Here is a 453,309-nt window from a genome sequence, read left to right as displayed (position 1 = left end):
GTGCGATCCGGGCCGCGTCCAGTGCCGCGTCGAAGCAGTCGGCCGGGGTACGCGGCGCCACGACCGGCACCGGGGCCTCGCCGTTGCGCCCGTACATGGCCTGCAGCAGATCCGCCTGCTCGGTCTTGGTCGGCAGGCCGGTCGACGGGCCGCCGCGCTGGATGTCCACGACCAGCAGCGGAAGCTCCAGGGACACCGCGAGGCCGATCGTCTCGGACTTGAGCGCCACACCGGGGCCGGAGGTGGTGGTGACGGCGAGCGAGCCGCCGAAGGCCGCGCCCAGCGCCGCGCCGATACCGGCGATCTCGTCCTCGGCCTGGAAGGTCCGCACACCGAAGTTCTTGTGCTTGGACAGCTCGTGCAGGATGTCGGAGGCGGGGGTGATGGGGTACGAGCCCAGGTAGAGCGGCAGGTCGGCCTGCTTGCTCGCGGCGATCAGGCCGTACGACAGCGCCAGATTCCCGGAGATGTTGCGGTACGTGCCCGCGGGGAAGGCCTGACTGGCCGGGGCGACCTCGTACGAGACCGCGAAGTCCTCGGTCGTCTCGCCGAAGTTCCACCCCGCGCGGAACGCCGCGATGTTCGCCTCGGCGATGCTCGGCTTCTTCGCGAACTTGGTACGCAGGAACTTCTCGGTGCCCTCGGTGGGGCGGTGGTACATCCAGCTCAGCAGTCCGAGCGCGAACATGTTCTTCGAACGCTCGGCCTCCTTGCGGGAGAGCCCGAAGTCCTTGAGCGCCTCGACCGTCAGTGTCGTCAGCGGCACCGGGTGGATGTGGTACCCGTCCAGCGAGCCGTCCTCCAGGGGCGAGGTCTCGTAGCCCACCTTCGCCATCGCCCGCTTGGCGAATTCGTCGGTGTTGACGATGATCTCGCCGCCGCGCGGCACATCGGCGATGTTCGCCTTCAGCGCAGCCGGGTTCATCGCCACCAGCACGTTCGGTGCGTCACCCGGAGTGAGGATGTCGTGGTCGGCGAAGTGCAGCTGGAAGCTGGACACCCCCGGCAGCGTTCCGGCGGGGGCCCGGATCTCGGCCGGGAAGTTCGGCAGCGTCGACAGGTCGTTTCCGAACGCCGCCGTCTCGGAGGTGAACCTGTCACCTGTGAGCTGCATACCGTCACCGGAGTCACCCGCGAAGCGGATGATCACCCGGTCGAGTCGGCGGACTTCCTTCTCGCCCGCGGGCTTGCGCTGCCCGCCGACGAGTGCCTCATTGGCCTCATCGGCCTGCTCGGCAGAGGTGCTGACCTGGCTCGTCACTGAACTTGACCTCCCTTGAGGCGGCTGCTCGGGCCCGGCCGGCCCACCGGCCGTCCCCAGTGCCACCCTACGTCCGCGAGTGTCGCTGTAAGGGTGGCCTTGCTCGGACCGCTCATATGCCGGACATCCTTCCGAGAAGTTCCGGCGCCCTGGTTTGCCATGTCGTGCTCGCCCCCCGGGGTTCCCTTGATGAAGACGCTCTCCACTCATTCTTCGGTTCTGACGCTGCCGCTTCGCTCGACAGCTGACACATTGTCAGTCGATTACGAGTTCAGGTAGGTCAGGACCGCCAGTACACGCCGATGATCCCCCTCACTCGGGGACAATCCCAGCTTCAGGAAGATGTTGCTGACATGCTTCTCGACGGCGCCGTCGCTGACCACGAGCTGCTTGGCGACGGCCGAGTTCGTCCGGCCTTCCGCCATCAGGCCGAGCACCTCGCGCTCCCGCGGTGTGAGACCCGCCAGCACGTCCTGCTTACGGCTGCGGCCCAGCAGCTGGGCGACGACCTCGGGGTCCAGCGCGGTACCGCCGCGGGCCACCCGCACCACAGCGTCCACGAATTCGCGGACCTCGGCCACCCGGTCCTTGAGCAGATAGCCCACGCCGCGGCTGCTGTCGGCGAGCAGTTCGGTGGCGTACCGCTCCTCGACGTACTGGGACAGGACCAGCACGCCGATCCCGGGGTGCTCGCGGCGCAGCTGTACGGCGGCCCGCACACCTTCGTCCGTATGGGTGGGCGGCATGCGGACGTCGGCGACGACGACGTCCGGCAGTGCGTCCTGTGCGGCCAGCTCGCCGATCGTCCTGATCAGCGCCTCCGCGTCCCCCACGCCGGCCACGACGTCGTGGCCGCGGTCGGTCAGCAGCCGGGTCAGTCCCTCCCGAAGCAGTACCGAGTCCTCGGCGATGACCACCCGCACCCTGTCCTCCACTGCGCTCGCGCCCCCTGTCGATATGTGTCCCCCGCGTGCCCGGTGGGCCCGTGCGCCCAGCATTCCAGCTCGGGCCGGCGCCCGGGCCGAGGTCCGGGCCATGCGCGGGGCGGACGGTGTCTTTACGGGGGACGCGGGATCAGGGCCGGAGGTTGATCCGCGGTGTCCGGGGGCCGGGGCGGCTGTGCCCGGGGGCGCGGGGGATCAGCCGCGCCAGGGGAGCTCGGCGGTCACCGTTGTCGGGCCGCCGGCCGGGGAGTCCACGGCCAGGACGCCGTCCACCGCGTCCAGGCGTCCGGTGAGCCCGGCCAGGCCGCTGCCCGCCGTGACGTCCGCGCCGCCGCGTCCGTCGTCCACGACCTGGAGCATCAGCCGGTTGTCGGAGCGCCATACGTCCACGGAGGCCCTGGTCGCCCGGGCGTGCTTGCTGACGTTCTGCAGCAGCTCGGACACGGTGAAGTACGCGATGCCCTCGATCGCCGCCGCCGGACGCGTCCGAAGATCGACGGTCACCGTCACCGGCGCCGTACAGCGGGAGGCGACGGCGGAGAGTGCGGCGTCGAGGCCCCGGTCGGTGAGGACGGCGGGGTGGATGCCGCGGGCGAGGTCGCGCAGCTCCTGGAGCGCCACCTTCACCTCGCCGTGCGCCTCGTCCACCATCCGGGCAGCCGCCTGCGGATCCTGTGTCATTTTGTCCTTGGCCAGACCCAGATCCATGGCGAGGGCGACCAGGCGGGCCTGGGCCCCGTCGTGCAGATCGCGTTCGATACGGCGCAGGTCCGCGGCGGCCGTGTCGACGACCACGCCCCGGTCCGACTCCAGCTCCACGACGCGGGTGGCGAGCCGTGACGGCCCCAGCAGGCCGGCCACCAGCAGACGGTCCACGCTCGTCATCCCGCGCATGATCCACGGCGTGATCAGGGTGAATATCAGCCCGATGACGCTGGTCGCGGCGATCTCGAAGGGGGAGTCGAGGTAGAAGGCGTGGGTGCGGTCGCCGTACAGCTGGATGCCGTCCTGGCCGGCGTACACCGGGAGGACCCACTGCCACAGCGGGTAGAGCAGACATCCCCAGGCCGATACCCACAGCGTCAAGGACACGCAGAAGGCGAACACGGCCCAGGGGAAGTGGACGACGGAGTAGACCAGATGCCGCCAGGACACCCCGCTCCTCAGAACGCCGCCGATCCAGCCCATCATGCTCGGCCTGCCGCCCCGGCCACGGGCACTCACCGGCGCCGGGTCGGCCACCTCCAGGCCGAGCAGGGCGCGGGCGCGGGCACGCTCCAGGGCGCCGTAGCCGCGCAGGGCGGCCAGGCCGGCGGCGAGGACCGGGATGCCGAGGAAGGTGATGAGCAGTCCGGCGCCGAGTGAGGTCACGGTGACGGCGAAACTGAAGGCGGCGACGCTGATGGGGAGGCTGAGCATCAGATAGCCGAACTCGCGCCAGGTGCGGCCCTCGACGGGTGCGCGCAGGAGGGGCGGGAGGCGGCGGGTCCGGGGCTCCGGTGCGTATCCGCTTCCGTGTCCGTACCCGTGGTTCATGGCCATTGACGTCGTCCGTTCCGGTGTATGCGGGCTGTCATGTCCCAAGACTCCCGTGGCCGGCCCGCCGCGCACCATGAGGTCGGTATCCGTCTTGGGCGGGGGTTTTCCCTACCCGGCGGGGGGTGGTGCTCGCCCTGCCCAGCGGGTTGTCTCCCCGCGAAGGGGGGCGCCGGGGCACGGGAAGCGTGCGGGTCCGGCTCCCGGAGACGCGCGGCGCGGGACGGCGGGCGCGCGCGCAACCGAACGGCGTGTCGCGTGCCGGTGCGGTCGGCGGGCGGCGCGTGGCGCCGGACTGCGGGCGGGGACTGCAGGCGGGCGGCGGTGAGCGGGCGGCGGTGGGCGGCGGGCAAGGCCGGCGACCGACCGCCGAGCCGGTCAGCCGGTGGCGCGCTCCCGCCACGGCAGCTCCGCCGTGACCGTCGTCGGGCCGCCCACCGGTGAGTGCAGCGCGAAGAGTCCGTCCACCGCGTCCAGCCGGTCCGCGAGCCCGGACATGCCGGTGCCGCCGTCCAACCCGGCGCCGCCGCGGCCGTCGTCCACGACCTGGAGCATCAGCCGGTTGTCGGAGCGCCATACGTCCACGGAGGCCCTGGTCGCCCGGGCGTGCTTGCTGACGTTCTGCAGCAGCTCGGACACGGTGAAGTACGCGATGCCCTCGATCGCCGCCGCCGGACGCGTCCGAAGATCGACGGTCACCGTCACCGGCGCCGTACAGCGGGAGGCGACGGCGGAGAGTGCGGCGTCGAGGCCCCGGTCGGTGAGGACGGCGGGGTGGATGCCGCGGGCGAGGTCACGCAGCTCCTGGAGCGCGAGCTTCACTTCGCCGTGCGCCTCGTCGACCATCGCCGCCGCGGCGTCCGGGTCCTCGAGCAGCTTCTCCTTGGCCAGGCCCAGACCCATCGCGAGGGCGACCAGGCGGGCCTGGGCCCCGTCGTGCAGATCGCGTTCGATACGGCGCAGGTCCGCGGCGGCCGTGTCGACGACCACGCCCCGGTCCGACTCCAGTTCGGCGATCCGCCGCTCCAGGTCGTCGGACGGGCACAGCAGGCCGCGCACCATGGCCCGGTCGGCGTTGGCCAGGCCGCGCGCGATGAAGGGGAGCACCGGCCACAGGACGAACAGGCCCACGAATGTGACGGTGAAGGTGAGAACGCCCCACGGCAGGCGGATGAACGAGTACAGCACCGTGCGCCAGGCCACCGGGTCCTTGAGCTGCGACCACAGCCGGTGGAGCAGGCCGTCGGCGCCGCCGCGGCCGTGCAGCGGGCTGGGCTCGTCCACCCGTACCCCCAGCAGGGCACGGGCCCGCGCCCGCTCCGCCCGGCCGATCGCCCGGGCACCGACCAGTCCGCCGGCGAGCACGGGCAGACCGACCACGGTGACCGACAGCCCGGCGCCCGCGAAGATCACGACGGTCACGTAGACGAAGCCGACCAGCGACGCCGGCAGGTTGGCCAGCAGATGCGCGATCTCTTTCCAGGTCGACCGGTCGAAGGCGAGGCGCGCGGGCGGCGGCCGGTCGGGTACGTCGTGGCTGTCGGGGGCGGTGTCGCTCGCGGTCATGGGGTCAGCCTGCCGGGCCGGACGTCCGCACGCCATGGGGTCCATTGGTGGTAAGTGGTAGGGATAACCCCACCCGTTGCGCGGTCGGCGACCGGTCGAGGAGGGGTCGGCGCCCGCTCGATGGCCGTCCGATGTGTGACACGGCTCTTACACCCTCTTTAGCAGGGCCTAGACTCCCGTGCGTACAGATCGTCGAACAGACGACAGGGCGAACGAGGTCAGGGAGCGAGGGGCGGACGTGCCGGAAACGACCGTGGTCGTGCTCGCGGCGGACTACTTCCAGAGTTACTCGGTCGTCGGACTGCTCGCGGTCATCGGCGTGCTCTTCGTCGCCGTGGCCTTCGGAGCCGGCCGGCTGCTGCGCCCCGTGGTGCCGACGCCGGAGAAGCTCCTGACATACGAGTGCGGAGTGGACCCCGTGGGCGAGGGCTGGGCGCACACCCAGGTCCGCTACTACATCTACTCCTTCCTCTACGTGATCTTCGCGGTCGACTCGATCTTCCTCTTCCCGTGGGCGACGATCTTTGCCGCGCCCGGGTACGGGGCGACGACGCTCGTGGAGATGTTCCTCTTCCTCGGCTTCCTGGCCGTGGGCCTGCTCTACGCATGGAAGAAGGGCGTCCTGACATGGACGTGACCCCCGAGCCCCAGCTGCTGCCCGAGCCGAAGAGGCTCGGCGCGCTGGCCAGGCTCGCACCTGAGCCCATGAAGGTGGTCCTCAACTGGGGCCGCCGCTACAGCCTGTGGGTCTTCAACTTCGGACTCGCCTGCTGCGCCATCGAGTTCATCGCGGCGTCGATGGCCCGCCACGACTTCATCCGGCTCGGTGTGATCCCCTTCGCGCCCGGCCCGCGTCAGGCGGACCTGATGATCGTCTCGGGCACCGTGACGGACAAGATGGCGCCGGCGGTGAAGCGCCTGTACGAACAGATGCCCGAGCCGAAGTACGTGATCTCCTTCGGCGCCTGTTCCAACTGCGGCGGCCCGTACTGGGACTCGTACTCCGTGACCAAGGGCGTCGACCAGATCATCCCGGTCGATGTCTACGTCCCCGGTTGCCCACCCCGGCCCGAGGCGCTGCTCCAGGGCATTCTCAAGCTGCAGGAGAAGATCGCGCGCGAGTCGCTGGGTGAGCGTTACGGACATGGCGGCGCCCGTCCGTCCGCGGCCGCGCTCCAGAGCGGCCTGGTCACCCCGCCGCCCGCGCCCGGCGCAGGGGAGGGCGGACAGTGACCGCTCAGCATGAGCCCTCTCGGCACGAGACCTCTCAGTACGACCGGCTTCCGGACGCCGTCACCGAGATCTTCGGCGAGGAGGCCACGGCCGAGCACGCCTACGACCTCCTCACGGTCGACGTCCCCTCCGGCAGCTGGATCGCGGCCCTGGAGATCGCCCGCGACAAGCTGGGCTGCACCTATTTCGACTGGCTCAGCGCGGTCGACGAGCCGGGCACCGGGTTCCGGATCTGCGCCCATGTCGTCGCCCTGGAGGGCCGTACGGTCCGCCGGCTGCTGCTGCGCACCACGGTTGCGCACGAAGCCGCCTCGCTGCCGTCGGCTGTCGCTGTCTACGCGGGCGCGAGCTGGCACGAGCGCGAGACCTACGAGATGTTCGGCGTCACCTTCACCGACCACCCGCATCTGGTGCCCCTTCTGCTGCCCGAGGGCTTCGAGGGACATCCGCTGCGCAAGGACTTCGTGCTCGCCGCACGGGTCGCGAAGGCCTGGCCGGGCGCGAAGGAGCCGGGGGAGTCCGAGCACGGTGGGCCCAAGCGCCGCCAGATGCTGCCTCCCGGCGTGCCGGATCCGAACGAATGGGGACCGCTCAAGGGCCAGCTCCCGCCGGCTCCCGCCCGCCCCGCCCGCACCCCGCGGGCAGCCGCTGCCGGTGCCGGTGCCGGTGCCGGTGCCGGTGCAGCCGGGGAGCGCCCACCGCGCCGCGCCCGGAGCGTCTCGGAAGGCTCGGCCTCCCAGGCCGCTGCCCAGACGGCCGCTACGGCGGAACCCCGCCCGCGTCGCGCCCGGAGCGTGAGCGAGGGCTCGGCGTCCCAGACGACCCCGGAAGCCCCGTCGGCACCCGAAGCCCCGTCATCGCCGGAACCGTCGGCATCCGCCGGCCCGCGCCGTACCCGCAGCGCCGGCGAGGGCTCGGCGAGCGTGCGCCGGACGGATGAGCCACAGCCGGTCGCTGACCAGGAAGCCGCACCGCCCTCGCCGTCGCGCCCGCGCAGCTCCGACGCCCCCTGGCACCACGCCCGCCCGGCATTCGACGACGGGCAGACCGCGCCGGAGCCGGCTGAGCCGCAGGCAGCGCCCGGTCCGGAGCGGGAGCCCGCCCCCGAGGGCGGCGCGCCGGAAGCCGTACCTGCGCCGGCACCCGAGCCGGGCCCGGCCCCCGAGCCCGCCCCTGCACGGGAGACCGCGCCCGAGCCGGACGCAGCCTCCGAGCCGGATGCCGCGTCCGCGCCGGAGCCCGGAGCCCCCCGGCCGCCACAGGCCGGGTCCACGGACGGATCCGGCGACCCGGGATCCGACACCGACGAGCCGAACCGACCCGATGGAGGCGACCCCGCGTGAACGACGCTCTCGACGTCGCCTTCCGGCTTCTCGTCGTCTTTGCCGTGTTCATGGTCTTCCCCCTGGTCATCGGGCAGACCGAGCACAAGGTGATGGCCCATATGCAGGGCCGCCTCGGCCCCATGTACGCGGGCGGCTTCCACGGCTGGGCCCAGCTCGTCGCCGACGGCGTGAAGTTCGCGCAGAAGGAGGACGTGGTTCCGGCCGCCGCCGACCGCCGCATCTTCCAACTCGCGCCTGCCGTCGCCCTTCTTCCGTACCTCCTCGTACTGGTCGCGATCCCGATCGGCCCGAGCGAGGGCGCGGTCGGTCAGGTGGTCGACGCCGGCATCTTCTTCGTGCTCGCGGTCATGGGCGTCGGGGTGCTCGGCTCGCTGATGGCGGGCTGGGCCTCGGCCAACAAGTTCTCCCTTCTCGGCGGGCTGCGCACCGCCGCCCAGCTGCTGGCGTACGAGCTGCCCATGCTGCTCACCGCCGCCTCGGTCGCGATGGCGGCCGGCACGGTCTCGCTCCCCGGCATCCTCAACGCCTTCGAGTGGTGGTGGCTGCCCTGGCAGATCGTGGGCGCCATCGTCTTCTTCGTGGCCGGCCTCGCCGAACTGCAGCGCCCGCCCTTCGACATGCCGGTCGCCGACTCCGAGATCATCTTCGGCGCGTACACCGAGTACACCGGCCTGCGCTTCGCGCTGTTCCTGCTCGCCGAGTACGCGGGCATCGTCGTCCTGTGCGGTCTGACCACCGTGCTCTTCCTGGGCGGCTGGCACGGCCCGTTCGGGGCCGAGGGCCTCGGCTGGGTGTGGACCCTGCTCAAGTCGGCCGTACTCGCCTTCATCGTCATCTGGCTGCGCGTCACCTATCCCCGGATGCGCGAGGACCAGCTGCAGAAGCTGGCCTGGACGACGCTCGTCCCGCTCGCCCTCGCCCAGATCGCCCTCACCGGCGTCGTCAAGGTGGTGATATAGACATGGCTCCGATCCCCGGATCCGGCCTGGCCAAGGGCCTGGCCGTCACCCTGCGGACGATGACGAAGAAGACCGTCACCCAGCAGTACCCGGACGTCCTGCCCGAACTTCCGCCCCGCACCCGCGGCGTGATCGGCCTGTTCGAGGAGAACTGCACGGTCTGCATGCTCTGCGCCCGTGAGTGCCCGGACTGGTGCATCTACATCGACTCCCACAAGGAGACGATGCCCGCTGCCGCCCCCGGTGGCCGGGAGCGCAGCCGCAACGTCCTCGACCGCTTCGCCATCGACTTCTCGCTGTGCATGTACTGCGGTATCTGTATCGAGGTCTGTCCTTTCGACGCGCTGTTCTGGTCCCCGGAGTTCGAGTACGCGGAGACGGACATCCACGAACTCACCCACGAGCGCGACAAGCTCCGTGAGTGGATGTGGACGGTCCCGGCCCCGCCCGCGCTCGACCCCGGCGCCGAGGAGCCGAAGGAGATCGCCGCGGCCCGCAAGGCGGCCGAGAAGCTCGCCGCCGAGCAACTCGCCGCCGAGGAGCCGGCTGGTGAAGCGACCCCGCCCGCCCCTGGAGCCACGCCGCCTGCAGGCGGCAGCGGCCCCGCGTCGGGCGAGGGGGGCTCGGCATGACGCTCGCCGCAGCCGTGTCGCACGGCTTCCTCTCCCCGACCGGCGTCGAGATCGCCTTCCTGCTCGTCGGCATCGCCACCCTCGGCGCGGCGGTCATCACCGTCACGACCAAACAGCTGGTGCATGCCGCCCTCTGGCTGGTCGTGGCGCTCGGCGGGATCGCCGTCGAGTACCTCCTGCTCACGGCGGAGTTCATCGCCTGGGTGCAGGTCCTGATCTACGTCGGCTCCGTGGTCGTCCTCCTTCTCTTCGGGCTGATGCTCACCAAGGCCCCCATCGGCCGCTCCCCGGACGCCGATTCCGGCAACCGCTGGGTCGCCCTGGGGGTGGCCCTCACGGCCGCGGCCGCACTGGTCTGGGTCGTCGTCGACGCGTTCCGTACGACCTGGATCGACCTGGACGGAGCACCCCTGGGCTCCACCAAGGTGTCCGGCGAGATCCTGTTCCGGCACTGGGTCCTGCCGTTCGAGGCGCTCTCCGTCCTGCTGCTCGCCGCGCTCGTCGGCGCGATCGTCCTGTCCCGCAAGGACCCTGAGGGGTCCGGTACGGGACGAGAGGGGGAGAGCTGATGCACCTCGCCTATCCCGCTGTGCTCGCCGTCCTGCTGTTCAGCGTCGGGCTGTACGGGGTGCTCGCCCGGCGCAACGCGATCCTCGTCCTGATGTCCGTCGAGCTGATGCTCAACGCCGTCAACCTCAACCTGGTCGCCTTCGACGTCTGGCTGCGCGACACCGTGCACGCCGGCCAGGCGCTCACCCTTTTCACCATCGCCATCGCCGCCGCGGAGATCGGCATCGGTCTGGCGATCGTCCTGATGGTCTACCGCAACCGCGGCACCTCGGACGTCGACCGGCTCCGTGACACCGCGGAGACGGCGGACGGCGACACACCCGCAGACCGCGAGGAGAAGGCCGAGGCCACCGCGTGACCACCACGACCCTCGCCGTCCTCGTTCCCCTCCTTCCGTTTCTCGGCGCTGTCGACGGACTGCTGCTCGGCCGCACCGCCCCCGGGTTCGTACGCCCCCTCGCAGTGCTGCCCGCGCTGACCGCGGCCGCGCTCGCGATCGTCGTCGCGGTACGCCAGGGGGGCGGCCGCGCCATCGACGCCTCGACCGAACTCACCCCCACCGGCTCGGTCCCGATCGACCTGGCCCTGTACATCGACGGCTTCGCCGCCCTCACCGCAGTCCTCGTCGGCATCGTCGCGTCCTGCGTGCAGATCTACTCGACGGCCTACCTGCGCGACGACCCGCGCTACCCCTCCTACGCGGCACTGGTCTCCCTGTTCACCTCCGCGATGCTGCTCGTCGTCTACTCCGGCGACCTGATGGTGCTGCTGGTCGGCTGGGAGATCATGGGCATCTGCTCGTACTTCCTTGTCGGCCACTACTGGGAGACGCCCGAGGCGCGCGCCGCCTCCCTCAAGGCGTTCCTGGTCACCAAGCTCGGTGATGTCCCCTTCCTGATCGGCCTGTTCGCGCTCGCGGCCGACGCCGGCACGTTCAACATCCGCGGGATCCTCGGCGCGGTCGCGGCCGACAGCATCGAGCACCCCACCCTGATCGCGCTCCTGCTCCTCGCAGGTGTGGCGGGCAAGTCGGCGCAGTTCCCGCTGCACACCTGGCTGCCCGACGCGATGGCGGGTCCCACCCCCGTCTCCGCGCTGATCCACGCCGCGACGATGGTCGCGGCCGGTATCTACTTCGTGGCCCGGCTCCTTCCCGTCTTCGCCGCCTCCGCGGCGGCCCTGATCGTCCTCGCGGTGATGGCCGCGATCACGATGGTCGGCTCGGCGCTCGCCGCCCTCGCCCAGGACGACATCAAGCGCGTCCTCGCCTACTCGACCATCGGCCAGCTCGGCTACATGTCCGGTGCTCTCGCCGTCGGCGACCGCGGCGCGGCCCTCTTCCACCTCCTGTCCCACGGCGCCTTCAAGGCATTGCTCTTCCTCGCCGCGGGCGTGATCATCCACGCCGCCGGCACCAACTCGCTCGCCGCCATGTCCCGCATGAGCGGCCTCGCCCGGCGCATCCCCGACGCGTACTGGACGATGACGATCGCCCTGCTCGCGCTCGCTGCCATCCCTCCCTTCGCCGGCTTCTTCTCCAAGGAAGCAGTTCTGGTGGCCGCCGAACACACCGCTCTCGGCGACTCCGACATCGCACCCGCGGCAGCCGGCTGGGCGGTGCTCGTCTCCGGCCTGCTCACGGCGCTGCTCACGGCCGCTTATGCGATGCGGCTGTGGCTGCTCACCTTCCGGGGCCGTGGCGCCGAGGCCCCCGACCACGGTCGCCAGCCCCTTGCCATGACCACCGTGCTCTGGGTGCTCGCCGTACCGTCGCTCGCCTTCGGCCTGACCATCGGCCGCCTGCCCCGCTGGTTCGACGGCAACGACCTCGCCCCCACACTCACCACCGCCGTGCTCGGCACCGGCGTCGCCCTCGTCGGCGGGCTGATCACCTACGCCACCTGGCAGCACATGACAGCCCTCGCCGCACGCGCTCGGACCGGTCCGGCCGTCGCCCCCGTCGTCGTGGCCCACCCCGACGCCGAGCCGGCGCTGGTCGAGGCGGAGGCGCTCCACCTGCCGCACCCTGCGGCGGCCCCGTACGACCCCGCCCGGCTGCTGCTCGGCCCGCTCCACCGCCACGCCGCCGCCGGGTTCCATGTGGACGCCCTCTACTCCGCCCTGTTCGTGCGCCCCGTGCGCGCGGCCGCCGAGCTCGTCCGCTTCCTCGACCGCGAGGTCGTCGACACGTATGTACGCGGCTCGGGCACCGGGGCCCGCTGGCTGGGTGCCGCCGTGCGCCGCGCCCAGACCGGCAATGTGCAGACCTACCTGAGCGTGCTGCTCGCGGGCACGGTCGTGCTGGCCATCGCCGCCGTCGTCCTGTCCAACGTCAACGCGGGGTCGTGAGCCGTGATCGATATCAGCGAGTCCGTGATGCAGTTCCTTCTCGCGTTCATCGTCGTCGGCCCGCTCATCGGCGCCGCCGCCGCACTGCTGCCCGCCCCGCCCGGGCTGCGCGGCAGCAGCCCCGAGCAGGCCGTGCTGCGCCACGGCGTGACGGTCACCGGCGCGATTCTGGTCGCCGCGGTCGTGCTGGCCCTCGGCTTCGACCATGACAGCCCGTCGAAGATGCAGGCCACGACCGACATCAGCTGGATCCCCGCACTCGATGTGCGCATCCACTTCGGTGTCGACGGCATTTCGCTCCCTCTTGTGGTCCTGACGGCGTTGCTGACCTTCCTCTGCGCGCTCTACAGCTACTTCAAGATGCCCTCCGGCCCGTCCCCGAAGGCATTCGTCGCTCTGCTGCTCGTCCTGGAGTCCGGCACCCTCGCGACCTTCGCCGTCCTCGATCTGCTGCTGTTCTTCCTGGCCTTCGAGGTGGTGCTCATCCCGATGTACTTCCTCATCGCCCGCTGGGGCGGCGAGGAGAGGCAGCCCGCCGCCTGGAAGTTCATCCTCTACACACTGCTCGGCTCGGTCGTCATGCTGCTCGGCCTGCTGCTGATCGGGCTGAAGACCGGCACCTTCGACATGGTGGCACTCGCCACTGACAACGGCCGCGATCTGACCACATCCGTGCAGGTCATCGCCGTTCTGGCGATCGGGATCGGCCTCGCGGTCAAGACCCCGATGTGGCCGCTGCACACGTGGCTGCCCGACGCCCACACCGCCGCACCGACGGTCGGCTCGGTGCTCCTCGCCGGCGTTCTGCTGAAGATGGGTACGTACGGTTTCGTCCGTATCGTCATTCCGATCGCACCCGACGGCATGCAGATCTTCGCCCCGTATCTCGCCGCGTTCGCCGTCGTCGGCATCATCTACGGATCTCTGGCCTGCCTCGCTCTCGCCAAGCAGGGCGCCGGCGGCGACCTCAAGCGTCTGATCGCGTACTCCTCGGTCGGCCACATGGGCTTCGTCCTGCTCGGCATCGCGACGATGACCCCGACCGGCGTCAACGGCGCGCTGTTCGCCAACATCGCCCACGGCCTGATCACCGGCCTGCTTTTCTTCCTGGTCGGAGCGGTCAAGGACCGTTACGGCAGCTCCGATCTGGACACCCTCGCCGGGGCCACCGGAGCCGCCCTGTACGGCCGCGCCCCGCGCCTGGGCGCCCTGCTCGCATTCGCCGCCGTCGCCTCGCTCGGACTGCCCGGTCTCGCCGGCTTCTGGGGTGAGATGCTCGCGCTGTTCGGCGCGTTCGACCCTGCCGAGGGTCTGAGCCGCCCGGCGTTCCTCACCTTCATGACGATCGGCGCCTTCGGCACCCTGCTCACCGCCGCGTATCTGCTCGTCGTCGTGCGCCGCGTCTGCATGGGCGCACTGCCCGCGGCCCGGGCGGCGCACGCAATCGAAGCGGCGGACGAGAAGGGGACGGCCGCCGCCCCGAAGGTCGCCGATGTCCAGGCCTACGAATTCGCCGCCTGGAGCCCGCTGGTGGCACTCACCGTTCTCGCCGGACTGTGGCCCGCGGTTCTCCTCGGCCTCACGAACCCGGCCGTGCAGAAGCTCCTCGCAGGAGGCAAGTCGTGACCGTGGCAGCCGACAGCGTCGCCAGCCTCGTCCAGTCCGTCGACTGGCTCGCCATCGCGCCGCCCACCATCACCGCGGTGGTCGCGCTCGTGATCCTGGTCGCCGACCTCTTCGTCGCCGAGGAGCGCAAACCGCTGCTGGGCGCCGTCGCGCTCGCCGGTCTCGCCGCCGCACTCGTCTCCCTCGTACCCCTGCGCAAGGGCGACCGGGAGACGTTCTGTCTGACGACCGCCCCCGATGCCTGCAGCTACACCGCCGACCACTTCACGCTGGTCATCCAGTTCCTGGTGCTCGGCGGAGCGCTGCTGACCGCCCTGCTCTCCCTCACCGACACCCGCAGGAAGCTTCCGGCAGGAGAGTTCTGGTTCCTGCTGTTGTCGTCCGCCGCCGGGGCGGCCCTGCTGCCCGCCTCCCGCGACCTCGCCACCCTCGTCGTCGCGCTCGAAGTCGCCTCCCTGCCCGCCTTCGCGCTGGTGGGCCTGCGGCGCGGCGACCGGCTCTCCAGCGAAGCCGCCCTGAAGTTCTTCCTCTCCTCCGTCACCGCGACCGCCGTGACGCTGCTCGGCGTCAGCTTCGTGTACGCCGCGACGGGCACGTTGCACCTCACACAGATCGCCGCGGAGCTGCAGGACGTACCCGGTCAGCTCGACACGCTCGTCAAGGCGGGCGTGGTGCTCACCCTCGTAGGCTTCGCGTTCAAGACGGCAGCAGTCCCCTTCCACTTCTGGGTGCCGGACACCTATGTGGGCGCGCCGCTGCCGATCGCCGGCTATCTCTCCGTCGTCGGGAAAGCGGTCGGCTTCACCGGCCTCATCCTGGTGACTGTCGTCGCGTTCCCCGCCTACGCCGACATCTGGGGCCCGGCGATGGCCGTGCTTGCCGCCGCCACCATGACGGCCGGCAATGTCGCGGCGCTGCGCCAGTCGGCCACCCGGGAGTGGAGCGCGGTCCGGCTGCTGGCCTGGTCCTCCGTGGGGCAGGCCGGATACCTCCTGGTGCCGATCGCTGCCGCCGCGTACACCAGCGACGACCAGATCGGCGCGACGGTCGCGTACGCCCTCATGTACGGCGTCGTGAACCTGGGCGCCTTCGCGGTGGCGGCGCTCGTCGCCCGTACACACCCGCTGAACCGGATCGCCGACTACCGCGGCCTGTACGCCACCCGCCCGCTGACCGCCCTGGCCATGGGCTTCTTCCTGCTCAGCCTGGCGGGTCTGCCGCCAGGCATCATCGGTCTGTTCGCGAAGGTCACCGTCTTCTCGTCGGCGGTGGAAGCGGGACTCGGCTGGCTCGCCGTGATCATGGGCGTCAATGTCGTGATCGCTCTGTACTACTACCTGAAGTGGACGGCGATCCTCTTCCGCGCCCCGCAGCCCGCCGGGGCGGAACAGGACGCGGAACCGCAGCCGCCCGCCCGACGGCGTGCGCCCGCCCCGGTCACCGTCGCCATCGCCCTGACGGCCGCGGCCGGTGTCGTCCTGTCCGGCTATCCCCAGCTGGTACTGCGTTTCGCGGCGAACAGCCTGTTCTGAGTCCTCGCGGCCCGCTCACCCGAACGGCCCAGTCCAGGGTCGGGCGGGCAAGGGAACCAGCGTCCTTCGCCTGGCGTTGACCAGTACAGAAGGGTCCACTGGAAAGTGGAGCACCACGCAAAGGGTTCCCCTGCCGCACCATTTGGAGGGCGTACCGTGCACCGCCGGCACAACGGGCTGAGGACCGCCGTACTCCTCGGCGGACTGTCCGCACTCATCCTCCTCATCGGCAGCTTCTTCGGCCGTACGGGGCTGATCGTCGCGCTTGTCGTGGCACTCGGTACGAACGCGTACGCCTACTGGAACAGCGACAAGCTGGCCCTGCGGGCCATGCGCGCACGTCCCGTCAGCGAGTTCGAGGCGCCGGCGCTCTACCGCATCGTCCGCGAGCTCTCCACCGACGCCCGCCAGCCCATGCCCCGGCTGTACATCTCGCCGACCCAGGCGCCCAACGCCTTCGCCACCGGCCGCAATCCGCGCAACGCGGCGGTGTGCTGCACCGAGGGCATCATGCGGATCCTGGACGAGCGCGAGCTGCGCGGAGTCATCGGTCACGAGCTCAGCCATGTCTACAACCGCGACATCCTCATCTCCTCGGTCGCAGGAGCCCTCGCCTCGGTGATCATGTTCCTGGTGAACTTCGCCTGGCTGATTCCCATCGGCCGTTCGGACGACGACGACGGACCGGGCCTGCTCGGCATGTTGCTGATCATGATTCTGGGCCCGCTGGCGGCGTCCCTGATCCAGCTCGCCGTCAGCCGCTCGCGGGAGTACGAGGCCGATGCTTCGGGCGCCCAGCTCACCGGCGACCCGCTCGCACTCGCGAGCGCGCTGCGCAAGTTGGACGCGGGCACCAAGCAGTTGCCGCTGCCTCCCGAGCCGCGCCTGGAGACGGCAAGCCATATGATGATCGCCAACCCGTTCGGACCGGGTCGTGGTCTCTCCAAGATGTTCTCCACCCACCCGCCCATGGCGGAACGTATCGCCCGCCTTGAACAGATGGCAGGTCATCGCCCGTGAAGACAATTCTGAACGTCATCTGGCTCATCCTGAGCGGCTTCTGGCTCTTCCTCGGCTACATGCTGGCCGGCCTGATCCTGTGCATCACGATCATCGGCATCCCGTTCGGCCTGGCCGCGTTCCGGATCGGTGTCTATGCCCTGTGGCCCTTCGGCTACACCACTGTGGAGCGCCGCGACGCGGGGGCACCCTCGTGCGTGGGCAACGTGCTGTGGCTGGTCCTCGCCGGCTGGTGGCTCGCGCTGGGCCACATCGTCACGGGGATCGCGCTGTGCATCACGATCATCGGTATCCCGTTCGGCGTCGCCAACTTCAAGATGATTCCGATCTCGTTGATGCCCCTGGGCCGGGAAATCGTCCCGACGGACCGCCCGTTCGCCTGACGCCGGACCATGGAGGGCGCCGCCGCCCGACGTGCTGTGACCCTGTTGAATCCGTGCACGGTACGGCGTCAGCCGACAGCAGCTCTTCTCCGTCGCAGGGCGTACAGTGCGGCGCCCCCCGCGATCACCCCCGCTCCCGCCACCACCGAGGACGGCGGCAGCGCGAAGGCCAGCACCAGGCAGCCCACCAGCCCGCAGCCGGCAACCACTCGCACGCGGCGGGAACTCAGCGTCCAGGCCGAGACGTTGGCAATGGCGTAGTACAACAGCACTCCGAACGACGAGAAGCCGATCGCCCCGCGTACGTCCGCCGTCGCCGCCACCACCGCGACGACGGCTCCCACAGCCAGTTCGGCGCGGTGCGGCACCTGGAACCGCGGATGCACGGCGGCCAGTGCACCCGGCAGATGGCCGTCCCGGGCCATCGCCAGCGTCGTGCGGGAGACGCCGAGAATCAGCGCGAGCAAAGAACCGAGCGCCGCGACCGCGGCGCCGGCCCGCACCACCGGCACCAGCCAGGACGCGCCCGCAGCCCGGGCGGCATCGGCGAGCGGTGCCGTCGCGCGGCCCAACTCGACAGGGCCCAGCACGGAAAGGACAGCGACAGCCACACACGCATAGACCAGCAGCGCGAGACCGAGCGCCACGGGCACAGCCCGCGGGATCGTACGGGCCGGGTCCCGTACCTCCTCGCCCAGCGTGGCGATCCGCGCGTACCCGGCAAAGGCGAAGAACAACAGCCCCGACGCCTGGAGCACCCCACCCACCGAGACGTCTCCGCCCGGCGCGAGCCGTCCCGCGTCGGCGGCATCCGACCCGAGTGAGACCACCACGACCGCCGCCAGAACCGCCAGTACCACCGCCACGATCGCCCGCGTCAGCCACGCCGACTTCTGGACTCCTCCGTAGTTCACGGCAGTCAGCGCGACCACCGCTGCGACCGCGACCACGTGTGCCTGTTCCGGCCATGCGTACGCCCCGACCGTCAGGGCCATCGCGGCGCACGACGCGGTCTTGCCGACGATGAACGCCCAGCCGGCCAAGTAGCCCCAGAACGGGCCCAGTCGCTCTCGGCCGTACACATACGTGCCCCCGGACGCCGGGTAGAGAGCGGCGAGCCGGGCCGACGACATGGCGTTGCAGTACGCGACGGCCGCGGCCGTCGCCAGGCCGAGGAGCAGCCCGGACCCGGCCGACCGGGCCGCCGGGCCCAGCGCCACGAAGATTCCCGCCCCGACCATCGAACCCAGACCGATCACGACCGCGTCGAAGACTCCGAGTGATCGCCGCAGCTCCCGCGTCATGGGATGCACCCTACTGATCTCCGCAACCGCGTCCGGCCCGCCCGTCGTCCTGAAGGACAACACTGTTCGAAAGGCAGGTTCACGGCATGACCTTCATCGGTTGGATCGTTCTCGGGCTGGTGGCCGGAGCCATAGCCAAGATCCTGCTGCCCGGACGCGACCCGGGCGGGCTCATCGGAACCACGGTCATTGGCGTGATCGGCGCGTCCGTCGGCGGCTGGATATCAGCGCGCTGGCTGGACCGGCCGATCACCAACGACTTCTACGACGGGGCCACGTGGGCCGCGGCCATCGGTGGCTCACTCGTGCTGCTGATCGCGTACCGGCTTCTGTTCGGACACTCGCGCTCGCGCTGAGCCAGGCACGGTGCCGGGACCTACAGTCCGGTCTCCCGCAGGGTGATGTTCAGCCGCCCGCTGCTCATCCCCGCATCGGGATCGGCCGTCCCCGGCACCACCTTGGGCACGCCGTGAAAGGCGAAACGGGCGGGCCCGCCGAAGACGAACAGGTCCCCGGACGCCAGCTCCACCTCCGTGTACGGCCGTCCCCGCGTCTCGGTGTTCCCGAACCGGAAGACGCAGCTGTCGCCGATGCTCAGCGACACCACGGGCGCAGCAGACCGCTCCTCCTTGTCCTGATGCATCCCCATCCGCGCCGCGCCGTCGTAGAAGTTGATCAGCGCGGTGTCGGGGGTGTACTCCTGACGGCCCTGCTCCTCCCCGTATGCCGCGACCAGCGCTTCCCGCCCCAACTCCACCAGCCAGTCCGGGAATGCGGCCACCCGCGCGCCGTTCACATCGTCCGCCGTGCGGGAGTACCGGTACGGCCGCCAGTGCCAGCCGACGCACACCGTCTGCACGGACATCACGCCGCCGCCCGGCAGCACCGTGCGGCGGATCGGTACGGGCCCCCGCGCCCAGGCCCGGCATGCCTTGACGAGCTCCCGCCGGCGCTCGACCGGCAGCCAGCCGGGCACATGCACGGCGCCCGGTACGACGACCACGCGCTCCCTGGGAAACAGAGCCCCGCTCATGACCGGGTCACGAGGCCTGCGTGCCCTCGAGCTCCAGGAGCCGTTCCTTGCGCTCCAGCCCTCCCGCGTATCCGCGCAGCGCACCGTCCGCACCGATCACGCGATGGCACGGCCGGACGACCAGGAGCGGATTGCGGCCGATCGCGGTCCCCACGGCCCGGACGCCGGCCCCCGGCGTGCCGACGCGTTCGGCGATCTTCCCGTAGGTCGTCGTCTGCCCGTACGGAATCTCTTCCAGTGCCTGCCACACTCGCCGCTGGAACGGGGTTCCGCCGTCGACGTACTCGATGTCGAACAGGGTCAGCCGCCCTTCGAAGTACGCCGTCAGCTGCCTGCCGATCTCCGTGAAGGCCGCCGGATCGTCGCGCCAGCCGCCTTGGACGGCGACCCCGCCCTTCTGCCCGGGCACGGAGAGCGAGGCGAGCGCGGTACCGCCGTTCGCGGTGGCGGAATTCTCGCCCACCAGCAGCAGTGCGCCCAGCGGGCTGTCGACGACCGCGTACACAGTGGTCATGGCTCCGTTCCCCTCCTTGGGGTGCTCCGTGTGTCCTGACGTCCTGTACGTCTTCTCCGTCTTCCTACGTGTCCGAGTCTGCGGCGACCGGCCGACGTAAGCTGGCGGATTTCCGACATGACGTCCAACAGGGCGGGGGCGGAGCGATCGATCCGCTCCGCCCCCGGCCGCCCCGGCGCGCCCGCCGAGATCAGCGGTAGTTCACGAACTGCAGGGCGAAGTCGAAGTCCTGCCCCTTCAGCAGCGCCTGCACGGCCTGCAGGTCGTCCCGGCTCTTCGAGCTGACCCGCAGCTCGTCGCCCTGGACCTGCGCCTTGACGCCCTTGGGGCCCTCGTCGCGGATGATCTTCGCCACCTTCTTGGCGTTCTCCTGCGAGATGCCCTCCTCGATCGAGGCGAAGATCTTGTACTCCTTGCCTGAGAGCTGCGGCTCTCCCGCGTCCAGAGACTTCAGCGAGATCCCGCGCTTGACCAGCTTCGTCTGGAAGACGTCCAGGATCGCGTTGACGCGGTCCTCGGAGTTCGCCTGCATCAGGATCTTCTCGCCGGACCAGGCGATCGACGCCCCGACGTTCTTGAAGTCGTAGCGCTGCGAGATCTCCTTCGCGGCCTGGTTGAGGGCGTTGTCGACCTCCTGCCGCTCGACCTTCGAGACGATGTCGAAACTGGAGTCGGCCATGTCCTGTGGCTCCTTGTATCGGGTGCGTGAAGGCGCGGCCGGTCTGACCGGACCGCTCGGCCAAGCCTAGCCATCCCCGCCCGCCCAAAGTGCTGATCAATCCGGTGGCGGAGCACCCCCGGGCATCAGGTATCGTTTACGTCGTTGCCACGGAGCACCGCCCACAGCGGATCCGCTTCCGGCAACATCCCATGGCGGTGTGCCCGAGTGGCCAATGGGAGCGGACTGTAAATCCGTCGGCTTAGCCTACCCAGGTTCGAATCCTGGCGCCGCCACGCTTGAGGAACCCCCCTCTGAACTGCGGAAACGCAGCTTCGAGGGGGGTTCTGCGTTGGCTGGCACGCTCAGGAGGCCGATGGGAGGAAAGTGGCGGTTTGTCTCACCTCGATCCGGCTATGTACCGCCTCTGATCAGCCCGTGTCCCCCAGGTGTCCCCCGGGGGAGGGCTCGGGTGTGTGCCACTCCCTGAGTGCTTCGTCGATCCTGCGGTTCGCGCGCTCCTGGGTATGTGCGAGGACCTTCGCATAGACGCGGAAGAGAACAGCGATCGTGTGGCCGGCACGCCGAGCGCACTCCATGGGGTCCACGCCCGAGCTGAGCCAGAACGACACCCCCGCATGACGGAGGTCATACGGCCTTCGAGCGAGGAGCGAGGCGCTTTCCACCTCCGTGAGAACCGCTGCCCGCGCCTTCGCCCAGACATCGCCGTACCCGGACTCCTGGAGGAGCCCTCCACGAGCCGTGCGGAACAGGAGACCGTCCGGAGCCGTGCCGTGCAGCTCGAGGTGCTGCCGCAGCACAGCCACGAAGTGCGGCGGGATCGGGACGGGCCGCGAATCCTTCGGCGCCCGAGCCTTCAGGTGCCGGGATTGGTGCGCGAGGCTCCGGTTGGAGCGGGTGACTTTGCAAGTCGCCCAGCCCCACCGGAGCCTTGATGTGCCGTCAGTCTGCCACCGTCTGTCTGGTCAAGTCGCCCACTCGCCGTGACCGCGCCATCGCTGGCCTGCCGGAACGGCCGGCGACCTTGGCGGATCCCCGGGACCGGCGCGGGAGACGTCACTCGTTCGCGAGCGTGCTGCTGGTCGCCTGCTCGGCAGTGCTGGCCGGGGCCCGGTCGCCGGCGGCGATCGGCCAGTGGGCGAGGGCCACTCCACAGGATGCCCTGGCCCGGCTCGGCGCCCGCACCGCGACGGTGTTCAGGGTGCGCGTTGCGCCGAGCACCTCGACCATCCGTCGCGTGCTGAAAGACACGTGCCCGGGCGGGCTGGCCGACCTGCTGGGATGTGACTTGGCCGGTACGGACACCCTGGCCGTGGACGGCAAGACCGCCCGCGGCTCCCGATCCGGCGACACCCCGGCCGCGCACCTGCTCGCCGCGATGACTGGCACTGGCCAGACCGTGACCCAGTTACGGGTGCAGGACAAGACCAACGAAATCACCTGCTTCGCCGCCCTGTTGGAGACCTACGACCTGACCGGCATCGTCGTCACCGCGGACGCGCTGCACACCCAGCGTGAACACGCCCGGTTCCTCGTCGAGAAGAAGGAGGCGCACTACGCCTTCACCGTCAAGAAGAACCAGCCCGGCCTGTACGAGCAGCTCAGGACCTTGCCCTGGGACCGGTCACGGGCGAAGTTCTACGACCGAAACCAAGGCCACGGCCGTGTAGAGACCCGGGTCGTGAAGGCCCTGACCATCACCGATCTCGGTGTCGATTTTCCGCACGCCGCGCACGCCGCGCACGCCGCGCAGGTCGCGCAGATCACCCGGCACCGCACCAACACCAGAACCGGCAAACGCACCCGTGAGACGGTCTACGTCATCACGGACCTGACCAGCCGACAAGCCTCCCCGCAACGGCTCGCGCGCATCGTCCGCTCGCAGTGGACCATCGAGAACCGGCTCCACTTCGTCCGCGACACCACGTTCGCCGAGGACGCCTCCCCGGTCCGCACCGGACACGGCCCGGCGAACATGGCCACCCTCCGCAGCCTGGCGATCAACCGGCTCCGCGCGGCTGGCCACGCCAACATCGCTGCAGCCCTCCGCGAGATCTCCTACCAGCCCTTCACCCGCCCCCCTGGACCTCCTCGACATTCCCACCCTGACCGGCACAGTTACATGATCACCAGGACTTTGAATCAGCCCTGCCACCCGCACCGAGGCTCGGCTGAAGATCGCCACGTGGATCGCGGACTTCCAACACGCGCCGCAGACACAGCGCCGCCGGCGGACTGGCTCCGGTGGAATTCGAACGAACCGTCACCGACGCCAGGACACGAGCGCATCAGGAGGAGCGAGCAGCATAAGGAAGTCCTTCACGCTTTCTGGGGATTGACAGCAGAGCTGTCTACAGCTGCCGTGATTGGTCTGAATGGGTGGGGGTGTGTCGTGGTGGTGTCCTTCGTGTGGTGGTATCGGGAATGTCCGAGGCTGGTGGGGTGCGCGTGCTTTCTAGCGTCTGAGGTGGCGGCCATCGGTGCCGCGGCGGTCTGAAGAGGTATCAGAGGGCTTCGGACGCTGCCTTTCTCCGGATTCGAGCACACCCTGGTGTGCGTGCAGGAGGTTTCATGTCGGGTATCGCGGTGTTGCGGCTGCCGCAGCGGGCAACCGGGGCGGAAGAGGGCGACGGCCGGCGTCCGTTGTGGTTGTGGCTGCGGGCGTGGGTGGCTGGTCTGGCGGTGGTGGCTGGTTTGGCGGCCCCTCTTGCGCTGGCCACCCCGGCGGCAGCGGTGACCGGGACCTTCGCCTACGTCGCCAACCGAAACTCGGGCAATGTGTCGGTGATCGACACTGCCTCCAACACGGTCGCCGCGACCGTCCCCGTCGGGGCCGCCCCCGCCGGTGTGGCGGTCACCCCGGACGGCGCCTTCGTCTACGTCACCAACGCAGGCTCGGACGATGTGTCGGTGATCGACACTGCCTCCAACACGGTCGCCGCGACCGTCCCCGTCGGGGACACCCCCGACGGTGTGGCGGTCACCCCGGACGGCGCCTTCGTCTACGTCACCAACTCAGGCTCGGACGATGTGTCGGTGATCGACACTGCCTCCAACACGGTCGCCGCGACCGTCCCCGTCGGGGACGCCCCCATCGGTGTGGCGGTCACCCCGGACGGCGCCTTCGTCTACGTCGCCAACCGAAACTCGGGCAATGTGTCGGTGATCGACACTGCCTCCAACACGGTCGCCGCCACCGTCCCCGTCGGCAGCCTCCCCGTCGGTGTGGCGGTCACCCCGGACGGCGCCTTCGTCTACGTCACCAACCGAAACTCGGGCAATGTGTCGGTGATCGACACTGCCTCCAACACGGTCACCGTCACCGTCCCCGTCGGGAACGGCCCCAACGGTGTGGCGGTCACCCCGGACGGCGCCTTCGTCTACGTCGCCAACACAGGCTCGGGCGATGTGTCGGTGATCGACACCGCCTCCAACACGGTCACCGTCACCGTCCCCGTCGGGGCCGCCCCCTTCGGTGTGGCGGTCACCCCGGACGGCGCCTTCGTCTACGTCGCCAACGCAGGCTCGGGCGATGTGTCGGTGATCGACACCGCCTCCAACACGGTCGCCGCCACCGTCCCCGTCGGCAGCTTCCCCGTCGGTGTGGCGATCGGCATTGTGCGGGCGACGGCGACGGCCGAGTGCCCTGCGGGCAGTGTCATCGCCGGCGGCGGTTTCGAACTTACCGGTCCCCCCGCGAGCGACCTCGTCAGCAAGCCGGTCGACGACACCTGGGAGGTCGGCCTCGTCAACGACACCGATGAGACGATCACCGCCACCCCCTACGCCGTGTGCGCCGACAACACACCATGAAACAAGGGCCGCAACCAGCGACGCCCGCGCTCGCGCCGTGAACGCCCTCAACAATCAGGAGAAAAGCATGCCCTTGGACCGCACCCCGCCCCCGCGGTCACCGCTGGGACCACTGCCCCGACGGGTCAACTGGCACGCCGGCGGCGCCCTCGCCTCCCTCGCCCTCGTCCTTGCAGGCATCACCGCCCCACAAGTCGCTGTCGCCGCACAACGAGCGGACACCTCCACCCTCCTCAGCACCACAACACACGCAGGCAGCAAAGACAAGTGCCGCCAGCCCTGGACAACCGACCTCACCAGGACTGAGGCCAGGGCGATTGCAAAGTCCCAGTGACCTTGTGAGTGTGCAGGTCACGGCAGTGTGACGATGCTGGATGGGCACGCGACCAGACGCAACGAAGCTCCGTTGCGGAGGCGACCTTGACAAGTCCCTTTCGTGCAACGGAGCTTCGATGTGCCGCCAGTCTGCCACCGTCTGCCTGGTCAAGTCGCCCACCCGTCAGCACTGCGCGACGGGTCCGCTGGCCGAGCGGCTGGCCACGCTGGCCGATCCGCGGTGCCGACGAGGGAAGCGTCACCCCTTCGTGGCCGTACTGCTGATCGCCTGCTCCGCCGTGGTGAGCGGGGCGAGGAGTTTCGCGGCGATCGACGAGTGGGCCGCCGACGCGCCGCAGCACGTCCTGGCCCGGCTCGGTGCCCGCACCGCAACCGCCCTGGCCGTACGCGTCCCGCCCAGCGGCGCGACGATCCGCCGGGTCATCAAGGACACCTGCCCCGGCGGTCTGGCCGACCTCCTGGGCCACGACCCGGCCGGCACCGACACCCTCGCCGTGGACGGCAAGAGCGCCCGCGGCTCGCGCCACGGCGCCACCCCGGCCGCGCACCTGCTGGCCGCGATGACCGGCACCGGGATGACCGTCACCCAACTGAGGGTCCCTGAGAAGACGAACGAAATCACGTGCTTCGCCAACACGGCGTTCTCGGCCTCGTCGACGGCGTGAGGTATCTTCGGCCGGCACTCGTCCCCCATGTGTCCCCCGCGCGGGACCTTTCAGTGGAAATTGCCAGGTCAGGGCAGGTGAAGGCGGCCCGCTGTAAATCCGTCGGCTTAGCCTACCCAGGTTCGAATCCTGGCGCCGCCACGCTTGGAGGACCCCCTTGGACCTGCGGAAACGTAGCTCCGAGGGGGTTCTGCGTTGTACACCGCACGGTCCCCGCTCAGGGCCCCGGGGACGGTTCCGGCGTGTGTCACTCCCTCAGCGATGCATCGATCCGTGAGATGACGCTGGGTTCGAGCCGTTGTCCTGCCTGACAGCGTTGCCGGGATCCGCAACCCATGGGATGCCTGGCACGGAGTGGGTTGCCGGCAGGTGGGGCAGGTGCCGTCCGGTCCTACTGAGCCTTGCGGGCCTTGCGTCGCAGCCGGGTGAAGCGGACGGCGGAGACGAACGCGTGGGTGAGGAACGTCGTCGGGCCGGCATCGGGCGAGGGCATCGCGCCGAGCTGGACCAGCACCTCGATGTTGTCGGCCTCCTGGTGCAGGGAGACCAGCCGGCTGTGGCCGTCCCACCGCAGCAGGGTCATCTCCTCCCGGTCCACCTTGAGGCCGGTGGGCGGGACGTCGTGCAGGTCACCGGTCTGGGTGCCGAGGAGCCGTGCCCGGCAGGCGACCTCGTTCCCGTCGGTGATCACGTCAAGGAGCTCGACCCGCAGGTCCGGCATCGCCTGCCAGAGGTGCCGGAGGTGCTCCAGGAACTCCCGGTTCCCCATCACCGGGAAGTCCGGCACGTGGTACGCACAGTGCGGGACGGCCATATCGACGAGGACGTCGGCGTCCTTGAGCTGCCAGGCGCGCTCGAAGAACTCGTACGTGGCGCTGCGCGCGTCGCGGTGCGTTGCCTGTGTGGTCATGCGGTGGTCCTCTCCTTGCTGCGGGCCGCCTTGATCTGGAGTACCGCGAAACGGCCCATCAGCTTGAAGGTGTGCGCGATCCGGCCGAGTTGACTCGCCCCCTGCGGCGGGACGACCCCGAGCTGTCGCATGACGCCGAGATAGTCGATCTGCTGCCACAGCTCGACGACCTTGCCCCGCTCGAACCGGTAGATGAAGGTCTGGTTCATCCGGATCGGCGTCCCGGTCGGCGGCAGGTCCATCATCTCGCCGAGATGGGTGCCGGTGAGGATGGATCGGATGAAGACCCGGTCGCCCTCGCCCAGAACGCTCTGCACCTGCTCGCGGAGGTCGGGCAGCCCCGCCCGCAAATCACGGGAGAGCTGCTTGAACTCCTCGGGCCCGTGCACATCCGGGATCACCGGCATGTGGCCGTGGAAGTCCGGCGCGAAGAACTCGTCCACCACGTCGAGCCGGGCGTGGTTCCACACCTCGTCCGACAGGTCCGCCGCGAGTGCCTTGAGGTCGCGGCCGTCGGGGACTTGGGTGCCGTAGGGGCCGTGGTTCACGTCCCTTGTGCCGTCCGCGGGGCTCCTGTGGTTTCCGTGGTTCGCGTGGAGACTTTGCTCCGCCATCGGGGACTCCTTCCTGCGGCTGCGCGTTCGGGGATGGACGGCCCGGGTTGCCGGAGGTCCTGTACGGAGCCGCCGGGGGACAGGGACGGGGTGAACTCCCGCTCGTGCACGGTCGGTTCGGACGCAGCTGGTGCCGTACGTCGCACCAAGGACATGGGACGGGCGGACTGGCGACGGGAGTCAGCCCTCCCCCTAGATCCGTCCGCCCCGCCCCCGGATACACCTGAGACACGGCGAGCTCGACGGTGCCGGCCCGGGGCGGTAGCCGTTGCGTCGGTTCAGGCGCTCCGAACTTATGTGCCGGTATTCGGCGTTGCCGGCCATAGGTGCGGTGGAGGGCCTGTGCGGTGGCCAGTCCGAGGCGGCGGGAGCGGGAGGCGGCTTCGTAGGGGGCCGAAGGCCATCAGCTCCCGGGCGCGGGCGATCCGCTCCCCGGAATCCTGGTGACTGGATCGACCTCAAGCTCGTTCCCGGGGCTCCGGAGTGCACGGAGGGCCTCGCCGTCTCCGTTACCGAGGATCACCCTGCTGGCCGGCGATGGGGTGATCCACCGGGCCCGGTGCGCGGTCTCGTCCGGAACGCCCGCGACCTCGGCGAACATCGCGACGGCGTGTGCGCCGGGTTCACGCCCATTCCGGGCACGCCCGTCGGACAGCTCGCTGAGGTTCGGCTCCGGCAGATGCGGACGGCCGAAGGGGACAGAGATGCAGTAGGGGCCGGTCGCCCGCAGGCGACCGGCCCCGTCGCATGTCTCGCCCCGGTGATGGCGAGCGGGCTCAGCGAGCCGCTGCCCGCGCCTCGACCGTGGACGCACACCGGCACTCACCAGCGCCCCCCACGAGAGCGGGACACTCCAAAGCACTCCCGAGCAGGTCGGACAGCACACGGACCGGTCACCGGTCGTCCGGCCACTCACCCGGACATGAGGATGTCCGATCCGGCGTATGGCATCAGAATTGGCGCTGTCTACTGTTTCTGTCAGATCGGAGACAGCCCATGAGGGACCTCAAGTTTGAGCAGAAGCGTTCGCTGTCACGCCTTGAGGCGGCGGATCAGCTGACGGCGCTCGCGGCCGCGCTGAGGCAAGGTGGGGATGCCGAACTGGACCTCGGCCCCGCGAGGCTGAGCCTTCGGATTCCCGATGACCTCCGCAGTGAGGTGGAGATCGAGGTCGGTGACGGGGAGATCGAGCTGGAGATCGAGTTCAAGTGGCCGACCGCACCCACACGGACAGCGCCGTCGCAAGCGGTGGCAGGCACAGAAAAAGCCCCGAGGAGGCGGAAGAGTGTGCCCGCCAAGCCCGGGCGGAGCAGCACCGGCACCGCCAGGAGCAAAACCGCGAAGCGGGCCGCCACAAAAACGCCCTGAGCCGCGCCAAGGCCCTTGGGCCCAGCCGCCACGGCCCAGCGCCAGGCCCGCGCTCAGGGCGATGAGCTCGGCGGCCGAGGCGGACCGCATCGCCCGGCGTCCTCAGGTCACGGCCGCAGTCGACCACCTTGCCGGCGAGCCCGCGAGCCCGCGAGTGGCTCGAGCGCAGAGCGCCTGCGCCGTGCCGGACCTCGTGACACGGATCGGCGGCCGCACCATGCGCGCTGACCTGGCCCAGCGCCGCAGGCTTTCCCATGCCTTCTACGGGCGGCTTGCCTCACCTGCCGACGCCTGTGCAGGGGCCCATGGCGTTCGAGTGCGAGTGGGCCCCGAACTGGCGCGGTTGCCCCGCCGCCTGCTCGGACGCGGGCTGCCGCTCACCCGGCTCTCACTGACGGCCGGACACCGAGCTCGGGCTGCTGTGACCGGCGATCTGACGGAGGCTGGTGTCATGGCTGGATTGCCCGTGATCATTTACCCGCCATCGCCGATGGGCGGCCGCCAGGTGCGCGTGAACGGCGAGATCCTCGGCCTGGCGCACAACCTCGCGGACGTGGCGGAGTTTCTGCGCCGAGCGGGGATGGTGGGACTCGACGCCGATGATGTGGCCCGGTCCGATCTGATCGATTGGCAGGGTGGCGGCCCGCTGGTGTGGGCCGAGTCGCCGCCGTGACGCGACACCACCGTGAGGCGACGCCGTAGCACTCCGAGAGGCCGTACGGGAGGCACCGTCGCCGGGCGGCGGGTGTGGAGAAAGGCCACTGCCGGGGCCATGGGACGGCCGGGCCGGCGGACGTCCACATGGTCGCCCTGAGCCCAGGCCTGCATGATGCCCGAACGCGAGCTTTCAGGCTTGCCAGGCGCCGGCCGGCGGTGCCGCGCCCTGTGGAATGGGCGAGCGACAATGTCGCCGCGCGCACCCCCGTTCCGATGCGGTCCGGCGACAGACCGTAGGCTCTGCCGCATGGTGGGTACACAGCCGCGCGGGGCGGAGCGGGGGCCGGGGCGGCCGCGGGAGGAGCGGGTCACCGGGGCGGTGCTGAACGCTGTCGTCGACATGGTCACCGAACAGGGGATCGGGGCCGTCACGATGGATGCCGTCGCCGCACGGGCCGGGGTGAGCAAGCCCGCCATCTACCGGCGATGGCCCACCAAGCAGGATCTGATCATCGCTGCTGCCGAGACCCGGATCGGTCCCCTGTCGGTGCCGGATCTGGGCGACTTCCGTGCGGAGATCCGTTTCGTGCTCGCCTCTCGTATGGAGGCGTATCGGCTGCCGGGATCGGACCGGCTGATCGCCGGTCTGATCGGCGCGGCGGCCGAGACGGGCGCGAAGCGGGGCCAGTACGCGGAGTACACCGAGCGGATCACGAGCGAGACCAGGCGCATCCTCGAGCGCGCCATCGCCCGTGGTGAGGTGCGGCCCGACACCGATGTCCGGGCCGCGGCGACCCTGGTGGCCGCGCCGCTGCTCTTCCGGCTGATCGTCGAGCAGGAGCTGCCCGACGCCGCGCTGGTGGACACGCTGGTGGACCTCGTCGCCCGCTCTGTCGGCTCGGCTTCCTGACGGCTCCGGCCGCGGATTCCGGCTCCAAATTTTCATGCTGCCAGGCTCTTGCCCTGCCACACCTCAATAACGATACTTCCGGTAACGATTTTCCGGCCCCCGTTATGGGAGGACTCATGGACGGCGTCGCCACCACCCCCGCCCCCACGCTCGACAAGCCCCTGATGCACTACGGGAAGCGCACGCTCGAGCGCATCGCGCCGGGCATGACCCAGCCCGACTACCGGGTCCTGGACATCTGCCCGCTCACCCCGCACATCGGCGCCGAGGTCGAAGGCGTCGACCTCTCGCTCCCGATCGGCGAGGACCTCGCGGACGAGATCAGGCAGGCCCTGCTGGAGTGGAAGGTGCTCTTCTTCCGCGACCAGCACGCCTTCGACGCGCAGTCCCAATTGGCGTTCGCCGGCCTGTGGGGCGCCCCGGAGCCCAACCCGTTCTTCCCCAAGGGCGACACCGTCGGCGTTTCCCGTCTGGCCAAGGACGCCATGGCCATCGGCAACGAGAACATCTGGCACAGCGACCACTCGTTCATGGCCGCGCCGGCACTCGGCTCCGTACTGCGCGCCGTCGAGGTCCCGTCCGCGGGCGGCGACACCATGTGGGCGGACATGTCGGCCGCGTACGACAACCTCTCCGAGTCCATGAAGACCCGCATCGAGAACCTCACCGCAGTGCACGACTGGGTGCCGAGCTGGGGCTGTCTGATGACCGAGAGCCAGGTCGCCGCGCACCGTGAGAACCTGCCGGCCGTCGAGCATCCCGTGGTCGTCCGCCACCCGCGCACCGGCCGCAAGCTGCTCTACGTCAACGAGCCCTTCACCACCCGGATCGTCGGCCTGTCGGACCCCGAAAGCCGTGAACTGCTCGACGAGCTCGTCCTCCAGGCCCGCGTCCCCGAGTACCAGGTGCGCTTCCGCTGGCAGCCGGGTTCCGTCGCGATCTGGGACAACATCGCCACCCAGCACTACGCGATCAGCGACTACTTCCCGCAGCGCCGTGTCATGGAGCGCATCGCGATCGCCGGCGTCCCGCTCTCCTGAACCGGCACCGGCCCTTCCTCTCCCCATCCAGTCTCCGCGGAGTCCCTGTGACCGACACCGATGTCGCACCTGCTGTGCCCGCCGGCCTCCCGAAGGCGACGAGCGGATCGAGGCGCCGCGCGTGGATCGTCACCGCGCTGCTCGTCGTCTTCATGATGATCAATTTCGCCGACAAGTCCGTGCTCGGCCTCGCGGCCGAGCAGATCCGTGAGGACCTCGGCCTGTCCGCGTCCGCCTTCGGACTCGCCAGCAGCGCGTTCTTCCTGCTGTTCTCGATCTGCGGTGCCACGGTGGGGCTGCTCGCCGACCGCATACGGCCCAAGTGGCTGCTGCTGGCCATGGCCCTTCTGTGGTCCGTCGCCCAGGCCCCGCTGGCCGTGGGCGGAGGGCTCGCGGTGCTCATCGCCTCACGTGTCCTCCTCGGCGCCGCCGAGGGGCCCGCCTTCCCCGTCGCCCAGCAGGCCACCCTGTCCTGGTTCCCCAACCACCGACGCAACCTGCCCGGGGCGCTGATCGTGCTGGGGATCACCCTGGGAGTCCTGGTCGCCGCCCCCGTACTGACCTGGGTGATCCACCACAGCGGCTGGCGCTCGGCCGTCGCCGTGGTGGCCCTTGCCGGTGTGGTGTGGGCACTGCTGTGGATCCCGCTCGGCGGCGAGGGACCGTACGCGGACACGTCGGACACCGGCTCCGCCGACGGTACGGGCAAGGAGACGGTGGCCGGTACCGGGACGGACCCGGCCCAGCGCAAGACGCCCTACCGCCGGGTCCTCGCGACCCGCACCTGGATCGGTGCCACGGCCGCCTACTTCGGCACCTACTGGGTCATCGCCTTCGCCCTGGTCTGGCTCCCCTCCTACCTCCAGGACGGGCTGGGCTACTCCTCGGCCGCGTCCACCCGGCTGCTGATGCTGTTCTGGGGTCTGAGCGGTGTCGTGGTGCTCGGGCAGGCGGGCCTGACCGGACTGCTGCTGCGCCGCGGGATCGCGAGCCGGTGGGCCCGCGGCGGGGTCGGCGGCATCTGTCTGCTCATCGGCGCCGCGGCGTGCCTGGCCCTGCAGTCGGCACCGGCCGGTGCCGCGACCGCAGTGCTCCTGGTCGCCGGATTCGGGCTCGCCGGAGTGATGGGCAGCATCGCTGTCACCACCGTCATGGAACTGGTCCCGGCCGATCGCCGCGGCGGCGCCCTGGGCATCATGAACGCCGTGGTGACCACCGCCGGTCTGATCGCCCCGACGTTGATCGGGCGTCTCGTGGACACCCATGGAAACGGGGGCTACCAACACGCGATCCTGATCACCGGTGGCCTGCTCCTGCTGGGCGGGATCGCCGCCGTCACCCTGATCGACCCGGCCCGCGACGCGCGCCTGCTGTCCGCGTGACGATGCGCCCTCCTCCGGTCCTTTTTGGCCCCGGGGCGTGCTCCCCGCGCAGCGCGGAGCACGCCCCCGCCCGCCCGACACCCGACCTTCCGCAAGGGATGACGTGAACACCAGCGCCCTCGACACCTCCTTCCTCGACCGGACCGTGAACGAAGTTCGCCGCAAGGCCGAGTCCTGGTCCGCCACCCCGCCCACCGAGCGCATCGCCCTCCTGGAGCGGCTGCTGCCCCGCGTGGTCTCCAGCGCTCCCGAGCTGGCCGCAGCCGGCGCCCGCGCGAAGGGCTACGCGCCCGAGTCCCCGTGGGCCGCCGAGGACTGGATCGGCGGTCCGTGGGCCCTGGCGCAGAACGCCGCAGCGTATCTGCACGTCCTGCGGCGGATCGCCGCGGGCAAGGATCCTGTCGACGCCAAGGCCGTCCACGAGGAGAGAGGCCGCACCTGGGTCGACGTCTTCCCCGCCACCGGCTGGGACAGACTCCTTCTCAACGGCTTCACGGCGCAGGTGTGGATGCGCCCCGGCACCTCCGCGGAGCAGGCACGCAGCCGTGCCGCGGGCGAATACCGGGGCCGGCCGGGGCGTCCGGCCGTTGCGCTGGTGCTCGGCGCCGGCAACGTCGCCGCCATCACCGCGCTGGACATCCTGCACAAGCTCTTCGCCGAGGGCCAGGTCGTCATCGCCAAGATGAACCCGGTCAACGCCTATCTGCGCCCCCACTTCGAGTACATCTTCGCCGAGTTCGTCGAACGCGGCTGGGTGCGCTTCGTCGACGGCGGTGCGGCCGAGGGCGGTCATCTCGCCGCCCACGAAGACGTGGACGCCATCCATGTCACCGGCAGCGACCGCACCCACGACGCCATCGTCTGGGGCACCGACGAGGACGCCGAGCAGCGCCGCCGCGACGACCGGCCGCTACTGGACAAGCCCTTCAGCAGCGAGCTGGGCGGCGTCAGCCCGTGCATCGTGGCGCCGGGGCCGTGGAGCGACGCCGACTTCCGCTTCCAGGCCGAACACATCGTCACCAGCAAGATGAACAACTCCGGCCACAACTGCATCGCCAGCCAGATCCTGGTGCTGCCCCGCGACTGGGACGGCACCGAGCGGCTGCTGGACGAGATCCGGCGGGTGCTGCGCGAACTGCCTCCGCGTACCGACTACTACCCGGGCGCCGCCGGGCGCCTCGCCTCCGTCCTCGCGGCCCACCCGGAGGCGGAGGCCCACGGAGACGGCTGCCGGCTGCTCGTCCCCGACATCACCGACCACGACGACGTTCTCGTCACCGACGAGGTCTTCGGCAGTGTGCTGGGCGTCGTACGCCTGCCCGGACAGGCTCCGGCCGAATTCCTGCGCCACGCCGTCGACTTCGCGAACAACACCCTCCCCGGCACCCTGGGCGCCACTCTGGTCGTCCACCCCAGGACCGAGAAGGCCCACCGGGACGCGGTGCGGACCGCCATCGCCGATCTGCGCTACGGAACCCTGGGCGTCAACTGCTGGTCGGGAGTCGGCTTCCTGCTCGGCTTCACGCCCTGGGGCGCCTACCCGGGGCACACCCGCCAGGACATCGGCAGCGGCATCGGCTTCGTGCACAACGCCTTCATGCTCAAGGACATCGAGAAGACCGTGCTGCGCGCGCCGTTCACGCCCGCACCGCGCGGCCTGGTCACCGGCGACCCGTCACTGTCCCCCCGCCCGCCGTACTTCGTCACCAATCGCACCGCACTGACCACGGTGGAACGCGTCACCCGTTTCACCGCCGCACCGAGTCCGACGAAACTGCCGGCCCTCTTCGCCTCCGCGCTGCGAGGCTGAACCCCGTCCGCGCGAGGCGCACGCGCGGACGCACCACCGCGCAGCGAAACTCCCAGGCCCGCCCCACCGCACAGTCGTGATGCTGCCGTTCCACGGCTGCGCGCTCCGGCGGCCACGCCCTGCGATCCGTTGCTCCCACCGACACACCTACGGAGATCCCATGCTCAACCTCGCCGTCATGCTGGAGACCGGTGCCCGTGCCGTGCCCGACCGCGTCGCGGTCGTCCTGGGCGACCAGGAGCTGACCTACGCGGAGCTGGACGCCGCCGCGTGCCGCGTGGCCGGCCTGCTCCGCTCACGCGGTATCGAGCCCGGCGACAAGGTCGCGGTGTCCTGCCCGAACCTCCCCTGGTTCCCGATCGTCTACTACGGCATCCTCAAGGCCGGCGCGGTGGTCGTCCCGCTCAACGTTCTGCTCAAGGGCCGGGAGATCGCCTACCACCTGGCCGACTCGGAGGCCAAGGCCTACTTCTGCTTCGAGGGCAGCGCCGAGCTCCCGCTCGGGCAGGAGGGCTGGTCCGGCTTCGGCGAGACGCCCGGCTGCGAGAACTTCTTCCTGATGACCGCCGCTCCCACCGAGGACTCCCCGATCACGGGTGCCGAGACCCTGACGGCGGCACTGGCCGGTCGGAGCGCCGACTTCGAGACGGTCACCACCGAGGCCGACGACACCGCTGTCATCCTCTACACCTCTGGGACCACGGGCCGGCCCAAGGGCGCCGAGCTGACCCACTCCAACGTGACGCTCAACGTGCTGACCTGCCACAAGCTGTTCGGCGAGATCGAGCACGACGTGCATCTGATCACCCTGCCGCTGTTCCACTCCTTCGGCCAGATCGTCCAGATGAACGCCGGCCTCGCCTCACGGGCGACGCTGGTGCTGCTGCCGCGCTTCGACGCCCGTTCGGCCCTGGCCCTGATGCAACGCCGTGCCGTGACCTTCTTCGCGGGCGTCCCCACGATGTACTGGGCGCTGCTCGAAGCGGATGCGCCCGATGTGGACCTGCCGCAGATCGCCAAGAATCTGCGGATGGCGGGCTCGGGGGGCTCGGCACTCCCGGTCGAGATCCACCGCCGGTTCGCCGAGCGGTTCGGCGTCACGATTCTCGAGGGGTACGGCCTCTCGGAGACCAGCCCGGTGGCCACCTTCTCGCCGCGTGGCGAGGAGGTGCGGCCGGGCTCCATCGGACGTCCGGTCTGGGGCGTGGAGGTGGACCTGGTCGCCAAGGACTGGACACCGGTCCAGGGTGCCGACGCGATCGGCGAGATCGTCATCCGCGGGCACAACGTGATGAAGGGCTACTACCGGCGGCCCGAGGCGACGGCCGAGGTGGTGCGCAACGGCTGGTTCCGCACCGGCGACCTGGCCCGCAGGGACGCCGACGGCTGGTTCTACATCGTCGACCGGGCCAAGGACATGATCATCCGCGGTGGTTTCAACGTGTACCCGCGGGAGATCGAGGAGGTGCTTCTCACCCATCCTGCCGTGAGCATGGCGGCCGTCATCGGCGTGCCGCACGAGCGCCACGGCGAGGAGATCAAGGCCTGCGTGGTCCTCGCCCCGGGAGCAGCTCTCGCCGAGGACGAGCTGGTCGCCTGGTGCAAGGACGAGATGGCGGGCTACAAGTACCCCCGTCTGGTCGAGTTCCTCAAGACCCTGCCCACCAACGCCACCGGGAAGATCCTCAAGCGCGAGCTGCGGGACGCTGGTACCGCGGACGCCGGCGCGATCGAGGGGGCCCGATGAGCACCTCGCCCGACAGCGTCGACTACGTCGTTGTCGGAGCCGGCTCGGCCGGCGCCGCGCTCGCCGGCCGGCTGACCGAGAAGGGCACGGCCTCGGTCGCCCTCCTGGAGGCCGGCGGCCCGGACAAGAAGGCGGCCGTCCACATCCCCGCCGCCTTCTCCCAGCTCTTCAAGACCGAGCTCGACTGGGACTACACGACGGTCCCGCAGACCGGACTTTCCGGGCGCCCCGTCTACTGGCCCAGGGGCCGCATGCTCGGCGGCTCCTCCTCGATCAACGCCATGATGTGGGTGCGCGGGTTCGCCGCCGACTACGACGAGTGGGGCGACCTCTGCGGCTCCGACTGGTCATGGAAGGGACTTCTTCCCTACTTCCGCCGCACGGAAAGAATCACGGGGGCCACCGACGCGGACCACGGACGCGCCGGCACGATGACTATCGAGCCGCAGCGCGACCCGAACCCGCACACGGCCGCCTTCCTCGACGCCGTCAGGGAGCTCGGTCACGTCGTCGAGCCTGCCAACACCGCGACGCCCACGGGGTTTTCGCAGACCATGGTCAGCCAGCGGCGCGGCGCGCGGTTCAGCACCGCGGACGGTTACCTCAAGCCCGCCCGCAGCCGCTCGAACCTGCACGTCATCACGGACGCGCAGGCCACCCGCGTGCTTTTCGAGGGACGCCGGGCAGTGGGCGTCGAGTACCGCACCGGGGGCGTCACTCGCAGGGTGCTGGCGCGCCGCGAGGTCGTCCTCAGCGGTGGCGCGGTCAACACCCCCCAACTGCTCATGCTCTCCGGCATCGGAGACGCCGCCCACCTGCGTGACAGGGGAATCGACGTCCTCGTGGACGCCCCAGAGGTCGGCGCCAACCTCACCGACCACCTCATCAGCGGCCTCACCGTCGACGCCCCGGACCGGACCCTGTTCGCCGCCGAGCGTCCCCTCGAGCTTCTGAAGTACCTCGCCCGCCGCCGAGGGATGCTGACGTCGAACGTCGGCGAGGCGTACGGATTCGTCCGCAGCCGGCCGGAGCTCGAACTCCCCGACATAGAAATCATCTTCGCCCCCGTGCCCTTCATCGGGGAGGGTCTCGTCAAGCCGTCCGGACACGGTGTGACGGTGGGTGCGATCCTGCTCCGGCCGCAGAGCACCGGATCGATCACCCTCGCCTCACCGGACCCCCTCGACAAGCCGGTCATCGACCCCCGCTACCTCACGGACCCGGACGGGACCGACCGTGCGGCCCTGCTGGCAGGGCTCGACGTCTGCGAGCAGATCATCGGCCGGCTCACGGCCCGCGGACTGTCCTCGGGCCGCTTCCTCATGCCCTCCGGGGCCGAGCTCCTGTCCCGGGACCGGCGTGTCGCGCGCGCACTGGCCGATCATTCCCACACCCTCTACCACCCCGTCGGAACGGCACGGATGGGCCGCGACGACGCCTCCGTCGTGGACCCGCAGCTCCGGGTACGGGGAGTGGAAGGCCTGCGGGTCGCGGACGCGTCGGTCATGCCGACGATCATCCGCGGCCACACCAACGCCCCCGCCATCGTCATCGGAGAGAGGGCGGCAGATCTGCTCGGAACGAGCTGAGGCCGCCGGACGCGTCGGGGTGCCGGCACTCCACCCGGCACCCCGGCAGGCGGACATCGTTCCGGCGAAGGGCGGGGCGACGTGCCGACGTCCGAGCACACGACGACGTGCGGCGGCCGGCGGAGAGGGCTCGGCCGCCCGGGGAAGGCTTCGGCACGGTGATCCGTGGACCTGCGTGACGACCGAACGCCCCGTACCGAAGTCGCCGGGAACGTTGCACCGGGCGACCATGGAGGGGCAAAGCGCGGCACGCGAGGAAATCCTGCTGGAGATGCCAGTGGTGCACACCGATGTACTGATCGTGGGCGCCGGCCCGGTCGGGCTGACCGCGGCCGCGGAACTCAGGCGACGCGGCGTCGACTGCCGCATCATCGACAGGCTCCCCGCCCGGATGCCGTACGCGAAGGCCGTGGGAATCCAGCCCAGGACCCTGGAGATCTGGGACCGGATGGGCATGGTGCGCACCGCCCTCGAGGCCGCCGTGCCGATGCGCGGGCAGCTGCTGTACGTCAACGGCGCCCAACAGGCGCGTATCGACCTCAAGCTTCCGCCCGACGTCCCCTACGGCTTCGCCGCCCTGCCCCAGTACGAGACCGAGCGCATCGCCGAGGAGCACCTCGCCGTCTTCGGCACCCGGATCGAACGCGGCACCGAACTGGTGTCGTTCGCCCAGGACGGCGACGGGGTCACAAGCCGGCTCACCACGGCTGCCGGCGGTGAGCAGGAGCTCCGGTCCCGCTTCCTCATCGGCGCTGACGGAGCGCACAGCATCGTCCGCAAGACGCTAGGGCTCACCTTCGAAGGCGGCGCCTTCCCCGACGAGTACATGCTCGCGGACGTGGAGGTGGACTGGGACCTGCCGCAGGGCTACGGCGTACGCGCCATGCACCGGAGCGACGGAACCGTCGACGACCTGCTCGTGTGCATTCCGCTGCCCGGCCGCTCCCGCTACCGCATGTCCATGCTCGTCCCGCCCGAGCTCTCCGCCGGGCGAGGGCAGGGCGAGCGGGACGATGTCGCCCATGGACTGGAAGGCAGCCGCAAACCCGGAATCGAACACATCCAGGCGGTTCTCGACCGGCTCTCCCCGCAGTCGACCACCGCTTCGGCCATGCGCTGGTCCTCCGTCTTCCGCATCAGCCACCGACTCGTGGACCGCTACGCCGACGGGCGGGTCTTCGTCGCCGGAGACGCCGCGCACATCCACCCGCCGACCGGTGCGCAGGGCATGAACACCGGTATCCAGGACGCCTACAACCTGGCCTGGAAGCTCGCTCTCGCCCTGGCGGGCACCGCGCACCCCCGACTGCTCGGCAGCTACGACGCCGAACGGCGGCCCGTCGGCGAGGAAGTCGTCGGCCGCACCGTCCGGCACGCGACCGAGGGCGTCCAGGCCGACCCGGACGACCCCGAGACGATCATGATGCGTGAGGCCCAACTCCTCGTCGCCTACCGCGACAGCCCCATTGTGGGACCGGGCACCCCGGGGCAGGGCGGCCCCGACGCCGGCGACCGGGCGCCCGACTGCGGTGGCCTCACCGGCACCATCGCCACCTTCCCCATGCGCCTGTACGACGTGCTCCGCGACCGCGGCCATCTGCTGCTGCTCTACGCGGACACGGACGGGCCGGTGGCTGAGTTCGACGAACTTGCCGCGACGGCCCGGAACATGGGCCATGGCCAGGTGGACGTGTGTGCCGTACTCGCGGCCGATGTGGATGCCGGCCGTGTGCAACTGCCGGTCCTGCGTGACAGCCGGGGAGAGTTCCGGCGCGGTTACCGTGCCGAGGGTCCGACGGCGTATCTGATCCGCCCCGACGGCTACCTGGGTGCCCGCATCACCCCTGCGGCCGGTCCCGGACTGTCCACCCATCTCGCGCGGGTCTTCCGCACCTGAGCGGCTCGGGTGCCGGTCAGACCGGGCGATCTTCGAGGATCAGCCTGCGGCGTCGGATGCATGGGGCCTCCCCAGGCCCACCAGGGCCGAGGCATGGGGTTTCCCCAGGCCCGCCAGGGCCGAGGCATGGGGTTTCCCCAGGCCCGCCAGGGCCGAGGCATGGGGCCTCCCCAGGCCCACCAGGGCCGAGGCATGGGGCCTCCCCAGGCCCGCCAGGGCCGAGGCATGGGGCCTCCCCAGGCCCGCCAGGGCCGAGGCATGGGGTCTCCCCAGGCCCGCCAGGGCCGAGGCATGGGGTCTCCCCAGGCCCGCCAGGGCCGAGGCATGGGGTCTCCCCAGGCCCGCCAGGGCCGAGGGGACGTATCGCAAGGCGGTGGGGGTACCGCCCGGCCGGAGGCCGGAGGAGATCGCCCTCGTACCGGACGCACTTGGGCGACTCCGACAACACAGCGAGGTGCCGTAGCCGGGGGTACCTCCTGGGGGTCCCCCGGACGGAGTCCTGGGGGAGAAGCTCTGGGGGAGCGTCGCAGGCCCGACAAGATCGCCCGGACAGGGCCTAGTCCGCCAGCCGGAACGCCAGCTCCATCTCCCACTTCGACATGTCCGGCTCCTCCCGCGGGTCGGTCAGATACGACTCGATCCGTCCGGCCCAGTGCTCGACACCGTCGACGACGGTCATGTCCCATTCCAGGCCCTTGCGTTCCACCCAGGCGTGCATCGCGGTGATCACGTCGAACAGCTGGTCCGGGTGGCCGACGTGCAGGACCGTCACATAGCGCCCGGCGGGCAGCACCGCGATACCGATGTCTCCCTCGGGTTCCGGCGCCGAGACGACGGGTACGCCCGCCTCGATCACCGACTCCCCTTCCATGTCGATGGTGTTGTAGCGGAAGAACGGGGGTCCTGCGAACTCCGCCCCGCGCGTGGTGAGCCAGCCGACCAGCTCGGGGAGCCGGTCGGCGATCGTGGCGAAGGAATCCATCCGCACGGAGCCGCGGACGTAGGCGTACAGCTGCTCCCCGCGTTCGACGATCGCGGGCTGGATCTCCTGCATGGCATCCCTCATGACATCAAGGACCGTACGGCCGCCGGGAATTCATCGGTCACAACGGTGGAGGAACCGGGACGGTGGAAGAACTGCGGGTGCATGGGCGCCGGCACGGCAACTGGCCGGAGTAGGAGGCCGGTTCAGTTGCCGGCGACGTCCTTCACGGCGACCACGACCGGGACCGAGCCGCTGATCAGTTCCAGTGTCAGCCCCACGGCGCCCGGCGACTCCACCATCTCAGCCAGGACGGCAGCGACATCGTCACGCGGCACGGTTCCGGGACCCGTGGACGCCGCCAGCCGTACGAGTCCGGTGCCCGCGTCGTCGATGAGCCTGCCCGGGCGCAGGATCGTCCAGTCGAGGTTCGTGCGGGAGCGCACGTAGTCGTCCGCGGCGCCTTTGGCGCGCAGATAGGCGTCGAACACCTCGTCGCCCTCGTGACCGGCGTCGGCACCCATCGACGACACCACGATGTGGCGCCGTACGCCCGCCCGTTCCGCCGCGTCGGCGAAGAGCACCGCGGCGCCCCGGTCCACCGTGTCCTTGCGTTCCGCACCGCTGCCCGGGCCCGCGCCCGCCGCGAAGACGGCCGCGCCCGCGCCCTGCAGTACCGCGGCGACCTGCTCCACCGATGCCGACTCCATGTCCATGTAGACGGGTTCGGCGCCCGCCTCCCGCAGATCGTCGCCCTGGTCCGGGCTTCGGATGATGCCCACGGCCTCGTGTCCGCCCGCCGAGAGCAGCCGCTCGAGACGGCGCGCGATCTGTCCGTGTCCTCCAGCGATGACAATGCGCATGCATACGACGGTACGTCCGAACCGCATGCCGCGCTCAGGGGCCGCGCCGTGCTCGGACACCGTGCTCCGGCACCACTCCCGCCACTGCCGGGCACCCCTGTCGGACACGGCGCCGCGACACCTTGCCGCTGGACCGCGTCCGGGGACGTTGCTCAGGGCCCGAAGTCCGGCCGTCCCTGCCGCGGCAGTTCGAGCGCGACGGCCGCCGCCGAGTCGCAGTACTCGCGCACCGCGCTGGTACGCGCCACCACCCGCCCCCGGTGGATGACGATCCGGCTGTACGCGAGCGAGAGCACGCTCCCGATCCGCTCCCCGCGCACCGCGAGCAGCTCCGCGGGGAATCCCGCCTCGACCCGCACCTCCGGCAGCCCCATCACCTCCCGGGCTCCGCCGGCCACCACCCCGTACGCGTCGGGCGGCCGCATCCCGCTCTGTGAGGAGAGCAGGTACGCGGCCTCCAGCGGGTCTCCGCGGCCCACCGGGTTGGTGATGTCCCGCAGGGCACCGCTGCCCGCCGCGACCCGTACGCCCGCGGCACGCAGCAGCCTGACCGGCGCGTTGCCGCGCTGTTCCACACCCGCGCAGCCGCCCTGAGGCAGCGAGACGACCGTGACCCCTGCCGCGGCGAGCTGGTCGGCGGCCCGGGAGGCCACCTCGCGCGGCAGCCGGGCGAGGCCCGCGCACGGGCCGATCGTCACCCCTGGCCGCAGCCCGCCGGCCATCGCGGCCAGCCGTGCGACACGGGCGGGATCGTCGCCGTGCGTGTGCAGGTCGACGGGGCAGCCGTGCTCCGCCGCGACCTCCAGGACGGCTTCGACGTAACCGGTCGGATCCGGGTCGGCGTCCGGGCAGCCGCCGACCACGCCGGCACCCATCTTCACCGCGTCCCTCAGCATCGCCAGCGCGTCGGCCCCGGCGATGCCGGTCAGCAGCCGGGGCACGGCGACAGCGGTCAGATCGGCGAGCCCGCGCAGCGAACGCCGTGCCTGGAGCACCGCCTCCAGGGAGTCGAGGCCCTGCACGTCCCCGATGCGCACGTGCGAGCGCAGGGCGGTCGCGCCGTGTCCGAGCTGCAGCAGCGCGGCCTCGGTGGCGCGGCGCTGGACGTCCTCGACGGCGTACGAGACGGGGCCCGCGGTGTCCGCGGTGAGTGCCGTGTCGCTGTGGGCATGCGGTTCGGCGGGGGCGGGGAGCAGCAGGAATCCCGTGAGGTCCAGGCGGGAGGAGTGCGGGGGGAGGCTGCCTGCCGTACCGACCGCCTCGATGCGCCCGCTGCCGAGCCGTACGTCGACGGTGCGGCCGTCTGCCAGCCGGGCGCCGCAGAGCAGCAGCGCTGTGGTGTCCGCGGTCGCGCCGTCGGGGGGCTGCGGCTGGCTGTCGGGCATCGCGCTCCTGAGTGGGGCGGGGGCTCGTGTGCCGCTCGCGCGGCGCTCGGACGGCGTGAGGGCCGGAAAGGATCACGCAGCGTGAGTCGAGCCTAGGGGCGCGCGGAGTGCGCTTCGCGGAGGAGCGCAATAGTCGTACCGGTGTGGTCACGTGGGCGTACGGGGCGGACGGGGCGTTGCCGGAGATACGGGGTCAACGCGCCTGTGACGGCGTGGTGACGGCGGAGTGACGGGGGCGGTGAGTGCCCCGGACAGGGCGGCGGACGGGGGCCGGAAAACGGATTTGGGCGATCGGCGGCCGACCGTGTAATGTCTTCATCGCTCGCCCCAATAGCTCAGTCGGCAGAGCGTCTCCATGGTAAGGAGAAGGTCTACGGTTCGATTCCGTATTGGGGCTCTGATGTTGGTGATCCTCGCCTTCGGGCGAGGGGATCCGGCATCGCAGCGGTGTAGCTCAGTCGGTAGAGCAAGCGGCTCATAATCGCTGTGTCACCGGTTCAAGTCCGGTCACCGCTACACACAGTAGCCGATTGTGGGGTCGGTCCTCCGGTCGGCTACTCTTTATGCGTTCATCCGTCCATCCGTCCGTCCAAGGAGCACTCACGTGGCTGCCACAGACGTCCGCCCGAAGATCACGCTGGCCTGCGTGGAGTGCAAGGAGCGGAACTACATCACCAAGAAGAACCGGCGTAACAACCCGGACCGTCTTGAGATGAAGAAGCACTGCCCGCGCTGCAACTCGCACACGGCGCACCGCGAAACGCGCTGATTTCAGGCTCGTATACGAGGCCGTCCCCACTGGGGGCGGCCTCGTGTCGTTTGGTTTGTGGTCAAGTCATCAGGAGGGAGCCAGTCCATGGCGCTCGACCAGTCGTTCGTGGGGCGGACCTATCCGCCCACCGCGCCCTATGAGGTGGGCCGGGAAAAGATCCGTGAGTTCGCCGAGGCCGTGGGCGACACAAATCCCGCGTACAGCGATCCCGATGCTGCCAAGGAGCTCGGCCACTGTGATGTGATCGCTCCGCCCACCTTCGCCTTCGCGATCACTTTCAAGGCCGCCGAGCAGGTTGTCCAGGATCCGCAGTTGGGGCTGGACTACAGCCGGGTGGTGCACGGCGACCAGAAGTTCGCTTACGCGCGTCCGGTACGGGCGGGGGACCGGCTGTCGGTCACCTCGACCATCGAGTCCATCAAGTCCCTTGCGGGCAACGACATCCTCGACATCCGCGGCGAGGTGCACGACGAGTCCGGCGAACTCGTGGTGACGGCCTGGACGAAGCTGGTGGCGCGCGCCGCCGAGGAGGCGTGATGGCAGCGAAGATCTCTTACGCGGATGTCGAGGTCGGCACCGAGCTGCCGGCGCAGAGTTTTCCCGTGACCCGCGCCACGCTGGTGCGGTACGCGGGTGCGTCGGGCGACTTCAACCCGATCCACTGGAACGAGAAGTTCGCCGTCGAGGTCGGACTTCCGGATGTGATCGCGCACGGCATGTTCACGATGGCCGAGGCGGCGCGTGTGGTGACCGACTGGGCCGGCGACCCGGGTGCGGTCGTGGAGTACGGCGTGCGCTTCACCAGGCCCGTGGTCGTGCCGAACGACGACGAGGGTGCGCTGATCGAGGTCAGCGGCAAGGTCGCGGCCAAGCTGGACGACAACCGGGTCCGTGTCGACCTGACGGCGACGAGCGCCGGGCAGAAGGTGCTGGGCATGTCCCGCGCCGTGGTCCGGCTCGCCTGACAGGCCCGGACGCGGGCCACGTCGTCAGCGGGCCTATGTGTAAGGGGCGCTCTCCCACGGGAGGGGCGCCCCTTACGTGGCCTCCGGTGCGGGCTGTCCGGCGGATCGCGCTTGCTCAATTAGTGATTGACCACTAACTTTGTCTCCATGGCCAGGATGAGCGCAGAGGAGCGGCGCGAGAGTGTCATCCGTGCCGCGATCACCGAGTTCGCGCGCGGTGGCTACAACGGCACGTCCACCGAGGCGATCGCCAAACGCGTCGGTGTCTCGCAGCCGTATCTCTTCCGGCTCTTCAAGAACAAGCGGGAGCTGTTCCTGGCGGCGGCGATGCGCTGCCTGGAGGAGACTCCCAAGGCCTTTGCCGACGCGCTGGAGGTCCGCCCGGACAGCTCGCCGCTGGAGGCGATGGCGGCCGCGTACATGACGCTCATCGACGATCGCGACAAGCTGCTGATGCAGATGCAGATGTATGTCGCCGTGGCGTCCGCCGAGGCGGCGGGCGATCGCGAGTTCGGTGAGCGGATCAGGGCCGGCTGGGCCCGGATCTGGGACCAGGCGAACATCGCCTTCGCCGGGGACGGCAAGGAGACGGCCGACTTCCTCGGCTGCGGCATGCTCATCAATGTCCTCGTGGCGCTGGGATTCCCCGAGGATCACCGGGTCTGGTCCGGGCTCGACATGTCGGAGCTCAAGGTCGCGAAGGGCTCGCAGGTCTCGGAGGCTTCTGGGGGGTAGGTCGCACCGCCCCCTCGAGGGGCATTCTTCTGTCCATCAAAGTTAGTCATCAATAACTAACCTCGCGTCCGCATTCTCTGGGGGAGCAATGAATCAGCCGAATCAGCAGACAGCCCACCGGCCCGGCGCAGCGGTCTGGGCCCTGGTCATCACCAGCGTCGCCGGTTTCATGGCGGCTCTCGACAATCTCGTCGTCACCACCGCCCTGCCCTCCATCCGCAAGGACCTGGGCGGGGCGCTCGAAGAGCTGGAGTGGACGGTGAGCGCGTACACGCTCACCTTCGCCGTTCTGCTGATGCTGGGTGCGGCACTCGGTGACCGGTTCGGGCGGCGCAGGCTCTTCATGGCCGGTCTGACGATCTTCACCGGGGCCTCCGCGGCAGCCGCCCTGGCGCCCGGCATCGACGGGCTCATCGCCGCCCGCGCCGTCCAGGGCGTCGGCGCCGCGATCATGATGCCGCTCACCCTGACCCTGCTCACCGCGGCCGTTCCGCCCGCCCGCCGCGGTGCGGCCCTCGGCATATTCAGCGCCGTCGGCGGCATCGCCGTGGCCAGCGGCCCGCTCATCGGCGGCAGCCTCACCGAGCACATCTCCTGGCAGTGGATCTTCTGGCTGAACGTCCCGATCGGCCTCGTCCTGCTGCCGCTGGCCCGGCTGCGGCTGAACGAGTCGTACGCACCGAACGCCCGACTCGACGTCCCCGGCACCCTGCTCGTCAGCGCCGGCCTGTTCGGCGTCGTGTACGCGCTGGTCAACGGCCAGGCGGACGGCTGGACGAGCGCACCGATCCTGGGCGGCCTGGTCCTCGGCGGGCTGCTGCTCATCGCCTTCGTCCTGCATCAGACACGGGCCAAGAACCCGATGCTGCCCATGCGGCTCTTCCGCAACCGCGCGTTCTTCGGGATCAATGTGGCGAGCCTGCTGATGTTCCTCGGCATGTTCGGCTCGATCTTCCTGCTCAGCCAGTTCCTCCAAAATGTGGCCGGCTACTCGCCCACCGAGGCGGGCCTGCGGATGCTCCCCTGGACCGGAATGCCGCTGATCGTCGCGCCCATCGCCGGCTATCTCTCCGACCGGATCGGCGGCCGTCCGGTCGTCGCCACGGGCCTCGCGCTCCAGGCGGTCGGCCTCGGGCTGTTCGCCCTGGTCCTCGAACCGGGTGTGTCGTACGCGACACAGCTCCCGGCCCTGATCCTCAGCGGCATCGGCATGGCCCTCTATTTCGCCCCCGCGGCCAGCGTGGTCATGTCCAGCGTCCGGACCGCCGAGCAGGGCATAGCCTCCGGCGCGAACAACGCGCTGCGCGAGGTCGGCGGCGCTCTCGGCATCGCCGTGCTCGGAGCGGTCTTCGCCGCGCAGGGCGGTTACACGTCGGCCGACGCGTTCACCGACGGCACCGTGCCGGCCCTCTGGATCGGCGCCGGGGCCGTGGCCCTCGCCGCCCTGACCGCGCTGCTGATTCCGGGCCGCCGCAAGGCGCCCGCGGGTCCGGACACCGTGGTCGACAGCGGCTCGGCCGCGGGGGAGCGCGAGCGGGTCGCCGCCTGAGGCCGCCGAGCCGGGCCGTACGCATACGGTCCGTGGCCCCGTCCGAGCGGCGGGCCGCGGACCGTACCCTTGTCCCCGTGCAGGAACTCCACGACGCCCCCCTCGCCCCCCTGACCACCTTCCGGCTCGGCGGACCGGCGACGCGCCTCGTCACGGCCACCACCGACGACGAGGTGATCGCCGCCGTACGCGAGGCGGACGACGCCGGTACCCCGCTGCTGATCATCGGCGGCGGCAGCAACCTGGTCATCGGCGACAAGGGCTTCGACGGCACCGCCCTGCGCATCGCGACCCGCGGCTTCGCACTGGACGGGACACATCTCGAACTGGCCGCCGGGGAGACCTGGACGGACGCGGTCGCCCGCACCGTCGAGGCGGGGCTGGCGGGCATCGAGTGCCTGGCGGGCATCCCCGGCTCGGCCGGCGCGACCCCGATCCAGAACGTGGGTGCGTACGGCCAGGAGGTCTCCAGCACCATCACCGAGGTGGTCGCCTACGACCGCTCGACGGGGGAGAAGGTCACCCTCTCGGGCGCCGAGTGTGCCTTCTCCTATCGCCACAGCCGTTTCAAACAGCACCCGGAGCGCTTCGTCGTCCTGCGCGCCCGCTTCGCGCTGGAGGACGCGGACGGTCTGTCCGCCCCTGTGAAGTACGCCGAGACGGCACGCGCCCTCGGCGTCGAGGTCGGCGACCGCGTCCCGGCCGCCCAGGCACGCGAGACGGTGCTGAAACTCCGTGCGGGCAAGGGCATGGTGCTCGACCCCCAGGACCACGACACCTGGTCCGCCGGGTCCTTCTTCACCAACCCGATACTCACCGCTGCCGAGTACGAGGCCTTCCTCGGGCGCGTACGCGAGCGTCTCGGCGACGGCATCGCGCCGCCCGCGTACCCGGCGGGCGACGGCCACACCAAGACGTCCGCCGCCTGGCTGATCGACAAGGCCGGCTTCACCAAGGGCTACGGCTCAGGCCCGGCGCGTATCTCCACCAAGCACACGCTCGCCCTCACCAACCGCGGGGAAGCCACCACCGAGGACCTGCTGGCGCTGGCCCGCGAGGTCGTCGCCGGGGTGCGGAAGGCGTTCGGGGTGACCCTGGTCAACGAGCCGGTGACGGTCGGCGTCAGCCTCTGACCCCTCCTGCGCCACGCGCCGCCTTCACGACGCGCCGGCGTGGACGCGCCCGTGCCCGCGACGCTGCGCGGAATCTCCGTTGCGGACCGCGCCGCCGCGCCGCCACGCTGCTGTCATGCACACACCTCGCAGCAAGAGACGGGCCGCCCCGTGCGGCTGAGGACCACCGAGTTCCGGCCGCGCCTCGACGGCCGCGAATACCGTGTCGTCCGGCCGCGCACCTCACTGCGCCGCACGACCTACACAGACTGGCGCGACCTGACCGGCGACCACGAAGGACTGTCACAGCTCGCCGGGTACTTCTCCTTCGCCGCGAACTCCCCGCACACGCTGGTGCACCTCCCGCTCGGCGAGCTCGACCTTGTCCTCGGCCACCGCAGGTCACCCGGGCTGCGCGTCAGCTCCTGGCCGCAGCTGCGGCGGCGGCTCGTCCGGGGCAGGCCGCTCACCGTCACCACCGACGAGCGGCGGACCGCCGCCGACGCCGCTGCCTGGGCGGAGCAGCACGACCGTGCCAAGGACCGCGACCGGCTCTTCCCGGCGCGCCACGCGCGGACGCTGTTCCTGACCGGCAGCCGTGAGGTACTCGCATCGGCCGCGATGCGGTTCGCCCACGCCGCAGGTTTCGGCTCGCACACGAAGCCCCTCGTCATCGCGGGGCACCGGATGCCGATCAGCTCGCTCGTGAGCGAGATGCAGCTGCACTGGGACGTGGACCGCACCGAGGTGGCCATCCACTTCCAGGGGCGGCCGGAGCGCTCACGCCCGGCCGTCGACGCCCCCGGTGCGGGCCGGGCGGCTCAGCCGTTCAGGAAGCCAGCCAGTCGTCGATCCCCGACAGCAGCTTGACCCGCTCCGCCTCCGGCGCCGCCGACGCCCGCACCGACTGGCGGGCCAGTTCCGCCAGTTCCGCGTCGGTGAAGGCGTGGTGCCTGCGCGCGAACTCGTACTGGGCGGCGAGGCGCGAGCCGAACAGCAGCGGGTCGTCGGCACCGAGCGCCATCGGGACGCCGGCGTCGTACAGCGTCCGCAGAGGTACGTCCGCCGGCTTCTCGTACACCCCGAGGGCCACATTCGACGACGGGCACACCTCGCAGGTCACACCCCTGTCGGCGAGCTTGCGCAGCAGCCGCGGGTCCTCGGCCGCCCGGACGCCGTGGCCGATGCGCGAGGCGTGCAGATCGTCCAGACAGTCCCGTACGGACGCGGGGCCGGTCAGCTCGCCGCCGTGCGGCGCCGCGAGCAGGCCGCCGTCGCGTGCGATGGCGAAGGCGCGGTCGAAGTCGCGCGCCATGCCCCGGCGCTCGTCGTTGGAGAGCCCGAAGCCGACGACGCCCCGGTCCGCGTAGCGCACCGCGAGCCTGGCCAGGGTGCGGGCGTCCAGCGGATGCTTCATCCGGTTGGCCGCCACCAGCACCCGCATCCCGAGCCCGGTCTCCCGCCCGGCGCGCTCCACCGCGTCCAGGATGATCTCCAGGGCCGGGATCAGCCCGCCCAGCATCGGCGCGTACGAGGTCGGGTCGACCTGGATCTCCAGCCATCCCGAGCCGTCCCGGACGTCCTCCTCGGCGGCCTCGCGCACCAGCCGCTGGATGTCCTCCGGGCTGCGCAGACAGGAGCGCGCGATGTCGTAGAGCCGCTGGAAGCGGAACCAGCCGCGCTCGTCGGTGGCCCGCAGCTTCGGGGGCTCGCCGCCCGTCAGCGCCTCGGGCAGATGGACGCCGTACCTGTCGGCGAGCTCGAGGAGGGTGGCGGGTCGCATGGACCCCGTGAAGTGCAGATGGAGATGGGCCTTGGGCAGCAGCTTTACGTCTCGGAGGTGCTCCATTCCAGGATCCTGCCGCACCGGATCGCCGAACGGCAGCCTCTTTCCCCGATCGGGTTCTTGCCCGAACGAAGAAACGGGAACGGGCCCCGGCGGCTGCCGGGGCCCGTTCCGTGCGCAGGAGGGTCAGTCGCGGGCCTCGGCCAGCAGCTTCTGCAGCCGGGAGATGCCCTCGACCAGGTCCTCGTCGCCCAGTGCGTACGACAGCCGCAGATAACCCGGCGTGCCGAACGCCTCGCCCGGGACGACCGCGACCTCGGCCTCGTCCAGGATCAGGGCCGCCAGCTCCACCGAGGTCTGCGGGCGCTTGCCGCGGATCTCCTTGCCGAGCAGCGCCTTCACCGACGGGTACGCGTAGAACGCGCCCTCGGGCTCGGGGCAGAACACGCCGTCGATCTCGTTCAGCATCCGCACGATGGTCTGGCGGCGGCGGTCGAAGGCGGTGCGCATCTCGGCGACCGCGTCCAGGTTGCCGGAGACCGCGGCCAGCGCCGCGATCTGCGCGACGTTCGAGACGTTCGACGTGGCGTGGGACTGGAGGTTGGTCGCGGCCTTGACGACGTCCTTGGGGCCGACGATCCACCCGACGCGCCAGCCGGTCATCGCATAGGTCTTGGCGACACCGTTGACCACGATGCACTTGTCGCGCAGTTCGGGCACGAGCGTCGGCAGCGAGGAGAACGTCGCGTCGCCGTAGACGAGGTGCTCGTAGATCTCGTCCGTCAGCACCCACAGCCCGTGCTCGAGGGCCCAGCGGCCGATCGCCTCCGTGTCGGCCTCGCTGTACACCGCGCCGGTGGGGTTGGACGGGGAGACGAAGAGGACCACCTTGGTCTTCTCCGTGCGCGCGGCCTCCAGCTGTTCCACGGAGACCTGGTAGCCGGTGGTCTCGTCGGCGACGACCTCGACCGGGACACCGCCCGCCAGACGGATCGACTCGGGGTAGGTCGTCCAGTACGGCGCGGGGACGATCACCTCGTCGCCCGGATCCAGAATCGCCGCGAAGGCCTCGTAGATGGCCTGCTTACCGCCGTTGGTCACCAGGACCTGGGCGGGGTCGACCTCGTAACCGGAGTCCCGCAGGGTCTTGTCCGCGATGGCCTTCTTCAGCTCGGGCAGACCGCCGGCCGGCGTGTAGCGGTGGTACTTCGGGTTGCGGCAGGCCTCGATGGCGGCCTCGACGATGTAGTCGGGTGTCGGGAAGTCCGGCTCACCCGCGCCGAAGCCGATCACCGGGCGTCCGGCGGCCTTGAGGGCCTTGGCCTTGGCGTCGACGGCGAGGGTCGCGGACTCGGAGATCGCGCCGATGCGCGCGGAGACCCGGCGCTCGGTGGGAGGGGTTGCAGCGCTCATACGGCCATGCTCCCAGACAGGAAACGGAGGCGGCACACAGGTTTCGAGGAGCGGACATTACCGGTCACGGGTGGTCGGCCGACCGACCGTGTTCGACGCCGGGCCTGGGAACACGTACACTCACTCGTCGTTGGTCCTCACCAGCAACAGACGCCCTGCGCACTCCGTGCAGCCGGGCGGATGCGGTAGGTTGGGGGAAACAAAGGGTCGTAGCTCAATTGGTAGAGCACTGGTCTCCAAAACCAGCGGTTGGGGGTTCAAGTCCCTCCGGCCCTGCTACACACACCTCGCCAGGCTGTGTGCGCATGTACGTACATCACTGCATTCGCCGTGCGGCTCCACCGGGCGCGGCACGGCCACGACCCGGGAATCAGGTGAAACATCGTGACGGACGCCGTAGGCTCCATCGACATGCCTGATGCCGAGGACGACACGCAGGAGAAGAAGCCCCGCAAGGGCGGTAAGCGCGGCAAGAAGGGCCCGCTCGGCCGACTCGGGCTTTTCTACCGGCAGATCATCGCTGAACTGCGCAAGGTTGTCTGGCCGACCCGGCATCAGCTGACGACGTACACCACAGTGGTGATTATCTTCGTTGTCATCATGATCGGCCTTGTGACCGTGATTGACTATGGCTTCCAGGAAGCAGTCAAGTACGTCTTCGGCTGATCCGCGGAGGGCGCCGTGATGCGGCGCCCCTTTCGCATGTTCCACCCATCTGTATCCAGGAAGAAGCAGCCACCGTGTCTGACCCGAACCTGAACGACGCCGCCGAGGCCGGCGAGAGCTTCGAGTCCGTTGAGGACGAGCTCGACATCGTCGAGGCGGCGGACGCTGTGGAGCCGGACCAGGCTGAAGCTGCCGACGCCGAGGCCGGCGAGCCGGCCGAGGTCGCCGCCGTGCACGTCGAGGACGAGGCCACCGCGCTCGCCGAGGTCGACGAGGACGAGGACGAGGCCGCCCTGGCCGCCGTCGAGGAGGCCGAAGCGGCCGCCGAGGCCGGCGAGGGAGAGCCCGAGGCTCCGGCCGACCCGGTCGCCGCGCTCCGCGACGAGCTGCGCGGTCTGCCCGGCGAGTGGTACGTGATCCACACCTACGCGGGCTACGAGAAGCGCGTGAAGGCGAATCTCGAGCAGCGCGCCGTCTCGCTGAACGTCGAGGACTTCATCTACCAGGCCGAGGTGCCCGAGGAAGAGATCGTCCAGATCAAGAACGGCGAGCGCAAGAACGTCCGGCAGAACAAACTCCCCGGCTATGTGCTGGTGCGCATGGACCTGACGAACGAGTCCTGGGGCGTCGTGCGCAACACCCCTGGCGTCACCGGCTTCGTGGGCAACGCATACGACCCGTACCCGCTGACGCTGGACGAGATCGTGAAGATGCTCGCCCCGGAGGCCGAGGAGAAGGCCGCCCGCGAAGCCGCCGAGGCCGAGGGCAAGCCGGTTCCGGCCCGCAAGGTCGAGGTCCAGGTGCTGGACTTCGAGGTCGGCGACTCGGTCACCGTCACCGACGGTCCGTTCGCCACCCTGCAGGCCACGATCAACGAGATCAACGCCGACTCGAAGAAGGTCAAGGGCCTCGTCGAGATCTTCGGCCGCGAGACCCCGGTCGAGCTGAGCTTCGACCAGATCCAGAAGAACTAGCCTCCGGCACCTTCTGGAACATACGCCTCCGAACAGGTCAGACCGGCTCTCGCAGCCGCTCTGACCTGCTCGGTTTTTGGCCGCGCAGCTATACCCGTTATCGTTGTGCGGTATGCCTCCATCCGGATGATCGGGTGGCAGGCGGAAAACTCTCACTAGGACCCGGAGAGAGCAATGCCTCCCAAGAAGAAGAAGGTCACGGGGCTTATCAAGCTCCAGATCCAGGCCGGTGCGGCCAACCCGGCTCCGCCGGTCGGCCCCGCGCTCGGTCAGCACGGCGTCAACATCATGGAGTTCTGCAAGGCCTACAACGCCGCGACCGAGTCGCAGCGTGGCATGGTCGTGCCGGTGGAGATCACGGTCTACGAGGACCGTTCCTTCACCTTCGTCACGAAGACTCCGCCGGCCGCCAAGCTGATCCTCAAGGCCGCGGGCGTGGACAAGGGCTCCGGCGAGCCGCACAAGACCAAGGTCGCCAAGCTGACGCGCGACCAGGTCCGTGACATCGCCACGACCAAGATGCCCGACCTGAACGCCAACGACCTTGACGCCGCCGAGAAGATCATCGCCGGCACCGCCCGTTCCATGGGCATCACGGTCGAGGGCTGATCAGCTCACCGCCACGCGGCGTCAGCCGCATCTGGGCACAGCCCCAGTGGTAGGGCCAGGCGCTGGCCCGGACCACGACTCCACACCTGAACCAACAGGAGAAGAAGTGAAGCGCAGCAAGGCTCTCCGCAACGCGGACGAGAAGATCGACCGGGAGCGCAACTACGCCCCGCTCGAGGCCGTCCGTCTTGCGAAGGACACCGCCTCCACCAAGTTCGACGGCACCGTCGAGGTCGCCTTCCGCCTGGGCGTTGACCCGCGCAAGGCCGACCAGATGGTCCGTGGCACCGTGAACCTTCCGCACGGCACCGGTAAGACCGCCCGGGTCCTGGTCTTCGCGACCGGTGACCGTGCTGCGGCCGCGGAAGCCGCGGGCGCCGACATCGTCGGCTCCGACGAACTGATCGACGAGGTTGCGAAGGGCCGTCTGGACTTCGACGCCGTCGTCGCCACGCCGGACCTCATGGGCAAGGTCGGCCGCCTCGGCCGTGTGCTCGGTCCGCGTGGTCTGATGCCGAACCCGAAGACCGGCACCGTGACCATGGATGTCGTCAAGGCTGTCAACGACATCAAGGGCGGCAAGATCGAGTTCCGCGTCGACAAGCACTCGAACCTCCACTTCATCATCGGCAAGGTTTCCTTCGACGAGACGAAGCTGGTCGAGAACTACGCCGCGGCGCTGGAGGAGATCCTCCGTCTGAAGCCGTCCGCCGCGAAGGGCCGCTACATCAAGAAGGCGACCCTGACCACCACGATGGGCCCCGGCATCCCGCTGGACTCCAACCGCACCCGCAACCTCCTCGTCGAGGAGGACCCGGCCGCCGTCTGAATCTGACGGCAGTCGCGGGTCTCGCGTACTGAACCGGCCCCCTCGGCTCTCCGGAGCCGAGGGGGCCGGCCCGTTTTTCGGTACGTGTTGTCCGCGGCGAAAGGTAGGGTCACGAATGACTGATCGAGAATAGAGCAAGATCCCGTGGGGGGAACGTGAATTCGATGTACCGGAAGATGGCCGGAGTCGCGCTGGCCGGCGCGTTGCTGTGCGGCACGGCAGCATGCACGGGTAAGGACGACAAGGCGTCACCCGGGGGCAAGACCTCGTCGTCCGCGCCGAAGCCCGTGGAGGTCACTCCGGCCGCCGCGATCAAGCGCGCCGCGGAGAAGAACGAGAAGATCACGTCGCTCACCTACTCGATGAGCGGCAAGGTTCCGGGGGACGGCTCGATGAAGGCCCAGGCCTCCATGAGCATGAAGCCGCTCGCGCTGCAGATGAAGATGGAGGGCGGCACGGGGGCCGACTCCGGTGAGGTCGAGATCCGCGTCGTCGGCGGAGCGATGTACATGAACGGCGGGGAGCCGCTCGAGCCCGGCAAGAACTGGATGAAGTTCGACCTCGCCGCACTCAAGGAGGCCGGCGGGGAGGACCCCATGGCGGGCCTGTCCCGCCAGGCGGAGCAGAACCCGGCCAAGGACTCCGCGGCGCTCACGGCCTCCAAGGACCTCAAGAAGGTCGGCGAGGAGACCATCGACGGCGTGAAGACCACGCACTACTCCGGCACGCTCACCCTCGACGCCATGCGGGACAGCCTCAAGGGCGAGGACGCGGCGACCAGGAAGAGCCGGGAGCAGAGCCTCAAGGACTACGAGAAGCTCGGCGCCAAGTCGCTCACGATGGACATGTGGATCGACGAGAACGACCAGACCAAGCAGTTCCGTACCCGCAGCACCACCGACAAGGGTCCGCTGGACGTGGTCATCAAGTTCCTGGCCGTCAACAAGCCGGTCACCGTGAAGGCGCCGTCCCCCGGTGAGACCGTCGACCTCGCCGAGATGATGAAGGACGCCGAGGGCGCGTGACGCAATCGGGCGGATTTGCCTGAGCGCGATCCGTTCCCGTACTCTTCCACAGAAGCCAAAGACCGCTGGTCGTTGCCGTGCTCTCGTTCTCGAGGGTTCGGCGGCCGAAGGTTCCGCTGAGACGCGGACGTCCTGCGCAGGTGACTGTGGAAAGTTCCCGGACTTCGCTCTTCAAAGGGCACAGCCGGTCGAGCTACGCCCCGTGCGCCTGCGCCGGGGCGTTTCGTTTTGTTCAGCCCCTTCTGAGCGGTCCTCATCACCCGGAAGGAGGCCGACGCTCTATGGCAAGGCCCGACAAGGCTGCCGCGGTAGCCGAGCTCGCGGACCAGTTCCGCAGCTCGAACGCCGCCGTGCTGACCGAGTACCGGGGTCTCACCGTGGCTCAGCTCAAGCAGCTGCGCCGTTCTCTCGGTGAGAACGCCCAGTACGCCGTGGTGAAGAACACGCTGACCAAGATTGCGGCCAACGAGGCCGGGATCACTTCGCTCGACGACCAGTTCAACGGTCCGACGGCGGTTGCCTTCATCACCGGTGACCCGGTGGAGTCGGCGAAGGGTCTTCGTGACTTCGCCAAGGAGAACCCGAACCTGATCATCAAGGGCGGTGTCCTTGATGGCAAGGCGCTGTCCGCCGATGAGATCAAGAAGCTTGCGGACCTCGAGTCCCGCGAGGTTCTGCTCAGCAAGCTGGCCGGTGCGTTCAAGGGCAAGCAGTCCCAGGCTGCCTCGCTCTTCCAGGCGCTCCCCTCGAAGCTCGTCCGCACCGTGGACGCGCTCCGTGCCAAGCAGGCCGAGCAGGGCGGTGCCGAGTAATTCGGCTCGCGCATTGATCGGCGCCGCCTGAGGCGCTGGTCGTAGCGGGCCGCACGCCCGCCGACATGTACATCTCGGCACCAGCCGAATTAGTTGGAAGGATCGCCCATCATGGCGAAGCTCAGCCAGGAAGACCTGCTCGCGCAGTTCGAGGAGATGACCCTCATCGAGCTCTCCGAGTTCGTGAAGGCGTTCGAGGACAAGTTCGACGTCACCGCCGCCGCCGCGGTCGCCGTGGCCGGTCCGGCCGGTCCGGCCGCCACCGCCGAGGCCGTCGAGGAGCAGGACGAGTTCGACGTCATCCTCACCGGTGCCGGCGAGAAGAAGATCCAGGTCATCAAGGTCGTGCGTGAGCTGACCTCCCTGGGCCTGAAGGAGGCCAAGGACCTCGTCGACGGCACCCCGAAGCCGGTCCTCGAGAAGGTCGCCAAGGAGGCCGCCGAGAAGGCTGCCGAGTCCCTCAAGGCCGCCGGCGCGTCCGTCGAGGTCAAGTAAGTCCCGACCGGTGCCTGCGGGCACACGGTCCGAGTCTGACGACTCTCGCGCCGCTGGGCGCACGCGAAGGGCGATCATCCATACGGGTGGTCGCCCTTCGGCGTACCCGCGACGGCCGCCCACCGGCCGCTGCGGAGAGTATGGTGATCTTCGCCGTGCGTTCCCCACGCTGGTCAGTGACGATCCCCGCAGCAGGAATGGGCTGGGGGGCCTTGACGAACCGCACGCAGCGCGCAATTCTCAGGACGCGTCGTCACAACGATCCGTATCCGAGGCATGGATCGACGACCGAACGGGCAGTATCGATGTGCGCCACAAGGCGCAGGGGTCGCGGAGTTGAGAACAACGAGGGTTTCAAAAACCCGCACTGGACATCAGTGTGCCAAGTGGCTACACTGACCCTTTGCGCTGCCTGTTAGCTGCCTCCTGCCCGTCACCAGGGGCATGCCCATATTTGAGCATCGGCTGATTGATCGTCCTGACCTGGGCTTTCCTTCTCCGTGCACAGCATGGGACCGGTACGCGCGTAGTGAGTCCGAGCCCTCGGAAGGACCCCCTCTTGGCCGCCTCGCGCAACGCCTCGACCGCGAATACGAACAACGGCGCCAGCACTGCCCCGCTGCGCATCTCCTTTGCAAAGATCAAGGAGCCCCTCGAGGTTCCGAACCTTCTTGCGTTGCAGACCGAGAGCTTTGACTGGCTGCTCGGCAATGCCGCATGGAAGGCTCGAGTCGAGGCGGCTCTCGAGAACGGACAGGACGTCCCCACCAAGTCCGGTCTGGAGGAGATCTTCGAGGAGATCTCGCCGATCGAGGATTTCTCCGGGTCGATGTCGCTGACCTTCCGCGACCACCGCTTCGAGCCTCCGAAGAACTCCATCGACGAGTGCAAGGAGCGCGACTTCACGTACGCCGCCCCGCTCTTCGTCACTGCCGAGTTCACCAACAACGAGACCGGTGAGATCAAGTCCCAGACGGTCTTCATGGGCGACTTCCCGCTCATGACGAACAAGGGCACCTTCGTCATCAACGGCACCGAGCGTGTCGTGGTGTCGCAGCTGGTCCGCTCACCGGGTGTCTACTTCGACTCCTCCATCGACAAGACGTCCGACAAGGACATCTTCACGGCCAAGATCATCCCGTCCCGGGGTGCCTGGCTGGAGATGGAGATCGACAAGCGCGACATGGTCGGTGTCCGTATCGACCGCAAGCGCAAGCAGTCCGTCACCGTCCTGCTCAAGGCGCTCGGCTGGACCACCGAGCAGATCCTCGAGGAGTTCGGCGAGTACGAGTCGATGCGCGCCACCCTGGAGAAGGACCACACCCAGGGCCAGGACGACGCGCTGCTCGACATCTACCGCAAGCTGCGCCCGGGCGAGCCGCCGACCCGTGAGGCCGCTCAGACGCTGCTCGAGAACCTCTACTTCAACCCCAAGCGCTACGACCTCGCCAAGGTCGGCCGCTACAAGGTGAACAAGAAGCTCGGCGCGGACGAGCCGCTGGACGCCGGCGTCCTCACCACCGACGACGTCATCGCCACCATCAAGTACCTGGTCAAGCTGCACGCCGGCGAGACCGAGACGGTCGGCGAGTCGGGCACCCAGATCGTCGTCGAGACCGACGACATCGACCACTTCGGCAACCGCCGTCTGCGCAACGTCGGCGAGCTCATCCAGAACCAGGTCCGTACGGGTCTGGCTCGTATGGAGCGCGTCGTGCGTGAGCGCATGACCACGCAGGACGTCGAGGCGATCACGCCGCAGACCCTGATCAACATCCGGCCGGTCGTCGCCTCCATCAAGGAGTTCTTCGGCACCAGCCAGCTGTCGCAGTTCATGGACCAGAACAACCCGCTGTCGGGTCTCACCCACAAGCGCCGTCTGTCGGCTCTTGGCCCGGGTGGTCTCTCCCGTGAGCGGGCCGGCTTCGAGGTCCGTGACGTGCACCCGTCGCACTACGGCCGCATGTGCCCGATCGAGACGCCCGAAGGCCCGAACATCGGTCTGATCGGCTCGCTCGCCTCGTACGGCCGGGTCAACGCGTTCGGCTTCGTCGAGACCCCGTACCGCAAGGTCGTCGACGACCAGGTGACCGACGAGGTCGACTACCTGACCGCCGACGAGGAGGACCGCTTCGTCATCGCGCAGGCCAACGCCGCGCTGACCGATGACATGCGCTTCGCAGAGGCGCGTGTCCTGGTCCGCCGCCGTGGCGGCGAGGTCGACTACGTCCCGGGTTCCGACGTGGACTACATGGACGTCTCGCCGCGCCAGATGGTGTCGGTCGCGACCGCCATGATCCCGTTCCTCGAGCACGACGACGCCAACCGTGCCCTCATGGGCGCGAACATGATGCGCCAGGCCGTTCCGCTCATCAAGGCGGAGGCCCCGCTCGTCGGCACCGGCATGGAGTACCGCTGTGCCACCGACGCCGGCGACGTCATCAAGGCGGAGAAGGACGGTGTGATCCAGGAGGTTTCGGCCGACTACATCACCGTCGCCAACGACGACGGCACGTACACCACGTACCGCGTCGCGAAGTTCTCGCGCTCCAACCAGGGCACCTCGGTCAACCAGAAGGTCATCGTCGCCGAGGGCGACCGGGTCATCGAGGGCCAGGTCCTCGCCGACGGTCCGGCCACCGAGAACGGTGAGATGGCGCTCGGCAAGAACCTGCTGGTCGCGTTCATGCCGTGGGAGGGTCACAACTACGAGGACGCGATCATCCTGTCGCAGCGCCTCGTGCAGGACGACGTCCTCTCCTCGATCCACATCGAGGAGCACGAGGTCGACGCCCGTGACACCAAGCTCGGCCCCGAGGAGATCACCCGGGACATCCCGAACGTCTCCGAGGAGGTCCTCGCCGACCTCGACGAGCGCGGCATCATCCGTATCGGTGCCGAGGTCGTCGCCGGCGACATCCTGGTCGGCAAGGTCACGCCCAAGGGTGAGACCGAGCTGACCCCGGAGGAGCGTCTGCTCCGCGCGATCTTCGGCGAGAAGGCCCGTGAGGTCCGTGACACCTCGCTGAAGGTGCCGCACGGCGAGACCGGCAAGGTCATCGGCGTCCGCGTCTTCGACCGCGAGGAGGGCGACGAGCTGCCCCCGGGCGTGAACCAGCTGGTTCGCGTGTACGTCGCGCAGAAGCGCAAGATCACCGACGGTGACAAGCTTGCCGGCCGTCACGGCAACAAGGGCGTCATCTCCAAGATCCTGCCGATCGAGGACATGCCGTTCCTGGAGGACGGCACCCCGGTCGACATCATCCTCAACCCGCTGGGTGTCCCGTCCCGAATGAACCCGGGACAGGTCCTGGAGATCCACCTCGGCTGGCTCGCCAGCCGTGGCTGGGACGTCTCCGGGCTCGCGGACGACTGGGCTCAGCGCCTGCAGGCCATCGGCGCCGACCAGGTCGCCCCCGGCACCAACGTCGCGACCCCGGTCTTCGACGGTGCGCGCGAGGACGAGATCGCCGGTCTCTTCGAGGCCACGATCCCGAACCGCGACGGCAACCGGCTGGTCCAGGCGTCCGGCAAGGCCAACCTGTTCGACGGCCGCTCCGGCGAGCCGTTCCCGGACCCGATCTCGATCGGGTACATGTACATCCTCAAGCTCCACCACCTGGTCGACGACAAGCTGCACGCTCGGTCGACCGGTCCGTACTCGATGATCACCCAGCAGCCGCTGGGTGGTAAGGCCCAGTTCGGTGGCCAGCGATTCGGCGAGATGGAGGTGTGGGCGCTGGAGGCATACGGCGCCGCTTACGCCCTCCAGGAGCTGCTGACCATCAAGTCCGACGACGTCACCGGTCGCGTGAAGGTCTACGAGGCCATCGTCAAGGGCGAGAACATCCCCGAGCCCGGCATCCCTGAGTCCTTCAAGGTGCTCATCAAGGAGATGCAGTCCCTGTGCCTCAACGTGGAGGTGCTGTCCTCGGACGGCATGTCCATCGAGATGCGCGACACCGACGAGGACGTCTTCCGCGCTGCGGAAGAGCTCGGAATCGACCTGTCCCGGCGCGAGCCGAGCAGCGTCGAAGAGGTCTGACGGGCCTGACGGGGGCTCTGCAAGAGCCCCCGTCGTCCCCGGACCCGTACAGACCATTGATTGAGACTCGACCCCGAAAGAGGGATTGACGACAAGTGCTCGACGTCAACTTCTTCGACGAGCTGCGGATCGGCCTGGCCACCGCGGACGACATCCGGACCTGGTCGCACGGCGAAGTCAAGAAGCCGGAGACCATCAACTACCGCACGCTCAAGCCCGAGAAGGACGGACTCTTCTGCGAGAAGATCTTCGGTCCGACCCGGGACTGGGAGTGCTACTGCGGCAAGTACAAGCGTGTGCGCTTCAAGGGCATCATCTGTGAGCGCTGTGGCGTCGAGGTCACCCGCGCCAAGGTGCGCCGTGAGCGGATGGGCCACATCGAGCTGGCCGCTCCCGTCACGCACATCTGGTACTTCAAGGGCGTTCCGTCGCGTCTGGGCTACCTGCTGGACCTGGCGCCGAAGGACCTCGAGAAGGTCATCTACTTCGCCGCGTACATGATCACGTTCGTGGACGACGAGCGCCGTACCCGCGACCTGCCGTCGCTGGAGGCGCACGTCTCCGTCGAGCGTCAGCAGATCGAGAACCGCCGCGACGCCGACCTCGAGGCCCGCGCCAAGAAGCTCGAGACCGACCTGGCCGAGCTCGAGGCCGAGGGTGCCAAGGCCGACGTGCGCCGCAAGGTGCGCGAGGGCGCCGAGCGTGAGATGAAGCAGCTGCGCGACCGTGCGCAGCGCGAGATCGACCGTCTCGACGAGGTGTGGAACCGCTTCAAGAACCTCAAGGTCCAGGACCTGGAGGGCGACGAGCTGCTCTACCGCGAGCTGCGTGACCGCTTCGGCACGTACTTCGACGGCTCGATGGGTGCCGCGGCGCTGCAGAAGCGCCTGGAGTCCTTCGACCTCGAGGAGGAGGCCGAGCGTCTCCGCGAGATCATCCGTACCGGCAAGGGCCAGAAGAAGACCCGTGCGCTCAAGCGCCTCAAGGTCGTCTCCGCCTTCCTGCAGACCAGCAACAGCCCCAAGGGCATGGTGCTGGACTGCGTCCCGGTGATCCCGCCGGACCTGCGTCCGATGGTGCAGCTGGACGGTGGCCGCTTCGCGACCTCCGACCTGAACGACCTGTACCGCCGGGTCATCAACCGCAACAACCGTCTGAAGCGTCTGCTCGACCTCGGTGCTCCCGAGATCATCGTGAACAACGAGAAGCGGATGCTCCAGGAGGCCGTCGACGCGCTGTTCGACAACGGTCGTCGTGGCCGCCCGGTCACCGGTCCCGGTAACCGCCCGCTGAAGTCCCTGAGTGACATGCTCAAGGGCAAGCAGGGCCGCTTCCGTCAGAACCTGCTCGGTAAGCGAGTCGACTACTCGGCGCGTTCCGTCATCGTCGTCGGCCCGCAGCTGAAGCTGCACCAGTGCGGTCTGCCCAAGGCCATGGCGCTGGAGCTCTTCAAGCCGTTCGTGATGAAGCGTCTGGTCGACCTGAACCACGCGCAGAACATCAAGTCGGCCAAGCGCATGGTCGAGCGTGGCCGCACCGTCGTGTACGACGTCCTCGAAGAGGTCATCGCCGAGCACCCGGTGCTGCTGAACCGTGCGCCCACGCTGCACCGCCTCGGCATCCAGGCCTTCGAGCCGCAGCTGGTCGAGGGCAAGGCCATCCAGATCCACCCGCTCGTCTGCACCGCGTTCAACGCGGACTTCGACGGTGACCAGATGGCCGTGCACCTGCCGCTGTCCGCGGAGGCGCAGGCCGAGGCCCGCATCCTGATGCTGTCCTCGAACAACATCCTCAAGCCGGCCGACGGCCGTCCCGTCACCATGCCGACCCAGGACATGGTGCTGGGCCTCTTCTTCCTCACCACGGACGAGGAGGAGCGCAAGGTCATCGGCGAGGGCCGGTCCTTCGGTTCCACGGCCGAGGCGATCATGGCGTTCGACGCCCGCGAGCTCTCGCTCCAGGCGAAGGTCGACATCCGCTTCCCCGTCGGCACCATCCCGCCGCGCGGCTGGGTCCCCCCGGTCGCCGAGGAGGGTGCCGGCTCCGACAGCGACTCCGGCGCGGGCGAGTGGCAGCAGGGTGACAGCTTCCGGCTGCGCACGACCCTGGGCCGCGCGCTCTTCAACGAGCTGCTGCCCGAGGACTACCCGTTCGTCGACTACTCGGTGGGCAAGAAGCAGCTCTCCGAGATCGTCAACGACCTGGCCGAGCGCTACCCCAAGGTCATCGTGGCGGCGACGCTCGACAACCTGAAGGCGGCCGGTTTCTTCTGGGCCACCCGCTCCGGTGTCACCGTCGCCATCTCCGATGTCGTCGTGCCCGAGGCGAAGAAGGCGATCGTCGCGTCGTACGAGGCTCAGGACGAGAAGGTCCAGAAGCAGTACGAGCGCGGTCTGATCACCAAGGAAGAGCGCACCAACGAGCTCATCGGCATCTGGACGCGTGCGACCAACGAGGTCGCCGACGCGATGAACGCGAACTTCCCGAAGACCAACCCCATCTTCATGATGGTCAACTCGGGTGCTCGCGGAAACATGATGCAGATGCGTCAGATCGCCGGTATGCGTGGTCTGGTGTCCAACGCCAAGAACGAGACCATCCCGCGTCCGATCAAGGCGTCCTTCCGCGAGGGCCTGTCCGTGCTGGAGTACTTCATCTCCACGCACGGTGCCCGTAAGGGTCTGGCGGACACCGCCCTGCGTACCGCCGACTCGGGTTACCTGACCCGTCGTCTGGTGGACGTCTCGCAGGACGTCATCATCCGCGAAGAGGACTGTGGCACCGACCGCGGCCTCAAGCTGCGGATCGCCGAGAAGAGCGCCGACGGCGTGCTGCGCAAGGCGGAGGACGTCGAGACCTCCGTGTACGCACGCATGCTCGCCGAGGACGTCGTCGTCGACGGCAAGGTCATCGCGCCGGCCAACGTCGACCTCGGTGACGTGCTCATCGACGCGCTGGTCGCCGCGGGCGTCGAGGAGGTCAAGACCCGCTCGGTCCTGACCTGTGAGTCCGCGGTCGGCACCTGTGCGTACTGCTACGGCCGTTCGCTCGCCACCGGCAAGCTGGTCGACATCGGTGAGGCGGTCGGCATCATCGCCGCCCAGTCCATCGGTGAGCCCGGTACCCAGCTGACGATGCGTACCTTCCACACCGGTGGTGTGGCCGGTGACGACATCACCCAGGGTCTGCCGCGTGTCGTCGAGCTCTTCGAGGCCCGTACCCCGAAGGGTGTCGCCCCGATCTCCGAGGCCGCCGGCCGCGTGCGGATCGAGGAGACCGAGAAGACCAAGAAGATCGTCGTCACTCCGGACGACGGCAGCGACGAGACGGCGTTCCCGATCTCGAAGCGTGCGCGTGTGGAGGTCGCGGAGGGCGACCACGTCGAGGTGGGCCAGAAGCTCACCGCGGGTGCCACCAACCCGCACGACGTGCTGCGCATCCTCGGCCAGCGGGCCGTTCAGGTCCACCTGGTCGGCGAGGTCCAGAAGGTCTACAACTCGCAGGGTGTGTCGATCCACGACAAGCACATCGAGATCATCATCCGGCAGATGCTGCGCCGCGTGACGATCATCGAGTCCGGCGACGCCGAGCTGCTGCCGGGCGAGCTCGTGGAGCGCTCGAAGTTCGAGACCGAGAACCGTCGGGTGGTCACCGAGGGCGGTCACCCCGCCTCCGGCCGTCCGCAGCTGATGGGTATCACCAAGGCCTCGCTGGCGACCGAGTCGTGGCTGTCGGCGGCGTCCTTCCAGGAGACGACCAGGGTCCTGACCGATGCGGCGATCAACGCCAAGTCGGACTCCCTGATCGGCCTCAAGGAGAACGTCATCATCGGTAAGCTCATCCCGGCCGGTACGGGCCTGTCCCGCTACCGCAACATCCGGGTCGAGCCGACCGAGGAGGCCAAGGCCGCGATGTACTCGGCCGTCGGCTACGACGACATCGACTACTCGCCGTTCGGCACCGGCTCCGGCCAGGCCGTTCCGCTGGAGGACTACGACTACGGTCCGTACAACCAGTAAGGCGCATGTCTGACGAAGGGCGGTCACCCCGTGCGGGGTGACCGCCCTTCGGCGTGCCCGGGGAGGAAGAGCAGCAGATTCCCCGGAGAGGCGGCGTCAGCGCCGCGAGCTGGTGGGCCGCGGTGCGGACGCGCCGTTGACCGGCCCCGGGCGGGGGGCGGGGTGTGCTGCGGGGGAGGGCTGCAGGGGCCCGTACGGGCAGGACCGGCGCCCAGCGGGCGTCCGCTGCCGACGCGGGGCGCCGGGGGCGTGAGGGGCAGCACCAGCGCCGCGGGTGTCCAACGGGGGCCGGACCGGCACCCGCAAGGCGCGTGCGCGGCGCGTCCCGCGCGCGTCGGCACGGGTTGTGCGGTCGGCTGCGTCAATCGCACCGGCCGACAGGGGCCCGGGTGGCCGGCAGCCTCGGACAGCGGCGTGGCGGAGCCGAGGCCCTGTCGGCGGACGACGTCGCTGACCACGCGCAGCGCGTACTTCGCCGAACCGGCCTTGTGGTGGTCCTCCAGGCCGGTCCCCGCCGATCAGCTCCAGCCGGCGCCGGACGAGCACCGTCTGATCCCGTCCGCTTGCAGGTACTCTCCGGACGGTAGGCCCGAGCACGGCGGCTGCGCGGGTGTGCTGGAGCCGCGGCCAGCGGACGTGGACCCTGTCGGTACGTCGTCGGCGCACGGTCCCCCGTTGTCACGGCGAGTGATCCATTTACTGAAGACAGGTGTCCGAAAACCCGGACGACCGGGGCAGGCTCGCGAACGGAAGGTTCCGGCGGCGAATCGCCGTAGGAAGTCCGGCGTGTCGCCGCTGCCTGCATTTGTTTTGACCGAACTCGGTGAGGTAGGTACGCTCAGACCTTGTGCCTGGGGTGTGCCTGGGCTCGTGTGCGTGTCCTCAACCGCATGACGGGTTCAACACCGGCCACCGTAATCTGCGCCTTTTCCGTTTTGCGGCGGGGGTCAGCAGCATTCGACACACCCGACCGCGTGGGTCGGCGACGTTCCAGGTTAGCTTCACTGACGGCACACAGAAACCGGAGAAGTAGTGCCTACGATCCAGCAGCTGGTCCGTAAGGGCCGGCAGGACAAGGTCGAGAAGAACAAGACGCCCGCACTCGAGGGTTCCCCTCAGCGTCGCGGCGTCTGCACGCGTGTGTTCACGACCACCCCGAAGAAGCCGAACTCGGCCCTGCGTAAGGTCGCGCGTGTGCGTCTGACCTCCGGCATCGAGGTCACGGCCTACATTCCGGGTGAGGGACACAACCTGCAGGAGCACTCCATCGTGCTCGTGCGTGGTGGCCGTGTGAAGGACCTGCCGGGTGTTCGCTACAAGATCATCCGCGGTTCCCTGGACACCCAGGGTGTCAAGAACCGCAAGCAGGCCCGCAGCCGCTACGGCGCCAAGAAGGAGAAGTAAGAATGCCTCGTAAGGGCCCCGCCCCGAAGCGCCCGGTCATCATCGACCCGGTTTACGGTTCTCCTCTGGTGACCTCGCTGATCAACAAGATCCTGCTCAACGGCAAGCGTTCCACCGCTGAGCGCATCGTCTACGGCGCCATGGAAGGCCTCCGTGAGAAGACCGGCGCTGACCCGGTCATCACGCTGAAGCGCGCCCTCGAGAACGTCAAGCCGTCTCTCGAGGTCAAGTCCCGCCGTGTCGGTGGTGCCACCTACCAGGTCCCGATCGAGGTCAAGCCCGGTCGCGCCTCCACCCTCGCGCTGCGCTGGGTCGTGGGTTACTCCCGCGCCCGCCGCGAGAAGACCATGACCGAGCGCCTCATGAACGAGCTGCTGGACGCCTCCAACGGCCTCGGCGCTTCGGTCAAGAAGCGCGAGGACACGCACAAGATGGCCGAGTCCAACAAGGCCTTCGCGCACTACCGCTGGTAGTCGCAACCCACATCGAGACCGAGAGAAGACTGAAGCCTTATGGCTACCACTTCACTTGACCTGGCCAAGGTCCGAAACATCGGGATCATGGCCCACATCGACGCGGGCAAGACGACGACCACCGAGCGGATCCTGTTCTACACCGGTGTCTCCTACAAGATCGGTGAGGTCCACGACGGCGCTGCCACGATGGACTGGATGGAGCAGGAGCAGGAGCGCGGCATCACCATCACGTCCGCCGCGACGACCTGTCACTGGCCGCTCGAGGACGTCGACCACACCATCAACATCATCGACACCCCGGGTCACGTCGACTTCACCGTCGAGGTGGAGCGTTCGCTCCGCGTCCTCGACGGCGCTGTGACCGTGTTCGACGGTGTCGCCGGTGTGGAGCCCCAGTCCGAGACCGTCTGGCGTCAGGCGGACCGCTACGGCGTTCCGCGTATCTGCTTCGTCAACAAGCTCGACCGTACGGGCGCCGAGTTCCACCGCTGTGTCGACATGATCAAGGACCGCCTCGGCGCGACCCCGATCGTGATGCAGCTGCCGATCGGTGCCGAGGCCGACTTCAAGGGCGTCATCGACCTGGTTCGTATGAAGGCCCTGGTCTGGTCCGCCGAGGCGGCCAAGGGCGAGATGTACGACGTCGTCGACATCCCGGCCACGCACGCCGAGGCTGCCGAGGAGTACCGCGGCAAGCTCGTCGAGACGGTCGCCGAGAACGACGAAGAGATCATGGAGCTGTACCTCGAGGGCCAGGAGCCTTCCGAGGAGCAGCTGTATGCCGCGATCCGTCGTATCACCATCGCGTCCGGCAAGTCGAAGGACATCACGGTCACCCCCGTGTTCTGTGGCACCGCGTTCAAGAACAAGGGCGTTCAGCCCCTGCTCGACGCGGTCATCCGCTACCTGCCCTCCCCCCTGGACGTCGAGGCCATCGAGGGCCACGACGTCAAGGACGCGGACGTCGTCGTCAAGCGCAAGCCGTCCGACGACGAGCCGCTGTCGGCGCTGGCGTTCAAGATCATGAGCGACCCGCACCTCGGCAAGCTCACCTTCGTCCGGGTCTACTCGGGCCGCCTGGAGTCCGGCACCGCGGTGCTGAACTCCGTCAAGGGCAAGAAGGAGCGCATCGGCAAGATCTACCGCATGCACGCGAACAAGCGTGAGGAGATCGAGTCGGTGGGCGCCGGCGACATCGTCGCCGTCATGGGCCTGAAGCAGACCACCACGGGTGAGACGCTCAGCGACGACAAGAACCCGGTGATCCTGGAGTCCATGGACTTCCCGGCGCCGGTCATCCAGGTCGCGATCGAGCCCAAGTCCAAGGGTGACCAGGAGAAGCTGGGTGTTGCCATCCAGCGTCTCGCGGAGGAGGACCCCTCCTTCCAGGTCCACTCGGACGAGGAGACCGGCCAGACCATCATCGGTGGCATGGGCGAGCTGCACCTCGAGGTGCTGGTCGACCGTATGCGCCGTGAGTTCAAGGTCGAGGCGAACGTCGGCAAGCCGCAGGTCGCGTACCGCGAGACGATCCGCAAGGGCGTCGAGCGTCACGACTACACGCACAAGAAGCAGACCGGTGGTACCGGTCAGTTCGCCAAGGTGCAGATCGCGATCGAGCCGATCGAGGGCGGCGACGCCTCGTACGAGTTCGTGAACAAGGTCACCGGTGGCCGTATCCCGAAGGAGTACATCCCTTCGGTGGACGCCGGTGCGCAGGAGGCCATGCAGTTCGGCATCCTGGCCGGCTACGAGATGACGGGCGTCCGCGTCATTCTTCTCGACGGTGGCTACCACGAGGTCGACTCCTCCGAGCTCGCGTTCAAGATCGCCGGTTCGCAGGCCTTCAAGGAGGCCGCGCGAAAGGCTTCGCCCGTGCTCCTCGAGCCGATGATGGCCGTTGAGGTCACCACGCCCGAGGACTACATGGGTGAGGTCATCGGCGACATCAACTCCCGCCGTGGTCAGATTCAGGCCATGGAGGAGCGCATGGGCGCCCGGATCGTCAAGGGTCTGGTGCCGCTCTCGGAGATGTTCGGCTACGTCGGAGACCTCCGCAGCAAGACCTCGGGTCGCGCAAGCTACTCGATGCAGTTCGACTCCTACGCCGAGGTTCCCCGGAACGTCGCCGAGGAGATCATCGCGAAGGCCAAGGGCGAGTAACTCTCCCGAGTACACGCTTTAGGCTTGTCACCGGAGCCTGCTGGGGCATTCCATCCGTTTCCCGGATGGAATGCCCCGGGCCCCGGCATCCCAGCAAAGATCACCTGGCGCCGATGAGTAAGGCGTACAGAACCACTCCACAGGAGGACCCCAGTGGCGAAGGCGAAGTTCGAGCGGACTAAGCCGCACGTCAACATCGGCACCATCGGTCACATCGACCACGGTAAGACGACCCTCACGGCCGCCATTACCAAGGTGCTGCATGACGCGTTCCCGGACCTGAACGAGGCCTCGGCCTTCGACCAGATCGACAAGGCGCCCGAAGAGCGTCAGCGTGGTATCACCATCTCCATCGCGCACGTCGAGTACCAGACCGAGTCGCGTCACTACGCCCACGTCGACTGCCCCGGTCACGCGGACTACATCAAGAACATGATCACCGGTGCTGCCCAGATGGACGGCGCCATCCTCGTGGTCGCCGCCACCGACGGCCCGATGCCGCAGACCAAGGAGCACGTGCTCCTGGCCCGCCAGGTCGGCGTTCCGTACATCGTCGTCGCCCTGAACAAGGCCGACATGGTGGACGACGAGGAGATCCTGGAGCTCGTCGAGCTCGAGGTGCGTGAGCTCCTCTCCGAGTACGAGTTCCCGGGCGACGACCTGCCGGTCGTCAAGGTCTCGGCGCTCAAGGCGCTCGAGGGCGACAAGGAGTGGGGCCAGTCGGTCCTGAACCTGATGGCCGCCGTCGACGAGGCGATCCCGCAGCCCGAGCGTGACGTCGACAAGCCGTTCCTGATGCCGATCGAGGACGTCTTCACGATCACCGGTCGTGGCACCGTCGTCACCGGCCGTATCGAGCGTGGTGTCCTCAAGGTCAACGAGACCGTCGACATCGTCGGTATCAAGCCGGAGAAGACCACCACCACGGTCACCGGCATCGAGATGTTCCGCAAGCTGCTCGATGAGGGCCAGGCCGGTGAGAACGTCGGTCTGCTCCTCCGTGGCATCAAGCGCGAGGACGTCGAGCGCGGCCAGGTCATCATCAAGCCCGGTTCGGTCACGCCGCACACCGAGTTCGAGGCCCAGGCCTACATCCTGTCGAAGGACGAGGGTGGCCGTCACACCCCCTTCTTCAACAACTACCGCCCGCAGTTCTACTTCCGTACCACGGACGTGACCGGCGTGGTGACCCTCCCCGAGGGCACCGAGATGGTCATGCCGGGCGACAACACCTCCATGACCGTCGCGCTGATCCAGCCGGTCGCCATGGAGGAGGGCCTGAAGTTCGCCATCCGTGAGGGTGGCCGGACCGTCGGCGCCGGCCAGGTCGTCAAGATCACCAAGTAATTGCTGATCGTTTGACCTGGCAGCTCGCTGAGCTGCAAGAAGGGCCCCGCACCGAGAGGTGCGGGGCCCTTCGTCGTGTCGCCGTACCTGCTCAGCCGGCGGCGCCGGTCCGCGGCGCCCAGGTCCACGGGTGCGCGTCCGGGCCGAGTCCGACGAGGGTCGCCCCCTCGGTCGTGACCCGCAGGGCCGGCACGTCCAGCGCCAGGGGCCCGTTCGTACGCGTCAACAGCTTCCCCGCGTGGTGCAGTTGGATCCGGCCGCGCAGATCCCGGCCGAGCAGCAGGGATCCTTCCCGGCTGCCGGCCGCGACGACCGGCCCGTATCCGTCGAAGCGCACGGCCGGCAACTGCTCGCCGTCGGCGCTGATCGCGGTCAGCTCGGGTGAGGCCGTGCCGCGGCCGTCATCAGGGAACTCCGGCTGCCACGTCCGCTCCGAACGGTAGAACAGCCGGACCGAACCGTCCGGGGCCGGCAGCGCGGCGGGGGCCTCGACGGCGAGCGGCAGCCCGCTGTCCCGGCGGTGCGTCAGGGGACCACCGGGGTGGTTCTGCGTCCAGTGGTGGACGCCGGTGCGGCCCGCGCCGAAGACATGGACACGACCCTCGGTGTCCACCGTGGTCGTCAGGGCGTCCTGGGTCTCGCCGCCGCCGAGGTCCTGCCAGCCGCTCCAGCTGCCGTCGGCCTCCCGGACCCGTGTGCTGACGCCCTTGTCCGCGTTGCGCACGAACAGGTGCACGCGGCCGTCGGGAGCGGTTGCCGCCACGGGGACGCCGATCCGCCGCCCCCGGTCATCGACCCGCTCCGGGTTGCCGAGCCCTCTCCACGCGAGGAACGGGCCGCCCGCCGAACGCTGTTCCAGCAGCACGATCTCGCGGGAGTTGGGCCCGCCGTGCCCGCTGATCGCCTCGAACCGCAGCCCGAACAGCAGTTGGCGGCCGTCCTCCAGCACGGCCGTGCCGAGGGTCGGGGCGAGCGGTCCGCCGCCGAGGTCGTCGGGAGCGCCCCAGCGCCCGGTGCCGCGCCCGGTCTCGCGCCAGCGCACGGCGCGCAGCCCGAGCACGCCGTACGCGGCGAGCCTGCCGTCCGGCTCGGCGGACACGGCGGTGCGGGTGCCCGGGTAGCGGTGGTGGGTGGAGCGGACCCAGCCCTTCTTGTTCAGGAGCGGACGTTTGCCGCCGACGCCGTAGTCACCGCAGCCGCCCGCGTTGCCGCAGTCCCAGCCGGCGTCACCGCCGTACGGCACGAGGTTCGCGGCCTTCCGGTCGAGCACGGCCGGCGGGAGGTTCTTCGGCCAGTGGCGGTTGTAGTAGCCGCGGAAGGCGGTGGCGGCGAAGCCGGGCACCTCGCCGCCGTCCTGCGTGGACTCGGCGACCCAGTGCACCAGGGCGGCCCAGCTGAAGCAGGCCACGGCGGTGTGGTCGGGGTGGTCGGAGTAGCCGGGCTGCTCGCTGTCCCTCTTGCGGGTCGCCTCGTCGCTGTGCTGGATGTCCGGGTCGGGGTCGAGTGTCTGCACGACGGTGGGCCGGTAGCGGTCCAGCAGCCCGACGAGGACGTCGATGAGCTGGTCGTAGTCGTACGAGCCGGCTTTCCGTGCCGGGGAGTCGTCGGCGACGACGGTCGGCAGCTGCAGCCCCCGGTCCCGCCACAGGCTCGGGATTCCGAGGCGGCGGCCGTCGGGCGTGTGCATGGCGAGATTGAGGAAGATCAGCTCGACGCTGCGGCCACCGTTGGCGAGCGTGTTGATCTCGGCGCGCTGGTCGCCGCGGAGTGCGACGACGCCCTTGTGCCAGTCGGTGAACTTGTCCAGGCCGAGCAGCGTGGCATAGGCCTGGCGCAGGCCCTGGTGCCGGGCCGACGAGTACGCGTTCTTGTCGGGGGCCGGCTTCGGCTGCCCCGGGGGCCGGTTGATGCCGTTGGCCTCGCCCGCGGTGACGTACACACAGACCAGCGGCACCCCGGAGTCCAGCATCTGCTGGGCGTCCGGGTTCATGAAGTACAGGTCGTCGTCCGGGTGCGCCAGGAACTGCATCAGCTGTGCGCGCCGCGATCCGGCTATGGGAATGCCGGGCGCGGGATCGGCCACGGGTCCGCCGCGGCGCGGGGCGGGCACGGTGCAGGAGGTGACGGCGCCGGCGGCGCCGGTCGCCAGGAGGGCGGTGAGCGCGGCGACGACACTGCGGCGCCGGGGGGCTCTTGGGCGGGGTGCCGCCCCGGACTGCTGCCCGCCGCCGGACGTCTGCCCCTGAGTCGCTCTCACGTTTCCGGGCAGCGCAAGGCCGGCTTCGTCGTTCATGGGTGCTCCGTCCGCTTCCCCCGCAGCGGGCGGGCCGTGTCATGCCCCCGTCTGCGTACCGTGATGTGTCCAGGCGACGGACAGGCTGGTCGGAGCCGTTCCGCGCTCAGTCAGACGGAAAGCGGGCAGGCGGGGTTGCCTCCGGGTGTGTGATGTCCGAAGGGGAGCGGGCCTTGCCGCCGAAGGGGGCTGTCGGTCCGTCAATTCCGCTGCGGAGCGGCGATAGTTGAGGAGGGCGACCCCGTTGCCGAAGGTCCGGGTCCCGGTGAGCCGGAGATCGAGCCGGGTGCCTGATGCCGGGATTCGCATCGCGGTCCTCGGCGGACAGCAGGGTGCGGGGCGGTCGCGGTTGCGACGATACGCCGCCGGGACCGCGGCGGTCGGTGTCCGGCGTCCGGCGTGCGGCAGGCCCGCGCAGCGCACCGCTGTGCAGAGCATGCACCGGCCGTGCCGGTCCCGGGTCCGGCTCGTCCGGCTCGTCCGGCTGGACGCTCCGTGGCCCCGCCGGGCTGCGGAGCCCGGCGGGCCCGACCGGGTGCGGTGGCGCCGTGCCGGCCGGTCATCGCAGGGTCGGGACCTCGCCTCCCGCCACGGCGGTGAGGGTGGCGCCGCGCAGTCCCCGCAGCCAGAGTCCGGCGATCTCGGCGATACGGGTGCCGTCCGCCGGGGTGGCGCCGAGGCCGATGGCGTACCGGACGGGGTCGGTGGTGAAGGGGCGCGGCCAGGCGTGGGCGTCCGGGACACCGGCCTCCTCCAAGGCGGTGAGCAGCGCGCGCATCCGGCCCCGTACGCGGCCCTCGTCGGGGCCCGGGAGCACGGTGGCGACCGCCCAGGCCGCGTGGCGGCGGTGCAGGGGCGGCGGGGAGAGCAGCTCGGGCCACGGGTCCGCGGCCGACTCCAGGACCTCCCATGCCCGGAACAGCTCCTGGGTGAGCAGGTCCCGGCCGCCCGCCGTCACCTGGTCCGTGCAGGACCGGACCGGCCGGGTCGGCGTCATGACGGTGACCGGCAGCGGGGATGCCGGGCCGCCGACCGGCTCGCGCCAGTCCCAGGCCGCCCATGTCGCGAAGAACTGCCGCAGCAGGCCGGCCGGCGGCAGACCAGGGGCCGCACGGACGGTGTGCGCCGCGAGCACGGCCCAGGCGAGGCCCGGCAGCCCTCCGAAGGGAGCCGAGTCCAGGCCACGGGCCTTCGCCCAGGCCTTGACCTCCCGGGCCAGCCGGGTGAAGGCGGTCCGATGGCCGGCGGCCAGGCCGAGCACGGCGTCCGCGTCGCTGACCGAGCTCAGCGCGGTGGCGGCCGCCCCGCCCAACTCGGTGCGGCGGTCGACCGCTTGAGCCGGGTCCATCGCCCCGGTGGCCACGACGACCAGGTCCACGCCCAGGCCGTCGACCTCGAGCCGCAGACCGGGGACTCTCGCCCCGACCACCTCACGCAGCCCGGTCGCCCCCGGCAGCGCCGCCGCGACCCGGGCCCGTACCCCGGCGAGACCGGCCTCGCCCGGCAGCGCAACCACGAGGTCCAGGTCCGCGCCGGGCAGGGCGCATCCCATGCGCCGGGAGCCGACGACGTGGACGATCCCGTCGCCGAGCGCCTCCGAGACACACCGCGTGATCGATTCGGCGTGGGCCTCGCCCGCGGGTGCCCCGGCACCCGGGCCGTTCCCGGGTGCGTGGTCCGCGGTCGGCACATGTGCCAATCCGGTGGCCGGGCTCGGGAGGCCCGCGGACCTACGGCCCGAGGCCGTCCGGACATCGGTTGTGCCCGTGCCCGTGCCGCCGCTGCCGCGTGTGCGAGCCGCGCGGCTGCTCGTGTGGCCCGCGGCCTGCGCGTCGGCCGTGCCGGTGGGCGCGCCCCCGCCCGGTGCGGGGGAGCCGGCCCCCGCCGTCCCGGTGTCCGAAGCCTGCCGCGGGGTGGCTTCCCCGTCCGCTGCCCGGCCCCAGCCCCGGGTGCCGAAGACGGCGTCGGCGCGCGCGTCAGTCAGCCCGCCGTCCGCGGCACCGCGGTCGCCGGTCGCGGCGGCCGGAGGGTCCGCGAGCCAGCGCACCTCGCCCGTTCCCAGTGCGACCGTCGCCCGTACGCACATCGGCTCGTCGCCACGGCGGGACAGCAGCACCAGCTTCCCGACCTGGGCCGTCATGCCGTCGAGCAGGGCGGCGCAGTGGGCGGCGAGCCGGTGAGGATCCCGGGTCCTGCCCAAGGAGAGGTGCGGGGTGAAGCCCTCGGCGCGTCCCCCGCAGCGCGGGAACCGCTGCTCCAGCGCGTGGTGCAGCCGGGCCCAGGGCTCCTCGCCGTCCGCCGCCGGGTCGAGCCAGACGGTGGAGTCCTCCCGGTGCCTGAACCAGTCCACCCCCTCGAGCTTGGCAGTGAACGCCGGTGTCTCGGCCGCTGCCGCGGCGAGCAGCGGGGCCGCCCGTTCGAAGTCGGACTCCGGTACGAAGCCGAAGAGCACGTTGACATGCGGCGGCCAGCGGCGGATCTGGCGATCGTGTTCCCTGCGGATGTGCTGGATGGGCGGCCACAGCTCCTGCGGGGGAATCCAGGCCACGGCCGTACGGGCCGTCGGTCGTACGGCGAGGACGCCGCCCGGCTCGTAGCCGTCCAGGCTCAGATACGCCTCGACGCCGTAGTGGTCGGAGACGTACAGCCCGTCCGCCTCCGGTGTGTCCCCCCGCAGCAGCGCCTCGTCGGTCCGCAGCCTCTGCGCGCGCAGCAGCACCCGGTCCAGCCGTGAGGCCCGCCCCGACAGGGAGGACACCGCGGCCAGCGGGTTGACGCCCGGGTCGAAGGTCGGCGTACGGTCGCCGACCCCATGAACGTCGCTCCACGCGTCCCGCATCCCGAGCGTCGCCTCCGGGGCGTCGCCGCCGTCGTTGAAGTCGCCCATCAGCACCAGGTCGCCCTCGACACCCGCCAACCCCTCGGCGAGCCGGGTCAGTTCTGCGGTGCGCCGGGCCGGGCCGTTCTCGGAGTGGTCACTGCTCAGATGCGTCGCGGCGATCGTGAGGGGACCCGCGGCCGTGTCGACGACGAGCGCGGCGACCGCCTTGTGCGGACCGAGGACATGCAGGCCCGCCTCCCGTACGGGAAGCCTGCTGAGCAGCAGCACCCCGCTGTCGTCGACGTCCTTCCCGGCCGGATCGGTGGAGAGCGTGCAGCCGCCCTGTACCCAGGGCTCCCGCAGCAGCAGGGTGAGCAGCTGAGGCTCGACCTCCTGCAGTGCGATGACGTCGGCGTCGGCGTCGCGCAGGGCGGCCAGGAGCAGGGGGCGGCGCCGGGCGGTGTCGATGCGGTCGCTGTCGTACCGGTCCCACAGCGTGTTCCAGGTCAGTACGCGCAGACCCGCCGAGGCCGGTACCCCTCGGGGCGCCCGCGCGGGGACCCACTCGCCCCGTACGAAGGCGTACGGCGTCCTGGCCGCGAAGAAGGGCGCGCGCAGCAGCCTCGGGTCCCGTACCCGCCCCGCGTCCGTCGCGTCGATACGGTCCACACCGGCGGTGCGGTCCCAGACCACCTCGCCGTCCGCCTCGAAGAACAGCACCCGGTGCCACGGGATCTCGCCGCCGGGTACGAACGCGGGCAGCGGCATCCGCTTGGGCTCGGCCCCGCGCTGGTTGATGCCCAGCACGAACCGGGCCGGGTCGAAACGGGAGTCCCAGCGGACCCGGTGGTAGATCTCCTCGCTGGTACGCACCGTTATGCCTCCTCCTCGACGGTTCCGCTCGCGCCGATGTACCAGGTGCGGTGCGCCTGGCCGGGGTACGGCGGGACGAACCTGTGCAGCTGCGCGCCGAGCACCTCCGGCGGCACCGGGTGCGCCCGGCCCGCGTTGCGCCGGGTCAGCTCGTCCGCGTCGGCCAGCGCCACCGCATGCGTGGTCAGCGCGTCACGGCGGTGCGCGATCGCGTGCACCAGGGAACGCTGGTGCGGGTTGAGGGAAGTGGCGTCCCACACCACGGTCCCACCTTCGGCCAGTGCGGTGTCGAGCCGGTCGAGGCCGGCGCGCAGGACATCCGTGTTGGCCTTCTGGTCGGCGCGCGAGCCGCGGGTCTCGCGCAGGTCGTCCAGCGACACATGGGCATCGACGCCGGGGAGCGCGCGGGCGAAGCTGCTCTTCCCGCTGCCCGACGGCCCGACCATGTGGATCAGCTTCGGGAACCGGCCGGACCGCCACCGCCAGGTGGCCGCGACGGCCTCCTCGACGGTCGTGATCCGGCCCTGCGCGTATGCCTCGCGCGCCTCGGCCCGGCACCGGTCGGCCGCGTCGGCGTCCACGGCCGCGAACGCGTCCCGCAGCCCCTCCAGCGGCCCGGCCTCCTCCGCGTGCAGCGCGGACCAGTCGACCTGCTCGCGTGCCTCGGCGTCGGGTGCGAGCGCTCCCGCCAGGGCGTGCAGCACTCCGAGATCCACGGCCCAGGACATCCGTACGAGACCGGTCCTGCGCTGTTCGTCGGGGTAGGGGCGGTGCAGCCGGGTATGCAGCCCGACCAGGTCGGCGACGCGTCGGGCCGCCGGCATACCCAGCGGGGCGGCCAGCCGGGCCGCGAGCGAACCCCTCCGGCTCCGGTGCAGCAGCGCGGCGAGCACTCCCGTGAGCCGCTCGTCCCCGGACCGCCCCAGTACGCCGAGCGCCGCGGCCACCTCGGCCGCGGCCGCCGCGTTCCCGTCGGTCACGCCCACGGCGTCCATCAGCGCGGCGGCATCGGGCACGGACCCGGACCGTACGGCCCACAGCGCGGCGGCGGGGCCGAGCCCGTTCTCCACCACGGCGGCATGCATCCAGTGCGTGTCGGTCTGTACGTGTCCCGGCCGTACCCACTTGGCGACCCGCAGCCCGAAGTCCGCCGCCCCGAAGCCCTCGACGGTCCGCACGACGTATCCCTCCTGCCGCGAGGTGTCGAGCTTCAGCGCCCGCAGGGCCCGCTCGGCCTGCCGGTCGAAGACCCCGCGCCACAGCACGGCGGGCACGGGAATCCCCACGCCGCGCAGGAACGCCACGGTCCGGTCCCAATCCAGACAGCGGCCCGCACGGTCCCAGACCGAGAATCCGTAGAACAGGCTGTCCAGGTCCTCGTACGCGATCGAATGCCGGGCGTACATGTTCTCCCCGCACACCCGCCAGCCGTCCGGAATGCCGTGTCCGATACGCCCCTGCAGGGCTTTGACCCAGGCGCGGGAGGGATGGTGCCCGGAGTCCGGCGACCGGGCGTGCAGCCCGTCGGCGTAGAGCGTCGTGTTCTCGCCGTCGAGCTTCTCGGTGACGACGACCTCGCGGCCGTGGAACCCGGACAGGTCCACCACGCGCACGTCGTCCGACGCGGCACCGGGCGACCACGGCAGGTGCGGTGTGCGCGGATAGTGCGTGCGCATGACGGATCGGCCCCCCGTGACGTTGACGTGCCCGGTCACTGTAGGAGCGCGGGGGAGGGGGGATCGACCCAATATTGCCGCCGGTCATGCATAACGTGATCACCAAGGCATGGAGGCGGACCCTTGCCCTCCTTTGATTTCATTTGTGGAATGTTCACGACAGAACAACAGGGGGCGCAGGCTGTGGGCACGAGCGAGCCGGAGAAGCGGCACGGCGACGGGCCGGAGATCTCCGACGAGGAGTGGGCGCGGTTCGTCCGTGAGGCGGAAGCGGGGGGTGGCGCGCCGAAGGAGCCGTCCGCCCGCGCCCGGATGGTCACCGAGCGGCTGCGCGCGCAGGACCAGGCGGCCGCCCGGCGCGAGCGCCGCCGCTGGGGGCGGAAGGCGATGCCCGCCGGGCAGCCGGAGGGCCGGCGGACCGGGCCGGCCTGGCAGGAGACGAACGGGACGGCGGGGAAGCGCCGAAGCCTCTCTGGCCGTCGTGCTCGCCCTGGTCGGAGTCGCCGTGGTCGCGGTCCGGCCCGAGCTGGTCACCGACAATCTGCCGGACGGCGGCGAGAGCGACGTGGCGCCGCTCGCGCAGGAGACGGCGCGCCCGACGGCCGCGCCGTCCGGGGACGCGTTCCCGGACCGGCCGACGCTCAAGGACCCCTTCCGGGGGTCTCCCGCCGTCCGCTGGGCGGACGGCGCCGCCGGGATCGTGCCGCCCGAGGCGAAGGCCGTGGGAGGGATGAGCAAGGAGCAGGTCGCGCACGCGCTCCGCAGCACCAAGGAGGTGCTCGTTGCCGCCAACCTCGACCCGGCGACGCTCCGGGGGGAGCGGCCGGAAGAGGCGCTGGAGCTGCTGGACCCGCTGCAGGAGAGCGGGCGCGGCCGGCTGGAGAAGGCGCTGCGCGAGCCGGGTGAGCGCCAGGACCCGCTGGTCATGTTCAGCCGCTTCGACCCGGGCCATGTGCGGCTCGTAGGGGATGTGGTCAAGACCCGCGGCCGGATGACCTTCGGCAAGGGGGACCGCAGCGGTGAGGTGCGGGTGCACGCCGACTACACCTTCGTCTATCCGCTGGTGAAGGCGGAGCCGGGCTCGACGGACGTGGCGCGGAGCGTGGTCCGCCGGCACCTGACGTTCGTCCTGTACGACCCGGCGAAGGTGGTGAGCACCCAGGGCAAGCTGAACGTGCTCAAGTGGGAATCGAGCGTCGGGAACTCCGCCTGCGGCAGGGACGCCGGCTTCTACCGGCCGCAGTTCACGGCGGACCTCGTCGGGGAGCCCGCCCCGACGGGACCGGCTGTCGACCCGTACGACCGCAGCAGGGACCTCGCGGAGATGCCGCAGGAGTGCGGAACGGTCACCAGGACCTGACCGTGCGGTGGCAGGCGGCCCCTCGGGACACGCACGAGCCGGTCGGCGGAAGCCGTCGGACGCCGAAGAGAGGTTCCGGCGGCCCGGAACGCAGGCCAACGGTGGCCTGTTGACGAGCCGGGTTCGCGAGCCGCAGTTTGACACGCTACCGGGGAGGGGTAGCCTCTTCCGCTCGATTGGCCAGGGCTACGCCCCGTGTGGCAGACTGTCCGGGTTGCTCGGTTGAGTGCCGATGCTGCGCGCCTCCCGCCGGGAGGACCGGAAGCGAGTCCCACAGTACTCGTCGACCCCACGCGGGTCGGACGTACGGGAATCTTCCGGGAAGTGTCAGCGGGGTACCGGCCAGGCACTCGGTGGGTGTTCTTCCCCCGATGCGCGGCCCAGGCCCGCACCCCCTTGGTTGGGAAATCCTTCGGGAGATCTTCGTAGAGGGAGTGCGACACGCCCGACCGCGTGGGTCGGAGAAGATCGAAGGACCCGCCGGGTTCCAGAGCGTTTCACTAGACAAAGGACTACTGAGTAGCCATGGCGGGACAGAAGATCCGCATCCGGCTCAAGGCCTACGACCACGAGGTCATCGACTCTTCGGCGAAGAAGATCGTCGAGACGGTGACCCGCACTGGTGCGTCGGTCGCAGGCCCGGTGCCGCTGCCCACTGAGAAGAACGTGTACTGCGTCATCAAGTCGCCGCACAAGTACAAGGACTCGCGCGAGCACTTCGAGATGCGCACGCACAAGCGCCTGATCGACATCCTCGACCCCACGCCCAAGACCGTTGACTCGCTGATGCGCCTGGACCTTCCGGCCGGCGTCGACATCGAGATCAAGCTCTGAGAGGCGCGGAAGAGATGGCAAAGCAGATCAAGGGTGTCCTGGGCGAGAAGCTCGGCATGACCCAGGTCTGGGACGAGAACAACCGTGTCGTCCCGGTGACCGTCGTCAAGGCCGGGCCCTGCGTCGTTACCCAGGTCCGTACGAATGACACCGATGGCTACGAGTCGGTCCAGATCGCCTTCGGCGAGATCGACCCGCGCAAGGTGAACAAGCCCCTCAAGGGCCACTTCGCCAAGGCCGACGTGACCCCCCGCCGCCACCTGGTGGAGCTCCGCACCCCTGACGCCAGCGAGTACACGCTGGGCCAGGAGATCACTGCCGAGGTGTTCGAGTCCGGCGTCAAGGTTGACGTCACGGGCAAGAGCAAGGGCAAGGGCTTCGCCGGTGTCATGAAGCGTCACAACTTCAAGGGCCTCGGCGCCGGTCACGGCACCCAGCGCAAGCACCGCTCTCCCGGTTCCATCGGTGGCTGCGCCACCCCGGGCCGTGTGTTCAAGGGCCTCCGCATGGCGGGCCGCATGGGCAACGAGCGGGTCACCACCCAGAACCTGACCGTTCACGCCGTTGACGCGGAGAAGGGCCTGCTGCTCATCAAGGGCGCGGTTCCTGGTCCGAACGGCGGCCTCGTCCTGGTCCGTACCGCGGCCAAGGGGGCCTGAGGTAACCGATGAGCACCATTGACATCCTTTCGCCGGCAGGCGACAAGGCCGGGACCGTCGAGCTCCCCGCGGAGATCTTCGACGCCAAGGTCAGCATCCCGCTGATCCACCAGGTCGTTGTCGCACAGCTGGCCGCTGCCCGCCAGGGCACGCACAAGACCAAGACCCGCGGCGAAGTCCGTGGTGGCGGCAAGAAGCCGTACCGCCAGAAGGGCACCGGCCGCGCCCGCCAGGGTTCGACCCGTGCGCCGCAGTTCGCCGGCGGTGGCGTCGTCCACGGCCCGCAGCCGCGTGACTACTCGCAGCGGACCCCGAAGAAGATGAAGGCCGCCGCCCTGCGCGGTGCCCTCACCGACCGGGCCCGCAACGCCCGTATCCACGTCGTCACCGGCGTGGTCGAGGGTGACATCTCCACCAAGGCCGCCAAGACGCTGTTCGGCAAGATCTCGGAGCGCAAGAACCTGCTCCTGATCGTCGAGCGCTCCGACGAGGCCGCGTGGCTGTCCGCCCGCAACCTGCCCCAGGTGCACATCCTGGAGCCGGGCCAGCTGAACACGTACGACGTGATGCGATCCGACGACGTGGTCTTCACCCAGGCCGCCCTCGAGTCCTTCGTGTCTGGCCCCAAGGCCGTTGAGACCGAAGGGAGCGAGGCCTGATGTCCGAGGCCACGATCACGAGCAAGACCTTCTCGGACCCGCGTGACGTTCTCGTCAAGCCGGTTGTCTCGGAGAAGAGCTACGCCCTGCTCGACGAGAACAAGTACACGTTCATCGTCGCGCCCGGCTCCAACAAGACCCAGATCAAGCAGGCCGTCGAGGCGGTCTTCTCGGTCAAGGTCACCGGGGTCAACACGATCAACCGCCAGGGCAAGCGCAAGCGCACCAAGGCTGGTTTCGGCAAGCGCAAGGACACCAAGCGCGCCATCGTGACCCTCGCTGAGGGCGACCGTATCGACATCTTCGGCGGTCCGACCGCCTAAGGGCGGTCTGGATCGTCCGGAATCGGACGAGGACTGAGAAATGGGTATCCGCAAGTACAAGCCGACGACCCCGGGCCGTCGTGGCTCCAGCGTCGCCGACTTTGTCGAGATCACGCGGTCCACGCCGGAGAAGTCGCTGGTCCGCCCCCTGCACAGCAAGGGCGGCCGTAACAACACCGGTCGTGTGACCGTCCGTCACCAGGGCGGTGGCCACAAGCGCGCCTACCGCGTGATCGACTTCCGTCGTCACGACAAGGACGGCGTGCCGGCCAAGGTCGCTCACATCGAGTACGACCCCAACCGCACCGCGCGCATCGCGCTCCTGCACTACGCGGACGGCGAGAAGCGCTACATCATCGCCCCGCGTGGCCTGAACCAGGGCGACCGGATTGAGAACGGCCCCGGTGCCGACATCAAGCCCGGCAACAACCTGGCGCTGCGCAACATCCCGGTCGGTACGACCATCCACGCCATCGAGCTGCGGCCCGGCGGCGGCGCGAAGTTCGCCCGCTCCGCGGGTGCCTCCGTGCAGCTGCTGGCGAAGGAGGGCGCCATGGCGCACCTCCGTATGCCGTCCGGCGAGATCCGCCTGGTCGACGTGCGCTGCCGCGCCACCGTCGGCGAGGTCGGCAACGCCGAGCAGTCGAACATCAACTGGGGCAAGGCCGGCCGTCTGCGCTGGAAGGGCGTTCGCCCGACCGTCCGCGGTGTGGCCATGAACCCGGTCGACCACCCGCACGGTGGTGGTGAGGGCAAGACCTCCGGTGGTCGCCACCCGGTCAGCCCGTGGGGTCAGAAGGAAGGTCGTACGCGTTCTCGCAAGAAGGCGAGTGACAAGTACATCGTCCGCCGCCGCAAGACGAACAAGAAGCGCTAGGAGCGGGTTTAGATGCCGCGCAGTCTCAAGAAGGGGCCCTTCGTCGACGACCACCTCATCAAGAAGGTGGACGTACAGAACGAGGCAGGCACCAAGAACGTCATCAAGACCTGGTCCCGTCGCTCGATGATCGTCCCGGCAATGCTGGGTCACACCATCGCGGTGCACAACGGCAAGATTCACGTCCCGGTGTTCGTCACCGAGTCGATGGTCGGCCACAAGCTCGGCGAGTTCTCGCCGACTCGCACCTTCCGCGGCCACGTCAAGGACGACCGGAAGTCGAAGCGCCGCTAAGGCGGGGTGACTGACTATGACTTACACCGAAGGGACAACCATGGAAGCCAGGGCCCAGGCGCGGTACATCCGCGTCACGCCCATGAAGGCCCGCCGCGTGGTGGACCTCATCCGTGGCATGGATGCCACGGAGGCTCAGGCGGTCCTGCGTTTCGCCCCGCAGGCCGCGAGCGTGCCGGTCGGCAAGGTGCTGGACAGCGCCATTGCCAACGCCGCGCACAACTACGACCACACGGACGCCTCTTCGCTGTTCATCAGCGAGGCGTACGTGGACGAGGGCCCGACCCTGAAGCGGTTCCGACCGCGTGCTCAGGGCCGTGCCTACCGGATCCGTAAGCGGACCAGCCACATCACCGTGGTCGTCAGCAGCAAGGAAGGAACCCGGTAATGGGCCAGAAGGTAAACCCGCACGGGTTCCGGCTCGGCATCACCACGGACTTCAAGTCCCGGTGGTACGCCGACAAGCTGTACAAGGACTACGTCAAGGAAGACGTCGCCATCCGTCGGATGATGACGTCCGGCATGGAGCGCGCCGGCATCTCGAAGGTTGAGATCGAGCGCACCCGTGACCGCGTGCGGGTGGACATCCACACCGCGCGTCCCGGCATCGTCATCGGCCGCCGTGGCGCCGAGGCCGACCGCATCCGCGGCGACCTCGAGAAGCTCACGGGCAAGCAGGTCCAGCTGAACATCCTCGAGGTCAAGAACCCCGAGGTCGACGCTCAGCTCGTGGCCCAGGCCGTTGCCGAGCAGCTGTCCTCCCGCGTCTCCTTCCGCCGCGCCATGCGTAAGAGCATGCAGTCGGCCATGAAGGCGGGCGCCAAGGGCATCAAGATCCAGTGTGGCGGCCGTCTCGGCGGCGCCGAGATGTCCCGCTCGGAGTTCTACCGCGAGGGTCGTGTGCCGCTGCACACGCTGCGCGCGAACGTCGAGTACGGCTTCTTCGAGGCCAAGACCACCTTCGGCCGTATCGGTGTGAAGGTCTGGATCTACAAGGGCGACGTCAAGAACATCGCCGAGGTCCGCGCCGAGAACGCCGCTGCCCGCGCCGGCAACCGTCCGGCCCGTGGCGGTGCTGACCGCCCGGCCGGCCGTGGTGGCCGTGGTGGCGAGCGTGGCGGTCGCGGTCGCAAGCCGCAGCAGGCTCCGGCTGCCGAGGCCCCCAAGGCCGACGCTCCCGCCGCCGCTCCGGCTGCTGAGAGCACCGGAACGGAGGCCTGACCGACATGCTGATCCCCCGTAGGGTCAAGCACCGCAAGCAGCACCACCCCAAGCGCCGCGGTATGGCCAAGGGTGGTACGACGGTTGCGTTCGGCGAGTACGGCATTCAGGCCATGACTCCGGCGTACGTGACCAACCGCCAGATCGAGGCGGCTCGTATCGCGATGACCCGCCACATCAAGCGTGGCGGCAAGGTCTGGATCAACATCTACCCGGACCGCCCGCTGACCAAGAAGCCTGCCGAGACCCGCATGGGTTCCGGTAAGGGTTCCCCGGAGTGGTGGGTCGCGAACGTGCACCCGGGCCGGGTCATGTTCGAGCTGTCCTACCCGAACGAGAAGATTGCACGTGAGGCTCTGACTCGCGCGGCGCACAAGCTGCCGATGAAGTGCCGGATCGTCAAGCGCGAGGCAGGTGAAGCGTGATGTCGGCCGGTACCAAGGCGTCCGAGCTGCGCGAACTGGGCAACGAGGAGCTTGTTGCCAAGCTCCGCGAGGCCAAGGAAGAGCTGTTCAACCTCCGCTTCCAGGCGGCGACGGGTCAGCTCGAGAACCACGGTCGGCTGAAGGCCGTCCGGAAGGACATCGCGCGGATCTACACCCTGATGCGTGAGCGCGAGCTGGGCATCGAGACGGTGGAGAGCGCCTGATGAGCGAGAGCAACGTGACCGAGAACAAGGAAGCACGCGGATTCCGCAAGACCCGTGAGGGTCTGGTCGTCAGCGACAAGATGGACAAGACCGTCGTCGTCGCCGTCGAGGACCGTGTGAAGCACGCGCTGTACGGCAAGGTCATCCGCCGTACGAACAAGCTCAAGGCGCACGACGAGCAGAACGCTGCCGGCGTCGGCGACCGCGTCCTCATCATGGAGACGCGTCCGCTGTCGGCGACGAAGCGCTGGCGCATCGTCGAGATCCTCGAGAAGGCCAAGTAATTACTTGAAGGGGTAACCCTTCGAGTCAGTTCCGCCAGGCTCGGTCGGGGCTGTCCAGTACAGCCCCGGCCGGGAACCGGCAGACAAACAGGAGATAGACGTGATCCAGCAGGAGTCGCGACTTCGCGTCGCCGACAACACTGGTGCCAAGGAGATCCTTTGCATCCGTGTTCTCGGTGGCTCGGGTCGCCGCTACGCGGGCATCGGTGACGTCATCGTCGCCACCGTCAAGGACGCGATCCCCGGTGGCAACGTGAAGAAGGGTGACGTCGTCAAGGCGGTCATCGTTCGCACCGTCAAGGAGCGCCGCCGCCAGGACGGCTCGTACATCCGCTTCGACGAGAACGCCGCTGTCATTCTCAAGAACGACGGCGACCCTCGTGGCACCCGTATCTTCGGCCCGGTCGGCCGTGAGCTGCGCGAGAAGAAGTTCATGAAGATCATCTCGCTCGCGCCGGAGGTGCTGTAAGCATGAAGATCAAGAAGGGCGACCTGGTTCAGGTCATCACCGGCAAGGACAAGGGCAAGCAGGGCAAGGTCATCGCGGCCTTCCCCCGCGAGGACCGCGTCCTGGTCGAGGGTGTCAACCGGGTCAAGAAGCACACCAAGGCCGGTCAGACCGCTCGCGGTTCGCAGACCGGTGGCATCGTCACGACCGAGGCCCCGATCCACGTGAGCAACGTTCAGCTCGTCGTGGAGAAGGACGGCAACAAGGTCGTCACGCGCGTCGGTTACCGCTTCGACGACGAAGGCAACAAGATCCGCGTTGCCAAGCGGACGGGTGAGGACATCTGATGGCTACCACCACGACTCCGCGTCTGAAGACGAAGTACCGCGAGGAGATCACGGGCAAGCTGCGTGAGGAGTTCTCGTACGAGAACGTCATGCAGATTCCCGGCCTCGTCAAGATCGTGGTCAACATGGGTGTGGGCGACGCCGCCCGCGACTCCAAGCTGATCGAGGGCGCCATCAAGGACCTCACCACGATCACCGGCCAGAAGCCGGCCGTCACCAAGGCCCGTAAGTCCATCGCGCAGTTCAAGCTGCGTGAGGGCCAGCCGATCGGTGCCCACGTCACGCTCCGTGGCGACCGCATGTGGGAGTTCCTGGACCGCACCCTGTCGCTCGCGCTGCCGCGCATCCGCGACTTCCGCGGCCTGTCCCCCAAGCAGTTCGACGGCCGTGGCAACTACACCTTCGGTCTCACGGAGCAGGTCATGTTCCACGAGATCGACCAGGACAAGATCGACCGCGTCCGGGGTATGGACATCACCGTGGTGACCACGGCGACCAACGACGCTGAGGGCCGTGCGCTTCTCCGTCACCTCGGCTTCCCGTTCAAGGAGGCGTAAGCGAGATGGCGAAGAAGGCTCTGATTGCCAAGGCTGCTCGTAAGCCCAAGTTCGGTGTGCGTGCGTACACCCGCTGCCAGCGCTGCGGCCGTCCGCACTCCGTCTACCGCAAGTTCGGCCTGTGCCGCGTGTGCCTTCGTGAGATGGCTCACCGTGGCGAGCTGCCGGGCGTGACCAAGAGCTCCTGGTAATTCCCTACTTGGGAATGACCGGAGTCTCTCGGTAAGCACTGGGTCGGCGGAGCGCCCCTTCCCCATGCCGTAGGCTTGTGGGGTTGGGCGTCCGCCGCCCTACCGACTTACTACGCCGTAGGTCCCCGCGCCGCACCCGTCCCGCCCCTGTGTGGGGAGAGGGATGGCGCATACAGGAAACCCCGGCGAGAGAGGCCGAAGGCCAATTCATGACCATGACTGATCCCATCGCAGACATGCTTACGCGTCTGCGAAACGCGAACTCGGCGTACCACGACACCGTGGCGATGCCGCACAGCAAGATCAAGTCTCACATCGCGGAGATCCTCCAGCAGGAGGGCTTCATCACGGGCTGGAAGGTCGAGGACGCCGAGGTCGGCAAGAACCTCGTTCTCGAGCTGAAGTTCGGCCCGAACCGTGAGCGCTCCATCGCGGGCATCAAGCGGATCTCCAAGCCCGGTCTGCGGGTTTACGCGAAGTCCACCAACCTGCCCAAGGTCCTCGGCGGCCTCGGCGTGGCGATCATCTCCACGTCGCACGGTCTCCTGACCGGTCAGCAGGCAGGCAAGAAGGGCGTAGGTGGGGAAGTCCTCGCCTACGTCTGGTAGTCGGGAACGGAGGAATAGCTCATGTCGCGTATTGGCAAGCTGCCCATCCAGGTTCCCGCCGGTGTGGACGTCACCATCGACGGCCGCACGGTCACTGTGAAGGGTTCCAAGGGCACCCTCATGCACACCGTTGCCGCGCCGATCGAGATTGTTAAGGGCGAGGAGGGCGTGCTGAACGTCACCCGTCCCAACGACGAGCGTCAGAACAAGGCCCTGCACGGCCTGTCCCGCACGCTGGTGGCGAACATGATCACCGGTGTGACCCAGGGATACACGAAGGCGCTCGAGATCAGCGGTGTCGGTTACCGCGTCGCCGCGAAGGGCTCCAACCTGGAGTTCCAGCTCGGTTACAGCCACCCGATCCTGGTGGAGGCCCCCGAGGGGATCTCCTTCAAGGTCGAGTCGCCGACCAAGTTCTCGGTCGAGGGCATCGACAAGCAGAAGGTCGGCGAGGTCGCCGCGAACATCCGCAAGCTGCGCAAGCCCGACCCGTACAAGGCCAAGGGCGTGAAGTACGCGGGCGAGGTCATCCGCCGCAAGGTCGGAAAGGCTGGTAAGTAAGCCATGGCATACGGCGTGAAGATTGCCAAGGGCAAGGCCTACAAGGGCGCTTCCCTGAAGCGTCGCCACATCCGCATCCGCAAGAAGGTCTCGGGTACCCCGGTGCGTCCGCGCCTGGTCGTCACCCGGTCCAACCGCGGCATCACGGCTCAGGTCATCGACGACCTCGCGGGGCACACCCTCGCGTCGGCGTCCACCCTGGACTCGTCCATCCGCGGCGGCGAAGGCGACAAGTCGGCGAAGGCGAAGCAGGTCGGCCAGCTCGTGGCCGAGCGTGCCAAGGCCGCCGGAGTCGAGGCTGTCGTGTTCGACCGTGGCGGCAACCAGTACGCCGGGCGCATCGCCGCCCTGGCGGACGCCGCCCGCGAAGCCGGCCTGAAGTTCTGAGCCGGTTCCGTAGCTCAGCGGAAAACGAAGAGAGGTAATTCCAATGGCTGGACCCCAGCGCCGCGGAAGCGGTGCCGGTGGCGGCGAGCGGCGGGACCGGAAGGGCCGTGACGGCGGCGCAGCTGCCGCCGAGAAGACCGCTTACGTTGAGCGCGTTGTCGCGATCAACCGTGTCGCCAAGGTTGTGAAGGGTGGTCGTCGCTTCAGCTTCACCGCGCTGGTCGTGGTGGGCGACGGTGACGGCACCGTGGGTGTCGGTTACGGCAAGGCCAAGGAGGTGCCGGCCGCCATCGCCAAGGGTGTTGAGGAGGCCAAGAAGCACTTCTTCAAGGTCCCCCGTATCCAGGGCACCATCCCGCACCCGATCCAGGGTGAGAAGGCTGCGGGCGTCGTCCTGCTCAAGCCGGCTTCCCCCGGTACCGGCGTTATCGCCGGTGGCCCGGTGCGTGCCGTGCTCGAGTGCGCCGGCGTTCACGACATCCTGTCGAAGTCCCTGGGCTCCGACAACGCGATCAACATCGTGCACGCGACCGTGGCGGCCCTGAAGGGCCTGCAGCGTCCCGAGGAGATCGCGGCTCGCCGTGGTCTGCCGCTCGAGGACGTCGCCCCCGCGGCTCTGCTGCGTGCGCGTGCGGGAGCGGGTGCGTAATGGCTCGCCTCAAGATCACGCAGACGAAGTCGTACATCGGCAGCAAGCAGAACCACCGCGACACCCTGCGTTCGCTCGGGCTCAAGCGCCTGAACGACGTGGTCGTCAAGGAGGACCGTCCCGAGTTCCGCGGCATGGTGCACACCGTCCGCCACCTCGTGACGGTCGAGGAGGTCGACTGACATGGCGGAGCAGAACCCGCTGAAGGTCCACAACCTCCGTCCCGCCCCCGGTGCCAAGACCGCCAAGACCCGTGTCGGTCGTGGTGAGGCGTCGAAGGGTAAGACGGCCGGTCGTGGTACCAAGGGCACCAAGGCCCGTTACCAGGTTCCGGAGCGCTTCGAGGGTGGGCAGATGCCCCTCCACATGCGCCTCCCGAAGCTCAAGGGCTTCAAGAACCCGTTCCGCACCGAGTACCAGGTCGTGAACCTGGACAAGCTGGCCGCCCTGTACCCGCAGGGTGGTGAGGTCACCGTTGCCGACCTGGTCGACAAGGGTGCCGTGCGCAAGAACAGCCTCGTCAAGGTCCTGGGCCAGGGCGAGATCTCCGTGGCACTGCAGGTGACGGTCGACGCCGTCTCCGGCTCCGCCAAGGAGAAGATTGCCGCCGCCGGCGGCACCGTCACCGAGCTCGTCTGAGACGACTCGATGGCCTGAACATCCAGCCGGGGATGCCTCTCAAATGGGGCATCCCCGGTTGGTCGTTCCAAGGGGGGCAGGGTCGCCGGTAAGGTGGCGTGCACTGTTGCTGTTATTCACCCGGGGGCCCGCCCCCGGGACCCCGGCCGCGCGGCGTGTCCGCAGGGGTGCACCGTGCGGTCGATTGCCTGATTCGTATTCGTCGATCCTCAAGACCGTCACCTCTGACGCAGAAGCGCGGGGGTCGCAGGAGGCACCGTGCTCACCGCGTTCGCCCGGGCGTTCAAGACGCCCGACCTGCGCAAGAAGCTGCTGTTCACGCTCGCCATCATCGTTCTGTACCGCCTCGGGTCCCACATCCCGGTTCCGGGCGTGAGTTATCAGAACGTACAGATCTGTGTGGAAGCGGCCCAGAAGGGCAACAACAGCCTGTTCGGGCTGGTGAACATGTTCAGTGGCGGCGCGCTGCTGCAGATCACCATCTTCGCGCTCGGCATCATGCCGTACATCACGGCGAGCATCATCCTGCAGCTGCTCACGGTGGTCATTCCACGGCTGGAGGCCCTCAAGAAGGAGGGTTCGTCCGGCACCGCGAAGATCACCCAGTACACGCGTTACCTCACGGTGGCTCTCGCCGTGCTGCAGGGCACCGGCCTGGTGGCCACTGCCCGCAGCGGTGCGCTCTTCAGCGGCTGCCGGGTCGCTCAGGAGATCGTCCCGAACCGCTCGATCTTCACGACCGTCGTCATGGTCATCACCATGACCGCGGGCACCGCCGCCGTCATGTGGCTCGGTGAGCTGATCACCGACCGCGGTATCGGCAACGGCATGTCGATCCTGATGTTCATCTCGATCGCCGCCGGCTTCCCCGGTGCCCTGTGGGCCATCAAGGAGAGCGGCAAGCTCGCCAAGGGCTGGATCGAGTTCAGCACGGTCATCCTGATCGGCTTCGTGATGGTGGCCCTCGTCGTCTTCGTCGAGCAGGCCCAGCGCCGCATCCCCGTGCAGTACGCGAAGCGCATGATCGGCCGCAGGTCCTACGGCGGTACGTCCACTTACATCCCGCTCAAGGTGAACCAGGCGGGTGTGATTCCCGTCATCTTCGCCTCGTCGCTGCTCTACATCCCGGCGCTCGTCGCACAGTTCTCCAGCTCGAACGCAGGCTGGAAGACCTGGATCGAAGCCCACTTCGTCAAGGGTGACCACCCCTACTACATCGCTACGTACTTCCTTCTGATCGTGTTCTTCGCCTTCTTCTATGTGGCGATCTCGTTCAACCCCGAGGAAGTCGCGGACAACATGAAGAAGTATGGTGGCTTCATCCCGGGTATCCGGGCTGGTCGACCTACTGCCGAGTATCTGAGCTACGTGCTCAACAGGATCACTTGGCCGGGCTCGCTGTACCTGGGTCTGATTGCTCTTGTCCCGACGATGGCGTTGGCAGGCTTCGGAGGCGCGAACCAGAACTTCCCGTTCGGCGGGACGAGCATCCTCATCATCGTGGGTGTGGGTCTGGAGACCGTGAAGCAGATCGAGAGCCAGCTCCAGCAGCGCAATTACGAAGGGTTCCTCCGCTGATGCGAATCGTCCTCGTCGGACCGCCCGGTGCCGGGAAGGGAACGCAGGCTGCGTACCTTGCCAAGAACCTGTCGATCCCGCACATCTCCACGGGCGACCTGTTCCGCGCCAACATCTCGCAGGGCACGGAGCTGGGCAAGCAGGCAAAGGCGTTCATGGACGCCGGCAACCTTGTCCCCGACGAGGTGACGATCGGGATGGCCAAGGACCGGATGGCACAGCCCGACGCCGAGCACGGTTTTCTGCTCGACGGTTTCCCGCGCAACGTGAGGCAGGCCGAGGCGCTCGACGTGATGCTGAAGGGCGAGGGCCTCAAGCTGGACGCCGTCCTCGACCTGGAGGTCCCCGAGGACGAGGTCGTCAAGCGGATCGCCGGACGGCGGGTGTGCCGCAACAACAGCGCGCACGTCTTCCACGTGTCGTACACGCCGCCGAAGACCGAGGGCGTCTGCGACGAGTGCGGCGGCGAGCTGTACCAGCGCGACGACGACTCCGAGGAGACCGTGCGCAAGCGGCTCGAGGTCTACCACACGCAGACCGAGCCGGTCATCGACTACTACAAGGCCCAGGGCCTGGTGGTCACCATCTCCGCGCTGGGCAAGGTCACCGATGTGACCGCCCGGGCCATGGAGGCGCTGCAGGTGGACAAGGCCGCCCAGGCCTGAGCCGCCGGCAGCAGCACAGACGCAGAGAGTACGGCCGCGGTGTCCGAAGGACGCCGCGGCCGTATTGTTGATAGGCCCCTCCCGCGACCCAGAAAGGCGTCCACCGCAATGGTGCAGATCAAGACCCCCGAGCAGATCGCGAAGATGCGCGAGGCGGGACTTGTCGTCGCCGCCATCCACGCGGCCACCCGTGAGGCCGCGGTGCCGGGCGCCACCACACGTGACCTGGACGAGGTCGCGCGGAAGGTGATCTCCGACCACGGTGCGAAGTCCAACTTCCTGGGGTACGGCGGGTTCCCCGCGACGATCTGCACCTCCGTCAACGAGGTGGTCGTCCACGGCATCCCGGACGACAGGACCGTTCTCAAGGACGGCGACATCATCTCCATCGACGCCGGCGCGATCATCGACGGCTGGCACGGGGACGCTGCGTACACGGCGTTCGTGGGCAGCGGCCATGCCCCGGAGCTCATCGAACTCTCCCGGGTCACCGAGGAGTCGATGTGGGCCGGTATCGCCGCGATGAAGAACGGCAGCCGGCTCGTCGACATCTCCCGCGCCATCGAGACCTACATCCGCCGCCAGCCGAAGCCGGGCGGTGGCCGGTACGGGATCATCGAGGAGTACGGCGGCCACGGCATCGGCACCGAGATGCACATGGACCCGCACCTGCTGAACTACGTCTCCAAGAAGCGCGGCCGCGGCCCGAAGCTGGTCCCCGGCTTCTGCCTGGCGATCGAGCCGATGGTCTCCCTCGGCACGCCGCACACCGAGGTCCTGAAGGACGACTGGACCGTCATCACGACGGACGGGACCTGGTCCTCGCACTGGGAGCACTCGGTGGCGCTGACGGAGGAGGGCCCGCTGGTGCTGACCTCGCCGGACTGCGGCCGGGCGAAGCTGGCCGAACTGGGCGTGACCGCGGCCCCGGATCCTCTGGCGTAATGATCTCCACGCATGGGCAGACTTGCCGGATTCGTCATTTCGAGGGCCCTGACGTAGACTGATGCGTCGGCTCTCGTGCGCCCGTGTGTCCGCACCCGGGGAGAGTCGATCAAGGTAGCCGATTCGAAAGGCGAAGCGTGGCCAAGAAGCAAGGTGCCATCGAAATCGAGGGCACCGTGATCGAGTCCCTCCCGAACGCCATGTTCAAGGTGGAACTCCAGAACGGTCACAAGGTCCTCGCGCACATCTCCGGCAAGATGCGGATGCACTACATCCGAATCCTTCCGGACGACCGGGTCGTGGTGGAGCTGTCTCCGTACGACCTGACGCGTGGCCGGATCGTCTACCGGTACAAGTAGATCTTGTCGCGCCCCGCGAGCGGGGTGGCGGCACTGACCCGGAGAACCTCACATCCCATGAAGGTCAAGCCGAGCGTCAAGAAGATCTGCGACAAGTGCAAGGTGATCCGCCGTCACGGCCGGGTCATGGTCATCTGCGACAACCTGCGCCACAAGCAGCGCCAGGGCTGACGCACGCCGACCTGCACCTCGCAGTTCTTCGCGCGACGTAAGTAAATTCGTACATACGCAGTGCCCGTCCAAGCCACGGCTGACGACACCTCCGGCGGGGGCCGGGGACCCGGGCGTACCACCTCTCTCCCAGGCGGGGAGCGGTCGGCGGTCGGGAGCGGTACTGCGGAAGACCCCCGAACACACAGGAGCCATTGAATGGCACGCGTTTCCGGTGTTGACATCCCGCGCGACAAGCGTGTGGAGGTCGCACTCACCTACGTCTTCGGTATCGGCCGCACCCAGTCGAAGGCGACTCTCGCCGCGACCGGTGTGAACCCGAACACCCGCGTTCGTGACCTGGCCGAAGAGGACCTGGTCAAGATCCGCGAGTACGTGGACGCCAACCTCAAGACCGAGGGTGACCTCCGTCGCGAGATTCAGGCCGACATCCGCCGCAAGGTCGAGATCGGCTGCTACCAGGGTCTGCGTCACCGCCGCGGTCTTCCGGTCCACGGTCAGCGCACCAGCACGAACGCTCGTACCCGCAAGGGTCCGCGTCGCGCCATCGCCGGCAAGAAGAAGCCGGGCAAGAAGTAGTCCGCAGCAGGACGCTGCGGGATTCGGGGGGCGACCCCCGAGCCCCCGCACAGCCAGCGGTCTTCGCTGTAGGACCGACCACCTCCGTAGGAGTTAAGACATGCCCCCCAAGGGACGTCAGGGCGCTGCCAAGAAGGTGCGCCGCAAGGAAAAGAAGAACGTCGCTCACGGCCACGCGCACATCAAGAGCACGTTCAACAACACGATCGTTTCGATCACGGACCCGAGCGGCAACGTGATCTCCTGGGCCTCCGCCGGCCACGTCGGCTTCAAGGGCTCGCGCAAGTCCACCCCCTTCGCCGCGCAGATGGCCGCCGAGTCGGCCGCCCGCCGCGCGCAGGAGCACGGCATGCGCAAGGTCGACGTCTTCGTCAAGGGTCCCGGCTCCGGCCGTGAGACCGCGATCCGCTCCCTCCAGGCCACGGGCCTCGAGGTCGGCTCGATCCAGGACGTCACCCCCACGCCGCACAACGGCTGCCGTCCCCCCAAGCGGAGGCGCGTCTGACCTCAGATGCGTGAGCATCTGTGGCTGATGTGGGATTCGGGCGGTACGCCCCTTCGGGGTCGTATCGCCCGTACCCTTGCAGTAGTGCAGTAGTTTTGAATACCGGGTCATCGCCCGGTGGGTCGGGCGTCAAATAGTGGGCGCCCCCGACTGAAGGAATCACACCATGCTTATCGCTCAGCGCCCCTCGCTGACCGAAGAGGTTGTTGACGAGTACCGCTCGCGGTTCGTCATCGAGCCCCTGGAGCCGGGCTTCGGCTACACGCTCGGCAACTCTCTGCGCCGTACGCTCCTCTCCTCGATCCCGGGTGCGGCGGTCACGTCCATCCGCATCGACGGTGTCCTGCACGAGTTCACCACCGTGCCGGGCGTCAAGGAGGACGTCACCGACCTCATCCTGAACATCAAGCAGCTGGTCGTCTCCTCGGAGCACGACGAGCCGGTCGTGATGTACCTGCGCAAGCAGGGTCCGGGTCTGGTCACCGCCGCCGACATCGCCCCGCCGGCCGGTGTCGAGGTGCACAACCCCGACCTGGTCCTCGCGACGCTCAACGGCAAGGGCAAGCTGGAGATGGAGCTGACCGTCGAGCGCGGTCGCGGTTACGTCTCCGCCGTGCAGAACAAGCAGGTGGGCCAGGAGATCGGCCGTATCCCGGTCGACTCCATCTACTCCCCGGTGCTCAAGGTCACGTACAAGGTCGAGGCGACCCGTGTCGAGCAGCGGACCGACTTCGACAAGCTGATCGTCGACGTCGAGACCAAGCAGGCCATGCGCCCGCGCGACGCCATGGCGTCCGCCGGCAAGACCCTGGTCGAGCTGTTCGGTCTGGCCCGCGAGCTCAACATCGACGCCGAGGGCATCGACATGGGCCCGTCCCCGACGGACGCCGCCCTGGCCGCCGATCTGGCGCTGCCGATCGAGGAGCTCGAGCTCACCGTTCGGTCGTACAACTGCCTCAAGCGCGAGGGCATCCACTCCGTGGGTGAGCTCGTCGCCCGCTCCGAGGCCGACCTGCTCGACATCCGCAACTTCGGTGCGAAGTCGATCGACGAGGTCAAGGCGAAGCTGGCCGGCATGGGCCTGGCCCTCAAGGACAGCCCGCCCGGATTCGACCCGACCGCTGCCGCCGACGCCTTCGGCGCCGACGACGACGCGGACGCGGGCTTCGTGGAGACCGAGCAGTACTGAGCCGTGCGCCACGGCTGAGGCACCGACCTCAATGCCGGACGGGTTTGATCTTCAAGCCCGTCCGGCGGCGTGAACGCTTCCGGCGGGCGGCCGTCCGTCGGTAACTGACACCGGTACCTGATACGGCCGGTGCAGATCACAAGGAGAAACACCATGCCGCGTCCCACCAAGGGAGCCCGTTTCGGCGGCAGCGCCGCGCACGAGCGTCTGCTTCTCGCGAACCTCGCGAAGTCGCTGTTCGAGCACGGCCGCATCACCACGACCGAGGCCAAGGCCCGCCGCCTGCGTCCGGTCGCCGAGCGCCTGATCACCAAGGCGAAGAAGGGCGACATCCACAACCGTCGCCTGGTGCTGCAGACGATCACGGACAAGGGCATCGTCCACACGCTCTTCACCGAGATCGCGCCGCGTTACGCCGAGCGCCCGGGCGGCTACACCCGCATCACCAAGATCGGCAACCGCCGTGGCGACAACGCCCCGATGGCTGTGATCGAGCTGGTCGAGGGTGAGATCGCGAAGAAGGCGACCGTCGCCGAGGCCGAGGCCGCCACCAAGCGTGCGGTCAAGGAAGACGCCCTCAAGAAGGACGACGCCGTCGAGGCGAAGGCCGACGAGGCTGCCGAGGCTCCGGCCGAGGAGTCCAAGGACGCCTGAACCGCGTTCTGAAGGCTGACGGGCGGGCCCGTATCCCCTCGGGGGTACGGGCCCGTTCCGCTTGTGTGCGAGGTTGAGAGGATGGATCGCGTGAGCGACGAGGCGGAGCCCGGCTTCGTACGGGTGCGGCTGGATCTTTCGTACGACGGCAAGGATTTCTCCGGCTGGGCCAAGCAGGCCCGCGGGCAGCGGACCGTGCAGGGCGAGATCGAGGACGCGCTGCGTACGGTGACCCGTTCGTCCCGGACGTACGAGCTGACGGTCGCCGGGCGTACGGACGCCGGTGTGCATGCCCGCGGCCAGGTCGCCCACGTCGATCTGCCCGAGGACGTATGGGCCGAGCACCAGGAGAAGCTGCTGCGCCGGCTCGCCGGACGGCTCCCGCACGATGTGCGGGTCTGGAAGGTCGAGGAGGCTCCGGCCGGGTTCAACGCGCGCTTCTCGGCGGTCTGGCGGCGGTACGCCTACCGGGTGACCGATGATCCGGGCGGGGTGGATCCGCTGCTGCGCGGTCATGTCCTGTGGCACGACTGGGCGTTGGACGTCGAGGCCATGAACGCCGCCGCCGCGCAGCTGGTGGGGGAGCACGACTTCGCGGCGTACTGCCGCAAGCGCGAAGGTGCGACGACCATCCGCACGCTGCAGCAGCTGTCCTGGGAGCGGGACGCGTCCGGAGTTCTCACGGCGACCGTGCGGGCGGACGCCTTCTGCCACAACATGGTGCGTTCGCTGGTCGGCGCGCTGCTGTTCGTGGGCGACGGGCACCGGCCGGTGGACTGGCCGGCGAAGGTTCTGGCCGCGGGGGTACGGGACTCGGCCGTCCATGTGGTGCGTCCGCACGGGCTCACACTGGAGGAAGTCGGCTACCCCGCCGACGAGTTGCTGGCCGCCCGCAGCCGGGAGGCCCGCAACAAACGGTCGCTGCCCGGCTCAGCCGGCGGGTGCGGAGGCTGCGGCTGAGGCCTGTGCCTCGCCGCGGCGCCTGATCTGACGGAACGTGAACTCCGCCAGGTCGTCGCCCGTCTGGAAGGCCTTGGAGTCCCCCTTCGTGACGGACTTGGCCTTCGTGTAGCCGGTGATGGTGAAGTAGGCGTACCGGCCGTAGGAGTTGGACACCCGGCGGCACACCGTACCGGTCTTGCAGAAGGCGGGGACGCCCTTGCCGGCCAGCGGAGCGATGCTCCCGGACGCCTGCTGCACCGCCTTCTTGGCCTTCGCCTCGTTCTCGAAGGTGGCTACGCCGACGGTGACGGCAATGCCACTCGCGCTGTAGGTGGCGCGGAAGACCTGGTCGCAGCCGTTGTTCTCGAGGACCGGGCCGAGCGCATCCTTGGTGGCGGACGCGCAGTCGCCGGTGCGGGACGTGGCGCCCTTGGCGTAGACGCGGTCGCCCATCGTCAGCTTCTTGCCGGGGAAGAGGCTGTCGACGCTCAGCGGCGCCGTGTCCTTCTTCCGGTCGGAGATGAACTCCTTGGGACTCGGCGGGGGCAGGGGGTCCACGGACGCGAACGACGGCTCGGCCTGCGTGGTGTCCTGCGGCAGCTCGGGCGGGCCGGGCAGCGTGCTGGTGACGCTGCCCGTGGCGCTGTTGCCGCTGTCCTTGTTGGACGAGACGATCGCGGTCGCGACCGCGCCGGCTATGACTGCGGTCGCGAGAGCGCCGCCGCCGACCATCATCAGGCGTTTACGGCGGGCACGGGCGGCGGAGGCGTCGGCGAGCGCGGCCCAGTCGGGCGTGTTCGCGTCGTCGTTGGCGCGCCGCGTACCGAACGGATCGAACGTGTCCGCGCCCGAGTTGTACGCGTTACGGCTCCCGTAAGGGCGCTGACCTCCGTACGGGTCCTGCGTTCCGTACGGATCCTGATTCTGTCCACCGGGGCCCCACTGAGGTCCCCCTTGCCCAAAGCTCATGCCGCGCATCCTAAACCTGTTGGGCGAAGGCGTCCCCGGCGGTGAGACTGGGCCTCATGGGACATGTAGAAGCGGCGCATCTGGAGTACTGCCTACCGGACGGGCGGGTGCTCCTCGGTGATGTGTCGTTCCGGGTGGGCGAGGGCGCGGTCGCGGCCCTGGTGGGAGCCAATGGCGCGGGGAAGACCACGCTGCTGCGGCTGATCGCCGGAGAGCTGCGGCCGCACGGCGGATCGGTGGGTGTCAGCGGCGGGCTGGGTGTGATGCGACAGTTCGTCGGATCGGTACGCGACGAGCGCACCGTCCGGGATCTGCTCGTGTCGGTCGCACAGCCGCGGATCCGTGCGGCGGCGGCCGCGGTCGACGCCGCGGAGCACGCGATCATGACCGTCGACGACGAGTCCGCGCAGATGGCGTACGCCCAGGCGCTGAGCGACTGGGCCGAGGCGCGGGGGTACGAGGCCGAGACCGTCTGGGACATGTGCACGATGGCCGCGCTGGGGACGCCGTACGACAAGGCGCAGTGGCGGCAGGTGCGGACCCTCTCCGGCGGTGAGCAGAAGAGGCTCGTGCTGGAGGCGCTGCTGCGGGGGCCCGACCAGGTCCTGTTGCTGGACGAGCCGGACAACTACCTGGACGTGCCCGGCAAGCGGTGGCTCGAGGAACAGCTGAAGGAGACCCGCAAGACGGTCCTGTTCGTCTCCCACGACCGCGAGCTGCTGGCACGGGCGGCGGAGCGGATCGTCGCCGTGGAGCCGGGGCCTGCCGGGTCGGACGTCTGGGTCCACGGCGCGGGCTTCGCGACCTTCCACGAAGCGAGACGGGAACGGTTCGCGCGCTTCGAGGAGCTCAAGCGGCGCTGGGACGAGGAGCACGCCCGGCTGAAGGCGCTGGTGCACCGGCTCCGGCAGCAGGCGGCGATCAGCCCCGACATGGCGTCGCGGTACCGGGCGATGCAGACGCGTTTCAAGAAGTTCGAGGAGGCGGGCCCGCCTCCGGAGCCGCCGCGCGAGCAGGACATCAGGATGCGGCTGAAAGGCGGCCGGACCGGTGTGCGGGCGTTGACCTGCACGGGTCTTGAGCTCTCGGGCCTGATGAAGCCGTTCTCCCTGGAGGTCTTCTACGGGGAACGGGTGGCGGTGCTCGGCTCGAACGGCTCCGGCAAGTCGCACTTCCTGCGGCTGCTGGCGGGCGAGCAGGTGGCCCACGCGGGCGAGTGGAAGCTGGGCGCGCGCGTGGTGCCGGGCCACTTCGCCCAGACCCATGCGCACCCCGAGCTGCTCGGGCGGACGCTCGTCGACATCCTGTGGACGGAGCACGCGAAGGACCGGGGCGGGGCGATGTCGGCCCTGCGGCGGTACGAACTGGAGCGCCAGGGCGACCAGCCCTTCGAGAAGCTGTCGGGCGGCCAGCAGGCGCGCTTCCAGATCCTGCTGCTGGAGCTGTCGGGCACGACGGCGCTGCTGCTGGACGAGCCGACGGACAACCTGGACCTGGAGTCGGCAGAGGCGCTCCAGGCGGGCCTGGAGGCGTACGAGGGCACGGTGCTGGCCGTCACCCACGACCGCTGGTTCGCCCGCTCCTTCGACCGGTACCTGGTGTTCGGCTCGGACGGGATGGTCCGGGAGACGGCGGAGCCGGTGTGGGACGAGCGAAGGGTGCAGCGGGCGCGGTGACCTCGGGCGGTCGGCGGGTGTGGGGCACGGCGGCCCCGGCCTCCGCGGCGATCGGGGAGCGGCGCGATCCGGTGAGGGGGCACGGCACCGTCCGGGAACCTCGGCCCTTCCGGCGTTCGCGCAGCGAGGCCCGAGGCGGCGCCCCAGCGGGTGCGTCCCGGGTCCGGGGCCTGACGGGTGGACCGTCGGCTCCGCCGGGCCGGCAGAGCCGCTCTGCGCTGTCGGCAGGCGTGGCCCGGGAGGCCCGGCCCCTCCGGCTTGGAAGGGCGGGTCCAGCGCGGTGCCCCGGGTGCAGCCCGGGCCCCGCGTGGGTAGGGGTGAGCCGTCGGGCAGCGATGTGATCCCCGGGGGGCGGACATGCAGGTCGACGGTGTGGCGGACGCGGTCCGCCCGGGCCGCAGATTCGGGGCGTTCACGGTGCTGGACGAGCTCGCCGGCGGCGGTATGGGGCGCATCTATCTCGCCCGCTCCCCGGGCGGCCGTGTCGTCGCGGTGAAGACGCTGATCACCGACAGCCAGGAGGACCGCCGCCGCTTCGCCCGTGAGGTCGTGCTCGCCCAGCGCGTCCAGGGCGTGTTCACCGCGAGCGTGGTGGCGGCCGACGCGGAGGCCGCGGTGCCGTGGATGGCCACCGAGTACGTCCCCGCTCCGTCCCTGCGCGAACTGGTGGAGGGCTGCGGGACGCTCGGCGCGAGCGCGCTGTACTGGGTGGCGGCCGGGATGGCGGAGGCGCTGGTCTCCATCCATGCCGCCGGTCTCGTGCACCGGGACGTGAAGCCGTCGAACGTCCTGCTGCCCGTCGAGGGCCCGCGGGTGATCGACTTCGGGATCTCGCAGGCCCATGACGTGACCCGGACCCGGACCGCGCTCGGCACGGTCGCCTACGCCTCGCCCGAGCAGGCCCGTGGCGAGGAGACCACCGCCGCGTCGGACGTCTACTCGCTCGGGGCGACGCTCTTCTGTCTGGCCGTCGGCCGGGCCCCCTACCGCGACGGCGGCGCGGGACCGGCCATGGAACAGCTCGTCCGCACGGCGAGGGGCGACCTGGACGTCTCCGGGCTGCCCGCCGAGCTGGAGGGGCTGGTCCTGCCGTGTCTGGAGCTGGACCCGGCGGACCGGCCCGCTCCGGCGGAGATCCTCGCGTACTGCGCGGTCCGGCTCGGCGAGCGCCCGGACGCCCGCGGAGTCGAGGACTGGCTGAGCGGGGCGTGGGTCGAGGCGATCGAGCGGCACCGGGATCAGCGCGTCCGGGCGGTGGAGGACGCCCGCCGGCGTGTCGACCCGGACGCGGCGACGGCCGGGGTTCCGCTGCCCCGCCCGACCGGTCGCCTGGACGCGCCGACCGCGACTTCGGCGCCACGGGTGCGGCGGACCCGGCTCACGTGGACTGCCGGAGCAGGAGCCGTGGTGCTCGCGGTGCTCCTGGCCGTACGCCCCTGGGAGGGCGGCGGGAAGGCGGCCGCGGGCCTGCCGGACGAGCCCGTACGCATCCTGGAGGTGGAGAGCGAGTCTCCCGGGGTGTGCCCCACGGACTCGCCGGACCTGCCCTTGACGCAGACGCCCGCGCCCGACGGCCGGTCCTTCACCTCGGACAAGCGCCAGAACTGCGTCATCGCCTCGACGGCCCCCGGGATGACCGTCAACCGGTTCAAAGAGGTCAGCGCCTACGAGGAGAAGCCGCCAGGGCGTGAGGGCTGGTCCGTCCGCGTCACGTTGGAGGACGCCGACCGCGCGAAGTTCGCCGAGCTGACCGGGAAGATCGCGGGCCGCAGCCTGCCGGTGGACGATCCGGCGGGCAAGCTGGCGTTCGTCCAGGGTGACGACCGGCTGCTGGTCAGCGTTTCGATCCGGGATCCGCTGACTGCCGGGACCGCCGTCATCGCCGTGGGGCTCAAGGAGAACGAGGCCCGGTTCCTTGCCCAGGCACTCGGCGCGCCCTGATCCCCGGCCCGCCGGGCACCAGCCGTTTTGACCCGTGCAGGGCCACGCGGGTATTCTTCTGGTTCGTTATGCGTATTGGCTTGCTCTATCTCACGTGAGGGGCCCTTACGCCGGTCCACCGGGCCGATGACCAGCGGCTGGCACTCGGGTTGCGTCCCCGTAGCGCCGCCAAGGCTGTCGTGATCGTCCGGGTGGCCTTGTCAGGACCTGTTCTCCTGCCCTCACGGGCCGGGAGATACCCACTCACTGAAGAAGCGAAGGCTACGACCGTGCGTACGTACAGCCCCAAGCCCGGCGATGTGACGCGCCAGTGGCACATCATCGACGCGCAGGACATCGTCCTGGGCCGTCTGGCGACCACCGCCGCAACCCTTCTCCGGGGCAAGCACAAGCCGATCTACGCGCCGCACGTTGACGCTGGTGACTTCGTCATCATCATCAACGCGGACAAGGTGCACCTTTCCGGCAACAAGCGGACCCAGAAGATGGCGTACCGCCACTCCGGTTACCCGGGTGGTCTGCGTTCCGTCCGCTATGACGAGCTGCTCGCGAAGAACCCCGAGAAGGCCGTCGAGAAGGCCGTCAAGGGCATGCTCCCCAAGAACACCCTGGGCCGTCAGATGCTCTCGAAGCTGAAGGTCTACGCGGGCGAGAACCACCCGCACGCTGCTCAGCAGCCGGTCCCGTTCGAGATCACCCAGGTCGCGCAGTAGTTCCGGCCACCCCCTAAGACGAAAAGAAATCTGAGGAGCATCGTGGCCGAGACCACCGCCGAGACCCCGCTCGAGGGCGAAGAGACCTACGCCGAGGTCACCACCTTCGAGTCCGACGCCCCCGTCGAGGGCGAGTACACCTCCGAGTCCATGGCGTCCCGCTTCGGCGACCCGCAGCCGGCTGCCGGCCTGGGCCGTCGCAAGAACGCCATTGCCCGCGTCCGGATCGTCCCGGGCACCGGCAAGTGGAAGATCAACGGTCGCACCCTTGAGGACTACTTCCCCAACAAGGTGCACCAGCAGGAAGTCAACGAGCCCTTCAAGGTGCTCGAGCTCGACAACCGCTACGACGTCATCGCCCGCATCTCGGGTGGCGGCGTCTCCGGTCAGGCCGGCGCCCTGCGCCTCGGCGTGGCCCGCGCGCTGAACGAGGCGGACGTGGACAACAACCGCGGCCCCCTGAAGAAGGCCGGCTTCCTTTCCCGCGACGACCGTGCGGTCGAGCGCAAGAAGGCCGGTCTCAAGAAGGCCCGCAAGGCCCCGCAGTACAGCAAGCGCTAAATCGCACGCTGGCCTGTACAGCTTGTACGGCTATTCGTTCGCCCCGGCGGCACTCCGTGCTGCCGGGGCGTTCGTTTATCGACTCGACAGCCTCGGGCGTATAACGGTTCGAGCATTCACCATTCTCGGAGGACAACAGTGGGACGACTCTTCGGAACGGACGGTGTACGCGGTGTCGCCAATGCCGATCTGACGGCAGAGCTCGCGCTCGGCCTGTCGGTCGCTGCGGCACATGTGCTGGCCGAGGCGGGCACCTTCGCCGGCCATCGGCCGACCGCGGTGGTCGGGCGCGATCCCCGTGCCTCCGGAGAGTTCCTGGAGGCCGCCGTCGTGGCCGGCCTCGCGAGCGCGGGTGTCGACGTGCTGCGCGTCGGTGTGCTGCCCACCCCCGCGGTGGCGCATCTGACGGGCTCGCTGGGCGCGGATGTCGGCGTGATGCTGTCCGCCAGCCACAACGCCATGCCGGACAACGGCATCAAGTTCTTCGCCCGCGGCGGCCACAAGCTCGCGGACGAGCTCGAGGACCGTATCGAGCAGGTCTATCAGCAGCACCGGACCGGAGAGCCGTGGGAGCGGCCGACAGGCGCCGGAGTGGGCCGTGTGACGGACTACGACGAGGGCTTCGACACATACGTCGCCCACCTCATCGCCGTCCTCCCCAACCGCCTCGACGGGCTGAAGGTCGTCCTCGACGAGGCGCACGGCGCGGCGTCCCGGGTCTCTCCGGAGGCCTTCGCCCGGGCCGGTGCGCAGGTCGTCACGATCGGCGCGGAGCCCGACGGTCTCAACATCAACGACGGCTGCGGCTCGACCCACCTGGGCCTGCTGAAGGCCGCGGTCGTCGAGCACCGCGCCGACTTCGGCATCGCTCACGACGGCGACGCGGACCGGTGCCTGGCCGTGGACGCCGACGGCAACGAGGTCGACGGCGACCAGATCCTGGCGGTGCTGGCGCTCGCCATGCGCGAGGCCGGGACGCTGCGCGGGGACACCGTCGTCGGCACCGTCATGTCCAACCTCGGCTTCAAGCTGGCCATGGAGCGCGAGGGCGTGAAGCTCGTCCAGACTGCGGTCGGTGACCGTTACGTCCTGGAGGCGATGAAGGCCGAGGGCTTCGCGCTCGGCGGCGAGCAGTCCGGGCACGTCATCGCCCTCGATCACGCCACGACCGGCGACGGCACCCTCACCGGCCTGATGCTGGCGGCCCGTGTCGCGGCGACCGGCCGCTCGCTGGCCGAACTGGCCGGCGTGATGGAGCGGCTGCCGCAGGTGCTGGTCAACGTCCCGGATGTGGACAGGTCGCGGGTGGACACCTCTCCGGAGCTGGCCCAGGCCGTCGCCGAGGCGGAGCGGGAGCTGGGCGTGACGGGCCGCGTACTGCTGCGTCCGTCCGGCACCGAGCCGTTGGTCCGGGTGATGGTCGAGGCGGCGGACATCGACCAGGCGCGCAGCGTGGCGGGCCGGCTGGCCGATGTGGTGAAGTCCGCGCTGGGCTGACCTCCGTGTGGCCGGGTGTACGCAGGGGCCGGCCCCCGCGTACACCCCGCCGGGGTCTCTTTCCGGCGGGACCCGGGCAGCGCCGTTCGAGGTAACGACGGGTGTCGCGGAGCGGGGCCCGCGGGCGTGGGTCCTACGTTCGGCTGGCATGACGTACGTATCGAGTGATCACGCATCAGGCCCCACGCGTCGCACGGCGCTCGCCGGGCTCGTCGCAGGCGCCGGAGCCGCGCTGTCCGCGGGGTGCAGTTCCTCGGGTGCCGCGCCGGCGAATGCGCCCACTCCCAGCCGTACGGCGTCGGCCTCTGCTCCCGCGGGCGGTCCCACGCCCGGGGCGATGACCCTGTTCAAGGACCCTGCGTACAACTTCAACGGGCTCCTCGCCCTGGGCGGCTCCGGCTCCGGCGCCGGTGAGGTGGGCGAAGTACTCACCGCCGTCAACGCGATCAACAAGGCAGGCCTCTCCGCGCAGACGTATGTCGAGACCTTCAGGAAGCTCGGCGACCAGCTGATGGAGGCGCCCGAGGGCGGCGGCAGGCCCGGAGACCAGACCACGCGCTTCCGCGCGCTGCGGGCCGCGCAGTACTACGGCCAGGCGCTGTTCTTCGTCCTCGGCTCCGACGACCCCGGCAGTGAGGAGCAGCTGTACAAGGACGGGCGGGGCGCCTGGGACACGTTCTGCGACCGGTGCGACCCGGCGCCGGTGAAGGCCAAGGTCCCGTACGGCAGTACTCCGCTTCCGGTCTGGTTCTTCCGGCCGGACGAGTCCACCACGCGCCGCCCCACCGTGATCCTCACCAACGGCAGCGACGGACAGAACGTCGACATGTGGACCTACGGCGTCCAGGCCGCGCTGGATCGCGGCTGGAACGCCCTGGTGTACGACGGGCCCGGCCAGGGACAGCTTCTCTTCGTGGACCAGGTGGTCTTCACCCCGACGTGGGAGAAGGCCGTCAGCCCCCTCGTCGACTGGCTCACCGCCCGCCCCGACGTCGACAAGGACAAGATCGGGCTCACCGGACTGAGCATGGCGGGCGATCTGGCCCCGCGGGCCGCCGCCTTCGAGGACAGGATCGCCGCCCTCGTGGCCATGCCCGGCTGCCTCTCGCCCTGGCTGGGCTTTCCTCCGGAGCTCCGGGAGATCCTCACCCCGAGCAAGACGGAGACCAACAACATCTGGAACAAGGAGGTCGTCCCCGAGCTGCCTCCGTCCGTCGCCGCGACGCTGAAGAAGCGCTTCGAGCCGTTCTCCGTCCCGGCGATGCTCGCCGCCCGCGAGGGCAGGATGTTCACCGACTTCTACACGCCCGCAAAGCTCGTCGCATCGCTCGACATCACGTCCGTCGTGGGCCGTATCAAGATGCCCACACTGGTCCTCGACTACGACTACGAGCAGTTCTATCCCGGCCAGCCGCGCGAGATGTTCGACAAGCTGACGGCTCCCAAGGACTACGTGAAGCTCACCACGGCCGAAGGCGCCCAGCTGCACTGCTCCCCGATGGCCCCGCAACTGCACTGCGAGGTCGTCTTCGACTGGCTGCAGGAGACTCTCGGGACGGGCAGCTGAGGCGGGTGCGTCAGAGCTTCGCTGTGCGCCGGCGCTGAATCGCCCAGTGCACCTTCTGGAGCAGCAGGGTCAGCGTGCCTGCCAGCACGATGCCCAGCAGGTTCAGCAGCAGCTGCTCGGTCGAGCCCCATGCCTGCTTGTACTCGGCGTAGCTGAAGGCGACCGCGGCGTTGGCCGCCGCCGGGACCGTGGTCACCGAGATCGCGACGCCGACCAGTGCGCCGGACTTCGCCGAGGTCAGCGAGAGCATGCCGGCGGCGCCCGCGAGCAGAGCGACGATGAACGAGAACTCGTCCGGGGCGTAGATGAAGCTCGTGTTGGGACGCTCGGCATCCAGCTTCGCCCTGGAGAACAGATCCAGTGCATCCATGAAGTAGCTGAAGCCCACGGTGACCACAATGGCGGCGGCGAAGCCCACGATCAGCGCCTGGAACGAGCGCCAGGCCAGCCGCGGGGCGCGCTGGACCAGGGCCGTACACATCCCGGCCAGTGGGCCGAACTCCGGGCCGACCGCCATTGCGCCCACGATCAGGATGGCGTTGTCGAGGACCACACCGCAGGCCGCGATCATCGTCGCGAGGGTGAGAAAGGCGATGTAGGTGCCGCTGAGCGTGGACTCCTCGTGGGTGGCGTCCTCCAGGTGCTCCCACAGCACCGCGTCCGCACCTTCCCCCGGTGCCTCCTTCTCGGCCTTGTCGGCGCGTCTGGAGAGCAAGAGGCCGATGTCCTCGACGGCGATCGAGCCGCTCTCGTCGATGCCCAGGGCACGCAGCTCGCCGATCAGCGCGTCACCGGCCTCCCGTGCCACATCGCACAGCACCAGATCGCCCTGGGGGTTGCGGGCCGCGCCGGGCACCACGGCGAGATGTGCCGTGCCGACGGTCTTCTCGATGAGGGAGACCACCTCGGCCGTACGGTTGCCCGGGGTGATCAGGCGAAGGTGAAGCACGCGCAGCGACTCCTACAGCTTGCGCAGCGACAGGCGCTGCACCTTGTGGTCGGGACCCTTGCGGAGCACCAGCGTGGCCCGGCCGCGGGTCGGCGCCACATTCTCCAGCAGATTGGGCTTGTTGATGGTGCGCCACATGGTGCGCGCGTAGTCCAGAGCCTCCTCCTCGGACACCTGGGTGTACTTCCTGAAGTACGAGAAGGGGTTCTGGAACGCCGTCTCGCGCAGCTTGCGGAAGCGGTTGAGGTACCAGGTCTCGATGTCCTCCGGCCGTGCGTCGACGTACACGCTGAAGTCGAAGTAGTCGGCGAGTCCGACCCGGGTGCGCCCGTCGGAGCCGGGCAGGGCGGGCTGCAGGACGTTGAGTCCCTCGACGATGAGGATGTCCGGGCGGCGTACGGTCAGGCGCTCGTCCGGGACGATGTCGTAGATCAGGTGTGAGTAGACGGGTGCGGTGACCTCGTCCTTCCCGGCCTTGATGTCGGCGACGAACCGGGTCAGCGCCCGGCGGTCGTACGACTCGGGGAAGCCTTTGCGCGACGTCAGGCCGCGGGCCTGGAGCTCCTTCATCGGCAGCAGGAAGCCGTCGGTGGTGACGAGTTCGACGCGCGGGTGCTCGGGCCAGCGGGCCAGCAGGGCCTGCAGCAGACGCGCGACGGTGGACTTGCCGACCGCGACGGAACCGGCGACGCCTATGACGAACGGCGTGCCGCGCTGGGCGCCGTGCCCGTTGCCTGCGTCACCGAGGAACGTGTTGAGGGCGCCCCGCAGCTCGGCCGTGGCCTGCACATAGAGGTTGAGCAGCCGGGAGAGCGGCAGATAGACGTCGCGGACCTCGTCCAGGTCGATGACGTCACCGAGGCCGCGCAGCCGCTCGACCTCCTCGGCCGTGAGGGGCAGCGGCGTTCTCTCGCGCAGCGCGCTCCACTCCGCGCGGGTGAGGTCGACATACGGCGTCGACGGAGGCTCGGCCCGGCGGTGGGCGCTTCGTGGCGGCGAAGAGATCACACGGTCATTGTCGTGCGTGCGCGGCGCGTGTGGTGGGTGGGATCCATCACGCGGCAGGTCCCGGCCCCGGCCGGAGTGCCAGTGGCGCACGTCACAGTCGTGGGGGAGGCGGGCGCCGTCCGGCGTCCGCGAACCCCGGGGGACGAGGGCGTACCGGGCGAAGGTCCTGTGCCGGCCGCTCATCCGGTCCCGCTCGTCCGGTGCCATCCTTTGGCGATGGCGTTCCTGGCTGAGCTGGATGTGGACCTGTACGGCTGCCTCGACGGTGACGATGCGGGCTTCCCCGTCCCCTCTTGCGAGCACGACTGGAGCACGCCGTAACCGGCGGCCGGTGTGTCGGTCCCTTTCACGTGGGAGCCCGGCGAGGGGAAGCACAGGCCGGATGTCTACTGGTACCGCCGGATGAGGGACTGGGTCTGCAACCGGCTCGCCTTCGATGTGCTGACCCGGTGCGCCGGCCCGGACATCCGCACTCTCGCCCATGGGGTGCTGGGGGACGAGCCGCTGTTCGTCGTGCAGGCCGCGGCCGTCATCGACGATGTCGTGGACAGGGAGGCGTCGCTCATCGACACCTACGAGACGTACGAGGCGCTCCGCTTCCCTGCGTTCCGCCGGAGCATGGCCGACGCCGTCGCGTCCCGGGTGTTCCGCGTATCCGGGAGCGTCAGTGATGTGTTCGTCGGCGAGCACGTCCGGCAGGCCCTGACGGACGCCGGTGTCACGGGGCTGGGGTTCGTGCGGGCCGACCGGGCACCGTCCTGATCCGGCGGCAGCTGTCCGTGCCGAGCCGGGTTCCGGGTCGTAGGCTGCCGACATGTGCGGAATCGTGGGTTACGTCGGCGGACAGTCGGCGCTCGATGTGGTCGTCGCCGGGCTCAAGCGGCTCGAGTACCGCGGCTACGACTCGGCCGGGGTCGCGGTGCTCGCCGATGGCGGGCTGGCCGCGGCGAAGAAGGCGGGCAAGCTCGTCAATCTGGAGAAGGAGCTGACGGAGCGGCCACTGCCGAGCGGCTCCACCGGGATCGGGCACACCCGATGGGCCACCCACGGCGGACCGACCGACGCCAACGCGCATCCCCATCTGGACAACGCCGGCCGCGTGGCCGTCGTGCACAACGGGATCATCGAGAACTTCGCGGCCCTGCGCGCCGAGTTGGCCGAGCGAGGACACGACCTGGCGTCCGAGACCGACACCGAGGTCGTGGCGCATCTGCTCGCCGAGGCGTTCTCGTCGGCGGGGGATCTGGCCGAGTCGATGCGGCAGGTGTGCCGGCAGCTGGAAGGTGCCTTCACGCTGGTCGCCGTGCATGCCGACGAACCGGATGTGGTCGTGGGCGCACGACGGAACTCCCCGCTGGTGGTGGGCGTTGGAGACGGTGAGTCCTTCCTCGCGTCGGACGTGGCCGCGTTCATCGCCCACACGCGGTCCGCGATCGAGCTGGGGCAGGACCAGGTGGTGGAGCTCCGCCGGGACGGCGTGATGGTCACCGACTTCGAGGGGCGGCCCGCCCAGGTGCGGTCGTACCACGTGGACTGGGACGCTTCCGCGGCCGAAAAGGGGGGTTATGACTACTTCATGCTCAAGGAGATCGCCGAGCAGCCCAAGGCGGTCGCCGATACGCTGCTGGGCCGGATCGACGCGGCCGGCTCGCTGAGACTCGACGAGGTGCGGATCCCGGTGTCCGTGCTGCGCGAGGCCGACAAGGTCGTCATCGTCGCCTGCGGGACGGCGTTCCACGCGGGAATGATCGCCAAGTACGCCATCGAACACTGGACCCGTATCCCGTGCGAGGTGGAGCTGGCGAGCGAGTTCCGCTACCGGGACCCGATTCTGGACCAGCGCTCGCTGGTGATCGCGATCTCGCAGTCCGGCGAGACCATGGACACCCTGATGGCGGTGCGGCACGCGCGCGAGCAGGGCGCCAGGGTGCTGGCCATCTGCAACACCAACGGGTCCACGATCCCGCGGGAGTCGGACGCCGTGCTGTACACGCACGCGGGTCCCGAGGTCGCGGTCGCCTCGACCAAGGCGTTCCTGACACAGTTGGTCGCCTGCTATCTGGTCGCGCTGTATCTGGGGCAGGTCCGCGGCACCAAGTGGGGCGACGAGATCCATGTCGTCGTCCGGGACCTGGCGCACATCTCCGGCGAGGTCGAGCGGGTGCTGGAGACGATGGAGCCGGTGCGGGAGCTGGCGCGCTCGCTGGCGGACAAGAACACGGTGCTGTTCCTGGGGCGGCACGTGGGCTATCCGGTGGCGTTGGAGGGTGCGCTGAAGCTCAAGGAGCTCGCGTACATGCACGCGGAGGGGTTCGCGGCCGGTGAGCTCAAGCACGGGCCGATCGCGCTGATCGAGGAGGACCTTCCGGTGGTGGTCGTCGTGCCGTCACCGCGCGGGCGCTCGGTGCTGCACGACAAGATCGTCTCTAACATCCAGGAGATCCGGGCGCGCGGGGCGCGGACGATCGTGATCGCGGAGGAGGGGGACGAGACGGTCGTGCCGTACGCGGACCATCTGATCTGGATCCCGGCCACGCCGACGCTGCTGCAGCCCATGGTCGCGGCCGTCCCGTTGCAGGTCTTCGCCTGCGAGCTGGCGACGGCGCGCGGCAACGAGGTGGACCAGCCGAGGAATCTGGCGAAGTCGGTGACCGTGGAGTGAGCGCGTGATCATTGGGGTGGGGATCGATGTCGCGGAGATCGACCGGTTCGCCGAGTCGATGAGACGCACGCCGGCGATGGCGAAGCGGCTCTTCCTGGACCGCGAGTTGCTGCTGCCGAGCGGCGAGCGGCGGGGGTATGCCTCGCTTGCTGCCCGGTTCGCCGCGAAGGAGGCACTGGCCAAGGCTCTGGGTGCGCCGGCCGGGCTGCTGTGGACGGACGCGGAGGTGTACGTCGAGGACACCGGCCGGCCCCGGCTGCGGGTCCGCGGCACGGTCGCCGAGCGGGCGTCCGAGCTCGGTGTGCGGTCCTGGCACGTGTCGCTCAGTCACGACGCCGGCGTGGCCTCGGCCGTGGTGATCGCCGAGGGGTAGGACACCGTACGGGACAAGGTCCGGTCGCCGCTCCGGAACAGCGGGGGAGGGCCGGCCGGGCCGTTGCCGCCGGGGGGGAGTCAAACCGGCGCGGCGCGCGGTCACTTGAGTCGCGCGGCGCGCACAGCAGGCGAGTGCGGCAGACTCGGGGGCATGCGTACTGCGTACAGCGTGGAGACCGTGCGGCACGCCGAGGCCCAGCTGATGGCCCGCCTCCCGGAGGGTGCCCTCATGCAGCGGGCGGCCGCCGGACTCGCGGCGGCCGGTGCCGCACTGCTGGGCCGGGTGTACGGCGCCCGGGTGGTCCTTCTCGTCGGCAGCGGCGACAACGGCGGCGACGCCCTGTACGCAGGGTCCCGCCTCGCCCGCCGCGGCGCCGGTGTCGAAGCCGTGCTCCTCGCCCCCGACCGCGCCCATCCCGCCGCCCTCGCCGACTTCCTCCGTGCGGGCGGCCGGGTCACGGACGACCCGTTCGAGGTGCTGGCCGTCGCCGATCTCGTCCTGGACGGCATCACCGGCATCGGCGGTCACGGCGGACTGCGCCCTGATGCCGTCCCCGTGGCCCGGGCCGCCCGCGGCTCGAACGCCGTCGTCGTCGCCGTCGACCTGCCGAGCGGCGTCGAGGCGGACTCCGGCGAGGTGCACGGCGAGGCGCTGCGCGCGGACGCCACCGTCACGTTCGGCGCGCACAAGCCGGGCCTGCTGATCGACCCGGCCCGGGAGTACGCGGGCACGGTCCGCCTCGTCGACATCGGCCTCGACGACCACCTGCCGGGCCTGCCCGAGCTCGAGGCGCTGCAACACGTGGACGTGGCCCGGATGTTGCCCGTCCCGGCCGCGGAGAGCGACAAGTACCGGCGCGGGGTCGTCGGCGTCGCCGCCGGTTCGGCGCGCTATCCGGGCGCGGCGGTGCTCGCGGTCGCCGGCGCGCTGCGCGGCGGGGCGGGTGCCGTGCGGTACGTCGGCCCGGCCGCCGATGCCGTGATCGCGCGCTTCCCGGAGTGCCTCGTGCACGCCGGGCCCCCGGCCAGGGCGGGCCGGGTCCAGGCCTGGGTGGTCGGCCCGGGGCTCGGCGACGACAGCGAGCCCGTGCGGGACGTGGTGGCCTCGGACGTTCCCGTGCTCGTGGACGCCGACGGGCTGCGGCTGATGGATGCAGTGGCGGTGCGGGAGCGGGCGGCCCGGGGCGTACCCACGCTGCTGACCCCGCACGCCGGGGAGGCGGCCGCGCTGCTGGGTGTGGAGCGTGCGGAGGTGGAGGGGGCAAGGCTCGCCGCCGTGCGGGAGTTGGGGGCGCGTTTCGGGGCGACCGTGCTGCTCAAGGGGTCCACGACACTGGTCGCCGCGCCGGACGGCGGGAGATCACCGGTCCGGGTCAATCCCATGGGCACGCCGTGGCTGGCCACCGCGGGCAGCGGCGATGTGCTCTCGGGCCTGGCCGGATCGCTGCTGGCGGCCGGCCTGGATGCACGCGACGCCGGTTCCGCGGCGGCATATCTGCATGGGCTGGCCGCCCGTCACGCGGCGGCGCAGGGCGCGCCGATCACGGCGTACGAGGTGGCCTCGGCCCTCCCGTTCGCCTGGCATGACGTGCGTGAATAGGGCCGCGTAGCGGGTAGGGGACGGGGCCGTCCGAGTGACCAAGCCGACCGTCTGCCGAACGAATCCCGCCGCACGGCTCTGAGACACTGGGCGCGATGAGCCAGACACCACCGACGCAGGCAGCACCGACGCAGGCCGGACCGAAGACGTCCTTGCCGCGGACGGCGCCCCTGCGGGCCCGTGCCGAGATCGACCTCGCGGCCCTGCGCGCCAATGTGCGCGTGCTGCGCGACCGCGCGCCCCACGCTGCGCTGATGGCCGTGGTGAAGTCCGACGCGTACGGACACGGCATGGTGCCGTGCGCCCGCGCGGCGCTCCAGGCCGGCGCCACCTGGCTCGGCACCGCCACTCCGCACGAGGCGCTCACGCTGCGCGCCGCCGGTATCACGAGCCGGATCATGTGCTGGCTGTGGACGCCCGGCGACCCCTGGCGCGAGGGCATCGAAGCCGATCTGGACATGTCGGTGAGCGCCCTGTGGGCGCTGACCGAGGTCACCGCGGCGGCCCGGGACGCGGGCCGGCCCGCCCGCATCCAGCTGAAGGCCGACACCGGACTCGGCCGCAACGGCTGCCAGCCCGCCGACTGGCCCGAGCTCGTCGCGGCCGCCCGCAGCGCCGAGGACGCCGGACTGGTCCGCGTCACCGGCCTGTGGTCCCACTTCGCCTGCGCGGACGAGCCGGGGCACCCCTCGATCGCCGCTCAGCTGAACGTGTTCCGCGACATGGTGACGTACGCCGAGAAGGCGGGCATCGAACCCGAGGTCCGGCACATCGCCAACTCCCCGGCCACGCTCACGCTGCCCGACGCGCACTTCGACCTCGTGCGGACCGGCATCGCCATGTACGGCGTCTCGCCCAGCCCCGAACTGGGCACCCCCGCCGACTTCGGGCTGCGCCCGGTGATGACGCTCGCGGCGTCCGTCGCGCTGGTCAAGCGCGTCCCGGCGGGCCACGGCGTCAGCTACGGCCACCACTACGTCACCTCCGACGAGACGACGCTCGGTCTCATCCCCATCGGTTACGCGGACGGTGTTCCCCGCCATGCCTCCGGCCGCGGGCCGGTCCTGGTCGGCGGGTCCTGGCGGCGGGTGGCCGGGCGGGTGGCGATGGACCAGTTCGTCGTCGATCTCGGTGGGCAGCAGGTCCCGGAAGGCTCGGAGGCGGTGCTGTTCGGTCCCGGCGACCGGGGCGAGCCGACCGCGGAGGACTGGGCCCAGGCGGCGGACACCATCGGGTACGAGATCGTCACGCGCATCGGTACGAGGATTCCCCGCGTCTATCTGAACGAACTGAACGGACTTCGCGAGCCGGCCGGCATGCACGAGGGCTTCGGCGACTACGACGACGAGTAGGAGAGGCACGGTGAGCGAGACCAGTACGGGGGACGTGGCGGAGGCCGCTGCGGCGGTGGCCACGGGCAACTGGCGCCGGGCGGGCTTCGCCGGTGCGGCGATAGGTGTGATCGCGGCCGGTGCGGCCGCGGGTGTCGCGCTCGAACGGCTCACCGTGGGCCGCGGCATGCGCATGAAGGCACGTCTCGCCCTGGATGCGGCCGGGCCCTACGGCGCACTGCGCGGCGTGCCCGGCAAGGCGGTCGCCGACGACGGCACCGAGCTGTACTACGAGGTGGACGAGCTCGACCCGGACGCGGCAGCGCCGCGCCGCAGGCGGCTCTTCGGGCGCAAGGCACCGGCGCCGGTCACCGTGGTCTTCAGCCACGGCTACTGCCTCAACCAGGACTCCTGGCACTTCCAGCGGGCCGCGCTGCGCGGCCTGGTGCGCACGGTGCACTGGGACCAGCGCAGCCACGGCCGCTCGGCCCGGGGCGCCTCGGAGGCGGGCCACGACGGGAGCCAGGTCTCCATCGACCGGCTGGGCCGGGACCTGAAGACCGTCATCGACGCGGCCGCGCCCACCGGCCCGCTGGTGCTGGTCGGCCATTCCATGGGCGGCATGACGATGATGGCGCTGGCCGAGCACTACCCGGAGCTGGTGCGGGACCGTGTGGCCGGAGCCGCGTTCGTCGGCACCTCGTGCGGGAAGCTCGGCGAGGTCAGCTACGGCCTGCCGGTGGCCGGCGTGAACGCCGTGCGACGCGTCCTGCCGGGCGTGTTGCGGGCGCTCGGTTCTCAGGCCGAGCTGGTCGAGCGGGGCCGACGGGCCACCGCCGACCTGTTCGCGGGCCTCATCAAGCGGTACTCGTTCTCCTCGAAGGACGTGGACCCGGCGGTGGCCCGCTTCGCCGAACGGATGATCGAGTCGACCCCGATCGATGTGGTCGCCGAGTTCTACCCGGCTTTCGCCGAGCACGACAAGTCCGAGGCGCTCACCGCGTTCCTGGACCTGCCGGTGCTGGTGCTCGCCGGAGACAAGGACCTGGTCACGCCGAGTTCGCACAGCGAGGCGATCGGGGACCTGCTGCCGGAGGCGGAGCTGGTGATCGTGCCGGACGCCGGGCATCTGGTGATGCTGGAGCATCCCGAGGTGGTCACCGACCGGCTGGCGGACCTGCTCGCCCGCACCGGGGCGGTGCCCGCAACGGGTAACGTCGGCTCGTATGGAAGCACCGCACAGCCCGGTGGCTGAGACACCGGCCGCCCGTTCCACCCGCATGCTGGTCGAATCCCCAGAGCAGATGCAGGAGTTGGGGCGCAGACTCGCGAAGCTGCTGCGCCCCGGCGACCTGGTGATGCTCACGGGTGAGCTCGGCGCGGGCAAGACGACGCTGACCCGGGGCCTCGGCGAGGGCCTCGGTGTGCGCGGCGCGGTCACGTCCCCGACGTTCGTGATCGCCCGTGTGCACCCGTCGCTGACGGGGGGCCCTGCCCTGGTCCACGTGGATGCGTACCGCCTCGGCGGCGGCCTCGACGAGATGGAGGACCTGGACCTGGACGTCTCGCTGCCGGAGTCGGTGGTGGTCGTGGAATGGGGCGACGGGAAGGTCGAGGACCTGACGGACGACCGCCTGCACGTGATCATCCACCGGGTGGTGGGCAATACCGAGGACGAGCGGCGCGAGGTGACGCTGAGCGGCTACGGGCCGCGGTGGGCGTCGTTGGACCTGACGGTCGCGTAGGCCCCTGGCGGGCTGGCCCCTTTACGGGCCGATTTCTCAGCGGCACGGCGGCGATCCAGCCGTGTGGGGTTCCCCCGCACGACGGCTGGGGAGTTCGAGAACACTGCGTCCACGGCCTGCGGCGAGGTACCCCCGCCGCAGGCCGTACCGGGTTCGGGCTTGCCTGGTTCGCTGCCACAGGCTGCGAGGAACAGAACGGATCTCTCGCCGGTCATCGCTGCCTCCACCCGCTGGCTGCTGTCGGCGCTCCCGCCGTCGGCCGGCCCGCTGAACGACGCCCTGGCCGAAGCCCAGGCACGGCAGGCGGCCACCCCGCCCGCCGAACGCGGTGAGCAACAAGATCCAGCCTCGTGAGGGTCCCCCGACGCAGTCCGGGGGACTGAGGCCCGGGGTTCGGGGCGGAGCCCCGACGACAGCGTCAGACGCATGCAGCGTCGTGGAGTCCCCCGGACGGAGTCCGGTGGGGTCGAGACGCGGGGCCTGGGGGCGGAGCCCCCGGTGTGAACCGCCGCCGTGTCCTGTAGACGTTCCGACAAGACGTCGGGAAAATGTTGCGCAGGTCCCGCCATGCGTGATGACATGGTATCGAGACCTGGTTAGGTCTACCTAACCAAGCCTGCCCCCGGCAGCCCCCAGGAGGCATCCATGTCGGCATCGGAGCGCGAACCGCAGTCGCACAAGCACCAGTCGTCACATGAGCCCGCGATCCCGATGCCTGTGCGCCCGTTGCCGTCGACCCTGTCGATGCGGGATCTCCTGGCGTCCTGTGCCGCGGCGACCGCGGTCTCCACTCCGCCCCGCGAGCACGGTCCGGAACACCGCCCGGAGCACCGGGCGCCCCGTCGCGACGCCGCCTGATCCGCCGGGCACCGCCTGATTCGTACGCACGACCCCTTACGGGTGCTGCGCTACGGGACGACGACGACCTTCCAGCCGATCGCCGCGAACACCCACATCGCGTTCCCGTCCGCACGCTTCATCCGCACGCCACCCGTCTTCCTCTCCGGGTCCGGCGGCTCCATCGAGCCGTCGACCGCGGCGCTGAAGCCGATCGAGATGTCGTCGACGCTCGCGAAGCGCACCACATGCTCGATCTGAACGCCGTCCGAGCCGGCCACCCTCCCTGAGCGCGAGGTCACCTCGTACGTACCGGGCTTGGGGTGGATCGTCGAGGGCATGACCTCGAAGGTGCGCTCCAGCTTGCCCCCCTTGCCGACCAGCCACACCCGCCGTTCGCCCAGCGAGTACACGACCCGGACGCCCGTGCCCGAGTTCGCGGGCACCGTGAGCGGGTCCCTGGGCTTCTGCTTGGTGGTGCCGGAGGGCTCGGCCGAAGGGGCGACGACCGGGTTCCTCGGCTTGCCGAGGTGGTCGGGGGCACTCGCAGACGCCTGGTAGGCGAGGAATCCGACGACGGTCAGCGCCGCCGCCGTGAGCCCGGCCACGATCCCCGAGCTGCTCCGTGCCACCGTGCCCACCTTTCAAACGTACGTCTGTGGGGTGACGGTAGCAGCAGCCGTACCGTTCGACGGGGCGCCGTGCCCCCTCCGCGGGAGCCGTAGGCTGTTTGCGTGCTCTTGCTCGCCATGGATACCGCCACGCCCGCCGTCACCGCCGCCCTGCACGACGGCAGCTCCGTCGTCGCCGAGTCCAGCCGGGTGGACGCGCGCCGCCACGGGGAGCTGTTGCTGCCCGCCGTCGACGCCGTCCTCGCAGAGGCCGGTGTGAAGCTCGACGCCGTCACCGGCATCGTCGTCGGCGTCGGCCCCGGCCCGTACACGGGCCTGCGCGTAGGCCTGGTGACCGCCGCCACGTTCGGCTCGGCGCTCGGCGTGCCCGTGCACGGCGTGTGCACGCTGGACGGGCTGGCGTACGCCTCCGGCCTCGACGACGGCCCGTTCGTCGTGGCAACGGACGCGCGCCGCAAGGAGGTCTACTGGGCGCGCTACGAGCATGCCCGCAGCCGCGTCACCGATCCCTCCGTCGACCGCCCTGCCGACATCGCAGAACAGGTCGCCGGCCTGCCGGCCGTCGGTGCGGGCGCGCTCCTGTACCCCGAGACGTTCCAGGACACCCGGGGCCCCGAGCACGTCTCGGCCGCGGCCCTCGCCGCCCTCGCCGCCGAGAGACTCGCTTCCGGCGCGGACTTCCTGCCGCCGCAGCCGCTCTACCTGCGCCGCCCCGACGCCCAGGTGCCCAAGAACTACAAGGTGGTCACTCCGAAGTGAGCACCGCCGCCCTGCGTGAGATGCGCTGGTGGGACATCCAGCCGGTGCTGGAGCTCGAGCACGAGCTGTTCCCCGAGGACGCCTGGTCGGTCGGCATGTTCTGGTCCGAACTCGCGCACTCCCGCGGCCCGCAGTCCACCCGCCGCTACATCGTGGCCGAGGACGGCGAAGGCCGGATCGTCGGGTACGCGGGACTCGCGGCCGCCGGCGGGCTCGGGGACGTACAGACCATCGCCGTCGATCGCAGCCAGTGGAGCACCGGCCTCGGCTCCCGGCTGCTCACCGATCTGCTGCAGCACGCCACCGCCTTCGAGTGCGACGAGGTGCTTCTCGAAGTGCGCGTGGACAACACCCGGGCCCAGAAGCTGTACGGGCGCTTCGGCTTCGAGCCCATCGGATTCCGCCGCGGCTACTACCAGCCGGGCAATGTCGACGCCCTCGTCATGCGCCTCCACGTACAAGGAACTGAGACTCACTGATGGCTGACGAACCGCTCGTACTCGGCATCGAGACCTCCTGCGACGAGACCGGCGTCGGCATCGTCCGCGGTACGACCCTGCTCGCCGACGCGATCGCCTCCAGCGTGGACACACATGCCCGCTTCGGCGGTGTGGTGCCCGAGATCGCCTCCCGCGCGCACCTCGAGGCGATGGTGCCCACCATCGAACGCGCCCTGAAGGACGCGGGCGTCTCCGCTCGCGACCTCGACGGCATCGCGGTCACCGCCGGACCCGGCCTCGCGGGCGCGCTGCTGGTCGGCGTATCGGCGGCGAAGGCGTACGCGTACGCGCTGAACAAGCCGCTGTACGGCGTCAATCACCTCGCCTCGCACATCTGTGTCGACCAGCTGGAGCACGGCCCGCTGCCCGAGCCGACGATGGCGCTGCTGGTCTCCGGCGGTCACTCGTCGCTGCTGCTCGCGCCCGACATCACCGCCGACGTACGGCCCATGGGCGCGACGATCGACGACGCGGCGGGCGAGGCCTTCGACAAGATCGCCCGGGTGCTGGACCTGGGCTTCCCCGGCGGCCCGGTGATCGACCGGCTGGCGAAGGAGGGCGACCCGAACGCGATCGCGTTCCCGCGCGGACTGAGCGGATCGCGCGACCCGGCGTACGACTTCTCCTTCTCCGGGCTCAAGACGGCTGTGGCCCGCTGGATCGAGGCCAAGCGCGCGGCGGGCGAGGAGGTGCCGGTACGGGATGTGGCCGCGTCCTTCCAGGAGGCCGTGGTCGACGTGCTGACGCGCAAGGCGGTGCGCGCCTGCAAGGACGAGGGCGTGGACCACCTGATGATCGGCGGCGGAGTGGCGGCCAACTCCCGGCTGCGGGCGCTTGCCCAGGAGCGGTGCGAGCGGGCCGGCATCCGGCTGCGCGTGCCGCGTCCGAAGCTGTGCACGGACAACGGCGCGATGGTCGCGGCCCTGGGCGCGGAGATGGTGGCCAGGAACCGGCCGGCCTCCGACTGGGAGCTGTCGGCGGACTCGTCGCTGCCGGTGACGGAGCCGCATGTACCGGGCGCGGACCACGTCCACGACCACGATCACGTGCACGAGATCAGTAAGGACAACCTCTACTCATGACCGTGGTCGCCCTGATGTGGGAGGCGCGCGCCGTCCAGGGCCGGGGCGCGGAACTGCTGGAGTGGGCCCGCGCCCAGGACCTGGCGCGCGAGCCTCTGCGCCGCGAGACGTTCCGCGCGGCGCAGGACCGGGTGCTGGTGATCACCTGGTGGGAGGCTCCGGACGCGAGCGCCGAGCTTCCCGAACTCCCCGAACCGGCGGCGGACCTGATCACCCGGCCGGTGCACCGCTGGCGGTTCGAGTCTCTGGGCTGACGCTCCCGGGGGCGATCTGATGATGATCCCGGGTTTTGGCTCGGTGGGCTGACTGAAGGCACAGAATCCCGTCCGTGGGAGAACACATGACCGCCGGCGCATCCGAGCAGCCCCTGATTCCGCAGCCTCCGACAACCGTCGCTGCGCTGCGTCAGGCTGTCGCGCAGATCGCTCCGGCTGCCCTTCCCGCGTTCACCCGTGAACTGGATCAGGCGGCCGACCAGGCCCGGCTCGGCTCGGACCTGGCACCGCTGCAGCGCTTCACGGCGCACTGGGCTGTCCACGTGCACATCCAGCGTCAGCCGCGTCTGGCTGCCAGATTCGGTGAGCTCGAGAACGCGGCGTCGACAGCGAACGCGCACGAGGCCCGACAGGCCGCGGCTGAGATCGGCCTCATTCTTGACGACGCCAGGGCCGCGCCGGCGCAGGATCTGCGGTGAGTGACCCCTGGCGCTGGGAGTACGACCCCGATCATGCGCACGTTGCGGGAGGCGTCCCGAGCGCGGTCGTGTCGGAAGTCGAGCGCCTCGCCGGGCAGCTGGTCGAACTCGCAGAGATGGGTGTCGATGTCACGGAGCTGGGCGAAGGTCCGCGGCCGGCGAAGGCCCGCGGCCGGGGGGCCTGAGGCGCATGGATGCCGCGGGCGGCCGGTTCTACTTCCTGCCCGCTCCGCGGGCTCAGCTGATTGTCGTCGTGCGGATCATCCCGCCGTTCGACGGCCTGTGAAGAGCGTGGTTCCACGGCTTCCCCGAGAACCTCGGAAGAATCCTGGCGACGGTGTCGATCCCGCCGCCTCCCGTTCGACGCATGGGTGAGAGGCGGGGAACGGCCCCGTCTCCCGAGCCGAGGAGTCACCATGCCGCGTTTCCTGTCGATGGTCCGTGTCAACGAGAGCGAGCTCCCCACCGAGGAGTTCCCCGAGGACTTCAACGAGCGCATGGGTGCGCTGCTGGAGGAGATCACCAAGGCCGGTGTCATGCTCGACACGGCCGGGCTCACCCCGACCTCCGACGGCACCCGCGTGCACTGGTCCGACGGCAAGCTGAGCTACACCGACGGGCCCTTCACCGAGACCAAGGAAGTCGTCGGCGGCTACGCCATCATGCAGTGCAAGGACAAGGCCGAGGCCCTCGAATGGGCCAAGCGCTTCCTGGAGATCCACCCGGAGAACTGGCACGTCACCTGCGAGGTCCGGCAGATCGCCGAGGGCTGACCCGGCCGCGCTTGCCCCGTCCCGGTGCGGCTGCTCTGATGGGTGGCCGTGACGGCAGCAAGCGCGACCGAGACGATCGAAGCGGTGTTCAGGATCGAGTCCGCGCGGATCATCGCCGGTGTCGCACGCATCGTGAGGGACGTGGGCATCGCCGAGGAGCTCGCGCAGGACGCCCTGGTCGCCGCGCTGGAGCAGTGGCCGGAGTCGGGTGTCCCGGACAAGCCGGGAGCCTGGCTCATGGCCACCGCCAAGCACCGCGCCATCGACCTCGTACGCCGCAAGGAGACGTACGCCCGCAAGCTCGCCGAGGTCGGCCGCGCTCTGGAGGACGTGTCGCCGCCGCCCGAGCCTTCGGAGCCCGACGACATCGACGACGACCTGCTGCGCCTGATCTTCACCGCGTGCCATCCGGTGCTCGCCACCGGCGCCCGGATCGCGCTCACCCTGAGACTCCTCGGCGGTCTGACCACGGGGGAGATCGCCCGTGCCTTCCTCTCCTCCGAGTCCACGGTCGCCCAGCGCATCGTCCGCGCCAAGCGGGCACTGGCCAAGGCGGGCGTGCCGTTCGAGGTGCCGTACGGCTCGGACCGTGCCGCGCGACTCGACTCGGTGCTGGAGGTCATCTACCTGATCTTCAACGAGGGTTACTCGGCCACCGCCGGGGACGACCTCGTGCGCCCCGCCCTGTGCGAGGACGCCCTGCGCCTCGCCCGGGTCCTCCAGGGCCTGATGCCGGCCGACTCCGAAGTGCACGGTCTGGCCGCGCTGCTGGAGCTCCAGGCCTCGCGCATCCCGACCCGCACGGGACCGGACGGCGAGCCCGTCCTGCTCGCCGACCAGAACCGCTCCCGCTGGAACCGCCTGCTGATCCGCCGTGGCATCGAGGCCCTGCACCACGTGGGCCCCGGCCCGTACGGCCCGTACGCCCTCCAGGCGGCAATCGCTGCCTGCCACGCGCAGGCGGTGACGTACGAGGACACGCACTGGACGACGATCGCCGCCCTGTACGGGCAGCTGGTGGCGCTGATTCCGTCCCCCGTGGTGGAACTGAACCGGGCAGTGGCCGTGTCCATGGCCGAGGGACCTGAAGCCGGTCTGGAACTGGTCGACGCTCTCGTCGACGAACCTGCCCTGAAGGACTACCACTTGCTCCCGAGTGTCCGGGGTGACCTGCTGGAGAGGGTGGGGCGGAGGGAGGAGGCGCGCGCCGAGTTCGAGCGGGCGGCGTCCCTGACCCGCAACGCACGGGAGAGGGAGCTGCTCCTGGAAAGAGCCTCACGCTCCGTGTCCGGTCCCTAGCCTGGGGTGCATGACCGAGACGGCACAGCTCAAGCAGACACCGTCCGCGTGGCGGCACTGCGGGCAACAGTTACAGATGTGGCGCCAGGACGCGGGGGGTTCGTGCCAGGCGCTGGGGGAGGCGGCCGGGTACACCGAGGGCACGATCCGGGCGATGGAGGTGGGACGGCGCAGACCGACGGCGCGGCTGCTGGCGGTGGCCGACGATCTGTACGGGGCGCGGGGCAAGTTGAAGGCACTGGAGAAGTTCCTGGTGCCGGATCCGTTCCCGCCGAGGGCGGCGGAGTTCATGGAGCGGGAGGCGCATGCGATCGCGCACCAGTCGTACGAGCCCATTCGCGTCCCGGGCCTGCTCCAGACCGAGCGCTATGTGCGGGCCCTCTTTGCCACCCACTGCCCGCCGATCGACGACGAGACGGTCGAGCACCGCGTCGCCGCGCGCATCGAGCGCGGATTGATGCTGGCCCGCAGGCCGACCGCGTACTTCAGCTTCGTGATCGAGGAGAGCACGCTGAGACGGCCCGTGGGCAGTCCTGACGTGATGAGGGAGCAGTGTGAACACCTGTTGGCCGTAGGCGCGTTGCGCAATGTGGACATTCAGGTGATGCCGACGTCGCAGGGCCTGCATCCGGGCAACGACGGCCCGATTGTGCTTCTCGAATCGCCGGATCATGAGCACCATGTGTTCGAGGAGGGTCAGTCGGTCAGTCACCTGACGGGCGAGCCCGAAACGGTCAGCAAACTGACCCAGCGGCTCGGCATGATCCGTATGCAGGCTCTCGGGCCCGAGGAGTCCGCTGAGGTCATCAAGAGAGAGGCCGAGGCGTGGTGAGAACCGGTCTGGCGTGGTTCAAGTCGAGCTACAGCGACAACGAGGGCGGAAACTGCGTCGAAGTCGCCCTCGCCTGGCGCAAGTCGACGCACAGCGACAGCGAGGGCGGTAACTGCGTCGAGGTCGCCACCTGCCCCGACGCCGTCCATGTCCGGGACTCGAAGCTCACGTCGAGCCCCGAACTCGCCGTACAGGCCCGCGCATGGGCGGAATTCGTCGCGCACGTCGGGGCTTGAGCTTCGGGACGCGGGATTCGAGACGCCTTTAGAAGGATTGGGTGGGGGGATTGTTCCCGCCCACCCACCCCTAAGTGGCCCGCACACCAGGCGAGATGACTTTTTGTGATCGAGTCGCGACGTACGGCCATGGCCGTGTAGCGTGCGCAGCAAGAGCGACCCCCATGCGGTGTTACCAGCACCACACAGGGGTCTGACCTACAAGATCGTTAAGGCCCGATCTCATGGCTACTCAGCAGCTTAATCCTGCCCTGCGCCCGCCCGCCCACCCCATGGCCAATCCCGGCTACGGCAAGCGGCTCGCCCCCTCCCAAAGCCCCCGTCGCGCCGACGACTTCGCACATCTGCCCAGGCGTGAGGCGGAGGTCGCCGACTACATCGACCGGCAGGCCGAGGGCGCGGACATCTCGGTGAAGACGCTCGCGAAGCACGTTCCCGGCTACGGCCAGTGCGCGATGGGCACGATCCTCAAGAGCCTGTCCGCCGCCGGTCACTACCGCCGAATCCGTCAGTGCGTGACGAGCGAGTCCGGCACGAACCACTGGGTGTGGCGCTCCTACTGGTCCCGTACCGCCCGCGACGACGCCTGGTGGGCCCGCTTCGCGGCGGGCGAGCTCGGGGCCTCGACCATCCCGGCCTCGCTGGCGCGCTCGGCGGCGTACGACCTGCTGGCCCGCCTCGGCCGTATCGAGGCGGGCCTGACGCTCTCCGCGCCGGAATGCGCGGCGCTGGAGGCGGCGGCAGGGGTGTGGTTCGAGCGGGGCGCGAGCGAGACGCAGCTCCTGTCGGCGCTCACGGCCGGGCTCCCGGCGCACGTCTCCCACCCGTACGGCTTCGTCCGCCGCCGTCTGCTCGACAAGCTCCCACCGGAACCGCCGGCCCCGCGCATGGTCATGGAGTGCACGGAGTGCGGCGTCCCGGGCGACCCGGCATTCCTCCCCGGCGGCCTCTGCCGCGCCTGCACGGGCCCCGGTACCACCGCGCACGAACTCCTGCCTCCCGGCCGCGTCCACGACCACGTGGACCAGCTGAGGGCGGCCCTGCGGACATCGGAGAGGAACGAGACATGACCATTCAGCACGCACCGCCCGAGGCCGGGGCACCATGGAGGCAAGGAGGCGACGCCATGACCCCGATGCCCAGTGCCCGGCCCCAGATGACGGTCGAGGAGTTCGAGGTGATCGAACGCTCGGCACCCGAGACCGTCCGGCTCGAGTTCATCAATGGAAAGATCGAGGTCAAGCCCGTGCCGGACGGCAACCACGACGAGGTCATCGCCTGGCTCCAGCAGCTGTGCATGCAATCGCGGCCCGACCTGTGGCTCTACCCGGAGCGGGGTCTCAAGATCTCTGCCTACTGGCGGGGCCGCGCACGGACGGACGGTGCCCTCGCGCCGCGCAGGCACTTCACCGGGGCCGGAGAGTGGGCGGAACCCGACGGCGTCCTGATGGTTGTTGAGGTCACGTCGCACGCCGCGACGCCGACCGGCGCGACCGTGTCGAGAAGCCGGACGGCTACGCGGCGGCAGGCATCCCGGTCTACCTCCTCATCGACCGGGAGACCGACAGTGTCACCGTCTACGCCGAGCCGGAGGAGGGCCGTTACCGCGCCTCCACCACACGCCCCTTCGGTGCGGTCGTCGAACTTCCTGACCCGGTCGGCTTCGCGCTGGAGACCGACGAGCTGAAGGAGTTCGCCGCCTGAGCGGGCGATAGGGTCGCACATGTGTCCCGTCGCAACCCGCTGCCCCCACCCCCTCCGCCCGTCGAGACGAGGGCATGGCCCGACCACGAGTCGCTGCTCGCGGACCGGGCGAAAGCGATGACGGAGCTGCACCGGCGGAGCATCGACCCGAAGCGGCTGGTGCTGCTGTGGCTGACGGCGGCGGGGTTCGCGCTCGGTTGGGTCTTCTTCGCGACGATGCTGGGGGTGGTCGCCGAGGAGCTGGACCCGTTCAGCATCCTGTTCGGTGCGACCACCGGCCTTCTCGGCGTCGGGTGCATGATTCCGACCGGTCTGGTGGTCGGCCTGGGTATCGCCCGCGACACGGAGATCCGCCGACGCCTGTGGCAGTGGACCGCGTTGGACTGGGATCCGGCCCGGGACGCCCGGTTCGGCTCACCGGTGCTGAGCCTGGTGTGGTTCATCCCGTCGTTCCTGCTGTGCGCGTCCGGCCTGTTTCTCTCCTTCGCCGTGCCGGCCGACGCGAGGCCGGGCGAGGACACTCCGGCCGGTGTCGCGCTGCTGATGGGGCTGGGCTTCATCATGTGGCTGACCGGTCTGATCGGCGCCGCCAAAGCGGTGAGCCACTACCGCTGGGCGGTCCGGCTGATGGCCGCAGGCTCGGCGGTCGGGACGCGTCAGCAGTACGCGACGCCGCAGGGCGGCGCGCACCGCTGAGGGACCTACGCCGGGCGGTTCTGGAGCTGTTCACGGGGTGGACGGAGCAGGCGCGTGCACCGGAGAAGGGCCGCGAGTCCTGATGTACGTACTTGCCGCCGGGCCGGAGAGCCGTGAGGTCCTCCGGCCGGATCTGCCGCCGTGAACGCGTCCTCGGCGGAGTAGACGTTGCTGAAGGACGCACTTGTACGCGCCCCGGCCGGTCGCGATCTTCAGGTGACTCCCGCGGGTCAGCCCCGGTGGTAGCTCCTCATGTGAGCGTGGCCCCGCTCGGTGATGATCTTCAGGGTGGCGGGTGTGACGCTCTCGTCGTGCGACAGGAACGCGTCCCTGAAATGCGCGGACTCGGCGCACAGCGACAGGGCCGTCTGCGCCTGGGCCACGAAGGGGACGACCTCCTGCTCGCAGCACGGGTGCTCGCCGTCGATGCGCGCCTGGAAGGCGGCTTCGAACGAGTCGTACTCGCCGTCGTACGCCCAGGTGTCCAGGTCCCGCAGCAACGGGAACCGCGCCTCGGCCTCCCATCTGGCCAGAGGCACCACGTCGTACCCGGCGGGCCGTACCCGGTCCGCGACCCGCAGCAGCCTGGCGAGTTCGCCCATGAACACGGGCACGCTCCTGGCTCCGGCGGCGGCGAGCCAGGCCTGGCGTGCGTACTCGGGGCAGCCGGCGAAGAAGTCCTCGGAGAACGTGGTGGTCATGTAGTCGAGTTGGGAGGCGAGAGGCTGCATCGGCGCGCGCCAGGCGGCGTCCCAGTACTCGGTCCGCAGGACGCGCTTGAGCCGCATGACCTGCCACTCCAGTGGCTCGCCGCCTTGGGCGGCGAGGCCGACCAGCTGGAAGAGCGGGCCGCTGGTGAAGATGCCCTCGGGGTGCAGAGCCATCGAGTCAGGGTCCTGCTTCAGTCGAAGTCCTGGCCGTCGACAAGCCAGGACGTGCCGGTGGCGGGGTGGTCGGCGGCGAGATGGAAGTACCAGATGTCGTCACCGGGGAGCTCCCAGGTGAGGCAGTCGAGCCCGGCGACGTGCTCCGAGACGGTGTCCGCGGGGGAGTCGTCGGGCAGTCGGGCCATCCTGCGAAGCAGGCGCCACACGGCGATCCGGCCGAGGGCCATCGACTCCGAGGTGTACGCCCCCTGACCGCCCAGGGCCTTGAGCAGCCCCGGGTAGGCGGCCGCGAAGGGTACCGGGACGGCCTGGGTCAGCCGTTCGTGCCGGGGGAGGCCGGAGAGGTGCCTGGCCAGCGCCTGCGCGGCGGTGCAGTGAAGGGGGCCCGCGACCTCGGCGTAAGAGCCGCTGTTGGTGGCCCAGGACGGCAGCGGCGGGGGAGCGGTCCACGTGAGCGCGGTGGCGCCCGTGTCGGGGAGCGGCAGGCCGACACGGGCGGTCACGTCATGGACGGGAATCCCGTCGAACCCCCCGGCCGAGCCGTGACGTCCGTACGACATGGGCGAGTTCTCCACGTCCCAGAACTCCGCCTCCCACGTCTGCAGGGCGAAGGGGATGTCACCGAACAGCTCGGGTCCGAGGCTCCCGGACGCCCGGGCCAGATCCTCTCCGCGCAGCACACGGGAGTGTGCCACGAGATGCCGGAGCTCGGGATCGGACAGGTGCGGGCCCACCTGCCGCCAGGTCCAGTGCTCCGCGACGGCCTCGAAGAACAGCGACCGGCGCTGCGACCAGGCGAGCTCGACCAGGCGGGCGACGGCCTCCGCGTATTCGCCGGGAGCCTCGACGACGAATGTGTGCGTCACCAGGCCCCGGGAGTTCGCCGACTCGCGTCGTGCCTCGGCATCGGAGCTCTCGGCGATGCTGCGGTCGAACCGGTCGGCAGCCGGAGCAGTTCTTCCCACTCGCCGGCATCGGCCAACTGGTCCGAGAGACGGAACACTTCCTTGTGGTCCATGACGGTCCGCCGCCGACCGCTCACCGCTCGCGGAGCCGTATCGCCAGGTCGGCGAGCCAGCCGCTGGGGGTGTAGGGCGCGGGCGGGTCGATCTCCATGCCGAGTTCGTCCAGGGCGAGGGCGTAGTCCGGCTCGTCCAGCGGCAGGGTGAGCAGGTCGTGCAGCTCGCCGGTGAGTTGGGCGATCAGGCCGGAGTCGGTGGTGTCCAGATAGTCCTGGAGAGCGGCGTCGTGGTCCTCGAACTCGTCCGGCATGTCCTGGGAGAACCACCCGCCGAGGAACTGGGTGAGCTCGGGGAAGCGCGCCCGCCATTCCCAGCGGGTCTGCGGTGTGGCGGGCGGCGGCGCCTGGCCCGTCTCGACACTCTCCTTGAGCCGGTCGGCGAGACTCGCCAGCCACGCCTGGATCTCGGCGTCGGGCAGGCCCACGTCCGGTACGGGATAGAACTCGCCGAGGCGCTGGCGGAGCCGGCCCGGAGGGTTCTCGGCGTACGTGCGCAGCTGCTCCTCGGCGATCGGAATGGCCCAGGGCCGGGTGCGCCAGGTGTGGCGGAGGTACGCGGTCAGTGGCTCGTCGTCGTCGGCGGTACGGCCCAGGTAGGCCCGGATGACATGGTCCAGCTCGCCATACCTGCGGTCGTGTTCGCGCGGCTTCAGGGACACGGGTGCTGCCTCTAGAGGTAGATCGGGAAGGTGGCGTGGACGGTGAAGCCGTGCGGGCTCTCGGCGCTCCGCCTGAGGATCACCCGGGCGGCGCGTACGTCGACGGGTTCGCGGCCGGCGAGCATCATCGCCTGGAGCAGGACGCGCCCGACCGGCTCGGGTCGCGAAGGCCAGGCGGCCTCGACGGTGAGGCGCTGCCGGGTGGACTGGGCGAGCCACCGGTGGATCACCTGCTCGTTGGCGGTCACCACCTGCTGGGTGGCCCACTGGGCGGTCTCCCGGTCGGGATATGTGGCGGACCTGTTTCGGATGGACACCTTGCACCTTCGAAGGAGCGGAAGAATGGAGAGCGCGTATGGTGCGGAGGAGAGGCGCTATGCGTCCTCGAATCTCCAGGCCACCAGGAGATGATCGGGTGAGACCGCGACGAGGCAGACATCGTAGAGCGTGACCGCCAGCGAGTTGTAGTGGAATCCGGCCTGGAAGAAGTCCGCCGAATCACCGTTTTCGGCGTGGCCGTGGTTCGTGAAGAATTTTGCTTCCGCGCCGACGGACCGAAGAATGTCGCGGACACATTCGTCCCGGGCGCGGTCGGCCTGTTGCAGTGAGGCGTCCGGGCCGTAGTAGAAGGAGCCGTGGGCGAGGAGTTTGACGAGGTCTTCCGCCCCGTGCCGGGGAACGGGAAGCAGACTCAGGCGAATTGTTTCCGGATCGACGTCGTCGAACATCGCTTCCGGGGTGATGCCGATGTGCTGGGCGCTCTTCCGCCCCCGCAGGACGTGAACCAGGTCGTCGACCCAGTCCTCGGCCGTCCGGCGAGAGAGCTGCACGAAGTGCGAGGATCCGCCGAAGAGCTGTGCGGCGCACTCAGGGAGACTTCCGAGGCTCACGAACGTCACGCTCACTCTTGTGCTAGGGGTTGGACGGCATGGAAGTGTAGACGACGTACGGCGGGTCGATTCCGTTCTTGTATTTGAGGACCACCTTGACGCTGTGCGTATCGCTCGCCGTCGTCGAACCGGCAGGCACCGTCCGGCCGGTGGCATAGTCGAATTCCACCGGGTCCAGCGTGAGCATGGAATTGTCCTGGCGGGGTACCGAAAGCCACCTCTCGATCTTCTTGGGATTGTTCACATCGAGGTTCGGCTTGCCGGCGTTCTCCGGCTTGCTCCCGTCGGGCCCGATTTCGTCCATGGCGTCCTGGGTCGCCTTCTGGGCGATGGCCAGGTCCGGGAATGTCGATGCCGCGGTGATGGTGGGCTGGTCCCGGAGGCGGTTCAGGAGTTGCTCGTCGCTCTGCCCCACGTGCTTGTCGATCACATGGCTGTTGTGCACGCCTTCCTGGTTCGCCAGGTCGACGGGATAGAAGTGGTTGTCCTTGTCCTCACCCGGCACGGTGTAGAGCGGCTGCTGCTTGAATTCGTTGAGCGCCCTCGCCCCGAACGCCTGGGCCCGGGCGTCCTCCGCGCGGAATGTGGGCGCGGCGCGGTGTGCCTCGTTCAGCGGTTCCATCAGGGCCTTGAGCTTGGGAACCAGCCCGTTCACTCGGGTGTTGTACGCCTCGACCACGGAGTTGAGGGCCGCCTTGTCGATGTTCAGCGTGATCTCGAGGCTCAGCTCGGCGGCGCCTTTCGCCAGGCCCTTGAGGAAGCGCCCGACCGCTTTGGCGCCCTCCTTCACGTCCTCGCCGTCGACGCCGTCACTGAGGTCGATCTTGCCGAGCGCCTCGCGTACGGCCCTCATGTAGATGTCCCAGACCTTGCCGTTGAGGTCCACCGCGGCCTCGGCGAAGTCGTACAGGAGATCGCTGATCTTCATGGCCGTGTCGAACAGCACGGTCATCACGGGATGGGTGGCACCCGTGGTCGACGAGGCGCTGTCGTGCTTCCACTCGTAGCCGGCGGTGGACTTGCCCCATGCCGACGTGCCCCACAGCGAGCTGCAGAACTTCCGCATGGCCTCGTGCCATTCGCTGTTGCTCTGCTGGGTGATGCTGCTGACCTGGCCGGTCAGCGCGCTCTCGGTCATCGAGAGCGTGATCGTCATGTCCCGCCAGGCCTTGGACAGGTCGTTGAGGTAGTGCTGCTGGGGAAAGGGATAGACGTCCGCGACCTTGCCCCAGCGGAAGGCGTGCTTGAGCACCGGGCGGAACGCGTCCCGGACGACCTCGGGGATCCACTCCAGGATGCTGCGCAGCCATCCGTCGCCGCCGTCGTCGTCGCCCCACTTCAGGTTCGGGACCTGCCCGTAGTCGGGCGCCTTGTCGATGACCTGGGGCGGTGCCTGGACGACGGGCTTCTTCTGGCCGGTGGGGTCGTTGGCCGCCTCGGCCTTCGAGTAGTTGTTGGCCGTGCTGGCGAAGCCGACGGCGGCGCCGCCGATGCTGACCACGCTCTTGGCCCAGACGTCGAGGAACTTGTTGCCCGCTTCGACGTAGGCGGTGGCGAAAGCCTGTGCCGCGGTGCCGTAGCCGCCGGCGTCCGGGTGCTGCTGCAGCTTGGTGACCAGTGTCTTGGCGGCCTGGCTGTACATCGGCTGCTGGACCGCGAACCCGCCGGAGACACGGTGCAGGTCGGACGGTTTGACGTCGATGGTGCCGTTCTGCGGGGGCGGGGAAGGCGGTGTGCCCATCAGGCCGCCCCCCACCCGCGCAGCACGGCCCTGTGCGCCTCCGCGTAGTTCGCGTGCCCCGTGGTCACGACCTCATGGAGCCAGGCCTGGGCGGCCTGGAGGTCCTGCATGTCGTGGTCCCACTTGTCGAGTTCGTCGACGAAGGTGTCGCGGGCCTCGCCCTTCCAGGTCAGGACCACCTTCTCGGTCCGGTCGTAGAGCGTCTCGAGGTTCTGGTTGAGCTGACGCAGGATGTCCTCGAGCTCCAGCGCCAGATTGCGCAGGGTGGTGAAGCTGACGCCTATGTGGTCGTCGGACACGGCTGTATCCCCCAGCTGCTGTGTCGGTCGCATGTGTGTGCGCTGATGCGTTCGGAGAGGGGCCCGGGACGTACCGGACGAGAGATGTCCTGGGAGGTGGTCAGAGTCCGTCGAGGGAGCTGCGCGGCCCGGGCGGCGGAGCCGTGCCCTCCGACAGCTCGCGCGCCTCCTGCGCCACGTCGACGTCGGCCCGGACCGCTCGGATGGCCTGGAGCGTGTCCAGGTCCTGTTGGGTGAACCCGTCCCGGCCCAGGCGGACGGCCGCCTCGAAGAGCTTGAGGGTTTCCCGGATCCGTACGGCGTCCTCCGCGACGCCCCGGTGCAGCGCCCGGTACCCACGGGCGGCCTCGCCTTTCCAGCCCGCCTCGATGCCGTCGACGATCGCGTCCATCCGGCGGACCTGGCCGTCCAGATGACGCTGCATCGCGTCGAGGTCGTCGGCGAGCCGGGTCAGGTCCTCCCTGGATGTGCTGAGGTCCGCGTTGTCCGCCATGAAGTCCCCGTCTCCCCTCGCGCACGCTTTCGACACCCTAACAACTCCACCTGACAGCTTGGCTGTTGCAAAGGAGGCGGAAGGTGTGACCTCGGCTACGCCGGGTGCCCCACCAGCATCGTCGGGGCCCCCGCCACCCTCGTCAGGAACACCGTCGCCGCGTTCGGCCCCTGCGGCTTCACCTTGCGGCGCAGTTCCTCAGGCTCCACCGCGGAGCCGCGCTTCTTGACCGTCAGGTGCCCGACCTCGCGCTCCCGCAGCAGGGCCTTCAGCTTCTTCAGGTTGAAGTGGAGTCGGTCCGTGATCTCGTATGCGTTCGCATAGGGCGTCGGGCGCAGCTCGTCCGAGGTGATGTACGCGATCGTCTCGTCGATCAGCCCGCCGTCCAGCGTCTCGGCGATCTCGGCGACCAGGTGGGCGCGGATGGCTGCGCCGTCCGGCTCGTACAGGTAACGGCCCACCTCGCGGACCCCGGGATTCGGCAGGTTCCGGCCGGTCAGCGTGTGCGGGCCCGGCAGCAGTGTCGCCCGTACCGTGCCCGGAGCCGTACCGAACCAGAGCACCGCCTCCTTCACGTCGCCGCCGTCCGAGATCCACTCCGCCTCCGCCTCGTCCGGGACGGTCTCGTGCGGGATGCCGGGGGCGATCTTGAGGGCGGCGTGCGGGCGGGTGCGGGCGGCACCGATCGCCCAGGACAGGGACGGGGAGTACGCCTCCGGGTCGAAGATCCGGCCCCGGCCGCCGCGCCGGGCCGGGTCCACGAACACCGCGTCGTACGCGGCCGTGTCGATCTCCGTGACATCGGCGCAGCGCACGTCGATCAGGTCCGCGAGGCCCAGCTCCTCGGCGTTCGCGCGGGCTACGGCGGCGGTCAGCGGGTCCCGGTCGACGGCGAGTACCGAGATGCCCGCGCGGGCGAGGGCGAGCGCGTCACCGCCGATGCCGCTGCACAGGTCCGCGACGCTGCGTACCCCGGTGGCGGCGAAGCGTCCGGCGCGGTAGTCGGCGACCGAGCGTCGGGTGGACTGCTCGACGCCGTTCGGGGTGAAGAACATCCGGCGGGCGTCCTCGGCGCCGAACTTCGCCACCGCGCGCTGCCGCAGCCGGGCCTGCCCGAGCGCCGCCGAGACCAGGTCGGCCGGGTGCTCGCGGCGCAGCCGGGTGGCGACGGCCAGCTCCTGGGCGGGGTCGTAGGAGTCCAGGCCGGCCAGCAGTGCCCGGCCCTCCTCGGTGCGGAGGGCGGCGAAGGCGGCCAGATCGGCGGCGGGCGGATCAAGGTCGTTCACCGGGCCATTGTGGGCCAGGCGGGGGATGGTGCGCCCGCGGTGGCGGTGTCGGCCCGGTGCGCGGGCGTTGCGCTGACAGGATGCGACGCCATGCAGCTAGTACGACAAAAGGTAAAAGTAAAAGCATTTCGGGGTCGCGCGGTTCTGGCCGCGCTGCTTGTCGCCGCCGTCGGCTCCGGCTGTGCGGCAGAGGGCGCAGGGAAGCAGGCGGATGCCGGTGCCTCGCGGCCCGCTGCGCCCGCCGCCGGGCCCGCTGCCGGGCAGCAGGACGGACAGCGAGCGGAGAAGGGGTCCAGGGAGGGGGTACGGAAGGAGGCTGAGAAGGCGTCCCGGGAAAGGGCTGAGAAGGGGGCACGGAAGGAGGCCGGGAAGGGTGCCCGGGAGGAGGCCGCACGGCCGGGTGAACCCGGTGCGGCCGGGGCGCTCGCCTCGTATGTGCAGAAGGTCAAGCGCCAGCAGAAGGCCCGCGCCGCAGCTGCCAAGAAGTGGGGGCTGGAGCGCGCCCCGCTCGCCGCGCCGCCGCCGCCCGACGTCAAGCCCAGGATCACCACTCGCAAGGGCTTCGAGGTCGACGGTGGCATGGAAGGCCTGCCGCCCGTCTTCACCACCGTCCCCACCGAGGAGAAGGTCGTCTTCCTGACGATCGACGACGGTGCCGAGAAGGACCCCGAGCTGATCAAGATGATGACCGAACTGCAGATCCCGTACAGCGCCTTCCTCAGCGACTACGTGATCCAGGGCGACTACGGCTACTTCAAGAAGATGCAGGACGCCGGGGTCTCCCTGCAGAACCACACGCTCACCCACCCTTATCTGCCCGGGCTTTCCTACAAGAAGCAGCTGCGGGAGATCTGCGGCCAGCAGGACAAGCTCGAGGAGCGGTACGGCACGCTGCCCCGGCTGTTCCGTCCGCCGTACGGCAACTACAACGAGAACACCTTGCGCGCCGCCAAGTCCTGCGGGATCAAGGCCGTGCCGCTGTGGGCGGCGGAGGCGTTCCCCGATCACATGGAATGGCGCGAGTGGGACCGGGACCTGCACCCCGGCGACATCATCCTCACGCACTTCCGGGGCAAGGCGGAGTGGAAGGCGGCCATGCCCGACCTGATCCGGCGGGTCATGAAGACGGTGACCGCGAGGGGCTACGCGGTGGCGAAGCTCGAGGACTACGTCTGAGTCAGGGATACCGGCCGCCTGCGCCGAACGGGGGTGGCCGGTGGCGGCTCAGGGAGACCCGGCCGCGTCCGGAACCGGGGCACCTGCTGCGGCGTTGTCCGCATCGAGACCCGATCGACGCGGACGACCACATTGGCACTCCGCTTGACCGAGTGCTAACCGCGGTCATAGTCTCGGCTCTGGCACTCCCCACCGGAGAGTGCCAACACAGCGACGGGCAGGTCCGGCACCCGCGACGACGGATCGACCTGGTCGCCACCTCAGACAGTCAAACCCCGTGAGATCTCCGAAGGGGGAGGTCGGATCGTGACGACCACCAGCTCCAAGGTTGCCATCAAGCCGCTCGAGGACCGCATTGTGGTCCAGCCGCTCGACGCCGAGCAGACCACGGCCTCTGGCCTGGTCATTCCGGACACCGCCAAGGAGAAGCCCCAGGAGGGCGTCGTCCTGGCCGTGGGCCCGGGCCGTTTCGAGAACGGCGAGCGCCTGCCGCTCGACGTCAAGACCGGCGACATCGTGCTGTACAGCAAGTACGGCGGCACCGAAGTGAAGTACAGCGGCGAGGAGTACCTCGTCCTCTCGGCCCGCGACGTGCTCGCGATCGTCGAGAAGTAAGCGAGGGTCTGGGGGCATCCAGCCCCCAGAAAGCTCCGCACCCAGATCGGCTTTGAGCTGCGCCCCTGGTCACCCCGCTGATTGCCGGGCGGCGAGGGGCGCAGTTCTTTGAGAGGACTTGAGAAGCTCCCATGGCGAAGATCCTGAAATTCGACGAGGACGCCCGTCGCGCCCTCGAGCGCGGCGTCAACAAGCTTGCCGACACGGTCAAGGTGACGATCGGCCCCCGCGGCCGCAACGTCGTCATCGACAAGAAGTTCGGCGCCCCCACCATCACCAACGACGGTGTCACGATCGCCCGTGAGGTAGAGGTCGAGGACCCGTACGAGAACCTCGGCGCCCAGCTGGTGAAGGAGGTGGCGACCAAGACCAACGACATCGCGGGTGACGGTACGACCACCGCCACCGTGCTGGCCCAGGCCCTGGTCCGCGAGGGTCTGCGCAACGTCGCCGCCGGCGCCTCCCCGGCCGCCCTGAAGAAGGGCATCGACGCTGCGGTCAAGGCCGTCTCCGACGAGCTGATCGCCACCGCGCGTCCGATCGAGGAGAAGTCCGACATCGCCGCCGTCGCCGCGCTGTCCGCCCAGGACCAGCAGGTCGGCGAGCTCATCGCCGAGGCGATGGACAAGGTCGGCAAGGACGGTGTCATCACCGTCGAGGAGTCCAACACCTTCGGGCTGGAGCTGGACTTCACCGAGGGCATGGCCTTCGACAAGGGCTACCTGTCCCCGTACATGGTGACCGACCAGGAGCGTATGGAGGCGGTCCTCGACGACCCGTACATCCTGATCAACCAGGGCAAGATCTCCTCGATCCAGGACCTGCTGCCGCTGCTGGAGAAGGTCATCCAGGCCGGCAGCTCCAAGCCGCTGCTGATCATCGCCGAGGACGTCGAGGGCGAGGCGCTCTCCACCCTGGTCGTCAACAAGATCCGCGGCACCTTCAACGCGGTGGCCGTCAAGGCTCCCGGCTTCGGTGACCGCCGCAAGGCGATGCTCGGTGACATGGCCACCCTCACCGGTGCCACGGTCATCGCGGAGGAGGTCGGCCTCAAGCTCGACCAGGCCGGTCTGGACGTGCTGGGCACCGCCCGCCGCGTGACGATCACCAAGGACGACACCACCATCGTCGACGGTGGCGGCAAGTCCGAGGACGTCACGGGCCGCATCAACCAGATCAAGGCCGAGATCGAGTCCACCGACTCCGACTGGGACCGCGAGAAGCTCCAGGAGCGCCTCGCGAAGCTGGCCGGCGGCGTGTGCGTGATCAAGGTCGGCGCCGCCACCGAGGTGGAGCTGAAGGAGAAGAAGCACCGTTTGGAGGACGCCATCTCCGCGACCCGCGCCGCGGTCGAGGAGGGCATCGTCTCCGGTGGTGGCTCCGCGCTCGTCCACGCCGTGAAGGTGCTCGAGGGCAACCTCGGCAAGACCGGCGACGAGGCCACCGGTGTCGCCGTCGTCCGCCGCGCCGCCGTCGAGCCGCTGCGCTGGATCGCCGAGAACGCCGGTCTCGAGGGCTACGTCATCACCGCGAAGGTGGCGGAGCTGGAGGCCGGCCAGGGCTTCAACGCCGCGACCGGTGAGTACGGCGACCTGGTCAAGGCCGGCGTCATCGACCCGGTCAAGGTCACGCGCTCCGCGCTGGAGAACGCCGCGTCGATCGCCTCCCTGCTGCTCACGACCGAGACCCTGGTCGTCGAGAAGCCTGCCGAGGAGGAGGCCGACCACGGCCACGGCCACGGTCACAGCCACTGATGCCGTAGGGCTCGCGTGAAGGCCCCTGTTCCCCGCTGCGTGCGGGAGCAGGGGCCTTCGCCGTACGGACGACACCGCAGTGAGTCGCGCCGTCGTCGTCCGGCAGCAGCGAGTCGTGCGCGGTGGTCAGAACGCGCCGAGCTGCCGCATCAGGTGCAGGGCGTCGTAGTGCCACCAGCCTTCCTTGATCACCGCGTCCTCGAAGCGGAAGACCGTGGTACCGGTCATCGTGCACTGCTTGCCGGTGGGGGCGATGCCCTGGAAGTCACCCTTGTGCGTGCCGTGCCAGGTCCACAGAGTCACCACGTCGTCGCCTTCGGTCACCTGGCGGTCGAGGTCGAAGTGGAAATCGAAGGCGTCGCGCCAGCCCTTGATGTCCTGCTTGATGCTCTGCCTGCCGATCCCGGGCTCGTCCTTGCTGATGTCGTGGTCCCGGTAGTCGGCGGCGAAGACCTCGTCCACCCCGTCCAGGTTGCCGCCGACGATGATCTCGTGGAAGCAGCGGCGGGCGGTTGCCGCGTTCATCTGCTCGTCCCGGACCACATCGAGGTCGGTGAAGGACGGCATGCCGTCGCACAGGGCCACCATCTCCTGGAAGGCCTTCTCGGTCTCCGGGAGGTGCGAGTTCTTCATCGCTTTCTCGTACGAGTCGAACTCGACTATCTCGACGTAGTGGGACGCGTCGGAGCGGTCCCTGCCGGTGAGGGTGTGGCTGGCGGTCCGCTTGCCCTGGGTCGCCTCGGCCCACCTGTCCATGAGCGTGTTCATGTCTTCGGGCTTTGTGGTCCTGTATTCAACTAGCTGTACGAACTTCATGGCGTCTCCCCGCATTCGATGGGATACGTCCATTTTAGTGATGTTCACCCCTCCTGCCGGGTCAGGCCGAGTAACCCAGCGCGGCCGGCTGGACCGGGTCGGCGAACGGCAGGCCGGCCGCGAACCGCTCCACCTCGTCCAGCGCGTGATCGGCCAGCCGGTGCAGCTCGCCGCCCAGTGAGCCGGCGATGTGCGGGGTGAGCAGCACATTCGGCAGGCTGTACAACGGCGAGCCGGGCGGCGGCAGTTCGGGATCGGTCACATCCAGCACGGCATCCAGCCGGCCCGCGACCACCTCGCTGAGCAGCGCGTCCTCGTCGACCAGGGAGCCGCGTGCGGTGTTGATCAAGGTTGCCCCGTCCCGCATCAGCCCCAGCTGCCAGGCGCCGATCATATGGCGGGTGGCCGGCAGCTCAGGGGCATGCACGGTGACGATGTCCGCGCGGGCGCAGAGCTCGTCCAGCTCGGTGCGCAGGACGCCGAGCGCGCTGGCCTCGGCGGCACCGACATACGGGTCGTACAGCAGAACCTGCAGATCGAACGGGCGCAGCAGCTCGATCACGCGCCGCCCGACACGCGAGGCGCCGACGACCCCGACCGTACGTCCGTAGTTGCCGGCGTCCTCGAACTCCGGGTGCCAGTCGTGCCGGGCCTGCAGTTGCCCGTACCGCTGGGCCGAGTGCAGGACCCGCTTCCCGGCGAGCAGGATGGCGGCCAGCGTGTACTCCGCGACGGGCAGCGAGTTGGCCGCCGCCGCCGACGCGACGGCGATGCCCCGCTTCCAACAGGCGTCGGTCACATGGTGCTTGACGCTTCCCGCTGCGTGGACGACCGCGCGCAGTCGGGGAGCTTCGGCCAGCACCTCGGCGGTGAGGGCGGGTGCGCCCCAGCAGGTCAGCAGCACCTCGGCGTCGGCGAGGGCGGCGGCCAGGGCCGGCTCGGGAGCGGTCAGGTCGTGGGCGATCCGACGCGGGTCGGTGCGGGTGAGCGCGGTGAGACGGTCGAGGTGGCGGTCGGTGAACAGCCGTTCGGCGATGCCCGGGCCCATCGCCAGCAGCAGGGCGGGACGGTCAGCGGTTGTGTGGTCCATGACGCGGGCTCCTCTTTCTGCGAGTGATGCCGGTCGTTGCTTCGCCCGGCCCCAGGGCCGGACTCATCGGGGCCGGGGCCGTCCGCGCTGTACGAGGCGCGCATCCGCAGCCGCGGCAGCAGTGACAGATGGCAGCGCGCCTCGTCCGTGGCAGGTGGCCCCTCCGCCGGGCCGCTCGTGGAAGGGCCGGCTGCGGGCCTACTGCGGACCGTACTTGCGTCCCGCCCGGGAGCTGACCCCGCCGAGCAGCCCGCGCGGCGCCAGCTTCACCACGCCCATCAGCGCCTTGTACCGCGCGTCCGGGATCGAGAGCGTCTTTCCCCGGGCCAGGTCGGACAGTGCCGTCGCCACCAGCTTGTCGACATCCAGCCACATCCAGCCGGGGATGTTGTCCGTCCCCATCCCGGCCCGCTCATGGAATTCCGTCCGTACGAACCCCGGGCACAGCGCCATCAGCCGCACTCCCGAACCCGCCAGATCCCGTGCCGCTCCCTGGGTGAACTGCACCACCCACGACTTGGACGCGCCGTAGGTGCCGCGCGGCACGAACGCCGCCACCGACGCCACATTGACCACACCGCCCCGGCCGCGCTCCCGCATCGCCTCCGCCGCCGCCGCGGTCAGCCGCAGCACGGCCTCGCAGTGCACCTTGAGCATCGTCAGCTCATCGGCCATGGAGACCTCGAGGAAGCGTCCCTTGTTGCCGAACCCGGCGTTGTTGACCAGCAGATCGACCGGGTCCTTCCGGTCGGCCAGCCGCCGGGCGACCGCCTCGATCCCGCCCTCCTCGGACAGGTCCGCGGTCAGCACCTCCGCCTCGATGCCGTGCTTGTCGTGCAGCTCGGTGGCCTGCTCCTGCAGCCGCTTGGTGTCACGAGCCACCAGCACCAGGTTCCGTCCCTCGACGGCGAGCCGCCGTGCGAACGCAGCGCCGATGCCCGCGGTCGCTCCCGTAATCAGTGCAGTCGTCATAGGCGGCACGTTAGTGCCCCACGTGTGAGTGCGGCGTACGCACCGTGCCCGCCTTCTGGCCCTTCTCGACGACCACGAACTGGCCCATCATCCCTATGTCCTCGTGATACAGCAGGTGACAGTGGTACATGTACGGGGTGTCCGGATCGGCCGGCCCGGTGAACCGCATCGCGAGCTTCACGGTCTGACTTCCCGGCACGAACACCGTGTCCTTGGCCCCGCGCAGTTCCGGCGGCGGCTGCTTGCCGTCCACCTCCAGCACCCGGAACTGCACGTCGTGGACATGGAAGTTGTGCGGGACGCCGTCGTCGTTGCGCACCGTCCAGGTCTCGGCCGTGCCGCGGACGACGGTCTGGTCTATCCGGTCCATGGCCATCGGCCGACCGTTTATCCCTGACATCAACAGACCGAAGGACCGCTCGCGCACCGAGTCCGAGCCGTCCGGCACCTCTGGCTCGCCGAGCCTGGCGGGGATGCCGGGGGAGGGCCGCAGGGTGTCCTTGGCACGCAACTCCAGCACGTCGAAGGTGTCGTCCGCGCCGCTGAACCGGCTCTGCCAGAAGTCCCCGTAGTTGGTCTGCGGATAGCTGCGCAGTACGGTTCGCTCACCCGGCTTCATCCGTACCACTGTCTCGGCACGCTCGCCCGGCGACAGCTGGATCCGGTCGAGGGCGACCGCCTTCTCCAGGAGTCCGCCGTCGGTGCCGACCAGTGAGAACTTCCTGTTGTCGGAGAATCCGAAGTCATAGGTGCGGGCGGTCGAGGCATTGAGCAGCCGCAGCCGCACCAGCTCGTCGCCCACCTCCTTGTACGGGTCGAGGGTGCCGTTGACCATGGTCCGGTCGCCGAGGAAGCCGACGTTGCGCATCAGCTTGTGGCCGCTGTCGAACTTCGCGCCGTCGAAGCGGACGTCCTGCACGATGACCGGCAGGTCGTCCACCCCGTACCGCTTCGGCAGCGCGAGCCGTGTCGAGTTCGCGTCGTCGAGCAGGAACATCCCGGCCAATCCCCGCTGCACATGCCGCTCCGTCCTGCCGTGCGGATGCGGGTGGTACCAGAGGCTGGCGGCCGGCTGGTCCACGGTCCAGTGCGGGCTCCAGGTCGCGCCGGGCGCGATCATCTGGTGCGGGCCGCCGTCCATCTTCGCGGGCAGATGCATACCGTGCCAGTGCACGGTGGACTCCTCGCCCAGCTTGTTCTTGATCCGCACCTGGACCTTCTCGCCCCGCTCCGCGCGCAGCGTCGGCCCGAGGAAGGCCCCGTTGAATCCCCAGGTGGGCGTCTTCAGCCCCGGCCTGAACTCCTTCTGACCGGCCTGCATCGTCAGGTCGAAGACCCGGGTGCCATCTCTCTTCACCGCGGACTTCGCGAGCGGCGGTATGGCGAGCTCACGGCTGAAACCGGCGCCGACGTTGGACACCTTGGCGTCCGAGAACAGCCAGAGTGAACCGCCGCCGAGCGCCAGGCCAACGATCACGACAAGGGTCGTGAGAGTGATGAGGACGCGCTTGAAGCGAGACATGCATCCAGCGTCCCGGCCGGCACTCGCGGGCACATCGGGGACCGCCCCCAGCCGCCCCCCAGTCAATTCCGGGGCTTCTAAGGGATTTCCCCTATATGACGGAGTCGGACACCCCGCCGTGCTTGGCCACGTACGCGCGCGCGTCCCGCAGCAGCCCGGTGTGGAGCGCCTCTCCGGCCGCCAGCACCTTCGGCAGCAGTGAACGTTCCACCGTCTCGGCGCGGAAGGCCATCACGACGGTCACGTCGTGCCCGGGCCGGTGCACGATCTCGACCGGGTCGCCGGCGCGGATCTCGCCGGGCTCGATCACCCGCAGATATGCGCCGGGCGCGCAGTCCCGAGTGAAGCGCTTGACCCAGCCCTTCTCGTCCAGCCGGCTCGCGAACGTCCGGCAGGGGATGCGGCCGCTCGTCACCTCGAGCACCAGATCGTCGCCGATCCGCCAGCGCTCCCCGATCCGCGCGCCGCTCATGTCCACCCCGCTGGTGGTGAGGTTCTCGCCGAACGAGCCGTTGGGCAGCGGCCGGCCAAGCTCCTTCTCCCACCGGTCGAGATCCTCGCGCGCAAAGGCGTACACCGCCTGGTCGGTGCCGCCGTGATGGCGCAGGTCGCTGATCGCGTCCCCGGCCAGACCGCTCCCGCCCTGACCCTTGGGGCCCGGATCCGTGACGCGGACGGCTCCGTCGACCGGACGCTTGTCGATGCCTGTCGCGCCGTTGTCGGCGTAGTCGACGGTCCTGAGCTGTCCCACGTTCACGGTCAGAAGCTTCATGCCGGCCACGGTAATGGGTGCACCCTCAAACAAGCCACTCGACAATGCCGCCCTTCCCCAAGGCTCCCTTATGATCGACGGGTGATCGAAGCCCGTCATCTCCGCGTCCTGCGTGCTGTCGCCGCCACCGGTTCGTTCTCCGCAGCCGCGCGGGAACTGGGCTGCACACAACCTGCGGTCAGCCAGCAGATGAAGGCGCTGGAGACCTCCGCCGGGACTCCGCTGCTGATCCGCACGGGCCGTGAGATGCGCCTGACCCAGGCCGGCGAGGCGCTGGTACGCCATGCGGCGGGCATCCTCGCCGGGCTCACCGCGGCCGAGGAGGAGATCGCCGCCATCGCCGGTCTGCGGGCGGGAAGAGTCCGGCTGGTCTCGTTCCCCAGCGGCAGCTCGACGCTGGTGCCCACGGCACTCGCGGCGCTGCGCGCCGCCCACCCCGGCACCCGGGTCTCACTCGTCGACGCCGAACCGCCCCGCTCGGTCGAGATGCTGCGCGACGGCGACTGCGATGTGGCGCTCGCGTTCCGGTACGGCGAAGCGGCCGGCGCGGACGCGGAGTGGGCCGACCTGGTCGTCCGTCCTCTGCTCACCGACCGGCTCGTCGGTCTGGTCCCCGAGGGGCATCGGCTCGCCGAGGCGGACACTGTCGCCATCGGCGATCTCGCGGACGAGCCGTGGATCGCGGGCTGCCCGCGCTGCCGCCGCCAGCTCGTCGATGTCTGCGAGGCGGCGGGCTTCACCCCCCGGATCGACTTCGCCACCGACGACTACCCGGCGGTGGCCGGCCTGGTCGGCGCGGGCCTGGGCGTCGCGGTGCTGCCCGAGCTCGCCATCGAGTCCGTACGCCCCAGGGGCGCCCGCACGGTCACCGTCGAACCGGCCGTCGCCCGCGAGATCGTCGCCCTCACGCTTGCGGATCTGGCCCAGGTCCCTGCGGTCGCCGCGACCCTGGACGAGCTGACCCGCGCCGCCGCCCGCTGACGGACCTGCCGTGCGGCGCCCCGCCGTGACCGTTCACCGCCCGAACATGCCGCATCGACCCCCAGGTGCGCCGGGAGTCGGTGCAGGAACGTTTCTTCGGTAAGGGAGTGAGGGCGGGTGTCAGCCGTGCGCAGAACCTCCTGCGCTCGTGGCCGGGATCAGCCGATGGCGTGCGCGTCCCATGAGCTCCTCGCGCTCGTCCTCCGTCAGGCCGCCCCAGACGCCGTACGGCTCGCGCACCGCCAGCGCATGCGCCGCACACTCCGCCCGGACCGGGCACCTCATGCAGACCTCTTTCGCCGAGTTCTCACGCGCGCTTCGCGCTGCGCCCCGCTCACCCTCCGGGTGGAAGAAGAGCGAGCTGTCGACCCCGCGGCATGCCGCGAGGAGCTGCCAGTCCCACAGATCGGCGTTGGGTCCGGGAAGGCGAGAGAAATCTGCCATAGCGCATGTCCCCTTGAAACCGTGCTGAGTGGATACAGGACAGGTCGGACCGGACGGGCTCCCGGCCCCATGCCTGCCGGATCGGGCACCCGCGCCGTGCCAACGACCGTACATCTACTATGTAAGTAGATGTAAATATGACTCATTGCGAATCTAGCCATAGACACTGCGAAAAGGGAAGGAAAGCCGCTGAATGGGGCATAGCCTCTGGGTGGAGGGCAGATGATCTGCGGCACCTCGCCCCGTGCGCGCCCCTCGCGTTGTGTGCCGAAGGCGCCCGTCCGACCCGTAACTCTTTCGAGTGACCGTCGTTGAGAGTGCGGAGGCGGTTGAAACAACAAGCTCTAGGGCACATGTCCGAGAGCGTTCAACCGCACAGGTGACGAAACGTACCCAGCCTGGAGGCACAAGGTGACGCGCATCAGCTGCGGAGGGCGGCCATGACATCCGTCCTCGTCTGCGACGACTCCCCGCTTGCCCGAGAGGCGCTCCGCCGGGCGGTTGCGACCGTGCCCGGTGTCGAGCGCGTGACGACCGCGGCCAACGGCGAGGAAGTCCTCCGCCGCTGGGGCGCCGATCGTTCGGATCTGATTCTGATGGACGTACGCATGCCCGGACTGGGCGGCGTCGAGACCGTCCGCCGGCTGCTTTCCGCCGACCCCGGCGCCCGGATCATCATGCTCACCGTCGCCGAGGACCTCGACGGTGTCGCGCTCGCGGTGGCCGCCGGAGCCCGCGGGTATCTGCACAAGGACGCCTCGCGCGCCGAGCTGCGCGCGACGGTCACCCAGGCGCTGGCCGATCCCACCTGGCGGCTCGCCCCGCGGCGGCTGCGCTCGGCCGAGATGGGCGCTGCGCCCACACTCACCGCGCGTGAGATCCAGGTGCTCGAGGGCATGAGCCACGGCCGGTCGAACGCCGAGATCGGACGCGAGCTCTTCCTGTCCGAGGACACGGTCAAGACGCACGCCAGGCGCCTGTTCAAGAAGCTCGGTGCCTCGGACCGGGCGCATGCGGTGGCGCTCGGATTCCGCTGGGGCCTGGTCCGCTAGGTCCCGGAGGAGTGGGCTGCCCCTGGGGTACGGCAAACCCCGCCCGTTCGTATGCGGGCGGGGTGACGCATGCTCGAGGGCATCCGTTTCCCGCGCGATGCCGCATGCTTGAGATGTGGAGTTCCTCGGGGACGTGTCGGTCGAGCGGGAGGGGAGGGCGCACGAGATGACTTCTGGCGTGCCAACTCATAACGCTTCGGTGCACAAGTACGGACGCAGTGCGACGGACCAGCAGCCGCCAAGGCACCATGGACCGATGCGTGACGACGAGGCGGCGACCGCCCAGGGGGCCATCGGTGCGCTGGTGCACCGTGCCGTCGACGGCGACGAGCAGGCCACGCACGACCTGCTCGCGCATGTGCACCCGCTCGCGCTGCGTTTCTGCCGCTCGCGGCTCAACCGGCTGCCCGGCGACGCGCGCCACTTCGTGGAGGACCTCGCACAGGAGGTCTGCGTCGCGGTGCTGATGGCGCTGCCGCGCTACAAGGACACCGGGCGGCCGTTCGAGGCGTTCGTCTTCGCCATCGCCTCCCACAAGGTCGCCGATCTGCAGCGTGCCGCCATGCGGCATCCGGGCTCGACGGCCGTGCCGTCCGACGAGATGCCCGAGCGGCCGGACGACTCGCTCGGCCCCGAGGAGCGCGCGCTGCTCAGCGACGACGCGGAGTGGGCCAAGAAGCTCCTCGCCAATCTGCCGGAAAATCAGCGGGAGCTGCTGGTGCTGCGGGTCGCGGTGGGCCTGACCGCCGAGGAGACCGGCCAGATGCTCGGGATGTCGCCGGGCGCTGTCCGGGTGGCGCAGCACCGCGCGCTCAGCAGACTGCGGGCGCTCGCCGAGCAGTGAACCGCAGGTCGGTCGCGTCCGTAGAAATAACGTCCGTAGAAATATCCAAAGCTGCTTGCTGATCTTGATCGTGGAATGAGACGGCTGCTGAGCCCGTTAGCATGGACATCCGCACCGATCAAGGCCATTGGGGAAGGTGTCATGACCAACGTCGACGGAGTGCCCGAGAAATTCGCGACACTCGGGCTGACCTACGACGATGTGCTGCTGCTGCCGGGTGCCTCTGACATGGCGCCCGACCAGATCGACACCTCCTCGTACATCTCGAAGAACGTGCGGGTGAACATCCCGCTGCTGTCCGCCGCCATGGACAAGGTGACCGAGGCGCGTATGGCCATCTCCATGGCCCGCCAGGGCGGCGCCGGTGTGCTGCACCGCAATCTCTCGATCGCCGACCAGGCCAACCAGGTCGACCTGGTCAAGCGCTCCGAGTCCGGCATGGTCACCGACCCGATCACGGTGAACCCGGACGCGACGCTCGCCGACGCCGACCGGCTGTGCGCCAAGTTCCGTATCAGCGGTGTGCCGGTCACGGACGGCGCGGGCAAGCTGCTGGGCATCGTCACCAACCGCGACATGGCCTTCGAGTCGGACCGCGGCCGCCAGGTGCGCGAGGTCATGACCCCGATGCCGCTGGTCACCGGCAAGGTCGGGATCTCCGGTGTGGACGCCATGGAGCTGCTGCGCCGGCACAAGATCGAGAAGCTTCCGCTGGTCGACGGCGCGGGCATCCTCAAGGGCCTGATCACGGTCAAGGACTTCGTCAAGGCCGAGCAGTACCCGAACGCCGCCAAGGACAAGGAAGGCCGGCTGCTCGTCGGCGCCGCCGTCGGTGTCGCGGGAGACGCGTACGAGCGCGCCCAGGCACTGGTCGAGGCGGGCGTCGACTTCATCGTCGTCGACACCGCACACGGCCACTCCAAGCTGGTCGGCGACATGGTCGCCAAGATCAAGTCGAACTCGGCCGTCGACGTCATCGGCGGCAACATCGCCACCCGCGACGGCGCCCAGGCGCTCATCGACTCCGGCGTCGACGGCATCAAGGTCGGCGTGGGCCCGGGCTCCATCTGCACCACCCGCGTGGTCGCCGGCATCGGCGTCCCGCAGGTCACCGCGATCTACGAGGCCGCGCTCGCCGCCAAGGCGGCCGGCGTACCGGTGATCGGTGACGGCGGGCTGCAGTACTCCGGCGACATCGCGAAGGCGCTGGTCGCGGGCGCGGACACGGTCATGCTGGGCTCGCTTCTCGCAGGCTGCGAGGAGTCCCCGGGCGAGCTGATGTTCATCAACGGCAAGCAGTTCAAGTCGTACCGCGGCATGGGCTCGCTGGGCGCCATGCAGTCCCGTGGCGAGCAGCGCTCGTTCTCGAAGGACCGGTACTTCCAGGAGGGTGTCGCCTCCGACGAGAAGCTGGTGCCCGAGGGCATCGAGGGCCAGGTGCCCTACCGCGGCCCGCTCTCCGCCGTCGTCCACCAGCTGGTGGGCGGTCTGCGCCAGTCGATGTTCTACGTCGGCGGGCGCACGGTGCCGGAGCTGCAGGACCGCGGCCGGTTCGTCCGGATCACCTCGGCGGGACTCAAGGAGAGCCACCCGCACGACATCCAGATGACCGTCGAGGCACCGAACTACAGCAAGCTGTAGCGCACACGTCCGCAGGGGCGGTTCCGGCTCACCGGGACCGCCCCTGACGTGTGTGTCGGGGATACTGGTAGGCGCAGACGTAGAGGGAAAGGCCACACAACGTGACTGAGATCGAGATCGGGCGCGGCAAGCGCGGCCGCCGGGCGTACGCGTTCGATGACATCGCCGTCGTACCGAGCCGGCGCACGCGGGACCCGAAGGAGGTCTCGATCGCCTGGCAGATCGACGCCTACCGCTTCGAGCTGCCGTTCCTGGCGGCCCCGATGGACTCCGTGGTCTCCCCGCAGACCGCGATCCGCATCGGTGAGCTCGGCGGTCTGGGCGTACTGAACCTCGAGGGGCTGTGGACCCGCTACGAGGACCCGCAGCCGCTGCTCGACGAAATCGCCGACCTGCCGACGGAGACCGCCACCCGTCGTCTGCAGGAGATCTACGCCGCCCCGATCAAGGAGGAGCTGATCGGGCAGCGTCTGAAGGAGGTGCGCGACTCCGGTGTCGTCACGGCCGCCGCGCTCTCGCCGCAGCGCACCGCGCAGTTCTCGAAGACCGTCGTCGACGCGGGCGTGGACCTCTTCGTCATCCGCGGCACGACCGTCTCCGCCGAGCACGTCTCCGGTGCCGCCGAACCGCTGAACCTCAAGCAGTTCATCTACGAACTCGACGTCCCGGTCATCGTCGGCGGCTGCGCCACCTACACCGCCGCCCTGCACCTGATGCGCACCGGCGCGGCGGGCGTCCTGGTCGGCTTCGGCGGCGGCGCCGCGCACACCACGCGTAACGTACTGGGCATCCAGGTGCCGATGGCGACCGCCGTCGCCGATGTGGCCGCGGCCCGCCGCGACTACATGGACGAGTCCGGCGGCCGGTACGTCCACGTCATCGCGGACGGCGGCGTGGGCTGGTCCGGCGACCTGCCGAAGGCGATCGCGTGCGGCGCCGACGCGGTGATGATCGGATCCCCGCTGGCGCGCGCCACGGACGCGCCCGGCAAGGGGCACCACTGGGGCATGGAGGCCGTCCACGAGGATGTGCCGCGAGGCAAGCTCGTGGACCTGGGCATCGTCGGCACCACGGAGGAGATCCTGACCGGGCCCTCGCACAGCCCTGACGGGTCGATGAACTTCTTCGGGGCGCTGCGCCGGGCGATGGCGACGACGGGTTACAGCGAACTCAAGGAGTTCCAGCGTGTCGAGGTGACGGTGGCGGACTCGCAGCACAAGCGCTGACCGCTCTTCGTACGTACGCGTGGGGCCCGGCACCTTCAAGGTGCCGGGCCCCACGCGCTGTGGTGCGACGATCAGGCGTCGGCCTTCTTGGCACCGGCGAACGCGGTGATCGCGGCGATGCCGAGGAAGACATAGGTCATGCCGTCGGCCGCCTTCTTCCAGACCTCCGTCAGCAGGCTGAACTCGTCGAAGAACACCTCGCTGAAGGAGGCACCGGTGCCATCGGCGAAGATCATCGCGATGGCGATCAGCTGGCCCAGGTACACCGCACCGATGGCGAGCACCGCGCTGACGACGGGCAGTACCGGGTTACGGCCACCGGCCTTGGCGGCGGCGAAGCCGATGAGGAAGCCGACGCCGACAGCGGCGTAGCCGATTTCCTTCTCGATGGCTCCGCCGATGGCGCCGTACGCACCGGCGGCGACCAGCGCGGCGACGAACGCGACGAGCAGGCCCAGGCCGACGTTGTTGCGGACGGGCGCCGGAGGCGGAGCCGGGGCGAACTGGTCGCCTCCGGCGAACGGGTTGCCGGACGGCGGCGGAACGGGCTGGCTCATGTCGGATGTCCCCCTGGGATCAAGGCACGTCGTACGACTGTGCGACGCGGCGGACGGACATTAGCAGCCCGCAGCGACAATGGGGCACTTGGTTATCCGGTTGTGCCTTTGCGCCGGCGCGCCTTGTCGCGTTGCTGCGCCTGGTACGGCGTCAACTCGGCCGAGAGCGCTCAAAGGCGGTGCGCCGCGCCGACCGGGGTGGCCCCCCGGGTGTCCAGCAGCAACTGGGCCTTGACGGCGAGTCCTTGGAGGTCGTACGTGCGGTGGTGCTGGAGCAGGACCGTCAGGTCGGCCCCGGCCGCCGCCTCGTAGAGCGAGTCTGCCCGGGGGACCGGAAGTTCGCCCACGCGCCAGTGGGGGACGTAGGGGTCGTGGTAGCTGACTGCGGCGCCGAGATTCATCAGACGGCGGGCGATCTCGTAGGCGGGGGAGGCCTCCAGGTCGGCGAGGTCCGGCTTGTACGTGATGCCGAGGAGCAGCACGCGGGCCCCGCGCGCCGATTTGCCGTGCTCGTTGAGGAGGGTGGCGCAGCGCTGGATCACGTACTGCGGCATCCGGGTGTTGATCTCCCGGGCGAGACCGACCAAGCGCAGGGGGCGGCCGGGGGCTCCGCCGGTGTGCGGGAGGAAACCGGGGTCGAGGGGGACGTCGTGGCCGCCGACGCCCGGGCCCGGGCGAAAGGCCTGGAAACCGAACGGCTTGGTCTCGGCGCAGCGGATGACGTCCCACAGGTCCACACCGAGGTCGTGGCAGAGCACCGCCATCTCGTTGACCAGGGCGATGTTGACGTGCCGGAAGTTCGTTTCGAGGACCTTGACGGTCTCCGCCTCGCGCGGGCCACGGGCGCGGACCACCTTGTCGGTGAGGCGGCCGTAGAAGGCGGCGGCCGATTCTGTGCAGGCCGGAGTGAGACCGCCGATCACCTTGGGGGTGTTGGCGTAGCCGTGGGAACGGCTGCCGGGGTCCACCCGACTGGGGGAATACGCCAGATGGAAGTCGCGGCCGGCGCGCAGGCCCGACCCCTGCTCGAGCAGCGGGCGGAGGAAGCCCTCCGTCGTGCCCGGCTGGACGGCCGATTCGAGCAGGACGGTGGTGTGCGGGCGCAGCCGCGCCGCAAGGGTGTGGGCGGCGTCGGCGACCGCGCTGAGGTCCAGGGTCCCGTCGGCGGACAGGGGGGTGGGCGCGCAGATGACTGCCGTGCGTACGCGGCCGAGCTCGGCCGGATCGGTGGCGGTCCGGAAGCCGGCGGACAGCATCCGGCGGACGTCGGCGGGGGTGACGCCGCCCGCCGGGTCGGCAAGCCGGCGTGGATCGAGGTCGTAGCCGACGGTTTCGATGCCGGCGCCGACGGCTGCCTGGGCGAGAGGCAGACCGAGGTGGCCGAGTCCGACGACGGCGAGATCTGCGGGCATGGAAGTGGCCGTCCTTCCCTTAACCGGAGGGGGCAGTGAGCGCAAGCCCTGTGGGCAGAACGAGCAAGCGCAATGTCAGACTAGGCGTAAATATGACCGATATGCCGGATTGTGTGCTCGTGGTCGGCCGAGTGTTATCCACAGGCGGTGGCTGAAGTTGCGGAGTGCGGACAGAATCGATGGTGTGAGCCCGACCACAGCAGGGACCACACGGGGGCGACGGGAGGCAGCAGTGAGGACAGCGACACTGGGACCCGCGCAGCGCGTCGAGGCGCTCGCCGGGATGGCCGAGCGTGAACTGGACGTGCTGGTCGTGGGCGCGGGCGTCGTCGGCGCCGGGACTGCGCTGGACGCCGCGACACGCGGGCTGTCGACCGGGCTCGTCGAGGCGCGCGACTGGGCGTCCGGCACGTCGAGCAGGTCGAGCAAGCTGATCCACGGCGGGCTGCGCTATCTGGAGATGCTCGATTTCGCGCTGGTCCGGGAGGCACTGAAGGAGCGCGGTCTGCTGCTGGAGCGGCTCGCCCCGCATCTGGTGAAGCCCGTCCCCTTCCTCTACCCCCTCCAGCGCAAGGGCTGGGAGCGGCTGTACGCCGGATCGGGTGTCGCGCTGTACGACGCGATGTCGGTGTCCTCGGGCCATGGGCGAGGGCTGCCGGTCCACCGCCACCTCTCACGGAAGGCCGCGCTGCGGGTCGCGCCGGCGCTGAAGAAGGACTCCCTGGTGGGAGCGTTGCAGTACTACGACGCACAGATGGACGACGCCCGCTATGTGGCCACCCTGGTGCGCACCGCCGCGAGCTACGGGGCCCAAGTCGCCAGCCGGGCCAGGGTGATCGGCTTTCTGCGGGAGGGTGAGCGGGTCGTCGGGGCCCGGGTGCAGGACGTCGAGGCCGGCGGGGAGTACGAGATCCGGGCCCACCAGATCGTCAACGCCACGGGCGTGTGGACGGACGACACGCAAGCGCTGATCGGGGAACGGGGCCAGTTCCATGTGCGCGCCTCCAAGGGCATTCACCTGGTGGTTCCCAAGGACCGGATCCACTCCACGACCGGGCTGATCCTGCGCACCGAGAAGTCCGTGCTGTTCGTCATCCCGTGGGGGCGGCACTGGATCGTGGGCACGACGGACACGGACTGGGATCTGGACAAGGCGCATCCGGCAGCGTCCAGCGCCGACATCGACTATCTGCTGGAGCACGTCAATTCGGTGCTGGCCGTGCCGCTCACCAGGGACGATGTGGAGGGTGTGTACGCGGGACTGCGGCCGCTGCTCGCCGGCGAGTCGGACGCGACCAGCAAATTGTCGCGGGAGCACACGGTGGCGCACCCGGTGCCGGGGCTCGTGGTCGTCGCGGGCGGCAAGTACACGACGTACCGGGTGATGGCCAAGGACGCGGTGGACGCGGCCGTCCACGCGCTCGACCAGCGGGTGGCCGGGTGTGTCACCGAGGACATCCCGCTGCTCGGCGCAGAGGGCTACCGCGCCCTGTGGAACGCGCGGGCGAGGACAGCCGCGCGGACGGGGCTTCATGTGGTGCGGGTGGAGCATCTGTTGAACCGCTACGGCTCCCTCAGCGAGGAGCTGCTCGCGCTCATAGCCGAGGATCCGAGTCTGGGCGAGCCGCTGGGGGGCGCGGACGACTATCTGCGTGCCGAGATCGTCTACGCGGCCTCGCACGAAGGCGCCCGGCACCTGGACGACGTCCTGACCCGGCGTACCAGGATCTCGATCGAGACGTTCGACCGGGGGACGAGGTGCGCGCGTGAGTGCGCGGAGCTGATGGCACCGGTGCTGGGGTGGGACAAGGAGCATGTCGAGAAGGAAGTGCAGCACTACGAGAAGAGGGTGGAGGCCGAGCGGGAGTCGCAGCGCCAGCCGGACGACCTGACCGCGGACGCGGCACGCCTGGGAGCGCCGGACATCATCCCGATCTGAGCTGAGGTGCCCCTGCCCGGCCCGGGTTCCGTCGGCCCTGACCCTGATGCGACGGAATTCAGCCACATGGCAAGGGAGTTGGGGAGCTGACCGGTGCGGGGTGGCCCCTCCCGCGACCAGCGCAGGGGTGGACCGGACGTGGCCGTCACCCGGCCGCTGCCGGGCGAGTCCCGGCGGACGGCGGACCCGGGATCAATACCGGTCCCGGAGTAAGGGACAATGGGGGCTCTGCCAGGGCGGGTTACCGCATCGCGCGGGAAGCGGCGGGCGCGGGCGAAGATCAGGGATCGCAGAGGGGACGCATGTCGGAGGCTGAGCAGTCGCGGGAGCCCCAGCGGGACACGGCCGAGGAGCCGCGCGAGTCCCGGAAGTCCCAGGAGGTTGCGGGGGTGGAGCCCGTCAGGGCGTCCGGCACGACCTCCGGCGAGCCCTCGGGGGACACGTCCCAGGACCGATCCGCCGATCCGGAACAGGTCGCCGACACGGAATCCGCGGGCGCGGGCGACGCGGCGGGTGAGTGTGGTGACGCGGTGCCGGACCGGGGCGCATCGGCCGACCCCGGGTCCGCGGATGCCGGGACCGCGGATGTCGCACCGGACTCGGCAGGCACGTCCGGCTCCCGGGACGCAGGCGCGAAGGACTCGCCGGGCGGGCAGGAATTGGCCGATTCGGACTCACCCGCGCAGGCCGGGCAGGCGTCGCCCGAGGCGGGAGCCCACGGTGCGGCGGGCGTGGCCCCGAAGGCGGCCGGTGCGGCCGGTGCGGATCGTGCTGCTGTGGCCGAGGGTGCGACAGGAGTCGGCTCCGGGGCTGCCGGTGCGGATGGCGCGCCCGCAGGGCGGGGTGTGGCGCCGGCGGGTGCTGGCTCTGAGAGGGATGCGGGCAGCAGCCCGGTGGCCGATGCCGATGCCGACGGTCCAGCGGTCAAGGCCGGTGCTGATGGTGCGTCCGCAGGGCGGGGCGGCGCGTCGGGCGGGGGCGTGAAGGGTGCCAGGTCCAGCGGTTCGGCGGCGTCGGCCGAGGGCGTGAAGGACACTCGGAACGCAGCTGCCAAGGGCGCGGGCTCCGCCGCAGCCACCGGCAGTGCCGACCGAAGCGCCAAGGGCGCGGGCACCGTCGGCGGGCGGTTGCTCGCCGGACGGTACCGGCTGGGCGGGGTTCTCGGGCGCGGCGGTATGGGGACCGTCTGGCGGGCCGTGGACGAGACCCTCGGACGGACCGTCGCGGTCAAGGAGCTGCGGTTCCCCAACAGCATCGACGAGGACGAGAAGCGCCGTCTGATCACGCGTACCCTCCGCGAGGCCAAGGCGATCGCCCGGATCCGCAACAACAGCGCGGTGACGGTGTTCGACGTCGTCGACGAGGACGACCGTCCGTGGATCGTGATGGAGCTCGTCGAGGGCAAGTCCCTCGCCGAAGCCATCCGCGAGGACGGCACCCTCACCCCGCGCCGCGCCGCCGAGGTCGGTCTCGCCATCCTCGACGTGCTGCGTTCCGCGCACCGCGAGGGCATCCTGCACCGCGACGTGAAGCCGTCCAACGTCCTGATCGCCGAGGACGGCCGGGTCGTGCTGACCGACTTCGGCATCGCACAGGTCGAGGGCGATCCGTCGATCACCTCCACCGGCATGCTCGTCGGCGCTCCCTCGTACATCTCGCCCGAGCGCGCCCGCGGTCACAAGCCCGGCCCCGCCGCCGACCTGTGGTCGCTGGGCGGACTGCTGTACGCGAGCGTCGAGGGCTGCCCGCCGTACGACAAGGGATCGGCCATCGCGACGCTGACCGCCGTGATGACCGAGCCGCTCGACCCGCCGAAGAACGCGGGCCCCTTGGAGGAGGTCATCTACGGCCTGCTCGCCAAGGACCCCGACCAACGACTCGACGACGCAGGCGCACGGGCGCTGCTGACCATGGTGCTGCACGCCCCCGAGGCGCCGGAGCGGTCGGCCGACCCGGAGCCCGACGCCACCCGGGTCACCCCCCTGCCCCCGCTGCCCCCGACACCGCCGGTGGCATCCGACGCCAAGCCCAAGGACCCGGCGGCGGACCGGCTGCGGGGTGCGCTGCGTTCCGTGCGCAACGCCGCAGCGGCGGCCAAGGCGGAAGCCGCGCCGAAGCCGAAGCGTGCCCCGGAACAGCCCGCACCGCGGCCCGTTCCGGAGCGGGCACCGCTCACCGATGTCGTGCCGCGCCGCACGCTGGTGATCATCGCGGTCGTGGCCGCACTCGCCGTTCTGTCCACCGTCCTCGTCTTCGCCTTCGGCGGGGGCGACGACAAGACCGGCAAGGGCAAGCCCAAGGGTGACAAGACCACTTCGGCCGGCGCCAGTGCGGGTGGGGAGGGCAAGGACACGGGTTCCGGCACCACCAAGGGCCAGGACCAGACCAAGGACGACGGCGAGGACGGCGGAAAGGGCGACCCGGGCGCCGACACGTCCGGCAACGCGAGCGGCGGGCAGCCGTCCGGCGACGGCCAGGGCGACGAGCCGAAGGACGGGGACGCACTGCCGGACGGTTATGTGATGGTCTCCAACGACCGGTTCCACTTCACGATGGCCATGCCCAAGGACTTCAAGCTCACCGGCATCGCGGGCCAGAACTCCGGCGGCAAGTTCAGTGCGGGCGGCGGATACCCGCGCGTCCAGGTCGACTACAACGCCAGCCCCAGGGACGATGCGGCCGCCGCCTGGGCGGCAGCGGTTGCCGGGGTGAGTGCGACCAGCAACGGCTACAAGCACCTCGGTATCAACACGGTCGACTACAACGGCTATCCGACCGTCGCCGACTGGCAGTTCGAGCGCAACGAGAACGGCGAGCGCGTCAGGATCCTCAACCGCGGATTCAAGGTCGACGCCAAGCACGGCTACTCGATCATGGTCACCTGCAAGGCGAGCGAGTGGCGCAGCACCGAGTGCGAGACACTGCGCAAGACGGCGTTCGCCACGTTCAGCCCCAAGGATTGACCAAGGGCACGTATTGTGAGAGGTCGCGGACGGTACGCAGCGACAAGGGGCCGTTGAGCGACCGGAATTGACGGCTACGTGCGGTTTCCGGACGGACCGGGGGACAGCGCGCACGTGGGGAGGCGCCGTGGACGACTACGCGGGAAGGGTGCTCGCCGACCGCTACCGCCTTCCGCTGCCGCCTTCGGACGCGTTCGAACTGGTCGAGACCCGGGCCTTCGACACCTACAGCGGTCAGGAAGTCCTGGTACGGCAGGTGCCGTTGCCGGAGGTCGTGGACGCCGAAGTGATCGACATGGACGGCCCGGCCGGGACGGCCGTGGCACGACAGGCCCACGGGCGTAGCACACGCAGGCCGGCGGACCCTGCGGTGCGCCGGGCCGTGGAGGCTGCGCAGGCCGCCGCCCAGATCCCCGATCATCCGCGCCTGGACCAGGTCTTCGACGTCTTCGCCGAGGACGGTTCGCTCTGGATCGTGAGCGAGCGCGTCGCCGCCCGGCCGCTTGCCGCCCTGCTCGCCGAGAAGCCGCTGAACCCTTACCGGGCGGCGGAGGTCGCCTCCGACGTCCTCACCGCGCTGCGGGCGCTGCATGCGCACGGCTGGACCCACCGGAACATCACCGTCCGCACGGTGCTCGTCTGTGACGACGGGCGTGTGGTGCTGACCGGGCTGGCCTCGGGCGCTGCCGAGGAGGCGCTGTGCGGGTACGCCCCCGCACCGGCGCCCGACGCGGACACGGACGGCTTCGGCGAGCAGGGGCCAGGGGCAGACCCGGCCGACGACGACCCCGCGTACGACGACGACCCCGCGTACGACGATGGCCCCGAGCCCGACAACCACCACGACACCGGCCCCCAACGCGACGACGACGGGTACGGCGGACCGGTGCGCCCTGTGCTGCCCGGTCAGACGGCCCCGGACTCACGGGGCGGAGTGCCGGATGTCCGTGCCGCGCGGGCAGGCGCGATCGCCGCGTACCGCGCGGGCGCGCGGGCAGGGGCACGCGTCACCGAGGACCAGCGCCGGGGCGGCGCCCCCGGTGGCGCAGCGGACGGTCCCGTCCAGAACGGCCTCGACCCCGACTGGTGGGCCAGACGCCCCGACGAGGTGCGCCCTGAGCGGTTCCGTTACGAGGACGGAGACGAGGAGGGCGTCGTCTACGGCCCTGTCCACGACGGCGACGACGACTACGACGACTTCGGCGGGTACGACCCCGGTCCCGGCCACGCCAGGCTGGCCGGCACATGGCACGACTCCCCGTTCCCGGGCAGCGAGGGCCCTCGTGCCGTACCGGCGGGCGGCGGCGGGGGTCCGTACGGGGGAGCTCGGCCGGCGCTGCCCGGCGCGCGGTACGGGGACGATCCCTACGGCGTGCGGCAGGCGTCCGCCGAGAGCGGACGCCAACCCGCGCGCGACGGCTACGAGGCCGCGCGCCGGTCCGTCCGGGACGGCGGCCACGCTGGTCAGGGCGGCACTGAACCGCCGTACGGTGGCGGGCCCCGGGCCGACCGGAGCTCAGGCCCCGGCGGTGCGCCGAGGCCCGCCCTCGAGCGGCCTGGCGCTACGCAGCCCGGCGGTACTCCGTACGGCGGCGTCCGTCCCGCCCTGCCCGGCGCCCGCGCAGGCGAGGCCCCTGGCCCCCGCGGTACCGCGGCCGGAAGCCGGGACCGGGGCGGCAGCGGCCGGGACGCCCCGCGCGCCGACGCCGATCGCCTGCCCGCCGCTGCCCGCACCGGTGCCCTGCCCGGACGCTGGGACGAGATCGTCGCGCCGGGCGAGGCCACCGTCTACCGCGGCCCCGCCACTCCACTCGCCGCCGAACGCGCCCGCCAGGCCCGCATCGCGGTCGTCGGCGCCGTCACCGAGCGCTGGGCGCCCGAACAGGCGGGCGCGGTCCACGAGAACTGGCAGCTGGCCGCCCCCGTCGGCCCCGCCACCGACCTGTGGGCGCTCGGCGCGCTGCTCTTCCGGGCCGTTCAGGGCCATGCCCCGTACCCCGAGGAGAGCGCGGCCGAACTGGTACAGCTCGTGTGCTCCGAGCCGCCCGCCTTCGCGGAAGAGTGCGGTCCGCTGCGGCCGGTCGTCGAATCGCTGCTGCGACAGGACCCCACGGAGCGCCCGGACTTCGAGGAACTGCGCGGCTGGCTGCGCTCCCTCGTGCGGTCCGCGCCCGAGCCCGAGGCAGGCATGGACGTCGTGCCCCTGCCCGCGGGCGCCGTCGGCGGCAGCAGGCTGCCTGTCGTACGCCGCAGGGGCGAACTGGTCCGCAGGCGCCGTCCCGCAGCTCCGCAGATGCTCCACGGCCGTCACCGTCACCAGAGCTCCAAGGAACGTGCGGGGCGGGGGCCGCGCTCGCTCGGCCGCACTCTCCTGCTGTTGATCCTGCTGGCGCTGGTGGCGGCGATCGCCTATGCCGTGCTGTTCATGCCCAAGGCCGGGTCGCAGGGGAACAAGAGCGGCGCGCAGCCGTCCCCGACGAGCCCGGGCCCGGGCCGCACGGCCCAGGGGAGCCCGCAGCCGGCGCCCAGTGCGCCCGCGACCGCCACTCCCGGATCGCAGCAGCCCCAGACCTCGGCCCCGGCCGGCGACCTGCCCGACGGCTATGTGCTGCGCAAGGACGCCGAGGGTTTCCAGGTGGCGGTCGACAGGACCTGGCAGCGGCGGCCCATCAACGACGTCGGCCAAGTCCGCTACAACGGCGGTGACTTCACGCTGATCGTCGTACCAGGCCGGGACTCCGTGAAGGAGGGCGGCGACGACCCGCTCGTCTACCAGCGTGACAAGGAACGGGAGTTGCAGCCGTTCCGGGACTCGTCCTGGGCCGGGGCGACCGGGCTGCGGCGGATCGATGTGGGTCAACAGTCCATGGCAGAAGGTCAGTTCACCTGGCAGGACAGCAATGGCCGCAACGTTTATGTACGCAACCTCGCCCTGATCGTCGGGGACGCCTATCACGTGATCCAGGTGATCGGCCCCGAGGAGCAACGCGACAAAGTGACCGAGATCTACGAGCAGGCCACGGCCACGTACCGCGCCACGCGCTGAGGCCCAGGACCCGGTCCGCGGCGTCAGCTCGGGCGTCTGCTCCGGCGTCAACTCGGGTGCAGGTCACGCAGCGTGGCCGTCCGGGAGCGGTGCACGCATTACGGACAGGTCACTTGAGCGCCCTAGGGTTCGCGTTCGTACATCCCCTCCGTAACCTGGGAACCCAAGGAATGGGCGGGGGACGTGGAAGACACATACAGCACGGGCGCGGGTCTGCTGCTTGCCGGGCGGTACCGGCTGAGCGAGACCATCGGCAGCGGCGGCATGGGCAAGGTCTGGCGCGCGCACGACGAAGTGCTACACAGAGTGGTCGCCGTCAAGGAGTTGACGGCCGGACGGTATGTCTCCGAGGCCGACCGGATCGTTCTGCATGCCCGCACGCAGAAGGAGGCCCGGGCCGCGGCCCGGATCAGCCACCCTTGTGTCGTCACCGTTCATGACGTGCTCGAACACGACGACCGGCCCTGGATCGTCATGCAGTACGTCGACGGTCCTTCGCTCGCCGGCCTCGCCAAGACGTCAGGGCACATCCACGAGACGGACGCGGCCCGGATCGGCCGGTACATCCTGCGGGCACTGACCGCCGCACACGCCGCCGGGGTGCTGCACCGCGACATCAAGCCCGCCAACGTGCTGATCAACGGCGACGGCCGCGCGCTGATCACGGACTTCGGGATCGCGGCGATCGAGGGTGACTCGACGATCACCAGGACCGGCGAGATCGTCGGATCGATCGACTACCTCGCGCCGGAGCGGGTGCGCGGCCACGATCCCGGGCCCGCGTCCGACCTGTGGTCGCTGGGCGCGACGTTGTTCGCGGCGGTGCAGGGCGAGTCGCCCTTCCGCCGTTCGTCGCCGCTTGCCACGATGCAGGCCGTGGTGGACGACGAGCCGCCGTACCCGGAGCGGGCGGGGCGGCTCGCACCCGTGATCCTCGCGCTGCTGCAGAAGGATCCGGCGGCCCGGCCCTCGGCGGCGGAGGCCGAGCGGATGCTGTCCGAGGCCATGGCGGACGGAACGTCCGTCACGACCTCCACGGGCGCGCCGACCCGGCGGACGACCGAGCGGATGACGCAGCCGGGCTGGACGTACAACGCCCCGGAACACACGGCAGGGTCAGGGGCGCGTTCAGGTGCCGTGGCCGGCCCGGGTTCCGTATCGGGCTCGGGTTCCTCCGGCCCGGGTTCCGGACCTGGCTCCGGCTCCGCGGCCGGAAGAGGGCCGTCCGGTTCGCCGGCACCCGCGCCCGTGGTCACGCTCGCCCCCGCACCCCCTCAGCGGCGCCGCGGCGCCCGGCTGCGCATGGTCGCTCTCGTCGCCGTGCTCGCCGCGGTGGTCGGCGGCGGCGCAGGCCTGCTGGTCATGGAGTACGGCGGCGGCAACGGTTCAGGTGTACGCACCGAGCCGCACCCGAAGCCGACCCGGAAACCGACCTCGAAGCCGGCCAACTCCTCGGCCGTACCGGAGGGCTGGCAGCGCGTCGACGACCCGGAGGGATTCAGCCTGTGGGTCCCCGACGGCTGGACGCGTCAGGCGGACGGCAATCAGATCGACTACACACCCGACAACGGCAAGCACCGCATCCGGATCAGCATCGACCCGGCACCCGACTTCGAGAACCCGTACATGCACATGCTGGACATCCAGAAGAATCTCGAGAAGCGGCTGCCGGAGTACAAGCGCCTGCAGTTGCACGCCAACACCTTCCGCGACCAGACGCAGTCCGCGCTCTGGGAGTTCACCTGGACCGAGACCAAGGAACACCCGGGCAAGCGGCGCGCCATCGACCAGATGTACAACGAGGACGACGGCACCGAGTACGCCCTCTACATGTCCGGTCCCGCCTCGGACTGGGCCACGACGCGGCAGCAGTTCGACATCATGCTGCGCGGTTGGCGGCCGCCGGCCTGACCAGGGCGGTGGCAGTCCGTCCGGGCGGACTGTCACGGGTGTGCATCCGGTGTCCGGCGCCGGTGGCATCGGTCCCGGGCTTTGCTTGAGGATGTGAGCATGACCAACGATGGGGGACGGGTGAACGAGCCGACCAGCTATGGGCTTCAGCCGCCGAAGGCACGTGACGCACTCGGCGCTCCCGATGTGCCCCAGGCGCCCGGGTTGCCCGAGCAGCAGCGGCCTACGGCGTACCCGCCCACCGAGGCGGGCGGGCTGCCCGCCGGACTGTCCGCCTCCGCGCCCCGTACCCCCGCGGTCGGCGATGCGCCCGGCGACCCGTCCGTCGGGCGCCTGATCGGCGGCCGCTACCAACTTCTCGAGCGCCTCGGCCATGGCGGCATGGGCACGGTCTGGCGGGCCCGGGACCAGGTTGTCGACCGGGATGTCGCGGTCAAGGAGCCCCGCGTACCGGACCACTTGAGCGAACGCGAACGCGAGCGTGTCCATCTGCGGATGCAGCGCGAGGCGCGCGCCGCGGCCCGGATCGACCATCCGGCCGTCGTCACCATGCACGACGTGGTCATCGAGGACGCCAAGCCGTGGATCGTGATGGAGCTGGTGAACGGCCAGTCGCTCGCCGACCGGCTGCGGGACGGCACCCTCGATGTGCGCGAGGCGGCCAGGATCGGGCTCGCCGTGCTCGGGGCGCTGTCCGCGGCGCACGAGGCGGGCGTACTGCACCGCGATGTGAAGCCGGACAACGTCCTGCTGGGGCGCGGCGACCGGGTCGTGCTCACCGACTTCGGCATCGCACAGGTGGAGGGCGAACAGGGGCTGACCGAGACGGGGGCATTCGTCGGCTCGCCGGAATTCATCGCCCCCGAGCGCGTGCTGGGCCGGCACCCGGGGCCCGAGTCCGACCTGTGGTCACTGGGGGTCGTGCTGTACGCGGCGGTCGAGGGCATGTCCCCGTACCGCCGTTCCAGCACGCCCGCCACGCTTCAGGCAGTGCTCTCCGCCGAACCGCAGATGCCTGCCCGAGGCTCCGGCGCCTTCGGCACGCTGGTCATGCAGTTGCTGCGCAAGGACCCGGCGATGCGGCCCGACGCCACCGAGATCCGGCAGACCCTGGAATCGGTCTCTCAGCCGCCCGCGGCCGCGCTCGATGCGACGAACCTCTTCGGGGGCAGCGGCGCCGGGACGACCGGCTCAGGGGCAGGGGGTGGCAGCCGATGGGTGCCGCCGGTGCTGCACGGCAACCGCGCGGCGCAGTACGGGCTCGGCGGCGGTCTGCTGGCAGCGGCCGTGGCACTCGTCCTGATCTTCGCCGCTCCCTTCGGCGGCGACGAGATCCCGGCGGGCTGGGAGATCCGTCCCGAACGCGAGGTGGTCGCGGCGAGCATCGCCGTGCCTTCCGACTACGAACGGGTCGAGGGCGACGAGGGCACCAGCGTCACGTACGGAGACCCCAGTGGCGTCTTCCAGGTCTACATCGAGCGCGTGGAGACGGCGGCGGTGGAGGACGAACTCGCGCCGGACGCGGCGGTCTGGGCCGACTACTACGAGAAGGGCGGCAAGAACGGCACCGACATCAAGGACCAGGACGTGACGTCCACGTCGGCCACCCAGCAGGGCGCTCGTGCCTTCGACACGCGCGTCGACTACGTGCCGTACAGCGACTCGAGCGACGACCCGGTCCGGCTGCGCCGGCAGGAGCGCGTCGTCGTCACAGGCAAGGGGGCCGCGCAGGTCTACTGGCTGCTGCGTGTGTCCGGCCCGGCGGAGGGCTGGGCGGCGCCGGAGGGCGATCTGCTTTTCGATCGCGTTGTGGCACATTTGAAGATCGAGGGCTTGTAAAAGCCCCTGATCAGGCATTATCTGCCAGTGATCACTGGCGTGATGGTGTGGGGGTGGTGAAAAGCTGTTACCGGTGGGTACCCAAAGCTTCGATTGCGGCATACTCTCGCCCCCATGACGGACTCGAAGGCCCCCGCCGCCGCCCTCGGCACCAATCCGACGGCCGCCTCTCCGGCCGGTGTGCGCACCGCCGCCGATGTGGTCACCCCAGAGGTGGTCGCCCAGCTGACCCGTGATGTGGTCGGCTCCGGCCGTACCGCGAACCACACACCGTTCACCGGCGAGAAGCTGGCGGACCTGCCGGAGTCGACCCCCGAGGACGTGGCCACCGCCTTCGAGCGCGCCCGGGCCGCCCAGCCCCTCTGGGCCGCCACATCGCCGCGCGCCCGGGCGGCCGTGCTGCTGCGCTTCCACGACCTGGTCCTCGAGCGCCAGGCCGAGGTCCTCGACCTGATCCAGCTGGAGACCGGCAAGGCCCGGCTGCACGCGCACGAAGAGGTGCTGGCCGTCGCCGTCGCGGCCCGCCACTACGGCCGCAAGGCTCCCGCGTACCTGAAGCCCAAGCGGCACACCGGCGTCGTCCCCGTCCTGACCAGGACCACCGAACTGCGCCAGCCGCGTGGGGTCGTGGGCCAGATCGCCCCCTGGAACTACCCGCTCGAGCTCTCCGTCGGCGACGCGCTGCCCGCCTTCGTCTCCGGCAACGCCGTCGTGATGAAGCCCGACACCGAGACCGCGCTCACCGCCCTGTGGGCCCGCGACCTGCTGATCGAGGCGGGCCTGCCCGCCGGCGTCTTCCAGGTCGTCATAGGCGAGGGCCCGGTCGTCGGCCCCGAGGTCGTCAAGCACGCCGACTACGTCTCCTTCACCGGCTCCACCCGCACCGGCCGCGAGGTCGCCCAGGGCGCGGCGGCCCGTCTGATCGGCGTATCGCTCGAACTCGGCGGCAAGAACGCGATGCTGGTGCTGCACGACGCCGATGTCGAGAAGGCCGCCGCAGGAGCCGTCCGCGCCTGCTTCTCCTCTGCCGGCCAGCTGTGCATCTCCATCGAGCGGCTGTACGTCCACGAGTCCATCGCCGACGACTTCGTCGAGCGTTTCGCGGCGCGTACGAAGGCGATGCGGCTCGGCAACTCCCTCGCCTACGGGGCCGACATGGGTTCCCTCGTCGGCGAGCGTCAGCTGGAGACGGTCACCCGCCACGTCGAGGAGGCCGTCGCCAAGGGCGCGACCCTCGTAGCGGGCGGCACGGCGCGCCCCGACATCGGCCCGTACTTCTTCGAGCCCACCATCCTCGACGGTGTCGAGGCGCCGATGGCCGTGTGCAACGAGGAGACGTTCGGCCCGGTCGTGTCCATCTACCGCTTCACGGACGAGGACAAGGTCGTCGAGCAGGCCAACGCCACCCCCTATGGCCTCAATTCGAGCGTGTGGACCAAGGACGGCAGGCGCGGCCACGCGGTCGCCGCCAAGCTGCGCACGGGCACCGTCAACATCAACGAGGGGTACGCGCCCGCGTACGGCAGCGTCCAGTCGCCGATGGGCGGCATGAAGGACTCCGGCCTCAGCCGTCGCCACGGTTCCGAGGGCATCCTCAAGTACACCGAGGCGCAGACCGTGGCCCAGCAGCGGCTGCTGCCCCTGGCCCCGTCGTTCGGGATGGACGACGAGAAGTACGCGGCGTTCATGAGCGTCAGCCTCAAGGCGATGAAGGCCCTGCGCCTGCGTTAGCACCACCCCGCACCCGCACGTTTTCAACGAGGAGAGCCATGTCCGAGGTCCCCCCTGCCCAAAATCAGGAAGACTCCGACGATTCTGCGTACGACTACGACGTCATCGTCGTCGGCTCGGGCTTCGGCGGCTCGGTCTCGGCGCTGCGGCTGACGGAGAAGGGCTACCGCGTCGGCGTTCTGGAAGCCGGCCGCCGATTCACCCGCGAGACGCTGCCCAAGAACTCCTGGGACCTGCGCAACTATCTGTGGGCCCCGGCCCTCGGGCTCTTCGGCATCCAGCGCATCCATCTGCTCGGCAATGTGATGGTGCTGGCGGGAGCGGGCGTGGGCGGCGGCTCGCTCAACTACGCCAACACGCTGTACGTGCCGCCCGCGCCGTTCTTCAACGACCCGCAGTGGAAGGACATCACGGACTGGCACGAGGAGCTGAAGCCGTACTACGACCAGGCGCGGCGCATGCTCGGGGTGCGGCTCAACCCGACGATGACCCCGTCGGACGTGCATCTCAAGGCGACCGCCGAGGCGATGGGTGTCGGCGACACGTTCCACATGGCGCCGGTCGGCGTGTTCTTCGGCGACGGCGACGATGCCGACGGCACGGCGAAGGCGAGGCCGGGCCAGGAGATCGCCGACCCGTACTTCGGCGGCGTGGGCCCCTCGCGCAAGGCGTGCACCGAGTGCGGCGAGTGCATGACGGGCTGCCGCCACGGCGCGAAGAACACCCTCAACGAGAACTACCTCTACCTCGCCGAGCAGGCGGGTGCGGTCATCCACCCGATGACGTCCGTCGTCTCCGTCACCGAGGACGCGCAGGGCGGCTTCGCCGTCCGGACGCTGCCCAGCGACAACAAGCGCAAGGGCAAGGGCCGTACGTTCACCGCCCGCCGGGTGGTCGTCGCCGCCGGTACCTACGGCACCCAGACCCTGCTGCACCGGATGAAGGACGGCGGTCTGCTGCCGCGGATCTCCGGTCGGCTCGGCGAACTGACCCGCACCAACTCCGAGGCGATCGTCGGCGCACAGACCGACAACCGCCGCTACCGCAAGCGGCACGGCGCGGACAAGGTCGACTTCACGCGCGGCGTCGCGATCACGTCGTCCATCCACCCGGACGCCAACACCCACATCGAGCCCGTCCGTTACGGCAAGGGCTCCAACGCGATGGGCGGCATGACCGTCCTGCAGGTGCCGTTCAGCGCGAAGCACCGGGTGGCGGCCTGGGCCGGGAACATGGTCCGGCATCCCTGGCTCGCCCTCCGCGCCCTGTCCAACCGTCGCTGGTCCGAGCGGACCATCATCGGCCTCGTCATGCAGTCGCTCGACAACTCGCTGACGACGTACCGCAAGCCCAGGGGGCTCGGGAAGGGTCTGCTCACCGCCCGCCAGGGCCACGGCGCCCCGAACCCCAAGCAGATCCCGGCGGCCACGCGGTCGGCCTCGCTCCTCGCCGAGGAGATCAACGGCTTCGCCGGCTCCAACATCGGCGAACTGATGGGCACCCCGCTGACCGCCCACTTCCTGGGCGGCTGCCCGATCGGCGCCACTGAGGACGCGGGCGTGATCGACCCGTACCACCGGCTCTACGGCCACCCGGGCATCTCGGTCGTGGACGGCTCGGCGGTCTCGGCGAACCTGGGCGTGAACCCGTCCCTGACGATCACGGCCCAGGCGGAGCGGGCGATGTCGCTGTGGCCGAACAAGGGTGAGGACGACCTGCGTCCGGCGCAGGGCGAGGCGTACGAACGCCTGTCCCCGGTCACCCCGAAGTCCCCGGCGGTCCCGGCGGAGGCGTTCGGCGCGCTGAAGCTGCCGTTCCTGGGCATCCCGGCGGTCCCGCCGAAGAAGTGACCCCGCCGCCCTGCCTGTAGACACAAGAAGGCCGCTGCACCCCCCTCCGAGTGCAGCGGACTTCTTGTGGCCTCAGGGGCCGGGTATGGCGTGTGGTGCGGTGTTACGCGGCAGCGTTGCCCTTGCGGCGCTTCATGGCGAAGACGACACCGGCACCGGCGAGGATGGTGATACCGCCGATGGCGCCGATGACGGGGAGCTGCGAGTCCGAACCGGTCTCGGCGAGGTTGCCGGTGACCTTGATCTCCTTGGCGTCACCCTGCGGCTTGACGTCGCTGCCCGGCTTCTCGCCGTTCGGCTTCGAGTCGTCGATGTCACCGGGGTTGCTGCCGGCCTTGACGATCGTGAACGGGTACAACTGGCCGCTCTCGTAGCACTCGAACGTCTCGTCGTCATCGGTAGCGTTGTCGTAGCTGCCGGCGGCGATTGCAAGCCCGTCGCCTGCAGGCGCACCCTTGTCGATCTTCACGCGCAGATCGATCGTGACCTTCTTGCCGGCGTCGAGCGCGAACTCGCCGAAGAACATGCCGTTGTTGATCGGCGCGCCCTCGAAGTCGTTGATCCACTCGCCCGACTCGGGGTCCTTGTACTCGAAGTGCGCGTACTTGTCGACGAGCTTGTCCGCCGTGTCCCCCTCAAGGCTGCCCTCGTAGATGGCGGTGCTGTAGACGAGCAGGCTCTCGATGTCGGTCTTGCCGGAGTTCTTCACGTTGAACGTGAAGTTCTTCCAGCCGCTGCCTGCGACGATCTTGTTCGGGAAGCCACCGAGGGAAACCTTGACATCACCCTCCTCGCACTCGAACTCCTCGTCGGGGTCCTCGTCATCGGGCGCGGTGGTCGACGGGGACGGCGAAGGCGACGTGGTCGCGGAGTCGGACGGCGACGGCGAGGTGGTCGTGGTCGCGGTGTCCGACGGCGCGGGCGAGGCCGTGGCGATGTCGGACGGCGCGGGGGAGGTCGTGGCGGTGTCCGACGGCGCCGGGTCGGCGGTCGCCGTCGCCGACTCCGAGGTGGCCGGGCTCGGGTCCGCGTACGCAGCCGGCGCCGCCAGGAAGGTGGCGGGAGCGATGACGGCGGTCGCGGCAGCGACAGCCATGGCGCGGCGAAGCTTCATTAAGACCTCAGCGAAGTCCGGGTACCGCGGGAGGCGGTACGGAGTCTGGTTGGGCCCCTCCGCTCCGTAAATGCACGCACACGGGTGAGGCCGTTGTTACGCATGGATGACCTGCGACCCGTGTGAATGGTTGTCCCCGCACTGACAAAAAGCTTATGTGGCGTACGTCACTGGTTCGGGGTGCCCGGGGCTGTGCCCGATCCGTGGTCCGTTCACAGGCAACCCCCGGCTCCGCCCCGTCGTGTCGGGCGCCGGAGGTGGCACTGGCCCTCGCCGCGACGGCGTGCACCGCCCCCGCCGGAGCGGCCTACTCCGGAACCGGCCGCGAAGGCCACGACGAAACCGGCTGGAAGCCGGGCGATCCGGTGGAGGAGATTCCCCGGTGACGGACAGGTGGGCCGGGCGAAGCCCCGACGCGCGCCGACGCGACCTGGACCAGGCCAACGCGGTGCCCGCCGTGTGAGGGCATGCGCAAGCGCCCCGCGGAATCCCTTCCGTGGGGCGTTCGGTGGTCGGCATCGACGTCAGGGCAGGTGCGAAGAAGGGGACTTGCTCGCTTGTGCGTCGTGTTGCGCGGACCGCGGCGTACGCGGTCGGTCGGACCGGATGCGGCCGGCCCCGGGCGTCCCCGGGAGCCGACCGCCCTTGGGGTGACCGGGCTGCTGTCCCCTGCCGTCCGGTCACGCGCGCTGGGGCGAGGTCCCACGACGTACCTGCGGTACGTCACACGCTCCAGCGGAGCCACGCGTGGTTTCCTTCGAGGGCCGCCCCTGGCTGGCACGGACACTGGCATCAACGAAGCGGCGCTCGGCGCAGTCACGCGCCGTACGGGTGAGAGCGGGTCCGTACACACGTGCGCGTGGACGCGGGAGTCAGATGCGGCCCCGGCAGAGCTCCAGCATCGTCATTGCCAGCGACGTACCCGGCTTGCCGAGTGCGTCCCTGTAGTGGCCGAGCACCTCCATCTCACGCGCCAGGTTCACCCGGCGGCCGCCGGAGGAGAGCCGGGCCTCCTGGATCACCGCGGAGACGGCCATCCGCTCCTGGATCAGGCCGATGATCCGGTCGTCGAGTGCGTCGATGCGTTCGCGGGCGCCGGTGATCACTGTCGCGGCCTCGTCGGTGCGCGCGCCGGTCTTCTCGGTGGTGGTCTGCTCGGTGACGGTCATCTCGTGGGGCTCCTTGGTCTCGGGGCCCCCGGAGCGGCACGGCCCGGAGAATGCAGAACGCCCCGGGCCTTGTCGGCCCGGGGCGCCTGGGAAGTCGCTTGTCAGTGGCTCAAGCAGCACGACCATGGCAGCCGGACGGGCCGGTGCCATAGGTAAAGACGAAGGTCAGCTGCGTGTGCATGCGGACAGTATGGACCTGATGCCCGGCGGCGGCCAAAGCCGCGTTCGGATGGTGAGACGAAGAGCGACCCTCGCGCGCCGGTAGAATCGACAGATAAAGACCCCTCCCAACGCCGGAAGGCCGCCGTAGTGTCCTCAGCGTCCCCCGCTGCCGCGCCCGCATCCAACCCGGACGTAGTCCTCGTTGTCGACTTCGGCGCGCAGTATGCCCAGCTCATCGCCCGCCGCGTCCGTGAGGCCCGGGTCTACAGCGAGATCGTCCCGTCCACCATGCCGGTGGCCGAGATGCTGGCCAAGAAGCCCGCGGCGATCATCCTGTCCGGCGGCCCCTCCTCCGTGTACGCGGAGGGCGCCCCGCGCCTGGACCGTGAGATCTTCGAGGCCGGCGTCCCCGTCTTCGGCATGTGCTACGGCTTCCAGCTGATGGCGACGACCCTCGGCGGCAAGGTCGACAACACCGGTGCGCGCGAGTACGGCCGTACACCGCTGCACGTCACCAAGCCCGGTTCGACCCTCTTCGAGGGCACCCCGGCCGAGCAGTCGGTGTGGATGTCGCACGGCGACGCCTGTTCCGCTGCCCCCGAAGGCTTCACCGTCACCGCGTCCACGAACGTCGTGCCGGTCGCCGCGTTCGAGAACGACGAGAAGAAGCTCTACGGCGTGCAGCACCACCCCGAGGTGATGCACTCCACCTACGGCCAGCAGGTGCTGGAGCACTTCCTGTACCGGGGTGCCGGCATCGAGCCGAACTGGACCACCGGCAATGTCATCGAGGAGCAGATCGCGGCCATCCGCGAGCAGGTCGGCACCAAGCGTGCCATCTGCGGTCTGTCCGGCGGCGTGGACTCGGCGGTTGCCGCGGCTCTGGTCCAGAAGGCCATCGGCTCCCAGCTGACCTGCGTGTACGTCGACCACGGTCTGATGCGCAAGGGCGAGACCGAGCAGGTCGAGAAGGACTTCGTGGCGGCCACGGGTGTGCAGCTCAAGGTGGTCGAGGCCGAGGAGCGCTTCCTCGCGGCACTCGCCGGGGTCGCCGACCCCGAGGAGAAGCGGAAGATCATCGGCCGGGAGTTCATCCGCGTCTTCGAGCAGGCGCAGGCCGAGATCGTGGCCGAGGCCGAGCACGGCGAGGACGTCGCGTTCCTGGTGCAGGGCACGCTCTACCCGGACGTCGTCGAGTCCGGCGGCGGTACCGGCACCGCCAACATCAAGTCGCACCACAACGTGGGCGGACTGCCCGAAGACCTCGAGTTCGAGCTCGTCGAGCCGCTGCGCAAGCTGTTCAAGGACGAGGTCCGCATGGTCGGCCAGGAGCTCGGCCTGCCGGACGAGATCGTCCAGCGTCAGCCGTTCCCCGGCCCGGGCCTGGGCATCCGGATCGTCGGCGAGGTCACCAAGGAGCGCCTGGACCTGCTGCGCGAGGCGGACGCGATCGCCCGTGAGGAGCTCACCGCGGCCGGGCTCGACCGCGACATCTGGCAGTGCCCCGTCGTGCTGCTCGCCGATGTGCGCAGCGTCGGTGTCCAGGGCGACGGCCGCACCTACGGCCACCCGATCGTGCTGCGCCCCGTCTCGTCCGAGGACGCCATGACGGCGGACTGGACGCGTATGCCGTACGAGGTGCTGGGGAAGATCTCGACCCGGATCACCAACGAGGTCGCGGACGTCAACCGCGTGGTGATGGACGTGACGAGCAAGCCGCCGGGCACCATCGAGTGGGAGTGACCCTCCCGAAGGTCAACACCGACGCCGTCGCTCGTTCGTTTGAGCGGCGGCGTCGTCGTTCACGGTGGGTAGTCTGATCGTACGGACCAGAATCACGTCCATGGGAGCACTCATGAGCGCAGAGATCTCGCACCACTGGCCGGTGCCGCCACGCGAGGGCTACACCGTGGACGACCTTCTCACCCTGCCCGACCTCCCGCCGCACACCGAGCTGATCGACGGGAGCCTGGTCTTCGTGAGTCCGCAGCGGGATTTCCACAGCATCGCGATCGACCTGTTGGTGCATGGGCTGCGCAGTACGGTGCCGCCCGAGCTGAAGGTCCGGCGCGAGATGACCGTCGTACTCGACCAGCGCAACGGCCCCGAGCCGGATGTGTCGGTGGTCCGTGCCGCCGCCGCGCGGAGCCGCGAGCAGACCTACTTCCAGGTCAGGGACGTGCTGCTGGCGGTCGAGGTGGTCTCCCCGGACTCCGAGGCCCGCGACACCGACACCAAACCGCACAAGTACGCCGGTGCCGGCATCCCGCACTTCTGGCGGGTCGACATGGCCGGTGAGGACCAGCGGCCCGTGGTCCATGCCTTCGAGCTCGACAAGGAGTCGCGTGTCTATGTGCCCATCGGCACCTTCCGCGACCGCGTCAAGCTCTCCGTCCCCTTCACCGTCGACATCGACCTGACGGCGATCGACCACCTGTAGTGCGCGAGCCCTACGGCTCCAGCGTGAAGTCGTCGAAGTGGAAGCCCGGCGCGACGATGCAGGTCACCAGGGTCGGCTCGTCGCCCGCAGGGTCCGCGGCCTGCCAGGTGCCGGCCGGGACCAGCAGTTGGGGCTGCTCGCCCGACTCGACGGACGGGCCGAGAGTCACGGTCGTGGCGTCCGACGGCTTGTCGCCCGTGCCGCCCAGATGCAGCTGGAGCGGCCCGCCGCGGTGCCAGAGCCACAGTTCGTCGGAGCGGACCCGGTGCCAGCGCGACCTCTCGCCGGGGTGCAGCAGGAAGTAGATCCCGGTGGCGTACGCACGCGGGCCGGGGTAGCCGGGCGGGGTGGTCGTGCCCGCCGTCTGCCAGGTCTGCTTGTACCAGCCGCCCTCGACGTGCGGTTCGAGGCCGAGGAGGGCGACAAGTGGGGATGTCGGTGCGGTCATGTGCGCATTCTCGCGGAGGGCGGGTCAGTAACGCGCCGCATATGGCCAGTTGACGCGCCCGGAGGTACCTTCCGCGCCATGACGGACACGCAGGCGCAGGTGCCGGAGCCGATACCCGTGGAGCAGCTGGGTTTCGCCATGCCGCCCGTGTTCGAGTCGGTGGTCGAGGAGCGGGCGTACCGGAGCGGCTGGCCGGGGCACTGCGGCTGCTCGGGCGGTTCGGGTACGAGGACGGGGTCTCGGGGCACATCACCGCTCGGGATCCCGAGCACACCGACTGCTGTTGGGTGAACCCTTTCGGAGTGCCGTTCGCGCATGTCACCGCCGGTGATCTGGTTCTCGCCAATGAGCAGGGGCAGGTCGTGGTGGGGCGGCACCGTGTCAATCAGGCCGCGTTCGCGGTGCATGCCCAGGTGCACCGGGCCCGGCCCGATGTGGTCGCCGTCGTGCACACCCACTCGGTCCACGGGCGTGCGCTCGCCGCGCTGGGCGAGCTGATCGAGCCGATCACACAGGAGGCATGCGCCTTCTACGAGGACCACGCGCTCGTCGACTCGTACACAGGGGTGGCCGTGGACGAGGACGAGGGCCGGCGGATCGCCGAAGCGCTCGGAGCGTACAAAGCCGTCATCCTGCGCAACCACGGGCTGCTGACGGTCGGCGACTCGGTCGACGCGGCCGCCTGGTGGTTCATCTCCATGGAGCGCTGCGCCCGGATTCAGATCGCGGCGCGGGCGGCCGGCAAGCCGCTGCTGATCGGGCACCGGGACGCGGTCGCCACGCGCGATCAACTGGGCACGGATCTTGTCGCGTGGATCAGTCATCAGCCCCTGTGGCGAGAGATCAGCCGCGCCGAGCCGGAACTGCGACAGTAGCGCCTGCCCGTCGCGTCAATCCGGTAATGATGTATTTCACCCGTTCCGGCCTCGGCCATCGGGGTGGCGGCGGCTTGCGTACGGCACAATTCCCAGACATCACGCAGCGTTTCACGGCGTGCGTCGGCGAATCGGGAAGGTGGCGTTCGGGTCGTGGCGGTGCAGGAAGCAGAACAGTGCGGCACGTGTTCGCACCAGGCACGCGAAGGACACCGGCGTGCGGTGGCCGAGTTCATCGCCCGGCGAGACGAGCTGGCCGCCGGTCAGGGGCTGCCCGCTGCCGTCGCCCACTCGCCCGGCGCCTCGCGCCAGTGGGTGTCGGACGAGCTGACCGAGTCGGCCCGTACGGTCGCCGACCGGGGCCGGGCAGCGGCCACGGCGTGGCTGCACCGGGTCCGCCAGGGTTCCGTCGTCACCGTCTGGGCGGCCTTCGCCGCCCTCGCGCTGGCGCAGTTGGTGACCGCCATGGGCGCGGGCTGGACCGGCGCCCGCACCTCGGGGCTGCTTGCCGCGCTCCTGGTCGGCGCCCTGCTGACCGCGGCTGCCTGGCTGCACCGGGAACGCGGGGGGCTGCTCGCGCCGCTGATCGGTGACGACAACCGCCTGTCGACCTCGCGCGCCGTGGCCGCGTCCTGGGTCCTGGTCGCCGGCTACGCGGTCCTGTTCCTCTCCCTTCAGCAGGCCTGGGCCTCCTCGTCCGCCGAACGCGGCCGGCTGAGCGCGGGCCTCGCCCTCTCCCACGGCGCGGGCCTGCTCTGCGTCCTGGCGCTGGTGTGTGCGATCGCCGTGGTGGTGCGCCGGGTCGTCGCCCGGCGCGTCGTCGGCCTGCGGCTGCAGAAACTGCGCGCGGACCGGCCGCGGCCGGCCGATCTGCTCTGCGACGACGCCGGGCGCGGCAACTTCGCCGACGCGCAGTATCTGCTGGTCAGTACGGTCACCGTGGTGTTCGCCCTGATACGCCTGGCCCGGCGGCCCGAGCAGCTGCCCGAGCTGCCGTGGGGGCTCGTGCTGCTGGTCGCGGTCTCGGCGGCGACGTACTTCGCCGGTAAGTACGCGGAGGGCAGTCGGCCCGTCGTGCTGTCGGTGGTACGGGCCCGCGAGGCAGGTGACCTGGACGGCCCCATCCGTACCGGTGACGACATCGAGATCCGTGGCGCCGGCTTCGTCCGGCCGGGCGCCGGCACACCCGACCTGCTGGCCCGGATGGTCGTACGCATCGGAACCGTCCATGTCCATGTCCCGCTGATCCCCGTACCCGGCGGTTTCGCCAACCCGACGGACACCGTGCTCACCGTGCCGATCCCGGTGGAGGTCGAACCGGGACAGGTCGACGTCCAGGTGGTGACGGCCGCAGGGGTGGAGAGCAACCGCTGCCTGATCGATGTGACGGACTGAGCCAGTCGCCACACCTGTCACTCGGGTGTCGCAGTGTGTGCCGCATGGCTGGTGAGCGGTGCCGCTTCGGCGTACGTATGGTCATTGACGGGTCTACCGAAGGCGGGACCAGTGATGACATACACGTACGGGACGACAGCGACCTACGGAACGATCGACGTCGAGCGGGGCGGCATCAGAGCGACGGCGAGCCGGTACGCCCTGCTGCCGCTGCGTCTCTTCCTCGGCGTGACCTTCATCTACGCGGGCATCGACAAGCTCACCGACAGCCAGTTCCTGGCGGCGACGGGCACCGGATCGATCGGCGAGCTGATGCGCGGTGTGCGTGACACCTCTGCCGTGCCCGCCCTGGTCGACATGGCGCTCAGGAACCCCGAAGGCTTCGGTTACGCCATCGCCCTCGGTGAACTGGCCGTCGGCATCGGCACACTGGTCGGGCTGCTGGCCCGCCTTGCGGCGCTCGGCGGGGCGCTGATCTCGCTGAGCCTGTGGCTGACGGTGAGCTGGCAGACCGAGCCTTACTACTACGGGAACGACCTGGCCTATCTGATGGCGTGGCTGCCGCTGGTGCTGGCGGGCGCCTCCGTGTTCTCCCTCGACGCCCTCATCGCGGCCCGGCGGCGCCGGACGCCGTAGTGGATCCAGGCCACCACTCCGGCCACGAACAGTCCGCCGAAGACGACGGGGAACGCCACATACCAAGGCGTGTGCCAGGCGCCTGCGGCATCCCCGCCGTACAGCACGGCGGCGGTCAGTACGCACAGCCCGGCCAGAAGCCTGCCCGGGCGGAACTCGTGCCGCAGCCGGCGCCGCTGCTCGTGCCGGGCTCGGCGGTGCGCCTCGTGGCGCGGCCCGTGCCCGGAGTGCTGCCAGGCCGCCTGCCACGGGTCGTGCCCGGCTCCGTGCCCGGCCTCGTGCCAGGACTCATGACGCGGCACGGGTCACCTCCACCTGTCCGATGCCCACTTCCAGCTCCAGCTCCAGCGTGCCCGCCGGCTTCGCGCCTCGGGGTGCGGGCAGCGTGGTGTGCCGGTCCTGGCCGGGGGAGACGTCGATGTCGTCCGCCGCGTCGGACGGCAGACGGATGTCGCCGAGCCCCACCTCGGCGCGCACCGTCACCGCGGCGTCCTTCGGCACCACGACCCTGAGCTGCCCGAGCCCGACCTGTGCCTGTGTCGCAACCGTCTCGCCCTCGGGCACAGTGAGGGAGGACAGGTCGAGCGTCCCCTGTCCGGTGCCCAGTTCGTAGCGCGGCTGGACGGCGGTCGCAGACGCCGGCCTCCAGTTCCGTTCCCCCCACTGCGTGCTGATGTCCTTGGGAATGGCCGCGGCGCCCGCCAGCAGCCCCGCCGTCATCAGCGCCAGCAGGACGGTGCCGAAGCCCGTACGCCCCAGCAGCGAACTGACCAGCAGCCCGAGCCCGAACACGGCGAGTGCGCACACCAGCCCGATCTGCAGGCTGGTGCCCAGCGGCTGCCCGTCCCAGCTCAGCCCGGTGCCGAGCCCGCCCGCGAGCAGCGCCAGCAGAAAGACCGTGCCGCCGATGCCGCGCGGTCCGCGCGGCTGCGAGATGGCGTGGGCGGCCGCCTCGTCACGGTGCGAACGCGCCAGCGCGGCCTCCTCCACGGCGCCCTCGGGCCCCCACAGATACCCGGTCGGTATCAGCCCGGTCGTGCCGTCCTTGACGATCGGGTCCCGCCACCACGACGGGCTGTCGGGCGCGGGCGGTGCCTTCGTCTCGGGCGGGGCCTCGGCGACCGCGTGTGCCGTCGCCGGGTCCAGCAGTGCTCCGTCAGGCGTGGCGAGCCGACGGCGCTTGGACCAGACGGCAGCGCCCAGGACCGCGAGCGACAGCAGCGCGGCGAAGGCGAGCATCCCCTCGTTGCTCACCATGGTCAGGAAGCCGCCACAGCCGATCAGGGCGAGCAGTACGGCGGTGAGGGACGCGCCGTCGACCCGGCCGGACAGCAGCCGCCGGAACTCGTTCTCCTCCTCGTCCTCGAACGGGATCAGCAGCCAGGCGAAACCGTAGAAGATCAGGCCGACGCCACCGGTCACCGACAGCACCCCGATGACGATCCGGAATATCACCGGGTCTATGTCGCAGTACCGCCCGAGCCCGCCGCAGACACCGGCCACCACCTTGTGACGGGGCGAGCGGCGCAGCTGAAGCACCTCGGTCGGCACGGCGGCGCCCGGCCCGGTGGCCGGCGGCGGTGGCTGCCCGCCGGCGTGCGGTTCCCCGGGCGGGGTGGTCGGCGAAGTCATACGTCCATGGTGACGGGCCGGATGGCGTGACGGCACCCGGCTCGACCCTGGCCGATCCCTGATATCGGCCCCGGCAGTCAGGGGCGGTCTCGGGGGTGGTTTAAGGGACGACCCTGATACCGCGGCCTGTCCTTGCATGTGACGATCGGGGCATGCCAGTCGCCACGCCCCGACCCGCCGGCCCTTCCCGCGCCTCCGCGCCGGAGGAGCAGCCGCTGCGCAAGCTGTACCGCAGCGCGGACGGCCGGATGCTCGGCGGCGTCGCCCGCGGTCTGGCAGGGCATCTGGGCCTGCCTGTCGTCTGGGTGCGCCTGATATTCCTCGGCCTGTTCATGGCCGACGGCCTCGGCGCCCTGCTGTACGCGGTGTTCTGGATCGTCGTGCCGCTCGGGGTGGGCGGCCGCGCCGCCGAATCGCGCTCGGTCTTCGAGACCATGCCCGACGGCCGCCGCAGACTCCGCAAGCCCGACAAGGGACAGATGTTCGCCCTGGTCCTGCTGCTGATCGGCGCGGTGATCTTCGCGGGCAACGTCGACACCGGCGGCAGCGCCAACCGCTATCTGGGGCCGACACTGCTCATCGGTGCCGGTGTGGTGCTGGTGTGGCGGCAGGCGGACAACGCACGCCGCGCGCGCTGGACGGCGGTCGGCCGCCGGCGGCGGCTGCTTCAGCTGGTCAGGGCGCTCGCCGGTGTCGCTCTGGTCGGCATGGGCCTCACGGTCTTCATGGTGGTGCGCGGCTCCGCGGCCCAGCTGGGCAACGTACTGACCGCGTCGATCGCCGTGATCGCCGGTGTCGCCCTGCTCGCCGGACCCTGGCTGGTGCGGATGACCCAGGACCTCTCCGAGGAGCGGACCATGCGCATCCGGGCCCAGGAGCGTGCCGAGGTCGCGGCCCATGTCCATGACTCCGTCCTGCACACCCTCACCCTGATCCAGCGGAACGCGGACGACCCGGGCGAGGTGCGCCGCCTCGCCCGCGCCCAGGAGCGCGAGCTGCGCAACTGGCTGTACAACCCCGAGGGCACCGGCAAGGACGAGGACGAGGAGCCCGGCACCCTCGCCGACGCGGTCAAGAAGGCCGCCGCCGAGGTCGAGGACAAGCACGGCGTGCCACTGGAGGTCGTGGTCGTCGGTGACTGCCCGCTCGACGACAAACTGGGGGCACAGATGCAGGCCGCACGCGAGGCGATGGTGAATGCCGCCAAGTACGGTGGCGAGGGAGGCGCGGTACAGGTCTACGCGGAGGTCGAGGGCCGTACGGTGTTCGTGTCCGTCCGGGACAGGGGGCCGGGATTTGACCTGGATGCGGTGCCCGAGGACCGTATGGGCGTCAGAGAATCGATCATCGGCCGGATGCAGCGCAACGGCGGGACGGCGCGGCTGCGTTCCGTGCCGGGCGGGGGCACGGAAGTGGAGCTCGAGATGGAGAGGGCGGACCAATGACCGAGGCTGCTGAAGCCGGGGCCGGCGAGGGCGTCGCACGTCGAGTGCGGGTCGTGCTCGTCGATGATCACCGGATGTTCCGCACGGGGGTGCAGGCCGAGATCGGCAGGACCGAGACCACCGGCGTCGAGGTTGTCGGCGAGGCCGCCGACGTGGACCAGGCGGTCACTGTGATCACCGCGACCCGTCCCGAGGTCGTCCTGCTGGACGTGCATCTGCCGGGCGGTGGCGGGGTGGAGGTGCTGCGCCGCTGCGCCTCGCTGATGGCGGCGGCGGAGAGCCCGGTGCGTTTCCTCGCGCTGTCCGTGTCGGACGCCGCCGAGGATGTCATCGGGGTGATCCGGGGCGGGGCCCGGGGCTATGTCACCAAGACCATCACCGGCACGGACCTCGTCGACTCGATCTTCCGGGTGCAGGAGGGGGACGCGGTCTTCTCGCCGCGGCTCGCGGGCTTCGTGCTCGACGCGTTCGCCTCCACGGACGCGCCGCCGGTGGACGAGGACCTGGACCGGCTGACCCAGCGAGAGCGCGAGGTGCTGCGGCTGATCGCGCGGGGCTATGCGTACAAGGAGATCGCGAAGCAGCTGTTCATCTCGGTCAAGACGGTCGAGTCGCATGTCTCCGCGGTGCTGCGCAAACTCCAGCTGTCGAACAGGCATGAGCTGACGCGATGGGCGACTGCCCGACGGCTGGTGTGATCGTCGGCGGCCATCGGGGCGGCCGGTGAGCCGGCCGCGCTGCGCCGGGGCACGCCGGTCGTCCGGGATGCCCGGACACACGCAGCGGATGTCAGGAGACCCGTGTGGCGCCCGCGAAGGGCATTTCGTCGATCGGCGCGACACGGACCGGTGCCCCGGGGCGCGGGGCGTGGATCATCTGGCCGCCGCCGATGTACAGGCCGACATGTGAAATCCCCGAGTAGAAGAACACCAGGTCACCCGGGGCAAGTTGAGAACGCGCGACGCGCCGGCCGGCGTTGATCTGGGTGTACGTGGTGCGGGGCAATGACACCCCGGCCGAGCGCCACGCGGCCTGGACGAGTCCGGAGCAGTCGAAGGCGTTCGGGCCGGTCGCGCCCCAGACGTAGGGCTTGCCGAGGGCTCCGTAGGCGAACGCGATGGCCTGTGCGGCACGGCTGTTGGGGGCCTGGAGGCCTGCCCGGGGCGCCGCCGAGCGGTCCGCACGGGTGGCAGTGCTGCCGGGCCCCGCAACCGGTCCGCCGGACTCGTAGGCGGCGCGCTGCTCCTCGGTGAGGTCGGCCAGCAGCCGCTCGGCGGCCGCGAGCTTGGCCCGGACGGTCGACTTGTGCTCGGCCAGCTCGCGCCGGCGGGCCTCGAGCTGGTCCATCCGCTCGCCCGCCTGCGCCCTGAGCCGGGCGAGCTCCATCAGCTCGCGCTGGACGCCGGCGACAGCGGTCGCCTGTCGAGCCCCTGTCCGCTCGGCCAGGGCCGCCCGTTCCAGGTAGTCGTCGGGGTCCGAGGTGAGCGCGAGCTGCAGCCCGGGATCGAGGCTGCCCGAGCGGTACTGGGCGGTCGCGAAGGAACCGACGGCGTTGCGGGAGGCGTTGAGCCGCTCGGTCCTGCGGGCGGCCTCGTCGCGCAGCCTGCCGAGCGACCTGCGGGCGCTCGCGGTCTCCTCCCGGGCCCCGTTGTACTTCTCGGTGGCCGCCTCGGCCTCCTGGTAGAGCCTGTCGATCCGGGCCTTGATCTGTGCGGGGGTGAGCCGGGGTTCGGCGTGCCCGGTCCCTTCGAAGGCGGTGGTCGTCGCGGCGCCGGCGAGCGCGAGAGTGGCGGCCGTACGAGCGGCCTGGCCGCCGAACGGATGCTGCCTGGGTTTCCGGTGCGCTGCCACGGGGGGCGTCCACGTCCTTCCGTTCCCTGCGGGTCCGGCGGCGCGCCGCACAGGGGAAGCGGCCCGCCGCCGGACATCTCGGCGGTGGCGGCCGAACCGTCCGGCTGCTCAACGGCGTTGGGGAGTCGGCCACCTGACGAAGGACGCTAAACCTGGCGGTCACGGGGCCGCGGCCCAAGGACCGAAAGTGAACGAAGGTGGACAGCTCGGACCGCTTTCTGTCTGCGGGCCCCTCGCCCGGGCCCACATTCCCGCGCCGGCCTGACCGATGCTCCGGATGAGGCTCCCCTTACCGGAGGTCAGTGGTACAGGCAGGGCTAGGCTCCGCCTCATGGACGTACTCATCAATGTCTTCGTCGCCCTGCACATCATCGGCATCGCCTCCTTGCTGGGCGGCTTCCTGACCCAGATGAAGGCGATGGGCGCGGGCACGGCACGCTTCACCCCGGCGATGCTGCACGGTGCCCTGACGATGCTGATCACGGGCGTGGCGCTGGTGGGCCTGAACCAGGCGGACGACCAGCCGGTGAACAACCTCAAGATCGGCATCAAGCTCGCGGTCCTGGTGGTGATCCTGGCGCTGGTCTACGTCAAGCGCGACGAGGAGAAGGTCGACAAGGCGGTGTTCGGCGCGGTCGGCGGCCTGACCGTGGCGAACATCTTCATCGCGACCCTGTGGACGTGAGACGTCCTCAAGGACAGCGCAGCGCCCGGGCGGCTCGGCCACCCGGGCGCTGTTTTGCGCTTCGCCCCGGTCAGGCCGGGCGGACGCTGCCGTAGATCGGCATGTAGTAGATGGACTCCTCGCGGACGTTTGCGCCCGGCTTGGGGGCGTGGATCATCTTGCCGCCGCCGATGTAGATGCCGACGTGGCTGATGTCGTCGTAGAAGAAGACCAGGTCTCCGGGGACCAGGTCGCCCGTCGCGACCCGCTGGCCGACCTTCACCTGGTCCCAGGTGGTACGCGGCAGCTCGACGCCGGCGGCCTTCCATGCCGCCTGGGTCAGGCCCGAGCAGTCGTAGGAGCTGGGGCCGGTCGCGCCCCAGACGTACGGCTTGCCGATCTGGGCGCGGGCGAAGGCGAGCACCTTGTCGGCCTTGGCGGCATAGCCGCTGTCGGGCGACGTGCCGGTGCCGGTGCCGGTGCCGGTGCCCGTACCCGTCCCCGGGCTCGTGTCGTTCTGCTGTTCCTGCTGCCGGCGCTCGGCCTCCGCCTGGGCTCGGGCCTCCGCCTCCGCCTTGGCCTTCGCCTCAGCCTTGCGGCGCGCCTCCTCCTCCTTCTGGCGCTCGATCTCCGCGAGCCGGGCCTTCTCCTGCGCCGTCAGCTTCGACAGCAGTTCGCGCGCCTCGGCGAGCTTGGTCTGCACGGTCCGCTTGCTCTCGCGCAGCGCCTGCTGCGACTCGGTGAGGGACTCGAGGCTCTTCGTCGCCTCGGACCGCTGCTCGGCGGCGGCGGCCCGCTCGGTCTCGTACTCGCTGATCGTCTCGCGCTGCTGGTCCGTCATCCGGTCCATCAGCTGACTCTGGTCGAAGTACGCCTGGGGGCTGTCGGCGAACAGCAGGGCGGCGGTCGGGGTGACCGCGCCCGTGCGGTACTGCGCCGCGGCGTAGTTGCCCAGCGCCCGGCGGGACTCGTTCAGCTTCTCGGTGCGCTGGGCCGCCTCGTCGAGCAGCTTGCCGACTTCGCGGCGCTTCCCCTCCGTGGCCTCCTTGGCCTTGTTGTACCTCTGCGTCTCGGTGCCGGCCTGCCGGTACAGGTCGTCGACCTTCTTCTGCACCTCCTCGATGGAGGGCTTCGGCTCGGCGGGCGCGGCGCCTGCGCTCTGCGAGGACAGCAGGGTGACACCGGCGAGGGCGGCCGTGGTGAACCCGACGGCGGTCGAGGGTTTCGCCGTACGGCTGCGGGGCTTGCGATGCGACGCCAAGGCCGACATCTCCTTCTTCCGTGTACCGCCTACCGGGTTAGCTGTCGGGTTCGGGCGAACGGAAGATGCCCTACGGACCAGTTCGAGCCAGGTCCGATTCACCCCGGTTGTGCATAGTGGGTCCCCGGTTCCGAACTTCCTTGCGGAAAGCCCGGATTCGGCGCAGACCGCCCGATGTGACGTGGGTCGCCAGGGGGGTACGGACCGTCTGGACGAGCACGCTAGCCAACTCGTGCGGCTGCTGGGAAGGTTGATGTTCGATTTGTCCGATACATTTTCGTGACCTTGCCTCAGGCGTGGGTGAGGGGTACCAGGGGTAACCGGAACTCCGCCGTGTCCGGAGCCGGCCCTGGCCTACAGGTCAGCGCGCTGCGCGCGGGCGCGGACACCGGGCCGGGAGCAGGTCCCGCGCCCGCCGGCGTACCACTTCACGCTCCCGGGAGTGCGGGGTTTCGGGCGGCGTCCACGTCTGTCGGCGGGGCGGCCTAGACTCGTAGAGCGATGAGCAGCCTCTTTGACGACAGCTTCCTGGCAGACCTCCAGCCCCACGCGGAGGAGCACCCGCCGCCCCCAGAGGAGTCGGCTCCGGAGCAGGTTCCGGACGATCTCTTCGAGGGTGCTTTCGACGTGCCCCCGGCCAGGGACGGGTACTACCGCGACGGAGCTCCGCGCCCCGTCCTGGACCCGGCAGCCCTCCTCGAAGGGCTGAACGAACAGCAGCGCGCCGCCGTCGCGCACACCGGGTCACCGCTGCTCATCGTCGCCGGAGCGGGATCCGGCAAGACCCGGGTGCTCACCCACCGGATCGCCCACTTGCTGGCGACCCGCCATGTGCACCCCGGCCAGATACTGGCGATCACCTTCACCAACAAGGCCGCCGGTGAGATGAAGGAGCGTGTCGAGCAGCTCGTCGGGCCGCGGGCGAACGCGATGTGGGTCTCCACGTTCCACAGCGCATGCGTCCGTATCCTGCGCCGCGAGTCCAAGAAGCTGGGTTTCACCTCGTCGTTCTCGATCTACGACGCGGCCGATTCGAAGCGGCTGATGGCTCTCGTCTGCCGGGACCTGGACCTCGACCCGAAGAAGTTTCCGCCGAAGTCCTTCAGCGCCCAGATCTCGAACCTGAAGAACGAGCTGATCGACGAGGAGACCTTCGCGGACCGCGCGGCTGGGGGTACCTCCCAGGCCGGAGGCTCGGGGGGAGGTTTCGAGAAGACGCTGGCCGAGGCGTACCGCATGTACCAGTCGCGGTTGCGCGAGGCCAACGCCCTCGACTTCGACGACATCATCATGACCACCGTCCACCTGCTGCAGGCGTTCCCGGACGTCGCCGAGCACTACCGGCGACGGTTCCGGCACGTCCTGGTGGACGAGTACCAGGACACCAACCACGCTCAGTACACACTCGTGCGCGAGCTGGTGGGTACGGGATACGAGGACCTGGGGCCTGCCGAGCTGTGCGTCGTCGGTGACGCCGACCAGTCGATCTACGCCTTCCGTGGCGCCACCATCCGCAACATCCTCCAGTTCGAGGAGGACTACCCGGAGGCGACCACGATCCTGCTGGAGCAGAACTACCGCTCCACCCAGACGATCCTCTCGGCCGCCAACGCGGTCATCGAGCGCAACGAGAGCCGCCGTCCGAAGAACCTGTGGACCAACGCCGGGGCCGGCGCGCAGATCACCGGCTATGTCGCGGACACCGAGCACGACGAGGCCCAGTTCGTCGCCGACGAGATCGACCGGCTGACCGACAACGCGGAGGCGAAGGCCGGCGACGTCGCCGTCTTCTACCGGACGAACGCCCAGTCCCGTGTCTTCGAGGAGATCTTCATCCGCGTCGGACTGCCGTACAAGGTCGTCGGCGGAGTGCGCTTCTACGAGCGCAAGGAGGTCAGGGACGTACTCGCGTATCTGCGCGTCCTGGCCAACCCGGAGGACAACGTCCCGCTGCGCCGCATCCTCAACGTGCCCAAGCGCGGCATCGGCGAGCGCGCCGAGGCGATGATCGACGCGCTGGCGCTGCGCGAGAAGATCACCTTCCCGCAGGCCCTGCGGCGCGTGGACGAGGCGTACGGCATGGCGGCCCGTTCCGCCAACGCCGTCAAACGGTTCAACGTGCTGATGGAGGAACTGCGTACGGTCGTCGAGTCCGGCGCAGGGCCCGCCACCGTCCTCGAGGCCGTACTGGAGCGCACCGGCTATCTCGCCGAGCTGCAGGCATCGACCGACCCCCAGGACGAGACCCGGATCGAGAACCTCCAGGAACTGGCCGCCGTGGCTCTCGAGTTCGAGCAGGCGCGCGGCGAGGAGGAGGGCACCGGCACCCTCGCCGAGTTCCTGGAGCAGGTGGCACTCGTCGCCGACTCCGACCAGATCCCGGACGAGGACGAGGAAGGCACGGGGGTCATCACGCTGATGACGCTGCACACCGCCAAGGGCCTCGAGTTCCCCGTCGTGTTCCTCACCGGCATGGAGGACGGCGTTTTCCCGCACATGCGGTCGCTGGGCCAGACGAAGGAGCTGGAGGAGGAGCGCCGGCTGGCGTACGTCGGCATCACGCGAGCCCGCGAGCGCCTGTACCTGACGCGTTCGACCATGCGGAGCGCCTGGGGCCAGCCCTCGTACAACCCGCCGTCACGCTTCCTCGAGGAGATCCCCGGCCGGCACCTGGACTGGAAGCGCACAGGGCCGATGGCCGCACCCGCCGGGCCCACGTCGGGCATCGCGTCGTCGCTCTCGTCCGCTCGCTCGCGCGGGGGTGCCTCCGGTTTCGCCACGCGGCGCACGACCGACAAGCCGGTGATCGCGCTGTCGGTGGGCGACCGCGTCACGCACGACCAGTTCGGTCTGGGGACCGTCGTAGCGGTGATGGGGTCGGGTGCCGACGCACAGGCGACGATCGACTTCGGGGACACCAAGCCGAAGCGGCTCCTGCTGCGGTACGCGCCGGTCGATAAGCTCTGAACCGAGAGGGCCGGGGCTGTCCTCCGGGGCAGCTCCGCCGGATTTCGGGGACGGCTCGTCGGGACGGGTTTTTGCAGGCCCGGATTCGATTACGTCGGGTTCAGGCCGTTACGACGGGTTCAGGCCGTGCGAACGCAGCCACTGCAGCGGGTCTATCGCCGAGCCGCCGCCCGGGCGAACCTCGAAGTGCAGGTGCGGGCCGGTGGAGTTGCCCGAATTGCCCGAATAGGCGATCACGTCACCGGCTTTGACCGTGCCGGAGCGGATCTTGGTGGTGCTGAGGTGGCAGTACCAGGTCTCGGTGCCGTCGGCGGCGGTCACGATCGCCATGTTGCCGTAGGCGCTGTTCCACTGGGTGCGCACGGTGCCGTCGGTGGCGGCCATGACCTCGGTGCCGTACTGGACGGGGAAGTCGATACCGGTGTGCACTGACATCCAGTTGACGCCGGACTGGCCGTAGTACGCGCTGAGGCCGTCCTGCTTGACCGGAACGACGAACTTGGGGCGCAGGGCCTCGCGCCGTGCCGCCTCCTCCGCGCGCTTCTGCTTCTCCGCCGCCTGGCGCGCCTTGAGATCGAGGCGTTCCTGGGTGCGCGAGGCACGGTCACCGAAGTCGCGGGCATCGGCGCTGAGTGCGGCGAGCTGCGTGTCCATCTTGCTGTTGGCGGCGATCTGCTTGACGGACGACGGGTCGGCGGCCGCCAGGTTGGCGGTGCTGTCGTCCTTGGTGTCGCCGCCGATGTCGCTGACCGATGCGGCGGCGATTCCGGCGACGCCCATCACGCAGGCGGAAGGCACGGCAACGGTCAGCAGGGCGGAGCGCTTGGCGGGCGTACGGCGGCGGCCGCGGCTGCCGCCGGAGCGGCGGACCGGGCGGGGCGTGACGGACGCCGAGGGAACGGCGGCGGCCACGGTCCGGGTGGGGGCGTCGTGTTCGTCTTCGACGTCGAGCTCGTTCTCCGGCTCGGCGGCGGACTCTTCTGCGGTCTCGGCAGCGGCTTCGTACGCGTACTCGTGGTCTTCGTACGCGTACTCGTGGTCGTAGTCGTACGAGGCTGCCGGGTCGGTGTCCGTTTCCTGGTCCGTGTCGCCCTGGAGGTCGGCGTCCGTTCGGAAGTCGGTGTCCGTGAAGTCGCTGCTCTCGAACTCCGTGCCCTCGGGCTCCGTGCCCTGGAACTCGGCCGCGGTGTCGTAACCCGCCTCGTAACCGCTGTCGTAGCCGGTCTCCTGGCCTGCCGTCTCGTACCCGGCGGCCTCGTAGCCGGTCGTGTCATAGCCCCCGGCCGGGACGAACTCGTGCTCCGGCGTGAACTGTTGGGGTACAAACGCGTCCGTCGTGCCGGTGGCCCCGGCGGAGTTCCAGGCGGTGGCGTCGTAGGCGCCGGTGTCGTAGCCCGGTGAGGCCCAGTGGCCGGTCGCGTCATAGGCGAACGTGGCCGCGGCCGTCTCGTACTGGCCGGTGTGCGCGCCCTGGTTCCAGGCGCCGGCGTCCCACTGGCCGGTGGTGTCGTACTGCTGGTCGTACTGCGGCTGTTGGGCCTGCTGCGGCGACGCGTAGGCGTCGTAACCCGTGGACTGGTGCGATCCGGCGTCCCACTGGGTCGAGTCGTACTGGCTGCTGTGGCCCGCTTCGTAACTGCCCGGAAGGGCGCCGAAGAGCGGGTCGGAGTCGAAGCTGCCGGCGGCGTAGCCGTTGTATCCGGCGTGGGCGTGCTGGTCGTTCACCAACTTCTCTCTCGCCTCGGCAGCAGGACCAGTGTCCGGAACCACCGCAAGGCGGGGCTCCAGGGGAAAGCAGTGGCGCGACTGTACCCGGCGGTACGCGACGGCGACAATCTTCAGCGGGAACCAGGCAAGCAGGAAACGGGCATTCGGCCGCCTTTCGGCGGGGTGTGGGCAGAGCTTTGGCCCTACGTTCGAGAAATGTTCGATGTCTCGACGCCCGCTCCGAGGAGTGGATCAGGCGACGGAGACTGCGCCCGAGTCGCCCGTGGCCGACTCCTCGGCATCGAGGGTCTGGCGGATGCGGGCCGCGACGGCAGGGTGCACCGGCAGCGCGAGATGCCCGATTCCGCTGACCCGCACGTTCTCCACGATGAGATCCGGGTGGTCGATGCAGGCCGTCTCGATCGGGGCCATGATCTGGTCGAGATCGCTCCAGAAGCACACGAAGCGCGTGCGGCAGCCCGGGGCGGGACTGCGCAGCTCCTCGATCACCGGGGAATCGGGCCGCATCTGCCGCACGACCGGGTGCGCGCCGGCGAGGGGCGCCACGGTGGTGCCGGAGTGCGGGGTACCGAGAGTGACGAGCGTGCGGACGCGCTGGTCACCACCGAGGCGCTGGACGTAGTACCGCGCTATGAGGCCGCCGAGGCTGTGCCCGACGATGTCGACCTCGTGGTGCCCCGTGCGGATGCAGATCTCTTCTATGTGGCGGCCCAGCAGCTCGGCCGCGGTGCGGACGTCGCGGGTGAGGGGGGAGTAATTGAGGCACTCGACGTGGCGTCGGCCGGGGCCGACGAGGGAGCGGCGCAGCAGGACGAAGACGGAGCGGTTGTCGATGAAGCCGTGGAGGAGGACGACCGGAACCGCCGTGGCCGTGCCCAGGACCCGTGCGGCGTCGGGCCCGGGATCCGCCGCGAGCCTCCCCTTCCGGCGCACGGGGCGCTCGGGGGTGAGCCCGGAGGGGTAGAGGAGCAGATGCGCGGCAAGAATGGCCAGCTCAAGGGCGGTGGCGCGCAACAGTGCGGCCGAGACGCGAAGGTTGAAGCACGGAACGTTGAAGGGCAGAACCTTCATGGCCGACCTCCTGAACGGCACGCGGGAGACGGCTCCGTCCCCCGTGTGCCCTCATGGGGTGCTTGCGAGGTCGACGGCGGTGCCGTACCACCGTGCCGTGCGGCTGTCGGCACGGTGGTACGGCGACCTGGAGTGGACCTGTGGCGGCTCCCCTTTGCGCCGTGCCTGCGGGCGTGTGGGACGCCTGGTGCCGATACGGCGCGCTATGAAAATGTCCCAGGTGTGATTTCCCCCTCGCCGACCACCGCGAAACGGCCGGTTGCGGGATGCTGGACTTCTGGCGATAACGTTCGTTCACTCTCCGCGTCTGCCCGTGGCGGCGCAGTCGGTGTGTGGGTATGGAGGCAGTGATGGGTGTGACCGGTCCGATCCGCGTGGTGGTGGCCAAGCCGGGTCTTGACGGCCACGATCGCGGCGCCAAGGTGATCGCGCGTGCGCTGCGTGACGCCGGCATGGAAGTCATCTACACGGGGCTTCACCAGACCCCCGAGCAGATCGTGGACACCGCGATCCAGGAGGACGCCGACGCGATCGGCCTCTCGATCCTCTCCGGAGCGCACAACACGCTGTTCGCCAAGGTCATCGAGCTCCTCAAGGAGCGCGACGCCCAGGACATCAAGGTCTTCGGCGGCGGCATCATCCCCGAGGCGGACATCGCGCCGCTGAAGGAGATCGGCGTGGCGGAGATCTTCACGCCGGGGGCCACGACGGTGTCGATCGTCGACTGGGTCAACGCGAACGTCCGCGAAGCCGCTGACGCGTAGCCCTCGAGGGCGCGACAGCGGGGTGGCCCGACCCGGCCTGCCCGGTCCGTGTGCAGGGCGCCCCCGGGGCACGCGTCACCCGGGGGCGGACCGGTCCGTTTGCGTCCGTCCTTGGGGCTGCGCCCCGGGCCTGCCTGGTCCGTCCGGGTGACGTGGGCCGCTCCGGGGGCCCGGAGATTCCTCAGCCGGCCCCGTTCAGCTCCACGTGCATCGTCGCGCGGAGCGTCAGCGTCGAGACCAGGCGCTGGAATGCCTCCGACCAGTAGCCTCCGGCACCGGGCGAGGCGTCCTCCTGTTCGTCCGGGGTGGCCGTCAGGACTTCCAGGCGGCGGGCCTCGGCCGGGTCCAGGCACCGCTCCGCCAGGCCCATCACCCCGCTGAAGCTCCACGGATAGCTGCCCGCGTCGCGCGCGATGTCGAGCGCGTCGACCACCGAGCGGCCCAGCGGCTCTGCCCACGGCACCGCGCAGACGCCGAGGAGCTGGAACGCTTCCGACAGCCCGTGGGCCGCGATGAACCGCGCGACCCAGTCCGCCCGCTCGTCCGCCGGCAGTGTCGCGAGCAGCTTGGACCGTTCGGCCAGTGACGTCGTGCCGGGACCGGTCGCAGGCGGGGTCGCGGGTGGGCCGAGCAGGGCGCGGGACCAGGCCGCGTCACCCTGCCGCACCGCCGCCCGGCACCACGCCGCATGCAGCTCGTCGCCCCAGTCGTCGGCCACCGGCAGTGCGACGATCTGCTCCGCCGTGCGCCCCCCGAGCCGGCCGGGCCAGACGGACAGCGGGGCGGACTCCACCAACTGGCCCAGCCACCAGGAGCGTTCGCCCCGGCCCGAAGGCGGTGTCGCCACCACACCGTCACGCTGCATGTCCGCATCGCATTCGTGCGGGGCCTCCACCGTGATCACCGCGCCCGCGTCGTCCCCGCGGTCCAGGGAGACACAGGACGCCGCCCGCGCCGCCATCCGCCCGGCGAACGCCGAGCCCGGCAGGGCGGAGAGCAGCTCGGCCGCCGTCGCCCGGACGTTTCGGCTGCGGTCGGACAGGGCCTGTTCCAGGAAGGTCTCGTCCGCGTCGGACAGCCCCGTGCGGAGCGAGTCGAGGAACATGAGCCGGTCCTCCGCCCGCTCCGTGGCCCAGGTCGAGCCGAGCAGCGACAGCGCGCTGTGCGCGTCATGGGCCCGCAGGGCGGCCAGCAGGGCGACCCGCTCGGCGAACAGTCCCTCCTCCCACAGCCGTCCCACTGCCTCCGCGTCGTCCCGGTCGGGCAGTGCGGAGCCGGCCGATCCGCCGCGCAGGGCGAACTTCCATTCCGGGTTGAGCCGGGCGAGCCACAGCCCGCGCGCCCCGGCGAAGGCGAGGGCCTGCGGCCGCAGATCGGTACGTGCCCGGGCCGCGTCGAGCAGCGCCGGCAGGACGGAAGGCGGCGCCTGGAAGCCGCGTTCGTTGGCGGCGGCCAGCCACTGGGGGAGCAGCTCGGTCAGATCCGGAGCGGTACCCCGGCGGCCGCCGCCCGACGGCGCGGACCGGTCGGCGAGCAGCTGGGCGAGCCGCCGCCGGGCCGGCGCGGGCAGTGCAGGGCGACCGTCGTGCGGTGCGGGTTCCGGCCGGGCGGCGGCAGCCGCGGGCTGCAGACCTGCCCGTCGCCGTACGGTGTGCAGCGCGGCGGCGTCGAGCAGGCCGACCGGAGCGTCCTTGCCCGGGGGCGTCAGAGCGGCCGGCGGGGTGCGGCGGTCGGTGCCGAGAAGCGCCGCAGTGACGAGCTCCTCCCACGGTGATGCGCCGGTGGTGGCGGTCATGATGCCTCCTTCACTGGTCATGAGCCTTGTCGTCAGATGAGCGGGACCGTCTCCGAGCCGTCCTCCGGCCAGGCCGTGAGCGGCGCGAAGCCCTGGTGACCGAACTCGCCGAAGACCGTGACCGGACGGCCGCCGGAGAGCGCCACGAGCTTCCACAGCCCAGGACGGGAGAGGGCCGCAGCTGTGACGGGGAGCGCGGACTTCCCGTCCGCGTCCGCCAGTTGCCACCCGTCGCCGTCCGGGACGGGTACGACGCCGTGCAGCGTCACCGGCCAGGAGTCCAGCCAGGGGTCGTCCCGCAGGGCCTGCCCGTACACCTCGACGGCCGACACCGCCGGTCCGCCCGGCGGGGGCGCACCGAGGGGCGCCGGTCCGCCGAACTGCGTGCCCAGGTCCGCCCGCAACTGCCCCGCGCCCCCGTACGGCACGACCTCCGCGTCGATCGTCAGTCCCACCGGCAGCGCCTGTTGCGGTGAGCGGCCCGCCACCCCGAAGGACAGCAGCAGCACGGTGCGGCCGGTCTCCCGCCCGTACAGCCAGATCCGGCGGGTGGTGAGCTTGCCGTCCGACGTGTCGTACTGGGCCAGGATCAGCCAGTCGTCACGGACGGGCGGTCCGGCGGCCGGCGCGGTGAGCCCCACGCGGGTCCGCACCGTCGCAGCCAGCGCTTCGGGCAGCCGCCGGCGGCCCAGCCAGGCCGAGTTCAGCAGATGGATCAGCGCGCACTCCTCCAGCAGGCGCACCGGCCAGCCCGGGCCGGAGCCGGGTATCGCGCCCAACTCGCGGACCCGGCCCGCCAGCCCGGGCGCCTGCGCGTCGACCATGCGGGCCGCGGTCTCCTCCCAGAGCCCGTATCCGGACTGCTCGGCCGCGGCAAGTCCCCCGCGCAGCAGATCGGACAGCCGCTGCTCCAGCTCGGTGGCGCCCGCCGTGATCCGGCTCGCCCGCTGCTCGGCGCGGCGCCGGGCGGCGTCGGGATCCGCGTTCTTGGCAGGCGTCCCTGTCCCCGCACCGTTCTGTTGCCTGGCCTCATCGCGCTTTCTGCGCCCTGCCAGCCACTCCTCGGCCCAGTCCGGGACGTCGGAGTCCTGCACGGTCCGCACGGCCTGCGCGTCCGCCGCCCACAGCAGCAGCAGTCCCAGCGCGTGCTTGCACGGGAACTTCCGGCTCGGGCAACTGCATTTGTACGCGGGGCCCTTGGTGTCCACCACCGTCTGATAGGGCTTGCTGCCGCTGCCCTTGCACAGGCCCCACACGGCACCCGAGCCGGTGGTGCCCGCGCCGGACCACGGTCCGGCCGTGCCGAGTTTGTTTCCCGCTTTGCGTGATGCGTCGTCAGGAGCCAGTGCCAGCACCTGTTCCGACGTCCAGCGCAGCCCCTGCTCCGTGGGGTGCGGGGGCTCTTCCCCGTGTGATCGCAGCATGGGAACGACGCTAAGGCCCTGCACTGACAACGGTTCTGACCTGCTGTGATGTGATCGCCGAGGTCGATTGTCAGTGGCATGGTGCACCGTGGATCACACATCGGGTCGAACGATCTGGAGGGGGATCCATGACCGTGTCCGAAATCGGCGCAGCGACCGGAACCGAAGTCCTGCGACCGCACGCCGAGGACGCTTTCGCCGATGAGCTGAAGGCGCTCGCCGCGGTCGACGACCGCCCGTGTCCGGTGAACTGGCGGATGTCGCCGTGGGCGGTCGCGACCTATCTGCTCGGCGGCACGCTGTCCGACGGGACGGTGATCACACCCAAGTACGTGGGGCCGCGCCGGATCGTCGAGGTCGCCGTCACCACCCTCGCCACCGACCGGGCGCTGCTGCTGCTCGGCGTGCCCGGCACTGCCAAGACATGGGTGTCCGAGCATCTCGCCGCCGCTGTCAGCGGCGACTCGACCCTGCTGGTGCAGGGCACGGCGGGCACGCCCGAGGAGGCGATCCGCTACGGCTGGAACTATGCGCAGCTGCTGGCGCACGGACCCAGCCGTGACGCGCTCGTGCCGAGTCCGGTCATGCGCGCCATGTCCGAAGGCATGACCGCACGTGTCGAGGAGCTCACACGCATCCCCGCCGACGTGCAGGACACGCTGATCACGATCCTGTCCGAGAAGACGCTGCCCGTGCCGGAGTTGGGGCAGGAGGTGCAGGCGGTCCGCGGGTTCAATCTCATCGCCACGGCCAACGACCGCGACCGCGGGGTCAACGACCTGTCCAGCGCGCTGCGCCGCCGGTTCAACACGGTCGTGCTCCCGCTGCCCGCGACCCCGGACGCCGAGGTCGACATCGTGTCACGGCGCGTCGACCAGATAGGACGATCGCTCGATCTGCCTGCCGCGCCGGAGGGACTGGAGGAGATCCGCCGGGTGGTCACGGTCTTCCGGGAGTTGAGGGACGGCGTGTCCACCGACGGCCGTACCAAGATCAAGCCTCCTTCCGGGACGCTGTCGACGGCCGAGGCCATCTCCGTCGTCACCAACGGGCTGGCGCTGGCAGCGCACTTCGGTGACGGGATACTGCGCCCGGGTGACGTGGCGGCCGGCATCCTCGGCGCCGTCGTGCGGGACCCGGCGGCCGACCGCGTCATCTGGCAGGAGTACCTGGAGACGGTGGTGCGCGAGCGGGACGGCTGGAAGGCCTTCTACCGGGCCTGCCGCGAGGTGAGCGTATGACAGGGCCGCTGCTGCTCGGCGTCCGCCACCACGGGCCGGGCTCCGCCCGGGCGGTACGGGCCGCGCTGGACGCGGCCTCGCCCGCGGCCGTGCTGGTCGAGGGGCCGCCCGAGGGGGACGGGCTGCTCGCGCTCGCGGCCGACGAGCAGATGCGCCCGCCGGTCGCGCTGCTCGCGCATGCCGTGGACGATCCGGGCCGGGCGGCGTTCTGGCCGCTGGCGGAGTTCTCGCCGGAATGGGTCGCGATCCGCTGGGCGCTGGCGCACGAGGTTCCCGTTCGGTTCATCGACCTGCCCGCAGCGCACTCGCTCGCGCTCGCCGCGCACGAGGAAGCCCGGCGCGCGGCCCCGCCGCCCGACCGGCCGGAGGGGTCGGAGGGGCCTGACGGGACATCGGCCGGGCAGCCCGGTGCCGACCCCGGCAGCGTGGGTCCGGGCGCACCCGCGCCGGACGAGGCGGGCAGCGACGGGCTGCACATCGACCCGATCGCCGTGCTCGCCGGGGCCGCGGGGTACGACGACCCGGAGCGCTGGTGGGAGGACGTCGTCGAGCATCGGGGCACCGGGTCCCGGACCGCGCCCGCGGCCGGGACGGCGGTGACGCCTCTCCCGGCAGCCGGGAGAGGTACCCCGGCAGACGTCACGGATCCCTTCGCGCCGTTCGCCGCGCTCGGCGAGGCGATGACGGCACTGCGGGAGGGGTACGGCCACGGCGGTCGCGACCGGGATCTCGTTCGGGAGGCCCATATGCGCCTCCAACTGAGGGCGGCCCGCAAGGAGTTCGGGGACGGTGTGGCAGTCGTCTGCGGCGCCTGGCATGTGCCCGCGCTCGAGGAGAGGACCACCGTCGCCGCCGACCGCGCACTCCTCAAAGGGCTGCCGAAAGTCAGGACGGAGATGACCTGGGTGCCCTGGACGCACCGCCGGCTCGCCCGGCTCGGGTCACCCTCCGGGCGAGGCTACGGCGCGGGCATCGACTCGCCCGGCTGGTACGGGCACCTGTTCGGCGCGCCCGACCGGCCCGTCGAGCGGTGGATGACCAAGGTCGCGGGCCTGCTGCGCGACGAGGACCGGATGGTGTCGTCCGCCCATGTCATCGAGGCGGTCCGGCTCGCCGAGACACTCGCCGTCATGCGAGGGCGGCCGCTCGCCGGACTGGGCGAGACCATCGACGCCGTACGGGCCGTCATGTGCGACGGTTCCGATGTGCCGCTCGATCTCGTCCGCGACCGGCTCGTCATCGGTGATGTGCTCGGTGAAGTGCCGGACACCGCGCCCGCCGTACCCCTTCAGCGCGATCTGACCCGGCTGCAGCGCAGTCTGCGGCTCAAGCCCGAGGCCCTGGAGCGCGAGCTGGACCTGGATCTGCGCAAGGAGACGGACGCGGCCAAGAGCCGGCTGCTGCACCGGCTGCGTCTGCTCGGCGTCGGCTGGGGGGAGCCCGTCGCGGGACGGGGAAGCACGGGCACGTTCCGGGAGAGCTGGCGGCTGCGCTGGGAGCCCGAGCTGTCCGTCCAGATCGCCGAGGCCGGAGTCTGGGGCACCACCGTGCTCTCCGCCGCCACGGCGAAGGCCGAGTCGCTGGCCCTCACGGCCACCGCGCTCGGCGAGGTCACCGCACTCGCCGAGCACTGCCTGCTGGCCGGCCTGCCCGACGCGCTGCCCGTGGTGATGAAGGCGCTGGCCGACCGCGCCGCGCTGGACGCCGACGTGGGCCATCTCGCTCAGGCCCTGCCCGCCCTTGCCCGCTCCTTGCGGTACGGCGATGTGCGCGCCACCGACACGGCCGCGCTCGGAGAGGTCGCCGCCGGGATCGCCGAGCGGATCTGTGTCGGACTGCCGCCCGCCTGCACCGCGCTCGACGCGGACGGCGCGGCGGAGATGCGCGGCCACATCGACGGCGTTCACCACGCGATCGGACTGCTGCCCGGGACCGGCGAGCTGGGCGAGCGCTGGAGCTCGGTGCTGCGCAGGCTCGCCGACCGCGACACCGTCCCCGGCGTGATACGCGGCCGCGCGGCACGGCTGCTGCTGGACGACGGGCGGCTCGAGGAGGACGAGGCCGCACGGCTGATGGCCCTCGCGCTCTCGCCGGGCACGGAGCCCGCCGATGCGGCGGCATGGATCGAGGGGTTCGTCGGGGGCGCCTCGGGGGGCGGTCTGCTCCTGGTCCACGACGAACGGCTCCTCGGGCTCGTCGACGCCTGGCTCGCAGGCGTGCCCACGAACGCCTTCACCGATGTACTGCCGCTGCTGCGCCGCACGTTCTCCGCCTACGAACCGGGCGTGCGCCGCACCCTCGGGGAGCTCGTCGCACGTGGACCCGCGGCGACGGCCGGTCCTGCGCTGGACCGGTCCGCGATGCCGGGCTTCGGGCCCGGCCTGGACGAGGCGCGGGCGGACGCCATGCTGCCCGTGCTGCATCTGCTGCTCGGCATACACGAGTCGGCAGCGGGCGTGCGTGCCGGAAGCGAGACGGCCGGAAACGAGCGGGCCGGGCACGACCAGGAAGGCAACAACCTGCCCGGCGACGACCAGGCAGGCGAGTCCCTTGCTGCCACGGACCGCACCGGCACGGACCTCGCAGGCCAGGACCCGGCCGGCAGCGACCTCGACCAACCGATCCATGACAACGACCCGGCGGGGGTGGCCCGATGACACCGACCGAGCACGACGAGCGGCTGCGGCGCTGGCGGCTCGTGCTGGGCGGCGAGTCCGGAGCCGACGGCACGGGCTGCACCCTGGCCGGCCCGGACGCGGCGATGGACGACGCCCTGACCTCCCTCTACGGGACCCGACCCGGCTCCGCGGACCGTGGCGGCAGCCGCTCCGCAGGCCTCGGGGCGTCCGCGCCCTCCGTCGCGCGCTGGCTCGGCGACATCCGGACGTACTTCCCCAGTTCCGTCGTCCAGGTCATGCAGCGCGACGCGATCGACCGGCTCGGTCTGTCCACCCTCCTGCTGGAGCCGGAGATGCTGGAGGCCGTCGAGGCGGACGTCCATCTCGTCGGCACACTGCTCTCGCTCAACAAGGCGATGCCGGAGACGACCAAGGAGACGGCCAGGGCCGTGGTCCGCAAGGTCGTCGAGGAGCTGGAGAAGAAGCTGGCCACCCGCACCCGGTCCACGCTGACGGGCGCGCTCGACCGCTCGGCGAAGATCAACCGCCCGCGCCACCGGGACATCGACTGGGACCGGACGATCCGGGCCAACCTGAAGAACTATCTGCCGGAGCACCGCACCGTCGTGCCCGAGCGGCTCATCGGTTACGGACGCGCCTCCCAGTCCGTCAAGAAGGACGTGGTGCTCTGCATCGACCAGTCCGGATCGATGGCCGCATCCGTCGTCTATGCCTCCGTGTTCGGCGCGGTCCTCGCCTCGATGCGCTCCATCGCCACCCGCCTCGTCGTCTTCGACACTGCCGTCGTCGACCTCACCGACCAGCTCGACGATCCGGTCGACGTGCTGTTCGGCACCCAGCTGGGCGGCGGTACCGACATCAACAGGGCGCTCGCATACTGCCAGTCGCAGATCACCCGCCCCGCCGACACCGTCGTCGTCCTCATCAGCGACCTCTACGAAGGCGGTATCCGGGACGAAATGCTCAAGCGGGTCGCGGCGATGAAGGCCTCGGGTGTGCAGTTCGTCGCACTGCTGGCGCTCTCCGACGAAGGAACGCCCGCGTACGACCGTGAGCACGCGGCGGCCCTCGCGGCGCTCGGTGCCCCGGCGTTCGCCTGTACGCCCGATCTCTTCCCGGATGTCATGGCGGCCGCCATCGAGAAGCGGCCCCTGCCCATACCGGACATGGTGACCCATCAGTAACGCAGGACTTGCGTGCCCCCCGGAGGCTCGTGCGAGCATCGTGCCCGATCCCCGCGGAAGGCCGGCGTCCGCCGGCCGGGGCCGTCCGGGAAGGCATCCTCCACCATGACCGTCGCAGCTGCTCGTCCAGCAGCCGTCCTGTGCGCACTGCGCCGGGCGGTCGCCGGGTCGCGCGCGCTGCACGTGATGCTCTTCCTCGGTGGGCTGCTGACGATCGGTTTCCTCTTCGCCGGCCAGGCGGAGGCTGCCGAGTCCCCTGCACCGCACGTCCGGGCGCAGGCCGCAGTGGCCGCTGCGGAGGCGGAGACGTGGGCAGCGGGAGCCGGTGCGGACATCGCAGACTCCGCTCCGGTACGCGAACTGCGCGAGGTGGCCGCGGACCCCGCCACCTCGCTGGGCGAGGTGGCCCGGCCCGTCACGGCTGCCGCACGCGACATCGCCGCGCCCCTGGGCGAGGTGCTGCCTGGGCCGCAACCGCCCGGCGGTGACGTCCCGGGCCTCCCCGTCGACCCGCCCTCCGCGGGCGCCGACGCCACAAACCCGGGTGACGGCCCGGCACCGGCGACAGGCACCGTCGCCGGTTCGGCCGCTCCGTCGCGCGCCGACGCCTCCTCCGACGACAGCAGGGCGGCGGCACGCAGCGCTGCCGTGGCAGCCACGTACGTTCCCGATGCCTCCACCGCTGCCGGTCGCCACGACGGCGCGGCGCGCGGACCGCAGCCGGGTGAGGTCCGTCCGGACCCTACGCACGCACCTGAGCCGTTCGCTCCCTGCAACTCCCGGCAGGGCACCGTCCCGCACTCCGGCGAGTCCCACACCTTCCGTATGGGAGACCACCAGGCGGCCACGTTGTCGTACGGGTCGCCGGGTGTGTTCGCCGGCGACCCCCGCTGGGTGGCCGCCGAGCCGCCGACCCGCGACAGGCCGCGCGACATTCTCGAATTCCCCGGCTAGGGCAGCCCTTTCCCCGCCTTGACCTGCCACGCGGGGGTGGGACAGGTCTGCCCGCCACACCGGATATCTCCGGACAGCCGAGACAATTCGAAGGATCTGACGCAAGCATGCACAAGAACATCCGCCGTTCCATAGCCGTCGCCGCCACCGCCACCGGTATGTGGGCCCTCGGGACCGCCGCGGCCAGCGCCGACGAGCTGCCCGTCTCCGTGCCGCTCGCCACGCCCGACCAGGCCGCCGACGTGATCGACGACGTCACGGCCGGTGCCGAGGACGTCAGCACGCAGGTCGCGGACACCGCGGCCGGGGTGCGGGGCCAGATTCCCGACGACCCGCGCCTGGAGGACATCCAGCTCCCGTCCGTCGCCGACGCGCAGCTCCCGTCCGTCGCCGACGCGCAGCTCCCCTCCGCCGCGGACGTCCAGGTCCCGGTCGTCGAGGACACGCAGCAGGACGCCCGCGAGGAGATCGACTACCTCTTCGGACCGCTCTCCGCGTTCGCGCCGGAGCTGCAGCAGGCCCCGGGCTCGGCCGGCGCAGAGGCCCAGCGCCTCGTCGCCGCCTCGGGCCCGATCGCCGACGAGACCGGCCAGGCCGTTCTGCCGCCCGTCGTGGCCACCGCCGTCTCCGGTGTCGTGCCGGTCGCCGGCCAGGCGGTCGGTGACGTCGGTGTCCTCGCGCAGGACGTCGTCTCCGAGGTGACCCCCTTCGCCGGTGGTGTGGTGTCTGAGGTGCAGCCGTTCGCCGGTGGTGTGGTCTCCGAGGTGCAGCCGTTCGCCGGCGGGGTCGTCGGCGCGGTGTACCCGTTGGTCGAGACCGTCGTCGATCACGTCCAGCCGGTCACGTACGGCGTCGGCACCAGCGCCACCGGTCTCGTCCAGGGTGTGAGCGCCGATGTGCAGCCCTTCGCGGGCGGTGTCGTCTCCGAGGTGCAGCCGTTCGCCCAGGGGGTCACCGGGGGCGTCACGGGTGACGCCGCCCCGCTCACCGGCAACGCCGTCACGGGCGCGCAGGGCGTGGTGTCCGATGTGACCCCCAGCTACATGCCCTACGGCATCTGAGCACGTACAGTCAGCATCTGAGCAGTCTCCGGGTGACGCCCTCCAGGCGCTGACCGGTCACTGACCAGGCATTACTCCGGCGCGGTCGGCCGTGCCGGAGGTGTGAGGGGCGGCCTTCGAACCCCAGGAGGCCGCCTCTCCTCGCGCATGATCAGGTCGCGGTCTGTGACTGTAATCACCGCTCAGGTGTGACCTGTGATTTAGGGACCCGTGTGCTGCGGGGATAACCTGCCAGGCGGACATGCCGCGCCCACGGACACCGTGTGTGCCTCCCTTGTGACAGTGCCGTCACGTTGCCCTCAGCGGCACGCCCACGCAGACAACGAACCGCGATCAGTAGAAAAGGGACGGACGCGCGTGGACCTGTTCGAGTACCAGGCGAGGGACCTCTTCGCCAAGCACGGTGTACCGGTGCTGGCCGGTGAAGTCATCGACACGCCTGAGGCGGCGCGCGAGGCGACCGAGCGTCTGGGCGGCCGTTCGGTCGTCAAGGCCCAGGTCAAGGTCGGCGGCCGTGGCAAGGCCGGCGGCGTGAAGCTGGCCGCCACCCCGGACGAGGCCGTCGCTCGTGCGGCGGACATCCTCGGCATGGACATCAAGGGCCACACGGTCCACAAGGTGATGATCGCGGAGACCGCTCCGGAGATCGCCGAGGAGTACTACGTCTCGTACCTCCTCGACCGCACCAACCGCACCTTCCTCGCCATGGCGTCCGTCCAGGGCGGCGTGGAGATCGAGGTCGTCGCGGAGGAGAACCCCGAGGCCCTCGCGAAGGTCCCGGTCGACGCCAACGAGGGCGTCAGCAAGGAGAAGGCCGCCGAGATCGTCGCCCAGGCGAAGTTCCCGGCCGAGGTCGCCGACCAGGTCGCCGACATCCTCGTCACCCTGTGGAAGACCTTCATCGAGGAGGACGCGCTCCTCGTCGAGGTCAACCCGCTGGCCAAGGTCGCCGACGGCCGCGTCATCGCGCTCGACGGCAAGGTGTCCCTCGACGAGAACGCCGACTTCCGTCAGCCCGAGCACGCGGCTCTCGAGGACAAGGCCGCGGCCAACCCGCTCGAGGCCGCCGCCAAGGCCAAGAACCTCAACTACGTCAAGCTCGACGGCGAGGTCGGCATCATCGGCAACGGCGCGGGTCTGGTCATGTCGACCCTCGACGTCGTCGCCTACGCTGGTGAGAACCACGGTGGCGTCAAGCCGGCCAACTTCCTCGACATCGGTGGCGGCGCCTCCGCACAGGTGATGGCGAACGGCCTGGAGATCATCCTCGGCGACCCGGACGTCAAGTCCGTCTTCGTCAACGTCTTCGGTGGCATCACCGCATGCGACGAGGTCGCCAACGGCATCGTCCAGGCTCTGGCCCTGCTCGCCGACAAGGGCGAAGAGGTCACCAAGCCGCTGGTCGTCCGCCTCGACGGCAACAACGCGGAGCTGGGTCGCAGGATCCTCTCCGACGCCAACCACCCGCTCGTGCAGCGCGTGGACACCATGGACGGCGCGGCCGACAAGGCCGCCGAGCTCGCCGCTGCTGCGAAGTAAGGGAAGAGGGACTGTAGAACCATGGCTATCTTCCTCAACAAGGACAGCAAGGTCATCGTCCAGGGCATGACCGGCGCCACCGGCATGAAGCACACCAAGCTCATGCTGGCCGACGGCACCAACATCGTCGGCGGCGTGAACCCGCGCAAGGCCGGAACGTCCGTCGACTTCGACGGCACCGAGGTACCGGTCTTCGGCTCCGTCGCCGAGGCGATGGAGAAGACGGGCGCCAACGTCTCCGTCCTCTTCGTGCCGCCGGCCTTCGCCAAGGCCGCCGTCGTCGAGGCGATCGACGCCGAGATCCCGCTGGCCGTCGTGATCACCGAGGGCATCGCGGTCCACGACTCCGCCGCCTTCTGGGCGTACGCGACGTCCAAGGGCAACAAGACCCGGATCATCGGCCCGAACTGCCCCGGTCTGATCACCCCCGGTCAGTCCAACGCCGGCATCATCCCGGGCGACATCACCAAGCCCGGCCGCATCGGTCTCGTGTCCAAGTCCGGCACGCTGACCTACCAGATGATGTACGAGCTCCGTGACATCGGCTTCTCCTCCGCCGTCGGTATCGGTGGCGACCCGGTCATCGGCACCACGCACATCGACGCCCTGGCGGCCTTCGAGGCCGACCCGGACACCGACCTGATCGTCATGATCGGTGAGATCGGCGGCGACGCCGAGGAGCGTGCGGCCGACTTCATCAAGGCCAATGTCACCAAGCCGGTCGTCGGCTACGTCGCGGGCTTCACCGCGCCCGAGGGCAAGACCATGGGCCACGCCGGCGCCATCGTCTCCGGCTCCTCCGGCACCGCCCAGGCGAAGAAGGAGGCCCTCGAGGCCGCCGGTGTCAAGGTCGGCAAGACGCCGACCGAGACGGCCAAGCTGGCGCGCGCCATTCTCGGCAGCTGACCAAGCCTCGGCGGCCGGGCTTCTCGGCTGCTTCTGCACGGCATCGCGGGTGGGCCCGCTCCCGGACGACCGGGGGCGGGCCCACCCGTTTGTGTGCGGCGACGGTCAGCGGAGCTGCGGGACCAGCCGGTTGGGGCCTTTCGCCGGCTCGGCGTTCAGTCTGTCGCGCAGCGTCCTGTCCTTCTTGCTGAGCAGCTGCGGGCCGGGATGCGGCGCGGGCACGCCCTCGACCCACTGACCCGGCGGGACGGGCCGCTCGTAGTGCCGGGGAGCGGTGATCAGCGTGATCGCCGTCGCGGCCACGATCAGTGAGGTCGCCGCGACCGCGACCCGCGTCCACACCACTGCCCGTCGCTCGCAGGTCGCCCGTACTGTGTCGGCGGGCGTCATGCGCGGCACGGGCACCGCACCGGCCAGCGCCCTGAGCTGCTGCTGGAGCAGTTCGGGGTCGCCGAGTTCGGGCAGTTGCCCGGCGACGGCGTCCCGCGCGTGCAGCAGCCGGTTCGCGGCGGCCGGGGTGCTCGCCTCGGTCTCGGCCGCCGTCTCCGGCAGGTCCAGGCCCAGCCCGTCGTAGAGCAGGAGTGTGCGGCGGTACGGCGGGGGCAGCTCCTGCAGCGCGTCGAGCAGCGCGGGCCGGTTCCCGGTCTCCTGCGGGCTGTCCGGATGCCGGTGGGCGCGGCGCATACGGTGCCAGGGAGACATGGCGTACTCGTAGGCGACGGCCCGGACCCAGCCCACCGGGTCCCGGTCGACGGCGACCTCGGGCCAGCGCTGCCATGCAAGATGGAAGGCGCGCTCGACCGACTCGCGGGAGAGCTCGGTGCGGCCGGTGAGCAGGTAGGTCTGGCGTACGAGGGCGGGTGCGGCGTGCGCGTACAGGGCGTCGAAGGCCTCGCCCGGGGTCGACGCCGGGGGCAGCGAGGGCAGGGGCGCCGGCGGACGGCGCGGCGCGGGCTGAGGCTTGGGGGGCAGTACACGCGGGCGTGCGGGCGAGCGCTGCCCGGGCCGGACGTCCGGCGGGGGAGCGGGATTCGGCGATGCCGCGGACAACTCCTCATCGATGGCGGCGAGGAGCTTCGCGTACAACTCGCGTCTGCGGCCCTGAGGGCTGGTGCGGCCGGTCTCCCAGGACCTGATCGTCGTCCGTGTCACGCCGATCGCGGCCGCGACCTGCTCCTCTTTCAGACCCTTCGCCTCGCGCAGGCGCCGCCGCTCCGTTGGGGGCGGCAGGGGGACCGGGGAGTCGGTGGTGCTCCGTGTCATGAAGGGCTCCCCGCGGCGCTGCACTCGGCGAAAAAGTACATAAACGTATATTGAGCGACACAACGGGTGATCGCTTGTTACGCGGCTCCAGCGCGTGTCGTTGGCAGCATGGCTGCGTGACCCAACTGACCGATCGAAGCCCGTCGATCACGCCGGACCCGGTCGTCGTCCAGGGAGGCCGGCCGGCCTTCGCCCTGGCCGCGGCCCTCGTACGCGGTGCGACCGCGGCCGGTCTGGGGCTCGGCGCGATCGCCGTTCTCGTCATGGCGATGTGGATCAGCTCGCCGTTCCCGGACCGCGGGCCGGGCAGTGCGCTGCATGTCGTCGCAGGGCTGTGGCTGCTGGCGCACGGCACCGAACTCGTCCGCTCGGACACCCTGTCCGGCACTCCGGCACCGATGGGGCTCGTACCGCTGCTGCTGGTCGCGCTGCCCGCGCTGCTCGCACACCGAGCCGCACGCGACGTGCTGGAGCCCCACGGGGGCCGGCCGAGCCCTTCGCCGACGGGCGCGGTGTGCGCCGTGACCGTGGGGTACGTGCTGGCGGCCGCGCCGGTGGCGCTCTACGCGGCAGGCGGCACGATCGGGCCGGATCCGTCCAGCGCCGCATTCCATGTGCCGCTGGTGGCCGGAGTGGCGGCGGCGTGCGGCGCATGGACGGCGTACGACAGGCCGCTCGGGCCGCTCCCGGACCGACGGCCGGAGCGGCTGCGGAGCCTGCTCGCCCGACCCGATGTGGCCGCCACCCTGCGGTCCGCCGCGGCGGGAGCGCTGGCGCAGCTGGCCGGCGGCGCACTGCTGGTCGCCGCGTCCCTGATGTGGCACGCGCAGGCGGCACAGGACTCGTTCCTGCAGCTCGCGGGGGACTGGCCGGGCCGTCTCGCACTGTTGCTGCTCGCCCTCGCGCTGGTGCCGAACGCGGCGGCCTGGGGCGCGGCGTACGGCCTCGGCCCCGGCTTCGCCCTCGGCACGGGAGCGACCGTGACGCCGCTCGCCCTTACCGGGACACCCGCGCTGCCGGCCTTCCCGCTGCTCGCCGCGGTCCCGGCCGCGGGACCCGGGACCCCGCTGCACTGGGCGGCGGTGGCGGTACCGGTGGCCGCGGGCGCCACGGTCGCACTGTTCACGCTGCGGACCGCGGCGCCACGGCTGGGGCCGCCCGAGACGGCCTGGGGCCTGCGGAACACCGCGCTGAGCGTGCTGCTCGCGGCGGTGGGGTGCGCGGCGTTGACGGCTGTCCTGACGGCCGCCGCGGGCGGCCCGCTCGGCGCGGGCCGGCTGGCGGCGTTCGGTCCGGTGTGGTGGCAGACGGGCCTCGCATCGCTGGCCTGGACGGCAGGCATCGGCGTACCGACGGCGCTGGGCGTGCGGGCGTGGCGGCTGCGCAGCCGTACGAAGGAAGCGGGCGAGTCGGAGACGCTGCCGACCACCTCGGCGCCCGGCGCGACGGACGAGGATACGGACGAGGACATCACCGACTCGTACGACGTGCTGCCGGCGTCCCCGTGGGCCTCGGGCTTCCCCTCGAGCCGGGACACGTCCCACCCGCAGCCGTCCGGCTCCGTTCCGGCGGACGGGGGCGGGGCGCAGCTTGCGGAATCGGATGCGCCCGAGGGCGCGGGCGGCCCACGGCCAGGCGCGGAGCCGTCCGGCTCGCAGAAGGCGGACGAGGGCGGCGCCCGGCTCGCGGCCTCGGACATGTCAGGGGCGGCAGATCCGCTCCCGTCCGGGCCGGGTACCGCCTCCGACGCGGCTGCGGATGTGCCTCGGCGGCCTGCGGCCGAACCGGGTGCGCAGGTGCCCGGGGCGGCCGACGAGGGCGGGCCGGACGCGTAGCCGGCCGGTGGCCGTGCCTCCGGCTCCGGCGCGGTCGAAGGGTCCACCCGGGTCTGGGGCTGTGTCCCTCCGGCCGGTATCGCCTCCGACGCGGCTGTGGATCTGCACCGGCGGCCTGTGGCCGAACCGGGCCCAGGCGCCCGGTGTGCGGCAGCCGGAGCGGTCGCGGGTCACCCGGGGCCGGCGTTGTGTTTCCCGGGCCGGTGGCCTCCTACGCGCAGGTGGCCGCTCACCAGGGGCCCGGCGTCGTGTCCCTCCGGTGCCAGGCCGCCCGCTGAGCGGTGCTACTCCTTGACGCCGATCACGCCGCGCAGCGGCTTCGGGAGCTGGTCGTTGCATGCCAGCTGGCCCGTCTTCGTCAGGGCGTCGTCCACGCATGTGTAGAAGTCGCGGTAGACCAGCTGTGCCGTGAAAGACGCGGCCACGATCATCAGCGCGATGCCCGCCATCACCAGGCCGCTCACCGCCGCCGTGATCTGCGGTCTGTTCGGCGAGGCCGGGGCTCCGGGAGCCGGTGCAGGGGACATCACCGCGTCCGCCGCCCGACGCTGCGGCTTCGCGCGCAGCGAGCTGATGCTCCAGTACACCGCCAGCGAGCCCAGCAGCAGCGCGATCTCCGGGAAGTCGAAGAGCGCGAAGAAGAACGCCCACATGCCCGACAGCAGCGCATAGCGCGCCCTGCGCTGGGCCGGGTCCGTCGGGTCCCAGCGCATACCGGGACCGGGACCGCCGCCCTCGGGGTCGCGTCGGCCGTCCTGCTGGCCGCCGGGGCGGCCGCCGAAGCCACCGCCCGACGAGCGGCCCGGCTGGCGGCTGCTCCACTGGCCGCCCCGGCCCGACCGGTCACCGTCGGAGGACGACGAGTCGGGGGAGTCGGACGTCGAGGGCTCGTCGTTCGCAGGGCGCCGCGGCTGCCAGGGCTGGTCGGGCCTGCCCTCCGGCGGCGGCGCGAAGGGGTTGTTGTCGTCCGTGGACTGGCGCTCCCGCGGCAACAGGAGGTCCGTACGGCGGCGGCGGTCCAGCATCTGGTGAACGTCTTCCCCTCGTCATGCCCGTCGTCCGGCCCGTCCGGTGCGGGCCTGCCCACAGACGCTACCTCCCGGCCACGCCCCCGTCCCGTGGGGGCCGACCTGTGTGCCGGTATCGTTGCTGACGGTCGTCTCGTTCGTAGAGTTCCCCGTATCCGGGGACGCGATTCTTTTGTACGACCACACAAAGTCGCAGCGCAACACGGAAAGAGTCCCCTGTGGCCGCCCGTCCCGCCCGCCTCGTCGTCCTGGTCTCCGGGTCCGGTACGAACCTGCAAGCCCTCCTCGACGCCATCGCCGCCGGCAAGGACGCGTACGGCGCCGAGATCGTCGCCGTCGGCGCCGACCGGTCCGCCGTCGCGGGTCTGGAGCGCGCCGAGCGGGCCGGCCTTCCCACGTTCGTGTGCAGCGTGAAGGACTACGCCACCCGCGAGGAATGGGACGCGGCCCTCGCCGAGGCCACCGCCGCGTACGAGCCGGACCTCGTCGTCTCGGCCGGCTTCATGAAGATCGTGGGCAAGGAGTTCCTCGCCCGGTTCGGCGGGCGGTTCGTCAACACGCATCCCGCCCTGCTGCCCAGCTTTCCCGGTGCCCACGGAGTGCGCGACGCGCTCGCGTACGGCGCGAAGGTCACCGGATGCACCGTCCACTTCGTCGACGACGGCGTCGACACCGGCCCGATCATCGCGCAGGGCGTGGTCGAGGTGCGGGAGACGGACGATGAAGCCGCTCTCCATGAGCGCATCAAGGAAGTCGAGCGACAGCTGCTCGTCGACGTCGTGGGGCGCCTGGCCCGTAACGGCTACAGCATTGAGGGACGAAAGGTTCATGTCGGTGAACACGGACACCGTTAAGCCCATCCGCCGCGCGCTGGTCAGCGTCTACGACAAGACGGGGCTGGAGGAGCTGGCCCGCGGGCTGCACGAGGCGGGCGTCGAGCTCGTGTCGACCGGCTCGACCGCCACGAAGATCGCCGCCGCGGGGGTTCCGGTCACCAAGGTCGAGGAGCTGACCGGCTTCCCCGAGTGCCTGGACGGCCGGGTCAAGACGCTGCACCCGCGGGTGCACGCCGGCATCCTCGCCGACCTACGGCTCGAGGACCACCAGCGGCAGCTCGCCGAGCTGGGCGTGGAGCCGTTCCAGCTCGTCGTGGTGAACCTGTACCCGTTCAAGGAGACCGTCGCCTCCGGCGCCTCCCCCGACGAGTGCGTCGAGCAGATCGACATCGGCGGCCCGTCCATGGTCCGCGCCGCCGCCAAGAACCACCCTTCGGTCGCGGTCGTCACCAGCCCGGCCCGCTACGGCGACGTGCTCGCCGCGGCCAAGGCCGGCGGCTTCGACCTCGCCGCCCGCAAGCGCCTGGCGGCCGAGGCCTTCCAGCACACCGCCGCGTACGACGTCGCGGTCGCCTCCTGGTTCGCGTCCTCCTACGCCCCGGCCGACGAGTCGGGCTTCCCCGACTTCCTGGGCGCCACCTGGCAGCGCGAGAACGTGCTGCGCTACGGCGAGAACCCGCACCAGCCCGCGGCGCTCTACACCTCCACGGCATCCAGGAGCGGCTCCGCCGCGGGCGGCGGCCTCGCGCAGGCCGAGCAGCTGCACGGCAAGGAGATGTCCTACAACAACTACACGGACACCGACGCCGCGCGCCGGGCCGCGTACGACCACACCGAGCCGTGTGTCGCGATCATCAAGCACGCCAACCCGTGCGGCATCGCGATCGGCGCGGATGTCGCCGAGGCGCACCGCAAGGCGCACGCCTGCGACCCGCTGTCCGCCTTCGGCGGTGTGATCGCCGTCAACCGCCCGGTCTCCAAGGAGATGGCGGAGCAGGTCGCCGAGATCTTCACCGAGGTGATCGTCGCGCCCGGCTACGAGGACGGCGCGGTCGAGATCCTCGCCCGCAAGAAGAACATCCGCGTGCTGCGCGCCGAGGGCGCCCCCGCTGCCGAGGTCGAGCTCAAGCCGATCGACGGCGGCGCGCTGCTCCAGGTCGCCGACCGCCTCCAGGCGGACGGCGACGACCCGGCCAACTGGACGCTGGCCACCGGCGAAGCACTGAACGCGGCCGAGCTGGCCGAGCTGTCCTTCGCCTGGAGGGCCTGTCGCGCGGTGAAGTCGAACGCGATCCTGCTCGCCAAGGACGGCGCCTCGGTCGGCGTCGGTATGGGCCAGGTCAACCGTGTCGACTCCGCGAAGCTCGCGGTCGAGCGCGCGGGCGAGGAGCGGGCCCGGGGCTCGTACGCCGCGTCCGACGCGTTCTTCCCCTTCCCGGACGGCCTGGAGATCCTGACCGCGGCGGGCGTCAAGGCCGTGGTGCAGCCGGGCGGTTCGGTCCGCGACGAGCAGGTCGTCGAGGCCGCGCAGAAGGCGGGCGTGACGATGTACTTCACGGGTACGCGGCACTTCTTCCACTGATGAACGACGCGTGACGTGTGCGGCCCGCCGGTACGGAACCGGCGGGCCGTACGCGTTCGGTGCGGGATCAGGTGAGCCAGCTGCCCGCCCCGCAGGCGGAGGCCGTCACCCACTTGTGTGAGCCGATACGGTCGTTCACGACGCCGCCGCCGTTGGTGAAGTAGTTGTCGGTCAGGTTGTCCGCGTACAGCTCGTACGGGGACAGGCACACGTACCCGAACTGATGCAGGTGCTTTGCCGTCAGGTAGAAGGCGACGACGTCCAGGCCGCCGGTGTAGCCGCTGTTCATGACGGATGACGCCTCGTTGTAGTCGCTGCCCTGGAACGCCCCGGCGCCGTCGCTCCAGTCGGCGTCGTCGCCCGCGTCCACGCCGAGGAGGTAGCCCCGGCAGTCGTTGTGCTGCCACGCCCGGACGTTCCCGTCACGGCCGGGCCACGCCTGGTCGCAGCCCTCCGCCTGGGCGGCTGCCTGGGCGGACGTGGCAGGGGCGATGGCGCCGAGTGCCGCCAGACCGAGAACCGCGACAGCTGTGCCCAACTTACGCATGATTCACTCCTGTTTGTCTGCCTCGTCGGAGGCGTTCTGATCCGCGGCAGGTGGCCGTGGAGATTCGTGGGGAGGGTCAGGCCCGGGGCCCGACGATTCCGATGGCGCGGGTGAGCGCCTCCCGCTGCAGCCGGGCGTGCGTGTCGAGGGCCTCGCCGTATCGGCCGCGCAGCTTGTTCACGTAGTGGGTCTCGCGTTCCGTGCCGATGGACCGAAGTCGGGTTTCGCCGGCGCAGGTGGCGTCGGCGACCGCGAGCTTCCGCTCGGTTTCGAACGCCTCGGCAGGACCGGTCTCCTGTGCCTGCTGCAGAGCCGCCTGGCGGGCCGCGCCGGGATCCTTGTAGGGGTGACCGGCCCGCTCCATGCACCGGGCCCAGGCGGCCAGAGCCGCGGAGAACGTCCTGTCGGCCATCAGCTGGGGGACGTAGACCGGCTGGAGGCTCCCGGCCGTCTTCTCGGCGCGGAACCATGTCTCCGGGTCCCCGTACAAGTGCCTCTCGGCTTCGGCGACGCAGCCGCCCACCCGCTTGCGGACGGTCCCGCCGCCGGGAAGCTCGGCCGAGATCACCGGTGCGTGCACCCCCTCGTCCAGAGCCTCGTCGTACGCCTTCCGCCGCTCCCCGGGCAGGCTTTGCCGGTAAGCCGCATTGGGGTTCGCCCGCCGTGCGCGCTCCTGCTCGGCCCGGATCCGGCTGCCGTAGCCGTGCTTGCGGGCCCACGCCACGTCGTCCGACACATAGCCCTGTGTCCGGCTCGCCTCCAGGCTCAGCCGCTCGGCCTCCCAGTACCTGAAGCCCTTCCGGGACATGCATTCCTTGATCAGCCGCTGCTGGGCGTCGGAGATCCTCCACTGCTCGGCGTCGCTGAGCGGCGCGAGCCCGGCGCCGGCGCCGGCCCCGGCCGCGCGCGGCTCGGCGTCCTGTGTGCTGCCGCAGCCGGTCACGGTGACCGCCACCGCCGTCGCGGTGACCAGAGCAGCGATGGTGCGTCGCACGAGCGTCCCCCTCGGTCGTGTGCCGTCCCCCGTGGCGGCACATGACCACCATCAGGGGAGGCGGCCCTCGGCGGTACCTCGTACCTCTGAGGGCCGCCCCGGCCGCCGCCCGCCCAGGCGCGGCCGCCCCAGGTCACCCGGTCAGCATTCGCCCCGCCAGGTGACCGAGGCGACCGTTCTGCCGCCGGCGGGGAAGTTCCCGCGCCCCTCCTCCCGGCCGAAGTGCAGGCACTGCCCGCCGCCTTCACCGAAGCCGACCTGGACGTGGTCGTAACCGGGCTGCTCCGTCCCGTTGTTGAAGTACGACCTGCGCAGCCCGCAGCCGATGGCCGGCTCGTCGCGGTCCGTGCGGCAGACCGTGCCCGTCCCGTCCGGACCGGAGTAGAAGCAGACGAACCCGGACGGGCAGTCCTGCCAGCCATCGGGTGGTGTGCCGCCCCCGGCGCAGTTGTTGCTCGTCACGCTCGGCCACTCCCGGGCCGCGCCGGAGTACTCGGTCCCGTCGAACCGGACCGGAACCCGGTGGGTCTCGTCGGTGAAGTCGCCGCCGGCCGCCGAATACCGCTGCTCGTAGTGCAGATGCGACCAGGTGGAGTTGCCCGTCGTGCCGATGCGGCCGATCTGCGTGGAGGCGGTGACGGCGTCCCCCTTCCTGACGTAGGCGTCGGGCGCGTCCTTGAGGTGGTAGTACGCCGTGAACCAGCCGTTGCCGTGGTTGATCTGGATGGTGTTTCCGGAGCCTGCGTGGTTGTACGTGGCGGACACCGTGCCGGTCGCGGAGGACAGCACGGGCTTCGCGTCCGAGCCGGTGTTGCCCTCCACCACCAGGTCCAGAGCGGGGTTGTGTCCCCAGGTGTTCAGCTGCCACTTCGTCCCGCACGGGAACGGCATCTGGAACAGCGGCCGTTCGGCGGCCTGCGCCGTGGTGCCTGCCGCCGCGTCGGCGGAGGCGGCAGAGTGGACCGTTGCCCCCAGCGCCAGCGCCGTCGCACAGGCGACCACGACCGCTCGCACACGCCGCCCGAGGCGCTCGGATCGTTTCACATACCGCAGCATCGATTCCCTTTCCGGGGTGCCGAGGCCGGGCTCCGTGCCCGGCCGATGTCGGTTTGCCCCACGATGCCTACGGGGTGGCGTCCACGGTTACTCGCATCTGCGAGGGTGCCGGCGCATCGCAGCTCTCGACCCATCGGTGCGACTTCGGGCTCACTGCCCCGGTGAGGTTCGTCTTCATCCGGATCGTGATGCAACCCAGGCGCTCCTTCCAGCCGGTGCGCGCGAAGTACACGACATCGACGAGGTGCGCACCCATGTCGTTGTCGTGCCCGTTGTTGAAGACGGACTTCGGTTGCCTGGCACGTGTCCACGCGCAGCCGAGCGTCCCTGTCAGCCAGTCGTCGTCACCGTCCACCCAGCTGCACATCTCGCCCTTTCCGTCACTCTCGGCGAAGAAGCACACGGTGCCGGCGGCACACCGGTCGTACGCCTCGGGCCCGCCGGCGCCGGCGAGCCGGTCGACACCGAAGCCGAGGGCCGTCAGCGCAGCCACCGCCGCCGTGGCGGCGGCGAGTGGACGGCGCAGCGACTGCGGTGTGCGGCGCCGGCGCAGCGAGGTGCGCAGCCGCGGTCTTCGGGCCGCCGCTGTGCCCGCTGCCGCCGCCTCGACCCGGCGCAGCAGTGAGGTCGCGTCGTGCGCCGCGCGTTCGGCGTGCGTACGAGCCAGGCAGTCGGCAACGATGTCATGCCACGAACCTGGGAGTTCGGGCGACAGGCGCAGCTCGTCCGCGCCACGGGCATAGCGAACTGCCGCATCCCGGCGAGCGGTCGGCGTGCCGCCGGGAAGGGGCATCGTGCCCGTGAGTACGACATGGGCAAGCACCCCGAACGCCCAGATGTCCGCGCTCGGACGGATTCGCATACCGCGCTCGCCGATCTCGGACCAGAGCAGCTCGGGCGGGGTGTAGTCGGGCGTCGAGAAGGCGGGGCAGTAGGCGTGGGTGCCCTCCAGTTCCGCCGCCATGTTGAAGTCGCCGAGCCGGGCCGTGCCGTCGGGCATCAGCAGGACGTTCGCGGGCTTGAGGTCGCCGTGGATCCAGCCCGCCCCGTGCAGTTGGGACAGCCCCTCGCACACCTGTACGAGCAGCGGCGGCCCCCACTGCGGTCCGGGCCCGTCTGCCAGCAGCGCGTCGAGCGACCCTTCCGCCTCCTCCAGTACGAGGACGGTGGCGCCGTCCAGTTCCGGCCGCATGGGGTCGTCCACCGTCAGCGTCTCGTACATCCGGATCAGCCGCGGGGAGCGCAGTCTGCGCAGCAGGGCGACCTCGCGCTCGGCCAGCTCCTCCAGGTGGCGCAGCTGGCGCGGGGTCCGCGTTCCGGTCGGCAGGAACTTCAGCGCGGCCCGTTCCACCAGCCCGGGTGCCGCGGCGGTGCGCCGGGCGGCGTACACGCTCCCGAAGGCACCGGCCCCCAGGGGCTCGCCCACGGTCCAGGGGCCGACCCGGTAGCCCTTCGGCACCGGGACCGTGTAGGGGCTCTGCGTCGGCCCGGTCATCGCGTCTCACCGCTTCCGGCGCCGAGGGCGAGCAGATCGGACTCGCGTACGAGGTCGAACCGGAGCGCCAGGGAGACGAGCGACTCCTTCTTGCCGTTCAGACGCGGTCCGGGATCGGCCGTGTCAGGACCGGGCTTGAGGCGCAGCTTCACTGCCAGGTAGTCGATGTTCCACTGCACGGCGGCACGATTGGCCCCCGGCCACAGCGGCCGCAGCCGTTCGGCGGTCTGCTCGACGGTGGGCAGCGGAGCATGCGGCGCGCCGCGCAGCCGGGGCTCGCACAACGCCGTCAGCACCAGGAAATAGCGCTTGGAGCGGTCGAGCGCAAAGGCGGTCGCGGTCGGCTCGCCGCCCGGTGAGGGCCGGGTCTCGTCGGCGTATTCGTGGCGTGGCGCCCAGACGTCGAAGCCGAGCAGCTCCCCGCCCGCCGGCAGGACGACCCGGCTGAACTCGAACGGAATGGGTGCGCCGAGCCGGCCGGGTGCGATCTTGATGTGTTCCCCGGCGCCTTCGGGATTCTCCACGACGTAGGTCCGGTCGCTGCTGAGGTTGCTGAGCGTCCAGTGCGTCCCGGAGGCGCTCAGGGTGCCCGCCCGTCGCGACACCCCGTGGTGCGGCAGCGTGAGATGGCGGCCCCCGCCGGGTGGTGCGATACGGCCGAAGGGGAGAGTTTCCCCCGGTGCCAGGCGTAACTGGTCGGTGGAGTCCGCTGCGTGCGCGGGCACCACGATGATGCTGTACATCGTGCGATTCCTTCCCCGAGGTCTTTCGGGATCAGCGTAGGAACCGCTGCTGAACGTCCGCAGAACAATCGCGTTTAACGGCCGAAGGCCGTGACACCTGCCGGGGCGGCGGGTGTCACGGCCTTCGTGCGGAGCCGGAAGCGGTCAGGCGCGCTGGCGCTGGAACCAGGCGGCGCCGTCGGACTTGGCGACGAACACCACGATCAGGATCGCGAGCACCAGGTGCACCAGGCTCAGCGGGAACCACGGGTACAGGCTGAAGACGATCGTCAGCGAGGAGAAGACGATGATGCCGATACGGGCACCGTTGCCGCCCTTGCCGCACTGGATCGCGGCCCAGATCGAGCCGACGAGGAAGACCACGGCGAGCCCGATCAGCGCGTACAGCACACCGGACGAGAACTTGGTGATGGCGTCGAAGCCCTCTTCGCCCTTGAGCGTCGGGTCGTCCTTGATCTTCTCGACGGCGGCGACGCCGAGTCCGAGGAGGGCCAGACCGATGACCTGCAGACCGCTGATGACCCAGAGCATCACGCGGGCCGCCTTGACGCCGCCCGGCATCTCGGTCGGGCCGACCGGGTAGCCGCCGCCGTACGGAGGGGCCTGGGGGTAGCCGTAACCGGGCTGCTGGCCCTGCTGCTGGCCGTAAGGGTTGTTCGGGTCGCCGAAGCTCATGGCGGGATTCCTCCGTTGGAAATGCGGGGACGACGCGGTCCGAGCGGAGGAACTGCACGACACTCTTGATTTTGCCCCCCGGCACTGCCCGCGGCACTGCGCGGATCATCGTCGTATTGTTGTCGCTTTTTTGTCCAGTCGGTATCCGAAGGTGTTGTGCAAGTGCAACCTCGGCGCTGCGCAGATGGACAGGATTGGAACCGGGACGGGTCCATCCGCGAGGATGGGAACATGACTGCCCAGATTCTCGACGGCAAGGCCACCGCAGCCGCGATCAAGTCCGATCTGACCGCCCGCGTGGCGGCCCTCAAGGAGCGGGGTGTCACCCCAGGCCTCGGCACCCTTCTCGTCGGTGACGACCCGGGAAGCCGGTGGTACGTCGCGGGCAAGCACCGTGACTGCGCCGAGGTCGGCATCGCCTCGATCCAGCGCGAGCTGCCCGCGACCGCCACGCAGGAGGAGATCGAGGCGGTCGTACGGGAGCTCAACGACGACCCCGAGTGCACCGGATACATCGTCCAACTCCCGCTTCCCAAGGGCATCGACGCAAACCGTGTGCTCGAGCTCATGGACCCGGCGAAGGACGCCGACGGTCTGCACCCGATGAGCCTCGGCCGGCTGGTGCTCGGCATCGCCGGGCCGCTGCCCTGTACCCCGTACGGCATCATCCAGCTGCTGCGCCACCACGGCGTGGAGATCAACGGCGCGAACGTGGTGGTCGTCGGCCGCGGTGTGACCATCGGGCGGCCGATGCCGCTGGTGCTGACCCGTAAGTCCGAGAACGCGACCGTGACCCAGTGCCACACGGGTACGCGCGATCTGTCCGCGCACCTCAGGCAGGCCGACATCGTCGTCGCCGCGGCCGGGGTGCCGCACCTGATCAAGCCCGAGGACATCAAGCCGGGCGCGGCCGTGCTCGACGTCGGCGTCAGCCGGGACGAGAACGGCAAGATCGTCGGGGACGTCCACCCGGGTGTGACCGAGGTGGCCGGCTGGGTCGCCCCCAACCCGGGCGGTGTCGGCCCGATGACCCGTGCCCAGCTGCTGGTGAACGTCGTCGAGGCGGCCGAGCGAGCCGTGTCCTCCGCCACCACGGGCTGACCGGGAGAGGCTGAACCGATGGGCGTGCGCACGAACGGCGGGGCAGGACCTGAGGCGGCCGGGGCGGCCGAACCGGAGGCGACCGGTGCCGCCGAGGCCGCCGCGGGTCTTGAGCCGGAGGCCGTCGCGCCGGAAGGTCCTGCCGCCTCGACGGGGTCCGAGGGCAGCGAGGCCGGGACCGGGCCGGAGGCCGCGTCCGGCGACAGCGCCCCCGTTCCGGGCCCGGACGCCCCCGGCTCCGCCAAGAAGGCGTCACGGCGCCCGCCAGCCGTGACCCGTGACACCGCGCGGCCCGAGGGCGGCGGCAGGGCCGCCCCCGGCGACGCACCGGCGCCCGCGCGGCAGTGGCCGCTGCTCACCGTGCTCGTGCTGACCGGGCTCGGCCTGCTGATCGTCGGCATGGACGCCTTCGCGGACGCATTCCGGGTGGGCACGATCCTGATCGGCGTGGCCTTGATCACCGGAGCCGTACTGCGCCGCGTGCTGCCCTCGGTCGGCATGCTCGCGGTGCGTTCCCGCTTCACGGACATGATCACGTACGGCCTGCTGGGCACGGTGATCGTGCTGCTCGCCCTGGTGACCCAGCCCGCGCCGTGGCTGGACGTGCCGTTCCTCGAGGACGTCGTCCACTTCACCGTGCGGTAGAGCCTGATCCGAACGACGGGCCCTGGCCGCGCCTGAACGGGCTGGTTGGCCCTCCGGCGTCTCGACCGTGAGTATCTTGATGGCGAGATACGGCGAAATATCCCGATGAGTCCGAGATTGCCGGCATCGCCGACCCAGCCGTGGCGCGAGCGCGAGAGGGATGTTCCACTCATGGCCAAGATCAAGGTAGCCAACCCCGTCGTCGAGCTCGACGGCGACGAGATGACCCGCATCATCTGGCAGTTCATCAAGGACAGGTTGATCCTGCCGTACCTCGACGTCGAGCTGAAGTACTTCGATCTGGGCATCGAGCACAGGGATGCCACCAGCGACCAGGTGACCGTCGACGCCGCCAACGCCATCAAGCAGTACGGCGTCGGCGTCAAATGCGCCACGATCACGCCGGACGAGGCGCGGGTCGAGGAGTTCAAGCTCAAGGCGATGTACCGCTCGCCCAACGGCACGATCCGCAACATCCTCGGTGGCGTGATCTTCCGCGAGCCGATCATCATGGACAACGTGCCACGGCTCGTGCCCGGCTGGACCAGGCCGATCGTCGTCGGCCGTCACGCCTTCGGTGACCAGTACCGGGCCACCGACCTCAAGATCCCCGGCCCGGGCACCCTGACCATGACCTTCACCCCGAAGGACGGGTCCGAGCCGATCGAGGTCGAGGTCCACGAGTTTCCCGGCCCCGGTGTCGCACTCGGCATGTACAACCACGACGCGTCGATCCGGGACTTCGCGCGGGCCTCGTTCCGCTACGGCCTGGCCCGTGATTTCCCCGTCTATCTCTCGACCAAGAACACGATCCTGAAAAAGTACGACGGACGCTTCAAGGACCTCTTCCAGGAGGTCTACGACGCCGAGTTCAAGGCGGAGTTCGACAGGGCCGGTCTGACCTACGAGCACCGCCTGATCGACGACATGGTGGCGGCGGCGCTCAAGTGGGAGGGCGGCTACGTCTGGGCCTGCAAGAACTACGACGGCGACGTCCAGTCGGACGTCGTCGCGCAGGGCTTCGGCTCGCTCGGCCTGATGACCTCGGTCCTGATGTCCCCCGACGGCAGGACGGTGGAGGCCGAGGCCGCGCACGGCACGGTCACCCGCCACTACCGGCAGCACCAGCAGGGCAGAGCGACCTCGACCAACCCGATCGCCTCGATCTTCGCCTGGACCCGGGGCCTCGCCCACCGCGGCAAGCTGGACGGAACCCCGGAGGTGACCCGTTTCGCCGAGACGCTGGAGCAGGTCTGCGTCGAGACCGTCGAGGCGGGCCGGATGACCAAGGACCTGGCGGTGCTGATCTCCAAGGACCAGCCGTGGCTGACCACGGAGCAGTTCCTGGAGGTGCTCGACGCCAACCTGCGGAAGAGGATGGCCAGGGACTTGGCCTCCGCCTTCGCCTGACCGCCGGGTACGCCCCGACGACGGCGCCCATCCTCTCCCCCGAGTCAGGACGGGCGCCGTCGTGATTCAAGGGTCATGGACGCGCCAAGCCCGTTCAAGGTCCGACTGTGGCCTGTGGCACGGAAGTGACCGTTCCGCCACGGTGTGATCGTTGGGCAACGGATGCGAGACTGGTCCCGCATCCGGGACGCGTGCGAGCACCGGGGGGTATATAAAGCACCATCGGGGGACAAGGGGGAAGCGCGAAATGCCTCGTTGGAAGGAATTGCCTGCTGGACTGGATCCGGAGGTCCGCGAGTTCACAGGTCAGCTGCGTGGGGTCGTCGACCGCAGTGGACTGAGCATCGCCGCGATCTCCGACCGCACCGGCTTCAGCAAGACGTCCTGGGAGCGGTATCTCAACGGACGGCTGCTCGCGCCCAAGCGCGCGATCGTCGCGCTCGCCGAGGTCACGGGCATCGACACCGGCCACATCACCACCATGTGGGAGCTCGCGGAGCGCGCCTGGAGCCGCTCCGAGATGCGCCACGACATGACGATGGAAGCGATACGAATATCCCAGGCGCGCGCCGCCCTCGGTGAGTTCGGGCCCGGCGCAGAGGGCGCTGCGGCGTCCGGTTCCCGCGCCTCCCGCTCCGGTGCGGCCGGTGAGCGCGGCGGCCGGGCGGCGTTCGTGCCGCCACAGGGCGGGGCCCCTGGACATCAGGCCACGCCGACCGCGTCCGGCGGCCGGGGCGCGGCCTCCGCCCGCCGGGGCGGCAAGGGGCAGGGAAAGAGCAAGGGCTTCATGTTCGCGGCCGCTCTCGTCGGCGCGCTGCTGGTCGTTGCCGGGGCCGTGTACGTGGCCGATCTCGGCGGAGGCGGGGACGAGCCCGGCCGGCAGGCCGTCGAGTCCCCGACGCCCACCCCCGTCACCAGCGGCCCGGAGCTGCCGGCCGGGGTGAAGTGCAGCGGTGCGGACTGTGCGGGCGAGGATCCGGAACTGATGGGCTGCGGCGGCGAGTTGGCGAAGACCGTCGCCACCGCGACGGTCGGCAAGGCCGTTGTCGAGGTCCGTTACAGCAAGACGTGCGGGGCGGCCTGGGCCCGTATCACCAAGGCCGCCGTCGGCGACACGGTCCAGATCACCGTGGCAGGCAAGGGCGAGCAGAACGGGCTGGTGAACGCGGACCTGGACGCGTACACGCCGATGGCGGCAGCACCTGACCCCGCCGACGCCAAGGCATGCGCCACGCTCAAGGCGGGCACGACAGGCTGTACGACGGGGCAGTGACGCGGGCAGGCGCGCCTGCCGGTGGTGCCTGTGGGTGAGCCGCGCCACAAGGGGGCGGGGATTGCCGGGTGCCCGGGTCGGATAGCCTGACGGCTGGAATTCTCTTCACGTCAAGATTCACGCACGTGGACGAGACGTCCCGCACGAGGGGCAGTGTTGCCCACCGCCAGCTGTCTTACGGAGATCGCCATGACCCGCACTCCCGTCAACGTCACCGTGACCGGCGCGGCCGGCCAGATCGGCTACGCGCTGCTCTTCCGCATCGCCTCCGGCCACCTGCTCGGCGCGGATGTGCCGGTCAAGCTGCGCCTGCTCGAGATCCCGCAGGGCCTCAAGGCCGCCGAGGGCACCGCCATGGAGCTCGAGGACTGCGCCTTCCCGCTGCTGCGGGGCATCGACATCACCGACGACCCGAACGTCGGCTTCGCCGGCGCCAACGTGGCGCTCCTGGTCGGCGCCCGCCCCCGTACCAAGGGCATGGAGCGCGGCGACCTGCTCTCCGCGAACGGTGGCATCTTCAAGCCGCAGGGCAAGGCCATCAACGACAACGCCGCGGACGACATCAAGGTGCTCGTCGTCGGCAACCCGGCCAACACCAACGCGCTCATCGCGCAGGCCGCGGCCCCGGACGTACCGGCCGAGCGCTTCACCGCGATGACCCGCCTCGACCACAACCGCGCGATCTCGCAGCTGGCCGCCAGGACCGGCGCCGCCGTCTCCGACATCCAGCGCCTGACGATCTGGGGCAACCACTCGGCGACCCAGTACCCGGACATCTTCCACGCGACGGTGGCCGGCAAGAACGCCGCCGAGGTCGTGAACGACGAGAAGTGGCTGGCCGAGGAGTTCATCCCGACCGTCGCCAAGCGCGGTGCCGCGATCATCGAGGCCCGTGGTGCGTCCTCGGCCGCCTCGGCCGCGAACGCAGCGATCGACCACGTCCACACCTGGGTCAACGGCACGGCCGAGGGCGACTGGACCTCCATGGGTATCCCGTCGGACGGCTCCTACGGCGTCCCCGAGGGCCTGATCTCGTCCTTCCCGGTCACCTGCAAGGACGGCAAGTACGAGATCGTCCAGGGCCTGGACATCAACGAGTTCTCGCGCACGCGCATCGACGCGTCGGTCGCGGAGCTCGAGGAGGAGCGCGCGGCGGTCCGCGAGCTCGGCCTCATCTGAGCCTCCCCGGACCGAGTCCGGAACGCCCCGGCAGCACCCGCTGCCGGGGCGTTCCCGTTCGGGTCTCCTGGAGCGGTACGGTCCCGACCGGAGCGGCGAGCGTCGGCAGTTCGGGCGGGAGCCAGTTGCCGAGGTGCCAGGAGAGCAGGCGGGGCCGGAGCTCGGGCCGAGCAACTCGAGCAGGTGCGCCGGGCGTTGGCGTACCGCCTCGGAGAGCTGGGCACAGTCGGACGTTCGATGGCGCAGGATGGCCCGCATGATTCCGATCTCTGCGGATCCCGGCGCGGTTCAACTGGCGACCGACACGGGCCAGAGCTCCCTCGCCGCACCGGCGATCATTCTCTGCGGCATGCTGATGCTGATCACCCTGTGCGCGTATCTGCTCCCGGCATTCGTCCGTCGCGGCAGCCTCAGAGCCCCGACACTCGCCGCGACGCTGAGGGATGCGGCGATCGTGTGCGCGACGTCGGCGCTTGCGGTTCATGTGTACGGCCTGATGTGTTACGTCCGCCTGGAGAACGAGTTCCACACATGCGGGCCGTTGCGGCCCGCGGCGCCTGCGGACTTTCTGGGGATGGACGAGAGCCTGTTCCCCGTCAGCTCGGTCTGCCGCTGGTCGGACGGGTACACGCACGACTTCGTGCCGGCCTTCGTGAACCCGGCGATCGCCGCACTGCTGGCCCTCGCGGTGATCGCGGCCGGTGCCGCCCTCGGACATGCCGGGGCCGGAAGGGACCTGGCCCGGCGGGGGTGATGCCGAGGGAGGTCACCCGTGCGGCAGGCCCGACCGCTCGTAGCCGCGGATCCGGTCCAGCACGGCGACGGGCCGCGGTGTGGGCAGGGGGTCGGACGGATGCGTCCGCACATGCAACGTGGATCGCAGTCGCTACCGTTCCCGCTCCGTACGGTCGACCGGAGGCGTGACCCAACTCCGTTTCCGTTCAACGGACTTCCCCTTCGCGAACCTCGTTACGTAGGGTTGCTGCAAAGCGATCACCACGTATGAGGAGAGCGCATGGCCTGGGACGAGTGGGAGCAGATCAAAGCGGATGTGGCCTCGCGGCCATCCACCGGGACGAGACTCAACCAGCTCGACGGGGGCGGTGGCTCAGGAGGCGGTCCAGCGCTGTTCGGTCCGGACCTGGCCTCGACCCCGGCGCAGAAGAAGGCCGCGGCCGGCTCCATCGAGAAGCACCTGGAGCCGGGCACCGGCAAGGCCGGCAACGTGGCCGAGGACAGCACCGGCGCGGCGGTCAGGGAGTTCGGCCCCAAGGACGGTCATGGCTGGGACACCGCAGGCGCGTTGAAGAAGGCGCATCAGGCGTGGGAGAAGCAGGTCAAGGTGCTGATGGATCGTCTGACGTCGGAGAAGTTCGCTCTGCGTCGGACCAACTCCGTACTCGTGAACAACGACATCGGCATCGCCTCGCAACCGGGCCTCGTGCCCAGGGGCATACAGAACTGACCGCTGATCGACTGCTCATGGGGGACGCGTGCCGACCTACCACGAAGTGATGACGACCGACCTGTCCACCCTCACCTCGGCTGCCGAGAAATGGGAGGCGATGGCGGGCGAGTTCAAGAAACTCGAGGACCAGTACAAGAAGGACGTCCATGGCATATCCATGGGCCCGTCCTGGACCGGGCTGAGCGCCCAGGCCGCGAGCCTGCGCTTCGATGTGACGCTCAAGGAGTACCAGGCCGCCCAGAAGGAGGCGAAGGCCGTCGCCTCCCTCCTGCGGGACGCGCACACGCAGTTCGTCGAGGCACGGGGCAAGGTCAGCACCCAGCGGGACGCCGCCGTCAAGGACGGTATGCGGGTCTCCGAGCAGGGTGTCGTCCAGTTCGACACCTCGCTGCTGGACAGAGGGGAGTACACCGCCTACGTGCACGACCGCGACTACCAGGAGAGCGCCCGGCAGAAGGCCGCAGAGTGGGCTCAGCGCATCGAGCAGGCGGTGAAGGCCGCCGGTGACTGCGACGACGGCGTCAAGATCGCTCTCGACGCAGTGGTGGTCGACTCCGACCTGATGGACGGCACGGCCGGAGGCTTCAACGCGAGTGCCCAGGGCGACGTCGAGAAGTACGAAGCGCAGCACCTGAAGGACATCGCGACCCGGATCAACTCAGGCGACGCCTCGGAGGCGGACCTTCGGGAGGCCCGGCGGTCCTTCCGTGACAACTCCGGGGACAAGGCCTTCAGCCAGACCCTGCTGAGCGGCCTGGGTGCTTCAGGCACCCTCACGTTCACCAACAAGCTGAGCGACCTTGCCCACTCCGGGGACAAGGGCCGCAGGCAGGAGTACCTGGACCTGCAGAAGGGCCTGGCCACCACGCTGGCGACGGCGACCAAGGACCCGAAGTCCGCGTTCTACACGCAGTTCCGCGAGGATCTGAAGAAGGCCGGGGTCAAACAGTACGACCTCGAGGTGACGGGCGGAAAGGTCGACATCGGCCGGGGGCACGGCCAGGAGGCGCGCGGCTACCAGAGCCTGGTCACCCTCATGCAGCACGGCGACGGCTACTCCGGCCAGTTCCTCAAGGACATGGCGGACGACATCCGCACGGCCGAGGACGAGAAGCGGGGCGGTGACCCGGACATCTGGGACCTGTCCGGCGACTTCAGCGGCAAGAAGGACGGCTGGTTCGCCAACGACCCCCTCGACGGGGTGCTGGGCATCATGGCGGACGACCCGAGGACCGCGACCGAGTATCTCGACCCGGGCCCGGACAACAAGAACGACAACCTCTCGTACCTGCTGGACAGGCGCGACTGGAACGGCGTCGACACCGAGCGGACGTCCGGGAAGGTCGAGGTCGTCGCTCCGGACGCCGCCGACCAGGACAACCGCACCGGTTTCGGCGCCGCGCTCGAGGCGGCCGCGACGGGCCACGTGCCCGGTTCGACGTACGACCTCGGCGGCCATGACATGGCCCAGGCCCGCGTGATGAACGAGAGCATCGGCGTGCTGAACGCCGCGGGCGAGGCGGAGAAGCTCCCGGCGAACCTCCGCGCGCCGATGGCCCACATGCTGATGGACTACACGCCGGACACCCACCAGATCCTCGGCATGGACAACAACAAGTACAACGGCGTGGACCGCGTCTGGAACGACGACGGGCAGGCCCGTATGGCCGTCCCCAAGGAAGAGCTGGTGAAGATCATGCGGGGCGTCGCCAACGACCCGGAGGCGTTCGGGCAGGTGTACCGGGCCGAGAAGCAGTACTCCCAGGACCTTTTCGCGGCCATGCCCGACGACGCCAGGAGCCTGGCCACCCAGAACCGGATCATGGAGACCTCGGCGTCGCTCGGCGCGTACGACGGGGTCAGGGCGGATGTCGTCTTCGACAGGCGGTTCGACAACATCCAGTGGGCGAACGACTTCAACCACGCACTCACCGGAAGCTCCGGTGCGGTGCTGAACTTCACGCCCGAGAAGATGGCAGTCCCCGGAGACCTGGCGAACAGGGTCCTCGACTTCTACTCGTACGAGGCGACCAAGGACCGCATCGCCGAGGCCAGCACGGAAGCGACCGCCGAGAACTCCAAGCAGTTCAACGCCGGTCAGCGGGAGGTGGATGCCATGGTCGTCGAGTGGGCCAAGAGCAACGGCCACGCGGAGGACAGCGACTTCACCAGGAACCTCATGGGGCACGGTCAGGTCCACCACGAGAGGGGGCGGGACGGGGCGCTGCGTCATCTGCGCTCCGACTACTGACAGGCGGGACCGACCGGACCGCACAGCCCACGCACTCCCGGAGCGGACTGAAACACCTGTATGCGACTCAAAGAAAACCGCGGCCCTGTGGCGGTCGTCCTCGTCTCCTGTCTCGCGCTGCTCGCCGGCGTCCTCCATTTCACCGGGGTCCTCGGCGAGTGGCGTGACGGGATGTCCCTCGACCGTGCCTGCCGGGGGACCCTGGCACGCTCCGGCCTTGTCGAGGCCCTCGACGGTGACCGTGTGGCGTCCTCCGACCTGGAATCCGACCCGGGATCCGGCGCGCTCACGCGCTGTGCCGTCACCTCGCGGGACAGTCACGACTCGCTGCGGATCGACGTCCGCTGGGGCAGCGACGCCGACGATCAGGCGCTGTCGCTTCGGCGGGCGGACATGACGGGCGTGCTGGGCAGGGCCGCCCCGCTGGGCGGCGACTGGCCGGGGGCCTTCAGCCTGGGCGGCGATGTTCCCCAGGTGTCGGTCGTCCTGGCGTGCCGGAACCGCAAGGACGAGAGCCTCTTCGTCAGCAGCCTCCTGAGCGGCAGCGGCGGCGGCCCGGGCGACGGCGGCGCACGGCAAGCGGCCCAGGCCCGCCTCACGACCGCCACGGCGATGAAGGCGGCCGAGGAGTTCGGCTGCGAGGCGTCCGGCGGGAAGGAGACAACGGACGCACCGGACGACCCGCTCGGTGCCCCGGTTCCTCTGGACCGGGCGAACGGCACGTGCGCAGCCCTCCGGCCGTCGGCCGCCGAGGCCCGGAAGGCCGGAGTCCCCGGGGCCATGGAGTCCGTCGGGCAGAAGAACGCGTCCCTGACCGACTGCTTCCTGGCCACCCCGGGCGGCGAGCCCGGGTACCGCCTGTCGGCCGCCTACGGCCCCCTGGCCAAGGCATTCAGGGCGCTCACCCCTACGCGGCTGCGCGGCCAGGCCGGAGCCGTCGAGGGAACGAACCATGCCTGGGCGACCGCTCGGTGCCCCGGTTCCGCCGAGCGTGCCGTGTTCACGCTCTGGCGGGTCCACGACCCGCAGAAGAACAGCTTCGCGGTGAAGAAGCGTTCGGCGTCCTTCGAGGCGGCCGCGCTGAAGGCGTTCGCCGGGCAGTCGGCCAGGGCACAGGGGTGCTCGGACCTCCGGCTGCCCTGAGACCGCGTGGCGCCGGATCGTGTGATGTCACGATCCGGCGCGACGTGCCACGCCGTGGCGTGCCTGCGTCACGCGGACGCGGGCTCCCCCGAGTTGATGCTGACCGAGGCGATGCGGTCGGCGTCGTCGAAGAGGACGTCCACCGTGCCGCCGTTCGGGAGTCCGGCGCTCATCCGGTCCGTGGCCACGCGCTGGGGAAGGTCGTGGTGGCCGAAGTACCCGGCGACGACCTGCCGCGCGGAACCGCCGAGCAGGCCGGCGCCGGTGAGCAGGACGCGCGGCAGCGTGATGGCATCGGGCTCGGCGCGCGGGACCTGGGGGTCGTCGGGAACCATGTACGCACGGGCGTCGGGACTCGCCTGCACCCCGAGATAACCGGCGGCTCCGAGCACGCCCATGGCAGTGAACGCGAGGGTTTCGGCGGCGCGGCGTGGGTCGTCGTGCGCCGCGAGCTGTATGAGTTCGTGCGTGAACTCGTGCAGTCCGTGGGCCTGTCCGTACTGCCTGACCCTCTCGGCCGCGCCGGCGACGGGGGTGCCCTGGAATCCGGGGTTGGCCCAGGCCCAGAGCCACGACTGCTCGCTGGTGTCGTACGTGCCGAGGAGCGAGATCCGCAGCTCACGCCCCGCCTGCCGGTAGAGGCACTGCCCGAGATCGGCGCTCCACTCGCCCATGGGCATGAACTCGTTGAAGGCCTCCAGCTGCTCGGCGCCCCAGGCGGCGTGCTGCTCCGTGACCCGGAGGAACGGGTCGCTGAAGTGCTTGGTCATGTCCCTGACTCTATGAGGTGGATCAGCGGGCGTTGAGCTCGGCCTCGACGGCCGCGGGCGTGGTGGGCCGTACGCGGCGGACCGTTCCGACAGCCGGCCCCGGTGAAGTCGCGCAGGTGGAGGGCCATGGCCCGGCATGTGGTCGCCGGCGACGCCGGATCCGCTGATCGCCAGGAGGGGGGCGGACGGTCGCGCCGCGGTCGCGGTGCGGCGTTCCCGTGATCTTGGCCTGGAGTGACTCAGGTCACTTTCTGTCAAGCATTGCGCATGGTTCTTGCCAGGTGGGGCAGGCGGCCAGATCGCCGGGGTGGGTGACCGGCACGGTGCGTAACGGGAACGGAAGGCCAAACACGACGTGTCGGCACAAAAGACCATCCATGTGGGCGGAGAGTGGCGCGCAGCCGCCTCAGGAGCCGTGCGCGAGATCATCGACCCCGCCGATGCGGACGTTTTCGCTGTCGTCGCGGAGGGTGGGGCCGAGGACACCGACGCGGCTGTCGCCGCTGCGCGGTCCGCGTTCGACACGGGAAAGTGGCCGCGGACGCCCACGCCCGAGAGGGCCGCGCTGCTCCGCCGTGTGGCCGGACTGCTGGAGCGCGACCGGGAGAGGATCGGCGCGCTGGAGAGCCGCGACGCCGGGAAGACCCTGGAGGAAGGGCGCGTCGACGTCGACTGTGTACGCGACGCCTTCCTCTACTTCGCCGACCTCGTCATGAACGAGAGCGGCGGCCGCGTCGTCGACGCCGGGTCGGACGACATCCACAGCGTGGTCGTCCATGAGCCGGTCGGCGTCTGCGCCCTGATCACGCCGTGGAACTACCCGCTCCTTCAGGCCAGCTGGAAGATCGCCCCGGCACTGGCCGCGGGCAACACCTTCGTGATCAAGCCCAGCGAGCTCACCCCGCTCACCACCGTCGCGCTGATCGACCTGCTCACCGAGGCCGGACTGCCGCCCGGTGTCGCGAACATCGTCACCGGCGCCGGGGACCCGGTCGGAGCCAGGCTCGCCGAGCACCCCGACGTGGACCTGGTGTCCTTCACCGGCGGGCTCGTCAGCGGCACCAAGGTGATGCGCGCCGCCGCGGACACCGTCAAGAAGGTCGCACTCGAACTCGGCGGCAAGAACCCGAACGTCGTCTTCGCCGACGCGTGCTCGACCGACGAGGGCTTCGACACCGCCGTGGACCAGGCGCTGAACGCCGCCTTCATCCACAGCGGCCAGGTCTGCTCCGCCGGCTCCCGGCTCATCGTCGAGGAGCCGCTGCGCGAACGCTTCGTCGCCGAACTCGCGCGCCGCGCCGGGAAGATCCGCATCGGGCGCGGCAGCGACGAGGGCGTGGAGTGCGGACCCCTCGTGTCGCGGCAGCAGCTCGCCAGGACCGAGGAGTTCGTCGAGACGGCGCTCAAGGAGGGTGCGGTCCTGCGGGCCGGCGGTGAACGGCCGGACGGCCCCGGCTACTTCTACCGGCCCACCGTCCTCGACCAGTGCCACCGCGGCATGCGCGTCGTCCGCGAGGAGGTCTTCGGCCCCGTTCTCACCGTCGAGACGTTCCGCACGGAGGACGAGGCGATCGCTCTCGCCAACGACACGGAGTACGGGCTCGCCGGGGCAGTGTGGACCGCCGACCCCGGGCGGGCGCGGCGGGTCGCCGGGCGGATGAGGCACGGGACCGTCTGGATCAACGACTTCCACCCCTACCTGCCGCAGGCGGAATGGGGCGGCTTCGGCAAGTCCGGCATCGGCCGTGAGCTGGGCCCGGCCGGGCTCGCCGAATACCGGGAGACCAAGCACATCTACCAGAACCTCGCCCCGCGCCCCGTGCGCTGGTTCGCGGGCTGACCAGGGGAACACGCACCATGACCGAGTACGACTATGTCGTCGTCGGGGGCGGCACCGCCGGATCGGTGATCGCCTCCCGCCTCACCGAGAACCCGGACATCTCCGTCGCCGTCATCGAGGGTGGCCCCAGCGACGTCGGCCGCGACGACGTACTGACCCTGCGCCGCTGGATGGGCCTGCTCGGCGGGGAACTCGACTACGACTACCCGACCACCGAGCAGCCCCGCGGCAACTCCCACATCCGCCACAGCCGGGCCCGCGTCCTCGGCGGCTGCTCCTCGCACAACACCCTCATCGCCTTCAAGCCGCTGCCGTCCGACTGGGACGAGTGGGCGGCGGCCGGTGCGCAGGGCTGGGACGCCGCGGCCATGGACCCGTACTACGGCCGGCTGCTCAACAACATCGTCCCCGTCGACGAGGCCGACCGTAACCCGATCGCCCGCGACTTCGTCGACGCGGCGCGGACGGCGCTCGGAGTGCCGCGCGTCGAGGGATTCAACCGGCAGCCCTTCCACGAGGGCGTCGGTTTCTTCGACCTCGCCTACCACCCGGAGAACAACAAGCGTTCGTCCGCCTCGGTCGCCTACCTGCACCCCTTCCTGGACCGGCCGAACCTGCACATCGCCCTGGAGACCTGGGCGTTCCGGCTGGAGCTGGACGGCACCCGCGCGAAGGGTGTGCACGTACGCACCAAGGACGGCGAGGAGCGGCTCGTACGGGCGCGGCGCGAAGTCCTCGTCTGCGCGGGCGCTGTGGACACCCCGCGACTGCTCCTGCACTCCGGCATCGGACCGAAGCAGGACCTCGAGGCTCTCGGCATCCCGGTCGTCCACGATCTGCCGGGCGTCGGCGAGAACCTGCTCGACCACCCCGAGTCGGTGATCGTCTGGGAGACGCACGGGCCGATCCCGGAGAACTCTGCGATGGACAGTGACGCGGGTCTGTTCGTACGGCGCGACGAGGCGTCCGGCGGACCCGACCTGATGTTCCACTTCTACCAGATCCCGTTCACCGACAACCCGGAGCGGCTCGGCTACGAGCGGCCCGCGCACGGGGTGTCCATGACGCCGAACATCCCCAAGCCGCGCAGTCGCGGCCGGCTCTACCTGACCAGCGCGGATCCACAGGTCAAGCCCGCACTGGACTTCAGGTACTTCACCGACGAGGACGACTACGACGGGCGCACGCTGGTCGACGGAATCCGGCTGGCCCGGCAGATCGCGGCCCGGGAACCGCTGGCGAGCTGGCTGAAGCGCGAGGTCTGCCCGGGGCCCGCGATCACCTCGGACGAGGAGATCGGGGAGTACGCGCGCAAGGTCGCGCACACCGTGTACCACCCGGCCGGCACCTGCCGTATGGGGTCCTCGGGAGATGAACTCGCCGTAGTTGCACCGGATTTGAGGATCCGGGGGCTGGAGGGGATCCGGATCGCCGACGCGTCCGTCTTCCCGACGATGCCGGCAGTGAACCCGATGATCGGGGTCCTGATGGTCGGGGAGAAGTGCGCGGATCTGCTGAATGAGGGAGAAACCCGATGAAGCCCGTGACCACGTCCGATCCGGTGACGGAGAAGTCCGTGACCGACGCGCCCGAGAGCGACAGCCCCGGGGCGGGCGACACCGCCCCCGCCGCGGCGGACACGCCCGTCTTCCAGGTCCGTGACCTGTGGAAGGTCTTCGGACCCAAGGCCTCCCGCATCCCGCGCGACGCCGAGCTCGGCGCACTCACGCCTGCCGAACTGCGCGACCGCACCGGCTGCACCGCCGCCGTGCGCGATGTCTCCTTCGACGTCCGCAAGGGCGAGGTCTTCGTCGTGATGGGCCTGTCCGGCTCCGGCAAGTCCACGCTCGTGCGCTGCCTCACCCGGCTGATCGAGCCGACCTCCGGGTCGATCGCCATCGACGGCGAGGACGTCCTGTCCATGGACACCGCCCGGCTGCGCGAGCTGCGCCGCCACCGTGCCTCCATGGTCTTCCAGCACTTCGGGCTGCTGCCGCACCGCTCGGTGCTCGACAACGTCGCGTACGGACTGGAGATCCAGGGTCTCGGCAAGGCCGCCCGCCGGTCCCGGGCAGCCGATGTCGTCGCCAAGGTGGGCCTGGAGGGTCTGGAGCACCGCCGCCCCGGTCAGCTCTCCGGCGGCCAGCAGCAGCGCGTCGGTCTGGCGCGGGCGCTCGCCGTCGACCCCGAAGTGCTGCTGTTCGACGAGCCGTTCAGCGCGCTCGACCCGCTGATCCGCCGCGACATGCAGGAGGAGGTCATCCGGCTGCACCGCGAGGAGGGCCGCACGATGGTCTTCATCACCCACGATCTGAGCGAGGCGCTCAAGCTCGGTGACCGCATCGCGCTGATGCGCGACGGCCGGATCGTGCAGCTCGGCACACCGGAGGAGATCGTCGGGTCGCCGGCCGACGACTACGTACGGGACTTCGTCCGCGATGTGCCGCGCGAGCAGGTCATGACCGTCCGTACGGCGATGCGGCCGGCGAAGGACGCGACCGAGAGCGAGACGGGCCCGGCGCTCGCCCCCGACGCGACGGTCATCGAGGCGATCGAAGCGGTCGCCCGCACCGGTCAGAGCGCCCGTGTCGTCGAGGACGGCCGCTGTCTGGGCGTCGTCGACCACGCCGGGCTGCTGCGCGTGGTGGCGGGCGTCGGCGACGCCGAGGGGGTGGCGGCGTGACCGCCGCCGTCTCCGCCCCCGCGGCCCGCAAGGTTGCCTCCTTCCGGGATCTCGCGAGACACCGGGTAGGGAGCAAGCTGGTCGTCCTCGGCGCGCTCGCGCTCGTGCTCGTACCGCTCGGCATCGGGTTGTGGGGCAGCGGCAGCTGGCCGGCAGCGCTGACCGTCGACGTGTCCGGGCCGCTCGACGACGCCAACGCCTGGGTCGTCGACAACCGCGAGACCCACCCGCTCTTCCTCTACTTCCTGCTGCATCTGTCCAACACCGCGACCGACGCCGTCACGGCAGTCCACAACGCGCTGGACGCCATGGGCTGGACCGGTGTGCTGGCCGCCGGGGTGCTGTTCGCCTGGCGGGCCGCCGGACTGGGGCGCAAGGGGATCAAGGTCGCGGCCACCGCGCTCGGGGCGTTCGCCGTGTGCGGGCTGCTGGGGATGTGGGAAGCCACCTTGCTCACCATCGCGCTGATGATCGTCGCCGTGGTCGCCGCGGCACTGCTCGGCGTGCTCATCGGGCTCCCGGCCGGGCTGTCCGACCGGGTCGACCGCGCCCTGCGGCCCGTACTCGACACCATGCAGGTGCTGCCGGCCTTCGCCTACCTGCTGCCGTTCGTGCTGGTCTTCGGCACCGGTACGCCCGCCGCACTGTTCTGCACCGTCATCTACGCGGCCCCGCCGATGGCCCGCCTCACCGCACTCGGCCTGCGCGGCGCCGACCCTTCCGTGCTGGAGGCGTCCGCGTCGCTCGGCGCGAGCCCGTGGCAGCGGCTGAGGACGGCGCGCCTGCCGCTCGCCCGCAAGCAGATGCTCCTCGGCCTCAACCAGACGATCATGATGGCGCTCTCGATGGTCGTGATCGCCGCCCTCGTCGGCGCCGGCGGCCTCGGCGAAGAGGTCTACTCGGCGCTGTCCACCGTCGACGTCGGCAGGGCGCTCGCCGCCGGCATCCCGATCGTGCTGATCGCCGTCTGGCTGGACCGTACGACCGCGGCGGCCGGTGACCGGATCGGCGAGAGCGCCCCGGGCGGCGGCCCGCTGCACGGCCGTTCGGCGTGGGCGCTGGTCCTCGCCGCGGTCGGGGCCGCGGTCCTGCTCCGGTTCGCCGTGGGCAAGGCGTGGCCGGAGGGCTGGACGTACGACATCTCCACGCCCGTGAACAAGGCGCAGGACTGGATCACGGAGCACTTCGCCTCCGGTATCCCCGTCCTCGGCGGTACCGAGGTCTGGTCCGAGCACTTCACGCTGTGGGTCCTCAACCCGCTCCGGGACGGCCTGACCTGGCTGCCCTGGTGGTCGGTACTGCTGCTCGTCGCCGCGGTCGCGTGGCTGGTGGGCACCTGGGCGACCGCACTGACCGCCACGGCCTCGATGGCCGCGATCGGTGTGCTCGGCGTGTGGACGAAGTCCCTCGACACCCTCTCCCAGGTGCTCGCGGCGCTGGTCGTCACCCTCGTGCTGGGCGTGCTCGCGGGCGTCCTCTGCGCCCGGGCCGGGCGGCTGGAGCGCTGGCTGCGGCCGGTGCTCGACGCCATGCAGACCATGCCGCAGTTCGTCTATCTCATCCCGGTGGTCGCGCTGTTCGGCGTCACCCGGGCCTCGGCGATCATCGCTGCCGTCGTGTACGCGCTGCCCGCCGTCGTACGCATCACCACGCAGGGGCTGCGCGAGGTGGACCCGGCGGCGATGGAGGCCGCGCGCTCACTGGGCGCGTCGACCCGGCAGCAGCTCCTCCAGGTCCAGCTGCCGCTGGCCCGTCCGGCCCTGCAACTCGCCGTCAACCAGGGCGTCGTGCTGGTGCTCGCCGTGGTCGTCGTCGGAGGTCTCGTCGGCGGTGGCGCGCTCGGCTACGACGTGGTCAAGGGCCTGTCGCGGGGCGAGATGGGCATCGGCATGACGGCCGGTGTCGCGATCGTCTGCCTCGGACTCGTACTGGACCGGCTCACCCAGCCCGCGGCGGCCCGCCGCACCCGCAGCCACTGACTCATCCCCCTTCACAAGCTTGGAGCATCATGCGAAACCGAACCCGAGTTCTGCGTACCGCCACCGCCGTCGTGGGCGCCCTGGGCGTCCTGTCGCTGAGCGCCTGCGGCGCCGCCGACACCGGCAAGAGCAAGGACGTCGGCGGCGACAAGGTCGTCAGACTGACCGTTCCGTCATGGGTGGGCGCCCAGGCCAACACCGCCGTCGCCGCGTACATCCTGAAGGAGGAGCTGGGCTACACGGTCAAGAGCCAGCAGATGGGCGAGGTCCTCGCCTGGGACGCGCTCTCCAAGGGCGACATCGACGCGATCATGGAGGACTGGGGTCACCCCAAGGAGGAGAAGCAGTACGTCGAGACGAAGAAGACCGTCGTCAAGGCGGGCGATCTCGGGGTCGAGGGCCACATCGGCTGGTTCGTGCCGAAGTACTTCGCGGACGCCCACCCGGACGTCACTGACTGGAAGAACCTCAACAAGTACGCCAAGGACTTCCGGACGGCGGAGAGCGGTGACAAGGGCGAGATCCTGGAGGGTTCGCCGGACTACGTCACCAACGACGACGCGATCATCAAGAACCTCAAGCTGGACCTGAAGACCAACTACTCGGGGTCCGAGGCGGCGCAGATCACGGCGATCAAGAAGTACGCGAAGGAGAAGAAGCCCTTCCTGACGTACTGGTGGACGCCGCAGTGGCTGAACGCGCAGGTCGATCTGGTCGAGGTCAAGCTGCCCGCGTACACCGAGGGCTGTGACGCCGACCCGAAGAAGGTCGCGTGCGCGTACCCGAACACGCCGCTGCAGAAGTATCTGAACGCGGACTTCGCGAAGAACGGCGGCGACGCCGCGGAGTTCCTGAAGAACTTCAAGTGGACCACCGAGCAGCAGAACGAGGTGGCGTTGATGATCGCCGGCGAGAAGATGTCGCCGGAGGCCGCCGCGGAGAAGTGGGTCAAGGCGAACGAGTCGACGTGGAAGGCGTGGCTCCCGAAGAAGTGACGCCACGCATCTCAGGAGTTGCTCAACTCCCTTGAGGCGCACCGCGGACGAAAAGGATGATCACTGCATGCTGGGATACGGGAAGAAGCAGGAACTGCCGGTGATCGTGTTGCGCGACGCGGACGGCATCGCCGATGCCGTCCGCGCGGCGCTGGAGAACGCCCCTGAGGACGAGCGCCCCGGCCTGGAACGCGCCGCGGCGATCATCGCCGAGGCCGCCACGGCCTCGGACGACGACCTGCGGGCACGCTGGGTACGCCGGCACCTGACCGCGGCGGGCGTGGACGGCCCGGCCGACTCGGTGGCCGCGATCAAGGCCCTGCGCGCGGCGGAACCGGGCCTGACGCTGGGCTGGGCGGTACGTCTGGCGCTCGCGGCGAAGTCGGCGGAGACGGCCACGCCCGGGGAGCCGCCGCAGCAGGCGCGGGGCGCTTAGCGCACAGGACGGACCGGGCCGGCTGCTGCCCGGCTGCACCGCGCCGGGCTGTACCGCGCCGGGTCGGTTCGGGCCGAGCCGCGCCTGGTCGCGCCGCGCCGGGCCCTGTCCGGCCTGCACTCTGCCCGGTTGTACTGCGCCGGGCTGTACCGCGCCCGGCCGCATCCTGCCCGGTCGGTTCGGGGCGAGCCGCGCCTGGTCGGTCGGACGGCGCCGGGCTGCACCCTGCCCGGTCGGACTGGGCCGGAGTGGCTCAGGCCGGTCCGGCAGGACGGGGCGGGGCCGGCGTCAGCCCCTCAGCTCGCGGGCGATCGTCTGCACCGCTGTGTGCGCCCGGTGCTGGAGGCCCGGGCCGAAGGTGATGCGGGTTGCCCCGAGACGGCCCAGTTCCGCGAGGGGCGGGGCGACGGCAGGCGCGCCGACGTTGATCGGGATGCCGGTTCCGGCGCGCAGCAGCGGCAGGTGCTCCGGTGGCACGCCGATCGGGTACACGCAGTCCGCCCCGGCCGCGGCGTACAGCCTGATGCGGGCGAGTGCCTCCGCGGGGTCGGTCACGCCGCGCAGATACGTGTCCACCCGTGCGTTGACGAACAGCGCGTCGCCCGCCTCAGCCCGAACCTCGGCCAGCCGGTCGGCGTGCCGCCGCGGATCCCCGAGCGCCTTGGTCGCCGGGTCGGAGTCCTCCAGGTTGCAGCCGACCGCGCCCGTCTCAAGGATCCGGTCCACCAGCTCCTTCGGGTTCAGGCCGTAGCCCGCCTCGACATCCGCCGTCACCGGGACATCGACCGCTCGGACGATACGGGCGACAGCCGCGAACATCTCGTCCGCCGGCGTCCGGCCGTCCTCGTACCCCAGCGACGCCGAGACCCCCGCGCTCGGCGTCGCCAGGGCAGGGAAGCCCGCATCGGCGAAGGCGCGGGCGCTCGCGGCGTCCCACGGCCCCGGAAGTACGAGCGGATCCCCGGCGTCCCGGCCGTGGTGCAGGGCGCGGAACATCTGTGCACGTGTCGTCATCTGCGGGCCCCCTCTCACAGCCGCCGCGAACCGGGCGTGTAGTGGCCGGGAACCAGACGGGCGGTCACACCGAAACGGTTCCAGGCGTTGATCACCGTGATCGCCGAGACGAGATGGGCGAGTTCGGTCTCGTCGAAGTGCGCGGCGGCCTTCGCGTACACATCGTCCGGGACGAAGCCCTCGGTCAGCACGGTCACCGCTTGCGTCAGCTCGATCGCCGCGAGCTCCTTGTCGGTGTAGAAGTGCCGCGACTCCTCCCAGGCGGAGAGCTGGACGATACGCTCCACCGACTCCCCGGCCGCGAGCGCGTCCTTGGTGTGCATGTCGAGGCAGAACGCGCAGTGGTTGATCTGCGAGGCGCGGATCTTGACCAGCTCCAGCAGAGCGGGGTCGAGGTGCTGCCGGGCGGCGGAGTCGAGCTGCACCATCGCCTTGTAGACGTCCGGTGCGAGCTTGGCCCAGGTCAGGCGCGGGCTGTGCTCCGGCGCGTGGGCCTCCCGTGGAGGCGCAGCGGTGTCGGTGCCGCCGGTTGCCGTGATGCCGCTCCGCGTCGTCGTCATAGGGACGACCGTACGGGGGCCGTGGCGCACCGGTATGGTCCATTTCCATGACGGATTCCCGGGCCACTTTCGGTGCCGACCTGCATCTGGAACTGCGCGGGACGGGACTGCGTACCGGGCTCATGGACGCCCTGCGGGAAGCCGTACGCACCGGGCGGCTGGCTCCCGGCACCCGTCTGCCGTCGTCGCGTTCACTCGCCGCCGACCTGGGGATCGCCCGCAACACGGTCGCCGACGCCTACGCCGAACTGGTCGCCGAGGGCTGGCTCACCGCCCAGCAGGGATCCGGGACCCGGGTCGCCCAGCGCTCCGCACCGCGCAGACCGGCGTCGCCCGCGGGCTCGGCCACGGCCCGTCCGGTCCGGGGGCGCCCCACCTACAGCCTGATGGCCGGCACTCCCGATCTCGCGTCCTTCCCGCGCACGGAATGGCTGAAGGCGGCGCGGCGCGCCCTGACCGCGGCACCCCACGAAGCCTTCGGCTATGGCGACCCGCGCGGCCGTATCGAGCTGAGGACGGTGCTCGCCGGCTATCTGGCCAGGGCACGCGGCGTGTACGCCGACCCCGGACGCATCGTCATCTGCTCCGGTTTCGTCCACGGCCTCATGCTCATGGGAAAGGTGCTCCGGCGGCGCAGGGTGCGGGAGGTGGCCGTCGAGTCGTACGGGCTCGACGTGCACCGGAACCTGCTGACCGATGCGGGCCTGCGTACACCCGCGCTGCCCTTTGACGGGGTCGGCACCGACACGCGGGCGCTGAGCGGGCTCAAGGGGGCGGGCGCGGTGCTGATGACGCCCGCGCACCAGTTCCCGATGGGGGTACCGCTGCACCCCGACCGGCGCGCCGCGGCCGTCGACTGGGCGCGCGGCAGCGGCGGGCTGATCCTGGAGGACGACTACGACGGGGAGTTCCGGTACGACCGCCAGCCGGTCGGCGCGCTGCAGGGTCTGGATCCCGAACGGATCGTCTACCTCGGCACGGCCAGCAAGTCCCTTGCGCCGGGGCTTCGGCTGGCGTGGATGGTGCTGCCCCAGCATCTGGTGGGGGAGGTGCTGGACGCGAAGGGTAGCGTCGACTGGGTGTCCAGCGCCCTGGACCAGCTGACGCTCGCCGAGTTCCTCGCCTCCGGCGCGTACGACCGGCATGTGCGGAGCATGCGGCTGCGCTACCGGCGCCGCCGGGACCAGTTGGTGCGGCACCTGGCCGAACGGGCCCCGGGCATCCGCGTGAGCGGCATCGCCGCCGGACTCCACGCCGTCCTCGAACTCCCGCCGGGCACCGAACAGCCGGTGGTTCGCGCGGCGGCCTGGCAGGGCCTGGCCCTGGAGGGTGTCACCCGCTTCCGGCACCCGGACGCTGCGCCGGGCGACGGTGCGCCGGTCGTCCGCGATGCGCTCGTCGTCGGGTATGCGACCCCGCCGGACAGTGCGTGGACGGGGGCGCTGGACGCGCTCTGCGGGGCATTGGCGCAGGCCGGGGGCCTGCCCTCGGCAGGCTCCGCCGAGTGAGCGCCGTACCCGGCGCCCGCCGAGCACGCCGTCCCGGCACGGATGCTCGGGTTCCGCGGCCTGTGCGGACAGACGGTCTTGGACAACGTGAAGCGGGACGAGGACGACGCCGCAGTCGTGGGTCCTCGTCCCTGGGCGCCTGACCTCCCACCCGCGCCCACCGCGGGAACGAGGCGGATCCGCCTTGCGGCAAGGCGGTTCACTTTGTTGGCTCAGGCTCACCGGCCTGCTCTCCCTGGGCGGGCAGCTCGCCGAACCTCGCCAGGGCCAGCGCCCCGGCCACGGCCACCACGAAGCCCGTGATCGCCAGCCAGGCCAGCCCCTCGCGGGTACGGTCGCCCAGCCAGACGACGCCCACCACGGACGGGCCGATCGTCTCGGTGATGACCAGACCGGCGGTGGCGGTCGTCACCGAGCCGCGCTGCAGGGCGGAGGTGAGCAGCAGGAACGCCGCACCGCCGCCGACCAGCAGCGCGTACAGGGCCACGTTGGTCAGCACCTCGGGCAGGGCGAGCGTGTCGATCAGGCGGACGGAGACCTCGACGACGCCGAAGCCGATACCCGCGCCGAGCCCCAGGACCAGGGCGCGGGGCCGGTCGGGCAGCCTGCCGGCCACGGCGCCGAGGACCAGCACGCCGAGCGCCGTGCCCAGCGTGCACCAGCGCAGCGCCGTGGAACCGGCCCGGTCGCCCTCCGGTCCGGCGGCGAGCCCCAGCATTGCCATACCGGCGCAGACGACGACGACCGCCGCCCACTCGGTGCGGCTGAGGCGCACATGGAGCAGGCGGGAGGAGACCACGGCGGTGACGGCGAGGCTGGCGGCGAGCGCCGCGCCGACCACGTAGATGGGCAGGGAGCGCAGGGCGACGATCTGCAGCAGGAAGCCCAGGCCGTCGAGCGCGAGGCCTACGAGATAGCGCCACTGCCGCAGCGCGCGCAGCAGCAGCGCCGCGTCGACCCCGGAGCCGGATCCGGGCTCGGCGGCGCGCGCCGCCATCGCCTGCAGTACGGAGGCCGTGCCGAAGCAGACCGCGGAGCCGAGCGCACAGATCATCCCGAAGACCACAAAGCGACCCTAGAGGAGAGGTGTTGGCGGACCCGGTTACCGGCGCGTGAGGCGGCCATCTAGTGTGTGGCGCGGCCGAACGGCCGGTTCACAGAGGGTTCTGTGGGGCCTGAGGGACGGGAGGGGCGGCAGATGACGCGACGCAGACTGAGGTCGGGCACCGTGGTGCTCGGCGGCGTGGGGGTGCTCGCGGCGACGCTCACGTCCTGCGGTTCGGAGCCGGACGAGCGGTGTGTCGATCCGGTGACCTACGAGGTGCTGCCCGACTACGAGTGCGAGGACGACGGTCGCAGCAGCACGGGCCGCTACTACTACGGCGGCCGGGTCAGCGGTGACCGCGTCGAGGGCGGCAGCTTCGACAGGACCGCCGTCGACAGCGGCGGCTTCGGCGGCTCCAGTTCCGGCGGCGGCTGAGCACGGGCCCCCGCACGATGAAACGTCACACCATCGAACCCCGTCCCAGCTGGCAGCAGACCGTCGAGGAACAGGGCCTCATCTACCCGCTGACCCGCTACCCGGACGGCTCCCTGCGCCCTTACTGGGACGAGAGCGCGTACTACGAATTCTCTCTGCCCGAGGTCGAGGCGCTGGAGGAGGTCGTCGAAGAGTTGCACGCCATGTCGCTGGCAGCGGCCGCGCACATCGTCGAGCAGAGCCGCTTCGCCGACCTGGGGATCACCGACCGCCGGCTGGCCCGGCGGGTCGCCGAGTCCTGGCGGCGGCGCGACGAACTCCCCTCGGTCTACGGGCGGTTCGACCTGCGCTACGACGGCACCGGCCCCGCCAAGATGCTCGAGTACAACGCCGACACCCCCACCTCCCTGGTCGAGGCCGCCAGTCCGCAGTGGTTCTGGATGGAGGAACGTTTTCCTGGCGCCGACCAGTGGAACTCCCTCCACGAGCGCCTCGTCGACGCCTGGCGGCGACAGGCTCCCCTGCTGCCGCCCGGACCCCTTCACTTCGTCCACTCCGACGGGGACGAGCTGGGCGAGGACCTGATGACCGTCGCGTATCTGCGCGAGACGGCGCAGCAGGCCGGTATCGCGACCGAGGCGCTCTCCGTGGAACGGATCGGCTGGGACCGGCTCTCCGGGCGCTTCGTCGACGACCGGCTGCGCTTCCTGCGCAGCTGCTTCAAGCTCTACCCCTGGGAGTGGCTGACCACCGACCGCTTCGGGCCGCACGTCCTCGACACCCTGGACAACGGCGGCGGCACCGGCACCACCTGCTGGATCGAACCCGCCTGGAAGATGCTGCTGTCCAACAAAGCGCTGCTGGCGATCCTGTGGGAGCTGTATCCCGGGCATCCGAATCTGCTGCCCGCCTATCTCGACGGCCCGCGCGAACTCGCCGAGGAGCGCGGCTATGTGACGAAGCCGCTGCTGGGCCGCGAGGGCGCGGGCGTCACGGTCCACGAGCCCGGCAGCGCGCCCGTCGTACGGGAAGCGGCCTGCTGCTACCAGGAGTTGGCCCCGCTGCCCGAGTTCGACGGCAACCGGGTGGTGCTCGGCGCGTGGGTCGTCGAGGACGAGGCGGCGGGGCTCGGCATCCGGGAGTCGGCGGGACTGGTCACGGACGAGTACGCCCGCTTCCTGCCCCACGTCATTCTCTAGGCCCCTGATCCGGGCGACGGTCCGCGGCAAGCGGCTCAGCCGGCCAGCACGGCCCTGAGCTGGTCCAGCCCCCAGTCCAGGTCCTCCTTCCCGATGACCAGCGGCGGGGCGATCCGGATGGTGGAGCCGTGGGTGTCCTTGACCAGGACACCGCGGTCCAGCAGCTTCTCCGAGATCTCCCGGCCGGTGCCCCGGCTCGGCGCGATGTCGACGCCCGCCCACAGCCCGCGGCCGCGCACCGCCTCCACGTCGCCGGTGCCCGTCAGCAGACCCAGCTCATGGTGCAGATGCTCGCCCAGCTCGGTGGCACGCTGCTGGAACTCGCCCGTGCGCAGCATCGCGATCACCTCCAGCGCGACCGCGCACGCCAGCGGATTGCCGCCGAACGTCGAGCCGTGCTCACCGGGCCTGTAGACCCCGAGGACATCGGCGGACGAGACGACCGCCGACACCGGGACCACACCGCCGCCCAGCGCCTTGCCCAGCACGTACATGTCCGGCACGACACCTTCGTGTTCACAGGCGAACGTCTTCCCGGTCCGGCCCAGCCCCGACTGGATCTCGTCCGCGATGAAGAGCACGTTGCGCTCGTGGGTGATCCTGCGCACGCCCGTCAGATATCCGGCGGGCGGCACCAGGACGCCCGCCTCGCCCTGGATCGGCTCCAGCAGCACGGCCACCGTGTTCGCCGACATGGCCGTCTCGAGCGCGGTCAGGTCGCCGTACGGCACGATCTCGAAGCCGGGCGTGTACGGGCCGAAGTCCGCCCGTGCCTCGTGATCGGTCGAGAAGCTGATGAGCGTGATCGTACGGCCGTGGAAGTTGTTGCCCGCGACGATGATCTTCGCCTGGCCCTGCGGTACGCCCTTGACCCGGTAGCCCCACTTCCGGGCGGTCTTCACGGCGGTCTCGACCGCCTCCGCCCCGGTGTTCATCGGCAGCACCATCTCCATGCCGCACAGCGCCGCGAGCTGCGTGCAGAAGTCCGCGAACCGGTCGTGATGGAAGGCACGGGAGGTGAGGGTCACCCGGTCCAGCTGCGTCTTGGCGGCATCGATCAGCCGGCGGTTGCCATGGCCGAAGTTGAGCGCCGAGTACCCCGCCAGCATGTCGAGATAGCGGCGCCCTTCGACATCGGTCATCCACGCGCCGTCCGCCGAGGCGATGACGACCGGCAGGGGATGGTAGTTGTGCGCGCTGTGTGCCTCCGCGGAGGCGATGGCAGATGTCGTCGTGGTCGACACGGGTTCTCCGATCGTCGGGACGGCCCATCCGGCGTGGGGGCGGGGTGGTGCCCCTGTTTCTATCGTCGCGCGGACTGTGGAAAGAGAAACCTCGCGCCCGGCGCGGCCGATAGTGTGAGCCGTGCGCACGGCGACTGGCGTACGGGGAAGTGACCTCGAGGGAGCCGTGTGAGGGCAAAGACGCGAGGTGCCGCCCGCCTGGGCACCCCGGGACCACGACCGGCACCCATCGGATCGCCCCGGAGGACACCCATGACCCTTCCCCTTTCGCATCCCGCACTCACCGCGACCGACCCCGAGCTCGCCGCCCTCGTCGCCGCCGAGGAGCAGCTCCAGGCCGACACCCTGCGGCTCATTCCCAGCGAGAACTACGCCTCCCGGGCCGTGCTGGAGGCCTCCGGCACGGTGCTGCAGAACAAGTACAGCGAGGGCTACCCGGGCCGCCGCTACTACGAGGGCCAGCAGAACATCGACCAGGTCGAGCGGCTCGCCGTCGCCCGAGCCATGGCACTCTTCGGGGTCGAGCACGCCAACGTCCAGCCCTACTCAGGCTCCCCGGCCAACCTCGCCGTCTACCTGGCCTTCGCCGAGCCCGGCGAGACCGTGATGGGCATGGCGCTGCCCATGGGCGGCCACCTCACCCACGGCTGGGGCGTCTCCGCCACCGGCACGTGGTTCCGCGGTGTCCAGTACGGCGTACGCCAGGACACCGGCCTCGTCGACTTCGACGAGGTGCGCGAACTGGCCCTCAAGGAGCGCCCCAAGGTCATCTTCTGCGGCGGCACCGCGCTGCCCCGGACCATCGACTTCGCGGCCTTCGCGGAGATCGCCCGCGAGTGCGGCGCGGTCCTGGTCGCCGATGTCGCCCATATCGCCGGCCTGATCGCCGGCGGCGCCCACCCCTCGCCCGTGCCGCACGCCGACGTCATCTCCACCACCACCCACAAGACCCTGCGCGGGCCGCGCGGCGCGATGCTGATGTCCCGAGAGGAGCACGCCAAGGCCATCGACAAGGCGGTCTTCCCCGGTCTCCAGGGCGGCCCGCACAACCAGACCACCGCCGCGATCGCCGTCGCCCTCCACGAGGCGGCCCAGCCCTCCTTCCGCGACTACGCGCAGTCGGTCGTCGCCAACGCCAGAGCACTCGCGGACGAACTGCTCGCCCGCGGCTTCGACCTCGTCTCCGGCGGCACCGACAACCACCTGATCCTGATGGACCTCACCCCCAAGGAAGTGCCCGGCAAGGTGGCGGCCAAGGCCCTCGACCGGGCGGGGATCGTCGTGAACTACAACACCGTCCCCTACGACCCGAGGAAGCCGTTCGACCCCTCCGGCATCCGGATCGGCACCCCCTCCCTCACCTCCCGCGGCCTCGGCACCGAGCACATGGCCGCTGTCGCGGAGTGGATCGACCGGGGCGTGACGGCCGCAGGCGCAGGGGACGAGGAGACGCTGACCACCGTTCGCGCCGAGGTCGCCGAACTGATGGCCGCCTACCCGGCACCCGGCCTGACCATCTGATCCGGCCCGCAGCGCCCTGTCGGTCACAGGGCGCTGCGCCGCACGGCCCCGCTTCCGGTCAGCTGTCGATCAACTGCCGGCGTGGCCCGCTCTCGTGCTCACTGCCGCGCCGGCCGGGCAGCAGATGCGACAGCCGGGCGGCCGGCGCCGGGCGCAGCGCCAGACCCAGCGCCGCGCCGACCGCCAGCGCCGGTATCGCCCACCACCAGCCGGCCGCCCCCGCGCCGGCTGTGTCCTCGCGCCCGGCCGGAGCCGGCTCCTCGGCCGCGGGCTGCGCGGCGGCGCCGGCGCCCTGGGCCGGGTCGGGCTCCGGCGGGAGATTCGATCCGTCGCTGTCGTAGACGGTCCTGCCCAGCACACCCAGCTTCGCGAGCAGCTCGTACAGCACCCTCGGAGTGGCCGCCTTGTGCCAGGTGCCCTGCTGCGTCTCCGCGTCCAGCGAGGTGTGGATCCATATGGGCCGGTCCGCGTTCTTGCCCACGTACACCTGGTCCAGCCGCCAGGGCTGTATGTCGTGGACCATCCACACCACATTGAGCGCGCGCATCCCCGCCGCCTCCTCCAGCGACGGCGGGCGCTCCGAGCGGCCTGCGCCGGGCTGCCGGCCTCCATCGACGCCGAGCAGCGCCTGAAGTGATCCGTAGTCCTCGTTCGCGTAGTACAGCGCCGCTGCCTCTTCGCTCTGCGGAGAGGTGATCAGCACGCTCGTCGGCCCTCCGGCCACGGCGCTCGGCGCGAAGAACCAGGTCAGTGCGAGGACCGTCGCCAGTGCGGCAAGCCGTCGCAGCAGTCGTAGCAGTCGCATGCGTCCCCCAGCCGACGCCGGTACGGGCCCTCCGCACCGCGTCATCACTGGTACACCGCCGGACCGCTTCAGGTTCCGCCCGCGCGAGAGGATTTTTCAGGGAGTCGAAACGGCGATCTCCGTGGCCCGCTCCAGCGAGGCCACACCCTCGAGCCGCAGCGTCGTCCCGCCGTCCCGCGTCGTCCACAGCAGCGTCGGGCCTGCCGTGCGCTCGGCGTGCACCCATTCCCCGCCCCGGGCGTCCGTCATCCCGAAGCGCAGCAGATGCGGCTCGGCGAACCACAGCGCGGTCCTGTCCTCCGCCCCGCCCCTGCCTCCGGTCCCCGCCTCGCCCCCGCCGTCCAGCGTCACCGGCTCGGGCATGATCCGCGCCTGCTTGACGAAGCCCAGGTCGAGCCGCGCGCCGAACTCGTCCAGCCGTACCGTACGGCCGCCCTCGCGCCAGCACAGGCTCACCACCGCACGGCCGCCCGGCCCCTTGGTCACCGAGACCGCTTCCGGCGCACCGAGCGCGCCCGGCACCCGCGGCCTGATGCCCGTCCGCCGCTCCGCCTCCGCGAGCGGAACCGGGGCACGGCACCACGGCACCGGCGCGTCCGCCCGCGGCGGCGCCGACGGGTCGTACCGCACCTCGACCCCGCCGAAGCCGAACCAGTCCGCCACCGCCGCCCGCACCGGCGGGGTGAGCGCCAGCACTATTAGCACCCCGGACAGGCCGACGGTCAGCGCCCGCCGGCGCCTGCGTACCCAGCCCCGCAGCCGGCCGAAACGGCTCGGGGGCGGCGCCGGTGCCGGTACAGCGTCGGCAAGGAGCTGTGCCAGCACCCGCTCCGCCATCGTCTCGCCGTCCACGTCCGGGATCCTGATCCCGCGCCCCAGCCCGCGCAGCTCCTCGGCCAGTGCCTCCAGGTCCAGGTCCAGGTTCCGTTCCCGGTCCGCGCCCTGCTCCCCGGACCGCTCGTCCTCGTCATCCACGCTCCTCACCTCCCTCCTGTCCTTCCTGCGCCCCCTGAGCCCCTATGAGCCGCCCCAGCTTCGCCAGTGCGCGGTTCAGTCGTGATTTCACCGTGCCGCGCGGGCAGCCAAGCGCCTCGGCCGTTTCCGCCTCGTCCATCTCCAGCAGATAGCGGTAGGTGACCACCTGCCGCTGCTCCTCGCTCAGCTCGTCCAGTGCGGCGAGCAGCAGCCCGCGCCGCTCTCCGGCCATCGCCGCCAGCGCCGGATCCGCGGACTCCGGTATGAGCGGCTCTGAGCCGAGCATGAGCGCCTCCCGCCCGGCGAGTGCCCGCAGCCGCACCGCCGAGCGCACTGTGTTCCTCGTCTCGTTCGCGACGATCCGCAGCAGCCAGGGCCGGAAGGCGGCACCGTCCTGGAATCGCCCCAGCGCCTGGTACGCCTTGAGGAAGGCGCTCTGCACCACGTCCTCCGCATCAGCGCCGGCCCCGAAGGCCACGGCCGCCCGCAGCGCCACCGCCGTATGGGCGCGGACCAGCTCCGCGTACGCCTCCGGCTCCCCGGCGCGCACGCGGGCGATGACCGCATCCTCGTCGGCGACGATGCGACGACCCCCCTCCCGGGTCCCCTCCGGGCTCCGCTCCCGCGTCCTCACGCCTTTCATACACCGGCGGCCGGGAATCGGTTCCACACCTGAGAGAATGAGGGACATGGCCTCAGACCGACCCCGCGCGCTCTCCGGTATTCAGCCCACCGCCGGCTCGTTCCACCTCGGGAACTACCTCGGTGCCATCCGCCAGTACGTGGCGCTGCAAGAGACCCACGACGCGTTCTACATGGTGGTGGACCTGCACGCGATCACCGTGCCGCAGGATCCCGCCGAGCTGCGCGCCAACACCCGGCTCGCCGCAGCCCAGCTGCTCGCCGCCGGTCTCGACCCCGACCGCTGCACCCTCTTCATCCAGAGCCACGTCCCCGAGCACGCGCAGCTCGGCTGGGTCATGAACTGCCTCACCGGCTTCGGCGAGGCCTCCCGGATGACGCAGTTCAAGGACAAGTCCGCCAAGCAGGGCGCGGACCGGTCCACCGTCGGCCTGTTCACGTACCCGATCCTGCAGGTCGCGGACATCCTGCTGTACCAGGCGGACGCCGTGCCGGTCGGCGAGGACCAGCGCCAGCACGTCGAGCTCACCCGGGACCTCGCCGAGCGCTTCAACGGCCGCTTCGGCGAGACGTTCAACGTCCCGGCCCCGCACATCGTCAAGGAGGTCGCGAAGATCTACGACCTCCAGGACCCGGCGATCAAGATGAGCAAGTCGGCCTCGTCGCCGAAGGGCCTGATCAACCTGCTCGACGAGCCGAAGACCACTGCGAAGAAGGTCAAGAGCGCGGTCACCGACACCGACACCGTGATCCGCTACGACGCGGTGGAGAAGCCCGGCATCAGCAACCTCCTCACCATCTACTCCACCCTCACGGGTACGCCCATCGCCGATCTGGAGCAGAAGTACGAGGGCAAGGGCTACGGTGCGCTCAAGACCGACCTCGCGGACGTGATGGTGGAGTTCGTCACTCCGTTCCGGACCCGGACGCAGGAATACTTGGACGACACCGAGACGCTGGACTCGATCCTGGCCAAGGGTGCGGAGAAGGCCCGTGCGGTGGCGGCGGAAACGCTGGCCGCCGCCTACGAGAGGGTGGGCTTCCTGCCGGCCAAGCACTGATCCGGCCGGCAGACCCGGGGAGTCCGGCCCGTCAAGGGCCGGCGACCGGCCAGGTCCAAGGACCGGGTCCAAGGACTCTGGCCGAACCGGCGGTACAGCCGCCACACTGGCGGCTGTACACCTGACCACCGCTGTGCACCGAGACTGAGGAGAACGACGTGGGGACCGTAACGCTCGGCGTTTCGATCGCGGTCCCGGAGCCCTACGGCAGCCTGCTCCAGCAGCAGCGCGCGGGCTTCGGGGATCCCGCCGCGCACGGCATTCCGACCCACGTCACCCTCCTGCCGCCCACCGAGGTCGACTCCGTCCGGCTGCCCGCGATCGAGGCCCACCTGGCCGCGGTCGCCGCGGCCGGCCGGCCGTTCCCCATGCGCCTCTCCGGTACGGGCACCTTCCGTCCGATGTCGCCCGTCGTCTTCGTCCGGGTCGTCGAGGGCGCCGCGGCATGCACCTGGCTGCAGAAGCGGGTGCGGGACGCGTCCGGGCCGCTGGCACGCGAGCTGCAGTTCCCGTACCACCCGCATGTGACCGTGGCGCACGGCATCGCCGACGAGCTGATGGACCGGGCGTACGAGGAGCTGACCGATTACGCGGCGGAGTGGACCTGCTCCTCCTTCGCGCTGTACGAGCAGGGCGCGGACTCCGTCTGGCGCCAGCTTCACGAGTACACGTTCGGTGGCGGCATCCCGGGTGTCCCCGCCCAGGGCTCGCCGGTCGACGAGCCCGCCACCACCATCTGAGCCGCTCCGGCGCGTCAGCCGGACGGAACCGTGCCGTAGCGGGTACGCGTACGGAATGGACTGGCTGACCAAGCTCCCCGTCATCGGCCCGCTCATGGCCCGGCTGATGCGCACCCACGCCTGGCGTTCCTACGAGACCCTCGACCGGGTGCACTGGACGCGCCTCGCCGCCGCGATCACCTTTCTCAGTTTCCTGGCGCTGTTCCCGCTGATCGCGGTCGGTGCGGCGGTCGGCGCCGCCCTGCTCAGCAAGGAGCAGCTGGACAAGCTGCAGAACAAGCTGTCCGAGCAGGTGCCGGGCATCTCCGACCAGCTCAACCTCGACGGTCTGGTCGCCAACGCGGGCACGATCGGGTTCGTGGCCGGTGTACTGCTGCTGCTGACCGGTATCAGCTGGGTCGGCTCGATGCGGGACTGTCTGCGTGCCGTGTGGGAGCTCGACGACGTGGACGAGGGCAACCCGATCGTCCGCAAGCTCACGGACGCGGGCGTGCTGGTGGGGCTCGGCGCGGTGGGGCTCGCCTCGGTCGCTGCGTCCGCGCTGGGTTCCACGACGGTCGGCTGGACAGCGGACAGGCTCGGCATCGACAGGGACGGATGGGGCGGTGTGCTGCTCCAGATCGCGGGCCTCGCGATCGCGGTCCTCGCCGGCTTCCTGATCCTGCTCTATGTGCTGACCCTGCTGCCCGGGGTGCAGCCGCCGCGCCGCCGCCTGGTCGTGGCGGCGCTGATCGGCGCGGTCGGCTTCGAACTGCTCAAGATGCTGCTGGGCGGCTATATGAAGGGCGTGGCGGGGCGCAGCATGTACGGCGCCTTCGGTGTCCCCATCGCACTGCTGCTGTGGATCAACTTCATGGCGAAGCTGCTGCTGTACTGCGCCGCCTGGACGGCGACGCAGAGCAAGGACAACGGCGGCGACGTCAGCGACGGGGCAGGCGGCGCACCAGGTCGGGCAGCGGCCAGCGACGGTTGACCAGGAACGCCCCGCCCGCGAGCAGCACCAGCACCCCGCCCGTGACGCCCAGCGCGATCCCGATGCCGCCCGACCCGCTCTTGTCCGAGGCGGTGGGCTTGGCGGGTGCGCCCTTGCCGTTGTTGGCCGGCTCCCGGTCCCCGTCTCCCGAGGCCGATGTGTCCGCGGACTTCGGCGGTACCAGTTCACCGATCGGCTCCACGTGCCCGGCCGCCTCGAAGCCCCAGTCGAGCAGGCGGCTGGCCTCCTTGTAGACGGCCTGGCTCTCGCCGGAGTCCGGGTTCATGACGGTGACGAGGAGCACCCTGCCGTCCCGCTCGGCGACTCCGGTGAAAGTCGCCCCGGCGTGCGTGGTGTTGCCGTTCTTGACGCCGGCGATTCCCTTGTAGGGGGTGATGCCGTAGTCGCCGGTGAGCAGGCGGTTGGTGTTCTGGATCTCGAACGTCTCGCGTTTCTTGCCCTCCTTCTCCTCACCGGGGAAGTCGGCGCGCACAGTTGAGCAGTACTCGCGGAAGTCCTTCTTCTGCATGCCGCTGCGGGCGATCAGGGTCAGGTCGTACGCCGAGGAGACCTGGCCGGGCTCGTCGTAGCCGTCGGGCGAGACGACCTCGGTGTCCAGTGCCTGCAGTTCGTCCGCGTGCTCCTGCATGTCCTCGACGGTCTTGTCGATGCCGCCGTTCATCTCGGACAGCACATGGACGGCGTCGTTGCCGGACCGCAGGAAGACGCCGAGCCACAGGTCGTGGACGGTGTAGGTCTGGTCCTCCTTGACGCCGACCAGACTGCTGCCCTCGCCCACCTCGGCGAGCTCCTCCGCGGTGACCGTGTGCTCGGTCTCCTTGGGCAGCCGGGGCAGCACGGTGTCCGCGAACAGCATCTTGAGGGTCGAGGCCGGAGGCAGCCGCCAGTGCGCGTTGTGCGCGGCGAGCACATCGCCGCTCTCGGCGTCGGCGACGATCCAGGACCGGCCGCTGACGTCCTTGGGCAGGACGGGCGCGCCCGGGCCGAGGTCGACCTGGGTTCCGGGCCTGCCGAGTTGGGCACCGCCGACGGTGGACATGATCGCCGGGGGTTTGGGCTGTTTCTTGTCCGGCTTGTCGTCCAGGGTGTCCGCGAAAGCGGGCGCGGCGGTCAGTGCGGGCAGCAACGCAGTGGCGAGGACCGTCAACGCGGTCTTTTTCAAAGCAGACACGGACGAGAACGTACAGGGCGCCGAAACAAATATGGAGATCGGACCAAGGACCCGCCGGGGGCGACGCCAGGACAGCCCACCCCGAGCAACCCGATCGGACGACGGCCGCGATACTGGTCCCATGAAGCTCAGCCGCCCGGTGTCCTGGTTCCTGCTCGCGTTCGGGGTATGGAGCTGGTTCATCTGGGTCACTTTCATCAAGAACTTGTGGCAGGACGCCAGCGGGCTCGCCTTCGACGACGCGGGTGACCCGACCGGATACTTCTGGGTCCATCTGCTGCTCGCCGTCACGTCCTTTGTTCTGGGGACGATCATCGGCGCCATCGGGTTGCGTGGTCTGCGCGCCCTGCGCCGTGAGCGCGACTAGGTAAGAGGAGAGCCGCACGTGGTGGTCGTCGTCGTCCTTGTGGTGGTCCTGGTCCTCTCGGTGCTCGCCGGGGTGCACCGGTACGTGTGGTGGCGGCTGGTCCGCGACACGACGGCACGCGGCTCGGCCGCCCGCCGGTTCGGCACGGCGGGCATCTGGATCCTGCCCTTGCTCTCGGTCGGTGCCCTGGTCTCGGGCCGCGCCGGCGCGCCGTTCTGGCTCGAACGGACCCTGGCCTGGCCCGGTTACCTGTGGCTGGCGATGCTGCTGTACCTGGTGCTCGCCCTCGTCGTGGGCGAGGCGGTACGCCCGCTGCTGATCAGGGTGCTGGAGCGTCGTGCGGCCTCCGAAGCGCTCCGGGTGGCGCCGGCCGGCGTACCTGCCGCCGGGGCGAGCGGTTCCCCCGGCACTGTGCTCGACGGAGCGTCAGCTGCCGGCGGTGCGCCGGCGGCGGGCAACGCGCGCACCGACGGGCCGGATTCCGCCGCGACCACCGGCGTGTCGGCGCCGAGAAGCCCTGCCTCCGGTGAGGGCGGCCCTGCGGCCGACGCGCCGACCACGGTGGGCACGCTCACCGCGGACGAGGCCCCCACTCCGGAGGCCGTCGATGCCTCCCAGGGCGGCGTTCCCTCCGGTGGGGGCACCCGTGTTCCTGCGGACGGCTCCGCCGGTGGAGCCACGCTCGCCGAACCGCAGGGCGCGGCAGGTGCCGTCGCCGCGTCCGCCGTGTCGCGGCGGCTGTTCGTGTCGCGGATCGTCGGCGGGGCCGCGGCCGTCGCCGCGGCCGGCACCGTCGGACTCGGTACGTACGGCGTACTGCGCGGGCCCCGCGTCAAGCGCGTCACCGTGCCGCTCGCCAAGCTGCCCCGCGCCGCCCATGGCTACCGCATCGCCGTCGTCAGTGACATCCACCTCGGGCCGATCCTGGGCCGCGCACACACCCAGCGCATCGTCGACGCCATCAACGCCGCCCAGCCCGATCTTGTCGCCATCGTCGGGGACCTCGTCGACGGGTCGGTCGAGGACCTCGGGCCTGCCGCCGAGCCGCTCGCGCAGTTGCGGGCCCGGCACGGGTCGTACTTCGTGACCGGCAATCACGAGTACTTCTCCGGCGCGGACGCCTGGGTCGACCATGTGCGCGAGCTCGGACTGCGGCCTCTGCGCAACGAGCGGGTCGAGATCGGCGGCTTCGACCTCGCCGGAGTCGACGACGTCGCCGGCGAGCGAGAAGGCCAGGGCCCCGACTTCGCCAGGGCGCTCGGCGACCGGGACCGTACCCGAGCCGCCGTGCTGCTCGCGCATCAGCCCGTCGTCATCCATGAGGCGGTGGACCACGGCGTGGACCTCCAGCTTTCCGGGCACACCCACGGCGGTCAGCTCTGGCCGGGCAACTACCTGGCCGAGCTGGCCAACCCCACCGTCGCCGGTCTGGAACGGTACGGCGACACCCAGCTGTACGTGACCCGCGGCGCGGGGGCCTGGGGCCCGCCCGTACGCGTCGGGGCCGAGTCCGACATCACACTCGTCCAGCTGGCGTCACGGCAGGCCTAGGGTCTCCTGCGGGTCGGGCCGGCAGCCCCACCGTCACCGCCAGGCCCTCACCCGGCGCGGTCCGCACGGTCACCGCGCCGCCCTGCGCGGCCACCACCGCCTGGACGATCGCCATGCCGAGCCCGAGCCCGCTGCCGACGGGCCCGTCCGCCGACCCGCCGCCCGCCGCGCGGAAGAAGCGGTCGAAGATGCGCTCCGCGTCCTTGGCGGACATGCCCGGTCCGTCGGCGGCGATCTCCAGCCGTACCCACGGACCGGGGTCGGCCGTTTCCGTACGCGTCAACCATGGACCACGGAGCCTGCCCCGGGCCGGCCGGCCGGTGCGCCGGCGGCGGCCGGGACCGGCTCCTCGCTCGAGCCCGCGAGCCCGCGAGCCCGCGAGCCCGCGAGCGCGCGGACGGCGTCCGGCGGAGCTCAGGCGTCGTCGCCCGCGCCGCTCCAGCCGCTCCGGCGGGTCTCGCGGATCTTGCGGGCGGCGACACTCTCCGCCATCCCGGGCAGGAAGTCCGTGAACAGCTCGTGCACCTCGTGTACGAGCGGCCGCAGCACCCGGAAGCGCGCCAGCGCGACACCGCGGGAGGTGAGGCGGGCGCCGCGTTCGGCGAGGCGCCTGGACCGCTCGCTGTTCTCCGAGCGGTCGAAGACCCAGTACAGGACGAGTCCCATCTGGGAGAGCCACATCAACTCCGGGAGGATGTCCCGCAGTTCCTCCGCCACCTTGGACTTCGAGCCCGCCAGCACGTCCCGGTGGACGGCGATCGCCGCCTCGCGGGCGTGCGCCGACTCGGGCGAGAAAGGGCTGAGCGGGCTCTCCGGGTCGGCCGCGTTCTTGAAGAACTGTGCCGCGAACTCGTGGTAGGGGGCCGCGATGTCCAGCCACGCCGTCAGCACCCCGGCGAGCCGGGCCTCAAGATCGGTCTCCTTGTTCAGCACGGGCCGGACCGCCGCCTGGTGCTCGGCGGCGATCCGGTCGTAGAACCCCTGGACGAGATGTTCCTTGGAAGCGAAGTAGTAGTACGCGTTCCCTACCGAGACACCGGCTTCCTTGGCGATGGCCCGCATCGTCGTCTTGTCGTAGCCGCGTTCCTGGAAGAGGCGGAGCGCGGTTTCGAGGATGAGGGTGCGGGTCTGCTCGCTCTTCGGGGCCTTCGCTTCTGTCACGGTGTCCGAGCCTAACCGGGGACGGAGCACCGGTCGTCGCAGGGCCGTGCTGCTGCGGCGCCCGGCATGGTCGCCTCCCGGTATTTGGCCGCCGCGAGCATCGTGACACGTACGAAGGGTGCCCCGGCCGGGGTGGCCAGCCAGTGGGCCTTGGGCCGGTACTCGGCCAGGGCCCACAGGCAGATGATCCACGCGGCGGGGCCGATGTAGATCTGGCCCCGGTCGCCGATGACGGTGATCTCCCGCAGCGTCCGGTCGTGGTCGAGGCGCGGATACCGGCGGCGCGCCTCGACGGACCCGGCGGCGACCATCTCCAGCGGCACGAGCTGCCGTTGCCGCCTCAGCCAGTTGCGCAGATGAATGCAGAGCGAGCAGTTGGCGTCGTACAGGACGGTCAGGCCGTGGACCGGAGTACGGTGCGCCGGGCTGCCGGCGGGTGCGGTGCGTGCCGCGGTGGCCATCGCCCTCACGCCCCGGCGGGACCGGCGGCGGGCGCGGCCCACGGGTTCGATCCGGCCTGGCCCGTCCAGCCCTGCGGCGGCACCGGCGGCACGTGCTCGCGCTCCATCGCGCCCCGCCGGCGGATCTTGTTGAGCACGTAGACGTTGGCCAGGTGCATCACGCCGAGGACCAGCAGGACGACGCCGATCTTCACCGACAGGGCTTCGAAGAGCCCGCGGGCGTCGGTGACGGCGTCGGCGGCCTTGAGGTACAGGGCGACGAAGCCCAGGTTCACCAGGTAGAAGCCGACCACCAGGAGGTGGTTCACGGCGTCTGCGAGCTTCTCGTTCCCCTGCAGTACGTCGGCGAGGAAGATCCTGCCGTTCTGGCTGAGCGTGCGGGCCACCCAGACGGTGAGCGCCACGCTGATCAGCAGGTAGACGACGTACGCGACAACAGTGAGGTCCATGCCCCACCCTCCCTTGAACACGTTCAAAAGCTGTTGTCATGGACTGTAGACCTCTCTTTGAACATGTTCAAGTCACGGTGGTGCCGCAGGGGCGGGGGGACGGAACCGAGGTGCGCGGGCATCGGGACGCCACGTAACATCGCCCGGATGACGCTGTCTTACGACATGACCGGCGAAGGTCCCGCCGTCGTCCTTCTGCACTCCTCGGTGTGCGACCGGCGGATGTGGGACGCCCAGTTCGAAGCGCTCGCGGATGCGGGGCACCGCGTGGTGCGCTGCGACTTCAGGGGGTTCGGCCGGTCACCTGTCGCCGAAGGTCCCTACACCGATGCCGAGGATGTGCTGGAGCTGATGGACGCTCTCGGCATCGAGCAGGCAGCCTTGGTCGGATCGTCGTTCGGCGGCCGCGTCGCCCTGTTCACTGCCGCGCGCAGCCCGGAGCGGGTGACCGCGCTGGCCCTGCTGTGCGCCGCGCCGCTGCCGGGGCACCGGCCGAGCGCGGAACTGGTCGCCTTCGACGAGAGGGAGAGCGAGCTGTTCGAGGCCGGCGACCTGCCGGGGGCCGCGGACTTCAACGTGCGGACGTGGCTGGGCCCGGACGCCGACCGGGCGAGCCGGGATGCCGTGCACCGGATGCAGCTGCACGCCTTCGAGGTGCAGACGGCGGCGGAGGAGGCCGTGGAGCAGGAGGGCGCCCCGTTCGTGCTCTCCGGCACCAGGGTCACCGAACTGCCCGACCTCTCGGGCATCAAGGCGCCCTGCCTCGCCGTCTCCGGCGCGCACGATCTGCCGGACTTCGGGCAGGCCGCAGCCCGTATACCCGCCCTGCTGCCGCAAGCCCGCCATACGGAGCTCTCCTGGGCCGGTCATCTCCCTGGCCTGGAGCGGCCCGACGAGATCACCGCCCTGCTGACCGGCTTCCTCGCCGAGCACCGAGTGCCCTCGGGCGCGTGACACCGCTCCCGGCCAGGGGCGCCTATGCGGCGCGCCTGAGCTGGGACGTGATGGTGCGGTCGGTGATCCGGGCGTCGTCGGCCAGCAGGAACGCCTTCGACAGGATCACCGACAGCAGCCCGCCGTCCTCCTCGAACGGCAGGAAGAGACGATCCGTGTCCCCGGCCGCCGCCACCGCCCCTCGGTCGACCACGATGCACAGATACGCGTCGTCCGGTTCCATCAGGATGTTTCCCGAGCCTAGGTGGATCTTGTAGGTGCGCAACTCCCCGCGCACCCGCAGGAAACGGTCCGTGAGCTCCACCCGGTCGGCTATCCGCGTCCGCGGCAGCAGCGCTGCCAGCGACTCCCGCCGCATCCGGGCCGTCTCGGTCAGGTCGCCGAACGCCCAGCCGCGCCAGTAGTCGCCGAACGCCCGGTCCTCCCCGCGGTCCTGCCACTGCGGATCGGCCCCGATCGACGCCACCCCCACGAACAGGTCCACATCGCGCATCGCCTCGCTGAGCGTCAGTACAGGTACGTCCGCGAGATCGGTCCGCTCCCACGGTCCGCGCGCACCGCGCCGGCGTTCGAAGCGCACCTGGTCGGTGGAGCACAGGGTCGCGATGTCGCCGTCGTCGCGGGCCTCGACGAGCTCCACATGGAACCGGGCCCGCCAGAACTCGCCCTCCGTCACGGTCAGTTCACCGGCCCTCATCAGCTCGCGCACCATCTCCGCCGCGTACCCGTCGCTGTGGTATCCCAGGTGGTTGCCCGCCCAGCCGCGCTCCACCATCAGGGCCCTCGCCTGGCCGTAGCGCAGGATGTGCCCGGCGAAGCGGTTGGAGTAGTTCCGGGTGGTCTCCTCGGCCGGGGTCAGCGGATACACCTCCCGGAACGCCTGCTTGAAGGGCTGGCGCAGCTCGCGGTCCGCGAGCTCCGTGCGCCAGGCCCGGACCTCCTCGGTGTCCGCCCGCACCGGATGCCACAGCCGCAGCAGCGCGCCCTCGGTCACCGGGACCGCGGTGCCGTCCGCACCGGCCAGTGCCCAGCCGCCTGCCGCGCGCTCCGGCAGACCGGCCGTCCACCGCGCACCACCGTCCTGACTCACCTCCCAGATCAGGGTGCTCGCGAGCGCGCCGGTGACCGGGTGGTCGATGTAGTAGGACTCCCAGTCGCGCACCGGCCGGCAGGTGCCCGCCATCAGATGCTCCTCGAGCCGTGCGCGCTCGGCCGTCAGCAGCACCCGCAGCTGCTTCACCGCGCCGCGGATCTCGGCGAGGCGGTCCCCGTACGCCTCGCGCACCGGCTTCGGGGCGGACTTCAGCACCCGCCCCTGCGGCCCCCGGAACGCGAGCGTGACGGTGCCCGGCGCGGCGACCGACAGCAGCGCCGTATGGTCGCCGAGCTGCTCCTCACGCATGCCGCGGGCATCGAGGCCCACGGCCGGCACCGCGCGCTCCCGGAGTATCGACGGCGTCAGTCCGCCGCGCTCGGCCACGGCCTGGAGCGAGGTGGCGATCCCCTTCACCACCGTGCGGTTGCGGATCGTGCGACGCAGGCGGTCGAGCCGCTCGACGGCCTGCTCGCCCTGTGGCCCGCCGAACTCGCCGAGGACGGCGACGGCCGCCGTCGCCATCTTGCCGTTGCGGCACACGCCGCCCGAACCGCCCCAGCCCGTCCCGGCGTTGAGCGCCACATCGGCGACGGCCGGCACGGCCCAGCCGGCGTCGATGTCCGCCGCGGCCCAGAGCAGCCCGCGCACCAGAACCGTGTTGTGCTCCGAGGCGATGCCCGGCCATTCGCCCCCGCCCCACTGCGGCGAACGCACCGTATGCTCGGCCTGGCGAGCCATCCCCTCCAGCAGCACCCGCACCGCTTCCGGCCCGCGCACGGAGTCCGCCAGCAACGCCGCGGCCTGTTTGCGCCACCGCTTGGTGGCCCGCACCTTGTCCTGTCCGGTGCAGTGCACGAGGAACTCGTGCACGCCCGGCGATGTGAGCAGCTCCGCATGCGCCGCCCGCATCGCCGGCCCGTACGCGTCCTCGTCGTCGAGCAGCGTCGTCACGTTCATCGTGCTGGTCCCCTCCCCGGGCCGGACTCCTCCTGACGGTACGCCGCGCCACTGACAGCGGCACCGGCGACGGTCTCGCCGGAGACGTTCTTCGAACGGCCGGTCGCGCCCCCGGCCCCGTGAGGCGCCAACGGCTTCGGCGGGCGGGCATCATCGGCTGATGGACCAAGACATCACGGTACGGCCCGCCACCACCGGGAACTGGGCGGACGTCGAGCAGCTCCTCAGCGCGCGTGGCTCCGTGCACGGCTGCTGGTGCATGTTCTTCCGCCAGACACCGCAGGAACGCCGCGCGACCGAGTGGGGCGAGGGCAACAGGCAGGCGCTGAAGGCACTCGTCGACGACGGGCGCCGCCCCGGTCTTGTGGCCTACCGGGACCGCACCCCGGTCGGACGGGTGTCGGTCGCGCCCCGCGCCGAGTACACGCGACTCGACCGTTCGCCGGTCAGCAGGGCCGTGGACCAACGCCCGGTGTGGTCACTGGTCTGCCTGTACGTCGGCAAGGACCACCGCGGCACGGGAGTCGCCCGTGAACTGGTGCGCGCAGCCGCCGAGTACGCGAGGGAGCGGGGCGCGCGGACCGTCGAGGCGTACCCGGTGGACGACACGCTGGGCCCGGTGGGAGCCGACGATGCCTACCACGGGCTGGTCTCGCTGCTCGCCCGCGAGGGCTTCACGGAGGTGGCCCGCCGCACGCCCAAGCGGCCGGTGATGAGGCTTCCGCCGGAGCCTTGACGGGGCCTCGGCACGGGCGTTGTCGGTGCCGGCTTCTAATCTCCTCGGCATGGCACGGGTGACATTCGTCGACGAGACGACATCGGGCAGCCGCAGCGACGGCTGGGGGCTGGACATCGCCGAGGAAAGGCTCGCGCTGCGCGAGTTGATCCGGCGGCGGGTCTTCCAGGAGGTGGCGGAGTTCCATGCGCGCGGGGCGGGGACGGGCGGGTCGTTCCGCGCGCTGGTCCAGCCGAAGAGCGGCGGCCGCGTGGACCCTGAGACCCAGTGCGAGCTGGCGTTCGCCGCGTTCGCGCGCAACGGTTTTCTGGTGCTTGTAGGCGACCGGCAGATGGAGCAGCTGGACGAGGAGATCGACCTGCGCCTCGGCATCGAGGTCACTTTCCTCAAACTCGTTCCCCTGGTGGGTGGCTGATGGGCGGGTACGAGGCGGAGCAGCTGCGGTGCGTCCGGCAGCATGTCGAGGACGACAACATGGGCGAGCCGGCCGTCGCGCTCGTGCGGATCGGCGCCCTGAACAACACCTGGCACGGCGACGGCGCCACGATGCTCGAACTGGTCCGCGCGCTGCCGCAGGATTCCCGGCTGCGGCTGGCGAACGCCTGGGCGCCGAGACGCGCCGTGACCTGTTCACCCGCCTCGTGCCGCGCCTCGCGATCGCCGACCGGTGCGTGATGGACGGCCGGTTCCTGCACGTGCGCGGCGATCTCCACACGTACAAGATCCACCTCGGCTCGGGGAACATCCTGCGCACGCCGAACGACCAGTACGTGTGCATCGTCCCCAAGGCGGGCGACGGCCCGGACACCGGATATCTGCCCTTCGAGGGGGACGGGCTCCTGTCCGTGATCCTCAGCAAGGCGATGATGCTGGCCAGGGACGCCGAAATCACCGACCCGACGATCGTGAGCCAGCTCTGACGGACGTGGCGAGCGGGTGCCACCCGCAGCGTCACCGCGCGGTGACGCGGCACCGCTACATGCTGCTGAGCGACCGCGCGTAGTTGATCTGGCCCATCACCATCTGGAACGTCTCCGGACGGTTCGCCGGGACCATCGTCGAGTGGTGCTTGCCGCCGCTCGTCACGGTGACCTGGATGAAGCCGGTGGTCACCTTCTCCTTCATCAGCAGGAAGAGCAGGCCCACCAGGCACAGCACCGCGAAGACGATCGCGAGCACGATCCCGACGGTGGGGATCTTCTCTTCGGTGCGCGACATGTCCGTCGCGTTCCACACCGCGCCGCGCAGCGGGAGGGTGCCCGCGGGCGTCACGATCGAGTCTCCCAGGACCGTGATGTCGCCGATCGTCACCAGCGGCGCGGCGCCCATCGGCGCGGGCGGGCCGGCGGGGCCGGGGTAGGGGAGCGGAACGCCGGCCGGCATTGTCTGGGAGTACCCCGGGCCCTGGCCCGGGTAGCCGTACCCCTGTGTCGGGTCGGGGTAGCCGTAGGCAGGCGTGCTCCCCGGCGGTTGGGTGGGCCCCCACTCGTACTCGGGCTCGCCGTCCTTGTACGGATTCGGCTCGGTCATGCTCTGGTCCCCGCTTTCCCGCTGCGTCACGTCGGACGTTCCCTGATCCTGCCACCTTGCGCCGTGCGGGGTGAAGTCGGCACGGGAAAGGGCCCCGTCTCCAACCGGGAGACGAGGCCCTTCACTTCAGGACACGGCGCGAGCGTCAGAAGCGACGCGTGATCAGCGCCCGCTTCACTTCCTGGATCGCCTTGGTGACCTCGATACCGCGCGGGCAGGCGTCCGTGCAGTTGAACGTGGTGCGGCAACGCCACACGCCGTCCTTGTCGTTGAGGATCTCCAGACGCTGCTCCCCGGCCTCGTCACGCGAGTCGAAGATGAAGCGGTGGGCGTTGACGATCGCCGCCGGCCCGAAGTACTGGCCGTCGTTCCAGAACACCGGGCACGACGACGTGCACGCGGCACACAGGATGCACTTGGTGGTGTCGTCGAAACGCTCGCGGTCCTCGGCGGACTGCAGCCGCTCACGCGTCGGCTCGTTGCCCTTGGTGACCAGGAACGGCATGACGTCGCGATAGGCCTGGAAGAAGGGCTCCATGTCCACGACCAGGTCCTTGAGGACCGTCAGGCCCTTTATGGCCTCGACCGTGATGGGCTTCTCCGGGTTGATGTCCTTGATCAGCGTCTTGCAGGCGAGCCTGTTCCTGCCGTTGATCCGCATTGCGTCGGAGCCGCAGATGCCGTGCGCGCAGGAGCGCCGGAAGGTCAGCGATCCGTCGACGTCCCACTTGATCTTGTGGAGAGCGTCGAGCACACGCTCCTTCGGGTCGATCTCGATCTGGAAGTCCTGCCACTGGGCCTCGTCGGAGACCTCGGGGTTGAACCGGCGGATCCGGAAGGTGACCGTGATGTACGGGGAGGCCGCGGCCTCCGCCTGCACCTTGTCCATGGTCGGGGTAGCCATCAGTACTTACGCTCCATCGGCTGGTAGCGGGTCTGGACGACGGGCTTGTAGTCGAGACGCACGGTCTCGGAGCCGTCGTCGCCGACCTCGCGGTACGCCATGGTGTGGCGCATGAAGTTGACGTCGTCGCGGTTCGGGAAGTCCTCGCGGTAGTGACCACCGCGGGACTCCTTGCGGGCCAGCGCGGAGACGGCCATGACCTCGGCCAGGTCGAGGAGGTTGCCCAGCTCGATGGCCTCCAGCAGATCCGTGTTGAACCGCTTGCCCTTGTCCTGGATGGACACGTTCAGATAGCGCTCGCGCAGCTCGGTGATCTTCTCGACCGCCGTCTTGATCGTCTGCTCGGTGCGGAACACCATCACGTTGGCGTCCATCGTCTCCTGCAGCTCCTTGCGGAGCACGGCGACCCGCTCCGAGCCGGTGGAGTTGCGCAGCCGCTCGACCTGCTCCTCGACGAAGGAGGCAGGGTTCTCCGGCAGCTCGACGTAGTCGGCCTTCGCCGAGTACTCGGCGGCGGCGATACCGGCACGCTTGCCGAACACGTTGATGTCGAGCAGCGAGTTGGTGCCGAGACGGTTGGCACCGTGCACCGACACGCAGGCGACCTCACCGGCGGCGTACAGGCCCGGGACGACGGTGGTGTTGTCGCTGAGGACCTCACCCGCGACGTTGGTCGGGATACCGCCCATGGCGTAGTGCGCGGTCGGCTGGATCGGGATCGGGTCCGTGTAGGGCTCGATGCCGAGGTACGTACGCGCGAACTCGGTGATGTCCGGGAGCTTGGCGTCCAGCTGCTCCGGCGGCAGGTGGGTCAGGTCCAGGTAGACGTGGTCGCCCTCGGGACCGCAGCCGCGGCCCTCGCGGATCTCCGTGTAGATGGAGCGCGAGACGACGTCACGCGAGGCGAGGTCCTTCATGACCGGCGCGTACTTCTCCATGAAGCGCTCGCCGTCCTTGTTGCGGAGGATGCCGCCCTCACCACGGGCGCCCTCCGTCAGCAGGATGCCCATGCGCCAGATGCCCGTCGGGTGGAACTGGAAGAACTCCATGTCCTCCAGCGGCAGACCGCGCCGGTAGCAGGCGGCCTGGCCGTCACCGGTGAGGGTGTGCGCGTTGGAGGTCACCTTGAAGAACTTGCCGGTGCCGCCGGACGCGTAGATCACGGCCTTCGCCTGGAAGACGTGGATCTCGCCGGTGGCCAGCTCGTAGGCGACGACGCCGGCGGACTTGCGGACGCCGTCGACCTCGGTGATCAGCTGGTCGAGGACGTAGAACTCGTTGAAGAACTCCACGCCCTCCTTGACGCAGTTCTGGTACAGCGTCTGGAGGATCATGTGGCCGGTGCGGTCCGCGGCGTAGCAGGACCGGCGGACCGGGGCCTCGCCGTGGTTGCGGGAGTGACCGCCGAAGCGGCGCTGGTCGATGGTGCCGTCCGGGGTCCGGTTGAACGGCAGGCCCATCTTCTCCAGGTCGAGGACGGCGTCGATGGCCTCCTTCGCCAGGATCTCGGCGGCGTCCTGGTCGACCAGGTAGTCACCGCCCTTGACCGTGTCGAAGGTGTGCCACTCCCAGTTGTCCTCCTCCACGTTCGCCAGCGCGGCGGCCATGCCGCCCTGCGCTGCGCCCGTGTGGGAGCGGGTGGGGTAGAGCTTTGTCAGCACGGCGGTGCGGCTGCGCTTCGTCGACTCGATGGCCGCGCGCATACCGGCGCCACCGGCGCCGACGATGACGGTGTCGTACTTGTGGATCTTCATGAGTGGATTACCTCAGCCCCGTGCCTAGCGGATGTTCGGGTCGAAGGTGAAGATCACCAGCGTGCCCAGAAGGATGGTGAACACCGTGGCGGTGTACAGCAGGCCCTTGAGCCACAGGCGCGTGTTGGGACGCTCCGCGTAGTCGTTGATGACGGTACGGAGGCCGTTGGCGCCGTGCAGCATGGCAAGCCACAGCATCAGCAGATCCCAGGTCTGCCAGAACGGGGACGCCCAGCGGCCGGCCACGAAGGCGAAGCCGATCTTGGAGACGCCGCCGTCGAGCACCAGCTGGATCAGCAGGTGACCGATGACCAGGACGACGAGGACGATGCCGGACAGCCGCATGAAGAGCCACGCGGCCATCTCGAAGTTGCCACGGGTCGACTTCGGGGTCTTCTTGGTGCGCTTGCGCGGGGCCTCGATGTACGGGGCCGGATTGTCCACGTCGTAGGCGTGGTCGCCCTCGACGGGACCGATCGGGGATGTGGCGTCAGCAACTGCGTTGTTCGAAGACATGATCCGGCCTCAGCTCCCGAAGACTTCACGAGCGGCGTGGCCGAGGACCGGGTACAGCGCACCCGCCATCAGCACCACCCAGATGGCCATGACGGTCCAGAGCATCTGCTTCTGGTAGCGCGGGCCCTTGGACCAGAAGTCCACCGCGATGACCCGAAGGCCGTTGAGCGCGTGGAAGAGGACGGCGGCCACCAGGCCGTATTCGAGCAGCGCGACGAGCGGTGTCTTGTACGTGGCGACGACCTCGTCGTACGTCTCGGGGGAGACGCGGACGAGCGCGGTGTCCAGTACATGTACGAACAGGAAGAAGAAGATGAGGACGCCGGTGACTCGATGAGCCACCCAGGACCACATTCCTTCCCGGCCGCGGTACAGCGTTCCAGCCGGCACGGAAGAACCCTCCGGGAGCGGGGATTGGGGCCTGCCGGCTTGGGGTTGTCGGTCTGGCCCGGCCGGGTACGGTCCACCGGCCCTGGCCATCGTAGCGACGAGTTGTCGGTTCGTTCGCGCGGGGTCCGCTGGTGTGATCAAACAGGCAATCAAACAGCCTCGGACGGGCTATCGGGAAGCCCCGTGACGTCTGTTTCCGGATGGTTGGCCACTACATGCGCTATCCGGGAGCGGGCGAGGGCCCGCAGCTCCTCGGCCGACACGGCCCGCTCCTCGTCCGGCTCGCGGGAGAGCCGGCTGCGGATACCGGCCAGCAGCTGGTCGAGGTGCTCGTCCGGCCGGTACCGGTCGAGGCAGATCACGAACGCATGGCCGAAGCGGCTCTCGTACGCGGCGTGCGCGGCGGCCAGTGCGGTGTGCGCGGCCGACGGCGCGTCGCGGTGCAGGCCGGCGGAGGACTCGCGGGCCAGTGCTTCGTGCACATCTGCCGGGGCCAGGTCGTAGGCGGCTTCGTCACAGGCGGCGAGGAGCGACTCGAGATCGGGGTACGGGCGGTGTGCGGCCACGCGCCGCGCCCAGCGGTGGCTGCCGCAGCAGCCGAGAAGGATCGCCTCGGCCGTCATGGCCGGGACGGTGTTGAAATGCGCGAGGCCGGGCGTACCGCGACGCTGGGACGGTATGGCGGACGGGGTGAGGGTGCCCCAGTGGCCGCGGGCCGATGGTGTTCGTTTCGGCGGGCGGGCGTGGGAATCGCTGGACAGCGGGGGACTCCTCGTGAGCGCAGCGGGACGGCTGGGAAGGGAGGGGTGTGTGTGCCGCCACGCTATCGATGCACGTCGAGAGCTGTCCGACGGATACACGAATTTCACCCGGACGGGAGAGTTTGCACTCATGAGGTAGACGGCGCGTGGACCACGGAAGAAGCGCGGAATGGGTGATTTTGATGGAATTAGTTCCGCTATTGGAGGTTTTCGAATGATATGGCACTCGCGGAACGCGCAGCTCGGCGGCGTGATTGCCGCTGTTGTCGCCGTCTTCTCCATGACGCTGACGGGATGCGCGGACGACGAGCCCCAGCACAGGGGGGCCACGCCGGGTGCGGCGCGGGGAACGAACGACGCCGCGGCTCCCAGTCCGACCCCCACCCGCACGTACCCCCTGTCCAAGGCGCCTGCGACGATTCCGGCGGTTCGCAGTCATGAGGCCGCCCGCGGCCCCGGCTGGAGCCGCACGGCGAACAGCGGTGTCGTCATCGCCAAGGGCAGCGACGCGCTCGCCGACGAGGGCCGGCTGCTCGCCAAGGAGCTGAAGCTCACGTACCGCGGCGCGGCCGCGGCTCGCGCGGGGGACGTGGAGCTGGCGCTCGCCGGCGGCGGAGAGGGCGGGCCCGAGTCGTACACCCTCACGACCCGCGACGGCCGGGTGAAGATCACCGGACCGGAGGCCGGGGTCTTCTACGGGACCCGCACCCTGAAGCAGGCGGTCCGTTCCGGTGGTGTGATGCCGGAGGGTGTCGTACGGGACCGGCCCGACCGGCCCCAGCGCGGATTCATGGTCGACATCGCCCGCAAGCCCTTCACGGCCGGCTGGCTCGAGGACCGGGTGCGCGAGATGGCCGACCTCAAGCTGAACCAGCTGGGCCTGCACTTCTCCGACGACCAGGCCTTCCGCATCCAGTCGGACACGCACCCCGAGATCGTCTCGCAGCCTCATCTGACCAAGGCCGAGGTGCGCCGGATCATCGATCTGGCCAAGAAGCTGCACGTCACGGTCATTCCGGAGATCGACTCACCCGGGCACCTGGGTGCCGTCATGCGGGCGCACCCCGAGCTCCAGCTGCGCAACGTCCAGGGCGTGCCCAGGCAGGGCGCCATCGACATCTCCAAGCCCGAGTCCGCGCGGATCATCGACGAGCTGCTGCGTGAGTACTCGGCGCTCTTCCCCGGAGCGTGGTTCCACGTCGGCGCCGACGAGTACCAGGCGCTCACCGTGCCCGACCCGCAGGCCTCGTACCCGCAGCTCGCCCAGGCGGCGCGACAGAAGTACGGTCCCCAGGCCCGGGTCCAGGATCTTGCGACCGGCTGGCTGAACGACCGCGCGGCGGTGGTGCGCGGCGAGAAGAAGAAGCCCAAGGCGTGGAACGACGGCTTCTTCCGCGGCGGAGTGGTGGGCGCGGACAAGGACATCGAGGTGGAGTACTGGACGGGCAAGGAGATCGGTGCGCGTCCGCCGGAGGAGTATCTGGCCGAGGGCCGGCCGGTCGTGAACGTCAACGACGAGTACCTCTATTACGTGCTCGGCCAGCCGAACAACTTCACGTACCCCACCGGCCGCCGGATCTACGAGCAGTGGACACCGCTCGTCATCCGCGGCACTCAGGCAGTCCCCGCGCGGTACTCGGGCCAGATCCTCGGCGGCCGGTTCGCCGTGTGGAGCGACCTGGCCGCCGCGCAGACCCAGGAGCAGGTCGCCCAGGGCGTCAGGATGCCGCTGCGGGCGACGGCCCAGAAGGTGTGGGACCCGCGGCAGCCGGCGCTCACCTGGGCGGCGTTCGAGGAGCTGGCGCGGAAGCTGGGCTGAGGCTGAGCATGGCGCTCGCGACGTCGATGAACCACGGATGAGCTGCGGATTCGTGCTGGACCGGCAGCGCGCCGGAGGCGTATGTTCCGCTTACGGCCGTTCCGGGGAGGGAACGCCGTTCCTTTCTTCGAACCCGTGGGGGGTCTCTCGGCATGCTCTGTTCCAGATGCGGCACGCATGCGGCCGCGACCGGTGACGGTCTGTGCGACGGTTGTGCCGCGGCCGCGAGAAGGCCGGCCGGGCCGCCGGCCGCCCCGGCGATGCCGGGCCGGCGGTGGCTGCCGATGCTCAGATCGCCGGTGGGGCTGGGGCGCGCCGTCGTGGCGCTGCTCGGCCTCGTCATCGTCTCCGACCTCGCCGCCGTCGCCGCCTCTCTCAACGTGCGGCGGGTGGTGAACAGCTTCACGGACGGCGGATCTGCCGCGTACGCCATCGACGAGGCCGACCAGGCCGACTTGTGGATGGTGATCGCCTCCGGGTTCGAGGCGGTGGCGTTCCTGGCGACGGCTGTCGTCTTTCTCGTGTGGTTCTCACGGGTGCGCGCCAATGCGGGCGTCTTCGCGCCCGACCTGATGACCCGGAACTCCGGGTGGGCCATCGGCGGCTGGTTCGTCCCCCTCGCCAACCTGTGGATCCCGCGCAGTGTCGCCGCCGACGTGTGGAAAGCGAGCCGCCAGGACCCCTACCGGGGCAACGAGGGGCTCGTCAGCCTGTGGTGGACGGGATTCCTCGCGACCTGGCTCTTCGGCCGAGCCGCGGAGCGCCAGTACGACAAGGCCGATTCCGGGCCCGAGATCAGCACGGCAGCGGACTTTCTCGCCATCTCCTGCCTGGTGGACATCGGCGCCGCCGTGCTCGCCATCGTTTTCGTCCACAAGGTGACGCGGATGCAGCACGCCAAGGCCCTGCGCGGCCCGGAGCCGGTCGCGGTGTGAGCCCGCCCGGGGCGCGCGGACCCGCACCGCGGTCCGTCCCCTTCGCGGATGGCTCTCAACAGGGCTGCCCGCAGACCGAGTTCAGGTGCGCAGAATGTAACGGAGGTGTGCTGCAGCAGTGTGCGAAACGATCGGTCCGCCAGAAGTCTTTTGGCCAGGAAGTGACGAAAACGAGCCATCGAGCGCAGTAAGGTCAGGTACTTCGTCCGCGATGGGAGGCGTCCGATGGCGTCCAAGAACCTGACGGAACTGATCGCACAGGCGGATGAGCGGGGTCTCGCCGCCAGTGGCCTCGCCTGCCTGGACCGCTGCCTGCCCCTGCTCGGCTCCGAGGACGACACGCTGCGTCCCCTGTGGGCGGGCCTGGTGGGCGGCGAGGAGGACTGGTCGGGACGCCTGGCCGCCGCCAGACAGTCCATGGAGGACGCCGACGCGCGGGACGAATCGGCCGCGCTGGTACGGCGGATGCTGGGTGCGGCACCTTCCGAGTGGAACGCGGCGCCACTGCGTGAATGGGCCGACGACTGCTCGGTCGCGGCGCTCGAGGTCCACCGCCGCTTCGATGTCGGCAGCTGCGAGCCCGAGACGCTGGAGCGCTGCCGCAAAGGTGACGCCGAGGGGGCGGGACCGCTCGTCTCGGGCGAACTGCGACGCCAGATACAGATTCTGGAGATCCTGACGGAGCCGCAGCCCGGCACGGGCCTGCGCCAGGCGCTGGAGCTGTCGACGGAGGGCCGGCGGGTGCTGCGCGCCGCGGTCTCCCGCAGGGCACGCGTCACCGGCTGACGCGATGGGCAGGGAGCCGGCCCGGCACACAGCGAAAGGCGCACCGCCTCAGGGCGGTGCGCCTTCTCTTCTTCTCGCGTTTCTCGCAAGGACGACCGGGGCCGCCACCCCCCACAGGAGAGGCCCCGGTCGTCGTTCTTGGGAGGCGCCGTGGCGCCCCGTACTAGTCTCTGCGCCGAGCGTGCTGTTTCTGTCACACCGCGCGCTCGGTCCCAAACTTGTTGCAAGTTGTACAAGGCATGGACGTGGAGCCGTACGAGGACGTAGCGTGCTGATTCGCGCACGGTGGCGCGGCAGTGGTGACCAGCTGCACGTTCGGAAACAGGTAGAGGTAGTGCTGGGGGACGACGCGGAGCTGACCGCCGCTGTACTCGCCGCGCAGGACGGGGACGAGCATTCTTTCCGTGCTGTGTACCGCGCGGTGCATCCGCGGCTGATCGGCTATGTGCGCACTCTCGTCGGTGAGGCCGACGCGGAGGATGTTGCTTCCGAGGCCTGGCTGCAGATAGCCCGCGACCTCGACCGGTTCAGCGGTGACGCCGACCGGTTCCGGGGCTGGGCCGCCCGGATCGCCCGCAACCGTGCACTGGATCACATACGGATGCGGGGACGCCGGCCCGCCATCGGCGGTGACGAGACCGAGCTGACGGGCAAGCCCGCCGATTGCGACACCGCCGTCGAGGCCATGGAGTCGATATCCACGGACAGCACCATGGCGCTCATCGCGCAGCTGCCGCAGGACCAGGCCGAAGCGGTCGTCCTGCGGGTCGTGGTCGGCCTCGACGCGAAGAGCGCCGCCAAGACGCTGGGCAAGCGGCCCGGCGCCGTGCGTACCGCGGCCCACCGTGGACTGAAGCGGCTGGCCGAACTGCTCGGCGCGGACGCTGTGGCGGGCGCGGCCGATGCGGACGACCCCGGCCACATACCCGGGAACGCAGCCGCGGAGCCCCCGCCCGACCTCAATGGACTGCCTCCGCAGCGCCGCCACCGGCCCGCCGCCTCGGCGCCCGCCGGTGTGACGCAATCACGCCTGCGGACGCAGAAGGACATGTGATGGCCGACAAGCGGTACGAGTGGCTTGACAGGGACGCGGCGGAACGATTGTTGCGCGGTGAACCGGTCGAGGCCACCGACGAACGTGCCCGCGTTCAGGCCGCACGTCTTTCCGAGACCCTGAACAGCGCCCGGAGCGGCGCGTACTGGCACGAGGACGGAGAACTGCCCGGCGAGGCGGCGGCGATGGCCGCGTACGGCAAGGTCCGGGCCGAAGCGGCCGATGCCGCGGGCCCCGTCGGCGACAGCGTCGGCGCGGTACGCGTCGTCCGTCGTGGCAGCCCGTCCAAGGCCGCGCGCACCGCCCGCCCCGTACGGTTCGGTATCGCCGCGGCGGTCGCCGGGTGCGCTCTCGGAGGCGTGGCGGTCGCCGCGGGCGCCGGCGTGCTGCCCGCACCCTTCGGCGGACACGGCAATCCTCTGCCCGCGTCGTCGGTCTCCGCGGCCGCGACGCCCAGACCGCTCGTCTCGGAACCACCCACCGGCCAGGGGCCCGCCACCCCTGCGCAACCACCGGGCGGCATCACCACGTCGCCGGCGCCGACCCCGGCCGACGGGGGGAGCCCGGCGCCGGGCCAGGAGGCCACACGCACCCCGGACGGGCAGCCGTCCGACGAGGGGCGGGAGCAGCTCGGCAAGGACCACGACGGCACGGGCGGCGAGCTGTACCGCAGGTCCGTCAAGGCCTGCGAGGACTACCGCAGCGGCCGAATCGACTGGGAGCGCAAGCGTCGTCTGGAAGACGCCGCCAAGGGTGCCGAGCGCGTGGAGCGTTTCTGCGACAGGCTGCTCGGCGGCGACAGCGACGGCACCGACTCAGGCGACGTCACGGGCGGCGACGACCGGGACTCCGGCAGCGGCGATTCGAACGGATCGGACTCCGACGACAGGGACTCCGACCAGGCGTTTGTCGGTGGCTCTGCCGCCGACCCGCTCGCAGCGGCCGTCTCCCGGTCGTCCCGCGAGAACGCCTCCGTGGCTGTACCGAGCCTGCCGACGGCCCCGCTCGCGCCGCTGTGGCGCCTGGTCTGACCTGCGATTTTCTTCGCTGCGCCGTCAGGTGTGACGTTTTTTGAGACTACGGCGCAGTAGAGAGTGAGCCGACTGGTCATCGGCGGCGCCTGAGCCGGGGTTCCCCCCGTACCTACGGCTCGGTGCAAATGGCGCGGGCGGGACACGTTCCCCCGGTCCCGCCCGCGCCCCTGATCCTGGACCGCATTCCCGGTCCGTCACCAGCGGGTCCTTCCCATTCGGTGCGTCACCAGTAGATGACGACCCTGTCGCCCGTCCGCACCTGGTCGAAGAGCGCGGCGACCTTCCCCTTGTCCCTGACATTGACGCAGCCGTGCGACGCGCCGTTGTAGCCGCGCGCCGCGAAGTCGGACGAGTAGTGCACCGCCTGGCCACCGCTGAAGAACATCGCGTACGGCATGGGGGTGTGGTACAGCGTCGAGACATGGTCCCGGGACTTCCAGCCCACGTTGAACTGCCCCTCGCGGGTCGGCGTGTACTGCGAGCCGAAGCGCACGTCCATCGTCGAGAGCACCTTGCCGTCGACCATCCAGGACAGGGTGCGGGTGGTCTTGCTGATGCACAGCACCCGGCCCGTCATACAGCGCGGGTCCGGCTTCGCCTTCGGCTTCTCGACCGTCGTGCCGTCGAGCTCGGCACGCGTCGGCTTCGTGGTCATGCCGAGAAGCTTCTGCCAGGTCACGGTGTCCGTGGTGCCGGTGGTGGGCAGACCGCGCTTGCCCTGGAAGCCCTTGACGGCGCTGGTGGTGACCGGCCCGTAGGAACCGGTCGGCTTGTCGTCGAACCAGCCGATCTGCGCCAGCCGTGCCTGCAGCTCCTTCACCTGGTCGCCCTTCGCGCCCGGTGCCATCACGGTCTCGGGCGCCGGCGTCGATGCGGACGCGCTCGGCGACGGCGACTGCGTGCTCTCGTCCGGCTCGGACGCCGACGGCGTCGGCTTCTTCGACGTGGGCGCTGTGCTCGGTTTGTCGTCGCCGCCCGACGGGCCGGTCGCGGCCTGCGCGGAGCAGCCGGCCACCGTGGCCGTCACGGCCAGTGCGGCCGCCGCGGCGAGTGTTCTGAGCGCAACGTTCTTCCTGAGCATGGTCGTCCCCCTGAAAGGCATGTGTGCCTGATGAGACTGGTTCCCTGCGGGCCCGGTTGCGTAATCGCGCGCATCATGGGGGTAACAGTTGGGAGACGGCGCCGACACGGACCGGGCGGCAGGGACACGGCTGTGAGCAGGCTCCCAGCAAGGGGCTCTCCACTGGCCACATGCCCGTCGCTGCAGTCCGTCGCGACGTTTGTCACGGCAAGCAGCTCCAGCGGGAGGCACAGTCACATGACGCGCGAGTCCGAATCGGGACTGCCGATCGAGCCGGTCTACGGGCCCGAGACCCTGGAGGACTGGGATCCGGCCCAGAAGCTGGGCGAGCCCGGTGCGTACCCCTTCACGCGCGGTGTCTACCCGTCGATGTACACCGGCCGCCCCTGGACCATGCGGCAGTACGCGGGCTTCGGCACCGCCGTCGAGTCCAACGCCCGCTACAAGCAGCTGATCGCCAACGGCACCATGGGCCTGTCCGTCGCCTTCGACCTGCCCACCCAGATGGGACACGACTCCGACGCCCCGATCGCGCACGGCGAGGTCGGCAAGGTGGGCGTGGCGATCGACTCGATCGACGACATGCGGGTGCTGTTCGGCGGAATCCCGCTGGACAAGGTGTCCACGTCGATGACGATCAACGCCCCGGCGGCCCTGCTTCTGCTGCTCTACCAGCTGGTCGGGGAGGAGCAGGGCGTCCCGGCGGACCGGCTGACCGGCACGATCCAGAACGATGTCCTCAAGGAGTACATCGCCCGCGGTACGTACATCTTCCCGCCCAAGCCCTCGCTGCGGCTGATCGCCGACATCTTCAAGTACTGCAAGGCCGAGATCCCGAAGTGGAACACGATCTCGATCTCCGGCTACCACATGGCCGAGGCGGGCGCCTCGCCCGCGCAGGAGATCGCCTTCACCCTCGCCGACGGTGTCGAGTACGTCCGCACGGCCCTGGCGGCCGGTATGGACGTCGACGACTTCGCACCGCGACTGTCCTTCTTCTTCGTCGCCCGCACCACGATCCTCGAGGAGGTCGCCAAGTTCCGGGCCGCCCGCCGGATCTGGGCCAGGGTGATGAAGGAGGAGTTCGGCGCCAGGAACCCCAAGTCGCTGATGCTGCGCTTCCACACCCAGACGGCCGGGGTGCAGCTGACCGCACAGCAGCCCGAGGTGAACCTCGTCCGCGTCGCCGTCCAGGGCCTCGCGGCCGTCCTCGGCGGCACCCAGTCCCTGCACACCAACTCCTTCGACGAGGCGATCGCGCTGCCGACCGACAAGTCGGCCCGCCTCGCGCTGCGCACCCAGCAGGTCCTGGCGTACGAGACCGATGTGACGGCCACCGTCGACCCGTTCGCCGGTTCGTACGTCGTCGAGAAGATGACCGACGACGTCGAGGCGGCGGCGCTCGCGCTGATGGAGCGGGTCGAGGACCTCGGCGGCGCGGTCGACGCCATCGAGCGCGGCTTCCAGAAGAACGAGATCGAGCGCAGCGCGTACCGCATCGCCCAGGAGACCGACAGCGGCGAGCGGGTCGTCGTCGGCGTCAACCGCTTCACCCTGGACGCCGAGGAGCCGTACCAGCCGCTGCGGGTCGACCCCGCGATCGAGGCGCAGCAGGCCGAGCGCCTCGCCAAGCTGCGCGCGGAGCGCGACCAGGCGGCCGTCGACGCGGCGCTCGCCGCGCTGAGGAAGGCGGCCGGGGGGACGGACAACGTCCTTTATCCGATGAAGGACGCCCTCAAGGCCCGTGCCACCGTCGGCGAGGTGTGTAACGCGCTGCGCGAGGTGTGGGGGACGTACGTCCCGAGTGACGTGTTCTGATCAGGTTTCCGCCATCCGGAACGCATGGGCGGAGTGTCGTACTCGTGTGCGACACTCCGCTTCATGCTGGGTGTCACCGATCTGCCGACCTATCTCGCAGGGCTCGTTCTGATCATTCTCCTTCCGGGGCCGAACTCGCTGTACGTGCTCTCGGTCGCCGCGCGGCGGGGCGTGCGCACGGGGTACCGGGCGGCCGCAGGTGTGTGGTGCGGTGACACCGTTCTGATGGTGCTGTCCGCGGCGGGCGTCGCCTCGCTGCTGCAGGCCAACGACCTGCTCTTCGGGATCGTGAAGTTCGCCGGCGCCGGCTATCTGACCTGGCTGGCGGTCGGGATGCTGCGGGCCGCCTGGTCGATGTGGCGCACCCGCCGCGAGCTGACGGCCGAGCCGGCGGGGGCCTCCGAAACCGCGGCGGACGGCGAACGCCCGTTCCGCCGGGCCTTTGTGATCAGCCTCTTCAACCCGAAGGCGATCCTCTTCTTCATCGCCTTCTTCGTGCAGTTCGTCGACCCCGGGTACGCCTACCCGGCGCTGTCCTTCGTCGTGCTCGGTGGGCTCGCTCAGGTCGCGAGCGTGCTGTACCTGACCCTGCTGATATTCACCGGCACTCATCTCGCGGCCGCCTTCCGCCGCCGCAAGCGCCTGTCGGCGGGGGCCACATCGGCGGCCGGTGCGCTGTTCCTCGGCTTCGCCGTGAAGCTCTCGCTCAGCAGCGCGTGACGCGTCCGAGGTAGGTGACAAGGCCGGTCGCGTCCGCACCGGCCCACCCGATGCAGCCGTCGGGCCGGATCAGGAACAGGCCCTTGCCGTACGGCTCGTACGCGTCGATCCGGTGGATGTGCACCTGCGCCCCGTCCAGGGGCGGCAGTTCGGCGTCGGTGTCCACCGCGAGCAGCGTGAAGTGCGGGCCGCGCAGGAGGTCGAAGAGCCGTCCGCCGCCCGGCAGCGGCCCGTCAGGCGCGCGGTCGCCCGCCTCCAGAGCCCCAGCTCCGCCGCATGACAGCGGACCGCCGCGGTATCCGAGGCCCAACTGCCGGGTCTCCTTGCCGCGCTCCTGTTCGCCGCGGTGGATGCGGGTCGACAGGCCCAGCATCTGCTCGGCGACGGGCAGCCGCTCCTGTTCGTAGGTGTCGAGCAGGGACTCCGGAGCGCGGTGCCGCAGCACCCGGCCGAGCTTCCAGCCGAGGTTGTACGCGTCCTGGACACTGGTGTTGAGGCCCTGGCCGCCGGCGGGGGAGTGAATGTGGGCGGCGTCTCCGGCCAGGAAGACGCGCCCCTCGCGGAAGCGGCCGGCCATGGCCGCGCGCGGCCTGAAGTCCGAGGACCAGCGCACCTCGGTGACGTCCGCGGCCGCGAGATGGGTGCGGGCCGCGACCAGGCCGCGTACGCCGTCGGGCGAGGTGTCCCGGGAGCCCTCGGTGAACCGGGCGACGAGCTGGAAGTCGGCGGTGCCGGGCAGCGGGCAGATCGCGACGAAGCCCCCGCCCCGCCGCCGAAGAGGCCTGGCTCACCGCGTACAGCTACACGATCGGCTACGTCATCGAGGAGCAGGCGATGGGTCCGGACCCGGCGCAGGGCGGCCCCGGCTACGACCTGGCCGCGCGAGCGGAACGGCTGACGGACTACCCGCTGGCTGCGGAAGCGGGGTTCGAACTGTTCGCCCACCACGACGAGGGCTTCGAGACGGGACTGGCGGCGGTGGTGGCGGGCGTGGGGGCGGTGCTGGGGCCGTCGGCGTGAAGGTTCCCCGGCCGCGTGTCCGGACCAGGTCGTGTCCGCCCCGCCGGCGTGAAGGTTCCCGGGCCGCGATGTCCGGGCCGGTGCCCTTCCGAGCCCGCCGCCGTGAAGGTTCCCGGGCCGCGATGTCCGGACCGGGTGCCGTTCTGAGCCCCGCCGGCGATTGAGGCCGGGGTTCGGGGCAGAGCCCCGACGGGTGCGTGCGGCACCGGCGGAGCGCGGGGTTCGGGGCGGAGCCCGGAAACGGAAAAGGGCGGGGCGGGGAACAGACCCCGACCCCGCCCGGTGCCGGAAGCCGGAGCCCCCGGAAGCGGTCCGGCCCTCAGCCCAGCGCCGCGCGCTTCAGGCGGCGTGCCCTGCGCACCACGCGGCGGACCGCCGCATTGCGCGGGACCGGGAGGCCGCCCGGCAGGCCCAGCACCGTCAGCCGGCGGCGCTTGAAGTAGCGCCACACGCCCGAGTCCCCGCCACTGCTGAGAAAACGCTCCGCCGCAGGCCGCAGATCCGCCCGCAGCTGCGGCTGCATCGCGAAGCCCACCGCGCTGAGCAGCCCCGTGAGCCGCTCGCCCGCCTCCGCCGGTGTACCCGCGGCGCCCGCCGCCAGGTCCGGCAGCAGCGCGTCGACGATCGTCAGCGGCACCCTGTTGCTGTTCTGGTAGGGCGTGAGCCGGTCCAGCAGCGGCTCCGTGCCGATCCGGGCGACCGGAATGCCGTAGAAGGTGCTCGCTGTGAACAGCGCGGTCGAGAAGCAGCCTGCCACCAGGGCCGGACGCAGCTGCCGGTAGAGCACCTCGGCCAGCAACGGCCGGTCCAGCACGGTCAGTTCGATGTCCAGCGCCGCCGCCTCGCGCTCCAGCGTGCGCGTCCAGGAGGCCGGAGCGGTCGGGTGCGGCTTGAAGACGATCCGGCGGTGGCCGAGGGCGGCCGCGCCCTTGACCATACGGACGTGGAGCGTCTCTTCCTCCTCGGGCGTGATGATGCCGAGAGCTGCGAGGTACTGGCCGAGCAGCAGGGCCGGCCCTTCGCCGGCACCTGTGGCACCTGTGGCACCCGTGGCAGCCGCGACGGCCCCGTCCGTCGCGTCCTGCACGGCGTCGGAGAGCTCGTCGATGACCTTGACGAAGGCCTCGGCAGGGATGATCTGCGGCTGTGCCCCGAACTCCGCGAGCAGCAGCGGCTGCAGACCCGGCACCAGATCGAGATGGAACAGCCTGCGCACCCGCTCCCCGACCAGTGGGTCGATCTTGCTGCGGGTGGGGCCGTAGCTCATCAGCCCGTCCGCGTACACGTCGAGCGCCGCCTCGGGGAAGAGCTGGGCGATCGCCAGGGCGGGGTTGACCTGGATGGACTCGACCGCAAGCTCGATCCGGTCGTCGCCGAGGTCCCACAGCTGCCGCAGATACCGCTCCCACAGCGGGATGTCGTCACCGCGCGGCGCCCAACCGCCGGGGTGGAAGGGCGCGATGGTCTCGTTCCAGGAGAGCACGCCGTCGAAGCGGTCGCGCAGCGCCCGGAAACCGGGCATCTTGTCGAGGGAGAGCGTGGTCTCGGGCGTCGTCGCGTTGTTGGCGACCAGCAGCAGCCGCCGGTCCGCGGGTCCGAAGCAGCCGCTGTCGATCGCGGCGGCCAGCGTGGCCGCCCCGTAGAGCGAAGAGGCGTAGAAGATCTGGGTGGTACGCATCAGGCCGCGGCCTCCACGGAGACGGGGCGGCGGCGCACCCGGCGCAGTCTGGACGCCCGCTCGATGTCCATCGAGTCGAGTGCGTCCTTGAGGATGTCCTGCGGCATACGCTTCAGAGCGGCCGCGCTCATTGAACGCAGTTTCCTTGCCACAGCAGGCTCGAACCTCTCGATCGATCCCAGGTGGTGGGAGATGACGGCACAGTATGTACGTACGGCCTTTGGAAGCAGCCGGTCGGCATCCGCGTCTTTCGCCGTTTCTTCGAGCACCTGGTCGAATGCCTTGATGAAATCGAGCTGCCGGATGTCGCCGATCTGCGTGAGCGACGAGGCGACCCCGCGCCGGTAGAAGATGCTCAGCTGACTGATCGCGGCGAATGATTCCGCCTCGCGGTGCAGCCGCCAGATCCAGGGCCGGTCCTCGGCGGTGCGCAGCCCGTGAGTGAAGTGCAGCAGACCTCGGTCCAGCAGCCGGCGGTGGTACATCCCGGCCCAGGCGAAGGGATAGTCGACGCCGGTGGAGCGGTCGGCGGGCAGGATCGCGTCGCGCGGCCGCAGCACCTCACCGCGCCGGCCGACCGGTACCCGGTGCACCTTGCGCTCGCGGGCCGTGCACTGCACATGGTCCGTGCGCACGAAGTCGACGCCGAGATCCTCCATGGCGCCGAGCAGCTGCGCGAAGTGCCCGGGCGCGAGCCAGTCGTCGCCGTCGAGGAACGTCAGGTATTCACCGCGGGCGGCATCCAGGCCGGTGTTGCGCGCGGTGGCCAGCCCGCCGTTCTGTTCATGTCTGATCAGGACGGCACCCGGTACCTCGCGTTCCGCGCGCTCGAGGATCTCCGGTGTGCCGTCCGTCGAGAAGTCGTCGACAAGAAGGAACTCGAAGTCCTCGCGGGCGTTCGCCTGCAGGCTCTTGAGGGTGTCCGGGGCGTATGTCTGCACGTTGAAGAACGGCACGATGACGGAGAGCTTGACCACCCGCGTGAGGCTAGGTTGCCCACCCGGCATTCGCATTGACCGCTGGAAGGATGACAGGTGAACGCAGGGCGTCGACTTTGTTAACCCGCCCGTTCCCCGGCCCATTACCCCGTCCGTAGATGTTCTGTTAACCCGCTGTTGCAGTTGAGTTGGGCCGTGAAACGAAATGCCTTCCTAACGTCCTCGACGTGCCAACAAGTACCAGCGAGGCCGTACGGGTTGCCGTACTCGCCGACTCCGACACCCGGTGGAAATGGGGTGCGCTCACCGCGCGCCGTATCGCACCGAGCACCTCCATAGAGCTGAGCGGCTTTCTGCTGCGCGGCCGGGCCACTCCCACGGCCCGCCAGCTCGCGGAGGTGGGGGTAAGTGCCGACGAACTGCGCGAGGTGACGGGGAACGAGTTCCTGCGCACGATGAAGGACGAGCCGTACGACGTGGTCGTGCTCGCCCTCGTCGGCGGCGGCGTACAGGCCATGCTGCACGGACTGGCCGCCCTCGCCCTGTCCCGCCGGCCCGTGATCGTCACCGGCTATGTCGGCGTCGTGTACGAGAAGCTCGCAGACGGCCTGCTGCTGCGCCACGGCGCGGACGTCGTCCTCGCCAACTCCCGGCACGACGCTGACCGCTTCCGCGCCGTGTACGAAGGGGTCGGCGCCGACGCATCGGCGGTCACCGAGGCCGCGCTGCCGTTCCTCGGCGGTGCGCCGTACGAGCCGAAGGACGACCGCGACACCGTCGTGTTCGCCGCTCAGCCGTCCGTGCCCGCCTCCCGAGCCGACCGCGCCCATCTGCTGCGCCGGCTCGTCGAGCACGCCAGACTCCACCCGAAGCGCGAGGTGCTGCTCAAGCTCCGCTCCAAGCCGGGCGAGCACACCACCCACATCGAGGAGCTCCCCTACCAGAAGCTCGCCGAGAAGCTGCGCGGCGGACTGCCGCCGAACTTCTCCCTGGTCTACGGGCACATGAGCGACGTCCTCGACCGCACCGACCTGCTGGTGACCGTTTCCTCGACCGCCGCCCTCGAGTCCCTGCACCGGCGCATCCCCACCGCGATCCTCACCGATCTCGGTGTGCGTGAGGCGCTCGGCAACCACCACTTCCTCGGCTCGGGCCTGATGGCCTCATGGGACCAGCTCGACGGCGGACACCGGCCCGCGCCGGACGCCGAATGGCTGTCCCGGCAGGGCGTCGCCGCCGACGGCTCGTACGACGGTGCGTTCGACGAGGCCCGCAAGCGGGTCGCACGACTGCTGCTCGTGCCCGGCCTGCCGCCGCTCGCCCCGTACTACACCCCCGCCACCGCCCCCGGATATCTGCCGGGCATCCTCGCCCGCCACCACCTCGCCCCCGACGGCACACCGCTGCCGGGTACCGCGAAGTCCGAGGTCAGCGGCGTACGGCGGGTGATGCGCGACGCGGTCAGGGAGGCGGCGCGCGGGGCGTACCGCCACGGCGTGCAGCGCGTCGCACCCGTCATCCGCCGGATGGGCCAGCTGTGATCCCCGCCCCCAAGAACCCCGGCCCGGCGGCCGCCCGCACGGACGGCGCCCGAGCCCCGCACGCCCCGTACTCAGGAGCACCGATGACCGTACTCGCCGTGATCCCCGCCCGTGGCGGGTCCAAGGGCGTCCCGGCCAAGAACCTCGCCCCCGTGGGCGGTGTGCCGCTCGTGGCGCGAGCCGTCCACGCCTGCCTCGACGCGCCGCTGGTCACGCATGTCGTGGTCTCCACCGACGACGAGGACATCGCGGCAGCCGCGCGCAGCGCGGGCGCCGAAGTGGTGCTGCGCCCGGCAGCCATCGCCGGGGACACCGCCACCAGCGAGTCCGCCGTGCTGCATGCCATGGACGCCCACGAGGCGATGCACGGCGCACCCGTCGACGTGGTGCTGCTCGTGCAGTGCACCAGCCCCTTCGTGTCCCGCGAGGACGTCGACGGCGTCGCCCGCGCGGTCGTAGAGGACGGCGCGGACAGCGCGGTCACCGTCGCGCCCTTCCACGGCTTCGTCTGGCGTGAGAGCGACACCAGCGCCGCCGCGGCCGGTGAGAGCGCGCAGCGCGCGGCCGGTTCCACCGCCGTGCTCGTCGACACCGCCACCACGGCCGGCTCCGGATACGGCGTCAACCACGACTCGTCCTTCCGGCCGCGCCGCCAGGACCGCCCGCAGGACTTCCTCGAGACCGGCGCCGCCTACGCCATGGCCGCGGCCGGGTTCCGCGAGGCGGGCCACCGCTTCTTCGGCCGCACCGCGCTGGTACGGACCGACCCCGCACGTGTCCTGGAGGTCGACGACCCGCACGACCTGGCCCGTGCCCGGGCGCTCGCACCGCTGCTCGACGAGCGCGCGCTGCCCACCCGCGAGGACATCGACGCCGTCGTGCTCGACTTCGACGGCACCCAGACCGACGACCGGGTGCTCATCGACGCCGACGGCCGCGAGATCGTCTCCGTCCACCGCGGTGACGGCCTCGGCGTGGCCCATCTGCGCAAGGCCGGACTGGAACTGCTGATCCTGTCCACCGAGCAGAACCCGGTCGTCGCCGCCCGGGCGCGCAAGCTCAAGGTCCCCGTCCTGCACGGCATCGACCGCAAGGACCTCGCCCTCGCGCAGTGGTGCGAGGAGCACGGGATCGCCCCCGGGCGCGTGCTCTACGTCGGCAACGACGTCAACGACCTGCCGTGCTTCCACCTCGTCGGATGGCCCGTGGCCGTGGCGAGTGCGCACGACTCCGTAAGGGCCGCCGCGCGTGCAGTCACTGCCACGCCCGGTGGAGAGGGGGCGATCCGGGAGATCGCCGCCTGGCTCCTCGGCCCGACGCTCAACCACACCCCTGAAACCACCCCCCTGTCCTCCGAGAAGTAAGGAACCACCCCCCATGAGCAACTTCCGTCTGCGCGCCCTCGGCACCAAGACCGCCGGCCCCGGCCACCCCGTCTACGTCGTCGGCGAGATCGGCATCAACCACAACGGCGAACTGGAGAACGCGTTCAAGCTGATCGACGCCGCCGCCGAGGCCGGCTGCGACGCCGTCAAGTTCCAGAAGCGCACCCCCGAGATCTGCACCCCGCGTGACCAGTGGGACATCGAGCGCGACACCCCCTGGGGCCGGATGACGTACATCGACTACCGTCACCGCGTCGAGTTCGGCGAGGACGAGTACCGCGCCATCGACGAGCACTGCAAGGAGCGCGGCATCGACTGGTTCGCCTCCCCGTGGGACACCGAGGCCGTCGCCTTCCTGGAGAAGTTCGACGTCCCCGCCCACAAGGTGGCCTCCGCCTCCCTCACCGACGACGAGCTGCTGCGCGCCCTGCGCGCCACCGGCAAGACGGTGATCCTCTCCACCGGCATGTCGACCCCGAAGCAGATCCGCCACGCCGTCGAGGTCCTGGGCAGCGACAACATCCTGCTCTGCCACGCCACCTCCACCTACCCGGCGAAGGCCGAGGAGCTCAACCTGCGTGTGATCAACACGCTGCAGGGCGAGTACCCGAACGTCCCGATCGGCTACTCCGGCCACGAGACGGGTCTGCAGACCACGCTGGCCGCGGTCGCACTCGGCGCCACCTTCGTGGAGCGCCACATCACCCTCGACCGCGCGATGTGGGGCTCCGACCAGGCCGCCTCGGTCGAGCCGGGCGGCCTCACGCGCCTGGTCCGCGACATCCGCACCATCGAGACCGCGCTCGGTGACGGCGTCAAGAAGGTCTACGACTCCGAGCTCGCCCCGATGAAGAAGCTGCGCCGCGTCGCAGGCGTGGTCGCCGAGGCGGGCGACCGTGAGCCGGCCGCGGTCTGACGACCGGGCTGACCTGAGAAGGCCGGCCCGTGGTCGCCGCCGCACCCAGCTGCACACGCCTGCTGGTGTGGCCGGCCCGGCCCGGTCTGCACCGGCCCCGTGGAAACTGCCCAGCTGCACACGCCTGCTGGTGTGGCCGGCCCCGGACCGGTCTGCACCGACCCCGTGGAAACCCACCACGGCAGTAACCACCAACGCCCCCGGCGTGGCCGGCCCGGACCTGGTTGCGCACGCCCCCCGGCGTGGCCGGCCCGGACCGGGCTGCACGCGGGACCTGCGTCACGAGGTGAGCCCCCAGTGAACCTGGCCTTTGTCGAGAGTCCGGTCCAGCTCCTGAACGTCCTGGAGTGGGCCCACACGCAGGCAGGTACTGCACAGCCCGGTGATCACACCGGTCACGGCCGGACGAGCGATCTCACGATCGTCGTCCTGTCACCCACCGACCCCATGTCGCGGGGTCAGCTGCGCCGGATGGCGGAGCTGGCCCGCGACGAGGGGTACACGGTCCGCTGGCAGGAGGCGCGCGGCGGCGCGGGTGCGCCGCTGCGGACGGTGCGCGAGCTGGGGCCGGTGCTCCGCCGTGCCCGGCGCATCGTCATCGGGGACCCGTTCTCCCGGTACGTACAGCTGCTGCTGACCCTGGTCGGCGGCAAGGACCTGACCGTCGTCGACGACGGCACGGCGACCATGGAGTTCGTCGCCCAGGTCGCCCGCGGCGAGCGGCTGGTGCGCTGGCACCGGCGCGGCGGCCGCCGGGGGCCGCGCGAGATGGTGCTGGCGCCGGTCACCTTCCTGGCGCGGCGCAAGCTCAGCCCGACGCGGACCCGGACGGTCGAGGTGTTCACCTCGATGCCGCTCGACCCGCCGGCGGGCATCAGGGTCACGGTGAACGACTTCGCCTGGACCCGGGCACGCTTCGGCCCGCCGACGGTCACCCGGGGCGCCGACCTGGTCGGTACGTCCCTGGTGGAGACGGGCGTGGTCGATCTGGAGCAGTACCTGGCCGCCGTGGCCACGCTGGCGCGCACGCACGGCGCGACGCGCTACTTCGCGCACCGCAGGGAGAGCTCGGACAAACTCCACCGGCTCGCCGTGCAGACGGGTCTGGAGGTCGTACGCCCGGACCTGCCGCTGGAGCTGATCGCCCGGCGTGGCCCGATAGGCCGGAAGGTGCTCAGTTTCCCCTCGACCGTCGTTCACACGCTGCCCCTGGCACTGGCCGGCACCGGCATCAAGGTGGCGGTGTGCGACATCGCGCCCGAGTGGCTGAGGGACAACGCCTCGCCCCGCGCCCAGGGCTTCCTGGCCGGCGTCACGGGCACGGCCCGTGACGTGCAGCGGCTGCCGTCACCGGCTTGAAGTTGCCGGGCACGGGCGGAGGCGGAAAGATCGACTCAAGGGGAAGTTGAGTGAGCTTACCCACTTCGGCGGTCGGCCAATCGCCGCGTAGCCAGATTTCTGTCCCCTATGAGGCTGATGTTTTGTTGATCGCACGGTAGTTGGCCCGTCAGGGGGCATACCCTTCACTGGGTGAACCAGTTGATGTCCCGCGAGTCCGAAGAAGCTGAACAGCCCGGCGCAGGCGCACTGCCCGGCACGCTGTCCGAGTCCCTGCGTGCCGAACTGATCGCGTTCCGCCGGGACTTGCACATGCACCCGGAGCTGGGGAACCAGGAGTTCCGTACCACCGCGGCGATCAAGGACCGTCTGGAGAAGGCCGGCCTGAAGCCCCGCGTACTCTCCATCGGCACCGGGCTGATCTGCGACATCGGAACCGGCGGTGAGGACGGCGAGAGCGCTCCGCGCCCGCTGTTCGCGATTCGCGCCGACATCGACGCACTGCCCATCCCCGACGCGAAGACCGGGGTTCCCTATCGCTCCACGGTGCCCGACCGGGCCCACGCCTGCGGCCACGACGTGCACACCACGACGGTCCTCGGTGCAGGCCTGGTCCTCGCCGAGCTCGACCGGCAGGGCCTGCTCCCGCAGCCGGTCCGGCTGATCTTCCAGCCGGCCGAGGAAGTGCTGCCGGGCGGTGCGGCCGATGTCATCGGGGAGGGTGTGCTCGACGGCGTCAGCAAGATCATCGCGGTGCACTGCGACCCCCGGGTGGACGCGGGCTCCGTCGGACTGCGCGTGGGGCCCATCACCTCGGCCTGCGACCGGCTCGAAATCACCCTCGACGGACCCGGCGGCCACACCGCCCGCCCGCATCTGACCACCGACCTGGTGACCGCGGCGGCGAAGATCGTCACCGAGGTCCCCGCGCTGCTGTCGCGCCGCGTCGACGCCCGCTCCGGACTCGCCGTCACCTGGGGCCGTATCGAGGCAGGCCACGCCTGCAACGTCATCCCGCAGCACGCGGAGCTCTCCGGCACCGTGCGCTGCCTGGACCTGCCAGGCTGGCGGGCCGCCCCCGACATGGTGCACGCGGCCATCGACGAGATCGCCACCCTGCACCGGGCCAAGTCCCAGATCAACTACATCCGCGGCGTCCCGCCGGTGGTCAACGACCCGGTCGTCACCGAACTGCTGCGTGACGCGCAGATCGCACGCCGCGGAGTGTTCGCGATCGAGGACACCGAGCAGAGCCTGGGCGGTGAGGACTTCTCGTGGTACCTGGAGCATGTTCCGGGCGCGATGGCCCGCCTCGGTGTCCACCCGCCCGGTGACAGCGTCCGGCGTGATCTGCACCGCGGCGACTTCGACGTCGACGAGGAGGCGATCACGGTCGGTGTGGAGCTGTTCACCGCCGCGGCACTGCTCGACGCCGGGCGCACCCTCTGAATCATGCGCTCCCGGGCGGACCGCGCCCGCGGACCCGTCGGGCTCGCGGGTGCAGGCGTCACCACTCTCGCGAACAGATGCCACAAGGGGCGGTCCACCGTCCGGTGGACCGCCGCCCCTCCCATCAGCTCATCGTCACGGAGTGCTCTGCGCGGGCGCAGGCACTCATCGAACGATCTTGATCGTCGGGCTCACCGCGTAGCCGCTGGAACCGCAGTTGAGGACGGAAGCCTTCTCGGTCGCCCTCGGGGTGCCCTGCCCCTTGCGGTAACCGATGTCGCCCCCGTGCGGACCCGTCACCCCGCGGGTGCCCGCACACTTCGCGAACACCTGCCACTGGCCGGTTCCACTGCTGCACCAGCCGATGGCCTTGCCGCCGTTATCGACGTAGGCGCTGCAGCCCGTCGGGTCGCCGATCGCGGCGGACGCCGGCGCGGCGCCTGCCAGCGCCCCGCCGATGGCCAGTCCGAGAGTGGCAACGAGAGCAGCGGTCCTGGTCGTGAGACGCACTTTTCCCCCTGTGTAATTGTTGGTCGGTCAGTCCGTTCGACTCGTTGCCTGGATTTGATCTTGAAGCAATGTGAGGTGGCTCACCGCCGACAAGGCCCGGATCGCATGCCGCCGGGTTCCGCTCAGTGGTGCAACGGTCGCTGTCAGGTGAGCGAACGCCTCGATCCGATAACGACTGATGAACCTGTCTTTAACTGACATCTACGCGCGTTACGATCGGCCCGAAATCAGCGCCGGAAGTGGCGCTTTCGGCCAGTCCTGAAGGGACCTTCCTCGTGCGCCGGGTATCCAAGATCACCGCCGCGTGTGCTGTCACCGCGGCCCTTGCTCTCACCGCGACCGCCTGCGGCGAGTCCTCCACCGAGTCGACCGGCTCGAGTGAGGGCAAGCTGAAGATCGGCATGGCCTTCGACGTCGGCGGCCGTGGCGACAACTCCTTCAACGACTCTGCGGCCCGCGGGCTGGACAAGGCCAAGGCCGAGTTCGACGCTGAGACCAAGGAGCTCACCGCCAAGAACGGCGAGACCCCCGCCGACCGCGAGCAGCGTCTCGCCTCGCTCGCCGAGGGTGGCTACAACCCCGTCATCGGTGTCGGCTTCGCCTACAAGGACGCGATCGACTCTGTCGCGGCCAAGTACCCGAAGACCACGTTCGGCCTGGTCGACTCCGTCTCGGAGCAGAAGAACGTCGACTCGATCGTCTTCACCGAGGAGCAGGGTTCCTACCTCGCCGGTGTCGCCGCCGCCCTCAAGTCCAAGGACGGCAAGATCGGCTTCATCGGAGGTGTCGACCTTCCGCTGATCAAGAAGTTCGCCGCGGGCTTCGAGCAGGGTGTCAAGGAGACCGACCCGAAGGCCTCCGTGCAGATCCAGTACCTCACCACCGGTACGGACCTCTCCGGCTTCGGCGCACCCGACAAGGGCAAGGCTGCCGCGAAGGGCATGCTCGACAAGGGCATCGACGTGATCTACGCCGCCGCGGGCGGCTCCGGTGCCGGCTCCATCGAGGCCGTCGCCGCCAAGCCGGGCGCCTGGTCGATCGGCGTGGACTCGGACCAGGCCAAGGACCCGGCCCTGTCGAAGTACGCCGAGACGATCCTGACCTCCGTCGTCAAGAACGTCGACACCGGTGTCTACGACCTGGCCAAGTCCGTCAAGGACGGCAAGCCGCTGACCGGCACGCACGCCTACTCGCTCGCTGAGGACGGCGTCAGCCTCACCACCACCGGTGGCCACATCGAGGACATCCAGGCCAAGATCGACGAGGCCAAGAAGAAGATCGTGGACGGCACCATCAAGGTGAAGACCACCACCTGATCGATCGTGTGATCGGGGCCCGGCGAGAGGCTTCGGCTGTCTCTCCGGGCCCCGACGCACGCGGCCCCGTGTTCCGCCCCTGGCCGGTAATCGGGGCCGGCCCCGATTACTTGTCGACGCTACGCGCGTAGCGTCCCTGTTCACGCGGTATTTTTCGCGCCATCCACCGCCTTCGCTCCCCCGCTCCTGCCAAGGAGAGTGCGCCATCAAAGCGTCCAGCAGTCCCCATGCCGTAGAGCTCCGCGGCATCACCAAGCGATTCCCGGGAGTCGTGGCCAACCACGACATCGACATCACCGTGCGCCGCGGCACCGTCCACGCCCTCGTGGGCGAGAACGGCGCCGGCAAGTCCACTCTGATGAAGATCCTTTACGGCATGCAGAAGCCGGACGAGGGCACGATCGCGGTGGACGGCGAGCAGGTCTCGTTCCACGACCCCGGCGACGCCATCGCCCGCGGGATCGGCATGGTGCACCAGCACTTCATGCTCGCGGACTACCTCACCGTCCTCGAGAACGTCGTCCTCGGCTCCGAGAAGCTGTACGGCATCGGCGACAAGGCCCGCGCCAAGATCAAGGAGATCTCGGACGCGTACGGCCTCGGCGTCCGCCCCGACGCCTTCGTCGAGGACCTCGGTGTCGCCGACCGCCAGCGCGTCGAGATCCTCAAGGTCCTCTACCGCGGCGCCCGTACCCTCATTCTCGACGAGCCGACCGCCGTGCTCGTCCCGCAGGAGGTCGACGCACTCTTCGACAACCTGCGCGAGCTCAAGGCCGAGGGCCTGACCGTCATCTTCATCTCCCACAAGCTGGGCGAGGTCCTGACGGTCGCCGACGAGATCACCGTCATCCGGCGCGGTACGACGGTCGGCAGCGCCGACCCGAGGACCGTCACCACCAAGCAGCTCGCCGAGCTGATGGTCGGCGCCGAGCTGCCCTCGCCGGAGACCCGCGAGTCGACCGTCACCGATGTGCCCATGCTCCAGGTCGAGGACCTGCGGCTCACCGCGACCGACCCCGACGGTGTCGTCCGCGCGGTGCTCGACGGCATCACCTTCACCATCCACAAGGGTGAGGTGCTGGGTATCGCCGGTGTCGAGGGCAACGGCCAGTCCGAGCTCGTCGAGGCGATCATGGGCATGCGCCACCTGGACACAGGCACGGTGAAGCTGGACACCACCGACATCTCGCAGTCGCCGACCCGCAAGCGGCGCGAGGACGGCATGGCCGTCATCCCGGAGGACCGCCACCGGCACGGACTGCTGCTGGAAGCCCCGCTGTGGGAGAACCGCATCCTCGGTCACGTCACCGAGAAGCCCAACAGCAAGGGCGCGTTCCTCGACCTCAAGGCGGCCCGCGCCGACACCGAACGGATCGTGCGCGAGTACGACGTCCGCACCCCCGGTATCGAGGTCACCGCGGCCTCCCTCTCCGGCGGCAACCAGCAGAAGCTGATCGTCGGCCGCGAGATGAGCCACAACCCCAAGCTGCTGATCGCCGCGCACCCGACCCGGGGCGTGGACGTCGGCGCGCAGGCGCAGATCTGGGACCAGATCCGCGAGGCGCGTCACGAGGGTCTTGCGGTTCTGCTCATCTCCGCCGACCTGGACGAGCTCATCGGGCTCTCCGACACCCTGCGGGTGATGTACCGCGGCCGGCTGGTCGCGGACGCCGACCCTGCGGCGATCACCCCCGAGGAGCTGGGCTCGGCCATGACCGGCGCGGCGACCGGCCACCTCGAGCACCCTGATGACAGCGCCCCGGAGGACGAGGCCCGATGAAGAAGTTCGACAAGGAGCGAGTGCTCCTCGGGCTGGCGGCTCCGCTGCTCGCGATCGCGGCCGCGTTCCTGGTCTCGGCTCTGGTGCTGGCGGCCACCGGCAAGGAGCCGTTCAGCGCCTTCGGCATCATGTTCGACTACGGCGTGAAGTCGGACAGCCAGGTCTACATCCTCAACAAGGCGACGACGTACTACCTGGCGGGTCTCGCGGTGGCCATCGGCTTCCGGATGAACCTGTTCAACATCGGCGTCGACGGCCAGTACCGGCTCGCCGCCTTCTTCGCCGCCGCCGTCGGTGGCGCACTGGCCCTGCCCGGTGTCCTGCAGATCCCGCTGATCATCATCACCGCGATGATCGTCGGCGCCATGTGGGCGGGCATCGCCGGTGTCCTCAAGGTCACCCGGGGTGTCAGTGAGGTCGTCTCGACGATCATGCTCAACATGATCGCGACCGCCATCATCGGTTACCTGCTTCAGCCCGGCCGCCTCGGTCACCTGGACGAGGCCGGTACGAAGGTCTCGACGACGCCGCTTCCCGAGTCCTCCCACTTCTTCGACTTCCCGACGACCCCGGAGCCGATCTGGGGCTTCGTCGTCATCGCGATCGTGGCGGGCGTGGGGTACTGGTTCACGCTCTCCCGCACCCGTTTCGGCTTCGACCTGCGCACCGTCGGCCAGTCCGGCTCCGCCGCCGAGGCGAGCGGTGTGAACGTCAAGAAGATGGTCGTCACGTCCATGCTGATCTCCGGCGCCATGGCCGGCCTGATCGGTATGCCGACGCTGCTGAACGAGTCGTACGAGTACAGCGGCGACTTCCCGATCGGTATCGGCTTCACCGGTATCGCCATCGCCCTGCTCGGCCGCAACCACCCGATCGGCATCGCCCTCGGCGCGATCCTCTGGGGCTTCCTGGAGCGCGGCTCCCAGAAGCTCGAGTTCGAGGGATACGACAAGGAGATCGTCGGCGTCATGCAGGGCGTCATCGTGCTCTGTGTCGTCATCGCATACGAAGTGGTGCGCCGCTACGGCCTCAAGCGCCAGCAGCGGCAGGTCGGCGAGAAGCTCGCCGCCCAGGCCCGTAACTCCGACAACCAGGAGGTGTCGGCGTGACCGCCACGGCGACTTCCACCCCGCCGCCCGCGGCCCCCAAGGTCTCCGGCGGCAAGGGCGGCCGCACCCGCCTCTCCTTCCCGGTGATCCTGCTGATCATCGCGGGCGCGCTCGTCGCGCTGTCCGCCGTGCGCGCCATCACCGGCGCGGAGGACCTCACCTCGGCGGGCCAGATCAACGCGGCGCTCTCGATGGCCGTGCCGATCGGTCTGGCCGGTCTTGGCGGTCTGTGGGCCGAGCGGGCCGGTGTGGTCAACATCGGTCTCGAAGGAATGATGATCCTCGGCACCTTCTTCGGTGCCTGGGCCGGGTGGCAGACCAGCCCCTGGCTCGGTGTGCTCGCCGGTGTACTCGGCGGCATGGCCGGTGGTCTGCTGCACGCGGTGGCCACCGTCACCTTCGGTGTCGACCACATCATCTCCGGTATCGCGATCAACATCCTGGCCGTCGGATTCACGACGTACTTCGCCAAGCTCTGGTTCAACACCGGTGAGGCGGCTGCCGCCGGCGGCAGCCCCAAGCAGTCCCCGCCGGCCGAGGAGATCACCTCGGTGACCGTTCCGGGACTCTCCGACTGGCTCGTCTCGATCGAGAAACACGACTGGTTCTTCGTTTCGGACCTCGCGGGCATCCTCGGCGGCCTGGTCACCAACCTCTCGCTGCTCACGATCGTGGCGGTCGCGCTGTTCTTCGGCACCTTCCTGGTGCTGTGGAAGACCTCGTTCGGTCTGCGGCTGCGCTCCTGCGGCGAGAACCCGATCGCGTCGGAGTCGCTGGGCGTCAACGTCTACAAGTACAAGTACATCGCGGTGATCGTCTCCGGTGGCATGGCCGGGCTCGGTGGCGCCTTCCTGTCCCTGGTCACCTCGCACATCTACAACGAGGGCCAGACCGGCGGACGCGGCTACATCGGCCTGGCCGCGATGATCTTCGGTAACTGGCGGCCCGGTGGACTCGCGATGGGCGCAGGCCTGTTCGGCTTCTCCGATGCCCTGCAGCTGCGTGCGGGCGGTCAGTCCGTCCACGCGCTCCTGTTGCTGCTGGCCGTGGTGCTGGTCGCGCTCGGCGTGTGGAAGGTGTACCGCAAGCGGTATCCGACGGCCGCGATCAGCCTGGTCGTCGCCGCCGGCGTGTTCGCCTGGTACCTCCTTACGGACACGGTGCCCACCGAGTTCGTGAGCGCTACGCCGTACGTCGTCACCCTGCTGGTCCTCTCGCTCAGCGCGCAGCGGCTGCGGATGCCCAAGGCCGACGGCATGCGGTACCGCAAGGGCCAGGGCAAGTGACGACCGCACCGGAGGTCGACTGGGAGGCCCTGCGCGACGCGGCTCGGGACGCGATGTCCCACGCGTACGCCCCGTACTCGGGCTTCCCGGTCGGTGTCGCCGCCCTGGTGGACGACGGCCGCACCGTCGTCGGCTGCAATGTGGAGAACGCGAGTTACGGTCTCGGCCTGTGCGCCGAGTGCGGGCTCGTCTCCCACCTCCAGGCCACCGGCGGCGGCCGGCTGACCCACTTCGTCTGTGTGGACGGCGAGGGCAAGGCCCTGGTCCCGTGCGGCCGCTGCCGCCAGCTGCTGTACGAGTTCGGCGGGCCGGAACTGCTGCTGGAGACGCCGGAGGGCATCGTGCCGCTCTCGGCGATGCTCCCGCAGGCCTTCGGGCCCGGCCACCTCAGGTAGTGCACGGACGGCCCTTCCGCGGTGCGGAAGGGCCGTCGCCCTTCATCCTCTCTATGCGCGTAGAGTCGCGCACCAGTACGACGTACGTACCGCCGGAAGGAAGTCACCATGGACGTCATCTCCGTCATCCGCACCAAGCGCGACCGCGGCGAGCTGAGCCCCGAGCAGATCGACTGGGTCATCGACGCGTACACCCGCGGAGAGGTGGCCGACGAGCAGATGTCCGCCCTGGCCATGGCCATCCTGCTGAACGGCATGAACCGTACGGAGATCGCCCGCTGGACGGCCGCCATGATCGCCAGCGGTGAGCGCATGGACTTCTCGTCCCTGTCCCGCCCGACCGCCGACAAGCACTCCACCGGTGGCGTCGGCGACAAGATCACGCTGCCGCTCGCGCCCCTGGTCGCCGCCTGCGGTGCGGCTGTCCCGCAACTGTCCGGCCGCGGCCTCGGCCACACCGGCGGCACGCTCGACAAGCTCGAGTCCATCCCCGGTTGGCGGGCCCTGCTCTCCAACGAGGAGATGCTGCACGTCCTCGACACCACCGGCGCGGTCATCTGCGCGGCGGGCGACGGACTGGCCCCCGCCGACAAGAAGCTCTACGCCCTGCGCGACGTCACCGGCACGGTCGAGGCCATCCCGCTGATCGCCTCCTCGATCATGTCCAAGAAGATCGCCGAGGGCACCGGGTCGCTGGTCCTGGACGTCAAGGTCGGCACGGGCGCGTTCATGAAGAACATCGAGGACGCCCGTGAGCTTGCCTCCACCATGGTCGGTCTGGGGACCGACAGCGGCGTGAAGACCGTCGCGCTGCTCACCGACATGTCCACCCCGCTCGGACTGACCGCCGGCAACGCCCTGGAAGTCCGGGAATCCGTCGAGGTCCTGGCCGGCGGCGGCCCCCAGGACGTCATCGACCTCACCGTGGCCCTCGCCCAGGAAATGCTCGTCGCGGCCGGCATCAAGGACGCCGACCCGGCGAAGGCGCTCGCCAACGGCTCCGCCATGGACGTCTGGCGCCGCATGATCGCCGCGCAGGGCGGTGACCCGGACGCCGAGCTCCCCGTCGCCCGCGAGCAGCACGTGATCACCGCCCCGTCCTCGGGCGTGCTCACCCGCCTCGACGCGTACGACGTCGGCATCGCCGCCTGGCGCCTCGGCGCGGGCCGCGCCCGCAAGGAGGACCCGGTCCAGGCGGGCGCGGGAATCGAGATCCACGCCAAGCCCGGTGAGCCGGTGACCGAGGGCCAGCGCCTGCTGACCCTGCACACGGACACCCCGGAGAAGTTCGAGTACGCCCTCCAGTCCCTGGGCTCGGCGTACGACATCGCTCCGACGGGCGCGGAGTTCACCCCGAACCCGATCGTGCTGGACCGTATCGCCTGACGTTGCAGCTGCCTGCGCGTGAACGGGACCGGTGGTCCGCCACCGGTCCCGTCAGGCACACGTCATCCTCCGCTCCGGCAGGTCCGGTCGGGGCGCGGGAGGAGCCCAGCCGGGGTTACGGCCGAGGTGGCGCAGCAGCTGATCGGCCTCGGTTCCCGGGGCGCCGTCCGGGGCCGCCACCACCGGGGCGAAGGCGAACGCGCGCAGCTGCTCCGTCCACGGTTCCCCCGCCACCGCGAGCAGAGGCTGCGCCAGCGACGCCGGCAGCGGCAGATCCTGGCCCGTGGCCACGGCTATGTCCCAGGCGTGCACGGCCGCGTCGAGGGCGCACGCCCCCGCGCCGACCCACAGAGGCAGCGGTCCTACGGGCAGCGGCGTGGTGACGGTCTCGGCATCGGTGGGCACCGTCTGCCAGGCGGCGGAGACCCGGTCCAGGATCTCGTCCAGCTCCTTCACCGGGTCGGCCTCGAAGGCGTCGGCCGGCTGGAAGGGATCTGACTCGGGACGTCCTTCACCCGTGATGAAAGCGCCGTACGCCTGCTGGTCCAGCCGTGCGTGATTGAGCACCTGGCGCACGGTCCACTCAGTGCAGGGTGTCGGGCTTCCCCAGGCGTCGGCAGGCACCCCCCGCACCGCCGCGCGCAGATAGGCGTGTGCCTGCTGGACCAGCTGCAGACCGTCGATCTAGGACATCAGATCTCCCCTGTGTCGTCGTCCTTGTCGCGCTCGTGGTCGTGCTCATGCCCATGGCAATCTTATGGGCACGGCGTGACGGTCGATCGGGGTTGTTGCGTCGGTGATCCGTCCCTCCGGCCCGTCGCACGCGATGAGTTGCGTCCGCCGCAGCCGTCTCCCTCATGTGGATGCCATCGAGCCTGTGGTCGTGCGTATGGCCGGGAGGATCACCCCGGCCGATGGACTCCGTCTGTGCGAGGAGCTGGCAGCACAGCTGGGCCGCGCCGGCACCGGGGAAGCGGCCGCCGGGGACGTGATCTGCGACGTCGGCGGCCTCACCCAGGTGAGTCTCGCCGTCGTCGACGCCCTTGCCCGGCTCCAGCTCACCGCCCGCCGGCTCGGCGGCCGCCTCCGACTGCACGGAGCCCCGCCCGAGTTGCTCGCGCTGCTGGTGCTGGTGGGCCTGGACGAGGTGGCGTGATGCGCTGTGCTACGGCCGGGGGAGCCTCACGAACGCTGCCCGCGCGCCACCTCGAAAGCGGTCAGCCGCGCCACACCCGGGCCGAGAAAGGCCCACGAGCCCTGCCACTCCAGTACGGCGATCGCGCAGGTCGGGAACTTCTCCCTGGCGCGGGCCAGGGCATCGTCCGCGGATGTGCGGGCCACGCTCAGCACCAGCTCCTGGACGGCCGGATTGTGGCCGACCAGGAGCACGGTCTTTGTCCCGGGTGCCGTACGGCGAAGGGTCTCCAGGAGCTCACGGGCACCGGCGTGATACAGGTTCGTGTCATGGACCACGGGCGGCGGCGCGTCCAGCGCCGCCGCCGCAAGCTCCCATGTCCGGCGGGCCCTGACGGCGGTGGAGCAGAGCACGAGATCCGGCACATGTCCGCAGCCGCGCAGCCACCGGCCGGCAGCCGGGGCATCGCGGCGCCCTCGCTTCGCCAGCGGGCGGTCGTGGTCGTCCACCTCCGCCGGCCACGAGGACTTGGCATGCCGTACCACGATCAGTCGGCGCACCACCGTCACCCGACCCACCTCCATCTCATGCCCCTGGACCTGATCGTACGGTGGGCCGAGCGGCGGGGTCCGTCTCGTGGACGCTACGGCCTCCACCACGGCGCGGACGCATCACGCAGCGTGTTCGTGCCGCAGTGCACCTCGCCCGCACCGAGGTGGTAGGTGTACCAGTCGTCGAGGTACGACACCTTCATGCCCGCTCCGGAGTATGCGGCGTTCACAGCAGAGGTGAAGATGTCCTTGCCGCCGATGACCGGGCCCCATTGGCGCGGGGCCAGATAGCGGTTGTCACCGAGCACGATGCCGTTGACCGCCCCCGGGACGTACGCGCTGGTCATGACGGATTCCCGGGCCGCGGCGCCGTCGGCGTGCCGCGCGAGCTCCTTCTGCTGTCCGTACTCGCGGACCGCGTCCGGTGCCTTGCCTGCGCCCATCCGCGTCAGCCGCGGCATACGGTTGCCCTGCTCCTCGTCCCCGGTACCCCGTGTGTACAGGGCAGGCACGCGCACGACCTCGGCGTCCGTCACGCCCGTCTCGCGTTTGAGGATCTCGAGGTTCGCCTTGATCCCCTGGGCGGCCATGGTGTTGTCCTTCACCAGCCACTTCGATGCCAGCGCCTGGTCGATGGTCTCCTTGGGGGCGGGCAGGCCACGGGCTCCCGGCACCGAGAACATGCGCGTCCTGCCATGACCGGCCGCCTTCGCCTCGCGCAGCAGCCGCAGTCCTGCTTCGGGGTCGGCGATCCCGATCTTCCAGCCGCGCGGCGTGTCGGCGGGCAGGAACTGGACGAACTCGTCCACATGCCCCACGTGCAGCCACGAGGTGTCAAGAAGCAGCGGGTCCTGGAAACCCTGGGACTTCAGCAGGGTCCGCATCGCCCGTGCGGGCTTGGAGCCGTTGTCCTTGCGCTCGCCCATGATGATGCGTCCGGCCGGGAAGGACCGGCCGCCGTACGAGTGCGGAGGGATGGTCTCCAGGTTCCCCATCGAGTTGAGGGTCCACTCCTCCGAGTCACGGACCCCGGACACCTGGACGACTCCCACGCCGTTGCCGCGCAGCTTCTCGAACAGCTCCCGCCCGGCCTCGCGGTCCGCCTGCGCCGAGCGCAGCATCACGCGTATCGCCTGGCGCCGTCCGTCCGGGCCGGTCATGCTGACATAGCCGGGCTCGACGAAGTCCTGCGCCCAGATGTCCCCGTACTTGTCGAAGGTCAGCAGCGGCTTGCCGATCCCGGCCGATGCGACCTCCGCCGCAAGGCCCTTGACGAACGCCTGCTGCTGACGCGCGAATTGGTCCTTGCCCTTCACCTTGGTGACCAGCAACTGCTGTGCCTTCTGCAGATGGTGGTGCGTGAGCAGGGGTGCGACCCGCAGGGTGACGTCGTCCGAGGTGCTGTGCCCGCCGGAGGCCACGGTCAGGCGGATCACGGCGCGGCCGTCCCAGACCGTGCTGTCGCGGATCACGTCCCTGCCTTCGACGCCGAATTCCACACCGGAGCGGAGCTCTGCGGCGGTCAGCCGGGTGGTGGCAGTGACCTGGGTCCAGCCGGTGGAGCGTTTGACGAAGACCCGTGTCTTGCTTCCGCCCTTCACGACCTTCAGGGTGCCCGACGCCGTGGCGGGCAGGTTCGTCATCGGCACGGAACGCACCCGAGCCAGGTCCGCCGCGTCGGCGGAGCCGTTCACCTTGGAGTCGGCCGCGTCGTTGCAGGCCGCCAGCTTGGCATCCGACAAGGGCCGACCGTTTGCGCCCTTGACCGGACACCGCTTGGTGTCGTCATCGATGTTGGGGAGGAGGACCGCTCCCCTCCTGGCCGACCAGGTGTCCTCATCTGCCGTGTCGGTCGCGCCGGTGACGTCCACCCGCCCGTCCCGGTTCACGTCCGCCCGGAGGTCGACCCGGGGCGGATCCGCCGCGAACGCCGGTGACACGGGCGCCAGTACGGCCCCGATCACGGTGAGAGCCAGCGCGGCACGGCTCGAATGCCTCGTACCCAACATGCGTCCCTTCCTGAACTTCGGGTGTCAGGCCCGAAGAGGGAAGGGACGCGGGAACCGTTGCGTGCCGACGCCGGGATCATCCCGGAGACGTGCGAGGGCCCTACCGAGGGAGGAGAAGACGTTCACCCAGGGCAGGTTGAGGAATGAGGCATCCTGCGGTAGAGGCACGGGACGTTGCGACGTGGCCGAACTGGGCCGTCGTCACGTCCGGTCATGAGAGACATGCATGGCCCGGATCCGGTCCTACACCTACAGGTCCGCCGAGCCCGCTGGTGCGCCCTCCTTGTCCAGCCGCTGCGGCAGCTCGAACAGCGGGAACCAGCGCTTGGTGTCCAGGAAGAAGTCCATCCCGCCCACCTTGCCGTCCGAGATCTCCAGAACGATCAGCGCCCACGGCTCGTACCCGTCGCCCGATTCGCTCGGGTGGTAGTGCGCGAAGGCCGGGGCACCGTTCGCCACGGTCGGCACCAGCTTCGAGCCCCGGCACACGTCGCCGACGCCGAGCATCCAGCCCACGATGTCGTCGTGGCCGCGCAGCCACAGGTCGTACGGAGGCATGGACATCGTGGCGTCCTCGTGCAGCAGCGCCGTCAGCGCCTGCATGTCGTACCCCTCGAAGGCCGCCACATACCGGTCCAGGAGTTTCTTCTGCTCCTCGTCCAGCGGGTCGGCCGTATCACTCGCGGCCGGCGACGACTCGGCGAGCGTCGCCCTCGCCCGCTGCAGGGCACTGTTGACCGAGGCGACCGTCGTGCCCAGCAGTTCGGCGACCTCGCTCGCCTTCCAGGCCAGCACCTCGCGCAGGATCAGCACGGCCCGCTGCTTGGGCGGCAGATGCTGCAGCGCCGCGACGAACGCGAGCCGGATCGTCTCGCGCTCGACCGCTGTCTCCGCCGGGTCCACGACGGACGGCAGCACCCGCCCGTCCGGCGCCGGCTCCAGCCAGGTGACCTCCGGGCGGGCGCTGAGCCGGGCCTGGGCCACCGGTGTCGGGTCGCTCAGGTCCATCGGGCGGGCCCGGCGGTTGCCGGCGTTGAGCATGTCCAGGCAGACGTTCGTCGCGATCCGGTAGAGCCAGGAGCGCAGGGAGGAGCGGCCCTCGAACTTGTCGATGTTCCGCCAGGCGCGGACCAGCGTGTCCTGCACCGCGTCCTCCGCCTCGAAGGCGGAGCCGAGCATGCGGTAGCAGTAGCCGGTCAGCTCTCTGCGGTGCCGCTCCAGCCTGGATTCCAGATCCTGTGTCGTTGCGAGATCGCTCATCGGGTTCACCCCTGTTGCCCGTCGGCCCAGCGCTCTGACCGGCACTCCGGCCATTACTTCGGAACCTACAGGAAGGGACCGACAATGCGGGTCACGTTCCGGGCTTGCGCCCGTACACGTACACATCGTCCCCGTTCCGCAGGAGATTCCAGTACGCTTTCGCGTCCGCCGAGCGCATGTTGACGCAGCCGCCCGAGCCCGGCGGGTTCCACATCGACTTGGTCGTCGAGTGGAAGGCCTGCCCGCCGTCGAAGAACTGCGAGTACGGCATCGACACGTGGTAGATCGTCGACCAGTGGTTGATGCTGCGCCAGTAGATCTTCTTCAGGCCGGTACGGGTCTCGGTGCCGTTCTTGCCGGTCCGCACCGGCACCGGGCCGTACTTGAGCCTGCTGCCGTCCTGGACCCAGCTCAGCTGCCTGGTCAGGTCGACACAGGCGATCCGGCCCTTGTTCGTCGGGCACTTGCCGGCCGCGTTCGGATTGTTCCCGGCCGCCTTCTGCGCCAGCATCGTGTTCATCGTGCGCCAGGTGATCGGCCCCGCGTAGCCGATGGTCGGGGTGATCCCGTGCTTGGCCTGGAAGGCACGGATCGCCTGGCAGTCGGCCGCCGACTGCCGCCCGTCCACCGGGCGCCCCAGGAACTTCTCCACCTGCTTCTGGTACGGCCCCGTCGACGTGGTGCACGACGCCGCATGTGCGGTCCCGCTGCCGAGCACGACCGTCAGCGGGACCACCAGACCGGTCAGCCCGAGCACCACGCCCGCGCGTCTTTTCGATATCGCTCTCGCCCTTGTCACAGCCCCCAGCTCCCCTTCACGCACCGTGCGGGTGGTTTGCCGGTTGAGACACGCGAAGGGGAGCTTCAGTTGCACGGACCGGTGCGTATTTCGGTGCGTATTTCGGTGCGTATTCGGGGGTGGACTCCGGGGTGGATTCAGGTGTGGCTTCCCCGTACGCAGACCGGTCCCGGAACCGGCCCGGGACCGGGGACGGGGCGCGAGATCAGTGCTGCACGGCCGGCGCCATCAGCCGTTGCCGGACCCGAGCGGCATGCGACCCGTACAGCGTGATCGACACGACGCCGAGCACCGCGAGCAGCCCCAGCGCCACCGTTCCGCTCCAGCCGCCCGCGTGGAACGCGACAGCGCCGAGCGTGCCGCCCGCGCTGCTGCCCAGGTAGTACGCGGACTGGTAGAGCGCCGACGCCTGCGCGCGGCCCGTCTTCGCCGTACGGCTCACCGACGACGAGGCGACGGCGTGGCCGGCGAAGAATCCGGCGGTGATCAGCACGAGGCCCAGCAGCACCCCGGTCAGCGAATCCGTCAGCGACAGCAGCAGGCCCGCGGCGGTCGTGGTGACCGCCAGATACAGCGCGCCGCGCCGCCCGAGCCGGCCGACCAGCCTGCCCGCGGCCGCCGAGGAGACCGTACCGACGAGATAGACCAGGAAGATCGAGCCGACGACGCCCTGCGGGAGGGAGAAGGGCTCCTCGACCAGCCGGTACCCGATCACCGTGTAGACCGCGCCGAAGACGGTCATGAACAGCGCGCCGATCGCGTACAGCCGCATCAGCAGCGGGTCGGCGAGGTGACCGCGCACCGCCCTGGCGAGGGCCGTCGGGTTGAGCGAGCCGGGCGTGAAGTGCCGTGCCTTCGGCAGCATCGCGCGGAACACCAGCGCGCACGCGAGCGCCATCAGGCCGACTGCGGCGAGGGCGGCGCGCCAGCCCCACAGCTGCGCCACCCAGCCGGTGACGATCCGGCCGCTCATACCGCCGATGCTGTTGCCCGCCACGAAAAGGCCGATCGCGGCGACCAGGGCCTTGGGCCTGACCTCCTCGGCGAGATACGCCATCGCAGAGGCCGGCAGCCCGGCCAGGGCCGCACCCTGCACCGCGCGCAGGGCCACCAGCCACTCCAGGTTCGGTGCGAACGGCACCAGCAGCCCCACCACGACGGCGACCGCGAGGGACACGGTCATCACGGAGCGCCGCCCGAACCGCTCGGACACCGCGCTCAGCGGCAGTACGCACAGAGCCAGCGCGCCCGTCGCCGCGGAGACCGTCCAGCTGGCGGCGCTCGCGCTCACGCCGAAACCGGCGGAGACCGCGGGCAGCAGCGCCTGCGTGGAGTAGAGGAGGGCGAAGGTCGCCATGCCGGCGGCGAAGAGCGCGAAGCTCATCCGGCGGTAGCCGGAGGCGCCGGGAGCGAGCCGGGTGTCGGAGGAGACGGGGGACTGCGAGGCGGCGCCCACGACGGTGGGCGCCTTGGTACTTGCGGGAGGCATACATCGAAGTTAGGGCGCTCATTTTCATGCGTCCAATGCATGGAATGCCGATAATCGTTCCCATGGTGCATGAACACAGCTCAGAGCCTCGCCTGTCACCGAGTAGTTACGAAGAAGACATCGCGCTGCAGCTCGCGCCGCGGCTCGCGTACTTCGCCGGGGTCGCCCGCCACGAGCACGTGACGCGCGCCGCGCAGGAGATGGGCGTGCCCCAGTCGACGCTGTCACGGGCGATGGTCCGTCTCGAACAGGACCTGGGCGTCGCATTGTTCGCCCGCAAAGGCCGCAATGTCTCCCTCACCCCGGCCGGCCGCACCTTCCTCGCCTCCGTGGACCGGGCGCTGGCCGAGGTCGAGCGTGCGGCCGAGTCGGTCCAGGCGGACGCGGACCCACGGGCGGGCAAGGTCGCCTTCGGCTTCCTGCACACCATGGGCTCGGAGACCGTGCCGGAACTGATCCGGGCCTTTCGCGTGGACCATCCCCGGATCCGTTTCACCCTCGTCCAGAACTACGGCGAGGCGATGATCGAACGGCTCCGCTCGGGTGAGCTCGACCTGTGCCTGACCTCCCCGGTCCCTGACGCCCCCGACCTGGTCGCCCGCCGCCTGGACGAACAGCGCCTGCGCCTGGTGGTCCCCGACGACCACCGCCTTGCCACCCGCAAGCGCATCCGCCTGGCGGAGGCGGCCGACGAGACGTTCGTGACCCTGGAGCCGGGCTACGGCCTGCGCCGTATCACGGACGACCTGTGCGCGGAGGCGGGCTTCACCCCGAGGGTCGCTTTCGAGGGCGAGGAGGCGGAGACTCTGCGCGGCCTGGTCGCGGCGGGCCTGGGCGTGGCCCTGCTGCCACCGCCGGCGGTGGCGCGCCCCGGCGTGGTGGAACTGACGGTGACGGCGCCGAGGGCGGTCCGCGAGATCGGGGTGGCATGGCTGGACGGCCACCCGGACACGCCACCGGTGGCGGCGTTCAAGCGGTTCCTGCTGTCGCGTCGGGGGCAGTTGCTGCCGGACTGAGGCGCTACGGCTGCGGGTCGGCCGCCAGCCCGAGGAACCCGGCCCAGGCGAGCGGCGAGACGGTCAGCACGGGACCGGCCTTGTCCTTCTCCCAGCATCTTCCCCATGCTTGAGCTGGGCGGTGGCGAGCGCCTCGCCGAGGCCGAGCTCGGCGGCGGCGCCGGGGAGCGCGGCGAGGAACGCGGCCTGCGCCTCGTCCGCGGTCAGTCCGGTGAGCCGGGTCCGGTGGCCGTCGACCAGCCGGTAGCCGCCGGGTGTCCAGCGGCGTCGTACAGCGGGACACCGGCGGCGCCGAGCGCCTCGACGTACCGGTGGACCGTACGGACGGAGACCTCCAGTTCCTCGGCCGGTGGCTGGGCCGTCATCCGGCCCCGGTTCTGGAGCAGCAGAAGCAGGGAGACCAGTCGGCTCGCCCGCATGCCGCTCGATATCCACTGACAGTAGATGTCAGTGGAGTGCCCATAGCTTGCGGCGCATGAACGACTTCGACTTCCTGCACGGCTCCTGGGACGTGGCCAACCGCCGTCTCACCGCACCGCTCGGCTCCGGCCCCGCCACCTGGGTGGAGTTCCCCGGTAACGCGGTGGTCCGGCCGCTGTTCGGGGGTGCCGGCAACATCGACGAGATCACCTTCCCCACACTCAGCCGCCAGGGCGTGACCCTGCGGCTGTTCGACCGCGAGACGGGGCACTGGTCGATCCACTGGTCCGACAGCCGGACGGGCCGACTGGATCCGCCGGTGGTCGGCGGCTTCACCGGCGACCGCGGTGACTTCCATGGCGAGGACACCTACGACGGCCGCCCGATCCGGTTGCACTTCACCTGGTACCGCCTCGGCCCGGACACCGCCCGCTGGGAGCAGGAGTTCTCCGCCGACGACGCCCGCACCTGGGAGCTCAACTGGACCATGGACCTCACCCGCACCGGGTGTGCCGGCATATGAGCATCGTCGAACTCCGGCAGTACACCCTGCACCCCGGAGCCCGGGAGACACTGATCGAGCTGTTCGAGCGCGAGTTCGTGATCGGCCAGGAGGCGCTCGGCATCACCGTCGGCGGCCGGTTCCGCGACCTGGACGACCCGGACCGCTTCGTCTGGCTGCGCGCGTTCCCCGACATGACGCGCCGTGGGCGCTCGCTGGAGGCCTTCTACACCGGCCCGGTCTGGCGGGAGCACCGCGACGCGGCCAACGCCACCATGATCGACAGCGACGACGTCCTGCTGTTGCGCGGCCCGGGCTTCACATCGGCGCCGGGCACCCGTGAGGTGGTCGCGACCGTCTGCCATCCGTCCGACGCGGCCGCCTTCGACGCGTATGCCGCCCGGCACCTGGGCCCGGGCCACGCGCTGCACCGCACCGAGCACGCCGAGAACGACTACCCCCTCCTGCCCGTCCGCACCGGGGAGGACGTCCGGGTCTGGTTCGGCCCGGCGGAGTCACCCCCCTGGCCGACCCGGCGGCTGCGGCTCGAACCCGTGACGACTTAGCTGGTCGGCGAGCCAAGGCGAGAGGAGGGCGGAGAACTCTTGGTCAGAAATATGGACGCCTCCCCAGCCGAACCGCTCCCACGCCTGCGCCCGCTGAAGAACGGGAAGCGGAATATCAAACGCAGTACGGAATGCGGCGATGAAAGAGATGACGCCGAACGCCGAACCCAACTTGTCCCTGGAAAGCAAGGCCAGTTCCACTGCACCCTTGCCTTCCGCGTGAGCCGCCCTCAGTTCGTCCGCTGTTCTTTCCAGATCACCCATCTCGCACCCAACTTGCCGCTCTGCCCTGAGCACTGACTGTGGTGTGAGGACGGGGCTCACTTGTCGTGAGACCCGTCCTCACATACGAAAGTTCGATTATTCCTACCTTCGAGCTCGGGAGATGTCCTGGTCGGGCGTGACCGGTGTGTCGATTCGGCCGTTCGTGATGATGTGAGTACTCGGCCGTGGACCGTGGACGATGACTTGTGGGCGTTGATCGAGCCGCTGCTGCCGCCGTGGCCCGAGAAGTCGCCCGGGCCACGGCCGGTGGCGGACCGGCTCTGCCTGCAAGGCGTCCTGTACGTCCTCTACAACGACGTCGCCTGGCAACTCCTCCCGCTGGAGTTGGGGTTCGGCTCCGGGCAGACCTGCTGGCGACGCCTGGTGCGGTGGCAGCAGCCGGTGTCTTCGACCAACTGCACCGGATCGTGCTGGCCGAACTGAACGCGGCCGGCCGCCTCGACTGGTCGAGGGCCTGCGTGGACGGCGATCTGCGACGGACGTGGCACCCCGCTCAAGGTCATCACCACCGCGGCGAACGTCAACGATGTCACCCAGACGTTGGCCTTGGTCGACGGCATTCCGCCCGTCGCAGGCCGCCCCGGACGGCCACGCCGCCGACCCGAGGCTCGGCGACAAAGGCTACGACTCCAACCTCAACCGGGAAGAGCTGCGTAAACGACGGATCCTGCCCGTCATCGCCCGCAAAGGTGCCCCGAACATCAAGGGCATGGGCAACCTCCGCTATGTCGTCGAGCAGACCTTCGCCCTGCTCCACCACTTCAAAAGACTCGCCATCCGATGGGAACGCCGCACCGAACTCCACGACGCATTCATATCCCTGGCCTGCAGCCTCATCTGCTGGCGACGCCTCAACAAGCCTGAATCCTGAGGGTTCAGAAGGGCAGCGGTTCGGCGTCGAGTGACTCGGTGTATCCCAGGGCCCACTGCCCGGGGACGGTCGCACAGATCGCCTCCAGGTCAGCCCGGGTCCGGCCCCGGACGTGCAGCCAGCTGTGGACGCCCAAGCCGTCTTGGCGCAGCAGCTGCCCCGGGGCGGAGAACCAACGCACTGGAAAGTCCTCCGGACCCGTCCACATCGGGTAGTCGGGCAGTGCGACCCGCTGGAAGCGTTCGGGCACCGCACCAAGCAGGTCCGCCGACAGCTCGCACGCGTTGTACAGCCGACCTCCACCGCCGAACAGCGCCTCGCTCAGTACGAGCTCAACGCAGGCCAGGGACACCCGGTCCAAGAACTGCACCCAGCCGTGCCGCGCCTGGACGAACACCGGCGGATCGTCCTGATCAAGGTCGCGCAGGCGCACGCCCCAGAAGGCGCAGCCCTGATTCTCGCTGCGGAAAACGAGGACACCGCCGCGCGCCCAGGAGCATGTAGACCTCACGCAGCGCGGCCGGCAGGGAGCAGCCGAGCGTCGCCTCGGCCCGCGCCAATTCCGCTGCTGGCGTGCCGTCGCCCTCGGTCAGCCGCTCGCCCCAAGCAGCGGCGAAGCCGCGAATGAACGTCCACGCCCGCTCCCGGTCGGAGATTCCGCCGTCCAGAGCCTCGGCCACGTCGAACGCGCCAGTCATGCTGCGAACCGTACCGGAAGCACCCGCCGCATCACCGAGAGACGACCAGGCAGCCGAGAGCAGCCAGACCGGGCCGGTCCGAAGCTCTGGTGGATCCTCCGAGGCACGCATGAATCCGACGCACGCCATGACCCGACCACACTCGCCAAGATCGTGTTACGAGCTCTTCGTGAACCCGTGCTGGCGTTGGCTGCGTACTGGTACGCGATCTTCGCGTCACCCCAGGCTGACGCTCCACACATCTCCGTGGCCCAGCCACGAGCCGTTGCGCTCCTCGTTGTCATTGCTGACCAGGACCGACACCTTCGTCGAAACCGCGCGGTACTCCAGGAAATCACCCTGATCGACGACTGTCAGAGGCGGAAGACCCGAGGTCCTTTCGATCTCGCCGCGCAGCTCCTCCCAGGACACATGCTGAGGAAACGCGGTCTGCATCTCTTCCTGCCACCGCCGTGCCATTTCGTAGAGGGAACCAAGCCTGTGAAGCTCAATGGCACCACCCGAAATCGCCCATTCGGAATCGAGATTGAAGTAGAACTCCACGAAACCGTAGTCTCTGCGCATGGTGAGCCCGTCGTCGCCGACCACGTCGATGAACGTCGCATGGATGGCTCGGTCAACCTCGGCAAGGATCGAACCGAGCCCTACCCCGTACAGCTTTCCCGTCGCGACGAACGACGCCATCAACTGAACAGCGGTCACGGGCAGTTCTCCAACCTGTTCCCCAGAGTGCTTCGGTTCTGCAAGCCCAAGTCGCCATCTTCGTAGGTGAGTTCAATGGGGGTTCCGATGAGGTCCCCGATGATTGCGAAGAAGCGTGGGTAGACTTCTTCCTGTGAACTGTTTCGCCGGGCCGATACGCTCCGTCTGAGTGAGGGGATGCATGCCGTCCTGGTTCCAGGTGACGGTCACCGGATCGGAGAGGTTCTCCCCACGGTCGTCTGCTCGCAGAGAGTGACGCCATCCCAAGTGAACGAATCTGTTCCACCACCGTGCCGTTGTCGTCCGCCAGGCGCTGTTTGGCGATGCGGCGCCCCGGTGCGTCACTTCGATACCGCCCGCCACATCGCCCCGTTCGGTGTGATGACAGACGTGAGGCGGTCCTCCGCATCCCAGTCGTACCGCCAGGTCTCGGGCTTTCGGGACAGGCGGCTCGTCTGCCGCAGTACGATCCGCCCCCGGGCGTCGCGCTCATAGCGCACGCTGCCGACCGTGGCGCGAGCGACGGTCTGCGAAGTCCCCAGCGGCCTAATCCACCGGCAGGCTCACGACCCAGTAGTCGTATTCCTCTGCGGTGACTCCGCAGATGTGATGACCGCTGATGGAGCGAGCGACAAACTCAATCCTCTTCTGGTCGTCTGTCAAGAAGGACACATCAGTTCGCGGACTGAGTCGCACGCGAACCCAACCCGTTGGGCGGCTTTCCGTCTCGAAGGTTGCGATCAGGAACGACCCATCCGCGGCGAAGACTCCCGCACTACGTGCATGCTGCATCCAGAGTCGGGTTACCTCGCTTGCCGTTTCTTCCGAGTTCAAGGGAACGGTGGCCACCGGCTCGACCTCAAAGTTCGACATGGCGCGACCGGCTTCTTCAATGGTGACGCCAGGAACGGATCCCTGCGTTTCCAGGACTTCGAGACCGCTCTCCCTGATTCTGCTCACTGCTGCCGACTCCTCGCGCCTCATCAGTTTCCTTCGTAGAAGAAGTGATGGTCGCCGCCATCCTTGTCAAGCGCCCTGTAGCGTTCCATTCTGCCGTATCCCTCGACGGAATTATCCCAGCCGAAGTTCACAAAATTTCGGCTCCGCTCTTCCGGGGTGAAGCCCTTGGGGGCTCCAGCGTGAAAGTGTGGGCCGGCCGGGTCGTGGGTGTGCTCTACAACGACACGGGCACCGTCATCGGTCTCGAATTGACGAAAGTTGCCCCAATGGGTTGGATCCTTCGAGTAAACGTGACCCGGCATATGTTTCATGGTTTTGTCGCCCATTACAACCCATTGTGCATCCGGAGTGGTCCCATAGGGCACTCCGGCGACATCAAAAGCCGCCCTCTCGGCGTCCTGCCGATGCTTGAACGGGTTGCTCTTTTCTCCCTTGGGCGGACACTCAGGTGCTAGGCCGTACGGGTCAATCCACGTATGAGGATTGTGGACATAGGTGGCTGGATTGGGCGCGGCGGCGAGACCCAGCGGGTCAAGGGTGAGGTAACGGGCTGTTTCTGGGTCGTAGTGCCGGTGAAAGTTGTAGTGGAGGCCGGTTTCGGGGTCGAAGTACTGGCCGGGGAAACGTAGGGGTGTGTACGTCGTGCTCGTCGTTGCCCAGGTCGTTGCGCCCCAAAGTGTGCGGCGCAGGTGCCACGCCAGGTCGCCCGACTCATCGATGAGCTCGCTCGGAGCGCCGACCAGATCGGTGATGATGGAGAAGAAGCGTTCGTCGATGATGTCCCGCGGAGCATCCGCGTCGACGATGCGTTCTGTCTGGGCGAGCGGGCGTAGGCCGTCGTGGTCCCAGGTGAGGGTCACGGGGCTGGGCAGGTTCTGGACGTCGGTCGTCTGTTCGCACAGCGTCGTGCCGTCCCAGGTGAAAGTGACCTGTTCCAGCACCATCCGGTTGTCCTGGGCGAGGCGTTGCTTGGCTATGCGACGTCCGAGCGCGTCGTAGTCGTAGCGCCAGACAGTCCCATCCGGCGTGGTGACCGAGGTCAGTCGGTCTTCGGCGTCCCATTGGTACAGCCATGTGTCCGGCTTCCGAGAGAGGCGGGTTTTTTGCCGGAGCACGATCCGCCCTTGAGCGTCGTGTTCGTATCGAACGCTGCCGGCCCGCGTGATGCGCGTGCCCGCGTAGAGGCGAGTGCCAGTAGCCTCCCCACCCGGATGTGAGGAAGGCCAGGACGCCTCGCGCTGGTTGCCGGCATCGTCGTACGCATACCGCTCGGTCCAGTTGACTGCGCGAACTGACGTGACCCGTCCGACCACATCCAGCTCGAAGGTGCGGGCCCCGGAGAGCTGATCGTCAAAGCCGAGCAGGTTGCCGTCTCCTCGGTAGGAGAACCTGCGGCGTTGGATGCTGCGGCCATGACCAGTGACCTGCTGGTCAGTGAGGCGCCCCATCGAGTCGAACTCGTGTCTGAGTATGAGGTTCTCGCCGATATGACGAGCCAACTCCTGTCCTGCGGCATCGCGTTCGAAAGTCAGTGTGCGACCGGATGTCGTGAGCTCGCTGCGACGTCCCGAAGCGTCGTACACCCAAGTGCTGACCGCGCCGAACGGTGTCGTCCGGCCTATGCGACGCCCGAGGAGGTCGTATTCGAAGGAAATCGTGCGGCCGTTCACAGTTTCGGACCTGAGCCGGCCGAAACGGTCCCGCAGCCGGGTGAGGATCGCGCTTGGACTGGATGCGACGGCCAACTCGTCGAAGATGTCGTATTCGTAGGTGGTGACGACACCCTCTGAGTCTTTACGAAGCAGCTGACCGAGTTCGTTGTGCTCGAATCGGATGGTTTGACCGAGGCCGTTGGTGTAAGAGGTCAGTCTGCCGGACGCGTCATAGGCATACGTGAGTCTGCGGTCGTCGAAGTCGGTTTCGGATATGAGCCTGCCGACGGGGTCGTACTCGTAGTTCCACGTCAAACCCTGGGAGTTGGTGACCTGGGTGAGTCGAAGACTCGAGTCGTGCGTGAAGGTGTAGCGCACGCCGTCCGGGCCGGTTTGGGCAGCCAAGAGGGCGAAATCGGTGTACTCGAAAGTTGAGACCTCACCCATCGCATTGGTATGGGTGAGACAGTTGCCCTCACCGTCATAGGTCCACGACTGTTGGGTACTGTCCGCCTCGACGCGCCGGGCGAGTTTGCCCTCCACGGTCCACTCCAAGCGGGTGACCGCTCCGAGGGCGTCGAACAGGGCCACGGGGCGGCCGAAGGCATCCCGCTCGTAGCGGGTGGTCGCGCCCAGAGGGTCGGTGACGGCGACGGGTAGGCCTGCCTTGTCGCAGCGCACAGTGGACGTGTGCCCGAGAGCATCCGTCAGCGATGCCAAGTGTCCGGTGTCGTCGTACGAATAGCGCGTGGTTGCACCCGAAGCGTCCGTGACTGCCGTGCGGTTGCCTCGCTCGTCGAAGGCCTGTCGTGTCACTACACCGCCGGCTCGGACAACGGCTGTCGGGCGCCCGAGATCGTCGTATTGCGCGGTCCGGTGCCGCCCGTCCGGACGGACCACTGTTGTCAGTCGACCGTGCTCGTCGTAGGTAGAGCGGGTGAGGTGGCCGAGCGCGTCCGTGAGGGCCAGTAGTCGGTTGTGCCGGTCGTACTCGAATCGCGTCACCGCGCCAGTCGCATCGACCTCGGCGACGACCTGGGAGCGTTCGTTGATCACGAATCGCTTCGTGTGACCCAGTCCGTCGGTCATGGACGTCATGCGCAGGCCGGTGTCCGGGTCGGTGTCGTCCCACGTGAAGCGGGATTCCATGTGCCCATTGCTGCCGGTCTGGTAGACGCAACGATCTTGGTCGTCGTAGACGTAGTCGTAGTGGCTGCCGTTGGTGTCTGTCCACGAGGTGATGCGGCCGTGCTCGTCGTAGCCGAACCGAAGTGGCCTGCCCGAGGAGTTGATGACGTCGGTGAGGTGGCCGTCGGTGTAGCCGTAGCGGAGGACCTCCTGGTCACCGCCGTCGGGAGCCGCGCCCGCCAGGTGGAGGGCGGTGATCCGGCCGTCGCTGGTGGTGAGTTTGAGGTGGTAGCCGCCGTGGTGGACGATCGAGGTGGGGGCGCCGGCCTCGTCGTACTCGAAGGAGATCCAGCGGCCGTTGCGGTCGTCGATCTGGGCGAGGAGCGCCAGTTCGTCGCTGTGGTCGGCGAAGTGCCAGACCTGGCCGGTGTCGGGATCGGTGATGGTGTAACCGTCGTCCACCCGGTTTAGGGGCCAGCGCCGTCCGTGCGTGGGCATGACCGGGACACCGGGTGCGGGATGCGGGTAGGCGAGCAGGCTGCCCTCGTCGCAGCTGAAGATGACGCCTTCGGAGTCGATCACAAGGCGTTGGTCGACAGTGGATGACCATCCGGGCCCGAACCAGCCCAGGGCGCGTCGCGAGGAGTCGAAGGTGCGCTTGAACACCAACTGCAGTGAGCCCGGGAGGGCGATGTCCGTCTGGGGCAGGAGCATCCTGCCGGTTGCGACATCGATGGGGTCGCCGTCGCACCTTGTCGCGGAGCACTGCTTGCCGTTGCTGTCCGGGTTCTTGTCGTGGTCCCCCCGGGTGCCGTCGGGCTTGCCGTGTCGCATGCCTGCGCGGAGGCCGCCTCGTAGGAGTCCTGAGCCCTTGGTGCCGATGAGTTCGGGTATGAGGCGTCCGATGAATTCGGAGGGGTCGCCCTTGGCGGCGTCCCAGGCGTTCTTGAGGGCGCGGTCGGGGTTGGCGGCGGTGGAGACGAGGCCGGCGAGCGTCATGTTGACGCCCTTGTAGTACTCGGCCGGGTGGGTGAGGTTGTAGATGTCGAGCGGGTTGACCGAGCGGACGAAGTTGACCAGGCCTGCGGTGCCCTTGACGATGCCGCCCAGGAGATGCATGTTCTCCACGCCGTTGGCCACACCCCAGTCCGCGAGCTCGAGCTTGAGCTTCTCGCGGCCCTTCGGCTCTTCGGGGGCGTGGGCCAGTGCGGCCCTGACGGCGTCTTTGGCGATGTCGGCTGCTTCGTTGCGTGCCTTGCGGGCGTCGTCGAGGATCTCCTGTGCGCGGGTGCACAGGGCATCACCCGGATCCGTACCGGGCTTGGGCAGGGGTTTGTCGCTGTCGCGGGAGGCCTCGTAGGCGGCCACGTCCTTCGCGTGCGCCGCGGAGGCATGTCGGCCTTCCTTGTAGAGGGCGATGGCTTCGCGGGCCTTGCTCTGCGCGCTGGTGATGGCGTTGGAGTAGCGCTCCAGGGCGCCGGCGGCGGCTTCGAAGGCGTCGGCGGCGTGCAGCCAGTCGGTGGGCAGGGTGGAGAACTTCTTGCGGAAGGTGTCGGCCCCCTCGCCCTTCCAGTGGCTGGAGTCGAGTCTCTTCATGCCGGCGCCGACCAGGTCGAACGCCTTCTGGAAGTCACGCAGGTTCTTCACCGAGTCGGCGATCTTCGTCGGGTTGCCGTGGATCAGCTCGTTGGCCTCCTCGGTCTGGCCGAGCTGCTGCTCACCGACCTCAGCGCCCAGCGAGGAGGCCCACTTGTCGCCCGTGTCCTCGACAATTTCGGCCACCGCGGCTTGGCCGTGGTCCCGCAGGTATGCGCCGGCCTTGTCGCTGGCGTAGTCGACGCCCTCGCCGACCAGCTCCTTGCCCTTGTCGATCCCCGCGTCGACCCCGTCGACGATCTTGTCGGTCGCCTTGCCGGCAAGGTCACCGAGGACCCCCCAATCCCCCATCAGCGGCTCTCCCCCCACCGCGGCTCCTCGGCCTGCGCGACCGTCGCCTCGTCCGGATCGAACATCTCACGGAACTCCGCATCCATCTGCTCACGCAGCTCCGGATCGACCAGACCCGAGCGCTCCATCGAGTCCATCTGCGCGTCCATCACGTCGTACCCGGTGTTCTTCCAGGTCTGCTTCACCTCCCCGTGGGCTTCGACCATGGACTCGGCGCTCCAGTCCGCGTTGTCCCAGGTGTGCTGATCGCGGATGGTGTCCCAGCGCATCTTCTTGACGTCGTCCTCGCTCAGGTGAGGGTTCCCGTTGAGCGAGTTGACACCGATCTTGATCGAATCCTTCACGTACTGCTCCTGCTCGGCGTACGAACCGGCCGACAGGCCCACGCCCTGCGCGAAGGCGTTCCCCTTCAGCGTCAGGGCCCGCACGCCCCACTCCCAGCGCTCGCAGAACGTCGTGAACTGCTCCGTCAGTCCGGCGTGCCCCAACTCCATGCCGGACAGGGCGAGATCCGAGAACCCCCGCCCGGTGGTCGCCTCACCGATCATGCCGAGCTCCTTCAGCTCGGCATGCGCCAGATCGATGCCCATCGCGATGGCCAGCAAAGCCACCGGCGGCGCCTGCAGATCAGGATCCCCGCTCACACTGTCCCCCCGAGATCAACCGCCACCGCATCGGGCACAATGCCCGCAACCGGCGGAAACAACATGCCCCCGTCACTGCCCGCATCAAGCGCAACGCCCGCAGGCCCCGGCAGCATCGGCACCATCACATCCAACAGGCGCGCACCCAGAACCGTCCGGTACGTCCACTCCCGCTCCGCCTCCCCGCGCGCCCGCGCGAAGTCGGCCAAAGCCTCCTCGTCCGAGAACGCACAGATCCACCGGACCCCGCCCTGATCCGCGGTCCACAGACTCCCGTACGCATCGAACGGCACCAGCACAGCAGTACGCCGGAATTCACCCAGCAACGCGGCAAACTCACGCCTTGCCATGGTCAGTTGATCGTCCGGCGTCAGCGGTTCGGCGTCCGAAGCGGCAGCCGGATGCGCCTCTTGCGAGGGTGGTTCCGGCGGTGCGTCCGGCGGCGTATCGACCAAGTCGGCCAGTTTTGAATGCTGTTCGGGCCCCGTTGCTTCATCCCCGTGATCGGCCATGCTCAGGATGCTGCCATGGTCAGCTTCCCGACAGCAACGAGCTAAATCCGGCCATTTATTGTCATAAGTGGTGTGCCAGGTGACACAGTTCTGTACGGGGCCGGCCTTCCGGGCCGTGCTGTGCATCCGGTCGGCCACCCGGGGTCGGGCGTCAGCTGACGCTCATCCCGCGGTCGGGCCACTCTGACGTCTCGTCATACATTGCATTGATCTTCCGCGATGCCTTGAGGAACGCATAGTTGATTTCGCCGTCGACGGGGCGTGGTCTACGCGTCCTGGTGTCCATGAGGAGTCGGTGCGGCGGATCTTCCGTGTCGAAACCGTACATGTACTCCACTGAGTCGACCGACTCGGAGACCTTGCGGAAATAGACGAGCGAAGCCATTACCATTCACCTTCCAGGTCTTCCCGCTTGAACAGGGGGACCTTTTGTTCCCAATTGTAATTACTGTTCGCGTGGCGGTGCGCCTCCTGGTAGGTCGATCCCGGATTGTCGCGGAGATATCCGAGCTCGGCAATCTCGTGCTCGAGGAGAAGATGGTCTTCCGGGAGTGCGTTGCCGGACCGCAGCCGGATCCACGCATCTGCGATCTCGGCGTCCGCGTCGAACTTCCGCACCACGACCTTCCCCGTTTCCGGGTCGACGATGGGATGCTCGGTGTCGAAGACGTGCTTCTTCACCGAAGCGATCTCGTCTTCCGAGAACCCCGTCGACCCATCGCCTCGCTCCACGTGGCGGGACTGCTCGGAGATCGAGGACACATCACGAGAGTCCTTCATGAAGCTTTCGTAGGCTTCCTCCGCCCAGCGGGTCTGCGCAGGGTCGTCCAGGAGGTCTCGCGGGCGTCTTCGGGCCCCGGTCATCCACTCGTCCGGCACTCTCCCGGCCCCGCCGGCGCCGGGAAAGCGGTGTCGCATGCCTGCACGGAGGCCGCCTCGTAGGAGTCCTGAGCCTTTGGTGCCGGCGGCTTCGGGTATCAGGCGGCCCCAGAACTCGCTGGGGTCGCTTTTCAGGGTTTCCCAGGCGTTCTTGAGGGCGCGGTCGGGGTTGGCCACGGTGGAAGCGAGGCCGGCGAGCGTCATGTTGACGCCCTTGTAGTACTCGGCCGGGTGGGTGAGGTTGTAGATGTCGAGCGGGTTGACCGAGCGGACGAAGTTGACCAGGCCTGCGGTGCCCTTGACGATGCCGCCCAGGAGATGCATGTTCTCCACGCCGTTGGCCACACCCCAGTCCGCGAGCTCGAGCTTGAGCTTCTCGCGGCCCTTCGGCTCTTCGGGGGCGTGGGCCAGTGCGGCCCTGACGGCGTCTTTGGCGGTCTCGGCTGCTTCGTTGCGTGCCTTGCGGGCGTCGTCGAGGATCTCCTGTGCGCGCTCCATCTTGGTGATGCCCGGGTCGGAGAGTTCGCCGGGGTGGGGCAGGGGGCTGTCGCCGGTGCGGGCGGCCTCGTAGGCGTCGGCCTTCTTCTTGTAGTCGGCCCGGGCCTGGTCGGACTCTTTCTTGCCCTCCTTGTAGAGGACGATGGCTTCGCGGGCCTTGCTCTGCGCACTGGTGATGGCGTGGGAGTACCGGTCCAGCGCACTGGCAGCGTCGTCGAACGCGTCGGCGGCGTGCAGCCAGTCGGTGGGGAGCGTGGAGAACTTCTTGCGGAAGGTGTCGGCCCCCTCGCCTTTCCAGTGGCTGGAGTCGAGCCTTCTCATACCGGCGCCGACCAGGTCGAACGCCTTTTGGAAGTCGCGCAGGTTCTTCACCGAGTCGGCGATCTTCGTCGCGCTGCCGTGGATCAGCTCATTCGGCTCCTCGGTCTGGCCGAGCTGCTGCTCACCGACCTCCGCGCCGAGTGAGGAGGCGGTGCGGTCACCCCAGTCCGTGACGAGATCGGCGGCTGCCTTGTGGCCGCGGTCCTCGAGGTACTGGCCGGCCTTGTCGGTGGCGTAGTCGACGCCCTCGCCGACCAGCTCCTTGCCCTTGTCGATCCCCGCATCGACGCCGTCGACGATCTTGTCGGTCGCCTTACCGGCAAGGTCACCGATGATTCCGAAATCCCCCATCAGCGGCTCTCCCCCCACCCCGGCTCCTCGGCCCGCGCGACCGTCGCCGATTCGCCCAGCAACACCGCAAACCTGCGGCGATCGCCCGGCAGTTGCTCAACCCGCGTTGTCCGCCCAGCGACTACCGCGACACCCGGACGAACCCTCCCGGGCGCCCGAGCTGGTCGTACATCTGTCAAGTCGGCGTGTATTGAACGCAGTTCGGGCCTTGTTGCTTCGCCCCCGTGATCGGCCATGCCGGTCATGCTGACATGATCGGCTTCCCGACAGCAACGGACTGAAATGATCAGACGCAGTCATGAGCGGCGTGGTTCCCGCCGCGAGTTGCCCGAACTCGGCGCTGCGCGGGACGGGGAGTCCGCAGCCGGCGCCGCCCGGGAGAGCCCGATCCAGGACCGCTCACGAGTCAGGCCTCAGTGCCGCATGCTCCGCCCGAACCCCGCCGCCAGCGGCATCCGCAGCCCCAGCGGCGGCGGCGCCGCCAGCGCGTCCGCCACCGGGCGGGCGTAGGAGCGGGTGAACAGGGACCCGAGCACGAAGTCCGTGGCCAGCGCCAGGACTTCGTCCTGGTACTGGCGCAGCGCATGGCCGTCCGTGTGGACCTCGAAGCGGCAGGTGTCGCGGTTGGACTTCTTGGCGCGTGCCGCCAGTCGGTAGGACAGCTCCGGGTCCGTGCGCGTGTCGCTCGTGCCGTGGACCATCAGTACCTGTCTGCCCGCCAGCTGCCGCACCGGCTCCAGCGTCGCGGCCGTGTGGTCCTCCGGCAGCCAGGGGGCCAGCGCCAGCACGGAGCTGACGGCCGGGTGGCCCGCCGCGTGCAGGGCGGCGCGGCCGCCCATGCCGTGGCCGGCCAGGCATACGGGAACATCCCCGTACCGCCGTACGACCTCCTCCACCGCCCACGTCGCGTCCGCCGCCAGATGGGCGTCCTCGCCGTTCCAGCCGCGCACCCGGTAGTGGACCGAGTGCACCAGCAGTCCGTCCTCCCGCCCCGCGCGCGCCAGCGCACGGCCCACCGGCAGCACCCCCGCAAAGGACCGGCCGCTCGTCAGTACCGAGCCGCGACGCTCCGACTTCGGCTCGCCGTCCGGGAGGATCAGCACCACTGCGCCGACCGCCGTGTTTGCTCCGCCGCGGGTGCCCGGACGGCCGGGCACACGGCCCAACCGGGCCTGCGTCGGCGTACGGCTTGCGCGTCTTCCCCGGGCAACTGTCGTGTCGCCGCGGGTCTGAGACCCCTCGGCTGTCCCCGCCGGCCGCCACCGGAACAGGGACAGTGCGTCGTGTGCCATGGCGCAACAGTCTCAGAAGCTCGGGTGTACTCCACCCGTACGGACGGTCTCTGTTACGTATCGACATGGCGCGCTCTACGCGCGTAGGGGCTAGAGTGCGCAGATGACGAGCCAGACCCTCAATTCGCCCACCACGGACCAGATCCGCCGTGCCCCGAAGGTGCTGCTCCACGACCACCTCGACGGCGGTCTGCGGCCGGGCACGATCACCGAACTCGCCCGCGACGCGGGCTATGACCGCCTTCCCGAGACCGAGCCCGACAAACTCGGAATCTGGTTCCGCGAGGCCGCGGACTCCGGCTCGCTGGAGCGCTATCTGGAGACCTTCGCGCACACCTGCGCCGTCATGCAGACCCGCGAGGCACTGATCCGCGTGGCCGCCGAGTGCGCCCAGGACCTCGCCGAGGACGGTGTCGTCTACGCCGAGGTCCGCTACGCCCCCGAGCAGCACCTGGAGGCAGGGCTGACCCTCGAGCAGGTCGTCGAGGCGGTCAACGAGGGCTTCCGGGAAGGCGAGCGGAGGGCACGCGAGAGCGGCCACCGCATCCGGGTCGGCGCCCTGCTCACGGCCATGCGGCATGCGGCCCGCGCCCTGGAGATCGCCGAACTGGCCAACCGCTACCGCGACAGCGGCGTCGTGGGCTTCGACATCGCGGGCGCCGAAGCCGGCTTCCCGCCCACCCGGCACCTCGACGCCTTCGAGTACCTCAAGCGCGAGAACAACCACTTCACCATCCACGCCGGTGAGGCCTTCGGGCTGCCGTCGATCTGGCAGGCGCTCCAGTGGTGCGGCGCCGACCGGCTCGGCCACGGTGTGCGGATCATCGACGACATCGAGGTGGCCGACGACGGCACCGTGCAGCTGGGGCGGCTCGCTGCGTATGTGAGGGACAAGCGCATCCCCCTGGAGATGTGCCCGACCTCCAACCTGCAGACCGGCGCGGCGGCCTCGTATGCCGAGCACCCCATCGGCCTGCTGCGCAGACTGCACTTCAGGACCACGGTCAACACGGACAACCGGCTGATGAGCGGGACGAGCATGTCGCGTGAGTTCGAGCTGCTGACCGAGGCCTTCGGATACACGCTCGACGACATGCAGTGGTTCACCGTCAATGCCATGAAGTCGGCGTTCATTCCTTTCGATGAACGCCTGGCGATGATCAACGAGGTGATCAAGCCCGGCTATGCCGAGCTGAGGTCCGAATGGCTGTTCAGGCAGACCGCGACGTCCGGTAATCCCGGGGCCGACGAGAGCTGAACAACACCTGTGTGACGCCTACACCGAAGCAGCCGGACATGCAACTTCCGGCTGCTTCGCGGTGTTTGCGGCCGGTGTGCGACGCTGGCTAGCTTGCAGAGCCGCTCATGTTCCCTCTCCCGAGGACTCCTCCTGATGAAGCAGTCTGCTGCCAAGACCCTCGGTGTCGCCGCTCTCGGCGCCGCCTTCGCCGCTGCCGCCGCCGGTACCTCTTCCGCCGCCGCCCTGCCCGACCTCACTGCCGGCATCGGCGCGCTGGACACGGTCACGAACGCCGCCCCGGTCCAGGAGGCCGTCGACAAGCTCCCGGCCGGCGCCGCCACGTCCCTGGCCGGCGGCCGGATGGCGCTCGGCGCCGTCGACACCGCCCGCACTGCCGCCGCCGCCCAGCAGTCCGCGGCCAAGAAGCTGCCCGCTGCCCAGCAGTCGGCGGCCAAGAAGCTGCCCGCTGCCCAGCAGTCGGCGGCCAAGGCGCTGTCCGCCGACGGCCTGGCCCCGGTCACGGGTCTGCTCGGGGGCATGCCGATCGGCGGCGGGCTGCTGCCAGGCCTGGGCTGACACACCGGTTCGCACATACTGGCGTACCGGCACACCAGTGGTGCCGTACCGGCTTCGTACGTCAACGCGCGGGGCGCACACCCGAATCGGGTGTGCGCCCCACGGCGTGTGTGCCAGGATCGCGGCCATGCAAGTCAAGACTGCCGCACGGTCCGTCACCGTCACCGCCGCCTGTGTCCTGCTGTCGCTCACCGCCTGCACGAGCAGCGGCGGAGACAGCGACAAGAACGCGAGCACCGGCACGAGTGCGGCTGCCGGTACGGGCAGCAGTACGGCCCCGGGCGAGGCCGCCGGTGACGGCGGCAGCGGGAACGGCGGTACCGGCGGTGACCCGTCCGTACCGCTCACCGCGCCCCAGCTGGAACGGGTCGCCATCGCCACCGGCGATCTGCCGAAGTTCCAGGTGTCGTCCGAGCGCAGCCCGCTCGCGCCCACCGGGCAGCCCACCGCGGACAAGAAGAAGTGCCAGCCGCTCGCCGACGCCATGGGCGACGAGCCGAACGCGCAGGCCACCCGCACCGTCAACCGCGGCCTCGGCTCGCTGGAGAACCTCGGCCTCGCCGTGTCCGTATCGGTGAGTTCGTACCGCGAGAGCGATGCCGAGCGGCTGATGACCGGGCTCGGCTCGGCCCTCGAGGCATGCCGCGAGGGCTTCTCCGCGTCGCTGGACGACCGGGCCGCCGACTACGAGGACATCAGGACGACGCCCTTCACCGTCCGCGGCGCGGACGAGACCGTCAGCTGGACCGCGGTCGCCACCGATGAGGGCCTCAGGTCCCCCGTCCATCTGGTCGTCGTACGCAAGGGGGCCACCGTGGCGCGCTTCATGGCCTTCGACCTCGCGCGGCGTACGCCGCCGCGGGTCCCTCAGCAGGTCGCCGACAAGCAACTGGGGAAGGTCGCCCAGGCGCTGGCCGGCTGATCGCCCCGGACCGGACCTGGACCCGACACAGGGGCCCGGTCCCGCCGCGGCTGGTCACCAGGCGGCGGTGGCGGTCTTCTCCGACGGCAGCAGTGCCCACAGCGCCAGGTAGAGCAGGAACTGCGGGCCCGGCAGCAGACACGAGACCAGGAAGATCACGCGCATCGTCGTCGCGGATGTGCCGAAGCGCCGTGCCAGCGCTGAACACACTCCGCCGATCATTCGTCCGTCACGGGGGCGGGCAAGTGCGGCCATGGTGGGCTCCTTCGCGAACTGTTCGCGGGAGCCTCTCGGCTGGGCTCCCGACATCACCATGGTGGCCGGGCGACAGGGGGCAAAGCGTCGCTCTACGGGGCGATACCGACCCTGGGAATCGTCGGGGTCGGCCCCTGAGACACCTCGTCCCGCAGCAGGGACGCGGAATGGTGGTCCCCATGGGCGGACCGGGCCCCGGAACCCAGCGGCCGCCGCCGCAGCCGCGCCCGGCCCGCGGGCACGACCGCCAGATGGGCCAGCGCCACACCGGCCGCGTTCAGCAACAGCGAGTCGATGTCGACGACCTGGCCGGGCACCCCGGTCTGCAGCAGCTCGATGCCCAAGGACAGCAGCACCGCGGCCGCGACCGTACGGGTCAGTGAGGCCAGCGGCGAGACGTCCAGCCGGCCGCCCGCGACCGGCAGCAGTATGCCGAGGGGGGCCAGCAGCAGCAGGCCCTCACCGATATGGCGCGCCGCCTCGACCGGCCCGAGCGCAAGGGACGCCTTGATCCCGGCGAACGGTTCGAGATTCGCGGCGGTCACCCACAGCACGTCGAGTGGGCGCAGCGTCAGCCATGCGACCAGCAGCAGATGGGCGAGGAGGAGAACAACCCCCGCCGCGCGGAAGCGGATGGCGGCATTGCCGCCCGAACCTTGACGCTGCACGCCCCCCAAGACGCGTGTATCGCGGGGATCGGTTCCGTCCGTTCTCCGAACGGCGGCAGACCGGCTCCCGCGCGCCACGAGCGGGCGACGAGCGGGCTACGACTTCGAGGGCTCGGGCAGCGGGCCGACCGTGGGCACCGTGCCCTCCGGCCGCTCCTTCGTCCCGACCGTGCACACATACGCCCGCGGCGCGTAGTTGCCGGGCCCGGCCAGCACCACGGCATCGTCCCTCACCGCGGCACTGTTCTCCGCCAGCGTGCACACGATCTGCGCCAGCGCGGCCGACGGAAGGTCCTCCGGCTGCCGGCTCAGCCGCAGTGTCCCGGCGGGATCGCCCTTCCGCCCCGCACCGACGACCAGCGGCCCGCGCAGGAAGGTGGCCAGACCTGCCTCCTGCTCCGAGGACGACGGCTCCTCCTGGAGCTCGTCCAGCAGCGCCTGCGCGAACTCGATCCTGTCGTCGACGGCCCTCTCCTCGGTGATCCTCGCCGTACGCTCCACGGGCTCCAGTTGTGAGGCGCACACCAGATAGACGCGTACCGGGACGCCCTCCTGCTGCGCCTGCGGGGTGATGGGCCCCTCGGACACCTCGCACGGGACCCGAGAGGGCGCGGCCCCGGCGTCGACCGGCGTCGTGGTCCTGATCCCGCACCCGGAGAGGGCGAGGACACCTGCCACCGCGCCCAGCGCGGCCGCCGTCCGTGCGTTACGCCTACGGCCCTTCGCCGTCACTGCGCGCCTTCCTCTCCCCGGTCGCTGTCGCTTGTGTCGGAGTCCGTCAGCGACGAGGCGTCGCGCGGCAGCCGCAGTACGAACACCGCACCGTCGCCGTCCGGCGAGTTCGCCGCCGTGATGTCGCCGCCGTGGATATGGGCGTTCTCCACCGCGATGGACAGGCCGAGTCCACTGCCGTCGGAGCGCGGCCGCGAGGCGCTCGCCTTGTAGAACCGGTCGAAGACATGCGGCAGCACCTCCTCCGGGATACCGGGCCCGTGGTCGCGCACCTCGATCAGCAGCTCGTCGTCGAAGGGGCGTACCGACACCCGTACCGGTGAACCGCCGTGCTTGAGCGCATTGCCGATCAGATTGGCGAGGATGACGTCCAGCCGGCGGGGGTCCAGGCGCGCCATGATCCCGCGCTCGGCGTCCAGCTCGACCGCGTCCAGCCAGGCACGCGCGTCGATACAGGCGGTGACCTGGTCGGCGACGTCGACGTTGTCGAGGACCAGCCGGGCGGTGCCCGCGTCGAAGCGGGTCACCTCCATCAGGTTCTCCACCAGGTCGCCCAGCCGCCGTGTTTCGCTCACCACCAGGTTCACGGCGGGCGCGATCATCGGATCGAGGCTGTCGGCCTCCTCCTCCAGCACCTCGGTCACGGCGGTGAGCGCGGTCAGCGGGGTGCGCAGCTCGTGCGACATGTCGGCGACGAAGCGGCGGCTGGACTCCTCCCGCGCGCTCATGTCCGCGACCTTCTTCTCCAGCGACTCGGCCGTCTTGTTGAAGGTCCGTGCCAGCTCCGCGAGTTCGTCGGTGCCGGAGACCCGCAGCCGGGTGTCGAGCTTGCCCTCGCCGAGCCGCCTGGCCGCCTCGCCCAGCCGGTGCACCGGCTTCAGCACCGTGGTGGCGGCGGCCTGCGCCAGCAGCGCCGAGCCGACCAGCGCGAGCAGGGTGGCGATGCCCAGCGACCAGGCGAGCGAGTTGAGGTCCTGCCGTTCCTGGTCGAGCGACTTGAACAGGTAGCCGGTCGGCCCGCCGCCGACGATCCGGGAGCCGCCGACCAGGTAAGGCCTGCCGTCACGCTCCGTGCGCTGCCAGAACAGGTGGTACTCGGCGGAGTTGCCGGGCGTGACCTCCTGGCGTTCGTTCACCGCCTCCTGCAGCGCGTCGGGCACGTCGTCGAGCGTGAAGACATCGGGGTCGGACGCGCCGACGATCGGCTTGCCCTCGGCGCGCTCACCGATCAGCAGCATGCTGTAGCCGTCGTTGCCGTCCGCCATGTCCTCGGCGGTCGACTGCAGTTCGGTCTGCGTGGGCCGTAGCGGCAGGGTGGCGGCCCGGCTCTGCATCGCCTGCCGGAAGTCCCCCAGCGCGGCGTCCTGGGTACGGGTGAGCACCGCCTCGCGGTTGAGCCAGTACGCGATACCGGAGGCCGAGACCGCGGCGGTCAGCGCGACGAGGGCGAAGACCACCACGAGGCGCAGCCGCAGGCTGGTCCAGCGAAGCGGTGCGACGATGCCGCGCTTTGCGGTTGGCCGACCGGATTGCAGATCTGTCACTGCGGGACGTCCAGCCGGTAGCCGACACCACGCACCGTACGGATCAGGGTCGGCGATGACGGTACGTCCTCCACCTTCGCCCGCAGCCGCTGCACGCACGCGTCGACCAGGCGCGAGTCACCGAGGTAGTCGTGCTCCCACACGAGCCGCAGCAGTTGCTGGCGGGACAGCGCCTGTCCGGGCCGCCGGCTCAGCTCCAGCAGCAGCCGCAGCTCGGTCGGAGTCAGCTGCAGATCCTCTCCGTTCTTGGTGACCGTCATGGCGGAGCGGTCGATCATCAGGGAGCCGAAGGTGGCCGAGTCCGTGGACTCGCGCTCACCGCGGCGCAGTACGGCGCGGATACGGGCGTCAAGCACCCGGCCCTGCACCGGCTTGACGACGTAGTCGTCCGCCCCCGACTCAAGACCCACCACAACATCGATGTCATCGCTGCGTGCGGTCAGCAGGATGATCGGCAGCTGGTCCGTGCGCCTGATACGCCGGCACACCTCGAAGCCGTCGATCCCGGGCAGCATTACGTCCAGCACGATCAGATCCGGCCGCTGCTCGCGCAGCAGCTTCAGGCCGTCCTCGCCCGTCGCCGCGGTGGCCACACGGTGGCCCTGGCGTGACAGGGAGAGTTCGAGGGCCGTGCGGATGGCGTCGTCGTCCTCGATCAGCAACAGGAAAGGCACAGAGGTCATTCTGGCGTATGGGGGAGCCCCAGTTCGACCCGGAGGACGTCCCGGAAGAGCCGGAAGTGCTGTGACGCGCCTGTGACAGTCGGCGGACAGCGCGATGAAACTGCCGGGGCAAGCTTCTTGTCACACGGACGAAGCAGACTCCACTCGACGGGGGGCGCGAGATGAACGCACTGCACAGCAGCACATCAGGCGCAGTTGTCACGCGTCTCCACGGCACGCGGAGCGCGGAGAAGTCCGGCGCTGTGAACGGGCGGGGGTGCGTTCGCAGCGCCGGGCGTCAGCACAAGCCGTCGTACATGACGGTGGTTGACGCGGCTGCCGACGGCAGCACGGCGGCGTACGGGGAGGTAACGGGGGAGCGGTCGGCCCCGTCGGAGGCGGAGTTCACCGCCTACGTTCAGGAACGCCGCGCCTCTCTGTACGCGACCGCCTACCACCTGACCGGGGACCGGTTCGAGGCAGAGGACCTGCTGCAGAGCGCGCTGTTCTCGACGTACCGGGCCTGGGACAGGATCAGCGACAAGGCGGCGGTCGGGGGCTACCTGCGCCGCACCATGACGAATCTGCACATCAGCGCCTGGCGCCGGCGCAAGCTCAACGAGTACCCCACGGAGGAGCTGCCGGAGACGGTGGGCGACACCGACGCGATGCGGGGCACGGAGCTGCGCGCGGTGCTGTGGCAGGCGCTCGCCAGGCTTCCCGAACTCCAGCGGACGATGCTGGTCCTGCGCTACTACGAGGGCCGCACGGACCCGGAGATCGCGGAGATCCTGGACATCAGTGTCGGCACGGTGAAGTCGAGCATCTGGCGGTCGCTCCGCCGGCTGCGCGAGGACGACGTCCTCAGCTTCGGCCGTGACGAGGAAGAGTCCTTCGGCGAGCTGGTGGCCTGAAGGCAACGGGGGAAGCACGGCCCGCTGTTTCGGGGGAGACGGCGGGAGCACGGGGGAAGCACGGCCCGCTGTTTCGGGGGAGACGGCGGGAGCACGGGGGAAGCACGGCCCGCTGTTTCGGGGGAGACGGCGGGAGCACGGGGGAAGCACGGCCCGCTGTTTCGGGGGAGACGGCGGGAGCACGGGGGAAGCAGGACCCGCTGTTTCGGGGGAGACAACGGGAGCGGGGGACCCACGGGGGACAAGGGGGGCCACCGCGGGAGAAGGGAGTGGGGCCGGACAGGCCGGGGGGTTCTGTCCGGCCCCACTCCCATGTCCGCGGGCCGGTTGCCGGAGCGGGGTCGGCACGGTCTGTCCGGGCGGCCCTGTCGGCGATGCCCGCACCGGGGCCACGTGGTGACGATGCCCGGACCAGGGCCTACGCGGCGGGCTCGGGCGCCCGCGCCATGACGCAGCGTCCTGCCGCCGCGTCCGCGAGCCGGCCCAGTGCCTCCTGCTTGCCACAGGGGTGCGCGCCCAACTGTGTCTGGCGCGCCACGATGCCGCGTTCCGCCCGCATCAGCCGCCAGCCGCGGCGCAGCAGGAACGGCACCGACTTGCGGCCCTCACGCAGATCCCGCGCCAGCCTGCGGCGGAACGTCGTCGACGGCCGGCCGCGCAGACAGAGCGCGTCGGCGAGCAGGCCCAGTTCCTGGCAGCGCCGCACGATCTCGGCGGCGAAGATGCCCTCGGCCACGAACAGGGGCGTACGGGAGATGTCGAGCGTCTCCTGGTCCACCCGGGAGCTGGTGGCGATGTCGTACACGGGCACGTTCGTGCGTCCTGTACGGCACAGCTCGGCTATCGCGGCGACGGCCGCGTCGGCGTCCCAGGACCGTGGCGAGTCCCAGTCGATGTCCGTGCTGCCCGTCACCACGGGAAGCGTCGGGTCGTTGCCCTCTTTGTAGAAGTCGTCCAGGCGCAGGACCGGCAGGCCGGTACGGGCGGCGAGGGAGGACTTTCCGGATCCGGAAGGGCCCGCGAGCAGTACGACGCGGGTCGGGATGGGTTGGGAACTCACGGGAGACAAGTGTGACGCATCGACCGGCGCAGGGGACCCCCCGGAGGTGCGGTTGGTATCGAGTGTCACACCTCAACTACTGTCCGTACGCTTGTGATTACTCACCAAGGCAGGAAATCCATGGCTCGTCATGCAGCTTCCAAGAACAAGCGGCGTGCGCTGCTGCGCACAGGTCTGACCGTTGCGGCCGCGGGTGCCGCCCTCGGGGCGGGCTCGGCGGCCGCTCAGGCCGCACCGGCGCTGCCCGTCGCGCTGCCGACCGCACCGGTCGGGGCCGATTCGGTCGCAGGAGCCGGTCAGACAGGGGCGTTGACCGGTCCGGTCACGAACTCGGTGAGCGGGATCGGCCAGCTCAAGCACCTTCAGCTCGACCCGCTCGCGAACACGGGCGTCGACCCGCTCAACAACGCCGTGGGCACGCAGGTCGCCGACTTCAAGCCGGTGAGCTCGGCGATGGTGACGGACCATGTGACGAAGGGCCAGGCGATCGCGGACCTGCCGGTCGTCGGCCCCCTGGTCGGCGGACTGATGCCGGGATGAGCCGAGCGACCGCGGGCATGAGGCGCGCATGAGGAAAGCCCCCACGGCCGGACGGGACCGTGGGGGCTTTCGTACGGGGTGCGGCTCTCAGTACGCCGAGCCGGACGCGCCGAGCGAGCCGGTCGGGTGCCAGACCGTCTTCGTCTCCAGGAACGCCGTCAGGCGCTGGGTGCCCGGTGCCGCGGAGAAATCCACAGCCTGTGGACGAAGGACCCGCTTGAGATTGTCAGCGGCCGCGACCTCGAGCTCCTTGGCCAGCACGTCGTCGGCGCCGGTCAGGTCGATGCCGTTGACGTCCTGGTGGGCGGCGAGCGGCGCCGCCAGCTCGGCCGTACCGCCCGAGAGCACGTTGACCACGCCGCCGGGCAGGTCTGAGGTGGCCAGCACCTCGCCCAGCGACAGCGCCGGGAGCGGGGACTTCTCGCTGGCGATCACCACGGTCGTGTTGCCGGTCGCGATCACCGGGGCGACGACGGAGACCAGGCCCAGGAACGAGGACCCCTGCGGCGCGAGGATCGCCACGACGCCGGTGGGCTCCGGGGTGGAGAGGTTGAAGTACGGGCCCGCGACCGGGTTCGCACCGCCCACCACCTGCGCGATCTTGTCCGTCCAGCCCGCGTACCAGACCCAGCGGTCGATCGCGTCCTCCACGACCGCGGCGGCCTTGGACTTGGACAGGCCCTCCGCGTCCGCCACCTCGTGCACGAACTGGCTCTTGCGGCCCTCCAGCATCTCGGCGATGCGGTAGAGGATCTGGCCGCGGTTGTACGCCGTCGCGCCCGACCAGCCGCCGAATGCCTTGCGCGCCGCGACGACCGCGTCACGCGCGTCCTTGCGGGACGACTGGGGAGCGTTGGCCAGCCACTTGCCCTTGGAGTCCGTCACCTCGTACACCCGACCGCTCTCGGAGCGGGGGAACTTGCCCCCGACGTACAGCTTGTAGGTCTTGAGAACGCTCAGTCGCTGCTGCTCGACATTGCTCATCAGTGCTCGCCCTCCGGGCTCGACGGGGCGAGATAGGCCTCCAGGCCGTGGCGACCGCCCTCGCGGCCGAAGCCCGACTCCTTGTAACCGCCGAACGGCGAGGTCGGGTCGAACTTGTTGAACGTGTTGGCCCACACCACTCCGGCGCGGAGCTTGTTCGCGACCGCCAGGATGCGCGAGCCCTTCTCCGTCCAGATGCCGGCCGACAGGCCGTACTGGCTGTTGTTGGCCTTGGCGACCGCCTCGTCCGGCGTACGGAAGGTCAGCACGGACAGTACGGGGCCGAAGATCTCGTCGCGGGCGATGGTGTGCGCCTGAGTGACGTTCGTGAACAGCGTCGGGGCGAACCAGTAGCCGGCGGCGGGCAGCTCGCAGGCCGGGGACCAGCGCTCGGCGCCCTCGGCCTCGCCCGCCTCGACCAGCGAGGTGATCCGGGAGAGTTGCTCCTCGGAGTTGATCGCGCCGATGTCGGTGTTCTTGTCCAGCGGGTCGCCGAGGCGCAGCGTGGACAGGCGGCGCTTGAGGGAGTCCAGCAGCTCGTCCTGGACCGACTCCTGGACCAGCAGGCGCGAGCCCGCGCAGCAGACCTGGCCCTGGTTGAAGAAGATGCCGTTGACGATGCCCTCGACAGCCTGGTCGATGGGGGCGTCGTCGAAGACGATGTTGGCGCCCTTGCCGCCCAGCTCCAGCGTGACCTTCTTGTGGGTGCCGGCGATCTCGCGGGCGATCGCCTTGCCCACCGCGGTCGAGCCGGTGAAGGCGACCTTGTCGATGTCCGGGTGCGCGACGAGCGCCGCGCCGGCGTCCCCGTAGCCGGGAAGAATGTTGACGACGCCCTTCGGCAGACCGGCCTGCCGGCAGATGTCCGCGAAGAACAGCGCGGAGAGCGGGGTGGTCTCGGCGGGCTTGAGCACGACCGTGTTGCCGGTGGCGAGGGCGGGGGCGATCTTCCACGCCAGCATCAGCAGCGGGAAGTTCCACGGGATGACCTGTCCGGCCACGCCCAGCGGCTGGGGATTCCTCCCGAACCCGGCGTGGTCGAGCTTGTCGGCCCAGCCCGCGTAGTAGAAGAAGTGCGCCGCGACCAGGGGGAGGTCCGCGTCGCGGGTCTCCTTGATCGGCTTGCCGTTGTCGAGCGTCTCCAGGACGGCCAGCTCGCGCGAGCGCTCCTGGATGATCCGCGCGATACGGAACAGGTACTTCGCGCGCTCCGCGCCCGGCAGCGCCGACCACTTCCCGAACGCCTTGCGGGCGGCCTTCACGGCGCGGTCGACGTCCTCGCTGCCGGCCTGCGCGATCTCGGACAGGACCTCCTCGCTCGAGGGCGAGACGGTCTTGAACACCTTGCCGTCGGCGGCCTCGGTGAACTCGCCGTCGATGAAGAGGCCGTAGGACGGGGCGATGTCGACGACGGAGCGCGACTCGGGTGCGGGTGCGTATTCGAAAGACATGGTCATCTCTGCTCAGTCCACCGTCACGTAATCAGGACCGGAGTACCGGCCGGTCGCCAGCTTCTGGCGCTGCATCAGCAGGTCGTTCAGCAGGCTGGAGGCGCCGAAACGGAACCAGTGGTTGTCCAGCCAGTCCGCGCCGACGGTCTCGTTCACCAGCACCAGGAACTTGATCGCGTCCTTGCTGGTGCGGATGCCTCCGGCGGGCTTCACGCCCACCTGTACTCCAGTCTGCTCCCGGAAGTCGCGGACGGCTTCCAGCATCAGCAGGGTGTTCGCCGGGGTGGCGTTGACCGCGACCTTGCCGGTCGAGGTCTTGATGAAGTCGGCGCCGGCGATCATGCCGAGCCAGGACGCGCGGCGGATGTTGTCGTACGTGGAGAGCTCGCCGGTCTCGAAGATGACCTTGAGCCGGGCCGGGCCCGAGGCCTCCTTCACGGCGCGGATCTCCTCGAACACCTTCAGGTACCTGCCGGCCAGGAAGGCGCCGCGGTCGATCACCATGTCGATCTCGTCGGCCCCGGCGGCGACGGCGTCACGGGTGTCCGCGAGCTTCACATCGAGCGCCGCGCGGCCGGCCGGGAAGGCGGTGGCGACGGAGGCGACCTTGACGCCGGAACCCTTCAGGGCCTCCTTCGCGGTGGCCACCATGTCGGGGTAGACGCAGACCGCTGCGGTCGTCGGGGTCGTACGGTCGGTCGGATCGGGACGGACGGCCTTGGCGGCGAGCGCCCGGACCTTGCCCGGGGTGTCCGCGCCTTCCAGCGTCGTCAGGTCGATCATCGAGATGGCCAGGTCGATGGCGTACGCCTTCGCCGTGGTCTTGATCGAGCGGGTGCCGAGAGACGCGGCGCGCGCTTCCAGGCCGACCGGATCGACGCCGGGCAGCCCGTGCAGATAGCGGCGCAGTGTGCTGTCGGACGTGGTTACGTCGGCGAATGCAGGTGCGGTGCTGGGCATGGTCACCAGATGAGCATATCTACGCGCGTAGCGGCCTGTACAGGGGGGCTGCTCGAAAAGAGATACCAAAACGGACACAAGCCGCGGCCCGTGGCCCTGTCCACCCACGCCAGGAGCCTCAGCGGGACGTACGGCAGAATCGGACACATGACAAGCCCCCAGCCGCCCGCCGAGTCCACCACCGCCCAGCGGGTCTTCCGTTCGTCCGGCGGCATGGTGGGCGGGGCGCTGCTGCTGGTGCTCACCGCCTGGATCGTCGTCGACGCGGTCGTGCAGGGCGAGGGGCGTACGCCGTGGCTCGCGCTCGCCGCGGCGCTGCTGCTCCTGCCGCTGATCGTGATGCTCACGCTGCGGCCCGCCGTCTTCGTGGACGACGAGCGGATCCGGATCAGGAACCCGTTCCGGACGATCACCCTGCCCTGGGCGGCCGTCGCCGACGTGCGGGCCGGGTACTCGAGCGAGCTCTTCACCGAGACGGGCAAGAAGTACCAGCTCTGGGCGATCCCCGTCTCGCTGCGCCAGCGCAAGAGCGCGGCGCGGCGTCAGACTCGGGCGGCGATCGACGACCCGCACGGCACGACCTCGGTGCACGCCGACGTCGCCGACGCCAAGGCGCGGATGGCACCGGCCGACCGGACCATCGCAGACCTGCGGGAGCTGGCCGAGCGCCATGCGGCGCAGCCCGGATCACCGGGGGAGCCGCAGATCCGCTGGGCGTACGAACTGCTGGCCCCGGCCGCCGCCGGCGCCGTGCTGCTGGCGGTCCTGCTCGCGGTGTGACGCCGTCCAGGGCACGCCCGCCAGGGGAGAACCGCACGCTCGCCCCGTGCACCGGCTCCTGGCCTTGTGCGGGGCGCATACGCCCGGGCACGAGGCCAGGAGCCGGTCCCGCGGGTCAGATGCCCGCGGCCGCCGCCAGATCCCGCTTGATACCGGCCAGGACCTCGGCCGCCCGGCTCCGGGCCGAGCCCAGCTCGCTCGCGCCGGCAACCGGCACCACGACCTCCAGGTAGCACTTGAGCTTGGGCTCGGTGCCGCTCGGCCGGACGATGACACGGGCCTTGAACTCGCCGTCGAGGTAGTAGCGCAGACCGTCCGTCGGCGGCAGCTTGTCCGTGCCGAGGCTCAGATCCTCGGCGCTCGTGACGTGCAGTCCCGCGAGCAGCGCCGGCGGCTGCTCCCGCAGCGCCCGCATCGCGGCGGCGATGATGTCCAGGTCCTCGACGCGCACCGACAACTGGTCGGTGGCGTGCAGCCCGTGTGCCACGGCGAGGTCGTCGAGCAGATCGGTGAGCGTACGGCCCTGCTCCTTCAGCTCCGAGACCAGCTCCGCGACGAGCAGCGCGGCGGTGATGCCGTCCTTGTCGCGTACGCCCTCGGGGTCGACGCAGTAGCCGAGGGCCTCCTCGTAGCCGTAGCGCAGGCCCTCGACACGGGCGATCCACTTGAAGCCGGTCAGGGTCTCCTCGTACGGGAGCCTCGCCGCCTCCGCGATCCGCCCCAGCAGGGACGAGGACACGATCGACTCGGCGAACGTGCCGCGCGCGCCCTTGTGCACCAGGTGCTCCGCGAGCAGAGCGCCGACCTCGTCGCCGCGCAGCATCCGCCAGCCGCCCTCGGCGCTGTCGTCGGGTACGGCGACGGCGCAGCGGTCCGCGTCCGGGTCGTTGGCGATGACCACGTCCGGCCGGACCCGGCGGGCGGTCTCGAAGGCCAGGTCCATCGCGCCCGGCTCCTCGGGATTGGGGAACGCGACGGTCGGGAAGGCGGGGTCGGGCTCGGCCTGCTCCTGCACCAGGGTGGGGGCGGGGAACCCGGCGCGCTCGAACGCCGCGAGGACGACGTCCCGGCCGACGCCGTGCATGGCCGTGTAGACGGTACGCACGGTCCGCGGCGAACCGGCGGTCAGGACGGCGTCCGTACGCTCCAGATAGGCGTTCACGACCTCGTCGCCGAGCGTGTCCCAGCCCTCGTCGGCGCGCGGTACGTCGTCGAGGCTGAGGATCGCGCCGATCTCGGCGGCGATCTCCGCGTCGGCGGGCGGCACGATCTGCGAGCCGTCGCCCAGGTAGACCTTGTAGCCGTTGTCGCGCGGCGGGTTGTGGCTCGCTGTTACTTCGACACCGGCGACAGCGCCCAACTGCCTTATGGCGAAGGCGAGTACGGGGGTCGGCAGCGGACGGGGCAGTACGGCGGCGCGCAGCCCCGCGGCGACCATGACGGCGGCGGTGTCGCGCGCGAAGTCGGCGGACTTGTACCGGGCGTCGTAGCCGATGACGACGAGACCGTCGCCCTGGCCCTTGGCCCTGAGGTACGCGGCGAGACCCGCGGCGGCCCGGATGACCACGGCCCGGTTCATCCGCATCGGCCCGGCCCCGAGTTCCCCGCGCAGCCCGGCCGTGCCGAACTGCAGCGTCCCGCTGAACCGCGAGGCCAGTTCGTCGAGGTCCTGCGCCTCGATGAGCTTGCCCAGTTCGTCCCGGGTCTCGCTGTCCGGGTCCTCCGCCAGCCACGCGTTGGCCCGCGCGATGAGGTCCTGCTGCACGGTTGGTCCGCCTCTCGTGTGTGATTACGTCGAGTCTGCGCGGCGACGACCGCGTGCCCAACTGTTTCCGGCCCCGCGCCGCCGGGCCCGTCCACCGCGCTGTGCCTACAGCCTTCGCTGCCCTTGCGGGCCGCGCACGGGCCGGGCGGCGCGTGCGCGCCACGGCCCGGCCCGCCCGCTGGTCCGACCGACTGGTCCGGACCGGCTCAGATGTGTGCACGGCCTACGCCTGCCGCGGGCCCGCTCGCCGGGAGCCGGCGGTGTGCCGCTCCGTGCGTAGCGCCGAGGGCCGGGCACCCCGTCCCGGACACGGGTGCGCGCCGGCCGGGGCACCGGCCGGCCGTGCGAGAAGACCTGTGGCGGCCCGTTCGTGCCAGGAGCGGGGGAGCGGGCGGGCCCCGCCGGGGGCCGGGTGGCGGCCGGCCGGCAGCGGGGCCGACGACCGCGGGGGCAGCCGCGCGTCACCCCGCAGGGCGTCCCAGGGCCGGAGCCCCGGGACGCCTGCCCGTCAGAGGCGGGCCAGAACCCGGGTCAGGAGCTCACCCATACGGGCCGCGGAGTCACGGCCGGCCTGGAGGACCTCCTCGTGGTTGAGGGGCTCGCCGGACAGGCCTGCCGCCAGGTTGGTGACCAGGGAGATGCCGAGCACCTCGGCGCCGGCCTCGCGCGCGGCGATGGCCTCCAGGACCGTGGACATGCCGACGAGGTCGCCGCCCATGACACGGACCATGTTGATCTCGGCCGGGGTCTCGTAGTGCGGGCCGGGGAACTGGACGTACACACCCTCCTCGAGGGTCTCGTCCACCTCCTTGCACAGCGCGCGCAGCCGCGGCGAGTACAGGTCCGTGAGGTCCACGAAGTTCGCGCCGATGATCGGCGAGGCGGCGGTCAGGTTGATGTGGTCGCTGATCAGTACGGGCTGGCCGGGGCGCATGCCCTCGCGCAGACCGCCGCAGCCGTTCGTCAGGACGATGGTCTTGCAGCCCGCGGCCACCGCGGTGCGCACACCGTGGGCGACGGCGGAGACGCCGCGGCCCTCGTAGAAGTGCGTGCGGCCGAGGAAGACCAGGGCGCGCTTTTCGCCGACACGGTAGGAGCGGACCTTGCCGCCGTGTCCCTCGACCGCCGGCGGCGGGAAGCCGGGCAGCTCGGTGACCGGGAACTCGGCCTCGGGCGCACCGAGCGCGTCGACGGCCGGTGCCCAGCCGGAGCCCATCACAAGTGCGACGTCATGGGTCTCGGTGCCGGTCAGCTCGCGCAGACGCGCAGCTGCGGCGTCGGCCGCGGCATGGGGGTCGGCGAGAGCGCCGACGAGGTCCGGATTCACAGAAGCGTTCACGCGGACGAGGGTAACCCGTCGATCCCTACGCGCGTAGATGACGAGCCTCACGGTCTCCGGATCGTTGCCTTGTCGTTTCCCACGAATGTCCGCGGGGCGGGATGCCCGGCGGGGTGCTGCCGGGTGCACGCGGGGTGAAGGCGGCCGGCGGGACGCGCCTGGGCGAGCGGCGCCTCGATCGCGCTGGTCACGGCGGGGTCTTCGGGCGCGAGGCCCATGGCGGCGCGGCCGGTCGCGTCCGCCGGTCCCGCTGCGCGGGTGCCGGCCCGTCGTGCCCGGCCATCGGCCTCGACCTGCCCCGGCTAGCAGGGGCGCTTGCGCATTTCCATCACGTAGTCGTGCGGTGCGCCCGCCGACTCCGCCGCGTCCGCTAGCTCGCCCAGGTAACGGGCGGACGGCAGTCCGCCCTCGTATGCGTTGAGCACGTACACCCAGGCCGGCTCCTCGCCGTCCAGGGTGTCCACCCGGACCCGCATCCGCCGGTAGATGTCGAGTCCGACGCCCTCCCAGCGGTCCATGGAGTCCTCGTCCATCGGCGCGATGTCGTACAGCGCGACGAAGACCTGGGAGCGTGGCGCCTCCACGATCGTGGCCAGCGCGCCCTCCCAGCCCATCTGCTCCCCGCCGAAGGTCAGCCGCCAGCCGTTCAGCCAGCCGGTCCCGCGCAGCGGTGAGTGCGGTGCGCGGCGGGACATCAGCCGCGCGTCGAGGTTGCCGGCGTACGCGGCGTAGAGCGACATGAGATCGAGGGTACGGGAGGGGAAGGAGTCACCGCCCATGTGGCCGAGGAGCGCCTGGTTGGTCCGGCCGCGACGGCCCCGTCCCCTCGGGCGGCGGCCCCAGGGAGCCCCGGGGCGTGAACGCCGTTGCGGTGCGGGACAATGGAGTACGTACTGCATTCCCCCGGGGGTGGCCCGGGATCCCCGGTCGGGCGGGCAGGCGGGCCGGGACCGACAATGCGAGGCGGACTTTTTCGTGACCCGGATCGTGATCATCGGTGGCGGACCCGGCGGATATGAGGCCGCCCTGGTGGGCGCCCAGCTCGGTGCGGAGGTGACCGTCGTCGACTGCGACGGTCTGGGCGGGGCGTCGGTCCTGACGGACTGCGTGCCGTCGAAGACCCTGATCGCGACGGCCGAGGTGATGACCAACTTCGACTCCTCGTACGAGGAACTCGGCATCATCGTGGCCGACGACACGCCGCACATCGAGCAGGCCGCCCGCGTCGTCGGCGTGGACCTCGGCAAGGTCAACCGACGGGTGAAGCGGCTCGCCCTCGCCCAGTCCCACGACATCACCGCCTCCGTCACCCGGGCGGGCGCGCGTGTCATGCGCGGCCGTGGCCGGCTGGAGGGGCAGCAGGCGATGGACGGTTCCCGCCGGGTGGTCGTGCGCGCGGCCGACGGCACCGAGGAGACGCTCACCGCGGACGCCGTGCTGATCGCGACCGGTGGCCACCCGCGCGAGATCCCGGACGCCCAGCCCGACGGAGAGCGCATTCTCAACTGGACCCAGGTGTACGACCTGAACGAGCTCCCCGAGGAGCTCATCGTGGTCGGTTCCGGTGTCACGGGCGCGGAGTTCGCCGGCGCCTACCAGGCGCTCGGGTCGCGGGTCACCCTCGTCTCCTCGCGCGACCGCGTGCTGCCGGGCGAGGACCCGGACGCCGCCGCGGTCCTCGAGGACGTCTTCCGCCGCCGCGGCATGAACGTGATGGCCCGTTCCCGCGCCGAGTCCGCCAAGCGCGTGGGCGACCGGGTCGAGGTCACGCTCTCCGACGGCCGCGTCATCTCCGGTTCGCACTGCCTGATGGCGGTCGGCGCGATCCCGAACAGCGCGGGCATGGGCCTGGAGGAGGCCGGGGTCCGGCTGAGGGACTCGGGACACATCTGGACCGACAAGGTGTCGCGTACGACGGCCCCCGGCGTGTACGCGGCCGGTGACGTCACCGGTGTCTTCGCGCTCGCGTCGGTCGCGGCTATGCAGGGCCGGATCGCGATGTACCACTTCCTCGGCGACGCGGTCACCCCGCTGAACCTCAAGACCGTCTCGGCGAACGTCTTCACCGACCCGGAGATCGCGACGGTCGGCTACAGCCAGGCGGACGTGGACGCGGGCAAGATCGACGCCCGGGTGATGAAGCTGCCGCTGCTGCGCAACCCGCGCGCCAAGATGCAGGGCATCAGGGACGGCTTCGTCAAGATCTTCTGCCGGCCGGGCACCGGGATCGTGGTCGGCGGAGTGGTCGTCTCGCCGCGCGCTTCGGAACTGATCCACCCCATCTCGATCGCGGTCGACAACAACCTGACGGTCGAGCAGATCGCAAACGCTTTCACCGTGTACCCGTCTCTGTCGGGGTCGATCGCCGAGGTGGCGCGGCAGTTGCAGACCCGGAAGGCCACGGGCGAGGCGTAAATCCGGTGAACCCCGGGCACTTCGCCTGGCGGCCGATCAACTTCGAGCGGGCATATACCACTTGACGGGTGCCCGGATGCGCAACTTCGGTAAATCGGCGCATAGTGCTGAAAACGATCGGCCGCTGGGGTTACTGTCAGTTTCGTGTTCGCTGCAGAACGTCGCCAATTGATCCTCGAAATGGTGCGTGCCAACGGTGCCGTGTCGCTCCGTGAGCTCGCCCGCGTCGTCCAGACCTCGGAAGTGACCGTACGGCGGGACGTGCGGGCGCTCGAGGCCGAAGGACTCCTCGACCGCCGGCACGGCGGTGCGGTACTCCCGGGCGGATTCACCCGTGAGTCCGGCTTCCCGCAGAAATCCCTGGCCGCCAGCGCGGAGAAGACGGCCATCGCCGACCTCGCCGCGAGCCTCGTCGAAGAGGGCGAGGCCATTGTGGTCGGCGCGGGGACGACGACGCAGGAGCTGGCCCGCCGGCTCGCCCGCGTACCCGGACTGACCGTCGTCACCAACTCCCTGCTCGTCGCCCAGTCGCTGGCCCATGCCAACCGGGTCGAGGTCGTCATGACCGGAGGGACACTGCGTGGCTCCAACTACGCGCTGGTGGGCAGCGGGGCGGAGCAGTCCCTGCAGGGGCTGCGGGTGTCCCGGGCCTTCCTGTCCGGCAGCGGGCTGACCGCGGAGCGCGGCCTGTCCACGTCCAACATGCTCTCGGCGAGCGTGGACCGGGCGCTGGTGCAGGCAGCGGCGGAAGTCGTGGTGCTCGCGGACCACACCAAGCTCGGCACCGACACGATGTTCCAGACGGTGCCGACGGATGTGATCACGCGCCTCGTCACGGACGAGCCGCCGGTGCATGACGACCGCGCGGCCACCGAGCTGCAGGCGCTGGCCGACCAGGGCGTCCAGATCGCCGTGGCCGGCGCGGGAGCGCCGCCGGTGGAGGGCTCCCGTCCGTCACGCCACGACGTGCCCCTGCCGGTCCAGCGCCGCACCCGCACCACCCAGCTGCGCAGCACGACCGGCGCCCTGGCACCTGATCCCCTGGACCGTACGCCGCGCGTCGCCGACCTGCGGCGCCGCTGACCGGGGGGCGTGGCCGGAGGTGGCGCGGTGCCGGGCTTCGCCCGGCCCGGGCCGGTCACGCTCCGTCGGCCGGGCCGTCCGCTCTCAGCCCCCGCAGCGTCAGCGTGAGCAGCCGGTCGGCCAGCTCCTGGTCCTTCGGGTCCTGTTCCGCCGCCAGCGCGATCGCGTTCGTCAGCTGCATCAGGTCGGCGATCGACACATCCGCCCGCACCGACCCGCTCAGCTGCGCCCGTACCAGCAGCCGCTCGCCCGCCGCGTGCAGCGGCTCGCTGCACGACGAGAGTGCCGAACCCCTGTCGTGGGACGCCGACATGAGCGCCCGCGACAGGCCCCGGTACTCACCCGCATGAGTGATGATGGCGCGCAGCCACTCGACGAGCGCCGTGCACGGCTGCTCGGCGGCGGCCAGTTCGCGGGAGCGTTCCAGCAGTGCCGCGAGCGCCTCCTGGAAGACCGCGCACATCATCGACTGCCGGTTCGGGAAGTGCCGGTACAGCGTGCCGATGCCCACGCCGGAGCGGCGCGCGATCTCCTCGAGTGAACCGTCCGTGCCGTACTGCGCGAACACGGCACGCGCTTCGGTCAGCAGGCGCTCGTAGTTGCGGCGCGCATCGGCCCGCATGGGTCGTGCCGGGCCCGCTGCCGTACGGGCCGTACTGCTTGCCATCGAGCCGTCCTCCCGGAGTCCGCCCTGTCGTCCAGGATGCCATCGCTGGACCGGAAGGTGTCTCCGCGGCCCGACGGGCCGTTCGCCCCGCGCAGCCGGCGGGGTGCCGGACAGGTCGGCGGCACCCCACTCGCATGTCAGTCGCGGCTCTTGCCCGGGGTGGCAGCCGCTGCCCGCTCCACGGTCACCGACTCGATGACAACGGGCTTTCTGGGCCTTCCGTCGGTGGATTCGTCCGCGGTTCCCCTGTCGGCGATCTCGTGCAGCACGTCCATTCCGCTGATGACTTTCCCGAACGTGGTCCAGTTCGGCCCCATTCTGACCTTGGGATCAGCGTAAGTGATGAAGAACTGGCTGCCGTTCCTTCCGGGAACCGCCTTGGACATCGACACGGTGCCGGCCGTGTATTTCGATCCGCCGAGATTCTCGTCCGTGAAGAAATAACCTGGATCTGCTGTGCCCTTGCCGTCGGGGTCCCCGCATTCCAGCACGAAGATTCCCCGCGTGGTCAGGCGGTGGCACTTGCTGTCGTCGAAGTACTTCTTCCCGGCGAGGAAGGAGAACGAGGTGGTGGCGCAGGGCGCCTCCTGGGTCAGGGCCTCGAAGGTGATGTCTCCCCTGTTGGTGACCAGAGTGGCGGTGTACGGCCGCGACGCGGCCGCGGCGTCGAAGGTGGGGAGTCCGACGGACGTCCTGCCTCCGGTGGCTGTGTAGGAGCATGAGGCCGGCGGCTTCGCATCGGCGCTGTTCCCGGTCAGGGAGACCACCGTCCAGGTCAGTCCCGAACAGACCGTGCTGACGGCGAGAACCGTCATCAACGCCTTGGTCACACGCCGTCCGGTCCGTGAACCGGGATTCAGCTTTCCTCGCCAATCTCTGACGGACATTCGTTCCTCGATCTGTGGTGGGCGCAGTGGATGACGCGACACGGAAAGCGTATCCAGGCGCCTTTGTGCCGGATGGCCGACACACTCCGTTTCCCGCCAACTCGGCACGCCCGCACAGGCGGTGTGCCGATAGGCCGGACAAGTAATTGATCCGATAGAGAGAGAATCGGCGCTGAACATACGTGTGGGGCCTGCCCGTTGTCCTATGGACCGGGCAGGCCCCACACGTGGTGGACGATCCGGCGGATCAGTCCTTGATCTCGCAGATGGTCGCGCCGGACGTCAGCGACGCGCCGACCTCCGCCGACAGGCCCTTGACCGTGCCGGAGCGGTGGGCGTTGAGCGGCTGTTCCATCTTCATGGCTTCGAGGACGACGATGAGGTCGCCTTCCTGGACCTCCTGGCCCTCCTCGACGGCGACCTTCACGATGGTGCCCTGCATGGGGGAGGTGAGGGTGTCGCCGGAGGCGGCCGAGGCGGACTTCTTGGTGGCCCTGCGCTTGGGCTTGGCGCCGGCGGCGAGGCCGGTGCGGGCCAGGGTCATGCCGAGCGAGGACGGCAGGGAGACCTCGAGGCGCTTGCCGCCGACCTCGACCACGATGGTCTCGCGGCCGGCCTCCTCGTCCTCCTCCGTGTCGGCGGGGATGGCGTAGGGCTTGATGTCGTTGACGAACTCGGTCTCGATCCACCGGGTGTGGACGCGGAACGGGTCGGCGGTGAACGCCGGGTCGGACACGACCGCACGGTGGAACGGGATGGCGGTGGCCATGCCCTCGACCTGGAACTCGGCCAGCGCACGCGCTGCACGCTGCAGCGCCTGCTCACGCGTGGCACCGGTGACGATCAGCTTCGCCAGCAGCGAGTCCCACGCCGGGCCGATCACGGAGCCGGACTCCACACCCGCGTCGAGGCGGACGCCCGGGCCGCTGGGCGGGGCGAAGGTGGTGACGGTGCCGGGCGCGGGCAGGAAGCCCCGGCCGGGGTCCTCACCGTTGATGCGGAACTCGAAGGAGTGGCCGCGCACGGCCGGGTCGTCGTAACCGAGCTTCTCGCCGTCGGCGATGCGGAACATCTCGCGGACGAGGTCGATGCCGGTGACCTCTTCGGTGACCGGGTGTTCGACCTGGAGGCGGGTGTTGACCTCGAGGAAGGAGATGGTGCCGTCGGTGCCGACGAGGAACTCGACGGTGCCGGCGCCGACGTAGCCGGCTTCCTTGAGGATGGCCTTGGACGCGCGGTAGAGCTCGGCGTTCTGCTCAGCGGAGAGGAACGGCGCCGGGGCCTCCTCGACCAGCTTCTGGTGGCGGCGCTGGAGGGAGCAGTCGCGGGTGGAGACGACCACGACGTTGCCGTGGCTGTCGGCCAGGCACTGGGTCTCCACGTGGCGCGGCTTGTCGAGGTACCGCTCGACGAAGCACTCGCCGCGGCCGAACGCGGCGACGGCCTCGCGGACCGCGGACTCGTACAGCTCCGGGACCTCTTCGAGGGTGCGGGCGACCTTCAGACCGCGGCCGCCGCCGCCGAAGGCGGCCTTGATGGCGATCGGCAGCCCGTGCTGCTGGGCGAACGCGACGACCTCGTCGGCGCCGGAGACCGGGTCGGGGGTACCGGCGACCAGCGGGGCGCCGGCGCGCTGGGCGATGTGACGGGCGGCGACCTTGTCGCCGAGGTCCCGGATGGCCTGCGGGGGCGGGCCGATCCAGGTCAGGCCGGCGTCGATGACCGCCTGGGCGAACTCCGCGTTCTCCGAGAGGAAGCCGTATCCGGGATGGACGGCATCGGCTCCGGAATCGGCTGCGGCCTGGAGCACCTTGGCCATGTCCAGATAACTGGTGGCCGGGGTGTCACCGCCCAGGGCGAACGCTTCGTCGGCCGCGCGGACATGCAATGCGTCCCGGTCCGGATCGGCGTAGACGGCTACGCTCGAGATCCCGGCGTCCCGGCAGGCACGGGCAACGCGGACAGCGATTTCGCCACGGTTGGCGATGAGCACCTTGCGCACGATGGCTCCCTCCTTGAAACAAGCTGAGTTTAGGGACTGCCGACACGGCCTTTCGACCCGTCCCCAGTGGTGAGCTTGCCCACACGGAGCGTGATTCGAGGCTCGCGCAACCGCGAAATCCCTTGTCGCACCACGGTACGACGGGTTCCTCCTCCGCACAGTAACCCTCTGGTGTGGCCAAGGTCTCTGTTCGCAGGGCAAGCCGCCGAACGGGTTTCTTTGTGGGGTCCCTACGAAGGCGTCGATGATTCTTTGCCGTGAGGCCGGGCGTGCCACACCTCTTGTCCCAGGGTTTACCCGTTAGTAGCGTTCGCGCTGTCGTACGCACATCCGGTATCAGAGGGTTGGGGGCGCCGTGGCGCGCAGACCGGTGGCCGTAGTGGCTGCGCTTGTCCTGCTGGTGGAGGCCGTCGGCTTCGTGGCGCTCAACGGGATCATGGCCAGGTTCGTCGAGGCTCAGCAGATGTCGCTGGACGGCCTCGATCCTGACGCGATGGTCACCGGCACGTGGGCGCTGGGGATAGCCACCGGCCTGTTTCTGGCGTCGTGCGGCGTCGCCCTGGCGCTCGCCGCCGTGCGCGACCGTGCCCCGGGCCGGTTCGCCCGTGTCCTGCTGATCAGCTGCGCGGTCACGCACGGTGTGCTGGGCGCGCTGACGGTGGGTCTGGTCGGCTGGTACGCGTTCGGGTTCATGATGACGGTGCTCGCCCTGATCGTGGCGTCGCTGATCGCGTACGGCAAGGAGTTCGGGCGGGCAGCGCCGGAGACCGAGGACGTGCCTGGCCCCGCGGCCACGAACGGCGCGGCGCCCGCCTGAGCGGACGGAGCCGCCGCCGCGCCCGGAGCGAGCCGCCCGGGGGCTGTCCGCGGGCTGCCGCGCCGATGCCGGCAGCCCGTCCGCATCAGGCCCAGAGGCCGGTGATCGAGAAGTCCAGTTCCGCAAGGAGCGTGCGCAGCAGCGGCACCGAGAGCCCGATGACGTTCCCGTAGTCGCCCTCGATCCCGTCGATGAACGCCGCCGAGCGGCCGTCCAGCGTGAACGCGCCTGCCACATGGAGCGGTTCGCCGCTGGCGACGTACGCGGCGATCTCGGCGTCCGTCGGCTCCCCGAAGCGCACGACGGTCGACGCGGTCCTGGACACCTGCCGGCCGGTCGCCGTGTCGATCAGGCAGTGACCCGTCCGGAGCACCCCGGAGCGAGCGCGCATCGCCTTCCAGCGAGCCGTCGCCTCCACCCCGTCCGCGGGCTTGCCCAGCGCCTGCCCGTCGAAGTCGAGCACCGAGTCGCAGCCGATCACCAGGGCGCCCGCGACCTCGGGCCGGGCCGCAACCGCGGCGGTCTTGGCCTCGGCGAGCACCAGGGCCAGCTCCGCCGGGGTCGGGGCGCTCAGCGCGTCCTCGTCGACGCCGCTGACGATCACCTCGGGGGCGAGCCCTGCCTGCCGGAGCAGGCCCAGACGGGCCGGAGAAGCGGAGGCGAGGACGATGCGAGGGCGGGGGACAGAGGTCATGCGCCTCATCGTAGGCGCAGCGGCCTGCCGCCCGGGGGCCGGTCCGATGCCCCCGGACACGGCCCGCACAGCCCGAGCCCCTGGCGTCGGCTCAGCGCAGGCCGGACAGGAACATCACCACCACCATCGCCAGCGCCAGCACAACCCCGGCTCGTCGCAGCACGGCCTGCATGTCGCGCATTTCCTTGGGGGGCTCGTTCTCGGGGTCGGACCACAGCATGCCTTCGATCCTGCTGGCGCCTCCCGCGTCGCGCCTGAGTACGCGTACTCAACCCTGACCCCGCGGGGGGACCACGAGCCACTCGTCCGCAGGGCGCCGGGCCCGGCCGGCAGGGCTTCCCCGGGGGAAGGCCGCCCACGCCACCCGCACCGTGGCCGGCTGCACCGGCATCGGCACCCTCCCCGTGCAACGACGCCGGCTCCCAGGACCACAACCAGGTCTTGGGAGCCGGCGTCACGCGAAGAACCGGATCAGCCAACGGCGTCGCTGCGGGATCCGGCCCGTCCACCTTTCACTTCACTGCACAGGGTCCCGCTACAACGGCCAGTAGCTGCGGGCCCAGGACCGCGGTCCCGGCAGCGGCCTGCGTGTACGCGCGATCCGCGCCGGGTCCGACCATCCCTCGGGCGGCAGCGGGTCCCCGGCCTCGGCGTTCGCCGTCGCCGCGGCCCGCGCCTGAACCACCGCCAGTGCGGCGGCCAGTTCCTCCGGGGTCGGGTTTCCTCGTACGACCTTGATCATCCCGAAGTCCCTTTCCTAGAGGGGGATGTTGCCGTGCTTCTTCGGGGGCAGGCTCTCCCGCTTCGTCCGCAGCTGACGCAGGCCCTTGACGACCTGAGCCCGCGTCTCCGACGGCATGATCACCGCGTCGATGTAGCCGCGCTCGGCCGCCGTGTACGGGTTGAGCAGCGCGTCCTCGTACTCCTGGATCAGGCGCGCCCGGGTCGCCTCCTGGTCCTCCGCGGCCGCGATGGTGCGCCGGTGCAGGATGTTGACCGCGCCCTGCGCGCCCATCACCGCGATCTGCGAGGTGGGCCAGGCCAGGTTGAGGTCGGCGCCCAGGTGCTTGGAGCCCATGACGTCGTAGGCACCGCCGAACGCCTTGCGCGTGATCACCGTGATCAGCGGGACGGTCGCCTCCGCGTACGCGTAGATCAGCTTCGCCCCGCGCCGGATGATGCCGCTGTACTCCTGGTCGACACCCGGCAGGAAGCCCGGCACGTCCACGAACGTCAGCACCGGGACGTTGAACGCGTCGCAGGTGCGCACGAAGCGCGCGGCCTTCTCGGAGGCGTTGATGTCGAGGCAGCCGGCGAACTGCATGGGCTGGTTCGCCACGATGCCGACCGGGAAGCCCTCCACCCGGCCGAAGCCGGTGAGGATGTTCGGCGCGAACATCGCCTGGGTCTCCAGGAACTCGCCCTCGTCCAGCACATGCTCGATGACCGTGTGCATGTCGTACGGCTGGTTCGCGGAGTCCGGGATGAGGGTGTCCAGCTCGCGGTCCTCGGCGCTCACCGCCGTGTCAGCCGGCTCCGGGAAGGCGGGCGGCTCGGACAGGTTGTTGGACGGCAGGTACGACAGCAGGGACTTGACGTACTCGATCGCGTCCTTCTCGTCGCCCGACATGTGGTGCGCGACACCCGAGGTGGTGTTGTGCGTGCGGGCGCCGCCCAGCTCCTCGAAGCCGACGTCCTCGCCGGTGACCGTCTTGATGACGTCGGGGCCCGTGATGAACATGTGCGAGGTCTGGTCGACCATCACCGTGAAGTCGGTGATCGCGGGGGAGTAGACGGCGCCGCCCGCGCACGGGCCGACGATCAGGCTGATCTGCGGAATGACGCCCGACGCATGCGTGTTGCGGCGGAAGATCTCGCCGTACATGCCGAGTGCGCTGACGCCCTCCTGGATACGGGCGCCGCCGGAGTCGTTGATGCCGATGACCGGGCATCCGGTCTTCAGCGCGAAGTCCATCACCTTGATGATCTTCTGGCCGAACACCTCGCCGAGAGCACCGCCGAAGACGGTGAAGTCCTGCGAGAACACGGCTACCGGGCGGCCGTCGACGGTGCCGTATCCGGTGACCACACCGTCGCCGTAGGGACGGGTCTTGTCCAGGCCGAAGTTGGTGGAGCGGTGCCGGGCGAACTCGTCCAGCTCGACGAAGGAGTCCTCGTCGAGGAGCAGGTCGACCCGCTCCCGGGCCGTCAACTTGCCCTTGGCGTGCTGCTTTTCCACCGCGCGAGCGGAGCCGGCGTGCGTCGCCTCGTCAATACGGCGCTGCAGATCCGCGATCTTTCCCGCGGTGGTGTGGCTGCTTTGATTCAGAGAGAGGGCGATCTCTTCCGGCTCGGACATCGGGATGCGGCTCCCTGGCTGGTCACGGGGTCGGTAAAGGGGGTGCGTAACGGGTTCCGTTGCTACTGACTCGTAGCGTATCGGCGCGGATACCGTTCGGCAGTGCGGCGTTGGCCACACCTAACCTGGCTTGCATGACGCCACAGAATGCGCCCGACAGCCGCTGGTCCGACCTCGACCGGCCCCCGCTGAACGTTGCCGCACTGCGCAGGGCCCTGCTGGTGCCGGGCTCCTTGTGGACCTCTCTCGATGTGGTCACCTCCACCGGCTCCACCAACTCCGACCTGGCCGCACTGGCCACGTCCCGGCCCGAGGGCGCCGTGCTCGTCGCCGAGGAGCAGACCGCCGGGCGGGGGCGGCTGGACCGGAGCTGGACCGCTCCCGCGCGCTCGGGCCTGTTCCTGTCCGTACTCCTGCGGCCCGGCACCGACGTGCCCGTGGCGCGCTGGGGCTGGATGGCGCTGCTCACCGGAGTGGCCGCCGCGACCGGGCTCGCCAAGGCCGCCGGGGTCGACATGTCCCTCAAATGGCCTAATGACCTGATGGTTACCGTCGGTGGCGAGGAACGCAAGGCGGGCGGGATCCTGGCCGAGCGCGCCGGGGACGAGGCGGTCGTCGTCGGCATGGGGATCAATGTGTCCCTGCGGGCCGACGAGCTCCCCGTTCCGACGGCGGGGTCACTGGGACTGGCGAACGCCGTCTCCACCGACCGCGACCCGCTGCTGCGGGCCGTGCTGCGCTCGCTCGAGCGGTGGTACGGCGACTGGCGCGCGACAGGCGGCGACCCGGGCGCGAGCGGGCTCCAGGCGGCGTACGCGGCAGGCTGCTCGACCCTGGGGCGCGAGGTGCGCGCCGAGCTGCCCGGCGCGCGCTCCCTCACCGGCGAAGCGGTGGCGCTAGACGGGGACGGGCGCCTGGTGCTGCGGACGGGGGACGGCGAGCGGCACGCGGTGAGCGCGGGGGACATCGTCCATCTGCGGCCGGCGACCTGACCGCTGTCCAAGGGCCGACCGCCGGTTGCGGTTGAACCCTCATCCATCTCGAATCCGCCGAATCCACTGAATCCGTCCGGTCGCCGGGACGTGAGCCAGGGCACACCTGCCGTATCGTTGAGGCGTTCGGCGACAGATCGGCAGGGCATTGCGCAGGGAACGGGCAGGAGGCGGCTGGTGACCGTCGACGACACCACTTCCGGCGCGGGCGCACAGCCGCCGTCGGACTCCTCCTCCGGCTCCTCCGGTGCGTCCGCCCGATCGTCGTCCTCGGTGCATCCGACGCCGCACCACGAGGTCGACCACACGGCGGAACCGACGCACGACCCGCTCGCCATCCGGCTGGAGCAGCTGATCCTGGGGGCCGAGCGGCGCTACACCCCCTTCCAGGCCGCCCGCACCGCGGGCGTCTCCATGGAGCTGGCCTCCCGGTTCTGGCGGGCGATGGGCTTCGCCGACATCGGGCAGGCGAAGGCGCTCACCGAGGCGGACGTGCTGGCGCTGCGGCGGCTCGCCGGTCTGGTCGAGGCAGGCCTGCTCAGCGAGCCGATGGCGATCCAGGTCGCGCGCTCGACCGGGCAGACCACCGCCCGGCTGGCGGAATGGCAGATCGATTCCTTCCTGGAGGGCCTGACCGAGCCGCCCGAGCCGGGGATGACCCGCACCGAGGTCACCTATCCGCTGGTCGAGCTGCTGCTGCCCGAGCTCGAGGAGTTCCTGGTCTACGTGTGGCGGCGGCAGCTCGCCGCGGCCACCGGACGCGTGGTGCAGGCCGCCGACGACGAGGAGATGGTCGACCGCAGACTGGCCGTCGGCTTCGCGGACCTCGTGGGCTTCACGCGGCTGACCCGCCGCCTGGAGGAGGAAGAACTCGGCGAGCTGGTCGAGTCGTTCGAGACCACGTGCGCGGACCTGGTCGCGGCGCACGGCGGCCGGCTGATCAAGACCCTCGGCGACGAGGTGCTGTACGCGGCGGACGACGCGGGCACGGCGGCGGAGATCGCGCTGCGCCTGATCGACGCCATGACGCACGACGAGTCGATGCCGGCGCTGCGGGTCGGTATCGCCTTCGGCACGGTCACGACGCGCATGGGCGACGTGTTCGGTACGACGGTGAACCTGGCGAGCCGCCTCACCTCGATAGCGCCGAAGGACGCGGTCCTGGTCGACGGGGCGTTCGCCGAGGAGCTGATCCGCACGGGGGACGCACCGGCCTCGGAGGCGGAGGCGGCCCAGGAGGCGGCCACGGCGGAGAAGGAGGGCGCCGAGCCCCCCGCGTACCGCTTCGCCCTCCAGCCGATGTGGCAGCGGCCGGTGCGTGGCCTCGGCGTGATCGAGCCGTGGCTGCTGTCGCGGCGCCCGGCATCCTGAGCACTGCCCCGGCGTCCTGAGCACCGCTCTGGCGTCGGTGGGCAGCATCCCGCGGCCGGGCATCGCGTTCCCGCGGGGACCGCGCCTATGATCCCGGTGAATCATCGTTCCGTGTTCCTCGGGGGTTCCCCCCAAACCCCCAGGGAGGGGTCGTCACATGGCCGAGTCCGAGCAGCGGTTCGGGGAGTTCGTCGTCGTGCGCAGGCACGAGCAGGGGCATGTCGCCGAGCTCGTGCTGGACCGGCCGAAGGCCATGAACGCCGTCTCCACCGAGATGGCCCGCTCCATCGGTGACGCCTGTGCCGCGCTCGGCGCGGACCGGGACGTACGCGTGACCGTCCTGACCTCCTCGCACGAGCGGGCCTTCTGCGTCGGTGCCGACCTCAAGGAGCGGAACTCCTTCACCGACGCCGAGTTGGTGCGGCAGCGGCCCACCGCGCGGGGCGCGTACACCGGCGTGCTGGAGCTGCCGATGCCGGCCGTCGCCGCCGTGCACGGATTCGCTCTCGGCGGGGGATTCGAGCTCGCGCTGTCCTGCGATGTGATCGTCGCCGACGCCACCGCCGTCGTCGGCCTGCCCGAGGTTTCCGTCGGCGTCATCCCCGGAGGCGGCGGCACCCAGCTGCTGCCGCGCCGCGTCGGTGCGGCCCGTGCCGCCGAGCTGGTCTTCTCGGCACGGCGGGTGGAGGCCGCCGAGGCGCGGGAGTTGGGTCTGGTCGACGTCCTCGCGGACGACGCCCGCACCGAGGCCCTCGCCCTCGCGGCCAGGATCGCCGCGAACTCCCCGGTCGGGCTGCGCAACGCCAAGCGCGCGATGCGGCTCGGGCAGGGACTCGACCTGCGGGCCGGTCTGGAGGTCGAGGACGCGGCCTGGCGTGCCACCGCCTTCTCCGGGGACCGCGCCGAGGGCGTGGCGGCCTTCAACGAGAAGCGCACGCCCCAGTGGCCCGGAGAGTGACCGGCCGGCCCTCGGGGCGCGCGGTGCGACCCAACTGATCAAACTGGCCGAAACCTCCCTAAGCTGGGGTGATGGCTGAGGATCGGCGGTTGCGGGCCGTGGTGGCGCTGGCGCAGGCGATGGCGGCCGCCCACACACCGCGCGACTCCTGGCGGGCGGCGGCGCTGGGCGCCTGTGACGCGCTCGCCGGGACCTTCGCCGCGCTCTCGGTGTGGGAGCGGGAGCGCGGGCGGCTCCGGGTGCTCGTCAACGCGGGCGAACGGGCCGACGGCGAGGAGGAGTTCCCCGAGTCGGAGACGTACCCCGTCAACCACTTCCCGGAGATCGCCGAGTTCCTGCACGAGCGGTGGGCCGCCGGCGGAGAACCGGACGGCTGGGTGGAGACGGTGGACGGTCCGGCCACGCCCGAGCACGGTTACAGCCACCAGAGGATGGCCGCCCTGCGGCGCCGCAAGCGCGGCTGCTGCGTCGTCGCGCCCATCGTGCTGCACGGGCGGGCCTGGGGCGAGCTCTATGTCGCCCGCCCGCCGGCCGCCCCCGTCTTCGACCGGGACGACGCCGACTTCGCCACGGTCCTCGCCTCGGTCGTGGCCGCCGGGATCTCGCAGACCGAGCGGCTGGAGGAGGTGCGCCGGCTCGCCTTCACCGATCCGCTGACCGGGCTCGCCAACCGCCGTGCCGTCGACGCCCGTCTCGACGAGGCCATCGAGGCGCACCGCGCGGACGGGACGGTGGTCAGTCTCGTCGTATGCGATCTCAACGGCCTGAAGCAGGTGAACGACACCCACGGCCATGCGGTCGGCGACCGGCTGCTGGAGCGGTTCGGATCGGTCCTGTCGCTGTGCGGCGCGATGCTGCCGGGCGCGCTGGCCGCCCGGCTGGGCGGGGACGAGTTCTGTCTGGTCACGGTGGGTCCTCCGGCGGGCGACGTGGTCCGGGTCGCCGATGAACTGTGCGTCCGCGCCCAGGAGTTGGAGCTCGGCGAGGGAGTCGCGTGCGGGGTCGCGTCGACCGGGGACCCGATCGGCCAGGTCCGCTCGGGCCGCCGGCTGTTCCGGCTCGCGGACGCGGCCCAGTACCGGGCGAAGGCGGCGCGCTCCCCGAAGCCCGTGGTGGCGGGCCGCGACGGCACGGTGCTCCGGCTCGCCGACACCCCGCCGCGCTCGCCGCAGGACCGCCGCCGCTTCCGGGACGCGCGGCCGGAGGACGACCAGGAGCCGTGGAGCGAGCCCTGAGCGCTGTAGGGCGAGTGCAGGGAGGCCTGCCCCCTACCGGGGAGTAAGGGGCGAACTCGGCCGCCACTGGTGACAGGTTTGGATTCAGTCCGTACGCTGCTGAATATGGATATGCACACTGTCGTGGTGGGGACGTCCGGTACCACCGCCGCCGACGTCATCGCCGTGGCCCGCGGGGGCGCCCGTATCGAGCTCTCCGACGAGGCCCGCACCGCCCTCGCAGCGGCCCGCGCCGTCGTGGACGCACTGGCCGCCAAGCCCGAGCCCGTCTACGGGGTCTCCACCGGATTCGGCGCCCTCGCCTCCCGGCACATCAACCCCGACCTCCGGGCCCAGCTGCAGCGCAACATCGTGCGCTCGCACGCCGCCGGCATGGGCCCGCGCGTCGAGCGCGAGGTCGTCCGCGCCCTGATGTTCCTGCGTCTGAAGACCGTCGCCTCCGGCCACACCGGAGTACGCCCCGAGGTCGCGCAGACCATGGCCGACGTGCTGAACGCCGGCATCACGCCCGTCGTCCACGAGTACGGCTCCCTGGGCTGCTCCGGAGACCTCGCCCCGCTCTCCCACTGCGCCCTGGCCCTCATGGGCGAGGGGGACGCCGAAGGCCCCGACGGCACCGTCCGCCCGGCCGGTGAGCTCCTCGCCGAGCACGGCGTCGAGCCCGTCGTGCTGCGCGAGAAGGAGGGCCTCGCCCTCCTCAACGGCACCGACGGCATGCTCGGCATGCTGATCATGGCCCTCGCCGACCTCGAGCGGCTCTACAAGTCCGCCGACGTCACCGCGGCCCTGTCGCTGGAGGCCCTGCTCGGCACCGAGAAGGTCCTCGCCCCCGAGCTGCACGCCATCCGCCCGCACCCCGGCCAGGCCGCCTCGGCCGCCAACATGCTCGCGGTGCTCAAGGGCTCCGGGCTCACCGGCCACTTCCAGGAGGAGGAGGCGCCCCGCGTCCAGGACGCCTACTCGGTGCGCTGCGCCCCGCAGGTCGCGGGCGCCGGCCGCGACACGATGGCGCACGCCCGCCTGGTCGCCGACCGCGAACTCGCCTCCTCGGTCGACAACCCGGTGGTCCTCGCCGACGGAAGGGTCGAGTCCAACGGCAACTTCCACGGCGCACCCGTCGCGTACGTCCTGGACTTCCTCGCCATCGCCGCCGCCGACCTCGGCTCCATCGCCGAGCGCCGCACCGACCGGCTCCTCGACAAGAACCGCTCGCACGGCCTGCCGCCGTTCCTCGCCGACGACGCCGGCGTCGACTCCGGCCTGATGATCGCCCAGTACACCCAGGCCGCCCTGGTCAGCGAGATGAAGCGGCAGGCCGTCCCGGCCTCCGCCGACTCCATCCCGTCCTCCGCGATGCAGGAGGACCACGTCTCCATGGGCTGGTCGGCCGCGCGCAAGCTGCGCACCGCCATCGGCAACCTCAACCGGATCATCGCCGTCGAGCTGTACGCGGCGACCCGCGCGATCGAACTGCGGCGCCATCTGACCCCGGCCCCCGCCTCGCAGGCCGCCATCGCCGCCCTGCGCGCCGCGGGCGTCGAGGGCCCCGGCCCTGACCGGTTCCTCGCCCCCGACCTGGAGGCCGCGGACGCCTTCGTACGGGACGGGAGGCTCGTCGAGGCCGTGGAGCCGGTGACCGGCCCGCTGGCCTAGCGGAACGGCCGGGCCCGGCAGCGGCCACGTCACGCAAAACGGCCGCCCCCAGCCGGGGGCGGCCCTTCGCGCTCCGTCAGAACGCGGCCGGGGCGGATGTGCGCCTGCGCACCGAGTAGGCCACGAAACCCGCCCCGATGCCCAGGCACGCCGTCCCGGTGACGACATACGGGGTGGTGTCGACACTGCCGGTCTGCGCGAGCGTCAGCTGCTGCTTACTCTCCGTGGTCGCCTCGCCCTCGGAGACCTCCGCGGCGGAGGCGGTCGAACCGGTGCCGGAGTGCCGCGCGGTGTGTTTCTCGGCAGTGGCATTGGCCGAGGGGACGAACCACAGAGCACAGAGCAAAGTCCCTGCGGCAGTGGCGGTGAGCAGCGGTCGACGTGCGACGGACACGGACTCGATCCCCCTTGAGGCATCCTCGACTTGGGTGGGTGCGCTGATGCTAGTGAAAGCAGCGGGTCGCAGGAAAGCCGCGAGCGCGGGAGCCCTACTCTCCGTCGTGTGACTACTTCTGAGACATCACAGTATGTGCGCCTACACGTGGAATTGGTGCTGGAGATCCAGGACCCCGGCGCCCTGACCGGCGCGGCCCTGGAGCGGATCGCGGACGACGAGTTCATGCCGGACGAGGAACGCGCGCACGCCGGGGCCACGGTCCGCGAGGACGAGGCGGAGGCGCTCGCGTATCTCGTGGACCCGTTCGACCTGGTCGGCGAGGTGCCCGGGGTGGAGCTCGCGCAGGCGTCGTGGAGCAGCGAGCAGATCGAGTACGACCCGGATGCGGAGGAATGGGACCTGGACGAGGAGGATGGAGAGTACGAGGATGAGGCAGGCACCGACGACGATGCCGGCCGCTGAGCGCGCCACGGGAATCTGACAGGCTTCGGGCCCCGGATCGCCGGGCAGGCGAACCGGAGCCCGGCCGGGTCCGTGATGCTCCGTGTCGATCCGCGAACGGGCGCAACCAGCGTGGCGTCCGTCGCGTCGATCAGAATCGGTGCCGGAGTCTCGTGGGTCGAGATGGCGGTGAGTGGTGTTCCCCACATCCGTTCCGGGTGTGGAACCGGATCGCCCGGAACGCGTGTTACCAAGTGAGCGGTCAGGGGAATCGGTAGCGATGGAGAAGCGTGTGATGACGGAAAGCAAGCGGCGCCGGGGCCTGATGGTCGCCTCCGCGGTACTCGGCGGCGTGCTGGTGCTTTCGGCCTGCTCCGACGACGGGGACAAGTCGGGCGGCACCCAGGACACATCACAGGCCAAGGCCGACGAGGCGGCCGCCAAGGACACCTCCAAGGCCCGAATAGCGATCTCGCCCAAGAACGGCGCGACCAACGCCAGCATCAACAACGCGGCCAAGGTCACCGTCAGCGACGGCACCCTGACCGAGGTCACGATGACCACGGCCGACGGCGCGCCGGTGCAGGGCACCCTCGCGGCCGGCGGCAAGAGCTGGAAGCCCGACGGGCAGCTGCAGCGCTCGACCACCTACAAGATCGCCGCGGTGGCGAAGGACGCCAAGGGCCTCGAGGCCCACGAGAACGCGTCGTTCACGACCGTCTCGCCCGCCAACAGCTTCATCGGCAACTTCACGCCGGAGGACGGCTCCACCGTCGGCGTCGGCATGCCGGTCTCGATCAACTTCAACAAGGCGATCACCGACAAGAAGGCCGTCCAGTCCGGGATCACCGTGACCTCCAGCAGCGGTCAGGAGGTCGTCGGCCACTGGTTCAACCCCCAGCGCCTCGACTTCCGCCCCGACCAGTACTGGCAGGCCGGCTCGACCGTCACCCTGAAGCTCGAACTGGACGGCGTCGAGGGCGCGCCCGGTGTCGTCGGTGTCCAGCAGAAGACGGTCACCTTCAAGATCGGCCGGAACCAGGTCTCCGTCGTCGACGCCGCCGCCAAGACCCTGACGGTCACCCAGGACGGCAAGACGGTCAAGACCATTCCGATCTCCGCCGGTTCGCCCGACAACCCGACCTACAACGGTCAGATGGTGATCTCCGAGAAGTTCAAGGAGACCCGGATGAACGGTGCGACGGTCGGCTTCACCGACGACGACGGCAAGGGCGAGTACGACATCAAGGACGTCCCGCACGCGATGCGGCTGTCCACGTCGGGCACCTTCATCCACGGCAACTACTGGGGTGCCGACTCGGTCTTCGGCTCCGTCAACACCAGCCACGGCTGTGTGGGCCTGAACGACGTCAAGGGCGCGGGCGACCCGAACCAGCCCGCCGCCTGGTTCTTCGACAACTCGATCGTCGGTGACGTGGTCGTCGTCAAGAACTCCAAGGACACCACCATCAAGCCCGACAACGGCCTGAACGGCTGGAACCTGAACTGGGCGCAGTGGAAGGCCGCCTCCGCCGTCTGATCCCTCCACCCGCACACTCCCACCGGCGGCGGCACCCTGGCTCAGGGTGCCGCCGCCGGCGTCTGCTCCGCCGCGCCCCTCGCGAAATTCCCCTGCGCGGACGACGGCACGACCGTACGGTCCACAGCATGACGATCATCCGCCTTCCCTCCCCGCCGGCCGCCGCCACTGTCGACGCCTGGCACGCCGTCCTCCGGGCCGCGCATCTGCACGACCTGCCCGCCGACGTGCCCCCGCCGGGCCGGGCGCAGACCGAGGGAAAGCTCCGGCACCCCTCGGTGAACACCGAGGCCGTCCACCTCGTGGCCGTCGCCGCCGACGGCTCGTACGACGGCGTCGCGTCCCTGGTGCTGTTCCTGGACGAGAGAAACCGGCACACCGCCTTCCTCGACATGCTCGCCGTGCACCCGAGAGCAAGGAAGCGGGGCACCGGCGCGCGGCTCTGGAGCGCCGTACGCGACGAACTCGCCGCCCACAGGCGCACATCGGTCACGGTCGAAATCGAACTCGGCGGCGCGGGTGAGGCGTTCGCCGTCGGCCTCGGCTTCACCGAGGTGCTGTCGCTCGCCTGGTACGTGCAGAACATCGCCGACGCGCTCGCCGTCCACCCCCTGCCACCCCGGCTGCCCGACGGCTACACCTACGCCCACTGGACCGGTGTCGTGCCCGACGCGCTCGCCGCCGCGTTCGCCGAGGCTCACAACGCCATGGAGGACGCACCCAGCGGTGACATGGACCGGGCCACCCCCGCATGGGACGCGGACCGGGTCCGGGCCGCGGCGCAGGTGATCGAGGACCGGGGCGGCTTCATCCTCTCCTCGGCGGTGGTGCACACGGCGGGCGGCAGCGACACCGTGGCCGCGTACACCGAGCTGGTGCTGCGCGACCCGTCGGACGTGCGAGCCCTGCAGTACGACACGGTGGTCCTGCCCGCTCACCGCGGCCGCGGCCTCGGCCGGGCCGTCAAGCGCCATATGCTCACCGCGGTCGCCTCGGCCCAGCCGTCCGTACGCGAGATCGCGACCACCGTCGCCGACGAGAACCGCCCGATGCTGGCGGTCAACCAGCAGCTCGGCTACCGGCGCGAGCGGGCAGTCGGCTACTTCCAGGCCGTGCTCCCACCCGAACGTGCCGGGCGGCCGGCGCGTCAGGCGGACGGGGACGGCGACGCCGCGGACGGCGCCGACGGCGGCAGGGCGTAGACATTGTCCGGGGTCACGATGCGGGTGACGGCCTCCGCGAACAGCGTGCTGTTCTCGGAGCCCTTGTAGAGGAAGTCCGCGTTGGTGAGGATCACCAACGTCGCCTTGGCAGAGGGCAGATAGACCGTCACCGACTCGTAGCCGGGGAGCGAGCCGTTGTGCCCGATCCACCCGTTGGTGGTGAAGATGCCGAGCCCGTACGCGGTCCCCGGGTAGCCGGTGGGCAGCATCCGCAGGCGCTGCCGTTGTGTGGCGGGCTTGAGCAGGGTGCCCTTCGCGAGGATCGGCGCCCATCTCCGCAGGTCCTGCAGGTCGGAGATGATCGCGCCGGCGGCCCAGGCCCAGGACGGGTCCCAGTTCGTCGCGTTCGCGATCTCGCCGTTCGGCGTCTGCATCGTGTAGCCCTGGGCGTGCGGTTCGGGGAACTCGGTCCCCTTGGGGAAGAGCGTGTTGCGCAGGCCCGCCGGTTCGATGACCTGCTGCTCGAGGAAGTCGCCGAGTGGTTGGCCGCTCACCTCCTCGATGACCCGGCCGAGCAGGATCAGGTTGGTGTTGGAGTAGTTGAACTTCTTCCCCGGGGCGAACAGCGGCGGGTGCTTGAAGGCATAGTCGAGCAGCTGCTGCGGTGTGAACCTCCGGTCGGGGTCGGACATGAAGGCTTTGTCGAAGTCCGGGTCCTGGGTGTACGAGAAGAGTCCGCTGCGCATCTCGGCGAGCTGGCGCAGGGTGATCCGGTCCCCGCCCGGGACGTCGTCCACGTACTTCGAGATCGGGTCGTCGAGGCCGAGCCGCCCCGCGTCCACCAGCCGCAGGATCCCGGTCACCGTGAACGTCTTGGTCTCGCTGCCGATCCGCATGTGCAGGTTCTCCGACATGGCGGCACCGGTGCCCTTGTCGGCTTCACCGAACGAGCGGACGTAGGTGCCCTTGCCCGGCAGCCACAGCCCCACGGTCACCCCGGGCACGCCCGCCTGCTTCAGCGTCTGCTGGACGGCCTTGTCCAGCTGCGACGACAGAGCCGGGGTGAGTTCACGGACCGAGGTGCTGGGGGAGGGCGTCGGGGCGGCGGCCGCCGGCGGAGCGCTCGTCGTGGTGCCGCTGCACGCCGTCACTGTCAGGAGCCCGGCGGCGGCGCAGGCCGCCACGGCGAGCCTGCCCTGGGCTGTTGCCGCCGCCCACCTGCGGCGTTCGGAGCTGCGCGTCATCCCGGATGCCTCTTTCCGCCGTGCGGTCGGTGCGGCGGCACGCGGAGAAGGAAGGTCGCGAAGGGGCGCGTGCCATGCCCAACGTAAGTCCGGCGCATGTCCCCGAAGGGGTGACCGGGCCCGGCACTGACCCGTTCGCAGCAGGCCGGAACGAGGACGGCACAGCATCCTGCCGGGCCGTCCGGCCGAACGGGGAGCCGGTTACCCCGGAGGTAATCGACTGCCGCGCGTGTCCCCGGCAGGATCGAACGCATCAGGCACCGCGAGGAGATCCGAACGCACCCCGGGAGGGACACCATGAGCGCGTACGCCGTCGGCCACCTGCACCCCGCCGCCCACCTGGACGACGAGGTCTTCGACTACATGGAACGCATTCAGTCCACGCTCGACCCCTTCGGCGGCCGTTTCCTCGTCCACGGCGCATCCGTCGAGATCCGTGAGGGAGTCTGGCCGGGCGCGCTCGTCATCATCGGCTTCCCCGGCCCGGGGGAGGCCCGTGACTGGTACGAGTCGGACGCCTACCAGGAGCTGATCCCTCTGCGCACCCGTCACATGGCAGGGGACGTCGTCCTCGTCGACGGCGTCGCCCCCGGCTACGACGCCGCCCGCACCGCCGCCCTGCTGCGCGAGGCACAGTCGGTGGCATGACACCCGTCCGGCGACGGTCCGTCGAGCCCGGCGCCTACTCGGGCACGTGGCAGACCGCCTCCACGTTGTTGCCGTCCGGGTCCCTGACGAACGCTCCGTAGTACGCGGGGTGGTACACCGGCCACACCCGTGGCTCGTGCAGCACCTCCGCCCCCGCCTCGACGGCCGCCGCGTGGAAGGCCCGCACCCCCGCGCGGTCGGCCGAGGCAAAGGCGATGTGCAGTTCGTGCGCAGCTTCCACCTCATCGCTCGTCGCGGGCCCGATCCAGAACGTCGGATGCGTGGTGCCGTACCCGATCACCCCGCCGTCGTTGCGCTCGATCATCCGCTTGCCGCCGAGCGTGGCCAGCACGCGGTCGTAGAAGGCGGCACTGACCGCCGGATCCCTCACCTGCACCGAGATGTGATCAATCATGACCCGAGCGTGACACACGTCACTGACAACGCCCCCACCGCAGCACACCCGCCTCGGCCTCAGCTCGCCTCAGCCACAGTCGTCACCGGCCGAAAGCCCCCACCGGTACGCCGAGTCGAGCCGGTACTCGCCCGCCTTCGGCACCGTCAGCCGTGTCCACTCGCCCTCCTGGCGCAGGCACCCGCCCTCGGCCCGCAGCCAGGGGGAGTACGCCACCTTCACCGTCACCGAGCCTGCCTCCGGGACGCGTACGACCAGCTCGGCGTCGGTGCCGCGGACCACCGCCGCGGGGGGCGACACGAGCGGGGCCGCGTCACGGACGCGGTACACCGTCCAGTCGTCGTCGCGCCACACCCGCTCCAGCCACTCCGGCTCGCTCCGTACGATCGCCGCCTCGGCCTCGGCCGGCCCGTCCGGTCGGCCGTGGTGCAGCACCACCAGGCCCACCGCCCAGCGGTCCAGCCACCCGCGGTACGTCGCGGCGTCCAGCGAACCGTCGTAGAAGAGCCGCCCGCGCTCCACGTCCAGCTGGCGGTTCCAGCCACGGGCCATGTTGACGTACGGCGCGAGCACGGTCGCCTCACGGTGGTTGCGGGCCGGGACGACCTCGACACGCGTACGGTCGGCCCCCAGCCGCTCCAGCTCCCGCACGACACCGTCGGTGTGCGCCGCCCACGCCGGCACGTCGTTCGAGACGGCCAGATCGTCCTCCGTCTTGTCCACCAGCCAGTACGAGTTCACCGCCAGGGCGCAGGCGAGCACCGCACGCCGGAGCCGGGCGAGCCCGCAGGCGAGCACCGCGGCCAGCAGTACCGGCGGGCCCACCAGGCCCGCGAGCCGTTCGACGTTCGTGCCGATCGGGGACGCGATCAGATACGTCAGGACGACACCGGCCCCGTACACCGCGGCCCCGTACCGCACCACGCGCCATGCCGGCGGCGCCGCGATCACCAGCGCGGCCGACACCAGCAACGGCAGCCACAGCTTGCCGCCGGCCATCGGCTGCTCGCCACGGAACGGGAACAGCACCGTCACCGCCCCGACCACGACGACCGGCGGCACCACCAGCGCCGCAGCCCTGCGCCACTGCCTGTCCAGGCCGTACGCCGCACCCGCCACCAGCAGGAACAGTCCGGCGACGGGACTCGCCAGAGCCGCGAGCGCGGCGCAGAGCGCCGCGACGGCGGTCCTGCCCACGTACCGCACCGCGAGCAGCCCGATCGCAACGCCCAGCGCGAAGGTGGTGCGCCCGGAGGCGACGTTGCACCACAGCGCGAGCGCCCCCGCCAGGGCCGGCCACAGCGGCCGGCGGTCACACCGCACGAACAGGCAGGCCAGCACCCACGTCCCGGCGAGCCCCGCGGCCACCGACACCGCGCGCACACCGAAGAGGGCCATCAAGGGCGGTGTCAGCACGCTGTAGTTGGCGATGTGCATCCCGCCGTACCAGGACAGGTTGTACGCCGAGCCCGGATGCCGCTCCATGAATCCGGCCCACGCCAGCTGGGCCGCCAGATCGCCGCCGCCGGTCGCGAGGACCGCGGCCCACAGCACGTACAGCGGCACGACGACACCGGTCACGACGAGCGGGACGCGCCACCGAGGTGATGCGTCCCGCTCGTCGTCGTCCGTGCGTACGGTGCCGATGTACTCGCTGATCCCCACGGCGCACACCCTAGTGGGCCGGACTCGGCGCACCGCGTGGGCCGTTGACCGGACCCGTGAACCGCCGTCAGGGCAGGACGGACAGCTCACCGAAGCCCGGCGAGAACGTCAGAAGCAGGCTCGGAACACACAGGGCGAGCGCACTGACCGCCCAGTACGGCCGCGCCGGTACCCGCGTCAGCCGCAGGACGGCGTAGTTGGTCCCGGCGAAGACGACCACCAGCGGAACGGACACGAGCAGCCAGGACAGAGCCGCCTCCATCGGCCCGGCGACCTCCGGCGACCTCTCGAACCGGCCGACGAGCACCTGCCACAGCACCATCAGAGGAAGGTTCAGCGCGAACCCGACGGTGAGATTGAGCGCCAGCGACACGGGCCAGGCACTGCACCTCGGCGGACGGCACGACCGGATCGCGCTCACGGCATCTCCTGCCCGGAACCGTCGGCGACGGGAAGCCGGCCACCGCTCGGGCCGGGCCGTGACCGAATCACCGGAGACCGATGGATCTCCTGGGGCGAAACATATCCGTCCTGGCCGGAGCCGTCCCGACCGGGTGAGCCACCCCCATGACGGCGTGACCGGACTGCGGCGCGATCGGTCTGCAAGCGCGGCCGGACGCCGGTCACCGGGCGTTCGGGCACGAGACATCCGTGCTCCGGGGGACCTACCGTGGAACGACAGGCGCCGCCGATTCGAGGAGGTCCGCACGATGTCCGTCGAGCTGAACCACACGATCGTCGCAGCGCACGACAAGCGGGCGTCGGCCCGGTTCCTCGCCGACGTGCTGGGGCTGGAGACGGGCCGGCCGTTCGGCCCGTTCCTGCCGGTCGAGACGCACAACGGCGTCACCCTCGACTACGTCGAGGCCGACGAGGCCGACATCCCGCCCCAGCACTACGCGTTCCTGGTCTCCGAGACCGATTTCGACGCGATATTCGCCCGCATCAAGGCAGCGGGCCTCACGTACTGGGCGGACCCCTCCCACAGCCGCCCCGGCGAGATCAACCACAACGACGGCGGGCGCGGCACCTACTTCGACGACCCGAACGGCCACAACATGGAGATCCTGACGAGGCCGTACGGAAGCGGCGATCCCACGCCGTAGGCGACCGGCTCCGAGGCGCGCTCCGTGACACCACCTCCGGCGCCCTTGCGGAGCATCAAGCCCCGCCCGTAGCCCTGTTCCCCGCCGGTCTCGTCACTCGCCTCGCCAGATGTTGTCGAAGGCCGACCCCTCGATGTTTCGCCGTTGCCGTACCGCTTCCAGTTCCATCACAGCGTCGTTGACGGCAGCCAGCACGGTCACAGTGGTGTCGTCGGAGAGACGCAGGGAGTCCTCGGCCTGCTCCTGGACTCCCGTGGCTGCCGCGAGAGCGGCGAGGACGGGCTCGCCCGACGTCCAGCGGTCGGCTGCGTGGCGACGATCCGGTGAGTCGGCCAGTGCCGTTCGGTCGGTCCGGACGGGAATCCAGCGGTGGCGCTGCCGAGTGACCTGTCCTTCCGTCTCCAGGGCGGCGAGATAGGCCGAGGACAGGCCCCGGCCCCGGCGCCACAGCCACTCCTCGACGGACTCGTACGGCGCCTGCCGGATGAGCGACGACGCTGCATCGTGCAACAGACGGTCACCTACTGCCGACGGCGGGCCCGGCACGATGCGGTCGCCGTCCAGTGTGAGCTCCTGGGCGTCGATGAGGTCGACCAGCTCGGCTCCCGCGAGGGCGAGCGACAGGTCGCCCTGCTCGACGGGACGGCCGGACGCGGCGTCCAGGGTGACGATGAACAGGTCACGCGCTGTGGTCATGGCGGGCTCCATGTCGAGGGCATGGGTGGCGATACGTGGCCAGGAGGCCGGCGCCGGACACAGTGTCCACGTGTCCGGCGCTTCCTTGACGACCGGGGCCGGTCCTGCCGGGGCTGACGGCCTCTTCGGGATCAGTCCTCCGCAGGCGCGATCCCCGTCGGGCACGAGGCACCCCAGTTGGTCTCGAACGGGGTGCTCAGTGTGACCCCCGTCCCGCCGATGCCGCAGTAACCCGCCGGGTTCTTGTCGAGGTACTGCTGGTGATACGCCTCGGCCGGATAGAACGGGCGGCCCTCCGCAGGCAGCAGCTCCGTCGTGATCGTGCCGAACCCGGAGCCCGTCAGGACCTTCTGGTACGCCTCCCTCGACGCCGCCGCGGCCGCCGCCTGCGACGGTGAGTGGGTGTAGATCGCCGAGCGGTACTGCGTGCCGACGTCGTTGCCCTGGCGGAAGCCCTGCGTGGGGTTGTGGGACTCCCAGAACAGCTTGAGCAGGGTCCCGTACGACACCTTCCGCGGATCGAATACGACCCGGACCGCCTCCGTGTGGCCCGTCAGGCCCGAGCAGGTCTCTTCGTACGTGGGGTTCGGGGTGTGGCCGCCCTGGTAGCCGACCAGGGTGGTCCAGACACCGGGCGTCTGCCAGAACTTGCGCTCCGCGCCCCAGAAGCAGCCGAGGCCGAAGTCCGCGATCTCCAGGCCTTCGGGGTACGGCCCGAGCAGCGGGTTGCCGAGGACCGTGTGGCGGGAGGGGACGTCGAAGGCCGGTGTTTCGCGGCCGCGCAGGGCCTCGTCGGGGGTGGGCAGCACAGGGACGCGATGGTTCAGGAACATGCGGGCTCTCCTCGGCGAGTGGGTCCGTACGGGGTGAACGTACGGACCCGCCCCGACATTCCGTGAGGCGTCGCGGCAGTACCGTGACCCGGGCGGGGACCGCCCTCAGTGCGGCAGCGTCGCCGGACTGCCGCCGTTCGCCTCGTACCCCGCCACCGCCAGGTTCCGGTGGATCGTGTACGCCGCCGCCGGGTCGTCGCTGTGCGTCCACGGCAGTGCGCCGACATGGCCGTCGACGTGCACCACCTGGTTCATCGCCTCGGCCCAGCACTCGGAGCGGACCAGGAACAGGATCAGCAGATGGCGTACGTGCGCCAGCATCGGGTCGTCGGGGCGGGCCGAGTGCACGGCGAACAGCGAGCCCTCCACCGCCTTGGTGACCACCGCGCTCTGGTAGAAGCTCCTGACCAGGTTGACTTCGGGCAGGTGCTCGTACACCGCGAAGAGGGGCAGCGCGGCGAGCACTGAGCCGTGCGGCGCCCGCGCCGCGGCGGTCGTGGCGAAGTGGTCCGCCTCCTCGCGGGAGCCGTGCCACTTCTCGCACAGGTAGTGCAGAGCTGCCAGGTGCGCGCCCATGTGCTCCGGGGCGCGGTCGATCACCTTCGCCCACAGCTGGTCGAACTGCTCGTGGGGGTAGCCCAGTCCACGGGCGACGGCCAGCTCCACGATGTACGGGACGGGGTCGCCGGGTGCGAGCAGAGCGGCCTCGGCGCAGACGCTGCGAGCCTCTTCGAGAATGATCCGGAAGTCGTCCGTGCCGGCGGCCGACGAGCGCCAGGCCTGCTGCACGAGGAACTCCGCGTGCACCTGTGCTCCGCCCGCGTCCTTCGGGGATTCGGAGCGCCAGGCGCGCAGCCATGCCCCGCCGGTGCCGGGCTGCTGCTGCAGCTCCAGCGACGCGGCCCCGGCGAAGGCCTGGACGCGCTGCCAGCGCGTCTCGCCCTCCTTCGGGGTGCCGGCGAGCAACTGCGACGCGGCCCGCCACTCCTGGGTGCGCTGGACGACGTCGAGTACGTCGAGGAGGTCCTGGTCCGGGCCGGGCAGCCGGACGTCCAGCTCTTCCTCGCGGACGAAACCGTACGTGTCCGGGTCGGCGGCGTCGGGCGAGCCGGGCACGGCGAGGCGGATGCCGCCGCGGCGGCGCAGCATGAACGGGCCGAGGACCGCCACCAGCATGCACATCGCGAGCAGGAACCAGAGAATCTCCATGACCCCATTGTCCCGGACGCCGATCGGGACGGGCCACGCGCGTCCCCCGCACACTTCCGGTCCGCTGCTCCGGTGCCCTGTATTGGCCACTCCCCGTACCGCGGGCGGGATCGCGCGGGACTACGCTCGGACCTCATGAGCGATCCGCACAGCTTTCAGAGCTTCGAGACCCGCGCCATCCATGCGGGCAACACAGCCGATCCGCTGACCGGCGCGGTCGTACCGCCCATCTACCAGGTGTCCACCTACAAGCAGGACGGTGTGGGCGGACTGCGCGGGGGCTACGAGTACAGCCGCAGCGCCAACCCGACGCGTACGGCACTGGAGGAGAACCTCGCCGCCATCGAGGGGGGCCGGCGCGGCCTCGCCTTCGCCTCGGGCCTCGCCGCCGAGGACTGCCTGCTGCGTACGCTGCTGGTGCCCGGTGACCATGTGGTGATCCCGAACGACGCCTACGGCGGAACGTTCCGGCTCTTCGCCAAGGTCGTCTCGCGCTGGGGCGTCGAGTGGTCGGTGGCCGACACCTCCGACCCGGCGGCGGTGCGCGCCGCGGTCACCGACCGCACGAAGGTGATCTGGGTCGAGACGCCGTCCAACCCGCTGCTCGGTATCACCGACATCGCGGCGGTCGCGGACGTGGCCCGTACGGCGGGCGCGAAGCTGGTCGTCGACAACACCTTCGCCAGCCCCTATCTCCAGCAGCCGATCGCCCTCGGCGCGGATGTCGTGGTGCACTCGCTCACCAAGTACATGGGCGGGCACTCGGACGTGGTCGGCGGTGCGCTGATCGCCAACGACGACGCGCTGGGCGAGGAGTTGGCGTACCACCAGAACGCGATGGGCGCCGTCGCCGGGCCGTTCGACGCCTGGCTGGTGCTGCGCGGCATCAAGACGCTGCCCGTCCGGATGGACCGGCACAGCCAGAACGCGACACGGGTCGCCGAGATGCTCACCGAGCATCCGAAGGTCACCAAGGTGCTGTACCCGGGGCTGCCCGAGCACCCGGGTCACGAGGTCGCCGCGAAGCAGATGAAGGCGTTCGGCGGCATGGTCTCGTTCCAGGTGGAAGGCGGCGAGGCGGCGGCGGTCGAGGTCTGCAACCGCACCGGGCTGTTCACGCTGGGCGAGTCGCTGGGTGGTGTGGAGTCGCTGATCGAGCACCCGGGCCGGATGACGCACGCGTCCGTGGTGGGCTCGGCGCTGGAGGTGCCGGGCGATCTGGTCCGGCTCTCGGTCGGTATCGAGGCGGTCGACGACCTGCTGGCGGACCTCAAGCAGGCGCTGGGCTAGCAGGTCACGAACAGGTCCGTGGGGGGCACCGGTCGGCAGGTGACCCCCACGGACCCGGGCATGCCCTCCGGCTCAGGCATCCACCTTCTCGTCCTCGAGGGACTCGCGGACCATCTGCCGAAGCTCCGGTCCGTCGGTGTGGCCGTGGACGGAGATCGCGTGCTCGGCGGCCGCCCGTGCCACTTCCTCTTCCTCACCGCTGATGGTGAGAGTGCAGCCCGAGACACTCGGGTGATTGCGGCAGTCGGCGACTTTCCTGGTCATGGGTACCTCCTGGGGTCGGGAAGTATGCCGCTCACAACCAGGATAAGTCCGGACAAAGGAGGTGACGCGCCCGCTCGGGCGGCCACTGCCGGCCCTCCGGGGGCGTCCGCCCGCTACCAGCCTTCCAGGGGAGGCGTCGTCTTCGACGGCGGGACGACCCAGGGCTCGACCACCGATGCCCACGCCAGGAACGCGATCACGGCCAGGATCAGTAGCAGCCAGCCCGCCCGGCGCAGTGCGCGATGACGGCGCAGCAGCCGGTTGCCCCGCTCGGTGGCGCGCTGCAGCAGATCGGGCGGGACCGCGGTGTGCCGCACGTCCAGCATCCGCCGGATCTCGTCCTCCCTGCGGTCCGAACTGCTCATGACGCCGCCTCCACGCGCGGCAGCGGCGGCGCGCTGCGCATGATCCCGATCGCACGGGCGCAGATCGCCCGGACCCGCTCCACCGGCAGCCCTATCAGCGCGGCCGTCTGCTCCTCGGCCACCCCTTCGTACAGGCGAAGCACCAGGATGAGACGTTCCTGCGGGGTGAGGCGGCCGAGCACGCCGCCGCGTACCTTGCTCCAGCGCCAGGCGCTGCGGGCGAAGCGGGCGGCGAGCTCCTGGCGGGTGCGGTCGTACGGGTCCTCGCCGCGCAGCCGGTCCCAGTCCGCGTACGTACGGGCCAGCGCGCCGGTCAGCAGGCGCCGTGCGTGCGGGTTGGCGCCCGGCCGCTCGGCCGTCAGAAGTGTCGCGGCGTGCAGAAGCCTGCCGGCCGCGCCCGCGACGAAGGCCTCGAACTCCTGGGCGCGGCGGCGATCCATGGCTGAATGCCGCTCGCTCACATCCTCATATAGGGCCAGAAAGGATGCCCGGGTCAAGAGGTCGGCGTGGTCTCCGTCTCCGTGGCCGGCAGACCGGCCTGGCGGGCGGAGAGCGCCGTGTTGAAACGGGTGAGCAGGGTGCAGAAGGACTCGCGCTCGCTCTCGGTCCAGCCCTCCGTCACCTGAGCCATCAGCTCGCGTCGCGAGGAGCGGACCTCCTCGAGGCGCGCCTGGCCACGCGGGGAGAGCTGGAGCACGACCGCACGGCCGTCCTCCGGGTGCGAGGTGCGTTTGACCAGGCCGGTGTCGACGAGCGGTGCGACCTGGCGGGTAACGGTCGAGGAGTCGATTCCCATCCCCGCGGCAAGTGCCTTGACGCCCATCGGGCCTTCGTGGTCGAGCCGGTTGAGCAGCAGATACGCGGCTCGGTCCATCGAGTTCCGGACCTGGCCGACGCCGCCGAGTCGCGTCTGTTCGGCTCGGCGGGCGAACACGGCGACCTGGTGCTGGAGGGCATCGAGGAGGCCGGGGCCGAAATCAGTCGTCATGTCCTGAGAAGTGGGCATGGCTACGGGGGCTCTCTCGTGCGGTGGTCGGTTGGTGGGGAAAGAGTACGCGGCCGAAAGGCGCCGCGTACCGGCGCTGCACAAACCCGTGAAGAAGCCGGGATCCGGGCGGGCGGGCCCGCGGTGAGCTGCGAGACTTGGTGTCATGAGCTTCAGTACGCCTGGCTCCTTGCGGTCCGTCATTCTGGACGACGTCCGAGGTGCTCAGAAGATGCTGGCCGGAGTCGCGCGAATGACGGCGATGGAGGGCAGCAGACATCTGTCACAGCTGGTCGGCGCCCCTGTGCACCTCAAATGCGAGAACCTTCAGCGCACGGGTTCGTTCAAGTTGCGCGGTGCGTACGTACGGATCTCGGGGCTGCGGCCGGAGGAGCGGGCGGCGGGTGTCGTCGCCGCGTCCGCCGGGAACCACGCGCAGGGTGTGGCGCTGGCGTCCTCGCTTCTCGGGGTGCGCTCCACCGTCTTCATGCCGGTCGGTGCCCCGCTGCCGAAGGTGGCCGCGACCCGGGAGTACGGCGCCGATGTGCGGCTGCAGGGCCAGGGGATCGAGGAGACGCTGGCTGCGGCCGAGGACTACGCGCACGAGACGGGCGCGGTGTTCATCCATCCCTTCGACCACCCGGACATCGTCGCGGGCCAGGGCACGGTCGGCCTGGAGATCCTGGAGCAGTGCCCGGAGGTGCGGACGATCCTCGTGGGCGTCGGCGGGGGCGGTCTGCTGGCGGGGATCGCCGTCGCGGTGAAGTCGGTGCGTCCCGATGTGAAGGTGATCGGGGTGCAGGCGGAGGGCGCCGCCGCGTATCCGCCGTCGCTGGCGGCCGGGCATCCGGTCTCGATCGACGCGCCGACGACGATGGCGGACGGCATCAAGGTGGGGCGCCCGGGCGATGTGCCGTTCAAAATCATTGGCGATCTTGTCGATGGCGTCCGTACCGTCTCCGAGGACGCGCTCTCCAGCGCACTGCTGCTCTGTCTCGAGCGGGCCAAGCTCGTCGTCGAGCCGGCCGGGGCGAGCACGGTGGCAGCACTGCTGAGCGAGCCGAAGGCGTTCGCGGGTCCGGTGGTGGCCCTGCTGTCCGGTGGCAACGTGGATCCGCTGCTGATGCAGCGCATCCTCCGGCACGGGATGGCGGCCGCCGGGCGCTATCTGTCGTTGCGGCTGCGCCTGACCGACCGGCCAGGAGCTCTGGCCGCTCTGCTGGGTGCGTTGTCAGTGGCTGACGCTAACGTCCTGGACGTGAGCCATGTGCGGACCGATCCGCGACTGGGTCTCACGGAGGCGGAGGTGGAGCTGCAGCTGGAGACGAAGGGCCCTGAGCACTGCGAGGAGGTCGCGGTGGCACTGCGGGCGGCGGGTTACCGGGTCATGGACTGAACCCGCGGGGGACGTGCGCAGCGGACACCGTCATTGCGCGGTGCCGCACACCGGAGAGACGCGACACAGTCTTGTGTATCGCGATGTATCGCGTTACCGTAGGGCCCTGCCCTGCTCCTGTCCTGCGCGGGACACGAGCGGGCAAAGCCATTCCTTCGCCCACGAAGAACCCCCACCCACCCGCCACCCTGGGAGACCCTTTATGCCAGGCGCCATCTACGCCGAAGGCCTGGTGAAGACCTTCGGCGACGTAAGGGCACTGGACGGCGTCGATCTCGACGTCCCCGAAGGCACGGTCCTCGGACTTCTCGGCCCCAACGGCGCCGGCAAGACGACTGCTGTGCGCGTGCTGACCACCCTGCTGAAGCCCGACAGCGGCCGGGCCGTCGTCGCCGGCATCGATGTCCTCAAGCATCCGAACGAGGTGCGCCGGTCCATCGGCCTGTCCGGACAGTTCGCCGCGGTCGACGAGTATCTGACCGGCCGGGAGAACCTCCAGATGGTCGGCCAGCTCTACCAGATGAGCGCACGCGACGCGAAGGCCCGTGCGGGCCTGCTGCTCGAGCGCTTCAACCTCGCCGACGCCGCCGACCGCCCCGCCAAGACGTACTCCGGCGGCATGCGCCGCCGCCTCGACCTCGCGGCCGCCCTGGTCGTCTCGCCGCCCGTGATGTTCATGGACGAGCCGACGACCGGCCTCGACCCCCGCAACCGCCAGCAGTTGTGGGAAGTCATCGAGGAACTGGTCGCCGGGGGTACGACCCTGCTGCTCACCACCCAGTACCTCGAAGAGGCCGACCGGCTCGCCGACGACATCTGCGTCGTCGACCACGGCAAGGTCATCGCCCGCGGCACCGCCGACCAGCTCAAGGCCCAGACGGGCGGCGAGCGCGTCGAGGTCGTCGTCCACCAGCGCGACCAGATCGCGCCCGCCACCGAAGTGCTGCACGGCTTCGGCAAGGGCGAGGTCGCCGTCGAGGACCACACGCGCAAGCTCACCGTCCCGGTCACCGGCGGCGCCAAGCTGCTCGCCGAGGTCATCCGCGAACTCGACACCCGCGGCGTGGAGATCGACGACATCGGACTGCGCCGCCCCACCCTCGACGACGTGTTCATCTCGCTCACCGGCCATGCCGCCGAGGCGCGGGACGAGGACACCGCCGCAGAGCAGGCCGGCGCCACCGGCCCGAAGGACATGAAGAAGTCCAGGAAGGAGACCGCGCAGTGAGCACCACTACGGACGTCGCACAGGTCGCGGCCCCCAAGCCCCGTGGCGGCATCGTCCAGTCGGTCAACGACTCGCTCGTCGTCGCCAAGCGCAATCTGATCCGCATGACCCGGATCCCGGAGATGATCATCTTCGGGATGATCCAGCCCGTCATGTTCGTCGTGCTGTTCAGTTACGTCTTCGGAGGCTCGATCTCCGTCGACGGGAACGTCGACCCCGCCGTCTACCGCGAGTTCCTGATGGCGGGCATCTTCGCGCAGACGGTCACCTTCGCCACGGCAGGCGCGGGTGCGGGTATCGCCGACGACATGCACAAGGGCCTCATCGACCGGTTCCGCTCGCTGCCGATGGCGCGCGGTGCGGTGCTCACCGGCCGTACGCTCGCCGACCTCGTGCAGACCGCGCTCACCCTGGTCGTCCTTGCGGTGGTCGCCCTGATCATCGGCTGGCGCACCCACGAGGGCATGGTCAGTGTGCTCATGGGCTTCACCCTGCTGCTTCTGCTGGGGTACGCGTTCTCCTGGATCGGCGCGCTGATCGGCCTGTCCGTCCGCACTCCGGAGGCTGCCACCTCGGGCGGGCTGATCTGGCTCTTCCCGCTGACGTTCATCTCGAACGCGTTCGTGCCGTCGGACAAGATGCCGACGGTCCTGCGGACCATCGCCGAGTGGAACCCCTTCAGCGCGACCGTGCAGGCCGCCCGCGAGCTGTTCGGCAACCTGCCGCCCGGCTACAAGGCGCCCGACGCCTGGCCGATGCAGCACCCCGTGATCGCGTCCGTCCTCTGGTCGGTCCTGATCATCGTGTTCTTCCGGACGCTCGCGGTGCGCAAGTACCGCTCGGCGACCGCCTGACGGCGACCCGGACACACGGCAGGGGCCGGACCGCTTCGAGCGGTCCGGCCCCTGCCGTATGCGATGGGGGCGCGCTCAGCCCGAGTAGGGCTTCGCGGCGAGGATCTTCACCGAGGCCTTCTTGCCGTTCGGCAGCTCGTATTCCGCGTCGTCGCCGACCTTCTTGCCGTTCACACCCGATCCCAGAGGGGACTGCGGTGAGTACGTCTCGATGTCGGCGCTCGCGTACTCGCGCGACGCCATCAGAAACGTCAGGGTGTCGTCCTCGTCGCCGTCGAAGGCGATCGTCACGACCATGCCGGGCTCGACGATGCCGTCGTCCGCCGGGGCCTCGCCGACCTTGGCGTTGTCCAGGAGCTGGGTCAGCTGGCGCACACGGAGCTCCTGCTTGCCCTGCTCCTCCTTGGCCGCGTGGTACCCGCCGTTCTCCCGCAGGTCTCCCTCCTCGCGCGCTGCCTCGATCTTCTTCGCGATCTCGGTGCGCGCCGGACCAGACAGGTACTCCAGCTCGGCCTTGAGCTGGTTGTACGCCTCCTGGGTGAGCCAGGTGGCGTTGTCGCTGGTCTGGGTCACAGCTGCTCCTCGTAGGTACTGGGAATACAAAGCAACGCCCTACCCAAAAGGATGTGCCTCATTGGGCGGGCGAAACCACGAGCCTAACAATTTCGGGGCGGAAGGGGGAGGACATAAACCATCAGGATTGCGTCCATGCAGGTCAGAGACCTGACTCCTGGGTCAGGAGAGTGAAGCGTCAGCCGGCGGTGCAGGCCACCAGCTCGGCGCTGGTCGCCCGCTGCGTCGTACGGACCTTCACGACCGCGTCGATCCGGGTCTCGCCCCGCTGATCGACGCGTACGTCCAGACGCCCGACCTCGCTGCCGTCCTCGGCGAGAGAGCGGACGGTGCAGGTACCGGTGGCGTCCGCCGCCTTGCGCATCTCCAGGTGCACCTGGACCTCGCGGTCCGTCGAGACATCGAACTTGATCACTTCGGCGCTGATCTTCTGGCCCGCGATGTAGTCGTAGCCGAACCAGCCGACCACCCCGAGCAGCAGGACGCCGAGCACGGCGCCGGCGGCCTTCAGCGTGCGGTCGGCGCGCTCGTCCGCGGAGCGGCCGTAGCGCCCCTGCGGAAGGTCCTCGCGGACAGCCGCCATGATCGTTCCTCCCGGGACGGGGCAGGGAATTTTCCGTCCCCCGATTCGGTCACTATAGAAGCCGTCCACACGCCACTTCGACCGAGGATCGAGTCTTGACCGAGCAGCTGCGACTGATGGCCGTGCACGCCCACCCCGACGACGAGTCGAGCAAGGGTGCGGCGACCATGGCCAAGTATGTGTCCGAGGGGGTGGACGTGCTGGTCGTGACCTGCACGGGAGGCGAGCGCGGCTCCATCCTCAACCCCAAGCTCCAGGGTGACCCCTATATCGAGGAGCACATCCACGAGGTCCGCAAGAAAGAGATGGACGAGGCGCGCGAGATCCTCGGCGTCAAGCAGGAGTGGCTCGGCTTCGTCGACTCCGGCCTGCCGGAGGGCGACCCGCTGCCGCCGCTGCCCGAGGGCTGCTTCGCGCTGGAGGACATCGACAAGGCCGCCGGCGAGCTGGTGCGCAAGATCCGTGCGTTCCGTCCCCAGGTCATCACGACCTACGACGAGAACGGCGGCTACCCGCACCCCGACCACATCATGACCCACAAGATCACGATGGTGGCCTTCGAGGGGGCGGCCGACGCCGAGAAGTTCCCTGAGCCGGAGTTCGGCCCCGCCTACCAGCCGCAGAAGCTCTACTACAACCAGGGCTTCAACCGCCCGCGCACGGTCGCCCTGCACGAGGCACTGCTGGCGCGCGGCATGGAGTCCCCGTACGGCGAGTGGCTGGAGCGCTGGAAGGAGTTCCAGCGCGCCGAGCGGACGCTGACCACGTACGTGCCGTGCGGCGACTTCTTCGAGATCCGCGACAAGGCACTGATCGCGCACGCGACCCAGATCGATCCGGACGGCGGCTGGTTCCGGGTGCCGATGGACATCCAGAAGGAGGTCTGGCCGACGGAGGAGTACGAGCTCGCCACCTCGCTCGTCGATACCTCCCTCCCCGAGGACGACCTCTTCGCGGGCATCCGCGACAATGCCTGACATGAGCGCAAGCGCAAACCTCGCCATGACCCACGCGGCCACCCTCGCCGCGGAGCTGGACAAGAACAAGGTCACCCCGGGCGTCCTGGGCTTCCTCGTCTTCGCGGCACTGGCCGTGGGCGTCTGGCTGCTGATGAAGTCGATGAACCGCCACATGGGCCGTGTCAACTTCGAGGAGGCGCCGCAGGACCCGGCGCCCGTCGGGGACAAGGACACGACGGGCCGGGCCTCGGCCTGACAGTGTGACGCCGGCCCCAGGGCGGCCTTCGCTGCGGCGGGCCATCCTTGGGGCCGCGGCATGCCCGCCAGGTGAGCCGGGCCGTGCCGGGCCGTGTGCCTCTGCGTGAGCCCGCCGCCGGCCGTCCGGTCGACCGAGCGCCGGTCAGGGCCGTCCGTGTCCACTGCGGTATCTGCTCGAACGCCGGAAACAGGGTCGGGGGCGGAGCCCCCGACCCGGCCGGTCTACGCCTTCGCCTCGACCGGTACCCCCATCACCTCGCGAGCGTGCCGGCTCGGGACCAGGCCCAGCTGCCATGCCTGCCAGCCGTCCTCCAGGCGCACACCGCGCTCCAGCACCACCGCCAGGGCCTCCGCGCAGTCCTCGAGCTTGCCGTCCCGCGACGGATGCGCGGACGCCATCAGCTCGGCCAGCTCCTCCTGTGCCACCACCGTGCCGACCTCGGTGCCTCCCGGGGACGCATACGGAAGCAGCGTGCAGCGCAGGAAGCGCGACCAGTCCGCGCCGCGGTGGTCCTCGTACGACACGAACAGCTCCGTCGCCTCGTCGGTGAGCGCCAGCGCCTGCGCCGCCCGGTTGTTGCCGGCATCGATCAGTGCCAGCTCCAGACAGGTCCACGCCTCGCCGTGGGCCACGCCGATCCGGGCGAAGTCCGCACGCGCGTCAACCAGCAACTGGCGCGCGAAACCGGAGTTACGCAGATTGCCCGTCTGCGCGGCGCGCTGGTCGCGGGTGACGCGGCCCGAGTGGTGGCGGGCGCAGGCCAGCCCGTACACGTCCCGCATCCGCGAGAACATCGTCCGCGCCCGCTCCAGCTCGCGCACCGCCTGGTCGCGGTCGCCCAGCTCCTCCAGCGCCTGGCCCAGGTAGTACAGCGACCAGGCCTCGCCCCGCGCGTCCTCGTTCTCCCGGTGCCGCGCCGCCGCCGCCCGCAGCTCCTCGGCCGCGGCCCCGGGATCGCCGTCCACCAGCCGCGCCCGCGCCAGCTGGGTCAGCGCCCACGCCTCGCCCCGGCCGTCATGGGTGCGGCCGTACTGGTCCAGCGCCTCCCGCAGCTCCGACTCGGCACGCGGCACGTCACCCATCCGCAGACACACCTGGCCCAGCTGGAAGTGCGTCCAGGCCTCGCCGTGCAGCGACTCGCCCTCCCGGTGCAGCTCCAGCGCCTTCGCCAGCAGCTCCAGCGCTTCCGCGAGGTTGGCCCGGTCCCGTTCCACCGCGGCGAGCGCATGCAGCGACCAGGCGCGGTCCTCCGCCTGCTCGTCCGAGGACTGCAGCTCGATCGCCTCGTTCAGCTTCGCGGCCGCCTCCCGCAGATTGCCCTGGTGGTGCAGCGTGATCCCCAGCGAACACAGCGCCAGCGCCGCCCCCGCGTCGTGGTGCGCCTCCCGGTACAGGCCCACCACAGACGACAGCGTCGTCCGCGCCTTGTCCAGCTCACCGAGCTGCCGGGCGGCGATACCCGTACGCCAGCGCACCGAACGCTCCAGCAGCCCCTGGTCCACCGCCTGGGTCAACTCGCTGATCTCACCGAGCCGGTACAGGTCCCCGCGCAGCAGGCAGTAGTCGCACAGCGCACCCAGCAGTCCCAGCACCGCCTGCTGGTCCACGCCCTCCGCATGCCGCAGCGCCGACGTGATGAAGCTCGACTCGTCGTCCAGCCAGCGCAGCGCCGCATCGAGCGACGTGAATCCGTGTGCCCCGAACTGGCCCGCCCGCGTCGACATCTTCCCGTCGACCATCCGGATCACCGCGCCGGCCAGGTCCGCGTAGTTCCGGATGAGCCGTTCCTGCGCCGCCGTACGGTCGGCGGTGTCCTCCTCGTCGGCCAGCCGCGCACGGGCGAACGTACGCACCACATCGTGCAGCCGGTAGCGGCTCGCCCGCACATGGTCGATCAGCCCGGCCCGTGCCAGATCCGCCAGCAGCAGCTCGGCCTCCTGCTCCCCGGCGCCCAGCAGCGCCGCGGCGGCGGCCGTACCCAGCGACGCCCGGCCGGCCAGCGCGAGCCGGCGCAGCAGCCGCCGCGCCTGCTCGGACTGGTCGGCGTAGCGCAGCCGCAGCGCCCGCTCCACGGGGTCCACCGGACCGTACGCCCCCAGATCCGCCGCGAGCCGGTCCGCGCTGCGCTCACCGAGCGACGAGCCCGCGATCCGCAGCGCCAGCGGCAGGCCGCCGCACAACTCCCTTACCGCATCGACCGATTGAGCGTCGTACGGCTCGGTCGACGGCTGCTGCGCCGCCTGGCGCAGCAACTCCTCCGCACCCGCCCCGTCCAGTGCCTCGACCGGCAGCTGATGCACCCATGCCGGAAAGTCCTCGTCGAGCTCGATCGCCCGGCGCGCCGTCACCAGCACCAGACTGTCCGAACGCTCCGGCACCAGCATCCGCACCTGCTCCGCGTCGCTCGCGTCGTCGAGCACCACGGTCACCGGCAGACCCGTCAGATGCTGGTGGTACAGCTCGCCGAGCCGCCTTACCTGCTGCTCGGCCGAGGACCGTTCACGGAACAGAAGCTGCTCACGCGGCGCGCCCAGCCGGTTGAGCAGGTGCAGCAGCGCATCGCGCGTAGAGAGCGGCTGATCGCCGTCCCCGCGCAGATCCACCACGCACGCACCCCGGAACTGGTCCTTCAGATGGTGCGCCGCGCGCACAGCCAGCGTGGTCCGCCCCGCCCCCGGCTCGCCGTGCAGCACCACCACCGTCGGCCGGGTCTCGGTCGACGCCCGCGCCGCATGCACCCACTGCGCGATCTGCGCCAGCTGCTCACGGCGGCCCGCGAACGGACCCTCGGGCTCGGGCAGATGGGAGAACGACTGCTCCAGCACCGACCTGCGCCGCGCCGCCGCACTGCGGTCCGCCCCGCGCAGCTGCGGCGTCGCCGAGGCTCTCTTCGCCGGCCGCGCGGAGGCCGTCAGCATCCGCTGCTGGTCCAGGAACGGGCGGATGCCCCGCACCTCCAGCGCGGTCAGCCACTGCAGCCTCAGCTGCTCCGCTCCACCCGGCTGCCCCAGCGCCCCCGCCCTGCGGTGGGCCGCCGGCCAGTGCGAGGCGGTCACCTTGGCGACGGTGGTCACGGCCCCGGCGGCGGCGACGATCGCCCCGGCGCTCAGCGCCGTACCCGTCGCCGTGCCCAGCGCCACATCCGCGCCGATCGCCGCGGCTGCCGCAACGGCGGTCACCAGCAGGGGAGTCGACAGGTTCTGCCGGCTGAACCGCTGTGCCAGAGGCTGCTGCCCCTCCTCTGTCTCCGCCAGCGCCTGCTCGTACGCGGCGTACTCCTCCTGCGCATGCGCCGCCATGGTGTTCAGCGCTGCCTGCCCGCGCGCCAGCAGGATCCCCGGGTCCGACCGCCCACCGGAACGCCGCACCTCCTCCTCGACGGCACGCACCAACAGCCGCTCCGCTTCCGCCCGGTGGCCGTCCCGCATTTACGTCCCCCTCCGCCGGCTCCGGTTCCGTTCGGTACCGGGTTCCGGCCACAAGTGTCCTTCGTCCAGTGCGTCGTGGCGAGGAGAGCCTGCCCTGTGCGACGCGCCGCACACGACCCGGCGGGCGGGGTCTCGGCACGTGCGCAAGGATGGGACTCATGCCGAACCGCCTGGCCCATGAGACGTCCCCCTACCTTCTCCAGCACGCCGACACCCGGTCGACTGGTGGCCCTGGTCGGAAGAGGTCTTCGAGGAGGCCCGCAGGCGCGGGGTGCCGGTGCTGCTCAGCGTCGGCTGTTCCTCTTGTCACTGGTGCCAGTGGCTGAACACAACCAGGTGGCTCTGACGTGGATAAACGGCAATGGGTGTTGCGGCAATCGCACAGAGCGAGCAGGTGGGCGGCGAGTTCGGCGCCTGGGTCGCCGACGAGCTACGGCCGCGACGCGCTGCAACGGCTCGCGCACGCCCGGCTGTGACACGAGGACGTCATGATGACCGTTGCCGAGACGGCCTCCTCCCCGGTGAGGCGGACGACGGCTGAAAGAGCGCCGAGCGGCATCGGTCACCCGGCCGAGGCGGTGGCGCTTCGGCCGGCCGGGGCAGTGTGGTCGGGGACGTCGGCGGTGCACGCCGTACGCCACCGCCCGAACGGGGTGCGGACGCGCTGATTGCAGGCTTCAGCGGTAGTGGGGGCAGTGGTTCGAAGGCCGGTGGTTCGTCGTGCGGGCCCGTAGGACGGCGGTATCTCGGGATGGGCAGGGGGGCGCGATGACCGCGATGTATCCGGAGTATGCACAGCTCGATGAAGCTGCCAAGGCAGTCAAGCTGTTGTTCGACCAGGGCGGCTGTACATGTCGCCGGTGACCGAGGCGCACAGCGAGGCGGATGATTCGATCCGGTTGCAGCTGGCAGGGGAGTCCGGTCTCCACGTCACGCGGGACAAGGACGTACTGCCGGAGATGGACGGTCGCACGCCCGAGCCCGAAATCACCGACGGCATCGGTCATCTCCGCATCACCGAGAACGAACTGATCGCCCGAACTCTCCCGCGGCAACACCGAAACCATGTCTGAACAGCGGAAACTCAATGCTCACATCCGGAAAGACAACGGCTTCTCACTTATGCCCCGGCATTCCGCACTGCGACGGCGATTTGATCGCTGAACCACACGCAGTCTTCGAGCAGCGGGGACCGGCGAGCAGCAGCCCGGACAGGAAGTTGGCAGTCACTCTGTCGACCTCGGCATGCGGAGGACCACCGGTTTTCGGTAATCCCCAGGCTCGGGCGACGGGCAGGGCACCACGGCCGGGCAGTGGCCGTTCTGATCCTCGGTGCGGTCGGAGCCTGGGGTGCCGGAGGGCCCCGGCGGGTCGTCTCCGCCAGAGTCGTTCCCGCCAGGGCCGCTCCCGTTCCGCAGTCGTATCACCCGCTTGGACGCTCGGCGAGCGAGCGTGAGCGTCCGTTCGATGCCCCCGCTGAGAAAGATGAGATCGCAGGCCACCATGGTCAGGGCGAAGCTCGTCAATCCCATGAGCACGGCGATGGACACGTGGAACCCGATCGAGACCAGGGCCGCCCACGGGCGGAGGCGCCGCACGAGGATGCCGAGGGGGAAGTAGACCTGGAAGAGGACAGAGGAGTAGGTGGCAGCGTAGACCAGCAGATCATTGCCGTAGACATGCTCAGAGACGCCAGGCAGGGTGAACTCGGGGAGTCGCAGGATGTAGAAGAGTGCGGTGCCGTCCTGCCATACCTGCCCCTGCACCTTGTACAGCCCACTGACCATGTAGACCAGACAGATCTGCACGCAGATCGCGACGACTCCGAGGTTGTGAAGGGGCGTTGAGACTGCCCGTACCCCGCCGTGCAGGCGTCGCGTCAGACGGCGTGCTATTCCCGTCGAAAATGCCAGCCGATCGTAGCAATGAGTCAGCATAAGCATGGGGATAACGAGGTACGCGAGGTTTTCGCCGCCGTCGAGAAGCACGGTCTGCCGCTGATAGATCGACCAGAGGAACACCCAGTGGACAGCGAGTCCGCACCGTCCGCCGATACCCAGCATGACGGCCATCGCGACGAGTGCCCCAGCATGGAATACGAGGTCGGACCAGAGTGGAGCAGAACTCCAGGAGTAGATGCTGAAGGTGCCGGAGGTGCGGAGCTGGCGGATGAATTCGTCATGGGGCAGAACACCATCGGGGCCGAAAAGATAGCGGCGGTCGGTGTACTGGCTCACGTAGTACATGAAGCAGACGAAACCCAGAAGGGCCCGCGCGGCAGATACGCCCAGCACGCTCACCGGACGACTGGACCAGTCGTCGAGGGTGGAGAAAGGGGAGGAAAGCAGCTTGTCGGCCTTCATCGCAGAACGCTCGCCTCCCGCCAGGGGAAGTCGTAGACCTCTACCTTGCCCTCGTCCGTGGCTCCCTCCGGCGTATTCCTCTTGGACCACGGGGGGAGTTGGTGGATATACATCCGTACCTGGACGGCTTGCACGTCTCCGTCGCACGCCTGCGGCATCTGAGTCAGGGAGTAGCGAGACAGGTAGGTGACCGTCGCGTCCCGGGACCTCTCCTCGTGAGGCATCAGGGGCATCAGGGGCTTCTTGTCGTTCTGGGCATCGCTGCGCAGCCGGTTCAGCAGCTCGTCGCTGTTGTTGAACTCCTGGACAGGGCCGCTGACCAGCCGCGACATGCGGGATGGGAAGAACCTGCTGTCCTGCGCGTCTTTGATGTACGGGGTGGTGACGTCGTAGTACTTGGTCACCGTGTTGTCGGCGCACCTCGCACGGGCCACGATGCCCCGGTCCTCGGTGAGGGGATTCGGGGCAAACAGCATCCAGGTCTGGGCGAAGTACGGTTGCAGATAGTCGTTGACCGTCTCCTGGTAACGGATCTTCGCGGGGCTCAGCGGGGCCTGGGAGAGCGCGGTCATCGTGAAGTGCACGCCGAGAAGGGCGGCGCCTGTGAGCAGCACCGCCCTCCGGACCACGCGATACTGCTCGGTCACTTGTCGAAGACCGTGTCCGCGCTAGAGCCGGCAATCTCGGCCTCCGCCGGCGACGTTCCGACTCCCCTGGACTGGTGCTTGCCAATCCGGGTCGTCATCTTGTGAAAAGAGGTTGCGGCTTTGGCGACCTGTCGGACCCTGTTGACGGCCGTCGCTCCCTTGATCACACTGCCGATGACCTTCGGCTGGGCGTCGGGATTGTGCACAGCTCCGGAGGTAGTCGTTGTCTCGGCCACAGGCTGGGACCTGGCTGCCTGCGCTGAGCCCTGAGTGGATATCACCAGAGCCGCACCCCCGAGGGCCACCCCTATTGCGGTGGCGACTGTCTTCTTCCGCATTTCATTCTCCTCAGGTCTTCCGAACGCGAATTCCCAGGACCAGATCGTGCATCTGTGTCCTGGATGTGCTGGGCGTACGTAGAGGACGGGCCGGTCAAGCGCCGGGGCCGACCGGTCGACTCGCCTCCTCAACTATGGTGAAAGCATGAGGAACTGGCCATTGACACTTGCGGCAGTGCCGGTATCGGCATTGCCGCAATGGGCAATACCTCTGGCCCCGATCCTTCATGAGGGTCCGTCGGCTCGCTGACGGACCCTTCGGCTATGTTCACGGACTTGAGCGCGGGTCTGCCGCAGTGCGGTCAGCGTCCCGCTTCCCTCGCGCTGCCAGCGTGTCGACCAGCCGGGGCACCGTCGGATCGGAGGCCGCCGGCTCGAACACCGCCGGCTCGGCCCGCAGCATGCCCACGTCCGCCAGGCGGTCCTCACCCAGCGCGACCGCGAGCGCCACATCCAGCAGAACCGAGCTTGGTGGACCACCAGGACCTCCCGCTTCCACGCACTGATGCCCGCCGCCTGACGGTGGCGGGCATCAGTCAAGGGCCCACAATGCCCAACAGTGTCCGGGCGGCTGGGTCCCTAGACGTTTCTCCGCCTACCTTCCAGCCGACCGCGCCCTCGCCGCCCCTTCAGTTCGCCCAGCCAGCCCTACGGACTGGAGGCGAGGACCTTGGCCGCTTGCGGGACGCTCCTCTTGACCTGCTTGCCCGTGTGGGTTTTCTCCGTGGTCGCGCGGACGCCGTCGATGCGCAGTCCTTCGCTGGTCCCGGGGTCGGACTGCCGGAGCGGGGTTGGGCGGACCGGGGTCGCCCAGCGGAACACCGGACCCCCTTGTGGAGGGGGCCGTCGTCGAGGCGCTGTCCATGGGGTGGCACCAACTCGTCCCGTGCGGGCAGAAGTTGGGTGGTGTCGCGCGGGCTGCCTGGAAGGCGGCTACCGGTAGTTCGTCAATCCACATCACCGCCGGGTTCGATGAACTACCGGTAGTCGGCAATGCCTTGCTCGGTGGCGATGCCCGATCGAATAATTGGGCGGCACCGGTCGCCGATCAATGCGGCCTGGAGTGGTGACTGCACCCCCAGTTTCTGAGTGATACTTGCCAAATGGGCGCGAACTGTTCGTTCCGCTATTCCGAGTTCTCGCGCCAGTTGTCGGTTCCCCAAGCCGTCCGCCAGAAGCAGGAGCACTTCTCGTTCACGCCTAGTGAGCTGGTCAAGCCCTTGGTGTGTCAGGTCTGTCGACGCCGCGGTTCCCCTCGCGGTCGACTCTTCCGTACGCATAGCTATGCTCCGTTTTGATTGATTTACCCCGGAGTGACGTCGCTCTGGTCGTGAACTTAAGTCACATGGGGCCCCGTGTGACCGATCGTAGGCGAGCGGTGTCCCGTTGACGCGCACATTTGCCAACCGCCTTGTGACAGAGCTCAGTTCACGGTGAGGCGGTCGGCGAGCGTGAAAGCGTCGGCAATCGCGTAGACCCACTTGTTGATCTCGGCGCGGGTCACGGACAGGGGCGGCGCCATGAAGAGCATGCCAGGCGGGGCGAGGGTGGAGACGCCCTGCTCCATGAGGCGGGCCAGCATCGCCTTCATCACGGTCGGCCCCTCCTCTGTGCCGGAGGTGATGGGCTCCAGCACCCTCACGGGTGTACCGCTGCCGGAAGGTGAGCTGACCGGCCTCCGCCTCGTCCAGGGCGCGGGTGTACGCCTCGTACTCCTCCGCCGCCGTCTCGGCCATCGCGTCCAGCGCTCCGCGCGCCCGTGCGAGCAGGACCTTGCCGTCCGTACGCCCGCCCGACCGGCGCAACTCGTCCGCCCCGGCGTGAAGGGAGACCGCTCCTGGGACGACTCACGGCTTGAGCCGATGTGGCGCTGAAGCGAGACCACAGCGGGCCTCCTGTCCGGCCGTCGCGTGGGTACTGGGGCAGGATGGAGACCATGCCGAACCGACTGGCGCACGAAACGTCGCCTTACCTCCTGCAGCACGCCCACAACCCGGTCGACTGGTGGCCCTGGTCGGCGGAGGCGTTCGAGGAGGCGCGCAGGCGCGGGGTGCCGGTGCTGCTCAGCGTCGGCTATTCCTCTTGTCACTGGTGTCACGTCATGGCTCACGAGTCCTTCGAGGACGCGGCGACCGCGGCCGTGATGAACGAGCGCTTCGTCAGCATCAAGGTCGACCGCGAGGAGCGGCCCGACGTCGATGCCGTCTACATGGAAGCCGTGCAGGCCGCCACCGGGCAGGGCGGCTGGCCGATGACCGTGTTCCTGACGCCCGATGCCGAGCCCTTCTACTTCGGTACGTACTTCCCGCCCGCCCCGCGGCACGGCATGCCCTCCTTCCGGCAGGTGCTCGAGGGCGTGGACAGCGCCTGGACCGACCGCCGCGAGGAGGTCGCCGAGGTCGCCGGGAACATCGTCCGGGAGCTGGCCGGACGCTCCCTCGCGCACGGTGGGCAGGGCGTGCCCGGTGAGGCCGAGCTCGCGCAGGCGCTGCTCGGGCTGACGCGGGACTACGACGAGCGGTACGGCGGATTCGGCGGCGCTCCGAAGTTCCCGCCGTCGATGGTCGTGGAGTTCCTGCTGCGGCACCACGCCCGCACCGGCGCGGAAGGAGCGCTGCAGATGGCCGCCGACACCTGCGAGGCCATGGCGCGTGGCGGGATGTACGACCAGCTCGGCGGCGGTTTCGCGCGGTACGCGGTGGACCGCGAGTGGGTGGTGCCCCACTTCGAGAAGATGCTCTATGACAACGCCCTGCTGTGCCGTGTCTACGCCCATTTGTGGAAGTCCACCGGCTCCGAGCTCGCCAAGCGCGTCGCGCTGGAGACCGCGGACTTCATGGTGCGCGAGCTGCGCACCGCCGAGGGCGGCTTCGCGTCCGCGCTGGACGCGGACAGCGATGACGCGACGGGCAGGCATGTCGAGGGCGCGTTCTACGTCTGGACGCCGCAGCAGCTGCGTGACGTGCTCGGCGACGAGGACGGGGACCGGGCGGCCGACGTCTTCGGGGTGACCGTGGACGGCACTTTCGAGCACGGTACGTCGGTTCTCCAACTCCCGGGCGAGGAAGCCGATCCGCAGCTGCGGGCACGGCTGCTCGCGGCCCGGGAGGAGCGCCCGAGGCCGGGGCGTGACGACAAGATCGTCGCCGCCTGGAACGGCCTCGCGATCGCCGCGCTCGCCGAGGTGGGCGCGTACTTCGAGCGGCCGGATCTGATCGAGCGGGCCACGGAGGCGGCCGATCTGCTGGTGCGGCTGCACATGGACTTCTCGGCCCAGGGCGTACGGCTGGTCCGCACCTCCAAGGACGGCAGGGCCGGCGCCAACGCGGGCGTGCTGGAGGACTACGCCGATGTCGCGGAGGGCTTCCTGGCGCTCGCGTCCGTCAGCGGTGAGGGAACCTGGCTGGAGTTCGCCGGTTTTCTTCTGGATATCGTCCTGGACCAGTTCATGGCGGAGGGCGGTGCGCTGTACGACACCGCCCATGACGCCGAGCAGCTGATCCGGCGGCCGCAGGACCCGACGGACAATGCCGCTCCCTCCGGCTGGTCGGCCGCTGCCGGAGCGCTGCTCTCGTATGCAGCCCACACCGGCTCCGAGGCTCATCGCGCGGCTGCCGAGGGCGCGCTGGGCGTGGTGAAGGCGCTCGGGCCGCGTGCTCCGCGCTTCATCGGGTGGGGGCTCGCGGTGGCGGAGGCGCTGCTGGACGGGCCGCGCGAGGTGGCGGTCGTCGGGCCTCAGGGCGACCCGGCCACCGGGGAGTTGCATCGTGCGGCGCTTCTGTCGAGGGCTCCGGGAGCGGTGGTCGCCGTCGGTGAGGCGGATGGTGCGGAGTTCCCGTTGCTGCGGGAGCGTCCGCTGCTCGACGGCCGTCCGGCGGCGTATGTCTGCCGCAACTTCGTGTGTCACGCGCCCACTTCGGATGCGGATGAGCTGTCCCGTCAACTCAATGGCTGAAAAACGGCGTCCAAGTACCACACGGGCCACGTAACTTGCCCGAAATCTCATGAAGTACCCACGGACCGGCAGAATTTATCGGAGAGGCACCGGAAGGTAATCCTCCGCGTCTATTGTCCTGAACGAACAGGAGCAGGCGTGCGTACTGGGGAGTGCGCGCGCGGGGGAAGTGTGCGCCGCAGGCCAGGGGGGTCCTAGCCGCGGCGCGGGTCCAAGGGGGGACTTCAGTGCTGGTTTCGTTGTTCGTCGTTGCCATTTCGCTGGCGCTGTTCTGGATGGCGGCGTTCACGCTGTGGTGGCAGATGCATGCCTGGCGCACGCCGGAAACGCTGGCCGCGACCCGGTTCGACCGCCCCGACGGGGGGGTCGGGCTGTCGTTCTCGCTGCTGCTGCCCGCCCGGCACGAGCAGGCGGTGCTGGAGCACACCATCGAGCGGCTGCTGGAGTCCACCCACTCCAACTTCGAGATCATCGTCATCGTCGGCCATGACGATCCGGAGACCGCGGCGGTCGCCGAACGGGCAGCCGCCCGCGACCCGGTCCGGGTGCGTGTCATCACCGACACGCACGAGGTCAAGAACAAGCCGAAAGCGCTCAACACCGCGCTGCCGCACTGCCGCGGCGACGTCGTCGGTGTGTTCGACGCCGAGGACCAGGTCCACCCGGAACTCCTCGCCCATGTCGACCACGCCTTCACCTCCACCGGAGCCGATGTCGTCCAGGGCGGCGTACAGCTGATCAACTTCCACTCCAGCTGGTACAGCCTGCGCAACTGCCTGGAGTACTTCTTCTGGTTCCGCAGCCGGCTCCACCTGCACGCCCAGAAGGGCTTCATCCCGCTCGGCGGCAACACCGTCTTCGTCCGCACCCAGGTGCTGCGCGAGGCGGACGGCTGGGACCCGAACTGCCTCGCCGAGGACTGCGACCTGGGTGTGCGGCTGTCGTCCGTCGGCAAGAAGGTCGTCGTCGCGTACGACAGCGACATGGTCACCCGTGAGGAGACCCCCGGCAGCCTGATGAGCCTGCTCAAGCAGCGCACCCGCTGGAACCAGGGCTTCCTTCAGGTGTACCGGAAGAAGGACTGGCGGCAACTGCCGGGCCGCGGCCAGCGGATGCTCGCCCGCTACACGCTGATGACGCCGTTCCTGCAGGCGTTCTCCGGCGTGATCATCCCGCTCAACGTCGCCATCGCGCTGTTCCTCGACGTCCCGGTCGGGATCGCCATCGTGACCTTCCTTCCGCTGGTCACGGCCATGGTCACCTTCGTCTTCGAGATCGTCGGCCTGCACGACTTCGGGGTGCAGTACGGCCTGCGCGTCCGCCTCGTCCACTACTTCAAGCTCGTCGTCGGCGGCCCCTTCTACCAGGTCCTGCTGGCCGGCGCCGCCGTGCGCGCGGTCTGGCGGGAGCAGCGGGGCCGTAACGAGTGGGAGCTGACCAGTCATGTCGGTGCGCATCTCACCGCGACCGAGACCCGAGAGGATGCCCACCGGTGACCACGACCCTGCCTCCGGCCCCCGATACGGCCGCTGACACGGCCGCCACCACCACCGCCGACGTGGCCGGTAAGGCCAGGCGCATCCGGCGGACCGCCTGGGCGCCCGGCCGTACCCGGCCGGTCGTGAGGTTTCGCAGCTCGCGGCCCGATCTGCTGCTCTGTGTCGGCCTGCTGTGCGTGATCCTGCTCGTCCAGGGCTGGAACATCACGCACTTCCCGACCCTCAGCGACGACGAGGGCACGTATCTCGCCCAGGCGTGGGCGGTCCAGCAGGGCGACGGACTCGCCCACTACACGTACTGGTACGACCATCCGCCGCTCGGCTGGATCCAGATCGCCTTCCTGACCTGGATCCCCTCGCTGATCGCGCCCGAGGCGATGACGGTCGCCACGATGCGGTTCGCGATGCTGGCGGTCAGCGCGGCTTGCGCGGTGCTGCTGTACGTACTGGCGCGGCGGCTGTTCCTGCCGCGCTGGGCGGCCGGGCTCGCGATGCTGCTCTTCGGGCTCTCCCCGCTCTCCGTGGTGCTGCAGCGCGAGATCTTCCTCGACAACATCGCCGTGATGTGGATGCTGCTGGCGTTCTGCCTGGCCGCTTCGCCGAGCCGTCATCTGTGGCACCACTTCGCCGCCGGTCTCACCGCCGCGATCGGAGTGCTGACCAAGGAGACGATGCTGGTCGTGCTGCCGGCGCTGCTGGTGACGATGTGGCGGCACAGCCACCGTGACACCCGCAAGTTCGCGGTCACCGGGGCGATCACTGCGTGCGCGCTGATCGGCCTGTCGTATCCGCTGTTCGCGCTGCTCAACAACGAGCTGTTCCCCGGACCCGGCCATGTGTCGCTGATCGACGGCATCACGTACCAGATGAGCCGAGAGGGCTCCGGGTCCATCTTCGACACGGGCTCCGGCTCGCACGGGGTGTTCCGGTCGTGGCTCTACTACGACCGGGTGCTGCCGCTGGGCGGCCTCGCCGGTGCAGCCCTGCTGCTGCTCACCGTGCGCTGGTCGGTGACGGCACGGGCGCTCGCCGGCCCGTCGCTCGCGGTGGCGATCCTCGCGGTCGTCGCGATGCGCCCCTCCGGGTATCTGCCGGCGATGTACGTCATCCAGGCGCTGCCTTTCCTCGCCCTGGTGCTGGCGGGCGGCACCGCGAGTGTGGCGCACGCGGTGCTGCGCCGCCCGGCGCGCCGGGTGTCCGCCGCCCCCGATGCGGTGGCAGAGGCGGCGCCGGAGCGTGCGCACGCTGCGGCGGTACCGCAGCAGCCCCGGCCGGAGGACGTGCCGGACGCGCTCGCGCCCGAGGCCGCTCCCGAGGCCGGACAGCACGCGCGACGGACCCGTCTGGTGCGCGGTGCGCGCCTGACAGTGGCCGGTGCGCTCGCCCTCGCCGCCGCCGCGTATGTCGTGCCGCGGTGGTACGACGGCAACCGCGCCGCCCTCACCGTCGACGCCAACGCCCCGTATCGCGCGGCCGCCGCGTGGATGCAGAACGAGGTCGACGATCCCGCATCCACCCGTGTGCTGGTCGACGACGCCCTGTGGCTGGATCTCGTGCACGACGGTTTCGAGCCCGGGACCGGGGCGATCTGGTTCTACAAGGCGGACCTTGACCCGGCGGTGACCAAGACGATGCCGCGCGGCTGGCGCGACCTCGACTATGTGGTCTCCTCGCCGACCGTCCGGCGTGACGCCGTCGATCTGCCCAACGTCAAGTCAGCACTTGAGCATTCGACGCCGGTCGCCGTCTTCGGCGAGGGCGAGGACCGCATCGAGATCCGAAGGATCGCTGGAGGCGACCTGTGACCACCCCCCGTACCGGTGCCGAGGAACTCGGCGATCCGGAGCTGAGTGCTACCCAGATCGCCGAACCCGGCGCCGTCACCATCGTCATCCCGACCTTCAACGAGTCAGGAAACATCCGCGAGTTGCTGCGCAGGCTCACCGAGTCGGTGCCTTCCCGGCTGCCCTGCGAGGTCGTGTTCGTCGACGACTCGACCGACGACACCCCGGAGGTGATCCGCAGCGCCGCGCAGGACTGCCCCTTTCCGGTCTCCGTCATCCACCGTGACGAGCCGGCCGGCGGCCTCGGCGGCGCGGTCGTCGAGGGGATGAAGGGCGCGGGCTCCGACTGGGTCGTCGTGATGGACGCCGATCTGCAGCATCCGCCCGCCCTCGTACCGGAACTGGTGGCCGCGGGGGAGCGGTCGGGTGCGGATCTTGTCGTCGCCAGCCGCTACATACGCGGCGGCAGCCGCGAGGGACTCGCAGGCGGGTATCGCATCGCGGTCTCCCGCGGCGCGACCTGGCTCACCAAGGCGCTGTTCCCGCGCCGGCTGCGCGGTGTCAGCGACCCGATGAGCGGCTTCTTCGCCATCCGGCGCAGCATCGTGACCGCCGACGTGCTGCGGCCGCTCGGCTACAAGATCCTGCTCGAGCTCGCGGTGCGCTGCCGGCCGGAGACGGTGGCCGAGGTGCCGTTCGTCTTCCAGGACCGGTTCGCGGGCGAGTCCAAGTCGACGGCGAAGGAGGGGATGCGCTTCCTCGGGCATCTCGTCGGGCTGCGCACGGCGTCGCCGGTGGCCCGGATGCTCGTCTTCGGACTGATCGGCCTCACCGGTTTCGTACCGAACCTCGTCGGACTCCATCTGCTGACCGGTGCCGGTATGCACTATCTGCCGGCCGAGATCGTCGCGAACCAGTTCGGTGTGGTCTGGAACTTCCTTCTCATCGAGGTGCTGCTGTTCCGCGACCGCCGTCGCCACCGGCACTGGGCCGACCGGGTGGGCAGGTTCGCGCTGCTCGCCAATGCCGATCTGCTGCTGCGCATCCCGCTCATCGCGCTGTTCGTGGGACGGATGGACATGGCGGTGCTGCCCGCGACCGCGCTGGCGCTGCTGACCACGTTCGTCCTGCGGTTCGCGGCGACGGAGGCGCTGGTGTACCTGCCGCGCAAGAAGTCCGCCCCGCGGACCGGCCGGCGTGGCGCCGCTGCCCCGCAGGCGCAGGCGGTGGGCAGCGAGCCCGCGAGCCACTGACCCCCACGAGCAACCGACCCCCACGGTCACTGTCCCCACGGCAGCTGAGCCCCCCACGGCCCCCCTCCCCCGAACCACCGCATGGCCGTCGCGGAACCGGACGGCCACCGAACCACCGCAGGGAAGAGCCGCACGGAAGGGATCTGCCATGTCACCACCGATCCGGAGAAGCCGCCGCCCGGGGAGCGGGCGCAGCCGCCGCAGAACAGCGCTGCTGGCTGTGAGCGCCATGACCACGGCACTGCTGATTTCCGCACCCCAGGCGTCCGCCGGCCCGCCGAACCTGATCAACAACCCGGGCTTCGAGACGCCGGGCCCGGATGACATGCCGGCCTGCTGGAAGAAGTCGGGCTGGGGCGACAACGACTTCACCTTCGAGACCGTCTCCGACGCGCACTCCGGCACCAAGGCGATGAAGGTGTCGCTGACCCGGCGGGTCGACGGTGACCGCAAGGCGCTCATCATGGAGGACTCGGTCTGCGCTCCGAGGGTGACGCCGGACAGGCAGTACGACCTCTCGCTCTGGTACAAGTCCACGACGCCCGACACCTCCGTCACTCTCTTCCGGCACGACACGACGGCGGGCTGGCAGTACTGGACCGATCTCAAGACGCTCGAGATGAGCGCGGGCTACCAGCGCGCCGAGGTCCGTACCCCTGCCGTTCCGCAGGGCACCGACCGGATCGCCTGGGGCGTGTCGGTGTACGGCACCGGCTCGGTCACCACCGACGACTACGTCATGGAGGAGGTGGCGCTGCCCACGCCCGAGCCGCAGTGCACGGGCACCCCCGAGGAGTGCCTGAAGGGCCGCTGGGACGTCCTGCCGGTCCAGAACCCGGTGCGCTCGATGCACTCGGTGGTGCTGCACAACGGCAAGGTGCTGGTGATCGCGGGCTCCGGCAACGACGAGTCGCTGTTCGAGGCGGGCACGTTCACCTCGGCGATCTACGACCCGGCCGACGGCACGTTCCGTACGATCCCCACCCCTGTCGACATGTTCTGCGCCGGCCATGTGCAGCTCCAGGACGGCAAGGTGCTGGTCATGAGCGGCAACAAGGGCTACCCGTCCGCCGACGGCACGATCGGCTACCAGGGCCTGAAGGACTCGTTCGTCTTCGACCCGGCGACCGAGACCTACACCCGTACCAATGACATGAACGGCGGCCACTGGTACCCGTCGGCGACCATCCTCGGCAACGGCGATGTGATCTCCTTCGGCGGTCTCAAGGAGGACTCCACCGGCAATGTGACCGCCGAGCTGTTCTCCGCGGCGCAGAACAAGTGGCTGCCGCTGTCGCAGGTCAATCAGACGTGGTCGTTCTGGGGCCTGTACCCGTCGATGATCCTGATGCAGGACGGCCGGCTCTTCTACTCCGGCAGCCATGTCTTCGGGAACGGCACCCAGGGCAGCGGCGCCTCCATCTACGACTACACCGCCAACACCATCACCGATGTGCCGGGTCTGCAGAACAAGGACCAGCGCGACGAGTCGGCGAGCGTGCTGCTGCCGCCGGCCCAGGACCAGCGCGTGCTCACGGTCGGCGGCGGCAACAACGAGACCAACCCGGTCGCCAACCGGCTGACCGACATCATCGACCTGAAGCAGCCCAGCCCGGCGTACACGCCCGGGCCGTTGCTGCCGCAGGGCGAGGTCGACCAGGGCCAGGGCCGGCGGCCGCAGACCGGGGCCGAGGGCAAGATGTTCGTCTCCGCGGTGCTGCTGCCGGACGGCAAGGTCTTCGAGACCGGCGGCGGTCTGCACGACCGGGCCGATCCGGTGTACGAGGCGTCGTTCTTCGACCCGGCGACCAACACCTGGGAGTCGGGACTCGCCACCGACCCGATCCCTCGGACGTACCACTCCTCGTCGTTCCTGCTGCCCGACGGCCGGGTGATGTCCGTGGGGGACAACCCGGGCAACGGCACGTACAACCACAGTGTGTCGGTCTACACCCCGCCGTATCTCCTCAAGGGCCCCCGGCCTCAGATCACCTCGGTGATCGACGGGGAGTGGACGTACGGAGACACTCAGCGGATCACGGTCGACCGGCCGATCGCCAAGGCGGAGCTGATCCGTCCGGCGGCGGTGACGCATTCGTCGGACCCCAACCAGCGGTTCGTGGATCTGCCGATGACGGTCGACGGCAACAACATCGACCTCAATGTCACCAGCAATCCGAACATGGCGCCACCCGGCTGGTACATGCTCTTCGCGGTGGACGCGAACGGCATTCCGTCGGTGGCGAAGTGGGTGCATCTGGGTGGGCCCTCCGCGATGGCGGCGGCCGCGAAGGCCCCGTCGGCGCACGTCCACGATTTCGCGGACGAGCTGGCGAAGGCGCCGAGGAAGGCGCAGAAGAAGCGGGGTTCGGTCCCCGTCAGTCCTCAGATCGCGGGCTGCGACCGGCACTACGGCTCGGCGGGTGTCTGTGTCCCGACGGTCTTCCCGAAGAAGGTCAAGGCGACGGCGGCGGCGCGGTGCGGCTGGCTGAAGGCGCATGACTACGGGCGCCTGAAGGTGAACGGCGAGGACGACCCCCTGCGGATCGATCCGAACCGCGACGGCGTCGCCTGCGCCAAGGGGGATGTACCCCAGCGCCGGTAGCCCGGACCCGCAGCAGGTCTTCACTGCGGACGCAAGTCGAGGGCCACCAGGACGACCGTGTCGTCCTGGTGGCCCTTCGTCGTTGCTCAGGGGCTCAGGAGTGCTGGTAGGCCACCAGCGAGATCCCGACGTAGTGGACGATGAACGCCGCGAGCGTGAGGGAGTGGAACACCTCGTGGAAGCCGAACCACTTCGGTGAGGGGTTCGGCCGCTTCATCCCGTAGATCACTCCGCCGGCGCTGTACAGCAACCCGCCCACGATCACCAGGACCAGCACCGCGATCCCGCCGGCGCGCATGAAGTCGGGAAGGAAGAAGACGGCGGCCCAGCCCATCGCGATGTAGCAGGGGGTGTACAGCCAGCGGGGCGCGCCGACCCAGAAGACCCGGAACGCGATTCCCGCAACCGCTGCCGCCCAGACCGCCCACAGCAGTACCCGACCGGTGGAGTCGGGAAGGAGCAGCAGCGTCAGCGGGGTATACGTGCCCGCGATGATCAGGAAGATGTTGGCGTGGTCGAGCCGACGGAGCACGGCCGTGGCACGCGGGCCCCAGGTGCCCCGGTGGTAGAGCGCGCTCACGCCGAAGAGCAGGCAGGCTGTCAGTGCGTAGATGCCACAGGCGATCCGGCCGCGCGTCGAGTCGGCGAGTGCCGTGAGGACCACGCCCGCCACCAGGGCGGCGGGGAACATCCCGGCGTGCAGCCACCCGCGCAGCCGCGGTTTGACGGGCGTCGGGTCGATCTCGGTCACATCGGGTGCTGCTGCAGTCATGGTCGGAATGTTACCTACGCAACCGTAGGTAACACTCCCGAGTGGCGATGCTCACGTGAGAGGTCCTCTGGACATATGCGCATTAGGCACCGATGATCAGATGAGTGCGGTCGGCACCGGATGAGCGCCTACGAAGCGTCCGGGTCGCAGCCCCCACGGGGCAACAAAATTCATACCCCTCACTTAGGAGCAATCGTGGCGCGCGACAACGCGGCTCCCGGCAGCGTCCCCACCAACCACCAGGAACTGATCTCCTGGGTCGACGAGATCGCAGCAATCACGCAGCCGGACAGCGTCGTCTGGTGTGACGGTTCCGAGGCCGAGTACGACCGCCTCTGCGCGGAACTCGTGGCCAAGGGCACGTTCAAGAAGCTCGACCCGATCAAGCGCCCGAACTCGTACTACGCCGCGTCCGACCCCACCGACGTCGCCCGCGTCGAGGACCGCACCTTCATCTGCTCCGAGAAGGAGGCGGACGCGGGACCCACGAACCACTGGAAGGCCCCCGCGGAGATGAAGGACATCTTCGCCGGCGAGAAGGGCATCTTCCGCGGCTCGATGAAGGGCCGGACGATGTACGTCGTCCCGTTCTGCATGGGTCCGCTCGGCTCCCCGCTCTCCGCGATCGGCGTCGAGATCAGCGACTCCGCCTATGTCGCCGTCTCCATGCGCACCATGACCCGTATGGGTCAGCCGGTCCTGGACGAGCTCGGCTCCGACGGCTTCTTCGTCAAGGCCGTCCACACCCTCGGCGCGCCGCTCGCCGAGGGCGAGGCGGATGTCCCGTGGCCGTGCAACTCCACCAAGTACATCTCGCACTTCCCCGAGACCCGTGAGATCTGGTCGTACGGCTCCGGCTACGGCGGCAACGCCCTGCTCGGCAAGAAGTGCTACGCCCTGCGCATCGCGTCCGTCATGGCCCGCGACGAGGGCTGGCTCGCCGAGCACATGCTGATCCTCAAGCTGACCCCGCCGCAGGGCGAGTCCAAGTACGTCGCCGCCGCGTTCCCGTCCGCCTGCGGCAAGACCAACCTCGCCATGCTGGAGCCCACGATCTCCGGCTGGACGGTCGAGACGATCGGCGACGACATCGCCTGGATGCGATTCGGCGAGGACGGCCGGCTCTACGCGATCAACCCCGAGGCCGGCTTCTTCGGTGTCGCGCCCGGCACCGGCGAGCACACCAACGCCAACGCCATGAAGACCCTGTGGGGCAACGCCGTCTTCACCAATGTCGCGCTCACCGACGACAACGACATCTGGTGGGAGGGCATGACCGAGGAGGCCCCGGCCCACCTCACGGACTGGAAGGGCAACGACTGGACGCCCGCGTCCGCGACGCCGGCCGCCCACCCGAACGCCCGCTTCACCGTGCCGGCCTCGCAGTGCCCGATCGCCGCGCCCGAGTGGGAGGACCCGAAGGGTGTGCCGATCTCGGCGATCCTCTTCGGTGGCCGCCGCGCCTCGGCCGTCCCGCTGGTGACCGAGTCGTTCGACTGGCAGCACGGCGTCTTCCTCGGCGCGAACGTCGCCTCCGAGAAGACCGCCGCCGCCGAGGGCAAGGTCGGCGAGCTGCGCCGCGACCCGTTCGCGATGCTGCCGTTCTGCGGCTACAACATGGGCGACTACATGGCCCACTGGATCAAGGTCGGCAAGGACGCGGACCAGTCCAAGCTGCCGAAGATCTACTACGTCAACTGGTTCCGCAAGAACGACGCGGGCAAGTTCGTGTGGCCGGGATTCGGTGAGAACAGCCGTGTCCTGAAGTGGATCGTGGAGCGCCTGGAGGGCAAGGCCGAGGGCGTCGAGAGCCCCATCGGCATCCTGCCGACCAAGGAGGCCCTGGACACCGACGGCCTGGAGCTCGCCGAGGAGGACCTCGAGTTCCTGCTCAAGGTCGACACCGACGTGTGGCGCGAGGAGGCCGCCCTGGTCCCCGAGCACCTCAACACCTTCGGTGACCACACGCCCAAGGAGCTGTGGGACGAGTACCGCGCGCTGGTCGCCCGGCTCGGCTGATCCGCTCGCGCAGGACCAACGCGGCGGGCCTGCCCGACTTCCGCCCTGACCTGTGGGGTCAACACCGGCCCGCCGCGTCCGGCCCCCGAAGCCACCTCACCGGCTTCGGGGGCCGAACCCTTTTCGGGGCACTTTCCCGGGGCGCCGGGCGTGGGTGGGGCGTGGGACTACGAGGCGAACCCGCCACGCTCCTCCAGATAGCGGGTGTGGGTCTGCTGCCGCCGGGACTCCGTCTCGCTCAGCGCCGCGGCGAGCGCCTCCGCCTCGGCGTGCAGCACCCCGAGCTGCCGCTCCAGATGACGCTCCGGCGGCTCCGTGCCCGGAGTGAGCCGGGTCCACCAGCGGGTGCGGACGAAGGTGTCGACGGACTCCGGGATGTCCTGGCGGATCGTACGGGCCAGGGCGTGCACCCCCTCCGGGGCCTGGGCGAGCACCTGCGCCACCCAGCCGGGGTCGAGCAGCGCCGTGAGCAGGTCGGTCAGCTCGGTGAGCCGGCCGGCCGCGGCGGGCGGCAGTTCGACGGACGCCAGATAGACGCGCAGCCTCGCGAGGTCGGTGCGCACAGCGTCGAGCTGCTCGGCCGGGTCGGGGAAGTCCGGGGCCGGCGGGCGCTCAGGAGGGGCGACCAGCGCGCCCGCCCCGTACAGCCCGGCGATCACGAACGGCCAGTAGGCGCCCGCCAGTCCGGTGAAAGTGAGGGCGAGGCCCGCGATGCCGAACGCGCAACCCGTGAGGTTCTTGCGCGACTCGAGACAGCCGAGCGCCTTCCTACTGGTAGCCACGGATCTCCTCGAATGCGCCGTCCAGCGTTCCCGTCGTCGCGTCGAAGAGACGGCCGCCGGTGAGGGCGGAGATGTGCTCCAGCTCCGCGCGGTCGGAGTCACCGAAGAGGATGGGGAAGACGGGCGTGTGGCGGCGGTCGGCCGGCAGCCCCTGGTAGTACGCGTCGAAGGCCGTTGCCTCGATGCCCGTGGTGTTCTCGCCGTCCGTCATCAGAACCACGGAGGTGAACGTCTTCGTGGAGTCCGCGCTGCCCAGGTGCTCGTACGCCTCCCGCAGGCTGCTGTAGACCGCGGTGTCGCCCTCGGCGCTCAGCCGCGCCGCGTCGGCGCGGATCGCGCTCAGTGCCTCGTCGGGACCGGCGGGGTCGACCGTGTGCTTACGGACCTGCTTGACGGCCGATCCGAAGGGCATCAGCGTGACCTCCTCCCGGTCCCGGAAGTCCTCGGTCAGCTCGGTCAGCGCGTCCTTGAGCCGCTGCAGCCGGTCACCCGCCATGGAGCCGGAGGTGTCCAGGACGTACACCGTGCGCGACGGGCGGCGCAGCTTGTTCTCGTACGCGTCCAGCAGCCCGTCCGCGACGGACCGGGTGCCGGGGAAGGGCAGTTCGCGCCGGATCCCGGCGGCGAGCGGGGCGGCCGGCTTCACCCCGGCGACCACGGGCCGGCGCAGTGTCCGCTCGGTGATCGCCTGCTGGGCCTCGGTGCCGCGGAGATACTCGGTCAGGGCCCGCCCGGCGGCGCGGGCCTCGGCCGGGACGGACGCCAGCAGCGTGAAGGGGTAGTCGGCGCTCACCACTCCGTCCTTGGGCCGGATGACGGTGAGCCCGGCGCGGCTCTCGCGGTTCATGGACAGCAGGACGGACTCGTAGTTGACGAGCGCGTCGACGGTGGTGCGGCGGGTGTACGCGGCCGCCAGCCATCCCGACGAGCCCGAGGTGAGCTGCTGCCCGGCGAAGAACTCCTTGAGCTTCGGGGTCGCTTTGCGCACGTCCGCCTCGGTGAGCGCGGACTGGGCGCCGGACAGGCCGGACGCCACGGAGATCAGGGCGGAGAAACCGGAGTTGGAGCGGACGGGGTCGGTCATCCCGTAGGTGAGCCTTCCGTCGGCGACGGCGCGGTGGATCTGGGTCCAGGTGACGTCCTCGGGCCGCCACCCGAGCCGGCGTACTGCCCGGGTGCGCACGCCGATCGCGACCGGCGAGGTCATGACGGGTGTCTCGGAGCTGATCCGCGGACCGGTGCCGGGCCGCAGCCGCAGATGGTCGTTGGACGACAGCCACACGGCGTCGTACTTCCCGTCGGCCTTCCCCGACGCGATCTGCTCGACGGCGTCCAGCGTGCCGCTCCAGGTCGCCTCCACGGTGACCCCGGTCGCCTCGCGGGCCGCCTCGAGGACGGGCTTCATGTCCTCGAGCTCGCTGGAGGCGAGGACGCGCAGGGTGACCGGGCTCCGGCCGGGGACCTTCCTGTCCTTGCCGCTGCCGCTGCTGGTGCACCCGCCGGCGAGAGCGACACCGAGGAGCATGCACACCACGCCGCGTGCGCGGCGGCGCCCGGACCGCACGTCCGGAGTCAGGTGGCCGATGGCGCGGGCCGCGGCTCTGCGCAGACGTGCCACGAAGGAGCCGTTCATGCGAGGCCCTCCTCGAGCGCGTTCGCCGTGCGGGTGCGCTCCAAGTAGGCGCTCGCCGCCTGCAGTTCGCCGGTCAGGGATTCGACCGTGGCCGCCATCGCCTCGGTCGCCCGGACCTTGTACGTGTCGATCGCGTCCAGCGTCCGGTAGATCTGCTGGAAGGCCGTGCGCAGCGTCTCGGCGCCCACCGCCGGGTCCGCCGCGATGCGCTGGATCTCGCCGCTCTGGGTGGCGAGCATTTCCGCGTTGCCGCGGATCAGGTCCTCGGTCGTCGAGCGCAGGGTGTTGACCTGCTCGGTGACCTTGCCCTGGCTGTCCAGGGCGGAGGCCAGCATGACGGCGATCCGCAGTGCCGAGACCGTCGTCGTGGCGGCACGGTCGACGCCCTTGATGAGCTCGTCGTTGTTGCGGCGTACCACGTCCATCGCCAGGTAGCCCTGGGCACAGACCGCGAGCTGGGTCAGCAGGTCCTGGTGCTTCTGCCGGACCGGGAAGAGCACATCGGCCCGCAGCGCGTCCGCCTGGGCCGGGTCCGTCGCCTCGACGGACGCGATACGGTCGACGACCGCCGCGTCGAGCGCCTCGGTGAGCACCGCGTACTCCTGGAGCTTGCCCATGGTCTCCCACAGCCGGGCCCGCTCGGTGTGCAGCGCGGCGTTGTCGCGGCGCAGCTCGTCCTGGCCGCCGCGCAGCGAACCCACGATCTTGTTGAGCGTCGCCTGGGAGGAGGCGTACTTGGCCACATGGTCCCGGAGCTTGTTGCCGCCCGGCAGCCTGGCCAGCAGCCGGCGCGCCCCTCTCCCCGGGGTGTCGCGCGGGTCGAGGTCCTCCACGGTGCGGCGCAGCTCCACAAGGCAGGAGCCGACACGGGCCTGGGCGTCCTCGCCGTCGGAGGACAGCGAGCGCACGGTGCGGTCCAGCATCCGGTTGGACTGCTGGGCCGCGCCTCGGATGTCGGCCGCTCCGAGTGAGGCGATCTCGCCGATACGGGTCGCGAACTCGGGTGAGCGGGCGTCGAGTCCGGCCAGCGACGCGACGTAGTCGGCGGCGCGACGCGTCATCTCCGTGCGTACGGTGTCGTCGAGCGGGACCAGCCCGGACGCCTGCTCCGAGCGGACCGGCGCGACCGGCTCCGGTGGTGTGAGGACGAGCGCGTCCGCGCTCTGCTGTTCGGTCATTGTGAAATCCCCCTAGGACCGGGTCCGCCGCGCCATCGCGTGCAGTACCTCGGCGGTCGGCACGGGCGCCTGGCGAACCCCGGCCAGCTTCTGGTTGAGAAAGTCGGCGTGGTGGGTGGTCGCGGCGCTGAACTCGGCGGCCGCGCCCTGCGGCCGGAACCCGTGCCGTACCGCGAGTTCGCGCAACCGGGAGTCGGAGGCGAGCAGTTCGCCGAGCGCGCGCCCGTTCTCGGTGAGCGGTACGAGCGTGTGGTCGCTGGAGACGGTGGTGTCCGGGTAGAGGACGACGAGGTCTCCCACGTCCTGCTTCTGCAGCAGCAGCGAGGCCACCTGCGATTCGTACACGAGCACCAGCAGATTTCCGACGCCGCTGATGAAGTCCCGGAACGGCGCGTCGCTGCTGGTCTGCTGTGCGCCCTGAACGGTGATCAGCTTCTTCAGCAGTGGCGCGGTCCGGTCGAGTGCGGCGTCGTTGGCGGCGACCTTGCCGCCGTCGGCGACGTACGAGGCCGCGGCCAGGTAGAGCGCACCCGAGTTGGAGGCGACGGGATCGGTGCTCGTGATGAACACGGTCCCGGTCAACTCGGCATGCCCGGCAGAGCCCTTGAGCTGTTGCCAGGTCCGGTCTGCCTGCGCGGCCTTCAGATACGGCTCCATGCGCAGCGTCCCGGTCGACCTGCCGCGCAGCGTGGCGAGCCCGTTGCCGGCGAGCACCTCCGCGGCATTGCGGTGCGCGACGACGACGAGCGGCGAGTAGAAGGGGCGGATCGGACCGTCCTGGATCTTCGTCTTGCGCTGCAGCTGGTCGGCCGGCGCCTTGGACGACGGGAACGCGAAGTCCTTCCCGTCCAGGGCCTGCTGGTCCATGGCCCAGGACCCGGAGGTCTCGGTCCGCACGGTGAATCCCTTGGCAGTCAGGGCCTTCACCACCTGAGGGTCGGCGAAGAACTCGGCCTTCTCCGACCCGATCACTCCCTGCACGGTCCTCGTTGCCGTGCTCGTGTCCTGGCTCTCGCGGCCTGCGACGACGGCGACTGCCACACCGCCGATCAGCAGCACCGCCAGGACGATTCCTGCGATGCGTCTCACGAGAGCAGAGTGCTCGCGGAAACCCACATTCCGGGCGAAGGGAGGTGGACGGCGGGTGAAGTCCCTGCGGCACCGGTGCAACGGGCCGCTTGAGTGGTGATCGCCTGGGTGGGTGGCACCCGGTCCGCGCGCCTACGACGGCCCGCGGACCGGGGCCGTCAGGGGGCGCCGACCAGCCGGGAGTCGCGCAGGGCGGCGGTGTGCGCGTCCATGCGCTCAGCGGCGAGGATCGCGGCGGCGGTGTCCGCGCGGGACGCGGCGACGACGAGTGCGCGGCCCGCGAGGGCGAGCGCGCGGTTGTGCAGTGCCGCGGTATCGGCGTGGCCCAGCGCGGCGTGCCGCGCGGGCGGCGCCCCGCGCAGCCGGGCCACCTGCTCGGCTATGCGATCGCCCTGCCGGCCGAGCCCCAGCTCGTCGGTGACGGCCAGCAGAGCGGCCAGATGTCCGGCGAGCTGGATGTCCAGCTCCTCCTCGCGGGTGCGGTGGGGGTACTGCGGGGCGTCGGCCATCGAGTGGACCGACTTGGTGCGGATCGGCTCGTACATGGGGGATGGCCTCCTGCTCACGGTCAGGAGACCATCCTACATTGGATTGAGTCTAAAGTTGAGTGCTGTCGGAATCTGCCTGTCTCAGGGCTGCCCGTACCCGTCGAGGAACGCGCCGATCCTGGTCACCGCATGGGCAAGGTCCTTCGCCGCGGGCAGCGTGACGATGCGGAAGTGATCGGGCTCGGGCCAGTTGAAGCCCGTGCCCTGCACGACCATGATCTTCTCGGTGCGCAGCAGATCGAGGACCATCTGCCGGTCGTCCTTGATCTTGTAGACCTTGGGGTCGAGCCTCGGGAAGAGATACAGCGCGCCCTTGGGCTTCACGCAGGTCACGCCCGGGATCTGCGTCAGCAGGTCGTACGCGATGTCCCGCTGCTCCAGGATCCGCCCGCCGGGCAGTATCAGCTGCTCGATGGACTGCCGCCCGCCGAGCGCGGTGGCCACGGCGTGCTGGGCCGGCATGTTGGCGCACAGCCGCATGTTGGCGAGGATCGTCAGCCCCTCGATGTACGAGGCGGCATGGGCCTTCGGCCCGCAGACGGCCATCCAGCCCGAACGGTATCCGGCGACGCGGTAGTTCTTCGACAGCCCGTTGAAGGTGAGCACCATCAGGTCCGGGGCGATGGCGGCGGTCGGGGTGTGCGTGGCCCCGTCGTAGAGGATCTTGTCGTAGATCTCGTCGGAGCACACGATCAGATTGTGGCGCCGGGCGATCTCGGTCAGGCCGCGCAGCATCTCGTCGCCGTAGACCGCGCCGGTGGGGTTGTTCGGGTTGATGATCACGATCGCCTTGGTGCGGTCGGTGATCTTGCGCTCGATGTCCGCGAGATCGGGCATCCACTCGGACTGCTCGTCGCAGCGGTAGTGCACGGCCGTCCCGCCGGCCAGCGACACGGACGCGGTCCACAGCGGATAGTCGGGTGCCGGGACCAGGACCTCGTCACCGTCGTCGAGCAGTGCCTGCATCGACATCTGGATCAGCTCCGAGACGCCGTTGCCGAGGTAGATGTCCTCGACATCGAGCTCGATGCCCTTGGTCTGGTAGTGCTGCATCACGGCCCGCCGCGCGGACAGCAGCCCCTTGGCGTCGCCGTAGCCGTGTGCCGAGCCGACGTTGCGCAGGATGTCCTCGAGGATCTCCGGCGGGCACTCGAACCCGAAGGCGGCGGGGTTGCCGGTGTTCAGCTTCAGGATGCGGTGACCTGCCGCCTCCAGACGCATCGCCTCTTCGAGGACGGGCCCCCGGATTTCGTAACAGACGTTGGCGAGCTTCGTGGACTGGATCACCTGCATGTCCGTGAGCTTACGGGGGCGGCACATTGATCGCTCCGTGTTTCGGACCGCCGACCCCATGGCGCTAATGTCCGCTTTGTTTCTTTCTCGGGGTGAGGGCCCCCGGGCCCCTTCGAAAGCGCTGCGCCGCGGGGCACCTGCCTGCGATTCAAGCGTCGTCATGAGCAGGTGTTGCCCTGGTCACCCTCTTTGACGAGAGGGCCGGGACCTCGCCCCTGTCCGGGTGCCGGCCGGGCCGGCGAAATCAGGAGCCGGACTGCTCAGGGTCGGGTAATCTTCCCGCTCAGGCAGCGCCTGAGCACTGTCTGCCAACAGCACAGTTTCGAGCAGTACAGCGACGAACCCCGGAGGTGAGACCCATTACCGCAACAGCAGGCTGGGTGCCCTCATCTCTCGGCCGTGCGGTCCACCGGGCATAGGTGACCGTGAGGGTGCCCTTCGGTACCCGAAAGGCTTTCCATGCTGGTTCCCTCGCTCACCCTCACCCGCTCCGCCGTCGTCACCACCCTTCGCGGGGCCGGATGTGTCTTCGCCGAGGACGAGGCCGATCTGCTCCTGTCCGCCGCGCGCGACCCTGCCGAGCTCGCCGACATGGTCGGGCGGCGCGTCAGCGGACTGCCGCTCGAACACGTTCTCGGCTGGGCCGACTTCTGCGGTATGCGGGTGTCCGTCGATCCCGGGGTGTTCGTGCCCCGCCGCCGTACCGAGTTCCTCGTCGCACTGGCCGTCAGGCTTGCCCCGCCCGGCGATGCAGTGGTCGTGGACCTGTGCTGCGGTTCGGGGGCGGTGGGGGCGGCGGTCGTCGCGACCCTCGGGCGGGGTGAGCTGCACGCCGCAGACATCGAGCCCGCCGCGGTCCGCTGCGCCCGGCGCAATCTCGCCGCGGCCGGCGGGCGGGTGTACGAGGGGGACCTGTACGAACCCCTGCCCGCCGCGCTCACTGGGCGGATCGACGTCCTCGTCGTCAACGCCCCGTACGTACCCACCGACCAGATCGGGCTGCTGCCGTCGGAGGCCCGCGACCACGAACCGCTGGTCGCTCTGGACGGCGGGCCGGACGGGCTCGGCGTGCAGCGGCGGGTGACCGCCGGGGCCGGGCAGTGGCTGGCGCCGGGCGGCGCCCTGCTCATCGAGACGAGCGAGCGTCAGGCTCCGTTCACATCGGCCGCGTTCGCCCGTCATGGGCTCGATCCGCGGGTGGTCGTCTGTGAGGACCTCGATGCCACCGTCGTGGTCGGGACGAAGCCCCGCCAGGGCTCTGGAGCCTGCAATCCGTGACCGCCGGAGTGCAGCGGAACGGCCCCGGGAGAGAGGTTTCTCCACAGGGCCGTTCTGCGTGAAAGTCAGCCGTTCAGGCAGGCGTTGCCAACGGCCGGGTTCAGCAGGGCGAACAGGCCGAGGCTGTTGCCGCAGAGGTTCAGCGGCGCGTGGATCGGGAGCTGGAAGACGTTGCCCGACAGGAAGCCGGGCGAGCCGACGGCGGATGCCTCGGCTCCCGCGTCGGCCATGGCGGGCGCCGCGGCGCCGCCGAGCGCCAAGACGACACCTGCGACAACGGCTGCAGCCTTCATGCGGTTCATTTTGATCCTTTCGGCAATGGCGCCGTACGCAGTCACGACCGTCGTGCTGCGCAGCCGCGCACTGGCTGCGGGCATGCGCCTCTGCGGAACGAGTAACGATTTCATTCCCGCCGGGAAACCGGCCGGTCGCTGCCGCCCCGAAAAGTCACTCGTATGCCGCACGATAATTCACGCACGAGGTCCGGGATTCCCGCGGCCGGACAATTCTCGTTCTCCCGTGCCTTTTGCGTTATTCGAATGCCGGCGTGTGTGCGTCCCGAGCGCGCCCGATCCCCGGTGAGCAGCAGGGCCTGGCGGCGCGGGGATGGTCTCTCGATCACTTGTCGCTTTTCGCTGTGAGTGCCCGATCGTGGATCAGCCTGGTCAACCGCCTCCCCGCATGCCCGGTTCCGTACATTCACTCGAATGCCGCCTCGCGGTGCTTGTGTGAAATGGATTTTCCGGCCCGATCGCTGCGCCAATTGAGGCACAATAAGTGAATCCAGCACGCTATTCGAGTGGTGAAAGAAATATGACAATCACGACGACCGGACGTCTGTCCGTCGAACAGCGAGGAAGGCGGCGGGCCGCCAAGAAGGGCAGGGCGCGGGGGCCGGGCGGCGAAGCGATCGGCGGCACCCCAGGGTTCGCCTGGCTTCTCGTGATCACGGGCGCGGCGGGACTGCTCGCGGCGTGGGTGATCACGATCGACAAGTTCAAGCTGCTCGAGGACCCGTCGTTCACGCCGGGGTGCAGTCTGAACCCGGTCGTCTCCTGCGGCAACATCATGAAGAGCGAACAGGCGTCGGTCTTCGGGTTCCCCAACCCGATGCTCGGCCTGGTGGCGTACGGGGCGGTGATCGCCATCGGGTCCGGCCTGCTGGCCGGCGCGACCCACCGGCGCTGGTACTGGCTCGGGCTGAACGCGGGCACTCTCTTCGGGGTGGGTTTCTGCGGCTGGCTGCAGTACCAGTCGCTGTACGAGATCAACGCGCTGTGCCTGTGGTGCTCCCTGGCATGGGTCGCCACGATCGTGATGTTCTGCTACGTCACCCTGCACAACATCGAGCACCGCATCATCAGGGTTCCCGAGGGGCTGCGCCGGGGGCTGCTGGAGTTCCACTGGGCGCCGCCGGTGGTGTGGATCGGGATCATCGGCATGCTGATCCTGACCCGGTGGTGGGACTTCTGGACCGCCACCGGCTGAACGGCCGCCCGTTCAGGGGCACGGCGAAGGGCCCCGGCGGCCGTCCGGCTGCCGGGGCCCTTCGCGGTCTGCGACATCAGCCGGCGCCGCCGAGCGAGACACCGCCCAGCATCGGGGTGGCCGACGCCGCCGTCCTGAGAAGCTGCTCCGGAGCCTTGCCCTTGACGTTGTTCAGCCCGGTGGCCGTGGAGGCGACCGAGCCGACCGTCGATTCCGCGTCGCCCAGGCCGGGATCGGGAGCCGAGGCCAGAGCCCGGTCGAGACCACCGCTGAGACTCATGGCAGGCATGCGCGTGGTGTCGGCGGCGAAAGCGGGCGAGGCCGCCCCCATCGCCACGACGGAACCGGCGATGACGGCTGCGGCCCTCGAGTACTTCATGGTTTCGAATCCCTTTCCCCGGCGGTGCTCTCCGCCGTCGTGAGGGGTAACGAGTCGTCGTCGCAAGGGAAACGCGGGGACACCTGTCCCGCCGGGCGCGTGCCGGCCCCGGACCCCCGGCGGCCAGGGAGATCAGGCCGTGTGCCGGTCGTAGAGCCAGCCCCGGCGCGGCGGCGGGGGAACGGGTCCGGTCTCGGCCCCGTCCGCAGGGGGAGGAGGGAACAGGGTGAGCCGGGTCCACTCGGCGTCCGGCCGGCCGGGCAGGGTACGGCCTGCTGCCGCCCACTCCCGCGCCAGCTGTTCGTAGATCGGGCTGGTGCCGGGCGGTGCGGCCGCCGGGGCCGGGGCCGTTCCGGTCTGGACGCGCTGCCATCGAGCAGGCGCGGAAATCCTTGCCATACGACCGCCAACGCGCGCCCGTCGGCGAAGTCACTGCTCGGGTCGAGCGGTGGGGGACAGGCGGAACGGTCTTTCGAGCCCGTCATCCTCCCGATGAGGCACGACGGCCGAGTGAACCGTGGCCGTGCGGGAGGAAGTCGTCCCGAGGGGCTCGACGGGACGCCGGTCCGGGGCCGGACATGACTGCGGCCTCCCCCGGTGGTGAAGGGGAGGCCGCAGTGTTCCGGGGTGCTGGTACTCAGCCGCCCTGGTGCAATGACCGGACTAGGCGTTCGAGCAGACGTTGCCGAAGGTCGGGTTCAGCAGGGCGATCACGTCCACGGTGTTGCCGCAGACGTTGGCCGGCAGGTGGACCGGGACCTGGAGGGCGTTGCCCGAGGCGATACCGGGGGAGTTGGCAACGGCACCGTCCGCGCCGGCGTCGGCTGCGGCCATGCCGGCGCCGCCGGCGATCAGAGCACCAGACCCGGCGAGAACAGCGGCTGCCTTCGCGATACGCGACATCAACTTCTCCTTGCAAGACGACAGGTCGGCCGCAGGGTTTGCGGCCTTCACTCCCCGTTCAACGCGGGAAGGGAAGGCCGGTAACGGATCACACCGAAAGTCGGACCCCAACGGTCTCTTCGATGTCCTCGCGGCCGCCGTGCGCGGCGCCGCGCGCCGAATAGCTCATGTGTTCGGTTTCGGGGGTAGGCTGGAGGGCATGGCAGTGCATCTGCAGGGTTCGCTCTTCGACCAGACCGACGAGATCCTCCTCGGCCCGCTCGACGGTGTGCGGCGGACCGTACTCGGCGACGGGGCCTGGATCGACGGCCTGGCCGGCTGGCTCGAAGGGGCGGACGCGCTGTTCGACGACCTCGTGGACACCGTGCCCTGGCGGGCCGAGCGGCGCCGGATGTACGAGCGGGAGGTGGCCGTGCCCCGGCTGCTCGCCCACTACGGGGAGGACGATCGCCTGCCGCATCCGGTCCTCGGCCGGGCCCGCGCCGCCCTGTCGCGGCACTACGCCGACGAGCTCGGCGAGCCGTTCCGCACCGCCGGGCTGTGCTTCTACCGCGACGGTCACGACAGCGTTGCCTGGCACGGGGACAGGATCGGGCGTGGTGCGCGTGAGGACACCATGGTTGCGATCCTGTCCGTCGGCGCCCCGCGCGATCTGGTGCTGCGGCCGAGACACGGCGGCGGGACCACGGTGCGCCGGCCGCTCGGGCACGGCGATCTCATCGTGATGGGCGGCTCCTGCCAGCGGACCTGGGAGCACGCCGTCCCCAAGACGGCGCGCCCTGTGGGCCCGCGCATCAGCATCCAGTTCCGCCCGCGCGGGGTGAACTAGGCGCGCGGGGGCCGGGCGGCACCGCGACGAACGGAGCGGCCTGCCAGCACGTCGGTGCGCACGCCGTCCTCGATGACGAACCGGCCGTCGATCAGCACATGCGGGATGCCCACCGGCAGCGTGCGCGGTGCGTCGAACGTGGAGCCCGCAGCCACCGTGTCCGGGTCGAACAGGACCAGGTCGGCGCGGTAGCCCTCACGGACCAGACCGCGGTCGGGCAGCCGCAGCCGGGCGGCCGGGCGTCCGGTGAGATGGGCCACCGTCTCCTCCAGCGAGAGAATGCCGAGTTCCCTTGCGTACCGGCCGAGATAGTTCGGGAACGTGCCGTAGGCGCGCGGATGCGGTTTGTCGCCCTGGAGGATTCCGTCGCTGCCGCCGGTGTGCACGCGGTGGCGCATGATCAGGCGGACGTTCTCCTCGTGGCCGACGTGCTGCAGGATCGTCGGGCCGAGGCGGTCCTCGATCAGCAGTCTGCGGGCGGTGGCCCACGGGACCTCGCCGCGTACGGCCGCCGACTCGGCGACCGTACGGCCCACGTAGCCGGCGTGCCCGACCCCGCTCACGCCCGAGATCTCGATCGTGTCCCACTCGATCGGTACGCCGTGGCAGCCGTCCGAGCCGATCTCCTCCAGGTGGTGGCGGATCCTCTCGGCGGTGGCATCGTCGTGCAGCCGCGCGAGCACCGCGTCCGGGCCGCCCTCGTTCGCCCAGCTCGGCAGCATCGCGGCCAGCGTGGTGCAGCCGGGGGTGTACGGATACGTGTCGAGGGAGATGTCCGCGCCGGCGTCGAGCGCATCGTCGAGCAGCGCGAGCAGCTCGGGCGCACGGCCCTTGTTCACGCCGAAGTTCATGGTGGCGTGGGCGAGATGGAGGGCACAGCCGGCCGCACGGGTGAGGGAGACCATCTCTTCGTAGGCCTCGAGCGCGCCGGCGCCGTAGGAGCGGTGATGCGGGCAGTAGTAGCCGTCGTAGCGGGCCACCACCCGGCACAGCTCGGTCAGTTCGGCGTTGTCCGCGTACATTCCGGGCGTGTAGGTCAGGCCCGACGAGAGGCCGACCGCGCCTTGCTCCATGCCGTCGGCGACGAGCTGCTTCATCCGTGCGAGCTCGGCGTCGGTCGCCGGACGGTCGTCCCAGCCGACCGCGTACATCCGGACCGTGCCCTGAGGGATCAGGTACGCCGCGTTGACGGCGATGCCGCGGTCCAGACGGTCCAGGTACTCGCCGACGGTGCGCCAGTCGAAGTCGATGTCCGAGCCGTTGCCGTTCCAGCCGGTGATCGCCGTGCGGACCCCGGCGAGCGTGGCGTCGTCGACGGGCGCGTACGACAGCCCGTCCTGACCCAGCACTTCGAGGGTGACGCCCTGGGCAGCCTTCGCGCAATGGTCCGGGTCGCGCAGCAGGGCGAGGTCGCTGTGGGCGTGCATGTCGATGAAGCCGGGCGAGAGCGCGAGGCCGTGCGCGTCGAGGGTGCGCGCCCCAAAGAGGGCGGGTTCGCCTTCACGGCGTATCGCGGCGATGCGGCCGTCGCGGATGCGGACGTCGGCGCGGTACGACGGGCTGCCGGTGCCGTCGACGATGCGGGCGTCGCGGATGACGAGATCCATGGTGGCGCCACCTTTCGGCGGGGGCGGTCCTCCCCGGCCCTTCCCGTAACCGGGGCAGGCCCCGGAACCCCGTACGGCCTTCGGCCGTGTCCTCGGTCTCCCCCGCACGGGCTGGAGTTGTCCGGCAGCTTCAGCCTCGCTGGGGGAGCGTAAGGGGAGTTCTGGGGCGCGGGGAAAACGCACCCCGCACGGGTCAGAAGAACGTACGGATGTAGTCGACGACCGTGCCGTCCGCCTCGACCAGCGGAATCAGCTGCCACTTGTCGAACGACGTGCACGGGTGGGACAGGCCCATCCCCAGCCAGTCGCCCACCTCCAGGTCCGCCTCCGCAGTGGTGCGGACCCAGCCGTGCTGGTCGGAGAGCCCGCTCACCGAGATGCCGTCCGCCGGGCGGATCTCGCCGGTGCGGCCGTCGCGGACGACCTGTGCCTCGGGCAGATCGAGGTCGTACGCGGCGTCCCGCTTGCCCGCGTTGACGAACGCCTGGTCGGGGGTGGGGCGCGAGACGACCTGGGCCCACAGCCGGAACGCCGGGCGCAGTGCGCCCTCGTCCGGGAGGCGGTTGAAGGGGGTGAGGTGGCGGTAGTGGCCGTCGTCGTGCGAGACGTACGCGCCGGAGCGCAGCAGCTTCAGGGCGGGGCGGGACAGTTCGGGGATCTCCCCGAACACATCGGCGACCGCGTCGAACCAGGCACTCCCGCCCGCGCTGATCACGATCTCGGTGGTGCCGTCGAAGCGTCCGGCCTTGTCGAAGTCGGCGGCCAGCTCGGTCAGCCGGCGTACCCAGGCACGTACCCGGTCGCCGTCGGCCTGCGGGACCTCGCCCTCGTAACCGGCGACGCCGACCAGCCGGAGCGTCGCGGTGGCGGCGACCGCGTCCGCGACGGCCGCGCACCCGGCCTCGGTGCGCACCCCCGTGCGGGCGCCCTCGCCCGCCCCCAGTTCGATGACGACCTCGACGGGGCGGGAGGTGCCCCGCAGGGCCTCGTCCATGAGCTCGACGCCGCGCACGGAGTCGACGTAACAGATGAAGCGGAAGTCCGGATCGGCGTCCAGCTCGCCCGCCAGCCAGCGCAGGGCGGCAGCGTCCACGACCTCGTTGGCGAGGAAGATCCGCTGGATCCCGTGCGCGCGGTAGACGCGGGCCTGGTGGGGTACGGCGGCGGTGATGCCCCAAGCGCCGTACGCCAGTTGGCGCTCGAAGAGCTGCGGTGCCATGGAGGTCTTGCCGTGCGGGGCGAAGGCGAGGCCGTGGCGCTCGGACCAGGTCTCCAGGAGAGCCAGATTGTGTTCGAGGGACTCGGCGGAGAGGGCGAGGACGGGGGTGGTGAAGCCGCCGGTGAAGAGGTTGCGGCGGTCGGCGGCGAGTTCGCCGACGGTGAGCCCTTCGGCGTCGGGCGGGAGTGCCTTGAAGCGGTGGTCGACGCGTTCGCTCGCCAGCTGCGCGAGCCGCTCGACGGCGGTGTCGGCGTTGCCGGCGTGGTCGGCGGGCATGGTGGCCTCCTTCTAGCGCGTTGCGCTATGCGCAACGCCCATTGCGTATATCGCTTATGGGTGTCTAACATCCGAGCCGACACCGGGTCAATGGTGGCCGGTGCCCGACGAGCGAGGAGCCCCCGCGAACATGACCGCGACCGTGCACGGACCCGTGGACGTCGTCTGTCTCGGCGAGTCCATGGTCACGTTCCTGCCCACGCAGGGGGGACGCCTCGCCGACGTGCCGTCCTTCGTCCGCGGCATCGGCGGCGCCGAGTCCAATGTGGCGTGCGCTCTGGCCGCGGCCGGGCATCGGACCAGGTGGGTCGGCCGGGTCGGCGCGGACGGCTTCGGCGAGCACCTGGTGGCGGCGATCGCGGCGTACGGAGTCGACACCTCGGCCGTCGAGCGCGACCCGGAGCGCCCCACCGGCATCTACTTCCGTACGGCGGCCGACCGCGCGACCGGGTCGCACGAAGTCCTGTACTACCGCGCCGGGTCCGCCGCCTCCGCGATGTCCTTGTCGACCATGCCGGAAGAAGCCGTACGGTCCGGCAGGATCCTGCACCTGTCCGGGATCACCGCCGCGCTCTCCGGCGACTGTCTCGCCCTGATGCGCCACCTCACCGCACGGCGGACGGGCCGTCCGCCGGTGTCGTTCGACGTGAACCACCGGCCCGGGCTGTGGCGCACACCGTCCGGCGCCGGTGTGCTGCTGGACCTCGCGCGTGGCGCGGACATCGTGTTCGTGGGGGAGGACGAGGCGGAGGAGGCATGGGGGCTTCGGGGTGCGGCGTCGATCAGGGCCGCGTTGCCGGAGCCGGAGGTGCTGGTGGTGAAGCAGGGCGCGCGGGGAGCGACCGTGTTCGCCCGCTCCGCGTCCTCCCTCGTGCTGCCTCCGACGCCGGGGGGCCGTTCAGGAATCGCCCCCGACACCGTCACCCACGTCCCCGCCCCGCGCGTGGAGGTCGTCGCGGCAGTCGGTGCCGGTGACGCCTTCGCCGCCGGGTTCCTGTCCGCCACCCTGCGCGGACTGAGCGTGCATCACCGGCTGCGGCACGGGCATCTCATGGCCGCCGCCACCCTCACCGTCGCCGGCGACCTCGCAACGCCCCCCTCCCGCGCACACGCCGACCGGCTGGCCGACCTGGACGGCAGCGCCTGGGAGACACTTCACCTCGGCCCCGGCTGGTCGGCAGCCGCGGATGAGGAGGTACGTACCGCATGAGCCAGACCGTCGATCGCGCGCTGAGCATCCTGCCGCTGCTCGCGCAGGGGCCGGCCGACCTCGGGCAGGTGGCCGAACGTCTCGGTGTGCACAAGTCCACCGCACTGCGCCTGCTGCGCACACTCCACGAGCACGGCCTCGTCTACCGCCAGCAGGACCAGCGCTACCGCCTCGGCGCCCGCCTCTTCGCGCTGGCGCAGGAGGCCGTCGAGAACCTCGACGTACGCGAGATCGCCCATCCGCATCTCGTCGCGCTCAACGAACAGACCGGACACACGATCCACCTCGCCGTGTACGAGGAGAGCGACGTCCTCTACATCGACAAGGTCGAGAGCCGCTACCCGGTCCGGATGTACTCGCGGATCGGCAAGCCGGTCGCGATCACCGTCGCGGCCGTCGCCAAACTGCTGCTCGCCGACCTGCCCGAGCCCGAGCGGCGGGCCCTCGCCGAGAAGCTCGACTACCCCATGTACACATCCCGTTCGACCCCCGGCGCCGCGGCCTTCCTCGAGGAGCTCGCCGTCGTACGCGAACAGGGATGGGCCACCGACCTCGGCGGCCACGAGGAGTCCATCAACTGCATCGCAGCCCCCATCCGCGGTGCGGACGGCCGGGCCGTCGCCGCCATGTCGGTCTCGGCGCCGAATGTCGTCGTCACCGCCGAAGAACTCCTCGCCCTCCTCCCGCTGGTGCGCCGTACCGCCGACGCGATCAGCCGGGAGTACTCAGGATCCGTATCCCCCCAGTAGCAGCTCCAGGCAAGGACACCGCATGACCGAGAAGACCGCGATCACCCCCAGCACCCACACCGCGCCGCCCGCGAAGTTCTCCCACGGAGTGCGCAAGGGCAACATCCTCCAGGTCGCCGGGCAGGTCGGCTTCCTGCCGGCCGTCGAGGGCCGGGCGCCGACCCCGGCCGGTCCCACCCTGCGCGAGCAGACTCTCCAGACCCTCGCCAACGTCGAGTCCGTCCTCCAGGAGGGCGGCGCGAGCTGGGACGACGTGATGATGATCCGCGTCTACCTCACGGACGTCGACCACTTCGCCGGGATGAACGAGATCTACAACGACTACTTCAAGGACCTGACGGTGGCCCCCGCCGCCCGCACCACGGTCTATGTCGGCCTGCCCGCCGGCCTGCTCATCGAGATCGACGCCCTGGCAGTCCTCGGCTGACCCTGCCTTCTGCCCGGCTGATCGTTCCCCTTTCCGCCCGCCCCCACGGCACGGCGCTCGTCCCCGCAGCGCCGTGCCGCGATCCGCCACGCCCAGATTCGGAGAGCCCCCTTGTTCCTCGCCGCTGACGTGCCCCGTGAGCGCGTGCCGGCGGGCCGCACCGTCATACGCGGGAGGGCGCCCGGAAATCTCCGGGCGCCCTCTCACCGACGAGTGACCGTCAGCCTGTGCAGTACTGCGCCTCCTTGCCGATGGAGCGGTACATGCAGTCGGAGTTCTCCAGCAGCTGGAGCACCGCGTCGCGGTTGCGGCTGGTCTCGCGCTCGATCACCTCGTCGGGCGGGTAGAAGCCGCCGCCGAAGACGCTGGTCGGGAACATCTCGAAGGTGTAGCCGAAGATCTTCTGGCTGCCCCACAGCCAGTCGTCGATCGACCCGTCGGTGATGTAGAGGTCGCTCGACTGCTCGGGCGTGTACCCGTTGCTGGCGGCCATCTTCTGGCCCACGGTGGCGAAGGCGTCGCGGTCGTCCTGTGTCAGGCCGGGGGCGGTGTTGGCCGTCGTGTAGCCGAAGGGCCACAGCACCAGCTCGCTGTAGGTGTGGAAGTCGATGCCCGTCCTGATCTGCTGCTTGCCGCCGACGATCCGGCTGCGGACGAAGTCGGCGACCACCTTCACCTCGGGTGCGGACTCGGCGGCCCGGCCGCGGTAGGTCTCGGAGCTGGTGGAGCCCGAGGAGCCGCCGCAGCAGCCCCACCGGTAGTTCCAGTTGCGGTTCATGTCCGTGCCGACGTACGACGAACCGGTGTTGGGCTGCCGGTTCTTGCGCCAGCTGCGGTACGAGCCGGTGGCGATGTCGTACTCGCCGCCGTCCGGGTTGAGGTCCGGGACGATCCAGATCTCACGCCCGTTCACGGCATTGGTGATCCGCGAGTCGGTCCCGTAGTCCTCTGCGAACTCGCGCAGCAGATACAGGGCCATCTCGACCGTGAGGTGCTCGCGCGCGTGCTGGTGGTGGGTGAAGATGACCTCGGGCTCGTTCTCGTCCGTCGCCACGTTGTCGCTGACCTTGATGGCGACGATGTCCCGGCCCTGGTACGACTTGCCGATGACCCGCTTGCTCATGATGTTCGGGCGCGAGGCGATCCGCTGGTCGATCTCAGCCGTCATCTCGGCGTAGTTGTGGTACCTCGAGTCGGCCGACGGGAAGTCGAACGGCTTGACCTCCGCGGCGGTCCGCCGGTCGGGTGGAGCGGGAAGCGCCTTCAGGGTGTGGCCGAGCGCGCGCAGCCGCTTGGCCTGTGCGGCGGTGGCGCTGACGACGACCGTGTGGTCGTCGACCTCGTCGATCGACACACCGGTCGCCGCGACGGCGGTACGGGCGGCGACGGTGGACGGGCCGTGGATCTGGTACTGCCTGGTCTGCTCATCGGTCTCGGCCGCCGCGACGGGGGCGGTCGAGTCCGGCGGCGGCGAGGCACTGGCCGTGAGGGGCACGGCCACGGCGAGCGCCAGCAGGGCCGCGAGGGTGGCGGCCTTCCGTCCGCTCGCGCGAATGCGAAGTCGCATGCTGTCTCCTGGGTGGGAGGTGTGGGGGATGGCTCAGTTTGCGACATGCGTGGTGCGGGTTGTTGGCGGACATCGTCGAGCCCTGGCATGCTCCGGTCAAGGGTGCACTTCGGTCAGGCGGCCGCGGCAGGGCGCTCGGCCCTGAACGGGGCGGGCAGTTACGGCCGATGTCCGCCGCCGAACCCGCGGGAAGCGTGCCCTCCAGCTATGCACTGCCGGGTGACGAAGTGTCGGCCGATCGGGTGTCCACGGGGCGCCTACCGCCGCGCAGCCGAGTCGGCACCGGCCTGGGCACCGGCCGACCCCAGTGCCGCGCCGCCGGACGGCCGGAAGCGGACGTTTCCGCGTCCGTGCTCGCCCCCGCGCGCAGCACCGCCTGTCCGTCGTCGAAGCGTGCCCCGGGATCCGCTGCTCCCCCGTTCCTTCACGAAAACGGAGGAGAATCGGCGCGGTCGGCGTTCTTGCGCGACCACGTCAGCCCCCGCTTTGGTGGCCCAGTGACGCACGTCATGTCCCGGGACGAGTGGAAGGCGGTCGCGATGGCAGACACCACCGATCACAGCACCGACGACACCTGCAGCGCCGACGAATCCGCCTCCCCGGCCACCCGTAAAGCGAGTTGGAGACACATCGGCCCCGGGATCGTCGTCGCCGCGACCGGTGTCGGCGCGGGCGACCTGGTTGCCACTCTCATCGCGGGCAGCAAGTTCGGCTACACGCTCATGTGGGCGGCGATCGTCGGCTGCATCGTCAAGATCTCGCTCGCCGAGGCGACCGGGCGCTGGCATCTGGCCACCGGGCGCACGATGTTCGACGGCTGGCGCAGCCTGGGCGGATGGACCTCGGTCTACTTCGGGATCTATGTCGTCGTCTGGGGATTCATCTACGGCGCAACGGCGATGTCGTCCACCGCGCTGCCGCTGGTCGCGCTCTTCCCGGACACGCCGGGCGGCCTCAAGACCTTCGCGATCGCCGCAGGCCTCATCGGTCTCGCGCTCGTCTGGTTCAACCGCTACGCGCGCTTCGAGAAGCTGATGACCGTCCTGATCGGCGTCAAGTTCCTGATCGTCGTGTACGTGGCCGTCCGCGTCGCGCCCGATCTGCCCGCCGCGTTCGCAGGTCTCGCCCCCGTCCTGCCGGACGGCTCCTTCTTCTACACCCTGGGCCTCGTCGGCGGCGTCGGCGGCACGATCACCCTGGCGGCGTACGGCTACTGGATCAACTCCAAGGGCTGGACCGACGCGACCTGGATGAAGATGATGCGCCTGGACAACCGGGTCGCCTACGCGACCACCGGTGTCTTCGTCGTCGCCATGCTCATCATCGGCGCCGAGCTGCTGCACGCCTCGAACATCGCGCTGGCCTCCGGTGACAAGGGCCTGCTCGAACTCGGCGGCGTCCTGGAGGACCGGTTCGGGGTCTTCACCGCCAAGCTCTTTCTCATCGGCTTCTGCGCCACGTCCTTCTCGGCCCTCGTCGGCGTCTGGCACGGCGTGAGTCTGCTCTTCGCCGACTTCACCGAGCGCATCCAGCGCACCCGGCAGGGAATCGACGAGGATGCGGTGGCGGAGGTCGCCGAGGGCCGCCGCGAGCGGTCATGGCCGTTCCGCGCGTACATGCTGTGGCTGACCTTCCCGCCGATGGGCCTGCTCTGGCTGGACGAGCCCTTCGGCCTGGTGATCGCGTACGGAGTCCTGGGCGCGGCCTTCATGCCGTTCCTGGCGCTGACACTGATCTGGCTCCTCAACTCCGAGCGCACTCCTCGGGAATGGCGCAACGGAACGGTGAGCAACTCGATGCTGGCGCTCGCGGGCCTGCTGTTCCTGGTCCTGGCCGTCAAGCAGGTCATGGACCAGCCCTGGTCCGACATCTTCTGACGCAGGAGGGCGGGTGCCGGGCGGCGATACTGGTGGCCATGACATACGGCGGCCCCCACCACCAGCACAGCCAGGGCGCGGCGCCCCCCGGCTTCGGTCCTCCCATACCCGTGCCCGGCCACGCGTACGGGATGCCGCAGCCGCCTGCGGCACCGCCCCCGGCCGACGGCCCGGAGTTCATCGCCCACGACCGTCACAACTCCGTCATCGTCGACTCCTCGGGTGTGTCCCTGGAGATCAACGGCCGGACCCTGGAGTTCCCATGGGCGGTGATCGCCACCGTCCACTTCGCGCCGGCCCCGTCCGGAGCCGTTCTCATGGTGGCGGTCGCCCATCGTAGCGGCATGCTCTACGAGTGCCGGGTCGTCGCCCGCCGCAAGGAGATGCTGCCGCAGTGGCTCGGCGAGCTGGGCCCCGTACTCCACCACTACCTGGCGTACCGCCCACCGGCTCATGGATGAGTGTCCGGTCCGGATCCGGCCGGAGCCGCGTACACCCCAGGACGCCACCGGGCCCGCACCGCCGGGGTAGCGGCGGTACGGGCCCGGTGCCGGACGGGGTGACCGGGGGTCTTTCTTCCGGCCTGATCCGCAGGAGAGGCCCTAGGGCAGGTTGTGGACGTGCGGGCCGACCGCGTTGGACCAGGCGTTGCCGGCCGTCGCGTCCCAGTTCGTGGACCAGGTCATCGCGCCGCGCAGACCCGGATACGTCTTCGACGGCTTGAAGGAACCGCAGTTCGTGCCGCGGGTCAGGCAGTCGAGGGCGTTCTTCACGATCTGCGGGTCGACGTATCCGCTGCCCGCGCCGCGCGTGGACGCCGGGACGCCGAGGCCGACCTGGGACGGGTCGAGGCCGCCCTCCAGCTGGATGCAGGCGAGCGCCGTCAGGAAGTCCACCGAGCCCTGCGAGTAGACCCTCTGGTCGCAGCCGAGCATGGAACCGCTGTTGTAGTACTGCATGTTGACGACCGTGAGGATGTCCTTCACGGCGAGCGCAGTCTTGAAGTACTCCGTGTTCGTGCTCTGCATGTCGATGGTCTGCGGTGCCATCGTCAGAACCATGCCGGAGCCCGCCTTGGCCGACAGCTGGCGCAGGGCCTTGGTCAGATAGGTCGAGTTGATGCCGTGCTCGAGGTCGATGTCGACACCGCTGAAGCCGTACTCCTGCATCAGGGCGTAGGCGCTGTCCGCGAAGGCGGTCGCGGAGGCGTCACTGTTGATGGTGACATTGCCCTTCTCGCCACCGACCGAGATGATCACCGACTTGCCCGCCGACTTCTTCGCGGCGATGTCCGCCTTGAAGTCGGCCACCGACGCGTAGCCGACGGCCGGGTCGAGGTTGAAGACGATCTGGCCGGGGGTGGCGGTCGAGTCGGCGAACGACACGGCGATGATGTCGTACTGGGACTGCACGTCGCGCAGCTTCTGCACGGTGGCGCCGTTGTTGAAGTTCTGCCAGTAGCCGGTCAGCGCGTGCTTGGGCACCGACGGGTTGGGGTTCGGCCCGGTGGGGCTGGTCCTTCCGGTGACCGTCGCGGACTTGGCGGACTCGCCCGCCGTGTTGGTCGCGGTGACCTGGAAGCTGTACGACGTGTTCGCCGCCAGGCCGGTCACGGTGGCCGAAGTGCCGCTCGCCGACTGGACCTTGGTGCCGTCGCGGTAGACGTTGTAGCCGGTGGCGCCGCTCACGGCGGTCCAGTTCAGGCTGACGGACGACGAGGTGACGGAGCCGACGGCCAGGCCCGCGGGCGTGGCCGGGACGACCGGATCCGGGTCCGGGCCGCCGCCACCGTCCGGGCCGAAGACGGACACGTCGTCAACGAAGTACGGGGACGTGCCGTACCACCCGTGGGTGTAGACGTTGACGGACGTGGTGCTCGCGCCCGTGCGGAAGCTGGTGGTCAGCTGCTTCCAGCCGGAGCTGTCCGGCGTCCAGGTGGACACGTCGGTGGTGCCGGTGCCGGTCGCGCCGAGGTAGGCGTACCCGCCCTGCACCCAGGCGCTCAGCGTGTACGTCGAGTTGGGCTTTACGGCCACGGTCTGTGTGCATCTGGCGTTGTCCAGGCCGGCCGGTGTGGCCTTGAGCGCGCCGGCTCCACCGTGCACCGGCGAGGAGACGGCGGCGCCGCTTCCGGCGGAGCAGGACCAGTTGGCGAGCCCTGACTCGAAGCCCGAGTTCTTCGCGACGTTGACGTCGGCGGCCTGCGCGGTTCCCGCGGTGCCCATGATGGTCAGGCCGGTGCCGACGGCGAGCGCCAAGGCGCTGCCGATCCATCTCCGTACGCGTGTGGTGGGGTCCACTTGCAGCCTCCGGTGGGGGAGTTGGGGGTGTGGAGGGGTGGGGAAAGGTAGGGGAACACGGTGGCGGGGAAGTACCGGACAGGTGGCCACCGTTGGGCGTTAAGTTGGTCCAGACCAATAAGGTTGTCAAGACCTCTGGCGGCGTTCGGTATACGGGCCTTCCCGTCACCCCTGGCGGAGCCGGCCGCCGGGCGGACCGCGCCGCTCCGAATTCACCCTCGTGTAACAGCGGTCAACTCCCGACCGCTTCATCCGAATTTTCCTGTGCGGAGCGTACGCACGATGAGGCGCTCGGTTCTGAAAGGTGTTCTCTGCCTGGGAACTCGTGGTTAGAGTGCTGATGCAGGAGCACGGAGCAGAAGTAACTGCGGCCGCCGGGACCCCGGTGTCCGGAGCTGAACGGGGAGTCAGCGTGCCGACCGCAATAGCTGTCACCAGCGCCGACCTGGTGCTACCGCCGACGGATCACCAGACGCCCACCGCCGCCCTGCTCCAGCCGCCGGACGCCCAGCCGCTGGAAGCCGCGCTCGCCGAGACGACCGTGCTGCTGGAGCAGCACGGCTCCGTCATCGCCCTCTACCCCGCGTCCATCCCCGCAGCCCATGAGCGCCGGCTGCACACGATCCGCGCCGTCCTCGAGAGCGACCGGATCGCCCTGCTCAAGCTCGACCTGCCGCCGCTCGGCGTCGCCGTACTCGTGCGCCAGATGCGCCAGCTGTCGCTGTGCGACTTCAGCGCCGGAGTCGTGGCCTCCGCGGCCCGGCTGCTCGCCCACTATGTCTACGCCGGCGCCCTGCTCGGCTCGGTCGCCAGACTCGACCGGGTCCCCGTGAGCCTGAAGGCCCACGCCAAGTCATGGGTGCCGGGCTCCCAGTTCGGCGTACTCGCCTCCCCACAGCCCCAATTGATCAGAATCGGCACCGGAGAACTCACCGGGCCCGCCTTCGCCACCCAGCTGGTGCTCGCCCGCGGCCAGCTCCAGTCCGACTGGGTCACCGGCACCCTCGCGCCCGCCTGGCAGGTCCACGGCGTACACGAACACCAGCTGCCCGCCGAGTCACCCCGGTGGTGGGGCACGGCCAGGCTGATCGAGTTCGCCGCCTTCCTCCCGGACATCTCCGTTCTCCATCAACTGGTTTCGTCCGTACGGCGAGAGGTGTGCTCCTGGTGCGGCATCCAACTGATCGGTGACCGCTGCGGATTCTGCTCGGCCCCGCTCGCCACCGGTCCGAAGCACACGCACGCCCGCGGCGCCCTCCCCCGGGGCACGGCTGCGCACCAGGGGTCGTGAGAGGCCGCCCGGGCGGTCCGCGCAAGACCCTTGCGGCCGGGCCGCCGGCCTGCACCGGTCCGTTTCCCGCTTCCTGTCCGCTCCCGACCCGGTCCACGTCCTAGAACGAGGTTGTCCCGCCCATGAATGCTCGGCAGCGCCGCGGCGTACTTCTCCTTCTGCTCTCGGTACTCTGCGCCTTCGGCGCGTTCGCCGGCGTGCTCTCGGTGATCAGCGATGTGAATGCCAAGGTCGGGCCCGAGGTCGCCGCGTACCGCGTCAAGGCGGACATCGCTCCCTACACGCCGCTTTCGGCAGGACAGTTCGAGAAGGTCACCATGCCCGAGCGCTGGCTGTCGCCGAGCGCCGTGACCGACCTCGACGCGATCGAAGGAAGGATCGCCGTCACCCAGCTGCGCAGAGGTTCGCTGCTGCAGAGCGACATGATCGTCAGGAAGCCGCAGCTCGAGAGCGGCCAGCAGGAGATCGCGATCATGATCGACGCGGCGACCGGCGTGGCCGGAAAGATCAGGCCGGGCAGCCTCGTCAACATCTTCGCCACCTTCGCCGCACGCGACAACAGCGAGGTGGACCAGTCCCGGATCATCGTCGCGGGCGCCCGGGTCATCGACGTCGGCGAGCTCACCCCCCTGGACCGGAGGAACGGCGAGCGGACCAACGGGCCCAGCGAGGCCGTCCCGATCACATTCGCCCTGAACACCGCCGACGCCCAGCGCGTCGCCTACGCCGAGTCGTTCGCCGAGCATGTACGCCTTGCCCTGCTCCCCGACGGCAGCGCCACGGAACTCCGCCCCGGCGAGGGCAGTTACGACCTCTCCGAAGACAGGAACAAGTGAGGTCCGGATGACCACCCGTATCCTCCCCGCCGTCGGTGACCCCGACGCCGCCCGATCCGTCACCACCCTGCTCGGCCAGCTCCCGGACACCGAACCGGCCGCACCGGTGGGCGATTCGACCTCCCTGCTCGACACACTCGCCCGGCTGGCCGCCGAGTCGCTCGACGAACTGCCCGAAGTCGTGCTGGTCCACGAACGCATCGGCCCGGTCCCCGCCCTTGAACTCATCCGGGAGGTGGCGCTGCGCTTCCCCGCTGTCGGCGTCGTGCTCGTCACCTCCGACGCCAGTCCCGGCCTGTACTCGGCGGCGATGGACTCCGGCGCCCGCGGACTGGTCGGGCTGCCGATGTCGTACGAAGTGCTGGCGCAGCGCATCCAGTCGGCGGCCGGCTGGTCCGCCGGCGTGCGCCGCCATCTGGGCCAGGGCGCCGAGGTCCTCACCGGACCCGGCGGCACCGTCGTCACCGTCAGCGGAGCCAAGGGCGGCGTCGGCACCACGGTCACCGCGATCCAGCTCGCGCTCGCCGCCCAGGCCTCCGGGCACACGGCGGCGCTCATCGACCTGGACCTGCAGAGCGGCGACGTCGCCTCCTACCTCGACGTGCAGTTCCGGCGGTCCGTCGCCGACCTGTCCGCCATCCAGGACATCTCGCCGCGCGTCCTGCAGGACGCCCTGTTCAGCCACGAGACGGGCCTCGGACTGCTCCTCGCGCCGGCCGAGGGCGAGCGGGCCGAGGACGTCAGTGACCGCCTCGTACGCCAGATCGTCAGCGCTCTGCGCCACCGCTACGAGATCGTCGTCATCGACTGCGGTACACACATGACCACCGCCAACGCGGCCGCCATCGAGATGGCGGACACCACGCTGCTGGTCACCACCCCGGACGTGGTGACCGTACGGGCCACCAAGCGCATGGTGCGGCTGTGGGACCGGCTGCAGATCCGCAAGGCGGAGGAGACGGTGACCGTCGTCAACCGGCACACGCGCAATACGGAGATCCAGCCCTCGCTGGTCGAGAAGATCACCGCCACCAGGGTCGCGCGGGCCGCCGTCCCGGCGAACTTCAAGGAGCTGCAGGCGGTCGTCGACGCCGGCCGGCTGCAGGACCTGGAGCCCAAGTCCACCGTCAAGCAGGCGTTGTGGAGCCTCGCGGGCGAACTGGGGCTGGTGAAGAACGCCCAGGGTTCCGAGCGGCCGGGCGGGCGTTTCCGCGGCGAGCGTGCACCGTTCGGCGCGGGTGGCCGTCGGCCGGGGCGGGCGAAGTGAGCGCGGCGCGGGCGGTGGGCCGGCTGCGGGCGGCGGACGACCGGGGCCAGTCCGTCATCGAGTTCACCGGCATGGTCCCGATCATCCTGGTGACCCTCGCGGTGCTGTGGCAGTCCGCCCTCGTCGGCTACACCTTCGTACTCGCCGGGAACGCCGCGGACAAGGCGGTCCGCGCGGGGACGGTGGCCGAGGAAAACCGTGTCGCGGCATGCGAGCGAGCGGGACAGGAGGACGTACCCGGCTCGTGGACGACCCGGATCTCCTGCGCGCCGCAGGGAGACCTGCTGACCGCAGAGGCACGGCTGGACGTGCCGCTGCTGTTCCCCGGCGGGTTCGACCTCCCGATCACCGTCCGCGGCGAGGCCGCCGCCGCGCTGGAGCGTGAGTGAGCCATGCGCAGGGAGGCGGTACGCCGCGACCGGGGACAGGCCGTGATCGAGTACGGCGGCTGGCTGTTCCTGCTGCTCTTCGTCGCCATGATCGCGGTGCAGGTGGGCCTCGCGGTGTATGCGGCGCAGCAGGCCGGCACCGCCGCGCGGGCCGCGGCCCGGGTGGCGTCCCAGGACGATGCACAGCTCGACCCCGAGGCGGCCGGCCGGGCGTCGATCAGCTCCTGGCTCGGTGCCGGCTTCGAGACGGCGGTGAACGGCGACGAGGTCACGGTCACGGTCACGGTCGACATACCGCAGGTCGTCGGCATCGACTTCGGAACGGCCACCAAGAGCGCCACCATGCCGCGCGACCCGGGTCGTGACGGTGACTGACCGGCGAGTAGGAGGGAGTTGAACCATGAGCCTGCAGGCGCGCATCAAGCGTATGGACGGCCCCGAGCCCACGGGCGGGCAGAGCGAGGAGAGCCGGCTCGTCGGCGTCTACCGCACCAAACTTCTCGAGGAGATCGACCTCGCCGAGATGTCCGCGCTCTCCGCGGCCGACCGCAGAGCCCGGCTGGAGCGGGTACTGGGCCACATCATCAGCCGCGAGGGCCCCGTCCTGTCCACCGCCGAGCGCACCCAGCTCATCCGCAGAGTGGTCGACGAGGCCCTGGGACTCGGCATCCTCGAACCGCTCCTCGAAGACGCCTCCATCAGCGAGATCATGGTCAACGGCCCCGATCAGGTCTTCGTCGAGCGCAGCGGCCGCCTCGAACAGCTCCCCATGCGCTTCTCCTCCGAGGAACAGCTGATGCAGACGATCGAGCGCATCGTCTCCACCGTCAACCGGCGCGTCGACGAGGCGAATCCGATGGTCGACGCCCGCCTCCCCAGTGGAGAGCGCGTGAACGTCATCATTCCGCCGCTGTCCCTGACCGGCCCGATCCTCACCATCCGGCGCTTCCCGCGGGCCTTCACCCTTCAGGAGATGATCGACCTCGGCTCCCTGGACGAGCACATCCTGATGCTGCTCGCGTCGCTGGTGCGCGCCAAGTTCAACGTGATCGTCTCCGGGGCCACCGGCACCGGGAAGACCACCCTGCTCAATGCGCTGTCCGGGCTGATCCCGGAGGGCGAGCGCATCGTCACCATCGAGGACTCCGCCGAACTCCAGCTCCAGCAGTCGCACGTCATCACCCTGGAGAGCCGGCCGGCCAATGTCGAGGGCAAGGGCCGCATCACCATCCGCGACCTGGTGCGCAACTCCCTGCGGATGCGCCCCGACCGCATCATCGTCGGTGAGGTCCGCGGCGGCGAGACGCTCGACATGCTCCAGGCGATGTCGACCGGCCACGACGGCTCGCTGGCCACGGTGCACGCCAACAGCGCAGAGGACGCGCTGATGCGACTGCAGACCCTGAGCTCCATGTCGGAGGTCGAGCTGCCGTTCGTGGCCATCCACGACCAGATCAACAGCGCGGTCGACATCGTCGTCCAGCTCACCCGGCACGCCGACGGCACACGCAGGATCACCGAGATCGCCGTCGTCGACTCGTACGGGCGCGAGGACTACCGCTTCGTCACCGTCTGCCGCTTCGAGGCGCGGCCCATGACCGCGGACGGGCGCGTGCACGGCCGGTTCGCCTACTTTCCGCTCCCGCGGCGGGTCGCAGGCCGGCTCTATATGGCCGGTGAGGCGATTCCCCCGGCCTTCGGCGTCGCGGCGTCGGAGGGACAGCTCGCTCTGCGCACCTCGACCGCTTGATCGCCCGACTGCGCTACCGGCTCGACTGCCCTACCGGCCCGACCGCTTGACCGCTTGACCGCCCGACCGTCACCCGTCCCCGTCCGCCCGCCGACCCGAGAAGGCCATCCCCTCCCATGGACAACCTCCCGCTCCTCACGCTCGGCGTCACCCTGATCGGCTGTGTGCTCGCCGTACTCGGTACGGTCACCTACGCCGCGGGCCGGGCGCAGCGGCAGGCCCTGGTGGAACGCATGTCCCAGACCGGGCCGTCGGCAGTCGAGAGCGGCCGCCGCCGCTTCAGCGGCATCGACCGGCGGCTGCGCAGGACGCGGCTCGGCAAGAGGATCGAGCGCAGCATCTCGGCAACCGGCCTGGAGCTGACCCCCGGCGAGTACGTCGTCTACGTCGTCGCCGCCCTGCTGGCGCTGTACGCCGTCATGGCCTCCGTCTTCGCCCCGTTCTTCGGTCTGATCGCAGCCGTCATCGGCCTCTGGGGCGCCAACGGCTTTCTCACCTGGCAGCGCACGAAACGCACCGAGGCGTTCATCAGCCAGCTGCCCGAGCTCACCCGCGTCCTCGCCAACGCCACCCAGGCCGGGCTCGCCCTGCGCACCGCCATCGGTATGGCCGTGGACGAACTCGACGACCCCGCGCGCGAGGAACTGCGCCGAGTGGCCGACCAGCTGGCCCTCGGCCGCTCGCTGGACGAGGCGCTCGACGACCTCGTCGAACGGCTCCCGTCACGCGAACTGACCGTGCTGGTCTCGACGCTGATCCTGTCCAACCGGGCCGGCGGCACCATCGTGACGTCGCTGCGCAACCTCACCGAGACCCTGGAGGAGCGCAAGGAGACCCGTCGGGAGGTCACCACCCTGCTCTCCCAGGTCAAGGTGACCGCCGTGGCCGTTCCCGTACTCGGCATGGGCTTCCTGCTGCTCATCAACGGTATGCGAGACGGCGCACTCGACGACATGACCAGTGCGCTGGGCGGCCGGATCGCCGTGGTCGTGGCGGCGGGGCTGTACGCGCTCGGCTTCGTCCTGATCAACCGGCTCACGCGTGTCCGCATCTGATCCGCATCCGATCCGCATCGGAGCGACCTGGATCCGAACCACCCGTATCCGGACCACCGGAATCCGAACGACCTGAATCCGTAGGGAGGGAACACACCATGGGACTCGTACTCGCCGCCGTCCTCGGGCTCGCGGTCTACGGGGCCTTCCACGGCATCCGGATGTACCGGGCCGAGGCCAAACTGCCCGGCGACCTCGCTGTGGCCCTCGAGGTCGGCAGTACCCGCACCACCCTCACCGGCTCCGCCGTCGACCGCCTCGGCATGCGCTACGCGCCGCACATTCTGCGGCTCATGGGCCCCCGGCGCGTGGACGCGATACGCCGCAAGCTGGACAAGGCCGGCAACCCCGGCGGCATCACCGTGGACCGGTACGCCGCCCGCCGCGCCGTCTACGGCGTCCTCGGCACCCTCGTGGCCCTGGGCATGCTGATGAACGGCCACGTCCTCTTCGCCGTTCTCTTCCTCCTGTACGGCCTGTTCTGGACCGATGTGCTGCTGCGCGCCGCCATCAGCAGGCGCAAGGAGGACATCGAACGCACCCTGCCCGACTTTCTCGACGTCCTGGCCGTCGTCGTCTCCGCAGGACTCGGCTTCCGCCAGGCGCTGGAGCGCGTGGCGGAGAAGTACGAAGGCCCGTGGGCCGACGAACTGCACATCACCCTGCGCCAGATGGACATGGGCATGGGGCGGCGCGAGGCCTTCGAGCAGTTGCGCAGGCGCAACGAGTCCGACCAGGTGTCGATGTTCGTCTCCGCGCTGCAGCAGGGCGAAGAGCTCGGCGCGCCGATCGTGGACACCCTGATCCAGATCGCCAACGACATGCGCAGGACCGACGCGCAGAACGCCCGCCGTAAGGCGGCGAAGGCCGTCCCCAAGGCCACACTGATCGTCACGAGTTTCATGCTCCCCGGCACGATGATCCTGATCGTGGCCGGCTTCTACTACGCCTCCAACGTCAACTTCAACGACATCTTCGGAGGCTGAACCGATGAGTTCGTTGCTGTCGTCGTTGCCCGCCCCGCCCCTGCCGATCCAGGTCAACGCGCTCCAGGCGCTGTGCCGCCAGCTGTTCGGCTTCCGCCTGGCCATGGTCGCGCTCGCCGCGCCGTTCGCGCTCTCCGGTGTCGCACCGGGCCTCGGCGCCTGGCTGGCCGGTGCGGCCGTGCTCGTCACAGTGATGGTGTCGTACCTGCTGCTGCGCGACTGGGAGCGCTTCGGACCGCTCCTGCTGCGCCACCCGTCACTCCTCGCGGTGGACATGCTGTTCGGCGCGCTGCTGCTGTTCTCCGCCTCGCCCGGATCCACCCTCACCTACGTCACCCTCTGCACGCCGCTGCTCGCCGGCCTGGTGTACGGCCGGCGGGGCGCCGCGATCTTCGCACCGTTGCAGTCGCTGCTGCTCGCCGCCGCCTATGTCGTCGACCAGGAGATCGAGGCGGACGCCTCCGCGCTGCTCATCGTCGGCCTGTGCGTCCTGGCGGGCGCGGCCGGCAGCGCACTGCGCAACCTGCTGCTCGTCTTCGGCGCCGCGTCCCACGCGCTGACCGAGACCCGGGCCCGGCTGGCCGTCAGCGAGGCGGTGGAGAAGGAACGGGCCCGGCTCGCCCGGGAGATGCACGACTCGGTGGCCAAGACCCTGTACGGGCTGGCCCTCGCCGCGGACGGTCTCGCGAACACCGCGGACCGGATGGATGCGATGACCGTGAAGCACCAGGCGGAGCTGGTGGCCCGTTCGGCCCGGCGCGCCGCCAACGAGTCCCGGGAGCTGCTGTCCGACCTGCGCCGGGAGGCGGGACTGGACGACGGGACCGACATGGTGACCGAACTGGCCGCCAGGGTCGCGGACTTCGAGCGCCGATGCGGGGTACGGGCCGGGTTCCACCGGCTCGGTACGGCGGCTGTGCCGCCCGTACCGGGCGCGGTCGCCCGCCACGTCCTTACCATCGCGACCGAGGCGATGGAGAACGCGCACCGGCACGCCCGCCCCGGCCGTCTGGAGGTGTCGGCGGGCGTCGTGGGAGACGTACTGCGGATCAGCGTGTACGACGACGGGCCGGGCCTTCCCCCGGGCACCACCCTCGACTCCCTCCGGCGGACGGGCCACTTCGGACTCGTGGGGATGGTCGAGCGGGCGGCCTCGATAGGAGCACGCATCCGCATCGGCAGGGGCTGGGCGACGAGGGGCACGGAGGTGCTGCTGGAGCTGCCCGTGACGGTACTGACCCGGCCACCGGCACCGCCACCGGCACTGACACCTGGACCGGTACCTGGATCTGCACCGGCACCGGTCGGGCACGTACCGCGGCAGCCTGTGCCGCGCCCACCGCAGATGGTCGAACACCGGGTCCCGATGCTCACCTGACGCCCTCACCCCCGATCCCTTCCGAGAGAAGGCCGCAGACATGCTGAGAGTGCTCGTCGTCGACGACAACCCGGTCGTCCGTGCAGGCCTCACCGCAGTGCTCCAGGTCCGCGACGACTGCGAGGTGGTCGCGCAAGCCCTCGACGGCCGGCAGGCATACGACGCTGCTGTCCGACACCGCCCGGACGTCATCCTGTTGGACGTCCGGATGCCGGGTGTCGACGGCCTGTCCGCTCTGCCGCATCTGGTGCAACTGGCGCCGGTGCTGATGATGACGTACAGCAGTGAGCGCGAGACGGTGCAGGAAGCGCTGCGGCTGGGCGCGGGCGGCTATCTCGTGCACGGTGAGTTCACGGTCGATCAACTGCTCACCGCAGTCAGGGACATGAGGCACGGCCGTGTCCACTTCACTCACTCGGCGTCCACGGCACTGGCGGCGAAGCCACGCCAATTCGCCGAACAGTCTTCGCTTGTGCAAGCGGGTGTGGCACATTCGTCCGGTGGCCCCTCGGTAGCCGGGGGACTGCACCGAGTAATCTGCGAGCTGAGTCGACGGGAGGTCGAGGTGATGGATCTGATCGCCTCCGGCATGACCAACCAGCAGATCGCCGACTCCTGTTTCATCAGTCAGAAGACCGTCAAGAACCACATCAACCGCATCTTCGCCAAGCTGCACGCGAGCAGCCGTGGAGAGGCGATCGCCATCTGGAACACGGTGGCGCGGATGAGGGCGGTCCGCGGTGCCTAGGCGCATGCGGCCCCCTATCGTGGACAGGTCGGGGAGTTGGGCCCAAGGGCCCATGACGAGGGGGACGTCATGGACGTACGGTGCCGATGGCGCCGGCGGGTCCGGCCAGGACAAAGCCGGAAACGCGTACGAACCCGGAGGGGAACGCCATGACGGACATCGGCCTCAGGGTCGTGACGGCGGCCAGGGTCCATGTGGCTGCCTGGAGAAACTCGGTCCTGGAGGGCATGAGGGCCCGCAAGGACAAGGGGCAGGGCTCGATCGAGTATGTGGGCATCACGATTCTGGTGGTGGCCATCGTCGTGCTGTTGCTGCAGACCAAGATGGGCAACGACATCGCGAACTCGTTCCGAGAGAAGATCAATTCGGTCCTGAACGGCGGGGGCGGCGGCGGTGCGGGTGGCGGTGGAGTCGGGGGTTGATCCCTCCGGGACGCGAGGACAGGGGGCAGGCCACACCGCTGTACATGACAGCGGTGGTTGGGCTGCTCTTTCTTGTGCTCGTCTACTTCGCATTCGGGCAGGCCGACCTCATCCGTAGTGGCACCCAGACCGCAGCCGATGCCGCTGCGATTGCCGCTGCGCAGGATGCCAGGGACCAGCTGGAGGTGGCGGACTTCCTCGACGACCTGGAGGATCTGGTCGCGGGCGAAGTGCCGTCCCCACCCGGCAGTTGCGGACAGGCAGTACGCTTCGCGGCCCGGAACGACGCCACTGTGACCTGCGATGAGCTGACGGATGGCCGTTGGGGTTTCACCGTCCTGGCCACGTCCGGCAGGCCGATGGGGAGCAGCGTCATCGACGGCACTGAAGGCGAGCATGCGACGGCAAGGGCCACAGCTGTTGTCGAGCCGCGCTGCACCTTCGAGCCGTTGCCCGAGGACTCTGGGGAGCCTCCGGTGGAGGACGACGAGGACGAAGAGCCCACGCCATCCCCGGGCTCGATCGTCTGCGATTCCCAGAGCTGGGACATCGATCCCGAACGCCTGGATCTGCTTCCCGACATGGCAGACCTCTTCACCGTCCGACTGGCTGAGGACTGACCTCCAACGAGCGTAAAGGAACAGGATTGATGAGCATGCGGCCCATGACGACCATGCGCCGGACCGGGGCGGTTGCAGCGCTGTCGGCTGCCCTGACCCTTTCCCTGGTCGCCTGTGGCGGGGACGAGGAGCCGAAGTCCAGCAAGCCCGCCGCGTCGGCGCCCACTCGGGTCGGCGAGGGGGGCAAGGAATCCGCAGAACCCGGGGCGGCGCCCAGCGAGCCCATCGCCACGGTCAAGGGCGACAAGGGAATGGAGATGTCTGTTTTCTCAGCGAGGCGGGACGAAGGCGGATTCCTCACGGTGGATGGCCAGTTCAAGAACACTGGTGGCGAAGGCTTCACTGTTCCTGTCAGCTGGAATGGCCTGGAGGAGTCGGTCGCTTCTACGGGCAACTCGATGGCGGCCATGACGCTTGTCGACTCGAAGAGCAAGAAGCGCTACTACGTGCTGCGTGACACGGACAACCGCCCGCTGACCACGTATGCATACCGCAGTTTCATCAAGCCTGGTGAAACTCTGACCTTCTTCGCCCAGTTCCCTGCCCCACCCGTCACCACGACCTCGGTGGCCCTACAGTTCCCGGGCTTCCCCAGCGCTTCGATCGAGCTCTCCTGATGAGCGCCGCGACCACTCCCAGTCTCCGCGCCGCAGCGACCGTCGCCGCCGGGGCCCTCTCCTTCACCCTGATCGGTGCCGCTGACGCCCTTGGTGACGACGGGCCCTACCCCGTGCCCGTCGCCGCCGCCCCCATGAAGATCGACGCCACCGACTCCGACCTCAAACTCCCCGAGGGCGCGACGCTCGCCGACCCCAAGGTCATCGACATCAAGTCGGTCGTCGAGGACATCTCCGGTGAGGAGCGACGCGAGGAGACCAACTCCGACATCAAGTTCGCGCTCCAGGCCGAGGTGCTGTTCGGCAGGGACAGTGCGAAGCTCTCCGGCGCCGCCCAGTCCCGCATCTCCGCGATCGCCGCCGAGATCAAGGCCCAGGACGCCAAGAAGGTGCGTGTCTTCGGCTTCACCGACGACCTCGGCTCCGAGGAGCACGGCGAGGTACTGTCCAAGAAGCGTGCGGACGCGGTGCACAGCCTGCTCTCGCAGCAACTCAGCGCCGACGGGATCTCGTACGAGATCCGCGGGTACGGCGAGGACTACCCGATCGCCGGCAACACGACCGAGGAGGGCCGCCGGAAGAACCGTCGCGTGGAGGTCTCCTTCCCGAGGGAGTGACCTGGACGTTTGAACGACCGTGATCGACATCTCGAGCCCGCCGTAGGTGACCGTCATGGTCGACGACAGCTTCTGGAGTGCCGATCAGGATCAAGCGCCAGTCAGGCACGGCGGGTTCCGCCTCACCGTCGTCCACGACCCCATCCCGGAAACTCCGCGTCTCTTCCTGCGCACGATCCGGACCGGGCCCGCGAGTTCGTTGCCTTTTTCGGCACCATCGACGCCGTCATGGAAGAGCTCGACCCCATCAGCGCGACCGAGCCCGCAAACAGCGTTGGGCACCCACTGCGCCGGACAACCCGGCCCGGCCGGCCTCGCACCCGAGCCCCGAACCGGCCGGCCTCGCCCACGACATCAGCACTCGTCGATCGCGACCCGCACCCCCGGTCGCAGTCCCCATCGCGCCATCGCGCCCGCCTCGGACTCCAGGACATGGCGAGCGCGGAAGCGGATCAGGCTCAGGCGGCCGGGCCTCATGGTGCGGACCGTCAGGACGCGCAACTGTCCGTCCAGATAGGCCACATCGATCGCGAACCGCATCCGGAAGGTGTGCACCCCGCTGCACGGGGTCAGCAGGATCGCGCCTTCGATACCGTCGCGGCCCAGCAGTCCACGTGTCCGCGCCCGGTAGGACGCGGCGATCAGCAGATCGACCGGGGCGTTGCGCCCGGGGATCTTCAATACCGCACGGCCGTCACGCCATTTGCCCATGGGCCAGACCGTAGCGAACGGGCGTCTAGGGTCGAGGCGTGACTGTGGACGCCACTCTCATCGCCGTAGCCGCCACTTGGGGCGCTCTCACCGGGATGCTTCTGCCGCGTGCCGCCTACCGGTTGTCCGTCGAGCCGGACGAGCCGTGGCGCGACGCGTGTCCCTCGGGGCACCCGATCTCCGGAGTGGCCGGCGGCTGGTTCGGGTCCGCCCGGTGTGCGAGCTGCGCAGTCGCCGTGACGCCCGCGGCAACTCCTGGCGTTGCCACGACGAGTGTTCGGTACCGTCCGTCCGTCGCCGTTCCCCTCGTCACAGCCGTCGCCTGTGCCGCCCTGGCTGCGGCCACCGGGGCACGGCCCGAGCTCGTCGTGTGGGTGCTGCTCGCGCCCGTCGCCGTACTGCTCACCCTCGTCGACCGAAGGGTTCACCGCCTGCCGGATCAGCTGACCCTCCCGCTCGCCGCCGCGGCCGCCGTCCTGCTCGGGCTCGCCGGGCTGCTGCCCGGCGCCGGCGGCTCCTGGACCACCGCCCTGCTCGGCGGACTTGTCCTCGGCTCCGGCTACTTGACGCTGTTTCTGATCCATCCCGCCGGCATGGGCTTCGGTGACGTCAAGCTCGCACTCTCTCTCGGCACCGCGCTCGGCTGGTACGGCTGGCCTGTGCTGCTCGCCGGCGCCTTCGCCGGTTTCCTGCTGGGCTCGCTCTACGGACTCGGCCTCATCGCCCTGCGCCTCGCCGGCCGCAAGACCGCCATTCCTTTCGGGCCGTTCATGATCGCGGGAACGCTGGCGGGCCTCCTGCTCGGAGCGTCGTAAGGGGCGACGACGACAGCCGCACTGTCCGATGACGGCAGCGGCACGACCGCCTTCTGGATCGCCGCGGATGCCGAGTTCCACCGCAAGGTCGCAAGCGCGCGTCGCGCCTCCGCGATCAGCGAAGTGGTACTCGGCCCCGACCGCCTTGCCGAGGGCGAGGAGACATGGAGGCGGAGCGGGTGCCGTGCTGTGCCCCGCGGTCGTCGGCTGACCATGCCACCATGGGTGAGAGGTACGAGATGCAGACCAGCAGCAGGCGAGTGGCCAGGCTTCGCCACGCCCTCTCGGCGGCCGTGGGTGGCCTGATGGTGGTCTGCGTCGCTGCGGCACCGGCTCATGCCGTGACCGTCCGTGAGCGGCAGTGGCATCTCGACGAGATGCGCGCCGAGGAGATGTGGGAGACCACTACCGGGCGTGGCATCACGGTCGCCGTCATCGACTCCGGTGTCGACAAGAGGGTGGCGGACCTGCGTGGCCAGGTCCTGGACGGCATGGACTACTCAGGTCAGGGCGGGGACGAGAGTACGGACCAGGCGGGTCACGGCACCGGTATGGCTGCGTTGATCGCGGCAACCGGAGCCCGTGGAAGGGTCAGCGGATCGTACGGCCTGGCTCCTGGGGTAAAGGTTCTGCCCGTCAAGATGCCGGACGCCACCGATGGCTTTCGGACGAAGAGCTCGCGAGCGAGTTACTCGGCTGCCATGGTGAAGGCCATCCGGTTTGCGGCCGACTCCAACGCCAGGGTGATCAACGTTTCCATGGGCAGCCCGAACACCTCCGGAATGAGGAATGTCGGCACGCCGGAGTTGGATGCTGCCGTGAAGTACGCCCTCGGGAAGGGCAAGCTGATCTTTGCCGCGGCGGGGAACGACGGCGACATCACCAACGCAGCCGAGTATCCGGCCGCGACTCCGGGCGTCGTGGGTGTGGCGGCAGTGGACGACGAGGCCAAGCCCCTCGAGGATTCCCAGCGGGGCCCTCAGGTCGATCTTGCCGCACCGGGCAAGGACTTGATCAGGGCCTGTACCGGAGGGACGCAGCTCTGCGGAGGCAGCGGCACCAGCGGCGCATCCGCCCTCGCCTCCGCCTCCGCCGCCCTCATCTGGTCCCGGCACCCCGACTGGACCAACAACCAGGTCCTCCGCGTCCTGATGCGGACCGCCGGCGGCAATGACACGGGGCTCAGCCGCGACGACGTCGTCGGTTACGGCGTCGTCCGTCCGCGCATCGCCCTGACGAACCCGGGCGATCCCGGCCCCGCCGGCACGTACCCGATCCCCGGCTTCAGCTACAACGACGCCAGGTCCCGTTCCCCTGAGCCCTCCCAGCAGAAGACCGCAGGCGACCGGGCGACGACCGCGCCCACCGCATCGCGTGACGACGGCAGCGCGACCGGACGGTGGATCGCCGGGGGCACCGGCGCCGCTGTCGGGCTCGGCGCAGCCGTCGCCGTCCCGACGGTCCACAGCCGCCGCCGCAACGCCGCATCTGCACCCGGACTCCCCGTCCCGCCCCGGCGCGGAGTACACCCACACTTCTGAACACTGGGGCGCATCGGACCGACCCGGGCACGAACGAAAAGAGCGAGACATCGCCCATCACGCCCCTCAGAATCGAACTATGGATCCCATCGAGACGAAGAAGCCGGTCAACCTCACCGAAGCCCTCGCTTCCTTCGACGAGGTCTACAGCCCTCGCATCGTGGCCCGGATGAACGATTACGACGTACGGATCGCCCACACCGCAGGCGAGCATGTCTGGCACGTGCACGAGAACACCGACGAGTTCTTCCTCGTCCTCGACGGCCGCTTCGACATCGCGATCCGGGCCGCCGACGGCACCGAGTCCACGGTCGAGCTCCACAAGGGCGACACCTTCGTCATCCCGAAGGGCGTCGAGCACAAGCCGTCCTCGCCCGGCGGATCGATCCTTATGTTCGAGCCGTCCGGCACCAAGTCGACCGGCGACCGGCACGACGGCGAGATCCCCGAGCACGTCGACAGCACGACGGGGCACCTCCTGTCATGAGCACCGACCACGGACGCACCTTCGACGAACTCGTCGCCGAGGCGGACACCGTCAGCGTCGACGGCTGGGACTTCTCCTGGCTGGACGGGAGGGCGACCGAGCAGCGCCCCTCCTGGGGGTACGCCCGCTCGATGGGCGAGCGTATGGGCCGTGCCACGGCTGCGCTCGATCTCCAGACGGGCGGCGGCGAAGTCCTCGCCTCCGTACCGGTCCTGCCCCGGCCGACCGCGGCCACGGAGGCCTGGCCGCCGAACGTCGCGCGGGCGACCGCACTGCTGCGCCCCCGTGGCGTCGTGGTCGTGGCGCACGAGGAGGGGCAGCCGCTGCCGTTCGCGGGCGAGGCGTTCGACCTCGTCGTGAGCCGCCATCCGGTGAAGTCCGACTGGGAGGAGATCGCGCGGGTGCTGCGCCCCGGGGGCACGTACTTCTCCCAGGAAGTCGGTCCGGCCAGCGTCTTCGAGCTCGTCGAGCACTTCCTCGGGCCGCAGCCCGCCGAGGTCCGTGACGGGCGCGACCCGGAGCGGGCCAGGGCGGCCGCACAGTCCGCGGGCCTGGAGGTGGTGGATCTGCGGACCGAGTCGCTGCGCACGGAGTTCCACGACATCGGCGCCGTCGTCTACTTCCTCCGCAAGGTCGTCTGGATGGTGCCGGGCTTCACGGTCGAGCAGTACCGCCCCCGACTGTCCGCACTGCACGAGCGGATCGAGAAGGAAGGCGTGTTCGTCGCCACCACGACCCGGTTCCTGATCGAGGCGGTCAAACCCGGGTAGCCCCAAAGGCTCTTCAGGCGTGCGGGCCGACCGTCACCTTGCCCACCGTCAACTCGGCCTTTCCTTCGAGGATCTCGCCCACGCGCTCCATCTGCGCAGCCAGCTCGCCGCGCGCCTCCGCCGAGTCAAGGGCGGCGCCGATCGGCTCGACCGTCTCGAGCCGGAGGGCGAGGGGGAGAGCTCGGCCGCGGACAGCACCTGGGCATGTGCGCCGAGCATCGCGACGGCCATCTCGGCGGGGGAGCTCTGGGCGGGGCGGGCCAGACCCTGTCGTATCAGCCGCCGCGTGTTGGCTTCTTTCCATGTCACATGGGGCGTCGTTGCAGCGGAGGTCGTCATGGGGCCGACTCTAGGCTCCATACAGGTCAGAATCTGGCCGCATTCGGCCATCTGCGTGCACCATCGTGCACGCGGACCGATGATCTGACGGCTCCTCATGATGAGGCGTCAATGCGGCGCCGCCGGCCCGGGGTCCCCCGTGGGAGGTACACGAATGCGCCCGGAGCGTGCTCGCGCACCGCAGGAATGCCGGGGAGGGGCCGTCGTACGCCGCATTCGGAGCGTAGTTGTGGCATGGCGCGGCACCCGGCACCTCTTACGAAGGGTTATGGTGGAAACCCCCCCTCGGGCCGGTCCGTATCCCCCCCACGGACCGGCCCGTTTTTCGTTCCCTGGCCGTTCTTGCGCCGTTCCTGCGCCCTTCCCGCTCTCGCGGTCAGCCGCGCGCGGCCCAGATGTTGGTGCCCGCGGTGTCCACGGCGAAGGTGTCGATCTCCCTCAACTCCGCATCGCTCAGCGGCGGTCCGGCCAGTGCCGCGACGTTCTCCTCCAACTGCTGCACGCTGGAGGCGCCGATCAGCGCGGAGGTCATCCGCGGATCGCGCAGCACCCATGCGAGTGCCAGCTGCGCGAGCGACTGCCCGCGCTTGGCCGCGATGTCGTTCAGCCCCTTCAGCCGCCGCAGGACCTCGTCGGACAGCAGTCCCGGGTCCAGTGACTTGCCCTGGGCGGCACGCGAACCCTCCGGGATTCCGGTGAGGTACTTGCCCGTGAGCAGTCCCTGGGCGAGCGGCACGAAGGAGATGCAGCCCATGCCCGCGCTCTCCAGCGTGTCGAGCAGCCCGTCGTCCTCGATCCAGCGGTTGATCATCGAGTAGGACGGCTGGTTGATGAGGGCGGGGACGCCCATCTCCTTCAGCAGCCGGGCGGCCTCGGCACTCTGTTCCGCGTTGTACGACGAGATGCCCGCGTACAGCGCCTTGCCCTGCTGCACGGCGGAGGCCAGGGCGCCCATCGTCTCCTCGAGCGGAGTGTCCGGGTCGAAGCGGTGCGAGTAGAAGATGTCGACGTAGTCGAGGCCCATCCGGCTCAGGGAGGCGTCGAGCGACGACAGCAGGTACTTGCGCGAACCCCACTCGCCGTAGGGGCCGGGGTGCATGAGATAGCCGGCTTTGGTCGAAATGAGGATTTCGTCGCGGTACGGGGTGAAGTCCTGTGTAAAGATCTTGCCGAAATTGAGCTCGGCCGACCCCGGCGGCGGTCCGTAGTTGTTCGCCAGGTCGAAGTGGGTCACACCCATGTCGAAGGCGCGGCGCAGGATCGCCCGCTGCGATTCCAGGGTGCGGTCGTCGCCGAAGTTGTGCCAGAGGCCGAGCGAGATCGCGGGCAGTTTGAGGCCGGAGTGGCCGCTGCGGCGGTACTCCATGGACTCGTAGCGGTCCGCATCTGCCCGGTAGAGGGATGATTCAGTCACGCTTCTCTCCTTATCACGGACTTGTGACAGGCCGGGTTGGGCCGCCGCGCCGTGAGCGCAGTACTGTGGCCGCCTCGGGGACTGCCGCATGGATGGGGTGCAAGAACAGTGAACCTGCGCGACCTGGTGTACGGGCTCTACGCACGCCGGGTGGAAGGCCGCCTCGACCATGCCCAGGTGCCCAAGCACATCGGAGTCATCCTCGACGGCAACCGTCGCTGGGCGAAGGCGTCCGGCGGCACGGCGGCCCAGGGCCACCAGGCCGGGGCCGACAAGATCTCCGAGCTGCTCGGCTGGTGTGCCGAGACGGACGTCGAGGTCGTCACGCTCTGGCTGCTGTCGACGGACAACCTCGACCGCCCCGAGGAGGAGCTCACCCCGCTCCTCGGCATCATCGAGAACACCGTGCGCAACCTGGCCGCCGACGGCCGCTGGCGCGTGCACCACGTGGGTACCCTCGACCTGCTGCCCGCCCACACCCAGTCCGTACTGAAGGGGGCCGAGCAGGCGACCGCCGCCGTCGACGGAATACTCGTGAACGTCGCCGTGGGCTACGGCGGGCGCCAGGAGATCGCCGACGCCGTCCGTTCCCTGCTCCTCGAGCACGCCGAGAAGGGCACGAGCTTCGAGGAGCTCGCCGAGATCATCGACGTGGAGCACATCTCCGAGCACCTCTACACCCGCGGTCAGCCCGACCCGGACCTCGTCATCCGCACCAGCGGCGAGCAGCGGCTGTCCGGATTCATGCTCTGGCAGAGCGCCCATTCCGAGTACTACTTCTGTGAAGTCTTCTGGCCCGCCTTCCGCAAGGTCGACTTCCTGCGTGCGCTGCGTGACTACGCTGCGCGCCACCGCCGCTACGGCTCCTAGCGCCGCCCGGCGGGTCCGGCTCTGCCACCTCGCCTCTTTTGCCGCGCCCCACGGACCTTCACCTGCCCCCGGCGCAGCGCGAGTCACGTTCCGTTCATCAATGCGTTGCCGTCAGCCGTTGCATGGCCGCACTTGTTCGAGGGAATATCCCAAGCAGGTCGACGTCCGATCCACGGACGTCGTATCTCAGTGAGCGGCCGATACCGCTCACCCGGGAGGCCCTTTGCATACGAAGGACTGCACCCCTGGTGCGGACCACGCGGAGGGCCGGCGCTCGGCCCGCGCACCGTGGCCTGAGCCCGGCCCGTCGCCCGCTTCGGCGCGGCGACACATGGCCCGCGATGACGCCGTCGCACCCCGACCTCGTCCGAGGGGGTACGTCCTTCCGTGGTGAACAGCACAAAGCGCCGCATGCCCGACAGGCGCACCTATGTTCTCGACACCAGCGTCCTGCTGGCCGATCCGAACGCCCTGAGCCGCTTCGACGAGCACGAGGTCGTGCTCCCGATCGTGGTGATCACGGAACTGGAGGCCAAGAGGCACCATCCGGAGCTCGGCTACTTCGCCCGGCAGGCACTGCGCCTGCTGGACGACTTCCGTATCCGGTTCGGCCGCCTCGACGCCCCCATCCCCATGGGCGACCTCGGCGGCACGCTGCGTGTGGAGCTCAACCACTCCGATCCCGGTGTCCTTCCGGCCGGCTTCAGACTGGGGGACAACGACTCACGGATTCTGGCGGTCGCCCGCAATCTGCAGGCCGAGGGGTACGACGTCACGGTCGTCTCCAAGGACCTGCCCCTGCGCATCAAGGCGTCCTCGGTCGGTCTGCTCGCCGAGGAGTACCGCGCGGAGCTGGCCATCACCACGTCCGGATGGACCGGTATGGCCGAACTGCCCCTCTCCGCGGACCAGGTCGATCTGCTGTACGGCGAGGACACGCTGTATGTCCCGGAGGCCGCCGACCTGCCCGTCCACACCGGCCTCGTGCTGCAGTCCGAGCGAGGCAAGGCGCTGGGCCGCGTCACGCCCGAGGGCAATGTCCGGCTGGTGCGCGGTGACCGGGAGGCGTTCGGCATCCACGGCCGCAGCGCCGAGCAGCGCATCGCGCTCGACCTGCTGCTGGACCAGGAGGTCGGCATCGTCTCGCTGGGCGGCCGGGCCGGCACCGGCAAGTCGGCGCTGGCCCTGTGCGCCGGTCTCGAAGCGGTCCTGGAGCGCAGGCAGCATCAGAAGGTGATGGTCTTCCGGCCGCTGTACGCGGTCGGCGGACAGGAGCTCGGCTATCTGCCGGGCACCGAGGCCGAGAAGATGAGCCCCTGGGCACAGGCGGTCTTCGACACGCTGTCCGCTGTGGCGGGCCGTGAAGTGATCGAGGAGGTGCTGGGCCGCGGCATGCTCGAGGTGCTGCCGCTCACCCATATCCGCGGCCGCTCGCTGCACGATGCGTTTGTCATCGTCGACGAGGCCCAGTCGCTGGAGCGGAACGTCCTGCTGACCGTTCTGTCCCGTATCGGGGCCAATTCCCGTGTCGTTCTCACCCATGATGTGGCGCAGCGCGACAATCTGCGGGTCGGGAGGTACGACGGAGTCGTCGCCGTGGTCGAGAAGTTGAAGGGGCATCCGCTCTTCGCGCATGTCACCCTCACCCGCTCCGAGCGTTCACAGATCGCGGCACTGGTGACCGAAATGCTGGAAGAAGGGTAGTTCTGACCGGAATGAGCCTGGGGGCTCTTCCGGCAAACAGGACAAGTCGGTTGGCGCCGCCCGGCGAAGCGCAAGAGCGTAGCCGGGTGGCGCCGTGCTGTCCGCCGGTTTCCATAAAACCCCTGGCACAAACGGGGTGTGAGCTTTCACACGCAACGATGAATTGCCTTGCGGTGTCGCCTTCCGGCAGAGTCTTGCTTCCGTCAGGCCCCGCATGTGACACACCCGCACCTCCAGAGGTGCACCGCACCACACAACTCAAGACCCGCCGTCGCATGCCGCCCGCGAGCACCACGTGGCACTCCCGCAGGGGAGTTGCCCACCGGGCCCGTGCCTCCCGTGACCTAAGCATTGGGGAGGCCAGCGTCAGGGGCACGATCGCGCCCGCGAGGTCACCTATGCGGGCGGTGCTGGAAGGAAACCGTGTGAGCCGGATCTCGGTCCGGGGATTCGCGGTGGCGTCAGCCACTGCGGTCACCACCGTCGGCGCCGTAGTGGGCGTTGCGTCGGGCAGCACTCAGCCCGCGGGGGACAACCTCGAGGCGTCTGCCGCCGACGCGACTCTCCTGGCAGACATACCCATGGGCGAGCAGGCCCAGGTGCAGGTGGCGTCCCTGGCGCAGCAGGCCGAAACGCAGGCTGCCCTCGCGGACAACGCCGCCAAGAGGTCTGCCGAAGAAGCGGCTCGTATCCAGGCCGCCAAGACCGCCGAGGCGAAGAAGGAAGCCGCCGAGGAGAAGGCGGAGCGTGAGCGCGAGGAGGCGGAGGCACGCGCCAACCGCACTGCCGTGCGCGACGCTTCGAGCTTCGCGACGCAGAGCTCCTACACCGTCGCCCAGGTACAGGCGATGGCCCGGCAGATGGTCCCTGCCGACCAGTTCCAGTGCTTCAGCAACATCGTGAACCACGAGTCGACCTGGAACTACCGCGCGCAGAACCCGTCGTCCGGCGCGTACGGTCTCGTCCAGGCGCTGCCGGGCTCCAAGATGGCCTCGGCCGGCGCGGACTGGCAGACCAACCCGGCCACCCAGATCAAGTGGGGCCTGAACTACATGGACAGCCGCTACGGCAGCCCCTGTGGCGCGTGGTCGTTCTGGCAGGCCAACCACTGGTACTAGACGCCGCAGACGCTCAACTTCCCGGAGCCCCTCACCGTCCTACGGTGAGGGGCTCCGTGCGTGTACGGTCAGTCGGAAACTCCCGGGGGGAGTGACAGGGGGAGAGGGAGCATCATGTCGAAGGTTCCAGGCTGGCTCGGCCGAGTGGGTGCCGAGCTGACCCGGATGGGAGAACGCTGGGACGAGCGCCGCAAGGAGGCGGTCGAGGAGGGCGTGCCCGAGGTCCAGCCCCCCGCCCCGGACCGTGTGCCGCCGCCGCCCGCGTACGCCCCCGCCGTGGCGGCCCGCCCGGATCCCGTCGCCGCGATCCCGTGGGGGATCCGTGTCGCGGCCGAGGCCGGCTGGCGGCTGCTCGTCCTGGCAGGCACGCTCTGGGTGTTGATGAGGGTCATCAGCGCCGTGCAGCTCGTGGTGCTCGCCTTCGTCGCGGCCCTGCTCGTGACGGCGATGCTCCAGCCCACCGTCGCCCGGCTCCGAAGGCTGGGCCTGCCGCGCGGGCTCGCCACCGCCGTCACGGCGATCTCCGGCTTCGCCGTCATGGGACTGGTCGGCTGGTTCGTCGTCTGGCAGGTCATGGACAACCTCGACAATCTCGCCGACCGTGTCAGGGACGGCATCGAGGAGCTCAAACGCTGGCTGCTGGACAGCCCGTTCCATGTCACCGAGAGCCAGATCAACGACATCGCCCAGAACCTCAGCGACACGATCGGCACCAACACCGAGGAGATCACGACCGCGGGTCTGCAGGGCGTGACCGTGATGGTCGAGATCCTCACCGGGATACTGCTGGCCATGTTCTCCACGCTCTTCCTGCTGTACGACGGCAAGCGCGTCTGGCAGTGGGTGTTGGGGCTCGTACCGGCCCAGGCCCGGGAGGGCGTTGCCGGTGCGGGACCGCGCGCCTGGCGCACCCTGACCGCGTATGTGCGCGGCACGGTGCTCGTGGCGCTGATCGACGCGATCTTCATCGGCCTGGGGATCTACATCCTCGATGTGCCGCTGGCCGTACCGCTCGCCGTGTTCATCTTCCTGTTCGCGTTCATCCCGCTCGTCGGCGCCGTGATCTCCGGGGCGCTCGCCGTCGTTGTCGCGCTGGTCACCCAGGGCGTGTTCACCGCGCTGATGGTGCTGATCGTCGTCCTCGCCGTACAGCAGCTCGAGGGCCACGTACTGCAGCCGTTCATCCTCGGGCGCGCGGTGCGGGTGCATCCGCTGGCCGTGGTCCTCGCGGTCGCGGCGGGCGGTCTGACCGCCGGGATCGGCGGCGCGGTGGTGGCCGTACCGCTGGTGGCCGTGACCAACACGGTCGTCGGTTATCTGCGCGCCTACGGCAAGGAACAGGCGCTGCGGTACTCGCCGCAGCCGCACGGCGCGACGGCGACCGACGCCGCACCGGCAGCGGGACCGGCGCCGGGCGCCCGTCCGAAGACGGAGGAGCAGGAGTGATATCCGAACCGGAGTTGGTGGGGGAGCAGTCGTTCGGGGCCGCGGAGCTTCCCGGCCCGCGGTCCGCCCCGGCGGCGGACGGCGGCAGTACCGAGACGGTGGGGGACGACGGCGACGCACGTCCGGGCGGGGGCCCGGGCGGACGGCGGGCGCCCGGCCCGGCCTGGCTCTGGGCGCTCGGCGGTGCGGTGGTGGCGTCGGCGGTGTGGGCCGGCGGGCTGTACGCGTACGGAACGCCGGACCCGGACCTGGGCGGATACCGGGCGAGCAAGGATCTGTGCGAGGACGCGAAGCTGGCGTCCCTGACCTCGGAACTCGGCGCGATGCACTCGAAGTCGCCCGCGTCGTCGGACCACCAGAGCCTGAGCAAGGCGAGCTGCTACGCCGACCTGGGGGAGGAGGAAGTGCCGGTCGATGTCGGTGACGACGCCTACGAGGGCCAGCCGGCGAGCGTCTGGGTGGAGTACGTGCTCCACAAGAAGACCGACCCGGGGCCGGAGTTCGAAGCCGCGGTGAGGGCGGAGCACTTCTTCCCGGGATCCGACATCAAGATCGAGGACGTGCAGGGACTGGGCGAGCGTGCCCTGGTCGTCAAGGACGGGCCCGACGGAGACCCGACCATGCATGTGCTGGACGGCCAGGCGGTTTTCGCTCTCCACGCGTCTGCCGGATACGAGGGCGACCTGGACGGCGAGGGCGGCGAGGACGGCGAGGACACGGATGACCTGTCGGGGATCACGCCCTTGATGGTCAACGACATGAGGTCCCTCATGGCCGAGCTGAAGAAATGAACGAAAGGGGCCCTGCCCGCTCCGGACCGGAGTGGACAGGGCCCCTTTCGTACCTGCCCTACTCGGCCAGGAGGGCTTCCGCGTCCAGCGTCGTGCCCACGGCCTGGATCACCGAGGCGATCTTGACGGCCTCCTGGATCGTCTCGCGGTCGACACCGGCCTTGCGCAGCACCTGCTCGTGCGAGTCCAGGCACTGCCCGCAGCCGTTGATCGCGGAGACGGCCAGCGACCACAGCTCGAAGTCGACCTTCTCCACGCCCGGGTTGCCGATGACGTTCATCCGCAGACCGGCGCGCAGCGTCCCGTACTCCGGGTCCGACAGCAGGTGCCGGGTCCGGTAGAAGACGTTGTTCATCGCCATGATCGCGGCGGCGGACTTGGCGGCGGTGTACGCCTCCGGGGAGAGGTTGGCCTTGGCCTCCGGCCCCAGCTCCTTGAGCACCTTCGGCGAGCGCGACGCGATCGCGCAGGCCAGCACGGTGCCCCACAGCTGCTGCTGCGGAAGGTCGCTGTTGCCGATGACCGACCCGAGGTTCAGCTTCAGGTCCTTGGCGAAGTCCGGTACGGCGGACTTCAGTTCATCCAGAGCCATACCGGTCACTCGCCCGAGAGCAGCTTGACCGGGTCCAGGGTGTTCTCGCCCTTGGTCCAGTTGCACGGGCACAGCTCGTCGGTCTGCAGGGCGTCCAGCACCCGCAGGACCTCCTTGGGGTTACGGCCGACGGAGCCGGCGGTCACCATCGTGAACTGGATCTCGTTGTTCGGGTCGACGATGAAGACGGCGCGCTGGGCGAAGCCGTCCTCGCCCTCGATGCCAAGGTCGCGCATCAGCTCGTGCTTGGAGTCGGCCATCATCGGGAAGGGCAGGTCACGCAGGTCGGCGTGGTCCTTGCGCCAGGCGTGATGGACGAACTCGGAGTCGCCGGAGAAGCCGAGGACCTGGGCGTCACGGTCGGCGAACTCGTCGTTCAGCTTGCCGAAAGCGGCGATCTCGGTCGGGCAGACGAAGGTGAAGTCCTTGGGCCACGCGAACACGACCTTCCACTTGCCCTCGTAGGACTTGTGGTTGATCTGCTCGAACTCCTCGCCGCTCTCCAGCGACACACAGGCAGTCAGATCGAACGTGGGGAACTGGTCACCGACAGTGAGCACGCGCTCTCCTTGCAAAGTGGAAGTTTCCTTTTTGGGGACTTCCGCGGGGTTGGACAGATCGTGATCCTGGCACAGAGTGCATTGATCGAAGAAATAGCTAGACTTGGTCATCGTGATCGGAGGTGCTTATCAGTGGCGGCGATGACTGCGGGACCGCATACGGCGAACCGGGGCAAACAGCCCGGGAAGCAGCCCAGCCTGGCGCAGTTGCGTGCCTTCGCCGCCGTGGCGGAGCATCTGCACTTCCGGGACGCAGCCACCGCAATCGGGATGAGTCAGCCCGCCCTGTCCGGAGCCGTGTCGGCGCTGGAGGAGGCACTGGGTGTCCAGCTGCTGGAGCGTACGACGCGCAAGGTGCTGCTGTCGCCCGCCGGAGAGCGGCTCGCGGTCCGTGCGAAGGCCGTCCTCGACGCGGTCGGGGAGCTGCTGGAGGAGGCCGATGCGGTGCGGGCCCCGTTCACCGGCGTGCTGAGGCTGGGCGTGATCCCGACGGTCGCGCCCTATCTGCTGCCGAGCGTGCTGCGGCTGGTGCACCAGCGCTACCCGGAGCTGGACCTCCAAGTGCACGAGGAGCAGACCTCGTCGCTGCTGGAGGGACTGTCCGGCGGGCGGCTCGACCTGCTGCTGCTCGCGGTGCCGCTCGGGGTGCCGGGCGTGATCGAACTTCCCCTCTTCGACGAGGACTTCGTCCTGGTGACGGCGCAGGAGCACTGGCTCGGCGGCCGCCATGACATTCCGCGCGAGGCGCTGAAGGAGCTTCCGCTGCTGCTGCTCGACGAGGGGCACTGCCTGCGTGACCAAGCCCTCGACATCTGCCGAGAGGCGGGCCGCACGGAGGGCGCCCCGGTCACCACGACCGCGGCCGGCCTCTCGACGCTGGTCCAGCTGGTCGCGGGCGGGCTGGGCGTGACGCTTCTGCCGCGCACCGCCGTCCAGGTCGAGACGGGCCGCAACGACCACCTGGTGACCGGGTACTTCACCGATCCGGCCCCCGCGCGCCGTGTCGCCCTGGCGATGCGCGCCGGGGCGGCCCGGCAGGGCGAGTTCGAGGAGTTCGCGGACGCCCTCAGGGAGGCCCTCGCGGGACTCCCGGTGCGGATGCTGTCCGCCTCAGGTACGTGACCGTGTCCCGGGACCTGCGGTATCCGCAAGGCCGCGCTCGCTGCGGCAGACCGGGGCATCGTCCGGCGGTCGGCAGCGACCACCGGCCGCGGCACCGTGCGGCACGGTGGCTTGCGCGAGCATGGGCTGCACCGCGGTTGTACGCGCTCGGGGACACCGCCCTGTACGAGGGGATCTGATCCCTCCTCACTTCGCACCACCGTGCGGTCCCTCCCTCAGGGAAGAACCGCACCGTGGTGCGGGCGGGGACGCTACTCCGTCCGCAGACCCTCCGGCCGCATCATCCGCCACAGCGGCGGCAGGCTGAGTGCGGTCACGACGAGGACCACGGCCGCGCCGATGCCGGTCATCGCGGCCACGGAGCCCCAGTCGACGCTCACCGGGCGGTTCACCATGCGCAGCAGGACCGCGCCGAGGGCGAGCCCGGTCGTACAGGCGAGGGCGAGGCCGAGCAGGATCGGGACGGCGGTCTGCCAGAGGACCGAGGCGCCGAGGGTGCGGCGGCGGGTGCCGAAGGCGACGAGCGCCGCGAGCAGCTTCCTGCGTTCCCGCAGCTGTTCCATCTGGGAGACGAAGAGGCTGGCCCCGATCAGCAGCAGCACCGCGGTCGAGCCGATCATCAGGCCCCGCTGCACGGAGGCGAAGCGGTCGTTGACCTGGATCGCCCGCAGGGTCATCGGCACCAGCATCGGGTCGGCCTGGGCGATCGCGTTCCGGGCGTGCTCGACGGCGTCGGGCACGCTCTCGTCGAGGGTGACGTAGGTGGTGTGGCTGAGGCTGTCCCCGGCGAGCTCGGGCAGCGCGGACGGGGTGGCGATGATGCCGCCGCGCGCGTAGCCGGTGGGGTCGTGGCGAACGTCCACGGTGGGGGCGTCCGCCGGGACCGTCCAGGCGACCGCCTCGCGCTGTGCGTCGTCGTCGGTGTGCGGGTTGAGGAAGCCCTTCTGGCCGGGCTTCGCGCCGAGCCCGGCTTCGGACAGCTTCGGGTCCGGCCGGAGCAGGAACACGTCCCCCTCCTCGCACGTGCTGAGCCGGGCGATCTCCCGCAGTGAGACGCAGTCGGCGACGGTGAGCGGGACGAACGAGTCGGGGTTGCGGGCCTTGTCGCCGAGTTCCGTCGAGGCGAGGGACACGGCGTGCTTGACGCCCGTCGCGGAGGAGATGTGCTCGACGATCTCCGGCATCCGGGAGCCCGCCACCTGGGAGGGGGCGAGCACCTGGAGCTGCGCGCGTTCGAGGTCGGCGCCCGTGGGCTTGGTGTACTGGCTCTCCACACCGGTGAACAGGGACTGCAGGGCGATCGCCCCCGCCACCGCCACGGCGATGCCGTTGACCGGGCGGACGGCGATGCCATTGCCCAGCTGGAGGCGGCGGACGGCGAGCTGCCACGAGACGGAGCCGCCGCCGAGCCGGGTCACGGCGAACTCGACCAGCCAGGGCAGCAGGGCGGTGATGCCGACGAGGAGCAGGACCACGCCTCCGGTGACCTGCCACTGGTTGAACTGCTCGTCCTCGTCCTGCCCGATCATCGGGTAGAGGAGCGCCAGACCGGCCAGCGGCATCAGCAGCCGCCACCACAGCCGCCGCCGCGGGGGCCTGGAGACGCGGACCACGCCCAGCGGTTCGATGACGACGCCGCGCATCGTGAAGAGCGTGACGGCCACGGAGGCGACGGGCACGGCCACGGCGACGAGGAGGGTGAGCGTCGGGCTCGGGTTGAGGTCCGAGGGGTAGATCCCGGTCTCCAGGATGCCGAACCGGTCGACCAGTTGGCGTCCGGCGAAGAAGAGGGCGAGCCCGACGAGCAGTCCGAGCACGGCGCCGGCCAGCGCCTCGCCCGCCGCGATCCTGCGGGTCGTCGCCCCGTCCGCGCCGACCAGCCGCAGTGCGGCCAGCCTCCGGTCGCGGCGTTCGCCGCCGAAGCGGACCGCGGCGGCGATGAAGACGGCCACGGGAAGCAGCAGCACGACGAAGATGATCAGGACGAGCAGCAGGAGGACGGGGTCCCAGGGCTCCTTCGGCGGCGCGTCACCGAAGCCGTTGATCTGCTGGACGAAGTCCTCGCCCGCCTCGATGGTGCTGCTGCCGGCGTAGTACGCCAGTTCGTTGGGGCCGATAAGGCCCTCTTCCGCGATGGTGCCGACGTTCTTGTACGGCAGGCGGGGCTCCAGCAGCTTGCCCTCGGAGGAGTCGAGGAGCGCGGCGAGCGCCGGGGAGACCATCATCTCGCCGGGGCCGGGGAAGCGGCTCAGCCCGGGAGGCAGCGGGGCCTCGTCGCCCTGCGGGCGCACCAGCCGGCTCACGACGTTCCGCTCGTGGAAGGTGCTGTCGTTCTGGGTGATGAGCAGGGTGTCGTCGCCGGCCTGCTCGGCCACGGTGTAGGTGTTGCGGGTGTCGGTCCGGTCCGTACGGGCCTCGAGGGCACTGGGGATGGCGGTGGTGAAGAGCAGCAGGGCCACGCCGAGGCCGACTCCGACGGCGGTCAGCAGGGTCCGTGCCCACCCCTCCCGGCCCCCGGTCACGGAGAACTTGGCGCCCATGAGCAGGTCCCGCGGCCAGGTCCGGGCGCTCATGCGACGCGCTCCATGTCCCGGGACTTTCCGTCGCGTACGACGATCTCGCGGTCGGAGTACGCGGCGACCCGGGCCTCGTGGGTGACAAGGACGACGGCGGCACTGCTGGACCGGGCCGCCTCGGTGAGCAGCTGCATGACGCGCTCGCCGTTGAGGGAGTCGAGGGCGCCGGTCGGCTCGTCGGCGAACACCACGCGCGGTCCGGTGACGAGAGAACGGGCGACGGCGACGCGCTGCCCCTGGCCGCCGGAGACCTCGCCGGGACGCTTGGCGCCGAGGTCGTCGACCTCGAGGCGTTCCATCCAGGTGAGCGCGGTGCGCTCCGCCTCCTTGCGTTTCACGCCGTTCAGCCGCAACGGCAGCGCCACGTTCTCGACGCACGTGAGTTCGGGCACGAGCTGCCCGAACTGGAACACGAAGCCGAAGTCGCTGCGGCGCAGCGCGCTGCGCCCGGCGTCGTTCATCGCCGACAGCTCCTGGCCCGCGTAGGTGACGGAGCCCGCGTCGGGGGTGACGATCCCGGCGAGGCAGTGCAGGAGCGTCGACTTGCCGGACCCGGAGGGGCCCATGACGGCGACGACCTCGCCCGGGTGGATGGAGAACTCGGCGCCGTCCAGCGCGTTGGTGGGTCCGTAGGCCTTGCGCAGGCCGACGGCGGCGAGCAGAGAGCCGGCTGGGGTCATGGGTGGATCTCCTTGGCGAGCTGGTCGAGCCGGGCGGCGGTCAGTTCCAGCCAGCGCAGATCGGCTTCGAGATGGAACAGTGCGTGGTCGCAGATGAGCTGGTCGGCGAGGTCGCCGCGGCGCTTGCGGTCGGTGAGGATCCGCATCAGCCGCAGATGCTCGGCGCGCTGGGTGTCGAGCATCTCGGCCGCGCCGCGGCCGGTCAGCAGGGAGAGGACGACCTTGGTGTAGAGCGTCGACTGGAGATACGGCTCAGGTTTCTCCGGCTGCGCGAGCCACTGCGCGACATCGGTGATCCCGGCGTCTGTGATGGCGTACCGCTTGCGCTCGGGACCGCCGCCGGCCTCGATGCCCTCGACCTCGACGAGCCCGTTCCTCAGCAGCCGGGACATGGTCGAGTAGACCTGCCCGTAGTGGAGGGGGCGGTCGTGGCCGAACCGTTCGTCGAAGGCGCGCTTGAGGTCGTAGCCGTGGCGTGGACCGGATTCGAGGAGCCCGAGGAGTGCGTGACCGATGGACATGGGCGCCACACTACACACGAGGTATACATCGCGTGTATACCTCGTGTGAATAGCGGCCCTCGGGCCTTTCGGCGGGGCGGCGCCTGTCACGGCCGCCACGCGCCTACCCGACGAAGACGTAACACTTCCCCGCTCGTCGCAACCCTGTGCACCTCTCGTGAGTCGGTTCCATCAGACGGGGTGCTGATTGTCACGTCCGGAAAAGGATGGATCGATACCCCTTTGTCTGCGTAACCGGTGTTAACTTTCTGAGCTGATTCCGGACACCAGGCAGAGGTCCGGCGAACCACGACACACGGGCGACCGACGCAGAGACGAAGAGCGGAGCAACGAATCCGATGGGCCGAGCGGAAGCGCGACAGGCGGCCCGGCAGCGCGGTGCGCGCCGGGCGGGAAAGGCGGGGCCCACGGGCATACGCCGGTTCTTCACCTGGAGGAAGCTGCTCGGCACCTTCTTCGGGATCTGCCTGCTGGTGATGGGCGCGTTCTTCGTGATCTATCTGCTGGTCCCGGTGCCCAATCCGAACAAGCAGGCCGAGAAGCAGAGCAACATCTACAAGTTCAGCGACGGCAAGATCCTCACCCGCGACGGCGAGGTCAACCGTGAGATCGTCGGGCTCGAGAAGATTCCGGAGGAAGTCAAGTACACCTTCGTCGCGGCCGAGAACAAGGGCTTCTTCCAGGACTCCGGTGTCGACTTCAAGGGCACCGCGCGCGGCCTGATGAACACGCTCAGCGGCAAGGGCAAGCAGGGTGGCTCGACCATCACCCAGCAATACGTCAAGAACTACTACCTGAACCAGGACCAGACGGTCACCCGCAAGCTCAAGGAGCTGGTGATCTCGCTGAAGGTGGATCAGAAGAAGAGCAAGAACGAGATCCTCGCCGGGTACATCAACACCAGCTACTACGGCCGGGGTGCCTACGGCATCCAGGCCGCGGCCCAGGCGTACTACGGCGTCGACGCGGCCGACCTGAATGTCGCCCAGGGCGCGTACCTGGCAGCTGTCCTCCAGGCCCCCAGCCAGTACGACTGGGCGGTCGCCTCCGACACCGGCAGGAAGCTGGTGACGGAGCGCTGGAACTACGTCCTCGACAACATGGTCGAGGAGGAGTGGCTCGACCAGGGCAAGCGCGCGGGTCTGAAGTTCCCCGCCCCCAAGGCGCCGAAGGCCGCCCCCGGCATGGAGGGCCAGACCGGCTACCTCGTCGAGGCCGCCAACCGTGAGCTGGCCCGGCAGGGCCTGAACGAGGAGGACCTGCAGGCCGGCGGCTGGACGATCACCCTCAACATCGACTCCAAGCGCCAGAAGGCACTGGAGAAGGCAGTCGAGGGCCAGCTCGAGGACCAGCTGGACCGCAAGAACAACAAGACCGACGCCACGGTGCAGGCCGGCGCCACCTCGGTCGACCCCAAGACGGGCAAGGTCGTCGCCCTGTACGGCGGCGTGGACGCCACCAAGCACTGGCTCTCCAACGCCACCCGCTCCGACTACCAGCCCGCCTCGACGTTCAAGCCGATCGTGTTCGCCTCCGCGCTCGAGAACGAATCCTTGACGCAGGAGGGCCGGCCGATCGGCCTCAACACGGTCTACGACGGCACCAGCAAGCGCCCGGTGGTCGGCAGCGACACCCCGTTCAGCCCGGAGAACGAGGACAACCGCAGCTACGGCCCGGTCACGGTCCAGCAGGCCCTCAACAAGTCGATCAACTCGGTCTTCGCCCAGATGATCGTCGACGTCGGCCCGGCCGATGCGAAGAAGACCGCACTCGACCTCGGGATGAAGGACGGCGACGGCTTCCCCGAGCGTCCCGCCATCACCCTGGGCACGATGGGCGCCTCGACCTGGGACATGGCCGGCGTGTACGCGACGCTCGACAACCACGGCAAGAAGGTCACCCCGACGATCGTGGCCAAGGCCGAGCACAAGGACCGCCGGCTCGAGCTGGCGGACCCGATCGGCGACCGCGTGATCAGCCGTGAGGCGGCCGACACCGTGACCGCGGGGCTGACCGGCGTGGTGAAGTACGGCTCAGGCCAGGCCGCCAACACGAGCGCCTACCAGGCGGCGGGCAAGACCGGCACGTCGGAGAACAACAAGTCGGCCTGGTTCGCGGGATACACACCCGAACTGACCACGGTCGTCGCGCTGTTCGGCGAGTCACCGAAGGAGGGCGGGGGGCAGGTCACGCTGACCGGCACCGCCAACTCCGGCCGCGCCAACGGCGGTGGCTTCCCGGCCAGGATCTGGGCGGACTACACGCTCGGCGCGCTGAACGGCGGCTCCGACGCGCAGTTCGACCTGGAGGTCGCGGAGAGCGCAAGCCCCGACCCGGACCCGGACCCGGCCCAGTCCGAGACCGAGACCGAGGAGACCGAGAGCCCCGACCCGACGCAGTCGCCCGGTACGGACACGGGCGGTACGGACACGGGTGGCACCGACACCGGCGGTACGGACACGGGCGGTACCGACACGGGCGGTACGGACACCGGCGGTACGGACACCGGCGGTACGGACACCGGCGGTACGGACACCGGCGGTACGGACACCGGCGGTACCGACACGGGCGGTACCGACACCGGCGGTACGGACACCGGGGGCACCGACACCGGGGGCACCGACACCGGCGGTACGACGAGCGGCACCACGACCGGCACGACGAACGGTGGCGTCCGGCCGCCCAAACAGCCGTAGTAGGCCTGCCCGTCTCGGCCACAGGAAGGGCCCGGCGCATTCGCGCCGGGCCCTTCCTGTGCCTGGTCAGCCGCCGTTCACCTTCTTGGCGATCCGGTCGCCGATGTCCTTGTCGATGGTGCGCCAGTACTCCAGCGCCCGGTCCAGCACCGGTTTGGTGACCCCTTCGAGCAGATGCCCGCCGACGTTCGACACCAGCCGCTCACGGGCCGCGTCGTCCAGAACCTTGCGGACCATCGTGCCCGGCTGGCCCCAGTCGTCGTCCTCGGCATGCAGTTTGTACGCCTCGCGCACCAGCTCGCCGGCGGCCGCCCAGCCCGCCGGGTCGCCGAACTGCTGGAAGTCGGCCGCCGGCCCGCCGTACGAGTTCGGGGCGTAGGGCCTGGCCGCGTTCGCCGGCTCGTAGCGCATCGGGCCGTCCTTGGCGTACGAATTCACCTGCGATCGCGCCCTGTTGGGCGGCAGCTGGGCGTAGTTCGGCCCGATCCGGTACCGGTGCGTGTCCGGGTAGGAGAACAGCCGCCCGAGCAGCATCTTGTCCGGCGATGGTCCGATGCCGGGCACCATGTTCGATGGTTCGAAGGCGGCCTGCTCGATGTGGATGAAGTAGTCCTCAGGGTTCTTGTCGAGCGTCATCCGGCCCACGTCGATCAGGGGGTAGTCGCCGTGCGGCCACACCTTGGTCAGGTCGAACGGGTTGAAGCGGTAGTCGGCCGCGTCCTCGAACGGCATGATCTGGACCTTGAGGGTCCACGACGGCGCGTTCCCGGACTCGATCGACTCCCACAGATCGCGGCGGTGCTTGTCCGCGTCCGCGCCGGCCAGCTCGTCCGCCTCGGCCTGGGTGAGGAAGTCGATGCCCTGGTCGGTCTTGAAGTGGTACTTCACCCAGAACCGCTCGCCGCCGCCGTTGATCCACATATAGGTGTGGGAGCCGTAGCCGTTCATATGGCGGTAGGTCTTCGGGATGCCGCGGTCGCCCATCAGCCACGTCACCATGTGCGCGGACTCGGGGGACAGCGTCCAGAAGTCCCACTGCATGTCGTTGCTCCGCAGCCCGGTGGCCGGATGCCGCTTCTGGGACCGGATGAAGTCCTGGAACTTGATGGTGTCGCGTACGAAGAAGACCGGCGTGTTGTTGCCGACCAGGTCGTAGTTGCCGTGCTCGGTGTAGAACTTCAGCGCGAAGCCACGCGGGTCGCGCCAGGTGTCTGGGGAGCCCTGTTCACCGGCGACCGTCGAGAAGCGGGCCAGCATCTCGGTGCGCCTGCCCGGCTGGAAGAGGTCGGCCCTGGTGAACTGGCTTACATCATTGATGACTTCGAAGATGCCGTACGCACCCGCCCCCTTGGCGTGCACCACCCGCTCGGGAACCCGTTCACGGTTGAACTGGGCCATTTTCTCGATCAGATAGTGGTCCTGGAGCAGGATCGGACCGTCGGAACCCACGGTGAGCGAATGCTCGTCGCTCTCCACCGGGACGCCGGCGTTGTTCGTCGTGTACGGAGTCCTGGGGGGTGACTCGGTCACAAGCGTCCTCCCGTCGTTCTGAGGGAATTCTGGTCGCTTCGGACGTCTGCCCCAGTGAACTCCGACGATGCGACGTCGGCAACATTTGGGTGGATTCCAGAACTTTGTTACGTACGGGTAGGCAGCTCGAACCACACCACCTTGCCGGTGGACAGCCGGGTCGCCCCCCACCGCCTTGCCAGCCGGTTCACCAGGAACAGCCCGCGACCGCCCTCGTCGGTGTCCCGCGCCCGCCGCTGCCTGGGCAGCTGCGGAGAGTCGTCACCGACCTCGCAGCGCAGCACGTCCGTCCGCAGGAGCCGCAGCGTCACCGGCCGCTCGGCGTACCGAACGGCATTGGTCACCACCTCGCTGACGAGCAGCTCCACCGAGTCGCTCAGCTCCTCCATACCCCAGCGGGCCAGCGCACGACGGGCCAGCCTGCGCGCCCGGCCCGGTGCCGCGTCCTCCGGCTCCAGGAACCAGTAGGCGACATCACTCGGCGCGATCCCGTCGAAACGGGCCGCGAGCAGCGCGATGTCGTCGTCCCGGTCGCCGGGGCCGAGCATGTCCAGCACGTCGTCGCAGAGGGCCTCCAGCGGCGGCGAGTGGTCCGGGCCGGTCAGCTGGGCGGTGGCGGCGAGCCGCTCCCGCAGCTGCTCGATCCCCGTCCACACATCGCGCAGCCGTGACTCCACCAGGCCGTCCGTGTACAGCAGGAGCGTGGCTCCGGCCGGGGCGTCGAGCTCCACCGCCTCGAAGTCCACCCCGCCGACGCCGATGGGCGCGCCGGGCGGCACCCGCAGCACCTCGGCCCGTCCGCCCAGGTGCAGCAGGACCGGCGGCGGATGACCGGCGTTGGCGATGGTGATGCGGTGCGAGACCGGGTCGTAGACCGCGTACAGGCAGGTCGCCATCCGGTCGGTGCCGAGCCGCTGGGCCTGCTCGTCCAGGTGGTGCAGCACCTCCTGGGGCGGCAGATCCAGCCCGGCCAGGGTCTGCGCGGTGGTGCGCAGCTGGCCCATGATCGCCGCGGAGGTCATCGAGTGGCCCATGACATCGCCGACGACCAGTGCGACGCGGCTGCCCGGCAGCGGGATGGCGTCGTACCAGTCACCGCCGACCCGGGCGGTCTCGGCGGCCGGCAGATAGCGCGAGGCGAGCCGGACACCGGTCGGCTGGGGGAGCGAGTCGGGCAGCATGGTGCGCTGCAGCTCGTCGGCGATGTACGCCTCGCGGCCGTACAGCACGGCCTTGTCGATGCCGAGCGCGGTGTGCGTCGCCAACTGGGCGGCGACCAGCAGGTCGTTGGGCTCGAAGGCGGGCCGGTCGGGACGGCGCAGGAACACGGCGGCACCGATGACACGCCGACGCCCGCGCAGCGGGGCCAGTATGGCCCGGTGGCCCAGGGGTACGGACCGGCCGTCGCCGAGCAGCTCGGGCAGCGCCGCCCGGGCGGCGGCCGAGTCGCCGAAGACGGGACGCACCCCGCGCAGCACCTCGGACAGGGCTCCGCCGGAACGCACCTCGCACAGCTCGGCGGCCGGGGCGACCTCGTGCTGGGAATCGAGGACCGGCAGGGCGGATCCCACGGCCTGATCCGCGTCCTCACCGCTTAAACGGAGCCGGTCGGTGCGGCGCAGCCGCAGCACGAACGGTGACACGGGGCGTTCGTCGCCGACGGGCAGGGGATCGCGCAGATAGACGAGGATCGCGTCCGAGAACGTCGGCACGGTCGCCCGGCACAGCCCGAGCACGATCTCGTCCAGGTCGATCCCGCGCGCGATCCGCCGGGTGGCGGCCCCGACGAACCGCAGCCGGTCACCCTCGCGGCGCGCGGTCCCCGCGATGTCCGGCGCGGGTGCCTGTGCCTGCACCTGGGGCTGTACCTGTCCCGCACGCGGCTGCGGCGGCGGCCCCGAGGGCGTGGCCGCGGCAGCGGCAGCCGCGGCCGCGGGCGCCTGGACCCGAGGCCGGGTGCGTTCCTGGGACCGGGCAGCCAGGGGCTGCCGGCCTTCGTGGGAGGTGGGATGCTCCGTCACGCGTGGGATTCCGTCCGTCCGGGCCGGTTGGGCGATGCAACCGCCTCGTGGGGCGGTATACCCGCTCTGCGGGCAGCCACGACAGGGTGGCGGGCATCCGGCACAGCTCCACCCCCAGTTTGAGACTCGTGATCGTTCGTTGTGACTTACGGTCGGTCAGTTCCCTGCGCTCAGTGCTCCCTCGTCCGGCGCAGCCTTGCGGACGACGATCCTACGTTTGACCCCAGGGGGCGCATCAAGAGTCTCACGACGTCATATGCGCCGGAGCGTGTTCCCCAACGGGAATCAGCCACTTCACTTCCGCCGCCCGGCGCGGCGCGCCCGGCCGGACGCGGTGTGCCGCGCGGCCGGATCAGGAAGCGAGCCGGGCCGGGGTCCGGTCCCAGTCCGCCGGGAGGTGGGGGACCGGCCAGGACGGGTCCGGGCGCCAGTGCTCCCAGCCGTCGCAGAACGGGGCCGTCCAGGACCCGATGGCCGCGACGGCCGCACGGCCCGCCTCCCGTACCCGTTCGGCCTTGGCCGCGTCCAACAGGCCGACCTGCTGGGCCTGCGCGAACTCGTCCTCGTCCCGCCACAGCCAGCTGCGGTCCGGGTAGACCGAGATGTCGAGGAAGTGGTCCTCGGAGTCGATACCGCCCGCCCACCGGGTACGAGGCTCCTCGAGGTTGACGTACCAGCTCTTGAACCGCCAGCCCGGCTCCCAGAACAGCCACACCGACCACGGGTCACCCGGGCGGGCCAGCTTGAGGACGCCCGTACCGAACCAGCGGTCCCGGGTGGTCGTGCGCGGCGCCGTGTAGCGGGTGGCGAGCGGCTCCTCGTGCACCGGGGTGCCGTCGGCGAGCACCGGCTTCACGCACTCCGTCCCCGGGGCCATCCACACCGCCAGCACGTCGGCGGTGTCCTTCACGACGGTCACGGGGCGGCAGATGGTCAGGGCGCGGCCTTCCAGGTCCGGGGCATGGCCGCGGTAACGCCAGAGGATGTGGTCCCCTGCCGTCCAGCGTGCGAAGCGTTCCGTGCCTGTCATGCGCAGATCCTAGGTGTAGGGCCCCTCGACCCGCTGCGACCCACGTCACGGGATCCGTGCGGCCGAGGCTCAGGGATGCGTCATGCGCAGCACGTCCAGCGCCGCGTCCAGCTGTTCCAGGGTCAGCGCTCCACGCTCCACATAGCCGGACTCGAGGACGACCTCCCGGATCGTCTTCCGTTCCGCGAGCGACTTCTTGGCGACCTTCGCCGCCTCCTCGTAGCCGATGTACTTGTTGAGCGGGGTGACGACCGACGGCGAGGACTCCGCGTACTCACGGGCACGCTCGGCGTTGGCCGTGATGCCGTCGACGGTGCGGTCGGACAGCAGACGCGAGGCGTTCGCCAGCAGCCGGACGGACTCCAGCACATTCTTGGCGATCACCGGAAGCATCGCGTTCAGCTCGAAGTTCCCGGCCGCACCGGCCGCCGCGACCGTGGCGTCGTTGCCGGTCACCTGAGCCGTCACCATCAGGACGGCCTCGGGGATCACCGGGTTCACCTTGCCGGGCATGATCGAGGAGCCGGGCTGCAGATCGGGCAGATTGATCTCGGCGAGGCCGGTGCGCGGGCCGGACGCCATCCAGCGCAGGTCATTGGCGATCTTGGTCAGCGAGACGGCGACCGTGCGCAGCTGGCCGGACGCCTCCACCAGGCCGTCGCGTGCGCCCTGGGCCTCGAAGTGGTCCCGGGCCTCGGTCAGGGGCAGCCCGGTCGTGCGCGCCACCTCGGCGATGACCGCGGCCGCGAAACCGGGCGGGGTGTTGATGCCGGTGCCCACCGCGGTACCGCCGAGAGGGAGTTCGGCGAGCCGGGGCAGGGACGACTTCAGCCGCTCGATCCCGTACCGGACCTGGGCCGCGTAGCCGCCGAACTCCTGGCCGAGGGTGACGGGGGTGGCGTCCATCAGATGCGTACGGCCGGATTTCACGACCGCCGCGAACTGGGCCGCCTTGCGCTCCAGCGCGGCCGCCAGATGCTCCAGCGCCGGGATCAGATCGCCGGTCACGGCCGCCGTCGCCGCGATGTGGATGGAGGAGGGGAAGACGTCGTTGGACGACTGCGAGGCATTGACGTGATCGTTCGGGTGCACCTCGCGGCCGAGCCGCTCGGTGGCGAGCGTCGCGATGACCTCGTTGGCGTTCATGTTCGACGAGGTGCCGGAGCCGGTCTGGAAGACGTCCACCGGGAAGTGCTCGTCCCAGCGGCCCTCGGCCACCTCGTCGGCCGCATCGACGACGGCGTCGGCGATGTCCTTGTCGAGCACGCCCAGTTGGGCGTTGACCTTGGCGGCGGCCGCCTTGACACGGGCCAGGGCAGCGATGTGCGAACGCTCCAGGCGCTGCCCCGAGACGGGGAAGTTCTCCACGGCCCGCTGTGTCTGTGCGCGCCACTTGGCGTGGGCCGGGACCCGCACCTCGCCCATGGAGTCGTGCTCGATCCGGAACCCGTTCGCGTCGCTCATCGGTGTCGTACCTCCCAGAAAAGGTGAGCAGTTGTCTTGTTCCGTCTATTCCCATCTTCGCTACCCGCCAGTAAATACCCCGGGAAACCACATTCCGGGGAGGCGCAATGAAGGGCACCGGACACAGACTTCGAAGACTGGGCGCCACGGTCGCGGCCGCCGCGTTACTCGCCACCGTCCTCGGCGGGGCGGCGTCCGCGGCCCCTGCCGTGGCCGGGAACACCACCGCCCCCACGAACAGCGCATCCGTCCCCCTGCCGGCCGAGCTGGAGGCCCTCCGGGCCGCCGAGGCCACCGCGCTCTACGGCAGCCCTGCCGAACGCCCGTTCTCCCAGCGGAAGACCGGCCTGATCTCGCTCGGCGACAGCGAGATCTCCGGCGAGGGCGTCGGCACCTACGAGCCGGGCACCAACGGCCCCGACAACTGGTGTCACCGCTCGCCCGACGCCGCCATCCACCGCACCGGCATCGCCGCCGACGTCACCTACAACGTCGCCTGCTCCGGCGCGGACACAGGAAACATCAGGATCGGCGGCCACAAGCAGCACGCCGACGAACTCGTGCAGAGCGACAGCCTCGCCATCAAGGCCCGCAACACCCGTGTCAAGATGGTGCTGTTGGTGGCCGGCGCCAACGACGACCTGCAGTTCGGCCCGGTGATGACCGACTGCGTGGTGCGCTATCTGACCATCCAGGGCCCGTGCGCCCCGAAGTACGCGCCCGGCTGGCAGGCGCGCGTGGACGGCCTGGCCCCCAAGGTCGAGCAGACGGTCCGCGACCTGCGCACCGTGATGCGAGAGGCCGGCTACGCCGACGGTGACTACAAGCTGGTCGTCATGGGCTACCCGAGCCCCATAGGCCCCGATTTCCGCGACAACCCGCACTTCCCCGGCAAGCTGTTCTGCGGCGGGACGGGCTACGACTCCGACACCGTGTGGGGCCGCAACACCGCCGTCCCCGCCTTCGAACGCGGCATGCGCGCCGTGGCCCGGAACACCGGCGCGGTCTACCTCGACAACTCCCGCCTCTTCCACGGCCACGAGGTCTGCATGGAGGACACCTGGGCGCGCGGGCTCTATGTGGACATCACCAACCCCTTCCCGCCGGACTCCAATTCGGTCCGCCAGTCCTTCCACCCCAACATCCGGGGCCACGCCGCCTTCGCGTCGTGCCTGACCCAGATCTACAACTCGGGGCTGCGTGAGGCGAGTTGTGCCGACGTGGCGTCCGGCGGCAAGCCGGAGCTCTTCCCGCTGGCCTGGGACGACGCGTACCGTCCGCTGAAGAACCAGGCCACGGGCAGCTGCGTCGACGTCGATGCCGCGGTGAGCCGCAACGGCACCGCTGTCCTCGGCTGGGACTGCCACGGCGGCCGCAACCAGGGCTGGTGGTACGACTCCGCCCGCAGGTCACTGCACACGGAGCTGACCCAGGACCGCTGTCTGGACGTGTCCGGCGGTACGTACCGGGCGGGCGCGGGCCTGATCGTGTGGAACTGCCACGGCGGCGCGAACCAGCAGTTCGTCCGCACGGGGGACACGATCCGCCCGGCGGCGGACCAGTCCCTCTGCCTGACGCTGGCATCGGCGAAGGAAGCGGTGCGTCTGCAGGCGTGCACGGGCGCGGCGAACCAGCGCTTCGTGTAGTCACGCGGGGCGTAGCGGGTCCGGGGCCGCCGCCCCGGACCCGCTACGCCCGTCGGGCGTTGTCCTCGCTCTACGCGAGCCCGGGGCCCCGCACCGGAATCGAGGTGAACGTCGGCGCCGGGGCCGGCTCGGTGAAGAAGTCGTGCCCCTTGTCGTCGACGACGATGAACGCGGGGAAGTCCTCAACCTCGATCTTCCAGACCGCCTCCATGCCGAGCTCCTCGTACTCGACGACCTCGACCTTCTTGATGCAGTCCTGCGCGAGGCGCGCCGCCGGGCCGCCGATCGAACCCAGGTAGAAGCCGCCGTGCGTGCCGCAGGCGTCGGTGACCTGCTTCGAGCGGTTGCCCTTGGCGAGCATGATCTTGGAGCCGCCCGCCGCCTGGAACTGCTCGACGTAACTGTCCATGCGGCCGGCCGTGGTCGGACCGAAGGAGCCGGAGGCGTAGCCCTCGGGGGTCTTGGCCGGGCCGGCGTAGTAGACCGGGTGGTCCTTCAGGTACTGCGGCATCTCCTCGCCCGCGTCCAGCCGCTCCTTGATCTTGGCGTGCGCGATGTCGCGTGCCACGACCAGCGGACCGGTCAGCGAAAGGCGGGTCTTGACCGGGTACTTGCTCAGCTCGGCCAGCATCTCGTCCATGGGACGGTTCAGGTCGATCTTCACGACGTCGCCGTCCTCGGCGAGCTGCTCGTCGGTCGTGTCCGGCAGGAAGCGCGCCGGGTCGGTCTCCAGCTGCTCCAGGAAGACGCCCTCGGCGGTGATCTTGGCGACGGCCTGGCGGTCGGCCGAGCAGGAGACGGCGATCGCGACGGGGAGCGAGGCCCCGTGCCGCGGCAGACGCACCACGCGCACGTCGTGGCAGAAGTACTTGCCGCCGAACTGGGCACCGATGCCGATCCTCTGGGTGAGCTCGAAGACCTTCTTCTCCAGCTCCTCGTCGCGGAAGCCGTGCCCGAGCTCCGAGCCCTCGGCGGGCAGCTCGTCCAGGTAGTGCGCGGAGGCGTACTTCGCGGTCTTGAGCGCGAACTCGGCGCTCGTGCCGCCGACGACGATGGCCAGGTGGTACGGCGGGCAGGCGGCCGTACCCAGCGAACGGATCTTCTCCTCCAGGAACGTCATCATGCTCGCCTCGTTGAGCACGGCCTTCGTCTCCTGGTAGAGGAAGGACTTGTTGGCGGAGCCGCCGCCCTTGGCCATGAAGAGGAACTTGTAGGCGCCGCCGTCGGTGGCGTACAGCTCGATCTGCGCGGGCAGGTTCGAGCCGGTGTTCTTCTCCTCCCACATGGTCAGCGGGGCCATCTGGGAGTACCGCAGGTTGAGCTTGGTGTACGCGTCGTAGACGCCGCGGCTCAGGGCCTCCTCGTCGCGGCCCTGGGTGAGCACGTTCTGGCCGCGCTTGCCCATCACGATGGCCGTGCCGGTGTCCTGGCACATCGGGAGCACGCCGGCCGCCGCGATGTTGGCGTTCTTCAGCAGGTCGAGGGCGACGAACTTGTCGTTCGAGGACGCCTCGGGGTCGTCGATGATGCGCCGCAGCTGGGCGAGGTGCGCGGGGCGGAGGTAGTGCTGGATGTCGTGGATCGCCTCGGCGGCGAGCCGGCGCAGCGCCTCGGGGTCGACCTTGAGGAAGGTGCGTCCGTCGGCCTCGAAGGTCGAGACACCTTCGGCCGTCACCAGCCGGTACGGGGTGGTGTCCTCTCCCAGCGGGAGCAGATCCGTATACGCGAACTCCGGCATTTCGCCCATTCCTCACTTCACAGACGCGGCTGCCTCCATTGGCAGCGCCATCCAATGTAGAGCGCACGGGGGGTCCCGATCCTGTGAGGTAAGGCTCACTTGCCGGCACCTGTGTCCGCCCGGGGGCGCGCCACCGCGCGCCGCGCCCGTCCGGATGGGCCACTAGTCGCGATCTATCGCGTTTCGCTACCCTGGCTCCGTGGACCTCGACAAGCAGCCCCAGAAACCGGTCGTCCCCGCGGACACCACCGGTGCCATCCGCGCGTCCGACGCCGATCGTGACCGGATCGCGGACATCCTCCGGGAAGCCATGGCCGAGGGCAGGCTGGACGCCGACGAGCACGCCGAGCGGATCGACGCCGCCTACCGGGCCAAGACCGTGGGGGAGCTCGAGCCGCTGGTGCAGGACCTGCCGGCCGCGACCAGGCGCGCGGCCGCGCGGGTGGCGGGCGCCGACGACTCCGAGCTGCCCGCCGGCCCCGCCGAGAACCTGATCGCCGTCTTCTCCAGCTCCACCCGCAAGGGCCGCTGGCGTGTAGGCCGCAGGACCAACACCTTCGCCCTCTTCGGCAACATCGAGATCGACCTCACCGAGGCGCTGTTCGGGCAGCGGCTCACGGTGATCAACGCGACGGCCATTTTCGGCAATGTCGAGGTGCGCGTCCCGGAGAACATCTCCCTGCGCGGCAGCGGCACCGGGATCGTCGGAAACTTCGAGGTCCACACGCTGGAGGCGGCGGATCCGGAGGCGCCCGTGGTGGTCGTCAACGGGTACACGGTTTTCGGCAATGTCGAGGCCAAGCCCAAGCGGGGCCGCCGTATCTCCGATCTCCACGACCGCCTGCGCAAACACCTGCACTGACGCGGCCGGGCCTCGGAACGCTTTTGCGCCGCGGGGCGCCCGTGCGCGATTCCGGGCCTCGGAACTGCGTGCCACTCAGTGCATAGGCACGCGTACAGCGGGTAGGGACAGGTGCATCGTCTCTCGCTCGCGAAGCCGTCGTCAGGAGTAGACCGTGCTGCAACTGCCGCATCAGTCCCTGCAGGTAGCCGCCGTTCCGACCCAGCGCAGTCCGGCTCGGGAGGATCAGGACGGGCCCTGGCACGCGGAGGCGGTGTGCCGCCGGGACGAAGCCGGGCTGTTCTTCGCCCCGTCCAAGGAGCCGACGGCCGAGCGGCTGTCCCGCGAGGAGGCGGCGAAGCGGGTCTGCGCCCGCTGCCCCGTGATGGTGGAGTGCCGCGAACACGCGCTGCTCCAGCCCGAGCCCTACGGAGTGTGGGGCGGGCTCACGGCGGCCGAGCGCCGCGTGGTGCTGGCGCGGCGCCGCAGGCGCGAGATCGAGCTGAAGAAGCCCGCGTCGGCGGCCTGACCGGCCCGGCGACAGGCTTCGCCCGAGGTTTCGCAGGACTCCGCAGGACACAGGAAGGCGCCCCCGCCGCACACGGGGGCGCCTCTTGCTTGCGTGGCTCGGTCCGCCCAGGCGCTGGGGCTACTTCGCTCGGTCGAAGTCGATCGCGCTGTACGCCCGCAGCTTCGACAGCCTGTGCGTCGAGTCGATCTTGCGGATCGTGCCGGACTTGGAGCGCATCACCAGGGAGGACGTGGTGGCGGTCTCCGCGCGGTAGTGCACGCCGCGCAGGAGCTCGCCGTCGGTGATGCCGGTGGCGACGAAGAACACGTTGTCCCCGCTGACCAGGTCGTTCGTGTGGAGCACCCGGTCCAGATCGTGCCCGGCGTCGAGCGCGCGCTGCCGCTCGGCGTCGTCCTTCGGCCAGAGCTTGCCCTGGATCGTGCCGCCGAGACACTTGATCGCGCAGGCGGAGATGATGCCCTCCGGTGTGCCGCCGATGCCCATCAGCATGTCGACGCCGGTGCCCTCGCGGACGGCCATGATCGAACCGGCGACGTCTCCGTCCGAGATGAACTTGATCCGGGCGCCCGTCTCGCGGATCTCCTTGACCATTCCCTCATGACGGGGGCGGTCCAGGATGACGACCGTGATGTCCTCGGGGTTGGCGTTCTTCGCCTTGGCGACACGGCGGATGTTCACCGAGACCGGGGCGTTGATGTCGACGAAGTCGGCGGCCTCGGGGCCGGTGACCAGCTTCTCCATGTAGAAGACCGCTGACGGGTCGAACATGGTGCCGCGGTCGGCCGCGGCCAGTACGGCGATGGCGTTCGGCATGCCCTTCGCGTTGAGCGTGGTGCCGTCGATCGGGTCCACGGCGATGTCGACCTCGGCGCCGGTGCCGTCGCCGACCCGCTCGCCGTTGAACAGCATCGGGGCTTCGTCCTTCTCGCCCTCGCCGATGACGACGACGCCGTTCATCGACACGGTCGAGACGAGGGTCCGCATGGCTCTGACAGCCGCTCCGTCGGCGCCGATCTTGTCGCCGCGCCCGACCCAGCGGCCGGCGGCCATGGCGGCGGCCTCGGTGACCCGGACGAGCTCCAGGGCGAGATTGCGGTCGGGGGCCTCGGGCGAGACCTCGAGCTGGGGCGGCAAGTTGTGCTCGGTCATCGGAGCGCACCTTTCTGTACGACGACGGCCGGATGAGAGGGTGATGCGACTCTATCGGTACATCGACATATTGAGCAGAGGGGTCCACGTATGAGCGCGCCACCCTAATGCGACCATTGTGGGCGTGGCAGGTATGCGAGGCAGACAGACGGTGCGGGACATGGTGCTGTCGATGGCGGTGATCGGCGTCGTCGTCGCAGGGATCTACACCTTGGTTCCGCACGACGAGAAGGCGGATCCGATCAAGGCGATCGACTACCGCGTGGAGCTCCTGACCGCGCAGCGCGCGGCTCCGTACGGGGTGGCCGCCCCGCAGGGGCTGGCCGGGGGATGGAAGCCGACCTCCGTCTCGTACGACCGCTCCGAGGGGCACGCGTGGCATCTGGGCTTCCTCGACCCGGACGGCGAGTACGTGGCGGTCGAGCAGTCGACGTCGGCGTCCGGCAAGTACGTCCGTAAGGTCAGCCAGCAGGCGAAGGAGACCGGGAAGACCCGGCAGGTGGCCGGAAAGACCTGGCATCTGTGGGAGGGCCCGAAGTACGACGCCCTGGTCCTGAAGGCCGAAGGGGCGACGACGGTCGTCACCGGTACCGCGGGACCGGAGCGCCTCGCGCAGATGGCCGCGGCACTGGAGTCCGGGAAGCCGGCCGGCCCGGACGGAAAGCCGTCCGCGTCGCCCTCGAAGCAGCCGGGCGCGCGGACGACCCCTTCGCCGGCCGCCACGCCGTGAACGACGGAGGCCGCCGCACCCGGTCCGGGTGCGGCGGCCTCCGCCGTGCGTGGGTCGCTCAGACGGTCGTGATGACCTCGTCGTACGACAGGCGCGGGGAGCGCGGGAACGCGGCGTCCTCGCCCGGCTTGCCGATGTTCACCACCATCAGCGGGGTGTGGTCGCCGTCCAGGAACTCCTTCTGGATCCCCGCGGCGTCGTAACCGGTCATCGGGCCCGCGGCCAGGCCGGCTGCCCGGACGCCGACGATGAAGTACGCGGCCTGCAGCGCGGCGTTCAGGCCGGCGGCCGACTCACGCGCCGGTCGCTCGCTGAAGAACATGTCCTTGGCCTGGGGGAAGTGCGGCAGCAGTCGCGGAAGCTCCTCGTGGAACTCGTTGTCGGCGGCCAGGATCGCGACCAGCGGCGCGGCGGCGGTCTTGGCCTGATTGCCCTCTGCCATGTGGGCGACGAGGCGCTCGCGGGCCTCGGCGGAGCGGACCAGGACGATACGCAGCGGCGTCTGGTTGAAGGCGGTCGGGCCGAACTTGACCAGGTCGTAGATCGCCTGGACCTGCTCCTCGGTCACCGGCTCGTCGGTGAACGTGTTGGCGGTGCGGGCCTCGCGGAAGAGGAGGTCCTGGGCGGCGGAGTCGAGAACGAGAGACATGTGCTGGCGTACCTTCCGGTGCATGCAGGAGCTTTACGGCGCTTCCAACCGCACCTCAGTACATTAAATTTCAACTACATGGCGATCGTGACCCGGATCACCTCTCGCGTCGTGTTCGCCCCGCTCTCACTCCTCGGTGGAATCCGGGTCCCCGCCGTCGTCCGCGCCCGTGGAGAGAGCGGCGTCCAGACGGGCACGGGCGCCCTCCAGCCAGTGGCGGCAGACCTTCGCCAGCTCCTCACCTCGCTCCCACAGCGCCAGCGACTCCTCGAGCGTCGTCCCGCCCGCCTCGAGCCGGCGTACCACCTCGATCAGCTCGTCCCTCGCCTGCTCGTAGCCGAGCGTGCTCTCTTCCGTCCTGGCTGCCATGCCGCCCACCCTATTCGCCCCGTTCGTACTCACTCCGACACCCGTACCGCGAACTCGCCCTCGGATACCCTCGCCCGCAGCTCGTCGCCCACCGCCACCTCGTCCGGCGAACGCACCACCGCCCCGTCCGTGCGCTGCAGCACCGCATACCCCCGCTCCAGCGTCGCCGCGGGCGACAGCGACAGCACCCTGGCCCGGGTGTGCGCCAGCTCCGAGTCCGCACGGTCCAGCAGATGCCCGAGCACCCGTCGGCTGCGGGCCACCAGTGCCTCCACCTCGTGCTCCCGCTCGTCCACCATCCGGTGCGGATGCTCCATCGACGGCCGGGCCAGCGCATGGGCCAGCCCCCGTTCCTCCCGCTCCAGCAGGCCCCGCACATGACGCAGCGCGCGGTCCCGCAGCTGCTGCACCCGCTCCAGCTCCTCGCCGACGTCCGGGACGACCTTCTTCGCCGCGTCCGTCGGTGTCGACGCCCGCAGATCCGCCACCAGGTCCAGCAGCGGAGAGTCCGGCTCGTGCCCGATCGCGGACACCACGGGCGTGGCGCAGGCGGCCACCGCTCTGATCAGCTGCTCGTCCGAGAACGGCAGCAGGTCCTCCACGCTGCCGCCGCCGCGGGTCACGATGATCACATCGACGTCCGGCAGCGCGTCCAGTTCCTTGACGGCCTGGACGACCTGGGTGACGGCATGCACGCCCTGCACGGCCACATTGCGCACCTCGAAGCGCACATGGGGCCAGCGCCGCCGCGCGTTCTCCAGTACGTCGCGCTCGGCCGCCGAGGCACGCCCGCAGACCAGGCCCACCCGGTGCGGCAGGAACGGCAGCGGCTTCTTGCGTTCGACCGCGAAGAGCCCCTCGGTACCCAGCGACCGCTTCAGCTGCTCGAGCCGGGCGAGCAGCTCACCGATTCCCACCGGCCTTATCTCGGTCGCCCGCAGCGACAGCTGTCCGCGGGGCGCGTACCACTCGGGCTTGGCGAGCAGCACCACCCGGGCGCCTTCCGACACCACGTCCGCGACCGCTTCGTAGACCTGCCGGAAGCAGGTGACGCCCACCGAGATGTCGTGCGACGGATCGCGCAGCGTCATGAAGACGACCCCTGCGCCCGGGCGCCGCGACAGCTGGGTGATCTGCCCCTCGACCCAGACGAAGCCGAGCCGGTCGATCCACCCCCCGATGAGCCGCGACACCTCGCCGACGGGCAGCGGGGCGTCCGCGGACGTGTTGAGAGCCATACGGGCGAGCGTATCGGCCGGCTCCGACAACCCGGCCGACCCGAACCGGCCGCACCGGTCCCGGATCCCTTACACGGGCGTACTCAGCCGCCCCCATTGCACCGAGAGCACGATCAGACCCACCCCCAGCCACACCACCCCCACCACCTGCGCCGCGCCTGCCGCCTCCACGATCACCGCGATCGTCACCAGCGCCCCGACGAGCGGCACCATCAGATGGCGCAGCCAGTCCGGCTCCCCGTTCATGCGCCGCGCCACGAACCAGCCGATCACGCTGGCATGCAGCAGCGTGAACGCCGTGAGCGCCCCGATGTCGACCAC

426 protein-coding genes, 4 tRNA genes, 11 pseudogenes and 2 riboswitches (2 of these 443 only partly in view) are annotated in these 453,309 nt (G+C 70.1%); of the genes and pseudogenes, 268 read left to right on the top strand and 173 right to left on the bottom strand.

What is annotated here, in order from left to right; all coding sequences use genetic code 11:
* The 4 genes from OHS70_RS15225 to OHS70_RS15210 form a co-directional block, all read right to left on the bottom strand.
* On the bottom strand, window positions 1-1,261 hold the 5' portion of the coding sequence (locus OHS70_RS15225) for a 2-oxoacid:acceptor oxidoreductase subunit alpha (protein WP_328397719.1). It extends 677 nt beyond the left edge of the window; the window shows 1,261 of its 1,938 coding nt (coding positions 1-1,261); it begins with the start codon at window positions 1,259-1,261; the stop codon falls past the left edge of the window.
* A 263-nt stretch (window positions 1,262-1,524) separates the two neighbouring features.
* On the bottom strand, window positions 1,525-2,184 hold the full coding sequence (locus OHS70_RS15220) for a response regulator transcription factor (RefSeq protein ID WP_328405640.1): 660 nt from the start codon (window positions 2,182-2,184) through the stop codon (window positions 1,525-1,527).
* 216 nt (window positions 2,185-2,400) lie between these two features.
* Complete coding sequence (locus tag OHS70_RS15215) at window positions 2,401-3,747, bottom strand: sensor histidine kinase (protein WP_328397717.1); 1,347 nt, start codon at window positions 3,745-3,747, stop codon at window positions 2,401-2,403.
* 372 nt (window positions 3,748-4,119) lie between these two features.
* Window positions 4,120-5,307, bottom strand: coding sequence for a sensor histidine kinase (locus tag OHS70_RS15210; RefSeq protein WP_328397715.1), 1,188 nt, complete (start codon window positions 5,305-5,307; stop codon window positions 4,120-4,122).
* A 238-nt stretch (window positions 5,308-5,545) separates the two neighbouring features.
* On the opposite strand from OHS70_RS15210, the gene OHS70_RS15205 reads away from it, so the two are divergent.
* The 12 genes from OHS70_RS15205 to OHS70_RS15150 all read left to right on the top strand — a co-directional run bounded on the left by OHS70_RS15205 (window position 5,546) and on the right by OHS70_RS15150 (window position 16,957).
* Window positions 5,546-5,944: an NADH-quinone oxidoreductase subunit A gene (locus tag OHS70_RS15205; RefSeq protein WP_328397713.1), complete on the top strand. Its 399-nt coding sequence runs from the start codon at window positions 5,546-5,548 to the stop codon at window positions 5,942-5,944.
* The gene (locus OHS70_RS15200; RefSeq protein WP_328397711.1) at window positions 5,935-6,540 is read left to right on the top strand and encodes an NADH-quinone oxidoreductase subunit B; all 606 of its coding nucleotides are present in this window, start codon (window positions 5,935-5,937) and stop codon (window positions 6,538-6,540) included. The genes OHS70_RS15205 and OHS70_RS15200 overlap by 10 nt, the downstream gene beginning before the upstream one ends.
* Complete coding sequence (locus OHS70_RS15195; RefSeq protein ID WP_443062607.1) at window positions 6,537-7,883, top strand: NADH-quinone oxidoreductase subunit C; 1,347 nt, start codon at window positions 6,537-6,539, stop codon at window positions 7,881-7,883. Before OHS70_RS15200 ends, OHS70_RS15195 begins: the two co-directional genes overlap by 4 nt.
* Window positions 7,880-8,845 carry a complex I subunit 1/NuoH family protein gene (locus OHS70_RS15190; protein WP_328397709.1) on the top strand — a complete coding sequence of 322 codons (966 nt, stop codon included), beginning with the start codon at window positions 7,880-7,882 and terminating at the stop codon, window positions 8,843-8,845. The genes OHS70_RS15195 and OHS70_RS15190 overlap by 4 nt, the downstream gene beginning before the upstream one ends.
* A 2-nt stretch (window positions 8,846-8,847) precedes the next feature.
* A complete protein-coding gene (locus OHS70_RS15185) occupies window positions 8,848-9,477 on the top strand; it encodes a NuoI/complex I 23 kDa subunit family protein (RefSeq protein ID WP_328397707.1) in 630 nt (209 codons plus the stop codon).
* Window positions 9,474-10,046, top strand: coding sequence for an NADH-quinone oxidoreductase subunit J family protein (locus OHS70_RS15180; RefSeq protein WP_328397705.1), 573 nt, complete (start codon window positions 9,474-9,476; stop codon window positions 10,044-10,046). Before OHS70_RS15185 ends, OHS70_RS15180 begins: the two co-directional genes overlap by 4 nt.
* On the top strand, window positions 10,046-10,405 hold the full coding sequence (nuoK, locus tag OHS70_RS15175; protein ID WP_328397704.1) for an NADH-quinone oxidoreductase subunit NuoK: 360 nt from the start codon (window positions 10,046-10,048) through the stop codon (window positions 10,403-10,405). Before OHS70_RS15180 ends, nuoK begins: the two co-directional genes overlap by 1 nt.
* On the top strand, window positions 10,402-12,396 hold the full coding sequence (locus OHS70_RS15170) for an NADH-quinone oxidoreductase subunit 5 family protein (protein WP_328397702.1): 1,995 nt from the start codon (window positions 10,402-10,404) through the stop codon (window positions 12,394-12,396). Before nuoK ends, OHS70_RS15170 begins: the two co-directional genes overlap by 4 nt.
* 3 nt (window positions 12,397-12,399) lie before the next feature.
* Window positions 12,400-14,022 (top strand): complex I subunit 4 family protein, encoded by a 1,623-nt coding sequence (locus OHS70_RS15165; RefSeq protein ID WP_328397700.1) that lies wholly within the window; start codon window positions 12,400-12,402, stop codon window positions 14,020-14,022.
* Window positions 14,019-15,554 (top strand): NADH-quinone oxidoreductase subunit N, encoded by a 1,536-nt coding sequence (locus OHS70_RS15160; RefSeq protein ID WP_328397698.1) that lies wholly within the window; start codon window positions 14,019-14,021, stop codon window positions 15,552-15,554. Before OHS70_RS15165 ends, OHS70_RS15160 begins: the two co-directional genes overlap by 4 nt.
* Before the next feature lie 156 nt (window positions 15,555-15,710).
* On the top strand, window positions 15,711-16,574 hold the full coding sequence (htpX, locus tag OHS70_RS15155; protein ID WP_328397696.1) for a zinc metalloprotease HtpX: 864 nt from the start codon (window positions 15,711-15,713) through the stop codon (window positions 16,572-16,574).
* Entirely contained in the window at window positions 16,571-16,957 is a 387-nt protein-coding gene (locus OHS70_RS15150) for a YccF domain-containing protein (RefSeq protein WP_328397694.1), read from the top strand. Before htpX ends, OHS70_RS15150 begins: the two co-directional genes overlap by 4 nt.
* Window positions 16,958-17,025: 68 nt before the next feature.
* On the opposite strand, the gene OHS70_RS15145 is transcribed toward OHS70_RS15150, so the two are convergent.
* The gene (locus OHS70_RS15145; protein WP_328397692.1) at window positions 17,026-18,261 is read right to left on the bottom strand and encodes an APC family permease; all 1,236 of its coding nucleotides are present in this window, start codon (window positions 18,259-18,261) and stop codon (window positions 17,026-17,028) included.
* An 86-nt stretch (window positions 18,262-18,347) separates the two neighbouring features.
* On the opposite strand from OHS70_RS15145, the gene OHS70_RS15140 reads away from it, so the two are divergent.
* The gene (locus tag OHS70_RS15140; protein ID WP_328397691.1) at window positions 18,348-18,617 is read left to right on the top strand and encodes a GlsB/YeaQ/YmgE family stress response membrane protein; all 270 of its coding nucleotides are present in this window, start codon (window positions 18,348-18,350) and stop codon (window positions 18,615-18,617) included.
* A gap of 20 nt (window positions 18,618-18,637) precedes the next feature.
* Here OHS70_RS15140 and OHS70_RS15135 read toward each other — a convergent pair whose 3' ends face one another.
* The 3 genes from OHS70_RS15135 to OHS70_RS15125 form a co-directional block, all read right to left on the bottom strand.
* Entirely contained in the window at window positions 18,638-19,294 is a 657-nt protein-coding gene (locus OHS70_RS15135; RefSeq protein ID WP_328397689.1) for an alpha-ketoglutarate-dependent dioxygenase AlkB family protein, read from the bottom strand.
* Between the two features lie 7 nt (window positions 19,295-19,301).
* Window positions 19,302-19,808: a methylated-DNA--[protein]-cysteine S-methyltransferase gene (locus OHS70_RS15130; RefSeq protein WP_328397687.1), complete on the bottom strand. Its 507-nt coding sequence runs from the start codon at window positions 19,806-19,808 to the stop codon at window positions 19,302-19,304.
* A gap of 190 nt (window positions 19,809-19,998) precedes the next feature.
* On the bottom strand, window positions 19,999-20,487 hold the full coding sequence (locus OHS70_RS15125) for a YajQ family cyclic di-GMP-binding protein (protein ID WP_328397685.1): 489 nt from the start codon (window positions 20,485-20,487) through the stop codon (window positions 19,999-20,001).
* 193 nt (window positions 20,488-20,680) lie between these two features.
* On the opposite strand from OHS70_RS15125, the gene OHS70_RS15120 reads away from it, so the two are divergent.
* Window positions 20,681-20,762, top strand: a tRNA-Tyr gene (locus OHS70_RS15120).
* A 135-nt stretch (window positions 20,763-20,897) separates the two neighbouring features.
* Here the strand turns inward: OHS70_RS15120 and OHS70_RS15115 are convergent.
* Window positions 20,898-21,410: pseudogene (locus OHS70_RS15115) on the bottom strand (site-specific integrase); the annotation flags it as partial.
* 11 nt (window positions 21,411-21,421) lie between these two features.
* Here OHS70_RS15115 and OHS70_RS15110 point away from each other — a divergent pair.
* From OHS70_RS15110 to OHS70_RS15100, 3 genes are all read left to right on the top strand, one after another.
* On the top strand, window positions 21,422-22,984 hold the full coding sequence (locus OHS70_RS15110; RefSeq protein ID WP_443062606.1) for an ISAs1 family transposase: 1,563 nt from the start codon (window positions 21,422-21,424) through the stop codon (window positions 22,982-22,984).
* A gap of 74 nt (window positions 22,985-23,058) precedes the next feature.
* Complete coding sequence (locus OHS70_RS15105; RefSeq protein ID WP_328397681.1) at window positions 23,059-24,300, top strand: beta-propeller fold lactonase family protein; 1,242 nt, start codon at window positions 23,059-23,061, stop codon at window positions 24,298-24,300.
* Window positions 24,301-24,752: 452 nt separating this feature from the next.
* A complete protein-coding gene (locus OHS70_RS15100) occupies window positions 24,753-25,301 on the top strand; it encodes a transposase family protein (RefSeq protein WP_328397679.1) in 549 nt (182 codons plus the stop codon).
* A 391-nt stretch (window positions 25,302-25,692) separates the two neighbouring features.
* On the opposite strand, the gene OHS70_RS15095 is transcribed toward OHS70_RS15100, so the two are convergent.
* Both OHS70_RS15095 and OHS70_RS15090 read right to left on the bottom strand, forming a co-directional pair.
* The gene (locus OHS70_RS15095; protein WP_328397677.1) at window positions 25,693-26,211 is read right to left on the bottom strand and encodes an ester cyclase; all 519 of its coding nucleotides are present in this window, start codon (window positions 26,209-26,211) and stop codon (window positions 25,693-25,695) included.
* Complete coding sequence (locus tag OHS70_RS15090) at window positions 26,208-26,825, bottom strand: ester cyclase (protein ID WP_328397675.1); 618 nt, start codon at window positions 26,823-26,825, stop codon at window positions 26,208-26,210. The genes OHS70_RS15095 and OHS70_RS15090 overlap by 4 nt, the downstream gene beginning before the upstream one ends.
* Before the next feature lie 996 nt (window positions 26,826-27,821).
* On the opposite strand from OHS70_RS15090, the gene OHS70_RS15085 reads away from it, so the two are divergent.
* From OHS70_RS15085 to OHS70_RS15045, 9 genes are all read left to right on the top strand, one after another.
* Window positions 27,822-28,193: an amphi-Trp domain-containing protein gene (locus tag OHS70_RS15085; RefSeq protein WP_328397673.1), complete on the top strand. Its 372-nt coding sequence runs from the start codon at window positions 27,822-27,824 to the stop codon at window positions 28,191-28,193.
* Window positions 28,194-28,644: 451 nt separating this feature from the next.
* Window positions 28,645-28,866, top strand: coding sequence for a hypothetical protein (locus OHS70_RS15080; protein WP_328397671.1), 222 nt, complete (start codon window positions 28,645-28,647; stop codon window positions 28,864-28,866).
* 291 nt (window positions 28,867-29,157) lie between these two features.
* The gene (locus OHS70_RS15075; protein ID WP_328397669.1) at window positions 29,158-29,760 is read left to right on the top strand and encodes a TetR/AcrR family transcriptional regulator; all 603 of its coding nucleotides are present in this window, start codon (window positions 29,158-29,160) and stop codon (window positions 29,758-29,760) included.
* Window positions 29,761-29,876: 116 nt separating this feature from the next.
* Window positions 29,877-30,800, top strand: a complete 924-nt coding sequence (locus OHS70_RS15070; RefSeq protein ID WP_328397667.1) for a TauD/TfdA dioxygenase family protein — start codon at window positions 29,877-29,879, stop codon at window positions 30,798-30,800.
* 47 nt (window positions 30,801-30,847) lie between these two features.
* Window positions 30,848-32,182: an MFS transporter gene (locus tag OHS70_RS15065; protein ID WP_328397665.1), complete on the top strand. Its 1,335-nt coding sequence runs from the start codon at window positions 30,848-30,850 to the stop codon at window positions 32,180-32,182.
* 103 nt (window positions 32,183-32,285) lie between these two features.
* Entirely contained in the window at window positions 32,286-33,992 is a 1,707-nt protein-coding gene (locus OHS70_RS15060; protein WP_328397663.1) for an aldehyde dehydrogenase family protein, read from the top strand.
* 160 nt (window positions 33,993-34,152) lie between these two features.
* On the top strand, window positions 34,153-35,739 hold the full coding sequence (locus OHS70_RS15055; protein WP_328397661.1) for a long-chain-fatty-acid--CoA ligase: 1,587 nt from the start codon (window positions 34,153-34,155) through the stop codon (window positions 35,737-35,739).
* Window positions 35,736-37,328 carry a GMC family oxidoreductase gene (locus tag OHS70_RS15050; RefSeq protein WP_328397659.1) on the top strand — a complete coding sequence of 531 codons (1,593 nt, stop codon included), beginning with the start codon at window positions 35,736-35,738 and terminating at the stop codon, window positions 37,326-37,328. The genes OHS70_RS15055 and OHS70_RS15050 overlap by 4 nt, the downstream gene beginning before the upstream one ends.
* A gap of 229 nt (window positions 37,329-37,557) precedes the next feature.
* Window positions 37,558-39,225 (top strand): FAD-dependent monooxygenase, encoded by a 1,668-nt coding sequence (locus OHS70_RS15045; RefSeq protein ID WP_328397657.1) that lies wholly within the window; start codon window positions 37,558-37,560, stop codon window positions 39,223-39,225.
* A 556-nt stretch (window positions 39,226-39,781) separates the two neighbouring features.
* Here OHS70_RS15045 and OHS70_RS15040 read toward each other — a convergent pair.
* From OHS70_RS15040 to OHS70_RS15030, 3 genes are all read right to left on the bottom strand, one after another.
* On the bottom strand, window positions 39,782-40,291 hold the full coding sequence (locus OHS70_RS15040) for a GyrI-like domain-containing protein (protein WP_328397656.1): 510 nt from the start codon (window positions 40,289-40,291) through the stop codon (window positions 39,782-39,784).
* Window positions 40,292-40,413: 122 nt separating this feature from the next.
* Window positions 40,414-41,070: an SDR family oxidoreductase gene (locus OHS70_RS15035; RefSeq protein ID WP_328397655.1), complete on the bottom strand. Its 657-nt coding sequence runs from the start codon at window positions 41,068-41,070 to the stop codon at window positions 40,414-40,416.
* A 152-nt stretch (window positions 41,071-41,222) separates the two neighbouring features.
* Window positions 41,223-42,455 carry an amidohydrolase family protein gene (locus tag OHS70_RS15030; RefSeq protein WP_328397653.1) on the bottom strand — a complete coding sequence of 411 codons (1,233 nt, stop codon included), beginning with the start codon at window positions 42,453-42,455 and terminating at the stop codon, window positions 41,223-41,225.
* A 324-nt stretch (window positions 42,456-42,779) separates the two neighbouring features.
* On the opposite strand from OHS70_RS15030, the gene OHS70_RS15025 reads away from it, so the two are divergent.
* The 9 genes from OHS70_RS15025 to OHS70_RS14985 all read left to right on the top strand — a co-directional run bounded on the left by OHS70_RS15025 (window position 42,780) and on the right by OHS70_RS14985 (window position 48,458).
* Window positions 42,780-42,852: transfer RNA gene (locus OHS70_RS15025), tRNA-Thr, on the top strand.
* 46 nt (window positions 42,853-42,898) lie between these two features.
* Window positions 42,899-42,971 (top strand) — tRNA-Met (locus tag OHS70_RS15020).
* An 88-nt stretch (window positions 42,972-43,059) separates the two neighbouring features.
* Window positions 43,060-43,224, top strand: a complete 165-nt coding sequence (rpmG, locus tag OHS70_RS15015; protein ID WP_003956487.1) for a 50S ribosomal protein L33 — start codon at window positions 43,060-43,062, stop codon at window positions 43,222-43,224.
* Between the two features lie 87 nt (window positions 43,225-43,311).
* On the top strand, window positions 43,312-43,764 hold the full coding sequence (locus OHS70_RS15010) for a MaoC family dehydratase N-terminal domain-containing protein (protein ID WP_328397651.1): 453 nt from the start codon (window positions 43,312-43,314) through the stop codon (window positions 43,762-43,764).
* A complete protein-coding gene (locus tag OHS70_RS15005) occupies window positions 43,764-44,192 on the top strand; it encodes a MaoC family dehydratase (protein WP_328397649.1) in 429 nt (142 codons plus the stop codon). The genes OHS70_RS15010 and OHS70_RS15005 overlap by 1 nt, the downstream gene beginning before the upstream one ends.
* A 147-nt stretch (window positions 44,193-44,339) precedes the next feature.
* Complete coding sequence (locus OHS70_RS15000; RefSeq protein WP_328397647.1) at window positions 44,340-44,927, top strand: TetR/AcrR family transcriptional regulator; 588 nt, start codon at window positions 44,340-44,342, stop codon at window positions 44,925-44,927.
* Window positions 44,928-45,015: 88 nt separating this feature from the next.
* The gene (locus OHS70_RS14995; RefSeq protein WP_328397645.1) at window positions 45,016-46,476 is read left to right on the top strand and encodes a DHA2 family efflux MFS transporter permease subunit; all 1,461 of its coding nucleotides are present in this window, start codon (window positions 45,016-45,018) and stop codon (window positions 46,474-46,476) included.
* Window positions 46,477-46,553: 77 nt separating this feature from the next.
* Window positions 46,554-47,609: a UDP-N-acetylmuramate dehydrogenase gene (locus OHS70_RS14990; RefSeq protein WP_328397643.1), complete on the top strand. Its 1,056-nt coding sequence runs from the start codon at window positions 46,554-46,556 to the stop codon at window positions 47,607-47,609.
* Window positions 47,610-47,660: 51 nt separating this feature from the next.
* Complete coding sequence (locus OHS70_RS14985; protein ID WP_328397641.1) at window positions 47,661-48,458, top strand: hypothetical protein; 798 nt, start codon at window positions 47,661-47,663, stop codon at window positions 48,456-48,458.
* Here OHS70_RS14985 and OHS70_RS14980 read toward each other — a convergent pair.
* Complete coding sequence (locus tag OHS70_RS14980; RefSeq protein WP_328397639.1) at window positions 48,418-49,437, bottom strand: adenosine deaminase; 1,020 nt, start codon at window positions 49,435-49,437, stop codon at window positions 48,418-48,420. The genes OHS70_RS14985 and OHS70_RS14980 overlap by 41 nt on opposite strands.
* Before the next feature lie 123 nt (window positions 49,438-49,560).
* Window positions 49,561-50,787, bottom strand: coding sequence for a pyridoxal phosphate-dependent aminotransferase (locus OHS70_RS14975; RefSeq protein WP_328397637.1), 1,227 nt, complete (start codon window positions 50,785-50,787; stop codon window positions 49,561-49,563).
* A gap of 203 nt (window positions 50,788-50,990) precedes the next feature.
* Between OHS70_RS14975 and OHS70_RS14970 the strand changes: the two genes are divergently transcribed.
* The 14 genes from OHS70_RS14970 to tuf all read left to right on the top strand — a co-directional run bounded on the left by OHS70_RS14970 (window position 50,991) and on the right by tuf (window position 69,651).
* Window positions 50,991-51,063: transfer RNA gene (locus OHS70_RS14970), tRNA-Trp, on the top strand.
* 108 nt (window positions 51,064-51,171) lie between these two features.
* Window positions 51,172-51,453: a preprotein translocase subunit SecE gene (gene secE, locus OHS70_RS14965; protein WP_328397635.1), complete on the top strand. Its 282-nt coding sequence runs from the start codon at window positions 51,172-51,174 to the stop codon at window positions 51,451-51,453.
* 74 nt (window positions 51,454-51,527) lie between these two features.
* Complete coding sequence (gene nusG / locus OHS70_RS14960; RefSeq protein WP_328397634.1) at window positions 51,528-52,427, top strand: transcription termination/antitermination protein NusG; 900 nt, start codon at window positions 51,528-51,530, stop codon at window positions 52,425-52,427.
* Between the two features lie 174 nt (window positions 52,428-52,601).
* On the top strand, window positions 52,602-53,036 hold the full coding sequence (gene rplK / locus OHS70_RS14955) for a 50S ribosomal protein L11 (protein ID WP_003956479.1): 435 nt from the start codon (window positions 52,602-52,604) through the stop codon (window positions 53,034-53,036).
* 106 nt (window positions 53,037-53,142) lie between these two features.
* Window positions 53,143-53,865 (top strand): 50S ribosomal protein L1, encoded by a 723-nt coding sequence (gene rplA, locus OHS70_RS14950; protein WP_328397628.1) that lies wholly within the window; start codon window positions 53,143-53,145, stop codon window positions 53,863-53,865.
* Window positions 53,866-54,020: 155 nt separating this feature from the next.
* On the top strand, window positions 54,021-54,890 hold the full coding sequence (locus OHS70_RS14945) for an LppX_LprAFG lipoprotein (protein ID WP_443062605.1): 870 nt from the start codon (window positions 54,021-54,023) through the stop codon (window positions 54,888-54,890).
* Between the two features lie 281 nt (window positions 54,891-55,171).
* Window positions 55,172-55,702 (top strand): 50S ribosomal protein L10, encoded by a 531-nt coding sequence (gene rplJ / locus OHS70_RS14940; protein ID WP_328397626.1) that lies wholly within the window; start codon window positions 55,172-55,174, stop codon window positions 55,700-55,702.
* 111 nt (window positions 55,703-55,813) lie between these two features.
* Window positions 55,814-56,197 (top strand): 50S ribosomal protein L7/L12, encoded by a 384-nt coding sequence (gene rplL, locus OHS70_RS14935; RefSeq protein WP_328397624.1) that lies wholly within the window; start codon window positions 55,814-55,816, stop codon window positions 56,195-56,197.
* A gap of 559 nt (window positions 56,198-56,756) precedes the next feature.
* Window positions 56,757-60,242 (top strand): DNA-directed RNA polymerase subunit beta, encoded by a 3,486-nt coding sequence (gene rpoB, locus OHS70_RS14930; protein WP_328397622.1) that lies wholly within the window; start codon window positions 56,757-56,759, stop codon window positions 60,240-60,242.
* Window positions 60,243-60,337: 95 nt separating this feature from the next.
* Window positions 60,338-64,261, top strand: a complete 3,924-nt coding sequence (locus tag OHS70_RS14925) for a DNA-directed RNA polymerase subunit beta' (RefSeq protein ID WP_328397620.1) — start codon at window positions 60,338-60,340, stop codon at window positions 64,259-64,261.
* A gap of 1,032 nt (window positions 64,262-65,293) precedes the next feature.
* Complete coding sequence (rpsL, locus tag OHS70_RS14920; RefSeq protein ID WP_003948652.1) at window positions 65,294-65,665, top strand: 30S ribosomal protein S12; 372 nt, start codon at window positions 65,294-65,296, stop codon at window positions 65,663-65,665.
* Between the two features lie 2 nt (window positions 65,666-65,667).
* Window positions 65,668-66,138 (top strand): 30S ribosomal protein S7, encoded by a 471-nt coding sequence (gene rpsG / locus OHS70_RS14915; RefSeq protein ID WP_006347241.1) that lies wholly within the window; start codon window positions 65,668-65,670, stop codon window positions 66,136-66,138.
* 39 nt (window positions 66,139-66,177) lie between these two features.
* Window positions 66,178-68,304 (top strand): elongation factor G, encoded by a 2,127-nt coding sequence (fusA, locus tag OHS70_RS14910; protein ID WP_328397617.1) that lies wholly within the window; start codon window positions 66,178-66,180, stop codon window positions 68,302-68,304.
* A gap of 153 nt (window positions 68,305-68,457) precedes the next feature.
* Window positions 68,458-69,651: an elongation factor Tu gene (tuf, locus tag OHS70_RS14905; RefSeq protein ID WP_328397615.1), complete on the top strand. Its 1,194-nt coding sequence runs from the start codon at window positions 68,458-68,460 to the stop codon at window positions 69,649-69,651.
* A gap of 91 nt (window positions 69,652-69,742) precedes the next feature.
* Here the strand turns inward: tuf and OHS70_RS14900 are convergent, their stop codons facing one another.
* The 3 genes from OHS70_RS14900 to OHS70_RS14890 all read right to left on the bottom strand — a co-directional run bounded on the left by OHS70_RS14900 (window position 69,743) and on the right by OHS70_RS14890 (window position 77,314).
* Window positions 69,743-71,944 (bottom strand): PIG-L family deacetylase, encoded by a 2,202-nt coding sequence (locus OHS70_RS14900; RefSeq protein WP_328397613.1) that lies wholly within the window; start codon window positions 71,942-71,944, stop codon window positions 69,743-69,745.
* A 559-nt stretch (window positions 71,945-72,503) separates the two neighbouring features.
* Window positions 72,504-75,638: a poly(A) polymerase gene (locus OHS70_RS14895; RefSeq protein WP_328397611.1), complete on the bottom strand. Its 3,135-nt coding sequence runs from the start codon at window positions 75,636-75,638 to the stop codon at window positions 72,504-72,506.
* A gap of 2 nt (window positions 75,639-75,640) precedes the next feature.
* Window positions 75,641-77,314, bottom strand: coding sequence for an RNA ligase family protein (locus tag OHS70_RS14890; RefSeq protein ID WP_328397609.1), 1,674 nt, complete (start codon window positions 77,312-77,314; stop codon window positions 75,641-75,643).
* Window positions 77,315-77,795: 481 nt separating this feature from the next.
* Here OHS70_RS14890 and OHS70_RS14885 point away from each other — a divergent pair, with 481 nt between their 5' ends.
* The 32 genes from OHS70_RS14885 to truA all read left to right on the top strand — a co-directional run bounded on the left by OHS70_RS14885 (window position 77,796) and on the right by truA (window position 96,466).
* The gene (locus OHS70_RS14885; protein WP_328397607.1) at window positions 77,796-78,674 is read left to right on the top strand and encodes a hypothetical protein; all 879 of its coding nucleotides are present in this window, start codon (window positions 77,796-77,798) and stop codon (window positions 78,672-78,674) included.
* A gap of 525 nt (window positions 78,675-79,199) precedes the next feature.
* Window positions 79,200-79,508, top strand: a complete 309-nt coding sequence (rpsJ, locus tag OHS70_RS14880) for a 30S ribosomal protein S10 (RefSeq protein WP_003948644.1) — start codon at window positions 79,200-79,202, stop codon at window positions 79,506-79,508.
* A 14-nt stretch (window positions 79,509-79,522) separates the two neighbouring features.
* Window positions 79,523-80,167 (top strand): 50S ribosomal protein L3, encoded by a 645-nt coding sequence (gene rplC, locus OHS70_RS14875; RefSeq protein ID WP_328397605.1) that lies wholly within the window; start codon window positions 79,523-79,525, stop codon window positions 80,165-80,167.
* Window positions 80,168-80,175: 8 nt separating this feature from the next.
* Window positions 80,176-80,826, top strand: a complete 651-nt coding sequence (gene rplD, locus OHS70_RS14870; RefSeq protein ID WP_328397603.1) for a 50S ribosomal protein L4 — start codon at window positions 80,176-80,178, stop codon at window positions 80,824-80,826.
* Window positions 80,826-81,149, top strand: a complete 324-nt coding sequence (rplW, locus tag OHS70_RS14865) for a 50S ribosomal protein L23 (RefSeq protein WP_328397601.1) — start codon at window positions 80,826-80,828, stop codon at window positions 81,147-81,149. Before rplD ends, rplW begins: the two co-directional genes overlap by 1 nt.
* Window positions 81,150-81,189: 40 nt before the next feature.
* On the top strand, window positions 81,190-82,026 hold the full coding sequence (gene rplB / locus OHS70_RS14860) for a 50S ribosomal protein L2 (protein WP_328397599.1): 837 nt from the start codon (window positions 81,190-81,192) through the stop codon (window positions 82,024-82,026).
* Between the two features lie 12 nt (window positions 82,027-82,038).
* Window positions 82,039-82,320, top strand: coding sequence for a 30S ribosomal protein S19 (gene rpsS / locus OHS70_RS14855; protein ID WP_030351437.1), 282 nt, complete (start codon window positions 82,039-82,041; stop codon window positions 82,318-82,320).
* Between the two features lie 40 nt (window positions 82,321-82,360).
* The gene (gene rplV / locus OHS70_RS14850) at window positions 82,361-82,708 is read left to right on the top strand and encodes a 50S ribosomal protein L22 (protein ID WP_009327087.1); all 348 of its coding nucleotides are present in this window, start codon (window positions 82,361-82,363) and stop codon (window positions 82,706-82,708) included.
* Window positions 82,708-83,541: a 30S ribosomal protein S3 gene (rpsC, locus tag OHS70_RS14845; RefSeq protein ID WP_328397597.1), complete on the top strand. Its 834-nt coding sequence runs from the start codon at window positions 82,708-82,710 to the stop codon at window positions 83,539-83,541. Before rplV ends, rpsC begins: the two co-directional genes overlap by 1 nt.
* A 5-nt stretch (window positions 83,542-83,546) precedes the next feature.
* Window positions 83,547-83,966 carry a 50S ribosomal protein L16 gene (rplP, locus tag OHS70_RS14840; protein ID WP_005313579.1) on the top strand — a complete coding sequence of 140 codons (420 nt, stop codon included), beginning with the start codon at window positions 83,547-83,549 and terminating at the stop codon, window positions 83,964-83,966.
* Entirely contained in the window at window positions 83,966-84,190 is a 225-nt protein-coding gene (gene rpmC, locus OHS70_RS14835; RefSeq protein ID WP_017949657.1) for a 50S ribosomal protein L29, read from the top strand. Before rplP ends, rpmC begins: the two co-directional genes overlap by 1 nt.
* Window positions 84,190-84,474, top strand: a complete 285-nt coding sequence (gene rpsQ / locus OHS70_RS14830) for a 30S ribosomal protein S17 (protein ID WP_264246571.1) — start codon at window positions 84,190-84,192, stop codon at window positions 84,472-84,474. The genes rpmC and rpsQ overlap by 1 nt, the downstream gene beginning before the upstream one ends.
* Before the next feature lie 100 nt (window positions 84,475-84,574).
* Complete coding sequence (rplN, locus tag OHS70_RS14825; RefSeq protein ID WP_003956455.1) at window positions 84,575-84,943, top strand: 50S ribosomal protein L14; 369 nt, start codon at window positions 84,575-84,577, stop codon at window positions 84,941-84,943.
* Window positions 84,944-84,945: 2 nt separating this feature from the next.
* Window positions 84,946-85,269: a 50S ribosomal protein L24 gene (gene rplX, locus OHS70_RS14820; protein WP_019888758.1), complete on the top strand. Its 324-nt coding sequence runs from the start codon at window positions 84,946-84,948 to the stop codon at window positions 85,267-85,269.
* A complete protein-coding gene (gene rplE, locus OHS70_RS14815; RefSeq protein WP_328397586.1) occupies window positions 85,269-85,826 on the top strand; it encodes a 50S ribosomal protein L5 in 558 nt (185 codons plus the stop codon). The genes rplX and rplE overlap by 1 nt, the downstream gene beginning before the upstream one ends.
* A 5-nt stretch (window positions 85,827-85,831) precedes the next feature.
* Entirely contained in the window at window positions 85,832-86,017 is a 186-nt protein-coding gene (locus tag OHS70_RS14810; RefSeq protein WP_003956452.1) for a type Z 30S ribosomal protein S14, read from the top strand.
* Window positions 86,018-86,226: 209 nt separating this feature from the next.
* Window positions 86,227-86,625 (top strand): 30S ribosomal protein S8, encoded by a 399-nt coding sequence (gene rpsH / locus OHS70_RS14805; protein ID WP_018528360.1) that lies wholly within the window; start codon window positions 86,227-86,229, stop codon window positions 86,623-86,625.
* A gap of 21 nt (window positions 86,626-86,646) precedes the next feature.
* Entirely contained in the window at window positions 86,647-87,186 is a 540-nt protein-coding gene (gene rplF / locus OHS70_RS14800; RefSeq protein ID WP_328397581.1) for a 50S ribosomal protein L6, read from the top strand.
* A 3-nt stretch (window positions 87,187-87,189) separates the two neighbouring features.
* Complete coding sequence (gene rplR, locus OHS70_RS14795) at window positions 87,190-87,573, top strand: 50S ribosomal protein L18 (RefSeq protein ID WP_328397579.1); 384 nt, start codon at window positions 87,190-87,192, stop codon at window positions 87,571-87,573.
* Window positions 87,574-87,616: 43 nt separating this feature from the next.
* The gene (rpsE, locus tag OHS70_RS14790; RefSeq protein WP_005313527.1) at window positions 87,617-88,222 is read left to right on the top strand and encodes a 30S ribosomal protein S5; all 606 of its coding nucleotides are present in this window, start codon (window positions 87,617-87,619) and stop codon (window positions 88,220-88,222) included.
* On the top strand, window positions 88,222-88,404 hold the full coding sequence (rpmD, locus tag OHS70_RS14785) for a 50S ribosomal protein L30 (RefSeq protein ID WP_005313525.1): 183 nt from the start codon (window positions 88,222-88,224) through the stop codon (window positions 88,402-88,404). Before rpsE ends, rpmD begins: the two co-directional genes overlap by 1 nt.
* Before the next feature lies 1 nt (window position 88,405).
* Window positions 88,406-88,861, top strand: a complete 456-nt coding sequence (rplO, locus tag OHS70_RS14780; RefSeq protein ID WP_100108609.1) for a 50S ribosomal protein L15 — start codon at window positions 88,406-88,408, stop codon at window positions 88,859-88,861.
* 258 nt (window positions 88,862-89,119) lie between these two features.
* Complete coding sequence (gene secY / locus OHS70_RS14775) at window positions 89,120-90,439, top strand: preprotein translocase subunit SecY (protein ID WP_328397573.1); 1,320 nt, start codon at window positions 89,120-89,122, stop codon at window positions 90,437-90,439.
* Window positions 90,439-91,104: an adenylate kinase gene (locus tag OHS70_RS14770; RefSeq protein WP_328397571.1), complete on the top strand. Its 666-nt coding sequence runs from the start codon at window positions 90,439-90,441 to the stop codon at window positions 91,102-91,104. The genes secY and OHS70_RS14770 overlap by 1 nt, the downstream gene beginning before the upstream one ends.
* Window positions 91,105-91,212: 108 nt before the next feature.
* Window positions 91,213-92,049: a type I methionyl aminopeptidase gene (gene map / locus OHS70_RS14765; RefSeq protein WP_328397569.1), complete on the top strand. Its 837-nt coding sequence runs from the start codon at window positions 91,213-91,215 to the stop codon at window positions 92,047-92,049.
* A 137-nt stretch (window positions 92,050-92,186) separates the two neighbouring features.
* Window positions 92,187-92,408, top strand: a complete 222-nt coding sequence (gene infA / locus OHS70_RS14760; protein WP_003956442.1) for a translation initiation factor IF-1 — start codon at window positions 92,187-92,189, stop codon at window positions 92,406-92,408.
* A 57-nt stretch (window positions 92,409-92,465) separates the two neighbouring features.
* Entirely contained in the window at window positions 92,466-92,579 is a 114-nt protein-coding gene (gene rpmJ / locus OHS70_RS14755; protein WP_003956441.1) for a 50S ribosomal protein L36, read from the top strand.
* A gap of 198 nt (window positions 92,580-92,777) precedes the next feature.
* Window positions 92,778-93,158 carry a 30S ribosomal protein S13 gene (gene rpsM, locus OHS70_RS14750; protein ID WP_004946638.1) on the top strand — a complete coding sequence of 127 codons (381 nt, stop codon included), beginning with the start codon at window positions 92,778-92,780 and terminating at the stop codon, window positions 93,156-93,158.
* 100 nt (window positions 93,159-93,258) lie between these two features.
* Window positions 93,259-93,663 (top strand): 30S ribosomal protein S11, encoded by a 405-nt coding sequence (gene rpsK / locus OHS70_RS14745; protein WP_003956432.1) that lies wholly within the window; start codon window positions 93,259-93,261, stop codon window positions 93,661-93,663.
* Between the two features lie 166 nt (window positions 93,664-93,829).
* Entirely contained in the window at window positions 93,830-94,852 is a 1,023-nt protein-coding gene (locus OHS70_RS14740) for a DNA-directed RNA polymerase subunit alpha (protein WP_003956430.1), read from the top strand.
* 153 nt (window positions 94,853-95,005) lie between these two features.
* A complete protein-coding gene (gene rplQ / locus OHS70_RS14735; RefSeq protein ID WP_328397567.1) occupies window positions 95,006-95,506 on the top strand; it encodes a 50S ribosomal protein L17 in 501 nt (166 codons plus the stop codon).
* 90 nt (window positions 95,507-95,596) lie between these two features.
* Window positions 95,597-96,466 carry a tRNA pseudouridine(38-40) synthase TruA gene (truA, locus tag OHS70_RS14730; RefSeq protein ID WP_328397565.1) on the top strand — a complete coding sequence of 290 codons (870 nt, stop codon included), beginning with the start codon at window positions 95,597-95,599 and terminating at the stop codon, window positions 96,464-96,466.
* Here truA and OHS70_RS14725 read toward each other — a convergent pair.
* Window positions 96,437-97,417: a hypothetical protein gene (locus tag OHS70_RS14725; protein WP_328397563.1), complete on the bottom strand. Its 981-nt coding sequence runs from the start codon at window positions 97,415-97,417 to the stop codon at window positions 96,437-96,439. The two genes, truA and OHS70_RS14725, sit on opposite strands and share 30 nt — an antisense overlap.
* Window positions 97,418-97,473: 56 nt before the next feature.
* Here OHS70_RS14725 and OHS70_RS14720 point away from each other — a divergent pair, with 56 nt between their 5' ends.
* The 6 genes from OHS70_RS14720 (at window position 97,474) to OHS70_RS14695 (ending at window position 105,372) form a co-directional block, all read left to right on the top strand.
* Entirely contained in the window at window positions 97,474-99,093 is a 1,620-nt protein-coding gene (locus tag OHS70_RS14720; RefSeq protein WP_328397561.1) for an ATP-binding cassette domain-containing protein, read from the top strand.
* A gap of 357 nt (window positions 99,094-99,450) precedes the next feature.
* Window positions 99,451-101,034 (top strand): serine/threonine protein kinase, encoded by a 1,584-nt coding sequence (locus OHS70_RS14715; protein WP_328397559.1) that lies wholly within the window; start codon window positions 99,451-99,453, stop codon window positions 101,032-101,034.
* Between the two features lie 269 nt (window positions 101,035-101,303).
* The gene (gene rplM / locus OHS70_RS14710; RefSeq protein ID WP_328397557.1) at window positions 101,304-101,747 is read left to right on the top strand and encodes a 50S ribosomal protein L13; all 444 of its coding nucleotides are present in this window, start codon (window positions 101,304-101,306) and stop codon (window positions 101,745-101,747) included.
* Window positions 101,748-101,789: 42 nt separating this feature from the next.
* Window positions 101,790-102,308: a 30S ribosomal protein S9 gene (gene rpsI / locus OHS70_RS14705; protein WP_328397555.1), complete on the top strand. Its 519-nt coding sequence runs from the start codon at window positions 101,790-101,792 to the stop codon at window positions 102,306-102,308.
* A gap of 138 nt (window positions 102,309-102,446) precedes the next feature.
* Window positions 102,447-103,805: a phosphoglucosamine mutase gene (glmM, locus tag OHS70_RS14700; RefSeq protein WP_328397553.1), complete on the top strand. Its 1,359-nt coding sequence runs from the start codon at window positions 102,447-102,449 to the stop codon at window positions 103,803-103,805.
* Window positions 103,806-104,142: 337 nt separating this feature from the next.
* Window positions 104,143-105,372, top strand: a complete 1,230-nt coding sequence (locus tag OHS70_RS14695) for an alpha/beta hydrolase family protein (RefSeq protein WP_328397551.1) — start codon at window positions 104,143-104,145, stop codon at window positions 105,370-105,372.
* Between the two features lie 10 nt (window positions 105,373-105,382).
* Here OHS70_RS14695 and OHS70_RS14690 read toward each other — a convergent pair whose 3' ends face one another.
* Both OHS70_RS14690 and coaA read right to left on the bottom strand, forming a co-directional pair.
* Window positions 105,383-106,321 (bottom strand): DUF389 domain-containing protein, encoded by a 939-nt coding sequence (locus OHS70_RS14690; RefSeq protein ID WP_328397549.1) that lies wholly within the window; start codon window positions 106,319-106,321, stop codon window positions 105,383-105,385.
* Window positions 106,322-106,333: 12 nt separating this feature from the next.
* The gene (gene coaA, locus OHS70_RS14685; protein WP_328397547.1) at window positions 106,334-107,329 is read right to left on the bottom strand and encodes a type I pantothenate kinase; all 996 of its coding nucleotides are present in this window, start codon (window positions 107,327-107,329) and stop codon (window positions 106,334-106,336) included.
* A gap of 402 nt (window positions 107,330-107,731) precedes the next feature.
* On the opposite strand from coaA, the gene OHS70_RS14680 reads away from it, so the two are divergent.
* The 8 genes from OHS70_RS14680 (at window position 107,732) to OHS70_RS14645 (ending at window position 115,900) form a co-directional block, all read left to right on the top strand.
* Window positions 107,732-108,091, top strand: a complete 360-nt coding sequence (locus tag OHS70_RS14680) for a hypothetical protein (protein WP_328397545.1) — start codon at window positions 107,732-107,734, stop codon at window positions 108,089-108,091.
* Between the two features lie 52 nt (window positions 108,092-108,143).
* Complete coding sequence (gene glmS / locus OHS70_RS14675) at window positions 108,144-109,991, top strand: glutamine--fructose-6-phosphate transaminase (isomerizing) (RefSeq protein ID WP_328397543.1); 1,848 nt, start codon at window positions 108,144-108,146, stop codon at window positions 109,989-109,991.
* Between the two features lie 4 nt (window positions 109,992-109,995).
* The gene (locus OHS70_RS14670) at window positions 109,996-110,364 is read left to right on the top strand and encodes a holo-ACP synthase (RefSeq protein WP_328397541.1); all 369 of its coding nucleotides are present in this window, start codon (window positions 109,996-109,998) and stop codon (window positions 110,362-110,364) included.
* 153 nt (window positions 110,365-110,517) lie between these two features.
* Window positions 110,518-111,966, top strand: a complete 1,449-nt coding sequence (locus OHS70_RS14665; RefSeq protein ID WP_328397539.1) for an NAD(P)H-hydrate dehydratase — start codon at window positions 110,518-110,520, stop codon at window positions 111,964-111,966.
* A 95-nt stretch (window positions 111,967-112,061) separates the two neighbouring features.
* On the top strand, window positions 112,062-113,318 hold the full coding sequence (gene alr / locus OHS70_RS14660) for an alanine racemase (RefSeq protein ID WP_443062604.1): 1,257 nt from the start codon (window positions 112,062-112,064) through the stop codon (window positions 113,316-113,318).
* A 10-nt stretch (window positions 113,319-113,328) separates the two neighbouring features.
* Window positions 113,329-114,552: an alpha/beta fold hydrolase gene (locus OHS70_RS14655; protein WP_328397537.1), complete on the top strand. Its 1,224-nt coding sequence runs from the start codon at window positions 113,329-113,331 to the stop codon at window positions 114,550-114,552.
* Window positions 114,524-115,042 (top strand): tRNA (adenosine(37)-N6)-threonylcarbamoyltransferase complex ATPase subunit type 1 TsaE, encoded by a 519-nt coding sequence (gene tsaE, locus OHS70_RS14650; RefSeq protein ID WP_328397535.1) that lies wholly within the window; start codon window positions 114,524-114,526, stop codon window positions 115,040-115,042. The genes OHS70_RS14655 and tsaE overlap by 29 nt, the downstream gene beginning before the upstream one ends.
* Before the next feature lie 645 nt (window positions 115,043-115,687).
* Window positions 115,688-115,900 (top strand): hypothetical protein, encoded by a 213-nt coding sequence (locus tag OHS70_RS14645; protein WP_328397533.1) that lies wholly within the window; start codon window positions 115,688-115,690, stop codon window positions 115,898-115,900.
* Between the two features lie 50 nt (window positions 115,901-115,950).
* On the opposite strand, the gene OHS70_RS14640 is transcribed toward OHS70_RS14645, so the two are convergent.
* Window positions 115,951-116,511 (bottom strand): hypothetical protein, encoded by a 561-nt coding sequence (locus tag OHS70_RS14640; protein WP_328397531.1) that lies wholly within the window; start codon window positions 116,509-116,511, stop codon window positions 115,951-115,953.
* A gap of 102 nt (window positions 116,512-116,613) precedes the next feature.
* On the opposite strand from OHS70_RS14640, the gene tsaB reads away from it, so the two are divergent.
* The 13 genes and pseudogenes from tsaB (at window position 116,614) to OHS70_RS14575 (ending at window position 125,086) form a co-directional block, all read left to right on the top strand.
* Window positions 116,614-117,270, top strand: coding sequence for a tRNA (adenosine(37)-N6)-threonylcarbamoyltransferase complex dimerization subunit type 1 TsaB (gene tsaB, locus OHS70_RS14635; protein ID WP_328397529.1), 657 nt, complete (start codon window positions 116,614-116,616; stop codon window positions 117,268-117,270).
* Window positions 117,271-117,290: 20 nt separating this feature from the next.
* Window positions 117,291-117,749 carry a ribosomal protein S18-alanine N-acetyltransferase gene (gene rimI / locus OHS70_RS14630; protein ID WP_328405630.1) on the top strand — a complete coding sequence of 153 codons (459 nt, stop codon included), beginning with the start codon at window positions 117,291-117,293 and terminating at the stop codon, window positions 117,747-117,749.
* Window positions 117,749-118,852, top strand: coding sequence for a tRNA (adenosine(37)-N6)-threonylcarbamoyltransferase complex transferase subunit TsaD (tsaD, locus tag OHS70_RS14625; protein WP_328397527.1), 1,104 nt, complete (start codon window positions 117,749-117,751; stop codon window positions 118,850-118,852). The genes rimI and tsaD overlap by 1 nt, the downstream gene beginning before the upstream one ends.
* On the top strand, window positions 118,849-119,106 hold the full coding sequence (locus OHS70_RS14620; RefSeq protein ID WP_328397525.1) for a hypothetical protein: 258 nt from the start codon (window positions 118,849-118,851) through the stop codon (window positions 119,104-119,106). Before tsaD ends, OHS70_RS14620 begins: the two co-directional genes overlap by 4 nt.
* 86 nt (window positions 119,107-119,192) lie before the next feature.
* Window positions 119,193-119,546, top strand: a complete 354-nt coding sequence (locus OHS70_RS14615) for a hypothetical protein (protein ID WP_328397523.1) — start codon at window positions 119,193-119,195, stop codon at window positions 119,544-119,546.
* On the top strand, window positions 119,543-119,731 hold the full coding sequence (locus OHS70_RS14610; RefSeq protein WP_328397521.1) for a hypothetical protein: 189 nt from the start codon (window positions 119,543-119,545) through the stop codon (window positions 119,729-119,731). Before OHS70_RS14615 ends, OHS70_RS14610 begins: the two co-directional genes overlap by 4 nt.
* A gap of 231 nt (window positions 119,732-119,962) precedes the next feature.
* The gene (locus tag OHS70_RS14605; protein WP_328397519.1) at window positions 119,963-120,319 is read left to right on the top strand and encodes a YciI family protein; all 357 of its coding nucleotides are present in this window, start codon (window positions 119,963-119,965) and stop codon (window positions 120,317-120,319) included.
* 48 nt (window positions 120,320-120,367) lie between these two features.
* Window positions 120,368-121,618 (top strand): RNA polymerase sigma factor, encoded by a 1,251-nt coding sequence (locus OHS70_RS14600; RefSeq protein WP_328397517.1) that lies wholly within the window; start codon window positions 120,368-120,370, stop codon window positions 121,616-121,618.
* Between the two features lie 10 nt (window positions 121,619-121,628).
* Window positions 121,629-122,450: a DUF5753 domain-containing protein gene (locus OHS70_RS14595; protein WP_328397515.1), complete on the top strand. Its 822-nt coding sequence runs from the start codon at window positions 121,629-121,631 to the stop codon at window positions 122,448-122,450.
* Window positions 122,447-122,686, top strand: a complete 240-nt coding sequence (locus OHS70_RS14590) for a DUF397 domain-containing protein (RefSeq protein ID WP_328405628.1) — start codon at window positions 122,447-122,449, stop codon at window positions 122,684-122,686. Before OHS70_RS14595 ends, OHS70_RS14590 begins: the two co-directional genes overlap by 4 nt.
* A gap of 224 nt (window positions 122,687-122,910) precedes the next feature.
* On the top strand, window positions 122,911-123,756 hold the full coding sequence (locus OHS70_RS14585) for a hypothetical protein (RefSeq protein ID WP_328397513.1): 846 nt from the start codon (window positions 122,911-122,913) through the stop codon (window positions 123,754-123,756).
* 56 nt (window positions 123,757-123,812) lie between these two features.
* A pseudogene (locus OHS70_RS14580) lies at window positions 123,813-124,390 on the top strand (Uma2 family endonuclease).
* 21 nt (window positions 124,391-124,411) lie between these two features.
* A complete protein-coding gene (locus OHS70_RS14575) occupies window positions 124,412-125,086 on the top strand; it encodes a hypothetical protein (RefSeq protein ID WP_328397511.1) in 675 nt (224 codons plus the stop codon).
* 230 nt (window positions 125,087-125,316) lie between these two features.
* On the opposite strand, the gene OHS70_RS14570 is transcribed toward OHS70_RS14575, so the two are convergent.
* From OHS70_RS14570 to OHS70_RS14530, 9 genes are all read right to left on the bottom strand, one after another.
* A complete protein-coding gene (locus OHS70_RS14570; RefSeq protein WP_328397509.1) occupies window positions 125,317-125,970 on the bottom strand; it encodes a hypothetical protein in 654 nt (217 codons plus the stop codon).
* 17 nt (window positions 125,971-125,987) lie between these two features.
* The gene (locus OHS70_RS14565; RefSeq protein WP_328397507.1) at window positions 125,988-126,938 is read right to left on the bottom strand and encodes a hypothetical protein; all 951 of its coding nucleotides are present in this window, start codon (window positions 126,936-126,938) and stop codon (window positions 125,988-125,990) included.
* Between the two features lie 73 nt (window positions 126,939-127,011).
* Window positions 127,012-127,653: a contact-dependent growth inhibition system immunity protein gene (locus OHS70_RS14560; RefSeq protein ID WP_328397505.1), complete on the bottom strand. Its 642-nt coding sequence runs from the start codon at window positions 127,651-127,653 to the stop codon at window positions 127,012-127,014.
* Window positions 127,654-127,664: 11 nt separating this feature from the next.
* The gene (locus OHS70_RS14555; RefSeq protein ID WP_328405626.1) at window positions 127,665-127,997 is read right to left on the bottom strand and encodes an RNase A-like domain-containing protein; all 333 of its coding nucleotides are present in this window, start codon (window positions 127,995-127,997) and stop codon (window positions 127,665-127,667) included.
* 30 nt (window positions 127,998-128,027) lie between these two features.
* Window positions 128,028-128,543, bottom strand: a complete 516-nt coding sequence (locus OHS70_RS14550) for a hypothetical protein (protein WP_328397503.1) — start codon at window positions 128,541-128,543, stop codon at window positions 128,028-128,030.
* Between the two features lie 22 nt (window positions 128,544-128,565).
* Window positions 128,566-130,284, bottom strand: a complete 1,719-nt coding sequence (locus OHS70_RS14545) for an RNase A-like domain-containing protein (protein ID WP_328397501.1) — start codon at window positions 130,282-130,284, stop codon at window positions 128,566-128,568.
* A complete protein-coding gene (locus OHS70_RS14540; RefSeq protein WP_328397499.1) occupies window positions 130,284-130,616 on the bottom strand; it encodes a WXG100 family type VII secretion target in 333 nt (110 codons plus the stop codon). Before OHS70_RS14540 ends, OHS70_RS14545 begins: the two co-directional genes overlap by 1 nt.
* A 67-nt stretch (window positions 130,617-130,683) precedes the next feature.
* Complete coding sequence (locus tag OHS70_RS14535) at window positions 130,684-131,076, bottom strand: WXG100 family type VII secretion target (RefSeq protein ID WP_328397497.1); 393 nt, start codon at window positions 131,074-131,076, stop codon at window positions 130,684-130,686.
* A 95-nt stretch (window positions 131,077-131,171) separates the two neighbouring features.
* Complete coding sequence (locus OHS70_RS14530; RefSeq protein WP_328397495.1) at window positions 131,172-132,362, bottom strand: THUMP-like domain-containing protein; 1,191 nt, start codon at window positions 132,360-132,362, stop codon at window positions 131,172-131,174.
* A gap of 90 nt (window positions 132,363-132,452) precedes the next feature.
* On the opposite strand from OHS70_RS14530, the gene OHS70_RS14525 reads away from it, so the two are divergent.
* From OHS70_RS14525 to groL, 3 genes are all read left to right on the top strand, one after another.
* A complete protein-coding gene (locus OHS70_RS14525) occupies window positions 132,453-133,538 on the top strand; it encodes a polysaccharide deacetylase family protein (protein ID WP_328397493.1) in 1,086 nt (361 codons plus the stop codon).
* A gap of 306 nt (window positions 133,539-133,844) precedes the next feature.
* Window positions 133,845-134,153 (top strand): co-chaperone GroES, encoded by a 309-nt coding sequence (gene groES / locus OHS70_RS14520; RefSeq protein ID WP_010471835.1) that lies wholly within the window; start codon window positions 133,845-133,847, stop codon window positions 134,151-134,153.
* Window positions 134,154-134,284: 131 nt separating this feature from the next.
* Window positions 134,285-135,907 (top strand): chaperonin GroEL, encoded by a 1,623-nt coding sequence (groL, locus tag OHS70_RS14515; protein ID WP_328397491.1) that lies wholly within the window; start codon window positions 134,285-134,287, stop codon window positions 135,905-135,907.
* A 126-nt stretch (window positions 135,908-136,033) separates the two neighbouring features.
* Here the strand turns inward: groL and OHS70_RS14510 are convergent, their stop codons facing one another.
* The 5 genes from OHS70_RS14510 to OHS70_RS14490 all read right to left on the bottom strand — a co-directional run bounded on the left by OHS70_RS14510 (window position 136,034) and on the right by OHS70_RS14490 (window position 141,079).
* The gene (locus OHS70_RS14510; protein WP_328397489.1) at window positions 136,034-136,723 is read right to left on the bottom strand and encodes an ester cyclase; all 690 of its coding nucleotides are present in this window, start codon (window positions 136,721-136,723) and stop codon (window positions 136,034-136,036) included.
* Between the two features lie 61 nt (window positions 136,724-136,784).
* The gene (locus OHS70_RS14505; protein WP_328397487.1) at window positions 136,785-137,813 is read right to left on the bottom strand and encodes a hydroxyacid dehydrogenase; all 1,029 of its coding nucleotides are present in this window, start codon (window positions 137,811-137,813) and stop codon (window positions 136,785-136,787) included.
* 198 nt (window positions 137,814-138,011) lie between these two features.
* Complete coding sequence (locus tag OHS70_RS14500; protein ID WP_328397485.1) at window positions 138,012-138,785, bottom strand: SDR family NAD(P)-dependent oxidoreductase; 774 nt, start codon at window positions 138,783-138,785, stop codon at window positions 138,012-138,014.
* 10 nt (window positions 138,786-138,795) lie between these two features.
* A complete protein-coding gene (locus tag OHS70_RS14495; protein WP_328397483.1) occupies window positions 138,796-140,307 on the bottom strand; it encodes a multicopper oxidase family protein in 1,512 nt (503 codons plus the stop codon).
* A gap of 91 nt (window positions 140,308-140,398) precedes the next feature.
* A complete protein-coding gene (locus OHS70_RS14490; protein WP_328397481.1) occupies window positions 140,399-141,079 on the bottom strand; it encodes an MOSC domain-containing protein in 681 nt (226 codons plus the stop codon).
* Between the two features lie 81 nt (window positions 141,080-141,160).
* Here OHS70_RS14490 and OHS70_RS14485 point away from each other — a divergent pair, with 81 nt between their 5' ends.
* Window positions 141,161-142,060: a LysR family transcriptional regulator gene (locus OHS70_RS14485; RefSeq protein ID WP_328397479.1), complete on the top strand. Its 900-nt coding sequence runs from the start codon at window positions 141,161-141,163 to the stop codon at window positions 142,058-142,060.
* 120 nt (window positions 142,061-142,180) lie between these two features.
* Here the strand turns inward: OHS70_RS14485 and OHS70_RS14480 are convergent, their stop codons facing one another.
* A complete protein-coding gene (locus OHS70_RS14480) occupies window positions 142,181-142,504 on the bottom strand; it encodes a WhiB family transcriptional regulator (protein ID WP_328397477.1) in 324 nt (107 codons plus the stop codon).
* Window positions 142,505-142,944: 440 nt separating this feature from the next.
* On the opposite strand from OHS70_RS14480, the gene OHS70_RS14475 reads away from it, so the two are divergent.
* From OHS70_RS14475 to OHS70_RS14460, 4 genes are all read left to right on the top strand, one after another.
* Window positions 142,945-143,556, top strand: coding sequence for a response regulator transcription factor (locus tag OHS70_RS14475; RefSeq protein ID WP_003948568.1), 612 nt, complete (start codon window positions 142,945-142,947; stop codon window positions 143,554-143,556).
* Between the two features lie 256 nt (window positions 143,557-143,812).
* On the top strand, window positions 143,813-144,400 hold the full coding sequence (locus OHS70_RS14470) for a sigma-70 family RNA polymerase sigma factor (RefSeq protein ID WP_328397475.1): 588 nt from the start codon (window positions 143,813-143,815) through the stop codon (window positions 144,398-144,400).
* Between the two features lie 141 nt (window positions 144,401-144,541).
* Window positions 144,542-146,041: an IMP dehydrogenase gene (guaB, locus tag OHS70_RS14465; protein ID WP_328397473.1), complete on the top strand. Its 1,500-nt coding sequence runs from the start codon at window positions 144,542-144,544 to the stop codon at window positions 146,039-146,041.
* 101 nt (window positions 146,042-146,142) lie between these two features.
* Window positions 146,143-147,267: a GuaB3 family IMP dehydrogenase-related protein gene (locus tag OHS70_RS14460; protein WP_328397471.1), complete on the top strand. Its 1,125-nt coding sequence runs from the start codon at window positions 146,143-146,145 to the stop codon at window positions 147,265-147,267.
* 71 nt (window positions 147,268-147,338) lie between these two features.
* On the opposite strand, the gene OHS70_RS14455 is transcribed toward OHS70_RS14460, so the two are convergent.
* Both OHS70_RS14455 and OHS70_RS14450 read right to left on the bottom strand, forming a co-directional pair.
* Complete coding sequence (locus tag OHS70_RS14455; RefSeq protein WP_328397469.1) at window positions 147,339-147,824, bottom strand: hypothetical protein; 486 nt, start codon at window positions 147,822-147,824, stop codon at window positions 147,339-147,341.
* 170 nt (window positions 147,825-147,994) lie between these two features.
* Window positions 147,995-149,236 (bottom strand): nucleotide sugar dehydrogenase, encoded by a 1,242-nt coding sequence (locus OHS70_RS14450; RefSeq protein WP_328397468.1) that lies wholly within the window; start codon window positions 149,234-149,236, stop codon window positions 147,995-147,997.
* Window positions 149,237-149,468: 232 nt separating this feature from the next.
* On the opposite strand from OHS70_RS14450, the gene OHS70_RS14445 reads away from it, so the two are divergent.
* The 7 genes from OHS70_RS14445 (at window position 149,469) to OHS70_RS14415 (ending at window position 164,515) form a co-directional block, all read left to right on the top strand.
* On the top strand, window positions 149,469-151,175 hold the full coding sequence (locus OHS70_RS14445) for a glycerol-3-phosphate dehydrogenase/oxidase (RefSeq protein WP_328397466.1): 1,707 nt from the start codon (window positions 149,469-149,471) through the stop codon (window positions 151,173-151,175).
* A 302-nt stretch (window positions 151,176-151,477) separates the two neighbouring features.
* Window positions 151,478-154,138: a serine/threonine-protein kinase gene (locus OHS70_RS14440; RefSeq protein ID WP_328397464.1), complete on the top strand. Its 2,661-nt coding sequence runs from the start codon at window positions 151,478-151,480 to the stop codon at window positions 154,136-154,138.
* Between the two features lie 127 nt (window positions 154,139-154,265).
* Complete coding sequence (locus OHS70_RS14435) at window positions 154,266-157,184, top strand: protein kinase (protein ID WP_328397462.1); 2,919 nt, start codon at window positions 154,266-154,268, stop codon at window positions 157,182-157,184.
* Window positions 157,185-157,367: 183 nt separating this feature from the next.
* Window positions 157,368-159,095, top strand: coding sequence for a serine/threonine-protein kinase (locus OHS70_RS14430; protein WP_328397460.1), 1,728 nt, complete (start codon window positions 157,368-157,370; stop codon window positions 159,093-159,095).
* A 99-nt stretch (window positions 159,096-159,194) separates the two neighbouring features.
* The gene (locus OHS70_RS14425) at window positions 159,195-160,934 is read left to right on the top strand and encodes a serine/threonine-protein kinase (protein ID WP_328397458.1); all 1,740 of its coding nucleotides are present in this window, start codon (window positions 159,195-159,197) and stop codon (window positions 160,932-160,934) included.
* Between the two features lie 114 nt (window positions 160,935-161,048).
* Complete coding sequence (locus OHS70_RS14420; RefSeq protein WP_328397456.1) at window positions 161,049-162,665, top strand: succinic semialdehyde dehydrogenase; 1,617 nt, start codon at window positions 161,049-161,051, stop codon at window positions 162,663-162,665.
* A gap of 38 nt (window positions 162,666-162,703) precedes the next feature.
* On the top strand, window positions 162,704-164,515 hold the full coding sequence (locus OHS70_RS14415) for a GMC family oxidoreductase (RefSeq protein WP_328397454.1): 1,812 nt from the start codon (window positions 162,704-162,706) through the stop codon (window positions 164,513-164,515).
* Between the two features lie 103 nt (window positions 164,516-164,618).
* Here the strand turns inward: OHS70_RS14415 and OHS70_RS14410 are convergent, their stop codons facing one another.
* Both OHS70_RS14410 and OHS70_RS14405 read right to left on the bottom strand, forming a co-directional pair.
* On the bottom strand, window positions 164,619-165,611 hold the full coding sequence (locus tag OHS70_RS14410) for an LAETG motif-containing sortase-dependent surface protein (RefSeq protein ID WP_328397452.1): 993 nt from the start codon (window positions 165,609-165,611) through the stop codon (window positions 164,619-164,621).
* A gap of 890 nt (window positions 165,612-166,501) precedes the next feature.
* Window positions 166,502-166,798 carry a chorismate mutase gene (locus OHS70_RS14405; RefSeq protein ID WP_328397450.1) on the bottom strand — a complete coding sequence of 99 codons (297 nt, stop codon included), beginning with the start codon at window positions 166,796-166,798 and terminating at the stop codon, window positions 166,502-166,504.
* A 309-nt stretch (window positions 166,799-167,107) separates the two neighbouring features.
* Here OHS70_RS14405 and guaA point away from each other — a divergent pair, with 309 nt between their 5' ends.
* Window positions 167,108-168,703: a glutamine-hydrolyzing GMP synthase gene (gene guaA / locus OHS70_RS14400; protein ID WP_328397448.1), complete on the top strand. Its 1,596-nt coding sequence runs from the start codon at window positions 167,108-167,110 to the stop codon at window positions 168,701-168,703.
* A gap of 112 nt (window positions 168,704-168,815) precedes the next feature.
* Window positions 168,816-169,400 carry a Uma2 family endonuclease gene (locus OHS70_RS14395; protein ID WP_328397446.1) on the top strand — a complete coding sequence of 195 codons (585 nt, stop codon included), beginning with the start codon at window positions 168,816-168,818 and terminating at the stop codon, window positions 169,398-169,400.
* Window positions 169,401-169,410: 10 nt separating this feature from the next.
* Here the strand turns inward: OHS70_RS14395 and OHS70_RS14390 are convergent, their stop codons facing one another.
* Window positions 169,411-169,848: a cupin domain-containing protein gene (locus OHS70_RS14390; RefSeq protein ID WP_328397444.1), complete on the bottom strand. Its 438-nt coding sequence runs from the start codon at window positions 169,846-169,848 to the stop codon at window positions 169,411-169,413.
* Window positions 169,849-169,926: 78 nt separating this feature from the next.
* On the opposite strand from OHS70_RS14390, the pseudogene OHS70_RS14385 reads away from it, so the two are divergent.
* The 3 genes and pseudogenes from OHS70_RS14385 to OHS70_RS14375 all read left to right on the top strand — a co-directional run bounded on the left by OHS70_RS14385 (window position 169,927) and on the right by OHS70_RS14375 (window position 172,754).
* A pseudogene (locus OHS70_RS14385) lies at window positions 169,927-170,723 on the top strand (class II aldolase/adducin family protein).
* 153 nt (window positions 170,724-170,876) lie between these two features.
* Window positions 170,877-172,118 (top strand): hypothetical protein, encoded by a 1,242-nt coding sequence (locus OHS70_RS14380; protein ID WP_328397442.1) that lies wholly within the window; start codon window positions 170,877-170,879, stop codon window positions 172,116-172,118.
* 114 nt (window positions 172,119-172,232) lie between these two features.
* A complete protein-coding gene (locus tag OHS70_RS14375) occupies window positions 172,233-172,754 on the top strand; it encodes a DoxX family protein (protein ID WP_328397440.1) in 522 nt (173 codons plus the stop codon).
* On the opposite strand, the gene OHS70_RS14370 is transcribed toward OHS70_RS14375, so the two are convergent.
* On the bottom strand, window positions 172,661-173,056 hold the full coding sequence (locus OHS70_RS14370) for a hypothetical protein (protein WP_328397438.1): 396 nt from the start codon (window positions 173,054-173,056) through the stop codon (window positions 172,661-172,663). The genes OHS70_RS14375 and OHS70_RS14370 overlap by 94 nt on opposite strands.
* Window positions 173,043-174,386, bottom strand: a complete 1,344-nt coding sequence (locus tag OHS70_RS14365; protein WP_328397436.1) for a PspC domain-containing protein — start codon at window positions 174,384-174,386, stop codon at window positions 173,043-173,045. Before OHS70_RS14365 ends, OHS70_RS14370 begins: the two co-directional genes overlap by 14 nt.
* A gap of 152 nt (window positions 174,387-174,538) precedes the next feature.
* Between OHS70_RS14365 and OHS70_RS14360 the strand changes: the two genes are divergently transcribed.
* Together OHS70_RS14360 and OHS70_RS14355 are read left to right on the top strand one after the other, a co-directional pair.
* Window positions 174,539-175,831, top strand: a complete 1,293-nt coding sequence (locus tag OHS70_RS14360) for a PspC domain-containing protein (protein WP_328397434.1) — start codon at window positions 174,539-174,541, stop codon at window positions 175,829-175,831.
* Window positions 175,828-176,529 carry a response regulator transcription factor gene (locus OHS70_RS14355; RefSeq protein ID WP_328397432.1) on the top strand — a complete coding sequence of 234 codons (702 nt, stop codon included), beginning with the start codon at window positions 175,828-175,830 and terminating at the stop codon, window positions 176,527-176,529. Before OHS70_RS14360 ends, OHS70_RS14355 begins: the two co-directional genes overlap by 4 nt.
* Window positions 176,530-176,620: 91 nt before the next feature.
* Here the strand turns inward: OHS70_RS14355 and OHS70_RS14350 are convergent, their stop codons facing one another.
* Entirely contained in the window at window positions 176,621-177,682 is a 1,062-nt protein-coding gene (locus OHS70_RS14350; protein WP_328397430.1) for a C40 family peptidase, read from the bottom strand.
* A gap of 331 nt (window positions 177,683-178,013) precedes the next feature.
* On the opposite strand from OHS70_RS14350, the gene OHS70_RS14345 reads away from it, so the two are divergent.
* Window positions 178,014-178,367: a hypothetical protein gene (locus OHS70_RS14345; protein WP_328397428.1), complete on the top strand. Its 354-nt coding sequence runs from the start codon at window positions 178,014-178,016 to the stop codon at window positions 178,365-178,367.
* A gap of 70 nt (window positions 178,368-178,437) precedes the next feature.
* On the opposite strand, the gene OHS70_RS14340 is transcribed toward OHS70_RS14345, so the two are convergent.
* Window positions 178,438-179,616, bottom strand: a complete 1,179-nt coding sequence (locus OHS70_RS14340; RefSeq protein ID WP_328397427.1) for a C40 family peptidase — start codon at window positions 179,614-179,616, stop codon at window positions 178,438-178,440.
* 2 nt (window positions 179,617-179,618) lie between these two features.
* Window positions 179,619-179,780: riboswitch (cyclic di-AMP (ydaO/yuaA leader) on the bottom strand.
* 328 nt (window positions 179,781-180,108) lie between these two features.
* Here OHS70_RS14340 and pcrA point away from each other — a divergent pair.
* Entirely contained in the window at window positions 180,109-182,574 is a 2,466-nt protein-coding gene (gene pcrA / locus OHS70_RS14335) for a DNA helicase PcrA (RefSeq protein ID WP_328397426.1), read from the top strand.
* Between the two features lie 108 nt (window positions 182,575-182,682).
* Here pcrA and OHS70_RS14330 read toward each other — a convergent pair whose 3' ends face one another.
* Both OHS70_RS14330 and OHS70_RS14325 read right to left on the bottom strand, forming a co-directional pair.
* Entirely contained in the window at window positions 182,683-184,299 is a 1,617-nt protein-coding gene (locus OHS70_RS14330; RefSeq protein WP_328397424.1) for a M23 family metallopeptidase, read from the bottom strand.
* Between the two features lie 234 nt (window positions 184,300-184,533).
* Window positions 184,534-185,373: an esterase/lipase family protein gene (locus OHS70_RS14325; protein ID WP_328397415.1), complete on the bottom strand. Its 840-nt coding sequence runs from the start codon at window positions 185,371-185,373 to the stop codon at window positions 184,534-184,536.
* A 350-nt stretch (window positions 185,374-185,723) separates the two neighbouring features.
* Between OHS70_RS14325 and OHS70_RS14320 the strand changes: the two genes are divergently transcribed.
* Window positions 185,724-186,137: a cobalamin B12-binding domain-containing protein gene (locus tag OHS70_RS14320; protein WP_328397413.1), complete on the top strand. Its 414-nt coding sequence runs from the start codon at window positions 185,724-185,726 to the stop codon at window positions 186,135-186,137.
* Window positions 186,138-186,318: 181 nt separating this feature from the next.
* On the opposite strand, the gene OHS70_RS14315 is transcribed toward OHS70_RS14320, so the two are convergent.
* Window positions 186,319-187,932: a DUF5691 domain-containing protein gene (locus tag OHS70_RS14315; RefSeq protein WP_328397410.1), complete on the bottom strand. Its 1,614-nt coding sequence runs from the start codon at window positions 187,930-187,932 to the stop codon at window positions 186,319-186,321.
* A gap of 32 nt (window positions 187,933-187,964) precedes the next feature.
* On the bottom strand, window positions 187,965-189,356 hold the full coding sequence (locus OHS70_RS14310; protein ID WP_328397408.1) for an SWIM zinc finger family protein: 1,392 nt from the start codon (window positions 189,354-189,356) through the stop codon (window positions 187,965-187,967).
* A 128-nt stretch (window positions 189,357-189,484) separates the two neighbouring features.
* Between OHS70_RS14310 and OHS70_RS14305 the strand changes: the two genes are divergently transcribed.
* From OHS70_RS14305 to sucD, 7 genes are all read left to right on the top strand, one after another.
* Window positions 189,485-190,597 (top strand): ATP-binding protein, encoded by a 1,113-nt coding sequence (locus OHS70_RS14305; RefSeq protein ID WP_328397406.1) that lies wholly within the window; start codon window positions 189,485-189,487, stop codon window positions 190,595-190,597.
* A complete protein-coding gene (locus OHS70_RS14300; protein ID WP_328397404.1) occupies window positions 190,594-193,254 on the top strand; it encodes a DUF5682 family protein in 2,661 nt (886 codons plus the stop codon). The genes OHS70_RS14305 and OHS70_RS14300 overlap by 4 nt, the downstream gene beginning before the upstream one ends.
* Window positions 193,251-194,420, top strand: a complete 1,170-nt coding sequence (locus OHS70_RS14295; protein WP_328397402.1) for a VWA domain-containing protein — start codon at window positions 193,251-193,253, stop codon at window positions 194,418-194,420. The genes OHS70_RS14300 and OHS70_RS14295 overlap by 4 nt, the downstream gene beginning before the upstream one ends.
* Before the next feature lie 105 nt (window positions 194,421-194,525).
* Window positions 194,526-195,374 carry a hypothetical protein gene (locus OHS70_RS14290; RefSeq protein ID WP_328397400.1) on the top strand — a complete coding sequence of 283 codons (849 nt, stop codon included), beginning with the start codon at window positions 194,526-194,528 and terminating at the stop codon, window positions 195,372-195,374.
* A 107-nt stretch (window positions 195,375-195,481) separates the two neighbouring features.
* The gene (locus tag OHS70_RS14285; RefSeq protein WP_328397398.1) at window positions 195,482-196,435 is read left to right on the top strand and encodes a hypothetical protein; all 954 of its coding nucleotides are present in this window, start codon (window positions 195,482-195,484) and stop codon (window positions 196,433-196,435) included.
* Window positions 196,436-196,792: 357 nt separating this feature from the next.
* Window positions 196,793-197,974: an ADP-forming succinate--CoA ligase subunit beta gene (gene sucC / locus OHS70_RS14280; RefSeq protein ID WP_328397396.1), complete on the top strand. Its 1,182-nt coding sequence runs from the start codon at window positions 196,793-196,795 to the stop codon at window positions 197,972-197,974.
* Between the two features lie 21 nt (window positions 197,975-197,995).
* A complete protein-coding gene (sucD, locus tag OHS70_RS14275; RefSeq protein ID WP_328397394.1) occupies window positions 197,996-198,880 on the top strand; it encodes a succinate--CoA ligase subunit alpha in 885 nt (294 codons plus the stop codon).
* A gap of 105 nt (window positions 198,881-198,985) precedes the next feature.
* Here sucD and OHS70_RS14270 read toward each other — a convergent pair whose 3' ends face one another.
* A complete protein-coding gene (locus tag OHS70_RS14270) occupies window positions 198,986-200,143 on the bottom strand; it encodes a sigma factor-like helix-turn-helix DNA-binding protein (RefSeq protein ID WP_328397392.1) in 1,158 nt (385 codons plus the stop codon).
* A gap of 116 nt (window positions 200,144-200,259) precedes the next feature.
* On the opposite strand from OHS70_RS14270, the gene OHS70_RS14265 reads away from it, so the two are divergent.
* Window positions 200,260-201,978, top strand: a complete 1,719-nt coding sequence (locus OHS70_RS14265; protein ID WP_328397390.1) for a cell division protein PerM — start codon at window positions 200,260-200,262, stop codon at window positions 201,976-201,978.
* Window positions 201,979-202,262: 284 nt separating this feature from the next.
* On the opposite strand, the gene OHS70_RS14260 is transcribed toward OHS70_RS14265, so the two are convergent.
* A complete protein-coding gene (locus OHS70_RS14260; RefSeq protein ID WP_328397388.1) occupies window positions 202,263-203,003 on the bottom strand; it encodes a hypothetical protein in 741 nt (246 codons plus the stop codon).
* Window positions 203,004-203,224: 221 nt separating this feature from the next.
* Here OHS70_RS14260 and purN point away from each other — a divergent pair, with 221 nt between their 5' ends.
* Both purN and purH read left to right on the top strand, forming a co-directional pair.
* The gene (gene purN, locus OHS70_RS14255; RefSeq protein ID WP_328397386.1) at window positions 203,225-203,860 is read left to right on the top strand and encodes a phosphoribosylglycinamide formyltransferase; all 636 of its coding nucleotides are present in this window, start codon (window positions 203,225-203,227) and stop codon (window positions 203,858-203,860) included.
* Window positions 203,835-205,424: a bifunctional phosphoribosylaminoimidazolecarboxamide formyltransferase/IMP cyclohydrolase gene (gene purH, locus OHS70_RS14250; RefSeq protein ID WP_328397384.1), complete on the top strand. Its 1,590-nt coding sequence runs from the start codon at window positions 203,835-203,837 to the stop codon at window positions 205,422-205,424. Before purN ends, purH begins: the two co-directional genes overlap by 26 nt.
* 67 nt (window positions 205,425-205,491) lie before the next feature.
* Here the strand turns inward: purH and OHS70_RS14245 are convergent, their stop codons facing one another.
* The 6 genes from OHS70_RS14245 to OHS70_RS14220 all read right to left on the bottom strand — a co-directional run bounded on the left by OHS70_RS14245 (window position 205,492) and on the right by OHS70_RS14220 (window position 210,934).
* The gene (locus OHS70_RS14245; RefSeq protein ID WP_328397382.1) at window positions 205,492-205,971 is read right to left on the bottom strand and encodes a hypothetical protein; all 480 of its coding nucleotides are present in this window, start codon (window positions 205,969-205,971) and stop codon (window positions 205,492-205,494) included.
* Between the two features lie 76 nt (window positions 205,972-206,047).
* Window positions 206,048-206,965: a hypothetical protein gene (locus OHS70_RS14240; RefSeq protein WP_328397380.1), complete on the bottom strand. Its 918-nt coding sequence runs from the start codon at window positions 206,963-206,965 to the stop codon at window positions 206,048-206,050.
* A gap of 141 nt (window positions 206,966-207,106) precedes the next feature.
* The gene (locus tag OHS70_RS14235; RefSeq protein WP_328397378.1) at window positions 207,107-208,009 is read right to left on the bottom strand and encodes a peptidoglycan DD-metalloendopeptidase family protein; all 903 of its coding nucleotides are present in this window, start codon (window positions 208,007-208,009) and stop codon (window positions 207,107-207,109) included.
* 79 nt (window positions 208,010-208,088) lie between these two features.
* Entirely contained in the window at window positions 208,089-209,516 is a 1,428-nt protein-coding gene (locus OHS70_RS14230; protein WP_328397376.1) for a serine/threonine protein kinase, read from the bottom strand.
* Window positions 209,513-210,259 carry an FHA domain-containing protein gene (locus tag OHS70_RS14225; protein WP_328397374.1) on the bottom strand — a complete coding sequence of 249 codons (747 nt, stop codon included), beginning with the start codon at window positions 210,257-210,259 and terminating at the stop codon, window positions 209,513-209,515. The genes OHS70_RS14230 and OHS70_RS14225 overlap by 4 nt, the downstream gene beginning before the upstream one ends.
* Window positions 210,260-210,403: 144 nt before the next feature.
* A complete protein-coding gene (locus tag OHS70_RS14220; protein WP_328397372.1) occupies window positions 210,404-210,934 on the bottom strand; it encodes a hypothetical protein in 531 nt (176 codons plus the stop codon).
* Between the two features lie 231 nt (window positions 210,935-211,165).
* Between OHS70_RS14220 and OHS70_RS14215 the strand changes: the two genes are divergently transcribed.
* The 9 genes from OHS70_RS14215 (at window position 211,166) to OHS70_RS14175 (ending at window position 221,404) form a co-directional block, all read left to right on the top strand.
* A complete protein-coding gene (locus tag OHS70_RS14215; RefSeq protein ID WP_328397370.1) occupies window positions 211,166-212,035 on the top strand; it encodes a bifunctional methylenetetrahydrofolate dehydrogenase/methenyltetrahydrofolate cyclohydrolase in 870 nt (289 codons plus the stop codon).
* A gap of 18 nt (window positions 212,036-212,053) precedes the next feature.
* Complete coding sequence (locus OHS70_RS14210) at window positions 212,054-212,680, top strand: DUF3017 domain-containing protein (protein ID WP_328397368.1); 627 nt, start codon at window positions 212,054-212,056, stop codon at window positions 212,678-212,680.
* Between the two features lie 171 nt (window positions 212,681-212,851).
* Entirely contained in the window at window positions 212,852-214,090 is a 1,239-nt protein-coding gene (locus OHS70_RS14205; protein WP_328397366.1) for an NADP-dependent isocitrate dehydrogenase, read from the top strand.
* A 247-nt stretch (window positions 214,091-214,337) separates the two neighbouring features.
* A complete protein-coding gene (locus OHS70_RS14200) occupies window positions 214,338-215,363 on the top strand; it encodes a helix-turn-helix domain-containing protein (protein WP_328397364.1) in 1,026 nt (341 codons plus the stop codon).
* 189 nt (window positions 215,364-215,552) lie between these two features.
* Entirely contained in the window at window positions 215,553-216,542 is a 990-nt protein-coding gene (locus tag OHS70_RS14195) for a malate dehydrogenase (RefSeq protein WP_328397362.1), read from the top strand.
* 256 nt (window positions 216,543-216,798) lie between these two features.
* On the top strand, window positions 216,799-217,296 hold the full coding sequence (locus OHS70_RS14190) for a hypothetical protein (RefSeq protein WP_328397360.1): 498 nt from the start codon (window positions 216,799-216,801) through the stop codon (window positions 217,294-217,296).
* A gap of 261 nt (window positions 217,297-217,557) precedes the next feature.
* Window positions 217,558-218,007 (top strand): hypothetical protein, encoded by a 450-nt coding sequence (locus OHS70_RS14185; RefSeq protein ID WP_328397358.1) that lies wholly within the window; start codon window positions 217,558-217,560, stop codon window positions 218,005-218,007.
* 28 nt (window positions 218,008-218,035) lie between these two features.
* Window positions 218,036-220,261, top strand: coding sequence for a DUF6571 family protein (locus OHS70_RS14180; protein ID WP_328397356.1), 2,226 nt, complete (start codon window positions 218,036-218,038; stop codon window positions 220,259-220,261).
* Window positions 220,262-220,321: 60 nt separating this feature from the next.
* The gene (locus tag OHS70_RS14175) at window positions 220,322-221,404 is read left to right on the top strand and encodes a hypothetical protein (RefSeq protein ID WP_328397355.1); all 1,083 of its coding nucleotides are present in this window, start codon (window positions 220,322-220,324) and stop codon (window positions 221,402-221,404) included.
* Between the two features lie 68 nt (window positions 221,405-221,472).
* Here the strand turns inward: OHS70_RS14175 and OHS70_RS14170 are convergent, their stop codons facing one another.
* Window positions 221,473-222,174, bottom strand: coding sequence for a DUF6882 domain-containing protein (locus tag OHS70_RS14170; protein WP_328397353.1), 702 nt, complete (start codon window positions 222,172-222,174; stop codon window positions 221,473-221,475).
* Window positions 222,175-222,529: 355 nt separating this feature from the next.
* Here OHS70_RS14170 and OHS70_RS14165 point away from each other — a divergent pair, with 355 nt between their 5' ends.
* The 6 genes from OHS70_RS14165 (at window position 222,530) to OHS70_RS14140 (ending at window position 230,107) form a co-directional block, all read left to right on the top strand.
* On the top strand, window positions 222,530-224,014 hold the full coding sequence (locus OHS70_RS14165; RefSeq protein ID WP_328397351.1) for an aldehyde dehydrogenase family protein: 1,485 nt from the start codon (window positions 222,530-222,532) through the stop codon (window positions 224,012-224,014).
* A gap of 17 nt (window positions 224,015-224,031) precedes the next feature.
* Window positions 224,032-225,552 carry a GMC family oxidoreductase gene (locus OHS70_RS14160; protein ID WP_328397349.1) on the top strand — a complete coding sequence of 507 codons (1,521 nt, stop codon included), beginning with the start codon at window positions 224,032-224,034 and terminating at the stop codon, window positions 225,550-225,552.
* Window positions 225,549-226,697, top strand: coding sequence for a quaternary amine ABC transporter ATP-binding protein (locus OHS70_RS14155; RefSeq protein ID WP_328397347.1), 1,149 nt, complete (start codon window positions 225,549-225,551; stop codon window positions 226,695-226,697). Before OHS70_RS14160 ends, OHS70_RS14155 begins: the two co-directional genes overlap by 4 nt.
* A complete protein-coding gene (locus OHS70_RS14150) occupies window positions 226,694-228,676 on the top strand; it encodes an ABC transporter permease (RefSeq protein ID WP_328397345.1) in 1,983 nt (660 codons plus the stop codon). The genes OHS70_RS14155 and OHS70_RS14150 overlap by 4 nt, the downstream gene beginning before the upstream one ends.
* 29 nt (window positions 228,677-228,705) lie before the next feature.
* Entirely contained in the window at window positions 228,706-229,671 is a 966-nt protein-coding gene (locus OHS70_RS14145) for an ABC transporter substrate-binding protein (protein WP_328397343.1), read from the top strand.
* Window positions 229,672-229,738: 67 nt separating this feature from the next.
* The gene (locus tag OHS70_RS14140; RefSeq protein WP_328397341.1) at window positions 229,739-230,107 is read left to right on the top strand and encodes a hypothetical protein; all 369 of its coding nucleotides are present in this window, start codon (window positions 229,739-229,741) and stop codon (window positions 230,105-230,107) included.
* 288 nt (window positions 230,108-230,395) lie between these two features.
* On the opposite strand, the gene OHS70_RS14135 is transcribed toward OHS70_RS14140, so the two are convergent.
* Together OHS70_RS14135 and OHS70_RS14130 are read right to left on the bottom strand one after the other, a co-directional pair.
* Entirely contained in the window at window positions 230,396-231,121 is a 726-nt protein-coding gene (locus OHS70_RS14135) for an isocitrate lyase/PEP mutase family protein (protein WP_328397339.1), read from the bottom strand.
* 14 nt (window positions 231,122-231,135) lie between these two features.
* The gene (locus OHS70_RS14130; protein ID WP_328397337.1) at window positions 231,136-231,681 is read right to left on the bottom strand and encodes a carboxymuconolactone decarboxylase family protein; all 546 of its coding nucleotides are present in this window, start codon (window positions 231,679-231,681) and stop codon (window positions 231,136-231,138) included.
* 47 nt (window positions 231,682-231,728) lie between these two features.
* On the opposite strand from OHS70_RS14130, the gene pdxR reads away from it, so the two are divergent.
* A complete protein-coding gene (pdxR, locus tag OHS70_RS14125) occupies window positions 231,729-233,189 on the top strand; it encodes a MocR-like pyridoxine biosynthesis transcription factor PdxR (RefSeq protein WP_328397335.1) in 1,461 nt (486 codons plus the stop codon).
* A gap of 199 nt (window positions 233,190-233,388) precedes the next feature.
* Here pdxR and OHS70_RS14120 read toward each other — a convergent pair whose 3' ends face one another.
* Complete coding sequence (locus OHS70_RS14120; RefSeq protein ID WP_328405624.1) at window positions 233,389-234,243, bottom strand: DMT family transporter; 855 nt, start codon at window positions 234,241-234,243, stop codon at window positions 233,389-233,391.
* Window positions 234,244-234,387: 144 nt separating this feature from the next.
* Between OHS70_RS14120 and OHS70_RS14115 the strand changes: the two genes are divergently transcribed.
* Window positions 234,388-234,669, top strand: coding sequence for a hypothetical protein (locus OHS70_RS14115; protein ID WP_328397332.1), 282 nt, complete (start codon window positions 234,388-234,390; stop codon window positions 234,667-234,669).
* A 17-nt stretch (window positions 234,670-234,686) separates the two neighbouring features.
* Window positions 234,687-235,868, top strand: coding sequence for a glutathionylspermidine synthase family protein (locus OHS70_RS14110; RefSeq protein ID WP_328397330.1), 1,182 nt, complete (start codon window positions 234,687-234,689; stop codon window positions 235,866-235,868).
* A gap of 35 nt (window positions 235,869-235,903) precedes the next feature.
* Here OHS70_RS14110 and rocD read toward each other — a convergent pair whose 3' ends face one another.
* Window positions 235,904-237,112, bottom strand: a complete 1,209-nt coding sequence (rocD, locus tag OHS70_RS14105) for an ornithine--oxo-acid transaminase (protein ID WP_328397328.1) — start codon at window positions 237,110-237,112, stop codon at window positions 235,904-235,906.
* Between the two features lie 120 nt (window positions 237,113-237,232).
* A riboswitch (ZMP/ZTP riboswitch) is annotated at window positions 237,233-237,323 on the top strand.
* A 41-nt stretch (window positions 237,324-237,364) separates the two neighbouring features.
* Between rocD and glyA the strand changes: the two genes are divergently transcribed.
* Complete coding sequence (gene glyA, locus OHS70_RS14100) at window positions 237,365-238,633, top strand: serine hydroxymethyltransferase (protein ID WP_328397326.1); 1,269 nt, start codon at window positions 237,365-237,367, stop codon at window positions 238,631-238,633.
* 58 nt (window positions 238,634-238,691) lie between these two features.
* Here the strand turns inward: glyA and OHS70_RS14095 are convergent, their stop codons facing one another.
* From OHS70_RS14095 to OHS70_RS14085, 3 genes are all read right to left on the bottom strand, one after another.
* Window positions 238,692-239,438, bottom strand: a complete 747-nt coding sequence (locus tag OHS70_RS14095) for a hypothetical protein (RefSeq protein WP_328397324.1) — start codon at window positions 239,436-239,438, stop codon at window positions 238,692-238,694.
* Between the two features lie 96 nt (window positions 239,439-239,534).
* Window positions 239,535-240,413 carry a hypothetical protein gene (locus OHS70_RS14090; protein WP_328397322.1) on the bottom strand — a complete coding sequence of 293 codons (879 nt, stop codon included), beginning with the start codon at window positions 240,411-240,413 and terminating at the stop codon, window positions 239,535-239,537.
* Window positions 240,406-241,056, bottom strand: a complete 651-nt coding sequence (locus OHS70_RS14085) for an RNA polymerase sigma factor (RefSeq protein ID WP_328397320.1) — start codon at window positions 241,054-241,056, stop codon at window positions 240,406-240,408. The genes OHS70_RS14090 and OHS70_RS14085 overlap by 8 nt, the downstream gene beginning before the upstream one ends.
* 46 nt (window positions 241,057-241,102) lie before the next feature.
* Here OHS70_RS14085 and trpS point away from each other — a divergent pair, with 46 nt between their 5' ends.
* The 3 genes from trpS (at window position 241,103) to OHS70_RS14070 (ending at window position 243,829) form a co-directional block, all read left to right on the top strand.
* On the top strand, window positions 241,103-242,116 hold the full coding sequence (trpS, locus tag OHS70_RS14080) for a tryptophan--tRNA ligase (RefSeq protein ID WP_328397318.1): 1,014 nt from the start codon (window positions 241,103-241,105) through the stop codon (window positions 242,114-242,116).
* A gap of 158 nt (window positions 242,117-242,274) precedes the next feature.
* Window positions 242,275-242,856, top strand: coding sequence for a 2'-5' RNA ligase family protein (locus OHS70_RS14075; protein WP_328397316.1), 582 nt, complete (start codon window positions 242,275-242,277; stop codon window positions 242,854-242,856).
* Between the two features lie 55 nt (window positions 242,857-242,911).
* Window positions 242,912-243,829: a YihY/virulence factor BrkB family protein gene (locus OHS70_RS14070; RefSeq protein WP_328397314.1), complete on the top strand. Its 918-nt coding sequence runs from the start codon at window positions 242,912-242,914 to the stop codon at window positions 243,827-243,829.
* On the opposite strand, the gene OHS70_RS14065 is transcribed toward OHS70_RS14070, so the two are convergent.
* A complete protein-coding gene (locus OHS70_RS14065; RefSeq protein ID WP_328397312.1) occupies window positions 243,777-245,021 on the bottom strand; it encodes a D-alanyl-D-alanine carboxypeptidase family protein in 1,245 nt (414 codons plus the stop codon). The genes OHS70_RS14070 and OHS70_RS14065 overlap by 53 nt on opposite strands.
* A gap of 121 nt (window positions 245,022-245,142) precedes the next feature.
* Here OHS70_RS14065 and OHS70_RS14060 point away from each other — a divergent pair, with 121 nt between their 5' ends.
* Window positions 245,143-245,388 (top strand): SCO4848 family membrane protein, encoded by a 246-nt coding sequence (locus OHS70_RS14060; protein ID WP_328397310.1) that lies wholly within the window; start codon window positions 245,143-245,145, stop codon window positions 245,386-245,388.
* 18 nt (window positions 245,389-245,406) lie between these two features.
* Window positions 245,407-246,939, top strand: coding sequence for a metallophosphoesterase (locus tag OHS70_RS14055; RefSeq protein WP_328397308.1), 1,533 nt, complete (start codon window positions 245,407-245,409; stop codon window positions 246,937-246,939).
* On the opposite strand, the gene OHS70_RS14050 is transcribed toward OHS70_RS14055, so the two are convergent.
* The 4 genes from OHS70_RS14050 to OHS70_RS14035 all read right to left on the bottom strand — a co-directional run bounded on the left by OHS70_RS14050 (window position 246,905) and on the right by OHS70_RS14035 (window position 249,010).
* Entirely contained in the window at window positions 246,905-247,222 is a 318-nt protein-coding gene (locus OHS70_RS14050; RefSeq protein ID WP_328397306.1) for a HAMP domain-containing sensor histidine kinase, read from the bottom strand. The two genes, OHS70_RS14055 and OHS70_RS14050, sit on opposite strands and share 35 nt — an antisense overlap.
* Before the next feature lie 131 nt (window positions 247,223-247,353).
* Entirely contained in the window at window positions 247,354-248,100 is a 747-nt protein-coding gene (locus OHS70_RS14045; RefSeq protein WP_328397304.1) for a TetR/AcrR family transcriptional regulator, read from the bottom strand.
* An 11-nt stretch (window positions 248,101-248,111) separates the two neighbouring features.
* Window positions 248,112-248,561 carry a thiol-disulfide oxidoreductase DCC family protein gene (locus OHS70_RS14040; RefSeq protein WP_328397302.1) on the bottom strand — a complete coding sequence of 150 codons (450 nt, stop codon included), beginning with the start codon at window positions 248,559-248,561 and terminating at the stop codon, window positions 248,112-248,114.
* Between the two features lie 5 nt (window positions 248,562-248,566).
* Window positions 248,567-249,010, bottom strand: coding sequence for a hypothetical protein (locus OHS70_RS14035; RefSeq protein ID WP_328397300.1), 444 nt, complete (start codon window positions 249,008-249,010; stop codon window positions 248,567-248,569).
* 147 nt (window positions 249,011-249,157) lie between these two features.
* On the opposite strand from OHS70_RS14035, the gene OHS70_RS14030 reads away from it, so the two are divergent.
* The gene (locus tag OHS70_RS14030) at window positions 249,158-249,964 is read left to right on the top strand and encodes an alpha/beta fold hydrolase (protein WP_328397298.1); all 807 of its coding nucleotides are present in this window, start codon (window positions 249,158-249,160) and stop codon (window positions 249,962-249,964) included.
* A 22-nt stretch (window positions 249,965-249,986) separates the two neighbouring features.
* On the opposite strand, the gene OHS70_RS14025 is transcribed toward OHS70_RS14030, so the two are convergent.
* Window positions 249,987-252,017: a DUF4132 domain-containing protein gene (locus tag OHS70_RS14025; RefSeq protein WP_328397296.1), complete on the bottom strand. Its 2,031-nt coding sequence runs from the start codon at window positions 252,015-252,017 to the stop codon at window positions 249,987-249,989.
* Between the two features lie 160 nt (window positions 252,018-252,177).
* Here OHS70_RS14025 and OHS70_RS14020 point away from each other — a divergent pair, with 160 nt between their 5' ends.
* The 4 genes from OHS70_RS14020 to OHS70_RS14005 are packed head-to-tail and all read left to right on the top strand — an operon-like array spanning window position 252,178 to window position 253,673.
* Window positions 252,178-252,753: a GNAT family N-acetyltransferase gene (locus OHS70_RS14020; RefSeq protein ID WP_328397294.1), complete on the top strand. Its 576-nt coding sequence runs from the start codon at window positions 252,178-252,180 to the stop codon at window positions 252,751-252,753.
* A 49-nt stretch (window positions 252,754-252,802) separates the two neighbouring features.
* Complete coding sequence (locus OHS70_RS14015; RefSeq protein WP_328397292.1) at window positions 252,803-253,168, top strand: hypothetical protein; 366 nt, start codon at window positions 252,803-252,805, stop codon at window positions 253,166-253,168.
* Complete coding sequence (locus OHS70_RS14010; RefSeq protein ID WP_328397290.1) at window positions 253,168-253,428, top strand: hypothetical protein; 261 nt, start codon at window positions 253,168-253,170, stop codon at window positions 253,426-253,428. The genes OHS70_RS14015 and OHS70_RS14010 overlap by 1 nt, the downstream gene beginning before the upstream one ends.
* On the top strand, window positions 253,395-253,673 hold the full coding sequence (locus OHS70_RS14005; RefSeq protein WP_328397288.1) for a DUF7737 domain-containing protein: 279 nt from the start codon (window positions 253,395-253,397) through the stop codon (window positions 253,671-253,673). The genes OHS70_RS14010 and OHS70_RS14005 overlap by 34 nt, the downstream gene beginning before the upstream one ends.
* 55 nt (window positions 253,674-253,728) lie before the next feature.
* On the opposite strand, the gene OHS70_RS14000 is transcribed toward OHS70_RS14005, so the two are convergent.
* The 6 genes from OHS70_RS14000 to OHS70_RS13975 all read right to left on the bottom strand — a co-directional run bounded on the left by OHS70_RS14000 (window position 253,729) and on the right by OHS70_RS13975 (window position 258,608).
* On the bottom strand, window positions 253,729-254,283 hold the full coding sequence (locus OHS70_RS14000; RefSeq protein WP_328397286.1) for a hypothetical protein: 555 nt from the start codon (window positions 254,281-254,283) through the stop codon (window positions 253,729-253,731).
* Between the two features lie 145 nt (window positions 254,284-254,428).
* Window positions 254,429-255,187, bottom strand: a complete 759-nt coding sequence (locus OHS70_RS13995) for a succinate dehydrogenase iron-sulfur subunit (protein WP_328397284.1) — start codon at window positions 255,185-255,187, stop codon at window positions 254,429-254,431.
* Window positions 255,187-256,941: a succinate dehydrogenase flavoprotein subunit gene (sdhA, locus tag OHS70_RS13990; RefSeq protein WP_328397282.1), complete on the bottom strand. Its 1,755-nt coding sequence runs from the start codon at window positions 256,939-256,941 to the stop codon at window positions 255,187-255,189. The genes OHS70_RS13995 and sdhA overlap by 1 nt, the downstream gene beginning before the upstream one ends.
* A 24-nt stretch (window positions 256,942-256,965) precedes the next feature.
* Window positions 256,966-257,457, bottom strand: coding sequence for a succinate dehydrogenase hydrophobic membrane anchor subunit (locus tag OHS70_RS13985; RefSeq protein ID WP_328397280.1), 492 nt, complete (start codon window positions 257,455-257,457; stop codon window positions 256,966-256,968).
* Window positions 257,458-257,466: 9 nt separating this feature from the next.
* Window positions 257,467-257,847, bottom strand: coding sequence for a succinate dehydrogenase, cytochrome b556 subunit (gene sdhC, locus OHS70_RS13980; protein ID WP_328397278.1), 381 nt, complete (start codon window positions 257,845-257,847; stop codon window positions 257,467-257,469).
* 149 nt (window positions 257,848-257,996) lie between these two features.
* A complete protein-coding gene (locus OHS70_RS13975; protein ID WP_443062743.1) occupies window positions 257,997-258,608 on the bottom strand; it encodes a 2-oxo-4-hydroxy-4-carboxy-5-ureidoimidazoline decarboxylase in 612 nt (203 codons plus the stop codon).
* A gap of 214 nt (window positions 258,609-258,822) precedes the next feature.
* Here OHS70_RS13975 and OHS70_RS13970 point away from each other — a divergent pair, with 214 nt between their 5' ends.
* The 5 genes from OHS70_RS13970 to OHS70_RS13950 all read left to right on the top strand — a co-directional run bounded on the left by OHS70_RS13970 (window position 258,823) and on the right by OHS70_RS13950 (window position 264,233).
* Entirely contained in the window at window positions 258,823-260,427 is a 1,605-nt protein-coding gene (locus tag OHS70_RS13970; RefSeq protein ID WP_328397276.1) for a beta-N-acetylhexosaminidase, read from the top strand.
* 284 nt (window positions 260,428-260,711) lie between these two features.
* Complete coding sequence (locus OHS70_RS13965; RefSeq protein ID WP_328397274.1) at window positions 260,712-261,362, top strand: DUF4328 domain-containing protein; 651 nt, start codon at window positions 260,712-260,714, stop codon at window positions 261,360-261,362.
* Window positions 261,363-261,587: 225 nt separating this feature from the next.
* Window positions 261,588-262,148, top strand: coding sequence for a hypothetical protein (locus tag OHS70_RS13960; RefSeq protein ID WP_328397272.1), 561 nt, complete (start codon window positions 261,588-261,590; stop codon window positions 262,146-262,148).
* A 334-nt stretch (window positions 262,149-262,482) separates the two neighbouring features.
* Window positions 262,483-263,202 carry an RNA polymerase sigma factor gene (locus tag OHS70_RS13955; protein ID WP_328405620.1) on the top strand — a complete coding sequence of 240 codons (720 nt, stop codon included), beginning with the start codon at window positions 262,483-262,485 and terminating at the stop codon, window positions 263,200-263,202.
* Complete coding sequence (locus tag OHS70_RS13950; protein WP_328397270.1) at window positions 263,202-264,233, top strand: hypothetical protein; 1,032 nt, start codon at window positions 263,202-263,204, stop codon at window positions 264,231-264,233. Before OHS70_RS13955 ends, OHS70_RS13950 begins: the two co-directional genes overlap by 1 nt.
* 226 nt (window positions 264,234-264,459) lie before the next feature.
* Here OHS70_RS13950 and OHS70_RS13945 read toward each other — a convergent pair whose 3' ends face one another.
* The gene (locus OHS70_RS13945) at window positions 264,460-265,317 is read right to left on the bottom strand and encodes a L,D-transpeptidase family protein (RefSeq protein ID WP_328397268.1); all 858 of its coding nucleotides are present in this window, start codon (window positions 265,315-265,317) and stop codon (window positions 264,460-264,462) included.
* A 237-nt stretch (window positions 265,318-265,554) separates the two neighbouring features.
* On the opposite strand from OHS70_RS13945, the gene OHS70_RS13940 reads away from it, so the two are divergent.
* Together OHS70_RS13940 and leuE are read left to right on the top strand one after the other, a co-directional pair.
* Window positions 265,555-267,135 (top strand): acyl-CoA mutase large subunit family protein, encoded by a 1,581-nt coding sequence (locus OHS70_RS13940; protein ID WP_328397266.1) that lies wholly within the window; start codon window positions 265,555-265,557, stop codon window positions 267,133-267,135.
* Between the two features lie 63 nt (window positions 267,136-267,198).
* Entirely contained in the window at window positions 267,199-267,855 is a 657-nt protein-coding gene (gene leuE, locus OHS70_RS13935; protein WP_328397264.1) for a leucine efflux protein LeuE, read from the top strand.
* On the opposite strand, the pseudogene OHS70_RS13930 reads toward leuE, so the two are convergent.
* Window positions 267,842-268,618 (bottom strand): annotated as a pseudogene (locus OHS70_RS13930) (FAD-dependent monooxygenase); the annotation flags it as partial. The gene leuE and the pseudogene OHS70_RS13930 overlap by 14 nt on opposite strands.
* 38 nt (window positions 268,619-268,656) lie before the next feature.
* Here OHS70_RS13930 and OHS70_RS13925 point away from each other — a divergent pair.
* Window positions 268,657-268,875 (top strand): annotated as a pseudogene (locus OHS70_RS13925) (TetR/AcrR family transcriptional regulator C-terminal domain-containing protein); the annotation flags it as partial.
* A gap of 319 nt (window positions 268,876-269,194) precedes the next feature.
* Here the strand turns inward: OHS70_RS13925 and OHS70_RS13920 are convergent.
* The gene (locus OHS70_RS13920; RefSeq protein ID WP_328397262.1) at window positions 269,195-270,553 is read right to left on the bottom strand and encodes a polysialyltransferase family glycosyltransferase; all 1,359 of its coding nucleotides are present in this window, start codon (window positions 270,551-270,553) and stop codon (window positions 269,195-269,197) included.
* On the bottom strand, window positions 270,553-271,530 hold the full coding sequence (locus OHS70_RS13915) for a glycosyltransferase family 2 protein (RefSeq protein ID WP_328397260.1): 978 nt from the start codon (window positions 271,528-271,530) through the stop codon (window positions 270,553-270,555). Before OHS70_RS13915 ends, OHS70_RS13920 begins: the two co-directional genes overlap by 1 nt.
* 188 nt (window positions 271,531-271,718) lie before the next feature.
* On the opposite strand from OHS70_RS13915, the gene OHS70_RS13910 reads away from it, so the two are divergent.
* From OHS70_RS13910 to OHS70_RS13890, 5 genes are all read left to right on the top strand, one after another.
* Window positions 271,719-273,032, top strand: a complete 1,314-nt coding sequence (locus tag OHS70_RS13910) for a DUF6716 putative glycosyltransferase (RefSeq protein WP_328397258.1) — start codon at window positions 271,719-271,721, stop codon at window positions 273,030-273,032.
* Window positions 273,033-273,115: 83 nt separating this feature from the next.
* Window positions 273,116-274,396, top strand: coding sequence for an acylneuraminate cytidylyltransferase (locus tag OHS70_RS13905; RefSeq protein ID WP_328397256.1), 1,281 nt, complete (start codon window positions 273,116-273,118; stop codon window positions 274,394-274,396).
* Between the two features lie 13 nt (window positions 274,397-274,409).
* Complete coding sequence (locus tag OHS70_RS13900; protein ID WP_328397254.1) at window positions 274,410-275,333, top strand: N-acetylneuraminate synthase family protein; 924 nt, start codon at window positions 274,410-274,412, stop codon at window positions 275,331-275,333.
* Window positions 275,334-275,630: 297 nt separating this feature from the next.
* Window positions 275,631-276,692: a hypothetical protein gene (locus OHS70_RS13895; protein WP_328397252.1), complete on the top strand. Its 1,062-nt coding sequence runs from the start codon at window positions 275,631-275,633 to the stop codon at window positions 276,690-276,692.
* A gap of 183 nt (window positions 276,693-276,875) precedes the next feature.
* Window positions 276,876-278,120 (top strand): amidohydrolase, encoded by a 1,245-nt coding sequence (locus tag OHS70_RS13890; protein ID WP_328405618.1) that lies wholly within the window; start codon window positions 276,876-276,878, stop codon window positions 278,118-278,120.
* Between the two features lie 165 nt (window positions 278,121-278,285).
* Here the strand turns inward: OHS70_RS13890 and OHS70_RS13885 are convergent, their stop codons facing one another.
* A complete protein-coding gene (locus tag OHS70_RS13885; RefSeq protein ID WP_328397250.1) occupies window positions 278,286-278,630 on the bottom strand; it encodes a hypothetical protein in 345 nt (114 codons plus the stop codon).
* A 275-nt stretch (window positions 278,631-278,905) separates the two neighbouring features.
* On the opposite strand from OHS70_RS13885, the gene OHS70_RS13880 reads away from it, so the two are divergent.
* The 6 genes from OHS70_RS13880 to OHS70_RS13855 all read left to right on the top strand — a co-directional run bounded on the left by OHS70_RS13880 (window position 278,906) and on the right by OHS70_RS13855 (window position 285,902).
* Complete coding sequence (locus OHS70_RS13880; protein WP_328397248.1) at window positions 278,906-279,946, top strand: BMP family lipoprotein; 1,041 nt, start codon at window positions 278,906-278,908, stop codon at window positions 279,944-279,946.
* Between the two features lie 205 nt (window positions 279,947-280,151).
* Entirely contained in the window at window positions 280,152-281,726 is a 1,575-nt protein-coding gene (locus OHS70_RS13875) for an ABC transporter ATP-binding protein (protein ID WP_328405616.1), read from the top strand.
* Complete coding sequence (locus OHS70_RS13870; protein ID WP_328397246.1) at window positions 281,723-282,835, top strand: ABC transporter permease; 1,113 nt, start codon at window positions 281,723-281,725, stop codon at window positions 282,833-282,835. Before OHS70_RS13875 ends, OHS70_RS13870 begins: the two co-directional genes overlap by 4 nt.
* Entirely contained in the window at window positions 282,832-284,121 is a 1,290-nt protein-coding gene (locus OHS70_RS13865; protein ID WP_328397244.1) for an ABC transporter permease, read from the top strand. The genes OHS70_RS13870 and OHS70_RS13865 overlap by 4 nt, the downstream gene beginning before the upstream one ends.
* On the top strand, window positions 284,118-284,516 hold the full coding sequence (locus OHS70_RS13860) for a cytidine deaminase (RefSeq protein ID WP_328397242.1): 399 nt from the start codon (window positions 284,118-284,120) through the stop codon (window positions 284,514-284,516). Before OHS70_RS13865 ends, OHS70_RS13860 begins: the two co-directional genes overlap by 4 nt.
* A 108-nt stretch (window positions 284,517-284,624) precedes the next feature.
* A complete protein-coding gene (locus tag OHS70_RS13855) occupies window positions 284,625-285,902 on the top strand; it encodes a thymidine phosphorylase (RefSeq protein WP_328397240.1) in 1,278 nt (425 codons plus the stop codon).
* A gap of 51 nt (window positions 285,903-285,953) precedes the next feature.
* Here the strand turns inward: OHS70_RS13855 and OHS70_RS13850 are convergent, their stop codons facing one another.
* Window positions 285,954-286,571, bottom strand: coding sequence for a TIGR03086 family metal-binding protein (locus OHS70_RS13850; RefSeq protein WP_328405614.1), 618 nt, complete (start codon window positions 286,569-286,571; stop codon window positions 285,954-285,956).
* A 220-nt stretch (window positions 286,572-286,791) separates the two neighbouring features.
* On the opposite strand from OHS70_RS13850, the gene OHS70_RS13845 reads away from it, so the two are divergent.
* Window positions 286,792-287,058 carry an STAS domain-containing protein gene (locus OHS70_RS13845; protein ID WP_328405612.1) on the top strand — a complete coding sequence of 89 codons (267 nt, stop codon included), beginning with the start codon at window positions 286,792-286,794 and terminating at the stop codon, window positions 287,056-287,058.
* Between the two features lie 26 nt (window positions 287,059-287,084).
* Here OHS70_RS13845 and OHS70_RS13840 read toward each other — a convergent pair whose 3' ends face one another.
* From OHS70_RS13840 to OHS70_RS13820, 5 genes are all read right to left on the bottom strand, one after another.
* Window positions 287,085-287,621 carry a SixA phosphatase family protein gene (locus tag OHS70_RS13840; protein ID WP_328397238.1) on the bottom strand — a complete coding sequence of 179 codons (537 nt, stop codon included), beginning with the start codon at window positions 287,619-287,621 and terminating at the stop codon, window positions 287,085-287,087.
* 59 nt (window positions 287,622-287,680) lie between these two features.
* The gene (locus OHS70_RS13835) at window positions 287,681-289,597 is read right to left on the bottom strand and encodes a protein-arginine deiminase domain-containing protein (RefSeq protein ID WP_328397236.1); all 1,917 of its coding nucleotides are present in this window, start codon (window positions 289,595-289,597) and stop codon (window positions 287,681-287,683) included.
* Window positions 289,598-289,846: 249 nt separating this feature from the next.
* Window positions 289,847-290,857, bottom strand: a complete 1,011-nt coding sequence (locus tag OHS70_RS13830) for a sigma-70 family RNA polymerase sigma factor (protein WP_328397234.1) — start codon at window positions 290,855-290,857, stop codon at window positions 289,847-289,849.
* Between the two features lie 91 nt (window positions 290,858-290,948).
* The gene (locus OHS70_RS13825; RefSeq protein ID WP_328405610.1) at window positions 290,949-291,638 is read right to left on the bottom strand and encodes a L,D-transpeptidase family protein; all 690 of its coding nucleotides are present in this window, start codon (window positions 291,636-291,638) and stop codon (window positions 290,949-290,951) included.
* 223 nt (window positions 291,639-291,861) lie between these two features.
* Window positions 291,862-293,145, bottom strand: a complete 1,284-nt coding sequence (locus OHS70_RS13820) for an MFS transporter (RefSeq protein ID WP_328397232.1) — start codon at window positions 293,143-293,145, stop codon at window positions 291,862-291,864.
* Window positions 293,146-293,207: 62 nt separating this feature from the next.
* On the opposite strand from OHS70_RS13820, the gene OHS70_RS13815 reads away from it, so the two are divergent.
* The gene (locus tag OHS70_RS13815; RefSeq protein ID WP_328397230.1) at window positions 293,208-294,161 is read left to right on the top strand and encodes a LysR family transcriptional regulator; all 954 of its coding nucleotides are present in this window, start codon (window positions 293,208-293,210) and stop codon (window positions 294,159-294,161) included.
* A gap of 108 nt (window positions 294,162-294,269) precedes the next feature.
* On the opposite strand, the pseudogene OHS70_RS13810 reads toward OHS70_RS13815, so the two are convergent.
* Window positions 294,270-294,580, bottom strand: a pseudogene (locus OHS70_RS13810) (helix-turn-helix transcriptional regulator); the annotation flags it as partial.
* A 56-nt stretch (window positions 294,581-294,636) separates the two neighbouring features.
* Between OHS70_RS13810 and OHS70_RS13805 the strand changes: the two are divergent.
* The 3 genes and pseudogenes from OHS70_RS13805 (at window position 294,637) to OHS70_RS13795 (ending at window position 296,805) form a co-directional block, all read left to right on the top strand.
* The gene (locus OHS70_RS13805; RefSeq protein ID WP_328397228.1) at window positions 294,637-295,104 is read left to right on the top strand and encodes a hypothetical protein; all 468 of its coding nucleotides are present in this window, start codon (window positions 294,637-294,639) and stop codon (window positions 295,102-295,104) included.
* Window positions 295,101-295,649 (top strand): NIPSNAP family protein, encoded by a 549-nt coding sequence (locus OHS70_RS13800; RefSeq protein WP_328397226.1) that lies wholly within the window; start codon window positions 295,101-295,103, stop codon window positions 295,647-295,649. Before OHS70_RS13805 ends, OHS70_RS13800 begins: the two co-directional genes overlap by 4 nt.
* A gap of 456 nt (window positions 295,650-296,105) precedes the next feature.
* A pseudogene (locus tag OHS70_RS13795) lies at window positions 296,106-296,805 on the top strand (transposase).
* Window positions 296,806-296,809: 4 nt separating this feature from the next.
* On the opposite strand, the gene OHS70_RS13790 reads toward OHS70_RS13795, so the two are convergent.
* The 10 genes from OHS70_RS13790 to OHS70_RS13740 form a co-directional block, all read right to left on the bottom strand.
* Window positions 296,810-297,202 carry a hypothetical protein gene (locus tag OHS70_RS13790; RefSeq protein ID WP_328397224.1) on the bottom strand — a complete coding sequence of 131 codons (393 nt, stop codon included), beginning with the start codon at window positions 297,200-297,202 and terminating at the stop codon, window positions 296,810-296,812.
* Between the two features lie 16 nt (window positions 297,203-297,218).
* The gene (locus OHS70_RS13785) at window positions 297,219-297,503 is read right to left on the bottom strand and encodes an SMI1/KNR4 family protein (protein WP_328397222.1); all 285 of its coding nucleotides are present in this window, start codon (window positions 297,501-297,503) and stop codon (window positions 297,219-297,221) included.
* A gap of 216 nt (window positions 297,504-297,719) precedes the next feature.
* Complete coding sequence (locus tag OHS70_RS13780) at window positions 297,720-298,205, bottom strand: hypothetical protein (protein ID WP_328397220.1); 486 nt, start codon at window positions 298,203-298,205, stop codon at window positions 297,720-297,722.
* Window positions 298,206-298,751: 546 nt separating this feature from the next.
* The gene (locus OHS70_RS13770; RefSeq protein ID WP_328397216.1) at window positions 298,752-299,165 is read right to left on the bottom strand and encodes a hypothetical protein; all 414 of its coding nucleotides are present in this window, start codon (window positions 299,163-299,165) and stop codon (window positions 298,752-298,754) included.
* A 23-nt stretch (window positions 299,166-299,188) separates the two neighbouring features.
* The gene (locus tag OHS70_RS13765; RefSeq protein ID WP_328397214.1) at window positions 299,189-303,892 is read right to left on the bottom strand and encodes a putative T7SS-secreted protein; all 4,704 of its coding nucleotides are present in this window, start codon (window positions 303,890-303,892) and stop codon (window positions 299,189-299,191) included.
* The gene (locus tag OHS70_RS13760; RefSeq protein ID WP_328397212.1) at window positions 303,892-304,536 is read right to left on the bottom strand and encodes a hypothetical protein; all 645 of its coding nucleotides are present in this window, start codon (window positions 304,534-304,536) and stop codon (window positions 303,892-303,894) included. Before OHS70_RS13760 ends, OHS70_RS13765 begins: the two co-directional genes overlap by 1 nt.
* Window positions 304,533-305,048 carry an SseB family protein gene (locus OHS70_RS13755; RefSeq protein WP_328397210.1) on the bottom strand — a complete coding sequence of 172 codons (516 nt, stop codon included), beginning with the start codon at window positions 305,046-305,048 and terminating at the stop codon, window positions 304,533-304,535. Before OHS70_RS13755 ends, OHS70_RS13760 begins: the two co-directional genes overlap by 4 nt.
* 151 nt (window positions 305,049-305,199) lie before the next feature.
* Window positions 305,200-305,433: a hypothetical protein gene (locus OHS70_RS13750; RefSeq protein WP_328397208.1), complete on the bottom strand. Its 234-nt coding sequence runs from the start codon at window positions 305,431-305,433 to the stop codon at window positions 305,200-305,202.
* On the bottom strand, window positions 305,433-307,097 hold the full coding sequence (locus OHS70_RS13745; protein WP_328397206.1) for a putative T7SS-secreted protein: 1,665 nt from the start codon (window positions 307,095-307,097) through the stop codon (window positions 305,433-305,435). The genes OHS70_RS13750 and OHS70_RS13745 overlap by 1 nt, the downstream gene beginning before the upstream one ends.
* A gap of 413 nt (window positions 307,098-307,510) precedes the next feature.
* Window positions 307,511-308,203 (bottom strand): alpha/beta hydrolase, encoded by a 693-nt coding sequence (locus OHS70_RS13740; protein ID WP_328405608.1) that lies wholly within the window; start codon window positions 308,201-308,203, stop codon window positions 307,511-307,513.
* Between the two features lie 289 nt (window positions 308,204-308,492).
* Between OHS70_RS13740 and OHS70_RS13735 the strand changes: the two genes are divergently transcribed.
* From OHS70_RS13735 to OHS70_RS13725, 3 genes are all read left to right on the top strand, one after another.
* A complete protein-coding gene (locus OHS70_RS13735) occupies window positions 308,493-309,647 on the top strand; it encodes an adenosine deaminase (RefSeq protein WP_328397204.1) in 1,155 nt (384 codons plus the stop codon).
* Between the two features lie 135 nt (window positions 309,648-309,782).
* On the top strand, window positions 309,783-310,205 hold the full coding sequence (locus tag OHS70_RS13730) for an ATP-binding protein (protein WP_328397202.1): 423 nt from the start codon (window positions 309,783-309,785) through the stop codon (window positions 310,203-310,205).
* 127 nt (window positions 310,206-310,332) lie between these two features.
* The gene (locus OHS70_RS13725) at window positions 310,333-311,127 is read left to right on the top strand and encodes a hypothetical protein (protein ID WP_328397200.1); all 795 of its coding nucleotides are present in this window, start codon (window positions 310,333-310,335) and stop codon (window positions 311,125-311,127) included.
* Between the two features lie 54 nt (window positions 311,128-311,181).
* Here the strand turns inward: OHS70_RS13725 and OHS70_RS13720 are convergent, their stop codons facing one another.
* The 5 genes from OHS70_RS13720 to afsQ1 form a co-directional block, all read right to left on the bottom strand.
* Window positions 311,182-311,382, bottom strand: a complete 201-nt coding sequence (locus OHS70_RS13720) for a PspC domain-containing protein (protein ID WP_328397198.1) — start codon at window positions 311,380-311,382, stop codon at window positions 311,182-311,184.
* Between the two features lie 92 nt (window positions 311,383-311,474).
* The gene (locus OHS70_RS13715; protein WP_328397196.1) at window positions 311,475-312,050 is read right to left on the bottom strand and encodes a VanZ family protein; all 576 of its coding nucleotides are present in this window, start codon (window positions 312,048-312,050) and stop codon (window positions 311,475-311,477) included.
* A gap of 96 nt (window positions 312,051-312,146) precedes the next feature.
* Window positions 312,147-312,782, bottom strand: a complete 636-nt coding sequence (locus tag OHS70_RS13710; RefSeq protein ID WP_328397194.1) for a hypothetical protein — start codon at window positions 312,780-312,782, stop codon at window positions 312,147-312,149.
* Entirely contained in the window at window positions 312,779-314,326 is a 1,548-nt protein-coding gene (locus OHS70_RS13705; protein WP_328397192.1) for a HAMP domain-containing sensor histidine kinase, read from the bottom strand. Before OHS70_RS13705 ends, OHS70_RS13710 begins: the two co-directional genes overlap by 4 nt.
* Entirely contained in the window at window positions 314,323-315,000 is a 678-nt protein-coding gene (gene afsQ1 / locus OHS70_RS13700) for a two-component system response regulator AfsQ1 (RefSeq protein ID WP_208545416.1), read from the bottom strand. The genes OHS70_RS13705 and afsQ1 overlap by 4 nt, the downstream gene beginning before the upstream one ends.
* Before the next feature lie 170 nt (window positions 315,001-315,170).
* Between afsQ1 and OHS70_RS13695 the strand changes: the two genes are divergently transcribed.
* Window positions 315,171-315,902 carry a SigE family RNA polymerase sigma factor gene (locus tag OHS70_RS13695; RefSeq protein ID WP_328397187.1) on the top strand — a complete coding sequence of 244 codons (732 nt, stop codon included), beginning with the start codon at window positions 315,171-315,173 and terminating at the stop codon, window positions 315,900-315,902.
* Between the two features lie 418 nt (window positions 315,903-316,320).
* Here the strand turns inward: OHS70_RS13695 and OHS70_RS13690 are convergent, their stop codons facing one another.
* On the bottom strand, window positions 316,321-316,971 hold the full coding sequence (locus tag OHS70_RS13690) for a uridine kinase family protein (RefSeq protein ID WP_328397185.1): 651 nt from the start codon (window positions 316,969-316,971) through the stop codon (window positions 316,321-316,323).
* 111 nt (window positions 316,972-317,082) lie between these two features.
* Between OHS70_RS13690 and OHS70_RS13685 the strand changes: the two genes are divergently transcribed.
* Window positions 317,083-317,502 (top strand): hypothetical protein, encoded by a 420-nt coding sequence (locus OHS70_RS13685; protein ID WP_328397184.1) that lies wholly within the window; start codon window positions 317,083-317,085, stop codon window positions 317,500-317,502.
* Between the two features lie 87 nt (window positions 317,503-317,589).
* On the opposite strand, the gene OHS70_RS13680 is transcribed toward OHS70_RS13685, so the two are convergent.
* Genes OHS70_RS13680 through deoC form a run of 3 tightly spaced genes read right to left on the bottom strand, consistent with a single transcriptional unit; the run spans window position 317,590 to window position 320,897 of the window.
* Window positions 317,590-318,486: an aldehyde dehydrogenase family protein gene (locus OHS70_RS13680; protein ID WP_328397182.1), complete on the bottom strand. Its 897-nt coding sequence runs from the start codon at window positions 318,484-318,486 to the stop codon at window positions 317,590-317,592.
* Window positions 318,486-319,943 (bottom strand): aldehyde dehydrogenase family protein, encoded by a 1,458-nt coding sequence (locus tag OHS70_RS13675; protein WP_328397180.1) that lies wholly within the window; start codon window positions 319,941-319,943, stop codon window positions 318,486-318,488. The genes OHS70_RS13680 and OHS70_RS13675 overlap by 1 nt, the downstream gene beginning before the upstream one ends.
* A 6-nt stretch (window positions 319,944-319,949) precedes the next feature.
* Entirely contained in the window at window positions 319,950-320,897 is a 948-nt protein-coding gene (gene deoC, locus OHS70_RS13670) for a deoxyribose-phosphate aldolase (protein ID WP_328405606.1), read from the bottom strand.
* Between the two features lie 147 nt (window positions 320,898-321,044).
* Between deoC and OHS70_RS13665 the strand changes: the two genes are divergently transcribed.
* Window positions 321,045-321,677 carry a PH domain-containing protein gene (locus tag OHS70_RS13665; RefSeq protein ID WP_328397177.1) on the top strand — a complete coding sequence of 211 codons (633 nt, stop codon included), beginning with the start codon at window positions 321,045-321,047 and terminating at the stop codon, window positions 321,675-321,677.
* A gap of 115 nt (window positions 321,678-321,792) precedes the next feature.
* Here OHS70_RS13665 and OHS70_RS13660 read toward each other — a convergent pair whose 3' ends face one another.
* The 3 genes from OHS70_RS13660 to OHS70_RS13650 all read right to left on the bottom strand — a co-directional run bounded on the left by OHS70_RS13660 (window position 321,793) and on the right by OHS70_RS13650 (window position 325,521).
* Window positions 321,793-323,442: a phospho-sugar mutase gene (locus OHS70_RS13660; RefSeq protein ID WP_328397175.1), complete on the bottom strand. Its 1,650-nt coding sequence runs from the start codon at window positions 323,440-323,442 to the stop codon at window positions 321,793-321,795.
* Window positions 323,443-323,950: 508 nt separating this feature from the next.
* A complete protein-coding gene (locus tag OHS70_RS13655) occupies window positions 323,951-324,781 on the bottom strand; it encodes a purine-nucleoside phosphorylase (RefSeq protein WP_328397174.1) in 831 nt (276 codons plus the stop codon).
* Window positions 324,782-325,083: 302 nt separating this feature from the next.
* The gene (locus tag OHS70_RS13650; RefSeq protein WP_328397172.1) at window positions 325,084-325,521 is read right to left on the bottom strand and encodes a gamma-glutamylcyclotransferase; all 438 of its coding nucleotides are present in this window, start codon (window positions 325,519-325,521) and stop codon (window positions 325,084-325,086) included.
* 235 nt (window positions 325,522-325,756) lie between these two features.
* Here OHS70_RS13650 and OHS70_RS13645 point away from each other — a divergent pair, with 235 nt between their 5' ends.
* Both OHS70_RS13645 and OHS70_RS13640 read left to right on the top strand, forming a co-directional pair.
* Window positions 325,757-327,196 carry an NAD(P)H-quinone dehydrogenase gene (locus OHS70_RS13645; RefSeq protein WP_328397170.1) on the top strand — a complete coding sequence of 480 codons (1,440 nt, stop codon included), beginning with the start codon at window positions 325,757-325,759 and terminating at the stop codon, window positions 327,194-327,196.
* A 144-nt stretch (window positions 327,197-327,340) separates the two neighbouring features.
* Window positions 327,341-328,279 carry a DeoR/GlpR family DNA-binding transcription regulator gene (locus OHS70_RS13640; RefSeq protein WP_328397168.1) on the top strand — a complete coding sequence of 313 codons (939 nt, stop codon included), beginning with the start codon at window positions 327,341-327,343 and terminating at the stop codon, window positions 328,277-328,279.
* A gap of 55 nt (window positions 328,280-328,334) precedes the next feature.
* On the opposite strand, the gene OHS70_RS13635 is transcribed toward OHS70_RS13640, so the two are convergent.
* The 3 genes from OHS70_RS13635 to OHS70_RS13625 form a co-directional block, all read right to left on the bottom strand.
* Window positions 328,335-328,946 carry a TetR/AcrR family transcriptional regulator gene (locus tag OHS70_RS13635; RefSeq protein ID WP_328397166.1) on the bottom strand — a complete coding sequence of 204 codons (612 nt, stop codon included), beginning with the start codon at window positions 328,944-328,946 and terminating at the stop codon, window positions 328,335-328,337.
* A 137-nt stretch (window positions 328,947-329,083) separates the two neighbouring features.
* Window positions 329,084-329,761 (bottom strand): peptidylprolyl isomerase, encoded by a 678-nt coding sequence (locus OHS70_RS13630; protein WP_328397164.1) that lies wholly within the window; start codon window positions 329,759-329,761, stop codon window positions 329,084-329,086.
* A 319-nt stretch (window positions 329,762-330,080) separates the two neighbouring features.
* Window positions 330,081-331,835 carry an acetyl/propionyl/methylcrotonyl-CoA carboxylase subunit alpha gene (locus OHS70_RS13625; protein WP_328397162.1) on the bottom strand — a complete coding sequence of 585 codons (1,755 nt, stop codon included), beginning with the start codon at window positions 331,833-331,835 and terminating at the stop codon, window positions 330,081-330,083.
* A 379-nt stretch (window positions 331,836-332,214) separates the two neighbouring features.
* On the opposite strand from OHS70_RS13625, the gene OHS70_RS13620 reads away from it, so the two are divergent.
* Window positions 332,215-332,652, top strand: a complete 438-nt coding sequence (locus tag OHS70_RS13620; protein WP_328397160.1) for a hypothetical protein — start codon at window positions 332,215-332,217, stop codon at window positions 332,650-332,652.
* An 85-nt stretch (window positions 332,653-332,737) separates the two neighbouring features.
* On the opposite strand, the gene OHS70_RS13615 is transcribed toward OHS70_RS13620, so the two are convergent.
* From OHS70_RS13615 to OHS70_RS13600, 4 genes are all read right to left on the bottom strand, one after another.
* A complete protein-coding gene (locus tag OHS70_RS13615; RefSeq protein ID WP_328397158.1) occupies window positions 332,738-333,346 on the bottom strand; it encodes a Maf family protein in 609 nt (202 codons plus the stop codon).
* A gap of 91 nt (window positions 333,347-333,437) precedes the next feature.
* Entirely contained in the window at window positions 333,438-333,566 is a 129-nt protein-coding gene (gene mmpB / locus OHS70_RS13610) for a morphogenic membrane protein MmpB (protein ID WP_328397156.1), read from the bottom strand.
* A gap of 315 nt (window positions 333,567-333,881) precedes the next feature.
* Window positions 333,882-334,088: an acyl-CoA carboxylase epsilon subunit gene (locus OHS70_RS13605; RefSeq protein WP_328397154.1), complete on the bottom strand. Its 207-nt coding sequence runs from the start codon at window positions 334,086-334,088 to the stop codon at window positions 333,882-333,884.
* 15 nt (window positions 334,089-334,103) lie between these two features.
* Complete coding sequence (locus tag OHS70_RS13600) at window positions 334,104-335,705, bottom strand: acyl-CoA carboxylase subunit beta (protein ID WP_328397152.1); 1,602 nt, start codon at window positions 335,703-335,705, stop codon at window positions 334,104-334,106.
* A gap of 134 nt (window positions 335,706-335,839) precedes the next feature.
* Here OHS70_RS13600 and OHS70_RS13595 point away from each other — a divergent pair, with 134 nt between their 5' ends.
* The 5 genes from OHS70_RS13595 to hutH all read left to right on the top strand — a co-directional run bounded on the left by OHS70_RS13595 (window position 335,840) and on the right by hutH (window position 341,914).
* On the top strand, window positions 335,840-336,697 hold the full coding sequence (locus tag OHS70_RS13595) for a biotin--[acetyl-CoA-carboxylase] ligase (RefSeq protein ID WP_328397150.1): 858 nt from the start codon (window positions 335,840-335,842) through the stop codon (window positions 336,695-336,697).
* A 177-nt stretch (window positions 336,698-336,874) separates the two neighbouring features.
* A complete protein-coding gene (locus tag OHS70_RS13590; protein WP_328397148.1) occupies window positions 336,875-338,068 on the top strand; it encodes an adenylate/guanylate cyclase domain-containing protein in 1,194 nt (397 codons plus the stop codon).
* Between the two features lie 157 nt (window positions 338,069-338,225).
* Window positions 338,226-339,026 carry an enoyl-CoA hydratase/isomerase family protein gene (locus OHS70_RS13585; protein WP_328397146.1) on the top strand — a complete coding sequence of 267 codons (801 nt, stop codon included), beginning with the start codon at window positions 338,226-338,228 and terminating at the stop codon, window positions 339,024-339,026.
* Between the two features lie 71 nt (window positions 339,027-339,097).
* The gene (locus tag OHS70_RS13580; RefSeq protein WP_443062603.1) at window positions 339,098-340,261 is read left to right on the top strand and encodes a diguanylate cyclase domain-containing protein; all 1,164 of its coding nucleotides are present in this window, start codon (window positions 339,098-339,100) and stop codon (window positions 340,259-340,261) included.
* A 111-nt stretch (window positions 340,262-340,372) separates the two neighbouring features.
* Window positions 340,373-341,914 carry a histidine ammonia-lyase gene (gene hutH / locus OHS70_RS13575; RefSeq protein WP_328405604.1) on the top strand — a complete coding sequence of 514 codons (1,542 nt, stop codon included), beginning with the start codon at window positions 340,373-340,375 and terminating at the stop codon, window positions 341,912-341,914.
* Between the two features lie 76 nt (window positions 341,915-341,990).
* On the opposite strand, the gene OHS70_RS13570 is transcribed toward hutH, so the two are convergent.
* Entirely contained in the window at window positions 341,991-342,308 is a 318-nt protein-coding gene (locus OHS70_RS13570; protein ID WP_328397142.1) for a hypothetical protein, read from the bottom strand.
* A gap of 108 nt (window positions 342,309-342,416) precedes the next feature.
* On the opposite strand from OHS70_RS13570, the gene OHS70_RS13565 reads away from it, so the two are divergent.
* The 3 genes from OHS70_RS13565 (at window position 342,417) to OHS70_RS13555 (ending at window position 345,494) form a co-directional block, all read left to right on the top strand.
* On the top strand, window positions 342,417-342,773 hold the full coding sequence (locus OHS70_RS13565) for a hypothetical protein (protein ID WP_328397140.1): 357 nt from the start codon (window positions 342,417-342,419) through the stop codon (window positions 342,771-342,773).
* 259 nt (window positions 342,774-343,032) lie between these two features.
* Window positions 343,033-344,292, top strand: a complete 1,260-nt coding sequence (locus tag OHS70_RS13560; protein ID WP_328397138.1) for a L,D-transpeptidase — start codon at window positions 343,033-343,035, stop codon at window positions 344,290-344,292.
* Window positions 344,293-344,420: 128 nt separating this feature from the next.
* Window positions 344,421-345,494, top strand: coding sequence for a GNAT family N-acetyltransferase (locus OHS70_RS13555; RefSeq protein ID WP_328397136.1), 1,074 nt, complete (start codon window positions 344,421-344,423; stop codon window positions 345,492-345,494).
* On the opposite strand, the gene OHS70_RS13550 is transcribed toward OHS70_RS13555, so the two are convergent.
* Window positions 345,440-346,699 carry a serine hydrolase domain-containing protein gene (locus OHS70_RS13550; protein ID WP_328397134.1) on the bottom strand — a complete coding sequence of 420 codons (1,260 nt, stop codon included), beginning with the start codon at window positions 346,697-346,699 and terminating at the stop codon, window positions 345,440-345,442. The two genes, OHS70_RS13555 and OHS70_RS13550, sit on opposite strands and share 55 nt — an antisense overlap.
* Before the next feature lie 297 nt (window positions 346,700-346,996).
* On the opposite strand from OHS70_RS13550, the gene OHS70_RS13545 reads away from it, so the two are divergent.
* Window positions 346,997-347,347 carry a DUF1330 domain-containing protein gene (locus OHS70_RS13545; protein ID WP_328397132.1) on the top strand — a complete coding sequence of 117 codons (351 nt, stop codon included), beginning with the start codon at window positions 346,997-346,999 and terminating at the stop codon, window positions 347,345-347,347.
* A gap of 34 nt (window positions 347,348-347,381) precedes the next feature.
* On the opposite strand, the gene OHS70_RS13540 is transcribed toward OHS70_RS13545, so the two are convergent.
* The 3 genes from OHS70_RS13540 to OHS70_RS13530 all read right to left on the bottom strand — a co-directional run bounded on the left by OHS70_RS13540 (window position 347,382) and on the right by OHS70_RS13530 (window position 349,848).
* Window positions 347,382-347,762 carry a VOC family protein gene (locus OHS70_RS13540; protein ID WP_328397130.1) on the bottom strand — a complete coding sequence of 127 codons (381 nt, stop codon included), beginning with the start codon at window positions 347,760-347,762 and terminating at the stop codon, window positions 347,382-347,384.
* Between the two features lie 69 nt (window positions 347,763-347,831).
* Window positions 347,832-349,409: a hypothetical protein gene (locus OHS70_RS13535; RefSeq protein WP_328405602.1), complete on the bottom strand. Its 1,578-nt coding sequence runs from the start codon at window positions 349,407-349,409 to the stop codon at window positions 347,832-347,834.
* Window positions 349,410-349,494: 85 nt separating this feature from the next.
* On the bottom strand, window positions 349,495-349,848 hold the full coding sequence (locus OHS70_RS13530) for a hypothetical protein (RefSeq protein WP_328397128.1): 354 nt from the start codon (window positions 349,846-349,848) through the stop codon (window positions 349,495-349,497).
* 289 nt (window positions 349,849-350,137) lie between these two features.
* Here OHS70_RS13530 and OHS70_RS13525 point away from each other — a divergent pair, with 289 nt between their 5' ends.
* Window positions 350,138-350,533: a VOC family protein gene (locus tag OHS70_RS13525; protein ID WP_328397126.1), complete on the top strand. Its 396-nt coding sequence runs from the start codon at window positions 350,138-350,140 to the stop codon at window positions 350,531-350,533.
* A gap of 93 nt (window positions 350,534-350,626) precedes the next feature.
* On the opposite strand, the gene OHS70_RS13520 is transcribed toward OHS70_RS13525, so the two are convergent.
* From OHS70_RS13520 to OHS70_RS13510, 3 genes are all read right to left on the bottom strand, one after another.
* Window positions 350,627-351,229, bottom strand: a complete 603-nt coding sequence (locus tag OHS70_RS13520) for a GOLPH3/VPS74 family protein (protein ID WP_328397124.1) — start codon at window positions 351,227-351,229, stop codon at window positions 350,627-350,629.
* A gap of 131 nt (window positions 351,230-351,360) precedes the next feature.
* Entirely contained in the window at window positions 351,361-352,062 is a 702-nt protein-coding gene (gene msrA, locus OHS70_RS13515) for a peptide-methionine (S)-S-oxide reductase MsrA (protein WP_328397122.1), read from the bottom strand.
* A 105-nt stretch (window positions 352,063-352,167) separates the two neighbouring features.
* Entirely contained in the window at window positions 352,168-353,271 is a 1,104-nt protein-coding gene (locus OHS70_RS13510) for a hypothetical protein (RefSeq protein WP_328397120.1), read from the bottom strand.
* Window positions 353,272-353,406: 135 nt separating this feature from the next.
* On the opposite strand from OHS70_RS13510, the gene OHS70_RS13505 reads away from it, so the two are divergent.
* Window positions 353,407-354,561: a cystathionine gamma-synthase gene (locus OHS70_RS13505; protein WP_328397118.1), complete on the top strand. Its 1,155-nt coding sequence runs from the start codon at window positions 353,407-353,409 to the stop codon at window positions 354,559-354,561.
* A gap of 72 nt (window positions 354,562-354,633) precedes the next feature.
* Here the strand turns inward: OHS70_RS13505 and OHS70_RS13500 are convergent, their stop codons facing one another.
* The 4 genes from OHS70_RS13500 to OHS70_RS13485 all read right to left on the bottom strand — a co-directional run bounded on the left by OHS70_RS13500 (window position 354,634) and on the right by OHS70_RS13485 (window position 356,196).
* Window positions 354,634-354,825, bottom strand: a complete 192-nt coding sequence (locus OHS70_RS13500) for a DUF1059 domain-containing protein (protein ID WP_328397116.1) — start codon at window positions 354,823-354,825, stop codon at window positions 354,634-354,636.
* Window positions 354,826-354,938: 113 nt separating this feature from the next.
* Complete coding sequence (locus tag OHS70_RS13495; protein ID WP_328397114.1) at window positions 354,939-355,190, bottom strand: hypothetical protein; 252 nt, start codon at window positions 355,188-355,190, stop codon at window positions 354,939-354,941.
* The gene (locus tag OHS70_RS13490; RefSeq protein ID WP_328397112.1) at window positions 355,187-355,651 is read right to left on the bottom strand and encodes a sigma factor-like helix-turn-helix DNA-binding protein; all 465 of its coding nucleotides are present in this window, start codon (window positions 355,649-355,651) and stop codon (window positions 355,187-355,189) included. Before OHS70_RS13490 ends, OHS70_RS13495 begins: the two co-directional genes overlap by 4 nt.
* Window positions 355,652-355,683: 32 nt before the next feature.
* The gene (locus OHS70_RS13485; RefSeq protein WP_328397110.1) at window positions 355,684-356,196 is read right to left on the bottom strand and encodes a MarR family winged helix-turn-helix transcriptional regulator; all 513 of its coding nucleotides are present in this window, start codon (window positions 356,194-356,196) and stop codon (window positions 355,684-355,686) included.
* Between the two features lie 145 nt (window positions 356,197-356,341).
* On the opposite strand from OHS70_RS13485, the gene ilvA reads away from it, so the two are divergent.
* The 3 genes from ilvA to OHS70_RS13470 all read left to right on the top strand — a co-directional run bounded on the left by ilvA (window position 356,342) and on the right by OHS70_RS13470 (window position 359,653).
* Window positions 356,342-357,571: a threonine ammonia-lyase gene (gene ilvA / locus OHS70_RS13480; protein ID WP_328397108.1), complete on the top strand. Its 1,230-nt coding sequence runs from the start codon at window positions 356,342-356,344 to the stop codon at window positions 357,569-357,571.
* Window positions 357,572-357,773: 202 nt separating this feature from the next.
* Window positions 357,774-358,799: an ATP-binding cassette domain-containing protein gene (locus tag OHS70_RS13475; RefSeq protein ID WP_328397105.1), complete on the top strand. Its 1,026-nt coding sequence runs from the start codon at window positions 357,774-357,776 to the stop codon at window positions 358,797-358,799.
* Window positions 358,796-359,653, top strand: coding sequence for an ABC transporter permease (locus tag OHS70_RS13470; RefSeq protein ID WP_328397103.1), 858 nt, complete (start codon window positions 358,796-358,798; stop codon window positions 359,651-359,653). The genes OHS70_RS13475 and OHS70_RS13470 overlap by 4 nt, the downstream gene beginning before the upstream one ends.
* A gap of 75 nt (window positions 359,654-359,728) precedes the next feature.
* Here OHS70_RS13470 and greA read toward each other — a convergent pair whose 3' ends face one another.
* Together greA and OHS70_RS13460 are read right to left on the bottom strand one after the other, a co-directional pair.
* Window positions 359,729-360,226, bottom strand: a complete 498-nt coding sequence (gene greA, locus OHS70_RS13465; protein ID WP_328397101.1) for a transcription elongation factor GreA — start codon at window positions 360,224-360,226, stop codon at window positions 359,729-359,731.
* A gap of 178 nt (window positions 360,227-360,404) precedes the next feature.
* On the bottom strand, window positions 360,405-360,809 hold the full coding sequence (locus OHS70_RS13460) for a DUF4307 domain-containing protein (RefSeq protein WP_328397099.1): 405 nt from the start codon (window positions 360,807-360,809) through the stop codon (window positions 360,405-360,407).
* A gap of 95 nt (window positions 360,810-360,904) precedes the next feature.
* Here OHS70_RS13460 and mca point away from each other — a divergent pair, with 95 nt between their 5' ends.
* Together mca and OHS70_RS13450 are read left to right on the top strand one after the other, a co-directional pair.
* Window positions 360,905-361,786: a mycothiol conjugate amidase Mca gene (gene mca / locus OHS70_RS13455; RefSeq protein ID WP_328397097.1), complete on the top strand. Its 882-nt coding sequence runs from the start codon at window positions 360,905-360,907 to the stop codon at window positions 361,784-361,786.
* The gene (locus OHS70_RS13450) at window positions 361,779-362,024 is read left to right on the top strand and encodes a hypothetical protein (RefSeq protein ID WP_328397095.1); all 246 of its coding nucleotides are present in this window, start codon (window positions 361,779-361,781) and stop codon (window positions 362,022-362,024) included. Before mca ends, OHS70_RS13450 begins: the two co-directional genes overlap by 8 nt.
* Window positions 362,025-362,248: 224 nt before the next feature.
* Here the strand turns inward: OHS70_RS13450 and OHS70_RS13445 are convergent, their stop codons facing one another.
* Complete coding sequence (locus OHS70_RS13445) at window positions 362,249-365,455, bottom strand: tetratricopeptide repeat protein (RefSeq protein ID WP_328397093.1); 3,207 nt, start codon at window positions 365,453-365,455, stop codon at window positions 362,249-362,251.
* A 158-nt stretch (window positions 365,456-365,613) separates the two neighbouring features.
* On the opposite strand from OHS70_RS13445, the pseudogene OHS70_RS13440 reads away from it, so the two are divergent.
* Window positions 365,614-365,771 (top strand): annotated as a pseudogene (locus OHS70_RS13440) (DUF255 domain-containing protein); the annotation flags it as partial.
* A gap of 535 nt (window positions 365,772-366,306) precedes the next feature.
* Window positions 366,307-366,528, top strand: a complete 222-nt coding sequence (locus OHS70_RS13435) for a hypothetical protein (RefSeq protein ID WP_328397091.1) — start codon at window positions 366,307-366,309, stop codon at window positions 366,526-366,528.
* A gap of 153 nt (window positions 366,529-366,681) precedes the next feature.
* On the opposite strand, the gene OHS70_RS13430 is transcribed toward OHS70_RS13435, so the two are convergent.
* The 6 genes and pseudogenes from OHS70_RS13430 to OHS70_RS13405 all read right to left on the bottom strand — a co-directional run bounded on the left by OHS70_RS13430 (window position 366,682) and on the right by OHS70_RS13405 (window position 370,439).
* The gene (locus OHS70_RS13430; RefSeq protein ID WP_328397089.1) at window positions 366,682-367,818 is read right to left on the bottom strand and encodes an HTTM domain-containing protein; all 1,137 of its coding nucleotides are present in this window, start codon (window positions 367,816-367,818) and stop codon (window positions 366,682-366,684) included.
* Window positions 367,815-368,465, bottom strand: coding sequence for a DUF5819 family protein (locus OHS70_RS13425; RefSeq protein WP_328397087.1), 651 nt, complete (start codon window positions 368,463-368,465; stop codon window positions 367,815-367,817). Before OHS70_RS13425 ends, OHS70_RS13430 begins: the two co-directional genes overlap by 4 nt.
* Complete coding sequence (locus OHS70_RS13420) at window positions 368,462-368,803, bottom strand: hypothetical protein (protein WP_328397085.1); 342 nt, start codon at window positions 368,801-368,803, stop codon at window positions 368,462-368,464. Before OHS70_RS13420 ends, OHS70_RS13425 begins: the two co-directional genes overlap by 4 nt.
* A gap of 267 nt (window positions 368,804-369,070) precedes the next feature.
* A pseudogene (locus OHS70_RS13415) lies at window positions 369,071-369,275 on the bottom strand (IS1380 family transposase); the annotation flags it as partial.
* Between the two features lie 505 nt (window positions 369,276-369,780).
* On the bottom strand, window positions 369,781-370,083 hold the full coding sequence (locus OHS70_RS13410; RefSeq protein WP_328405600.1) for a helix-turn-helix domain-containing protein: 303 nt from the start codon (window positions 370,081-370,083) through the stop codon (window positions 369,781-369,783).
* A 143-nt stretch (window positions 370,084-370,226) separates the two neighbouring features.
* Window positions 370,227-370,439, bottom strand: coding sequence for a hypothetical protein (locus OHS70_RS13405; protein WP_328406197.1), 213 nt, complete (start codon window positions 370,437-370,439; stop codon window positions 370,227-370,229).
* On the opposite strand from OHS70_RS13405, the gene OHS70_RS13400 reads away from it, so the two are divergent.
* The 6 genes from OHS70_RS13400 (at window position 370,426) to OHS70_RS13375 (ending at window position 379,899) form a co-directional block, all read left to right on the top strand.
* Window positions 370,426-370,677, top strand: a complete 252-nt coding sequence (locus OHS70_RS13400) for a hypothetical protein (RefSeq protein WP_328406195.1) — start codon at window positions 370,426-370,428, stop codon at window positions 370,675-370,677. The two genes, OHS70_RS13405 and OHS70_RS13400, sit on opposite strands and share 14 nt — an antisense overlap.
* A 62-nt stretch (window positions 370,678-370,739) precedes the next feature.
* Window positions 370,740-372,758, top strand: coding sequence for a thioredoxin domain-containing protein (locus OHS70_RS13395; protein ID WP_328397083.1), 2,019 nt, complete (start codon window positions 370,740-370,742; stop codon window positions 372,756-372,758).
* A 227-nt stretch (window positions 372,759-372,985) separates the two neighbouring features.
* A complete protein-coding gene (locus OHS70_RS13390) occupies window positions 372,986-374,254 on the top strand; it encodes a glycosyltransferase (protein ID WP_443062602.1) in 1,269 nt (422 codons plus the stop codon).
* A complete protein-coding gene (locus tag OHS70_RS13385) occupies window positions 374,251-376,062 on the top strand; it encodes an ArnT family glycosyltransferase (RefSeq protein ID WP_443062601.1) in 1,812 nt (603 codons plus the stop codon). Before OHS70_RS13390 ends, OHS70_RS13385 begins: the two co-directional genes overlap by 4 nt.
* Window positions 376,059-377,294 (top strand): glycosyltransferase family 2 protein, encoded by a 1,236-nt coding sequence (locus tag OHS70_RS13380; RefSeq protein WP_328397081.1) that lies wholly within the window; start codon window positions 376,059-376,061, stop codon window positions 377,292-377,294. Before OHS70_RS13385 ends, OHS70_RS13380 begins: the two co-directional genes overlap by 4 nt.
* A 229-nt stretch (window positions 377,295-377,523) precedes the next feature.
* A complete protein-coding gene (locus OHS70_RS13375) occupies window positions 377,524-379,899 on the top strand; it encodes a galactose oxidase-like domain-containing protein (RefSeq protein WP_328397079.1) in 2,376 nt (791 codons plus the stop codon).
* A gap of 94 nt (window positions 379,900-379,993) precedes the next feature.
* Here the strand turns inward: OHS70_RS13375 and trhA are convergent, their stop codons facing one another.
* A complete protein-coding gene (gene trhA / locus OHS70_RS13370) occupies window positions 379,994-380,671 on the bottom strand; it encodes a PAQR family membrane homeostasis protein TrhA (protein ID WP_328397077.1) in 678 nt (225 codons plus the stop codon).
* Window positions 380,672-380,866: 195 nt separating this feature from the next.
* Between trhA and OHS70_RS13365 the strand changes: the two genes are divergently transcribed.
* Window positions 380,867-382,690 carry a phosphoenolpyruvate carboxykinase (GTP) gene (locus OHS70_RS13365; protein WP_328397075.1) on the top strand — a complete coding sequence of 608 codons (1,824 nt, stop codon included), beginning with the start codon at window positions 380,867-380,869 and terminating at the stop codon, window positions 382,688-382,690.
* A gap of 167 nt (window positions 382,691-382,857) precedes the next feature.
* Here the strand turns inward: OHS70_RS13365 and OHS70_RS13360 are convergent, their stop codons facing one another.
* The 6 genes from OHS70_RS13360 to OHS70_RS13335 all read right to left on the bottom strand — a co-directional run bounded on the left by OHS70_RS13360 (window position 382,858) and on the right by OHS70_RS13335 (window position 389,213).
* The gene (locus OHS70_RS13360; RefSeq protein ID WP_328397073.1) at window positions 382,858-383,472 is read right to left on the bottom strand and encodes a hypothetical protein; all 615 of its coding nucleotides are present in this window, start codon (window positions 383,470-383,472) and stop codon (window positions 382,858-382,860) included.
* The gene (locus tag OHS70_RS13355; protein WP_443062742.1) at window positions 383,459-384,997 is read right to left on the bottom strand and encodes a substrate-binding and vWA domain-containing protein; all 1,539 of its coding nucleotides are present in this window, start codon (window positions 384,995-384,997) and stop codon (window positions 383,459-383,461) included. The genes OHS70_RS13360 and OHS70_RS13355 overlap by 14 nt, the downstream gene beginning before the upstream one ends.
* A gap of 104 nt (window positions 384,998-385,101) precedes the next feature.
* Window positions 385,102-386,283 carry a toxic anion resistance protein gene (locus OHS70_RS13350; RefSeq protein WP_328397069.1) on the bottom strand — a complete coding sequence of 394 codons (1,182 nt, stop codon included), beginning with the start codon at window positions 386,281-386,283 and terminating at the stop codon, window positions 385,102-385,104.
* A 12-nt stretch (window positions 386,284-386,295) separates the two neighbouring features.
* Window positions 386,296-387,399 carry a hypothetical protein gene (locus OHS70_RS13345; RefSeq protein ID WP_328397067.1) on the bottom strand — a complete coding sequence of 368 codons (1,104 nt, stop codon included), beginning with the start codon at window positions 387,397-387,399 and terminating at the stop codon, window positions 386,296-386,298.
* Between the two features lie 131 nt (window positions 387,400-387,530).
* Window positions 387,531-387,917, bottom strand: coding sequence for an SCO4983 family protein (locus tag OHS70_RS13340; RefSeq protein ID WP_328397065.1), 387 nt, complete (start codon window positions 387,915-387,917; stop codon window positions 387,531-387,533).
* An 84-nt stretch (window positions 387,918-388,001) separates the two neighbouring features.
* Window positions 388,002-389,213: a pyridoxal phosphate-dependent aminotransferase gene (locus OHS70_RS13335; RefSeq protein WP_328397063.1), complete on the bottom strand. Its 1,212-nt coding sequence runs from the start codon at window positions 389,211-389,213 to the stop codon at window positions 388,002-388,004.
* A gap of 459 nt (window positions 389,214-389,672) precedes the next feature.
* Between OHS70_RS13335 and OHS70_RS13330 the strand changes: the two genes are divergently transcribed.
* Entirely contained in the window at window positions 389,673-390,491 is an 819-nt protein-coding gene (locus OHS70_RS13330) for a putative protein N(5)-glutamine methyltransferase (RefSeq protein WP_328397061.1), read from the top strand.
* A 65-nt stretch (window positions 390,492-390,556) separates the two neighbouring features.
* On the opposite strand, the gene OHS70_RS13325 is transcribed toward OHS70_RS13330, so the two are convergent.
* Window positions 390,557-390,793 carry a chaplin gene (locus OHS70_RS13325; RefSeq protein WP_328397059.1) on the bottom strand — a complete coding sequence of 79 codons (237 nt, stop codon included), beginning with the start codon at window positions 390,791-390,793 and terminating at the stop codon, window positions 390,557-390,559.
* A gap of 511 nt (window positions 390,794-391,304) precedes the next feature.
* Between OHS70_RS13325 and OHS70_RS13320 the strand changes: the two genes are divergently transcribed.
* A complete protein-coding gene (locus OHS70_RS13320) occupies window positions 391,305-391,979 on the top strand; it encodes a vitamin K epoxide reductase family protein (RefSeq protein WP_328397058.1) in 675 nt (224 codons plus the stop codon).
* Window positions 391,980-392,055: 76 nt separating this feature from the next.
* On the opposite strand, the gene OHS70_RS13315 is transcribed toward OHS70_RS13320, so the two are convergent.
* From OHS70_RS13315 to OHS70_RS13305, 3 genes are all read right to left on the bottom strand, one after another.
* Window positions 392,056-392,358, bottom strand: a complete 303-nt coding sequence (locus OHS70_RS13315; protein WP_328397057.1) for a hypothetical protein — start codon at window positions 392,356-392,358, stop codon at window positions 392,056-392,058.
* Window positions 392,359-392,490: 132 nt separating this feature from the next.
* Complete coding sequence (locus OHS70_RS13310; protein WP_328397056.1) at window positions 392,491-392,757, bottom strand: hypothetical protein; 267 nt, start codon at window positions 392,755-392,757, stop codon at window positions 392,491-392,493.
* A gap of 264 nt (window positions 392,758-393,021) precedes the next feature.
* Window positions 393,022-393,261 carry a chaplin gene (locus OHS70_RS13305; protein ID WP_328397055.1) on the bottom strand — a complete coding sequence of 80 codons (240 nt, stop codon included), beginning with the start codon at window positions 393,259-393,261 and terminating at the stop codon, window positions 393,022-393,024.
* A gap of 199 nt (window positions 393,262-393,460) precedes the next feature.
* Between OHS70_RS13305 and OHS70_RS13300 the strand changes: the two genes are divergently transcribed.
* Complete coding sequence (locus tag OHS70_RS13300) at window positions 393,461-394,090, top strand: alpha-ketoglutarate-dependent dioxygenase AlkB (protein ID WP_328397054.1); 630 nt, start codon at window positions 393,461-393,463, stop codon at window positions 394,088-394,090.
* On the opposite strand, the gene OHS70_RS13295 is transcribed toward OHS70_RS13300, so the two are convergent.
* Together OHS70_RS13295 and OHS70_RS13290 are read right to left on the bottom strand one after the other, a co-directional pair.
* Window positions 394,087-395,697, bottom strand: a complete 1,611-nt coding sequence (locus tag OHS70_RS13295) for an N-acyl-D-amino-acid deacylase family protein (RefSeq protein WP_328397053.1) — start codon at window positions 395,695-395,697, stop codon at window positions 394,087-394,089. The two genes, OHS70_RS13300 and OHS70_RS13295, sit on opposite strands and share 4 nt — an antisense overlap.
* A 193-nt stretch (window positions 395,698-395,890) precedes the next feature.
* A complete protein-coding gene (locus OHS70_RS13290) occupies window positions 395,891-397,192 on the bottom strand; it encodes an amino acid deaminase (protein ID WP_328397051.1) in 1,302 nt (433 codons plus the stop codon).
* Between the two features lie 130 nt (window positions 397,193-397,322).
* On the opposite strand from OHS70_RS13290, the gene OHS70_RS13285 reads away from it, so the two are divergent.
* The 3 genes from OHS70_RS13285 to OHS70_RS13275 are packed head-to-tail and all read left to right on the top strand — an operon-like array spanning window position 397,323 to window position 399,578.
* Entirely contained in the window at window positions 397,323-398,402 is a 1,080-nt protein-coding gene (locus OHS70_RS13285) for a sugar kinase (RefSeq protein WP_328397049.1), read from the top strand.
* The gene (locus tag OHS70_RS13280) at window positions 398,399-399,151 is read left to right on the top strand and encodes an IclR family transcriptional regulator (RefSeq protein WP_328397047.1); all 753 of its coding nucleotides are present in this window, start codon (window positions 398,399-398,401) and stop codon (window positions 399,149-399,151) included. The genes OHS70_RS13285 and OHS70_RS13280 overlap by 4 nt, the downstream gene beginning before the upstream one ends.
* Before the next feature lie 22 nt (window positions 399,152-399,173).
* The gene (locus OHS70_RS13275) at window positions 399,174-399,578 is read left to right on the top strand and encodes a RidA family protein (protein ID WP_328397045.1); all 405 of its coding nucleotides are present in this window, start codon (window positions 399,174-399,176) and stop codon (window positions 399,576-399,578) included.
* 220 nt (window positions 399,579-399,798) lie between these two features.
* Here OHS70_RS13275 and OHS70_RS13270 read toward each other — a convergent pair whose 3' ends face one another.
* The gene (locus tag OHS70_RS13270) at window positions 399,799-401,145 is read right to left on the bottom strand and encodes a M14 family metallopeptidase (protein WP_328397043.1); all 1,347 of its coding nucleotides are present in this window, start codon (window positions 401,143-401,145) and stop codon (window positions 399,799-399,801) included.
* Between the two features lie 539 nt (window positions 401,146-401,684).
* On the opposite strand from OHS70_RS13270, the gene OHS70_RS13265 reads away from it, so the two are divergent.
* The gene (locus tag OHS70_RS13265) at window positions 401,685-403,022 is read left to right on the top strand and encodes an Nramp family divalent metal transporter (RefSeq protein ID WP_328397041.1); all 1,338 of its coding nucleotides are present in this window, start codon (window positions 401,685-401,687) and stop codon (window positions 403,020-403,022) included.
* Window positions 403,023-403,060: 38 nt separating this feature from the next.
* Window positions 403,061-403,483, top strand: coding sequence for a hypothetical protein (locus tag OHS70_RS13260; RefSeq protein ID WP_328397039.1), 423 nt, complete (start codon window positions 403,061-403,063; stop codon window positions 403,481-403,483).
* Window positions 403,484-403,624: 141 nt separating this feature from the next.
* Here OHS70_RS13260 and OHS70_RS13255 read toward each other — a convergent pair whose 3' ends face one another.
* Window positions 403,625-405,322 carry a chitinase gene (locus tag OHS70_RS13255; RefSeq protein WP_328397037.1) on the bottom strand — a complete coding sequence of 566 codons (1,698 nt, stop codon included), beginning with the start codon at window positions 405,320-405,322 and terminating at the stop codon, window positions 403,625-403,627.
* A 412-nt stretch (window positions 405,323-405,734) separates the two neighbouring features.
* On the opposite strand from OHS70_RS13255, the gene OHS70_RS13250 reads away from it, so the two are divergent.
* The 15 genes and pseudogenes from OHS70_RS13250 to OHS70_RS39060 form a co-directional block, all read left to right on the top strand.
* Entirely contained in the window at window positions 405,735-406,613 is an 879-nt protein-coding gene (locus tag OHS70_RS13250) for a hypothetical protein (RefSeq protein WP_328397035.1), read from the top strand.
* 122 nt (window positions 406,614-406,735) lie between these two features.
* Complete coding sequence (gene cpaB, locus OHS70_RS13245; protein ID WP_328397033.1) at window positions 406,736-407,449, top strand: Flp pilus assembly protein CpaB; 714 nt, start codon at window positions 406,736-406,738, stop codon at window positions 407,447-407,449.
* A 7-nt stretch (window positions 407,450-407,456) separates the two neighbouring features.
* Window positions 407,457-408,716: an AAA family ATPase gene (locus tag OHS70_RS13240; RefSeq protein WP_328397031.1), complete on the top strand. Its 1,260-nt coding sequence runs from the start codon at window positions 407,457-407,459 to the stop codon at window positions 408,714-408,716.
* Entirely contained in the window at window positions 408,713-409,105 is a 393-nt protein-coding gene (locus OHS70_RS13235) for a pilus assembly protein (RefSeq protein ID WP_443062600.1), read from the top strand. Before OHS70_RS13240 ends, OHS70_RS13235 begins: the two co-directional genes overlap by 4 nt.
* A gap of 3 nt (window positions 409,106-409,108) precedes the next feature.
* On the top strand, window positions 409,109-409,480 hold the full coding sequence (locus OHS70_RS13230; protein WP_328397029.1) for a TadE/TadG family type IV pilus assembly protein: 372 nt from the start codon (window positions 409,109-409,111) through the stop codon (window positions 409,478-409,480).
* 25 nt (window positions 409,481-409,505) lie between these two features.
* Window positions 409,506-410,855: a CpaF family protein gene (locus tag OHS70_RS13225; RefSeq protein WP_328397027.1), complete on the top strand. Its 1,350-nt coding sequence runs from the start codon at window positions 409,506-409,508 to the stop codon at window positions 410,853-410,855.
* Window positions 410,856-410,971: 116 nt separating this feature from the next.
* Window positions 410,972-411,910, top strand: coding sequence for a type II secretion system F family protein (locus OHS70_RS13220; protein WP_328397025.1), 939 nt, complete (start codon window positions 410,972-410,974; stop codon window positions 411,908-411,910).
* Between the two features lie 98 nt (window positions 411,911-412,008).
* Window positions 412,009-412,896 (top strand): DUF5936 domain-containing protein, encoded by an 888-nt coding sequence (locus OHS70_RS13215; RefSeq protein ID WP_328397023.1) that lies wholly within the window; start codon window positions 412,009-412,011, stop codon window positions 412,894-412,896.
* A 4-nt stretch (window positions 412,897-412,900) separates the two neighbouring features.
* On the top strand, window positions 412,901-414,274 hold the full coding sequence (locus tag OHS70_RS13210; protein ID WP_328397021.1) for a sensor histidine kinase: 1,374 nt from the start codon (window positions 412,901-412,903) through the stop codon (window positions 414,272-414,274).
* A gap of 40 nt (window positions 414,275-414,314) precedes the next feature.
* Entirely contained in the window at window positions 414,315-415,022 is a 708-nt protein-coding gene (locus OHS70_RS13205; RefSeq protein ID WP_328397019.1) for a response regulator transcription factor, read from the top strand.
* 149 nt (window positions 415,023-415,171) lie between these two features.
* Entirely contained in the window at window positions 415,172-415,444 is a 273-nt protein-coding gene (locus OHS70_RS13200; RefSeq protein WP_328397017.1) for a hypothetical protein, read from the top strand.
* Window positions 415,441-416,064, top strand: coding sequence for a pilus assembly protein TadG-related protein (locus OHS70_RS13195; protein ID WP_328397015.1), 624 nt, complete (start codon window positions 415,441-415,443; stop codon window positions 416,062-416,064). Before OHS70_RS13200 ends, OHS70_RS13195 begins: the two co-directional genes overlap by 4 nt.
* A gap of 44 nt (window positions 416,065-416,108) precedes the next feature.
* The gene (locus tag OHS70_RS13190; protein WP_328397013.1) at window positions 416,109-416,681 is read left to right on the top strand and encodes a hypothetical protein; all 573 of its coding nucleotides are present in this window, start codon (window positions 416,109-416,111) and stop codon (window positions 416,679-416,681) included.
* A complete protein-coding gene (locus OHS70_RS13185; protein ID WP_328397011.1) occupies window positions 416,681-417,298 on the top strand; it encodes an OmpA family protein in 618 nt (205 codons plus the stop codon). Before OHS70_RS13190 ends, OHS70_RS13185 begins: the two co-directional genes overlap by 1 nt.
* A 9-nt stretch (window positions 417,299-417,307) precedes the next feature.
* Window positions 417,308-417,553: pseudogene (locus OHS70_RS39060) on the top strand (DUF6333 family protein); the annotation flags it as partial.
* 99 nt (window positions 417,554-417,652) lie between these two features.
* Here the strand turns inward: OHS70_RS39060 and OHS70_RS13180 are convergent.
* Window positions 417,653-418,009, bottom strand: coding sequence for a DUF192 domain-containing protein (locus OHS70_RS13180; protein WP_328397008.1), 357 nt, complete (start codon window positions 418,007-418,009; stop codon window positions 417,653-417,655).
* A 44-nt stretch (window positions 418,010-418,053) separates the two neighbouring features.
* Between OHS70_RS13180 and OHS70_RS13175 the strand changes: the two genes are divergently transcribed.
* The 4 genes from OHS70_RS13175 (at window position 418,054) to OHS70_RS13160 (ending at window position 421,622) form a co-directional block, all read left to right on the top strand.
* Entirely contained in the window at window positions 418,054-418,824 is a 771-nt protein-coding gene (locus tag OHS70_RS13175; protein WP_328405594.1) for an A24 family peptidase, read from the top strand.
* Window positions 418,825-419,045: 221 nt separating this feature from the next.
* On the top strand, window positions 419,046-420,365 hold the full coding sequence (mycP, locus tag OHS70_RS13170; protein ID WP_328397006.1) for a type VII secretion-associated serine protease mycosin: 1,320 nt from the start codon (window positions 419,046-419,048) through the stop codon (window positions 420,363-420,365).
* Window positions 420,366-420,444: 79 nt separating this feature from the next.
* A complete protein-coding gene (locus tag OHS70_RS13165; RefSeq protein WP_328397004.1) occupies window positions 420,445-420,852 on the top strand; it encodes a cupin domain-containing protein in 408 nt (135 codons plus the stop codon).
* The gene (locus OHS70_RS13160; RefSeq protein WP_328397002.1) at window positions 420,849-421,622 is read left to right on the top strand and encodes a class I SAM-dependent methyltransferase; all 774 of its coding nucleotides are present in this window, start codon (window positions 420,849-420,851) and stop codon (window positions 421,620-421,622) included. Before OHS70_RS13165 ends, OHS70_RS13160 begins: the two co-directional genes overlap by 4 nt.
* Window positions 421,623-422,337: 715 nt before the next feature.
* Here OHS70_RS13160 and mgrA read toward each other — a convergent pair.
* A complete protein-coding gene (gene mgrA / locus OHS70_RS13155) occupies window positions 422,338-423,375 on the bottom strand; it encodes an L-glyceraldehyde 3-phosphate reductase (protein WP_328397000.1) in 1,038 nt (345 codons plus the stop codon).
* 108 nt (window positions 423,376-423,483) lie between these two features.
* On the opposite strand from mgrA, the gene OHS70_RS13150 reads away from it, so the two are divergent.
* The 5 genes from OHS70_RS13150 (at window position 423,484) to OHS70_RS13130 (ending at window position 429,304) form a co-directional block, all read left to right on the top strand.
* A complete protein-coding gene (locus OHS70_RS13150) occupies window positions 423,484-424,245 on the top strand; it encodes an isoprenyl transferase (protein WP_328396998.1) in 762 nt (253 codons plus the stop codon).
* A gap of 387 nt (window positions 424,246-424,632) precedes the next feature.
* The gene (locus OHS70_RS13145) at window positions 424,633-425,949 is read left to right on the top strand and encodes a PhoH family protein (RefSeq protein ID WP_328396997.1); all 1,317 of its coding nucleotides are present in this window, start codon (window positions 424,633-424,635) and stop codon (window positions 425,947-425,949) included.
* 425 nt (window positions 425,950-426,374) lie between these two features.
* The gene (locus OHS70_RS13140; protein WP_328396996.1) at window positions 426,375-427,067 is read left to right on the top strand and encodes a transglycosylase SLT domain-containing protein; all 693 of its coding nucleotides are present in this window, start codon (window positions 426,375-426,377) and stop codon (window positions 427,065-427,067) included.
* Between the two features lie 114 nt (window positions 427,068-427,181).
* The gene (locus OHS70_RS13135) at window positions 427,182-428,513 is read left to right on the top strand and encodes an AI-2E family transporter (RefSeq protein ID WP_328396995.1); all 1,332 of its coding nucleotides are present in this window, start codon (window positions 427,182-427,184) and stop codon (window positions 428,511-428,513) included.
* Window positions 428,510-429,304, top strand: a complete 795-nt coding sequence (locus tag OHS70_RS13130) for a hypothetical protein (protein WP_328396993.1) — start codon at window positions 428,510-428,512, stop codon at window positions 429,302-429,304. Before OHS70_RS13135 ends, OHS70_RS13130 begins: the two co-directional genes overlap by 4 nt.
* 58 nt (window positions 429,305-429,362) lie before the next feature.
* Here the strand turns inward: OHS70_RS13130 and OHS70_RS13125 are convergent, their stop codons facing one another.
* Both OHS70_RS13125 and OHS70_RS13120 read right to left on the bottom strand, forming a co-directional pair.
* Window positions 429,363-429,896 carry an alkyl hydroperoxide reductase gene (locus OHS70_RS13125; protein ID WP_328396991.1) on the bottom strand — a complete coding sequence of 178 codons (534 nt, stop codon included), beginning with the start codon at window positions 429,894-429,896 and terminating at the stop codon, window positions 429,363-429,365.
* A 5-nt stretch (window positions 429,897-429,901) separates the two neighbouring features.
* Window positions 429,902-430,456, bottom strand: a complete 555-nt coding sequence (locus tag OHS70_RS13120; RefSeq protein ID WP_328396989.1) for a peroxiredoxin — start codon at window positions 430,454-430,456, stop codon at window positions 429,902-429,904.
* 141 nt (window positions 430,457-430,597) lie between these two features.
* Between OHS70_RS13120 and OHS70_RS13115 the strand changes: the two genes are divergently transcribed.
* Window positions 430,598-431,578, top strand: a complete 981-nt coding sequence (locus OHS70_RS13115) for a hydrogen peroxide-inducible genes activator (RefSeq protein WP_328405592.1) — start codon at window positions 430,598-430,600, stop codon at window positions 431,576-431,578.
* 251 nt (window positions 431,579-431,829) lie between these two features.
* Here the strand turns inward: OHS70_RS13115 and OHS70_RS13110 are convergent, their stop codons facing one another.
* Genes OHS70_RS13110 through OHS70_RS13100 form a run of 3 tightly spaced genes read right to left on the bottom strand, consistent with a single transcriptional unit; the run spans window position 431,830 to window position 435,355 of the window.
* Complete coding sequence (locus tag OHS70_RS13110) at window positions 431,830-434,151, bottom strand: ABC transporter permease (protein ID WP_328396987.1); 2,322 nt, start codon at window positions 434,149-434,151, stop codon at window positions 431,830-431,832.
* Entirely contained in the window at window positions 434,148-434,834 is a 687-nt protein-coding gene (locus OHS70_RS13105) for an ABC transporter ATP-binding protein (protein WP_328396985.1), read from the bottom strand. The genes OHS70_RS13110 and OHS70_RS13105 overlap by 4 nt, the downstream gene beginning before the upstream one ends.
* Complete coding sequence (locus tag OHS70_RS13100; protein WP_328396983.1) at window positions 434,831-435,355, bottom strand: PadR family transcriptional regulator; 525 nt, start codon at window positions 435,353-435,355, stop codon at window positions 434,831-434,833. Before OHS70_RS13100 ends, OHS70_RS13105 begins: the two co-directional genes overlap by 4 nt.
* 338 nt (window positions 435,356-435,693) lie before the next feature.
* On the opposite strand from OHS70_RS13100, the gene OHS70_RS13095 reads away from it, so the two are divergent.
* Entirely contained in the window at window positions 435,694-438,051 is a 2,358-nt protein-coding gene (locus OHS70_RS13095) for a transglycosylase domain-containing protein (protein WP_328396981.1), read from the top strand.
* 66 nt (window positions 438,052-438,117) lie between these two features.
* On the opposite strand, the gene OHS70_RS13090 is transcribed toward OHS70_RS13095, so the two are convergent.
* The 4 genes from OHS70_RS13090 to OHS70_RS13075 form a co-directional block, all read right to left on the bottom strand.
* On the bottom strand, window positions 438,118-439,581 hold the full coding sequence (locus tag OHS70_RS13090; RefSeq protein WP_328396979.1) for a catalase: 1,464 nt from the start codon (window positions 439,579-439,581) through the stop codon (window positions 438,118-438,120).
* 107 nt (window positions 439,582-439,688) lie between these two features.
* A complete protein-coding gene (locus OHS70_RS13085; protein ID WP_328396977.1) occupies window positions 439,689-441,602 on the bottom strand; it encodes a SpoIIE family protein phosphatase in 1,914 nt (637 codons plus the stop codon).
* A 352-nt stretch (window positions 441,603-441,954) separates the two neighbouring features.
* On the bottom strand, window positions 441,955-442,632 hold the full coding sequence (fomD, locus tag OHS70_RS13080) for a cytidylyl-2-hydroxypropylphosphonate hydrolase (RefSeq protein ID WP_328396974.1): 678 nt from the start codon (window positions 442,630-442,632) through the stop codon (window positions 441,955-441,957).
* Window positions 442,633-442,701: 69 nt separating this feature from the next.
* Window positions 442,702-444,096, bottom strand: coding sequence for a class II fumarate hydratase (locus OHS70_RS13075; RefSeq protein WP_328396972.1), 1,395 nt, complete (start codon window positions 444,094-444,096; stop codon window positions 442,702-442,704).
* A gap of 107 nt (window positions 444,097-444,203) precedes the next feature.
* On the opposite strand from OHS70_RS13075, the gene OHS70_RS13070 reads away from it, so the two are divergent.
* Window positions 444,204-445,742: a ricin-type beta-trefoil lectin domain protein gene (locus tag OHS70_RS13070; protein WP_328396970.1), complete on the top strand. Its 1,539-nt coding sequence runs from the start codon at window positions 444,204-444,206 to the stop codon at window positions 445,740-445,742.
* Between the two features lie 70 nt (window positions 445,743-445,812).
* Here the strand turns inward: OHS70_RS13070 and OHS70_RS13065 are convergent, their stop codons facing one another.
* Window positions 445,813-447,480: a fumarate hydratase gene (locus OHS70_RS13065; RefSeq protein WP_328396968.1), complete on the bottom strand. Its 1,668-nt coding sequence runs from the start codon at window positions 447,478-447,480 to the stop codon at window positions 445,813-445,815.
* A 199-nt stretch (window positions 447,481-447,679) separates the two neighbouring features.
* Here OHS70_RS13065 and OHS70_RS13060 point away from each other — a divergent pair, with 199 nt between their 5' ends.
* Together OHS70_RS13060 and OHS70_RS13055 are read left to right on the top strand one after the other, a co-directional pair.
* Complete coding sequence (locus tag OHS70_RS13060) at window positions 447,680-448,342, top strand: DUF1707 SHOCT-like domain-containing protein (protein ID WP_328396966.1); 663 nt, start codon at window positions 447,680-447,682, stop codon at window positions 448,340-448,342.
* Between the two features lie 154 nt (window positions 448,343-448,496).
* The gene (locus tag OHS70_RS13055; protein WP_328396964.1) at window positions 448,497-448,850 is read left to right on the top strand and encodes a WhiB family transcriptional regulator; all 354 of its coding nucleotides are present in this window, start codon (window positions 448,497-448,499) and stop codon (window positions 448,848-448,850) included.
* 120 nt (window positions 448,851-448,970) lie between these two features.
* Here OHS70_RS13055 and glpX read toward each other — a convergent pair whose 3' ends face one another.
* Window positions 448,971-450,002: a class II fructose-bisphosphatase gene (gene glpX, locus OHS70_RS13050; RefSeq protein ID WP_328396962.1), complete on the bottom strand. Its 1,032-nt coding sequence runs from the start codon at window positions 450,000-450,002 to the stop codon at window positions 448,971-448,973.
* A gap of 133 nt (window positions 450,003-450,135) precedes the next feature.
* Here glpX and OHS70_RS13045 point away from each other — a divergent pair, with 133 nt between their 5' ends.
* A complete protein-coding gene (locus OHS70_RS13045; protein ID WP_328405590.1) occupies window positions 450,136-450,732 on the top strand; it encodes a DUF4245 domain-containing protein in 597 nt (198 codons plus the stop codon).
* Window positions 450,733-450,790: 58 nt separating this feature from the next.
* Here OHS70_RS13045 and OHS70_RS13040 read toward each other — a convergent pair whose 3' ends face one another.
* The 4 genes and pseudogenes from OHS70_RS13040 to OHS70_RS13025 form a co-directional block, all read right to left on the bottom strand.
* Entirely contained in the window at window positions 450,791-451,381 is a 591-nt protein-coding gene (locus OHS70_RS13040) for a malonic semialdehyde reductase (RefSeq protein WP_328396960.1), read from the bottom strand.
* Between the two features lie 126 nt (window positions 451,382-451,507).
* The gene (locus OHS70_RS13035; protein WP_328396958.1) at window positions 451,508-451,750 is read right to left on the bottom strand and encodes an exodeoxyribonuclease VII small subunit; all 243 of its coding nucleotides are present in this window, start codon (window positions 451,748-451,750) and stop codon (window positions 451,508-451,510) included.
* A 29-nt stretch (window positions 451,751-451,779) separates the two neighbouring features.
* On the bottom strand, window positions 451,780-452,988 hold the full coding sequence (xseA, locus tag OHS70_RS13030) for an exodeoxyribonuclease VII large subunit (protein ID WP_328396956.1): 1,209 nt from the start codon (window positions 452,986-452,988) through the stop codon (window positions 451,780-451,782).
* Between the two features lie 87 nt (window positions 452,989-453,075).
* Window positions 453,076-453,309, bottom strand: a pseudogene (locus OHS70_RS13025) (amino acid permease); its annotated part runs 488 nt beyond the window's last position; the annotation flags it as partial.

The organism is Streptomyces sp. NBC_00390 (genome assembly GCF_036057275.1).
Taxonomy (GTDB): Bacteria; Actinomycetota; Actinomycetes; order Streptomycetales; family Streptomycetaceae; genus Streptomyces.
The sequence above is the reverse complement of the archived record's forward strand: the minus strand, read 5'-3'. Positions and strand labels throughout refer to the sequence as shown.

Bases quoted from the DNA above. Each gene is read 5' to 3' on its own strand.
- OHS70_RS13945 (WP_328397268.1), bottom strand. From the start codon at position 265,317: ATGCTCAGGAAGAACGTTGCGCTCAGAACACTCGCCGCGGCGGCCGCA.
- OHS70_RS13290 (WP_328397051.1), bottom strand. From the start codon at position 397,192: ATGCCCGCCGACCACGCCGGCAACGCCGACACCGCCGTCGAGCGGCTC.
- OHS70_RS15050 (WP_328397659.1), top strand. From the start codon at position 35,736: ATGAGCACCTCGCCCGACAGCGTCGACTACGTCGTTGTCGGAGCCGGC.
- OHS70_RS14310 (WP_328397408.1), bottom strand. From the start codon at position 189,356: ATGCTGCGATCACACGGGGAAGAGCCCCCGCACCCCACGGAGCAGGGG.
- OHS70_RS14770 (WP_328397571.1), top strand. From the start codon at position 90,439: ATGCGAATCGTCCTCGTCGGACCGCCCGGTGCCGGGAAGGGAACGCAG.
- OHS70_RS13435 (WP_328397091.1), top strand. From the start codon at position 366,307: ATGTCGCCGGTGACCGAGGCGCACAGCGAGGCGGATGATTCGATCCGG.
- OHS70_RS14620 (WP_328397525.1), top strand. From the start codon at position 118,849: ATGACCGTGGTCGCCCTGATGTGGGAGGCGCGCGCCGTCCAGGGCCGG.
- OHS70_RS13315 (WP_328397057.1), bottom strand. From the start codon at position 392,358: ATGAAGTACTCGAGGGCCGCAGCCGTCATCGCCGGTTCCGTCGTGGCG.
- OHS70_RS14475 (WP_003948568.1), top strand. From the start codon at position 142,945: ATGACATCCGTCCTCGTCTGCGACGACTCCCCGCTTGCCCGAGAGGCG.
- OHS70_RS14260 (WP_328397388.1), bottom strand. From the start codon at position 203,003: ATGCTGGACCGCCGCCGCCGTACGGACCTCCTGTTGCCGCGGGAGCGC.
- OHS70_RS13785 (WP_328397222.1), bottom strand. From the start codon at position 297,503: ATGACTGGCGCGTTCGACGTGGCCGAGGCTCTGGACGGCGGAATCTCC.
- rpmD (WP_005313525.1), top strand. From the start codon at position 88,222: ATGGCTCGCCTCAAGATCACGCAGACGAAGTCGTACATCGGCAGCAAG.
- OHS70_RS13210 (WP_328397021.1), top strand. From the start codon at position 412,901: ATGAGTTCGTTGCTGTCGTCGTTGCCCGCCCCGCCCCTGCCGATCCAG.
- OHS70_RS13765 (WP_328397214.1), bottom strand. From the start codon at position 303,892: ATGGGGGATTGGGGGGTCCTCGGTGACCTTGCCGGCAAGGCGACCGAC.
- OHS70_RS15095 (WP_328397677.1), bottom strand. From the start codon at position 26,211: ATGACCACACAGGCAACGCACCGCGACGCGCGCAGCGCCACGTACGAG.
- OHS70_RS13595 (WP_328397150.1), top strand. From the start codon at position 335,840: ATGACGCCACAGAATGCGCCCGACAGCCGCTGGTCCGACCTCGACCGG.
- OHS70_RS13220 (WP_328397025.1), top strand. From the start codon at position 410,972: ATGGACAACCTCCCGCTCCTCACGCTCGGCGTCACCCTGATCGGCTGT.
- OHS70_RS13805 (WP_328397228.1), top strand. From the start codon at position 294,637: ATGAACGACTTCGACTTCCTGCACGGCTCCTGGGACGTGGCCAACCGC.
- OHS70_RS13395 (WP_328397083.1), top strand. From the start codon at position 370,740: ATGCCGAACCGACTGGCGCACGAAACGTCGCCTTACCTCCTGCAGCAC.
- OHS70_RS14325 (WP_328397415.1), bottom strand. From the start codon at position 185,373: ATGAAGGTTCTGCCCTTCAACGTTCCGTGCTTCAACCTTCGCGTCTCG.
- OHS70_RS14140 (WP_328397341.1), top strand. From the start codon at position 229,739: ATGCTGGGATACGGGAAGAAGCAGGAACTGCCGGTGATCGTGTTGCGC.
- OHS70_RS14035 (WP_328397300.1), bottom strand. From the start codon at position 249,010: ATGGACCTCACTGTTGTCGCGTACGTCGTCTACCTGCTGATCAGCGTG.
- OHS70_RS13750 (WP_328397208.1), bottom strand. From the start codon at position 305,433: ATGGCTTCGCTCGTCTATTTCCGCAAGGTCTCCGAGTCGGTCGACTCA.
- OHS70_RS13735 (WP_328397204.1), top strand. From the start codon at position 308,493: ATGACGAGCCAGACCCTCAATTCGCCCACCACGGACCAGATCCGCCGT.
- rplV (WP_009327087.1), top strand. From the start codon at position 82,361: ATGGAAGCCAGGGCCCAGGCGCGGTACATCCGCGTCACGCCCATGAAG.
- rpsS (WP_030351437.1), top strand. From the start codon at position 82,039: ATGCCGCGCAGTCTCAAGAAGGGGCCCTTCGTCGACGACCACCTCATC.
- OHS70_RS14980 (WP_328397639.1), bottom strand. From the start codon at position 49,437: ATGGAGCACCTCCGAGACGTAAAGCTGCTGCCCAAGGCCCATCTCCAT.
- OHS70_RS14450 (WP_328397468.1), bottom strand. From the start codon at position 149,236: ATGCCCGCAGATCTCGCCGTCGTCGGACTCGGCCACCTCGGTCTGCCT.
- OHS70_RS13270 (WP_328397043.1), bottom strand. From the start codon at position 401,145: ATGCGACTTCGCATTCGCGCGAGCGGACGGAAGGCCGCCACCCTCGCG.
- OHS70_RS13580 (WP_443062603.1), top strand. From the start codon at position 339,098: ATGGCTGAGGATCGGCGGTTGCGGGCCGTGGTGGCGCTGGCGCAGGCG.
- OHS70_RS13095 (WP_328396981.1), top strand. From the start codon at position 435,694: ATGGGCCGAGCGGAAGCGCGACAGGCGGCCCGGCAGCGCGGTGCGCGC.
- OHS70_RS13680 (WP_328397182.1), bottom strand. From the start codon at position 318,486: ATGAGCAATGTCGAGCAGCAGCGACTGAGCGTTCTCAAGACCTACAAG.
- OHS70_RS13340 (WP_328397065.1), bottom strand. From the start codon at position 387,917: ATGTACGAGCCGATCCGCACCAAGTCGGTCCACTCGATGGCCGACGCC.
- OHS70_RS14645 (WP_328397533.1), top strand. From the start codon at position 115,688: ATGTCGGCATCGGAGCGCGAACCGCAGTCGCACAAGCACCAGTCGTCA.
- OHS70_RS13350 (WP_328397069.1), bottom strand. From the start codon at position 386,283: ATGACCGAACAGCAGAGCGCGGACGCGCTCGTCCTCACACCACCGGAG.
- OHS70_RS14410 (WP_328397452.1), bottom strand. From the start codon at position 165,611: ATGGCTGTCGCTGCCGCGACCGCCGTCATCGCTCCCGCCACCTTCCTG.
- OHS70_RS13445 (WP_328397093.1), bottom strand. From the start codon at position 365,455: ATGCGGGACGGCCACCGGGCGGAAGCGGAGCGGCTGTTGGTGCGTGCC.
- OHS70_RS14545 (WP_328397501.1), bottom strand. From the start codon at position 130,284: ATGGGCACACCGCCTTCCCCGCCCCCGCAGAACGGCACCATCGACGTC.
- rplL (WP_328397624.1), top strand. From the start codon at position 55,814: ATGGCGAAGCTCAGCCAGGAAGACCTGCTCGCGCAGTTCGAGGAGATG.
- leuE (WP_328397264.1), top strand. From the start codon at position 267,199: ATGCTGGGTGTCACCGATCTGCCGACCTATCTCGCAGGGCTCGTTCTG.
- OHS70_RS14220 (WP_328397372.1), bottom strand. From the start codon at position 210,934: ATGAGCTTCGGCGACCCGAACAACCCTTACGGCCAGCAGCAGGGCCAG.
- OHS70_RS15040 (WP_328397656.1), bottom strand. From the start codon at position 40,291: ATGAGGGATGCCATGCAGGAGATCCAGCCCGCGATCGTCGAACGCGGG.
- OHS70_RS13450 (WP_328397095.1), top strand. From the start codon at position 361,779: ATGCCTGACATGAGCGCAAGCGCAAACCTCGCCATGACCCACGCGGCC.
- OHS70_RS14000 (WP_328397286.1), bottom strand. From the start codon at position 254,283: ATGACCGAGCCGAATCCGTACAAGGACGGCGAGCCCGAGTACGAGTGG.
- OHS70_RS13040 (WP_328396960.1), bottom strand. From the start codon at position 451,381: ATGTCTCTCGTTCTCGACTCCGCCGCCCAGGACCTCCTCTTCCGCGAG.
- OHS70_RS13110 (WP_328396987.1), bottom strand. From the start codon at position 434,151: ATGAGCGCCCGGACCTGGCCGCGGGACCTGCTCATGGGCGCCAAGTTC.
- OHS70_RS14115 (WP_328397332.1), top strand. From the start codon at position 234,388: ATGACGCGACGCAGACTGAGGTCGGGCACCGTGGTGCTCGGCGGCGTG.
- OHS70_RS14010 (WP_328397290.1), top strand. From the start codon at position 253,168: ATGGGCGGGTACGAGGCGGAGCAGCTGCGGTGCGTCCGGCAGCATGTC.
- groL (WP_328397491.1), top strand. From the start codon at position 134,285: ATGGCGAAGATCCTGAAATTCGACGAGGACGCCCGTCGCGCCCTCGAG.
- OHS70_RS15180 (WP_328397705.1), top strand. From the start codon at position 9,474: ATGACGCTCGCCGCAGCCGTGTCGCACGGCTTCCTCTCCCCGACCGGC.
- OHS70_RS15185 (WP_328397707.1), top strand. From the start codon at position 8,848: ATGGCTCCGATCCCCGGATCCGGCCTGGCCAAGGGCCTGGCCGTCACC.
- purH (WP_328397384.1), top strand. From the start codon at position 203,835: ATGTCGGTGAACACGGACACCGTTAAGCCCATCCGCCGCGCGCTGGTC.
- OHS70_RS14085 (WP_328397320.1), bottom strand. From the start codon at position 241,056: ATGAAAGGCGTGAGGACGCGGGAGCGGAGCCCGGAGGGGACCCGGGAG.
- OHS70_RS14315 (WP_328397410.1), bottom strand. From the start codon at position 187,932: ATGACCGCCACCACCGGCGCATCACCGTGGGAGGAGCTCGTCACTGCG.
- OHS70_RS14225 (WP_328397374.1), bottom strand. From the start codon at position 210,259: ATGTACAGCATCATCGTGGTGCCCGCGCACGCAGCGGACTCCACCGAC.
- OHS70_RS14975 (WP_328397637.1), bottom strand. From the start codon at position 50,787: ATGAGCGCTGCAACCCCTCCCACCGAGCGCCGGGTCTCCGCGCGCATC.
- fomD (WP_328396974.1), bottom strand. From the start codon at position 442,632: ATGACAGGCACGGAACGCTTCGCACGCTGGACGGCAGGGGACCACATC.
- OHS70_RS13430 (WP_328397089.1), bottom strand. From the start codon at position 367,818: ATGAAGGCCGACAAGCTGCTTTCCTCCCCTTTCTCCACCCTCGACGAC.
- OHS70_RS13325 (WP_328397059.1), bottom strand. From the start codon at position 390,793: ATGAACCGCATGAAGGCTGCAGCCGTTGTCGCAGGTGTCGTCTTGGCG.
- OHS70_RS15000 (WP_328397647.1), top strand. From the start codon at position 44,340: ATGGCCAGGATGAGCGCAGAGGAGCGGCGCGAGAGTGTCATCCGTGCC.
- OHS70_RS13920 (WP_328397262.1), bottom strand. From the start codon at position 270,553: ATGCGTACCACCCAGATCTTCTACGCCTCTTCGCTCTACGGGGCGGCC.
- OHS70_RS14740 (WP_003956430.1), top strand. From the start codon at position 93,830: ATGCTTATCGCTCAGCGCCCCTCGCTGACCGAAGAGGTTGTTGACGAG.
- OHS70_RS14595 (WP_328397515.1), top strand. From the start codon at position 121,629: ATGACCGAGACGGCACAGCTCAAGCAGACACCGTCCGCGTGGCGGCAC.
- OHS70_RS15200 (WP_328397711.1), top strand. From the start codon at position 5,935: ATGGACGTGACCCCCGAGCCCCAGCTGCTGCCCGAGCCGAAGAGGCTC.
- OHS70_RS14725 (WP_328397563.1), bottom strand. From the start codon at position 97,417: ATGAGCTTTGGGCAAGGGGGACCTCAGTGGGGCCCCGGTGGACAGAAT.
- sdhA (WP_328397282.1), bottom strand. From the start codon at position 256,941: ATGAAGATCCACAAGTACGACACCGTCATCGTCGGCGCCGGTGGCGCC.
- OHS70_RS15090 (WP_328397675.1), bottom strand. From the start codon at position 26,825: ATGGCGGAGCAAAGTCTCCACGCGAACCACGGAAACCACAGGAGCCCC.
- OHS70_RS15130 (WP_328397687.1), bottom strand. From the start codon at position 19,808: ATGACCACTGTGTACGCGGTCGTCGACAGCCCGCTGGGCGCACTGCTG.
- OHS70_RS13495 (WP_328397114.1), bottom strand. From the start codon at position 355,190: ATGAGCAGTTCGGACCGCAGGGAGGACGAGATCCGGCGGATGCTGGAC.
- OHS70_RS14200 (WP_328397364.1), top strand. From the start codon at position 214,338: ATGCCTCGTTGGAAGGAATTGCCTGCTGGACTGGATCCGGAGGTCCGC.
- OHS70_RS14365 (WP_328397436.1), bottom strand. From the start codon at position 174,386: ATGACTTCGCCGACCACCCCGCCCGGGGAACCGCACGCCGGCGGGCAG.
- OHS70_RS14270 (WP_328397392.1), bottom strand. From the start codon at position 200,143: ATGACACGGAGCACCACCGACTCCCCGGTCCCCCTGCCGCCCCCAACG.
- OHS70_RS13285 (WP_328397049.1), top strand. From the start codon at position 397,323: ATGACCGCGACCGTGCACGGACCCGTGGACGTCGTCTGTCTCGGCGAG.
- OHS70_RS13225 (WP_328397027.1), top strand. From the start codon at position 409,506: ATGAGCCTGCAGGCGCGCATCAAGCGTATGGACGGCCCCGAGCCCACG.
- OHS70_RS13965 (WP_328397274.1), top strand. From the start codon at position 260,712: ATGCTCAGATCGCCGGTGGGGCTGGGGCGCGCCGTCGTGGCGCTGCTC.
- OHS70_RS14345 (WP_328397428.1), top strand. From the start codon at position 178,014: ATGGACGTACTCATCAATGTCTTCGTCGCCCTGCACATCATCGGCATC.
- OHS70_RS13695 (WP_328397187.1), top strand. From the start codon at position 315,171: ATGAACGCACTGCACAGCAGCACATCAGGCGCAGTTGTCACGCGTCTC.
- OHS70_RS14040 (WP_328397302.1), bottom strand. From the start codon at position 248,561: ATGGCCACCGCGGCACGCACCGCACCCGCCGGCAGCCCGGCGCACCGT.
- OHS70_RS14205 (WP_328397366.1), top strand. From the start codon at position 212,852: ATGGCCAAGATCAAGGTAGCCAACCCCGTCGTCGAGCTCGACGGCGAC.
- OHS70_RS13115 (WP_328405592.1), top strand. From the start codon at position 430,598: ATGACTGCGGGACCGCATACGGCGAACCGGGGCAAACAGCCCGGGAAG.
- rpsH (WP_018528360.1), top strand. From the start codon at position 86,227: ATGACCATGACTGATCCCATCGCAGACATGCTTACGCGTCTGCGAAAC.
- OHS70_RS15100 (WP_328397679.1), top strand. From the start codon at position 24,753: ATGTGCCGCCAGTCTGCCACCGTCTGCCTGGTCAAGTCGCCCACCCGT.
- OHS70_RS14195 (WP_328397362.1), top strand. From the start codon at position 215,553: ATGACCCGCACTCCCGTCAACGTCACCGTGACCGGCGCGGCCGGCCAG.
- OHS70_RS13375 (WP_328397079.1), top strand. From the start codon at position 377,524: ATGACCACGGCACTGCTGATTTCCGCACCCCAGGCGTCCGCCGGCCCG.
- rplW (WP_328397601.1), top strand. From the start codon at position 80,826: ATGTCCGAGGCCACGATCACGAGCAAGACCTTCTCGGACCCGCGTGAC.
- OHS70_RS14190 (WP_328397360.1), top strand. From the start codon at position 216,799: ATGATTCCGATCTCTGCGGATCCCGGCGCGGTTCAACTGGCGACCGAC.
- OHS70_RS14145 (WP_328397343.1), top strand. From the start codon at position 228,706: ATGCGAAACCGAACCCGAGTTCTGCGTACCGCCACCGCCGTCGTGGGC.
- OHS70_RS13600 (WP_328397152.1), bottom strand. From the start codon at position 335,705: ATGTCCGAGCCGGAAGAGATCGCCCTCTCTCTGAATCAAAGCAGCCAC.
- rpmC (WP_017949657.1), top strand. From the start codon at position 83,966: ATGTCGGCCGGTACCAAGGCGTCCGAGCTGCGCGAACTGGGCAACGAG.
- OHS70_RS13265 (WP_328397041.1), top strand. From the start codon at position 401,685: ATGGCAGACACCACCGATCACAGCACCGACGACACCTGCAGCGCCGAC.
- rplR (WP_328397579.1), top strand. From the start codon at position 87,190: ATGGCATACGGCGTGAAGATTGCCAAGGGCAAGGCCTACAAGGGCGCT.
- OHS70_RS13840 (WP_328397238.1), bottom strand. From the start codon at position 287,621: ATGGAGGTGGGTCGGGTGACGGTGGTGCGCCGACTGATCGTGGTACGG.
- OHS70_RS15135 (WP_328397689.1), bottom strand. From the start codon at position 19,294: ATGAGCGGGGCTCTGTTTCCCAGGGAGCGCGTGGTCGTCGTACCGGGC.
- OHS70_RS13180 (WP_328397008.1), bottom strand. From the start codon at position 418,009: ATGGGCAAATGGCGTGACGGCCGTGCGGTATTGAAGATCCCCGGGCGC.
- OHS70_RS14810 (WP_003956452.1), top strand. From the start codon at position 85,832: ATGGCGAAGAAGGCTCTGATTGCCAAGGCTGCTCGTAAGCCCAAGTTC.
- rplD (WP_328397603.1), top strand. From the start codon at position 80,176: ATGAGCACCATTGACATCCTTTCGCCGGCAGGCGACAAGGCCGGGACC.
- OHS70_RS13745 (WP_328397206.1), bottom strand. From the start codon at position 307,097: ATGGGGGATTTCGGAATCATCGGTGACCTTGCCGGTAAGGCGACCGAC.
- OHS70_RS13105 (WP_328396985.1), bottom strand. From the start codon at position 434,834: ATGACCCCAGCCGGCTCTCTGCTCGCCGCCGTCGGCCTGCGCAAGGCC.
- rplK (WP_003956479.1), top strand. From the start codon at position 52,602: ATGCCTCCCAAGAAGAAGAAGGTCACGGGGCTTATCAAGCTCCAGATC.
- OHS70_RS14020 (WP_328397294.1), top strand. From the start codon at position 252,178: ATGGACCAAGACATCACGGTACGGCCCGCCACCACCGGGAACTGGGCG.
- rplO (WP_100108609.1), top strand. From the start codon at position 88,406: ATGGCGGAGCAGAACCCGCTGAAGGTCCACAACCTCCGTCCCGCCCCC.
- OHS70_RS13300 (WP_328397054.1), top strand. From the start codon at position 393,461: ATGGCAGTGCATCTGCAGGGTTCGCTCTTCGACCAGACCGACGAGATC.
- OHS70_RS14890 (WP_328397609.1), bottom strand. From the start codon at position 77,314: ATGCGCACGCACTATCCGCGCACACCGCACCTGCCGTGGTCGCCCGGT.
- OHS70_RS13230 (WP_328397029.1), top strand. From the start codon at position 409,109: ATGCGCAGGGAGGCGGTACGCCGCGACCGGGGACAGGCCGTGATCGAG.
- rpsE (WP_005313527.1), top strand. From the start codon at position 87,617: ATGGCTGGACCCCAGCGCCGCGGAAGCGGTGCCGGTGGCGGCGAGCGG.
- OHS70_RS13555 (WP_328397136.1), top strand. From the start codon at position 344,421: ATGACGATCATCCGCCTTCCCTCCCCGCCGGCCGCCGCCACTGTCGAC.
- OHS70_RS14570 (WP_328397509.1), bottom strand. From the start codon at position 125,970: ATGGCTCTGCACCCCGAGGGCATCTTCACCAGCGGCCCGCTCTTCCAG.
- OHS70_RS14900 (WP_328397613.1), bottom strand. From the start codon at position 71,944: ATGAACGACGAAGCCGGCCTTGCGCTGCCCGGAAACGTGAGAGCGACT.
- OHS70_RS13545 (WP_328397132.1), top strand. From the start codon at position 346,997: ATGAGCGCGTACGCCGTCGGCCACCTGCACCCCGCCGCCCACCTGGAC.
- OHS70_RS14490 (WP_328397481.1), bottom strand. From the start codon at position 141,079: ATGAAGCTTCTGACCGTGAACGTGGGACAGCTCAGGACCGTCGACTAC.
- OHS70_RS14245 (WP_328397382.1), bottom strand. From the start codon at position 205,971: ATGCGTAAGTTGGGCACAGCTGTCGCGGTTCTCGGTCTGGCGGCACTC.
- OHS70_RS13460 (WP_328397099.1), bottom strand. From the start codon at position 360,809: ATGGCGGCTGTCCGCGAGGACCTTCCGCAGGGGCGCTACGGCCGCTCC.
- OHS70_RS14425 (WP_328397458.1), top strand. From the start codon at position 159,195: ATGACCAACGATGGGGGACGGGTGAACGAGCCGACCAGCTATGGGCTT.
- OHS70_RS13070 (WP_328396970.1), top strand. From the start codon at position 444,204: ATGAAGGGCACCGGACACAGACTTCGAAGACTGGGCGCCACGGTCGCG.
- OHS70_RS14480 (WP_328397477.1), bottom strand. From the start codon at position 142,504: ATGGCAGATTTCTCTCGCCTTCCCGGACCCAACGCCGATCTGTGGGAC.
- OHS70_RS13410 (WP_328405600.1), bottom strand. From the start codon at position 370,083: ATGCGTACGGAAGAGTCGACCGCGAGGGGAACCGCGGCGTCGACAGAC.
- OHS70_RS13240 (WP_328397031.1), top strand. From the start codon at position 407,457: ATGACCACCCGTATCCTCCCCGCCGTCGGTGACCCCGACGCCGCCCGA.
- OHS70_RS14695 (WP_328397551.1), top strand. From the start codon at position 104,143: ATGACCCTGTTCAAGGACCCTGCGTACAACTTCAACGGGCTCCTCGCC.
- OHS70_RS13295 (WP_328397053.1), bottom strand. From the start codon at position 395,697: ATGGATCTCGTCATCCGCGACGCCCGCATCGTCGACGGCACCGGCAGC.
- OHS70_RS13310 (WP_328397056.1), bottom strand. From the start codon at position 392,757: ATGGCAAGGATTTCCGCGCCTGCTCGATGGCAGCGCGTCCAGACCGGA.
- OHS70_RS13755 (WP_328397210.1), bottom strand. From the start codon at position 305,048: ATGGCCGATCACGGGGATGAAGCAACGGGGCCCGAACAGCATTCAAAA.
- OHS70_RS14360 (WP_328397434.1), top strand. From the start codon at position 174,539: ATGCCAGTCGCCACGCCCCGACCCGCCGGCCCTTCCCGCGCCTCCGCG.
- OHS70_RS13525 (WP_328397126.1), top strand. From the start codon at position 350,138: ATGTCCGTCGAGCTGAACCACACGATCGTCGCAGCGCACGACAAGCGG.
- OHS70_RS14510 (WP_328397489.1), bottom strand. From the start codon at position 136,723: ATGAAGTTCGTACAGCTAGTTGAATACAGGACCACAAAGCCCGAAGAC.
- rplJ (WP_328397626.1), top strand. From the start codon at position 55,172: ATGGCAAGGCCCGACAAGGCTGCCGCGGTAGCCGAGCTCGCGGACCAG.
- OHS70_RS14415 (WP_328397454.1), top strand. From the start codon at position 162,704: ATGTCCGAGGTCCCCCCTGCCCAAAATCAGGAAGACTCCGACGATTCT.
- OHS70_RS13585 (WP_328397146.1), top strand. From the start codon at position 338,226: ATGGCCGAGTCCGAGCAGCGGTTCGGGGAGTTCGTCGTCGTGCGCAGG.
- map (WP_328397569.1), top strand. From the start codon at position 91,213: ATGGTGCAGATCAAGACCCCCGAGCAGATCGCGAAGATGCGCGAGGCG.
- OHS70_RS14185 (WP_328397358.1), top strand. From the start codon at position 217,558: ATGGCCTGGGACGAGTGGGAGCAGATCAAAGCGGATGTGGCCTCGCGG.
- OHS70_RS13950 (WP_328397270.1), top strand. From the start codon at position 263,202: ATGGCCGACAAGCGGTACGAGTGGCTTGACAGGGACGCGGCGGAACGA.
- OHS70_RS14155 (WP_328397347.1), top strand. From the start codon at position 225,549: ATGAAGCCCGTGACCACGTCCGATCCGGTGACGGAGAAGTCCGTGACC.
- OHS70_RS15085 (WP_328397673.1), top strand. From the start codon at position 27,822: ATGAGGGACCTCAAGTTTGAGCAGAAGCGTTCGCTGTCACGCCTTGAG.
- OHS70_RS13485 (WP_328397110.1), bottom strand. From the start codon at position 356,196: ATGCCCACTTCTCAGGACATGACGACTGATTTCGGCCCCGGCCTCCTC.
- OHS70_RS15110 (WP_443062606.1), top strand. From the start codon at position 21,422: ATGTGCCGTCAGTCTGCCACCGTCTGTCTGGTCAAGTCGCCCACTCGC.
- OHS70_RS13800 (WP_328397226.1), top strand. From the start codon at position 295,101: ATGAGCATCGTCGAACTCCGGCAGTACACCCTGCACCCCGGAGCCCGG.
- OHS70_RS13320 (WP_328397058.1), top strand. From the start codon at position 391,305: ATGACAATCACGACGACCGGACGTCTGTCCGTCGAACAGCGAGGAAGG.
- OHS70_RS15105 (WP_328397681.1), top strand. From the start codon at position 23,059: ATGTCGGGTATCGCGGTGTTGCGGCTGCCGCAGCGGGCAACCGGGGCG.
- OHS70_RS13605 (WP_328397154.1), bottom strand. From the start codon at position 334,088: ATGATCAAGGTCGTACGAGGAAACCCGACCCCGGAGGAACTGGCCGCC.
- OHS70_RS14665 (WP_328397539.1), top strand. From the start codon at position 110,518: ATGCGTACTGCGTACAGCGTGGAGACCGTGCGGCACGCCGAGGCCCAG.
- rpsQ (WP_264246571.1), top strand. From the start codon at position 84,190: ATGAGCGAGAGCAACGTGACCGAGAACAAGGAAGCACGCGGATTCCGC.
- ilvA (WP_328397108.1), top strand. From the start codon at position 356,342: ATGAGCTTCAGTACGCCTGGCTCCTTGCGGTCCGTCATTCTGGACGAC.
- OHS70_RS13280 (WP_328397047.1), top strand. From the start codon at position 398,399: ATGAGCCAGACCGTCGATCGCGCGCTGAGCATCCTGCCGCTGCTCGCG.
- OHS70_RS15010 (WP_328397651.1), top strand. From the start codon at position 43,312: ATGGCGCTCGACCAGTCGTTCGTGGGGCGGACCTATCCGCCCACCGCG.
- deoC (WP_328405606.1), bottom strand. From the start codon at position 320,897: ATGCCCAGCACCGCACCTGCATTCGCCGACGTAACCACGTCCGACAGC.
- rpsC (WP_328397597.1), top strand. From the start codon at position 82,708: ATGGGCCAGAAGGTAAACCCGCACGGGTTCCGGCTCGGCATCACCACG.
- OHS70_RS13185 (WP_328397011.1), top strand. From the start codon at position 416,681: ATGAGCGCCGCGACCACTCCCAGTCTCCGCGCCGCAGCGACCGTCGCC.
- mycP (WP_328397006.1), top strand. From the start codon at position 419,046: ATGGGTGAGAGGTACGAGATGCAGACCAGCAGCAGGCGAGTGGCCAGG.
- fusA (WP_328397617.1), top strand. From the start codon at position 66,178: ATGGCTACCACTTCACTTGACCTGGCCAAGGTCCGAAACATCGGGATC.
- OHS70_RS13510 (WP_328397120.1), bottom strand. From the start codon at position 353,271: ATGGAGATTCTCTGGTTCCTGCTCGCGATGTGCATGCTGGTGGCGGTC.
- OHS70_RS14605 (WP_328397519.1), top strand. From the start codon at position 119,963: ATGCCGCGTTTCCTGTCGATGGTCCGTGTCAACGAGAGCGAGCTCCCC.
- OHS70_RS13725 (WP_328397200.1), top strand. From the start codon at position 310,333: ATGCAAGTCAAGACTGCCGCACGGTCCGTCACCGTCACCGCCGCCTGT.
- OHS70_RS14440 (WP_328397464.1), top strand. From the start codon at position 151,478: ATGTCGGAGGCTGAGCAGTCGCGGGAGCCCCAGCGGGACACGGCCGAG.
- OHS70_RS13870 (WP_328397246.1), top strand. From the start codon at position 281,723: ATGAAGAAGTTCGACAAGGAGCGAGTGCTCCTCGGGCTGGCGGCTCCG.
- OHS70_RS15055 (WP_328397661.1), top strand. From the start codon at position 34,153: ATGCTCAACCTCGCCGTCATGCTGGAGACCGGTGCCCGTGCCGTGCCC.
- OHS70_RS14540 (WP_328397499.1), bottom strand. From the start codon at position 130,616: ATGCGACCGACACAGCAGCTGGGGGATACAGCCGTGTCCGACGACCAC.
- OHS70_RS14395 (WP_328397446.1), top strand. From the start codon at position 168,816: ATGAGCGCAGAGATCTCGCACCACTGGCCGGTGCCGCCACGCGAGGGC.
- trpS (WP_328397318.1), top strand. From the start codon at position 241,103: ATGGCCTCAGACCGACCCCGCGCGCTCTCCGGTATTCAGCCCACCGCC.
- OHS70_RS13500 (WP_328397116.1), bottom strand. From the start codon at position 354,825: ATGACCAGGAAAGTCGCCGACTGCCGCAATCACCCGAGTGTCTCGGGC.
- OHS70_RS14505 (WP_328397487.1), bottom strand. From the start codon at position 137,813: ATGGACCACACAACCGCTGACCGTCCCGCCCTGCTGCTGGCGATGGGC.
- OHS70_RS14025 (WP_328397296.1), bottom strand. From the start codon at position 252,017: ATGAACGTGACGACGCTGCTCGACGACGAGGACGCGTACGGGCCGGCG.
- OHS70_RS13635 (WP_328397166.1), bottom strand. From the start codon at position 328,946: ATGGCAAGCAGTACGGCCCGTACGGCAGCGGGCCCGGCACGACCCATG.
- OHS70_RS13845 (WP_328405612.1), top strand. From the start codon at position 286,792: ATGGCCGGGAGGATCACCCCGGCCGATGGACTCCGTCTGTGCGAGGAG.
- OHS70_RS14405 (WP_328397450.1), bottom strand. From the start codon at position 166,798: ATGACCGTCACCGAGCAGACCACCACCGAGAAGACCGGCGCGCGCACC.
- OHS70_RS15070 (WP_328397667.1), top strand. From the start codon at position 29,877: ATGGACGGCGTCGCCACCACCCCCGCCCCCACGCTCGACAAGCCCCTG.
- OHS70_RS14470 (WP_328397475.1), top strand. From the start codon at position 143,813: ATGCGTGACGACGAGGCGGCGACCGCCCAGGGGGCCATCGGTGCGCTG.
- OHS70_RS14095 (WP_328397324.1), bottom strand. From the start codon at position 239,438: ATGCGACTGCTACGACTGCTGCGACGGCTTGCCGCACTGGCGACGGTC.
- OHS70_RS13550 (WP_328397134.1), bottom strand. From the start codon at position 346,699: ATGACGCGCAGCTCCGAACGCCGCAGGTGGGCGGCGGCAACAGCCCAG.
- OHS70_RS13540 (WP_328397130.1), bottom strand. From the start codon at position 347,762: ATGATTGATCACATCTCGGTGCAGGTGAGGGATCCGGCGGTCAGTGCC.
- OHS70_RS13335 (WP_328397063.1), bottom strand. From the start codon at position 389,213: ATGCAGGTGATCCAGTCCACGAAGCTCGCCAACGTCTGTTACGAAATC.
- rpsJ (WP_003948644.1), top strand. From the start codon at position 79,200: ATGGCGGGACAGAAGATCCGCATCCGGCTCAAGGCCTACGACCACGAG.
- OHS70_RS13675 (WP_328397180.1), bottom strand. From the start codon at position 319,943: ATGACCATGTCTTTCGAATACGCACCCGCACCCGAGTCGCGCTCCGTC.
- OHS70_RS14290 (WP_328397400.1), top strand. From the start codon at position 194,526: ATGACCGTCGCAGCTGCTCGTCCAGCAGCCGTCCTGTGCGCACTGCGC.
- guaB (WP_328397473.1), top strand. From the start codon at position 144,542: ATGACCAACGTCGACGGAGTGCCCGAGAAATTCGCGACACTCGGGCTG.
- tsaD (WP_328397527.1), top strand. From the start codon at position 117,749: ATGGCTGACGAACCGCTCGTACTCGGCATCGAGACCTCCTGCGACGAG.
- OHS70_RS14720 (WP_328397561.1), top strand. From the start codon at position 97,474: ATGGGACATGTAGAAGCGGCGCATCTGGAGTACTGCCTACCGGACGGG.
- OHS70_RS13730 (WP_328397202.1), top strand. From the start codon at position 309,783: ATGAAGCAGTCTGCTGCCAAGACCCTCGGTGTCGCCGCTCTCGGCGCC.
- OHS70_RS13165 (WP_328397004.1), top strand. From the start codon at position 420,445: ATGGATCCCATCGAGACGAAGAAGCCGGTCAACCTCACCGAAGCCCTC.
- OHS70_RS15005 (WP_328397649.1), top strand. From the start codon at position 43,764: ATGGCAGCGAAGATCTCTTACGCGGATGTCGAGGTCGGCACCGAGCTG.
- rplP (WP_005313579.1), top strand. From the start codon at position 83,547: ATGCTGATCCCCCGTAGGGTCAAGCACCGCAAGCAGCACCACCCCAAG.
- OHS70_RS14215 (WP_328397370.1), top strand. From the start codon at position 211,166: ATGACTGCCCAGATTCTCGACGGCAAGGCCACCGCAGCCGCGATCAAG.
- OHS70_RS13135 (WP_328396995.1), top strand. From the start codon at position 427,182: ATGTCGAAGGTTCCAGGCTGGCTCGGCCGAGTGGGTGCCGAGCTGACC.
- OHS70_RS14615 (WP_328397523.1), top strand. From the start codon at position 119,193: ATGACCGCCGGCGCATCCGAGCAGCCCCTGATTCCGCAGCCTCCGACA.
- OHS70_RS14070 (WP_328397314.1), top strand. From the start codon at position 242,912: ATGGACTGGCTGACCAAGCTCCCCGTCATCGGCCCGCTCATGGCCCGG.
- OHS70_RS14390 (WP_328397444.1), bottom strand. From the start codon at position 169,848: ATGACCGCACCGACATCCCCACTTGTCGCCCTCCTCGGCCTCGAACCG.
- OHS70_RS13035 (WP_328396958.1), bottom strand. From the start codon at position 451,750: ATGGCAGCCAGGACGGAAGAGAGCACGCTCGGCTACGAGCAGGCGAGG.
- OHS70_RS13100 (WP_328396983.1), bottom strand. From the start codon at position 435,355: ATGTCCATCGGTCACGCACTCCTCGGGCTCCTCGAATCCGGTCCACGC.
- OHS70_RS13560 (WP_328397138.1), top strand. From the start codon at position 343,033: ATGGAGAAGCGTGTGATGACGGAAAGCAAGCGGCGCCGGGGCCTGATG.
- OHS70_RS14535 (WP_328397497.1), bottom strand. From the start codon at position 131,076: ATGGCGGACAACGCGGACCTCAGCACATCCAGGGAGGACCTGACCCGG.
- OHS70_RS14130 (WP_328397337.1), bottom strand. From the start codon at position 231,681: ATGACGACGACGCGGAGCGGCATCACGGCAACCGGCGGCACCGACACC.
- OHS70_RS13940 (WP_328397266.1), top strand. From the start codon at position 265,555: ATGACGCGCGAGTCCGAATCGGGACTGCCGATCGAGCCGGTCTACGGG.
- OHS70_RS14300 (WP_328397404.1), top strand. From the start codon at position 190,594: ATGACAGGGCCGCTGCTGCTCGGCGTCCGCCACCACGGGCCGGGCTCC.
- OHS70_RS14110 (WP_328397330.1), top strand. From the start codon at position 234,687: ATGAAACGTCACACCATCGAACCCCGTCCCAGCTGGCAGCAGACCGTC.
- OHS70_RS13905 (WP_328397256.1), top strand. From the start codon at position 273,116: ATGACCGTACTCGCCGTGATCCCCGCCCGTGGCGGGTCCAAGGGCGTC.
- OHS70_RS13685 (WP_328397184.1), top strand. From the start codon at position 317,083: ATGGCTCGTCATGCAGCTTCCAAGAACAAGCGGCGTGCGCTGCTGCGC.
- nuoK (WP_328397704.1), top strand. From the start codon at position 10,046: ATGCACCTCGCCTATCCCGCTGTGCTCGCCGTCCTGCTGTTCAGCGTC.
- OHS70_RS14495 (WP_328397483.1), bottom strand. From the start codon at position 140,307: ATGTCTCGCTTCAAGCGCGTCCTCATCACTCTCACGACCCTTGTCGTG.
- OHS70_RS14340 (WP_328397427.1), bottom strand. From the start codon at position 179,616: ATGTCGGCCTTGGCGTCGCATCGCAAGCCCCGCAGCCGTACGGCGAAA.
- OHS70_RS13215 (WP_328397023.1), top strand. From the start codon at position 412,009: ATGGGACTCGTACTCGCCGCCGTCCTCGGGCTCGCGGTCTACGGGGCC.
- OHS70_RS13205 (WP_328397019.1), top strand. From the start codon at position 414,315: ATGCTGAGAGTGCTCGTCGTCGACGACAACCCGGTCGTCCGTGCAGGC.
- OHS70_RS14715 (WP_328397559.1), top strand. From the start codon at position 99,451: ATGCAGGTCGACGGTGTGGCGGACGCGGTCCGCCCGGGCCGCAGATTC.
- rpsM (WP_004946638.1), top strand. From the start codon at position 92,778: ATGGCACGCGTTTCCGGTGTTGACATCCCGCGCGACAAGCGTGTGGAG.
- rpsG (WP_006347241.1), top strand. From the start codon at position 65,668: ATGCCTCGTAAGGGCCCCGCCCCGAAGCGCCCGGTCATCATCGACCCG.
- OHS70_RS13720 (WP_328397198.1), bottom strand. From the start codon at position 311,382: ATGGCCGCACTTGCCCGCCCCCGTGACGGACGAATGATCGGCGGAGTG.
- hutH (WP_328405604.1), top strand. From the start codon at position 340,373: ATGCACACTGTCGTGGTGGGGACGTCCGGTACCACCGCCGCCGACGTC.
- OHS70_RS13400 (WP_328406195.1), top strand. From the start codon at position 370,426: ATGGGCTCCAGCACCCTCACGGGTGTACCGCTGCCGGAAGGTGAGCTG.
- OHS70_RS15140 (WP_328397691.1), top strand. From the start codon at position 18,348: ATGACCTTCATCGGTTGGATCGTTCTCGGGCTGGTGGCCGGAGCCATA.
- tsaE (WP_328397535.1), top strand. From the start codon at position 114,524: ATGGAAGCACCGCACAGCCCGGTGGCTGAGACACCGGCCGCCCGTTCC.
- OHS70_RS14355 (WP_328397432.1), top strand. From the start codon at position 175,828: ATGACCGAGGCTGCTGAAGCCGGGGCCGGCGAGGGCGTCGCACGTCGA.
- OHS70_RS14060 (WP_328397310.1), top strand. From the start codon at position 245,143: ATGAAGCTCAGCCGCCCGGTGTCCTGGTTCCTGCTCGCGTTCGGGGTA.
- OHS70_RS14680 (WP_328397545.1), top strand. From the start codon at position 107,732: ATGAGGGACTGGGTCTGCAACCGGCTCGCCTTCGATGTGCTGACCCGG.
- OHS70_RS13330 (WP_328397061.1), top strand. From the start codon at position 389,673: ATGCTGGTTCCCTCGCTCACCCTCACCCGCTCCGCCGTCGTCACCACC.
- OHS70_RS14015 (WP_328397292.1), top strand. From the start codon at position 252,803: ATGGCACGGGTGACATTCGTCGACGAGACGACATCGGGCAGCCGCAGC.
- rplC (WP_328397605.1), top strand. From the start codon at position 79,523: ATGGCAAAGCAGATCAAGGGTGTCCTGGGCGAGAAGCTCGGCATGACC.
- OHS70_RS14170 (WP_328397353.1), bottom strand. From the start codon at position 222,174: ATGACCAAGCACTTCAGCGACCCGTTCCTCCGGGTCACGGAGCAGCAC.
- OHS70_RS13650 (WP_328397172.1), bottom strand. From the start codon at position 325,521: ATGTCGCTCTACGCCGCGTACGCCGGCAACCTCGACGCGCGGCTGATG.
- OHS70_RS13355 (WP_443062742.1), bottom strand. From the start codon at position 384,997: ATGCTCCTCGGTGTCGCTCTCGCCGGCGGGTGCACCAGCAGCGGCAGC.
- OHS70_RS13665 (WP_328397177.1), top strand. From the start codon at position 321,045: ATGACAAGCCCCCAGCCGCCCGCCGAGTCCACCACCGCCCAGCGGGTC.
- OHS70_RS13615 (WP_328397158.1), bottom strand. From the start codon at position 333,346: ATGACCTCTGTCCCCCGCCCTCGCATCGTCCTCGCCTCCGCTTCTCCG.
- glyA (WP_328397326.1), top strand. From the start codon at position 237,365: ATGACCCTTCCCCTTTCGCATCCCGCACTCACCGCGACCGACCCCGAG.
- alr (WP_443062604.1), top strand. From the start codon at position 112,062: ATGAGCCAGACACCACCGACGCAGGCAGCACCGACGCAGGCCGGACCG.
- OHS70_RS14175 (WP_328397355.1), top strand. From the start codon at position 220,322: ATGCGACTCAAAGAAAACCGCGGCCCTGTGGCGGTCGTCCTCGTCTCC.
- rplB (WP_328397599.1), top strand. From the start codon at position 81,190: ATGGGTATCCGCAAGTACAAGCCGACGACCCCGGGCCGTCGTGGCTCC.
- OHS70_RS15045 (WP_328397657.1), top strand. From the start codon at position 37,558: ATGGAGGGGCAAAGCGCGGCACGCGAGGAAATCCTGCTGGAGATGCCA.
- OHS70_RS14285 (WP_328397398.1), top strand. From the start codon at position 195,482: ATGCACAAGAACATCCGCCGTTCCATAGCCGTCGCCGCCACCGCCACC.
- OHS70_RS15210 (WP_328397715.1), bottom strand. From the start codon at position 5,307: ATGACCGCGAGCGACACCGCCCCCGACAGCCACGACGTACCCGACCGG.
- rplF (WP_328397581.1), top strand. From the start codon at position 86,647: ATGTCGCGTATTGGCAAGCTGCCCATCCAGGTTCCCGCCGGTGTGGAC.
- OHS70_RS15075 (WP_328397669.1), top strand. From the start codon at position 29,158: ATGGTGGGTACACAGCCGCGCGGGGCGGAGCGGGGGCCGGGGCGGCCG.
- OHS70_RS13890 (WP_328405618.1), top strand. From the start codon at position 276,876: ATGTCCCGCGAGTCCGAAGAAGCTGAACAGCCCGGCGCAGGCGCACTG.
- OHS70_RS14160 (WP_328397349.1), top strand. From the start codon at position 224,032: ATGACCGAGTACGACTATGTCGTCGTCGGGGGCGGCACCGCCGGATCG.
- trhA (WP_328397077.1), bottom strand. From the start codon at position 380,671: ATGACTGCAGCAGCACCCGATGTGACCGAGATCGACCCGACGCCCGTC.
- OHS70_RS15030 (WP_328397653.1), bottom strand. From the start codon at position 42,455: ATGCCCGACAGCCAGCCGCAGCCCCCCGACGGCGCGACCGCGGACACC.
- OHS70_RS13970 (WP_328397276.1), top strand. From the start codon at position 258,823: ATGATATGGCACTCGCGGAACGCGCAGCTCGGCGGCGTGATTGCCGCT.
- OHS70_RS14135 (WP_328397339.1), bottom strand. From the start codon at position 231,121: ATGACGACACGTGCACAGATGTTCCGCGCCCTGCACCACGGCCGGGAC.
- OHS70_RS14120 (WP_328405624.1), bottom strand. From the start codon at position 234,243: ATGATCTGTGCGCTCGGCTCCGCGGTCTGCTTCGGCACGGCCTCCGTA.
- OHS70_RS14525 (WP_328397493.1), top strand. From the start codon at position 132,453: ATGCAGCTAGTACGACAAAAGGTAAAAGTAAAAGCATTTCGGGGTCGC.
- OHS70_RS13065 (WP_328396968.1), bottom strand. From the start codon at position 447,480: ATGCCGGAGTTCGCGTATACGGATCTGCTCCCGCTGGGAGAGGACACC.
- OHS70_RS14420 (WP_328397456.1), top strand. From the start codon at position 161,049: ATGACGGACTCGAAGGCCCCCGCCGCCGCCCTCGGCACCAATCCGACG.
- OHS70_RS14030 (WP_328397298.1), top strand. From the start codon at position 249,158: ATGACGCTGTCTTACGACATGACCGGCGAAGGTCCCGCCGTCGTCCTT.
- glpX (WP_328396962.1), bottom strand. From the start codon at position 450,002: ATGACCGAGCACAACTTGCCGCCCCAGCTCGAGGTCTCGCCCGAGGCC.
- rimI (WP_328405630.1), top strand. From the start codon at position 117,291: ATGCGCTGGTGGGACATCCAGCCGGTGCTGGAGCTCGAGCACGAGCTG.
- OHS70_RS13835 (WP_328397236.1), bottom strand. From the start codon at position 289,597: ATGTTGGGTACGAGGCATTCGAGCCGTGCCGCGCTGGCTCTCACCGTG.
- OHS70_RS14210 (WP_328397368.1), top strand. From the start codon at position 212,054: ATGGGCGTGCGCACGAACGGCGGGGCAGGACCTGAGGCGGCCGGGGCG.
- OHS70_RS13475 (WP_328397105.1), top strand. From the start codon at position 357,774: ATGCCAGGCGCCATCTACGCCGAAGGCCTGGTGAAGACCTTCGGCGAC.
- OHS70_RS15215 (WP_328397717.1), bottom strand. From the start codon at position 3,747: ATGGCCATGAACCACGGGTACGGACACGGAAGCGGATACGCACCGGAG.
- cpaB (WP_328397033.1), top strand. From the start codon at position 406,736: ATGAATGCTCGGCAGCGCCGCGGCGTACTTCTCCTTCTGCTCTCGGTA.
- OHS70_RS13830 (WP_328397234.1), bottom strand. From the start codon at position 290,857: ATGAGCGATCTCGCAACGACACAGGATCTGGAATCCAGGCTGGAGCGG.
- OHS70_RS13045 (WP_328405590.1), top strand. From the start codon at position 450,136: ATGCGAGGCAGACAGACGGTGCGGGACATGGTGCTGTCGATGGCGGTG.
- OHS70_RS14320 (WP_328397413.1), top strand. From the start codon at position 185,724: ATGGGTGTGACCGGTCCGATCCGCGTGGTGGTGGCCAAGCCGGGTCTT.
- OHS70_RS13995 (WP_328397284.1), bottom strand. From the start codon at position 255,187: ATGGCTACCCCGACCATGGACAAGGTGCAGGCGGAGGCCGCGGCCTCC.
- OHS70_RS13420 (WP_328397085.1), bottom strand. From the start codon at position 368,803: ATGCGGAAGAAGACAGTCGCCACCGCAATAGGGGTGGCCCTCGGGGGT.
- OHS70_RS13985 (WP_328397280.1), bottom strand. From the start codon at position 257,457: ATGTCTTCGAACAACGCAGTTGCTGACGCCACATCCCCGATCGGTCCC.
- rplX (WP_019888758.1), top strand. From the start codon at position 84,946: ATGAAGATCAAGAAGGGCGACCTGGTTCAGGTCATCACCGGCAAGGAC.
- rpsK (WP_003956432.1), top strand. From the start codon at position 93,259: ATGCCCCCCAAGGGACGTCAGGGCGCTGCCAAGAAGGTGCGCCGCAAG.
- OHS70_RS13520 (WP_328397124.1), bottom strand. From the start codon at position 351,229: ATGACCACAGCGCGTGACCTGTTCATCGTCACCCTGGACGCCGCGTCC.
- OHS70_RS15125 (WP_328397685.1), bottom strand. From the start codon at position 20,487: ATGGCCGACTCCAGTTTCGACATCGTCTCGAAGGTCGAGCGGCAGGAG.
- OHS70_RS15035 (WP_328397655.1), bottom strand. From the start codon at position 41,070: ATGCGCATTGTCATCGCTGGAGGACACGGACAGATCGCGCGCCGTCTC.
- OHS70_RS14500 (WP_328397485.1), bottom strand. From the start codon at position 138,785: ATGACGACTGCACTGATTACGGGAGCGACCGCGGGCATCGGCGCTGCG.
- rplQ (WP_328397567.1), top strand. From the start codon at position 95,006: ATGCCGCGTCCCACCAAGGGAGCCCGTTTCGGCGGCAGCGCCGCGCAC.
- OHS70_RS13900 (WP_328397254.1), top strand. From the start codon at position 274,410: ATGAGCAACTTCCGTCTGCGCGCCCTCGGCACCAAGACCGCCGGCCCC.
- OHS70_RS15145 (WP_328397692.1), bottom strand. From the start codon at position 18,261: ATGACGCGGGAGCTGCGGCGATCACTCGGAGTCTTCGACGCGGTCGTG.
- OHS70_RS13075 (WP_328396972.1), bottom strand. From the start codon at position 444,096: ATGAGCGACGCGAACGGGTTCCGGATCGAGCACGACTCCATGGGCGAG.
- xseA (WP_328396956.1), bottom strand. From the start codon at position 452,988: ATGGCTCTCAACACGTCCGCGGACGCCCCGCTGCCCGTCGGCGAGGTG.
- OHS70_RS14305 (WP_328397406.1), top strand. From the start codon at position 189,485: ATGACCGTGTCCGAAATCGGCGCAGCGACCGGAACCGAAGTCCTGCGA.
- OHS70_RS13815 (WP_328397230.1), top strand. From the start codon at position 293,208: ATGGTGCATGAACACAGCTCAGAGCCTCGCCTGTCACCGAGTAGTTAC.
- pdxR (WP_328397335.1), top strand. From the start codon at position 231,729: ATGACGGATTCCCGGGCCACTTTCGGTGCCGACCTGCATCTGGAACTG.
- OHS70_RS14995 (WP_328397645.1), top strand. From the start codon at position 45,016: ATGAATCAGCCGAATCAGCAGACAGCCCACCGGCCCGGCGCAGCGGTC.
- OHS70_RS13855 (WP_328397240.1), top strand. From the start codon at position 284,625: ATGGACGTCATCTCCGTCATCCGCACCAAGCGCGACCGCGGCGAGCTG.
- rpmJ (WP_003956441.1), top strand. From the start codon at position 92,466: ATGAAGGTCAAGCCGAGCGTCAAGAAGATCTGCGACAAGTGCAAGGTG.
- OHS70_RS15080 (WP_328397671.1), top strand. From the start codon at position 28,645: ATGGCTGGATTGCCCGTGATCATTTACCCGCCATCGCCGATGGGCGGC.
- pcrA (WP_328397426.1), top strand. From the start codon at position 180,109: ATGAGCAGCCTCTTTGACGACAGCTTCCTGGCAGACCTCCAGCCCCAC.
- OHS70_RS13200 (WP_328397017.1), top strand. From the start codon at position 415,172: ATGACGGACATCGGCCTCAGGGTCGTGACGGCGGCCAGGGTCCATGTG.
- mmpB (WP_328397156.1), bottom strand. From the start codon at position 333,566: ATGCTGTGGTCCGACCCCGAGAACGAGCCCCCCAAGGAAATGCGCGAC.
- OHS70_RS13960 (WP_328397272.1), top strand. From the start codon at position 261,588: ATGGCGTCCAAGAACCTGACGGAACTGATCGCACAGGCGGATGAGCGG.
- OHS70_RS13125 (WP_328396991.1), bottom strand. From the start codon at position 429,896: ATGGCTCTGGATGAACTGAAGTCCGCCGTACCGGACTTCGCCAAGGAC.
- OHS70_RS13275 (WP_328397045.1), top strand. From the start codon at position 399,174: ATGACCGAGAAGACCGCGATCACCCCCAGCACCCACACCGCGCCGCCC.
- OHS70_RS13190 (WP_328397013.1), top strand. From the start codon at position 416,109: ATGACGACCATGCGCCGGACCGGGGCGGTTGCAGCGCTGTCGGCTGCC.
- OHS70_RS14455 (WP_328397469.1), bottom strand. From the start codon at position 147,824: ATGAGCCAGCCCGTTCCGCCGCCGTCCGGCAACCCGTTCGCCGGAGGC.
- rplE (WP_328397586.1), top strand. From the start codon at position 85,269: ATGGCTACCACCACGACTCCGCGTCTGAAGACGAAGTACCGCGAGGAG.
- OHS70_RS13160 (WP_328397002.1), top strand. From the start codon at position 420,849: ATGAGCACCGACCACGGACGCACCTTCGACGAACTCGTCGCCGAGGCG.
- OHS70_RS13820 (WP_328397232.1), bottom strand. From the start codon at position 293,145: ATGCCTCCCGCAAGTACCAAGGCGCCCACCGTCGTGGGCGCCGCCTCG.
- OHS70_RS13305 (WP_328397055.1), bottom strand. From the start codon at position 393,261: ATGTCGCGTATCGCGAAGGCAGCCGCTGTTCTCGCCGGGTCTGGTGCT.
- OHS70_RS13630 (WP_328397164.1), bottom strand. From the start codon at position 329,761: ATGACGGTTCTCGCCGTCAGCACGGTCTGTTCGGGACTGACCTGGACG.
- OHS70_RS14230 (WP_328397376.1), bottom strand. From the start codon at position 209,516: ATGACCGGGCCGACGCAGAGCCCCTACACGGTCCCGGTGCCGAAGGGC.
- OHS70_RS14585 (WP_328397513.1), top strand. From the start codon at position 122,911: ATGGCTACTCAGCAGCTTAATCCTGCCCTGCGCCCGCCCGCCCACCCC.
- glmS (WP_328397543.1), top strand. From the start codon at position 108,144: ATGTGCGGAATCGTGGGTTACGTCGGCGGACAGTCGGCGCTCGATGTG.
- OHS70_RS14375 (WP_328397440.1), top strand. From the start codon at position 172,233: ATGACATACACGTACGGGACGACAGCGACCTACGGAACGATCGACGTC.
- OHS70_RS13260 (WP_328397039.1), top strand. From the start codon at position 403,061: ATGACATACGGCGGCCCCCACCACCAGCACAGCCAGGGCGCGGCGCCC.
- OHS70_RS14295 (WP_328397402.1), top strand. From the start codon at position 193,251: ATGACACCGACCGAGCACGACGAGCGGCTGCGGCGCTGGCGGCTCGTG.
- msrA (WP_328397122.1), bottom strand. From the start codon at position 352,062: ATGTTCCTGAACCATCGCGTCCCTGTGCTGCCCACCCCCGACGAGGCC.
- sucD (WP_328397394.1), top strand. From the start codon at position 197,996: ATGGCTATCTTCCTCAACAAGGACAGCAAGGTCATCGTCCAGGGCATG.
- OHS70_RS13505 (WP_328397118.1), top strand. From the start codon at position 353,407: ATGAGCGATCCGCACAGCTTTCAGAGCTTCGAGACCCGCGCCATCCAT.